This is a genomic window from Arthrobacter alpinus, from assembly GCF_001445575.1.
Taxonomy (GTDB): domain Bacteria; phylum Actinomycetota; class Actinomycetes; order Actinomycetales; family Micrococcaceae; genus Specibacter; species Specibacter alpinus_C.
The window spans coordinates 1,614,147-2,075,519 of record NZ_CP013200.1 but is presented as its reverse complement, the minus strand read 5'-3'; the positions used below and the strand labels follow the sequence as shown (position 1 = coordinate 2,075,519).

General features: G+C 60.9%; 394 protein-coding genes, 8 tRNA genes, 2 other RNA genes, 17 pseudogenes and 1 riboswitch (2 of these 422 running past the window's edge). Of the genes and pseudogenes, 135 read left to right on the top strand and 286 right to left on the bottom strand.

Annotated features, from left to right (window positions below; genetic code table 11):
• The 6 genes in view from AS189_RS09195 to AS189_RS09175 are tightly spaced (at most 10 nt apart) and all read left to right on the top strand, a layout consistent with a single transcriptional unit that may run on beyond the window.
• Positions 1-637: the 3' portion of an alpha/beta fold hydrolase gene (locus tag AS189_RS09195; protein ID WP_237760022.1), read on the top strand. Its footprint begins 254 nt before the window's first position; the window shows 637 of its 891 coding nt (coding positions 255-891); the start codon falls outside the window, past its left edge; it ends in the stop codon at positions 635-637.
• Positions 634-780, top strand: a complete 147-nt coding sequence (locus AS189_RS20205) for a hypothetical protein (protein ID WP_160320806.1) — start codon at positions 634-636, stop codon at positions 778-780. Before AS189_RS09195 ends, AS189_RS20205 begins: the two co-directional genes overlap by 4 nt.
• A complete protein-coding gene (locus AS189_RS09190; RefSeq protein ID WP_062287819.1) occupies positions 777-2,018 on the top strand; it encodes a thiolase family protein in 1,242 nt (413 codons plus the stop codon). Before AS189_RS20205 ends, AS189_RS09190 begins: the two co-directional genes overlap by 4 nt.
• Positions 2,019-2,028: 10 nt before the next feature.
• Positions 2,029-2,724: a 3-oxoacid CoA-transferase subunit A gene (locus AS189_RS09185; RefSeq protein WP_062287817.1), complete on the top strand. Its 696-nt coding sequence runs from the start codon at positions 2,029-2,031 to the stop codon at positions 2,722-2,724.
• Positions 2,724-3,386: a 3-oxoacid CoA-transferase subunit B gene (locus AS189_RS09180; protein ID WP_062287814.1), complete on the top strand. Its 663-nt coding sequence runs from the start codon at positions 2,724-2,726 to the stop codon at positions 3,384-3,386. The genes AS189_RS09185 and AS189_RS09180 overlap by 1 nt, the downstream gene beginning before the upstream one ends.
• The gene (locus tag AS189_RS09175; RefSeq protein ID WP_062287812.1) at positions 3,383-4,186 is read left to right on the top strand and encodes an IclR family transcriptional regulator domain-containing protein; all 804 of its coding nucleotides are present in this window, start codon (positions 3,383-3,385) and stop codon (positions 4,184-4,186) included. Before AS189_RS09180 ends, AS189_RS09175 begins: the two co-directional genes overlap by 4 nt.
• 755 nt (positions 4,187-4,941) lie before the next feature.
• Here AS189_RS09175 and AS189_RS09170 read toward each other — a convergent pair.
• The 15 genes from AS189_RS09170 to AS189_RS09110 all read right to left on the bottom strand — a co-directional run bounded on the left by AS189_RS09170 (position 4,942) and on the right by AS189_RS09110 (position 20,402).
• On the bottom strand, positions 4,942-6,168 hold the full coding sequence (locus AS189_RS09170; RefSeq protein ID WP_062287809.1) for a hypothetical protein: 1,227 nt from the start codon (positions 6,166-6,168) through the stop codon (positions 4,942-4,944).
• 60 nt (positions 6,169-6,228) lie between these two features.
• Entirely contained in the window at positions 6,229-6,522 is a 294-nt protein-coding gene (locus AS189_RS09165; RefSeq protein WP_062287806.1) for a hypothetical protein, read from the bottom strand.
• A gap of 7 nt (positions 6,523-6,529) precedes the next feature.
• Positions 6,530-7,876: a glycoside hydrolase family 2 TIM barrel-domain containing protein gene (locus AS189_RS09160; protein WP_062287802.1), complete on the bottom strand. Its 1,347-nt coding sequence runs from the start codon at positions 7,874-7,876 to the stop codon at positions 6,530-6,532.
• 76 nt (positions 7,877-7,952) lie between these two features.
• Positions 7,953-8,471: a TetR/AcrR family transcriptional regulator gene (locus AS189_RS09155; protein ID WP_062287800.1), complete on the bottom strand. Its 519-nt coding sequence runs from the start codon at positions 8,469-8,471 to the stop codon at positions 7,953-7,955.
• A gap of 257 nt (positions 8,472-8,728) precedes the next feature.
• Complete coding sequence (locus tag AS189_RS09150) at positions 8,729-9,637, bottom strand: MSMEG_6728 family protein (RefSeq protein ID WP_062287797.1); 909 nt, start codon at positions 9,635-9,637, stop codon at positions 8,729-8,731.
• A gap of 73 nt (positions 9,638-9,710) precedes the next feature.
• Positions 9,711-9,872, bottom strand: a complete 162-nt coding sequence (locus tag AS189_RS20200; protein ID WP_160320805.1) for a hypothetical protein — start codon at positions 9,870-9,872, stop codon at positions 9,711-9,713.
• A 359-nt stretch (positions 9,873-10,231) separates the two neighbouring features.
• Positions 10,232-10,441 (bottom strand): hypothetical protein, encoded by a 210-nt coding sequence (locus AS189_RS09145; protein WP_129587215.1) that lies wholly within the window; start codon positions 10,439-10,441, stop codon positions 10,232-10,234.
• 470 nt (positions 10,442-10,911) lie between these two features.
• On the bottom strand, positions 10,912-11,481 hold the full coding sequence (locus tag AS189_RS09140; RefSeq protein WP_062287791.1) for a dihydrofolate reductase family protein: 570 nt from the start codon (positions 11,479-11,481) through the stop codon (positions 10,912-10,914).
• A 329-nt stretch (positions 11,482-11,810) separates the two neighbouring features.
• Positions 11,811-13,397, bottom strand: coding sequence for an alkaline phosphatase D family protein (locus AS189_RS09135; protein ID WP_062287786.1), 1,587 nt, complete (start codon positions 13,395-13,397; stop codon positions 11,811-11,813).
• A 289-nt stretch (positions 13,398-13,686) separates the two neighbouring features.
• Complete coding sequence (locus AS189_RS09130) at positions 13,687-15,168, bottom strand: beta-N-acetylhexosaminidase (RefSeq protein ID WP_062287782.1); 1,482 nt, start codon at positions 15,166-15,168, stop codon at positions 13,687-13,689.
• A gap of 111 nt (positions 15,169-15,279) precedes the next feature.
• Entirely contained in the window at positions 15,280-16,104 is an 825-nt protein-coding gene (locus AS189_RS09125; protein ID WP_062287780.1) for an ATP-binding cassette domain-containing protein, read from the bottom strand.
• Complete coding sequence (locus AS189_RS20480) at positions 16,101-17,123, bottom strand: ABC transporter ATP-binding protein (RefSeq protein ID WP_129587214.1); 1,023 nt, start codon at positions 17,121-17,123, stop codon at positions 16,101-16,103. Before AS189_RS20480 ends, AS189_RS09125 begins: the two co-directional genes overlap by 4 nt.
• Positions 17,123-17,893: an ABC transporter permease gene (locus AS189_RS20475; protein ID WP_129587213.1), complete on the bottom strand. Its 771-nt coding sequence runs from the start codon at positions 17,891-17,893 to the stop codon at positions 17,123-17,125. Before AS189_RS20475 ends, AS189_RS20480 begins: the two co-directional genes overlap by 1 nt.
• Positions 17,890-18,690, bottom strand: a complete 801-nt coding sequence (locus AS189_RS09115; protein WP_237760021.1) for an ABC transporter permease — start codon at positions 18,688-18,690, stop codon at positions 17,890-17,892. The genes AS189_RS20475 and AS189_RS09115 overlap by 4 nt, the downstream gene beginning before the upstream one ends.
• Before the next feature lie 179 nt (positions 18,691-18,869).
• Positions 18,870-20,402 (bottom strand): ABC transporter substrate-binding protein, encoded by a 1,533-nt coding sequence (locus AS189_RS09110; RefSeq protein ID WP_082634181.1) that lies wholly within the window; start codon positions 20,400-20,402, stop codon positions 18,870-18,872.
• A gap of 150 nt (positions 20,403-20,552) precedes the next feature.
• On the opposite strand from AS189_RS09110, the gene AS189_RS09105 reads away from it, so the two are divergent.
• The 6 genes from AS189_RS09105 (at position 20,553) to AS189_RS09080 (ending at position 27,150) form a co-directional block, all read left to right on the top strand.
• Positions 20,553-21,182, top strand: coding sequence for a PadR family transcriptional regulator (locus tag AS189_RS09105; RefSeq protein ID WP_129587212.1), 630 nt, complete (start codon positions 20,553-20,555; stop codon positions 21,180-21,182).
• Entirely contained in the window at positions 21,163-22,773 is a 1,611-nt protein-coding gene (locus AS189_RS09100; RefSeq protein ID WP_062287759.1) for a sulfatase family protein, read from the top strand. Before AS189_RS09105 ends, AS189_RS09100 begins: the two co-directional genes overlap by 20 nt.
• Entirely contained in the window at positions 22,770-23,498 is a 729-nt protein-coding gene (locus AS189_RS09095; protein ID WP_062287756.1) for a copper homeostasis protein CutC, read from the top strand. Before AS189_RS09100 ends, AS189_RS09095 begins: the two co-directional genes overlap by 4 nt.
• A gap of 655 nt (positions 23,499-24,153) precedes the next feature.
• Positions 24,154-24,579, top strand: a complete 426-nt coding sequence (locus AS189_RS09090) for a MarR family winged helix-turn-helix transcriptional regulator (RefSeq protein ID WP_062287753.1) — start codon at positions 24,154-24,156, stop codon at positions 24,577-24,579.
• Positions 24,572-25,972: an MFS transporter gene (locus AS189_RS09085; protein ID WP_193393521.1), complete on the top strand. Its 1,401-nt coding sequence runs from the start codon at positions 24,572-24,574 to the stop codon at positions 25,970-25,972. The genes AS189_RS09090 and AS189_RS09085 overlap by 8 nt, the downstream gene beginning before the upstream one ends.
• A 206-nt stretch (positions 25,973-26,178) precedes the next feature.
• On the top strand, positions 26,179-27,150 hold the full coding sequence (locus tag AS189_RS09080) for an acyl-CoA thioesterase (protein WP_062287748.1): 972 nt from the start codon (positions 26,179-26,181) through the stop codon (positions 27,148-27,150).
• A gap of 206 nt (positions 27,151-27,356) precedes the next feature.
• On the opposite strand, the gene AS189_RS09075 is transcribed toward AS189_RS09080, so the two are convergent.
• From AS189_RS09075 to AS189_RS20995, 3 genes are all read right to left on the bottom strand, one after another.
• Positions 27,357-28,391, bottom strand: coding sequence for an LLM class flavin-dependent oxidoreductase (locus AS189_RS09075; protein ID WP_062287745.1), 1,035 nt, complete (start codon positions 28,389-28,391; stop codon positions 27,357-27,359).
• Complete coding sequence (locus AS189_RS09070; RefSeq protein WP_062287742.1) at positions 28,388-29,038, bottom strand: alpha/beta hydrolase; 651 nt, start codon at positions 29,036-29,038, stop codon at positions 28,388-28,390. The genes AS189_RS09075 and AS189_RS09070 overlap by 4 nt, the downstream gene beginning before the upstream one ends.
• Positions 29,039-29,344: 306 nt before the next feature.
• Positions 29,345-29,476: a hypothetical protein gene (locus AS189_RS20995; protein WP_272946744.1), complete on the bottom strand. Its 132-nt coding sequence runs from the start codon at positions 29,474-29,476 to the stop codon at positions 29,345-29,347.
• Between the two features lie 813 nt (positions 29,477-30,289).
• Here AS189_RS20995 and AS189_RS19365 point away from each other — a divergent pair.
• The 3 genes from AS189_RS19365 (at position 30,290) to AS189_RS09055 (ending at position 32,621) form a co-directional block, all read left to right on the top strand.
• A complete protein-coding gene (locus tag AS189_RS19365; RefSeq protein WP_237760020.1) occupies positions 30,290-30,532 on the top strand; it encodes a response regulator transcription factor in 243 nt (80 codons plus the stop codon).
• Between the two features lie 101 nt (positions 30,533-30,633).
• Complete coding sequence (locus AS189_RS09060; RefSeq protein WP_062287736.1) at positions 30,634-31,641, top strand: hypothetical protein; 1,008 nt, start codon at positions 30,634-30,636, stop codon at positions 31,639-31,641.
• A 179-nt stretch (positions 31,642-31,820) separates the two neighbouring features.
• Positions 31,821-32,621: an isocitrate lyase/PEP mutase family protein gene (locus AS189_RS09055; protein ID WP_062287734.1), complete on the top strand. Its 801-nt coding sequence runs from the start codon at positions 31,821-31,823 to the stop codon at positions 32,619-32,621.
• 39 nt (positions 32,622-32,660) lie between these two features.
• Here the strand turns inward: AS189_RS09055 and AS189_RS09050 are convergent, their stop codons facing one another.
• Genes AS189_RS09050 through AS189_RS09035 form a run of 4 tightly spaced genes read right to left on the bottom strand, consistent with a single transcriptional unit; the run spans position 32,661 to position 36,811 of the window.
• Positions 32,661-33,122, bottom strand: coding sequence for a DUF3817 domain-containing protein (locus tag AS189_RS09050; protein WP_062287731.1), 462 nt, complete (start codon positions 33,120-33,122; stop codon positions 32,661-32,663).
• A gap of 58 nt (positions 33,123-33,180) precedes the next feature.
• Positions 33,181-34,122 (bottom strand): oxygenase MpaB family protein, encoded by a 942-nt coding sequence (locus AS189_RS09045; protein ID WP_062287728.1) that lies wholly within the window; start codon positions 34,120-34,122, stop codon positions 33,181-33,183.
• Between the two features lie 53 nt (positions 34,123-34,175).
• Positions 34,176-34,826: a response regulator transcription factor gene (locus AS189_RS09040; RefSeq protein ID WP_062287725.1), complete on the bottom strand. Its 651-nt coding sequence runs from the start codon at positions 34,824-34,826 to the stop codon at positions 34,176-34,178.
• Positions 34,817-36,811 carry a sensor histidine kinase gene (locus tag AS189_RS09035; protein ID WP_062287722.1) on the bottom strand — a complete coding sequence of 665 codons (1,995 nt, stop codon included), beginning with the start codon at positions 36,809-36,811 and terminating at the stop codon, positions 34,817-34,819. The genes AS189_RS09040 and AS189_RS09035 overlap by 10 nt, the downstream gene beginning before the upstream one ends.
• Before the next feature lie 151 nt (positions 36,812-36,962).
• Between AS189_RS09035 and AS189_RS09030 the strand changes: the two genes are divergently transcribed.
• Positions 36,963-37,694 carry a hypothetical protein gene (locus AS189_RS09030; protein ID WP_062287720.1) on the top strand — a complete coding sequence of 244 codons (732 nt, stop codon included), beginning with the start codon at positions 36,963-36,965 and terminating at the stop codon, positions 37,692-37,694.
• A gap of 364 nt (positions 37,695-38,058) precedes the next feature.
• Here AS189_RS09030 and AS189_RS09025 read toward each other — a convergent pair whose 3' ends face one another.
• A complete protein-coding gene (locus AS189_RS09025; protein ID WP_062287718.1) occupies positions 38,059-38,364 on the bottom strand; it encodes a hypothetical protein in 306 nt (101 codons plus the stop codon).
• Between the two features lie 32 nt (positions 38,365-38,396).
• Here AS189_RS09025 and AS189_RS20195 point away from each other — a divergent pair, with 32 nt between their 5' ends.
• Entirely contained in the window at positions 38,397-38,546 is a 150-nt protein-coding gene (locus AS189_RS20195; protein WP_160320804.1) for a hypothetical protein, read from the top strand.
• Between the two features lie 9 nt (positions 38,547-38,555).
• Positions 38,556-39,020: an SRPBCC family protein gene (locus tag AS189_RS09020; protein WP_062287715.1), complete on the top strand. Its 465-nt coding sequence runs from the start codon at positions 38,556-38,558 to the stop codon at positions 39,018-39,020.
• On the opposite strand, the gene AS189_RS09015 is transcribed toward AS189_RS09020, so the two are convergent.
• The gene (locus tag AS189_RS09015; RefSeq protein ID WP_062287712.1) at positions 38,987-40,105 is read right to left on the bottom strand and encodes a flavin-containing monooxygenase; all 1,119 of its coding nucleotides are present in this window, start codon (positions 40,103-40,105) and stop codon (positions 38,987-38,989) included. The genes AS189_RS09020 and AS189_RS09015 overlap by 34 nt on opposite strands.
• Positions 40,106-40,183: 78 nt before the next feature.
• Between AS189_RS09015 and AS189_RS09010 the strand changes: the two genes are divergently transcribed.
• Positions 40,184-40,819, top strand: coding sequence for a TetR/AcrR family transcriptional regulator (locus AS189_RS09010; protein ID WP_062287709.1), 636 nt, complete (start codon positions 40,184-40,186; stop codon positions 40,817-40,819).
• Positions 40,820-40,937: 118 nt separating this feature from the next.
• Here the strand turns inward: AS189_RS09010 and AS189_RS09005 are convergent, their stop codons facing one another.
• Both AS189_RS09005 and AS189_RS09000 read right to left on the bottom strand, forming a co-directional pair.
• Entirely contained in the window at positions 40,938-41,438 is a 501-nt protein-coding gene (locus tag AS189_RS09005) for a universal stress protein (RefSeq protein WP_062287706.1), read from the bottom strand.
• A gap of 81 nt (positions 41,439-41,519) precedes the next feature.
• Positions 41,520-42,482, bottom strand: a complete 963-nt coding sequence (locus tag AS189_RS09000) for a putative protein N(5)-glutamine methyltransferase (protein WP_129587396.1) — start codon at positions 42,480-42,482, stop codon at positions 41,520-41,522.
• 40 nt (positions 42,483-42,522) lie between these two features.
• Here AS189_RS09000 and AS189_RS08995 point away from each other — a divergent pair, with 40 nt between their 5' ends.
• On the top strand, positions 42,523-43,233 hold the full coding sequence (locus tag AS189_RS08995; protein ID WP_062287702.1) for a DNA alkylation repair protein: 711 nt from the start codon (positions 42,523-42,525) through the stop codon (positions 43,231-43,233).
• Positions 43,234-43,246: 13 nt separating this feature from the next.
• On the opposite strand, the gene mptB (AS189_RS08990) is transcribed toward AS189_RS08995, so the two are convergent.
• Positions 43,247-44,785, bottom strand: coding sequence for a polyprenol phosphomannose-dependent alpha 1,6 mannosyltransferase MptB (gene mptB, locus AS189_RS08990; protein ID WP_129587209.1), 1,539 nt, complete (start codon positions 44,783-44,785; stop codon positions 43,247-43,249).
• 413 nt (positions 44,786-45,198) lie between these two features.
• Here mptB (AS189_RS08990) and AS189_RS08985 point away from each other — a divergent pair, with 413 nt between their 5' ends.
• The 3 genes from AS189_RS08985 (at position 45,199) to AS189_RS08975 (ending at position 49,104) form a co-directional block, all read left to right on the top strand.
• Complete coding sequence (locus AS189_RS08985; RefSeq protein WP_082634178.1) at positions 45,199-46,509, top strand: DUF2029 domain-containing protein; 1,311 nt, start codon at positions 45,199-45,201, stop codon at positions 46,507-46,509.
• Positions 46,510-46,555: 46 nt separating this feature from the next.
• Positions 46,556-47,824, top strand: coding sequence for a glycosyltransferase 87 family protein (locus AS189_RS08980; RefSeq protein WP_062293329.1), 1,269 nt, complete (start codon positions 46,556-46,558; stop codon positions 47,822-47,824).
• Between the two features lie 212 nt (positions 47,825-48,036).
• Positions 48,037-49,104 carry a hypothetical protein gene (locus AS189_RS08975; RefSeq protein ID WP_160320803.1) on the top strand — a complete coding sequence of 356 codons (1,068 nt, stop codon included), beginning with the start codon at positions 48,037-48,039 and terminating at the stop codon, positions 49,102-49,104.
• A gap of 66 nt (positions 49,105-49,170) precedes the next feature.
• Here AS189_RS08975 and mptB (AS189_RS08970) read toward each other — a convergent pair whose 3' ends face one another.
• Positions 49,171-50,688 (bottom strand): polyprenol phosphomannose-dependent alpha 1,6 mannosyltransferase MptB, encoded by a 1,518-nt coding sequence (gene mptB, locus AS189_RS08970; protein ID WP_129587208.1) that lies wholly within the window; start codon positions 50,686-50,688, stop codon positions 49,171-49,173.
• A 129-nt stretch (positions 50,689-50,817) separates the two neighbouring features.
• Here mptB (AS189_RS08970) and orn point away from each other — a divergent pair, with 129 nt between their 5' ends.
• The 6 genes from orn to AS189_RS08940 all read left to right on the top strand — a co-directional run bounded on the left by orn (position 50,818) and on the right by AS189_RS08940 (position 56,969).
• Positions 50,818-51,420, top strand: a complete 603-nt coding sequence (gene orn, locus AS189_RS08965; RefSeq protein ID WP_082634177.1) for an oligoribonuclease — start codon at positions 50,818-50,820, stop codon at positions 51,418-51,420.
• A gap of 162 nt (positions 51,421-51,582) precedes the next feature.
• A tRNA-His gene (locus AS189_RS08960) sits at positions 51,583-51,655 on the top strand.
• Positions 51,656-51,773: 118 nt separating this feature from the next.
• Entirely contained in the window at positions 51,774-52,346 is a 573-nt protein-coding gene (def, locus tag AS189_RS08955) for a peptide deformylase (RefSeq protein WP_062287690.1), read from the top strand.
• A 429-nt stretch (positions 52,347-52,775) separates the two neighbouring features.
• Positions 52,776-54,221, top strand: coding sequence for a sugar porter family MFS transporter (locus tag AS189_RS08950; protein ID WP_062287687.1), 1,446 nt, complete (start codon positions 52,776-52,778; stop codon positions 54,219-54,221).
• A 142-nt stretch (positions 54,222-54,363) separates the two neighbouring features.
• The gene (locus tag AS189_RS08945; protein ID WP_062287684.1) at positions 54,364-55,224 is read left to right on the top strand and encodes an acyltransferase domain-containing protein; all 861 of its coding nucleotides are present in this window, start codon (positions 54,364-54,366) and stop codon (positions 55,222-55,224) included.
• Between the two features lie 140 nt (positions 55,225-55,364).
• Complete coding sequence (locus tag AS189_RS08940) at positions 55,365-56,969, top strand: peptide chain release factor 3 (protein WP_062287681.1); 1,605 nt, start codon at positions 55,365-55,367, stop codon at positions 56,967-56,969.
• Positions 56,970-57,023: 54 nt separating this feature from the next.
• Here the strand turns inward: AS189_RS08940 and AS189_RS08935 are convergent, their stop codons facing one another.
• The 3 genes from AS189_RS08935 to AS189_RS08925 form a co-directional block, all read right to left on the bottom strand.
• Positions 57,024-57,824, bottom strand: coding sequence for an HNH endonuclease family protein (locus AS189_RS08935; protein WP_082634176.1), 801 nt, complete (start codon positions 57,822-57,824; stop codon positions 57,024-57,026).
• Positions 57,825-58,039: 215 nt separating this feature from the next.
• An RNA gene (rnpB, locus tag AS189_RS08930) (RNase P RNA component class A) lies at positions 58,040-58,420 on the bottom strand.
• A gap of 184 nt (positions 58,421-58,604) precedes the next feature.
• The gene (locus AS189_RS08925; protein WP_082634513.1) at positions 58,605-60,080 is read right to left on the bottom strand and encodes a glyceraldehyde-3-phosphate dehydrogenase; all 1,476 of its coding nucleotides are present in this window, start codon (positions 60,078-60,080) and stop codon (positions 58,605-58,607) included.
• A 256-nt stretch (positions 60,081-60,336) separates the two neighbouring features.
• Here AS189_RS08925 and AS189_RS08920 point away from each other — a divergent pair, with 256 nt between their 5' ends.
• Positions 60,337-61,101, top strand: a complete 765-nt coding sequence (locus AS189_RS08920; protein ID WP_062287675.1) for a YaaA family protein — start codon at positions 60,337-60,339, stop codon at positions 61,099-61,101.
• 68 nt (positions 61,102-61,169) lie between these two features.
• Here AS189_RS08920 and AS189_RS08915 read toward each other — a convergent pair whose 3' ends face one another.
• Together AS189_RS08915 and AS189_RS08910 are read right to left on the bottom strand one after the other, a co-directional pair.
• Positions 61,170-61,907, bottom strand: a complete 738-nt coding sequence (locus AS189_RS08915; RefSeq protein WP_062287672.1) for a zinc ribbon domain-containing protein — start codon at positions 61,905-61,907, stop codon at positions 61,170-61,172.
• A gap of 269 nt (positions 61,908-62,176) precedes the next feature.
• Positions 62,177-63,028: a Nif3-like dinuclear metal center hexameric protein gene (locus AS189_RS08910; RefSeq protein WP_237760053.1), complete on the bottom strand. Its 852-nt coding sequence runs from the start codon at positions 63,026-63,028 to the stop codon at positions 62,177-62,179.
• Between the two features lie 387 nt (positions 63,029-63,415).
• Between AS189_RS08910 and msrA the strand changes: the two genes are divergently transcribed.
• The 3 genes from msrA (at position 63,416) to epsC (ending at position 65,734) form a co-directional block, all read left to right on the top strand.
• Positions 63,416-63,940 (top strand): peptide-methionine (S)-S-oxide reductase MsrA, encoded by a 525-nt coding sequence (gene msrA, locus AS189_RS08905; RefSeq protein WP_062293321.1) that lies wholly within the window; start codon positions 63,416-63,418, stop codon positions 63,938-63,940.
• Between the two features lie 104 nt (positions 63,941-64,044).
• Positions 64,045-64,980 (top strand): cysteine synthase A, encoded by a 936-nt coding sequence (cysK, locus tag AS189_RS08900; RefSeq protein ID WP_062287669.1) that lies wholly within the window; start codon positions 64,045-64,047, stop codon positions 64,978-64,980.
• A gap of 166 nt (positions 64,981-65,146) precedes the next feature.
• The gene (gene epsC, locus AS189_RS08895) at positions 65,147-65,734 is read left to right on the top strand and encodes a serine O-acetyltransferase EpsC (RefSeq protein WP_062287666.1); all 588 of its coding nucleotides are present in this window, start codon (positions 65,147-65,149) and stop codon (positions 65,732-65,734) included.
• A 302-nt stretch (positions 65,735-66,036) separates the two neighbouring features.
• Here epsC and gndA read toward each other — a convergent pair whose 3' ends face one another.
• From gndA to AS189_RS08875, 4 genes are all read right to left on the bottom strand, one after another.
• On the bottom strand, positions 66,037-67,488 hold the full coding sequence (gene gndA / locus AS189_RS08890; RefSeq protein WP_062287663.1) for an NADP-dependent phosphogluconate dehydrogenase: 1,452 nt from the start codon (positions 67,486-67,488) through the stop codon (positions 66,037-66,039).
• 139 nt (positions 67,489-67,627) lie between these two features.
• The gene (locus tag AS189_RS08885) at positions 67,628-68,686 is read right to left on the bottom strand and encodes an L-idonate 5-dehydrogenase (protein WP_062287660.1); all 1,059 of its coding nucleotides are present in this window, start codon (positions 68,684-68,686) and stop codon (positions 67,628-67,630) included.
• On the bottom strand, positions 68,687-69,457 hold the full coding sequence (locus AS189_RS08880) for an SDR family oxidoreductase (protein ID WP_062287658.1): 771 nt from the start codon (positions 69,455-69,457) through the stop codon (positions 68,687-68,689). It lies immediately after the preceding gene.
• Between the two features lie 85 nt (positions 69,458-69,542).
• Positions 69,543-70,481, bottom strand: coding sequence for an NAD(P)-dependent oxidoreductase (locus AS189_RS08875; RefSeq protein WP_062287655.1), 939 nt, complete (start codon positions 70,479-70,481; stop codon positions 69,543-69,545).
• 85 nt (positions 70,482-70,566) lie between these two features.
• On the opposite strand from AS189_RS08875, the pseudogene AS189_RS21115 reads away from it, so the two are divergent.
• Positions 70,567-71,628: pseudogene (locus tag AS189_RS21115) on the top strand (D-2-hydroxyacid dehydrogenase).
• A gap of 225 nt (positions 71,629-71,853) precedes the next feature.
• Here the strand turns inward: AS189_RS21115 and AS189_RS08865 are convergent.
• The 7 genes from AS189_RS08865 to AS189_RS08835 all read right to left on the bottom strand — a co-directional run bounded on the left by AS189_RS08865 (position 71,854) and on the right by AS189_RS08835 (position 77,697).
• Positions 71,854-73,212: an MFS transporter gene (locus AS189_RS08865; RefSeq protein ID WP_062287653.1), complete on the bottom strand. Its 1,359-nt coding sequence runs from the start codon at positions 73,210-73,212 to the stop codon at positions 71,854-71,856.
• 131 nt (positions 73,213-73,343) lie between these two features.
• The gene (locus tag AS189_RS08860; protein WP_062293318.1) at positions 73,344-74,129 is read right to left on the bottom strand and encodes an IclR family transcriptional regulator; all 786 of its coding nucleotides are present in this window, start codon (positions 74,127-74,129) and stop codon (positions 73,344-73,346) included.
• 516 nt (positions 74,130-74,645) lie between these two features.
• Positions 74,646-75,548 (bottom strand): exonuclease domain-containing protein, encoded by a 903-nt coding sequence (locus tag AS189_RS08855; RefSeq protein WP_062287651.1) that lies wholly within the window; start codon positions 75,546-75,548, stop codon positions 74,646-74,648.
• Positions 75,549-75,674: 126 nt separating this feature from the next.
• Positions 75,675-75,750, bottom strand: a tRNA-Val gene (locus AS189_RS08850).
• Between the two features lie 86 nt (positions 75,751-75,836).
• Positions 75,837-76,772 carry an NAD-dependent protein deacetylase gene (locus AS189_RS08845; protein ID WP_062287649.1) on the bottom strand — a complete coding sequence of 312 codons (936 nt, stop codon included), beginning with the start codon at positions 76,770-76,772 and terminating at the stop codon, positions 75,837-75,839.
• A 2-nt stretch (positions 76,773-76,774) separates the two neighbouring features.
• Positions 76,775-77,254, bottom strand: a complete 480-nt coding sequence (locus AS189_RS08840) for a peroxiredoxin (RefSeq protein ID WP_272946743.1) — start codon at positions 77,252-77,254, stop codon at positions 76,775-76,777.
• A 23-nt stretch (positions 77,255-77,277) separates the two neighbouring features.
• The gene (locus AS189_RS08835) at positions 77,278-77,697 is read right to left on the bottom strand and encodes a DUF3052 domain-containing protein (RefSeq protein WP_062287646.1); all 420 of its coding nucleotides are present in this window, start codon (positions 77,695-77,697) and stop codon (positions 77,278-77,280) included.
• A 309-nt stretch (positions 77,698-78,006) separates the two neighbouring features.
• On the opposite strand from AS189_RS08835, the gene aceE reads away from it, so the two are divergent.
• The 6 genes and pseudogenes from aceE to fabF all read left to right on the top strand — a co-directional run bounded on the left by aceE (position 78,007) and on the right by fabF (position 86,173).
• Positions 78,007-80,748 (top strand): pyruvate dehydrogenase (acetyl-transferring), homodimeric type, encoded by a 2,742-nt coding sequence (gene aceE, locus AS189_RS08830; protein ID WP_062293313.1) that lies wholly within the window; start codon positions 78,007-78,009, stop codon positions 80,746-80,748.
• A gap of 240 nt (positions 80,749-80,988) precedes the next feature.
• Entirely contained in the window at positions 80,989-82,308 is a 1,320-nt protein-coding gene (locus tag AS189_RS08825) for a PucR family transcriptional regulator (RefSeq protein WP_082634174.1), read from the top strand.
• A 139-nt stretch (positions 82,309-82,447) separates the two neighbouring features.
• Entirely contained in the window at positions 82,448-83,401 is a 954-nt protein-coding gene (locus tag AS189_RS20670) for an ACP S-malonyltransferase (protein ID WP_062287643.1), read from the top strand.
• Positions 83,398-84,459 carry a beta-ketoacyl-ACP synthase III gene (locus tag AS189_RS08815; RefSeq protein ID WP_062287640.1) on the top strand — a complete coding sequence of 354 codons (1,062 nt, stop codon included), beginning with the start codon at positions 83,398-83,400 and terminating at the stop codon, positions 84,457-84,459. Before AS189_RS20670 ends, AS189_RS08815 begins: the two co-directional genes overlap by 4 nt.
• 86 nt (positions 84,460-84,545) lie before the next feature.
• Positions 84,546-84,791 (top strand): acyl carrier protein, encoded by a 246-nt coding sequence (locus AS189_RS08810; protein ID WP_038462997.1) that lies wholly within the window; start codon positions 84,546-84,548, stop codon positions 84,789-84,791.
• 123 nt (positions 84,792-84,914) lie between these two features.
• Positions 84,915-86,173, top strand: a pseudogene (gene fabF, locus AS189_RS08805) (beta-ketoacyl-ACP synthase II).
• Between the two features lie 240 nt (positions 86,174-86,413).
• Here the strand turns inward: fabF and AS189_RS08800 are convergent.
• From AS189_RS08800 to AS189_RS08765, 7 genes and pseudogenes are all read right to left on the bottom strand, one after another.
• On the bottom strand, positions 86,414-86,917 hold the full coding sequence (locus AS189_RS08800; protein ID WP_062287637.1) for a DUF3145 domain-containing protein: 504 nt from the start codon (positions 86,915-86,917) through the stop codon (positions 86,414-86,416).
• Positions 86,918-87,171: 254 nt separating this feature from the next.
• Positions 87,172-88,030, bottom strand: a pseudogene (locus tag AS189_RS20990) (tyrosine recombinase XerC).
• 242 nt (positions 88,031-88,272) lie between these two features.
• Positions 88,273-89,079, bottom strand: coding sequence for an LCP family protein (locus tag AS189_RS08790; RefSeq protein WP_062287635.1), 807 nt, complete (start codon positions 89,077-89,079; stop codon positions 88,273-88,275).
• A 296-nt stretch (positions 89,080-89,375) separates the two neighbouring features.
• Positions 89,376-90,602: a DNA-processing protein DprA gene (locus tag AS189_RS08780; protein ID WP_062293308.1), complete on the bottom strand. Its 1,227-nt coding sequence runs from the start codon at positions 90,600-90,602 to the stop codon at positions 89,376-89,378.
• A gap of 206 nt (positions 90,603-90,808) precedes the next feature.
• A pseudogene (locus AS189_RS08775) lies at positions 90,809-92,361 on the bottom strand (YifB family Mg chelatase-like AAA ATPase).
• Positions 92,361-92,717 (bottom strand): YraN family protein, encoded by a 357-nt coding sequence (locus AS189_RS08770; protein ID WP_062293305.1) that lies wholly within the window; start codon positions 92,715-92,717, stop codon positions 92,361-92,363. Before AS189_RS08770 ends, AS189_RS08775 begins: the two are co-directional and overlap by 1 nt.
• A gap of 275 nt (positions 92,718-92,992) precedes the next feature.
• Positions 92,993-93,637, bottom strand: a complete 645-nt coding sequence (locus AS189_RS08765; protein ID WP_062287629.1) for an NAD(P)-dependent oxidoreductase — start codon at positions 93,635-93,637, stop codon at positions 92,993-92,995.
• A gap of 124 nt (positions 93,638-93,761) precedes the next feature.
• On the opposite strand from AS189_RS08765, the gene AS189_RS08760 reads away from it, so the two are divergent.
• Entirely contained in the window at positions 93,762-94,139 is a 378-nt protein-coding gene (locus AS189_RS08760) for a winged helix-turn-helix transcriptional regulator (RefSeq protein WP_129587203.1), read from the top strand.
• Positions 94,140-94,251: 112 nt separating this feature from the next.
• Here the strand turns inward: AS189_RS08760 and AS189_RS08755 are convergent, their stop codons facing one another.
• The 14 genes from AS189_RS08755 to ffh all read right to left on the bottom strand — a co-directional run bounded on the left by AS189_RS08755 (position 94,252) and on the right by ffh (position 104,713).
• A complete protein-coding gene (locus AS189_RS08755) occupies positions 94,252-94,584 on the bottom strand; it encodes a DUF2469 domain-containing protein (RefSeq protein ID WP_062287623.1) in 333 nt (110 codons plus the stop codon).
• A gap of 84 nt (positions 94,585-94,668) precedes the next feature.
• Positions 94,669-95,352 (bottom strand): ribonuclease HII, encoded by a 684-nt coding sequence (locus AS189_RS08750; RefSeq protein ID WP_062287621.1) that lies wholly within the window; start codon positions 95,350-95,352, stop codon positions 94,669-94,671.
• Positions 95,352-96,221, bottom strand: coding sequence for a signal peptidase I (gene lepB / locus AS189_RS08745; RefSeq protein WP_062287619.1), 870 nt, complete (start codon positions 96,219-96,221; stop codon positions 95,352-95,354). Before lepB (AS189_RS08745) ends, AS189_RS08750 begins: the two co-directional genes overlap by 1 nt.
• A 95-nt stretch (positions 96,222-96,316) precedes the next feature.
• The gene (lepB, locus tag AS189_RS08740; protein ID WP_062287617.1) at positions 96,317-97,003 is read right to left on the bottom strand and encodes a signal peptidase I; all 687 of its coding nucleotides are present in this window, start codon (positions 97,001-97,003) and stop codon (positions 96,317-96,319) included.
• 17 nt (positions 97,004-97,020) lie between these two features.
• A complete protein-coding gene (gene rplS / locus AS189_RS08735) occupies positions 97,021-97,380 on the bottom strand; it encodes a 50S ribosomal protein L19 (protein WP_062287614.1) in 360 nt (119 codons plus the stop codon).
• Between the two features lie 249 nt (positions 97,381-97,629).
• On the bottom strand, positions 97,630-98,427 hold the full coding sequence (gene trmD, locus AS189_RS08730) for a tRNA (guanosine(37)-N1)-methyltransferase TrmD (protein WP_062287611.1): 798 nt from the start codon (positions 98,425-98,427) through the stop codon (positions 97,630-97,632).
• Positions 98,427-99,005: a ribosome maturation factor RimM gene (rimM, locus tag AS189_RS08725; RefSeq protein ID WP_062287608.1), complete on the bottom strand. Its 579-nt coding sequence runs from the start codon at positions 99,003-99,005 to the stop codon at positions 98,427-98,429. Before rimM ends, trmD begins: the two co-directional genes overlap by 1 nt.
• 146 nt (positions 99,006-99,151) lie before the next feature.
• Entirely contained in the window at positions 99,152-99,394 is a 243-nt protein-coding gene (locus AS189_RS08720) for an RNA-binding protein (protein WP_062287604.1), read from the bottom strand.
• Between the two features lies 1 nt (position 99,395).
• Complete coding sequence (gene rpsP / locus AS189_RS08715) at positions 99,396-99,803, bottom strand: 30S ribosomal protein S16 (protein ID WP_062287600.1); 408 nt, start codon at positions 99,801-99,803, stop codon at positions 99,396-99,398.
• 418 nt (positions 99,804-100,221) lie between these two features.
• Positions 100,222-100,674: a hypothetical protein gene (locus AS189_RS08710; RefSeq protein WP_062287596.1), complete on the bottom strand. Its 453-nt coding sequence runs from the start codon at positions 100,672-100,674 to the stop codon at positions 100,222-100,224.
• A 61-nt stretch (positions 100,675-100,735) separates the two neighbouring features.
• On the bottom strand, positions 100,736-101,617 hold the full coding sequence (locus AS189_RS08705; RefSeq protein WP_062287593.1) for a VOC family protein: 882 nt from the start codon (positions 101,615-101,617) through the stop codon (positions 100,736-100,738).
• 85 nt (positions 101,618-101,702) lie between these two features.
• Positions 101,703-102,179: a GNAT family N-acetyltransferase gene (locus AS189_RS08700; protein WP_062287591.1), complete on the bottom strand. Its 477-nt coding sequence runs from the start codon at positions 102,177-102,179 to the stop codon at positions 101,703-101,705.
• A 60-nt stretch (positions 102,180-102,239) separates the two neighbouring features.
• A complete protein-coding gene (locus AS189_RS08695; RefSeq protein WP_062287588.1) occupies positions 102,240-102,941 on the bottom strand; it encodes an alpha/beta fold hydrolase in 702 nt (233 codons plus the stop codon).
• A gap of 197 nt (positions 102,942-103,138) precedes the next feature.
• A complete protein-coding gene (gene ffh / locus AS189_RS08690) occupies positions 103,139-104,713 on the bottom strand; it encodes a signal recognition particle protein (protein ID WP_062287585.1) in 1,575 nt (524 codons plus the stop codon).
• A 254-nt stretch (positions 104,714-104,967) separates the two neighbouring features.
• Here ffh and AS189_RS08685 point away from each other — a divergent pair, with 254 nt between their 5' ends.
• Positions 104,968-106,590, top strand: coding sequence for a glucose-6-phosphate dehydrogenase (locus AS189_RS08685; RefSeq protein ID WP_237760016.1), 1,623 nt, complete (start codon positions 104,968-104,970; stop codon positions 106,588-106,590).
• Positions 106,591-106,717: 127 nt separating this feature from the next.
• On the opposite strand, the gene AS189_RS08680 is transcribed toward AS189_RS08685, so the two are convergent.
• The 4 genes from AS189_RS08680 to ftsY all read right to left on the bottom strand — a co-directional run bounded on the left by AS189_RS08680 (position 106,718) and on the right by ftsY (position 111,037).
• A complete protein-coding gene (locus AS189_RS08680; RefSeq protein ID WP_062287583.1) occupies positions 106,718-107,056 on the bottom strand; it encodes a P-II family nitrogen regulator in 339 nt (112 codons plus the stop codon).
• Positions 107,053-108,414 carry an ammonium transporter gene (locus AS189_RS08675; RefSeq protein ID WP_062287580.1) on the bottom strand — a complete coding sequence of 454 codons (1,362 nt, stop codon included), beginning with the start codon at positions 108,412-108,414 and terminating at the stop codon, positions 107,053-107,055. Before AS189_RS08675 ends, AS189_RS08680 begins: the two co-directional genes overlap by 4 nt.
• 236 nt (positions 108,415-108,650) lie before the next feature.
• A complete protein-coding gene (locus tag AS189_RS08670; protein WP_082634173.1) occupies positions 108,651-109,313 on the bottom strand; it encodes a response regulator transcription factor in 663 nt (220 codons plus the stop codon).
• A gap of 506 nt (positions 109,314-109,819) precedes the next feature.
• Positions 109,820-111,037 carry a signal recognition particle-docking protein FtsY gene (ftsY, locus tag AS189_RS08665; protein ID WP_062287574.1) on the bottom strand — a complete coding sequence of 406 codons (1,218 nt, stop codon included), beginning with the start codon at positions 111,035-111,037 and terminating at the stop codon, positions 109,820-109,822.
• Positions 111,038-111,125: 88 nt separating this feature from the next.
• Between ftsY and AS189_RS08660 the strand changes: the two genes are divergently transcribed.
• A complete protein-coding gene (locus AS189_RS08660; protein WP_062287571.1) occupies positions 111,126-112,397 on the top strand; it encodes an MFS transporter in 1,272 nt (423 codons plus the stop codon).
• Positions 112,398-112,421: 24 nt separating this feature from the next.
• Here the strand turns inward: AS189_RS08660 and AS189_RS08655 are convergent, their stop codons facing one another.
• The 3 genes from AS189_RS08655 to AS189_RS08645 form a co-directional block, all read right to left on the bottom strand.
• Positions 112,422-112,943 carry an NADPH-dependent FMN reductase gene (locus AS189_RS08655; RefSeq protein ID WP_062287568.1) on the bottom strand — a complete coding sequence of 174 codons (522 nt, stop codon included), beginning with the start codon at positions 112,941-112,943 and terminating at the stop codon, positions 112,422-112,424.
• A complete protein-coding gene (locus tag AS189_RS08650; RefSeq protein ID WP_062293298.1) occupies positions 112,940-113,488 on the bottom strand; it encodes a flavin reductase family protein in 549 nt (182 codons plus the stop codon). Before AS189_RS08650 ends, AS189_RS08655 begins: the two co-directional genes overlap by 4 nt.
• A gap of 96 nt (positions 113,489-113,584) precedes the next feature.
• Positions 113,585-114,817 (bottom strand): LLM class flavin-dependent oxidoreductase, encoded by a 1,233-nt coding sequence (locus AS189_RS08645; protein ID WP_062287566.1) that lies wholly within the window; start codon positions 114,815-114,817, stop codon positions 113,585-113,587.
• A gap of 316 nt (positions 114,818-115,133) precedes the next feature.
• On the opposite strand from AS189_RS08645, the gene AS189_RS08640 reads away from it, so the two are divergent.
• Entirely contained in the window at positions 115,134-116,105 is a 972-nt protein-coding gene (locus tag AS189_RS08640; protein ID WP_062287563.1) for an ABC transporter substrate-binding protein, read from the top strand.
• A gap of 101 nt (positions 116,106-116,206) precedes the next feature.
• Here the strand turns inward: AS189_RS08640 and AS189_RS08635 are convergent, their stop codons facing one another.
• Genes AS189_RS08635 through AS189_RS08610 form a run of 6 tightly spaced genes read right to left on the bottom strand, consistent with a single transcriptional unit; the run spans position 116,207 to position 122,674 of the window.
• The gene (locus AS189_RS08635) at positions 116,207-117,664 is read right to left on the bottom strand and encodes an NtaA/DmoA family FMN-dependent monooxygenase (protein ID WP_062287560.1); all 1,458 of its coding nucleotides are present in this window, start codon (positions 117,662-117,664) and stop codon (positions 116,207-116,209) included.
• A gap of 9 nt (positions 117,665-117,673) precedes the next feature.
• On the bottom strand, positions 117,674-118,873 hold the full coding sequence (locus tag AS189_RS08630) for an LLM class flavin-dependent oxidoreductase (RefSeq protein ID WP_062287556.1): 1,200 nt from the start codon (positions 118,871-118,873) through the stop codon (positions 117,674-117,676).
• On the bottom strand, positions 118,870-119,739 hold the full coding sequence (locus tag AS189_RS08625; protein ID WP_062287553.1) for a DUF1684 domain-containing protein: 870 nt from the start codon (positions 119,737-119,739) through the stop codon (positions 118,870-118,872). The genes AS189_RS08630 and AS189_RS08625 overlap by 4 nt, the downstream gene beginning before the upstream one ends.
• Positions 119,740-119,793: 54 nt before the next feature.
• Positions 119,794-120,798, bottom strand: a complete 1,005-nt coding sequence (locus AS189_RS08620) for an ABC transporter substrate-binding protein (RefSeq protein WP_062287550.1) — start codon at positions 120,796-120,798, stop codon at positions 119,794-119,796.
• Positions 120,799-120,809: 11 nt separating this feature from the next.
• On the bottom strand, positions 120,810-121,661 hold the full coding sequence (locus tag AS189_RS08615; RefSeq protein ID WP_082634171.1) for an amino acid ABC transporter ATP-binding protein: 852 nt from the start codon (positions 121,659-121,661) through the stop codon (positions 120,810-120,812).
• Positions 121,658-122,674 carry an amino acid ABC transporter permease gene (locus tag AS189_RS08610; protein ID WP_237760015.1) on the bottom strand — a complete coding sequence of 339 codons (1,017 nt, stop codon included), beginning with the start codon at positions 122,672-122,674 and terminating at the stop codon, positions 121,658-121,660. Before AS189_RS08610 ends, AS189_RS08615 begins: the two co-directional genes overlap by 4 nt.
• Before the next feature lie 279 nt (positions 122,675-122,953).
• On the opposite strand from AS189_RS08610, the gene AS189_RS08605 reads away from it, so the two are divergent.
• Together AS189_RS08605 and AS189_RS08600 are read left to right on the top strand one after the other, a co-directional pair.
• A complete protein-coding gene (locus AS189_RS08605) occupies positions 122,954-124,876 on the top strand; it encodes an FAD/NAD(P)-binding protein (protein ID WP_062287547.1) in 1,923 nt (640 codons plus the stop codon).
• Positions 124,873-125,382, top strand: coding sequence for a GNAT family N-acetyltransferase (locus AS189_RS08600; protein WP_062287544.1), 510 nt, complete (start codon positions 124,873-124,875; stop codon positions 125,380-125,382). Before AS189_RS08605 ends, AS189_RS08600 begins: the two co-directional genes overlap by 4 nt.
• A 103-nt stretch (positions 125,383-125,485) precedes the next feature.
• On the opposite strand, the gene smc is transcribed toward AS189_RS08600, so the two are convergent.
• Positions 125,486-129,175: a chromosome segregation protein SMC gene (gene smc / locus AS189_RS08595; protein WP_062287541.1), complete on the bottom strand. Its 3,690-nt coding sequence runs from the start codon at positions 129,173-129,175 to the stop codon at positions 125,486-125,488.
• A 308-nt stretch (positions 129,176-129,483) separates the two neighbouring features.
• On the opposite strand from smc, the gene AS189_RS08590 reads away from it, so the two are divergent.
• The 3 genes from AS189_RS08590 to AS189_RS08580 are packed head-to-tail and all read left to right on the top strand — an operon-like array spanning position 129,484 to position 134,323.
• Entirely contained in the window at positions 129,484-130,509 is a 1,026-nt protein-coding gene (locus AS189_RS08590; RefSeq protein WP_062287538.1) for a 3-oxoacyl-ACP synthase III, read from the top strand.
• A 2-nt stretch (positions 130,510-130,511) separates the two neighbouring features.
• Positions 130,512-133,241, top strand: coding sequence for an alpha/beta fold hydrolase (locus tag AS189_RS08585; protein ID WP_237760014.1), 2,730 nt, complete (start codon positions 130,512-130,514; stop codon positions 133,239-133,241).
• Between the two features lie 56 nt (positions 133,242-133,297).
• Positions 133,298-134,323, top strand: a complete 1,026-nt coding sequence (locus tag AS189_RS08580; protein ID WP_062293286.1) for an NAD-dependent epimerase/dehydratase family protein — start codon at positions 133,298-133,300, stop codon at positions 134,321-134,323.
• 253 nt (positions 134,324-134,576) lie between these two features.
• Here the strand turns inward: AS189_RS08580 and AS189_RS08570 are convergent, their stop codons facing one another.
• From AS189_RS08570 to AS189_RS19360, 5 genes are all read right to left on the bottom strand, one after another.
• A complete protein-coding gene (locus AS189_RS08570) occupies positions 134,577-135,419 on the bottom strand; it encodes a type IV toxin-antitoxin system AbiEi family antitoxin domain-containing protein (protein ID WP_062287532.1) in 843 nt (280 codons plus the stop codon).
• A 212-nt stretch (positions 135,420-135,631) separates the two neighbouring features.
• Positions 135,632-136,579: a bifunctional DNA-formamidopyrimidine glycosylase/DNA-(apurinic or apyrimidinic site) lyase gene (gene mutM / locus AS189_RS08565; protein ID WP_062287529.1), complete on the bottom strand. Its 948-nt coding sequence runs from the start codon at positions 136,577-136,579 to the stop codon at positions 135,632-135,634.
• On the bottom strand, positions 136,579-137,454 hold the full coding sequence (gene rnc / locus AS189_RS08560; RefSeq protein WP_062287526.1) for a ribonuclease III: 876 nt from the start codon (positions 137,452-137,454) through the stop codon (positions 136,579-136,581). The genes mutM and rnc overlap by 1 nt, the downstream gene beginning before the upstream one ends.
• Positions 137,455-137,510: 56 nt before the next feature.
• Positions 137,511-137,714: a 50S ribosomal protein L32 gene (rpmF, locus tag AS189_RS08555; protein ID WP_054011667.1), complete on the bottom strand. Its 204-nt coding sequence runs from the start codon at positions 137,712-137,714 to the stop codon at positions 137,511-137,513.
• Positions 137,715-137,773: 59 nt separating this feature from the next.
• Positions 137,774-138,253 (bottom strand): YceD family protein, encoded by a 480-nt coding sequence (locus tag AS189_RS19360; RefSeq protein WP_237760013.1) that lies wholly within the window; start codon positions 138,251-138,253, stop codon positions 137,774-137,776.
• Between the two features lie 430 nt (positions 138,254-138,683).
• Here AS189_RS19360 and AS189_RS08545 point away from each other — a divergent pair, with 430 nt between their 5' ends.
• On the top strand, positions 138,684-139,838 hold the full coding sequence (locus tag AS189_RS08545) for a hypothetical protein (protein WP_129587202.1): 1,155 nt from the start codon (positions 138,684-138,686) through the stop codon (positions 139,836-139,838).
• A gap of 234 nt (positions 139,839-140,072) precedes the next feature.
• Here AS189_RS08545 and coaD read toward each other — a convergent pair whose 3' ends face one another.
• Complete coding sequence (coaD, locus tag AS189_RS08540) at positions 140,073-140,588, bottom strand: pantetheine-phosphate adenylyltransferase (RefSeq protein WP_062287521.1); 516 nt, start codon at positions 140,586-140,588, stop codon at positions 140,073-140,075.
• Between the two features lie 282 nt (positions 140,589-140,870).
• Between coaD and AS189_RS08535 the strand changes: the two genes are divergently transcribed.
• Together AS189_RS08535 and AS189_RS08530 are read left to right on the top strand one after the other, a co-directional pair.
• Positions 140,871-142,067, top strand: coding sequence for an aminotransferase class I/II-fold pyridoxal phosphate-dependent enzyme (locus AS189_RS08535; protein ID WP_082634169.1), 1,197 nt, complete (start codon positions 140,871-140,873; stop codon positions 142,065-142,067).
• Positions 142,067-142,840, top strand: a complete 774-nt coding sequence (locus AS189_RS08530) for a spermidine synthase (RefSeq protein ID WP_193393519.1) — start codon at positions 142,067-142,069, stop codon at positions 142,838-142,840. The genes AS189_RS08535 and AS189_RS08530 overlap by 1 nt, the downstream gene beginning before the upstream one ends.
• A gap of 153 nt (positions 142,841-142,993) precedes the next feature.
• On the opposite strand, the gene AS189_RS08525 is transcribed toward AS189_RS08530, so the two are convergent.
• The 8 genes from AS189_RS08525 to thiL all read right to left on the bottom strand — a co-directional run bounded on the left by AS189_RS08525 (position 142,994) and on the right by thiL (position 151,993).
• Positions 142,994-143,968: a hypothetical protein gene (locus tag AS189_RS08525; protein WP_062287515.1), complete on the bottom strand. Its 975-nt coding sequence runs from the start codon at positions 143,966-143,968 to the stop codon at positions 142,994-142,996.
• Positions 143,969-144,170: 202 nt separating this feature from the next.
• Entirely contained in the window at positions 144,171-145,169 is a 999-nt protein-coding gene (locus AS189_RS08520; RefSeq protein ID WP_062287513.1) for a Gfo/Idh/MocA family protein, read from the bottom strand.
• 43 nt (positions 145,170-145,212) lie between these two features.
• The gene (locus tag AS189_RS08515; protein WP_104109544.1) at positions 145,213-145,455 is read right to left on the bottom strand and encodes a hypothetical protein; all 243 of its coding nucleotides are present in this window, start codon (positions 145,453-145,455) and stop codon (positions 145,213-145,215) included.
• Positions 145,445-146,869, bottom strand: a complete 1,425-nt coding sequence (locus tag AS189_RS08510; RefSeq protein WP_062287510.1) for an SPFH domain-containing protein — start codon at positions 146,867-146,869, stop codon at positions 145,445-145,447. The genes AS189_RS08515 and AS189_RS08510 overlap by 11 nt, the downstream gene beginning before the upstream one ends.
• A gap of 232 nt (positions 146,870-147,101) precedes the next feature.
• Positions 147,102-147,680 (bottom strand): 16S rRNA (guanine(966)-N(2))-methyltransferase RsmD, encoded by a 579-nt coding sequence (gene rsmD / locus AS189_RS08505; RefSeq protein ID WP_062287507.1) that lies wholly within the window; start codon positions 147,678-147,680, stop codon positions 147,102-147,104.
• 102 nt (positions 147,681-147,782) lie between these two features.
• Positions 147,783-150,011, bottom strand: a complete 2,229-nt coding sequence (locus AS189_RS08500) for an ATP-dependent DNA helicase RecG (protein ID WP_062287504.1) — start codon at positions 150,009-150,011, stop codon at positions 147,783-147,785.
• Positions 149,998-150,987, bottom strand: a complete 990-nt coding sequence (locus AS189_RS08495; protein ID WP_237760012.1) for a DAK2 domain-containing protein — start codon at positions 150,985-150,987, stop codon at positions 149,998-150,000. The genes AS189_RS08500 and AS189_RS08495 overlap by 14 nt, the downstream gene beginning before the upstream one ends.
• On the bottom strand, positions 150,977-151,993 hold the full coding sequence (thiL, locus tag AS189_RS08490; RefSeq protein ID WP_062287501.1) for a thiamine-phosphate kinase: 1,017 nt from the start codon (positions 151,991-151,993) through the stop codon (positions 150,977-150,979). Before thiL ends, AS189_RS08495 begins: the two co-directional genes overlap by 11 nt.
• A 188-nt stretch (positions 151,994-152,181) precedes the next feature.
• Between thiL and AS189_RS08485 the strand changes: the two genes are divergently transcribed.
• The 3 genes from AS189_RS08485 to AS189_RS08475 all read left to right on the top strand — a co-directional run bounded on the left by AS189_RS08485 (position 152,182) and on the right by AS189_RS08475 (position 154,200).
• Positions 152,182-152,946, top strand: a complete 765-nt coding sequence (locus AS189_RS08485; RefSeq protein WP_062287497.1) for a C1 family peptidase — start codon at positions 152,182-152,184, stop codon at positions 152,944-152,946.
• Positions 152,947-153,034: 88 nt separating this feature from the next.
• Positions 153,035-153,823 (top strand): GNAT family N-acetyltransferase, encoded by a 789-nt coding sequence (locus AS189_RS08480; RefSeq protein WP_424581443.1) that lies wholly within the window; start codon positions 153,035-153,037, stop codon positions 153,821-153,823.
• Between the two features lie 8 nt (positions 153,824-153,831).
• Positions 153,832-154,200 carry a hypothetical protein gene (locus AS189_RS08475; protein WP_062287491.1) on the top strand — a complete coding sequence of 123 codons (369 nt, stop codon included), beginning with the start codon at positions 153,832-153,834 and terminating at the stop codon, positions 154,198-154,200.
• On the opposite strand, the gene AS189_RS08470 is transcribed toward AS189_RS08475, so the two are convergent.
• The 3 genes from AS189_RS08470 to arsB are packed head-to-tail and all read right to left on the bottom strand — an operon-like array spanning position 154,197 to position 157,098.
• Positions 154,197-155,576 carry an FAD-dependent oxidoreductase gene (locus tag AS189_RS08470; RefSeq protein ID WP_062287489.1) on the bottom strand — a complete coding sequence of 460 codons (1,380 nt, stop codon included), beginning with the start codon at positions 155,574-155,576 and terminating at the stop codon, positions 154,197-154,199. The genes AS189_RS08475 and AS189_RS08470 overlap by 4 nt on opposite strands.
• 20 nt (positions 155,577-155,596) lie before the next feature.
• The gene (locus AS189_RS08465; RefSeq protein WP_062287486.1) at positions 155,597-156,010 is read right to left on the bottom strand and encodes an arsenate reductase ArsC; all 414 of its coding nucleotides are present in this window, start codon (positions 156,008-156,010) and stop codon (positions 155,597-155,599) included.
• On the bottom strand, positions 156,007-157,098 hold the full coding sequence (arsB, locus tag AS189_RS08460) for an ACR3 family arsenite efflux transporter (RefSeq protein WP_062287483.1): 1,092 nt from the start codon (positions 157,096-157,098) through the stop codon (positions 156,007-156,009). Before arsB ends, AS189_RS08465 begins: the two co-directional genes overlap by 4 nt.
• 114 nt (positions 157,099-157,212) lie before the next feature.
• Here arsB and AS189_RS08455 point away from each other — a divergent pair, with 114 nt between their 5' ends.
• The 4 genes from AS189_RS08455 to AS189_RS08440 all read left to right on the top strand — a co-directional run bounded on the left by AS189_RS08455 (position 157,213) and on the right by AS189_RS08440 (position 159,966).
• The gene (locus AS189_RS08455; RefSeq protein WP_062287480.1) at positions 157,213-157,587 is read left to right on the top strand and encodes an ArsR/SmtB family transcription factor; all 375 of its coding nucleotides are present in this window, start codon (positions 157,213-157,215) and stop codon (positions 157,585-157,587) included.
• Positions 157,588-157,589: 2 nt separating this feature from the next.
• Positions 157,590-158,015 (top strand): low molecular weight phosphatase family protein, encoded by a 426-nt coding sequence (locus AS189_RS08450; protein WP_062287477.1) that lies wholly within the window; start codon positions 157,590-157,592, stop codon positions 158,013-158,015.
• Between the two features lie 299 nt (positions 158,016-158,314).
• Complete coding sequence (locus tag AS189_RS08445; RefSeq protein WP_062287474.1) at positions 158,315-159,364, top strand: saccharopine dehydrogenase; 1,050 nt, start codon at positions 158,315-158,317, stop codon at positions 159,362-159,364.
• The gene (locus AS189_RS08440; protein WP_062287471.1) at positions 159,361-159,966 is read left to right on the top strand and encodes a TetR/AcrR family transcriptional regulator; all 606 of its coding nucleotides are present in this window, start codon (positions 159,361-159,363) and stop codon (positions 159,964-159,966) included. Before AS189_RS08445 ends, AS189_RS08440 begins: the two co-directional genes overlap by 4 nt.
• A gap of 524 nt (positions 159,967-160,490) precedes the next feature.
• Here AS189_RS08440 and hutU read toward each other — a convergent pair.
• The 3 genes from hutU to AS189_RS21225 all read right to left on the bottom strand — a co-directional run bounded on the left by hutU (position 160,491) and on the right by AS189_RS21225 (position 163,246).
• Complete coding sequence (gene hutU / locus AS189_RS08435) at positions 160,491-162,170, bottom strand: urocanate hydratase (RefSeq protein WP_062287468.1); 1,680 nt, start codon at positions 162,168-162,170, stop codon at positions 160,491-160,493.
• A gap of 386 nt (positions 162,171-162,556) precedes the next feature.
• A complete protein-coding gene (locus AS189_RS08430; protein ID WP_062287466.1) occupies positions 162,557-163,123 on the bottom strand; it encodes an alpha/beta fold hydrolase in 567 nt (188 codons plus the stop codon).
• A 21-nt stretch (positions 163,124-163,144) separates the two neighbouring features.
• On the bottom strand, positions 163,145-163,246 hold the full coding sequence (locus AS189_RS21225) for an alpha/beta fold hydrolase (protein WP_424581438.1): 102 nt from the start codon (positions 163,244-163,246) through the stop codon (positions 163,145-163,147).
• Positions 163,247-163,436: 190 nt separating this feature from the next.
• Here AS189_RS21225 and AS189_RS08420 point away from each other — a divergent pair, with 190 nt between their 5' ends.
• Positions 163,437-163,922 (top strand): DUF3515 domain-containing protein, encoded by a 486-nt coding sequence (locus AS189_RS08420; RefSeq protein ID WP_062287460.1) that lies wholly within the window; start codon positions 163,437-163,439, stop codon positions 163,920-163,922.
• Positions 163,923-164,022: 100 nt separating this feature from the next.
• Here the strand turns inward: AS189_RS08420 and AS189_RS08415 are convergent, their stop codons facing one another.
• The 9 genes from AS189_RS08415 to murA form a co-directional block, all read right to left on the bottom strand.
• Positions 164,023-165,054 (bottom strand): LCP family protein, encoded by a 1,032-nt coding sequence (locus AS189_RS08415; RefSeq protein WP_237760011.1) that lies wholly within the window; start codon positions 165,052-165,054, stop codon positions 164,023-164,025.
• 96 nt (positions 165,055-165,150) lie between these two features.
• Positions 165,151-166,314 (bottom strand): methyltransferase, encoded by a 1,164-nt coding sequence (locus AS189_RS08410; protein WP_129587201.1) that lies wholly within the window; start codon positions 166,312-166,314, stop codon positions 165,151-165,153.
• A 145-nt stretch (positions 166,315-166,459) separates the two neighbouring features.
• Positions 166,460-167,473 (bottom strand): hypothetical protein, encoded by a 1,014-nt coding sequence (locus AS189_RS08405; RefSeq protein WP_129587200.1) that lies wholly within the window; start codon positions 167,471-167,473, stop codon positions 166,460-166,462.
• Positions 167,454-168,695 carry a sensor histidine kinase gene (locus tag AS189_RS08400; protein WP_062287454.1) on the bottom strand — a complete coding sequence of 414 codons (1,242 nt, stop codon included), beginning with the start codon at positions 168,693-168,695 and terminating at the stop codon, positions 167,454-167,456. The genes AS189_RS08405 and AS189_RS08400 overlap by 20 nt, the downstream gene beginning before the upstream one ends.
• Positions 168,696-168,732: 37 nt before the next feature.
• Positions 168,733-169,413 carry a response regulator transcription factor gene (locus AS189_RS08395; protein ID WP_062287452.1) on the bottom strand — a complete coding sequence of 227 codons (681 nt, stop codon included), beginning with the start codon at positions 169,411-169,413 and terminating at the stop codon, positions 168,733-168,735.
• Between the two features lie 386 nt (positions 169,414-169,799).
• Positions 169,800-170,933 carry a D-alanine--D-alanine ligase family protein gene (locus AS189_RS08390; RefSeq protein WP_062287449.1) on the bottom strand — a complete coding sequence of 378 codons (1,134 nt, stop codon included), beginning with the start codon at positions 170,931-170,933 and terminating at the stop codon, positions 169,800-169,802.
• Between the two features lie 3 nt (positions 170,934-170,936).
• On the bottom strand, positions 170,937-171,974 hold the full coding sequence (locus tag AS189_RS08385; RefSeq protein WP_062287446.1) for an NAD(P)H-dependent glycerol-3-phosphate dehydrogenase: 1,038 nt from the start codon (positions 171,972-171,974) through the stop codon (positions 170,937-170,939).
• Positions 171,971-172,798, bottom strand: coding sequence for a lysophospholipid acyltransferase family protein (locus tag AS189_RS08380; protein ID WP_082634509.1), 828 nt, complete (start codon positions 172,796-172,798; stop codon positions 171,971-171,973). The genes AS189_RS08385 and AS189_RS08380 overlap by 4 nt, the downstream gene beginning before the upstream one ends.
• A gap of 62 nt (positions 172,799-172,860) precedes the next feature.
• Entirely contained in the window at positions 172,861-174,198 is a 1,338-nt protein-coding gene (gene murA / locus AS189_RS08375) for a UDP-N-acetylglucosamine 1-carboxyvinyltransferase (protein ID WP_062287443.1), read from the bottom strand.
• A 400-nt stretch (positions 174,199-174,598) separates the two neighbouring features.
• Between murA and AS189_RS08370 the strand changes: the two genes are divergently transcribed.
• Complete coding sequence (locus AS189_RS08370) at positions 174,599-175,834, top strand: S1C family serine protease (RefSeq protein WP_062287440.1); 1,236 nt, start codon at positions 174,599-174,601, stop codon at positions 175,832-175,834.
• Positions 175,835-175,903: 69 nt separating this feature from the next.
• Here the strand turns inward: AS189_RS08370 and leuD are convergent, their stop codons facing one another.
• The gene (gene leuD / locus AS189_RS08365; protein ID WP_062287437.1) at positions 175,904-176,503 is read right to left on the bottom strand and encodes a 3-isopropylmalate dehydratase small subunit; all 600 of its coding nucleotides are present in this window, start codon (positions 176,501-176,503) and stop codon (positions 175,904-175,906) included.
• 12 nt (positions 176,504-176,515) lie between these two features.
• Complete coding sequence (leuC, locus tag AS189_RS08360; protein ID WP_062293260.1) at positions 176,516-177,988, bottom strand: 3-isopropylmalate dehydratase large subunit; 1,473 nt, start codon at positions 177,986-177,988, stop codon at positions 176,516-176,518.
• Between the two features lie 200 nt (positions 177,989-178,188).
• Between leuC and AS189_RS08355 the strand changes: the two genes are divergently transcribed.
• Together AS189_RS08355 and AS189_RS19355 are read left to right on the top strand one after the other, a co-directional pair.
• The gene (locus AS189_RS08355) at positions 178,189-178,908 is read left to right on the top strand and encodes an IclR family transcriptional regulator (RefSeq protein WP_062287434.1); all 720 of its coding nucleotides are present in this window, start codon (positions 178,189-178,191) and stop codon (positions 178,906-178,908) included.
• Between the two features lie 157 nt (positions 178,909-179,065).
• Positions 179,066-179,597, top strand: a pseudogene (locus AS189_RS19355) (DUF1697 domain-containing protein).
• 19 nt (positions 179,598-179,616) lie between these two features.
• Here AS189_RS19355 and AS189_RS08350 read toward each other — a convergent pair.
• The 4 genes from AS189_RS08350 to AS189_RS08335 all read right to left on the bottom strand — a co-directional run bounded on the left by AS189_RS08350 (position 179,617) and on the right by AS189_RS08335 (position 185,385).
• Entirely contained in the window at positions 179,617-181,227 is a 1,611-nt protein-coding gene (locus tag AS189_RS08350) for a GTPase (protein ID WP_062287431.1), read from the bottom strand.
• Positions 181,224-183,065, bottom strand: a complete 1,842-nt coding sequence (locus tag AS189_RS08345; protein ID WP_082634166.1) for a dynamin family protein — start codon at positions 183,063-183,065, stop codon at positions 181,224-181,226. Before AS189_RS08345 ends, AS189_RS08350 begins: the two co-directional genes overlap by 4 nt.
• A gap of 168 nt (positions 183,066-183,233) precedes the next feature.
• Positions 183,234-183,557 (bottom strand): DUF4234 domain-containing protein, encoded by a 324-nt coding sequence (locus AS189_RS08340; protein WP_062287428.1) that lies wholly within the window; start codon positions 183,555-183,557, stop codon positions 183,234-183,236.
• A gap of 262 nt (positions 183,558-183,819) precedes the next feature.
• Entirely contained in the window at positions 183,820-185,385 is a 1,566-nt protein-coding gene (locus AS189_RS08335) for a helix-turn-helix transcriptional regulator (protein WP_129587199.1), read from the bottom strand.
• A gap of 131 nt (positions 185,386-185,516) precedes the next feature.
• Between AS189_RS08335 and AS189_RS08330 the strand changes: the two genes are divergently transcribed.
• Positions 185,517-186,197: a hypothetical protein gene (locus AS189_RS08330; RefSeq protein ID WP_062287422.1), complete on the top strand. Its 681-nt coding sequence runs from the start codon at positions 185,517-185,519 to the stop codon at positions 186,195-186,197.
• Positions 186,194-186,892: a hypothetical protein gene (locus AS189_RS08325; protein WP_062287419.1), complete on the top strand. Its 699-nt coding sequence runs from the start codon at positions 186,194-186,196 to the stop codon at positions 186,890-186,892. The genes AS189_RS08330 and AS189_RS08325 overlap by 4 nt, the downstream gene beginning before the upstream one ends.
• Positions 186,893-187,026: 134 nt before the next feature.
• Here AS189_RS08325 and AS189_RS08320 read toward each other — a convergent pair.
• From AS189_RS08320 to AS189_RS08300, 5 genes are all read right to left on the bottom strand, one after another.
• Positions 187,027-187,099, bottom strand: a tRNA-Glu gene (locus AS189_RS08320).
• A gap of 92 nt (positions 187,100-187,191) precedes the next feature.
• Positions 187,192-187,263, bottom strand: a tRNA-Gln gene (locus AS189_RS08315).
• Positions 187,264-187,392: 129 nt separating this feature from the next.
• Entirely contained in the window at positions 187,393-188,187 is a 795-nt protein-coding gene (locus tag AS189_RS08310) for an HAD family hydrolase (protein ID WP_082634165.1), read from the bottom strand.
• A gap of 5 nt (positions 188,188-188,192) precedes the next feature.
• Positions 188,193-189,692, bottom strand: a complete 1,500-nt coding sequence (gltX, locus tag AS189_RS08305) for a glutamate--tRNA ligase (protein ID WP_062293257.1) — start codon at positions 189,690-189,692, stop codon at positions 188,193-188,195.
• 262 nt (positions 189,693-189,954) lie between these two features.
• Positions 189,955-191,772, bottom strand: coding sequence for an NAD(P)/FAD-dependent oxidoreductase (locus tag AS189_RS08300; protein ID WP_062287415.1), 1,818 nt, complete (start codon positions 191,770-191,772; stop codon positions 189,955-189,957).
• A 216-nt stretch (positions 191,773-191,988) separates the two neighbouring features.
• Between AS189_RS08300 and AS189_RS20665 the strand changes: the two genes are divergently transcribed.
• The 6 genes and pseudogenes from AS189_RS20665 to AS189_RS08275 all read left to right on the top strand — a co-directional run bounded on the left by AS189_RS20665 (position 191,989) and on the right by AS189_RS08275 (position 196,718).
• Entirely contained in the window at positions 191,989-192,591 is a 603-nt protein-coding gene (locus AS189_RS20665) for a hypothetical protein (protein ID WP_237760010.1), read from the top strand.
• Complete coding sequence (locus AS189_RS20660; protein WP_237760009.1) at positions 192,567-193,334, top strand: helix-turn-helix domain-containing protein; 768 nt, start codon at positions 192,567-192,569, stop codon at positions 193,332-193,334. The genes AS189_RS20665 and AS189_RS20660 overlap by 25 nt, the downstream gene beginning before the upstream one ends.
• A 168-nt stretch (positions 193,335-193,502) precedes the next feature.
• Positions 193,503-193,868, top strand: coding sequence for an ArsR/SmtB family transcription factor (locus AS189_RS08290; protein ID WP_062287412.1), 366 nt, complete (start codon positions 193,503-193,505; stop codon positions 193,866-193,868).
• A pseudogene (locus AS189_RS08285) lies at positions 193,865-194,349 on the top strand (SRPBCC family protein). The gene AS189_RS08290 and the pseudogene AS189_RS08285 overlap by 4 nt, the downstream one beginning before the upstream one ends.
• 252 nt (positions 194,350-194,601) lie before the next feature.
• A pseudogene (locus AS189_RS21220) lies at positions 194,602-195,303 on the top strand (hypothetical protein); the annotation flags it as partial.
• A 695-nt stretch (positions 195,304-195,998) separates the two neighbouring features.
• Positions 195,999-196,718: a hypothetical protein gene (locus AS189_RS08275; protein WP_237760008.1), complete on the top strand. Its 720-nt coding sequence runs from the start codon at positions 195,999-196,001 to the stop codon at positions 196,716-196,718.
• Positions 196,719-196,863: 145 nt separating this feature from the next.
• On the opposite strand, the gene AS189_RS08270 is transcribed toward AS189_RS08275, so the two are convergent.
• The 5 genes from AS189_RS08270 to AS189_RS08250 all read right to left on the bottom strand — a co-directional run bounded on the left by AS189_RS08270 (position 196,864) and on the right by AS189_RS08250 (position 201,456).
• Positions 196,864-198,309: an amino acid permease gene (locus AS189_RS08270; protein ID WP_062287402.1), complete on the bottom strand. Its 1,446-nt coding sequence runs from the start codon at positions 198,307-198,309 to the stop codon at positions 196,864-196,866.
• A gap of 234 nt (positions 198,310-198,543) precedes the next feature.
• Positions 198,544-199,200 carry a response regulator gene (locus AS189_RS08265; protein WP_062287400.1) on the bottom strand — a complete coding sequence of 219 codons (657 nt, stop codon included), beginning with the start codon at positions 199,198-199,200 and terminating at the stop codon, positions 198,544-198,546.
• Entirely contained in the window at positions 199,200-199,460 is a 261-nt protein-coding gene (locus tag AS189_RS08260) for a hypothetical protein (RefSeq protein WP_062287398.1), read from the bottom strand. The genes AS189_RS08265 and AS189_RS08260 overlap by 1 nt, the downstream gene beginning before the upstream one ends.
• A 5-nt stretch (positions 199,461-199,465) precedes the next feature.
• Entirely contained in the window at positions 199,466-200,440 is a 975-nt protein-coding gene (locus AS189_RS08255) for a histidine kinase (RefSeq protein WP_082634163.1), read from the bottom strand.
• Positions 200,441-200,679: 239 nt separating this feature from the next.
• Entirely contained in the window at positions 200,680-201,456 is a 777-nt protein-coding gene (locus AS189_RS08250; protein ID WP_062293254.1) for a fumarylacetoacetate hydrolase family protein, read from the bottom strand.
• Between the two features lie 101 nt (positions 201,457-201,557).
• Between AS189_RS08250 and AS189_RS08245 the strand changes: the two genes are divergently transcribed.
• On the top strand, positions 201,558-202,643 hold the full coding sequence (locus AS189_RS08245; protein ID WP_062287392.1) for a mechanosensitive ion channel family protein: 1,086 nt from the start codon (positions 201,558-201,560) through the stop codon (positions 202,641-202,643).
• Positions 202,644-202,804: 161 nt separating this feature from the next.
• On the opposite strand, the gene AS189_RS08240 is transcribed toward AS189_RS08245, so the two are convergent.
• The 10 genes and pseudogenes from AS189_RS08240 to AS189_RS08195 form a co-directional block, all read right to left on the bottom strand.
• Positions 202,805-203,917 carry a branched-chain amino acid aminotransferase gene (locus AS189_RS08240; RefSeq protein ID WP_062287389.1) on the bottom strand — a complete coding sequence of 371 codons (1,113 nt, stop codon included), beginning with the start codon at positions 203,915-203,917 and terminating at the stop codon, positions 202,805-202,807.
• Between the two features lie 196 nt (positions 203,918-204,113).
• Positions 204,114-205,181, bottom strand: coding sequence for a 3-isopropylmalate dehydrogenase (locus AS189_RS08235; RefSeq protein ID WP_062287386.1), 1,068 nt, complete (start codon positions 205,179-205,181; stop codon positions 204,114-204,116).
• 56 nt (positions 205,182-205,237) lie between these two features.
• Positions 205,238-206,665, bottom strand: coding sequence for a cryptochrome/photolyase family protein (locus AS189_RS08230; protein ID WP_062287383.1), 1,428 nt, complete (start codon positions 206,663-206,665; stop codon positions 205,238-205,240).
• 69 nt (positions 206,666-206,734) lie between these two features.
• A complete protein-coding gene (locus AS189_RS08225) occupies positions 206,735-207,589 on the bottom strand; it encodes a prenyltransferase (protein WP_062287380.1) in 855 nt (284 codons plus the stop codon).
• Complete coding sequence (locus AS189_RS08220) at positions 207,586-207,864, bottom strand: lycopene cyclase domain-containing protein (RefSeq protein ID WP_062287377.1); 279 nt, start codon at positions 207,862-207,864, stop codon at positions 207,586-207,588. The genes AS189_RS08225 and AS189_RS08220 overlap by 4 nt, the downstream gene beginning before the upstream one ends.
• 25 nt (positions 207,865-207,889) lie before the next feature.
• Positions 207,890-208,234: a lycopene cyclase domain-containing protein gene (locus AS189_RS08215; RefSeq protein ID WP_062287374.1), complete on the bottom strand. Its 345-nt coding sequence runs from the start codon at positions 208,232-208,234 to the stop codon at positions 207,890-207,892.
• Positions 208,231-209,953: pseudogene (gene crtI / locus AS189_RS08210) on the bottom strand (phytoene desaturase family protein). The gene AS189_RS08215 and the pseudogene crtI overlap by 4 nt, the downstream one beginning before the upstream one ends.
• Entirely contained in the window at positions 209,950-210,855 is a 906-nt protein-coding gene (locus AS189_RS08205; protein ID WP_062287371.1) for a phytoene/squalene synthase family protein, read from the bottom strand. The pseudogene crtI and the gene AS189_RS08205 overlap by 4 nt, the downstream one beginning before the upstream one ends.
• 2 nt (positions 210,856-210,857) lie before the next feature.
• Complete coding sequence (locus AS189_RS08200; protein ID WP_062287368.1) at positions 210,858-211,952, bottom strand: polyprenyl synthetase family protein; 1,095 nt, start codon at positions 211,950-211,952, stop codon at positions 210,858-210,860.
• A complete protein-coding gene (locus AS189_RS08195; RefSeq protein WP_129587198.1) occupies positions 211,952-212,476 on the bottom strand; it encodes a MarR family winged helix-turn-helix transcriptional regulator in 525 nt (174 codons plus the stop codon). The genes AS189_RS08200 and AS189_RS08195 overlap by 1 nt, the downstream gene beginning before the upstream one ends.
• Positions 212,477-212,556: 80 nt before the next feature.
• Here AS189_RS08195 and AS189_RS08190 point away from each other — a divergent pair, with 80 nt between their 5' ends.
• From AS189_RS08190 to AS189_RS08180, 3 genes are all read left to right on the top strand, one after another.
• The gene (locus AS189_RS08190) at positions 212,557-214,032 is read left to right on the top strand and encodes an SDR family oxidoreductase (RefSeq protein WP_062287362.1); all 1,476 of its coding nucleotides are present in this window, start codon (positions 212,557-212,559) and stop codon (positions 214,030-214,032) included.
• Between the two features lie 78 nt (positions 214,033-214,110).
• The gene (locus AS189_RS08185; protein ID WP_062293251.1) at positions 214,111-215,451 is read left to right on the top strand and encodes a DUF7134 domain-containing protein; all 1,341 of its coding nucleotides are present in this window, start codon (positions 214,111-214,113) and stop codon (positions 215,449-215,451) included.
• 2 nt (positions 215,452-215,453) lie between these two features.
• Positions 215,454-216,161 carry a response regulator gene (locus AS189_RS08180; protein WP_193393518.1) on the top strand — a complete coding sequence of 236 codons (708 nt, stop codon included), beginning with the start codon at positions 215,454-215,456 and terminating at the stop codon, positions 216,159-216,161.
• Between the two features lie 226 nt (positions 216,162-216,387).
• Here AS189_RS08180 and AS189_RS08175 read toward each other — a convergent pair whose 3' ends face one another.
• On the bottom strand, positions 216,388-216,927 hold the full coding sequence (locus AS189_RS08175) for a carbohydrate ABC transporter permease (RefSeq protein WP_237760007.1): 540 nt from the start codon (positions 216,925-216,927) through the stop codon (positions 216,388-216,390).
• A gap of 384 nt (positions 216,928-217,311) precedes the next feature.
• On the opposite strand from AS189_RS08175, the gene AS189_RS08165 reads away from it, so the two are divergent.
• The 3 genes from AS189_RS08165 (at position 217,312) to AS189_RS08155 (ending at position 221,748) form a co-directional block, all read left to right on the top strand.
• Positions 217,312-218,064, top strand: coding sequence for an ABC transporter ATP-binding protein (locus AS189_RS08165; RefSeq protein WP_062287344.1), 753 nt, complete (start codon positions 217,312-217,314; stop codon positions 218,062-218,064).
• Positions 218,065-218,067: 3 nt separating this feature from the next.
• Complete coding sequence (locus AS189_RS08160) at positions 218,068-220,548, top strand: ABC transporter permease (protein ID WP_062287341.1); 2,481 nt, start codon at positions 218,068-218,070, stop codon at positions 220,546-220,548.
• A gap of 195 nt (positions 220,549-220,743) precedes the next feature.
• Positions 220,744-221,748, top strand: a complete 1,005-nt coding sequence (locus tag AS189_RS08155) for a type IV toxin-antitoxin system AbiEi family antitoxin domain-containing protein (protein WP_062287339.1) — start codon at positions 220,744-220,746, stop codon at positions 221,746-221,748.
• A gap of 107 nt (positions 221,749-221,855) precedes the next feature.
• On the opposite strand, the gene metG is transcribed toward AS189_RS08155, so the two are convergent.
• The 6 genes from metG to ilvD all read right to left on the bottom strand — a co-directional run bounded on the left by metG (position 221,856) and on the right by ilvD (position 231,299).
• Positions 221,856-223,430 (bottom strand): methionine--tRNA ligase, encoded by a 1,575-nt coding sequence (gene metG / locus AS189_RS08150; RefSeq protein ID WP_062287335.1) that lies wholly within the window; start codon positions 223,428-223,430, stop codon positions 221,856-221,858.
• A 219-nt stretch (positions 223,431-223,649) separates the two neighbouring features.
• Positions 223,650-225,245, bottom strand: coding sequence for a phosphoglycerate dehydrogenase (serA, locus tag AS189_RS08145; protein WP_062287332.1), 1,596 nt, complete (start codon positions 225,243-225,245; stop codon positions 223,650-223,652).
• A gap of 342 nt (positions 225,246-225,587) precedes the next feature.
• On the bottom strand, positions 225,588-226,613 hold the full coding sequence (gene ilvC, locus AS189_RS08135) for a ketol-acid reductoisomerase (RefSeq protein WP_062287326.1): 1,026 nt from the start codon (positions 226,611-226,613) through the stop codon (positions 225,588-225,590).
• Positions 226,614-226,727: 114 nt separating this feature from the next.
• Positions 226,728-227,240, bottom strand: a complete 513-nt coding sequence (ilvN, locus tag AS189_RS08130; protein WP_062287322.1) for an acetolactate synthase small subunit — start codon at positions 227,238-227,240, stop codon at positions 226,728-226,730.
• A gap of 2 nt (positions 227,241-227,242) precedes the next feature.
• Complete coding sequence (locus tag AS189_RS08125; protein ID WP_062287319.1) at positions 227,243-229,132, bottom strand: acetolactate synthase large subunit; 1,890 nt, start codon at positions 229,130-229,132, stop codon at positions 227,243-227,245.
• A gap of 400 nt (positions 229,133-229,532) precedes the next feature.
• A complete protein-coding gene (gene ilvD, locus AS189_RS08120) occupies positions 229,533-231,299 on the bottom strand; it encodes a dihydroxy-acid dehydratase (RefSeq protein ID WP_424581418.1) in 1,767 nt (588 codons plus the stop codon).
• 438 nt (positions 231,300-231,737) lie between these two features.
• Between ilvD and AS189_RS08115 the strand changes: the two genes are divergently transcribed.
• From AS189_RS08115 to bcp, 3 genes are all read left to right on the top strand, one after another.
• Positions 231,738-231,810, top strand: a tRNA-Lys gene (locus tag AS189_RS08115).
• 67 nt (positions 231,811-231,877) lie between these two features.
• Positions 231,878-231,950 (top strand) — tRNA-Lys (locus AS189_RS08110).
• Between the two features lie 404 nt (positions 231,951-232,354).
• Positions 232,355-232,831 carry a thioredoxin-dependent thiol peroxidase gene (gene bcp / locus AS189_RS08105; RefSeq protein ID WP_062287317.1) on the top strand — a complete coding sequence of 159 codons (477 nt, stop codon included), beginning with the start codon at positions 232,355-232,357 and terminating at the stop codon, positions 232,829-232,831.
• Between the two features lie 128 nt (positions 232,832-232,959).
• Here bcp and AS189_RS08100 read toward each other — a convergent pair.
• Positions 232,960-233,041, bottom strand: a tRNA-Leu gene (locus AS189_RS08100).
• Between the two features lie 152 nt (positions 233,042-233,193).
• Here AS189_RS08100 and AS189_RS08095 point away from each other — a divergent pair.
• The 3 genes from AS189_RS08095 to AS189_RS08085 all read left to right on the top strand — a co-directional run bounded on the left by AS189_RS08095 (position 233,194) and on the right by AS189_RS08085 (position 239,963).
• Positions 233,194-234,882 carry an ABC transporter substrate-binding protein gene (locus AS189_RS08095; protein WP_237760006.1) on the top strand — a complete coding sequence of 563 codons (1,689 nt, stop codon included), beginning with the start codon at positions 233,194-233,196 and terminating at the stop codon, positions 234,880-234,882.
• 146 nt (positions 234,883-235,028) lie between these two features.
• Positions 235,029-236,516 carry a malate:quinone oxidoreductase gene (locus AS189_RS08090; protein WP_062287314.1) on the top strand — a complete coding sequence of 496 codons (1,488 nt, stop codon included), beginning with the start codon at positions 235,029-235,031 and terminating at the stop codon, positions 236,514-236,516.
• 78 nt (positions 236,517-236,594) lie between these two features.
• Positions 236,595-239,963, top strand: coding sequence for an efflux RND transporter permease subunit (locus AS189_RS08085; RefSeq protein ID WP_062287311.1), 3,369 nt, complete (start codon positions 236,595-236,597; stop codon positions 239,961-239,963).
• A 123-nt stretch (positions 239,964-240,086) separates the two neighbouring features.
• Here the strand turns inward: AS189_RS08085 and AS189_RS08080 are convergent, their stop codons facing one another.
• Both AS189_RS08080 and AS189_RS08075 read right to left on the bottom strand, forming a co-directional pair.
• Positions 240,087-241,049: a hypothetical protein gene (locus AS189_RS08080; protein ID WP_237760005.1), complete on the bottom strand. Its 963-nt coding sequence runs from the start codon at positions 241,047-241,049 to the stop codon at positions 240,087-240,089.
• A 216-nt stretch (positions 241,050-241,265) separates the two neighbouring features.
• Positions 241,266-242,717 (bottom strand): MFS transporter, encoded by a 1,452-nt coding sequence (locus AS189_RS08075; RefSeq protein WP_062293239.1) that lies wholly within the window; start codon positions 242,715-242,717, stop codon positions 241,266-241,268.
• Between the two features lie 183 nt (positions 242,718-242,900).
• Here AS189_RS08075 and AS189_RS08070 point away from each other — a divergent pair, with 183 nt between their 5' ends.
• Both AS189_RS08070 and AS189_RS08065 read left to right on the top strand, forming a co-directional pair.
• A complete protein-coding gene (locus tag AS189_RS08070; RefSeq protein WP_062287305.1) occupies positions 242,901-244,031 on the top strand; it encodes a CE1758 family FMN-dependent luciferase-like monooxygenase in 1,131 nt (376 codons plus the stop codon).
• Between the two features lies 1 nt (position 244,032).
• On the top strand, positions 244,033-244,494 hold the full coding sequence (locus AS189_RS08065; protein WP_062287303.1) for a MarR family winged helix-turn-helix transcriptional regulator: 462 nt from the start codon (positions 244,033-244,035) through the stop codon (positions 244,492-244,494).
• A 9-nt stretch (positions 244,495-244,503) separates the two neighbouring features.
• Here AS189_RS08065 and AS189_RS08060 read toward each other — a convergent pair whose 3' ends face one another.
• The 4 genes from AS189_RS08060 to AS189_RS20985 form a co-directional block, all read right to left on the bottom strand.
• Entirely contained in the window at positions 244,504-246,672 is a 2,169-nt protein-coding gene (locus tag AS189_RS08060) for an HNH endonuclease signature motif containing protein (RefSeq protein ID WP_062287300.1), read from the bottom strand.
• A 71-nt stretch (positions 246,673-246,743) separates the two neighbouring features.
• Positions 246,744-246,998 carry a hypothetical protein gene (locus AS189_RS08055; RefSeq protein WP_129587197.1) on the bottom strand — a complete coding sequence of 85 codons (255 nt, stop codon included), beginning with the start codon at positions 246,996-246,998 and terminating at the stop codon, positions 246,744-246,746.
• 204 nt (positions 246,999-247,202) lie between these two features.
• Positions 247,203-248,702, bottom strand: a complete 1,500-nt coding sequence (locus AS189_RS08050; protein ID WP_062287294.1) for a M20/M25/M40 family metallo-hydrolase — start codon at positions 248,700-248,702, stop codon at positions 247,203-247,205.
• A 566-nt stretch (positions 248,703-249,268) separates the two neighbouring features.
• Positions 249,269-249,397: a hypothetical protein gene (locus tag AS189_RS20985; protein ID WP_272946742.1), complete on the bottom strand. Its 129-nt coding sequence runs from the start codon at positions 249,395-249,397 to the stop codon at positions 249,269-249,271.
• A gap of 11 nt (positions 249,398-249,408) precedes the next feature.
• On the opposite strand from AS189_RS20985, the gene AS189_RS08045 reads away from it, so the two are divergent.
• The 3 genes from AS189_RS08045 to AS189_RS08035 all read left to right on the top strand — a co-directional run bounded on the left by AS189_RS08045 (position 249,409) and on the right by AS189_RS08035 (position 251,340).
• The gene (locus AS189_RS08045; protein ID WP_129587196.1) at positions 249,409-249,711 is read left to right on the top strand and encodes a hypothetical protein; all 303 of its coding nucleotides are present in this window, start codon (positions 249,409-249,411) and stop codon (positions 249,709-249,711) included.
• A 95-nt stretch (positions 249,712-249,806) separates the two neighbouring features.
• Complete coding sequence (locus tag AS189_RS08040) at positions 249,807-250,640, top strand: fumarylacetoacetate hydrolase family protein (protein ID WP_062287288.1); 834 nt, start codon at positions 249,807-249,809, stop codon at positions 250,638-250,640.
• Between the two features lie 118 nt (positions 250,641-250,758).
• Positions 250,759-251,340, top strand: a complete 582-nt coding sequence (locus tag AS189_RS08035; RefSeq protein WP_062287275.1) for a GtrA family protein — start codon at positions 250,759-250,761, stop codon at positions 251,338-251,340.
• A 14-nt stretch (positions 251,341-251,354) separates the two neighbouring features.
• Here AS189_RS08035 and AS189_RS19835 read toward each other — a convergent pair whose 3' ends face one another.
• The 6 genes from AS189_RS19835 to AS189_RS08010 all read right to left on the bottom strand — a co-directional run bounded on the left by AS189_RS19835 (position 251,355) and on the right by AS189_RS08010 (position 257,798).
• The gene (locus AS189_RS19835; protein ID WP_129587195.1) at positions 251,355-251,495 is read right to left on the bottom strand and encodes a DUF1540 domain-containing protein; all 141 of its coding nucleotides are present in this window, start codon (positions 251,493-251,495) and stop codon (positions 251,355-251,357) included.
• Positions 251,496-251,634: 139 nt separating this feature from the next.
• Entirely contained in the window at positions 251,635-252,822 is a 1,188-nt protein-coding gene (locus AS189_RS08030) for a cysteine desulfurase family protein (protein ID WP_062287272.1), read from the bottom strand.
• The gene (gene nadC / locus AS189_RS08025; RefSeq protein ID WP_062287269.1) at positions 252,819-253,748 is read right to left on the bottom strand and encodes a carboxylating nicotinate-nucleotide diphosphorylase; all 930 of its coding nucleotides are present in this window, start codon (positions 253,746-253,748) and stop codon (positions 252,819-252,821) included. The genes AS189_RS08030 and nadC overlap by 4 nt, the downstream gene beginning before the upstream one ends.
• The gene (gene nadB / locus AS189_RS08020) at positions 253,745-255,589 is read right to left on the bottom strand and encodes an L-aspartate oxidase (RefSeq protein WP_062287266.1); all 1,845 of its coding nucleotides are present in this window, start codon (positions 255,587-255,589) and stop codon (positions 253,745-253,747) included. The genes nadC and nadB overlap by 4 nt, the downstream gene beginning before the upstream one ends.
• Complete coding sequence (nadA, locus tag AS189_RS08015) at positions 255,586-256,998, bottom strand: quinolinate synthase NadA (protein WP_062287263.1); 1,413 nt, start codon at positions 256,996-256,998, stop codon at positions 255,586-255,588. The genes nadB and nadA overlap by 4 nt, the downstream gene beginning before the upstream one ends.
• A 59-nt stretch (positions 256,999-257,057) precedes the next feature.
• Positions 257,058-257,798: an NUDIX hydrolase gene (locus tag AS189_RS08010; RefSeq protein WP_062293236.1), complete on the bottom strand. Its 741-nt coding sequence runs from the start codon at positions 257,796-257,798 to the stop codon at positions 257,058-257,060.
• 294 nt (positions 257,799-258,092) lie between these two features.
• Between AS189_RS08010 and AS189_RS08005 the strand changes: the two genes are divergently transcribed.
• Positions 258,093-259,490 (top strand): amino acid permease, encoded by a 1,398-nt coding sequence (locus AS189_RS08005; protein ID WP_062287260.1) that lies wholly within the window; start codon positions 258,093-258,095, stop codon positions 259,488-259,490.
• A 129-nt stretch (positions 259,491-259,619) separates the two neighbouring features.
• Positions 259,620-260,450: an alpha/beta fold hydrolase gene (locus tag AS189_RS08000; RefSeq protein ID WP_062287257.1), complete on the top strand. Its 831-nt coding sequence runs from the start codon at positions 259,620-259,622 to the stop codon at positions 260,448-260,450.
• Positions 260,451-260,462: 12 nt separating this feature from the next.
• Here the strand turns inward: AS189_RS08000 and AS189_RS07995 are convergent, their stop codons facing one another.
• From AS189_RS07995 to AS189_RS07965, 7 genes are all read right to left on the bottom strand, one after another.
• Positions 260,463-261,692: an MFS transporter gene (locus AS189_RS07995; protein WP_237760004.1), complete on the bottom strand. Its 1,230-nt coding sequence runs from the start codon at positions 261,690-261,692 to the stop codon at positions 260,463-260,465.
• Between the two features lie 158 nt (positions 261,693-261,850).
• On the bottom strand, positions 261,851-264,997 hold the full coding sequence (locus tag AS189_RS07990) for an AAA family ATPase (protein ID WP_062287255.1): 3,147 nt from the start codon (positions 264,995-264,997) through the stop codon (positions 261,851-261,853).
• Positions 264,994-266,184 carry an exonuclease SbcCD subunit D gene (locus AS189_RS07985; protein ID WP_062287252.1) on the bottom strand — a complete coding sequence of 397 codons (1,191 nt, stop codon included), beginning with the start codon at positions 266,182-266,184 and terminating at the stop codon, positions 264,994-264,996. The genes AS189_RS07990 and AS189_RS07985 overlap by 4 nt, the downstream gene beginning before the upstream one ends.
• 142 nt (positions 266,185-266,326) lie before the next feature.
• On the bottom strand, positions 266,327-266,701 hold the full coding sequence (locus AS189_RS07980) for an SdpI family protein (protein ID WP_062287249.1): 375 nt from the start codon (positions 266,699-266,701) through the stop codon (positions 266,327-266,329).
• A gap of 114 nt (positions 266,702-266,815) precedes the next feature.
• Positions 266,816-267,748, bottom strand: a complete 933-nt coding sequence (locus AS189_RS07975) for an aquaporin (protein WP_062287246.1) — start codon at positions 267,746-267,748, stop codon at positions 266,816-266,818.
• A gap of 92 nt (positions 267,749-267,840) precedes the next feature.
• Positions 267,841-268,236: a DUF202 domain-containing protein gene (locus AS189_RS07970; protein WP_062287243.1), complete on the bottom strand. Its 396-nt coding sequence runs from the start codon at positions 268,234-268,236 to the stop codon at positions 267,841-267,843.
• Between the two features lies 1 nt (position 268,237).
• Entirely contained in the window at positions 268,238-268,594 is a 357-nt protein-coding gene (locus AS189_RS07965) for a YidH family protein (RefSeq protein WP_062287240.1), read from the bottom strand.
• A 204-nt stretch (positions 268,595-268,798) separates the two neighbouring features.
• On the opposite strand from AS189_RS07965, the gene AS189_RS07960 reads away from it, so the two are divergent.
• Positions 268,799-269,884 carry an ADP-ribosylglycohydrolase family protein gene (locus AS189_RS07960; RefSeq protein WP_062287237.1) on the top strand — a complete coding sequence of 362 codons (1,086 nt, stop codon included), beginning with the start codon at positions 268,799-268,801 and terminating at the stop codon, positions 269,882-269,884.
• A gap of 41 nt (positions 269,885-269,925) precedes the next feature.
• On the opposite strand, the gene AS189_RS07955 is transcribed toward AS189_RS07960, so the two are convergent.
• From AS189_RS07955 to AS189_RS07950, 3 genes and pseudogenes are all read right to left on the bottom strand, one after another.
• Positions 269,926-270,498 (bottom strand): DUF4395 domain-containing protein, encoded by a 573-nt coding sequence (locus AS189_RS07955; protein WP_082634160.1) that lies wholly within the window; start codon positions 270,496-270,498, stop codon positions 269,926-269,928.
• Positions 270,499-270,501: 3 nt separating this feature from the next.
• Positions 270,502-270,921: pseudogene (locus tag AS189_RS19350) on the bottom strand (hypothetical protein); the annotation flags it as partial.
• A gap of 47 nt (positions 270,922-270,968) precedes the next feature.
• Entirely contained in the window at positions 270,969-271,967 is a 999-nt protein-coding gene (locus AS189_RS07950; protein ID WP_062287234.1) for an exonuclease domain-containing protein, read from the bottom strand.
• Between the two features lie 173 nt (positions 271,968-272,140).
• On the opposite strand from AS189_RS07950, the gene AS189_RS07945 reads away from it, so the two are divergent.
• A complete protein-coding gene (locus AS189_RS07945; protein WP_082634158.1) occupies positions 272,141-272,845 on the top strand; it encodes a DedA family protein in 705 nt (234 codons plus the stop codon).
• A 153-nt stretch (positions 272,846-272,998) separates the two neighbouring features.
• On the opposite strand, the gene rdgB is transcribed toward AS189_RS07945, so the two are convergent.
• The 7 genes from rdgB to clpS form a co-directional block, all read right to left on the bottom strand.
• Positions 272,999-273,619, bottom strand: coding sequence for an RdgB/HAM1 family non-canonical purine NTP pyrophosphatase (rdgB, locus tag AS189_RS07940; RefSeq protein WP_062287228.1), 621 nt, complete (start codon positions 273,617-273,619; stop codon positions 272,999-273,001).
• Positions 273,619-274,359 (bottom strand): ribonuclease PH, encoded by a 741-nt coding sequence (rph, locus tag AS189_RS07935; protein ID WP_062287225.1) that lies wholly within the window; start codon positions 274,357-274,359, stop codon positions 273,619-273,621. Before rph ends, rdgB begins: the two co-directional genes overlap by 1 nt.
• Before the next feature lie 437 nt (positions 274,360-274,796).
• On the bottom strand, positions 274,797-275,339 hold the full coding sequence (locus tag AS189_RS07930) for a hypothetical protein (protein ID WP_129587194.1): 543 nt from the start codon (positions 275,337-275,339) through the stop codon (positions 274,797-274,799).
• A gap of 55 nt (positions 275,340-275,394) precedes the next feature.
• Positions 275,395-276,192 carry an MBL fold metallo-hydrolase gene (locus AS189_RS07925; RefSeq protein ID WP_062287219.1) on the bottom strand — a complete coding sequence of 266 codons (798 nt, stop codon included), beginning with the start codon at positions 276,190-276,192 and terminating at the stop codon, positions 275,395-275,397.
• Positions 276,189-277,184: a glutamate racemase gene (gene murI / locus AS189_RS07920; RefSeq protein WP_237760003.1), complete on the bottom strand. Its 996-nt coding sequence runs from the start codon at positions 277,182-277,184 to the stop codon at positions 276,189-276,191. Before murI ends, AS189_RS07925 begins: the two co-directional genes overlap by 4 nt.
• A 126-nt stretch (positions 277,185-277,310) precedes the next feature.
• Entirely contained in the window at positions 277,311-277,877 is a 567-nt protein-coding gene (locus tag AS189_RS07915) for a DUF2017 domain-containing protein (RefSeq protein WP_062287213.1), read from the bottom strand.
• Positions 277,870-278,175 (bottom strand): ATP-dependent Clp protease adapter ClpS, encoded by a 306-nt coding sequence (gene clpS / locus AS189_RS07910; protein WP_062287210.1) that lies wholly within the window; start codon positions 278,173-278,175, stop codon positions 277,870-277,872. The genes AS189_RS07915 and clpS overlap by 8 nt, the downstream gene beginning before the upstream one ends.
• A 37-nt stretch (positions 278,176-278,212) precedes the next feature.
• On the opposite strand from clpS, the gene AS189_RS07905 reads away from it, so the two are divergent.
• Both AS189_RS07905 and AS189_RS07900 read left to right on the top strand, forming a co-directional pair.
• Entirely contained in the window at positions 278,213-279,556 is a 1,344-nt protein-coding gene (locus AS189_RS07905; protein WP_193393517.1) for a nicotinate phosphoribosyltransferase, read from the top strand.
• A 10-nt stretch (positions 279,557-279,566) separates the two neighbouring features.
• The gene (locus AS189_RS07900) at positions 279,567-280,184 is read left to right on the top strand and encodes an isochorismatase family protein (RefSeq protein ID WP_062287207.1); all 618 of its coding nucleotides are present in this window, start codon (positions 279,567-279,569) and stop codon (positions 280,182-280,184) included.
• Between the two features lie 129 nt (positions 280,185-280,313).
• Here the strand turns inward: AS189_RS07900 and AS189_RS07895 are convergent, their stop codons facing one another.
• The 7 genes from AS189_RS07895 to AS189_RS07865 form a co-directional block, all read right to left on the bottom strand.
• Positions 280,314-282,083 (bottom strand): DEAD/DEAH box helicase, encoded by a 1,770-nt coding sequence (locus AS189_RS07895; protein ID WP_062287205.1) that lies wholly within the window; start codon positions 282,081-282,083, stop codon positions 280,314-280,316.
• Between the two features lie 115 nt (positions 282,084-282,198).
• On the bottom strand, positions 282,199-282,522 hold the full coding sequence (locus AS189_RS07890; protein WP_062287203.1) for a DUF3039 domain-containing protein: 324 nt from the start codon (positions 282,520-282,522) through the stop codon (positions 282,199-282,201).
• Positions 282,523-282,741: 219 nt separating this feature from the next.
• A complete protein-coding gene (gene nagB / locus AS189_RS07885; RefSeq protein ID WP_062287200.1) occupies positions 282,742-283,521 on the bottom strand; it encodes a glucosamine-6-phosphate deaminase in 780 nt (259 codons plus the stop codon).
• A gap of 159 nt (positions 283,522-283,680) precedes the next feature.
• Entirely contained in the window at positions 283,681-285,267 is a 1,587-nt protein-coding gene (locus tag AS189_RS07880; protein ID WP_062287196.1) for a hypothetical protein, read from the bottom strand.
• On the bottom strand, positions 285,249-286,040 hold the full coding sequence (locus AS189_RS07875) for an ABC transporter ATP-binding protein (RefSeq protein ID WP_062293229.1): 792 nt from the start codon (positions 286,038-286,040) through the stop codon (positions 285,249-285,251). Before AS189_RS07875 ends, AS189_RS07880 begins: the two co-directional genes overlap by 19 nt.
• Before the next feature lie 121 nt (positions 286,041-286,161).
• On the bottom strand, positions 286,162-287,118 hold the full coding sequence (locus tag AS189_RS07870) for a tetratricopeptide repeat protein (RefSeq protein WP_062287193.1): 957 nt from the start codon (positions 287,116-287,118) through the stop codon (positions 286,162-286,164).
• A gap of 148 nt (positions 287,119-287,266) precedes the next feature.
• Entirely contained in the window at positions 287,267-289,594 is a 2,328-nt protein-coding gene (locus tag AS189_RS07865) for a hypothetical protein (RefSeq protein ID WP_129587193.1), read from the bottom strand.
• A gap of 205 nt (positions 289,595-289,799) precedes the next feature.
• Between AS189_RS07865 and AS189_RS07860 the strand changes: the two genes are divergently transcribed.
• Positions 289,800-291,140: an AI-2E family transporter gene (locus AS189_RS07860; protein ID WP_062293226.1), complete on the top strand. Its 1,341-nt coding sequence runs from the start codon at positions 289,800-289,802 to the stop codon at positions 291,138-291,140.
• Positions 291,141-291,199: 59 nt separating this feature from the next.
• Here the strand turns inward: AS189_RS07860 and AS189_RS07855 are convergent, their stop codons facing one another.
• Together AS189_RS07855 and AS189_RS19345 are read right to left on the bottom strand one after the other, a co-directional pair.
• Positions 291,200-291,991, bottom strand: coding sequence for an alpha/beta hydrolase (locus AS189_RS07855; RefSeq protein WP_062287187.1), 792 nt, complete (start codon positions 291,989-291,991; stop codon positions 291,200-291,202).
• A gap of 9 nt (positions 291,992-292,000) precedes the next feature.
• Complete coding sequence (locus AS189_RS19345) at positions 292,001-292,369, bottom strand: ATP/GTP-binding protein (RefSeq protein WP_082634157.1); 369 nt, start codon at positions 292,367-292,369, stop codon at positions 292,001-292,003.
• Positions 292,370-292,482: 113 nt separating this feature from the next.
• Between AS189_RS19345 and nucS the strand changes: the two genes are divergently transcribed.
• From nucS to AS189_RS07840, 3 genes and pseudogenes are all read left to right on the top strand, one after another.
• Positions 292,483-293,178 carry an endonuclease NucS gene (gene nucS / locus AS189_RS07850; protein WP_062287184.1) on the top strand — a complete coding sequence of 232 codons (696 nt, stop codon included), beginning with the start codon at positions 292,483-292,485 and terminating at the stop codon, positions 293,176-293,178.
• Between the two features lie 36 nt (positions 293,179-293,214).
• A pseudogene (locus tag AS189_RS21215) lies at positions 293,215-294,456 on the top strand (N-acetylglucosamine-6-phosphate deacetylase).
• A 193-nt stretch (positions 294,457-294,649) separates the two neighbouring features.
• Entirely contained in the window at positions 294,650-294,853 is a 204-nt protein-coding gene (locus AS189_RS07840) for a cold-shock protein (RefSeq protein WP_062287181.1), read from the top strand.
• 106 nt (positions 294,854-294,959) lie between these two features.
• Here the strand turns inward: AS189_RS07840 and AS189_RS07835 are convergent, their stop codons facing one another.
• From AS189_RS07835 to AS189_RS07765, 15 genes are all read right to left on the bottom strand, one after another.
• A complete protein-coding gene (locus tag AS189_RS07835) occupies positions 294,960-297,440 on the bottom strand; it encodes a bifunctional lysylphosphatidylglycerol flippase/synthetase MprF (protein WP_082634156.1) in 2,481 nt (826 codons plus the stop codon).
• Positions 297,437-298,780, bottom strand: coding sequence for an alpha/beta hydrolase (locus AS189_RS07830; protein ID WP_062287177.1), 1,344 nt, complete (start codon positions 298,778-298,780; stop codon positions 297,437-297,439). The genes AS189_RS07835 and AS189_RS07830 overlap by 4 nt, the downstream gene beginning before the upstream one ends.
• 114 nt (positions 298,781-298,894) lie before the next feature.
• Complete coding sequence (locus AS189_RS07825; RefSeq protein WP_062287174.1) at positions 298,895-299,326, bottom strand: DUF2550 domain-containing protein; 432 nt, start codon at positions 299,324-299,326, stop codon at positions 298,895-298,897.
• 10 nt (positions 299,327-299,336) lie between these two features.
• Entirely contained in the window at positions 299,337-299,627 is a 291-nt protein-coding gene (locus tag AS189_RS07820; RefSeq protein ID WP_062287173.1) for a F0F1 ATP synthase subunit epsilon, read from the bottom strand.
• A 2-nt stretch (positions 299,628-299,629) separates the two neighbouring features.
• Positions 299,630-301,087: a F0F1 ATP synthase subunit beta gene (gene atpD / locus AS189_RS07815; RefSeq protein ID WP_062287170.1), complete on the bottom strand. Its 1,458-nt coding sequence runs from the start codon at positions 301,085-301,087 to the stop codon at positions 299,630-299,632.
• 51 nt (positions 301,088-301,138) lie between these two features.
• Positions 301,139-302,032, bottom strand: a complete 894-nt coding sequence (locus AS189_RS07810) for a F0F1 ATP synthase subunit gamma (protein WP_062287168.1) — start codon at positions 302,030-302,032, stop codon at positions 301,139-301,141.
• Between the two features lie 72 nt (positions 302,033-302,104).
• Entirely contained in the window at positions 302,105-303,742 is a 1,638-nt protein-coding gene (gene atpA / locus AS189_RS07805; protein WP_062287167.1) for a F0F1 ATP synthase subunit alpha, read from the bottom strand.
• A 118-nt stretch (positions 303,743-303,860) separates the two neighbouring features.
• A complete protein-coding gene (locus AS189_RS07800; protein ID WP_062287165.1) occupies positions 303,861-304,676 on the bottom strand; it encodes a F0F1 ATP synthase subunit delta in 816 nt (271 codons plus the stop codon).
• Positions 304,676-305,230, bottom strand: a complete 555-nt coding sequence (locus AS189_RS07795) for a F0F1 ATP synthase subunit B (RefSeq protein WP_062287157.1) — start codon at positions 305,228-305,230, stop codon at positions 304,676-304,678. Before AS189_RS07795 ends, AS189_RS07800 begins: the two co-directional genes overlap by 1 nt.
• 76 nt (positions 305,231-305,306) lie before the next feature.
• On the bottom strand, positions 305,307-305,516 hold the full coding sequence (locus AS189_RS07790) for an ATP synthase subunit C (protein ID WP_062287156.1): 210 nt from the start codon (positions 305,514-305,516) through the stop codon (positions 305,307-305,309).
• A gap of 95 nt (positions 305,517-305,611) precedes the next feature.
• Positions 305,612-306,424, bottom strand: coding sequence for a F0F1 ATP synthase subunit A (atpB, locus tag AS189_RS07785; RefSeq protein WP_062287154.1), 813 nt, complete (start codon positions 306,422-306,424; stop codon positions 305,612-305,614).
• Between the two features lie 91 nt (positions 306,425-306,515).
• Positions 306,516-306,770 (bottom strand): hypothetical protein, encoded by a 255-nt coding sequence (locus AS189_RS07780; protein WP_062287152.1) that lies wholly within the window; start codon positions 306,768-306,770, stop codon positions 306,516-306,518.
• Positions 306,763-307,284, bottom strand: coding sequence for a hypothetical protein (locus AS189_RS07775; RefSeq protein ID WP_193393516.1), 522 nt, complete (start codon positions 307,282-307,284; stop codon positions 306,763-306,765). The genes AS189_RS07780 and AS189_RS07775 overlap by 8 nt, the downstream gene beginning before the upstream one ends.
• A 264-nt stretch (positions 307,285-307,548) precedes the next feature.
• Positions 307,549-308,583, bottom strand: a complete 1,035-nt coding sequence (locus AS189_RS07770) for an MraY family glycosyltransferase (protein ID WP_062287148.1) — start codon at positions 308,581-308,583, stop codon at positions 307,549-307,551.
• On the bottom strand, positions 308,583-310,466 hold the full coding sequence (locus AS189_RS07765) for a polysaccharide biosynthesis protein (RefSeq protein WP_062287147.1): 1,884 nt from the start codon (positions 310,464-310,466) through the stop codon (positions 308,583-308,585). Before AS189_RS07765 ends, AS189_RS07770 begins: the two co-directional genes overlap by 1 nt.
• 307 nt (positions 310,467-310,773) lie before the next feature.
• Here AS189_RS07765 and AS189_RS07760 point away from each other — a divergent pair, with 307 nt between their 5' ends.
• The 3 genes from AS189_RS07760 to AS189_RS07750 are packed head-to-tail and all read left to right on the top strand — an operon-like array spanning position 310,774 to position 313,574.
• A complete protein-coding gene (locus AS189_RS07760; RefSeq protein ID WP_337589217.1) occupies positions 310,774-311,565 on the top strand; it encodes a glycosyltransferase in 792 nt (263 codons plus the stop codon).
• On the top strand, positions 311,562-312,533 hold the full coding sequence (locus tag AS189_RS07755; RefSeq protein WP_062287145.1) for a glycosyltransferase: 972 nt from the start codon (positions 311,562-311,564) through the stop codon (positions 312,531-312,533). Before AS189_RS07760 ends, AS189_RS07755 begins: the two co-directional genes overlap by 4 nt.
• Before the next feature lie 33 nt (positions 312,534-312,566).
• A complete protein-coding gene (locus tag AS189_RS07750) occupies positions 312,567-313,574 on the top strand; it encodes an NAD-dependent epimerase/dehydratase family protein (protein WP_062287143.1) in 1,008 nt (335 codons plus the stop codon).
• A gap of 91 nt (positions 313,575-313,665) precedes the next feature.
• Here the strand turns inward: AS189_RS07750 and AS189_RS07745 are convergent, their stop codons facing one another.
• The 10 genes and pseudogenes from AS189_RS07745 to AS189_RS07700 all read right to left on the bottom strand — a co-directional run bounded on the left by AS189_RS07745 (position 313,666) and on the right by AS189_RS07700 (position 327,613).
• Positions 313,666-314,619, bottom strand: coding sequence for an L-threonylcarbamoyladenylate synthase (locus AS189_RS07745; protein ID WP_062287141.1), 954 nt, complete (start codon positions 314,617-314,619; stop codon positions 313,666-313,668).
• A gap of 75 nt (positions 314,620-314,694) precedes the next feature.
• Positions 314,695-315,726: a peptide chain release factor N(5)-glutamine methyltransferase gene (gene prmC, locus AS189_RS07740; RefSeq protein WP_082634154.1), complete on the bottom strand. Its 1,032-nt coding sequence runs from the start codon at positions 315,724-315,726 to the stop codon at positions 314,695-314,697.
• Complete coding sequence (gene prfA / locus AS189_RS07735; protein WP_062287138.1) at positions 315,710-316,783, bottom strand: peptide chain release factor 1; 1,074 nt, start codon at positions 316,781-316,783, stop codon at positions 315,710-315,712. Before prfA ends, prmC begins: the two co-directional genes overlap by 17 nt.
• 119 nt (positions 316,784-316,902) lie before the next feature.
• Entirely contained in the window at positions 316,903-319,254 is a 2,352-nt protein-coding gene (gene rho / locus AS189_RS07730; RefSeq protein ID WP_062287136.1) for a transcription termination factor Rho, read from the bottom strand.
• A gap of 332 nt (positions 319,255-319,586) precedes the next feature.
• Positions 319,587-320,554 (bottom strand): annotated as a pseudogene (gene thrB / locus AS189_RS07725) (homoserine kinase).
• Positions 320,555-320,581: 27 nt separating this feature from the next.
• The gene (gene thrC / locus AS189_RS07720) at positions 320,582-321,685 is read right to left on the bottom strand and encodes a threonine synthase (protein ID WP_062287134.1); all 1,104 of its coding nucleotides are present in this window, start codon (positions 321,683-321,685) and stop codon (positions 320,582-320,584) included.
• On the bottom strand, positions 321,685-322,983 hold the full coding sequence (locus tag AS189_RS07715) for a homoserine dehydrogenase (protein WP_062293219.1): 1,299 nt from the start codon (positions 322,981-322,983) through the stop codon (positions 321,685-321,687). Before AS189_RS07715 ends, thrC begins: the two co-directional genes overlap by 1 nt.
• A gap of 47 nt (positions 322,984-323,030) precedes the next feature.
• Positions 323,031-324,479, bottom strand: coding sequence for a diaminopimelate decarboxylase (gene lysA, locus AS189_RS07710; RefSeq protein ID WP_062287132.1), 1,449 nt, complete (start codon positions 324,477-324,479; stop codon positions 323,031-323,033).
• Positions 324,480-324,482: 3 nt separating this feature from the next.
• Positions 324,483-326,135: an arginine--tRNA ligase gene (argS, locus tag AS189_RS07705; protein ID WP_062287129.1), complete on the bottom strand. Its 1,653-nt coding sequence runs from the start codon at positions 326,133-326,135 to the stop codon at positions 324,483-324,485.
• 197 nt (positions 326,136-326,332) lie between these two features.
• A complete protein-coding gene (locus tag AS189_RS07700; RefSeq protein ID WP_062287127.1) occupies positions 326,333-327,613 on the bottom strand; it encodes a CynX/NimT family MFS transporter in 1,281 nt (426 codons plus the stop codon).
• 119 nt (positions 327,614-327,732) lie between these two features.
• On the opposite strand from AS189_RS07700, the gene AS189_RS07695 reads away from it, so the two are divergent.
• Both AS189_RS07695 and AS189_RS07690 read left to right on the top strand, forming a co-directional pair.
• Positions 327,733-327,805 (top strand) — tRNA-Arg (locus tag AS189_RS07695).
• A 238-nt stretch (positions 327,806-328,043) separates the two neighbouring features.
• Positions 328,044-329,471, top strand: coding sequence for a glycoside hydrolase family 1 protein (locus tag AS189_RS07690; protein ID WP_062287126.1), 1,428 nt, complete (start codon positions 328,044-328,046; stop codon positions 329,469-329,471).
• 114 nt (positions 329,472-329,585) lie between these two features.
• On the opposite strand, the gene AS189_RS07685 is transcribed toward AS189_RS07690, so the two are convergent.
• Complete coding sequence (locus AS189_RS07685; protein WP_082634153.1) at positions 329,586-332,633, bottom strand: discoidin domain-containing protein; 3,048 nt, start codon at positions 332,631-332,633, stop codon at positions 329,586-329,588.
• Positions 332,634-333,353: 720 nt separating this feature from the next.
• Here AS189_RS07685 and AS189_RS07680 point away from each other — a divergent pair.
• Positions 333,354-334,100 carry a class I SAM-dependent methyltransferase gene (locus AS189_RS07680; protein ID WP_062287124.1) on the top strand — a complete coding sequence of 249 codons (747 nt, stop codon included), beginning with the start codon at positions 333,354-333,356 and terminating at the stop codon, positions 334,098-334,100.
• 27 nt (positions 334,101-334,127) lie between these two features.
• Here the strand turns inward: AS189_RS07680 and AS189_RS07675 are convergent, their stop codons facing one another.
• Positions 334,128-335,948, bottom strand: a complete 1,821-nt coding sequence (locus tag AS189_RS07675) for an HNH endonuclease (RefSeq protein ID WP_062287123.1) — start codon at positions 335,946-335,948, stop codon at positions 334,128-334,130.
• Between the two features lie 896 nt (positions 335,949-336,844).
• Positions 336,845-337,783 carry an EamA family transporter gene (locus tag AS189_RS07670; protein ID WP_062287122.1) on the bottom strand — a complete coding sequence of 313 codons (939 nt, stop codon included), beginning with the start codon at positions 337,781-337,783 and terminating at the stop codon, positions 336,845-336,847.
• 60 nt (positions 337,784-337,843) lie between these two features.
• Between AS189_RS07670 and AS189_RS07665 the strand changes: the two genes are divergently transcribed.
• The 3 genes from AS189_RS07665 to hrpA all read left to right on the top strand — a co-directional run bounded on the left by AS189_RS07665 (position 337,844) and on the right by hrpA (position 343,288).
• The gene (locus AS189_RS07665; RefSeq protein ID WP_062287121.1) at positions 337,844-338,335 is read left to right on the top strand and encodes a MarR family winged helix-turn-helix transcriptional regulator; all 492 of its coding nucleotides are present in this window, start codon (positions 337,844-337,846) and stop codon (positions 338,333-338,335) included.
• Between the two features lie 93 nt (positions 338,336-338,428).
• Positions 338,429-339,304: a hypothetical protein gene (locus tag AS189_RS07660; protein ID WP_062287120.1), complete on the top strand. Its 876-nt coding sequence runs from the start codon at positions 338,429-338,431 to the stop codon at positions 339,302-339,304.
• A 36-nt stretch (positions 339,305-339,340) separates the two neighbouring features.
• A complete protein-coding gene (gene hrpA, locus AS189_RS07655; protein ID WP_062287118.1) occupies positions 339,341-343,288 on the top strand; it encodes an ATP-dependent RNA helicase HrpA in 3,948 nt (1,315 codons plus the stop codon).
• 107 nt (positions 343,289-343,395) lie between these two features.
• Here the strand turns inward: hrpA and AS189_RS07650 are convergent, their stop codons facing one another.
• The 4 genes from AS189_RS07650 to AS189_RS07635 form a co-directional block, all read right to left on the bottom strand.
• On the bottom strand, positions 343,396-345,147 hold the full coding sequence (locus AS189_RS07650) for a BCCT family transporter (protein ID WP_082634150.1): 1,752 nt from the start codon (positions 345,145-345,147) through the stop codon (positions 343,396-343,398).
• Positions 345,148-345,530: 383 nt separating this feature from the next.
• Positions 345,531-345,959 carry an HIT family protein gene (locus AS189_RS07645; RefSeq protein ID WP_062287115.1) on the bottom strand — a complete coding sequence of 143 codons (429 nt, stop codon included), beginning with the start codon at positions 345,957-345,959 and terminating at the stop codon, positions 345,531-345,533.
• A 30-nt stretch (positions 345,960-345,989) separates the two neighbouring features.
• A complete protein-coding gene (locus tag AS189_RS07640; RefSeq protein ID WP_062287114.1) occupies positions 345,990-347,039 on the bottom strand; it encodes an NAD(P)-dependent alcohol dehydrogenase in 1,050 nt (349 codons plus the stop codon).
• Complete coding sequence (locus AS189_RS07635; protein WP_062287112.1) at positions 347,036-347,935, bottom strand: sulfurtransferase; 900 nt, start codon at positions 347,933-347,935, stop codon at positions 347,036-347,038. The genes AS189_RS07640 and AS189_RS07635 overlap by 4 nt, the downstream gene beginning before the upstream one ends.
• 65 nt (positions 347,936-348,000) lie before the next feature.
• Between AS189_RS07635 and AS189_RS07630 the strand changes: the two genes are divergently transcribed.
• Positions 348,001-349,080 (top strand): PLP-dependent cysteine synthase family protein, encoded by a 1,080-nt coding sequence (locus AS189_RS07630; RefSeq protein ID WP_062287110.1) that lies wholly within the window; start codon positions 348,001-348,003, stop codon positions 349,078-349,080.
• A 29-nt stretch (positions 349,081-349,109) separates the two neighbouring features.
• Here AS189_RS07630 and AS189_RS07625 read toward each other — a convergent pair whose 3' ends face one another.
• Positions 349,110-349,766, bottom strand: coding sequence for an MBL fold metallo-hydrolase (locus AS189_RS07625; protein ID WP_062287108.1), 657 nt, complete (start codon positions 349,764-349,766; stop codon positions 349,110-349,112).
• A 116-nt stretch (positions 349,767-349,882) separates the two neighbouring features.
• Here AS189_RS07625 and AS189_RS07620 point away from each other — a divergent pair, with 116 nt between their 5' ends.
• On the top strand, positions 349,883-350,290 hold the full coding sequence (locus tag AS189_RS07620) for a Fur family transcriptional regulator (protein WP_062287106.1): 408 nt from the start codon (positions 349,883-349,885) through the stop codon (positions 350,288-350,290).
• Between the two features lie 17 nt (positions 350,291-350,307).
• On the opposite strand, the gene AS189_RS07615 is transcribed toward AS189_RS07620, so the two are convergent.
• Positions 350,308-351,384: a hypothetical protein gene (locus AS189_RS07615; RefSeq protein WP_062287104.1), complete on the bottom strand. Its 1,077-nt coding sequence runs from the start codon at positions 351,382-351,384 to the stop codon at positions 350,308-350,310.
• Between the two features lie 78 nt (positions 351,385-351,462).
• Here AS189_RS07615 and AS189_RS07610 point away from each other — a divergent pair, with 78 nt between their 5' ends.
• A complete protein-coding gene (locus tag AS189_RS07610; RefSeq protein ID WP_082634149.1) occupies positions 351,463-351,987 on the top strand; it encodes a MarR family winged helix-turn-helix transcriptional regulator in 525 nt (174 codons plus the stop codon).
• Here the strand turns inward: AS189_RS07610 and AS189_RS07605 are convergent.
• From AS189_RS07605 to AS189_RS07490, 26 genes and pseudogenes are all read right to left on the bottom strand, one after another.
• Positions 351,984-352,859, bottom strand: coding sequence for a metal ABC transporter permease (locus AS189_RS07605; RefSeq protein WP_062287099.1), 876 nt, complete (start codon positions 352,857-352,859; stop codon positions 351,984-351,986). The two genes, AS189_RS07610 and AS189_RS07605, sit on opposite strands and share 4 nt — an antisense overlap.
• Positions 352,856-353,716: a metal ABC transporter ATP-binding protein gene (locus AS189_RS07600; protein ID WP_062287098.1), complete on the bottom strand. Its 861-nt coding sequence runs from the start codon at positions 353,714-353,716 to the stop codon at positions 352,856-352,858. Before AS189_RS07600 ends, AS189_RS07605 begins: the two co-directional genes overlap by 4 nt.
• Positions 353,713-354,639: a metal ABC transporter solute-binding protein, Zn/Mn family gene (locus tag AS189_RS07595; protein ID WP_062287096.1), complete on the bottom strand. Its 927-nt coding sequence runs from the start codon at positions 354,637-354,639 to the stop codon at positions 353,713-353,715. The genes AS189_RS07600 and AS189_RS07595 overlap by 4 nt, the downstream gene beginning before the upstream one ends.
• Before the next feature lie 75 nt (positions 354,640-354,714).
• Positions 354,715-355,773 (bottom strand): hemolysin family protein, encoded by a 1,059-nt coding sequence (locus AS189_RS07590; protein WP_062287094.1) that lies wholly within the window; start codon positions 355,771-355,773, stop codon positions 354,715-354,717.
• Positions 355,770-357,149 (bottom strand): hemolysin family protein, encoded by a 1,380-nt coding sequence (locus tag AS189_RS07585; protein ID WP_062287091.1) that lies wholly within the window; start codon positions 357,147-357,149, stop codon positions 355,770-355,772. Before AS189_RS07585 ends, AS189_RS07590 begins: the two co-directional genes overlap by 4 nt.
• Before the next feature lie 304 nt (positions 357,150-357,453).
• Positions 357,454-358,086 (bottom strand): flavin reductase family protein, encoded by a 633-nt coding sequence (locus tag AS189_RS07580; RefSeq protein ID WP_237760002.1) that lies wholly within the window; start codon positions 358,084-358,086, stop codon positions 357,454-357,456.
• Between the two features lie 218 nt (positions 358,087-358,304).
• Positions 358,305-358,739, bottom strand: a complete 435-nt coding sequence (gene soxR / locus AS189_RS07575; protein ID WP_272946741.1) for a redox-sensitive transcriptional activator SoxR — start codon at positions 358,737-358,739, stop codon at positions 358,305-358,307.
• Between the two features lie 46 nt (positions 358,740-358,785).
• Positions 358,786-359,340 (bottom strand): gluconokinase, encoded by a 555-nt coding sequence (locus AS189_RS07570; protein WP_062287088.1) that lies wholly within the window; start codon positions 359,338-359,340, stop codon positions 358,786-358,788.
• A gap of 103 nt (positions 359,341-359,443) precedes the next feature.
• Positions 359,444-361,712: pseudogene (locus AS189_RS07565) on the bottom strand (gluconokinase, GntK/IdnK-type).
• Between the two features lie 47 nt (positions 361,713-361,759).
• The gene (gene manD / locus AS189_RS07555) at positions 361,760-362,989 is read right to left on the bottom strand and encodes a D-mannonate dehydratase ManD (protein ID WP_062287084.1); all 1,230 of its coding nucleotides are present in this window, start codon (positions 362,987-362,989) and stop codon (positions 361,760-361,762) included.
• 61 nt (positions 362,990-363,050) lie between these two features.
• Complete coding sequence (gene uidB / locus AS189_RS07550; protein WP_062293211.1) at positions 363,051-364,472, bottom strand: glucuronide transporter; 1,422 nt, start codon at positions 364,470-364,472, stop codon at positions 363,051-363,053.
• A 368-nt stretch (positions 364,473-364,840) separates the two neighbouring features.
• On the bottom strand, positions 364,841-366,262 hold the full coding sequence (locus AS189_RS07545; RefSeq protein ID WP_062293208.1) for a mannitol dehydrogenase family protein: 1,422 nt from the start codon (positions 366,260-366,262) through the stop codon (positions 364,841-364,843).
• Positions 366,263-366,279: 17 nt separating this feature from the next.
• Entirely contained in the window at positions 366,280-367,734 is a 1,455-nt protein-coding gene (gene uxaC / locus AS189_RS07540; RefSeq protein WP_062287082.1) for a glucuronate isomerase, read from the bottom strand.
• A gap of 63 nt (positions 367,735-367,797) precedes the next feature.
• Positions 367,798-368,928 carry a LacI family DNA-binding transcriptional regulator gene (locus AS189_RS07535; protein WP_062287080.1) on the bottom strand — a complete coding sequence of 377 codons (1,131 nt, stop codon included), beginning with the start codon at positions 368,926-368,928 and terminating at the stop codon, positions 367,798-367,800.
• Between the two features lie 69 nt (positions 368,929-368,997).
• Positions 368,998-370,026, bottom strand: coding sequence for a hydroxyacid dehydrogenase (locus tag AS189_RS07530; RefSeq protein WP_062287078.1), 1,029 nt, complete (start codon positions 370,024-370,026; stop codon positions 368,998-369,000).
• 94 nt (positions 370,027-370,120) lie between these two features.
• Positions 370,121-371,287, bottom strand: a complete 1,167-nt coding sequence (locus AS189_RS07525; protein WP_062287076.1) for a Gfo/Idh/MocA family protein — start codon at positions 371,285-371,287, stop codon at positions 370,121-370,123.
• A gap of 160 nt (positions 371,288-371,447) precedes the next feature.
• On the bottom strand, positions 371,448-371,987 hold the full coding sequence (locus tag AS189_RS20645) for a sugar phosphate isomerase/epimerase family protein (protein ID WP_237760001.1): 540 nt from the start codon (positions 371,985-371,987) through the stop codon (positions 371,448-371,450).
• A complete protein-coding gene (locus AS189_RS20640; protein WP_237760000.1) occupies positions 371,984-372,307 on the bottom strand; it encodes a hypothetical protein in 324 nt (107 codons plus the stop codon). The genes AS189_RS20645 and AS189_RS20640 overlap by 4 nt, the downstream gene beginning before the upstream one ends.
• Before the next feature lie 77 nt (positions 372,308-372,384).
• The gene (locus tag AS189_RS07515) at positions 372,385-373,275 is read right to left on the bottom strand and encodes an ATP-binding cassette domain-containing protein (protein ID WP_062287074.1); all 891 of its coding nucleotides are present in this window, start codon (positions 373,273-373,275) and stop codon (positions 372,385-372,387) included.
• Positions 373,275-373,853 (bottom strand): ABC transporter ATP-binding protein, encoded by a 579-nt coding sequence (locus AS189_RS20635; protein WP_272946740.1) that lies wholly within the window; start codon positions 373,851-373,853, stop codon positions 373,275-373,277. Before AS189_RS20635 ends, AS189_RS07515 begins: the two co-directional genes overlap by 1 nt.
• 44 nt (positions 373,854-373,897) lie before the next feature.
• The gene (locus AS189_RS20980) at positions 373,898-374,086 is read right to left on the bottom strand and encodes an ATP-binding cassette domain-containing protein (protein ID WP_272946739.1); all 189 of its coding nucleotides are present in this window, start codon (positions 374,084-374,086) and stop codon (positions 373,898-373,900) included.
• On the bottom strand, positions 374,071-375,138 hold the full coding sequence (locus tag AS189_RS20630; RefSeq protein ID WP_237759999.1) for an ABC transporter permease: 1,068 nt from the start codon (positions 375,136-375,138) through the stop codon (positions 374,071-374,073). Before AS189_RS20630 ends, AS189_RS20980 begins: the two co-directional genes overlap by 16 nt.
• The gene (locus AS189_RS07505; RefSeq protein ID WP_062287072.1) at positions 375,135-376,076 is read right to left on the bottom strand and encodes an ABC transporter permease; all 942 of its coding nucleotides are present in this window, start codon (positions 376,074-376,076) and stop codon (positions 375,135-375,137) included. Before AS189_RS07505 ends, AS189_RS20630 begins: the two co-directional genes overlap by 4 nt.
• A gap of 78 nt (positions 376,077-376,154) precedes the next feature.
• A complete protein-coding gene (locus tag AS189_RS07500; protein ID WP_237759998.1) occupies positions 376,155-377,651 on the bottom strand; it encodes an ABC transporter substrate-binding protein in 1,497 nt (498 codons plus the stop codon).
• A 344-nt stretch (positions 377,652-377,995) separates the two neighbouring features.
• A complete protein-coding gene (locus AS189_RS07495; RefSeq protein ID WP_062287068.1) occupies positions 377,996-379,003 on the bottom strand; it encodes a Gfo/Idh/MocA family protein in 1,008 nt (335 codons plus the stop codon).
• 106 nt (positions 379,004-379,109) lie between these two features.
• Positions 379,110-379,958 (bottom strand): sugar phosphate isomerase/epimerase family protein, encoded by an 849-nt coding sequence (locus AS189_RS07490; protein ID WP_062287066.1) that lies wholly within the window; start codon positions 379,956-379,958, stop codon positions 379,110-379,112.
• A gap of 258 nt (positions 379,959-380,216) precedes the next feature.
• Between AS189_RS07490 and AS189_RS07485 the strand changes: the two genes are divergently transcribed.
• Positions 380,217-381,266: a LacI family DNA-binding transcriptional regulator gene (locus AS189_RS07485; RefSeq protein ID WP_062287064.1), complete on the top strand. Its 1,050-nt coding sequence runs from the start codon at positions 380,217-380,219 to the stop codon at positions 381,264-381,266.
• A 251-nt stretch (positions 381,267-381,517) separates the two neighbouring features.
• Here AS189_RS07485 and AS189_RS07480 read toward each other — a convergent pair whose 3' ends face one another.
• Positions 381,518-382,354, bottom strand: coding sequence for an endonuclease domain-containing protein (locus AS189_RS07480; RefSeq protein ID WP_160320802.1), 837 nt, complete (start codon positions 382,352-382,354; stop codon positions 381,518-381,520).
• A gap of 164 nt (positions 382,355-382,518) precedes the next feature.
• Positions 382,519-384,018, bottom strand: a complete 1,500-nt coding sequence (locus AS189_RS07475; protein ID WP_062287060.1) for a GuaB1 family IMP dehydrogenase-related protein — start codon at positions 384,016-384,018, stop codon at positions 382,519-382,521.
• A gap of 374 nt (positions 384,019-384,392) precedes the next feature.
• Between AS189_RS07475 and AS189_RS07470 the strand changes: the two genes are divergently transcribed.
• The 5 genes from AS189_RS07470 to AS189_RS07455 all read left to right on the top strand — a co-directional run bounded on the left by AS189_RS07470 (position 384,393) and on the right by AS189_RS07455 (position 390,413).
• Positions 384,393-388,199 (top strand): multifunctional oxoglutarate decarboxylase/oxoglutarate dehydrogenase thiamine pyrophosphate-binding subunit/dihydrolipoyllysine-residue succinyltransferase subunit, encoded by a 3,807-nt coding sequence (locus tag AS189_RS07470; RefSeq protein WP_062287058.1) that lies wholly within the window; start codon positions 384,393-384,395, stop codon positions 388,197-388,199.
• 85 nt (positions 388,200-388,284) lie between these two features.
• Positions 388,285-388,884, top strand: a complete 600-nt coding sequence (locus AS189_RS07465) for a GDSL-type esterase/lipase family protein (protein ID WP_062287056.1) — start codon at positions 388,285-388,287, stop codon at positions 388,882-388,884.
• Positions 388,885-389,081: 197 nt separating this feature from the next.
• Positions 389,082-389,156, top strand: coding sequence for a 50S ribosomal protein bL37 (locus AS189_RS21210; protein ID WP_424581548.1), 75 nt, complete (start codon positions 389,082-389,084; stop codon positions 389,154-389,156).
• 186 nt (positions 389,157-389,342) lie between these two features.
• Positions 389,343-389,810 carry a hypothetical protein gene (locus tag AS189_RS07460; RefSeq protein WP_062287054.1) on the top strand — a complete coding sequence of 156 codons (468 nt, stop codon included), beginning with the start codon at positions 389,343-389,345 and terminating at the stop codon, positions 389,808-389,810.
• Positions 389,811-389,816: 6 nt separating this feature from the next.
• Positions 389,817-390,413 (top strand): group III truncated hemoglobin, encoded by a 597-nt coding sequence (locus AS189_RS07455; RefSeq protein WP_193393515.1) that lies wholly within the window; start codon positions 389,817-389,819, stop codon positions 390,411-390,413.
• On the opposite strand, the gene rsrA is transcribed toward AS189_RS07455, so the two are convergent.
• Both rsrA and AS189_RS07445 read right to left on the bottom strand, forming a co-directional pair.
• Positions 390,410-390,670, bottom strand: coding sequence for a mycothiol system anti-sigma-R factor (gene rsrA, locus AS189_RS07450; RefSeq protein WP_062287052.1), 261 nt, complete (start codon positions 390,668-390,670; stop codon positions 390,410-390,412). The genes AS189_RS07455 and rsrA overlap by 4 nt on opposite strands.
• A 2-nt stretch (positions 390,671-390,672) precedes the next feature.
• Positions 390,673-391,286: pseudogene (locus tag AS189_RS07445) on the bottom strand (sigma-70 family RNA polymerase sigma factor); the annotation flags it as partial.
• 356 nt (positions 391,287-391,642) lie between these two features.
• Here AS189_RS07445 and AS189_RS07440 point away from each other — a divergent pair.
• The 8 genes and pseudogenes from AS189_RS07440 (at position 391,643) to AS189_RS07405 (ending at position 400,588) form a co-directional block, all read left to right on the top strand.
• Positions 391,643-392,157, top strand: a pseudogene (locus AS189_RS07440) (DoxX family protein).
• A 6-nt stretch (positions 392,158-392,163) separates the two neighbouring features.
• Positions 392,164-393,513, top strand: a complete 1,350-nt coding sequence (aroA, locus tag AS189_RS07435) for a 3-phosphoshikimate 1-carboxyvinyltransferase (protein ID WP_062287049.1) — start codon at positions 392,164-392,166, stop codon at positions 393,511-393,513.
• Positions 393,514-393,516: 3 nt separating this feature from the next.
• Positions 393,517-394,634 (top strand): annotated as a pseudogene (gene rsgA, locus AS189_RS07430) (ribosome small subunit-dependent GTPase A).
• A 237-nt stretch (positions 394,635-394,871) separates the two neighbouring features.
• Positions 394,872-395,687: a histidinol-phosphatase gene (gene hisN, locus AS189_RS07425; protein WP_062287047.1), complete on the top strand. Its 816-nt coding sequence runs from the start codon at positions 394,872-394,874 to the stop codon at positions 395,685-395,687.
• Positions 395,688-395,929: 242 nt separating this feature from the next.
• A riboswitch (SAM riboswitch) is annotated at positions 395,930-396,043 on the top strand.
• Between the two features lie 43 nt (positions 396,044-396,086).
• Positions 396,087-397,499: an aminotransferase class V-fold PLP-dependent enzyme gene (locus AS189_RS07420; protein WP_062287045.1), complete on the top strand. Its 1,413-nt coding sequence runs from the start codon at positions 396,087-396,089 to the stop codon at positions 397,497-397,499.
• A gap of 194 nt (positions 397,500-397,693) precedes the next feature.
• A complete protein-coding gene (locus tag AS189_RS07415; RefSeq protein ID WP_062287043.1) occupies positions 397,694-398,464 on the top strand; it encodes a class I SAM-dependent methyltransferase in 771 nt (256 codons plus the stop codon).
• A gap of 103 nt (positions 398,465-398,567) precedes the next feature.
• On the top strand, positions 398,568-399,818 hold the full coding sequence (locus AS189_RS07410) for an Nramp family divalent metal transporter (protein ID WP_062287041.1): 1,251 nt from the start codon (positions 398,568-398,570) through the stop codon (positions 399,816-399,818).
• A gap of 17 nt (positions 399,819-399,835) precedes the next feature.
• Positions 399,836-400,588 carry a metal-dependent transcriptional regulator gene (locus tag AS189_RS07405; RefSeq protein WP_062287039.1) on the top strand — a complete coding sequence of 251 codons (753 nt, stop codon included), beginning with the start codon at positions 399,836-399,838 and terminating at the stop codon, positions 400,586-400,588.
• A gap of 94 nt (positions 400,589-400,682) precedes the next feature.
• Here the strand turns inward: AS189_RS07405 and AS189_RS07400 are convergent, their stop codons facing one another.
• The 3 genes from AS189_RS07400 to AS189_RS07390 all read right to left on the bottom strand — a co-directional run bounded on the left by AS189_RS07400 (position 400,683) and on the right by AS189_RS07390 (position 403,372).
• On the bottom strand, positions 400,683-401,273 hold the full coding sequence (locus AS189_RS07400; RefSeq protein WP_062287037.1) for a YrdB family protein: 591 nt from the start codon (positions 401,271-401,273) through the stop codon (positions 400,683-400,685).
• Positions 401,274-401,336: 63 nt separating this feature from the next.
• Positions 401,337-402,995 (bottom strand): AMP-binding protein, encoded by a 1,659-nt coding sequence (locus tag AS189_RS07395; RefSeq protein WP_062293205.1) that lies wholly within the window; start codon positions 402,993-402,995, stop codon positions 401,337-401,339.
• A gap of 77 nt (positions 402,996-403,072) precedes the next feature.
• Positions 403,073-403,372 (bottom strand): DUF4193 domain-containing protein, encoded by a 300-nt coding sequence (locus tag AS189_RS07390; RefSeq protein ID WP_062287035.1) that lies wholly within the window; start codon positions 403,370-403,372, stop codon positions 403,073-403,075.
• A gap of 303 nt (positions 403,373-403,675) precedes the next feature.
• Between AS189_RS07390 and AS189_RS07385 the strand changes: the two genes are divergently transcribed.
• From AS189_RS07385 to AS189_RS07365, 4 genes are all read left to right on the top strand, one after another.
• Entirely contained in the window at positions 403,676-404,068 is a 393-nt protein-coding gene (locus AS189_RS07385) for a hypothetical protein (RefSeq protein ID WP_062293202.1), read from the top strand.
• Between the two features lie 75 nt (positions 404,069-404,143).
• Positions 404,144-404,878: a hypothetical protein gene (locus AS189_RS07380; RefSeq protein WP_062287033.1), complete on the top strand. Its 735-nt coding sequence runs from the start codon at positions 404,144-404,146 to the stop codon at positions 404,876-404,878.
• Positions 404,879-404,934: 56 nt separating this feature from the next.
• Positions 404,935-405,582, top strand: coding sequence for a hypothetical protein (locus tag AS189_RS07375; RefSeq protein ID WP_129587190.1), 648 nt, complete (start codon positions 404,935-404,937; stop codon positions 405,580-405,582).
• 639 nt (positions 405,583-406,221) lie between these two features.
• Positions 406,222-408,573: a helix-turn-helix transcriptional regulator gene (locus AS189_RS07365; RefSeq protein WP_129587189.1), complete on the top strand. Its 2,352-nt coding sequence runs from the start codon at positions 406,222-406,224 to the stop codon at positions 408,571-408,573.
• Positions 408,574-408,694: 121 nt separating this feature from the next.
• On the opposite strand, the gene AS189_RS07360 is transcribed toward AS189_RS07365, so the two are convergent.
• The 19 genes and pseudogenes from AS189_RS07360 to AS189_RS07265 all read right to left on the bottom strand — a co-directional run bounded on the left by AS189_RS07360 (position 408,695) and on the right by AS189_RS07265 (position 429,530).
• Complete coding sequence (locus tag AS189_RS07360; protein ID WP_062287025.1) at positions 408,695-408,955, bottom strand: LPXTG cell wall anchor domain-containing protein; 261 nt, start codon at positions 408,953-408,955, stop codon at positions 408,695-408,697.
• A 103-nt stretch (positions 408,956-409,058) separates the two neighbouring features.
• Positions 409,059-410,202 (bottom strand): annotated as a pseudogene (locus AS189_RS19825) (IS3 family transposase).
• A gap of 30 nt (positions 410,203-410,232) precedes the next feature.
• Positions 410,233-414,975 carry an SdrD B-like domain-containing protein gene (locus tag AS189_RS07345; RefSeq protein ID WP_160320801.1) on the bottom strand — a complete coding sequence of 1,581 codons (4,743 nt, stop codon included), beginning with the start codon at positions 414,973-414,975 and terminating at the stop codon, positions 410,233-410,235.
• A gap of 447 nt (positions 414,976-415,422) precedes the next feature.
• Positions 415,423-415,788: a transfer-messenger RNA gene (ssrA, locus tag AS189_RS07340) on the bottom strand.
• A 106-nt stretch (positions 415,789-415,894) separates the two neighbouring features.
• The gene (locus AS189_RS07335) at positions 415,895-417,178 is read right to left on the bottom strand and encodes a glycoside hydrolase family 3 N-terminal domain-containing protein (RefSeq protein WP_237759997.1); all 1,284 of its coding nucleotides are present in this window, start codon (positions 417,176-417,178) and stop codon (positions 415,895-415,897) included.
• Positions 417,179-417,180: 2 nt separating this feature from the next.
• A complete protein-coding gene (locus AS189_RS07330) occupies positions 417,181-418,062 on the bottom strand; it encodes a cytochrome c oxidase assembly protein (protein ID WP_062287018.1) in 882 nt (293 codons plus the stop codon).
• Entirely contained in the window at positions 418,062-418,532 is a 471-nt protein-coding gene (gene smpB / locus AS189_RS07325; protein ID WP_062287016.1) for an SsrA-binding protein SmpB, read from the bottom strand. The genes AS189_RS07330 and smpB overlap by 1 nt, the downstream gene beginning before the upstream one ends.
• Positions 418,533-418,717: 185 nt before the next feature.
• Positions 418,718-420,213 (bottom strand): annotated as a pseudogene (locus AS189_RS07320) (peptidoglycan DD-metalloendopeptidase family protein).
• Between the two features lie 76 nt (positions 420,214-420,289).
• Positions 420,290-421,204 (bottom strand): permease-like cell division protein FtsX, encoded by a 915-nt coding sequence (ftsX, locus tag AS189_RS07315; protein ID WP_062287014.1) that lies wholly within the window; start codon positions 421,202-421,204, stop codon positions 420,290-420,292.
• Complete coding sequence (gene ftsE / locus AS189_RS07310; RefSeq protein ID WP_082634145.1) at positions 421,201-422,112, bottom strand: cell division ATP-binding protein FtsE; 912 nt, start codon at positions 422,110-422,112, stop codon at positions 421,201-421,203. Before ftsE ends, ftsX begins: the two co-directional genes overlap by 4 nt.
• Before the next feature lie 372 nt (positions 422,113-422,484).
• Positions 422,485-423,465: a VanW family protein gene (locus AS189_RS07305; RefSeq protein ID WP_237759996.1), complete on the bottom strand. Its 981-nt coding sequence runs from the start codon at positions 423,463-423,465 to the stop codon at positions 422,485-422,487.
• A gap of 28 nt (positions 423,466-423,493) precedes the next feature.
• Positions 423,494-424,615 (bottom strand): peptide chain release factor 2, encoded by a 1,122-nt coding sequence (gene prfB, locus AS189_RS07300; protein ID WP_062287012.1) that lies wholly within the window; start codon positions 424,613-424,615, stop codon positions 423,494-423,496.
• 87 nt (positions 424,616-424,702) lie between these two features.
• Positions 424,703-425,110: a pilus assembly protein TadG-related protein gene (locus AS189_RS07295; RefSeq protein ID WP_062287010.1), complete on the bottom strand. Its 408-nt coding sequence runs from the start codon at positions 425,108-425,110 to the stop codon at positions 424,703-424,705.
• Positions 425,111-425,232: 122 nt separating this feature from the next.
• Positions 425,233-425,721 (bottom strand): hypothetical protein, encoded by a 489-nt coding sequence (locus AS189_RS07290; RefSeq protein ID WP_062287008.1) that lies wholly within the window; start codon positions 425,719-425,721, stop codon positions 425,233-425,235.
• Positions 425,702-426,112, bottom strand: a complete 411-nt coding sequence (locus tag AS189_RS07285) for a TadE/TadG family type IV pilus assembly protein (protein ID WP_062287007.1) — start codon at positions 426,110-426,112, stop codon at positions 425,702-425,704. Before AS189_RS07285 ends, AS189_RS07290 begins: the two co-directional genes overlap by 20 nt.
• Before the next feature lie 23 nt (positions 426,113-426,135).
• Positions 426,136-426,381 carry a hypothetical protein gene (locus AS189_RS07280; RefSeq protein ID WP_424581545.1) on the bottom strand — a complete coding sequence of 82 codons (246 nt, stop codon included), beginning with the start codon at positions 426,379-426,381 and terminating at the stop codon, positions 426,136-426,138.
• Between the two features lie 136 nt (positions 426,382-426,517).
• A complete protein-coding gene (locus tag AS189_RS07275) occupies positions 426,518-427,456 on the bottom strand; it encodes a type II secretion system F family protein (protein ID WP_062287003.1) in 939 nt (312 codons plus the stop codon).
• The gene (locus tag AS189_RS07270) at positions 427,453-428,307 is read right to left on the bottom strand and encodes a type II secretion system F family protein (RefSeq protein WP_062287001.1); all 855 of its coding nucleotides are present in this window, start codon (positions 428,305-428,307) and stop codon (positions 427,453-427,455) included. Before AS189_RS07270 ends, AS189_RS07275 begins: the two co-directional genes overlap by 4 nt.
• Entirely contained in the window at positions 428,307-429,530 is a 1,224-nt protein-coding gene (locus tag AS189_RS07265; RefSeq protein WP_062286999.1) for a CpaF family protein, read from the bottom strand. Before AS189_RS07265 ends, AS189_RS07270 begins: the two co-directional genes overlap by 1 nt.
• Positions 429,531-429,981: 451 nt before the next feature.
• Between AS189_RS07265 and AS189_RS07260 the strand changes: the two genes are divergently transcribed.
• A complete protein-coding gene (locus tag AS189_RS07260; RefSeq protein ID WP_062286997.1) occupies positions 429,982-430,956 on the top strand; it encodes a polysaccharide pyruvyl transferase family protein in 975 nt (324 codons plus the stop codon).
• Positions 430,957-431,556: 600 nt separating this feature from the next.
• Here the strand turns inward: AS189_RS07260 and AS189_RS07255 are convergent.
• A complete protein-coding gene (locus tag AS189_RS07255; protein ID WP_062286995.1) occupies positions 431,557-432,720 on the bottom strand; it encodes a glycosyltransferase in 1,164 nt (387 codons plus the stop codon).
• 109 nt (positions 432,721-432,829) lie between these two features.
• Between AS189_RS07255 and AS189_RS07250 the strand changes: the two genes are divergently transcribed.
• Together AS189_RS07250 and AS189_RS19820 are read left to right on the top strand one after the other, a co-directional pair.
• The gene (locus tag AS189_RS07250) at positions 432,830-434,452 is read left to right on the top strand and encodes a hypothetical protein (RefSeq protein WP_062286992.1); all 1,623 of its coding nucleotides are present in this window, start codon (positions 432,830-432,832) and stop codon (positions 434,450-434,452) included.
• Between the two features lie 201 nt (positions 434,453-434,653).
• Positions 434,654-434,845, top strand: a complete 192-nt coding sequence (locus AS189_RS19820; protein ID WP_129587187.1) for a hypothetical protein — start codon at positions 434,654-434,656, stop codon at positions 434,843-434,845.
• Positions 434,846-434,959: 114 nt separating this feature from the next.
• On the opposite strand, the gene galE is transcribed toward AS189_RS19820, so the two are convergent.
• Positions 434,960-435,973, bottom strand: a complete 1,014-nt coding sequence (galE, locus tag AS189_RS07245; protein ID WP_062286989.1) for a UDP-glucose 4-epimerase GalE — start codon at positions 435,971-435,973, stop codon at positions 434,960-434,962.
• A gap of 66 nt (positions 435,974-436,039) precedes the next feature.
• A complete protein-coding gene (locus AS189_RS07240; protein ID WP_237760046.1) occupies positions 436,040-438,295 on the bottom strand; it encodes a GH25 family lysozyme in 2,256 nt (751 codons plus the stop codon).
• 710 nt (positions 438,296-439,005) lie between these two features.
• Between AS189_RS07240 and wecB the strand changes: the two genes are divergently transcribed.
• From wecB to AS189_RS07225, 3 genes are all read left to right on the top strand, one after another.
• Complete coding sequence (gene wecB, locus AS189_RS07235) at positions 439,006-440,070, top strand: non-hydrolyzing UDP-N-acetylglucosamine 2-epimerase (protein ID WP_062286985.1); 1,065 nt, start codon at positions 439,006-439,008, stop codon at positions 440,068-440,070.
• Positions 440,071-440,133: 63 nt separating this feature from the next.
• Entirely contained in the window at positions 440,134-440,799 is a 666-nt protein-coding gene (locus AS189_RS07230; protein WP_237759995.1) for a glycosyltransferase family 2 protein, read from the top strand.
• A 4-nt stretch (positions 440,800-440,803) separates the two neighbouring features.
• A complete protein-coding gene (locus tag AS189_RS07225; protein WP_062286981.1) occupies positions 440,804-441,163 on the top strand; it encodes a DUF2304 domain-containing protein in 360 nt (119 codons plus the stop codon).
• 87 nt (positions 441,164-441,250) lie between these two features.
• On the opposite strand, the gene AS189_RS07220 is transcribed toward AS189_RS07225, so the two are convergent.
• The 17 genes from AS189_RS07220 to glf all read right to left on the bottom strand — a co-directional run.
• A complete protein-coding gene (locus tag AS189_RS07220; protein ID WP_062286979.1) occupies positions 441,251-442,294 on the bottom strand; it encodes an acyltransferase in 1,044 nt (347 codons plus the stop codon).
• A 110-nt stretch (positions 442,295-442,404) separates the two neighbouring features.
• Entirely contained in the window at positions 442,405-443,973 is a 1,569-nt protein-coding gene (locus tag AS189_RS07215) for a hypothetical protein (protein ID WP_062286977.1), read from the bottom strand.
• A 13-nt stretch (positions 443,974-443,986) separates the two neighbouring features.
• Positions 443,987-444,847 carry a glycosyltransferase gene (locus AS189_RS07210; protein WP_062286975.1) on the bottom strand — a complete coding sequence of 287 codons (861 nt, stop codon included), beginning with the start codon at positions 444,845-444,847 and terminating at the stop codon, positions 443,987-443,989.
• Positions 444,832-445,068 (bottom strand): hypothetical protein, encoded by a 237-nt coding sequence (locus AS189_RS07205; protein ID WP_062286973.1) that lies wholly within the window; start codon positions 445,066-445,068, stop codon positions 444,832-444,834. The genes AS189_RS07210 and AS189_RS07205 overlap by 16 nt, the downstream gene beginning before the upstream one ends.
• A gap of 79 nt (positions 445,069-445,147) precedes the next feature.
• Positions 445,148-446,389, bottom strand: a complete 1,242-nt coding sequence (locus AS189_RS07200) for a lipopolysaccharide biosynthesis protein (RefSeq protein WP_062286970.1) — start codon at positions 446,387-446,389, stop codon at positions 445,148-445,150.
• Positions 446,390-446,448: 59 nt separating this feature from the next.
• Positions 446,449-447,618: a glycosyltransferase family 4 protein gene (locus AS189_RS07195; RefSeq protein ID WP_062286968.1), complete on the bottom strand. Its 1,170-nt coding sequence runs from the start codon at positions 447,616-447,618 to the stop codon at positions 446,449-446,451.
• Positions 447,618-448,610, bottom strand: a complete 993-nt coding sequence (locus AS189_RS07190; protein WP_062286965.1) for a Gfo/Idh/MocA family protein — start codon at positions 448,608-448,610, stop codon at positions 447,618-447,620. Before AS189_RS07190 ends, AS189_RS07195 begins: the two co-directional genes overlap by 1 nt.
• A gap of 2 nt (positions 448,611-448,612) precedes the next feature.
• On the bottom strand, positions 448,613-449,704 hold the full coding sequence (locus AS189_RS07185; protein ID WP_062286962.1) for a DegT/DnrJ/EryC1/StrS family aminotransferase: 1,092 nt from the start codon (positions 449,702-449,704) through the stop codon (positions 448,613-448,615).
• Positions 449,701-450,297 (bottom strand): acyltransferase, encoded by a 597-nt coding sequence (locus AS189_RS07180; RefSeq protein WP_062286959.1) that lies wholly within the window; start codon positions 450,295-450,297, stop codon positions 449,701-449,703. The genes AS189_RS07185 and AS189_RS07180 overlap by 4 nt, the downstream gene beginning before the upstream one ends.
• A gap of 64 nt (positions 450,298-450,361) precedes the next feature.
• A complete protein-coding gene (locus tag AS189_RS07175; RefSeq protein ID WP_062286957.1) occupies positions 450,362-451,465 on the bottom strand; it encodes a glycosyltransferase in 1,104 nt (367 codons plus the stop codon).
• A gap of 8 nt (positions 451,466-451,473) precedes the next feature.
• Entirely contained in the window at positions 451,474-452,763 is a 1,290-nt protein-coding gene (locus AS189_RS07170) for a nucleotide sugar dehydrogenase (RefSeq protein WP_062286955.1), read from the bottom strand.
• A gap of 125 nt (positions 452,764-452,888) precedes the next feature.
• Positions 452,889-455,012 (bottom strand): acyltransferase family protein, encoded by a 2,124-nt coding sequence (locus tag AS189_RS07165; RefSeq protein ID WP_062286953.1) that lies wholly within the window; start codon positions 455,010-455,012, stop codon positions 452,889-452,891.
• Positions 455,013-455,052: 40 nt separating this feature from the next.
• The gene (locus AS189_RS07160; RefSeq protein ID WP_062286951.1) at positions 455,053-456,987 is read right to left on the bottom strand and encodes a DUF6541 family protein; all 1,935 of its coding nucleotides are present in this window, start codon (positions 456,985-456,987) and stop codon (positions 455,053-455,055) included.
• A gap of 154 nt (positions 456,988-457,141) precedes the next feature.
• Positions 457,142-457,870 (bottom strand): ABC transporter ATP-binding protein, encoded by a 729-nt coding sequence (locus tag AS189_RS07155; RefSeq protein ID WP_062286949.1) that lies wholly within the window; start codon positions 457,868-457,870, stop codon positions 457,142-457,144.
• The gene (locus AS189_RS07150) at positions 457,870-458,775 is read right to left on the bottom strand and encodes an ABC transporter permease (protein WP_237759994.1); all 906 of its coding nucleotides are present in this window, start codon (positions 458,773-458,775) and stop codon (positions 457,870-457,872) included. The genes AS189_RS07155 and AS189_RS07150 overlap by 1 nt, the downstream gene beginning before the upstream one ends.
• Entirely contained in the window at positions 458,772-460,790 is a 2,019-nt protein-coding gene (locus AS189_RS07145; RefSeq protein ID WP_062286947.1) for a glycosyltransferase, read from the bottom strand. Before AS189_RS07145 ends, AS189_RS07150 begins: the two co-directional genes overlap by 4 nt.
• Positions 460,787-461,373, bottom strand: partial view of a UDP-galactopyranose mutase gene (gene glf / locus AS189_RS07140; RefSeq protein WP_062286945.1) — the 3' portion only. It continues 598 nt past the right edge of the window; 587 of the gene's 1,185 nt are visible here — the last part of the coding sequence; its start codon lies beyond the right edge, outside the window; the stop codon is at positions 460,787-460,789. Before glf ends, AS189_RS07145 begins: the two co-directional genes overlap by 4 nt.

Below are 461,373 nucleotides of genomic sequence, written 5' to 3'. Positions count from 1 at the left end.
GGTGGCCGAACTGGCGGAGTCCGTCGTCGGGCTCGTGGATTCGATCGCTCCCGGCGCGCGTTTCCACTACGCCGGCGTTTCCTTGGGTGGCGCCGTCGGCCTCCACTTGGGAATCGACCATGGGGACCGCCTCCTCAGCGTCTCCGTAGTATGCTCCGGGCCGAAGCTCGGCACACCGCAGGCCTGGGAGGAGAGGGCTGAAACCGTCCGGACGCTGGGCACCCCCGTCATGATCCCGGGATCCGCTCAGCGCTGGTTTGCTGAAGGCTTCATGGACCGGGACCCCGCCCTGTCCGGCCGGCTACTGAACTCCCTGCGCGACGCGGACCGGTTCAGCTACGCCCATTGCTGCGGGGCCTTGGCCGGCTTTGACGTCCGGAACGACCTGGGACGGATCCGCGTCCCGCTGCTTGCCGTAGCCGGTGCCGAGGACTCGGTGGCGACCCCGGAAATGATGCAGGAAATGGTGGAGGCAGTGAACGCAGGGGCCACCCAACGCGCCGCCAATTCAAACGGGCCGGCAGATTCGGTGGCCAAATTCGTGACCCTCCCGCGCGTTGCCCACCAGGCGTCCGCAGAAGCGCCCGCCGAGGTTGCCCGGCTGCTCCGAGACCTGATCGCTCAGACCCAGCCATGACCCCAACCCCCGCCCCGAACCGCCAAGACGCCGCCCATTGCGGCGTCCCCTCCGCCAACACGGCCTTCAAGACCGCACAGCCGATCCTCGCCGGGCTCGACGCCGAGCCCCACTTCACCGAACAAAAGGACGAACTCCCATGAACCATGCGTACCTTTACGACGCTGTCCGCACCCCCTTTGGCAAGTTTGGCTCCGGATTGGCGGGCGTCCGCCCGGATGATCTCGCCGCGCACGTGGTCCGGGAGTCCGTAGCCCGCGCACCGAAGCTTGACGTGGAGCGGATCGACGAGGTGGTGTTTGGCAATGCCAACGGCGCCGGCGAGGAGAACCGAAACCTGGCTCGTATGGCAACGTTGCTAGCGGGCCTGCCCACCTCCATTCCCGGCACCACCGTCAACCGGCTGTGCGGCTCCTCCATTGATGCTGCGATCATCGCCTCGCGCCAGATCAACGTCGGCGACGCTGACCTGGTGCTGGTGGGCGGGGCGGAATCGATGAGCAGGGCACCGTGGGTGCTGCCGAAGACGGAACGGGCGTACCCGGCCGGGGATCTGGCCTTGTCCTCGACCACGCTGGGCTGGCGGCTCGTCAACCCGGCTATGCCCAAAGAATGGACCGTGTCTCTGGGCGAAGCCACCGAGCAGCTGCGCGAACAATATGGCATCACCCGCGAACGCCAGGACGAATTTGCCGCGAACTCCCACGCCCTGGCCGATGCGGCCTGGAACAGCGGCTTCTACGACAACCTGACCACCGTCATGCCCGGCACGGAACTGCGCCGGGATGAGGGTATCAGGGCAGGCTCGACGGCGGCGAAGCTGGCCGGGCTGAAGACGGTATTCCGCCCCGAGGCCGACGGCGTGGCAGGCGGCACTGTGACGGCGGCGAACGCCTCGCCGCTATCCGACGGCGCGTCTGCGGCATGGTTGGGCTCCGAGGCTGCTGCCGGGATATTGGGGATGAACCCGCTGGCCCGGATCGCCGGGCGTGGTGCGGCCGGGGTGGACCCGCAGTTCTTCGGCTACGGGCCCGTCGAGGCGGCAAACCGGGCGCTCGCGAAGGCGGGAATCGGCTGGGACCAGGTGGGCGCCGTCGAACTTAATGAGGCATTTGCCGCCCAGTCACTGGCTTGCATCGATGCCTGGGACATCGACCCGCTAATCGTGAACCAACACGGCGGCGCCATCGCCATGGGCCACCCATTGGGCGCCTCCGGCACCCGACTGCTGGGTACCCTGGCCCGCAGCCTCCAGGCCAGCGGCGAACGCTGGGGCGTGGCTGCGATCTGCATCGGCGTGGGCCAAGGCCTGGCTGTTGTGCTCGAAAACGTCACCTCACCCAAGATCCACACTGCCAGCAACAACGCGGCAAAGAACTAAGGGGAAGAACATGCCTACCATTGCACTGTCCGCGACCGAGGCCGTCGCCGGCATCCGGGACAACTCCACCGTACTGATCGGCGGCTTCGGCAACGCCGGGCAGCCCATGGAGCTCATCAATGCCCTGCTCGACGGCGGCGCCACGGGCCTGACCGTGGTCAACAACAACGCCGGGCAGGCCGACGCGGGCTTGGCTCTGCTCATCAAGGAACGCCGGGTCCGCAAGATCATCTGCTCCTTCCCGCGGCAGTCCGATTCCTGGCACTTTGACGCCGCCTACCGGGCTGGGGAGATCGAACTGGAATTGGTCCCGCAAGGCAACCTTGCCGAGCGGATCAGGGCCGCGGGGGCTGGGATCGGCGGGTTCTTTACGCCCACCGGATACGGCACGATGCTCGCGGAAGGCCGGGAAACCCGGATGATCGAGGGCCGCGGACACGTGTACGAAACCCCCATCCACGCCGACTACGCGCTGATCAAGGCGCTGACGGCGGACCGGGCCGGAAACCTGGTGTACCGCAAGACCGCACGCAACTTCGGCCCCATCATGGCCGCGGCGGCAAAGACCAGCATCGTCCAGGTCAGTAGCATTGTGGCCACGGGCGAACTGGACCCGGAAAACGTCATCACCCCCGGCATCTACGTCAACACGATCGTGCAGATCAACACCACCACGCCGGCACCGGCAGAACATGGGGTCAAGTAATGAGCACGCAAGAAAAAAGCACCCGGCTGGGGCGCGAGGAACTGGCGGCTCTGGTGGCCGCCGACATCAAGGCGGGCTCCTTCGTCAACCTCGGCATTGGCCAGCCCACCCTGGTCTCGAACTACCTGCGCCCGGAACAGGCAGTCACGCTGCACACCGAAAACGGCATGCTCGGCATGGGCCCGGAAGCGCACGGGGATGACATCGACGAGGACCTAATCAACGCGGGCAAGATTCCCGTCACGGAACTGCCCGGTGCGTCCTACTTCCACCATGCCGATTCCTTCGCCATGATGCGCGGGGGTCATCTGGACGTCTGTGTCCTGGGCGCCTTCCAGGTTTCCGCGACCGGCGACCTCGCGAACTGGCACACCGGCGCAGCTGACGCGATTCCCGCCGTCGGCGGTGCCATGGACCTGGCCACCGGCGCCAAGGAGGTCTACGTCATGATGAGCCTGTTCGCCAAGGACGGCACCTCAAAACTTGTCGAGGCCTGCACTTACCCGCTGACCGGCGTAGGCTGCGTCACGCGCATTTACACCAATGACGCCGTCTTCCTCATCACCCCCGACGGCGTGCGCGTGCGCGAAACCTTCGGCACCACGGTAGCGGAACTGCAGGAACGCATCCCCGTGCCCCTCGAACCGGCCCTCCTGGGATGATCGAGGCACAGACCGCCGCGCCTGTCCCTAGCGACCAGTATGTCCAATCGCTGGCCCGCGGGCTGTCCGTCATCAGGGCCTTCGACGCCGACCATCCGGCCATGACCCTGGCCGAGGTGGCGCAACGCACGGACTTGAGCCGGGCCACCTCCCGCCGCTTCCTCCACACGCTGGTGGAGCTGGGCTACGTCCGCTCGGACGGCCGGAATTTCTCCCTGACTCCGTCGGTGCTGCAATTGGGGTATTCCTACCTGTCGGCGCTTTCACTCCCCCAGCTGGCGCAGCCCCACCTGCAGGCGCTCTCCGCCCTGCTGGGGGAGTCGACGTCGGCGGCCGTGCTCGACGGCGGCGACATCAGCTATGTTGCGAGGGTCGCCGCCCGGCGCATCATGAGTGTCGGCATCACCGTGGGCACCCGGTTCCCGGCCCACGCGACCTCGATGGGACGCGTGCTGCTGGCCGGCCTGCCTGCCGCCCAGCTTGACGGGTACTTTGCCGCCCACCGGATAAAGCCCATGACGCCAAAAGCCGTGGGCTCGGAGCAGGAATTGCGCCAGGTTCTGTCCGAAGTACGGGACCGGGGGTGGTGCCTGCTGGACCAGGAGCTGGAGATCGGCCTGATGTCGATGGCCGCCCCTGTGCGCGGCGCTGGCGGCGACGTCACCGCCGCCGTCAACGTCTCCCTGCAGGCACAGGGCGTCAACGCCCAGGACGATCCTGAAGCGTTTCTGGATACTGTGCGGGCGCAGCTGCTGCGCAGTGCCGCCTTGATCTCAGCCGACCTCGCCGCCGGAAAATAGCAGCTGCGCCGCGTAGGGGTTGTCCCTGCTCGGCGCAGACCGCCACCCAACCAGGTCGGCGGCAACGGCGGCGGCTGTCGAGTGCAATGGGGCGGTCGCGTTCGAGGCCGGCCCGGGGCACAAAAGGGCCTCTGACCTGTGGTTTTACTGTTTCGCCTAAGCTCTTCACCCGGCGGACAGAAAATCCGCGGGACCAAGGATTTTCCCGGACAGGCTTAATGTGGCCGCACGGACTCGCTCCACGACAGTGAGAGCACCCACAGGTGAGTCCTGTTTCGTTTGTTTCAATGGACTCAGCTCGCGCCTCGGTTAACTAGCTGTGCTGATAGTGGCGAAGTTGCTTCATGAACGAGGCCACGGCGACGCCTGTACTGACACCCGGATCTCCCTACCAGCGCAGGTGATTGGAGTCTTCTGGAGTCTCCCGGGCAAACTGAACGCCGCGTCACTGCACAGCCTGAGGCTTTCCCGCTATCGAGTAATGATGATCGTCCCTGCGTAGAGACTCATAAGAAGGGACTCATCATCAGCGAACTTGCCCCGCGGGCTGATATCACCAAGGCCGCTACCGCGAACCACGCCATACTCTGCTGGATCTCAAATCGCTCTCAGAACCCGACCGCAGCCAGGCGTAACGCCAGACACTGTCCGTAACCGCCACAACCACAACCAGATTTTTGACGCGCCCTCGACAAGGGCCCGCAGCTGCAGCTCGCGCTACAACTGCGGGCCCTTTGAAGGTCGGGCTCAGCTACTTAGACGTCCCACCAGAACAGCTCGCCGAGACCGCCACCGATACGGACCTTAGCTTCATAAATGGTCCCAGACACGTGATCGAGCTTGACCTGCTTGACCTTGCCCTTTCCAGCAGCCACGGTGCGCAGCTGGTTCTTCTTGAGCGAACCATCCGCGAGATCAAACCGCAAAGTGACAATCTGAGCCGTTTCCGCGCTTGAACCGCCCACACCGAACTCGTTGGTCTTGTCAATGTTGGGCATGGCCAAGCCGTTCACGACCATGAATGCCGGGGTTTCAGGGTTGGTGTATATTCCGGCAGACTCGGCAGCAGTCATGCCCGGAATGGGTCGGAATGAACCGAAGAAGACATCGCCGGGGAGCCCTCCATTGGCGCTCCCCACGTTCTTCGCAGAGAGCCCTACGAGTTTTGTTCCGGGATCAACTGCGGCCGAGAACTGCGGAACAGATGGTTGGCTGTTAGCGCCTGCGGCATTGCGCCCACTGACAATAGCAATGGACTTGCTCCGGAGCCTTGTCAGGTACGGCGACAGAGCCGCCATGCGTGCGTTGAGTGCGGCGTAGCGATTGGCCTGCACCGTAAAGCTACCGGCGGCATCGGACCGCGCCAACAAGGATGTCGCGTGGGCACTCTTTTCCCAACGGAAGAGGTTCAACCACTTGCCGCCCATAGCCCAGGTGACGTAACTGATGATGTTCTGCTCAGACTCGGAAACAACGTAGTCGCCGCCTTCTTGCCAAGGAGCATCCCCCGCCTTGAAGCCCATGGTGTACTGACCGAAGCCCAAGGGGCTCTTGAAGCTTCCGTCATTACCAGCCATGGCCAGCCTGCGCAGGCGTTCTACGTTGTTGTAGAGCTTGGTGATGCTGCCACCGGCATAGTTAGAGGTCATGGAGAAGTAGTACTCGTCGAACGTCAACAGGTCCGGATCTGCCGCCGCCATGAAGTTCCTGGTGTCAGCATCCGACCACTGGCCCGCGTACTGGTTGGTGTGTGCCAGTGCGTCAGGCGCCTCCTTGCGCAGGTTTTTGGTCAGTCCGGCCAACCAGCCCTGAAGCTCAAGACTATAGTTCTCTTCGTCGCCAAAACATACGGCAAACAGATCCTTGGCGCGTGTTTTCTGGGCACCTGTGAGGATGGGCTTGGACAGATCAGGCGGGCTGGTGAGGTGGAAACCGTCCGGGCCCTTGGCGGTGGCCCACGTACAATTCGGCAGCGCGTTCATCAAGGCCGTGTTCCACAACGGCGCGTCGTAAAACGTTGGCGTGGTGAAGCCACTATCCAGCTACTGCCTGGTGCTGGGCTGCCACCGGCCGCTGTCATCGTCGGGAACCCATGCGCCGTGGATCAATCCGTGGCGCAGGAATGCGCGGTCAACCCTGGAGAGTGTGCTGGCGGCAACTGGCCCTTTCTTGCCGGTTGCCACAGCAGCTGATGCAGCCTGAGCTGGCAGTGCCAGGGACACGGCAACACCGCCCAAGCCCATCAGAACTCCCCGACGACTGGGCGCAGCTTCGCGGCCGCCGTTGCGGAGGTTGTTTGTAGGAAATGCGTGTGAAGAATCGGTGCTGTCGGACATACTTGAACTACTCCTTATTCGTTTCACTTCTGCGGGGTGTGGATAATTGCAAACGGACCGATTGTGGATCCGGGGGCAAGATATAGGGGTCCAGGACGCCGGGACCACACGAAGCGGTACCAGCGCCAGAAGACGCAAGGATGATACTGAGGTAGCGGCATGGACCCGGCTGGAGTTCGAATCCGTGCGTTGCAACAGCCAGATCCTCCGTAGACCAAGGACGCAAGGCCAAAGACACTGGCCGCGACGGAACCATGGCCACGCTTCTTTCGGCCGTGCTTCCGGCCGGGGTAGACACGCAAGCCCATTCGACGCCGGACCTGGCACCGTTCTCCTGCGGGTAAACGTAGGGGGTGGATAATTGCTCCAGCCCGGCCCGGAAACGCCCAAAAGTGTTGCCTTGACCCGTATCCGGGTAGCTTTCAGCAGGTCCCTGACCCAACCACTCCAAGTCTGAGAAGTCTTCGCTGAGAACCAGATCCAGCCCCATTTGCGGGAGCTGCGCCGGTGGGTTGCCTGTGAACATCTGGGTAATGGAGAGCTCGAGGAGGCTACTGCCGGCCTGCGAATCCGCGGCAGCTGCGATACCAGCACCGTTCCCTCCAGCGCCGAGACCTCTAGTACTGTGGCGAGCCGTGATACGTGTGAGCAGCGCCCACTCGCGTCCCGGCGACTCAGAATGGATCAGCATTCCTTCAGCGTTCAAGGACCGGGTGTGTTCCATCTTGTCCAACCCAGCAGCCCGCCAAGCATCGTCCCTGGGCTGCCACGAAAATGGCCGGTCGTTATCGATCGGGGCCCGCCATAGACGGGGCTCAATGGTGAACTCACCAAATAAGGCCCGAAGCTCGCGTTCCAACACCTCTCCGCTGAGCCTCTCATCGGCTTCACCTTGGGTGCCCCCGTCCGAGACCCCAGCCGCCTTCGCTGCCGGTCGATGAACGACGGCGGCACTCTTGGCAATCTCACGCCCTTCCGGATCGCTGACCACCACTGCCAGACTCACGATGGCAGTGCCTACGGCGAGCGCAGCAGCTATCTCTTCCGGGAGGGCCACCTCCAGCGCATCTCCGGCGACCACAGGCGGCAGGGAGGTGACGGCTCTGACCTGGCAGACGCCGTCGTACTCGGCTTGCCAGCTCAGCAGAAAACCACCTAGGTCAAGGACCTCATGCCGGTTCGCGACCCGAATGGTTCCAGCTCCCGCCCCGGCAAGGTCCAGGCGCACAGGCGAGAAGACCGCCTTGACATCCGCCAGGGCAGGCGAGGGCGTGCGGTCTGGGAACAGAAGTCCGTCGGCCACGAAGTTGGCGTCATGGAGCTGCTCGCCGAAGTCGCCGCCGTAACAGTCCACGCTGCCTGGGCAATGGCATGCGCAACAAAGAAGAGGATCTCGAGCGCCCACAGCGCCCCGGAGAGTCGTACGCGAGTCATTTCGCTACATCCTGATTGTCGGCGCCGAGCAGGCGGAGAATAGTGCGACGCACTCCAAGGAGCTGGGAAGCGGTCTGCGTCCATGCCCCGGCCGTTGCCGCAAGATATCCGGTAAGAACATCATCGCGACTAACTCCTGTCGCAACGACTTCATCAGTCCAGACCTCCAGGTTTTTGCGCCATCCACGGGCAAGCTCTTCGTCGGCGGCGATCGCCCCAGCAAGCGCAGGACTCTCCAGCGGCAGCACCCCGTCGAGTAGCATCGTGACGTACGAGACCATGCGAGGCTCGCCCGTCTCGTGGTGGCGCTGCTCGACAACGAGCGCAACATCGGATGTCGTCCGCTCGACCATCGCTCGCAGCACATCGCGCCGTTGCGGGAAGTGATAGACGACTCCGGCCTTCGAGATGCTCAGGCTCCGGGCGATGGCCTCGTAGGTGACGGCATCGAGCCCTTCGGCTCTAGCCAGCCTGACGGCGCTGGTGACTATTTCAGTTCGGCGGTTCTCTCTCATGCAACAAACAATACTATACGTAAAGTATAGTTTCTATCCTTCTTGAATACCTCCGTATTCAAATTGCCTGTTTCCATCAGAGATGCCGACGCTATTGGGCGACGACGGGTTGCTCGATTGCGTCCGTTTCGTGGCTGCCGAAGACCGACATGAACCGCTCGCCCTCTGGGAATCATCTAGAACGACGACGGACGCACTCACCAACGTTGTGGTGAGTGCGTCCGGACGGGAGAAGCAGCAGCCAGGAAGCCGGGCCGTTACTGGCCGGGGATCGGGAAGAAGACCCGCGGATCCTGCAGGAGCGCAGGGTAGTCGAAGTCCGCGCGGTCAATGATCTCCTGGACTTCAAAGGTGCGCCCAAAGCGGCCGTCATCGAGCGTGATCGGGCGGCCTTGAAGCTTACCCAAGGCAAACCTGGCACCGTCTTCCAACGGAATCAGCACCGTAGTATTACCGGGGACGGTCCTGAAAGCCTCGTCCTGTCGCTTGCGGTTGCGAGTGGGCTTCTTCGTCAGTTGCTTGGGCGCCTTGCGTGCACCCTTGGCAACAGGCCTGCGCGAATTTTCGTCAGCTTGGGTGCCGTCGTCGCCGTCGTTCTTGTCATCCTCAGGCTTGGACTTGCCCCATGCCGGCATTCCGACCTTGTCGATCTTTTCCGGATCAACGCCACCTAGCGGCGCTCGTAGAACCCACACGAAGTCCTCATAAGGGTCCTCGGGAACGATCTCCCTCCGCGGCTCGGGCCAAAGCAATTCCAAATCCGTGGGGGTGTCCGCAAAAACCGCGTCATAGAAGCGCGAGTCCTTCTGAATCAGCCTTGAACGCTGGCTTGCGTGAAAATCTGCATCACCCAGCCATGGCGGCATGGGGATCTTGTCCGCATAGTCGGGGTGGGCGGCCTGCGGGGCGAACTCCTTGATGCTATCCCGGGTGTTGTCCGGGTGGCCGCGCGCGATCCATTCATCCGCCATGGCCAGCGCGTACATGGTGAGAGCGGGAACATGTCCCATCCACATGCGAACGGCGGGGTGTTCCTGCCGGCCGTATCCCGGAATCACCAGCGCACGGAGAATTTGCAACGCTTCAACACGCTGTTTGCCAAGCCTTGTGGTGTCCAGAGCGGCGGCACTCTGCTGAAAGTCGGGGTATGGGAGGTAAGTCTGCATGCATTCAGTCTGACTGCCCGGGCGCCGTCTGCCAATTGCAATACCCCTTCAGCGGCGGAGACTTCCCCCACAGTCAGGGTTGGTGTTGCGGTGAAGTGGCCGTCGCGGTAGGGCAAGGCAGACGCGTGCTGCTGACGGACTGCGGACCGAAACCGGACGTGATGCCTTCGATCTGCTCGAACTGGAGTTGTTCGAACGGGATCCCCTTCTCATCCATGATGACCGGTGAAGACATGACCTACAGGCTTTCCGCTACCGAACCGTGGAGCAGGCCGTCCGTGCCGTAGCCAGCACAGATTCGGTCGCCGTCGCCCTAGTAGCCGGGTCCACGTCAACCCTCACAGCCGGCGGCCCGGCAACCCCAGAAACGGTACGAGCTGCCGCTGCCTCTGCAGGCCACACGGTCCTCTGATGCGGTTGACCAGGTTGACGCGCACGGGACGGCTGTGTGCCCGGACCTGTCGAAAGCAGCAACGACGTTCGATGACGCCCAAGCGTTGCCAAGGGGGAACGCTGCTGGCGAGGATTAGACGGCTAACTAGACCCGGGGCGCGGTGTGCGATTTCTTGTGCCACCATCCCGCCCGACACCCTGCTATCCGAGCAGGATGACCCTGCGTCCGACGGCAAGGGCGCCGACAATCCGTAGGTCCCAGTTATCTAGGTTTGCGCCGAGGTGTGTCAATGCCACGAGCGGGATACTCTCGGCGGGGCCGATCTCTCGGTAGGCGATGCCAACTCCTCCGACCTCGACTGTTCTGGTGACCGCATCGTGAAAGTGGTCCACGTCTGCATCTCCAGTCATAGCCTCGTCATCTTTCATCAATATTTCCGATCATGCTCAATTATGAGTGTAATTAGAATTGATGTCAGGGGCCGTTAGCAGGGCAGCTGACAATGCCTGCAGAGAAGATGAAGCCCGTTTTCCGCCGGAGCTAGGAGCGGCAAAGTTCGAGGTAGAGCGGTTCAACCGGGCGCCAAGACCAGCCTTGTCCGTGTCGACGTAGCCGACATGGACGCCGGTACCAGAGACACCCTGAGGTGCAAGTTCGAATCGCAGGGAGTTCCTCGCAACCACGGGGTCACCTTGGAGGCGCTGTAGAGCCAGCCAGATGTGTGCGATTCGCGTCAGCAAGACGGCATCTCGGTCCGCACAGCAGCCGGTTCGATGACTGCAGCCCAAGACTGGTGCGCTCTGGGAAAAATGCGTGTTCATTGCGGCCGAGAAGCAAGCGGGGTTCATCTCAGGCGAAAGAACAGTCAAGACAAATTACGTCAATCCGTTACGCTCGTGGGCCGGTATCGTAGGGCGACCACCCCCGACCGGAACTCATGGCGCCCCACGAGCTCGAGCTGAATGCGCGCTCGCAGACCGGAAAGTAACGTCGGCCCATGTCCGGCAAGGACCGGCTGCACGAGAAACTCGTACTCGTCAATCAAACCCAGATCTGCCAACGCCAGAGGGAGCCTCACGCCACCCACCCACAGGCCCTCTCCTGACTCCTTCTTGAGCCGCTGAACCGCTGGCCCCACGTCGCCTCGCAGCAGCTCGGCGTTCCAATCGACCCCGCTCAGCGTGCTCGACACGACGTACTTCTTTGCCCGGTCTATGGTCTCGGCGAAGGGGATCTGCCACTCCCCCATCCGGTCAGGCCACGTGCCAGTGGCCGGCTTGTGCCACGCCGACTCCATCATCTGGTAGGCCACTCGTCCGAACAACAGGGCATCGGCTCGCTCCATCACAGCGGTCCAGTAGCGCATCGACTCCTCGTCCGGAGGGAGCCCTGCCTCGTGATGAGCGCAGCCGTCGAGCGTGACGTTGATCGAGTATCGAAGTGGCCTCATGTATTTACTCCCTTGATGCACAGCGCGTTTTCACTTGGCACACGGTCAGCTAGATCCCGTCGTCGCTTGAACCGCTCCTGGTTCGAGGATAATCAGCCTCGCCGCCTAGCGGTAGTATCAGCGCGCCAGCCCGGCTCGGACACGTTGACCCAGCGCGAGATTCATCGTCAGTGCTCGCGACATGAGGCCCTCGCCCAATCTGTGAGACCCGCAAAATTCGAGTCCATGGCCGACGACGAGCCATCCCAGCTCAGCTGGCCCACCGGATTGCCCAGCAACATAGAAGACCGGAAGGCCATGATTCGGCCTTCCGGTCTCGATGCCAGCCTTTATTTCGCTTGCAGCCCGCGAATTCCGTCCTGAATGACGAAGGAAGCCTTCGTGCTGACGGGAGCTCCGGGCGTCGTGACGTAGTCAAGGGTCCGGAAGTCCGCGGTGAGCGCGTCCTTGGTGATTGTGGTGTTCACGTAGCCACGGTTGTCGTTGTAGAACTTCAGGTGCGGGTTCCACGCCATGGTCGAATCAGTGGTTGCCCCCGTGCCATCACCTGTGGAGGTAATGGAGGTGCACACCAATTCCGAACCAACCACAGCTGACGCCGGATCCTTGTAATCCACCTTGAGATCGTTGGCCCAGTTGCGGTGTACATCGCCGGTGAGGACGACGGCGTTGCGAACGTTCGCGTCCACCCAGCCCTCCGTGATGCGACGGCGGGAGGCGGCATAGCCATCCCAGCCGTCCATGGAGACGTCGTCAATATCGAGAGCCTTGTCCCGGTCCCGCTCCGCGAAGAACACCTGCTGGCCCAAAATGTCCCAGCGCTGTGTGGAGTTCTTGAAGCCGTCCAGCAGCCACTTCTCCTGCGTCTCCCCGGTGATGGTTCGGTTCTCGGCCAGGCGTTCAGTGACGTTCTTCTTCCAGCCGTCTCCGGCTAGCTGATCGTCGCGGTACTGCCGGGTATCCATCATGTGGAAATTGGCAAGCTGGCCCCACTTGATGGTGCGGTAGATCTTCATATCGAACCCTGCCGGCACGGACGAGGGACGCAGCGGCATGTTCTCGTAGTATGCCTGGAAGGCCGCTGTACGGCGCTGCCGGAAACGCTCGGTGGTGTCGTTGAGCTGATTGGCGTCCTTGTTCTCGGGAACCTCATCCGCCCAGTTGTTATCCACTTCGTGGTCGTCCCAGACTACCAACCACGGTGCGATTGCGTGCGCTGCCTGCAGATCGGCATCGGACTTGTATTGTGCGTGACGTTGCCGGTACCCCTGCAGCGTCGACGTTTCCGGCCCCTGATGGTCGCGGGGGTTGCCGCCGCCAATCACGTAGCTGCCCTTCTTGTATTCGTACATGTAGTCGCCCAGGTGCAGCACCAGGTCCGGGTGGTCCTGAGCCAGTCGCGAGTAAGCCGTGAAATAGCCGTGCTCGTACTGTGAGCAGCTGGCGAATGCCATGGCCAACGACGACGGCGTTTCATGCCGGGCCGGACTGGTGAGAGTGCGGCCAACGGGACTGATGTGGCGGCCGGTGCGGAAGCGGTAGTAGTACTCGCGCCCCGGGCGCAGCCCGCGCAGCTCAACATGGACGGAGTGGGCGGTTTGGATACTTGCCTGCTCCACCCCGCGCGCTACGACTTTGCGCATGTTGGAGTCTTCGGCCACCTCCCAGGCCACGGCGACTTTCCGGGAGGGCATGCCGCCCAAGCCATCTTCGGCCAACGGATCCAACGCCAGTCGGGTCCAGATCACGAATCCATCCGGCCACGGCTCGCCGGAAGCGATTCCCAGGAGGAACGGATTGCTTCGAATACCGGAGTCATCCGCCATGGAAGTGGCAAAGGCGGCTCCAGGCACTGCGGCGACGAGGCCAGCACCAAGGCCAGCTGAAAGGATTGCTCTACGTGAAATGTTATCCATGCCTGCCAACGTAGTAAGGCCAATTTAACACGTGCGGCCGATGTCATGAACTTACGATTAACTGTGCGTCAACATTCGAATCGGGCCTCATAGGCTTGAGCTGATGGCGGGGATTCCACCTTCGTCGGGAGTGTTAGTGCGTCGCTCTCCGCCGCGCGCATGCTCGGGTCGTCGAAGAAATAGCCAAGCATCTGGGAGCCCTTGCTCCATTCGAGCATGGCTGCTCCTGGCACGTCCTGACTCGTCCAGCCCCGCATCCTTAATGACCAGCTCAGTTTGGAAGGACTTCCTAGAGGACGAACTCCCGCCCGGGCCAAGCTCCAACACGGGCCGCGAGTTCGGTAAATTCGCTGAAGCTCATGCCCTCAGGCGTGCCACCCCACATCTTTTGGCCCAGCAAAGGGAAGGTCGGTGCGACCATGCGATAAACGTCGTGCTCGTTGTAGTCCAGCAGCACCAGGTCATTCCAGCAGGCCGACAGTGATCCCAGGAGCTGCGGGTGCTGCTTGTGAAGATCCTGATCGCCACCAAAAACGTGGGGTTCCCAGTCGCTCCACAGCTTCTCCAGGCGCAGCCCGTCGCCACAGTAGTAGTCCGCGTACGGCACGGTGTAGAGCAAATCGTCATTCGTGTTGAGGATGCGGTACCCATCGGCCACCGCTTCTTTCGGCCCATACCAGCCGTTGTTCCAGGAGCAGATGACTACGTCGCGGTCATATCCTTCGGGAGCCGGTGCACCAGCACCAGCGGACATCGTGGTGATGGATCCCCACGCCATGGGTGACTTTCCGGCCGCACGAAGATGGGCGGCCATCTGGTTGAAATAGCGTTTGAAATCCGCATCCAGGCCCCGCTCATATTCGTCCGCACCAAAGTGCACCACTGGACCCCGGAACCATGGCAGGAACTCGTCAAAGAGCCGTTTCATGAAGTTCAGGGCGTGGTCACCCGTGAGGTCAAGCATGTCCGAATTACCGTTGTTGCGTCCCAGTTCAGGGTCCTGGGCGATGAAAGCCCGGGAATGTGCCGGGGCATCAATTTCGGCAATGATCGTGATTCCGTGGGCGGCGGCGAGATCCTCGAACGAATCCCAATCGTGGCGCGAATAGGACCCGTCGGCGCTGGCAAACGCGGCAAACTCGCCCGATTCGGCACGGAGCCGGAAGCCGTGTTGGGCCTCGTCCCAGCTCCGTCCCGTGTCCTTGGCGATCTCGTTATCGTTCAAATGTATGACGAGGGTGTTCAGCTTGTGCCAGCTCAGGGTGCGGATCAAGTCCCGAATGAACTCCGGTGCCATGAAGCGACGCCCGGTATCAATGAGGAATCCACGGACAGGGTAGTCCGGCCAATCGAGTGCCGTTCCACACTCTAACGCCCTGGAATCACCGGAGGCCTGAATCAGCTGCAAAAAGCTGCGACTGGCCCAATAGAGCCCCTGCTCGGTGGCGGCAGTAAGAATGATCCGCTCCCCCACTTCCAGTGTGTACGCTTCGGCACGGAGAGGTTCAGCAATCGCGGCAAAGTCCGCGAGTGTCGGGTCAATGCTCAGTACGACGTCGGTTCCCTCGCCTTGCATTGGAGTGTCCGCCGGGGCGCTGACGGACAGTACCGCTTGAATTCCGTGCAGCTCGGCCAGATCCGTAATAAGTGTGGAAGCAACCGTCTCCGCCCCGGCTCCCGCGCAGAACTGCAGGCGGTCGCCAATGATGGTGGATCCGGTGCGCGGGGTGAATTGCTGGAATCCCGGGACAAGGTTTTGCTTGCTGCTCATGATGAAGGACTTTCGGGGAGAGGGAAATGGCGTTCAGGGCTGTTCCATAGGCACCAGTGGCGATCGTCGCCGTCGATCTTCCCGAGCCTTGCGGACTCAGGTGGGGATTGCCTAGAGGGACAGCGCCTTCCGTTCCTCGCGGCGCTTCTTCTGTTCCGCGGGATTGGGAACGGGCGACGCCATCAGCAGGCGGCGGGTATACGGATGCTCCGGGTTCTTCGTGACCTGGGCGGCGTCGCCGCATTCGACGATTTCGCCGCGGTACATGACGGCGACGCGGTGGCTGATGTGCCGGACCACTTCAAGGTCGTGCGAGATGAACAGGTAGGCCACCCCGGTGTCTTCCTGAAGTTCCAGAAACAAATCCAGAATCCTGGCCTGCGTGGAAAGGTCCAAGGCGGAGACTGGTTCGTCGCACACAATGAGCCGCGGGTTCAAAGCGAGCGCCCGGGCAATAGCTACGCGTTGGCGCTGTCCCCCGGAAAATTCGCGGGGCAGCCGCTGGCCGCTGTCGGCCGGCAGTTGCACCCGATCAAGCAGCTGCGCTATGCGGGCGTTGGCATCGACCCTGGAGGTGCCACGCACCCGAAGTGGCTCGGCCAAGATCTCTTCGATGCTCATGGCCGGGTTTAAGGACGTATAGGGGTCCTGGAAGACTACCTGGAGTTGATCGGACATTTGACGGCGCTGCTGCCGGGTCATGGCGGCCAGGTTGCGGCCCTCAAAAATGATGGACCCTTCGGTCACCGGTGCCAACCCCAACACGGCACGTCCAAGGGTGGTTTTACCCGACCCCGATTCGCCCACCAAGCCAAGGGTCTCGCCCTTGGCGAGCTGCAGGTTGATGCCCTGCAGCGCACGGAAGGGCGCCTTTCTCCATCCGCGCATCGGGAATTCGGTCACCAGGTCCTTGATTTCCAACAGATTTTCGCTCATACCGACGCCTCCAACGGCTGTTCCGAATCAACTAGTCGAGTCCGCGGTTCACGCTCATGTAGCAGCGAACCAAGCAACATACGGGTGTAGGGGTGCTTCGGGGCCGCGAAGATCTCGGCGACATCTCCCGTTTCCACAATGCGGCCATGCTGCATCACTGCCACCCGGTCACAGATGTCTGCCACCACTCCAAAGTTGTGGGTGACCAGCAGCATCGCCATGCCGCGTTCCTGCTGCAGACTGCGGAGCAGGTCAAGGACCTCGGCCTGAACTGTCACGTCCAGGGCCGTGGTTGGTTCATCGGCCACCAGCACCTTGGGTTCACAAGAGACAGCGCCAGCAATGAGTACGCGTTGGGCCATGCCACCGGAAATCTGGTGTGGATATGAATTGAACGTCCGTTCCGGGTCTGCGATACCCACCCGTTCCAGCAGTGCCAAGGCCTTGGCATTAGCCTCGCCACGACTCATTCCCATGGTGCGGCGCAGGGGCAGGGTCAGTTGTTGACCCACTGTAAATGAAGGGTCGAGGTTCGACATAGGCTCTTGTGGAATGTAGGCCAGGGTGTCCCCTAGTAAAGCACGACGCCGTCCGGCCGGAAGCTTAGCGCGGTCCTGGCCGTCGATCGTGATGGATCCACCAAGGATCATGGCTTCACGGGGCAGCAGGTCAAGAACAGACCACGCTGTTTGCGTTTTTCCGGAACCTGATTCGCCCACGAGCCCTAGGACTTCCCCGGGGCGCACCGCGAGGTCCACGCCATGGACTACAGTCGAGATGCCGTCGGCGCTAGGGTAGCCAATGCGTAGCCCTTCCACGCGCAGGACTGCATCAGGCACGAGCGCTGAAACTCTCTCACCCTCGGTGTCCTGGGCCGCAGCGGCAGCCAACGCGGCCGCCGTCGTGCGCTTCTTTCCACCTTTGGCAGCCGGTCTGTCTTCAAGAGCATCTCGGAGTCCGTTACCGAAGAGGATCAACGCCACGTTCACAATGCCCAGGGCAATGCCGGGCCACAGCATCAAAGCCGGGCAACATAGAGATTGACCATGGCCTCGTTGAGCATGGTTCCCCAGGAGGCAATTTGAGTGTTGGCGAGGCCCAAGAATTCAAGGCCGGACTGAACGCCAATGGCTACAACAGCCGTCAAGGCAGCATTGATGATGATCGGCGCCCGGACGGCGGCGAGGACATGGCGAAGGACGATTCGAACGTCACTGAGACCAGAGACCCGTGCCGCATCAACGTACAGTTCGTGACGCACACCCACCACAATGGTTCGAGTCAGGCGGTGGAAGCCCGGAGCCAAATGCAAGCCAAGCACCAACATGCTGATCCAAAGAATATTGCCAACGGCCGCCCGAACAGCCAAAAGGAGCATGATGGTCGGCAGCGCCATAACCAAGCTGGTGGTCCATTCAGAGACGACATCAAACCATTTGCCGTAAAAACCGGCAAACAAACCTGTCAGTACACCAACCACAGTGGCCACCGTCAAGGCCAGGGCCGCGGCGCCGAGAGTTACCCGGCCACCAAAAAGCAGGCGTGCGAAAATATCGCGGCCGGCACTGTCGGCGCCAAGCCAATGGTTAGGGCCCGGGGTGGCGAGTGCATCGGCCAAAATCCCAACATTGGGGTCATACGAGGTCAGTAGAGGGGCCGCCAAGGTTGCCAGTACGATCCCGAACAGCAGGATAAGTGCCGTGAGAGCGAGAGGTGCGTGCAGAAGCCTGTGCCACGTCCCGCGTCGAGCCATGGTGGCGGAGGCCTTAGTGAGAGAAATGGTGCTCATGAGAGACGTACCTTCGGATTGAGCCAGCCGTTGACCAGGTCTACGGCTATGTTGACGAGGACTACGATGATCACTGCGATAATCACTGTTCCCATAACCACGGGAATATCACCACTGGTCGTTGAGGTAACGGCAAGGGAACCGATACCTGGCAGGGCAAAGATCTGCTCGATCATGACCGCCCCGCTCATCAGGCCAATGAAATTCAACGAGACAATTGTCAGCGTTGGAGGTGCCGCATTGCGCAGCACGTGCCGCAATAATACGAGCCATTCGGGCAGGCCACGGCTGCGCAGAGTGCGGATATAGTCCTTCTCCAACGTAGCGATGGTTGCGCTGCGAATTTGTTGCGACAACCCGGCTACTGCGCCCAAAGCCAACGAGAAGACTGGTAGGACCAGACTGAGGAACCATCCCGCCGGATCCTGAGTGAATGGCGTATAGCCTGTGGCAGGGAGAATCCCTAGGTTGATGGCAATGAAAACCACCAGCACAAGTGCCAGCCAGAATCCGGGGAACACCAGACCGCCGACGGAGATGACCTGAACTATCCGGTCAAGAACGCCCCGCCGCACTCCGGCCGCCATGCCGATGACCAGCGACACAGCGACCGAAACGACGATGGTGCCAATGGCAATGGACAACGTCACTGGAATTCGGTTCAAAATCAAGAAGCCAACAGATTCCCCGTCGTTCCACGAATTACCCAGATCACCGCGGACGGCGTGGGACAGCCAGTTCCAGTACTGAACGATTCCCGGCTTGTCCAAGCCAAGCTCAACAGACTTTCGTGCCACGAGGTCCGGAGTTGCGTCCGGGCCTAGCAGGGTCTGGCAATGTGCGCGCTGTTAACGAGCATCAGCAGATACACCACAAAAGATGCGGTGATTACAAGGAGAACTCCGGCGCCCAAACGGCGCGCAACATAGTGGATCATGGGTCTAGCTCCTGAAGGTCCTAGTGTGGTGGCCGTACGTCACTTGGCAGGAGTGAAGTTGTAAATCGAAGGGACTGCCTGGCCAGTTTGCGCCACCACAGAAACCTTGCTGCTGGTGTAGTACGGCTGAGTGACGCGGAAGAACGGCGCAAACCACGCCTGATCCACCAGGTACTTGTTTAGTTCCTGGTACACGGGCCCGGCATCGGCATCCGAGGCCAACCTGATTTTACGCAGCAACGCTTCAATCGTGGGATCAGTTGACTTGAGCACATTCCATGCGGCATTGGGCGCAATGAGCTGGGTAACCGCACCCCATCCAACGGCCGGCTGCCCGAAGCCTGCGAAGACTGCCGGGTACTTACCGGACTGTTGCTCAGCTTGGTAAGCAGCGGCTGACACATCAACCCAGTCAACCTTGATGCCGATCTGGGCCAGCCCGTCTCGCAGCACAGGCGCCATGGCTGGATCCATGCTCGAGGAAGAGGGCATGGAGAGGGTGAAACCGTCGGCAAAACCGGCCTCTGCCATCAGCGATTTGGCCTTGGCAATGTCGAATCCGTAGGCGGTGTCGAGGTCCTTAATGTAGGCACTCGATTCGGGGCTGAAGATTTGACTGGTGACCTCACCCAGGCCCAGTCCCACCTTCTCAAGGATGGTCTTTTTGTCGATCGCGTAGTTCATTGCCTGACGGACTCTGGGGTCCTTGAGTTCAGGGGCAAGAGTGCCTGCACGGTCAAAGAAGGTAAATCCCTGCCAATCGCCCGGGTATTCAACAACGTTGATCTTGGATTTCTTGGCTTCAGAAATCGTCTTCGCCGTTGCAATCATGCCGTCAATCTGGCCCGAGCGCAGCGCATTGATGCGCGCATTCTCGTCCTTCATTGGCTTAATGACAATAGCGGCGAACTGTTGCAGCTCCTTGTTCCAGTAGTTCTCGTTCTTAACGTACGTGTACTGGGCGCCGGGGGTGGTTTGGGACCTGTCAAGTTTGTAGGGGCCTGTTCCTACTGGCTGGGTCTTGATGTTGGCGTTCGTGAACTGCTTGGGGGACTGCATGTAGCCGCTGGGTCCACCAAGATTGACGATCAGGCTGGGGTCTTGTGTGCTGAGCGTCAAGACGAGGGTTGTTGCGTCCTTGGCCGTGACAGACTCAAGCGAGACGAGTTGCGCCTGCAACGGCCCGCCGGCAGTTTTGAAGCGATCAAGGTTGGCCTTGGCCGCTGCCGCGTTGAACGCTTCGCCGTCGCTAAACTTCACGTCGTCACGAAGCACGAAGCTCAGCTCCGTGTTGTCCGCGTTGTAGCTCCAAGACTTTGCCAGCATGGGGCCGGGCTGCCCATCCGGAGTGCGGCGAATCAGCGTGTCAAAGACGGGTTGAAAATACTGGACAAATTGGGCTTCGCGTGACTGAGCCGGGTCAAAGGACAACGGCTCGACGCCTGCCCCAAGAGTCAATGTTGCTTCCCCTGCGACGGCACTGGCGCCGGGCTTGTTGCTGCTGCAGGCACTTATTCCCAACAAAACAGTTCCAGCTGCGAATCCTTGCAAGACACTGCGACGTGAAATCACGATTGCTCCTTAGGCGCTACATTATTCCGGTAATTCCCCAACTGGCTACCAAGACTATGTTCATATGTTCATGGTTTATAGAAGTCTTGCCCTTTATCTCGGGCTTGCACTAGTATCATAATCACATAGAGACGTGAGGGGCAACACATTGTGAAGAAACTTGAATGCATTGTTTTGGGGCGATTGGCCACCAATCCGATGTCCGGGTACGACCTGTACAAATGGATGTCCAAGGAGGCACCCTATTTTGGCTACAGCCCCAAGCCGCCGCAGATCTACCGTCAACTCAACGATTTCCTCACGAAGGGCTGGGTTGGGGTCACTGTTGACCAGCGCGGCTCCGGCCCCGATGCCAAGGTGTACACGCTGACCCCCGCGGGCGTTGCCGCTTTTCTTGGCTGGGCCATGTCCGAGCACTCCCCGACTATCCGACCCCTGGAGGCGGATTTCCAGATGCGGATGCTCCTCGGTGGCGTGATCGGCCCCCAAGCCGCCATGGATGTGCTGACCACTGAATTGAAGTACCGGCGTCGCCAGCAGGCCGAAAGCCGCCCTTACGAAGCACCGGCGGATCTGGGCGAGGCGGCGGTCCCGGTGGACGCGGACTGGCAGGCCGAACTAGTCAGAATGGTGGGGAACGCTCATTCCTGCTGGGCCAATCAAACCTCTCTTGGCTGGAGATGGCACATGCACGCCTGGCTGCCTACATCGAGGACCACGGCACTATCGACGCACAACGCGAGGACGAGGAGGATGAACAATGCGGATAATCTACGTTGACGTCGACACCTTGCGGCCCGACCATACCGGCCCCTACGGTTACGGGCGGAAAATCACCCCGCACTTGGATGCTTTTGCCGAAGGCGCCGCTGTCCTTGAGAGCTACTACGCCTCAGACTCCCCCTGCCTGCCATCACGCACTGCTCTGACCTCCGGCCAATTCGGCATAACCAACGGCGTTGTAGGTCATCATGGGAGCGCCGCGCGCTTCAGGATCGACGCCGGCCACGGCCTAGAGCCGGGGCGGCCACTACTCGGTCAACATCTGGGAGCCCACGGCTATCTCACTGCGTGCATTTCCTCGTTTGCCGAGCGGCACCGGGCCTGGTATTTCCTGGGCAACTTCCGCGAGACAGTGCGGGCCACTCCCGAGGTGGGCGACGAGCCCGCCAACATCATCACCGACAGGGCCCTGGAATGGATCGGCGGACACAAGGACAACCCCGATTGGTACCTGCACCTGACGTATTGGGATCCACACATGGACTACCTGCAGGACAAAGAATGGTCCGACCGTGCCGCGGCTGCCGGCCCCGCTCCCGTCTGGCCCGACCAGGACGCCATTGACGCCCATGCCGAGGTTTACGGCCCACGATCGGCCCTGGATTTGATGTACTCCGACGGCATGATCGAGAACCGCTCCCCCGACAACTCGCCCCAGGCTATCCGCACCCGGGACGACTACGAACGGCTCATCAACGGCTACGACGGCGCCATCATGTATTGGGACAGCCAGTTTGGCCGCCTGCTGGACGGCATCAAGGCCATGGGTCTAGGCGATGACGTGGCGATCATCGTCAGCGCCGACCACGGCGAGTCCTTTGGCGAACAGGGCTCCTACGCCGAGCACGGCCTGGCCAACGAGCCGGTCCATCACCTGCCCATGATCATCAAGTGGCCCGGGCTGACCGACGGCGGCCCGGCGCACATTCGCAATGACGCCCTGCTCTACAACATCGACTACGCACCCACGATCTGCGAGCTCCTGGGATTGCCCATCCCCGGTAAATGGCAAGGGACCAGCTTTGCCAAGGTGTTGCACCGCGAGGACTTTGAAAGCCGCGAATATCTGGTCATGGGACACGGCGCCCACACGTTCCAACGGGCGGTCCGCGACCGTGACTACCTGTACATCCGCACCTACCACCCCGGCGCCTTCAGGGCGGAGTGGGAGTCACTGTTCAACGTCACGGAGGACCCCTTCCTTACGGAGAATCTCCTCGACACAGAGCCTGCATTGGTGGTGCTGATGCGCTCCCGGCTTGCCGAATGGTGGAACCGCTATGCCGGCATGCCGGGCTCGGCACCCGACCCGATGCAGAGCGCACTCCAGGAGGGGCCCGCGCTTTACAACGATCCCGTGATTTACATGGAGCACCTGCGCCGCACGGGACGCTCGCACTTAGCCGATGATCTCTTTGCCCGGTTGAACCCAAACAACGGCGCCGTCTCTACGTCTTGGGAGTCCGCCCCCATTCCGCAGAAGACGGGTAAGGTCGGCCACGCCTTGGCGCCCATCATTCCAAGCACCCGCACGGAGCTCTTTCAACCGCCTGCGGGACGTCCGCACGTTGCTGGTGTCGGCCGATGAAGCTGGAGATTGCGGTGGTCAGCGCCCAGGGCGCAGCCATTGCGGCCGAAGAGGGCGCCGACCGGATAGAACTGTGCACCAGTCTGGAATTGGGTGGACTTACGCCGAGCTTAGGTCTGCTGGAGCTGAGCGCCGAATGCGTAGCCGACCGGCTGGAGATCCATCCCCTGGTGCGTTGCCGACCGGGCGATTTCGTCTACTCCGCACTTGAACTGGAAACCATGATCCGTGATGCCGCAGAGCTGTTGAAACGGGGAGTGCGCGGGGTGGTGTTCGGAGCCCTGCAGCCATCTGGCGACATCGATTACACAGCGTCCCGGCGATTCGTAGAGTCAGCCCTAGCCATCAATCCGGAAGCTCAGCTGACGTTCCACCGGGCCATCGACTCATCGAACAACGCTGAACTGGCCATCGAGACGCTCATCTCGCTAGGCTTCACCCGCGTCCTCAGCTCGGGCGGAGCCCCTGCTGCCGGGGATGGACTGGCCACCCTGGCGGCGATGAACACGCTTGCCGCAGGACAGCTTGAAATAATGGCCGGTGGCGGGCTGCTACTCCCAGACATCCCTTCCATGGACCAGACCGGACTGTCGGCCGTGCATCTTTCCGCCAAAGAAGTGGTCAACTGCGGCGGCGACTCATACATGATCACTAGCCGGGACACTGTGCGGAAAGCCAGGGAAGCCGTGAACGCCCATACCCCGTGGGCCATCGCAGCCGGCTGACCTCATCCGGGATTGAGCGGTGATGAATGCTACGTTGCCGTTCAACCGTGACCCTGCCATGACCCTTTCTTGACGCGAGGTTAGTGGTGCGCCCAACGGTTGATTGCGACCGTCTCCTGTGAGGCAGCGGCCACGAGGGCCGCCAGGCCAGGCTGAACCGAGCACGGGGAGCGGGACCGGGAGTACGATAGCATCGCGGGACTGAACGGCCGCGAGCGTCCGCAACCAGGACCTCGTGCCCTGCGTTTGGAGGAACCGTAGCTAATCGTTTGGCACACCCGCTTGCAATCCCTGACGTGTGTGAAAGTAGCCTCTTTGAATTCATGTGAGCGCTCGTTGACCCGACCTGCCGGGCGATCGTGTACTACACGAGGCCGGAATTATCAGACAGGAAGTGGATGGGTCTAGGCACAGAATCCGGCTCCGAAAAGAAAAACTCGGGCCCCGCTTTCCATGCCTTATGAACCTAGTTCTGCACGAACGCGAAGCAAACCTCTGACTAGCAGTAAATGATGCAGGAACCAGAAGCTAGAGGTCAGCTCATGACGCACTGATGGCAAACGGGTGCTGAGTCAGGTTCTCACCGAGGGGTGAGATTCTTCGCGCCTCGGAATTTAGTCAAGTAACTTGATCAAGTTACTTGTACACTTATCTCATGACCGAGCCACTCTTGACACGAACTTTCTTCGAAGCGCTGCATCCGCTCATGAGACGCCTGACCGCCGAACGAACCCTCTCCGCGGGGAAGATCGGGGTGTTGCGGCATTTGGCGCAGCATGGACAGGCCACCACATCGCAGCTGGCAACGGCCATCCACGTTAGCCCCCAAGGGATCTCTCTCGCGGTGCGGGAGCTTGAACGCTTGGAGTTCGTGGCGCGCGTCCCAGACGCCGAGGACCGCCGTCGTGTGTGGATTGACATTACCGACGCCGGAACGCAACGCCTCGCCCAGGAGACATTGTCAGGCAATGCGTGGCTTGATCAGGTGATCACCGAGCGGTTGACACCCCAAGAGCGGGCGGCACTTCAAGCAGTCATTCCCATTTTGGCGAAGCTTGGCTCAGAGCAGCCTCATGACTGAGGCACGCTCACGCCTAGTGCCTGCTCTGGTCTACGCGGCGCTGTCCACGGCAATTGTGAGTTCATTGGGCATGTTGTTGGTACCCACCATCTCTCGCGAGATGGGCGTCTCGGTCAGTACCGCGCAGTGGATGCTCACGCTCAATCTTCTGGTCGGGGCCATCGCGACGCCTGTCATGGGCAGGCTCAGCGATGGTCCGCACAAAAAGCGGCTCCTGATGGTGTCCTTGCTGATCATTCTGATCGGATCCATCATTGCTGCGATGGCACCGAACTTCACCATCTTCCTGATTGGCCGTGCTCTTCAAGGACTCAGCTATGGGATCGTTCCGGTGACCATCGCCCTGGCCCGCCGCTACGTTCCCGCCGCATCAGCGCAAGCTGCCATCTCCAGCTTGTCGGTGACCGTCTCAACGGGAATCGGCATCGGTTATCCCCTGACAGGATTTATCGCCGGACTCTTCGACTTCAGGTTTGCCTTCTGGTTCGCGGCGCTGTTCGTTGTCACCGCCATCGTCGTGGTGTACCGCATTGTGCCCGGCGGAGCTGACACGCAGGCCGCCCGGACATCCTTCGATTATGTTGGAGCGGGCCTCCTGGGGCTCGGATTGAGCGCCTTGCTCCTAGGCATCAGCGAAGCCCCAAACTGGGGATGGGGCTCGCTCTGGACCATCGGGGCCTTTGCCTTGGCCGCAGCGCTCATGACGGCTTGGGTCAGCGTTGAATTGCGAATGGAGCATCCCCTGATCAACCTGCGCGTCCTGCGGAACGGCGAAGTGTTGCTGGCAAACTGCACAGCTGTGGGGCTGGGCGCCGCAATGTACATCGGCCTGTCCATTTCCAGCCTCGTTGCCCAAGCCCCTGCCACCACAAGCTACGGCATTGCACTGCCTGTGTTCTGGGCGGGATTCGTCATGTTCCCACTCTCAGTGGGAAGCTTCACTGCGAACCGGATGGTTCGCAGCCTGTCACACCGAATCCACTTGGCGACACTGTTGCCCATCGGAGCAGGAACCATGACGGCAGCGGGAATTCTCCTCTGGTTTGCCCACTCTGAACTCTGGGAGATCCTCTTCGGGATGTTGATATTCGGCCTGGGAATGGGCGCCAGCTACGCCGCCATGCCGGCACTGATCGCCCGCAGCGTCGCGGCCGAGGAACTGGGCAGTTCCGTCAGCTTCAACCAGGTACTGCGCACCGTGGGCAGCTCCTTTGGTACCGCGATCGCCGGAGCAGTACTCGCCTCTCACATGGCCCCGGACCTTCATCCCACGGGCGCTGGCATCAGCACAACACTGGCGATCGGCGCCATCATCTGCCTGGCAGTGTTCATCACCCTACTGATCCACAAGCTGGCGACGCGCACCAGCCACGACACGAACCAGAGAAACTAACGCCTCGTACCGCCACAGGCAAGCGGTTCCAGAAGCACGAACTTTCTTCACTCCAGCACCCTATGACTCGAGGCCCAGCTACTATCTCTCTCGGGCTTTTGCGAGGTAATTGAGGAGCTGGTTGGGAGCGCTTGATTATGACGGACTAAGCCGCATATGAGTCAGCCCACCGTGGCCCCTGCCAGCCGATTCAATAGAGTCTTCCTATGAATGAGTCTCCCGCCAATTCCGTAACCCTTCGTTTCCTTGCCGCACCTACGGACATCGGGCACAGCAGATCCGTGGATGCCGGCACCGTATTGGAATGGGTAGATAAGGCAGCCTACGCGGCCGCCGTGGGCTGGGCTAAGTCCTATTGCGTGACGGCCTATGTGGGCAATATCCACTTCGCGGACCCTGTCAACAGTGGCGATATGGTGGAGGTTGTGGCCACGGTGGTGTACACCGGGCGGTCCTCAATGCACGTAAAAACCGTGGTGTCCTCGGGTGACCCTCGAGGCGGGACGCCCACGATGCGCAGCCAGTGCATTGTCATCTTCGTGGCCGTGGGCGCTGACGGAAAACCCATCCCCGTCACGCCGTATGAGCCCGCCACCACCCGCGAAATCGCTCAAGCCAATGACGCGCTGGCCCGGATAAAGGTCCGGGAAGAGATCGTGGAAGCCATGAAGGCCCAGGATTACACCGATGCCGGAACGGCAGAGCGGGTGGTGTTGCGATTCCTGGCAGCCCCCACTGATGTGAACTGGGGTGGCAAGGTTCACGGCGGGATCGTCATGAAGTGGATCGACGAGGCCGCTTACTTGTGCGCAACCCGTTACTGCGGTGCTGACACCGTAGCCGTATTTTCCGGCGGAATCCGGTTCTACCGGCCCCTGTTGATTGGCCATGTTGTGGAGGTCGAGGCCCGGCTGGTCTACACGGGAAATAAGGGCATGCACATCGCCGTGCATGTCCGTTCAGGAGATCCCAAAGACCGTGAGATGAACCTGACCACCTACTGTCTGACAGTCATGGTCACACGGGACGAGTCCGGAAATTCGGTCGCGGTGCCGCCATGGATTCCCGTTTCGCACGAGGACAAACGCCTGCACACCCACGCCCGGGAGCTCCTGGAAATCCGTGGCCGGGCGCCCGGAAACAGGCTCCCGAACCACCTTTTGCCGACTGGACCCTAGCCGCCGGGATTCCACTGCGCTGAGTTCTCCTGCGTGGGGCGGCACTGCTTGGCAGGGCACTGCTTGGCCGGGCACAGCTTGGCCGGGCACTGCTTGGCCGGGCCCAGAAATGTCCGACGGCGTTGGGCCCACCTGAGGTAGGTCGAACGCCGTCGGACTTCAGCTAGCAGACGCAGGCCAGACAGGACGCGATGCGGGCCAGAGCCTTAGGGTTTAAGCGCCGCTCGCACTGCGGGCAGTACCTCGGTGGCCAACAATTCGATGGAACGCAAGGTGGCAGCCTGCGACAACCCACCCAGGCCAACCTGTGCGAGGAAGCGAGTGTGGCCCAGGACCTCGTGCTCCCACAGGATCTTGTCCACAATTTCAGCAGGACTTCCCGCAAAAAGTGCTCCGCGGGGTCCGGCCCAATGCTCAAAACCGGGGCGATCCAGCCTGCCAGCCCGCGGCATGTTCTGCTCAATGTAAGAGGAATAGTGCGGGAAGAACGTGTCCTTGGCACCTTGTGAGGTTTCCTCCACGTAGAAGTGCGAGGTGACGCCAATCTGCCCCGGTTCCCGACCGGCCTCTTGTGCCGCGCGCCGATATAACTGGGCCAGCGCGCCGAAACGCTCCGGGGCACCCAAGATGGCCAGATACATCGGCAAGCCCAGCCGTCCGGCCCGTTCAACTGAGGAAGGCGTCCCGCCCACGGCAGCCCAAATGGGAAGTGCCGCTTGGGCCGGGCGCGGCCACACCCCAGCGTCAATCAGAGGAGGGCGTGTGGTGCCGTTCCACGTGATGGGGTTTTCATCGCGAATGCGCAGCAGCAGATCCAGCCGGTCCTCAAAGTACTCGTCATAACGCTCCAAGTTCTGGCCGAACAACGGGAAGGATTCTACATAGGCGCCCCGGCCAGCTGTGATCTCCGCACGTCCACCGCTGACAAGGTCCAGCGTTGCAAAGTCTTCAAACACGCGAACAGGGTCAGCGCTGGAGAGCACCGTGACGGTGCTGGTCAGGCGGATATTCTTGGTTTGCGCGGCGGCCGCCGCCAACACCACGGCGGGCGAAGAAACAGCAAAGTCTTCCCGGTGGTGCTCGCCTACTCCGAACACATCTAACCCTGCAGCATCAGCAACCCGTGCCCACTCAAGGATGTCGCGAGTACGTGTCAGGGGATCGATCGGCTGCCCGTGCGCGTCACGGGTCAGTTCACCAAAGGTGAAGATGCCGATCTCAAACGGGGAGGCCGCGCTCATGCCGAGGCCACCACCTGGGCACCAACTTCAAGAGTGATGAAGTCACGGACATCGCTAAGTTCGCTCGCATTGATCCCATGTGCCAGACCTGGGTAAACGTGCTCGGTCAGCGTGGTGTGCGCCGGCAAGAACTCGCCGCTGCGCGTGATGGCAATCGGGGCGATGACCCGATCCTCGGCTCCGCGTCCCCAGAACAGTGCAGGGCGTTGTTCAAGCAGAAGGCTATCGCCAGGTTGCGCGGCACCCAAAATAAATCCACCCAACACCACAGGCGCAACCACACGCTGTGGCCGGGTGCGCAAAAGTTGGCTGGCCATGAGCCCGCCTTGCGAGAAACCGATGGGAACAACACGGGTCGCCGGGTTCACGTTTTCATCAATCCAGGCCCAAATCGCCTCAGTGGCTTCTTCCACCGGGGCGGCGTCGGGGTTTCCGGGAGTGGTAATTGAGAACCATGCCGCACCACCATTGCCCACATCCAGGGGTGCGCGTAGGGAGGCCCACGGCAGCGCGAGTCCCAGGGCAGGTGCTAGCTGGAGCAGATCGTGCTCGTTGGAACCGAAACCATGCAGGAAGAGAACCATTGTCTCAGGAGCATCAGTGGCGCTCCAGCCGGGTGAGCGCACATCGCGCAGGGTGGTGTTCATTCAAACTCCTTGGGTTGTGGCCCGCCGCAGCACGGGACCTATGTTCTAAAGATACACCCTTTAGTTGTAGCTTCAACTATCACGCCGGGAAGTTTCCCCTGAATGGCACCGAGACCCGCGGCGTTCGCGGGCAACCCTTAAACGAAACAGCCCGTGCTTATCAGCACGGGCTGTTCACGGTGTCCACCAGGGGCACGATGCTCTGCACCCAGGCACGGGATGAGGTAATCGAAATGTGTAATGGTCATTTCGGTGCCTCCTTTCAGTGAGGCGCCGTCGCCGGCACCGCTTCAGCGGCAGCGGGGACTACCGGATATTGAAGAGGTCAACTCGAATGATCTCGCGATACTGACGCTCGCGAAGCTCATTGAACTTCTGCTGATCCACGGGCGCGAAGAAGATCCTCCTAATGGAAGACTTAGTGGGCTTGGGGTTCATGGTGGCACCTCCTTTCGACGCTGGATGTGAATAAATGGACATATTGGGGCGCGGCAAATAAAGCCTTCTTTTCTTTTATTGAATAAACGAAAAATGGCGTCATAAGAGCACAAAAATGCGCGATTTGTTTTGTACGAATTGATCAGACCGGGAAATTATGGGCTCCCACAGAAGCAGCAGTTTCAGCCCTCACAACGCATGTGAGGTGCAGAGATTTAGAAGCTGTGATTGCGGTGAATGACCTGGATCATCGGTCCGAAGGTGGCCGCATAAATGCAGCACTGGCCGAACAGCCTTGCGGTGGCGGCCCTACGCTGTGACGGTGGTTAGATGTGCCAGCGGTTGTCGGGCGTGCCAGTAAAGGCATGATGAGATCCGATAATTCCGGACTTGATATTTTTAAACATCATGGCCTCCCTTCAATTGCACGCGGACATCCCGGACGAATCGTCGGGGACTACTAGATAAGCTACAGCAGAATGTCTACATAAATCCAGTCAATATCGAAATAATTCTCACTATTTCTTTTTGTTGTCTCTGTGAGCCAGAAATCCCGCCTTCAAACCGGGATCTTCTCGCATCACCATCCTCCCTGCTTCCGCAACACGCACGGCCGCGGGAGCAGTTGGCTGCCTTCAACCACTGGTATGCCGCGGAAGTTGGACGTGCCAGGGCAGAGAGCGACAACGCAGCCCAGTGGACAGCCGCAGCCGAACAAGGTGTGCAGTTCCTCTGGGAGGAAACTTATTGTTGTTTGCAGGGCACTGAATCCGTGCTGCTGCGTGGCCACACCCAGCGCGCTATTGCCACCCCGTGGCTGCCGTGCGGTCCCACTACGAGGTCCTCCCCGGATTAACGCCCCGGGAGCGGGAGATTCTTGACCACGTGGTAGCCGGGCGCACCTACGGTGAGATTGCCCGGACTCTGGTTGTCAGCGAGAAGACCGTCGGCTCTCATATCTCAAACATGCTGCGAAAAACCGGGGCCGCCAACCGCTTGGACCTGTTCCGCCTAGCCACCCGCCCGGTAGACGGGACGCCGCGGCCATCCAGCTGACAAGGTTCCGTGACTGCTTGTGCCGCCACCCGCCCGGCGCAGATCTCTGTCACCACCTCGACGCGGGCGGCAGGGCGCAGTTGCGGGATAGGCTTTCCTGCATGGATACCACCCACACAGCACGGCTGCATTTAGAACTGGACCTTGAATTCACCGACGCCGGCGCGGTACAGGCCCACGCCCGCTCGTGGGCACAAGAGAACGCCGGAGCGGACCCGGAAACCTTGGCAGGAATGCTGGAGCAGGCCAGCGAAGGAGCCGACGCTGCCCTGATGATGCTGGTGGAACCGTCCGAGGTGGTGGCTGCAATTCCGGGTGTCCTGGCCGTGGGCGCAACCATGTGGCTGGAGGGCCCAGATGGCGAACCCGGCGGCGACTTCGCTGGGGAGGGCGAGGACTTTGGCAACTTCGACGATGCCGACACCGACACCGACACGCATGACGATTTCGGTGATGAGATCGAAGAGAGCGAAGAGAGCGAAGAGGACTGGCTCAACACAATCCTTGCGGCGGCGGACAAGCTGCCCGGCCTGGACCTGGAACGCCTAGGTTGCGACCCTGAGGAAACCGTTCCCACCCTGACGGCCAGCCGGCTGCAGGAGGCCACCGTGCTCCGCGGGGCCATCCACTGGGCCTACGAGACGTTTATCGATGAACTCCTGGGCGATGTTTCAACTCTTCGGCAAAACCCGGAGGATGCCGCTGAGACCACCCAGATCTCAGGCCTGCCACCACTGCAGGCTGCCAGCTACGGCCCGCTGTTTGCGCAGCGCTTCCTGGCCGTGGCTTTTGACCTCGGCACCGCGCTGGCAACAGCATTCGAAGCACCCGCCTGCGTGGCCCAGGAACTGGCGTTGAAGCTGGTCCTTGACCAGGTGGAAGTGCTGGCGGACTTGCTGCCCAACTTGGGTCTCGCCGAGGACTGGCGATCCACGGCCGAAGACATGCTGTTCGAGGATCTTGACCACGAGCTGCTGTATGTCCCGGAGCTGGATGGCATCAGCAACGACCCTGCCGTGGCATCCGCGGGCATGGCAAACCTGGACGTTTCCGCCTGGTTCACTCCGTTCGAGGGCAGGACCGTCAACCCCTACGCAGCGAACGAATAGAGTGCTGCCGGTCCCCGGCTGTGCAGCATTTTTACCCTCGACGGCGGATGGCCGGCTTGGCCTTGATGGCACCAGACGAAGCCTCCCGCCAGCGACCCTGCGCTTGTAGACTGGTGGATAAGTCCACAATGCCTTGCGCACAGACGGGTGACCAGTCGGGTGCGCAGTTGGGAATGACCATGGCGACGTTCCAGGAACTCCACCACGGCGGCACGCCGCTCCTGCTGCCCAACGCCTGGGATGTGGGCTCAGCGCTGGCCTTCGCGGCAGCTGGATATCCCGCTGTGGGCACCACCAGCTTCGGCATTGCCGCCAGCGCTGGACTGCCCGACGGCGGCCGCTCCAGTAAGCTGGCCAGCACCAAACTCGCCGCGGAACTGCAGAATTTGCCGGTCCACATCACCGTCGACTCCGAGGATGGCTATTCCGAGGATGCCGGCGAAGTCGCTGACTTGGTGGCCGAGCTGACCGCGCTGGGCGTGGCCGGAATCAACCTGGAGGACAGCACGGACGGGCAGCTGGTGGATCCGGCCACCTTTGCCGCCAAAATTGCCGCGGTCAAGGAACGCAGTCCGGATGTTTTCATCAATGCACGCGTGGACAATTTCTGGTTCTCCGAGCAGGCCACTGTCAAGGACGTCCTGGCACGCGCCCAGTACTACGCGGATGCCGGGGCCGACGGAATTTTTGTTCCCGGGCTCAGCTCCCCGGCAGACATCCGGGCCGTCACGGCCGGGATCAGTCTGCCGGTCAACGTCCTGGCGCATCCCACACTGACGGCGGCCGAGCTCGGGGACTTGGGCGTACGGCGGGTCAGCTCCGGCTCTTTGCCGTACCGCCGCGCCGTGGATTCCGCGGTCGAAGCGGTCAATGCATTGCGCGACGGCCACCAACCGCCGTCGGCCACCTCTTACTGGACCATGCAGGCGCAGCTGCTAACGTTCCGTGACTCCGGCGGCCTGGGAGCCGGGGAACAGTAAGCCGGGCACGTCGCTGACGGCCCGTCCCACACGGAGGAGCTACGCGCCGCCGCCGGGCGGGCCAACAAACAACATGGTGGCCATGACCCCGCCAACAAACACCACGAACACCATGCTCAACAGCACGGGCCGGTTGAGCATCCAGCGCAGCACCACGTTGACCCAGTGAGAATCGCGCGGGTGATCGGTGGCGGTGGTGCGCCATCCGCCGTCGAGCATATTTTTCTTCTCCAGCCACTTATCAAAGGGGATGGTCAGGTACGGCACAAACGCCGTGGCCGCTGCACCAACGATTTGCCGCTTGGGCCAGCGCTGGTTCAGCCCCACAAGAACCGCTGTGGTCACGTACGCGATGAACACCAGACCGTGCGCAAAGCCGCCAATGCTGACCGGCCAGTCCCCCACCTTCAGGACATATTTCATGATCATTGCCGCGATCAGCAGCGTCCACGTGATGGCTTCTGCAATGGCAATGGTGCGGTAAAAAATGCGGGGCGTCATGGGCTGACTTCAGTCCTTGGCTCGTTGGGAAGAGGACGGCAAATGTGCCACGGACAGCTTACCGGCGCTTGCTGGGAGCCGCCTCCACCCCGAGCCTGGTTCGGCGGGCACGTGCGGCGGCTTCGCTGGGCCCGGTAGCCCCCAAACTCCAATGCACGACGGCGAGCACGGCTTTCGTGGGCACCGTCACCGGCAGCGGCACCGGGCCAATCTTAGGTGTCTGCAGCCGCAACAGCTTCCGGTATTCCGCTGGGAGGCTGGCCACAGCCGCGGCAAAGAGCACCCGGTAGCCAGCCTGCTGCGAGCGCGGCAGTGGCGGATTCTTGATGAAGGCGAGGGTCTCGGCAACGCGTTCGTCGTAGCGCAGCTCGGGTGTGAAGGCAGCCAGTTGAGCGCTCAGTTCAGCCACCGTGGTGGGCGGGTTGTCCACCCGCATGAGTGCCCCGGCCACAGCCCAGTCCGCCACATAGGCGTCGGGCCCTCCCGGGATCGCAGTGCCGTTGCCGTGCCGGGGGCCGTAGGCCAGATGGGTGCCGAGGAACGCTTGGGTGAAGGCGAGGTGAATCCAGCGCAGCAAGTCCGGATCGTTGGCGGTGTAGGGGCGCTTCTCCCCCGTGTTGGTGGTGTAGCGTCCGCGGATGTATTCGTGGATGTGCAGCACCTTCTCCGAGGCTGCCCGGGCCGTCGCGGTGTCCCCATAACTGACGGTGAAGATCCACCGGATGGTCCCCGCCAGCCTCCCCAGCGGGTCCGTGCGGTAACTGGAATGGTCTTGCACGCCGGCGAGCGCACCCGGGTGCAGGGCTTGAATGAGCAGGGCCTGGATGCCGGCCACGAGCGTCGTCATTGAGCCGTGCACCGCCCAAGCCGCCGATTCGGGCCCAAAGTAGCCTCCGTCGTCGCCCTTTTCCAGATCCCGCTCCCACTGCGGGACGGTGGGTGAATTATTGCTGAACGTGCCACGTAATTCGCGCTGCCAGCGTGCCACGATGTTTTCCATACCCCTAGTCTGTCCTATCCAGGCAGTCTGTCGCGTTCAGACGGTCTGCCCCATCACCCCGCACAGTGCGATTCCAGATAGGCCACGACGGCCAGGACCCGGCGGTGATCGTCGGTGCCGAGGGGCAGCTCCAGCTTGTTCAGCACGCCGCTGACATGCGATTCAACGGTCCGCGGCGTCAACCACAGCCGGTTGGCAATGCCTGTGTTGGTCCGCCCTTCCGCCATGAGCGCCAGGACTTGGTGTTCCCGCGGCGTCAGCCTGGCCAAGCGGGCGTCGGCTCTACGCGCCCCCAGCAACTGCACCACCACGTCCGGGTCCAGGACCGTGCCGCCGTCGTGGACCCGTTGGAGGATATCCAGGAACTCCTCCACGTCCAGGACGCGGTCTTTGAGTAGATAGGCGAAGCAGCCAGAACTCAACAGCTGTTCCGCTATCCGAGGCTGGATCTGCTGGGTCAACAGGACGATGCCCAGCTGCGGGAATTCGGCCCGGGCACTCGCGGCGACCCGGGCGCCGTCGTCTGTCATCTCCGGCGGCATTCGGATGTCGAGGATGGCCAGATCCGGCTCGCACGTGCGGATCATGGCCAGAGAGGCTGCGGCGTCGGCTGCCGTGGCGGCAATCTCGTGGCCGGCGTCGGCCAGCAGCCGGGCCAGTCCATCCCGGAACAATGCCGAGTCCTCCCCAATGGCTAAACGCATGGCAGCGCCACCTCCACGAGGGTGCCGTGGCCCACCTGGCTGACGACGTTCATGGTGCCGCCCTGATCCCGCACGCGGTCCAGCAACCCCGCCAAGCCGCCACCTTTCCTGAGCACTGCTCCTCCGCCGCCATTGTCGGTGACACCAAGGCGAACAGTGGCCCCATCATGGTCCAGGGTGACGGCGATCTTGCTGGCCTGGGCATATTTTGCGGCATTGGCCACGGCTTCACTCGCGACGAAATACGCTGTGGTGCTGACCAGTTCCGGGATGGTGTGTCCCTGGGTCCGGCCCAGTTGCAGCTCGATGGGAAAAGGCGCCGTTTGGCACAGCTGTTCCAAGGCAGCAGGGAGCCCGGCGTTCAGACTGCTGGGCCGCACCCCATGGGCCAGCTGGCGGATCTCGGCCACCACGGTACCCAGCTCGGACACGGCACCATCAAGCACCCCGTGCAGCTGTTGCTGCTCCGTCCCCAAGTGGCGCTGCGCCAGTCGAAGCGCCATCCCCAAGGCAACCAGACGTTGTTGTGCACCGTCGTGCAGGTCCCGTTCCAGGCTTTGGCGCTCCACAAAGCTGGCGGCAAGGATGCGGGAGCGGCTGGCCGCCACCTCAGCCAACGCTTGAGCCAACTCCAGGCGCAGGCTCACGGGCACCATGGAGCGCGCCACAACAGCCAGTACTTCCTGATCAAGAATCAACCCTGAGGCGTGTTCGTTCCCGGGATCACGTCCGTAGTCAATCAGGCCCACAGGATGGCCTGCCACCACGACAGTTATGGCACCAGCTCCCAGGTGGACTGGCTCGCACCGGCTGTTGACCATGACTCCTGACCCCGGCAAAAGATAGCCCAACCGCAATCCGGGCCGCCCCAACGCACCCCGCAGACGTCCCTCCAAGGCTTCCGGGGGCGCAGCACCCACCTGGACATCGCGATCCAAAGCCGCCATGGCCGCCAGTGCCTGCCACCGCGTGGGATAGAGACGCCGGTCCACCCAACGAATCAGCCGCTTGTGAACAGGCACCATGACGAGCAGCAAGACCGCCGTGACGGCGGCCGTGAGTCCCACAGATTCATGCCCAATCATCACCCCGGCAATACCTGCCACAGCTGCCAGCACCGATAACGCCACGACGCCCAACCCGGTTGCCACGAGACCATTGGCCATAACCCTGTCCACATCGAACAGCTCGGCGCGGAACACGGCAACAGCCACCGCGGCCGGCAGCATCACATAGATCAGCACCAGCCCCACCATCACCACATCCGAGGTCCGCAACAGCAAGTAGCTGGCCCAGCACAGCACCAGGGTGGCCGGAATTAACACCCCCGCCGCGGCCAACCAGCGCATCTGCAGCCTTTCCGCCACGGGCGCTCGCCGGTACCGCAGTTTGAACCGCACCGCGCATGCCACGAGCACCGCCAGGAACACCGGCAGGAGCACTACCGCAACCAGATCGGCTCCGGGAATTAGTCCGTCCCGTGCCACCTCTGGGGGCGCCGAATCCACGGGACCCAGCGCAGCCAGGACACTAAAGAGCACCACGATGGCAGGCAGGGCTGCGGCCAGCCATCTGTCGGTTCTATGCACCAGCCTGCCGGAAGGGAATAGCAGCAGCAGCCACGCCCAGGGCAAGTAGTACAGCATCCAGCTGCCCTGCAGCAGCGCCACCGCCACCGCGCTGACGGGGAGGGATCCGGCGTCGTCCGTGGTGAGTTGCTGTGCCACGGAAAGATAGTTATCAGCGGCGGCCAATCCCACGGCAATCAGGCCTGCGAGCGCTAACAATAGGCCGATCCTGTTGTGCGGGCGCAACCACAGCAAAGCCACGCCTATGCCCACGGACGGCACACCGCTCAGCGCGGCTACGAGGAAAGCCAGCGCGGGAGGCTCCCCCGAGACCATGGCCGGCAGTGCGAATCCAATGGCCGCAACCCCGAGGGTACCCGCCACAAATCCGCCAACTGCGCCCCGCACCCACCGCATAATCCAGTGTATTCCCGCCCCAGCACGGCCGTCTTCAGGGCTACCACGGATTCTTATCCCGGTGCCAGCCACCTACTGCTCCGCCGCCCGCCGGACCACGCTTAATCCACCGGTCACAGCGGCCGGCACCCACGATTGACAGGAGCCGGCCATGAGCCGCACACAAGCAGTGAATTCCACCCACACCGCTGCACCGCCGGTCCGGGACCTGCGCCGCTTCTGGCGCATTGGCGCCGCGGTGCTCATCCCGCTGGGCCCGCTGGGCGTCACCATCGGTCGGGGCATCATGCCGTACTGGACGGACCAGTCCCCCGAGACCATCGTGGACAAGGTCTTGGCCAACCCGGACTCCATCACCGCGCTGAACTGGATGGGCCTGCCCCTCATGCCGGCTCTGTTGCTGGGCGCCCTGGCCATGGGCTTTGTGGCGCGCCTCCGCGCCCCCGTCTTGGCAACCGTGGGGGCGGGCCTGCTGTTTGTGTCCTGGGTTGGCACCACCAACACCGCCAGCACCGATTACCTGACAAGTCTGCTGGGCGGCAACGGATTCGATGCGGCACAGCTCGTGCACATCAATGCACTGATCATGGACGACCCCGTTAACGCCGCCGCCGGCATCTTCTGGCTGTTCGGCCATCTGGGCGGGATGATCGTGCTCGCTGTGGCCCTGGGCAAGGCTAAAGTGGTGCGGCCGTGGGTCTGGATCGCGCTCATCGCCTCCCAGCCCGTGCACTTCATTGCCGCCGTGGTGCTTCCCAGCCGGCTGCTGGATCTAACGCTCGGCTGGGGCTTGACCACCCTGTGCACGCTGATGGCCTCCGCCGCTGTCCTGAAGATGTCCGACGGCGAATGGGACCTTGCGCCGCGGCCCCGCCATGCGTGACGGGAACCTGAAGGGAACCTCATGACAAACCCCGGCCAAAGGCCCCACTGAAGGTGAGGCCGCGTCGCCCAGTGCCGCCCGGCACCGGGGAAGGCAAGCATCATGAACAACCCAACAGTCCCCGGCACGCCGGACCCGGCAGGAGCCTCGGGCTCAGGACTCGGGGGCAACCCCCGCGAACACAGCGAACACGGAACATAAGGAGCCTCGGGCTCAGGACTCGCGGGCAACCCCCGCGAACACAGCGAAACGGCAGCCGAACACAGGGACGGGCTGGACCTGCCGGAGATCCGGATGCACTCGCAGGCAGCGGCCGAGGCGCCCGACGAGTAGAAGGCCCGGGCCTTCAGCAGTCAGCCGGTCGCTAGTCCAGAGCCAGGCCCATGCGCGTCATGGTCGCCGTGATGCCCTTTTCCGGGCACCCGCCTCGGTGCTGCCAGTGGTGGCCGCCCTTGTGCAGGTCGGCCACGAGGTCCGGGTCTACACGGGCCAGGCGTACCGGGACGGGGTGCACGCCGCAGGGGCCACCTGGCTGGGGTGGGAGCACGCCCCCGACTTTGACGAAGTCAACCTTGCCGCCACCTTTCCTGCCCTGGCCGGACGCAAGGCCCCGCGGCAGCTCATGGCCAACCTTGAACACCTCTTCATCCGCACGGGAGCCGGGCAGCACCGGGACCTCATGGCGGCGTGGGGGGCCCGGCCGTGGGACCTCTTTCCCGCGCCATGGCCGCGATCGCGGCCGATCCGCGGTTTGCCGCCCGGGCAGCCGAGCTTGCCAGCCAGCTCAATTCCTTGTCGGCGCCGGAAGAAATTGTGCGGCTCCTTGAAGACTTGGTGGGTGCACAGGCATAGGCTGTCCCCATGTCCACTTTTAGTGTTTCCCGCAGCGCCTTCATCCCCGCCCCGGCAGAAGACATCTACCCACACGTCATCGGATTCAGAGGGTGGCTGAATTGGTCACCATGGGAAGGAATCGACCCGTCCATGCAACGCTCGTATTCCGGCCCGGTGGAGGGTGTGGGAGCCAAATACGCTTGGAAGGGCAACGGCAAGGCAGGCGCCGGCACCATGGAAATTGTTGAAGCGGCGGAGCCCTCGCGGATTGCACTTCGGCTGGAATTTACCAAGCCCATGAAGGCGGTCAACCCCACAACGTTCACGTTTGCCCCGGACGGCCACGGGACCACCGTCACCTGGACCATGACCGGGGAAAACAAAGGAATTGGCCGGGTTTTTGCCTTGTTCATAAACATGGACAAGCTGGTGGGCGGTGACTTTGAAAAGGGTCTGGCTCAGCTGGCCGCCGTGGTGGCTGCGCAGCGCTGACCGTCCCGCAGAGCGATGCGCGCGGCAACATGAGCGGCGTCCCGCCCAACACCGCCCAACAACGTGGACGTCAACCCGAACTGGAACGGCAGTCCCACAAAGAACAGGCCGGGAACTTCCGGAACCTCCCCGCGCACGGTGACGGGCCAGCCCCTGGCGTCCACGGGAATGCCCCTGCCCGGCAGGCCGCCCATCGGCGGGACGGCAATCCAGCCGTAATCGGGCCGGTAGCCGGTGGCCCACACGACTGTGGACACATCCAAGGCTGGCCGGTCCGCAAAAGCCGGCCGGCCGGCGTCGTCCACGTCTTCAAGACGCGGCAGGCGCTTGACACCGGCCTGTTCGGCATCGGCCAGGGACACCGAGATGAGCGGACCGCCCTGAGCCGTAAAGTCCCGGGCAATCTTGCGCCCCAGCGGCGTCCTGCGGGTCAGCACCTTGTTAATGAAGTGCCAATAGGCCCCGCCAGCATGCTTCAGGACGGGATCGGGAATGTGGAACGGCGCCCTGCCGGCCAGCCAGACCTGGCGTTCCCGGGCCAGTTCAAGGGCAATTTCCACGCCGGACGTTCCTGCCCCCACCACTAGGACGCTCCCGCTGGGAAGCTGGCCAGGATTCCTGTAATCGCTGCTGTGCAGCTGGTGGATGGCGGGGGAAAGCTGGCCCGCCACGTCGGGGACAAAGGGAATTTTCGTTGCGCCCGTGGCGATGACAACGTGGCGAGCAGTGAACTCCCCAGCCGAGGTGTCCAGCGTGAAGGCGGTGACGTCCGGGTGCACGGCAGCAACGGTGACCCCCGCCGTGACCGGCAGTCCGGCCGCATACGCTGCGAGATAGTCGGCCACCTGGTCCTTGGTGGGCAGCGCGCCCTGGTCCGCGGGGAATGCCATCCCCGGCAGCGAGCAGTACTGTGCCGGCGTGAACAAGCGCAGCGAGTCCCAGCGCCGCCGCCAGCTTTCTCCGGGGGAAGCTGCAGCTTCCAGAATCTCGGCGTCCATGCCACGTTCGCGCAACGCCCTTCCCACAGCCAACCCGGCCTGTCCTGCCCCAATGACAATGGTGCTGCTGCGCTTGGTTCCGTCCATGGCGACTCCTCTGGGAAACTGCAATGAAACTATTTCACTAGAATACGCTTACAGTGACTGGAATGATATTCTTTTTTTATGAGTAACGCAGTCAATCCGCCCGCGTCCCGGAGCCGGCGGCAGGTCCAGGCGGAAGAAACCCGCACGGTGATTGTGGCCGCCGCGAGAGAACTGTTCTTGGCCCAGGGCTACGTGCCAACGTCCATTGATGCCGTCGCCGTTCGTGCAGGCGTGGCCATCCAGACCATTTACAATTCCGTGGGCGGCAAGCCGGCGCTGCTCTCGGCCGTCCTGGACGCCGCCGTGGCCGGGCCCAACGCCCCGGCGTCCGTGCCGGAATTCATGAAAGAACGCATGTCCCGGACCACGGATGTGGCCGGTGCCATCGGTGTCCTGGCTGACTGGTTTACCGAAGGTCTGCCCCGCAGCCACGCAATTTTCACTGCCATCAGTCAGGGAGCCGCCGTCGATCCTGCCGTGGCCGCGCTGCGGGACGCGCGGGCCATGCAGCGGCTCCACAACTACCGCCAGGCGGCCGCAGCGATTCGCCAGCGCGGCGGACTGTCCAATGGCATGTCCGACGATGACGGCGCCGCGGTGATCTTTGCCCTGGGCCACCCCGATACCTACGCCTCGCTGGTGCACACCGCCAACTGGGACGTGGTGCGCTACCGGGACTGGGTTCATGCGGCCCTGCTCGGTGCCTTGAGCTAGGCGAGGGAACGCCCCGGAAATTTCGGCCTGGGGTCAGGGCTTCTGTGGCCGCCCGCGGCACCGCCAAAGTGGCCGGTGAAGGTGTGGCCCGTACAGGTGGCACTGTGCTCCGCGATGATCAGCCGTGCAACGGCCGGTGCGCATCAGCGCGGGGAATGGCCAGCACGGGGACCCGCTGGGTTGCCAGCAGCTTGCGCACCACCGAACCGGTCAAGGCCTCGTTGACCCCCGCCAAGAGGCCGGGGCGGCGGGCACCCACAACAATGACGGCCGCATTCACGGCCTCCGCCAACCGGCCCAGCGCCATGGCCGGATCCCCGCCCAGGATCCGAAAGCTCCCCTGAAGCCGGGTTTCCGCCAAAACGCTCTCGAGCATCGGCCCCAGCTCCCGGACGTCGAGGGCCGCGTCATCCTCCGGATCGAGAGCCCGTTCCATGGATTGACCCAGAACACTGCCGCTGGGGTCCCATTCAATGAGGTAGCTGCCTGGATCAACATAGGCCCCCACAAGTGCTGCTCCTGTGGCTGCGGCCAAAGCCACCGCGGATTCCAAGACTGCGGGATCTTGTCCCGGCACCAGACCTACCACTACCGAGCCTCGTCCGAAGAGTGCTTTCATGGCGTCCCCCTTGCTGATCAGGGCCCGTCCGGTATGCCGGGGTATTCCCATCTTCCCGTATCGGCAGGCAATGCGGAAGACTCACCGCTCACCCGGCAAAAAGGCATTCACCAGGTGTCCTGTGACCACCGTCGCGTCAGATTCTTCCCGACGACGCCAGGACACTTCGAAGCCATGGGCGGACAGGATGCGCTGGCTTTCCCGCGCCTGCCGCGCGCTGCTTTCCAGTAATAAAGTTCCGCCCGTGCGAAGCCAGCGCGGCGCCTCGGCAGCAATCCTCCGGTGCACCTCTAAACCGTCGGCGCCGCCGTTGAGGGCAGCGTGAGGTTCGTAGATGCGAGCCTCGGCGGGCAGGAACGCGATGGCCCCCGAGGGAACATAGGGCGCATTGGCCACGATCAGATCGATCCTGCCACACAGTGATTCCGGGAGGGCTGCGAACAGGTCCCCGCAATAGGCCTTCCCGTGGACCACGGCAATATTGGCTGCGGCACAGGCTACGGCTGCTGAGTCAATGTCGCACGCATGCAGCTCGCAGCCGGCCCGCGCAGCACTCTCAGCACTCCCGGCACTCCCGGCACTCTCTTGTTGCTCCACTGCGTGAGCCAGAGCCGCACCGACGGCTCCACTGCCACAACACAGGTCAAGGACAACAGGCCGGTGGGAGCCAATCCTCTGCGTTGGGGTGCTGGCCAGGGTTGACTGCTGAGGAACGTGGCTCACAGGACGTCCGGCAACGAGGAGGTCGTCGGCGGACAGTACGGCGAGCGCTCGCTCCACCAGAAACTCGCTACGTCGTCGTGGGACAAAGACCCCTGGCACTACACGCATACGCAATCCGCAGAATTGGGCCCACCCTACAATGTGTTCAAGTGGCTGGCCCTGGACTCGACGTGCCAGCATGTCCGCCAGCTCAGCGGTAGACGCTGCCGCCTCAAGCAGGATGGCAGCTTCCTCCTCAGCAAAGACACAACCGGCATGGCGCAGCGCGGCAACAAGCATTCCTTCTGGCATTCCTTCGGGCGTCGTTGCGCGATCCTGCATCACAACCACATGGTAGCCCCACCACAGCTACGCTGGAGGAATGAGCGCAGTAGTTTTATCCCCAGAACATGGACTCCCCAACACAGCTTTCCTGCAGGCTCTGGGCCCGGGTTTGGCCGCGGTATCCATCCCTGACAAGGCTGCAGGCATGGCCCTCTATATGAAATCAGCCATGCCGTACCTGGGCGTGCCCTCCCCTGCAGTTCGCAAAACGGTGCGGGCGCTCACCAAGGAACACCCGTTCACCAGCGTTGGCGAGCTTCATGCCACCGTCACCCAACTTTGGGCTGGAGCCAGCTACCGTGAGGAACGCTATGCCGCCATCATGCTCACCGATTCCAAGCTAGGCCGTGGCGAGCCAGCGCTCCTGCCGTTTTACGCCGTCGTGATTCAGACAGGACAATGGTGGGATTATGTGGATTCCGTGGCGCCACGGCTGTGCGAACTACTGCAACAGGACCGCTCAACGATGGAACCGCTGCTGCGTGACTGGAGCAGGCACGCCAATTTTTGGTTCCGCCGGGCGGCCATCATTGCCCAGCTGGCAGCAAAGTCAGCCACAGACACCCAACTGCTCAGCGACGTGATTGGCCCCAACTTGGGGGACCGAGAATTCTTCATCCGTAAAGCCATTGGCTGGGCCCTGCGTCAGCATGCCAGAACGGATCCTGACTGGGTGCGCCACTACGTTGCCGCCCACGAAAGCCAACTCAGCCCGCTCTCACGCCGCGAGGCCCTCAAGCACTTCTAGTTGAGCTGGCGGTTCAACTGGCGCCGTCCCGAGCGGCAGCGATTTCCCATTTCGGCACAAACAGGCCGCGTGTTTTCTTATCCCCAAACATGACGAACAAAACGCTCGCCAAGCCCACCACAATGGCCACGGTCCGCACCAACACCACGGGAATCCATGGGAAGACGCTCAACTGGTCAGTCAATGCGATCAAGGTGAAGAAGGCGCTCAGATACAGCACTGTGCGCATCTGCCAGCCTTCCTTGATCCCCGTCATGGCAAAGAAAGCCAACAGCCACAGCATGTACCAGGGCTGGATCATGGAGGCCATCAGCACCACGGCAGCAAACGCCCACGCCATGCGCCGCATGACGGCCTGGCTGTAAAGTTGCGCTTCGTCGAGGACGGGAGTGCCGCCGTCGGACTCTTCAGAGAAGGGGACGGCAGGGGTCTTGACCGGCAGGAACGCCAAGGCCATGACGATCAGGATCGAGGCCAGCTGGCCAATGGTTTTGATGATGTCGGTGACGGTACCACCGGGCCCGCCGAAGAGGGAGATGACGAAGCCCACCGTATTGGAGAGCAGGCCAACGGGGGCGTACCAAATCCAGACGGTGCCGGGTGTTTGCAATGCTGCCAGCCACCCGAAGCCGAGCCCATTGATGGCGCCCATAGCCGCCATGATGGCCGCGGAGATGCCCAGTGTGGCTGCCCAGAAGCTGAATTTGCGCACCCATCCTGCCCGCGAACCTGCCCAAAGCAGGCCAACGAACGGCAGGGCAATCAAGGTGATCGGTTTGATGGCGATGGAGGCTGTGACCAACACGATCCCTAGCAGCGGGCGCTTAGCGGAGGCGAAGTAGAGGCCGGCCACCACCAGTCCGAGCATGAGTGAATCGTTGTGCACGCTGCCAATGAAATTGATCAGCACCACGGGGTTCAGGACTACCAGCCAGAGGGCGCGTTGTGGGTTGAAGCCGTGGCGGGCGGCCAGTTTAGGAACATAGATGGCCAGCAGGATCACGCCCACCAAGCAGGCGATCCGGAAGGGAATCAACGCAATTTCGGGACTGTTCGCCGGTATCAGGACGGCAAATTGCTCCAGCCAGAGCCAGAGCGGGCCGTACGGCGTGGGCGCCTCGGTCCATAAGGTGTCCGGGCCCAGTAAAAAGTAGTTGTTCAGAGCTGAAATGCCATCAGTATAGGGATTCAATCCCTGTTGCATGAGCCGTCCCTGGCCAATGTAGGCGTAGGAATCGCGGCTAAACAACGGCAAGGCCAGCATCATGGGGGCAACCCAGAGAATCAAGGCCTTTTTCAGGACGGGTGCGCTCTTCTCATCCCAGCCGGCCAGATGTTGGCGCAAGCGCAACCAGGCACGCAACATCAAGGCCGCACCCAGGCACAACAACACCGTGGTGGTGATAACTGCCACTGGAGTGGTCCGGGCCAGAATGAACAGCGGATTCCGGATCAGCACCGAACTGCTGGCCAGCCAGCCCACGCCCAAGGAGCCCAGAAGAAGCATCACGGAGCCTGCAAAACCCTGCCAGACGGCGGAATTAGCAGTCACTGGACGGAGCCACAACTTGCTTAACACCTTGGCGTTCACCTCCGGCTGGGCACTGCGAGTGCTGGTCAAGAACTAACTCCTGAATGTGTTCCACCCGTTGAGGTGGGAATGACTGGTCTGCGCTTGCGCGGCTCTTGACCGGGTAGCAAAGGGCCGCTGCGCTAATATGAAAACAGCCGCGGACTTCCGTTCTTGGCATTCTACCCACTCCAGCAGGGTAGGTCGTTGGAAAGACGCCACGCTACTGAGCGCGTCTACACCACCTTGGCACCGCTTACGGTCCAAGCCCAGACCGCCCCACTCATGAGAAGGACCGGACCATCTCCACGGACAAACTCTTTGCCGCCCTCACCCGCTCCCGGGATGCGCTGCTTCCCGCACGGACCCAGAACTGGCTGAAAACGCCACGCGGCATGTGGACCGTTTTTGGTGCGGTTCACCTGATTTTCCTTGTTCTAGCAGGCCTGCTGTCGCTGCGCGGTGAGGCGTTTAGCGACACCTTCATCTACCGCATCTGGGCTTCAGTGGACTTTGACGGCACCCGAGTAGAAGGTCCCAGCCCCTGGGTCTACCCCATTTTGGCGCTGGTCCCCATGGCTGTGGCCTACATCTTCGGCCCAGCTCCGTTCCTGTTTATCTGGGTTCTGATGATTGCCGGGTTGAACGCACTGGCCGTGGGCAAGCTCACCAGCTGGGGCCGCAACCGCAAGGCCATCCCAGCGGCTCTGTGGTGGATCGGCTTCACCACTTTGCTGGCCTGGCTCGGCTTTGCCCGGGTGGACGGGCTGACGGCTCCCGTGGTCTTGATCGCCCTGTGCTTCGGTGTGGCCAGCCCGTTCCTTACTTCCTTCATCCTCAGCGTGGCCACGTGGACAAAAGTCTGGCCGGCCGCCGTCGTGCTTGCGCTTTTCACCGTCGTCAAACAACGCGTGCAGGTGGTGCTGGCCGGCGTGCTGGTCACCGCGTTCGTGCTGGGACTGGCCCTGGCCATGAACGCCTTGCCGCTGCTGTTGAATTTCCTGCTCGAGCAGGGCGATCGCGGCATGCAGCTCGAGGCCACGTTCACCACGCCGTGGCTGTGGATGAGCGTGCTGGGCATTGGCGGGGCGCGCATGTACATGAATCGGGATATCAACTCCATGCAGGTGGACGGGCCGGGTTCTGAGGTCATGAGCGTCCTCATGCAGCCCCTGCTCATTGCCGCAGCCCTCCTTGTCGCGGCCCTGGTTTTCTGGGCGCTGCACACCGGCAAACGCAATGGTGGCGCCGACCGCACCGCCCTGCTGCTGTTCGGCTCGCTCGCCCTGGTCACCGCGTTTGTGGTGTTCAACAAGGTTGGCTCGCCCCAGTTCATGGTGTGGCTGGCCCCCGCGGTCGCCGTCGGCCTGGCCCATCAGTGGAAGGCCTGGCGCGTCCCGGCCACCATGCTGATCTGCGTGGCCGTGCTGACCTTCCTGGTCTACCCGCTCTTTTACGACGCCCTCTCCCACAACAACGCCGTCATGGCCGCCGTGCTGACGTTGCGCAACCTGCTGCTGATCGTCTTGTTCGTGTGGAGCGTGCGCCAGCTGTTCATCATGGGCCGCAATCCCCTCGCCATTCCCAGGCACGACGCCGGAGCCTCCTCCGCAGTGTCGGTCACGCCCGCCGTGGTTGAGAGCGGTAACGCCGGCGCTGGTTCCGCTGAGCCCGTGACCACCGATCCTTCTAACAAGGAGCTCTAAGATTTCTGCGCCGGTGCCGTTGTTTGAGCGATTGTTGGAACGTGCCTTGACCGTGCGGGGGCGCATTCTGCCGCCGGCGGCCATCGCCTGGTTCCGGACCCCAGTCAGCGTCTGGTGGGGCTTCGCAGCAGTTCACGGCTTCTTCTTCGCGTGGATGTTCAGCTTCATTGTCCACGGCAACACCTTCAGCGACACCGAGCAATACCGGCAATGGGCGCTGTTGGGTTACAACCCCTCATCGTTGGGCGAGACGATCAGCCCGTGGGTTTATCCCCTACTTGCACAGCTGCCCATTTTTGCTGCCAACATCTTTGGCCCATCCCTGTATTTACTGGGTTGGACGCTGATCATCATTGCCCTGAACGCCGTGGGATTGGCCTTCTTGACCCGCGGCAAGCGCGCGGTCAGTGGCATTGCGCCTGCGTGGTTCTGGCTGTTCTTCACCCTGTTCATGGGGTTCCTCAGTTTTGCCCGGGTGGAGGGCATCACCACATCGCTGGTACTGATCGCGCTGCTCTACGCGGTTGAACGGCCCGTGGTGGCCGCATTGCTGCTCTCGGTGGCCACCTGGATCAAGGTCTGGCCGGCGGCGGTCATCGCTCCCCTGCTGATTGCCAGCGCTAAACGCGTTCAGGTTTTCCTCACCGGGGTGGCTGTTAGCGCTGCCGTTGCGGTGTTCGCAGTCCTGACCGGCGCGGGCTCGCACCTCTTGGACTTTGCTATTAATCAAGGCGATCGCGGTATGCAGCTTGAGGCCACGTTCTCCACACCGTGGGTCTGGCTCAGTGTGTTCGCCCTTGGCGGGTCCAAGATTGCCGACAACGTGGCCATCAACTCCACTGAGGTTTACGGTCCGGGGGCAGAGGTTGCAGCCTTCTTGATGCAGCCACTGCTGATCGTGGCGGCCCTGGCTGGTGCTGTGCTGATGATCTGGGCGTTGCGCCGCGGAGCTGAGCGCCAGGAACTGCTGCTGGAGGGCTCCCTGCTGATGGTGACTGCGTTCATCGTGTTCAACAAGGTGGGCTCCCCGCAGTTCATCATTTGGCTGCTGCCAGTGGTGGTTGCCGGCTTGGTGCATAGCTGGGAACGTTGGAAAATCCCAGCCACACTCTTGATGGGCATCGCCTTCACCACGTTCATCATCTACCCGTTGTTTTACACGCCGTTGATCCATGCGAACCCGATCATGGCAGCCGTGCTGACCATCCGGAACGTGTTGCTGGTGACGCTGCTGGTGTGGGCTGTGCGCCGCACGGTGGAGTTGGGCCGCACCGCAACACGCGCTGCCGCTCCGAAGCAAGCACCGGCTCTGTAGCGACGCCCCGCCCTTCGCCGAGGTAGCGGATCGGCGTCGAGACCCGCCGTTGCCAGTCACCGTTTCGGCGCTGACCCGCTACCTCGGCATAACGCCGGTGAGAGTACACACCTGCCTGGCATCAGCCATCGCGCGGCCCGTTATCCACAGGCTCGAAAATGGGTCTGGTCGTCGCGTGAAATGACAGCCACGCTTGAGCAATGACCACCTCAATGGCAAACAATAACCAGGCCGCTCGCGAGGCAAGCGATAAACAGGCCGTGCCGGCGACGACAGGGGCCAAGGGCCTTCATCTCGTATCGGGCGGCCAGCCAGATCCAGCAGAGTCGCCGCCGCGGGCATCATCAGGGTTTCAGGGACGACTGCCCGCCAATGAGCACGCATGGCGCACCCGGCAGCTCAACGATTCCGGGCTCAACGCCGATGCCATCAATACACTCGTCGGGACCGGTGTACTTCTTCGCGTCCGCCGCGGCGGCTATGTCAGGACCACCTATTGGGATTCCCTCACCTGGTTGGGTCAGGAGAAGGCCCGCATCTTCCTGCACGCCCACACGGCCGTGGCGAGTGAGCGTACTCGTTCCGTCTATAGCCACGCCTCGGCCGCCCGCTTGCATGGGCTGCCCTTGTGGAAGGCCGATAATTTCATCCACATCACGCGGGCAGGAAAGAGCAGTACCGCCGAGAAGGCGTCCGACGTCCGGGTCCACTGCTTGCAACTTCGCGATGATGAGTGCACCGTCATTGATGGGCTTCCCGTCACCAATCTGCTGCGCACCACAGTGGACTGTGCACTGACCATGAACTACCAACAAGCCCTGATCCTCATGGATCATGCCCTGCGCAGTGGCATTCACCGCGCAACGTTGGAAAGGGAAGCGCAGGCTCTCGACGGGCACCGCGGCATCCGGATATTCCGTGCAGCCCTCAATTTTGCCTCGGCGTTATCAGAATCGGCAGGTGAATCACTGACACGTGATCTCATCCGCATATGCGGCATTGAACCGGCCCACTTGCAGTTCACCGTCTCCACCCGCAAGGGGCTCTATCGCGCAGATTTTGCCTGGCCCGCTTACAAGGTGATCCTCGAGTTCGACGGCGCCGGGAAATATTTCAATTACCGCCCCACCCAGGAAGTCTTGCGCGATGAACGCATCCGCGAGAACTGCCTGATTGAGCTCGGCTGGAGCATCATCAGGATCGAATGGGCGGATCTATTCAATGAGCACGCCTTCAAAACCAGGCTTGTGGCTGCCCTGCGCAAGGGCGGCATGAAGTGATCACGTCGAGGTAGCGGGTAGGCGTCGAGACCCACCGTTGCAAGTTGCCGTCTCGGCGCGGACCCGCTACCTCGGTGTGACAAGCGGGAAGTCCGTCTCGGCTTCCCGGCTGAATATCAACGTGCGAGTGTGCCCATCCACCACCAGTAGGTACAGGACGCCGGCCAGGGCCACCGCCATGGACAGTGCGCCAGTACCCACCGGGAGCGCCACAAAGCCCCATACAAATAGCTGGTCTTGGGCCCCGAACACCACAAAGAAGGCAATCACCACATAGCAGGCCTTGATCTGCCAGTTGTTGCGAATGCCTGTCACTGCCAAAAAAGGCAGGAACCACAGGATGTACCAGGGTTGAATGATGGGAGCCAGGAGCACGACGGCGGCCATCGCCAACCCCATCCGTCGCACCACCTGCTTGGGGTCGCCGCGGAGTATCAAAACCATGGCCAAGATGATGCTCAGTGCCGTGAGAATAGTCCGGAACCCATTTCCGACGGCCCTACCGTCGAGCCCCAGGGCATTGCCCAGCACCTCCGCCATTTGGCCGCCAAAGCCCGACGGAGAATACCCTGTATAGCCTGAGTTTCCATCGAGCAACGCCCACGTCCAACCGAAACCGAGGTTGCTCGGCAGGCCCATGAGCCACAAGAGTGCAAGACTCAATGACCCGGTCCCTGCCCACAACGCAAGGCGCCGTCCCCATCCGGCACCCTGCCCGGCCCACAGCAACCCAATGAACGGCAGCAGGACAATCGTGATGGGCTTGATGGCAATGGACGCGGTTACGAGAACCACGCCCAATATTCCCCGGCGGGTGGCGGCACAATAAGTGCCTGCCACGGCCAACCCCAGCATGAGCGCATCATTGTGTCCGCTGGCCACGAACGATATCAAGAACAGCGGATTCGCCACAGAGATCCAGAGCGCCCGTGCGCCGTCTAGCCCATGCAGTGCAGCAAGCTTTGGCACATAAATAACACAAAGCACCACACCAACACAGGCAATTGCACGGAACAACAACACGGAGATGTCCGGCTGACCGCCAGTAATGGCCACCACGCCGCGGCTAAGCCACAGAAACAAGGGCCCGTAAGGGGTCCGGTTTTCAGCCCATGATGGATCGGTCCCGAGCATGAACCAGTTGCTGAGCGAGGAGATGCCTGTGGTGTACGGGTTTTGCCCAGCGGCCATGAGCCTGCCCTGGCCCGTATAGGCGTAAACGTCTCGTGAAAAAATGGGAACGGCAATCAGCAGCGGCATGCCCCACAACACAATGGCGCAGACAACCGTGCGCAAAGAACCAGTTTTCCAGCCGCTGAGCCGTTGACCCAGCCGCAGCCAGGAACGCAGCAAGAAGATGGCGCCCAGGGTCAGCATGATGGTTGAGGTGATGACCCCTACGCCTTCCGTGCGCATGTCAATCACCAATTGATTGCGGATCATGGGCGAGCCATTAGCTATCCACCCCACGCCTACCGATCCAAGCAAGATCAGCAGGGAAGCAATAAACCCTTGGAGCAAGGCAATCCATGGCCGTTGCCCACCACGATCCATCTGGACGGGGACGGACGGTGTGTTACTCATCCTGGGGTCTCCGGCCGTCGCAAATACGTTTTTATCAACAGGTCTTATGATCAGGGCCACACTGCAGTCCTGAAGCCCCAATTTTAGCGCACGCGGTGGCGGGAGGCCGGTTAGCGGTACATTGGACAGGTGGCTATTACTAATGAACGCATTGTATGGATTGACTGTGAGATGACCGGCCTAGATGCCGTTAACGACGCCTTGATCGAGGTGGCGGCCCTGGTCACAGACTCCGAATTGAACATTTTGGGCGACGGCGTGGACGTTGTCATCAAGCCCAGCGATGAGGCCTTGGCCCAGATGGGTGACTTTGTGCGCAACATGCACACCACCTCCAAGCTGCTGGACGAATTGGCCGGCGGCACCACCATGGAAGACGCGCAGGAGCAGGTCCTCGCCTACATCCGCAAGCACGTGCCCGTGGCCAACAAAGCCCCGCTGGCCGGCAACTCGATTGGCACCGACAAGGTGTTCTTGGCCCGCGACATGCCCGAACTTGTGGAGCACCTGCACTACCGCGTCATCGACGTCTCCACCATCAAGGAGCTCTCACGCCGCTGGTTCCCGCGCGCCTACTTCCAGTCCCCGGCAAAAACCGGCAACCACCGGGCACTCGGTGACATCATCGACAGCATCAACGAGCTCAAGTACTACCGGGAGGCAGTGTTTGTGCCGGCGCCGGGCCCTGATACCAACACGGCCAAGAAGATTTCCGCAAAGTTCTCGGGATAAATTCCGCGTCTTTTAGCGTTTCTACTGCCGCCGTGACGCGATCTAGATCACATATTGACCAAAAGCGGCATTTTTGGTTTTGACCCCCCTTGGAGATCAGGTAGAGTAGTCGTCGTTGCCGCAAGCACGGAGGATCAAACTTCCAAGCTCACGGCGGACATGGTGGGATTAGCTCAGTTGGCAGAGCGCCTGGTTGTGGTCCAGGAGGTCGCGGGTTCAACCCCCGTATCTCACCCCTTATGTGGTTTGTTATGAATCACGAACAACACCCCGGTCAATTGATCGGGGTGTTTTTCATTGCCTGAACGCGCTAGAACGTGAAAAAAGTTTTCGAGCTTGAAAAGGAACCAGTCATGACCATTCGCCCTGTAACCATCTTGGGTGAGCCCGTGCTCCACCGCCGCGCCGATGAGGTCCAAGCCTTTGACGCGTCCCTCGCGGAGCTGGTGGCTGACATGTTCGAGACCATGGACGCCGCCCATGGCGTTGGCCTGGCGGCCCCGCAAATCGGCGTAGGTCTGCGCCTGTTCACCTATGAGCTGGAGAACGACGACGACGTTCCCGCCCGCGGTGTGGTGATCAACCCCACGCTCACCGTAGGAAAAATTTCCGGAAACCCGCCCAGCGTGGATGACGAGGTAGAGGGCTGCCTGTCAGTTCCGGGCGTCGATTTTCCGCTCAAGCGCGCCGATTGGGTCCGCGTTCGCGGCTTCGATGTTGACGGCAACGCTTTAGATTTTGAGGCCACTGGCTGGTTTGCCCGCTGCATGCAGCACGAATACGATCACCTTGACGGCAAGCTCTACGTGGACAAGCTCAACGCCCGCTACTCCAAGAAGTCCAAGCGTTCAGTCAAGAACAATGGCTGGGGTGTGCCGGGACTGACGTGGATGCCCGGCGTGGACCCTGACCCGTTCGGCCACTAATCCCCAATTCCTCCCCAACCTCGTTCCTCGGCCGGGGCCCCTCGGAATCGTGGGCCCATCCACGCGCTTTCTCGCCAACCTCGTTCCTCGGCCGGGGCCCCTCGGAATCGTGGGCCCATCCACGCGCTTTCTCGCCAACCTCGTTCCTCGGCCGGGGCCCCTCGGAATCGTGGGCCCATCCACGCGCTTTCTCGCCAACCTCGTTCCTCGGCCGGGGCCCCTCGGAATCGTGGGCCCATCCACGCCCTTTCTCCCCAAGTGCAGCCGCCCCTGCTGTGGCGCAGCTCCCATGAGTCATATCTCACGGCCCTGATCAGCGATTATGACGGCTAGAAACACTCCACTAGGAGTAGTTTTACCATTTGGAATTACTAAGCACTTTTTTCAAACGGGCCACGCTAATGAGCGTGGCGGCTTCAAAGGGGAACCATGTCCGGGACAACTATGCCAAAACAGCCAGCAACGGGGATACCTCGAAAAGTTGCGGGGCTGGCCATCGCCGGTGCGGTGGGAGGATTCCTCTTTGGCTTTGATTCATCGGTAGTCAACGGAGCCGTTGACGCCATGCAGGATCATTTCATTCTTGGCGATGCCCTCACCGGGTTCGCGGTCGCCGTCGCACTTTTGGGTTGTGCCGTAGGCGCCTACCTCGCTGGCCGCATCGCCGATGCCAAGGGCCGCATTCCCGCCATGAAAATTGGTGGAATCCTGTTCCTGGTCAGCGCCTTGGGCACTGGCTTTGCTTTCAGCGTCTACGACCTGATCTTCTGGCGCCTCATTGGCGGTTTGGGCATTGGCCTGGCCTCCGTGATTGCGCCGGCCTACATTTCAGAAATTTCCCCGGCTAAGCACCGCGGCCGTTTGGCCTCGCTGCAGCAGCTAGCCATCACGGTCGGCATCTTTGCTGCCCTGCTCTCCGATGCACTGTTCGCCAATGCTGCTGGTGGCGCTGCTCAGGAGCTGTGGTTTGGTTTGCCGGCGTGGCGCTGGATGTTCCTCGCCGCCGCCGTACCGGCCGTGGTGTACTTCGTCATTGCCATGGTGCTGCCGGAGTCCCCGCGCTTCCTGGTCCTCCACGGTAAGGAAGAAGAAGCTGCCAAGGTCTTCAAGGCCATTGCACCGAACGAGGACGCCGAAATCAGCATCCGCGAAATCCTGGACGCTGTCCACGCCGATAAGCTGGCTTCCCGCCAAGGGACCCTGCGAGGCAAGCGCTTTGGCCTGATGCCGGTGGTATGGATCGGCATCATCCTCTCCATGCTGCAGCAGTTCGTTGGAATCAACGTGATCTTCTACTACTCCACCACCTTGTGGAAGGCAGTGGGCTTCCAGGAGAAGGACTCGCTGACCATTTCCGTGGTGACAGCCATTGTGAACATCCTGGTCACCTTGGTCGCCATTGCCTTGGTCGATAAGATTGGCCGCCGCCCCATCCTACTGGTGGGTTCAGTGGGTATGGCACTGTCCCTGGGCACCATGGCTCTGGCCTTCTCTACAGCTTCCGGTACCGGCTCAGATGTCTCGCTCTCCGGCGCTTGGGGCCCCGTTGCCTTGGTTGCAGCCAACGTGTTCGTCGTCAGCTTCGGCGCTTCCTGGGGGCCGTTGGTTTGGGTCCTGTTGGGCGAAATCTTCCCCACACGTATCCGCGCCCGCGCTCTCGGCTTGGCTGCTGCCGCCCAGTGGATTGCCAACTTCGCCATCACCTTGACCTTCCCGTCCATGGCAGCCGCATCCTTGCCGCTGACCTACGGCATGTACGCCCTGTTCGCCGTGGCATCGTTCTTCTTCGTGATGTTCAAGATCCCGGAGACCAACGGAATGTCGCTGGAGCAGGCTGAAACTCTGTTCGACAAGAAGCCCAAGGCTGCCAAGTAGTCCTGATCTGACGCTGTGCCGGGCACGCGCAGTCTGAAGCTGCGTCCGGTTACGCCGAAACGGTGCGCCACTCCTGGAGTGGCGCACCGTTTCGGTTTAACCACACGCAGGAGCAAAGCCGCCGGGTCGCTAAGCTGGGCATATGACCTTGCGCACGGCCATGAGCCCAGAACAGACACTTGAATACCTGACCATTGCTCCGGAGGATCGCCCCGGTACTTTGGCCTTGCTGCAGGCTCCGGTGACCCCGGCCGTAGAACAGGTTCTGGCTCATTTGACGGCTCGTCTGGGCAGCTCCGATGACTCAATTCCGGAGCTAGGGCGCCCCGAAGCCCCCGTCACCGAGTTCGACTGGCTCACCGCAATGCTGCACTTTGTACCAGCAACAGTGGCCTGGCATAGCGACCGCGGCATTCCCGAAGCGACTTCTCGGGCGACACTTGCTGATTTTGGCCGGCAGATGGCCATCAACCGCCGCGTCCACCAGCGGTTTGGCATGGACACGTACAAGTGGCTCAACCATGTTTTCTCCGGCAGGCTCTACCAGCTGGGCCGTTTGCAGTACCTGATCCACCAGCCCGCGGCGAAGATCCCCGGTGTTTCCCCGGACGAGTGGATTCTGGGTATTCACATTCCCGAGGACGGCGGTCTGTCAGCGGAGGCTGTGGCCCACAGCCTGGCGCTGGCAGCCCCGTTCTTTGCCACACACTTCCCCGAGAAGCCCGTCGGCACCGCCAATTGTGAGTCCTGGCTGCTGGATCCCTACCTATCAGCGCACCTGGCCCCGTCCTCCAATATCGCCAAATTTACCGCCCGCTTCACCCCGTACGGTGAACCCCGCGACGAACCCACCGACGCCGTGTACTTCACCTTCCGCACCCGCAACATGGAGAACTTGGCTGCCCTCCCCCGGACGACGGCGTTGCAACAGATTGTCCTGAACCGCATCGATGCCGGAGGTGCTTGGCAGCTGGGCTTCGGCAGCCTCACACTGCCCGTCTAGCCCACGGTTAGCCCGCGCGCCCAGCTGCGGTTGCCGCCGTCGTGCGTGCCACCAAAGACAGCCGCAGGCTGCGGTAAACTAGATAATTGCGCCCTCTTTACGTTGCTTGAACAAATTCTTCATCGCTAGAAAGTAGTCTTGTGTCCTCTCCGGCCCAGTCCCCCGCCCGCGCCACCGAAATTTCCGGCCAGGCGGAGCGTCGCAGAACGTTCGCCGTCATCTCGCACCCTGATGCCGGCAAGTCCACGCTGACCGAAGCCTTGGCCCTCCACGCGAAGGTCATCGGCACAGCCGGCGCTACTAACGGCAAGTCGAACCGTAAGGACACCATCTCGGACTGGCAGCAGATGGAGAAGGACCGCGGAATCTCGATCAGCTCCGCGGCGCTGCAGTTCTCCTACCGCGACACCGTCATCAACCTGCTTGACACTCCCGGCCACGCCGACTTCTCCGAGGATACGTACCGCGTGCTGGCAGCCGTTGACTGCGCCGTCATGCTCGTGGATGCCGGTAAGGGTCTGGAAACTCAGACCATGAAGCTGTTCGAAGTCTGCCGCCAGCGCAACCTGCCCATCATCACCGTGATCAACAAGTGGGACCGCCCGGGACTTGACCCGTTGGAGCTCATGGATGAGATCACCGAGCGCACGGGACTGACACCGATGCCGCTCACGTGGGCCATTGGCATTGCCGGTGACTTCCGCGGCGTGTGGGATGTTCGCCGTAACGAGTTCGCGAAGTTTGCTCGCAACAGCTCCGGAGCGCAGATTGCATTGACCGAGATCATGACCCCCGAAGAGGCGGCCGCCTCTGAAGGTGTTGCCTGGAGCGATTCCATCGACGAGGCGTCCCTGGTCATCGACGAAGATGCGCCGCTGGATCTGGAGGCGTTCTACGCCGGCAAGGCCACTCCCCTGCTGTTCTCCTCGGCGGCCCTGAACTTCGGTGTCAAGCAAATTTTGGACACCTTGGTGGACTTTGCCCCGCCGGCCGCGCCCCGCCCCGATGTCGATGGCAGCAGCCGCCCCATTGACGCCCCGTTCTCCGGATTTGTCTTCAAGGTCCAGGCGGGCATGAACCAGGCGCACCGTGATCATGTCGCGTTCGTGCGTGTCTGCTCGGGCAAGTTCGAGCGTGGCATGGTGGTCACTCAGACCCGCACCGGCAAGTCCTTCGCCACCAAGTATGCGCAGCAGGTTTTTGGCCGCGATCGGGAGGTTATCGACACCGCTTTCCCCGGTGACGTGGTGGGCCTTGTCAACGCCTCGGCGCTGCGCGTGGGCGATTCCTTGTTCGTCGAGGAGTCAGTGGAATACCCGGCCATCCCGCTGTTCGCCCCGGAACACTTCCAGGTGGCCCGCTCTAAGGACCCCAGCAAGTACAAGCAGTTCCGCCGCGGCATCGAACAGCTCGAACACGAAGGCGTCATCCAGGTGCTCCGCTCGGATCTGCGCGGAGACCAGGCGCCGGTGCTGGCCGCCGTCGGACCCATGCAGTTTGAGGTGGTGGATGACAGAATGCACCACGATTTCAACGCCCCCATGCGTCTGGAACGCCTCCCCTACTCCCTCGCAAGATTGACGACGGCGGACGCTACGGCCGTGCTGGCCAATGTCCATGGCGCTGAGGTGCTGGAGCGCAGTGACGGTGAATTCCTGGCCCTGTTCAATGACATTTGGGCCATGCGCCGCGTGGAAAGGAACCACCCGGATCTGCCGTTGACCGAGATCGGCACCAAGATGTAGCAGCGCTGCGTTTCTCTTGCGGATCCAAAAGAGCCTGCCCTCCCGCCGCCTCCCCTAAGGGAGGTAGCCGGAGGGCAGGCTGTTTTGGTGCGGGCACAGTCCCAGGACGCGTTGCATGGCCGCCTTTTCAGCAGGGGTGACCCAGAGCTGGTAGGCCGCCTTGACGGAAATCTGCCGGGCCACATAGTGACACCGGAACTTTTTCGACGGGGGCAGCCACGTTGCGGCATCGCCGTCGGACTTGTCCTGGTTTGCCTGTCCATCCACGGCAAGCAGGTTCAACGGGTCATTGGCCAGACTCTGGCGCTGCGCGGGCGTCAGTGCGGCGGCGCCCGTTTCCCAGGCGTTGCCCAGAGCCACCACGTGGTCGATTTGTACGGCCTCGCTGCTGTCCTTGCCGCGCTGAAATGAAACTTCACTCCCGGTGTAGGGCTCGGCCAACGTTCCTGAGGCCAGCAAGCACCCGGATCCGGCTGTGAAGGCCGGGTTGATCATGTCCCGACGCAGGATGTCGTTGCGGGTGTCGCAGCCATTGGCGTCGGCATCCAACCACGCCTCGCCAAAGGCACTGCGCTGGTAGTCATTGCCAGGCGATTTGCCCTTCACAACAAGAGTATCCAAGAGGGCCAGGGCCGTTCCGGTGCCCACCACAATGACGGGCTGCCCCAAACCGGGAGGTGAGGAGGCCAGGCTAGGCGGCGGACCGGCGTCGGGCGTGAAAGGCCAGCGGCCGGAAGTGTGCAGCCAACCGGTAAGGGCCACTGCCACCAGAACCAGCAGCACGGCAGCTGCGGCGAGGGGCGGGCGCACCGGGGGCAGCGGGCGCACAGGGGCCTGTTGCACATGCCGTGACATCAACCACCCCGCCCCTGACCCACCTGAAGGTTCTGACCAAACAACGGAAACGGTGAGTCGTGATGGGTTTAAGTCTAGGGAACTACGGGGAAACGTGTTTCCGGTTATCCACAGGCGTTCGAAACCCAAAAATGCGGTCGTTTGACGTAAATGACATAGCTCAAACGGTGGCATTATCGTCAAACTGCGGCATTTTTCACAAAGGTGATGTGTGTTGGATAGGGCAGCCGTTACGCCGGGTTTTGTCATCCGCTGCAGTTACCCGCGGCGGAGAGGCAACCATCCATCTACGAACGCCGTTGCCGACGCCCTCTAGCAGCCTACCCAGACACTCGGGCGAACAGCCCTCAATCATGCCCTGTCTGGCCTTGCTCCGGGTGGGGTTTACCTAGCTTCCCTAGTCACCTAGGGAACTGGTGGTCTCTTACACCACCGTTTCACCCTTACCTGCAGATCCTTAGAGGAACACAGGCGGTCTATTCTCTGTGGCACTGTCCTGCGGGTTACCCCGAGTGGGCGTTACCCACCACCCTGTTCTGTGGAGCCCGGACGTTCCTCGAGCCACTTGCGTGACGCGCGGTTGCCTAGCTGCCCTATCCAGTGACTAAGTCTACAGGGCGAGGGCCCCAATCGAGCGCAGCGAGCTTGGGGCGCCGTGGAGGCGACACTAGTCGATTTGTCCACTGTCACTAGACAAAATCGGGGCCTCGTAAGTTAGTGCGCGCGGCTCCGGCGTCGAGCATTAATGTTCGACGCCGGAGCCTGCATTGGGTGCGTGGCCTAGACCTGCGCGGTGGCCGGCACCGCGGACGCGTCCAAGGCGGGGAATGCGCGCGGGTGAACCCCAGCCATTTCCTCCATGACGCGGACTACCTGGCAGCTGTAGCCGAACTCGTTGTCGTACCAAACGTAGAGAACCAGATTTTTGTTGGTGCTGATGGTGGCCAGGCCATCCACAATTCCGGCGCGGCGCGAGCCCACGAAGTCACTGGAGACCACCTCGGGGGAATCAATGAAGTCGATCTGCTTGCGCAGGCCCGAGTGCAGCGAAACCTCGCGCAGGTAGGTGTTGACCTCATCCTTAGTGGTGGCGTTTTCCAGCGTCAGGTTCAGGATTGCCATGGACACGTTGGGGGTGGGGACGCGGATGGAGTTGCCGGTCAGCTTGCCCTCGAGCTCGGGCAGGGCCTTGGCCACAGCCTTGGCGGCACCAGTTTCGGTCAGCACCATGTTCAGTGCGGCCGAGCGTCCGCGGCGATCTCCCTTATGGAAGTTGTCCGTCAGGTTCTGGTCATTGGTGAACGAGTGGACGGTCTCCACGTGTCCGTGCACAATGCCGTACTTGTCATTGAGGACCTTCAGGACCGGGGTGATGGCGTTCGTGGTGCAGGAAGCGGCGGTGACAATCTTGTCCTCGGCCGTGATGGTGCCGTGGTTGATCCCGTGCACCACGTTCTTCAGCGTGCCCTTGCCCGGAGCTGTCAGCAGAACACGAGCCACGCCCGTGCTCAACAGGTGCTGCGACAGGCCTTCCTCGTCACGCCAGCGGCCCGTGTTGTCCACGACCAGGGCGTTGTTGATGCCGAAGCTCGTGTAGTCAATAGTGGCCGGGCTGTCCGAGTAAATGACCTGGATGGCGGTGCCATTGGCCTGGATGATGTTGTTCTCGTGGTCCACGGTGATGGTGCCATTGAACGGGCCGTGGACGGAGTCACGGCGGAGCAGGCTGGCACGCTTGGTCAGGTCCATGTCGCCGCCACTGCGGACCACAATGGCGCGCAGTCGCAGGCCGTGGCCGCCGCCGGAGTGTTCAATGAGGATGCGGGCTAGCAGGCGTCCGATGCGGCCAAAGCCGTAGAGAACCACATCGGTGCTGGTGCGTTCGTCGGCGCCGAAACGGTCAACGACGTCGGCCAGTTCGGTGCGCAGGAAAGCTTCCAGGGATTCTTCAGCCGAGGCTTTAAAGCCGGCGTTCAGGCGGGCCAGATCCAGCGATGCGGCACCCAATTCCAGGGTTACCAGAGCCCGCAACAGCGGCAGGGTCTCTTCTAAGGGGAGTTCAACCTCGTCGATCTGACGGGCAAAGCGGTGAGCCTTCAACAGGCTGATGACCGATTGGTTGATCAATGACCGGCCGTGAATGTTGGTCAGGACATTGTTGTCCCGGTACAGCTTGCCGATGAGCGGGATCATGGCTTCTGCCATGGTCTCGCGTCCAATCCATGAATCCAGGACGGCATCGGAGTTGTTTGCCACGAGTTCTTGCACCACTGTACTTACCCTCTTTCAGCTTGAAACACCCTTGGTTCAAGCATTTTCTAGTGTCGCAGGGGGCGGCTATTACCGGCGAGTTCAGTGAGCGCACTCACTAGACCGGTCTAACTGTTGCTCTGTCCTCCCCCGCGAAAGGTGAGTAGATGGCAATGTTTGCGCCCACGATTGCCAACTACTCACCTTTCGAGGAAGGGGCGGAGCTGACATGTGGGGCTCACCGTAGCGGTAGGCTCGAACGGTGCTAATTTTGCTTCCCCCCTCTGAAGGTAAGACCCCGCCCGACGCCGGATCCCCGGTTGATCTGGCCGCGCTCAGTTTCCCGTCGCTCACCGAGGCACGTCAACGGGTGGCCGATGCGCTGGCCGAAGTATCCGGCCAACACGATGCCCTCAGTCAATTGGGTGTGGGCGCAACACTGCTCCACGAGGTCAGCCGCAACACCAGGCTGGCCCACGAGCCCGCCGCCCCCGCCCACAGCATTTACACGGGCGTGCTGTTCGACGCCCTGGGCTACTCAAGCCTGACTCCCGCGCAAAAGCGCAAGGCCAATACCGCCGTCGTCGTTATCTCGGGGCTGTGGGGCGCCGTGGGCTTTGCCGACAGCATTCCCGCCTACCGGCTCTCCATGTCGGTGGGCCTGCCCGGTGTGGGCAAGCTGGCCAGTTACTGGAAACCACAACTGGCCGCGGCCCTCGCGAGTCATGCAGAGGACCACCTACTGGTGGACTGCCGCTCCAGCACGTACGCCGCAGCATGGGTGCCGGCTCCGGATCGCACCGTGGCCGTCAATGTTTTCACCGAGCGCGACGGCGTCCGCAAGGTGGTCTCGCACTTCGCCAAGCACACCCGCGGGGAACTGGCCCGGCACCTGCTGACCCGCCGCGGCAAGGCCCCGGAGACCCCGGCCCAGTTGGCGAAGGCAGCCGCCGAAAAGTGGACTGTGGAGCTCGTGCCAGGCACCCCGCGCAAGGCGCACGCCTTGAACATCATCCTGAACGATTAACAAAAAGGCTGCGTTCGGCCCTGGCAGATGCCTGGCCGGCCGCAGCCTTTCACTAGCTCTCGAGCTAGTTAGCTCCACTCCTCCGAGCGGACCAAGATGGCACCGGAATCCGGGCACATCACAATGGTTTCGGGGCTGGCCTTCTTGATCTCAGCCAAGTCACCGGCGCTAATGTGCATGCCGGAGCCTTCGGACTTGCCATGGAACAAGCGCGCTGCGCCCACACCATACTTGGCCAAAGAACGGTCGTAGATGGCCATGAGTGCAGGCTCAAAGGTAGCCGCCAACTCGGCACGTTCTGCCAAAATGGCATCGCGTTCCATCTTGAGCCCGCCAAGCTTGCTGCGCACCTCATCCAGAACTTCATCAAGGACGCTCTGCATCTGGGTCACCAGATCACGCTCGGCCTGAGCCTTAGCGGTTGCGGACTCAAAGGCTTCCATGGCTTCGAGTTCCACATCTTCAAGTTCGCTGCGCCGCCGCGTCAGCGATTCAATTTCGCTCTGCAATGCCATGAGGTCCTTGGACAGGCCGGTGCCGCTGTTTAGCTTGGCCTCGTCGCGCTCAATCCGGGCTACCACGGCGGCAACATCATCTTCAGACTTGGTCAGCGCCCGCTGAGCGTCGCTGACGGCAGTGTCCAGAACCACCTGATCGCTCTTCGCTACGGTGACTCCTGCATGGAGATCCGGCAACCTGGGGTCTTCCTTCAATGCCTTTGCCTGAACATCAAGTGCCCGCAATTTGCCGTCCAATACCTGGACCTCGAGCAAACGCATTTGCTCGGCCGGTGCTGCCTTAGCCATGTAACTCCTCCTGCTGCTTCAAATGCTGTGTGTGCTTAGGGATAAGCCTAGCGGTCGAGGGGCCCGCCGCGTGGGCCCACGGCCGCGAGGGGCCCGCGCCGAGCTTGCGAGACGTGGGAGCGGTCGGGGACTTGCGAGCGGTGGGAGAACGCTAGGCGCTAGCGGTCGAGGGGCCCGCCGCGTGGGCCCACGGCCGCGCGGGACCCGCGCCGAGCTTGCGAGACGTGGGAGCGGTCGGGGACTTGCGAGCGGTGGGAGAACGCTGGGCGCTAGCTCCCGGGAGTAAGAATAAAGTCCCACGGATCGGTGTTGGTCTGGCTCAGCGCCAGTTCTGCAGCAAAGCCCTGGTCACCGAGTACGTTGCCTAGAGCCACCATGGCGTTGGGCAGCCACAACCATTCGCTGGCAAAGTGGGAAAGATCAATCAGGTAGGGCCGTCCATCAAGGCGCGCTTCACGGGCCTCGGAGGCCGGGTGGTGGCGCAGATCGGCAGTAACAAAAACATCGGCGTCGCTGGCTCGTACCGCATCAAAGAGGCTATCGCCGGCACCGCCACAGACAGCAACCTTGCGAACGAGCGCGTCCTTCTCGCCTGAAACGCGCACTCCCCCGGCCACTGCGGGCAAGGTCAGGAATACCTTGGCAGCCAGGTCACCGAGCTTTTCCGGATTAGGCAGGAAACCCACCCTGCCAATTCCTTCTTCAGCCAGTCCATTGCGTGCCGGCATGAGCGGCAGGACATCGTCCAGTTTCAGGATGTCCGCAAGAACGTCGGAGACGCCGCCCACGGCGCTGTCGCCGTTGGTGTGGACAGTCAGCAGAGCGCAGCCGCCCTCAATCAGGTTGTGGATGGCCCTGCCCTTGCCCGTGGTGGCAGCCACGGAGTTGACGCCTTTGAGGAGCAGCGGGTGGTGGGTGATGAGCAGCTGCGCTCCCCATTCCAGCGCCTCGTCAATGACCTCCAGTGTGGGGTCAACGGCAAACATGATGCGGTTAATCTCAGCTTCGGGACGCCCCACCACGAGGCCCACACGGTCCCATTCCTCGGCGAGGGATTCCGGCCACAACTCCTCTACAGCGAGGAGGACATCGGATAAGACGGGGGTCTGCAAAGGATTCACAGGCTCAGCATCAAGGTCCGGATCCCCCACGAGCCCAGTGTCGGGCACAGCCTCAAGCCTCGTTACCTCAGTTTCGAACGTGACTTCCTCTTCCGATTCCAGAACGTCCGTGCCACCTTCGTCGTCACCGATCAAGCCAGCGCCATCGCGAGCCTGATCAGCGAAGCCACCCTGGAAAGAGGTTTCCGCGGCAGGAAAAGTGGCGTCTGCGCCAACGCCCGACGGTTCCGGAGTGTCGGGGCCATGGGCACCTGCAGCACTTCCGGCGTCGGACGTGGGAAAAGTTGGTTCCTTGCTCATGTTCCTACCTTACTTGCGGGCAGGAGCTCTAGAGCACACATTCGCCGTCAGGGAATCATCGGGGCCCGCAATGACTTATAAATGACTATGAGGACTTTTGTATTAGGCGGCGGCTGCTTTTGGTGCCTTGATGCCGTGTATCAGATGACCCGCGGCGTGGAATCGGTGGTGTCCGGGTATACCGGCGGCTCCCTGCCCAACCCTACTTATGAGCAAATTTGCACAGGGATGACCGGCCACGCCGAAGTTGTGGCGGTCACCTTTGACGAGAACATCATCCCGGCGGACGTCATTTTGGACATGTTCTTTGTCCAGCATGACCCCACCACCTTGAACCGCCAAGGGTACGACGTCGGTACCCAGTACCGCTCGGTCATGTACTACCGCGACGAGGAAGAAGAAGCGGAGTTCCGGGCTGCCATTGAGCGGAACCAACCGCTGTGGAATGATCCGATTGTCACCGAGGTGACCCGGCTGGGTGTGTCCTATGCCGCCGAGCAATACCATCAGGATTTCTACGCGCAGCGGCCCGAGGTTGGCTATTGTCAGGTCATTATCAACCCAAAAATCTCTAAAGTTAGAAAACATTACGCGAAGTGGCTCACCGCCTAGAACAGTACATAGCTACTCGATACGCTGACGACTAAGTACAGCGTGGTCGGTTCCTTGCCGAATGCACGCATCCCTTCGCTTCACAGACTGATTAAGGACCACTCATGGCACGTATTTATGACAATGTCACCCAGCTGGTTGGCGGCACCCCGTTGGTGCGCCTGAACCGCCTGACCGAGGGCCTTGCCGCCACGGTCGCTGTGAAGCTGGAATTCTACAACCCGGCTAACAGCGTTAAAGACCGGATTGGTGTCGCCATTGTTGACGCCGCCGAAGCCTCAGGCGAGCTCAAGCCCGGTGGAACCATTGTTGAAGGAACCTCCGGTAACACCGGGATCGCCCTGGCCATGGTGGGTGCTGCACGCGGTTACAAGGTCATCTTGACCATGCCGGAAACCATGTCCACCGAACGCCGTGTCATGCTGCGCGCCTACGGTGCTGAAATCGTTTTGACCCCGGGCTCCGAGGGCATGCGCGGCGCCGTTGAGAAGGCGAAGGAAATTGTCGCCACCACAGAGAACGCCATCTGGGCCCAGCAGTTCGCCAACGTCGCCAACCCCGAGATCCACCGCCGCACCACCGCGATGGAAATTTGGGATGACACAGACGGTGCCGTTGACATATTCGTCGCTGGCGTGGGCACTGGTGGAACCATCACCGGCGTCGGGCAGGTACTCAAGGAGCGTAAGCCTGGTGTGCAGATTGTGGCTGTCGAGCCCAAAGACTCAGCTATCCTCAACGGCGGCGCCCCAGGACCACACAAGATCCAAGGTTTGGGCGCAAACTTTATTCCAGAAATACTTGACCGTGACGTTTACGACGAGGTCCTTGATGCCACGATTGAGGATTCAATCCGGGTTGCCCGCGATTTGGGTGCACGCGAAGGCATCTTGGGCGGCATTTCCTCTGGCGCCATCGTCTGGGCAGCACTTGAACTGGCCAAACGCCCGGAGAACGCTGGTAAATTGATCGTTGCGATTGTCTGCGATTTCGGTGAACGCTACATTTCAACCGCACTGTACGACGACATCCGGGGCTAGTCCCCAAGCCCTCGGGGGTTTGGGCCCAGACGTCCACATTGTGGTTCGCCGGAATGTTTCCCGCATCGCTGACGCTATGTCAGAGGTGCGGGTCTTCTGGTATCTGGACCGCGCACCTTGCAACCTCCGCCGTGAGAGATTCACGGCGATCAACTGAAAGAAGTCTGTGGGATTTTTCAGCAGAATACGTGAAGACCTCGACTCGGCACGCTCGCATGATCCTGCAGCCCGGGGATCCATGGAGAACTTGTTCGTGTACTCCGGCCTCCATGCCATTTGGATACACCGACTCACCCACACAATGTGGGCCAACCCGGCCCTGCGCTTCCCGGCCCGGGTGCTCTCGCAGCTCACCCGTTTCGCCACCGGTATTGAAATTCACCCGGGAGCTACCATCGGCAAACGGTTCTTCATTGACCACGGAATGGGTGTGGTCATTGGCGAGACCGCCGAAATCGGTGACGACGTCATGATCTACCACGGCGTCACCCTGGGCGGGCGTTCACTGGCCAAGACCAAGCGTCACCCCACCATCGGCAACCGCGTCACCATTGGTGCCGGCGCCAAGATTCTGGGCCCCATCTACATTGGCGACGACTCCGCCGTGGGAGCCAATGCCGTCGTCGTCAAGGACGCGCCTGCCTCGTCTATCCTCACCGGCATCCCGGCCACCATCCGGCATCGGGACGCGAGCAAGGAAATGGCCCCCGCCGTGGATCCGGCCGAATACATTGACCCAGCCATGTGGATCTAGCTTTCCCGGGCCCACACCTGCGAGGGCCCCGCTTCGAGCGTGCGAGAGGCAGTTCTGGTGGTGGGCCCACACCTGCGAGGGCCCCGCTTCGAGCGTGCGAGAAGTGGGAGCAGGTGGGGAACGACGGCGGCCGGTGACCTTCCGAAAGGAAGAGGTCACCGGCCGCCGTCGTACTCGAGCAAGTGGGCCCACAAACCGAATGGGCCCACAACCGCGAGGGGCCACAAACCGTTTGGGCCCACAACCGCGAGGGGCCCCACATAGAGACGCGCCAGCGGCTTTATGTGGGGAGCGGTTGGGGACTAGTGCGTGTCTACTGCGCTGATCTCGGACTTGTCGCCGCTCCACTGGGTGTGGAAGGTACCTTCTGCATCAACACGGCTGTAGGTGTGAGCGCCGAAGAGGTCGCGCAGACCCTGGGTCAGTGCGGCGGGCAGGCGCGGCCGGCGCAAGCCGTCGTAGTAAGCCAGTGAGGAGGAGAAGACCGGAACCGGGATACCCAGCTGAACGGCGGTGGAAACCACACGACGCCAGGCCGGGAGGACCTCAGCAATTTCAGCCTGGAACGCCGGAGCGAACAGCAGGTTGGCCGGCTTGTCCTCAGCGGCGTAGGCCTTGGTGATGTCCTTGAGGAGCTCGGCACGGATGATGCAACCACCACGCCACAGCGAAGCGATCTGATCCAGCTTCAGATCCCAGTTGTACTCGGTAGCTGCGCTGGTGAGCATGTCGATGCCCTGTGCGTAGCTGATGAGCTTGGACGCGTAGAGTGCCTGACGAACGTCTTCAACGAAGTCGGAGCCGAGGTCAACAGCAACCTCATGACCGGCCAGAACTTCCTGGCCGATGGCGCGCTGATCGCGCTGTGAGGAGAGTCCGCGAGCAAAAACAGACTCGGCAATGGCGGAGATGGGTGAGCCCAAGTCCAGGCCGGACTGAACCGTCCAGCGGCCCGTGCCCTTCTGACCTGCGGAGTCAACGATGACGTCAACCAGTGGCTTGCCGGTCTTGGCGTCAACGTGGCCCAGAACTTCTGCTGTGATTTCGATCAGGAAGGAGGCCAGCTGGCCTTCGTTCCACTTGCCGAAGATCTCTGCCTGCTCGGCCGGCTCGATGCCAGCGGCGCTACGAAGGAGGTCGAACGCTTCACCAATAACCTGCATGTCGGCATATTCGATGCCGTTGTGAACCATCTTGACGAAGTGGCCGGCGCCATCGGTGCCGATCCAAGCGCAGCACGGCTGGCCATCAACCTTCGCGGAAATCTTTTCCAGCAGTGGGCCAAGTGCATCGTAGGATTCCTTGGAACCACCGGGCATGATGGACGGGCCCAAGAGAGCGCCTTCCTCACCACCGGATACGCCAACCCCTACAAAGTGGAGGTCCTTCTCGGCCAGGGCAGCTTCGCGGCGGCGAGTGTCCTGGTAGTGGGAGTTGCCGCCATCGATGATGATGTCGCCAGCTTCCATGAGCGGAACGAGCTGATCGATCACGGAGTCAACGGGGCCGCCGGCCTTGACCATGATGAGCACGCGGCGCGGCTTCTCCAGGGAGTCAACGAGCTCGGCCAGGGTCTCCGTGCGAACGAATTCGCCCTCGCTGCCGTGGGCTTCAAGCAGCGCGTCGGTCTTGGCGACCGAGCGGTTGTGCAGCGCAACGGTGTATCCGTTGCGAGCCAAGTTGCGTGCCAAGTTCGCGCCCATGACGGCCAGACCTGTGACACCGATCTGTGCAGTGCCAGTTTGTGCAGACATACTACCTCCAGAGTGAATTGCGTGGTTAGCTACAGCTTATCGGTATTGCCAGCCGTTCCCCAGCTCATTCCATGATTTGGATACGTAACATTACGCAAGTCACGCAGGAAGTTTGGCAATCGGATGCCAAAAGTCAAACTCACGCGGAGAAGTTGAGCAGAACTTTCCCTGACTGAGCCGAATTCTTAGCCATATCAAATGCCGCCAAGGCGTCGTTGAGTGCGAATTCATGTGTAATCACGGGTTCCACAAACAGGGAACCGTCGGCCAGGGCGGCAATCACCTCGGCAATTTCCTCATTGAAGCGGAATGACCCCATGAGCTCAAGCTCTCGCGTGATCGCCAGCGAGATGGCAACCGGTTGCGCACCGGATGGGAGCAAGCCCACCATGACAACTCGACCACCGCGCGTTGCGCCGTTGATGGCCGTCCCCAAACCAAAATGGTTCCCGGAGGATTCAATCACCACATCGGCCTCGATCGCTGCAACTCTCTCGGCTTCGGGAGCCAGTAACAAGACATCCGCGCCCACGGCAGCAGCAATGTCCAGCGGCCTCTGATGCATATCGACCGCCGTGATGTGACTAGCCCCGGCGCGCTTAAGAACGGCAATAGCGAGGGTTCCAATGGGGCCACAGCCCACCACGAGCACCGATTTTCCACGCACGTCACCGGCACGAGAGACGGCATGCCAGGCCACGCTGGCCGGTTCGATCAAGGCAGCCAACCGCAACGGCAAAGAATCCGGCAGCACCCGCAGCATGCGAGTAGGCAGATTTGCGTAGCGCAAGAAGGCGCCATCTGTATGAGGATGACGCGCCGCGCTACCCAGATAGGTGCAACCCGGGGAAAGATTGGGCCGATCGCCCGGGTACCTTGCCGCACCCGGGGCCGGACTGGCTGGATGCACGGCGACGGGGGTTCCTACGCTAGGTCCGGTGCCATCCGCAGCCGCACGGGCTACAACACCAACCACCTCGTGGCCCAGCACCATGGGGTCCTTCAAAATGGATTCCCCCGCAGCCCCGTGCAGCCAGTAGTGCAGGTCAGAGCCGCAGATTCCCCCGTAGGCAATTTCAATCACGGCCTCGTCAGCACGCGGTTCACGCAACGGCACCTGGTCGATCCGCAGATCGTCCTTGCCGTGCGCCACGACGGCCGCAGCACTCACGGGAAGTGTGAGTTGTTCGTTCGCCATTTAGACCACCACCGTCATGCCGCCATCGATGAAGATGGTCTGGCCATTGACAAAGTTAGAAGCGTCTGAGGACAACCAGATGGCCGGCCCCACCAGGTCCTGCACGGTCCCCCATCTGTTGGCAGGGGTGCGGCCCAGGATCCAGGAGTTGAACGTCTCGTCATCCACCAGGTTCTGCGTCATTTCGGTGTGGATGTAGCCGGGGGCGATACCGTTGATCTGCAGTCCGCCGGAGGCCCACTCGGCCGTCATGGCGCGGGTGAGGTTCCGCAGGCCGCCCTTGGCCGCGGTGTAGGCCGCGATCGTGGGGCGGGCCAAGTCCGTCTGAACCGAGCAGATGTTGATGATCTTGCCGTGGCCGCGGGCCAGCATGCCGCGGGCGGCTTCGCGGCCCACGAGGAAGGCGCTGGTCAGGTCAGTACTGATGACCCTGTCCCAGTCCTTGACGTCGAGCTCCAGCAGCGGCACACGGTGCTGGATCCCGGCGTTGTTGACCAGGATCTCCAGCGGGCCCACAGTGGCCTCGATCCACGCTATACCCTCGGCCGCCGCCACATCGCTGGTGACATCAAACGGCAGCGAACGAATCTGCCCCGGAGCGAAGTCCGCGGCCATGGCCACTTCTGCAGCAGCCAGGCGTTCCTCGTTCAGCCCGTTAAGCACGACCGTAGCCCCGGCCTCCGCCAGCCCGCGGGCCAAGGAGTTTCCAATCCCCCGGCTGGACCCTGTTACCAGTGCCACCCGGCCGGTCAAGTCAAACAATCCACTCATCAATTCTGTCCTTAATTATTTTCAGGCCTTAATGGTTTTCAAGACGTTCAAAAGTACGACGGCGCACGAGTCACCCAAGAGGCGCTCACTGCTGCGAAGGCTTGTTCCCGGCTCCGAGCCGCGCGATGGTTTCCCGCACCACTGTCAGATCCTGCTCCCCCAGCCCCTGGTCCTTCAGGGTCCCGTACAGGGCGTGTCCGGCACTGGCCATGGGGGTCGCGGAACCAACGGCGGCGGCACTTTCCAGCACGAATCCCAGGTCCTTGTGCATGAATTTCGCCGGGCCGGTGGGAGTGTAGTCCTTGGCCGCGATCCTCGGCCCGCCGAGCCGCAGGACGTTGCTACCGGCTAGACCGCCGGCCAATACCTCAAAGAGTGCCGGAACATCCATGCCCGAAGATTCAGCGAGCTCCGCCGCTTCGGCGAGTGCCGCCATCGTGGTTCCCACCAACAGTTGGTTGCAGGCTTTGGCCAGGGATCCGCTGCCCAGCGGGCCCAGCAGGCGCACGGTGGTACCCATGCTGTCCAGAACTTGGGAGATGCGCTCAAAGTCGGCGGCGTCCCCTCCGGCCATGATGGCCAAGGTGCCCTTTTCAGCCCCTACAGTACCTCCGCTGACGGGGGCGTCAATGACGGAAGCCCTGCCTCCCGAGGCCGCTGCCACTCGGACACCAAAACCTTGGACCGCCTGAGGGGAGACACTGCTCATGACCACCACGACGGTGCCCAGCTCCGGCGGTGCCTCCCGCCACGCTGCAAGCAGCGGCTCCGCGGCCTCTTCAATGAAGCCCAAGTCGGGGAGCATGAAGATGATGACAGTGGCGTCTCGCAGTTCGGCCACACTGGAAGCGGTCCGGGCACCCTGTGCGGCGAGCGATTCGAGCGCTGCGGCCGAGCGGTTCCACACCGTCACAGCCCAGCCCGCACGGAGCAGATTCGCGGCCATGGGCGCACCCATGTGGCCCAGGCCTACAAACCCGATGGCGCGCGGGGCCTGCCGGGGGAAATCAGTGGTTTGCGTCATTGAACACCAGTCCTCACAACTTTGTGGTTTGGTTCTTAAAGTGACTCATCGCCACATTTGTTCAGTATTCTATCCGCAATTCAGTATGATGAACATCATGACTCCTAATAATCTCACCGTTGCGATTGCCGTACCGCTCGAAGCCGAGCATGTGGAGGCCATCCGCGCCGCCAACCCGTCAGTGACCGTGTTATACGAACCCGAGTTGCTCCCCAAGAGCGCTTCCCCGCCGACCACGCTGGCGATCCAGCGTTTAAGCGCACGAAGGAGCAGGAAGCACGCTACTGGGACATGCTCCGCAGTGCCGACGTGCTCTACGGCTTCCCCAACGAGAGTCCGGCCGGGCTGGCCGAGATTGCCTCCAGCGAAAAGCTCCAGTGGATCCAGGCCATGGCCGCAGGCGCCGGCGGAGCAGTTAAGGCAGCCAAACTCTCAGATGAGGATCTGGCCCGCATCAAGATCACCAGCTCAGCAGGCGTGCACTCCCTGCCGCTGGGCGAGTTCGCCATGATGGGCGCACTCAACGGCCTCAAGCGCAGCGCCGAATTGGCCGTGGACCAGGCCGCCAAGCACTGGCCCGAACTGCGCACCCCACCCGCCTAGCCCGCGGCTCCAACGTGGTCATCACCGGCCTGGGCGAGATTGGCCTCGAAACCGCCCGCCTGGCCCGTGCCCTCGGCATGAACGTCAGCGGCACCAAGCGCACTGTGGAGCCCATCGAGGGAATCGACACGGTCACCGACACCGCCGGGCTGCCCGGCCTCGTCGCCACGGCAGATATTCTCATCAACACCCTCCCCGGGACCCCGTACACGGAAAAGATGATCAACGCCGAGATCTTCGCCGCGATGAAGCCGGGCACCATCGTGGTCAACGTGGGACGCGGCACGGTCATTGACGAGGACGCCCTCCTCGAGGCCCTCAACAGTGGCCAGGTTTCCTACGCCTGCCTGGACGTCTTCGCCGTCGAGCCGCTGCCGGAGGCAAGTCCGCTGTGGGAGCACCCGCGGGTCATGGTCTCCCCCACACCTCGGCCCTGAGCTCCGCCGAGAACCGCCTGATCGCCGAGCGCTTCATGGAGAACCTTCAGCGCTTCCAGGCCGGCACCGAGTTGCTGCACACCGTGGATCCCGTCCACTTCTACTAATCGCACCTCTTACAGGGGAGTCTCCGTTCGCGGAGGCTCCTCTTTTGCGTGCCCGCACCCTGTTTTTTTGTGCGCCCGCACCTTGGTGGCGACTTGCCCTCTTGAAGCACGACGGCGGCAGGCCGGCTCCCAGCGCAGGGCACGGGCCCGGCGTCGTCCATCAACAAGGGAAGTTAAACGCCAAGCGGCACCCGCCGGAGCAGATGCCGCTTGGTCAACGGAAAGCTAGGAGGCGTCCTCAACCAGGTTCAGGTCGCGGCCCACGGTTTCCGGGGCGAAGAAGGTGGTGACGAAGGAGATACTGGCTAGGACCGCGGAGTACACGGCGAGCACCAGCCAGGAGTGGTTCGTCACGGCCAACAGGGCGACACCCACGATCGGTGCAATGCCGCCGGCAAACACGGCAGAGATTTCACGGCTCATGGCGACGCCGGTGAAGCGGTGGGTGGCGCCGAAGAGCTCGGGAAGCATGGCACACTGCGGGCCAAGCATGGACTGCACGCCGATGGAGATGCCCACCACCATGACCGCCCAGACAAGCCAAACGTGGCCCAAGGTGATCAGGTAGAACGCAGGGAAGGCGAAGAGTAGCTGGAACAAGGCACCGTAGCGGTACACCTTGACGCGGCCAATGCGGTCTGAGATCGCACCGAAGGAGATGACCATGACGGCAGCGAATCCGGCGGCGATCAACAGGCCCACGGGACCAATGAACTTGTCACCTTCAAACACACCGCCCTTGCCAGCCATGAAGCCGACCAGGAGCGTGGAGTAGATGCTGGAGTTGCCGTTTTCGCCCATGCGCAGGCCAATGCCGATCAGGACATTCTTTTTGGAGGTCCGCCACAGGGTGCCCAGCGGGTTCTTGGTGACGTTCTTGTGCTTTTCCAGCTCCTGGAAGACCGGGGTCTCCTTGAGCTGGAGGCGGATGTACACGGCGACGCCGATCAGCACGATGCTAGCCAGGAACGGTACCCGCCACAGCCATCCTTCGAGGACCTCGGGGTGGGCCAGGCCAAGGAGCGCGAAGGTTCCCGCACCCAGCAGCGTACCAACTTGAATGCCGACGAAGGGCAGAGCAGCGAAGAAGCCTCGGCGCTTGCGTGGCGCAACTTCGGAGATGAGGGTGGTGGCGCCGGCCTGCTCCGCTCCTGCACCCAAGCCCTGCAGAATGCGCATGACTACCAGCAGCACGGCCCCCACCATTCCTGCCTGCTCATAGGTGGGCAGCAGGCCGATGGCGAACGATGCCCCTCCCATGATCGTGATGGTCAGCAGGAGGACCTGCTTGCGGCCGAAGCGATCTCCGATGACGCCGAACACTAGGCCGCCGAAGGGGCGGGCGACAAACCCGACGCCGTACACGCCGAAGGCCGCGAGCAAGGCGCCCGTGTCCCCCAGCGGAGCGAAGAAGAGTGGGCCGAAGATCAGCGCTGTCGCGAGCCCGAAGATGTAAAAGTCGTAGTACTCAAGCGCCGAACCAACGGAGCTGGCGAGGGTGGCCCGGCGCAGCTGGTCCGGATCCACCTTCTCGTCTACTGTCGAGGCGGCTGCCGGGGCTGGGCGTAGCGGTTGTGTAGTCACTGATTCTCCCTTGAAACTTACCGAACCACCATTGGTTCAAGCAGGCGACAACGACCCTAAGGTCGATCACTATGTTGAACAGCGTACAACATGTTGAACAGAAGGCCAAGGGGAAAATGTTATTTGGCTCACTAGCCCATGGGATTACCCAGCATCTTAGACAGATCAACGAGCTCCTGCACCATGGCTGCGCGCTGCGCATCGGAGAACGTGGCCTGCAGCGCCGTCACTGACACGCCGAGACTGGGGCCGTGCGAGCCGTGGGTGGGAACGGCCACGCCAAGGCTCACCACACCCAAGGTGGACTCCTCATCCTCAAAGGCATAGCCCTGGGCGCGAATGGCTCCGATCTCGGCCTTGAGCGCGGCACCGGTCCGGAGCGACTTGGGCGTCAGGACAGGGAGCACAGCCTCGTCGGGGTAAAGCCGGTCCAGGTCATGGTCATGGAGCTTGGCAATCAGCGCCTTCCCCACGGCACACAGTGAGACGGGCATCTTGTCCCCAATGTTCGAGGTCAGCCGCACGGCAGGATGCCCTTCATAGCGGGCCAAGTAGATGACATTGTCGCCGTCGAGCATGGCAATGCGAACAGTCTCGCCCTTGAGCAGGGGTGCGGCTTCGCAAAAGCGGTAAAACTCCCTGACCTCGTCGCGGCGGCTCAGGTAGGCGGCCCCGAGCTCCACCAATTTCACACCCAGGGCGTAGTCGGAACCAACGCGGGTGATGAGCTCGGCATCCTCAAGCGCCTGCAACAGGTTGGACGTGGAGGATTTGGGGATGCCCAGCTCGCGGGCAAGGTCGCTGAGCGTCAATCTTCCGGTGACCGACTGCGCCAAGGCGTCAAGCACGGCGGAAGCGCGGGTTACCGCAGGGGCGGGAGATCCGTGGCCCCGCACTTCGCTGTTCCTGCTGGGCATGGCCTGAATTTCGCTCACGTAGTTTTCCTCGACGCTGAAGGTTCCCCGAGACAGCCCCGGAGCGGTGTTCTATCGCCCACCTACAGTACATTGAAGTGGACAGTTTTCATCATACTGTTCAAACAAAGAGGTAGAACGTCCACTCTTGTGTTTTTTCCAGCATGCCGGTATATTCGTTTTCAGATCCTCCACTGTGGCGTCCCCCAATAGCCACAGTGGAGGGTCATCCACGTTAAGGCTGAATACTCCCTGAGATTCTCGGGTCTGAGACTGCCCACTCAATACCGCGCCTGCGACGGCGACCATGGAAAGCACTCCAATAACCTGAGCTGCGGCACGATCTGGAAATTCCGCGTGTCAGTTTGCATCCTGTCCCATCACGCGATATATTTTTATTACTGGTTCCCCACCACAGCGTCCCCCAATAGCTGTGGCGGGGAACCTTTTTAGTTGGCGCACGCTCCGCCTGCCTCAGTTTCGAAACTGAAGATCACGCGACCAAGGTTCAGCGCCGGGCTATTTGAACGCCAAGAGCCGCAGGAATGCCAGCTCGCCCACAACCTGGATATCCTGCCCCGCTGCCGCCAATTCCAGCGCCCTCTTAACCTTGGCACTAGAGCGCGTGCCACCGGCCACCTCAGCGCTAACCACCATGGTGACCTTCTTGGTGGTGCTATTGGCAATGGTGGCGCCCTTAGCAGCTGCCGCGTCCTGCGCCTCGGTGCGGGGCATGGCCGCTAAATCTCCGCTAAAGACGATGGTCTGGCCATAGAGCGGCCCATAGGGGTTTGCGCCAACATTAGGAACTGGCAGATCTGCCAGCTTGCGCGTGTAGCCTGCCGCGTAATAGCCGGGCACTTTTGCGACCACCTTCTGAACTGGGGGCCACAGGGCCGAAAGCGTCGAGGCACCATGTAGCCGAGCCAGTTCAATGGCTATCAAGGCGCTGGCACGGGCATCGTCGCCCGCGTCGTGGTGATTGAACGCTGGCAAGTCCAAGGCACCCACAACGTCGGACAGTGTGTAGTGGTCCAAATCAAGGTGCTTCCGGGCCAACGTCAGTGTGCAGTGGAAATCCTGAACAGGGGCAGGCAGCCCACAGGCATCGTTGGCCTTGGAGATGACCGACTTCTCGAAGCTGACATTATGGCCCACCAGTGCATCGGCGCCAATGAAATCCATCATGGGGCCGTGGATGCCGCGCCAGTCGGGCGCGTTGCGCACGTGGGCGGCGGTGATGCCGTGAATGCTCACGTTGACTGGCGCGAACTCCGTAAAGCCTGGCAGTGGCTTGATGAGCGAGGAAACCTGGTCCACCACCTTGCCCGCCCTCACCTTGGTCAGCCCAACGGCGCACGCAGAGGCGCGGAAGTTGTTCGCCGTTTCAAAATCAATGGCGGTAAAGGAAATCCCGTCCATGCGTCCCCCTGATGGTGCCGGCCATCCTGGCGGTCACCCGGACCGGGCAACTTCTGGCCAAACGTATAAAAACAAGAAACCCCGCCCCTCCAGGCCTGTGGGCCATGGAGTGACAGGGTTTCTCTGTGGTGGGTCCTACCGGGATCGAACCGATGACATCCACGGTGTAAACGTGGCGCTCTACCAGCTGAGCTAAAGACCCATTCATCAGTCGGCGTTCCAAGCTATGCGCTTGTTTGCCTGACCAACGAGAAACTACTGTACACGATGTTTTGCCCTTTGCGCCAATTACAACCCTAGCGAGCGTGTGAGTTGGGTCATAGCCTCACTGACTCCGAGCTCCAGCTTCACTGTTGCCAAGGAATCTCCGCGGGTTTTGCCTCTATTGATGATGATGACCGGCTTGCCATCCTTGGCCGCTTTCTTGACGAAACGCAGGCCGGAAAAAACTGACAACGACGAGCCGGCCACCACCAACGCCGCTGCCGAATCCACCATGGCAAAGGCCCGCAACACCCTGTCCTGGGGAACATTTTCGCCGAAGAAGACGAAGTCCGGCTTGAGCAGGCCCCCACACAAAGGGCACTTGGCTACGTTGAAGGCGGAGATTAACTTCTCGCTCTCCACGTCAGCGTCCGCGTCAGGAGCTGCGGAAACACCCCCTGCTGCCGCGACTGCCTCTAAGAAGCCGGGGTTGAGCTCATTGAGGATGATGGCCAGAAAGGAACGTGAATAGTGGTTGCCGCACTCCATGCACAGCACCTGATCGAAGCGGCCGTGCAGGTCCACCACATTGCTGGCGAGAGCCACCTCGTGGAGTCTGTCCACATTTTGGGTCACGATGCCGCTCAGCATTCCCGCGCGCTCCAGCTCGGCAGCAGCGTAGTGTCCGGCATTGGGCGTCGATAAGTGCATCCGCGACCAGCCCACATGGTTTCTGGCCCAATAGCGCTGGCGAAGAGCCGGATCACGCATGAATTCCTGATATGTCAGCGGATTCCGGGGCGGGGCGCCGGGTCCTCGATAGTCCGGGATGCCGGAATCGGTGCTCATGCCCGCGCCAGTGAGCAGTGCGAAGGGTTGGCCGCCTAATGTGCCGGCAACGCTGCCTACGGCAGCAATCTCATCGCGACTCAAAGAGGTAGTGACGGCTCGTGACGCTGCTGCGGGCGTCATCGCCGGGACAAAGCCCGTTTCACCAATGCCCGGCCGCACTTGATCCACAGCTACAGCCGCTCGAGTGCTTGACGGTACCGGGCCAAGGGACGAGCCTGCCCCGTGGGCGTGCTGAAGGTGTCGGCAAGGACGCCGTCGGCGGTAATGAGGAATGTGCTTCGAGTGGCCATGCCACGGTCGGCATCAAAAACGCCGTAGCTCTGCGCCACCTGGCCATGCGGCCAAAAGTCAGCCAGCAGATCAAAGAAGTAGCCCTGCGCCTGAGCATAGGCCCGAAGCGTGTATTTCGTGTCGACGGAGATAGCCAGCAAGTGCACGCCAGCCTTTTCAAAATCGCCGACGTTGTCCTGAAGTTCGCCCAGTTCGCCCGTACAAATGCCGGAGAACGCAAACGGGTAGAACACCAGTGCAACGGCGGTGCCACGCAACCCAACGAGGGACATTGGTTCGCCAAACTGGTTGGACAAGGTGAAGTCGGGAGCAATGTCCCCGAGCGCTAAACCTTGGTGCGTGGCGCCGTCGTTCTTCACGGGCAGTCCTTCTCTCGCCAAGCCTACTGGCGTTTGCGCGGAACCAGTCGTGCCGCAGCCCAGTCGGTAGACACCCCTGCCGTGGTGGTGACATGCAAGCCGGCCGTGGGCGCAGCTTCCTGAATGTCCGACGGCGGGACGTAACCATCACGGCCCTGCTTGGGTGTCATGATCCACACCACACCGCCTTCGTCCAAGGTGGTCAGCGAATCGACAAGGGCGTCCACAAGGTCGCCATCACCATCGCGCCACCAGAAAAGGACTGAGTCCACTACGTCATGATCTTGCTCATCGAACATTTCGGACCCAATGAGGGTCTCGATGCTGTCGCGCAGATCAAAATCGACGTCGTCGTCGTATCCGAGTTCCTGGATGAGATCCCCATCCTTGAACCCTAAACTGCCTGCCACCTTGGCAATGGTGCCGGCGTCGGCCTCGCTCACGTTTTTCCTCCTGGGGTCAGCACTTGCGCGCTGGTTTGTTGGTCAATGACCCCAGTCTAGGGGGTGAGCGCCAGTTGCCTCCACTTAACGCATTCTTGGACGCAACAGGGCTCGCTGACCTGTGTGAATATTGTGATTTACATTACCCACATTGCGCCCCGTTCCCCACAGTGAACGCCACGGGATGCTTGGGCCGGTGTTCATGCAACGGGCGCAGCTACGCACTAATGGCCCCTGCGGTCTACAGTATTGGTACACGCCCATGGCTACAGCTCTGGGCGCTCACACTGCTTTTAAGAGAGGTTGGACGTGGCTGCAGGAGACGATAACTCCCATATCCTCAGCGGGTTGACAAACCAGCTGCCTGATCGCGATCCGGAAGAGACAGCCGAATGGCTTGAGTCCCTGGATACGTTGATTCAGGAACGCGGCACTGAGCGTGCCCAGTTCATCATGCGTAGCCTGCTTCAGCGGGCTGGGGCACAGAGCGTTGGCGTGCCTATGGTCACGACCACCGACTACGTGAACACCATTCCCGTCGATCAGGAACCCGAATTCCCGGGCAACGAAGAAATCGAGCGCAAGTACCGCGCATGGCTGCGCTGGAATGCTGCCGTCTTGGTGCACCGTGCTCAGCGTCCTGACATTGGTGTAGGTGGACACATTTCCACTTATGCAGGTGCCGCAACCCTGTATGAAGTTGGTTTCAACCACTTCTTCCGCGGTAAGGACCACGCCGGCGGCGGAGACCAGGTCTTCTTCCAGGGCCACGCCTCCCCCGGCATGTACGCTCGTGCATTCCTGGAAGGTCGCCTCAGCGAAGAGGACTTGGATGGCTTCCGTCAGGAAAAGTCCAAGGAAGGGCATGCGCTCTCCTCCTACCCGCACCCGCGCCTCATGCCGGAGTTCTGGGAATTCCCGACGGTTTCCATGGGCATTGGCCCCATGAACGCCATCTACCAGGCTCAGTCCAACCGATACCTGCATAACCGCGGCATCAAGGACACCTCCGATCAGCACGTCTGGGCTTTCCTTGGCGATGGCGAAATGGACGAGCCCGAGTCACGCGGCCTGCTCCAGCTGGCCGCCAATGACAAGTTGGACAACCTGACATTCGTGGTCAACTGCAACTTGCAGCGCCTCGACGGTCCGGTGCGCGGTAACGGCAAGATCGTTCAGGAACTCGAAGCGTTCTTCCGCGGTGCCGGCTGGAACGTCATCAAGGTCCTTTGGGGCCGCGAGTGGGATGACCTGCTTGAGCGTGACACCGACGGTTCACTCGTGGACGTCATGAACACCACGCGCGACGGCGATTACCAGACGTACAAGGCTGAAAACGGCGGATTTGTGCGCGAGCACTTCTTCGGCCAGACGCCTCAGACCAAGGAACTCGCCGCTCACCTGAGCGACGACGAGGTCTGGAACCTCAAGCGCGGTGGCCACGATTACCACAAGGTTTACGCAGCCTACAAGGCCGCCATGGACTTCAAGGGCAAGCCGACAGTCGTCTTGGCTCACACGGTCAAGGGATACGGCTTGGGCACACACTTCGAGGCGCGTAACTCCACGCACCAGATGAAGAAGCTCACCTTGCAGGACCTGAAGGACTTCCGTACGCACCTGCGCCTGCCCATCACTGATGAGGTTTTGGAAGCAGATCCGTACCGCCCGCCGTATTACCACCCGGGTATGGATACACCTGAGATCCAGTACATGATGGAACGCCGCCGCGAATTGGGCGGATCCGTTCCGGAGCGTCGCAGCAAGCACACCGAGCTGACCTTGCCCGGCGAGAAGACCTACGAGGTCGCTAACCGCGGTTCAGGCAAGCAGCAGGCAGCCACCACCATGGCGTTCGTGCGTTTGCTCAAGGATTTGATGCGGGACAAGGAGATTGGGCAGCGTATTGTCCCGATCATCCCGGATGAAGCCCGTACCTTCGGTATTGACGCCTTCTTCCCCACTGCGAAGATCTACAACCCCAACGGTCAGAATTACTTGTCCGTAGACCGCGATCTGGTGCTGGCTTACAAGGAGTCCATTTCCGGACAAATTGTTCACGCAGGCATCAACGAGGCCGGCTCCGTCGCTGCATTCACCGCAGCAGGAACCGCCTACGCAACCCATGGCGAACCGTTGATCCCGATCTACGTGTTCTACTCCATGTTCGGTTTCCAGCGCACCGGCGACAGCTTCTGGGCTGCCGGTGACCAGATGACCCGTGGCTTTATCATTGGCGCCACCGCTGGCCGCACAACCTTGACCGGTGAGGGCCTGCAGCACGCTGACGGTCACTCCCCGATCCTGGCTTCCACCAACCCTGCCGTGGTCTCCTATGACCCCGCGTACGGTTACGAAATCGGCGTCATCATCAAGTCCGGTCTTGAGCGCATGTACGGGCCGGATTCTGTGGATCCCAACGTCATGTACTACATCACTGTCTACAACGAGCCGATTGTGCAGCCGAAGGCTCCAGAAAACATGGACGTCGACGGCATCGTCAAGGGCATCTACCTTCTCAAGAAGAGCGATGCTCCGGGCCCGAAGACACAGTTGCTGGGCTCGGGTGTCTCCGTGCCGTGGGCGCTGGAAGCTGCACAGATTCTCGCCGATGAGTGGGGAGTATCTGCCGATGTTTGGTCCGTTACGTCCTGGAACGAACTTCGCCGTGACGCACTCGCTGCCGAAGAGGATGCCTTCCTCCATCCGGAAAACGAGGCTCGCGTCCCGTACATCACTGCCAAGATGGCTGATGCACAGGGCCCCGTTGTTGCTGTCACTGACTACATGAAGGCAGTGCCGGATCAGATCCGTCAGTTCCTGCCCAATGAGTTCGCAACCCTGGGTGCCGACGGCTTCGGCTTCTCCGACACCCGCGCCGCTGCCCGCCGCTTCTTCAAGATCGACAGCCACTCAGTGGTAGTTCGAACCTTGCAGATGCTGGCTAAGCGTGGCGAAGTGGATGCTGATGCCCCGGCTAAGGCGATCGCTAAATACGATCTGCTCAATGTCAATGCAGGCACCACCGGCAACGCCGGCGGCGAAGGCTAATACCCGCACCCTCCCAAGGTGCCGCCGCTGACGCGTCTGCACCTTGGGCTCGTGGGCCCAGGCCTGCATGATGGGCGGTTGGTGTTGCTGTAGATCTTCTACAGCAACACCAACCGCCCTTTTTTGTGCATCCCGCCAATCCGTGGCGTTCTGCGCGTTCTGGCCCTAGAGCGCCTCATGGCCAAGTTGTTGGGTTCACACAAATAACCCTTGCCGGCCATTAAGACATATCCTCAAGATATGGCAGCGAAAAATTCAGCGGACGCCTACCCCGCACAGGAACAGGACAGTTTGCCGAGCTCGCCTGCCCGGCGCAAGGCAAAGAACACCTCAGGGACGCTAGAACGGCTCCGAGCCAACATTGGCCCCCTGTCCACCATGATGCGCAGGGAACTGGAAAACACCCTGCCGTGGTACCGACGGCTCAGCGCTGATGAACGTTCCGCCTTGGGTCTGGTGGCCCAAAACGGCATCACAGCCTTTGTCTCCTGGTACGAGCATCCTTCCTCCCCCAGCTGGGTCCTTTCGGATGTGTTCGGCACGGCACCGACAGAACTCACGCGGTCCATCAGCCTTCAGCGCGCCCTGCAGTTGATCCGCACCGTGGTCCAAGTGGTGGAAGACAAGGTGCCAGAACTGGCCGCCGCCGAGGAACAAGTTGCCCTGCGAGAAGCCGTGCTGCGCTACTCCCGAGAAGTGGCTTTTGCTGCCGCCGATGTGTATGCACGGGCGGCAGAAAACCGGGGCTCGTGGGATACCCGCTTGGAGGCCCTTGCCGTTGATGGGATCCTGCGCGGAGAAAACACCGATGCGCTGCAATCACGCATCTCAGCTTTGGGCTGGACCTCGCACGGGCGCTTTACCGTCATGGTGGGACCAGCTCCCTCGGAAACCAATGCGCTCTTGCTTTCCACCCTGCGCCGTGCCGCCGGGCGCTTCGCCGAGGACGTCATGCTGGGCATTCAGGGCGATAAATTGATCTTGGTGCTAGGCAATGTGACGGATCCGGAATCGGCTTATGTGCGCCTGAGTGAGCTGTTTGCGCCCGGGCCGGTGGTGTACGGACCTCTGGCATCAACATTGGCCGAGGCCACGGCCTGCGCGAAGGTGGCCTTCGCCGGCATTTCCGTGGCTAAGGGATGGCCCTCCGCCCCGCGCCCCGTCTCAGCGGATGACCTGCTGCCAGAGCGTGTCATTGGCGGGGACGAATCAGCACGCCGGTCCCTCTTGGTGAACATCTACCGCCCGCTCGTGGCAGCCTCCAACGGACTGGTGGAAACCCTCAGCAGCTACCTCCAAGGCGGGCATTCCCTGGAAGCCGCAGCGCGGGATCTTTTTGTACACTCCAACACAGTCCGTTACCGCCTGCGCCGGATTTGCGATGTCACCGGGTGGGATCCGCTCATCCCCCGCGAAGCCTTTGTCTTGCAAACGGCCCTGATTGTGGGCAGGCTGGCTACGTCGGCAAAAGCTACAAATCAAGGTGCTGCGAAGCAACCACCCGCCAAGTCCACCACGGGCCGTTCGACCGCTGCACTCCCGGGCTCAGCAAGCCATTAGGCGCTCCGCGTCCCACCAGGTCTCGTAACGAATACCCGCCACGCCACGGGAGCATTGTAGACTTCCTACAAATTGTGCTGAAGAGCTTGGTGTATGAAAACACCCTGTAAATACTGTTAAGTTTGGAAAGCTGGTTAATGTGCTTGCAATAGTCTGCCCGGGTCAGGGCTCCCAATCCCCAGGATTCCTTTCACCGTGGCTGGAACGCCCCGGTGTCCAAGAACAACTAGCTTCCCTGAGCGAGGCTGCGGGCATTGATTTGCTGGCCCACGGCACCACCTCAGATGCAGAAACCATCAAAGACACCGCCGTCGCTCAGCCCCTCATTGTGGCTGCCGGACTCATCACGGCACAGGCACTGTTGGGCGATGACGCCACGGCGGCTCTGGTCCCCGGAAAAATGCTGGTAGCCGGCCACTCCGTGGGCGAGATTACCGCTGCGGCGCTCACCGGCACGCTCTCCAACGCAGATGCCATGGCTTTTGTACGCGAACGCGCCAACCGCATGGCCGACGCCGCTGCCGCCACACCCACAGGCATGGCGGCCGTTGTGGGCGGAGACCCGGATGAGGTCCTCGCCGCCATCGCAGCCGCAGGGCTTACCCCCGCCAATATGAACTCCAAGGGCCAGACAGTGGCTGCCGGAACGCTGGAGCAGATCGCCGCCTTGGTGGCCGCTCCTCCCGCCAAGGCCCGCGTCATTGCACTGCAGGTTGCCGGTGCCTTTCACACGCACCACATGGCTCCGGCAGTCTCCGCCCTCCAGGCCCTTGCGCCGTCGCTAACAACGCACACACCTGCGGTGACACTGCTCTCCAACTACGACGGCACCGCCGTAGTTTCCGGGGAAGCGGCACTGGAGTCTCTCATCGCCCAGGTATCGCGCCCCGTTCGCTGGGATCTATGCATGGAAACCATGGGCGCCATGGGCGTGACCGGGTTGATCGAATTGGCCCCGGCCGGGACCCTGACCGGGCTGGCCAAGCGTGGCATCCCCGGCATCACCACCGTGGCAGTCAAAACGCCCGACGACCTTCAAGCTGCCCGGGAAATGCTGGCAGCACACCTTTCACCGGAAGCAGGAACACTGTGAGCACCCCTACGCTGAAGCAGAACCCCACACGTCCCGGAGCTCAGATTTTGGGCATTGGCGCGTACCGCCCGTCCGTGATCGTCTCCAACGAAGATGTGTGCCAGTGGATCGATTCCTCCGATGAGTGGATTCAGCAGCGCACCGGCATCATCACCCGCCACCGCGCCCCCAAGGACGTCTCCGTGGTTGATATGGCAGTTTCCGCCGGCGCCGAGGCCATCGAAAAGGCCGGCATCGAGCCGTCCCAAATTGGTGCCGTGCTGGTCTCGACGGTGACACATCCTTACGCAACGCCGTCGGCCGCCGCACTGATCGCCGAGAAGCTCGGTGCAGCCCCAGCCCCGGCCTATGACATCTCCGCTGCCTGCGCAGGCTACTGCTATGGCATTGCCCAGGCGGACGCTTTGGTCCGTTCCGGAACCGCTGACTACGTTCTGGTCATTGGCGTAGAAAAGCTCTCCGACGTGATCGACAACCACGAGCGCACTATTTCCTTCCTGCTCGGCGATGGCGCCGGCGCGGTTGTCATTGGCCCCTCCGACGAGCCCGGCATCAGCCCCTCGGTCTGGGGATCAGATGGCAGCAAGTGGGACACCATCGGCATGACCCACTCGCAGCTTGATATTCGTGACTTCAGCGAACAGGCCATGAAGGGCGACGGCGTTGCCCTCGCCGCCGCGGATGAGGCACACTCCACCCTGTGGCCCACCCTGCGCCAGGACGGCCAGACAGTGTTCCGCTGGGCCGTGTGGGAAATGGCTAAGATGGCCAAGAAGGCCCTCGTTGAAGCAGGCATTACCGCTGATGATCTGGGCGCTTTTGTGCCGCATCAGGCGAACATGCGCATCATCGATGAGCTTGCCAAGCAGCTGAAACTGCCCGAGCACGTCATCATCGGCCGCGACATTGCCGACGCCGGCAACACCTCTGCCGCTTCTATTCCTTTGGCAACACACCGCCTGCTGGCAGAGAACCCGGAGCTCTCCGGTAAACTTTCGCTGCAGATCGGTTTTGGTGCCGGACTGGTGTTTGGCGCCCAAGTGGTGCGCCTGCCCTAAGAACACGTCCCCCTTATTTGAGGGTGATCAATATGCCTGAACGATCAATACCTTGATCACAGCAAAAATATGAAAAGGAGCCATCAATGGCTAGCAACGAAGAAATCCTGGCCGGTTTGGCCGAAATCGTCAACGAAGAGACCGGCCTTGCCCCTGAGGCAGTAGAGCTGGACAAGTCCTTCACGGATGATCTGGACATCGACTCCATCTCCATGATGACCATTGTGGTCAACGCTGAAGAGAAGTTTGACGTGAAGATCCCGGACGAGGAAGTCAAGAACCTCAAGACCGTTGGCGACGCTGTCAGCTTCATCGCAGGCGCACAGGCTTAATAGCTTCCCTGCAGACCCGTCCGCGCAAGCGGCACTGGTCCTTGTGGTTGGCCGGACCCTCCCTGAGACCGGCCAACCACAACACCCATCATTGCCCCCGAAACTTTTGTAGAGAGTTGAACCATGGCCCGCAAAGTAGTCATCACCGGCCTGGGCGCCACCACGCCCATTGGCGGCGACGTCCCCACCCTGTGGAAGAACGCCCTGAAAGGTGTTTCCGGCACCCACACGCTGACCGATGAATGGGTGGAAAAGTACGCACTTCCCGTACATTTCGCAGCCAAGGCCTCAACTCCTGCCACAGACGTCCTGAGCCGCGTTGAAGCCAAGCGTATGGACCCCTCAACTCAATTTGCTGTTGTAGCCGCCCGTGAAGCCTGGAAGGACTCCGGCATCGAAGAGGTCGACCACGACCGTCTCGCCGTGGCCTTCGCAACCGGTATTGGCGGCGTCTGGACCCTCCTAGATGCGTGGGACACCCTGCGTGAAAAGGGACCCCGCCGCGTTCTGCCCATGACGGTCCCCATGCTCATGCCCAACGGCCCGGCCGCTGCTGTCAGCCTGGACCTCGGCGCCCGCGCCGGTGCACACACCCCCGTCTCGGCTTGTGCATCAGGGACCGAGGCTTTGCACATTGCGCTGGAACTGATCCGCTCGGGCAAAGCCGACGTGGTCATGGCCGGTGGCGCCGAAGCAGCGATCCACCCCATGCCCATGGCTTCCTTCGCCGCCATGCAGGCATTGTCCAAGCGCAACGACTCCCCCGAGACCGCTTCACGGCCCTACGACATCAGCCGTGACGGCTTTGTCATGGGTGAAGGCGCTGGCGCTCTGGTGCTGGAAGCCGAAGAGCACGCTCTCGCCCGAGGCGCCCGCATCTACGGTGAGCTGGCTGGCACCGCGGTGACCGCTGACGCGTACCACATCACGGCTCCAGACCCCCAGGGGTTGGGTGCCACTCGCGCCCTCAAGGGTGCCTTGTACGACGCGCGAGCCTTGCCCGAGGATGTTGTCCACGTCAACGCTCACGCCACGTCTACTCCCGTTGGTGACAAGCCGGAGTACACAGCGTTGAAGGCTGCCTTGGGCGATCACCTCAGCAACGTGTGCGTCTCGGCCACCAAGTCCCAGATGGGCCACCTACTCGGCGCGTCTGGCGCTGTGGAGTCGGTCTTGACGGCGTTGGCCGTCTACCACCGTCTGGCCCCGGTCACCATTAACTTGGAAAACCAGGACCCGGAAATCCCCTGGATGTTGTCACCGGTACCCCGCGTGAACTTCCTGAGGGCGAGATCTTGGCGCTGAACAACTCCTTCGGCTTTGGCGGACACAACGCTGTTGTGGCCATCCGCAGCACCGGTCCCAAGGTTGAGATGGCTTAGTCTGTTCCTGCCTTCTCCACTGGCCACCCGTTGATCCGCCCAGCCTCTCGATTTCTTGCGAGGGCTAGGCGGACGGCTGGTGGCCAGTGCCGTTTCAGTCCTTATAACCAACGACGGCGGCGCTCACCTTTTAGAGGTGAGCGCCGCCGTCGTTGGTGCATCGCTATGGGCGCCTCGCGATGAGTGACTTGCTGTGGGGAGGATTTCCATGGCAAGTCCGCTATGCGGAGGTCTGGCTGATTAGCCTACGTGGTGCAACCACCGCACAGGGGCACCTGCAGCGGCGTGACGGAACGGTTCCAGTTCCTCATCCCAAGCCTCGCCTAGAGCCAAAGAGAGCTCCTGGTAGACGATGGAAGGATCTCCCTTGCCAGCCTCGTAGGCGTACCGTATCCGGTCCTCGGAGACCATGATGTTTCCGTGGACGTCCGTGACGGCGTGGAAGATGCCCAGCTCGGGAGTGTGGGACCAGCGTGAGCCGTCCACGCCGGGGCTGGGATCCTCGGTGACTTCATAGCGAACGTTGGCCCATCCGCGCAAAGCCGAAGCCAGCCGGGCACCGGTCCCGGCAGGACCCTGCCAGCTTATTTCCGTGCGCAGCACATTGGGCGCTGCGGGCTGTACAGTCCACTGCAAGTCCGAGCGCTGTTCCATCACGGCTGCGATGGATGATTCGATATGCGGGCACATGACAGCCGGGGCTGAGTGCACGAACAAAACACCGCGCGTTGATACGACCTTCATTCCATCCTCCATAGCAGTAGGTGCGTCTTCCCCAACGACCTTCTTGCGTGATGCAGGCGGAACATGTCATGCACGGGAGCCTTGTGGTCCCGTTTTAGCTAAATTTCTTGAGAATTGTCTGGGCTTTTTCTGGGCTATCGATCCGCTTTATGAACCTGCCCATAGTTATCTTTCGATTGTATGGCTTTTACTTCTTCTCATTGTGCCGTAGCCGGGCTGATTACGCCACCGTAATGACTTGTGCGTCTGCGTGATCAGGCCCGTGGGTGGGCCGTGCGGTAGCTATCGCGCAGGCGTTCCACCGAAACGTGGGTGTAAAGCTGCGTGGTAGCTAAGGAAGTATGCCCCAGAATTTCCTGGACTGCTCTCAAGTCGGCTCCGCCGTCGAGCAGGTGTGTAGCCGCTGAATGGCGCAGTGTGTGGGGACCTGTTGCGGAGGTATCCCCCATGGCTTGCAACAGCTTATCCACCACTGTGCGTACTGCTCGCTGATCGATTCTGCCCCCGCGTTTGCCCAAAAGAGTGCAGCTGCGGTGCCTGGCTTGAGTAATGTTGCTCGGGCGAAGTCCAGCCAGTCGCCCAGGGCGCGGTCAGCAGGAACGCCAAAGGGAACTGTCCGTTCCTTGTTGCCCTTGCCGAGTACTTTCAAGGTGCGTCGTTCACGATTTATATCATCCACGTCCAAGCCAGCCAGCTCGCCCACACGGATGCCGGTGGCATAGAGAAGCTCAACCATGGCCAGATCCCTGATGGCTACGGGGTCCGAGTCTGTGCGGCCGCGATCAGATCATCCAACAGCCGTTGGACTTGTTGTTGCTGCAGGACGGCCGGTAGCTTCTTCTCCCGCTGAGGGGCCTTCAAGCGCAGAGCCGGATCCACGGTGATGAGTTCTTCGCGCAACGCCCACGCAGTAAAGCTGCGGACCGTTGCTGCACGCCGTGCGAGGGTAGACCGGGCCAAGCCTGCAGTGTTCTGTTCACCGAGCCAGCGGCGCAGGGAACCGAGCTCCAGGTCTGCAACCGCGGTATTCCCATCAGCAACGGCATGGATCAGCAAGGCGTCCAAGTCCCCCAGGTATGCCCGGATGGTGTGTTCGGAACGGCCCCGCTCCATACGCAGGTAGCGCTCAAATGCAGCGGCCGCCTGGGCTAATGCTGGCGGCAGGGCGGCGCGTTCTTCTGAATCCACACCCCCACTGTGCGCCAGCCTGCAGCCGGTGGCAAGTTGCCCCGCCGCGGCAGCCGGTATTGGTTGCGGAGGAAAGGGCTAGAGCCGGTATTGGTTAGAGCCGATTTGGGCTACAGCCGGTATTGGTTGCGGAGGGAAGGGCCTGGGCTGGGCATATGACGTGTGGCCTAGCCGAGACCGGCAGACTGTAGGTAGGCCCCGAGAGTGTCATTGCCCAGTGCCTTGCCGATGGTGGCTATGGCAGAATCGTCCCTGTTGACAATGGATTGACCGTCCGCACTGTTCCCGGTGCCCAGCGTGGGCAGGGTAAAGGTGAGAACATCGGATCCACGGATATTCTTCAGGCTCAGCGCCAAGGCACCCATCGTGCCGGAATCCAGGCTGGCATCCACACTGACGTATAGCGAAATTTTTCCCACTAAATCCGTCACCTTCAGGGGATTGGTCAACGTTGAGGCCGAGAGGACCCCGTTCAGCATGGCCCTCAGGAAGATCTGTTGGTCCTTGACTCGCTGGTAATCTCCATCGACGAAGGCATACCGTTCACGCACGAACGCCAACGCCTGATCGCCGTTGAGCTTCTGCGGACCAGCCTTGAATGCGAATTGCCCGCTCAAGGACGCGAAGTCTAGCGGCACATTCACCTCCACTCCTCCAAGGGCGTCGGTGATGGACTTGAATCCCTCAAAATCAACTATGGCAACATGGTCAATTCTGGTCTTGAACATCCCTTCCAGGGTCTGCACGACTAGCGGAACTCCGCCGTAGGCCATGGCGGCATTGATCTTAGCTGGCCCAACGCCGGGGATATCCACCCACGTGTCGCGCATGATGGACATCAGGTAGAGGTGCTTCCGATCGGCCGGTAAGTTGAGCCACATCATGGTGTCAGAGCGTTGATTGGAGGGATCGCCGCCTTCTGCCAAATCCACGGAATCCCCGCGGCTGTCACTACCCAGCAGCAAGATGTTCATGGCTTGGGCAGCAGGACCCGCCGTGGGTTTGATCGGCCGAGCCGTCTCGTTAGGAAAGCCTCGGGAATCTTGTGCGTCTGCGTGTCAAAGGTATGACCAAGATTGGCAACGAACGCCACACTGCCCAGAGCTGCCGCCAAAAAGAGCGCCAGGAAACCAAGCAAATGTTCCTCCGGGTGTTTCGCCGGCGGCGGGCGGGACAGCATGCTCCGCATCGATGCTCATAGGCTCATAATGCCACCGCCCCAAGGTTTTGTCTGTGGCCGGGCAGGATCATTGCTCCACCACCTACGCCGTCACTTCCGGCTTGTGCGCTTCCAGCCGCCGGCAAGCCGTTCTGCTAAGCCGAGAGCCTCGAGCCGGCCTAACCCTGCAAGGACCGTTGCCGCACTTAGTCCCGCCACCACGCAGAGCTTCTCAATGGTTGTTGCCGTCCTCAGCGGCAGGGCATCGAGGAGCAACAGATCCGAGGTTCCCAATCCGTCATGCAGGGCCGGGTCAACATGGGGTTCAACAGCAAGGTGTTGGCCCATGCCGCCTGCCAGCTCTGCAACGTCAGCGGCATCCGTGACACACACGGCTGAGCCTTCCTTGAGCAGTCGGTGGCAGCCAGCAGAATTTGCCGAGTACACAGAACCGGGCACGGCACCCACCAATCTACTCAGGGATTCTGCATGATGTGCAGTGTTCAGCGCGCCTGACCGCCAGCGGGCCTCCACCACCACCGTGACCGAACACAGTGCAGCGATGAGACGGTTACGTTGCAGAAAGCGGTACCGCGTGGGGTTGGTTCCCGGAGGGACTTCGGCGATGACCAGCCCGCGCTCGGCAATAGTGCGCAATAGATCCTCATTCCCGGAGGGGTAGAACCTATCCACTCCCCCGGCCATGACCGCAATAGTGGGCGGTGCCCCGTCGGGGGAATCGTATCCATCATCGCCCTGACCAGGTGCACGGCCGCCACTGGGATGCCGTGGCGACAGGAGCGGAGCTCCAGTCGCTCCCAACGATGAGCTCAAGGCACCCCTGTGGGCGTGGGCGTCAATTCCGTACGCCCCGCCACTAATCACCGTGAAATCACGCTGCACCAATGAACTGGCAATTTCCATACTCACATTGGCCCCGTAGCTGGTGTTATCCCGAGAGCCCACCACGGCAATGCACTTCTCTTGTTCAGGGATGAGGGCGTGGTCGCCCCTGCACCAGAGGGCAAGTGGCGCCCCCAATTGGAGGTCTTCAAGGGCCGTGGGCCAGGAGTGGTCCTCTGGGACCAGTAATTGGCCGTGCAGTCTTGCAAGCGTCGCCAGGTCACGTTCAGGGGCCACATCAGCCAGCCGTGGCCGCCACCGGGTCAGCACCTCCGCAAGGCCAGTCCAACGCTCGGTTCCGGCCTCATTGAGAACCTCCGTAACAAGTTGTTCGACCCGGGCATTGGAGGAATCGCTACTTTGTATCAAGGACAGCGCTTCCTGCGGCCCCAGTACTTGAACGAGTGCCAGCCCCGGTAAATCCGAAGGCTCCATCAATCGGGTCAAGGCCGCTCTGGCCACACGCAGGGAGCGGTTGGAGCTGCTCTGCCGCGCCTCGATGCCGGGCGCCACCGACTGCCTGGCAGGGCGGGTGTATCCGATAGAGCTGTCCGGTGCAGCTGGGCCATCGTGTGCAGCTAGGCCATCCTGTGCGCTGGGTACTTGCCGAGTCGCTGGCCCCTTGATGCTCTCAATGCCATTCATGGTATTTCTCCTCGTTGTCGCAATGTCAGGGCCAGGCCCACGTCATCACTGCCGGGCGTTCGCGCCCTTGGAGGTCTGCCACGGTCCATGCCAGGCGCAAGACGCGGTCGTAGCCACGGGCGCTGAGGACTCCTGTTCCCATGGCCTTGTCCAACAGTGCTGTGCTGTGCCCACCTAACCGCAAGGGTCCTCGCAGAACTCTCCCGGTGAGGTCGGCATTGTGCACCAAACCCCATGGTTTTAGCCGTTCGCTGGCAATGTTGCGGGCAAGTTGCACGCGGCTGGCAACCTGCTGGCTGGATTCTCGTGGGCCGGAATCGGCTAGTTGCGCCAGCTGTACCTTGGTCACCTGAAGTTGAATATCAACCCGGTCTAGCAGCGGTCCAGAGAGCCGACCAAAATAGCGGCGCCGGGCCATGGGCGTGCACTCACAATTAATCCCTTTGCCTGTGGCCTTCCCGCACGGACACGGATTCGCAGCCATCACGAGCTGGAAACGGGCAGGATAGGACGCCGTGCCGGCCGAGCGGTGCAACACCAACTCCCCGCTCTCGAGGGGCTGGCGCAGCGCGTCCAGAACCCGCTTATCAAACTCTGGAGCTTCGTCCAAGAAGAGCACGCCCCTGTGGGCGCGAGTGGCGGCCCCCGGACGTGGGATGCCACTTCCGCCGCCAATGATGGCCGCCGTGCTAGCCGAGTGGTGTGGCCGTTCATAGGGCGGACGGCGCACCAGCTCCATCAGGCCGGAGCCCCTGTTGTCCAGAGAATGAATGGCGGTGACTTCCATGGCCTCTGCATCGCTGAGATCAGGGAGCAACCCGGGTAACCGTTCCGCCAGCATGGTTTTTCCGGAACCCGGTGGTCCCACCATCATCAGGTGATGTCCCCCGGCCGCGGCAATCTCCAACGCTAGGCGGGCCACTGGCTGGCCCGCCACTTCTGACAGGTCCGCCAGCGGTTGCGCGGCGGTAGTGGACATTCCCGCCTTGGACTCGGCGTTACCACCAGTCCAGCCACCGTCAACACCACAAAGGTCCTTGGGATCGGCGTCAAAATCGATGGCCACTTGAGCTAGATTCTCGTAACCGCGGACCTTGGCACCCGTCACCAACTGCGCTTCTGCCAGGTTCGCCGTAGCCACAACAAATTCGCTGCACCCGGCAGATAACGCAGCCAAGACAGCAGGGAGCACGCCACGCACGGGGCGCAGCCGCCCGTCGAGTCCGAGCTCCGCGAGGAAGACCGTGCCACCGGTGCGGCGCACGTTGCCGGCCGCATTCAAGGCGGCCATCACAATGGCCAGGTCAAACCCTGATCCCTTTTTGGGTAGCGATGCAGGCACCAGATTCACCGTGATCTTACGCCGACTCAACGGGATGCCGGAGTTTTGAGCCGCTGAACGAATCCGCTCTCGAGCTTCATTCAGTGAGGCGTCAGGAAGTCCCAGCAGCACAAAATTTGGCAGCGTCTGGCCGATGTCCGCCTCAACTTCAATGACGTGTCCATTGAGCCCCACGAGCGCCACTGACAGGGCTCTTCCCATGCCCATCAGGCCACCCCTTTGAGGTGATCGATGGAGGGCGGGCCACACTGATCCATCACAATGCCCACCGCGTCAATCCGCAGAGATCCAACAACGTAGTGGTGCTGCCGCGCCCACAACACGGCCAAGGTACGCAGCCGCAGCAGTTTGGCCCTGGTCAGGGCTTCCAAGGGGTCGCCGTACCGGCGAGAGCGACGCGTCTTGACCTCCACAATGACCAACTCGCTACCGTCAAGTGCCACCAGATCGATCTCGCCGCTGGCGCACCGCCAATTGCTGTCGATGACCCGGATTCCACGGTCTTCCAAGTAATCTGCGGCCATCCGCTCACCGGTCTGGCCGAGTATGTCTTTTGTTCTCATGACTGCCTCCACTGCCAGCTTGGCGTGCTTCATGGAACGCCGAAAGGCCTCAACCCCCGATTGTGGATAGCTGCCCGCCAGCACTGGCTGTGAGGGAATCAATGTCCGTAGAATGCCAGATTATTGCTGCCAATACTGTTCCCAGACGCACCAGTGCCCGGCCGGAATATTCCGACCGGGCACTTTGGGCCTGTCACTTTTCGGCCATCGTCAATCCGAATAATAAGCAGCATCAGGTGGCAACGCCAGTAGCCGTTGTTAGTTAGCCACCGTTGTTAGTAAGCCACGGTGAAACGCTGGTTGCGATGGGCAGCAGATTCCACCTCGTCAATCACTGCGAGTCCAAAGTCAGCACCGGAAATGTTGGAGTTGCCCGCGTCATCAACGAGCAATACGTCACCACCTGTGCGGTAGGCCCCGGTAGCTTCACCGGGGGCAAAGGCTCCGAAGCCGCCAGCAGGGCTGACATAGAACCAGTCCAGCTCGGCAGAGGCTGCCTTGGCCATCTCCAGCAGGCGTCCTGCTGTCCGTGACTCCGGCAGGATCTCAGCCGGGAATCCTGGGGTATCCATGACGAGGGGGCCTCCCGGGGCAACCTGCAGGGAGCCCGCTCCACCAATGATGCCCAAACGTGCACCAGCTGCTGCAACCAGAGGCAACAATTCCGCCACAACGTCTTCCAGCTTGCCCTCCAGCTCGCCACGGGGAGAAAGCGCCTCAATGACAACATCTGCATCGGCAACGCTCTGCGCTAAGAAGACTGTATCCAACACCGATCCGGTGAGGTACGTTGCGCCATCCACAGGGTTCGCTGGCAGGTTGCGGCTCAGCGACGTCACCTCATGACCACGCTTGACGCCCTCACGGACAATGTTGCTCCCGGCGTACCCAGTTCCGCCGATGACCTTGATCTTTGCCATTCTGATTACTCCTTGTCCGTGGCTCATGTCCACGCCCCGCCAATTGGTTACTAAAAGAGAGTAACACACCATTAGTTACTTCTTTTGATAGACTGGGGGTTCTATCAGTGCGGAGAAAAGACTAATGAATCAGCCAATGTGGGATCCTTACGATCGCAACTGCCCGTCCCGGCAAGTTCTGGATCGAATCGGGGACCGTTGGAGTGTGCTCGTGGTGGGTGCCTTGAGCCAGGGACCGCTGAGGTTTTCCGAGCTGGCTAAGCGGGTGGACGGGGTATCACAAAAAATGCTCACGCAGACCTTGCGGGGCCTGGAACGTGACGGCCTGATCAGCCGCACCATGTTCGCCCAAATCCCGCCGCGCGTGGAGTACCAGCTGAGTGAATCGGGCACCGGTTTGGCCCAACCGGTCCTTGCCCTGGAGACGTGGGCCAAGGAAAATATGCCTACCATCATGAGTGCCCGCGAGAATTACGACGCCAAACAGCCCCCTCAAAAATAGTGTCCTAAATCCACCCGCAACAAAGGGAAGGTCGACGACGAAACGTACGTTTCGTCGTCGACCTTCCCTCAGGCGTTTAGTGGGTTAAGGTAGGCCCGGAGAGCCTAGAGCATCAGCCGAAGTTGCCCAGCTGTCCGTCCTTGGGGATCTGCAGATCATCGGTCTTCATCAGCTCTTCGACGTTGACGTCCTTGAACGTGATCACGCGGACATTCTTCACGAAGCGTGCTGTCCGGTAGACGTCCCACACCCAGGCGTCCTGCAGGGTCAGGTCAAAGTAGACCTCGCCGTCTGCCGAGCGAGCCTGCAAATCAACGTGATTGGCCAAGTAGAAACGTCGTTCAGTCTCCACCACGTAGCTGAATAAGTTCACCACGTCACGGTATTCGCGGTAAAGCTGCAGTTCCATCTCGGTTTCGTAGTTTTCCAGATCCTCAGCACTCATGCCTCCATCATCCATCACGCGGGGCCAAGATACCGAACGGGGCACGCGCGCCGGTGGCCACAGTGGCACACGCGGCTGTGAAAACTAGAGCAGCCGCCACGTCTGGCGGTGATAGTCGGTGGGGCCAAACTGAGCAATTGCAGCCTTGTGCGTAGCCGTTCCGTAGCCCATATTGGAGTCCCAGCCGAACGCCGGAAACTGCTGCGCCAGCCCCGCCATGATGCCGTCACGTTCCACCTTGGCCAAGACGCTAGCGGCAGCAACCGACATGCACGTCATATCGGCCTTGATACGGGTCTGAAGCCGCCATGGCGCCGGCGCTTCCTCTGGTTCCTGCGGCTCATGCGCCGAGAACAAGTCGAAGTCACGCTGCACCGGAACGGAGAGCCAGTCCTGGTTTCCATCCAAAATCACAAAGTCAGGGATGACCGACGCCGCCGCCTGGGCCATGGCGCGTGTGCCGGCCAGCCGTAGCGCGGCCACGAGTCCTAGCGCATCAATTTCCAAAGCTGTTGCATGACCGACGGCGCTGGCGTCCGCCCATTCAATGATGGCCGGTACCAGGGCCTCGCGGACGGGAATCCGTAGCAGCTTGCTGTCCTTGACCCCGGGCAACTCCACGGCGGTCTCTGGGTGGATGATGACCACACCAACGCTGACGGGGCCAGCGAGAGACCCTCGGCCCACTTCATCGCAGCCAGCCACCGCATGGTAACCCTGAGCCGCGAGCTCCCGTTCCCAGTCAAGGGTGGGAGCCGCTGCCGCCATTAGGGGCCTGCCGGAGTGGGAGTTGGGGAACTGACGCTTTCGCTTTGGGGATCCGGAACATCGGCGAACACATCTGGATAGTTGCCCAGGATGCCCACACGGGACAGCGGCCACGCAATGACAACCGCCCTGCCCTCAACATCTGAAATGGGGACAAATCCGGTCTTATTAAGACTGTTGTGAGCGCGGGAATCCATGGAGTTGTTGCGGTGATCGCCCATAACCCACAAGTGTCCCTCGGGAACCGTCACGGAGAACGTTGTGTCCGACGGTGACGCACCGGGGAAGAGATACGGCTCAGTGATGGCAGTGCCATTGACAGTGAGCTTGCCGTCACTGTTGCAGCAAATGATTTTATCCCCCGGCATGCCGATGACCCGTTTAATGAGGTGCTGCTGGGAGCTGTCCGGTGCCAGACCGATGAATGTGGCGACGTCATTGAGCCAACCTGAGGGTTTGTTAGCAACGGGCTCTTCACTGAGCCAACCCTGAGAATCCTTGAACACCACAACATCGCCGCGCTTGAGGCCGATGGGCTGGGGCACCAACAAGTTCACGAAGATTCGGTCATTGATTTGAAGCGTGTTTTCCATGGAGCCGGAGGGAATGAAGAAGGCTCTAAACAAGAACGTCTTGATGAGGAAGGACAGCACCAGGGCAATGAGCACAATGGTGAGGATCTCCTTGCCCCACGCCAATGCCTGCCGACCAACCAGCTGACCAGTTGTCAGTGGCACCTCAACGGCTGGATCCGACGCCAGATGGCGGGCCCGAAGATCTTGACGTACCCGCTCATCTGAAGAAGCCGGATCGGCTCCCCCTGTGGGGTGCGGCTCATCGGTTTCTTCGGGATCACTGTGTTGCGTCAACGTTTATATCCTTAGCAAAGTCAGGTCACAGAAAGGGCGATCGCACTCGGGCAAGAGCTCGGGACGGAGAGAGGGGGCCACTACCGAGGTGATGCCTACGGCAAGCCACTTTTACTTGTGCCGTTGGGGCTTGCCCCCGCATCAGTGTCCAGCATGTGTATCCGGCCCAATGGCCACACCGTGGCGACGGGTGTTCCAATGACCCTGTTAGTTGAAACCAGACCACCGCCAGGTGAGCCCAATAAGGACCTCGAATCCAGCGAGACATCACGGTGATCACCCATAAGCCACAACTTACCCTCTGGGACAGTGACCTCGAACGTCAACGCGCTGGGTTCATCCCCGGGATACAGGTAACTCTCAGTAACGGGGACGCCATTAATTTCCAGCAAACCATCCGAGGAACAGCACTTAACGGTGTCTCCGGCAACGCCTAAGACGCGCTTGACGTAGATGTTGTCATTGGGCACCAGGCCCAGCCATTGGCCAGTTGCCACAATGCCGTCAGCCACCGGACCTGCTCCGGATTTCAAGGGCAAAAATGATCCTCTGCCGTCAAAGAGGACCACATCGCCACGTTCGATGGGCTTGTTGGTGAAAGCCAGACGGGAGACCAGCACACGGTCACCGGTGAGGACCAGTGGTTCCATTGATTCGGAAGGAATGTAGTAGACATCCATCCACACATTGCGAACCAACGCCATGAAGATAAAGAGGATAACTACTGCGAGAACAACAAAACGCCAGCCCAGTTTCCTGGACTGGCGTTTCGCTTGAGCCAAAGTGCGACTCCCCTTTATTACTTGGTGGGGAGGTTGTCGCGCTTTTCCTTGATCTTTGCAGCCTTGCCGCGCAGGTTACGCATGTAGTACAGCTTGGCACGACGAACGTCACCCTTGGTGACAACTTCGATCTTGTCCAGAACCGGGGAGTGTACCGGGAAGGTACGCTCTACGCCGACGCCGAAGGAGACCTTGCGGACCGTGAAGGTCTCGCGGATGCCGTCACCCTGGCGGCCCAGGACGAAGCCCTTGAACAGCTGAACACGTGAGCGGGAACCTTCAATAATGTTCACATGAACATTAACGGTATCGCCGGCACGGAAGGCGGGGATGTCGCTGCGCAGGCTAGCTGCGTCAACAGAATCGAGAATCTGCATTTTTCTCACTCCAGACAAACGCCACAGGTCATTTGCTTTGTGTCACATTTTCCACGGACGGCACGAGGCCAGTCATGGAGAACGAAAGAATTGGACCGGATTCCATGGATGGAATACCAGTGTGCCGCCCTGTTGACGATCGCTCCCCCTGTGGCAGGAGCGCGCCCAGTAGGCACTTCTACTTATTTTGCCATATTGATGGCCGTCAAGCTAATCAGGGCAGGCCCCGGCATGAGATTTCCTCACACTTTAGTCGTCTTCTCGGCGAACTGCCTTACCATCGACGACGGCGTACCCCAGTTCCCACAGGACGTTGCGATCCGCTTTGCTGAACTTAGAGACGTCAAGAACGTCAATGAGGTCAGGACGACGATCGGCGGTGCGGCGCAATTGCAGTTCCTTGCGGAACTTAGCGATCTTGCCGTGGTTGCCGCTGAGCAGCACGTCCGGCACTTCTCGATCGCGCCATACAGAAGGCTTGGTGTAGACCGGGTACTCGAGCAAGCCATCGGAGTGGGATTCCTCAATGAGGGATTCCGGGTTACCAACCACGCCGGGCACCAGACGGCCAATGGCTTCCACCATCGCCAAGACAGCTACTTCGCCGCCGTTGAGCACATAGTCGCCTAGGCTGACGGGACGCACAATGTAATCATCTGCGGCCCATTCCAAGACTCGCTCGTCAATGCCCTCATACCGGCCACAGGCGAAGACCAAGTGTTCGGTCTCGGCCAGTTCATAGGCCAACGCTTGATTGAATACCTCACCGGCAGGCGAGGGAACAATCAAGGTGGGCAATACGCCGTCGGGCGCGGGAGAAGAAGCGGCAATATCCGTCAGGGCCATGGCCCACGGTTCCGGCTTCATGACCATGCCGGCGCCACCACCATACGGAGTGTCATCGACGGTGCGGTGGCGATCTGCCGTGTAGCTGCGCAGGTCATGGACCACAAGCTCCAGCAGGCCCTCGGTGCGGGCCTTGCCGATGAGGCTCAGATCGAGGGGGGCCAAGTATTCGGGGAAGATACTGACAACGTCAAACCGCATTACTCGGGCGATCCTTTTGAACCATCAGCACCGTCGAGATCGGCAGCTTCGCCGCTTTCATCGTTTTCCGCTGCGTCCTTGTTGACGGTGAACAGGCCGGCCGGCGGGGTGAGCAGCACATAGCCTTCCTCGATGTTGACCTCGGGGACGATCTCGTCGACGAAAGGCACCAGGACTTCATCACCTTCGGTATCTTCAACGATGAGCAGGTCCTGCACGGCCTGGGTCCGCAACCCGGTCACCTTGCCCACCTTGTTGGTGCCAACCCGAACTTCAAGGCCCAGCAACTCGTGTTCGTACCAGGCGTCGTCGTCCTCGTCATCATCTGATTCGAAGAACATGGTGGCGCCACGGAGCAACTCCGCGTCATTGCGGGTGTTGGTGCCTTCAAAGCCCAGCAGCAAGATGTCCTTGTTCCAGCGCGAACTCTTGACCGTCAAGATGCCGAGCTTTGCCGGTTCCACCACGAACTCGGAGCCGACGGCAAAGCGGGAATCGGGGGCGTCGGTGAGGACCAATACGGTGACCTCACCCTTGATGCCGTGGGGCTTGCCAATCCGGGCGACCTGGACCTGCATGGGAACTCCTAAGTTATTGCTGACTAAATGCTGAAAAATTGGGAAAAAAGTTTGGCCCCGTCACCATTATGGTGCCGGGGCCAAACGTTTGGCTTCACTGCTGAAAATCTTCACGCAACCTTGCAGTTGCGCAAGCTCCGGGCAGGTTAGTGGCGGCGGTCCGTGTCAACAACGTCAACACGTACTGACTCGCCGTTGGCCAAAGCAGCAACCACAGTGCGCAATGCACGTGCGGTGCGACCCTGACGGCCAATAACCCGGCCCAGATCGTCTTGATGAACTCGCACCTCGAGGGATTCCCCGCGGCGGTTGTTCTTGACGCTCACCTTGACGTCCTCGGGAGAGTCAACAATCCCGCGAACCAGGTGCTCCAGCGCTTCGGCCAGCAAGCTACTCAGCCTCGGTGCTCTCAGTTGCCTCTGCCTCGTCGGCCTTCTTGGCCTTCTTGGTGATGGCTTCCTTGATGACAACGTTCTTGGCCTCAGGAGCAACGAATGCTACCTTCGGAGCCTTGGTCTTCAAGGTGCCTTCGGCGCCCTTGATGCCCTTGAACTTCTGCCAGTCACCGGTGATCTTCAGGATCTTGGCAACAGGCTCAGACGGCTGAGCGCCGACGGAGAGCCAGTACTGAGCGCGGTCGCTGGTGACCTCGATGAAGGACGGGTTTTCGGTGGGGTGGTACTTACCGATTTCCTCGATGGCACGGCCGTCACGCTTTGAGTGTGAGTCCATGACGACGATGCGGTAGTACGGGGCGCGCATCTTGCCGAAGCGCTTAAGGCGAATCTTTACAGCCACTTTTGTGGTTACTCCTGTTTCGAAAAGGGGACGAAATCCGTTTTACGCTCCCGTGGGGCGGGCCGTGCGGCGGACTTCTAAGGACAGGATCATCACACGGAGAGAGGGGCCATGCGGATCGAGTACCTGTCCATTATGCCAGATAATCTCTACCCATGGCGACGTGTTACTGGCCACGTTTGACAAATGGCCTGCTCAACTCCGCCCCAAACGCAAAAATGACACCGATCCCGCGTCATGATCTCGGGATCAAGAAGCAGGATCGGTGTCATTTCCGAAATGGGCTGGGCCCACAGCCGCGAAGGACCCGCCGCGGGGGCCCACAGCCGCGAGGGACCCGCCGCGAGGGACCCGCCGCGAGGGCCCACAGCCGCGAGGGACCCGCCGCGAGATTGCGAGCGGTGGGAGCGGCTGGGGATCACTCGGCGGAGTAGTAGAACAGCCCCATCTTGGCGTTGTTCTCAGCGGCCGAGAGGGCAGCGGCAGCCATGGCGGTGAGCGCGCGCAGTAGCGGCTCGGTGACCTCGGGAGTGGATTCCATCTCCTCGGCGGCAGCCCACTGAGCAGCCAGCTCCACGACCTCTTCGGGATCTTCAGGTGCATTGAGCTCTGCAAAGACCTCCAACAGCGCGTCCGGAACAGCGAACAGGGTGTCCAGCTCAATGTCGACCAGGCTCAGCTCGGCAGCAACACCTGTTGCATGGACTTTCTTGACGGCAAGTTCGCCAAGTACTTCAATCTCAAAGTCGCTCAGTCCGGGTGTGGGCAGTACCGGCACATCGATCTGGGGCGATTTTCCGGACTGCCGCGCTTTGGCACGAGCGACTGCCTGGTGATGGTCGGCAATGAAGAACTCAGAGTAATTGGCCACGCAGAAGCCTTTCAAGTTGGTGATCCGGCCCGTTTCCGGTGCCGGGGCGCCCGCTGATTACTTAGACGGACTGTCCGCTACCAACACTAACGCGAATTTTGTTCATCCACGGATCATCAAAGCGGAGCTCGGCACCGGTGTTGGCGACGGCAATGCCGTGGTGAGTCAAACGCTGCGCCAAGGCGCCGACGTCGTCCTTACCCGGAAGCTGAATGAGCACCTCACCCAGCCCCAGAGTGTCCTTGCGGGGACCAGCGCCGCGACTATTCCAGACATTCATGGCCATGTGGTGGTGGTAGCCGCCTGCGGAGACGAACAGTGCCTGGCCATGGAAACCAGAGGTTTTCTCAAAGCCGAGCGTGTCAACGTAAAAAGATTCAGCCGTCTTGATATCCCCAACCTGCAGGTGCACATGGCCAATGTCGGCAGCGGACTGGCGCTGACCAACAACAGCCTCTTCGGTCAGGTGCTGCTGCAGGTAGTGCTGGGGTGAAAGGGCCAGTGAGTCCATGTCAACTTCGCCATTGCTCCAGGTCCAGGCATCGCGGGGGCGGTCCCAGTAGAGCTCGATGCCGTTGCCTTCAGGATCGGTGAAGTAGAAGGCTTCGGACACCAGGTGATCGGCGCTGCCAGCAAAGGCTTGCGGGCTGTACTGGGCTGCGGTAGCCACGGTGGCGGCCAGGGACGCCTGATCATCGAACAGCAACGCGGTATGGAATAGTCCAGCCTCTCCGCGGCCGGGAATATGCAGGCCACCGGCCGGCTGAAGGTGCACGAGCGGGGTGTTGCCGCGACCCAAGTACTGGCCGCCGTCGGCTTCGGCAACCACATCAAGCCCGAGGGCCTTCTGGTAGTAGTTGCTCATTAGTGTCATGTCGCCAACCTTGAGCATCACGGTGCCCATGGTGAGGTCGGCGGAAAGCAGATCGTTTTGTACAGTCATGATGTCTCCAAGGTTTGTTGTTGTTCCTATAGTAGCAAACTACTTGAAGCTTCAACCTATTCCCGTGGGGTTAATTTTATTCTCATCACGATCCGGGCTCCCTTGGCGTCCAAAAAGCCTCGTGGTGGCGCAACTCTGCCAGCTCTGCTGTCCACTGCTCGTGGGGAAGCTCACTAAAGCCGCAACTGGTATAAAAGGGTCCATTGAACGGGATGTGCGCAAAGGTAGTGAGCGTCATGGAGTGAAACCCGGCCTCGGCGGCCCACGCAATTGCGGCGTTGACCAACTGGCGCCCAATCCCCTGCCGCGCATACTGCGGGCTCACCGACAATTGAGCCATGTGGGCCTGGCCATCGACGATCTCCAGCCTGACAAAACCGGCCGGTGGACGCCCCGCAACCATGATGTGAAAGGCGTCGGCGTAATCCTGTGCCGAGTCCGGGGCGGGAAAGTCCGCAATGGATATGGGCGGATCCAGCGCCTCAAAGGCTGCATCTGCCTCGGCCTCTATGGCAGGAAGCAGGGCAAACTCAGGCAAGGCGGCCGGGCGGATTTCCAACATCTCAGAAGACTAGCCGCTGGGTGTGACAATCAGAATGGCTCAGGCCGGATCAGCGTCCTCCTAATGTACGGCGCTGCGCTCCGTAGCCTCGATAAACTGTTCAATCTGTGCTGCACCAGCAGCGGTATCGTGAGGCCTGTGCCCGCTTCGTAGAACAACATGTTTGGCGCCGGTGCTCTCCAAGTAACCGGCAACCTCTTCATACAACGGTTCCCAACCACCGGTCAGCACCAAAGTGGGTACTCCGGCAATGATCAGCAGCGGGGCGGCCGATGACGGCAGCTGCAGCCTCGCCCGGGCTGCCCGGCGAGCCACAGGCTCCGCGGCTCCTGCCGTGGTAACCGCCAGCAAAGTGTTGAACTCCATGAGGAATTCGGCATCGCCAAGCTTCGCGGAACGGGCGAACAATTCCGCCACGCGCTGTGAATACGCCGCGCTGGCCGGCAGTTCGGCTGTCAATGACGGCAACAAGGGCTCAATTAAAACCAGCGACCTGACCAGATCAGGGCGCTGCACCGCTGCCATCATGGCGGCCACTGCGCCTTGGGCGTGGGCCACCACGTGCCCGCCGTGGCCGAGTGCCTCAATGACAATGTTGGCATCGGCGGCAAAGTCAGTTGCGGCGACAGGTGCGACGGCGTCAAATCCGGTGCGCTTGAGAAAGAGACAATCGTAGTGACCGGCGAGGAGGTGTTGGGCTGGCCAGGCAGCGGCTCCATAGCTATCCATGCCGTGGACAAACACAATCCGGGTTTTACTCATTGATGCAGGTTACCTGATGGGCCTGACACTCCCGCACGCCCACTTCGCCGAGACCGACGGAGAGCCGTCGAGTCAGACGTAGCGCTGCGTCGGACTCGGCGGGGGTCCGTCAGACTCGAGCACCAGGCCCTGAAACGCAAAAGGCCCCGTCCGGCGTCGTAAGTTAACAACGCGGACGGGGCCCTCCGAACCAAGAACTACTTACCGAGGAACTTCTCGAATCCCTTGGGCAGATTCAGGCTGCTCGGATCGAAGTCCTGCGCGCCGGCGCCGAAAGCAGCTCCCGTGGGCAGAGCCTTGGGTGCGCTGGCCTTCTCCTGCGCGGCCTTCAACTCGGCAGCAGCCTTGGCCGGGTTACCGGAGCGAGCCTTCTTCTTGGCGCCCTGCTTACCCTTGCGGGCACTGTTGAAGCCGCCGGGGCCAGCAACGCCAGGCATGCCGGGAATGCCGCCGCCCTGAGCCATCTTCTTCATCATCTTCTGGGCCTGGCCAAAACGCTCCAGCAGGCCGTTGACCTCGGAAACGTGCACGCCGGAACCCTTGGCGATACGGGCGCGGCGTGAACCGTTGATGATCTTGGGCGCAACACGCTCGTGCTGGGTCATGGAGCGGACAATAGCTTCGACGCGGTCAATCTCGCGCTCGTCGAAGTTTTCCAACTGCTGACGCATGCCGGCGGCACCGGGCATCATCATGAGCATCTTCTTCATGGAGCCCATTTTGCGGATCTGCTGCATCTGAGACAGGAAGTCATCCAGGGTGAAGTCTTCCTGGTCGGCGAATTTCTGCGCCATCCGCTCGGCTTCGCCCTTGTCCCAGTTCTTTTCAGCCTGCTCGATGAGGGTGAGGACGTCACCCATGTCAAGGATGCGGCTGGCCATACGGTCCGGGTGGAACAGCTCGAAATCGTCCAGGCCCTCGCCCGTGGAGGCGAACATAACAGGCTTGCCGGTCACCGAGGCAACCGAGAGGGCGGCACCACCGCGGGCGTCGCCGTCGAGCTTGGTCAGCACAACGCCGGTGAAGTTGACGCCTTCGTTGAACGCCTGTGCCGTGTTGACGGCATCCTGACCGATCATGGCGTCAATGACGAACAGGACCTCGTCGGGGTTGATGGCGGCGCGGATGTCCGCAGCCTGCTTCATCAGTTCGGCGTCAATACCCAGGCGGCCGGCGGTGTCAACAATGACAACGTCGTGCAGCTTGGACTTGGCCTCGGCCAAACCGGCCATGGCGACTGCTACGGGATCGCCCGTGGCGGATTCAAACTCGCTGGACACGCCCGGGTGCGGAGCAAATACGGGAACGCCTGCGCGCTCACCGTTGACCTGCAGCTGCTTGACGGCGTTGGGGCGCTGCAAATCCGCCGCGACCAAGAGCGGGCTGTGTCCCTGGCCCTTGAGCCACTTGGACAGTTTTCCGGCGAGGGTGGTCTTACCAGCACCCTGCAGACCTGCCAGCATGATCACGGTGGGCGGGTTCTTTGCCAGATTGATGCGCCGGGTTTCCCCGCCCAAGATGGCAACGAGTTCCTCGTTGACGATCTTCACAATCTGCTGCGCCGGGTTCAGCGCGTCATTAACCTCAGAGCCGAGGGCTCGTTCGCGGACCTTGGCGGTGAACGCGCGGACCACGGGCACGGCAACATCGGCGTCCAGGAGGGCGCGGCGGATCTCGCGCACTGTGGCATCGACGTCGGCCTCGCTCAGCCGTCCCTTGCCACGCAAGTTCTTAAAAGTTGCTGTCAGCCGGTCAGATAGGGAGTTGAACACGCGCCGGGTACTTCTTTCGTCAGGGATTAACCAACGCCCGCGCGGGACAGCCTGTGGCCGGCCCGCGCATGAACGCGGCAATTTACGTTAGTCAGGATGAGAACGGCGGGACGGCACTAACACCGTCCCACTCCCTTTCCTGAGGGACTCAACTATCAAGGGTACCAACTACGCCGACTCTTCGCTGCACATTCTGCTTCGACATTGGCAATTGCGCCACGGGGAAAATTTCCGCCCCGCACAGGCGCAACACCATGAAAAACCGTGACGATTGGTGGCATGCTGAAGTGGTGATGAAATCCACTTCTGACACAGATACTGCAAGTACTGCCTCCCCTGCCCAGCACGACGCCGGGTCCCCGGCTTCAGCTGGCGGCTCAGCTGAGCGGATCAAGACTGATCTCCCGAACCCTGATGCGGCCCCGGCTACCGCTGGCGGCTCAGCTGAGCGGATCAAGAGTCTCGTAATCCTCGGGGCATCAGGCGATTTGACCGGTCGGCTCTTGTTGCCCGGTGTTGCCAGGCTCATTGCCTCGGGCCGAGCCCCCGGGCTGAAGTTGGTGGGCGCCGGTAACGATGCCTGGACGGCCCAACAATGGCAGGACCGGCTCACGGAGAGCTTTACGGCCTCGCTTGTCCCGGATGAAAAATCGGATGGAAAGCCCGGCGGAGGATCCACCGCCGAAGGCATCACGGAACTCAAAAGCGTTCAAAAAGACAGCAGCTATCACCAGCTCGACGTGACGGCCAAGGGCGCCTTGGGCGAGTTCCTCGCCGATATCGAGGGCCCGGTGGCTTTGTACTTTGCCTTGCCGCCGGCCGTGAGCCAGAAGGCTTGTGAAGTGTTGCTGAAGAAGGATCTTCCTTCTGGTACTCGCCTGGTCATGGAAAAGCCGTTCGGCTCAAGCGCCGAATCGGCCCGGGAACTCAACGCCACGCTCGCCAAGCTGGTTCCCGAAGACCACATCCATCGGGTGGACCACTTCCTCGGAAAATCGACCGTCCTGAACGTCATTGGCCTTCGTTTTGCCAACCGCTTGCTGGAACACTCCTGGAACAGCGAACATATTGAAAAGGTGGAGATCATCTTTGATGAGTCCTTGACCTTGGAAAACCGGGCCCGCTACTACGATCACGCTGGCGCTGGACGTGACATGATCCAGAGCCACCTGCTGCAAATCATGGCGATCATGGCCATGGAGCCCCCAGCAACATTGGGCGAAAACGATGTACGCTCCAACATTGCCGCCGTGCTGCGTGCCAGTACCATCGGCCCACAAGGCAGTGCCGACTTCGCCACCCACTCTCGCCGGGCCCGCTACACCAGCGGCAGCATTGGCGACCGTCAGGTCCCCGACTACCTCTCCGAGGAAGGCGTAGACCCCGCCAACGGCACCGAGACTCTGGCCGAAGTTGAGGTCTATGTAAACAACTGGCGTTGGGCGGGGGTGCCGTTCATTTTGCGTTCCGGGAAGGCCTTGGGCCGGACCCGCAAGGAAGCCGTGGTTACGTTCAAGGCTGTCCCCCACCTGCCGATTGGCTTCAAGGGCACGGACTCCCCCACGCGTCTGCATATTGGTTTCGGACCAGAAACTCTCTCGCTAGATCTGGACGTTATTGGTCCTGGCAATCTCTTCACGCTGGACCGTGTCCAGCTGGACGCTGTTCTGGGTAGCGATCCCTTGTTGCCCTACGGTGAAGTGCTCGACGGCGTACTCAGCGCGGACCCGCTCCTCTCGGTCCGAGGCGATACCGCTGAGGAATGCTGGCGGATCGTGGAGCCAACATTCGCCGCCTGGAAGTCGGCAGCCGTTCCCATGGAGGAATACGTGGCCGGCTCTAATGGCCCTGAAGCGTGGACAACCAGCGGCGACTAAGACGATCGCTCTGGGCCAGCCTTGGCTCTCTAGCCGTGATTTGGCCATGGCTTAACCGTCAAATGAAGCAGCAGCTGCACCCGAATTTTTGGGTGCAGCTGCTGCTTCTTTTCTTAGATGAGTTGAATCAGATGGCGGCGACGCCTCGTTCTCCGGTGCGTACGCGCATGACTTCCTGCACGGCCACCATCCATACCTTGCCGTCACCCGGGTTACCGGTGTTGGAACTGCCAACAATGACGTCCATCAAATCCCACGCCACTTCATCTGAAGCGAGTACTTCAATACGGACCTTTGCATGAAGGTCCACTGCATATTCGGCGCCTCGATAAACTTCGGTGTGCCCGCGCTGACGCCCGTAGCCGTGTGCACTGCTAATAGTCAGACCTTGCACTCCGTAGCTTTCTAGTGCGTTGCGGACGTCGTCCAGCTGTTCGGGCCGAATGATGGCGGTGATCAGTTTCATGCGTCTACCTTTACTTCGGTTGTGGCTGGCGTTGCGGGCTCGGAGGTGACGCTTCGCTTCTCGGTCATCGGCACGAAGCTGCCGGTGGCGCGGCCACCGAAGTCGTAAGCGGACTCGGCGTGGACTGATACGTCCACTCCCGCTGCTTCGTCGGCGGATGAGATCCGGAAGCCCATGGTCTTGTTGATGACCCAGCCAATGGCGTAGGCGATGACGAACGAGTAGATCATGACTGCTCCAGCGGCAATTGCCTGCTTGCCGAGGAGTTCCAGTCCGCCGCCGTAGAACAGGCCCTGTCCGGCTGCGGGAGAGTTGGGATCGGCAGCAAGACCAATGAACAAGGTACCAACCAGGCCACCCACCAAGTGCACGCCGACGACGTCGAGCGAGTCATCGATGCCCAGACGGTACTTCAAGCCAACAGCCAGGGCGCACACTGCACCAGCCAACAGACCCAGCGCGATGGACCACATGGGAGTCAGTGCCGAGCATGCCGGGGTAATGGCTACCAAACCGGCCACGGCACCAGAAGCGGCACCGAGTGAGGTGGCATGTCCGTCACGGAGCTTCTCAACGACCAGCCAGCCGAGGATTGCTGCGGCTGGGGCAGCAAGGGTGTTGATCCAGGCGTAACCGGCTACGGCGTTGGCGCCGAGCGCGGAGCCGGCGTTGAATCCGAACCAACCAAACCAGAGGAGGCCGGCACCGAGCATCACGAAGGGAAGGTTGTGAGGGCGGTGGCTGGGATCCTTGCCGAAGCCCTTGCGGCGACCCAGGATCAGGGCGAGCGCCAGAGCCGCGGCACCTGCGTTGATGTGTACGGCGGTTCCACCGGCAAAGTCAATGGCTCCCATGCCTTGGCCGATCCAACCACCTGTGGGGTTGCCGTTAGCATCTTCAGTGAAAGAGAACACCCAGTGCGCTACGGGGAAGTAGACCACAGTGACCCAGATGGCAGCGAAGGTCATCCACGCGCCGAACTTGGCACGGTCAGCGATGGCGCCGGTGATTAGGGCCACGGTAATAATGGCGAAGACGGCTTGGAAGCCAACAAAGACAATTTCAGGAATGGTGCCAACTAGTGGCGCCCCGTCGCCGGTATCAAGGACGCCCTGCAGCCCCAGCTTCTCCAACGGGTTGCCCAGTAGTCCCCCGCCTACATCAGTTCCAAAGGCGGCCGAGTAACCGAAGACGACCCAGAGAACGCCGACAAGACCAATGGCACCGAAGCTCATCATCATCATGTTCAGGACGGCTTTGGCACGAGTCATGCCGCCGTAGAAGAATGCAAGTCCCGGGGTCATCAGCAACACTAGGGCTGCTGAGATGAGGACCCATGCTGTATCGCCAGTGTTCATTGAGCTGGCCTTTCGTTGCAAGAGTTGTTGACTGCCTCGGCTTACGAAGCTGTGTACTTTGGACTCTTACAATGAAAGTTCACCCGTGTTTCGCGACGGAGTGAGTAAAGTTTCCACCACGTTACATCTGGGCCAGCAGGGTTAAGTTGGCGCGTCAGGAATGTTTCCGGCGTATTTCTTGCGCGTCATTAATCCCACTTGCGTCATCTTTTGCCACGGGCTTGGCCACTAGCCCATCAGACGACGCGGGCCTTGGTGACAGCCACGGCGATCTGCACCCTGTTGGAGACCCCCAACTTGCTCATGATGTTGGAAACAATCAGCTTTACTGTCGCTTCGCTCATGTGCATGGAGCCGGCGAGCTGCGCGTTCGTCGAGCCTTCGGCTACCCCTTGGGCAACGACGCGTTCGCGCGGGTTCAGGCACTCGAACCTGGTGCGTTGGTGCGCATCAAAACTCCGGCTGCGATTCATCAGGGTTTCACGGGCATCACTGTTGATCAGCAGTGCCCCGCCCCGATGAATCATGCGCAAGGCAACAGGCAGATCCTCTGCGAGCAGTCCCTGGTGCAGGATGGCGCGGACACCGGAGAAGACCAAAGACTCAGCCAAGTCAAAGGGAACATCGCCCATGACCACCACGGTGGGCGGCACTGGAACCTGATTCAGCGAGCGGCAGGTCTGTGCCAGCTCGGCTGCTTCCATGCTGGCGTCGAGCAAAACCATGTCAATGAGTCCGGCACCCATTAACTCCAGCACCTCCTCCGCACCAGTGGCGAATCCTGCAACATCGATGAAATCAGCGCCCCGCAAGAGCTGGCTCAACCCCAGCCCGGTGATGTAGTCACAGCCCACCAGCGCCATGCGAAGGGTCGTGGTTTTTTCTTTTCTACTAGCCATTAATGTGTCCACTTAAAGCAGTCCCCCTGAAATTTTTTTCCTGCTTGTGGCCCCCGCCACGGAAGGTTCTTGAGAGCATCGCGATCGATGATTGCTGCACCGTAAGTGTTCCGAAAGCGCAGTATTAGCGCTTTCGTGAAATTCACCCTCCGGGCCGTCAATTTTTACCCTCAGCCCGCTTTAATCGTAGTCCAAGCATTTTGGACATCTGGCCAAATTGACTGACCAAAGGGCTAGTTGTGATCGATCTCAATGCTACTGATCAGTAACTATGGTGGCGTCATACAGCGGAATTTTCTGTTACTGGCCATGCGGATATTACAACCTGGGAGTTGGGGTTTGTTTTGTAAAATTTAAAGCATTAATTCACAGTGGTTAAGTCGCAGGGTTAAGCTCCAGGGTTAAGTTGCGGGGTTAAAAAGGGAAAGTGTCCGCCGAAGCGGACACTTTCCTTTTCTTATTGTGTTAAAGCAGCTCAGATGGCTCCGCGCGCAAGACTACTTCAGCTAGTTCAGCAATGCGTCCACAAAACTCTCGGCGTCGAAGGGGGCCAGATCGTCGGCACCTTCACCCAAACCGACCAACTTCACGGGCACGCCGAGCGTCTTCTGGATGGCCACCACGATGCCACCCTTCGCGGTGCCGTCGAGCTTGGTGAGCACGATGCCTGTAATGTTCACGACCTCGGCGAAGACCTTCGCCTGGGTCAGTCCGTTCTGGCCCGTGGTTGCGTCAAGCACCAGCAGCACCTCGTCAACCGTTGCCTGCTTTTCAATGACGCGCTTGACCTTGCCCAGTTCGTCCATCAGGCCAACCTTGTTCTGCAGCCGGCCGGCGGTGTCGATCATGACAACATCAACTTCCTGCTCGATGCCCACCTTGACCGCCTCAAAGGCGACGGAGGCTGGGTCCGCCCCATCGACGTCGGACTTCACAGTGGGAACACCCACGCGGGCACCCCAGGTGGCCAACTGCTCTGCGGCGGCGGCGCGGAAGGTGTCAGCCGCGCCGAGGAGCACGTCCTTGTCCTCAGCCACCAGCACCCGGGCCAACTTGCCAACAGTGGTGGTCTTACCCACGCCATTGACACCAACCACCATGAGCACGGCGGGGCGGTCATCGTGGCGGGAGATGTTCAGCGTGCGGTCCAAGGTGGGGTCCATCAGCTTGATGAGTTCTTCACGCAGCATGGCCTGGACATGTTCGGGGCTACGGACACCCAAAACCTTCACGCGGTCGCGCAATGTGTCCACAAGATCCATGGTGGAATCCGTGCCGATGTCCGCCAGCAGCAGCGTCTCCTCGACCTCTTCCCACACGTTCTCGTCAATGGTGTCGCGGGAGAGCAGCGCCAGCAGGCCCTTGCCCAGCGCGTTGTTGGACTTGGCCAGGCGCGCGCGCAGGCGCACCAGCCGGCCTTCAACGGGCAGCGGAGTCTCCAGCGATGGGGCCGCGGGCGCTTCCGGCTCAGGCTCTACAGTCTCGAGGTCCGGCGTCGCAATGTCCGACGGCGGCCCCTGGGGTTCCGGGCGGTCCTCCACCAGAGTGCCGCCACCCTGGGCATCACCGCTAGCGGCTGAGTCCAGGGGTGCCGGGTCATTGGCATCACGGGGGCCGATGTAATTCTGGCTGCTCCGGCGGGCCTTGAGGAAGACGGGGATGAGACCGCCAATGACGGCGAGTCCAACCACGATGGACAGGATGATGGGGAGAAATTCGTTCACCCCACCAGTCTCTCACGGGCACGGTCGGAGCCGGCTTTGACCCCCGTTTTCACAGCTGTTTTGACCCCATGTGGGACACTCATCAGTGATGTCATCCTCTAAACCCTCCTCGAAGAAGCCACTAGATCTGCCCGCGGTGAAGCTCCCCCGCGAGATCAAGGTGCTGGTCGCTGCCGCATTCATGATTGCCATTGGCTTTGGGATCGTGGCTCCCGTGCTCCCGCAATTCGCGCAGAGCTTCGACGTCAGCGTCAGCGCCGCCGCTGTAGTGGTCAGCGCCTTTGCCTTCACCCGGCTGATTTTTGCGCCGCTGAGCGGCTGGCTCGTGGAGCGGATGGGTGAGCGCCGCACCTATATTTTGGGCATCCTGATTGTTGCTGCGTCCTCGGCAGCGTGCGCCTTTGCCCAGAATTACTGGCAACTGCTGCTTTACCGAGGGCTCGGCGGCATTGGCTCCACCATGTTCACCGTGGCAGCCATGGGCTTGCTCATTAAAATGGCCCCTCCCGCAGCGCGCGGACGGGTGTCAAGCCTGTACTCCGGGTCATTTTTGCTCGGTAACATTGCCGGACCGGCCGTGGGCGGGTTGCTGGCAGGTTTGGGCATGCAATTGCCCTTTTTGGTCTACGCGTGTGCCCTAGTTCTGGTGGCTCTACTGGTGGCAACACAGCTGCCAGCAGTCTCCGCCTTGAGCAGACGGACCGGCGCTGCTGCTGGGGCCGGCGGTGTTGGTGCTGCAGGTGCTACTGCCGCCCGGAAGAAGGACGCCCTGCCTCTGCGGGTTGCCTTAGGGCTGCCTGCCTACCGGGCCGTGCTGGCGTCCGGTTTTGCCAACGGCTGGTCCGCCTTCGGGATCCGCATGGCCTTGGTGCCGCTGTTTGCCACTACGGCGCTGGGTGCCGGCTCCGAGGTGGCCGGCATTTCCCTCGCCGTGTTTGCCATTGGTACCGGTGTAGCACTGACATTCTCCGGCAAGCTGGCCGATACGTGGGGCCGTAAACCCATGATCATCGCCGGATTGGCCGTGAATGGCATCGCCATGGGCGTGCTCGGCTTCACGGGTAATGAGTTCTGGTTCTTCGCAGTCTCAGCCATCGCAGGCCTGGGCAGCGGACTGATGGGCCCGGCCCAACAAGCCACCGTGGCCGATGTGATTGGTAACGAACGCTCCGGCGGCAAGGTCCTGGCCACCTTCCAAATGAGCTCGGACCTCGGCGCCATCATCGGACCCATTGCCGCCGGAATCCTGGTCGATTCCTTCTCCTACGGCCCTGCATTCCTGATGGCTACAGCTGTGGCCTTCGTGGCTGTTCTACTCTGGCTCCCGGCAAAAGACACCAAGCTTCTTCCGCAGAGCTGAGCCGCTGCGCCGCACGACGGACGCTCACACCACCGGCCGTAGTGCCTTCAGCGCCGTCGATCCGCCCACCGCGGCCGCCAGCTCAGCCAGTGCTGCCCCGTGCAAGGCACACAGCTCCGCAGCACGATCGCCCGGCTGTCCCTCGGCGTCGAAGTCAGCGCCGTGGAAGTACAAATCCGGGGACAACACCTGCGTGCCGAAAAAGCCGCTCAGCGTGCCAGCGAGATCCCGCGTTCCCAGGAAGTGCTCCCCCGAGGCGCCCGTCATGACGATCGCAATGGGCGTTCCGGCCAGTGGTTCCGCCCCCGCTTTTCGATCGATCCTTTCCAGCAGCATCCGCAGTGCAGCGGTGTGTGTGGCCCGGTAGGTGGGGCTGCCAAGAACGACGGCGTCCGCCTCACCAATGCGGGCCACCACCTCCGGGTGGTCATGGCGGACCAGTTCCGTTGTGGCACCGCGGCTGGCTGCACCCGCCAGAACAGCCTGGACGGCTGCTGCCGTCTTACCTGGGCCGTACGGGCTTGCATCAATACCGACAATTCTCATGCCGGAACTCCCACGAGAGCAGGTGCGCTGTGGAGCTGACCATAAGTACCTCGGTAAAACAGCAGAGGATCTCCCTGCTCCCTCGCCTCCAGGGCGTGGACGGAACCCACCACAATGGTGTGGTCTCCGCCGTCGTACTCTTGGTGAAGTTCACAATCCACCCAGGCCAGCGCCTGGTCCAAAAGGGGGTTTCCCAACGGCGAATCGGTGTACGCCACGCCGGCGAACTTGTCGGACCCGGAGCGGGCAAACTGGGCCGAGAGATGCCGGTGCTCAGCGGGGAGAATGTTGATGGCGAACCGGCCGGTGGCGCGCAATAGCGGCCAGGTGGAGGAACTGCGGGCCGGGCTGAAGGTCACCAGTGCCGGATCCAGTGACAGCGAAGTGAAGGATTGGCAGGTGAAGCCGGCGGGACCTTGCGGTGTCGCGGCGGTGATGATGGTCAGTCCCGTGGCGAAATGGCCCAGTACGTTGCGCAGCTGGGTGGGTGTGACGGGGGTCGGGATGTCATGGCGTTTCCTTTCGTGGCTGTCTCGCCAGACCATCATGGAGAAGCTACGCCAGCCAAGGTTGCGTTCATGGCAGGCAATACGGCTCAATGCGGCTCAACGGTGAGTGACACGGCGTAACAATGGACCGGCTCAGGCCGGCAATTTTTGCACTATCAATTCCATACGCAGATCCAGATCCAGGCGAACGTCGCCCAGGTCCCCCACCTCGATGACGGGCAGGGCGTGCGTGGTATTCGATGGGGCGCTCACGGTGCGATCGGGCAGGCCCAAGTTGCCGCGCAGCGTGTCCGCGGCATAGTCAGTGGGATAGATGCCGCGAGCCTGCAAGGCCGGAACCAGGTGATTCACCAAATCGGCCAGCTCGTCCGCAAAGAGCCAGGGCATGACGTTGAAGCCATCGACGGCACCGGAGCGGGCAAAGTCCAACAGCAGATCGGCAACGTCGGCGTAGGATCCAATAAACGCCCGCTCATCCCACACGGATTCCGGCAATTGCTCACGGATCCAGTCAGCCTTTTCGATGGCTTCCTCGCTCGTGGGAGCCACAATAAACGTTGCTGCCTGAATGATTTTCACCTCATTGGCGCCTCGTCCAGCCCGGAGACTACGAGCCACCACCTCTCGCCGCAATGCCAAGGCACCTTCAAGGCTCGCGGGCTCGGAGAGTATTACCTCCGCCAGTTCGGTTGCCGTGGCAAGGCTTTGTGCAGACTCTGCCCCGTGGATCAGGACGGGACCGCTCCTGGGTTCGTTCCGGCGAAGTGCACCCATGCCAACACCGTATTTTTGGCCGTCACGTTCAAAGGCCCCCAACAGCTCCACCGGGCCCTGAGTTTCCGCCCTGCTCCACGTTTGCCATTGGTGGCGCATGGATTCGATCAGGGCGTGGCGCCCGCCTCCGCTCGGGAGAGCTCCCTCATTGTCCTCGAGAGCTTCCTCGGCAGCCTCCGTGAGGTCCTCCTCGCCGTACATTGCCCCATCGGCAAGGACCTGCCACGCGGCACGATCCTGTGAAATTCTGGTCAACGAATCCAGACGCCGGGTGAGGAATGCTGGATCGTCATAGTCGGGGGCGGCTGCCGCGACCAGGCCAATATTTGTTGTCACGGCAGCCAAGGCAGCCAATAAAGTTGCCACATCGTTGCTGCCCACCGGGTCCGTGGCGGAGAGGGCACCGGGATCGCCACGGAGCCAATAGCGTTCATCCAACGTCAGCATGGAGAATAATCCACGTTCCGCAGTCTGTGCCAGAGTGCGCAATTCCTCAAAACTCACCTCGGCGCCCGGCCCCAACACCGTGACGCCGAACTGGAGGTGGCCTGCGGGAGTGAAAGCGCTTTGTGGTGCATCTGTATTTGTCATGATGTCTTTTCTTCGTGAGCAGTGAAATGACAGGTACGCATCCCGTGCCATGTGGGGCTGCTGATGACTCAAGTTTCTTGAGCGTTTCATGAGCGCACCGGGTGTGTGTTGCACCCCGTAATATTGCGCCACTCAAGGACATATTGCCCTCATCATTACGGGCAGAGTTGCCCTGGTGTCATGACCTCGTGAGACGAGATGCGACGCGTCATGAATCCATATATCTGCGCATTTCTTGGGTCTTGGAACTGCCGTGGACGGTGCCGGATAGTTACTCCTACCTCCGCAAGAACACCATCATTTGGCAAAGGAAATCATGAAAATTAGCATCCCCCAATCAGTTCTGACCGTGACGGTTGCCGTCTCCGCACTGTTGGGCTTGGCAGCCTGCTCAGACCCAGGTGCCAGCACGGCGCAGATCCCGGTAAGCACCTCCGGCACAAAGACTTTTAACCTCACTCCGGACCAGGACAGGGTGGCCGTCACCCAGGATCCTGCGGCCGCCGCGCTGGTCCCCGAGGCCATCAAAAAAGATGGAAAGCTCACCGTTGCCGTGACGTTAGGCGCAGCTCCCCTGGGTCTGTACGCCAGGGACAATTTAACCCCCATCGGCAATGAGGTGGACATTGCCGTGGCGCTGGCTCAATCACTGGGGCTGGAAGCCGAAATCGTCCCCACGGCATGGGCTGATTGGCCCTTGGGCGTTGCTTCTGGAAAATACGAGGCGGCCATCACCAACGTGACAGTCACCGAAGAACGCAAACTCAAGTTTGATTTCGCCAGCTACCGGGAGGACAAGCTTGGCTTCTACGCCAAGAGCAACTCCCCCATAACAAAAATCGAGTCCGCCGCCGATGTGGCGGGTAAAAAAGTCATAGTCGGATCAGGAACCAATCAGGAGGCCATCCTCTTGGCGTGGGATAAGGAGAATGTGGCTAAAGGACTGGCCCCGGTGGATTTCCAATACTACGACGACGATTCCGCGTCCTCGCTAGCTCTGCTGGCTGGCCGTGCTGACCTAACCTTTGGGCCGAATCCCACCGGCGCGTACAAGGCCGCCGCCGACGGCAAAACGAAACTTCTCGGCACTGTCGATGGCGGCTGGCCGCTCCAAGCGAGTATCGCCGTCACCACCGAAAAGGGGAATGGCTTTGCCGTCGCCGCGCAGGCCGGCATCAACCATCTGATCGCCGAGGGCAGCTACGCCAAGATCCTTGACATCTGGGGGCTCTCCAGTGAAGCCGTCAAGCACTCCGAACTGAACCCACCCGGCCTGCCCGCCAGCTGAGTTCCGCGCTTGGAGCACGACGGCGGGAGGTGAGCTTAAGAAATTCAGCTCACCTCCCGCCGTCGTACTTTTCCTTGAAAAAGCGCCATATCTAGCGCCACTTAGAGCTGCTGGGCGGCTACTGCCAGTTGCAAGGAAACTTCCGCCGCCGTTGTTTCGCCGCCCTGTTCCGACTGCACCTCTGGGCGCACCGGAACGGGCAGGCCGAGGTGCTCGCGCAAAGTGGTACCGGCGTACTCCGTGGGGTACACGCCGCGGGCCTGCAGCTCGGGAACCAGGTGGTTGACAATGTCATCCAGCCCGGTGGGAACAAGCCACGGTGAGATGTTGAATCCGTCCACCGCACCGCTCTTGGCATAGCGTGCCAGTGTGTCCGCGATGTCCGTGTACGAGCCCGTAAACGTCGCATCAACACGGCTGGTCTTTCCGGAGACAAACGCCCGGATGGACTGCCCCTTGTCCTTACTTTCGGCACGCCACTGATCCGCCAACTGGCGGGCCTTGGCTCCGTGGAAGCCACTCCCCCTGGTCTCAGAGGTTTCCACCACCACGGGGTCGATCTCCGGTAGCGGACCGTCGGGATCGTACTCGGAAAGTTCCCTGCCCCAGAACTGTTCCAGATAGGCGATGGCTTGTTGCGGGCCGATCTGCTGGCTGCGCACCCAGGCTTTCTTATCCACGGCTTCCTGTGCCGTGGCGGCGAGAATGAACTCGCTGGCAGGCATGATCTGGACGTCGTTGGGACCACGGCCGGCCTTCACTGTTCGGGCAACAATGTCGCGACGGAAGTCCAAAGCCGGCGCATAGGCCGGATGAGCGGAGAAGATGACGTCGGCTTGGCGCGCGGCAAAGTCGCGGCCTTCCGGTGAATCCCCGGCTTGGAACAGCACCGGACGGTACTGCGCGCTACGGGGCAGTCCCGGCGCATACTCCACGGTGTAATGCTGACCCGCGTGGCTGACCTCCCGAATCGATCCCGGAGCCGACCATGCCGCAGCAGTTTCAGATTCGGCAATGGCGTCCTGCGCCCAGCTGTCCCAGATCCGCTTTGCCGTCTCAACAAACGCTTCGGCATGGCGGTAGCGGTCCGTATGGTCCAGGTATCCGCCGCGACGGAAGTTCTCACCCGTCCAGGCGTTATCCGTGGTGACCACGTTCCAGGCTGCCCGGCCGCCGGAGAGCAGATCCAGGCTGGAGAACCGGTGGGCCAGATGGGCCGGATCGTTGTAGGTGGTGTTTTGCGTGGCGACCAAACCAATCTTGTTCGTCACGGCAGCCAAGGCCGCCAACATGGTTTGCGCATCCGGACGCCCCGCCACATCCAAGGCGTGGGGCCTGCCCAGGTGTTCACGCAACCGGAGTCCCTCGCCCAGGAAGAACGCTGCGAAGAGCCCTCGCTCAGCGGTCTGGGCCAAGTGCCGGAAAGAGTCAAAGTCGGTTTGGGAGCCGGATTCGGCTGCTTTCCAGACGGTGCCGGAGTTCACGCCCTGAAAAAAGACGCCAAATTGTAGTTGCCCGCTGGGCACAAAACCGTTGCCGATCTCGCTGTTCTCGCTCATGATTTCTCCCTAAAAGTCAACGGATTGGTGCTCAACGGCTGCGTAGCGACTGAGCGGACGGTCCAGCCCGAGCAAGTCCCGGAAGGTGGCATCGGTAGTGGTGGGTGCCAGTACGCCCCGGCGGCGCAGGACCGGAAGCACTAACCTGGCAAGTTCGTCCAGGTCAACGTCTAGGACGGCCGGGTGCAGCCGAACACCATGGGCCGTTGCCAAAATCTCCGTCAGCACCTCCACCAGGCCCTCAGCGTTACCGGTGTACCGGGCGCCACTGCTGTGCCACGGCGTATGGGAATCCAGCTGCGCAATCCGCGCAGCCGCGCTCTGACCGCGGGCATCGAGGACCACATCGAGTTCGGCGATGACGGCAACCTGGCCTGCGAACAGCGTGCGGACCCGCGTGACCTCGGCAGCCAGCTCGCTCACCTCACGTGCCCGCACCAGCACGGCGTCAATCCCAGAATCCGGGCCACCCACGTCCAAGCCTCCTCCTTCGAGGCCGTCGCCGTCGCCACCGATCAGGCCGTACGGCGCCACCACGGGGAGCTGCCCCTGCAGGGGACGGGGAATGATGGCCGGCCCCTTGACCGAGTAGCCCGTGCCCGGGAATTCGGGGCCGGTTTCAAAATCCGCGTAGTGCAGCTTGTCCACGTCGAGGTAGCGCCCGGACTCGACATCGCGGATCACGGCGTCGTCCTCCCAGCTGTCCCAGAGCTTTCGGGAAACCTCCACCGACGCGGCAGCCTCTGCAGCTAGCGCTGCACCCTCCACGGGGGCACGTCCGACGGCGGCCCCCTCTCGTTCTGTGCCGCTGGCCGCCACAAGCCAGCCGGCTCGACCGCCGGAGACGTAGTCGAGACTGGCCAGTTGGGTCGCCACATGGAAAGGCTCGGTATACACGGTGTCCACCTCGGGGACCAGGATGATGCTGTGTGTCAGCGGTGCGGCGAACGCGGCCCGCTGCACGGCGTCGAGCCGGCCCGCGACATCGAGACCGGCATTGCCTTCTTGGCCTGCCAGCACTGGTCCATCGGAAAAGGTTGCAATCTGAAACCCTGCCGATTCGGCGGCCAGTACCGTGGAGCGGATCCGATCACCGGTCAGGAGTTCGGCAGGTGTATGGCGGGCGGCCCGCCACGCAGCCGGATGCGCTCCGTCGCCGTCGAGCTCGAGGGCTAGGAAACCGGGTAGATAATTTTCTGTGGGGCTCACTGGGCGGCCTTTCGTTCAAAGGGGATCTTCTCGCCGGCGGTGATGGCGACCGGCAGGTGGTTCTCGGCGGGTGGCAGGGGGCAGGTGGCCAGGTCCGTGTAGGCGCACGGCAGGTTCACGGCCCGGTTGAAATCGAGCGTTGTGGGCCCACCATTCTCGGGTGCGACGAAAGTCAGCGTCCGGTTGGCCGCATACGTGCTGATCCCTGAGGTCTCATCTGTGAATAGCACTTGGAAGGTGCCAGGAGCCGAACCGTTGAAGGCTGTCAAGGCCAGCTCCGCGCCGTCGAAGGTGAATGTGACTTTCCCGGGCGCCTGATAAACGTGACTAATTCCTTCGACGGCGGCACCCACGGTGGTTTCGCGCGGCTGGCGGAACGGCACGTACTGTGCCGCCAGCACCAAGGACTCGGTAGGGGCGAACGCCGGGGTGCCCTGATAGTTGCGGAGCAAGGCGTTGCTCGGGTTCCGCGGCCGGAGGATGTATTCGCCGCCGCGCTTGGCCAGCTCCAACACACTATTTCCATGGCCTAGGTTGATTCCGTCGCGTTCTGCGATTGGTCCAAAGACCAGCTCTCCCTCGGCATTCAGGTTCTTCGCCGCATTCAGTTCGACGCCGTCGCGCAGCAGGCTCTCGCCGGCACCCAAGGTGACATGAACGGCGTCGTCCGCGAGCCGCCACGTGCCCGGGGCGCCTGCGAGCGCTGCTGCCTCTGTGGTGATCCAGTGCAGATCGGTGACGGCTAGGAAGCCGTGCGGATCGCGGCGGAGGATCTCGTGGGCGTCGTGCCAGTGTGTCCACGCGGATTCAAAGGGGGTTTGGCTCGTTGCGGGCTTGCTCGTATCAGCGGGTGCTGCTGTGGACATGATGACTCCTCTTCGTGTGGTGATCTTCGGCGATGATGCGTTGAACCAGAAATCTCATTTGGTGGCGCCGGTGTAGTTGGATTCAGTGACCGTTTCGGAGTCCGTCAAGGCTTCCTCACTCAGGCCCCAGCGGTTCAGAACCTTGGCATAGCTGCCGTCCTTGATGACCTCATTCAGGGCGTCGGTGATGACCGGGGCCAGCCCGTTGTCCTTGAGCGTGGTGGCCGCGACCAGTGTTTCATTCGGCCAGCCGGCGTTGACCTTACCCACGATCTTCAAGTCGTCCCGGGTGTTGGCGCGGTAAACAGCTGAGGGGTAGGGCGTGATGTTGACGTCGGTGCGCCCGGATCCCAGGGCCAAAATGGTGTCGGCATCCGATGAGTAGTACTGCAGTTGGGCCGGCGCCTTACCGGCGGCCTCGAGTTCCTTGTTCCAGGCCAGGAGGATCTTCTCCTGGTTAGTGCCGGACCCTACGGAGATCCTTAGCCCGGAGATATCCGCTGAGCCCTTGATGTCATAGCTGGAGGTGCTCTTGGCTTCAAAGCCCATGAACGCGGCACGGTAGGTGGAGAAGTCAAAGAGTTTCACCCGGTCAGCATTGATGCCCACATTGGAGAACACCACTTCAAGGTCCCCGGATTGGGTCTTCAGGGGCCAGTTCTCCCAGGCAGTGACCTGCACGTCGAGCTCAAGCCCGAGCTTGTCGGCCACGAGCTGCGCCAGATCCAGCTCCGAGCCGATGGGCGTCTTATTATCTGTGGCATGAAAGCTCAGCGGCACGGAGCCTGCGGTGGTGCCCACGGTGAGCTTGCCATCCTCGGCGATTGCCGCCGGTACCTTTGCCGCCAGGGCCGAATCCTTCTGGGCCCGGATGCGGTTCTGCTCCGGCGAACTGTTGTACACCACACCGTTGGCGGCAGCGGTTTCCTGCCCGGCCACGGCTGCTTGCGCCCCTGGATCGGAGCAGCCTGTCAGCACGGCCATGCTTGCAAGGACGACGGCGGGGAGCACAGCGAGGGTGCGAAGGCGGGGGTTCCGGAGTGCGGAAGGCTGTGACATGGGAATGGTCCTTAGATGTTGAACGCTGGTTCGATGATTTTGGAGAAGAAGCTTTTGGTGCGCTCCTGCTGTGGATTGGCGAAGATGCCCGCCGGAGGGCCACTTTCCACGATTTGGCCCTGGTCCATGAAGACCACCGTGTCCGCCACGTCGCGGGCGAAGCCCATCTCATGCGTGACGATGATCAAGGTGGTGCCGGAGGTGGCCAGTTCCCGTATGACATCCAGTACCTCGTTGACCAATTCCGGGTCTAGGGCGCTGGTGGGCTCGTCAAAGAGCAGGATCTTCGGGTCGAGGGCCAGCGCCCGGGCAATGGCTACGCGTTGCTGCTGGCCTCCTGAAAGTTGGCGTGGATAGGCGCCAGCCTTGTCTTTCAGGCCCACTCGCTCCAGTAATTCCAAGCCACGACGGCGGGCCTCGGCCTTGGTTTTTCCCTGAGCCACCACGGGGGCTTCACTCACATTTTCCAGTGCCGTGAGGTGGCCAAAGAGGTTGAAGTTCTGAAACACCATCCCGATTTCGGTCCGCTGTTTGAGGATTTCCTTTTCGCGAAGTTCGTGCAGAGTGTTGCCCCGCAACTTGTAGCCCACCACGTTGCCGTCAATGGCGACGTAGCCGGAATCCACCTTCTCCAGATGGTTGATGGTGCGCAGCAGCGTGGACTTGCCCGAACCCGACGGGCCAAGGATGGCCGTCACGGCTCCGGGTTCCACAGTCAGGGAAACACCCTTGAGCACGTGCAGGGTTCCAAAGCTTTTGTGGACGGCGGTGATTTCTACCAAGCCACGTGTGCCGGCTGGTACTGGGGTGCCAGGTCCTATGGTCCCTGGTGCTGTGGTGGCCGATATTTCGGTGATGGTCATGACAGATCCTTGGCTGTGGTGCGGAGGGTGAAGAACTTCCGGGCTTTTTGCAACGGAGTCAGCGGCAGTGTCCGCACCGCCCCCTTCGCATAGTGGCGTTCAATGTAGTACTGGAAAACACTCAACACGGAGGTGATCACGATGTACCAGAGCGTGGCCACGAGCAGCAGCGGCAGAACCTGTTGGGTGCGGTTATAAATGACCTGAACGGTGTAGAACAGCTCCGAATAGGCCAGGACGTACACAATGGAGGTGCCCTTGACCAGGCCAATGATCTCGTTGAACGCCGTGGGCAGGATGGAGCGCATGGCCTGGGGCAACACGATGCGCGTGGATCGGCGCCAGGCCGGAATGCCCAAGGCCGCCGCTGCCTCAATTTGGCCCTGGTCCACAGAGAGAATGCCGCCGCGAATGATCTCCGCGGAATAGGCGGCCTGGTTGAGGGTCAGGCCTAGGATGGCCGCGGCGAATTGGCTAACCAACGTTGTGGTTTGGACCTCAAAAAATGTCACGCTCGTGAAGGGGATGCCCAGGCTGATCTTCTCGTACAGGTAACCCAAGTTGTACCAGAGCAACATCTGCACCAGCAGCGGGGTGGACCGGAAAATCCAGGAGAACGTCCATGAGACGGAGACCAACAGCGGGGACGCGGAAAGCCGCATTAGCGCCAAAATGAAACCCAGGATGAAACCCAGTGCTCCGGCAATGACCGTCAGCTTAAGCGTTTCACCCAGACCCCGGATGACGGACTCCGCGGTAAACCACTGCGCCACCACATCCCATTCCCACCGGGGGTTGGTGATCAGCGACCACAAAATGGCCGCCACTGCCAAAGCCACCACCACGGTGCCAACCCAACGCCACGGGTGTTTTGCGGCCACGATGCGGTATCCCGAATAGTCGGCCACGGCGCGGTGCTGGGCCGGTGCGGGATCCGGAGTCTGGGACGCCGGCGTTTCTGACTCCAGCGTCTCGGTGGCCGATGGGGCCAGCTCGGTAGGTGCGGTGCTCATTGCGCCACCTCGATTCTTTCATCGTGATTGTTGTGCTTCGATGGCTGCAAATCTAGGCGGATTTCGGAACCGCTTCCAAAGCCTTCGTTGCACGGCTTCATGATGGGACGCAGAGCGTCATGTGTCGTTGCATGAACTGGAAATGACGCCCCATGAACGGCGGTGAAGTGACATGACCGCACCCTTTTTTCGGCCCTACGCGGCGCCCTAGCATGGGCACATCACCCATTCGCTAGAACTGCTTCGCGGGGTCCCGTGCAGCACCGTCCAGGAGTCCTTATGTCTGATCACAGCCTCGTCTTCATCGGGGGCGGCCCGCGCACAGCCGGAGTGCTGGAACGTCTCGGCGCCAACGCGCCGGAGCTCCTCCAGACCGCCGTGGACATCCACGTGGTGGAACCGTTCACGGCCGGCTCTGGCCGGATCTGGCGCTTTGATCAAGACCCCGGACTCATGCTCAATTCCATGGCCGGGGACGTGACAATGTTTACGGACGCCTCGGTGGCGTGCGCAGGCCCCGCCGTCGACGGGCCGGATCTGGCCCAATGGGCGGCAGCACTGACCACCGGCATCCTCGATGACGCCCCGCTGCTTCATGCTCTTCTGGCGGAACAGGCAGCAACCCTCACGCGCACATCCTTCCCGACCCGGCAGCTTCACAGCGCCTATCTCGAGTGGTTCTTCCGCCGCGCCGTTGCCGCCTTGGCACCGCAGGCCACCGTGACCGTCCACCGGGACACCGCTCTCGAGGTGACGGCCGCCGAGGAGGGCATTCATACTGTCCGCCTTGCCGGGGGAACAGTGTTGGCCGCGAGCGCCGTCGTCCTTGCCTTAGGTCATACGGATGCCACGGTGCACGGCCCATCGGCGCACTTTGCCGACTTTGCCGCCCGCCACGGCCGCTTTCATGCCGCCCCGGCGTACACCACCGACGTGGACTATTCCGCGCTGGCTCCGGGGCAGGACGTGATTGTTTCCGGCATGGGCTTGGCGTTCGTTGACCTCGTGGTCTTGCTCATGGAGGGCCGCGGCGGTCGTTTCGTACAGAGGGACGACGGCGAACTTGACTATGTGCCTTCCGGCCGCGAGCCGAGGCTGTGGGCAGGCTCGCGGCGCGGTGTGCCGTTTCACTCGAAAATCTCCGCCACCTTGCGGGGCACGGCACCCGGTGCGGCACAGTTTTTCACGGCCGAGGCTGTGCAGCAGCTCCTGGCCGAGCACAGCGAACTCGATTTCCGCACCCAGCTGTGGCCGCTCATTGCCAAGGACACGGCGTACGCGTACTACCAGGAGCTCTTGACGGGCAGCCCGGAGCGAGTGAGCATGGACTGGTCCGACTTCTCCGATGCTTTGGCAGGCCTTGATTGGTATAGCCCCGAACGGAGCACCCTCGTCACCTCCGCCGTGCCGGATCCCGCGCTCCACCTCGACTTTGAGCGGCTGGACCATCCCTTGGCCGGGTTCGACTTCGGCACCCCCGGTTCGGTTGCCGACGCCGTGGCCGATTATATTGCCGAGGATCTGCGGCGCCGGGACAGCGAGCAGCACCCCGAAACGCTGGCGCTGTTCCTGGGCCTATTGCGCGCCTATATGGATGTCGCCTCGCTGGTGCCAGCAGAACGGTTGAGCGCCGGATCGCATGCCGCGGTGCATGGTTGGTGGCATGGCTTCTTTAGTTTTGTGGATTCCGGCCCGCCACCGCACCGCTTGCGGCAGCTCTTGGCCATCCACCGGGCTGGGCTGTTGGAGTTCCTCGGCCCCAACCTGCAGGTGACGGCGGAGGAGTCCAGCGGCTTGTTCCGTGCCACTGCCGCGCAAGGTGCCATGACCGTCACGGCGGCGGCGTTCATCGAGGCCCGACTGCCTGCACCCACCGTGGCCCACTCGGCCAATCCGGTGCTGGCTCAACTCCACCGCAGCGGCGGTGGCGCGGAGCAACATTTGCTGACCGCCGACGGTACAGTGTCCACGGGCAAATTATTGGTGAGCGATTCCCATCAGGTGGTGGGGTCGCGGGATGAGGCGACGAAGTCTCTTTTCGCCGTCGGACCCGGCACCTCGGCCTGGGCCTCCGGGGCGTTTGCCCGCCCGAATAGCAACGCGGCTCCCTTTCGAGAGAACGATGCGCTCGCCCGACTGCTTCTGCTCACGTTGACCCAGCGCTCCACATTGACAGCTATTTCCGGAAGGACACTCTCATGAACTCACCCTTAGACACCGCGGAACTCACGGTGCTGTCGCTGCCCCTCAACGACGATCGGGTGCGCCCACTCCTGGATGAGCTGGCCGTGGAATACGAACACCGGTACGCCGACTTGTTCGGGGCAGGAAACGCGGAAGCCGAGCTCAACAGGTACCCGGCCGAGGAATTTGAAGCCCCAGATGGTGCCCTGCTGATCATTCAGGAAAATGGTGTGTCGATCGCCGGTGGCGCCTTCCGCCGCTACTCCCCCGACACCGCCGAATTCAAACGCATCTGGACCCATTCGCAGCATCGCCGCCGCGGTTTAGCACGCCGCGTCATGGCCGAGCTCGAGGCTAAGGCCGTCGAGCTCGGCTACCGGCACGTGTATCTGACCACGGGCCCGCGTCAGCCCGAGGCCAGGGGCCTCTACCTGAGCACCAACTACACGGCACTGTTCGACCTTGAGGTCCCCTCGGAGTCCCTGCCGTTCCTCGCGTTCAGTAAAGATCTCGCCAGAAACTGATGCCGCGTCGCGCAAAAACCGCCGGAAAGTGGTGCCGCGTTATTCAAAACCCGCCGGAAACTGATGCCGCGTCGTGCAAAACCCGCCGGAAAGTGGTGCGGCGTCAGGAGGCGGCGCGATCCATGCGCTGGCTGATGACGGCGGAGACGCCGTCGCCCCTCATGGAGACGCCGTACAACGCGTCCGCAACCTCCATGGTGCGCTTCTGGTGCGTGATGATGATGAGCTGGCTGGACTCGCGCAGCTCCTCAAAAAGGGTGATGAGCCGGCCCAGGTTCGTGTCATCGAGCGCCGCCTCCACCTCATCCATCACATAGAACGGCGAAGGCCTGGCCTTGAAAATAGCCACCAGCAGCGCCACTGCAGTCAGCGAGCGCTCCCCGCCGGAGAGCAGGGACAGGCGTTTAATCTTCTTCCCGGCGGGCCGGGCCTCAATCTCAATACCGGTGGTCAGCATGTTCTCCGGGTCGGTCAGGACCAGTCGTCCCTCGCCGCCGGGGAACAGCCGGGAAAAGACCTGCTCGAACTGCGCGGCAGTGTCCGTATAGGCGGCCGTGAACACTTCTTCCACCCGCTGGTCCACTTCCTTGATGATGTCCAGCAAGTCCTTGCGGCTGGATTTCAGGTCCTCCAACTGCGAGGACAGGAACTGGTGGCGTTCCTCCAGGGCTGCGAATTCCTCCAGCGCCAAGGGGTTGACCTTGCCCAGGGCGGCAAGATCGCGTTCGGCCCGTTTGAGCCGCTTCTCCTGTTCCTCGCGCACAAAAGGGGTGCCCTCACGGATTTCGTTGCCGTCATCATCGACGCGCACGTGTAGTGCGGCCCATTTGTCCGTGACCTCACCAGGGCCGAGCGGAACCAGCGTGTCGGGACCGTATTCCTTGAGCAGGTGATCCACGCTCAGGCCCAGTTCCTCGATCGACTTGTTTTCCAACGTTTCGATCCGCAGCTTCTGGGCCGCTCGGGCCAGCTCGTCCTTGTGCACGGAATCGGTCAGCCGGGCCCGCTCCTTCTCGGCTTCCACCGTGGCGCTGCGGACAGCCATCAGCTCCACCTCACGTGTAGCCCGCTGCTCCTCCGCCTCATCCCGCACGTGCTCGGCCAACTCAATGGACTCCTGAACCAGCGCCAAAACGTGATGGGTTGCGGAGGCCACGGCGGCAGCCTTCCTGGCCTGGAACTGCCGGCGCGCAGCCCGCTGCGCCGCTTGCTCTCGCGCCGTCCGCTCCGTGGCTGCTGCCCGTTCCAGCGCCGCTGCCCGGTTGCGTGTGGCATGGAGCGAATCTTCCGTACTGCGCAATTGCAGCCGAGTCTCCAACTCCACTGCCCGGGCGGCCGTGGCTGCCGCGGCCAGGGCATCGCGCTCATCCATGGAAGGCTCGACGTCGACCGGGGCCTCTTGCGCCGCAGCCAACCGTGCCGCGACCCCTTCCAAGGCAACTTGTTCACGCTCGAGATTTGCGGTTGCGCCCTGCACTGCCTGCGCATGACGATCGGACTCCCCCGCCGCCGAGCGCAACGTAGCCCCCAACAAACCGAGCCGTTCGGCCACTGCTGCCAGCCGCGCATCGGACTCGTTGAGCGCCGCCAAGGCCTCTGCCTCGGCCTGCGCCAAGGCGCCACGTTGTCCTTGCAGACCCGCGAGCGCAAAGCGTGTCTGTTCCCCGCGTGCCACCGCCTTAGCCAGTGCCGCTTCGGTCTCATCTACTGTTGCTTGCAATTCCAACAACGACGGCGCCATGGCAGATCCGCCTTGCACCCACCACTGGGTGAAGACATCCCCGGCAGCGCTCACCGCCGTCAGCGATGCGTCGTGGGCCAAGACGTCTTGGGCTGCGCTCATATCCGGAACCAGCACCACGCCCGCCAGCAGCGCATCGAGCGTCCGGTCCAGTTCGGGAGGACCGCTCACCTGGGCGCGTGCCAGCACGGCCCCGGCGACGGTCTGCGCGGCTGCCGCAGCAGCCTGATTCAAGGTGTGCTGATTCACGGTGTGCTGATTCTGCGTGGCCTGCTTCGCAGCAGCGTGTTCATCCGCTGAGTCTGCGTCGGTACCACGCCAAGTGCCGGCACCACCTGCGGCGTCGGTGAGGACCAAGGTGACACGGCCGCCGTCGTGCTTCTTGACGAGCTCAAGGGCAGCCAGCGCGGCGTGTAGACCGGTGACCCCAACGCCTTCGGCCGCGGCGTTCAGGGCTGCGGCAAGGGCCGTCTCGTAGCTGGGCACCACGGCAATGAGCTGTGCCATGGACGCCAGGACACCCTCCGGCCTGGCCTCGAGCAGCTGGGCGCTGGCATCCTTGCGCAGCAGGCCGACGGCGAGCGCGTCGCGGCGGGCTGTCAGCGAATCGCGTTCCCGCTCGGCAGCCAACTGCTCCTGGGTAAGGGCGGCAATCTTCTCATCTATGGTGGTGAGGGCGGCGGCGGCAGTTTCGTAGTCCGCGTCGAGGCGCTCCTCACCTTGTTCCACCCCGGCTACTTGAGACTCGAGGGCGGCAAACTCCTGCGCCGCGGTGTTGTGCCGCTCGGCTCCGGCGGCCTTGCTGTGGTGCAGGCGGCCAATCTCGGCTTCGGCCGATTCCACGCGGGAGCGGGCAGCGGCGACCTTTCCGGCCAGTTTCGCCAAACCTTCTCGGCGATCGGCGGAGGCACGCAACTGCTCACGAACCCGCTGTTCCTCGGCCCGGACGGCAGCTTCGGCGTCCGTCTTGATCTCCATGGCGGTTTCCAGGCCATAGCGGCGTTCTTCAAGGGCCAGATCCAGCTCCGCCTCTTCCTCGCGCAGCCGTACGGCCTGTTCGGCCAAGCGGTCAGGATCACGGCTGGGATCCGGCGCGGCTTCCGTTGCCCCGAGGTGACGGCGGCGCTCCGTGGCAAGGACACCTAGTGCCTTGAGCTGATCGCGGGTGGCTGAGAGCTGGTACCAGTTATCCCGTGCCGCGTTCAGTACGGGGGTGGCAGCAGCGGCTTGTTGTTCCAAGGCAGCTTGGTGCGCGCGGGCACTCTGTAGTTCACGTTCCACGTGTTCGCGGCGGTTTTTGAGCGCCAGCTCTGCCGCTTCGTCGCGTTCCACGGCCTGGGTCAGCGTGACAATGCTGTCCGCGAGCAGGCGTGCCCGGGCGTCGCGGACGTCGAATTGCACGCTTTGAGCGCGTCGGGCCACGGCGGCCTGCTTGCCCAGGGGTGTCAGCTGGCGGCGGATCTCACCCGTCAGATCTGTGAGCCGGGCGAGGTTGGCGCCCATGGCGTCCAGCTTGCGCAGGGTTTTTTCCTTGCGGCGGCGGTGCTTGAGGATTCCTGCAGCTTCTTCAATGAACCCGCGGCGGTCCTCGGGCGTGGCATGGAGGACCTTGTCCAGCTGGCCCTGACCCACAATGACATGCATCTCACGGCCCAGACCAGAATCTGAGAGGAGTTCCTGGATGTCCAGCAGCCGGCATGCGGTTCCGTTGATGGCGTACTCGGAGCCGCCGGCCCGGAACAGGGTGCGGGAGATGGTGACTTCGGCATAATCGATGGGCAGGGCGCCGTCGGAATTGTCAATGGTGAGGGCAACGTGTGCACGGCCCAGAGGTGGCCGGCCGGAGGTGCCGGCGAAGATCACATCCTCCATTTTGCCGCCACGCAGGGTCTTGGCGCCCTGCTCCCCCATGACCCAGGCCAGCGCATCCACCACGTTGGACTTGCCGGAGCCGTTGGGGCCAACTACAGCTGTCACACCGGGTTCAAAGTCAAAGGTGGTGGCCGAGGCGAAGGACTTGAAGCCGCGCACGGTAAGACTTTTTAGATGCAAACTGTTTTCTTCTCCTGCGCCGGACCATTTCTCACAAGCCAATCTACCGTGAATTTCCACATCACACAGGGCCTCCCGCACCGTGTACGCAACGCGCAGGCACCCTGTACGCACCGCACACGCACCGCGCAGGTACTGTGTATGCACCGGGGTGCATGTGCGGGAACACCCCTTATAGGTGCATAGTTAACGGTGGGCCTTGATGTGTTCAGGCGGCCGTCGACGGCCGGCAGTGCACTATTGAGGGCCACGTCACTGGTTTTCCGGTGCCATCAAACACCTAATTACCCCAAGAAAAAGGCTGGAACTTGATCGGCAACGCTACGTTTCGTCACCACAACACTTCGTTGCTCGCTGTCTCGAGCATTGAGGCTCCGGTGGTGGTCAAGTCCAGTGACTTTGACGCCCGCCTGGCCCCGAGCCTGAAACGTCTGCGCCTCTCTAAGCGATTGCTGGAACGAGTGGCCGGTGTTGAGGAACGCCGCTGGTGGGCCCCCGGAACTGACTTTGACGACGCCGCCATTGAAGCAGGCGCCAAGGCCCTGGCCGAATCCGGCATTGATGCCAGCCAGGTGGGTTTGCTGATCAACACCTCCGTGACCCGCCGCAACCTTGAACCATCGGTTGCCGTAAAGGTTCATAACGGACTGGGTTTGCCGTCCTCTGCCATGAACTTCGATGTGGCCAACGCCTGCCTGGGGTTTGTCAACGGCATGACCTTGGCCGCGAACATGATTGACTCCGGCCAGATCAAGTACGCCCTGATTGTGGCTGGCGAGGACGCTCAGGCAACGCAGGAAACCACGTTCAAGCGCTTGAACGCCGAGACGTCCACCCGCGAAGATTACTTGAAGGAATTCGCCACCCTGACACTGGGCTCCGGGGCCGCAGCTGCCGTGATGGGCCCGTCCGATCTGCACCCTGAAGGCCACCGCATTGTGGGCGGTGTTTCGCGTGCCGGCACTCAGCACCACGAGCTGTGCGTTGGCGGGCCCGATGGCATGTTCACGGACACCAAGGGTCTGCTGGACAACGGCCTGGAACTCGTCACCGACGCCTGGCACGAGGCTCACACCGACGGCTGGGACTGGCGCTCCATGGACCGCTACGTCACCCACCAGGTCTCCAACTCCTACACGAACGCCATCATCAAGGCCGTGAACCTCATCAAGGGCCGCGTCCCCATTACGTTCCCCAAGTGGGGCAACGTCGGTCCGGCGTCCCTGCCCATGACCCTGGCGCAGGAATCCCAGAGCCTGAACCGTGGCGACCGTGTGCTGTGCATGGGCGTTGGCTCCGGTTTGAACACTGCCATGATGGAAATTGCGTGGTAGCAGTGGCTTCTGAGCAAACTGTTGAGTCCGCGCCCGTGGCCCCTGTTCCGCAGCCGTGGCCCGGAGTGGAAGCACGCTGGCGGCAGGTTCGCAGTGTTGCCTCCACCGCCGCCGTTGATCCCGAGGGCACCAGCCGGACGTGGCACTATCTGGACAATGAGTCCGATGTGCAGGCGACCGGCTTGGAACCCCGGGGCACCTTGCTGTGCGTGCACGGCAACCCCACGTGGAGCTACCTGTGGCGCACCCTGCTCGCCGGGGCCACCTCCCCTGAAACTCTGGCAACCGGCGGCCCGTGGCGTGTCATTGCCGTCGATCAGCTGGACATGGGCTTCTCCGAGCGCACGGGCACCTTCCGCCGCCTCGCGGACCGCATCACCGATCTCTCCGACTTCACCGCAGAGCTGGGCCTTAGCGGACCCGTTGTCAGCGTGGGGCACGACTGGGGCGGACTCATCTCCCTCGGTTGGGCCACCCGCCACAAGGACCAGTTGGCCGCCGTCGTACTGACAAACACAGCTGTTCACCCGGCCGGATTCTCGCTTCCCCCGGCCCTGACGTTGGCCCTTCATCCCGCTGTTCACAAGTGGGGTACGACGACGTCTTCCGCCTTTTTGCGCGTCACGCACTCACTCGCTGCGCCCACCTTGGCCAACGATGTCCGGGATGCGTTCATGGCCCCGTACCAAACCATCGCCCGCCGAGCCGGTGTGGGTAACTTTGTGGCCGATATTCCGGCCACGCCGGCGCACCCTTCGTGGGCTGCGCTGGATGCGGTGTCCACGGACATCAGCACACTGGATGTTCCGGCGCTGATGCTGTGGGGTCCCAAGGATCCCGTCTTCTCCGACCGGTACCTGCGTGATCTTTTGACCCGGCTGCCTCAGGCCCAGGTGCACCGCTTTGAAGGTGCCAGCCATTTGGTGCAAGAAGACCGCGACATTGCCACACCGGCCTTCGCTTGGCTCGCGGATAACGTTGCAGGCTCCGACGCCGGTGCTACTGCTGATCCGGCTGCCGGTACGCCTGGTGCTGCTGGCGGTGCTGGTGGTGGTGCTGCTTCTGCCGGAGCTGATGGGTATGTTTCGATGCTTGCTGAGGTTGATGCCCGGCGTTCGGACACCACCACGGCCGTGGTGGACATGCTGCCCGGCGGAGGAACCCGTGCCCTGACATGGGCCCAGTTGTCCCGCGATGTGGACGATCTCGCCGCAGGTCTGCGTGAACTCGGCGTCAAGGCCGGAGACCGGGTCAACCTGCTGGTGCCGCCCGGCATCAATCTGACCACCCTGATCTATGCCTGCCTGCGTTTGGGCGCCGTCATTGTGGTGGCCGATGCCGGATTGGGTACCAAGGGACTAAGCCGTGCCATCAAGGGAGCCGGACCGGACTTCCTCATTGGCATAGAACGCGCCCTGGCTGGTGCGCGCCTCTACAACTGGCCCGGCATCCGGATCGCTGCCGAAGACTCCACGGGCTCCACGGCCGCTGTGAAGAAGGCCCTGTTTAACGTTGCCGCGACAGTGCCGCAGTTGATGGCCAACGGTCGCGTCACCCGCCTGGCTGGCTACCCCACCGCTTTTACGGCTCCCGAGCCAGATGCTGATGCCGCCGTGCTGTTCACCTCCGGTTCCACCGGCCCAGCCAAGGGAGTGGTGTACACGCACCGCCGTCTGGCCGCCATGCGCGACACCCTCAAGGAAAGCTACAACCTGGCGGCAGGGACGGCCCTCGTGGCCGGATTCGCACCGTTTGCCCTGCTCGGCCCGGCACTGGGCGCCACCACTGTCACTCCGGACATGGATGTCACTTCCCCGCGTACCCTGACCGCCAAGGCCCTCGCTGAGGCTGCCGCCGCCATTAACGCAACGGTTGTGTTCGCCTCCCCCGCGGCACTCGTCAACGTGGTGGCTACCGCGGACGAACTTTCGCCCGAGCTGAAAAAGGTGATGGCCGGCGTCGAACTTCTCCTCTCTGCTGGCGCCCCTTTGGGGCACACGCTGCTCACCAGGGTCCAGGAGTTGGCTGCCAACGCTGCCCTGCACACCCCCTACGGCATGACGGAAGCGCTGCCCATCACTGACATTGACCTGCCGGGCATCCTTGCCGCCGGTGTGGGAAATGGCGTGTGTGTTGGGACTGCGGTGGCCGGTGCCACGGTGTCGATCGCTCCCATCACAGCGGCGGGACTGGTTCTCGAATCGACGACGGCGGCCAATGTCACCGGTGAGATTTTGGTCAGCGCACCGCATGTAAAGGACCGCTACGACCGCCTGTGGATCACCGAACAGCACAGTGTTTCCATTCCAGGCTGGCACCGCACCGGCGATGTGGGGCATCTGGACACTGAGGGCCGGCTGTGGGTTGAGGGTCGGATGGAGCACATTCTGACCACACCCGCCGGCGTCAAGACACCTGTAGCACCTGAGCAGGCCATCGAGACGGTGGCTGGAGTGGCGCGCGCTGCCGTTGTTGGCGTTGGCCCGATGGGGACGCAGGCTGCTGTTGCAATCGTCGAGACCACTCCAGCGGTTAAGCGTCCGGGGCTGGCGCCTGCGCCACTGGCCGCAGCTGTTCGCGCCGCATCGCTCTCGGTGGGCTTGCCACTTGCCGCCGTGCTAACCATTGACGCGATGCCCACCGATGTGCGGCACAATTCCAAGATCGACCGGGCCAAGCTGTCCCGCTGGGCTGCGCGCATGTTAGCTGGGGAGAAAGCCGGCCAGCCGTGAGTGCTGAGCACTTGAACGGTGCTGGCGCTGGTGACTTTAGTTCTGAGGCTGCTGGCTTGAGCGATACTACCGGCGCTGACTCTGGCGCTGGCTCTGCGCAACGCAGGGTTCTGGTCACCGGCACCAGCGGCATTCTGGGCCGCGCCGTGGCGCAACTACTTCACGATCGCGGTTACTTTGTCCGGAGCCTGCAGCGCCGCCCGGTTCAGGCTCCGTGGGAATCTCTGCAGGGATCCATTGTTGATCCCGATGTTGCGGCCCGCGCCGTGGCAGGGATGGACGCCGTGGTGCATTTAGCGGCGAAGGTATCCTTCACCGGCGAATGGACCGACTTTGTCTCCACGAATATTGTGGGCACTCGCCAGCTCATCAGCGCGTCCCAGCACGAGGGACTACGAGATTTTGTATTTGTTTCCTCACCGTCCGTGGCGCATTTTGGCAGCTCCATTGTTGGTGCTTCCGCTGGCACCGCGAATCCGGATTTGGCCCGCGGACACTATGCCCGGTCCAAGGCCGCCGCTGAAGAGATCGCTCTCGCGGAGGACTCCCCCGAGTTCCGCGTTACGGCAATCCGCCCGCACGTGGTCTGGGGGCCCGGCGATACGCAGCTGGTGGAACGCGTGGTAGAGCGTGCCCGTGCCGGACGCCTGCCCCTGCTTGACGGCGGGCGCGCACTCATCGACACCACCTATGTGGACAATGCTGCCGAAGCCATTGTGCGCGGACTCGAACGCATGGATCAGGCCCACGGGCTGGCCCTCGTGGTCACCAATGGCGAACCCCGTGCCGTGGGCGAGCTCATTGCCGGCATTTGCGCGTCTGCCGGTGTGAAAGCGCCCGGTTATTCCGTACCAGGATGGCTGGCTCGTGGTGCTGGTTCTGTCATTGAAAAGGCCTGGCTGGCTGCCGGATCACGTGGCTGGGTGCACGACGAACCTCCCATGACCCGATTCCTCGCTGAACAGCTGTCCACAGCCCACTGGTTCGATCAACGCCACACCCAAGCAGTGCTGGATTGGACTCCCTCGGTGTCGCTTGATGAGGGTCTGGCTAAATTGGCTGAGTACTACACCACCCACTAAGTCCCGCTTGAAATGTCGGTTGATCGGTAGTTGGCCACGCTCAGGGCTGTGTAACTACCGATCTCGGGGCTAACACCAGCCCACGTTTGTCATAATCAGGTATCTGCCTGCTACGCAGCGGCTTGTGCGGCAGCAAGATAGGCCCGCATAATTCTGACTTTGAGCGTTTCAGGATCCTCCAGGTGCTTCCACTTCACCCGAATGAAGCGCCAGCCTTCCTCAATCAGGGCGTTTTCGCGTTCACGTTCTTTGATCAGCGCCTGCTCCGAGGTCTCGCCGTAGTCAAAGTACTTAGTGTCTCCGTCAAACTCCACCACTCCACGGGACGCAACCTCAATCGAAGGCCGCGCCAGAGGAAATCCACCCTGAACCTTCCGTTGTTGGTGCTGATCCATACTTGTTGCTCAGGCTGCTCAATCGGGAGCTCTCCAACAATGAGCCGGGTTCTTGTTTCGCCGGCGGATTCCGAGGCAGCACTCAAGGAACTGATGGCCCGCCTCGCCCGCCGAATACCACGCCGACCCATGGCCCCAACAAGTAGTTGATCCAGATCATGAAGACTCAGTCCGGCCGCCAAAGCCGAATCGCCGATCACCACGGCTTGGGCAAAAGGGGCCACCGTGGCACAGTCGAGAACGGTTCTCTCCAACGTGGTGAACCTGACTAGGCCCAGCCCCTGAATGACCCTCTCAACGACAGCTTCGTCCGGGACGTCCTGGGTATGCATCACCACGTCCGGCGCAATTTTGGAGTGGGAGGAGTTGTAGGAAGAGCTGATGTGGATGAGCGGGGAGCTGTTCCACACATGCAGGTGATGCAATCTCGCGGCGCTGAAGTGTGAATACACGTGCCGGCCCTTGGATTGAACTATGTGCCCGGACAAGACCAGCTTGTCCTGAATCCACGGCTTCCGCCCCTGCCACTGGTGCATGGGAATGTAGACACCACGGCGCATCCGGCGCACTAGCCCCGCATTGACGGCAACTTCAAGGTTTCTGGTGGTCAACCCAGAACTTAACAGTTGCTCCGTAGTGGCAATGATTCGGCCTTTGGGCCAGAGCTGCGTAAACCGAGCTTCTGTGGGTGAGGTGTCCATGGAAGAAAGTCTGGTGAAATTCAGCCACTCAAACAATGCCAAATTCGGGAAAACGCCGTATCTGTGGATAACGCAGGCTTGTGGCCGCACAAACCGAAAAACTTGGACTGGGGTTAGCCTCGAGATCGGTAGCTACACAGCCCTTCGCGTGGCTAGGCACCGATCAGTTGGCAGGTCCAACGCATCCGGGCATTGAAGGCTTCTGCGGCGCCTTACATCCGGGCGTTGCGGGGTTTCGCTTGGCACACCGGGCAGCTGTAGGAGGATCGGTTCATGAAAGTATCGCGGCGAATCCTGGTGGACAGGCCAAGCCCCTCGCAGCGGTGGCAGAGTTCGCCTTCACGGCCGTAGGCATTCAGTGAGCGGGAGAAATACCCCGAAGCGCCGTTGACGTTGACGTACAGCGAATCGAAACTGGTGCCACCGGCATCCAGCGCCCGCGACATGACATCCCGGGCAGCGTGAATGATGCGTTCGGTGTCGGGACGGCGGAGTGTTTCTGTGGGCCGCGCGTAGTGCATCTTGGCGGCCCAGAGTGCCTCATCGGCGTAGATGTTGCCAATTCCTGAGACAAATGCTTGATCCAACAGCGCACGCTTGATGCCCGTCTTACGAGCACGGAACTTCTGGTGGAGCGCCTCAATGTCGAAGTGCGGATCAAGCGGGTCACGGCCAATATGGGCTGCTTCCTCGGGGATCAAAGCCCAGCCACTCATACCGGCACCGCCGGGAAGCCCGTCGGCAGTGGGTACAAGTGATGTTACGAAGAGTCCACCGAAGATTCGCTGGTCAACAAAGCGCAATTCCTCCGGAGCGTCGGCCCGCGGGGAGAAGGAAAGGCGAACCTTGAGGTGTTTTTCGTGCGGCTGCTCCGGCGATTCCACCAACAGCTGCCCGCTCATACCAAGGTGGGCTACAAGTGCTGTGTGCGGCGCAGCAGAGGATGAGAGCTCATCCGACAGCGGCATCCACAGGAACTTACCGCGGCGGACTACGTCAAGCACGGTGGCGCCGATCAAGTTGCCGCGGAAGTCCTCAACACCCAACGCGTGGCGGCGGATGGAGCGGGGGTCCGGAACGGAGACGTCCACAATGGTCCGCCCGGCAACCCAACGTTCAAGGCCGCGGCGAACTACCTCAACTTCGGGCAGCTCAGGCATTATTCCGCGGCGGAAACGGTGCCGGTAACAGCCGTGCCAGAAACGGTGCCGGTGGCGCCGGAAGCAGCGGCAGGCGAGCCGGCCGCTGCGGAGGCAACGGCGTCGGACGTGGAAGACGTGAACGCGGGTGTGGAAGAAGGCATGGAACTACTAGAGCCTGAGCCAAACTTCTTTTCCAGGTCCACCCAAGCGGCAGCGGCGGCGGTCCGCTCTGCTTCCTTTTTGGAGGGCCCGGTGCCGGTGCTGTAGTGCTTGCAGCCAATGATCAAGCTGGCGGTGAAGGAACGGTTGTGGTCGGGACCAACGCCGGTGATGTCATAGACAATGGCGCCGAGGTGGCGGGCGGCGGCGATTTCCTGGATGTTGGTTTTCCAGTCGGTGCCGGCGCCGAGCACGGCGGAATCGGCCAGCAGCGGGCCAACCAGGCGCATGACCAGTTGGCGGGCAACTTCAATGCCGTGGGTGAGATAGGTGGCGCCAATGAGCGCTTCCATGGTGTCAGCCAGGATGGAGGATTTGTTGCGACCCTTGGTGAGCTTCTCACCCTGTCCGAGGTAGATGAATTCACCGATCCCCAACTCGCGGCCAATGGAGGCCAAGGCGCGGGTGGAGACCACGGCAGAACGGCGCTTAGCCAGATCACCTTCGGGCAACAACGGGTTGTCGCGGTAGAGCGCGTCAGTGACGGAAAAGCCCAGGATGGAGTCGCCGAGGAACTCGAGACGCTCGTTCGTGGGGATGCCACCGTTTTCATAGGCGTAAGACCTATGCGTGAGGGCAAGACGAAGCGTCCCGGCATCAATACTGACACCGAGACGCTTCAACAGCAGTTTGTGTCCGTCCGTGAGTTCCGGTGATGGAATTTCTGCGGACATGACACTCCTGCTAAATATTAAACAATCATCCGGACCTGTTGGCCGAACGGACGTCTTTAGACGTCAGCAACCTTACGGCCCTTGTATTCCAAGAACAGTGCGGTACCGGCTGAGTCGGTGACGACCTTGGCCTGGTGCGGCAAGCTGTAAACAACTTCGCCATTTTCAATGGTCTTTACCAGAGCAGGCGCGGTGGCCTTCCACTGGGAACGGCGTGCGCGCGTATTGGCACGGGACATCTTCCGCTTCGGAACAGCCACGGCAAACTCTTTTCTCTCGATAACTCACAGGCATGTGCCCACAAGTAAAAACTTATTTGCTAGTTTTCTTCGCCGGTTAAGCCCTGTAGGGCAGCCCACCGAGGATCTAGGATCTCGTGATGGTGCCCCGGCTCATCCGCAAGGTGTATTCCGCATTCGGAACACAGACCCTCGCAGTCTTCCCGGCACACCGGCTGGAACGGCAGGGCGGTTACCACTGCGTCCCGCAACACCGGTTCAAGATCGATAGAATCGTGCTCGACCCAACGTTGCTGATCTTCTTCTTGTTCAAGGAATTCCGCGGACGGCTCCTCGTAGAAGAAAAGTTCTTGCACATCGACTTCAAGGTCATCCTCGAACGTCTCCAAGCAGCGGGAACACTCACCTGTCACTTCGACAAGTACGTTACCCGATACAAGAATACCTTCATGAACGGCCTCAAAACGGAGTTCCAGATCCAAATCGGATCCGGGAATCGCGCCAATGAGCGGAGTGCCAAAATCTTCCGGCACAGGTATACGCTCTTCAAATTTCCACATACTGCCTGGGCTGCGCCCAAGCTCCCTTACACTGACGGTGAGGGGCGTGCCATGGTTGGACTTATTGCCCAACGTGGATTCGCTAATGAGAACTCCTGTAAAAACATATGACCGACGCACCATCTTAGCCCGAAAGCTCCCGGGCATCAAAATGAGCGGTACCAGACCAAATTGGCCTTATTCAGTCTACGACAGCAATGGCCTTTGCGACGAACCGCAATGCGTGATGTAACTCTCAAGCCGCATTTTTCGCATGTATTTTCTGTCTTGAGCCCGTATCTGCGCGGTTTTCACGCTTAAGCACGACGCCGGATGGCCGACTCGTGCGCCTTCCGTTGGCTCCTGCATGTGTGGTGTGTGGTGACGAAAGGGCCCGCTTTATGCCGTATTTCTCATGCGATACGGCCGCAAAGTGGGCATAATCGAGCACATGATCCTTCCCGTGTACGTCCCCGACTGGCAAATAGGCGATGGTGACATCGAACACCCCTACATTGGCATGGTGCTGAGTCACGTGCTGTTGTTGGAAACGGACAGCCACCATTCGGAACAGGATCCTGAGCAGGAACAGTCGTACGGGAAGTTTGGTCAGGAAGTCACAGTGACCGGCGTGGCCGAGCCTCTGGATGCCCAATCCGTGTACGCCATAGGGGCTTTCCCCACAGCCATTCGTGGCGAGGGCTTCGTCCTGTATTGGGATGCACCGGCCTTCACCGAAGGCCCTGTAACGCTGAACGGGATCATCGACGCCACTGATTACGGCAGGACCCCGGAAGGCTTCCCGGAGGTGACCGGCGTGGTTACTTCCATGGAACTGGCAACCCTGCTCTATGCCAACGAAGACGGTGGCGGAATGAACTGGGCGCCAACCCCAGGCCACGATCAGCAGTTCCGGCCCATCAGCAACTATCCCCGGTGCGTTCCTGGGGCTGGCGAGGCAGGGGCCGGCACCGGATCGTCCCCACATCTTGTGACAACAGGTGTGGTGCTGCATCTGGATATCAGTGCCATGGAGCCAGAGCCAGCCGCTGATACAACTGACGCCACACAAGCCGACGCGGCGGGTGGGTCCATCATGACGATCCGACTCTTCCCCGACTATGCCGACACTGTCCTTTGGCTACATGGCCCGGTCACGTACGCCGATGCGAAGCTCTCCCCTGCTCTCGTTGCAGACATGGAGGCGTGGGAAGGCTCCTACTATGCCTCTCTTGACGGCAATCAAGCATGGAAGTCCCGCAGCGGGGCCGCACAGTTCACAGCCACGGGTAGCGAACTAGCGCAGCGGCTTGCCAAAGAACTAGGTGACGGCTTCGTGGTGGAATTCCACTCTTACGAGCCCGGTTCCTCCCGCCAACTCTTCCGCTCGGAGCAACACAGCCGGAACCCCGCGGCCGCTGAAGCATTCCGCGCAATGGTGGCCGCTGAGCAAGAACTGAAGGCGCGCCTCGAGGCCGATCAGGGCGGCGGCGTGGGGTGGTTCGCATACGGGCCGCTTTCCGGTGCCGTGATTGACCCGAACCAGCACTATCCAGGACATCAGCTAAACCCTGTCCAACAGGAAAACCCCGAAACAGGACTCTAAGCGCGGCTGGTAGCTCTCAGGGACGCACTCAGCAACTCAGCACTTTATTTATACGCACGCCGCGCCCGAGCAAGCTGCGGTGCTTTCACTGTGCCGCAGTCTGGTGGGCCGCCAGCTGCGTATAAGTTAAGTGGACTTTGTTTATACGCAAGACGCACACGCTACCGATGCGTATAACCCGTGGAAATCCGCGACCCTACGGATCCCACGAACCCGGAAAATCAGCCCAGGCGGCTAAGCCTTGGGCTGGACCATGGTGACGGGTGTGGTGTCGGGGCCAACATCACCCTGCAAACGGCGCAGCACGGCGCGCGGGACAAAGTCAGCAATGTCCCCGCCGAGTGTGTGGACTTCCTTGATCAGGGTGGAGGACAGGTGCAGGTAGCGGCTATCCCCCGGCAAGAACACCGTCTCCACTCCGGAGAGTTGGCGGTTCATGGTTGCCATTGGCAATTCGTAGTCAAAATCAGAGGACGAGCGCAGACCCTTCACAATGGCAGAGACGCCCCTGGCGTGACAGTAATCGGAGAGCAGCCCCTCACCCATGGGTTCAACAACAATCCCGGACAAGGCCGAGAAGGTGTTGCGAGCCATCTCCAAGCGCTCATTGAGCGAGAACCGGTACTTTTTCGCATAGTTGGTGGAGACCGCAACTATTACCTCGTCAAAAAGGGACGACGCGCGGGCAATCACCTCAATGTGTCCCTTGTGAATGGGGTCAAAGGATCCGGGGCATACAGCGCGTCGCATACTCACGAATCTAGCCCAGATCCGCTCCAGCAGCCAATGATTTCGCCGTGTCTCTAGCATTCCGTGGCGTACTGGCCGGTAACAGAATTCTCGGACGTACCCCCTGCTCGGTTCGTCGAAATTCACACTCCCCGGAACCACTGTGCTCGGCACTGGCGCAGGCCTGGCCAAGGGCATGGCCACAGGGCCTGGCCGCAGGGCTGGGCGGCGGTCCCACTAGGGTGTGGGACGCCGTCGCCGGTAACGTGGTCACGGTAGACATCAGCAATCCTGAGGAGCATCATGAGCACGCCCTGGCACCGCACCGCACGAGGAGCCAACCTTTTGGGCCCGGACGGCTCCCTCGGAGTGACCATTTTTGAGGAGATCACCTCCCTCGCCAACCACCACGGCGCCATCAACTTGGGTCAGGGTTTCCCTGATGAAGACGGCCCGGCGGAGCTGAGCCGCATCGCCCAGGATGCCATCGCCTCTGGCAAAAACCAGTACGCGCCTGGCAAGGGAATTCTGGATCTGCGCCAGGCCGTGGCCGAGCATCAGGACCGTTTCTACGGCATCACCCTCGATCCGGAGACTGAAGTCATCATCTCCACCGGCGCCACCGAGGCTATTGCTGCCGCCGTCCTGGCGCTGACCGGCCCGGGCGATGAGGTCCTCACCTTTGAGCCCTTCTACGATTCCTACGGCGCCATGATTGGCCTCTCTGGCGCCAAGCACACTACGGCTGCGCTGCTGGCTCCGGATTTCATGCCGGATCTGGCCACGCTGGAAAACAGCTTCAGCCCGCGCACCAAAATGGTCATCCTGAACAATCCGCATAACCCCACCGGCGCCATGTTCCCCGTGGAGGTGCTCAGTGAGGTGGTGCGGCTCGCCATCAAGTACGACGCCGTCATCCTCACCGATGAGGTCTATGAGCACCTGACGTTCGGTCCCCGGCACATACCCGTGGCCACGCTGCCGGGTGCGGCTGAGCGAACGCTCACCATCTCCTCCGCCGGCAAGACCTTCTCCTTCACCGGATGGAAGATCGGCTGGCTTTCCGGCCCGGCGGAACTCGTCGCGGCAGCCCGCACCGTCAAGCAATTTCTGAGCTACTCCTCCGGCACACCCTTCCAAGGTGCCATCGCCGCCGGACTGCGCATGGAGGACAGCTTTTTCACTGACGCCGCCGCGACGTTGGCCCACAAACGCGACATCCTGGCCGAGGGTCTGCGCGCCGCCGGGCTCGACGTCTACCTGCCCCAAGGCACGTATTTCATCAACGCCGATACGCAAAAACTGGGCATTACCGATGCCACCGCATTGGCCCGCCGCCTCCCGGAGCTCGTTGGCGTTGCCGCCATCCCCGTCCCGGTCTTCTGCCACCCCGAAGGCGCCAAACGCACACGCTCCCTGCTGCGGTTCGCCTTCTGCAAACAAGTTCCGCTGCTGGAACAGGCCGCCGAACGTCTCGCCACCCTCAAGGACAAGATTTAATGGCCACGCCCAGCCGTTTCCTGCGCACCAGCGGCGTCCACGCCACGATCGAAGCCGATCCTTGGCACAACAACGCCTTTGTCATGAGCATTGACGGCGCAGAGCAATCGCACGTGAACCTGGCCGCACCGCAGGAAGTGTTCTACGAATACCTGCGCCGCATCGCCAACGCCATTGACCTGGTGAAGCCGGCCGGGGAACCCATCACGGCTCTGCACTTGGGCGCTGGTGCACTGACGCTGGCCCGCTACATCCAGGCCACCCGGCCAGGATCCGTCCAGCATGCCGTGGAGTTGGAACGTGAGCTGCTGGACTTTGTCCTCGAGCAGCTGCCGCTACCGGCCGGCACCGATCTGAGCAGCCACGTGGGTGATGCCCGTGAAGAGCTGGCTGCCCTGCCCGCAGGCCTGATGTTCGACGTCGTTGTGCTGGACATTTTCAGCGGCCCGGACGCGCCTGCTCACCTCGCCTGCGAAGACTTTTATCGCGAGGCGGCGGCAGTGCTGACGCCGGAAGGAATTCTGGCCGTCAACGTTGGAGACGAGCCCGGTTTCACGCTGGTCACCAGCCAGACCAAGGCACTCCAGGAAGCCATGGCCAGCGTGGCCGCTTATGGCACAACCATGCTATTTAGTCGCCGCTACCCCGGAAACATCATCCTGTTGGGCAAAAACAGCCCGTGGCCACAAGGGTGGACTCAAGCGCTGGTGGCGGCAGGCCCGCATCCGGCAACTGTGATGAGTGGCGTGGAACTGGACGAACTGACCAACTAGCCCCACCCCACTACAAACGCTCGATCAGCGATTGGGGTGTTTTCCCAAACCCTCGATCACCGATTGGGGTGTTTTCCCAAACCCTCGATCAGCAATTGGGGTCTTTTCCTGAACGCTCGATCACATGCTGGGTGGCTCTTGCAGGAGGCGGCGTCACTTCAGGGCCCAGGCGCACTCCATTTCTGTGACGCCTTGTTCATTCGCCATCCCTGACAGCTTGACTCCGATCAGAAGCCACCCGTCACGCTGCAAGAGCGGTGCGTCCTTTTGCTCAAACATCGCTCCGCCGTCGGGTGCTTCAGTCGCTGTCACGGGAGAATTCTTGGCAGGCGCCGCCCACAGATCCACCAGGCCGGGTGACGATTCGTTCCATCGCGGCCCCGGGCAAAGTCCACCCCATGCCGCCACCGGCGCCGTTTGTACCGGCCACTTGTCTTGGCCTTCTGAATGAACGGTGATGGTGCGTTTCTTGAGACCGGTGCCCGGATCGGAGCACGGAATGGCGTCATCAAGACCAGGAATTCGTTGGTATTCGGTCAACGCGATCCCACCATCTGAGATCACCACGGATTCCACGTAGGTGCTGCACCTACCGGTTTGGGCAATGGGGTATTTCAGTTGCACCGTATCCGGCCCCTCGGCGAGCCACAAATACCAGAGCCCCTCCGAGCCCATGCTCTGCGCACGGTTAATACGAGCCACAGCATCATCGTCCCCGTCACCATCAACGTCACCGTAGACCACGTCCCCCAGCGAATAAGTGATGGGCACACCGTCACCGTCAGAGCTTGCCTCCCCGTTAACCAGCTTCACCTCAACGGGCAGATCGAAGCCGCCGAACGAATACAGCCACGCGGAGTTGGCCAGATCCACCGCCCGAATATCGACCGTGCTAGGGGGCTGGGCTGTTGATGGCCCGGTAGTTGGTGGTGCCGCACCGCCGGGCGCGTTGGTTGCCGGATCAGTGACCACGGGGGCGAGTGCGGCTTCATCCACTGCAGCCCCTTCGGAGGCCCCTTGCTCTCCCCCGGCACCTGGTGGATCTGATGCACCGCCACTGCAGGCCGTCAGCGCTGAAAACGCCATGGCTCCGAGGGATATTGAGAGTGACAGCGTCCGGATGCGCATGATTCCAGCCTTAGGCTCGGCAAGAGTGCAGTGCCCTGAACGTACGGCACCCACTGTGGGCTGTCAACGGCGGGTTTTCAACTCGTCACCACGGGGACAAAAGTAGCTTCTGGCGACGATGAGAGCACCGTCGCATGGCCCGTATTCCCAGTCCGTGGGCGCTGGCCCCCTTGTTTACGCGCTAGTCCACTAGTTTCACGCGCTAATCCAGCAGCTTAGCCACACTGGCGGCTGAGAATTCCACTGGTCCGCCCGAGGCGATCGAGGCATAGGCGGCCTCCGCCAGCGCAACGGCCATGACGCCGTCGTACGGGCTAACTCGAGACGGCGCCCCGGTGCTGCGAGCCTGTGCGAACTCGCCAATTTGTAAGGTGTACGGGCTGTTGGCCGGAGACTGCTGGGGCAACTGGCCACCCACTGGAGCCGTAGCGCCGCCGAGATCTGCTGCGAGCGGGAGCGGAAAACGCCACATTCCGGCGTCGCCTTCCACGGCAATTGAGGTATGGAACGGCATGTTGTCCGGGCCCCACTCCCCCCGCAGGAAACTGACGGCACCGCTTTCATGGGTCAAGAACACTTTGGCAGTGACGGGCCGCGGAACCACGCCGTCTACTGTGGACGGGGCCTGCAGGGCCTCCACTTGGATGACGTCTCCAGCCAGCCACAGGGCCTGATCGAGATCGTGAATCATCTGATCCCGGATGATGCCACCGGCCGCCTCCTCGTCAAAGAACCAGGACCCCGCCGCCGGAGCCGCACTGGCACGGCTCAGACGCAGTACCTGGGGCGACCCCAACAAGCCCTGCTCAAGCTGCGCCTTGGCAGCAACATATTCGGGGAAAAAGCGCACCACATGGGCGGGGAAGAGCCGCACCCCGGCGGACTTGGCCGCGTTGGCAATCTCGGCTGCCCGGGCAGTGGTTTCAGCGAGCGGCTTTTCACACATCACGTCCTTGCCGGCGGCGATGGCCGCCATAGCGTATTCGTGATGTGTGGTGGTGGGAGTGAGGATGCTGACTAGATCGCAATCCGCCAGCAGCGCATCCAACGATTCAGCCTCAGCGACGCCGAACTCCTGCACCAGATGAGCTGCGCCGGAGCGCGAATAAACGCTCACGTGCGCGCCCAGCTGCTGCCACCCCGCAATGTGGACGCCTGCAATGCCGCCGGCACCAATGAGGCCCACTCGAAGTTGCTCCACAAAAGATCCTTACTACCCGGCAAACATGCGATTTCCCTCCACCCTATGCGGGATGCTGGAGGAACTCGGGCAGCGCCTCAACAAAGACGGTTTGCGGCGATTCAAGGTACATGACCAGTACCCGCTCCCCCACCAGAAAGCTGCTGATTCCGTCATAGGGGTGGGCCGGATACGCCGACGTTCCGCCCCTCACCTCAATCATGACCTCGCCCAACGTGCCAGGCCCGATCGCCCCGGAGACCCTGCCAATTTTCCCCGTCAAGCTCCTGTCCTGATCACGGCGCACGCGGCGGCTCCTTTGTCTTGGCTGCGCTGACTGTCTTGGCTGCATTGACATCCTTCAGGGCTGTGGTCAATGCCGGCAGGTAGTTGCCCACCTGCGCCAGGATCCCGCCCACCATATTGTTGATTCCCTCACCGCCGTTGAGCACCGTCAGCTGGCCAACATGAGCGAACGGTTCAGCCGCCGCTGCCACAATCGCCGGCATGTTTTCAGCCAGCTGCTGGCTGATGACCGCTTCTTGATTAGTCCCCAAAGCTTCGGCACGCGCCTTGATGCCCTCGGCTTCAGCTAGGGCCTTGGCCTTAATGGCCGACGCCGCAGCCTCCCCACGCGCTTTCGTCGCCGCCGCCTCGGCCTCGCCGGTGACGCGGGTTGCGCCGGCAGTGGCCGCCGCCGCCGTCGCATTTGCCTGCGCTTCAAGCTCAGTCTTCCTGGCCCGGGCCTCGGCCGCACTGATATCGGCCGCTTTTTGGGCCTCGGCCTCGGTCCGCTGGGCATAGGCCTTGGCGTCGGCCGGCTTCCTGACGGAGGTTTGCAGCTTCTGCTCCTCGCGGTCAGCCTCGAGTTTTGCGACCTCGGTTTCCTGGACCACCACTTGCTGGCGTGCTGTGGCGTCCGCCAATGGACCGGCCTGTGCGGCGTTGGCCTTGGCCGTTTCGGCATTGGCTTGGGCGGCCGACTGCTTGATGGCAGAGATACTTTGGGCATCGGCAATCAACCATGCGGCTTCTGCTTCTTTTTCTGCCGCCTCACGGTTACGGGTGGCCTCGGCAATACGCGCCTCCATCACCACCTGGGCGATGTGCGGTTTGGCAAGGTTTTGAATGTACCCGGTGGGATCCTCAAGATCCTTGATCTGCAAGGAATCCACCACGAGGCCAAGCTTTTCCATTTCGGTCCCACTGGCACTGCGCACCTGCGAGGCCAACTTATCGCGCTCCCGGATAATCTCTTCCACCGTCATGGAACCGATGATCGAGCGCAAGTGTCCCTCGAAAACGTTGTACACCTGACTTTCCATCTTGGCCTGCTGACCTAGGAAACGGCGCGCGGCGTTAGCGATGAACGGCGTCGAATCCCCAATCTTGAAGATGACGACCCCCTGGACCACCACCTGGATCCCTTGGGCGGTGACGCAGTTGACCTGCAATTCCGTCTCGTTCAGGGTCAGGGACAGCGGCCTGACAGTTTGCAGGCCGGGGATCACAAAAGCACCCTTGCCCGTGACGATGCGGAAGTCCATGCCATCAGTGGTAGCAGCAGAGGGGCGCCCGCGGCTGAAACCTGAAATGATCAGCGCCTCATTGGGCTCGGCAACCTGCCACATCATTTTCACGCCGCCACGAATGAGTAACACAAGAACCACCAGAGCAACTATCCCGACGATCAGCGGGATGAACGCGATGAGGTATTGCATGACCCCAATCCTTTCAAAGGAAGAATGGTCGCAACGGTTCACCTGTTCCCCCGTCATGGGGCGATCTCACGGCCTGAATATGTAATTGTGGGTCCGACTGCTGCGTAAGCACCTTCCTGAGGGTGCCTCCACCATCCAAAGTACTCGCTATTTCTTAGTGCCGGCAGTGTGCGCAGGGCGGGTATGCACAGAGCAGGTATTGCCAGGATGAACGGCAGTCAGGAGTGTTGACTCAGTCAGCAGCCGGCTCGGCGAACCAGAGGCGGGTCTCCCCGTACTTCTTCTCGGCAAACCCGTCCAAACCAGCGGGCCAGGTGGGTTCGGGTGTGCGCGCTGAACGCTCCACCACCACCACGGCGAAGGGACTCAGCCGCTGAGCCAGCAGTCCCAACACGAGTGACAGCTCTTCCTCGGTCAGCGGGTAGGGCGGATCCATGAAGACCAGATCCCACTGGTCAACGCCGGCGCCCACCACTCGTTCAAGGAACGATTCCACTTTGGAACGCTGCACCGTGACAACTTTGCTACCAAGGACCTTATTGACCAGTTCGGCATTGCGCTGGCATACGGCTGCGGCTTTGTCATTGAACTCGACCAGTTCAACGGATTTTGCCCCTCGGCTGGCACTTTCCACACCCAGCGATCCGGAACCCGCATACAGGTCCAGTACCCGCGTGTCGGCGAGCATGTTCATGGATTCCAGCCGAGAAAACAACGCTTCCTTGACTCGGTCAGTGGTGGGACGGGTCCCGTCTCCCGGCACCGATACCAGCGTGGTGCCTCCGGCTGCTCCGGCAACAATCCGGGTCATGCCCGCGCTCCAAACGCCAGAGCCTGCACAGCGCCAGAACTCGCAGCCACGCTGTTGACAGCCGTGCTGTTAACACCTGCGGTGCTGCTAGCCATGGTCTTCTTAGCCACGTTCAAGGAAAGCCTCATTCTGTTCGGTCAAGTACATCTCAATTTCCAGCTTCAGGGCCGGGTGGAATTCCAATTCAGGATCCACGGCGACAATCTCTGTGGCGTCCTGCCGGGCCCTGCCAATCAGCGCCTCGTCGCGCACCACGCTGAGCATCCGCAAACCACTCACGCCGCCTGACTGCCGAGCACCCAGAATGTCGCCTTCTCGGCGCATTTCCAAATCCTCCTGAGCCAACACAAACCCATCAATGGTGGCGGCCACCGCATCCAGGCGCTTGCGGCTGGGATGGCCAGGTTCCAATCCCGTCACCAACAAGCAGGTTCCAGCGTGCCCACCCCGCCCAATGCGTCCTCGGAGCTGGTGCAACTGTGACATGCCAAAGCGATCGGCATCCAAGATCACCATGAGCGTGGCGTTGTGCACATCCACACCCACCTCAATCACCGTGGTGGCCACTAAGACATCAATGGCTCCATCCGTAAAGGCCGCCATGGTCTCCTGTTTGTCGGCAGAGTCCATGCGCCCGTGCAGCGTGGCAATACGCAGCCCGGCCAGCGCCGGAACTGTTCGCAAGTACTCCACGGTCTCCAACACCCCGGCCATGGGGCGGGCGTCAGCCTTATCCGTGGGAACATCTTCGGCATCGGGAGCATCACCGATCTTGGGACAAACCACATAGACCTGGTGTCCGGCGTCGACCTCTTCACGAGTACGGGCCCACACGCGCGATTCCCAAGAGGGGTGCTCCGCCAAAGGAGCCACGTGGGTCAGGATGGGTGTGCGCCCGGCCGGCAGCTCCGTCAACTCGGAGACTTCCAGATCACCAAAGACCGTCATGGCCACGGTGCGCGGAATGGGCGTGGCCGTCATGACCAGCAGGTGCGGGGGCTTGAGTGCTTTGGCGCGGAGGACATCGCGCTGCTCCACACCAAAGCGGTGCTGTTCATCGACAACAATGAGCCCAAGATCGGCAAACTGCACATTATCGGATAAAAGCGCATGCGTGCCAATAACAATGCCGGCCGCACCGGAAGCGGCCGCCAGCAGCGCTTTCTTCTTAGCCGCTACGGGCATGGAACCGGTCAGCAAGGTCACCTGTGTGGCGGACGAACCACCCAACAAGGCACCCTCCCCCAAGGAACCCAAGAGGGCAGAAATGGAGCGCAGATGCTGGGCGGCCAGCACCTCGGTGGGGGCCAGGAAGGCTGCCTGCCCACCGGCGTCGATCACTTGAAGCATGGCACGCAAGGCAATGACCGTCTTGCCGGAACCCACCTCGCCCTGTAGGAGCCGGTGCATGGGGTGACCCTGGGCAACCTCGGAGGCGATCAACGCACCAATGTCCGCCTGACCGGCGGTGAGTGTGTAGGGCAGCTTGGCGTCAAAGGCGTCCAGCAGCCCACCTTGGACAGGGGGCCGGCCGGTGGCGTCCTGCTTCATGGCCACCAAACGGCGTTGCGCCAAGGCAGTCTGGAGCGCCAAAGCCTCCTGATAACGGAAGCGTTTGCGGGCTCGCGGCCAGGACTCCATGTCCGTAGGGGTGTGGATCTCGTCATAGGCCAGCGCCAACGGCATGAGTTTCTCACGCGCGGCAATGTGTTTGGGGACGGGATCTGGCACTTTGGTCAGATCCAGCGCCGGCAGGAGTGCCTTGATGACATCCGCAGTTTTCCAGCTGGGAAACTTCAACGTGGCCGGATAAACCGGAATGGGCCTCGCGGCCTGAAGTTCGGCTTCATGCTCGGCCAGTTCGTCGTCCGGCAACAGGACATAGCCGGGGTTGGTCAGCACCTGATGGCCACCGTAGTACCCCACCTTGCCGGAGAACAGGGCCAACACTCCTTCTTGGAGTTCCTTTTTGGCCGTGAAGCCATTGAAAAAGCTGATGGCCAACTGGGACGCGCGCCCGGAATTATCAGTGATCACAATATCGGTGATGGTGCCCTTGCGCGTGTGCATGAAGCGGGTGTGCGCGGCCACCACTTTGGCCAAGATGGTGACGTCCTCGCCCAGTTCCAGTTGGTTCAGATCGGTTAGATCGCCGCGGGCCAGATAACGGCGCGGGAACTGGTGCAGCATCTGCCCCGCTGTGGTGATCCCGAGATTTTTTTCCACCACAGTAGCCGTGGCTTTGCCCAGCAGCCGGGAGATATTCAAGGCAAGATCTGAGTAGCCTTGATCCGGGTTGGGAAATCTGGGGGCCGGGTCAGATGAGCTCATGGGCGTCCTTCGCCGCGGTGGCGGACAGCGCTGAAATGCTCACGTTGCTGGGATCACCCACAGCCCTGATGGCTTCAAGGGCCAGGGTTGCTGCGGGAACATGAACATGCACCCTCCAGGGGTACGCGCCGGTGGGGTCAGCGTGTTCGGAGACGGCACTCATGATGACGGAATCGCCCATGCCGTCGAGCTGCAAGCGCAAACCGGCGGCTGCCAACGGGGTCAGGGTGATGGTGCACATGACCTCAACACCTTCTTGTTCCGGCATGGTCAAGGCAATATTGGGATCTTGCACCTTGTAACCGGACAGGCCATCCATCAGATCTTCTTGGAGGGGTTCACCGACGATGACAGATCGCAGGCAGTCCAGAATGAGCAACAGGCCCACACCGCCAGCATCCACCACATGTGCCTCACTCAAGACGCCCAGCTGGGATTCGGTCAGCACCACGGCTTCGCGGGCGGCACAGACGGCAGCCTCAATGGTTTCTGCCAGCGCCTGGTTTGACTCATCGCCATTGAACACTGATTCCACGGACGCGGCGCCCCGGGCTGCAGCCTCCAACACGGAGAGAATGGTGCCGGCCATGGGTTCGCTCAAGGCGCTCCAGGCCCGCAATTGTGCGCGGTGCAGCGAGGCGGCCAAAAGGGGTCCGCTGAGGCGCTGGGCGTCAGCGAGTGGCTCGGCCATGGCTGCAAGCGATACGGCGAACAGCGTTCCAGAGTTGCCCCGGGCCTGTTCCATGGCCGCGCGTCCTGCGGTAGCCATGGTGACGCCGACATCGGAGGGCTCTAATTCCGCCAACGCCTGCGCGGCAGCGCGAACTGTCAAGTATAAGTTGGTGCCCGTGTCTGCGTCCGCCACCGGGTAGATGTTGATGGCGTTGAGCCTGTCGCTGTGGTTTGCCAACGTTTGTTCGGCCATGGCCAGCCAGCGGCGGACTACGGGTGCAGTTGCGGTGATCTTAGACTGCAAAATGGTCCCATCCCAGGGCGCCTGAAACGACGCCTTCAAAATTCTGTCCGTCAATGGTCACAGCCGCAACAGCCGCCTCCATTGACACTATTGAGCCTATCCCAATGAACCCCTCGGGGAGGGTGCGGCCTGCCGGGAATGTGGATAACAGTCCATGATCTTCCCCGCCCGTCAGTACCCAGGTGAGCGGGTTTTTTCCAAGTACGACGGCGGTTTCCTCCAGTTCGCGGGCCATGCCGGCGAGCACGGCGGAATCCAGATTCACGGACACTTTACTGGCACCGGAAATCCGGGTGGCATCCCGCAAGAGACCATCAGAAATGTCCATCATGGCGGTGGCACCGGCGCGCGCTGCAGCCGGCCCGGCGGTCAGCGGCGGAACCGGGCGGGCAAACAGTGCCGCGGCGCGAGCCATGGCCGGGGTGAACTCGGCGGCGGCAACGGTGCTCTCATACAGTGCCCAGCCCGCGGCCGAGAAGCCCATGTTTCCGCAGACGGCAAGCTGGTCGCCCGCACGGGCTCCGCTGCGGAGCACCGGCTCAAGCCCCTCCAGCGAACCCGTCACGGCAACGGTGACCACAATCTCGCTGCCGCCGGAGAGGTCCCCGCCTGCCACCGAACACTGGGGTGCCCCGAGCGCAACGATGGCGGCACTCAGGCCGTTGGCAAAGTCCTCAACCCAGGCGACCGGCGTCGTACCTGGGAGGGTGAGGCTGACAACCATGGCGGTGGCAACGGCACCCATGGCATTGATGTCGCTGAGGTTTTGTGCGGCGGCCTTCCATCCGACGTCGTATCCTGCGGACACACTGCCGTTGGGCCACAGGAGGCGGAAATCCTTGTCCTGAACCTGCGTGTCGATGGAGATGACCGTGCGACCGTCCGGTGCGGAGATGATGGCGGAATCGTCCCCGGGCCCCAGCAAAGTGGTGGTGCCGGCGTGCAGGCGCGGGAAGATCCGGGCCAGGAGCTCGGATTCGGAGAGTTGGTCCACGGTGAGGGTCATTCTTTAACCGTAGCGGAGGGGGTAGGACATTCTGGGCGCCACCCTCAGCAGCCAGCCGCCCTACCTTTTGAGGATCATAATGATGCGTGGAAGTCTTGACCCGCCGTGATGCAAGGAGGAACGTCTGTTGTATCCACGCTCAGTGAGGCCTGTCCAGACCACGGCGTGGCGAAGGAGGCAGTACCGCCATGGCCAGAACCAACTCCCGGTATGGATGGATCCCAGACCTGCCGGATCAGCGTGACTTTCAGTTCGCGGCACCCGTGGCCGTGCAGGCGAGCCTGCCGCCGTCCGTGGACCTGCGGCCTGCGTGCCCTCCCGTTTACGATCAGGGACAGCTCGGCTCTTGCACGGGAAACGGCATTGCAGGGGTGCTGCAGTTTATGGCCATGAAGGAGGGCCAGGCAGACACTTCCACCCCCTCGCGGCTGTTCATCTACTACAACGAGAGGGTCATCGAAGGCACAGTGGACTCGGACTCAGGCGCCCAGATCCGTGACGGAATCAAGTCCGTGGCCAGCATCGGCGCCTGCGACGAAACCCTGTGGCCCTACACCATCACCAAGTTCGCCAAAAAACCGTTGGCCAAGTGCTACACCGCTGCCAAAAAAAACCGCGCGATCAGCTACTCTCGCGTCAGCCAGTCGTTGAGCACCATGAAGGGCGCCCTGGCCTCCGGATTCCCCGTGGTGTTCGGCTTCACCGTCTACGACAGTTTTGAAAGTGCCGACGTCGCCAGAACGGGCGTGGTCCCCATGCCGGCAACCAGCGAGAGCGTCCTGGGCGGGCACTGCGTGGTGGCCGTCGGCTATGACGATGCCAGCCAGAGCTTCACCATCCGCAACTCCTGGGGCACCGGATGGGGCATGGCCGGGTACGCCACCATGCCCTACGGGTACCTGCTGGACCGTTCCTTGGCCAGCGATTTCTGGTGCGTGCGCTCGACGTCGTAAAAGTCACCGAAAGTCCGCACCGCCCTGACAAAAAGTTGTGGTGGTGCGGCGGTGGCCCCGGAAGCCCAGGTCTGGGAAGCTAATGTCAATGACAATTCAGCAGCACTACCTTCAGGCCTACGATCAGCAACTGCGCACCGACGCCGAGACTCCCAGCGCACGGGATGTGACCCTGTTGGGCCCTTTGCGGCTGGTGACGTTCGACGGCGGTCGCGGCTTCATCACGTACCAAAACCTTGTGGGGGTGGGCGCCCGGGAGATGGCTCCCCTGGTGGCAAGCGCCTTGGCGCATTTTTGCAACAATCCGCTCATCACCGACGTCGAATGGAAGACCCGCGGCCACGACCGCGCGCCCGGCCTGCACGAGGCGCTCGTGGGCAGCGGCTTCACGCCCGATGACACCGAATCCATCATGATTGGCCCACTCGAGGCCCTGTGCCACGACGTTCCTATGCCCGGCGGCACCACCCTCCGCACGGTGATCTCCGACGCCGATGTGCGTGCCATGAGCGCCATGGTTGATGCTGCTTTTGGTGATCCTGCCGGTCCCCGCACGGCTAACGCCCTGATTGCACGGCTGGCGCGCAACGACGGCATGGAACTCTGGGTGGCAGAAATGGACGGCAGGATGGTCAGCGCCGGCCGGCTCGAGCCGGTTCCCAACACAGACTTTGTCGGTATTTGGGGCGGCGCCACTCTCCAGGAGTACCGGGGCCGCGGGATCTACCGGGCCCTGACGGCTGCACGGGCCCGTTCGGCACTTGCTATGGGCAGGAAACTGGTCCACAGCGACTCCACTGAATTCTCCCGCCCCATCCTTGAACGCTCCGGCCTGGTCAAGGTCTCCACCACCACGCCCTACAACTGGAAGCGCTGAGCGGCACCATGACGAAGGCACCAGAGCGTTACGCCATGAACTTCGACTGGGTGTGGGGGCCTGACAATCCTTACCTGGACAAGGTTGCCAGCCTCGCCATGAATCTCCGGGGAGCTGACCCGGAGAAACTCGAGGCATTGCTTGAGCGGTGGCTAGCCGGACTGGAATACGACGCCGAACACGGCCACTATTTCCACGGCGGCTTCAGCGTGGAGGTCCAGGACCGTGGGAACGGCACGGCGCAGATCGTCTTTACGTCAGGTGGACAGGACGTGGCGGAGTCGCTGGGCTACGCCGTGGATGAATTCTACGAGCAAGTGCTCCAACACCTCACCACGGCCTCCGTGACATGGACCGAACAGCCGCTGGAACCCTAACTGCAGGGCGCTACGTCAGGCGCACCACAGCTCGATTTACCCGAGCCAGCCTCAGTACCTGCAGCAGCCGGGGCATCGCAGGAGCCTGCCAGATCCGTGGAGCAAACACCGGTTTCGGGCAGATCCAGTTCAACGGCATCGGCCGCGGCACGGTCACCGGCAAGGGCCGCCGCAATGGAGCGGACCTGCTCGTAGCCGGTGGCCATGAGGAAGGTTGGTGCCCGGCCGTAGCTCTTCATGCCCGCGATGTAGAAGTTGGGCTCCGGATGCGCCAGCTCGCGTGCACCGTGGGCAGAGACGGTGCCGCAGCTGTGGAACTCGGGATCGATGAGCGGGCCAAGTGCGCGCGGCGCCTCCACAATAGGATCCAGGTCCAGGCGCAGTTCGGCCAGGATTGAGAGGTCCGGGCGGAATCCTGTGGCCGGAACCACCACGTCCACGGCAAGGCTGCGGCCATCTGCGAGCGCCAAACGCACTCCGGCAGCACCGGCATCCGGCGACAGGGACGTAAGCGCAACATTCTCAACAATCGAGATGTCGCCGTTCTCCACGAATCGGCGCAGGCGCGTGCCGAGCTGGCCGCGGGCCGGCAGTTCATCGGCCGCGCCACCGCCGTAGAGCCGGACCGGGTTGGCGGTACCGCGCAGTCCCCACAGAATGGTGGTTGCTGGATGCTGTTGGCGCAGCCGGCCCAGCGCCAGGAGCGTGTTGGCTGCGGAGTGCCCGGCACCCAGAACCAGGACCGTGCAACCGGCGAACCGTTCCGCCGAGGAACCCAGCACATCGGGCAGCGGCGGGCTCACTAATCCCAAGGACCGTGCGGCAGCCTCACCGATGGCCTCGATCCCGGAGCGGCCCACCGGGTTGGAACCACCCCATGTTCCCGAGGCATCAATGACGGCACGCGCCAGGACATCCACGGTCTCATCCCCCACCAGGGAACGCACCAAGAATAGGGAAGATTCCCGGCCTGCTGAACGCGTCAGGTCCACTCCGGCACCGTTTGGAAGCACCCGTGTGATGGCCGTAACCCGGTGGCCGTAGCGAACCACGGCCGCCACAGCAGGGTGTGCGGCCAGCGGTGCCAGGTATTCGGACACCATCTCGGCACCGGTGGGCAGCTTGGTCGCCCGCGGCGCCACCCACTCCCCCGCATAGCCGGCGGTAGGCGTTTCCAACAGCCGCCGGGAGGCAGCATCAATGTTGTACTGCCACGAGGAGAACAGCTTGATGTGCCCCCACGCGGACATGGCGGCGCCAGCGGACGGCCCAGCCTCGAGCACAACAACGTCCTGCCCGCGTTCCAACAAATGTGCGGCGGCGGCAAGCCCAATGGGCCCGGCTCCAATGACAGCAACAGGGTATAGCGAATTCACAACAGTCTCCTCCAAAATGGTTACGCAGCGCCGGGCAGTAGCGAGTTAATCAGGTCCTCAACACGCAAACGGATCTGGTCGCGAATGGGCCGCACGGCCTCAACTCCCTGCCCGGCCGGGTCAGCCAGCTCCCAATCCTCGTAGCGCTTCCCGGGGAACACGGGGCAGCTATCGCCACAGCCCATAGTGATAACGACGTCGGACATCTCCACTGCCGCCGTGGACAGCACCTTCGGGACCTCTGCGGACATGTCAATGCCCACTTCCCGCATGGCCGCCACGGCGGCGGGGTTGATCGAATCGGCAGGGGCGGACCCGGCAGAGCGGACGTCAATCTGCCCGGCGGAGAGGTTGCTCAGGAAGGCGGCTGCCATCTGGGAACGGCCGGCGTTGTGGACACAGACGAACAGGACGGAGGGCTTGGCGATGTTCATAGGGTGAGCCTTTCTGCAGTGCGGGTGGTGAAGAATTTGCGGCTCCAGAGGGCCACGTAGACCAGGGCGATGAGCAGCGGCACCTCGATCAACGGGCCCACCACACCTGCGAGCGCCTGCCCACTGGTGACACCGAAGGTGGCGATGGCCACGGCAATGGCGAGCTCAAAGTTGTTGCTCGCGGCGGTGAAGGCGAGGGTGGCGGTGCGTGCGTAACCCATCTTCAGAACGAAGCCGATGGCCATGGAGGCGAAGAACACCACGAGGAAGTAGACCAGCAGCGGCAACGCAATCCGCACCACTGACAGCGGATGGGCAATGATGGCGTCACCCTGCAACGCGAACAGCAGCACAATGGTGAACAGCAAGCCATACAGCGCCCACGGCCCAATGCGCGGCAGGAATCTGGATTCGTACCAGTCACGGCCGCGTGCCCGCTCACCCAGGGTGCGGCTCAGCCAGCCAGCCACCAGAGGGATGCCCAGGAACACGACTACCGAGACCGTGATGGTCCAGAACGAGAAGTCGGCGCTGGTGGTGGGCAGTCCCAGCAGGGCAGGGAGCCATTGCAGGTAGAACCAGCCCAGCGCGCCAAAGGCGACTACCTGGAACACGGAGTTGATGGCGACCAGCACAGCCGCAGCCTCACGGTCGCCGCACGCAAGATCGTTCCAAATGAACACCATGGCGATGCAGCGCGCCAGCCCCACGATGATCAGACCGGTGCGGTATTCGGGCAGGTCCGCCAGGAATATCCACGCGAGCACAAACATGAACGCCGGCGCCAGGACCCAGTTGATCACCAGCGAGGTCACCATGAGTTTTTTATCGCCCAACACCCGCCCGGCCTCTTTGTAGCGGACCTTGGCCAGGACCGGATACATCATCACCAGAAGTCCGACGGCGATGGGTGCCGACACTCCCGCCACCTGAAGGGTTCCCATCGCCTCACCCAAGTGCGGTATGAGCCGTCCCAGACCGAGTCCCAGTGCCATGGCGGCGAGGATCCAGACGGCGAGGAAGCGGTCCAGGGTGGAAAGTTTGGCCGTCAGTTGCCCTGTTTCCTGGGGTGTGGCGGTGGTTGTCACGGCAAATACTCTCCAATTTGAGACATCGACGGTTTTCGATGTTTCGAGTATGGTTGAATATATCGACAGTTGTCAATCTCCCCTCCGGGAGCAGAATGAAGGCGAGGCCAGGCGATGTCCACGACGCTTGTTACTGATATCCCTGCGGTTCTGGGCACCCAGGCTGACGCGCCATGCTGCGTCTCCGCTCCGGCCGCGGGCGCTCTTGAGGCCGAGGAGGCCGCGGCGCTGGCCGCCCGCTTCAAGGCACTGGCAGATCCCAACCGCCTGCGCATCCTTTCCATGATTGCCGCCGATCCCGCGGCAGAGACGTGCGTCTGTGACATCACCGAGCCGCTGGACCTGGGGCAGCCCACGGTCTCTCACCACCTGAAGATCCTGGTGGAGGCTGGCCTGCTCACCCGTGACAAGCGGGGCGTGTGGGCGTACTACTCACTGGTACCCGGCGCGCTCGAGTCTCTGGCCGCCACACTTACCCCGAAGGTATGAGCATGACTTCAACAGCCGCGAAGCCCGCCGTCTTGTTTGTCTGCGTCAAGAATGGCGGCAAGTCTCAAATGGCTGCCGGCCTCATGAAGCTTGAAAGCGACGACGGCGTCACCGTCACCTCGGCGGGCACTGTTCCCGGCAAGGCCGTCAACCAGCTCTCTGCCGAGGTCCTGCTGGAGCTAGGCGTCGACATCAGCGCGGAGCGGCCTACGCTCCTGACGGAGGATGCGATGCGGAAGGCGGGGCTCGTCGTCGTACTGGGCACTGAAGCGAAGGTTCCAGCCGTGGACGGCGTGAGCGTGGAGGTGTGGGAAACGGATGAGCCCAGCCAACGCGGCATCGAGGGCCGCGAACGCATGGAGCTGGTTCGCGACGACATCCACGCCCGCGTGAAGGAGCTCACGCAGCGGCTGCACGGCGAGCGTTAGAAGTTCCGGGGCGCACCGGGAGAGTTGTCGATGTGTACCGTCTCAGAAGACGTTGAGAGTCACAGTCTCAGTCACTCGTTTGCACAACTGGCCAGAAGGGGAGGCCCCTGAGCGGGGCTCCTGGTCGAAAAGTTGAAAGAGCGGTCCTCCCGCGCGCCGCATCAGGGCATCGGGGCATCGGGCATGAATTCTCCAGAATTACTGGACCTGGCAAGAGTCCATCGACTTGTTTGGCCACCGCTTGTTCTGAGAGGGATACCCAATTCGACTTAATAGGTCTATTGACCTAAATTAATTTTATGACAGACAATTTGCAGCACTCCCCTACCGGCCCAATCCTCATTGTCGGTGGCTACGGGACCGTGGGCAGCGCTCTCGCCCGGCTTTGCGCACCCACCTGGCCGCTGCTGCTCACCGGGCGGAACCCATCGAAAGGGCAAGAGCTTGCATCGGGGCTTGGAGCTTCTGTCCATCGCTGGGATTTGAACGACCCGGAACCGTTCTCCGCCGCGCCCAGGGCCGTCGTCAGCACCGTCAATGACCCCGAAGATCGTGTCCTCCGTGCAGCCGTAGGCGCAGGCATTCCCTACGTGGACGTCACCCGATGGACGAGTCGGATGATGCGGGCGGCCACTTTGGCAACCCAGCTCCAGCCGAGTGCTCCCGTTCTTCTGTCTTCAGGATGGATGGGCGGCATTGTGAATATAGTGGCAGCTTCACTAAGTCATGAGCTTGGCGGTGCGGAGAGTGTTGAAGTCGCGATCAGGTATGACGTCAATGACCGGGCCGGGGTCGACTCTGTAGACTTCATCGACCGCCTGGGGCAGGACTATGAGGTGCGACGTGGCGGGACACTGGCAACGGTAAGTCCCCTCTCTGACGCCAGTTGGGTGGACATCGGCGGGCACCGCACCAAGGTGGCCCGGTTGGATACGCCTGAGCAGGTCACACTTCCCATTACCTTGGGCATAGGGTCGGCGACCACCAAAATTGGGTTCAGCTCCAACTCATCAACCACTGCCTTGCTCGCTGCCAAAACCTTGGGCTTCTTTCGCTGGGGGCGCGGCGAACGCTGGACGGGCCTGCGGCGTTCGCTTCTCTATTCCTCCGGACAGGGTGGGAGCGCCATCATCCGCATTGACGCGCAAGGTCCCGGAGGAGCCCGCTCGGTCGTCATCACGGACCCCGCCGGCCAGGCCCATCTAACGGCCCTGGGTGGATATCTTGGACTCCAGCAAGTCCTGGACAGCGGGGCTACTGCGGGAGTGGGTTTCCCAGAATCCCGAACAGACATAGCCAGCGGCCTGGCCGAGCTGGAGTCCCACAACGTTCTGATTGAATCCGTATGACGGGCACCAAGGGCGAGTTGCGACGGGAAGCCCTCCTCGAAGCAGCCGAGCATGTTCTCGTCACGGCGGGTAACGCCAACGCCACGATGCGCAATTTCGCGGCCGCATCCAACGTCCGTATTGGCCACTTGCAGCACTACTTCCCCACTCGCTCGGATCTGATGCAGGCCCTACTGGACCGTGTGCTGCAACGGTCCTTAACCTGGATGCGGGAATCCACGGGCGTCGACCTTGAACGTGACAGCCATGCGCGCATCACGAGGGAGGAAAGTGGCCAGATAGCCTCGTCGCTGATGCAGCAGCAAAATGACCCCACCACAGTGCGGCTGTACGTTGAAATCTGGGCCATGGCCGCATCAGACGATGCAATAGCAGCAGTGCTCCGGGATTTCTACAGCCAATACGCGGAGTACGTCCAGCTCATCGTCAAGCGCGCCCAGCCCGAAATGGAAACTGCCACACAGCAAGCGAGGGCAAACTCCCTTGTTGCCCTTTTCGAAGGAGCGGCCCTCGTGAGCGCCGGCTTCGCAGGGCTACGGTCCCCGGGCACCGACAACGAACTTTGGGTGCCATCCAACATCTCATTCACGGGCCATGACTAGGGACATTGACACTATGAAACGGAAATGAACTCATGAAAACCCGCAAGCAGAGGGCACGCTGCATCTATCCACAGGATCTTTTACTCCCCAACGTACTGCCGGGTTGCCACTAGGCGTCACAGTCCTGCAAGCCGGTCCATCAACGGTCCAGCTACATCAATCCGCGTGCTTCCGCGGTCGCCGGATTCCCGTATACCCCGTCCGCAAAAATTCCCGCGGGCCTTATATGGGACAAGATTTCCGTTCATATAAGCCCCTTTTTTCTGGCTCCGGCAATCGTTGGGTCGTTGCTCGCCAATACCTGACGAATCCAGTTTGATTGGGCATCGTTTGTGGAAATGAGCGTCGTCGTTTTCATCAACGGCAAAGCAATTGTAGGAAAGTGACGCGAAGTTGAGAATCTCGGTGATCTTGACCTGCGCATCACCGCAGGTCAAGGCGAGTCGCTGAAGACAGGCAGCGTGGGATCCTACAACCTCAACTGGCCCGGCGCGGCGACACCGGCATGCTCAATGAGGCAGCGGCTACCGCTCCTGCATCGGGATGCGCACCCCGCGCTCGGCGGCCACGTCAATGGCGCGCTCGTAGCCGGCATCTGCGTGGCGGATCACACCCATGCCGGGATCGTTGGTCAGCAGGCGTGCCAGCTTCTCCCCCGCCAACGCAGTGCCATCGGCAACAGAAACCTGGCCGGCGTGGATGGAGCGGCCAATTCCCACGCCACCGCCGTGGTGGATGGACACCCAGGTGGCCCCGGAGGCGGTGTTGAGCATGGCATTCAACAGCGGCCAGTCGGCAATGGCATCGGAGCCGTCCTTCATGGATTCGGTCTCACGGTACGGGGAGGCAACGGATCCGGAGTCAAGGTGATCGCGGCCTATGACAATGGGGGCTGAAACGCGTCCGGAAGCCACCAACTCATTGAACAGCACGCCTGCCTTGGCGCGTTCGCCGTAGCCCAGCCAGCAAATACGAGCCGGCAGGCCCTCGAATTCAACGTGTTCCTGGGCCGCATCCAGCCAGCGGTGCAGGTGGGCGTTCTCGGGGAACAGTTCCTTCAGCGCCTCATCAGTGACACGGATGTCCTCGGGATCGCCGGAAAGTGCAACCCAACGGAACGGGCCCAGACCCTCGCAGAACAGGGGGCGGATGTAGGCCGGGACAAAGCCGGGGAACTCGAACGCACGGGAGTAGCCACCCTTGCGGGCTTCGTCGCGGATGGAGTTGCCGTAGTCAAACACCTCGGCGCCGGCGTCCTGGAATTCCACCATGGCTTGAACGTGGCGGGCCATCGCGTTCTGGGACTTCTTGGTGAAACCTTCGGGATCAGCCTCGGATTCGGCAGCCCATTCCTCCACGGAGTATTCGGTGGGCAGGTAGGAGAGCGGATCGTGGGCAGATGTCTGGTCGGTCACGATGTCCACCGTGAATTCGCCCGCCTGGTGCCGGCGCAGGATCTCCGGGAATACCTCAGCAGCATTGCCCACAACACCCACGGACAAGGGCACGCGAGACGCCTTCGCCGCAAGCACACGTTCCAGCGCAGCATCCAACGACGGTGCCAGCTCGTCCAGGTAGCGCTTGCCCACGCGGCGCAACAGGCGTTCCTCGGAAACGTCAACGATCAGGCAGGCACCGCCATTCAGGGTGACGGCTAGTGGCTGAGCCCCGCCCATGCCGCCGCAGCCACCGGTCAGGGTCAGCGTGCCGGCCATGGTGCCGCCGAAGCGCTTTTCAGCAATGGCGGCAAACGTCTCAAAGGTGCCCTGCAGAATCCCTTGGGTGCCGATGTAAATCCATGAGCCGGCCGTCATCTGGCCGTACATCATGAGGCCCTCAGCCTCGAGCTTGCGGAATTCGGGCCACGTGGCCCAGTCCCCCACCAGGTTCGAGTTGGCCAGCAGCACCCGCGGCGCCCACACGTTGGTCCGGAAAACACCCACGGGTTTGCCCGACTGCACCAGCAGGGTCTCGTCAGCCTCGAGCGTCTTCAGCGTGGCAACAATGGCGTCATAGGCCTCCCAGGAGCGGGCTGCGCGGCCGGTTCCGCCGTAGACCACCAGGTCCTCGGGGCGCTCGGCAACCTCGGGGTCCAGATTGTTCATGAGCATGCGCAGGGGCGCCTCGGTTTGCCAGGACTTGGCGGAGAGTTCGGTGCCGCGGGCTGCGCGAATGGTGCGGGAGGGGTCATGCATCGTCGCCATGATTGCGTCCTTCGTGTGTGGTCCGAGCTCGCAGCCAGCGGCCGGAGAATGTGTCTATGTATCCATCAAAGCCCCGCCGTGCCCGCATTCCTAGGGGTCCGTTAGCGGGGCTGTCTGTGATCCAAGACAATGCGGAAGTACGACGGCGGGACGTCGGGTAACTGCCTCCCCTCACCATTGTCGGGGCCACGCCCTGGCCTACCGACTCCGGAAAAATCACTCGAATGCCTCTTCCGCCGCTCACCGATGCCGGGCACGGGGCGTGGCGTCGCGAACCAAGCACGGCTGTTCGCCGCGGACAGAGCCTGCCACCAAACATGCGTGACTCTTTTATCATTTTTGCTGAATGGGAAACACCCCAAACCCCGCTCGAGTGGGAGCCACACTCATATCCCCTCCACGAGCTGGTGTGGGCGCGCGGCGGAACCCTGACCACGGGCGTTGGCGACCGAATCTTTACCTTGTCGGAGGAAGAAGGCTTGTGGCTGCCCGCCAGTCAGATCCACGCCGGGCGGCTCGCTGGTCCACACCCGCATGAGTTTAGCCAGGACCGTGTCGGCATGTCCGGCGCCATCCGGCGAGAGCTGCCCATAGAGCATCCCCTCCAGATCCGCCTTCTTTTCCCCCTTAGGCTGCTGCGCGGAGCGCATTGGCGGACGACGGCGGGGAGCCAAGTCTGGGGCCGTTGCCGGCTGCGGGGATGAAGACTGCGGGATCAAGGTTGGCGCTGATGGCCACCAGAGAGCGCCCCTCTCAGGATGCTCCATGGCCAGCATGAGGCCAATGATCGCGCCGTCACTATAGCCAATCACATGCACCGATTCCAGGCCCTGGGCGTCAAGAAAGGCGAGGGTGTCGGCAATGCCGCGGACGTAGCTGTAGTCGGCGTCAATGTCAGCCGAACGCCCATGGCCGGACCGCTCAAAGGCGCAGACCTGGCAATCCTCCGCCAACGCATCAGACTGTCCATGCAGCTACTCCAGAGAACAGAAACCGCCATGGAGCAACAGCACGGGATCTCCCGCACCGGCCACTTCCGAATACAGTTCTTCCCCGTTGATACTCAGGTATGTCATGGGATCCCACCGTCTTTCCAAGATTTGTGAGGCAAGACCGGTGGAATCCAACGTCCCCAGCGCGTTGTCCACGCAAACGAATGATGACACCCCCGGGCACCGGCAAGCACCTACCAGCGGGGCAGGATGAAGGACTGCCCCCGAGAGCCATGGCACGGATCCTCCCAGCTTGAACGGATAAGCTGGTGACATGCCTCTGATTTCCCGCTCCTGGCGGACCGCTGCGCCTTTTGCCGCCGTCGCACTGCTCATCCTGACAGCCTGCTCACCTGTAGTAACCATCAATGAGGCAGCCGATGCCAACAATCCGGCCTGCGCGCCCATGATGGTTGCGCTGCCCGATTCCCTGGCAGACACCAAGCGCCGCAGCACCTCCAGCCAAGCAACCGCGGCCTGGGGAGATCCTGCGGTAGCGCTGTTGCGCTGTGGCGTTCAGGCACCCGGACCTACCACTGATCGATGCGTGACCGTCAATGGCGTGGACTGGGTCATCAAGGAAAACGGCACATCCTGGACATTCACCACGTACGGGCGCAAGCCCGCCACTGAACTAATTCTTGAACAAAACAAGATTCCCTCTGACACGGCTCTCACCCAAATCTCAGCGGCCGCAGCAAAGATTCCCTCCACCGGCGGGTGCATCGGGATCGGCGACGTACCCACCGCCACCAAATAACAGCCAGCTCCGGGCACTGCGAACAGGCCCCGGATAAAAAGTAGGGTCGGGCCTGATGGCCCGACCCTACTTTTTTGGCGCTATTGCGGAACTACAGCAATTACCCCAGCCCGTTCTTTTCCATGTACAAGGCGAGTGAGTCTGAGCCGAGGGCATCAGCAACACCCGAGATGGCGGCGTCGTCCTTGATCACAATGGACTGGCCATCGGCGCTGGTCCCCGTCCCCAAGTTGGGGAGCGTGAAGGACAGGACGTTGGAGCCGCGGACATCGCGCAGGCTCACACCCAGGCTGGCCATCGCGGCCGCGTCCAGGCCCTCGTCGACGGAGACATAGGGAGATACCTGGCTCACCAGATCGCTGATCTTGGCGGGGTTGGTCAGGGTGGCCGGCGTCAGTGCGGTGTTCATGACCGATTTCAAGAACAGCTGCTGGTTACGCACGCGCTGGTAGTCGCCGTCACTGAAGGCATAGCGCTCACGAACAAATGCCAGTGCCTGATCGCCGTTCATGCGCTGAGAGCCGGCCGCAAACGTGAACCCCTCGCTGCCCGAGGAGGTGAAGGCAATGGGAACATTGACGTCCACGCCGCCGAGAGCATCCGTGATGGCTTTGAAGCCCTCAAAATCGACAATGGCAACATGGTCCAGCCGGGCCTTGAACATGCCTTCAAGGGTTTGCACCACCAGCGGAACGCCGCCAAAGGCCATGGCCGCGTTGATCTTGGCCTGGCCGTGTCCGGGAATGTCCACCCAGGTGTCACGCATGATGGACATCATGACGATGTTTTTGCGATCCCCAGGGATATGGACCCACATCATGGTGTCGGAGCGCTGATCAGAAGCCGCACCTTCATTAGCCATGTCCACGGAGTCCCCGCGGCTATCGCTTCCCAAGACCAAGATGTTTTGCGCTTTCGACGCCGCACCCTCCTTGGTAGGACGGGTGGACTCTTCGGGGAAGGCATTGGCGATTTTCTGCGTCTGGCCATTGAAGCTATTGGCCAAGTTAATAACGTAGGCTCCGCTCACAATGGCTGCAACCAAGAAGATTCCAAGGAAGACAAAGAGAACGTTGCGCCGGGTTTTCCGGCGCGTGCGCGGACGCACGTCCGTCTGAGTTTCATCCATCATGGATGCCATCTTGCCACGCGCAGCCGCGTCGACCCGCCCACACCGCAGCATCCACACCGCATCCGGGACCATTATGTGACGAAGGTCACCGATCAGCTAGGGCTTGACGCCGAGCTTCCACAAAGAGGTGACTTCTTGGCTCCTGGCATCAAAGAATGGATCGGAGCGGTCCATAGACCGCGGGTGCCGAGCCGGCGTATCCACCTTGTCCAGCACCTCAAGGCCCCCGGCCGCAATCCATCCCGCCAGTTCCTCACGGGAGCGCAGACCCAGATGTTCGGCCAGATCCGAGATGATGAGCCAGCCCTCTCCCCCGGGTTCCAGGTGCTTGGCCAGGCCGCTCAGGAATGCTTTGAGCATGCGGCTCTTGGGATCATAGACGGCATTGTCCAAGAGGGTGTTGACGGTGCCGGGCAGCCACGGCGGATTGCACACCACCAGAGGTGCCTTGCCCTCCGGGAACATATTGACTTGAACGGCTTCAACAGTGTCCGACAGCCCCAGATTGGCCAAGTTCTCCTTTGCACAGGCAATGGCAGCCGGTTCGCTGTCCGTTGCCACGATGTGCTTGATGCCGCGCTTGGCCAGGATGGCTGCCAGCACGCCCGTGCCGGTACCAATATCAAAGGCCAGTTCCTTGGATGGCAGTTCCAAGCCCTCCATGAGCCCAAGATATTCGCTGCGGACAGGGGCAAAGGTGCCATAGTGCGGGTAGATCACGGCATCGAGTTCCTGGACAAACAGGCCGTTACGCCGCCATTCCAACGCACCAACAGCGCCGAGGATGTCCTGCAGCGGAGCCACGGCCGGCTCCTCAACGGGGCCTGCGGCCAGCAGCCAGGCCTCCGACACGTCTGGAGCTCGGCGCAAAGGAACGGACGGGCCAGGAGCCAGCGGCACCAACACCCGTCCCAACATTTTGGCCCTTTGAGTCCGGCCTTGGCGGTAGCGGTAGAAGGACTGGGCGACGGATTCGCCGTCGAGCCTTGAAAAGACGGGGAGGCGGCGAGCCATGGCCGAGAGCAGCTGGCGGGCGTTGTGGTAATCGCCCTGCCACAGCAAGGCCGTGCCTTGAGCGGCGAGCCGGTAAGCCTCATCGGCGGTCAGCGAATCATCTACAGCCACCACCTTTTTGGGCATGGCGGCACCGCTTGCGCTGCTCCACAGGGCAGTATGTTCAGTGGGTTCAGTATCTTGGGCTTGGGCATCGCGGGGCATCCAGCGGAGGATGTTCTGCTGCTGCAATGGCTCAGTGCTCATGGGGGAAAGGCTCCTAGAATGTCGCCTGCGCCAAGCATGATGATGATTTCCGCTGCAGGACAAGACCAGCTGCCAGTTTATCCCCTGCAGGATGGCAGCCGGAGCGCTGATCTACCTTCAGGAACTGCCTGCTTCTTGTCCGAGCCTATGTGGCTGGCACGGGGTGGGGCTCACTGATTTCCACGTACGTTTCATTCTGATCTGCGGATTCATCGAAGGCGAGGATGGTGACGGCGGGGCTCTCGCCCACAGGCAGCGCCCGGGCGCGCAGAGTCCCGGACTGGGCCGCACCAAGAATGTCCAGCAGCTGCGCGAAAACATCGGCGGCAACGGTGTCAGGTAGGGACGTTTTTCTGTCATCCAAAAGGTCAACCTTGACACCGCGTTTCCTGGCGGCCCGGGTGGCTTGTTGAATTTCCGGGGTCACCAAGGCGCGGCCGCGGATCTGATCCCGCAACTCTGCCTCCAACAGGGCCAGATCCAAGCGATCCGATGCCGACAGTCCTTGGCCCGCGTCTTGCCCCGCAATGGCTTCCAGCGCCGGGCGCGTGGCCTGTTCCAGCTCCAACAACCACTGCTTGCGGTACAAACCGTGGGCATGTTCCTTGGCCAGCTTGGTGGCCGCCAGCTGGCTCTGGGCTGAATACACAGCAATATTGTTCTTACTGCGGCCCAAAACGGACCGGACGGCCGTGGCGATGACCATCCACATAATGGGGGTCAACACTAGTGCCAATGCATCAGTGACCGAAAGCCCCAGCGCAAGCGATGCACTCATGTCTGCGACGGCAAACAAACCCATCCCCAACCAGGCGAGCCGCATCCTGTCTCTGAAGGTCAACGCCACAAGGAGCATTTGAATGGCCCCATTTTGCCACGAGGCATACCCCGGGTGAATACCTGCGGGCAGCACACTGTTCACCAATAGGTCCATGAGCAGTACGCCCGCCACCACAGACCAGGCAGCCCACAGCGGCATGGCATTCTTCCCTGAATCCCAACACAAAAGCACCACCAAAGCCAAACAAATCAGCATGGCGAGGAAGTACTGCCACAGCGAGGTAGGCACATCACTGTTGGCCAATCCCATAATCACGTGGGCGATGGGCATGAAGGTGGCAAACACCAGCACCAGCCATCTAGTTCGACGCTGTTCCATGGATTCCTCCGTCCCATTCCAATAGCACCAAGGTGCCTGCGGTTGAACTGGAAATCACTGTGGCACTACCTTGCACGTCCTGCATGCGTTCCACGATGGAGACCCTGATGCCCATCCGTTCCAGCGGGATGGTCTCCAGATCAAATCCGGGTCCATTGTCCGAGATCGTAACCCGTACTGAATCTGCCACCTCCTGCCCTGTCTGGCCCTCATGGGGGAAGGAAACGTTAACGGCGGTCTGGGCACCGTTAGCATGCTCAAGGCTGTTGCGAACTGCCTCTGTGGTGGCCTGGACTATGGCTCTGCCCACCAACAGCGGAATCCGCTGCCGCGCAGGGGTACCGGGTGCCGGGACATCCACAGTGATTCCATACATCGACACCGCCGCCCCCAACCTGCCCAACCACTCGCCAACGGCGACCTGCTCACCCTGGGAGGGACCGGCGTCGTTCCTCACATCATCCAACTGAGCGAGTGCGGCAGTGGCTGCCCGGCGAGAGGCTTCCACAACGTCCTGATTGACAGCTTGCGAGGCCACAATCAAGGTGCTCAGCACAATGTCATGGGTCAGAGCATCCAACCGCATCCGTTCCACAGTGATGGCCTGGGACTTGGCGGCGTCAGAGAATTTCTCCACGGCAGTGACGGCAGCGCACTCCGATTCCTGGACGGCTTGGCGAAGGGCCCAAATGGGAGCGATGATGGCGGCCGTCATGGCGAATGTCAGCAAGGCGTCCTGCCAGGAGTCCTGCCATTCGCGGGCAGAACCCGCCGGCAAACCCGGAATGACCAGAACCAAAATGGTGAAGAGCGCACCGTACACGCTGGCCATGGAGGTGTTCCTGGCCACGGCTGCCAAACCTACCCCGGCGCCGGCTATCCCCCACGACCAAGGCCTCGCGTCCGCGTGCAAAGAGTTTCCAATCAGACCCAGGTGCCACAGCAAGAAACCCAAGAGAATGAGCCATGCTGCCGAGCCGGCAAAAAAGCGCCGTATCACCGCATGTTTAACGGGCAGCATGGCGGCAATAATGAGCACCGGGACCATGACTACAAAGGTGATGTAGCCAGGGCGGGGCTGCCCGCCCGTATTCTGCAACAGGTCAGGCAACGCCAACGCCACCAACAGCAGCGAAAACACGCCAATGGACCGAGCCAGCACCACTTCCGTCATTTCCACGGTGTTGGGCAGCAGACTGGTGTCTTGCAGCTGGGCTCTCACAACAATTCTCCCTGAGGTGAAGACACTGCGGCCCTTCCTAGCGGGTCTGTTCTAAATGCATATCAGGGGCAAGGATGCCATCTTCCAGCGCCCGGTGGTAAAGCTCCAATTTGGTGGGGGCATAGCGTCCAGCGGCCGCATATTTTTCCCGAATGCGCTTGATGTTAGTGCCAACAGTATTCGCAGAAACATTCATGCGCCGGGCAATTTGAACGCCGGTAAATCCTGTTGCATAAAGTTTGAGAGTTTCCCGTTCCCGGTCACTGAGTTCAGCCGCCACAAAACCTGAATCAGAGGAAATGGCAATGGCGAGTTCTTGACTGTCAATGGTTTCCCCGGCAGCAACCAAACGGACCATTGCCAAGGCCTGTCTGATGTCATCACCCTTGCGAGCGATCCCGGACGCACCTGCTGCCAGGGCAGATCTGATGGCATCGGTATTATCTGCCACGCTGAACACCAGAACTGGATAGCCGGCAGCTATCAGGGCACGGACGTTGTCCCCTGGTTCTGAACCGTCTGCTAAAGACAAATCCAGGACCACTACATCGAAGATATTGGCGCGGGACTGCAAGAGCTTGGGTACGGATTCAGCAGCTACAATGACCTTGATAGGGGTCTGCGCATGCTTAGCATCCATGGCCGCTGCCGCTGAAAAACCAATCCGCACCACTTCATTGTCATCGACAACGCCAACCCGAATTGCGAGACCGCTCATTTCTACCCTGCTCCCCATTAAGTACAGCTACTAGCCAAAAGTACAGCTACTAAGGAAAGCATAAGGCTGGGGTATGACTTTGTACTGATGCGCTCACTACCTGTCCGCTAAATTACGCCATTCGGTTTTGAAAAAACGTCATCGGGCAGCACCTAAGCTTGTTGCATTTTGTCATCTATAAGAGACAAATGACACCAATTCCTAAGTGGTGCAGAGGCATTTGTCCCCCACATGAGGGACACCAAATGGTTCCAACGCTAGGGCGGTGCCAATAACAAATGCTCCCCCACCTTGCTGAGTGGGGGAGCATTGGATGAAAAACCACCATCGCTGATAGAGCGTTGAGTGAAAAGCAACCATCGCTGAGGGAGCGTTGGGGGGGTGGGCTAGCGCAGGCCTACTTTGCGGTTCAGCGCCAGCTGCAACAGTTCGTCAATCAGTTCCGGGTACGCCAATCCAGTGGCTTGCCACATCTGCGGGTACATGGAGCTCGGGGTGAAGCCAGGCATGGTGTTGATCTCGTTGATGATCAGCTCCCCTGCCTCGGTGTAGAAGAAGTCCACGCGGGAGAGGCCTTCGGCACCGACGGCGTCAAACGCCAGCGCTGCCAGCTCGCGTACCCGTTCAAGGTCAGCGTCAGGCATATCCGCCGGGCAGCTGAGGTTCACGGCACTGCCCTGAACATATTTAGCCTCAAAGTCATAGAACGCATGATCATTATCAGCCATGGCAATCTCACCGGGCAGAGAGACGCGGGGTGCCGCACTCCCCTGGCCTTCGAGCACAGCAACTTCAATCTCGCGGCCCACAATGCCTGCCTCGATGACCAGCTTCAGGTCATGTTCGCGGGCCTGCGCAATGGCAGCATCCAGCTCAGCCAGCGAATCCACCTTGGAGATGCCCATGGAGGATCCAGCGCGGGCCGGCTTCACAAAGACGGGGAAGCCAAGCTCGGCAACGCGTGCGCGTACCTTCTCCGGGTCAACGCTCCATTCGCGATCGGTCACGGCAATGTACGGTCCAACACTCAGCCCGGCCGCTTCAAAAACCACCTTCATGAAGTGCTTGTCCATGCCAATGGCCGAGGCCAGCACGCCGGCACCAACGTAGCGGGTATCGCTGAGTTCCAGCATGCCCTGCAAGGTTCCGTCTTCGCCCCACGGGCCGTGCAACAACGGGAACACCACGTCAATGGCGCCCAGTTCCTGCGGAATCGCACCAGCTTCGGAGAGCACCAGCTGGTGTCCCCCGCCCAAGTGAGCCAGCGAGAGCGTCTTATCCCCCGCCAAAACCTCCGGCAGCGCACCTGCGGTGAGGGACCAGCCTGCGATGTCCTCATCAGCCAAAACCCACTGGCCGCATTTTGCGATACCGATGGGAACGACGTCGTACTTGGTCCTGTCAATGGCACCCAGCACACCGGCGGCGGTCACACAGCTGACGGCATGCTCGCTGGAGCGCCCGCCAAAGAGGATGGCCACACGGATGGGCGCAGTAGTAGCGGGGGAATCGGTAGTCACGCGTTATTCGCCTTCGGATTTCAATTGGCGGGCCAGCAGCAGCGGCCCCAGTTCATCGACTGTCAGTTTACCTTCAAGGACGCCTACAACCGCATTGGTGATGGGCATATCGACGCCCATTTTGGCGGCGAGGTCAGAGACTGCACGCCCAGATTTAATGCCCTCGGCTGTCTGCGTCATGCGGTTATTGACCTCGTCCAGGGTGAGGCCTTCGCCCAGCATGCGCCCGGCGGTGTGGTTGCGGCTCAGCGATGACGAGCAGGTGGCCACGAGGTCGCCCAGGCCAGCGAGCCCGGCCATGGTCTCGGCCTTGCCGCCCAGCGCTAGCGCCAGCCGTGTGGTCTCAGCGAGTCCGCGCGTGATGACGGAGGCCTTGGTGTTGTCGCCTACCTTTTGGCCCTCGCACATACCCACGCATAGCGCGATCACGTTCTTCACGATGCCGCCAATTTCAACGCCCACCACGTCATCGACAGTGTAGGGGCGGAAATACCGCGGCTTGCAGACGTTGGCCACCCATTTGGCGGTGTCCTCATCTGCACAGGCCACGACCGATGCCGTGGGCTCCTGGCGCGCAATTTCCATGGCCAGGTTGGGGCCGGAGACCACCACTACTCGGTCATTGCCGATTCCCAGCTCCTGCTCAATGACCTGAGACATGCGCTGGTCCGTGCCCAGCTCCAGCCCCTTCATCAAACTAACCACGACGGCATCCTGGGCGATGTGCCCGGCCAAGCCGCGCAACTGCTCACGCAAGGTTTGGGCGGGGACGGCCAGCACCACGAGCTCGGCGTCCTTGAGGACCTCTTGGACGTCCGTTGAGGCGGAGATATTAGTGGGAAGCTCAGTGGTGGAGAGGTAGCGGGGATTGCGGTGGAGCTGGTTGATCTGATCAACCACTTCCTGACGGCGGCCCCACAGGACGATCTTGCGGTCGGTGCCTGCTGCAGCGTCGCCAAGGATCTTAGCGAACGTGGTCCCCCAGCTACCGGCGCCCAAAACCGCTATCTTGGCCGGCGCAATGCCATCCACAATACTCACTGAAGGTCCCCTGTTTCTGTTGTGCCGGCGTCGTGCGTGTTGCTCACGTCAGGCGTGCTGCTCGCGTCAGGGCCGCCGTGACCGGCAGATCCGCGCTCTACGAAACGGCCGTGACTGGATTGCTGGTGAGCGGCTGGATCCCAGCGCACGGTGGGGGCTTTGGCCCCACGCAGCTCCTCGAGCATCACGGTGATGGCCGCCATGATGACCTCTGTCATGGCCTCAAGAGTGGCTTTGTCGGCGGCGTGGCCGTCAAATTCACTGAGGTCAATAGGGTCGCCAACTACTACCTTGACGCGCTTCCGCGGGAAGATTTTGAAGCCCTTGGCGTACCGCGGAAACACCTCTTGAGCACCCCAATGAACCACCGGGATGACCTTGGCGCCGGTGCCCAAGGCGAGCCGGGCAGCGCCGGTGCGCCCCTTCATGGGCCACAACTCGGGATCGCGGGTGAGCGTTCCTTCGGGGTAGATCACTACCGCACCACCGCCGTCGAGCACGGTCTGTGCGGCAACCAGGGACTTGCCAGCACCGGCACCGCTGCGCTCCACGGGAATCTGGTTGGCGCCACGCAGGACAGCACCGAGCACGGGCGTCTTGAACAACCCATCCTTGGCCAAGAAGTACGGCATGATGTTTTGGTTGTACAGCAGGTGACCCACAACAATCGGGTCAATTTCCGTGCAGTGGTTCGGGACCACAATGAAGCCCTCATCCCGGGGCAACTTCTCCAAGCCGTGCCATTCCTTGCCAACAACCACGTTCATGAGAGTCCGGGCAACCCCCGCGAGCAGCGCGAAGAACATCCGGGTGCCCATGCTCATGCCTGCGGGTTTGAAGGGGCGCTTGCGGGGTGCCTTGCCAGGCTCATCAGCGGTCATGGTCTCTAGCCTACGAACTTCGTGGAATCGTGCACGTCGAAGTCGGCGCCGAGTCCCTGCAGCTTGGCGGTAAAGCGCTCGTAGCCGCGGCTGATGACGTCAATGCCCGTCACGGTGGAGGTGCCCTCTGCCGCGAGGGCAGCGATCATGTGGCTGAAGCCGCCGCGCAGATCGGGGACGTTGATGTTGGCGCCCTTCAGCGGCGTGGACCCTGAAATGACAGCAGAGTGAATGAAGTTCCGCTGCCCAAAACGGCAAGGGATGCTGCCCAAGCACTCGCGGTGGAGCTGAATGTTAGCGCCCATCCGGGTCAGCGCATTGGTGAAACCGAAGCGGTTTTCATACACGGTTTCGTGGACAATTGAGACGCCCTCGGCCTGCGTCAGTGCTACTACGAGCGGCTGCTGCCAGTCAGTCATGAACCCGGGGTGAACGTCTGTCTCCAGAACCAGCGGCTTCAGGGCTCCGCCTTTGTGGAAGAAGCGGATGCCGTCGTCCTGAATGTCCATGCCACCGCCAATTTTGCGGAAGGTGTTCACGAACGTCATCATGTCACGCTGGCTGGCGCCTTCAACGTAAATGTCACCACCGGTGACCAGTGCCGCCGAGGCCCAGGAGGCTGATTCGTTGCGGTCAGGCAGTGCTGTGTGATCGTAGCCGGTGAGTTCTGTGACGCCCTCAATCCGGATGGTTCGGTCCGTCTGGACGGAGATGATGGCACCCATTTTTTGCAGGATGGCGATCAAGTCAATGATTTCCGGCTCAGTGGCGGCACCGGAGAGTTCGGTGATGCCTTCGGCCCGGGTTGCGGACAGCAGTACCTGTTCCGTAGCACCCACGCTGGGATACGGGAGGGAAATCTTGGTGCCCTTGAGGCCGTTGGGCGCGGTGATGGAGATGCCGCCGCCTGTCTTCTCAACGACGGCGCCAAACTTGCGCAGGACGTCAAGGTGGTAATCGATGGGACGGTCACCGATCTTGCAACCGCCCAGATCCGGAATGAAGGCGTGTCCGATCGAGTGGATCAGGGGTCCGCACAACAGGATCGGGATACGGGAATCTCCGGCATGGGTGTTGATTTCGGCGCTGGATGCCTTCTTGGCATTGGCCGGATCCATGGTCAGGTCTCCGGTGAGCGAATCCTTCTCAACCGTGATGCCGTGAAGCTGCAGCAAAGAGGTGACAACTTCAACGTCCTTGATTTCAGGCACATTGCGCAGCGTTGACGGGGAATTTCCCAGCAATGCAGCCACCATGGCCTTGGGGACCAAGTTCTTGGCTCCACGTACCTGGACACGTCCCTTGAGCGGAACACCGCCTCGGACCGTCAGAATTCTGCTCATTGCCACCTAATCCTCTGCTACATGCTGTGCGCCTGTTGGCGTGCGGGGTTGTCCCGTGGCCCGCCCAGCGCCTCCCGATACACGCCATTTCATGCCGGGGCTTCCCCGGTTTGGTCCGGGCCTCAGTCAAGCATAGTTTCTCGGGGTGAAAATGCGTAAAACGCTGGGGTTTGGTGGGCAACTCGCCCGGTCTTCCGGCCCGGCCGGAGGCCTGAAACGGAGCTGACGCGTAATCTTGCGGGAAATCAGGACGCAGTGCCCACCCACGTGTCTATGATGGGCCTAGCCTCGTCGGTTTCGCGACTGCCGGGACTTTCGGATCTGGTCTCTCCTACTGGCGAACCTTTCCGGTGCTGCTGGGGCAGTCCGGGGAACTTGAGAGTTTCGAAGGCAGGCTGTCATGAATGTCCCGCAAGCCAGGTGCTGGCGCAGTGGAACGGTTATTGTCCTCTCGGCCATCATGGTGCTCGGCACCGGATGCGATATTGCAGACACGCTCACGCATTCCGCACCCGGATCCGGGGGCTCCTCTCAAGGGCAGGTCTCGACCCCCGCGGAGCCGACAACATCAGCAGCTCCACCTCCTTCGTGGCCTGAAACCTTTCGCAGCCTTCGGCCCGGCGTGGCCCGCGTTTCTGTCACCGGTTGTGACTTCGCTTCCGTTGGCAGCGGCTTTCAAGTGGATGACACACACATAGTCACCGCCGCGCACGTGGTCGAAGGGGTCGCCGGGATCACCGTGGGAATCAATGGACAGGTGGTAACTGCAACAATCCAGGGCATGAATAAAGCCGAAGATGTGGCGCTCCTTGAAACTGCGGCTCCCATCACAGGCCACAACTTCACGTTCGCCGTCGAGGACCCGCCAGAGGGCACCTCCATTGGTGTTCTTGGGTTTCCCCAGGGCGAGAACTTCACTGCGGTCACAGGGGCGATCAGCGCACTAAACGTCCAAAACGGCCCTGCGTTTGACGGAACCGGGCACATCTTGCAGACGGCCGCAGCAATCAACGGCGGCAATAGTGGCGGCCCTGTGGTTTCAATCGACGGAAACGTGGTCGGCATTGTCAGGTCAACGCGCACGGGTGTCCTGGCCAACGGGCAGGTGTACAAACAATCCTTCCAGGGCACCAACTATGTCAGCTCAGGCGCTTCAGCTGCGAAAGTTGTCGCTTCGTGGTGGCAGACCCCTGCTCCGGTGTCCCTGGCAAGGTGCGACAACACCGGAGTGGCAACAAACAATCAAATCACCGTCAAGGTGGAAACCCCTGATGAGCGCGGCATTCAGGTGGCCCAGAGCCTGCTGATTCACGGCCAAGCCATCAACAGCGGTGCATACCAAATGGCCTACAACATATTCACGCCCCTAGCCCAAGCGGAGCAGCACGGATACCTCGAATGGAGCAAGGACCTGGATACCTCGTACTGGCAGAGAATCGACATCGCCTCCATTGCGAGCACAGGTGACGGCTCCATCGTGGCGAATGCAAGCCTGCGAACCTCCCAAGACCCTGCCCAGTCAGTCGATGGCCTGCAGAGTTGCACCGTCTGGCACATGAAATACACCATGGAGTGGTCGATCGCCTGGTGGGAAATCTCCAACGTCGACACCACCGCTCCCGCGGAGCCCTGCTGAACAGGCAGACATAAAAAAGCCGGCCCTCCCCTGCTCTGGGACGGACCGGCTTTCGCTACGCGGCTTGGGTTAGACCTTCACCGGCAGCGTCAAAGGCTTGTACGCCGGGCGCGTGGCCTCGAAAGCAGTAATGGCCGGCTCGTCACGCAGCGTCAGGCCAATGTCATCCAGGCCTTCGAGCAGGCGCCAACGCGTGTAGTCGTCAATCTGGAACGGCGCCACAACGGTGCCAGCGGTGACCATCTTGGACACGAGGTCAACGGTCACCTCGGTGCCCGGAGCATTTTCTAAGACCTTCCAGATCAACTCAATGTCATCCTGGGCAACCTCAGCGGCCACCAGACCCTGCTTGCCCGAGTTGCCGCGGAAAATATCGGCGAACCGTGAGGACAGCACAGCCTTGAAGCCGTAGTCCTTCAGCGCCCAAACAGCGTGCTCGCGCGAGGAACCCGTGCCAAAATCGGCACCGGCCACCAATACCGAACCGGCCGAGTACGGCTCCTGGTTCAGGATGAATTCCGGGTCCTTGCGCCAGCTGGAGAACAGGGCGTCCTCGAAGCCGGTACGGGTGATCCGCTTCAGGTAGACGGCGGGGATGATCTGGTCGGTGTCAACGTTGCTTTGGCGCAGCGGGACACCGGTACCGGTGTGGGAGGAAAACTTTTCCATGGTGTGAGCTCCTTACGCTACGGTGCTTGCGGCAACAGGTGACAGGTCCGACGGCGAGCTGAGGGTTCCGCGAATAGCGGTAGCAGCTGCCACAACGGGAGAGACCAGGTGTGTGCGGCCTCCCTTGCCCTGCCGGCCTTCAAAGTTGCGGTTTGAGGTGGAGGCGCACCGCTCGCCGGGTTCCAGCTGATCCGGGTTCATGCCCAGGCACATGGAGCAGCCTGCGAAGCGCCACTCCGCACCGAAGTCAATGAACACCTTGTCCAGGCCTTCAGCTTCAGCTTCCAGACGGACGCGGGCGGAGCCGGGAACCACCAGCATGCGGATGTTCGGATCCTTTTCGCGGCCACGGATGATGTCAGCAGCGACGCGCAAATCTTCGATGCGGGAGTTGGTGCAGGAGCCCAGGAATACCGTGTCAACACGGATGTCCTTCATGGGTGTGCCGGCTTCCAGATCCATGTAGGCCAGTGCGCGTTCGGCTGCGGCCCTGGCGTTTTCATCGCCAAAGTCCTCCGGGTTGGGAACGTTTTCGCTCAGGGAAACACCTTGGCCCGGGTTAGTACCCCAGGTAACGAACGGCTCCAGCGTGTTGGCGTCGAGGAAGACCTCGGCGTCAAATTCGGCGTCGTCCTCGGTGGTCAATGACTTCCAGTACTTAACAGCGTTATCCCAGTCCTGACCGACAGGTGCGTGGGCTCGGCCCTTCAGGTACTCGAAGGTGATCTCATCGGGGGCGATCATGCCTGCACGGGCGCCGGCCTCGATGGACATGTTGCACACGGTCATGCGGGCATCCATAGACAGGGCCCGGATCGCGGAACCGCGGTATTCCAACACGTAACCCTGGCCACCACCGGTACCGATCTTGGCAATGACAGCTAAGATGATGTCCTTAGAGGTGACACCGGAGCGCAGCGTACCTTCAACGTTAATGGCCATGGTCTTGAACGGCTTCAGCGGCAACGTCTGGGTCGCCATGACGTGTTCCACTTCAGAAGTACCAATGCCAAACGCCAAAGCACCCACGGCTCCGTGAGTTGAGGTGTGGGAGTCGCCGCAGACAACCGTCATGCCCGGCTGAGTTAGACCCAGCTGCGGGCCCACCACGTGAACGATCCCCTGCTCGGCGTCGCCCAGGGAATGCAGACGCACACCGAACTCGGCGCAGTTATTGCGCAGGGTCTGGATCTGGGTGCGGCTGGTGAGATCGGCGATCGGCTTGTCAATGGCTAGCGTGGGAGTGTTGTGATCCTCCGTGGCGATGGTCAGATCCGGGCGGCGCAGCGGCCGGCCCGCCAGGCGCAGACCCTCGAAGGCCTGCGGTGAGGTGACCTCGTGGATCAGGTGAAGGTCGATGTACAGAAGGTCCGGCTGGGCAGCGTCGCCGTCGCCTTCGCCTTGCTTGACAACGTGGTCGCGCCAGACCTTTTCCGCCAGCGTCTTCGCAGCCTTACGCGGAGTCGATGTCGAAACCGTCGGCACCTGTGCTGAGTCGTGTGCAACGGGTGTATTTGCCTCGGTCACGGCCAGCTCCCTTCATCTGTTGAGCATGGAATTCGGACGTAGAATTAGCGCCAGGACCCTTGCTCGGTGGTTTGTATAACTCCACTGTTCCAGCCCCCTCTGCGAGGAAGCCAATTCTTCGATTGGCATCTCACATAATGAGACGGTAATATCATTACATGGACAATTCTAGTGGCGTTGGCGTCATTGACAAAGCGGCTCTTGTGCTTGATGCACTGGAAGCTGGCCCCACAACCCTGGCACAGCTTGTTGCAGCCACCGGTTTGGCCCGGCCCACAGTGCACCGGTTGGCACTAGCCTTGGTACATCACCGGCTGGTCAGCCGCGACATGCAGGGCCGTTTTGTGCTCGGCAGCCGCCTCGTTGAACTGGCTTCGGCGGCTGGCGAAGACCGGCTCATTGCTGCCGCCGGCCCCGTCCTGCTGCAATTGCGGGACTCTACCGGTGAAAGTGCCCAGATTTTCCGCCGCCAAGGAGATTCTCGCGTCTGTGTGGCCTCCGCCGAGCGGCCCATTGGTCTGCGCGACACCATTCCTGTGGGCACGCAGCTGACCATGAAGGCCGGTTCCGCCGCACAGGTGCTGCTCGCATGGGAAGACCACGAGCGTTTGCTGGAGGGCCTGCACAATGCGCGCTTCACCCCCACCGTTCTGGCCGGCGTGCGACGCCGTGGGTGGGGTCAGTCCCTCGGCGAGCGTGAGCCCGGGGTCGCCTCGGTATCAGCCCCGGTGCGTGGCCCCTCCGGCCGGGTCATTGCCGCTGTTTCCATCTCCGGCCCCATTGAGCGCCTGACCCGCCAGCCGGGCCGTTTGCACGCCGAGATCGTGTGCAATGCATCCCGCATTCTGACCGAGGCGCTGCGCAAGAGCGCTGTGTAGCCACATTGAGCCAGGCCTAGCTGTTTTTCCCCGCGACGCCTGCGTTCCATTACGTTCAAACGGTGCGCCACTCCTGGAGTGGCGCACCGTTTGGCGTTAACCGTCCGCAGCTTCATAGTCTTCGGCCTGTGAGCCCGGTCTCGGGTAGTGTTTGCGCATGACCAAATATGCTGTTTTCCTTCGCGGGATCAATGTTGGAGGCATCAATTTAAAAATGGCCGACCTCCGCGCAGCACTGGCCGTCCTCCCCTGACCAAGCCCCGGACGCTGCTGGCCTCAGGAAACGTTGTCTGCTCCGCCGAGGTCACCGCAGGGGAACTGAAAACCATGGTGGAGACGCTGCTGCGTGCGCGCTTCGGCTACGACGCGTGGGTGGTGGTCATCGACCTGCCCACACTGGAAGCCATCATCGAGGCCTGCCCTTACCCAGCCGACGACGCCTCCACCCACAGCTATGTCACGCTCTCCTCAGACCCTGCCACCTTGGATGAGTTGGCGCGGCACGGCGGTGAGATTCCCGGCGTCGAACTGGCCAGGCTCAGCCCCGAAGCACTCGCTTGGCCAGCCGCGGCCGGGGGCACTCTGGACAACCCTTCAGCAAGCTTTCCGCCAAGCCGCGCTACAAAAGTACAACCACCACCCGCAACCTACGCACCCTCATCAAGTGCCGCGACACCATGCTCGCCTAAAACGAAACCGCCCCAGGGTTTAGCGGGTGTCGGCCAGAGCTTGCTGGAACGCCCGGAAGTGCGCAATCTCGGCTTCCGTGGGGTCCACCACAAGCGTCTCACTGGTGAGCGCAACGCTCTCACGCAGCCGTCTCCGGGCAGCAGACGCCCTGCCGCCAGCCCCTGCAGCCGCCAGGAACTTGCTAGTGATGGCCAGGAAAATACCCAGCACCACCCCAGCCAGCACCATCAGCGTGGGTAACGGCCAGCCCTCCACCTTGGGCACCTCCGGAACAGGCATCTGGAAGTAGCCCAGAGCGGCGAGAACGCCCAGCCAGACCAATCCACCCACAGCCACCAGCAGCGCCAGCCACTGAATCACGGCGAACACCGGCCACCACCATGCACGGGTGTTGGCTTTGAGATCGGTCCCGGCAACGGCTTGGTCCAGCGCGTCGGGCAGCTCGGCGCGGTTGCTGCGTGCGGCGGCCCGGATGGATGCCCGCCACGGCCCGGAAGCCCCAGCACTGGCGGCATCGGCGAAGTCGCGAACGCTTGAATCCAGCTGGGCTTGTTCGGCCGCCCCTGCCGAAGGCAACGACGTCCGGTTTACCTCGGCGGAACCCTCGCGGCGCAAGCTCAGGCGCCGCAGCGGATCTTTCCGGAAGCGTGAAATCCAGCGCGTCACCGGCCAGCCGGTCTGCTTGGTGGCATCCAGCTTGTACGAGGCACGGACTGCAGAAACCACATTTTCCACGTGGGCGGCCTTGGCTAAACCGGCGGCCAGCGCCTTGCGATCCTGCTGGTGAACCCCGGCGGCTTCGCCATCACCGGCGGCCTCCGTCAGGCGTTGACCGGCCACGGCAACGTCCGCGGCAAGCCGTGCAGATTTGGCGGCCTTGGCCCTGACCACGGTGGCAATCCTGGCACGCAACTCCGGGACGCCTTGGCCCGTGGTTGCCGAGACACCAGAGATTTTCACGTTGGGGAGCCCATCCCGATCCAGAATGGACGCCAGCGATTCCAGTACCGGTTTGACCTCGGCGGGATCCAGCTTGTCGATCTGGTTAAGGACCACCAGTGTCACGTCTGCGTGGGTTGAGAAGGCCCGGATGAAATCGTTGTGAATGGCGGCATCGGCGTACTTTTGCGGATCCAAGACCCACACCAAGACATCCACCTGCCCGGCCAAGCGTTCCACAATGGCTCTGTTGCTCAACTGGACCGAATCGAAATCCGGCAGATCCAGCAGGACCAACCCTCCGGCGTCGTCCATCAGACCGTTAACGGCCTGACCCTCGCGGCGGTCGGCGATCTCCAACCAGTCCAGCAGTGGCGCGCTGCCCTCCATCCCCCAGATCATGGCGAGCGGCTCGCTGGTGGTGGGCCGGCGCACGGCAACCCGGGCGGCATCCGCGCCAGAGACCGCGTTGAACAGCGAGGACTTCCCGCTGCCGGTGGCCCCGAAGAAGCCCACCACCGTGTGATCGGCGCTCAGCGAACGGCGGGATGTGGCGCGTTCCAGGACACCGTAGACGTTCTCAAGTGTGGCGTCGTCCAGACGTCCCTCGCCCAATTCGCGGGCAACATTCAGGGCGGCCAGCTGGCGGTCCAGCGTGGATTCGGCGCGACTTTCGCGGTGACGGCTCATGCCTTGCCTCCTTGCGTGCCGAGCTTTCCAAGGCTTCCTAGGCTTCCTAGGCGCGTAGCGAGCTCATCAAGGCGCTTCGCATCGGCCTGCGCCGGAGCGAGCCTGTCCAAGAATCGCTGTTGCTGACCGTCCAGGAGGCTGGCGCAACGCTTCTCGAGAGCGGTTTTGGCCTCCTTGGCCAGCCGGCGCACAGCATCCTCGCCGAAGATGGCTTCAAGCAGTTTTTGACCCACGACGGCGGTACCTCCTGCGATGCCCACCTCGGCTCCCGTCAGTCCCCCAGTGAAAGAAAAGACCACGATCATGAGGATGACCCCGAGCCCGTTGACGCCGAAGGACAGCCAGCGGGCTTGGGAGCGTTTGGCTGCGCCTTCAGAACGGATGAGCGCCAGCACTTCACCTTGCCAGGCCCGGATCTCTGCGGCCACTTCTGCCGGGAAATCTGCGGTGACCCCTGAGAGGTCATCGAGCCCCAGGAGCTGGCGGCCGGCGGGATCTGCCCGCCAGCGCTGATCTGCGTCCTCGGCTGCGCGGGCGGCTTGATCAACGATGACCGCCTGCAGCCCGGTTTCAATGGCTGATTCAACCTTGACTGCGGGTGGCGGCTGGCCCTTGAAGAACGCCCCGATCCTGTCGCGGAAGCGGCCAATATTGCTTTCCAAGGCCCGGAAGAATTCACCGGTTCCCACAAAATCTTGCCAGCGCGCCAGTACTTCTCCGCGCAGGAGGGTGCCGTCGCTGGTGGACTGGCCGATCCTCGTCGCGGCGTCTGCGAAGGCAGCCTGGACGTCTTCGCCCAACTGGTTGCCGGCATCGTGCTGGTCCTGAACAGCTTGGGCGAGAACGGTGAGCCGCTCCGAGAGGGAACGCACGGTGCCGTTGAGGGTGCGCCGGACAATCTCCGCGCGGCCGGTGGCGTCCTCACTGATGTTGGCCAGCCAGGCGTTGATGGGCTGCACAGACTCCGGCGGGAGCATGCCGAGCTGGTTGAGAGTGGCCTCGGGAACCACGAATAGTTGCGCGCCGGCAAGCCCCTCGCGGTTCAGCATGGCGTGGAGATCATCAGCGATTTCCTGCTCGGCGCCGGGCGGGACACGGTCCAAGATGATGGCCACAGTGATGTCGCGCGAGGCGGCGTCCAGGAGGAGTTTCCACGGCACGGCATCGGCGTACCGGTTAGCGGTGGTGACGAAGAGCCAGAGATCCGCGGCGGCCAGGAGTTGCCCTGCCAGTTGGCGGTTGTCATCGGAAATTGAGTCCACATCTGGAGCATCAAGGATCGCCACGCCTTGCGGCACGGCCTGATCTGCAACGAGGACCAGGGACGTCATGGCGCCCGCGTCCGGGGCGGCGCCGGCGCGCGAGGCCGGAGTGTTCGCCTTGACCAGCTCACCGTGCACCCTGCTCAAGGTGGGCAACACCCGGTTGGAGGTGAACCAGTCCGCATCCTGCGGGTGGTGGAGCAAGATGGGCTGGCGCGTGGTGGGGCGAATGGCGCCGGACCGTGTGACGGGGTGGCCTACCAAGGCGTTGACGAGCGTTGATTTTCCCGCGCCCGTGGAGCCGCCCACCACTGCCAACAGTGGGGCGTCCAAGCTGCGCCAACGCGGCAGGATGTAGTCATCCAGCTGGCCGAGGGCGTTGGCGGCTGTGGTGCGGGCTTCCTCCGCGCCGGGCAGCACTAGGGGCAACGTCAGTGTGGCAAGCTCTGTGCGTACCTGCTCAAGAAGCTCGACGGCGGCATCTTGCTGCGTAGCGCCGGCTCCGTTGCCAGCTGCATGGCTGGCGCGGTCGCTGCCGGGGTAACTCGAATCGGTGGGGTTCACAAGCCTTATCATGCCAGCCCGGCGCCTAAACTCGGCACATTGGCGGTGTTCCGGTGCGGAATTGTTGTGCCGAGGGTTGTATCAGTGGCGGCTCGGCACTGCTGGAAGGTTTCTTGGCACGACAATGCCCCCGATCTAACGAGTCGGGGGCATTGTGGGGCCGGAGGTTCCCTGTTGGGCCTAGTAGACGGCCTTCAGCCGTGTACCGCCGCCAACAGCGGAAGTATTCAGGCTGCTCTGCACTACGGCAGCGCCAATGGGACCCAGCAGCAATAAGAGCCAGAACGCGCCATGCCTGCTCATCCCTGACACTCCCTCCACACCAACCGCGAATCGCCACACCCACCAGGTGTCCGCAATCGGCACCAGCAACAGCCATGCGGTGGGGATGCCTGCGCCACGAGCATTCATTTCGATCTTGGTCTTGACGTACCAAACGATCGAGTAGATTCCGAAGGTATTGAAGGGAAGAAGCAAGGGGGCGGCAGGACTGCGGCGTTTCATGGGGAATTCTTTGATCGGGCAAAGCCGGGGTGGCGGGAACAATCAGAGGACATTCTAAGCAGGTGTGCGCGGCAGCCCGGCAAATAAGTCCTCACAGCATCCGCCATATTTCCTAGCGACGAAAGCGGGGATCCGGCGGCGAAGTTGGCAGCACGCGCCGTCACAGCTCCTTCGGTTCTTTCACCATCGTCAAGACACCCCACCTGTTAATGGTCGACGGCGGCGACTCACCTGGGGAGAGCCGCCGTTCGTCTCACGGCCATTACTGGGATGCCTGCCAAGCGGCAATTGCAGAACGCGAAGGTAGTTCCAACTTGCGCAAAATATTGCTCACATGGTGTTCCACCGTGCGTTCAGAGAGGAACAGCGCTTGTGCGATTGACCGGTTAGTCTGGCCGGTGGCCACGAAGGCAGTGATCTCCGCTTCCCGATTTGACAAGGAACGCTCCCCAGTCCCTGGCCTGGCGAGTTCCTGGCGGGCCAGCGCGGCGAATGGAGCGGCGTTGATGCTTTCAGCCAACTGGAGTGCATTATGGAAATGCTGCTCTGCTGCCGCTGTCTTTCCGAGCAACCGCGCCAAAAGTCCCAGATAGTGGGCCACAGGTGCCGAGGACGGGGTTTGGGCATCGGCCGAGGCCAGCAGTCCTTCGAACGGCAGCAGCTCAAGGTACAGGATTTCCGCTGTGGCGTGGTCCCGGAACTGCACACACATCTGGGCATTGGTGGCGTTTGCAATAATCCATTCCGGTGCGCGTCGGGGAAACTCATGGATATGGGGAGCCACGGCTTTCCACAGCGCCTTGGCCTCCTCATTTTTTCCACTGGCAGCCAGGACCGCCACGAGCCATCCTTTGGCAGAATATGGCAGGCCATCCAAACGGTGACGCACGGCCTCCTCGGCCAACGCCAGTCCTTCCCCTGTCACTATGGCAATGCTGATGCTCATGACCAGGTGGACAAAGGCAACAGCTTCATCTCCGCTGTTCTGACTGATTTCTCTGGCCCGCTCTGTGTGAACCAGAGCTTCGTCGTACTTGCCCTCTAAATGGAGCAGGACACCGTGGAGAAGTTCAATCCTGCAGCTCCACAGAACTTCGCGGAGGCGTTCGGCAACGCTGGTGAGCACCAAAAACTCGGCGCTAACCTCCACCAGCTGCCCCAATTGAAGCAGCGCCTCGATGCGCCAGAGCAGTCCCCACGCATGATACTCGTCGTTTCCCTCCTGCCTCCCCAGCGCCACAGCCGCGTCGGCAAGTTCAAGCCGGTCCCTGACATGCGCGCAACCAAGATATTGGGCATGAGCGGCCAGCAACGCGAGAAATGCGCCTTCGGGGTCTTCGGGGCTTAGGAAAGGTACTGCTGAGTCCGGAGAAAGGTCAAAGTAGCTCTCGCCCACCCAGATGCTGCTTGTTGCTGCCAGCTGGGAGCGTAGCCGGTTGTGCCGCAGCGGGTCCTTGTTACCCACCAGCGCCAGGGCCTCAATACACAGGGCATGTACTTGGGCTTGAACGTCCGGGGCCATGATGCCATGAAGGACGACGGCGGCATCAGCCATAGCGAGCCCGTCACCGCTCTCGCGAGCAATATCCGCCACGGTGTTGCCGGCCGCCCATGAAGATGCGATGTTGCCGGCACGGAAGCGGCTGCGGGCCAATTCCAGAATCAAATCCAGTTCACGGATGGGGGAGGCCGGATCTTGGACAAACAGCTGAAGTGCCGTTTCCAAATGGGCACAGGCCCTTGGGTGGTCGCGGTGCGCCGTTGCTACATGGGCTGCGTGAAGTGCGTGCCTGAGTTCGGGTGCCACTGCATCACTCCAGATGAACATGAGCTCAGCGTATACCGGAAGTAGGTGGTGCAATAGGTGGTTCCACGGATGTCCTGACGGCCGGACTCGATCAGCATGGAGGCATACGGCGACGGAGCCGCAAAGAGCAGGATTGAACAAAGGAAAATCTCATGTCCACGTCTAATGCCAGCAGTTACCGCGTGGGAGTCAATACCATCCGGCTCATTGGTGCAGCCGGATTCTGGGCCGCGCTTGCCGGGGTAGCCTCTGCTGCCCTGCTGATCTATTACCCGCCCACTGTGCCCGCCGAGGTGTTTAGTTACCCATTCAATGGCATGGGGTTCACCATGATCCAGCTGTTTTTCGGATTGCAGCACTTCATCCTTGCAGCACTCCTCGTAGCCTTGCTCTGGACCCCGGCCGTAGGCAGTTCGAGACTTGCACGCGCCGGCCTGCGGATGTCAACAGCATCAATGCTGGGTCTGGCAGTTCTGGAATTTATTGCCATTGCAGCTGCGGACACCGTCACGGGTGATCCGTTGAATACGGCGGTTCTGACCGCCTACGGCATCCTGTCAATCGCCATCGGTGCTGCCTTGGTAGTTGGCGGGATTGGAGTCATCAAGAGTGGCGCCTGGTCCGGCACTAAGAGGATACTGCCCCTGGTGCTCGGGATTTACGTGTTTGTTCCGGTGTTGCCAGCCCTGATGGGCCCGAGCTTCGTCGGACGGATCGCGCTTGGTGGATGGATGCTCCTGTTCGCCCTGCTGGGGTGGATCCTTTGGCGCGGCGACACTTCTGTACTGCAGGAATCCGAGGCAATAAATAGTGAAAACGTAGCGCAGTCATGAGGCTCATCGTGATCGGCGCAGTGGGCGGGCTGGCCTGGGCAGGGGGCCTGCGCGCCTACATGTCTGAGTTGGCCGGTGTTGAGTCCACGTACACCTGGATGGGGACCTTGGGTGCCCTTGTGGCCCCGGCCGTGGTTGTCGGCTCACTACTGGGATGGGCGGAGGTGCTTCGTCGCGACGGCGGGCGGCGTCACTGGCGAAAACTGGCTTTGGCTCCCCTCTTGCTGCCAGTTGGTGCCCTGGCCATGCCAGGGGCTGTCCAAACCCTTGTGACCACGGGGATGGGCGGCGGCGCCATTGCCGTCACGGCGATTGGTCTGGCCGGTGCTTATGCCATGTCCGGGCGCGGACATGTATGGCTCCGAGTGCTCTGTAGTGGGATGGCCCTTTCCATCGTCCCCTTGTGGTCCCTCTCTTCTTGGTCCATCGGCGGTGGGGACTTGGCCGTCACAACCCCTCGGGGCGCCATGGTTGCATTACACTTCTTTGCACTCTTGGCCGTTCTTGCATTGGCGGCAAACATCCCCCTGCGGCCGGCGGTGAACGCGCTGCCGGAGGCGTCAAATATTAGGCAGGAAGCGGTTGACAATAGACCACATGCGCCCGCAGCAACTCCAGTTGGGACAGTCGGTGCAACCGTATACGATCACACAACAGGCCGAAGGGTTGATCCGGAGCGGCGACAGAGGGCGTAGTGGATCTTCTGGCAATAGAGGGCCCGCATAGGGGTTAGGGGTTAGGGGTTAGGGGTTAGGGGTTAGCGGCCAAAGCGACGAGACGGCCTTTAAAGCAAAAAGGCCGGAAACCCGTAGGTTTCCGGCCTTGCTTGTGACCCCAGCGGGATTCGAACCCGCGTTACCGCCGTGAGAGGGCAGCGTACTAGGCCGCTATACGATGGGGCCCTAATACATCCGATTTTTTGCTTCCGAACCTCAAGAATAATACTTGAAGAACTACTCGCATGCCAACCGAAAAGCAGCTTATATAATAAGCGCTGGGATACCAGGACTCGAACCTAGAATGTCGGTACCAGAAACCGATGTGTTGCCAATTACACCATATCCCAATGGCTACGTTCTGCCGTGAATCGCCCGGGTTTCCCCGGCCTTTCAGCGGCCCTCGCGCCGGGATAAAACTATACCTGAGGTTTTGCTGAACACCAAAACGAGAACGCTGTTTTTGGCTGAGTCGTGCGTCACAGACTATCTGCGGCTGCTGACAGTCCCAAAAGGTCACCTATTTCATCCAGCGTCACCACCACCTGAATGCGCTCCAGCTCAGCCGATTCGGCGCCCGGCGCTTGGGGCTCCGGCATAGACTCCCGGTTCAGCCACACGCCGGACAGGCCCGCACGGATGGAAGCAACGCCGTCGAGCAGGTAGTTATCCCCCACATACAGCGTCTGACCCGGAACAGTGCCAAGCTGACGGCACCCTTCCAGGAAAATCGCGGGGTCCGGCTTAGCCACGCCCACTGTGTCGATGCCCACCAGGACAGCAACGCGTGCCAGGCCCGCCTGATTCAGCTTGGCGCGCTGATAGGCGTGCACGTTGTTACTGACGGCGCCATAGGGGATGCCAGCGGCGTCCAGAGCATCCAGTAGCGGCACCACATCCGCGAAAGCTCGGATGGAGCGTGGCTGGGCCGCTTCAAAGTCCGTAATCCACTGCGCCTCCGCTTGCGCAGAAAAGACCACGCCCAACTTGCCGAAGACCACCTGCGCCCGCAGACCACGCTGCTCATGCAACGTGAACTCGCCGGCCACGTAGCGATCGTAGTAGCGCTGCGGATCAGCCATATACAACGCCGAAAAGTCATCCCACCCAGCAGCAGTGAAACCGGGCAGCAGTGCCGAGGAGGCAAACACCATGGCGTCCTTCATGGCCGCCACAAGGTCCACAAGGGTTTCATCGATATCAAACAAAACACCGCTGACCCGCCCAGCAAAAGGGGCGAAGTCAACGGTGTTTTGTGGTGCACTAAGCGGCAAAGCGATTAGCCCTTGAACGCGCGCAGGCGGGTCAACGAGGATTCCTTGCCCAGGATCACCATGGACTCGAACAGCGGGGGTGAAACCTTGCGCCCGGACAGCGCCGTGCGGACAGGGCCGAACGCGAAGCGCGGCTTGATGCCAAGGCCCTCCACCAGTGCAGACTTCAGCGCGGCCTGAATGGACTCGGCACTCCAGTCTTCAAGGGGCGAAAGGGCTGCCAAGGCAGCATCCAGGACCTCGGTCAGGTTCTCCGGCATGCCCTTGAGGGAATCCTCGGCGACATCGACGGCGTCGTCCTTCTTGAAAAGGAAAGCAATCATCTCAGGAGCCTCGCCCAGCAAGATGATGCGTTCCTGGACCAGAGGGGCAGCCTCGGTGAGGATTTCCTCCTCGCGCGGCGTCAACACATCCCCCACCAGGCCGGCAGCCTGCAGGTACGGGATCAGGCGGTTGCGGAAGTCGGTGGCCTCGAGCATGCGCACGTGGGTGCCGTTGATGGCTTCAGCCTTCTTGATGTCGAAGCGCGCCGGGTTACCCAGAACGTCGTGGATATCAAACTTCTCCACGAGCTGCGCCACGGTGAAAATGTCCTCATCGGCGGAGAGTGACCAGCCCAGCAGAGACAGGTAGTTCAGCAGGCCCTCGGGAATGAAACCGCGGTCACGGTGCAGGAACAGACTGGATTCGGGATCGCGCTTGGAGAGCTTCTTGTTGCCGGCACCCATAACGTAGGGCAGGTGGCCGAACAACGGCATGTACTCGGCAACACCCACCGCATACAGGGCCTCATACAAGGCAACCTGACGGGGAGTGGAAGAGAGCAGATCCTCGCCGCGCAACACGTGAGTGACGCCCATGAGGGCATCATCGACAGGGTTCACCAGCGTGTACAACGGCGCACCGTTGGGGCGGACAATTGCGTAGTCCGGGACTGATCCTGCCTTAAAGGTGATCTCGCCCCGGACCAAATCGTTGAACGTGATATCGCGGTCCGGCATACGCAAGCGCAGCGCCGGTGCACGGCCCTCGGCCTTGAAAACAGCAATCTGCTCTTCGGTGAGGTCACGGTCAAAGTTGTCGTATCCAAGCTTAACGTCCCGGCCGGCAGCCTTGTGACGATCTTCGACCTCTTCGGGTGTGGAATAGGACTCATAAGCGTGCCCGCCGGCAACCAGCTTGGCGATGACGTCCTTGTAGATGTCCCCACGCTGCGACTGGCGGTACGGCTCGTGCGGGCCACCAACCTCAACACCTTCGTCCCAGGTGATGCCGAGCCACTTCAGGGCGTCGAGCAGCTGCAGGTAACTTTCCTCGCTGTCGCGCTTGGCATCGGTGTCCTCGATGCGGAAAATCAACTTGCCGCCGGTGTGGCGGGCGTAGGCCCAGTTGAACAGGGCCGTGCGGATCAACCCAACGTGGGGCGTTCCAGTGGGCGACGGGCAAAACCTTACCCGGACGGGGGTTTCAGCGGTGACAGTGGGGATCGAGGCAACATTAGTCATGATGGAATCCAGTTTAGCTGCCATGGCCACCTCGCCTGAATCGCGGACGACGCCGGATCCCCTCACCTAGGTGCCGTGCCCGGCCACAGTCCGCTTCTGAGTACAAATCTGGACAGAAATCTGGGCACAAAAGTACCCGCAGCAGGGGTTCAAAAATCACCGGGAGTCAGGATTTTTCGAACCACTGCTGCGGGTCGTTTTTGCCCGGCGGTCCGGGAAGTTTTGCCGGCGGGCCTGGCGGTTTTTCAGGCGCGCCGAGCGGTCAGTGGGTGTGGTGTGAGGCCTGCCGCTGGTAGACCGGGGTGTTCAGTCCCTCCATCCGGGCTTTCAATTGGAGGGCCAGGTAGTTGGAGTAGTGCCGGCTCTGGTGCAAGTTGCCGCCGTGGATCCAGAGGTTGTCCACATTGGTGGGCTTCCACATGTTGCGCAGCTCCCCTTCCCAGGGACCGGGGTCACGCTTGGTGTCCGAGCCGTAGCCCCAGCATTTGCCCACCGCATTTGCCACCTCAGGCGAGACAAGGTCCGACAGCCAGCCATTCATGGAACCGTAGCCGGTGGCGTAGACGATCAGGTCCGCCTCAAGCTCGGTCCCGTCATCCATGACAACGGCGTTGCCCGTCAGCTTCTCCACCTGCCCCGTAGCAAGCTTGACCCGCCCATCAATGACGAGTTGAGAGGCACCAACGTCAATGTAGTAGCCGGAGCCGCGCCGTAGGTACTTCACGAACAGGCCAGAGCCGTCCTCACCAAAGTCCAGGTCGAAGCCGGCGGCCGCCAGATCATCGTAGAAGCCCTTATCCCGGATGGCCATTTCGGCATAGATGGGTTTCTGAGCCTCCGGCAGAATGCGGTACGGCAACGAGGCGAAGAGCAGATCGGCTTTTTCCGTGGTGACCCCGTTGGCGAGCGCCTCCTCCGAATAGAGTCCGCCCAATCCCAGATCCATGAGCGATTCGCTGCGGGAAATGTGAGTGGAGGAACGCTGGACCATGGTGACTTCTGCCCCGTGCTCCCACAAATCCGCGCAAATGTCATGGGCAGAGTTATTGGAACCAATGACAACCGCCTTCTTTCCCGTCCAGTCACCACCCCCGGCGTGCTGCGACGAGTGGTACTGCTGTCCCAAGAAGGTTTCCGCGCCCTCGAAGTGGGGAACGTTAGGGTAGCCGGACACACCGAGCGCAAACACGAGCTGCTTGGGGCGCAAGGTGACGGGAACGCCGTCGCGCTTCACCTCAACCACCCACTCTCCGGCGGCCTCGTCATAAGCGGCCTTGACGGCCTCCGTACCAGACCAGTAATTGAGTTCCATGATGGCGGTGTAGTACTCCAACCAGTCACCGACCTTGTCCTTGGAGGCAAACACGGGCCAGTCATCGGGGAACTTGAGGTAGGGCAGGTGGTCATACCAGACCGGGTCGTGCAGGTGCAGGGACTTGTAACGCTTACGCCAGGAATCCCCGGCTCTGGCGTTCTTTTCCACCACGATGGTTGGCACGCCCTGACGGCGAAGGCGTGCGGCCAGCCCAATCCCGCCCTGCCCGCCGCCGATGATGAGGGTGTTGGGCTGCTCGTCGTAGCCCAGCCGGTCCTCGCTTTCTTCCTTGCGTTCGAGCCAGGATTTGCGGCCGCGAGTGATCTCATGATCCACGCCCCTGTCACGGTTCCGGCCCTTCTTCTCCTCAAACCCCTTTAGCTCCTGCATGGTGGTCAGCAGCGTCCAGCACTTTCCGTCCTTCAGGCGCAGGTGCCCGTAGCCATTGGCGGCACCCGTTTCAAAGTTGATCCAGGCTTCCGTATTTTCGGCATCCCCCGTGGCATCCTCTGCGAGCACCCACCCGGTGGGGGCCACATGATCCAGCCGGTCGGTGAGCATGGCCCCGATCTGCTCCCGGCCTTCAAAGGTTTTCAGGTTCCAGGTGAAAGCAACAAAGTCGCGCCAATAACAGTCGTCGGCGAAAAGTGCCGTTGCCGCTGACACGTCCCGGGAGGTCAAGGCCTCATCAAGCGCCTGGAGCCACTCCGTGACAATGCCGGTGGGTGTAGTGCTGCTTGCTTCTTCTGTGGTGCTGGGTGACATGCCGACTCCCTTGTCCGCTGCTCTGCTCCCCACGATGGAGAGCGTAAGCTGTTGTAACGTGACTGATCTCACAAGTAAAGCTCCCGTGGGGTTGCAGGGACGTTGCACGCGTCTGTAACGTCTCCTGAGACGTTGAATGAGAGGCTTGCACGGCACACCGCCGTTCGCGGCACAACAAGATTCACGGCACGGGATGGCCGCCTGAAGGGAAAATGCATGGTCGAGGTGTCTTCCGGCACTGCAGGCACAGGCGCCACCTCGGCGCTTCGCTTCAGCGACCCTGTCATGTATTCGCGCATGCTCCGGCACGCCCATGAGGACGTCATCGGCGGAGCAGAGAGGGCCGAGATTACCACCGACATCCAGGAATCGTGGCGACGCTCCCTCGCCCTGGGCATCAGCCCCGACCAGCACAGTCCCCGCCATGTACGCGAACCCTCAGAAGTCCGCGCTCTGCGCCGGGAACACATCCTCTCCCCCGCAATCCCAGCCCTTACGGAACTACTGGGAGATGATTCCGACGGCGGCAGGCAACTGCTGATCATCACCGACGCCGCCGGTGAGGTGTTGTGGCGTATCGGCGGCCGGAACGCCCTGACCCAGGCTGATTCCTTGGAATTCACCGAGGGTGCCGACTGGTCCGAGTCCGGGATCGGCACCAACGCCATTAGCGAGGTTTTGCGCACCGGTTCTGCCGGACAACTGTTTTCAGCCGAGCATTTGGTGCGCACGCATCACGACTGGGCGTGCACGGCCGCCCCGATTCGACACCCCCTGACAGGAGAACTCCTCGGGTGCTGGATGTATCCGGACCCCTGACAACGCTGACGCCGGATTCTTTGCGCATGGTCCGGTGTGCCGTCCGGGCCGCAGAGGAAATTCTCGGCAGAACAGCGGCCGGTCGCGGCCCCACGGCAGCAGCTGGGGGCGGGCTGGGCACCCAAGGTGACGGGTCCGGCGTCGGCCATGAACCAGTGGGAGCAATAGCTGGCATTGAACTGCTCGGCGAGCGGCCAGCGGTGGTGCACGCGGATGGCCGGCGGGTGCCGCTGACGTTGCGGCGGGCGGAGATTCTGGCGCTGCTGTGTTCCCGCCAGGAGGGATTCAGTGCCGACGAGCTTGCGTACGAGCTCTATGGGGAGACCGGGACGGCAGCTACTGTGCGCATTGAAATGCACCGGCTCCGGACTGTGCTGGGTTCGGCCATCTCCTCCAACCCGTACCAACTAGCTGATCCGGTGCGGGCCCTCGTCGACGCGAACCAGGTGTTGGCGGCACTCCGCTGCGGAAACGCACCCCAGGCACTAGCAAGGTACCGCGCCCCGCTCTTGAGCCGCTCCACCGCGAGAGCCCTTGAGCTGCTGCGGGAGGAACTCAACGCCGCTGTCCGGACGGCACTACTCACAGATTCCTCTAGTGCGGCGCTGTCCCAGTGGCTGGCTTCCGACATGGGTGCCGCGGACACGGAAGCCGTCGCCGCTCTCCAGGCGCTGGTGGGTGCGGTTCCACAGGTCGCCGCCTTCGCTGCCCGCGCTCGTCGACTGGATGACGCCCTGCTCTAGCCGCGCGCTGGCTCTTCTCTTGCATCCCTCTAGCATCGGATTCCTTGACGGCGTCTGCCCACGCCTGCCCATGATTTCCGCGCCCGTCCACACCTGAGCAGTACCGTCAGTTTTCGGCATGAAGAACCCCTTGACGGGAGCATTTCCTCGGGAGTAATCTACAACCAAATGGTTGTAGATCAGCTCAGTGAATCAGAAATGGACCGCGTGTTTCAGGCCTTGGCCGACACCACGCGTAGAGACATTGTGCACAAGGTGACTCTTGCCGAGTATTCGGTTTCCGGGCTAGCCCGCTACTACGCCATGAGTTTCGCAGCGGTCCAAAAGCATGTGGCCGTACTGGAACGGGCTTCCCTCATCACCAAGGAGAAACGCGGAAGGGAGCAGGTGGTGCGCGCCAATCACGACGGCTTGCGCAAGGCACAGCGCCTACTCGATAACTATGAGGCAATCTGGCGGCAGCGCGTCGATCGGATTGCAGACATCCTGGCCGAAGAAGCCCCGGATGAATCACAAGGAAAGGAAGTCCCATGACAGTCACCGACACCACCAAAAGCACAGAGAACCTCACCCTGCGCATCACGTCGGAGTTCGCCGCCGCCGTCGAACGCGTCTGGCAGATCTGGGAGGATCCACGCCAGCTGGAACGCTGGTGGGGTCCGCCCACATGGCCAGCAACGTTCGAACAGTTCGATTTTGAACCAGGCGGGCAGGCCGCCTACTACATGACCGGACCAGACGGATCGAAGGGGCGAGGCTGGTGGAGTTTACTACCATCACGGCCCCGACCCGCCTGGTTTTGGAGGACGGCTTTGCCGACGACAACGGGGATCGCGTAGCAGAGATGGGCGCCGCAACCATGACCGTCACACTAGAAGATCTCGGCGGTCGAACCCGGATGAGCGTGGAAACGACGTTCGCATCCGAGGAGCAAATGGAGAAGATGATCGCCATGGGCATGGAGGAAGGAATGCGCGAGGCCATGGGCCAAATTGACGCCATTTTGGCCGAATGACAGTTCAGGAGAGGGCACCCGGGTTCGTTCCCTCCACTTGATGCAAAATGATCCCGATTCCGCTTTCGGACGCCAGTATTCCGGGCTCCGAAAGCGGAATCGGGATCATTTTTGCGTCAGCAGGGCGCAAGCAAATTTAGGTCACATTTGCATAACGGTTGACTTAATCACCGCCCCCTCATGTAAGTTACTCGTCAGTAGCTTAACGTGTTAGCTGCGTCACACCTAGCCAACAACAGTGAGGAACTGCTTATGTCTCGCAGCACTACAGGCCCGCCATTGCACAGGTCCAACAGAAAACATTACGTAGCCCACGCAATTCTTGGCCTCTTGATCATCGGGCTGATCATGTTCTTCGCCTTGACCACCACCAAAATTGCCAATGGAGCCTCACAGCTGCACGATGGCACCAAACTCACTGCTGCCGGGGCCAACAAGCTCCAAGACGGGGCCACCGACTTGGACGAGGGTGCTGCGGCACTGTCCAAGGGTGCCGCCACCGCCGCAAAAGGTGCCACGGATGCCAGCGCAGGGGCCAATAAACTTTCCGGCGGAGCAACGACGCTCAAGCAAGGAATTGCAGACAAGCTGGCCCCCGGACTAGTCAGCGCCAACGACGGCGCCTCGGCATTGTCCACTGGAGCCGCAAAAACTGCCACCGACGTACGCAACAAGCTGGCCCCCGGCGTCTATGCCGTGGATGACGGCGCCGACCAGCTGACCGCTGGTGGATCCCAACTGAGCACCGGAGCAACGACCATTGCAGACGGTGTCAAGAATCAGCTAGCCCCGGGAGTGTTCGCCGCCAACACCGGTGCCCAGGCATTGTTTGCCGGTTCCAAGGAACTGCAGGCAGGCGCGGCCACCCTGGCCGACGGAGTCAAGACCCAGTTGGCCCCGGGCATTGGTGCCGTGGACAAAGGCGCAGGCGAACTCTCAGCAGGGGCCGCCAAGCTCAATACCGGAGCGACGCAGCTCAGCACGGGTGCGGCCACCGCCGCAACCGGAGCAGCAGCCCTCGGCGCAGGAGCAGCAAAGGTCGACGCCGGTGCCCAGCAGCTAAGCACTGGTGCACAGGGATTGGAAGCCGGGGCAGCGCAGCTCTCGGCTGCACTCACCGCATCGGCCAGCGGGAATGAACCGCAGAATCTGGCCGACGGTGCGAATCAACTGGCCGCCGGTGCAACTCAATTGGCTGGTCACGGATCCGCCAGCGGGGCGCCAGCCGAGGGTCTCGCCGCACTTCAGGAGGGCCTGACCAAGCTTCGCGAAACCGCCGAAACCACACCGGTCATTCCTCTCGGTCTGATTCTGGATCAGCTGAAGCAGCTGGAGGCCGGCGGTATTCAGGCTGCACAGGGCAGTGCCGCTCTGGCTACCGGAGCCCAACAGCTTAAGGGTGGCTTTGGTGTGCTGGATCAAAGATCAACAGCACCGATCCCGCGAGCCCCGGCCTGGTTGCCGGCGCTGCGCAAATGTCAGCTGGTGCCCAGCAGCTCGCCAGCGGCACCTCGCAAATCTCTGCCGGGCTCAACGGCGTCCCCAATGATCCGGCCCAGCCCGGACTTGTCGCGGGCAACCAGCAGATCGCCGACGGTGCGTTGGCACTTTCTAAGGGAAGCAAGCAACTCTCGGATGGCTCCACGGCATTGCATACAGGCACCCAGCAACTGATGGTGGGTGTCAATGGGAAACCGAACGATCCCTCCCAGCCAGGACTACTCAACGGCGTGCAGTCCCTTGCCGCCGGCGCCACCGCATTGTCAACTGGCACAGGCAAGCTTTCCGACGGCACCGGGCAAATCGCGGACGGGCTGAAGGGCACCGCGGAAAAGCCTGGCCTCATCGGGGGCACTGCTGCGCTGGCCAATGGTAGTTCGACGTTGTTCGCCGGCACGCAGAAGCTCTCTGCCGGAACCCAGCAGCTGGTCTATGGCATGGACGGTACTCCCGGAGATCCCGAGAAGCCGGGTCTGCTGTACGCCGCTAACAATCTGGAGTCCGGTTCGCAGAAGCTCGCCGCCGGAACGCAGGCGCTCAGTGAAGGCGTCTCGGGGACCCCGGACATCCCCGGATCCGGCCTGTTAGCCGGCAGCAAGACGCTGGCCGATGGCGCCGAGAAACTCGCCGCTGGCAACGCGGCGTTGGCTGACGGAAACTCCAAGCTCGCCGATGGCTCTGTGAAGCTAGCTGACGGCGCCAGCCTCATGGCTGACGGTGCCGGGAAACTGGCAGCGGGTAACACGCAAGTAGCCGACGGCACCTCGGAGCTGTACTCGGGTGTTTCCGCCGTCACCCCGCAGGAGCTGCCATCAACCCAGTTCCACTGTTGGCAATCCTGGGAGTCATCCTCGTGGCGATCGCCATGACGATCATGTTCCGCCGGCGGGGTGCCCTACGTAAAGAATGATGGGGCACGCTAGTGCGTGAAAAGCCGCTGCTCCTTCCTGCTCCGGATCTCCGGAGCAGGAAGGAGCAGCGGCTTTTCAGCGTCCGGCTCCTGTTCGGGAAGCGTCAGCTGAATAGGGCGTTTTTCGGTTCGTTCTTCTTCACGAACTGCCAACCGAACCAGAGGATGATGGCAAACACCGGGATGGCGCACAGCGTCCACAGGCCCAGCAAGTAGACGCTGCCGTCTGCGGCCGTCATGGTGTCGAAGCCGATGAGGACGGTGATGGCCAGCAGCGCGATCAGGCCAATCCAGCTGGTCCACGGTGAGCCCGGCATGGGCAGCGAGGAGACGTTGCCCTTCTTGCGACGCAGCATGATCTGGCACGCAAAGATCGAGGCCCACGTGAAGATCACACCAATCGAGGCGGTGTTCAGGGCAAGGTCAAACGCGTGCGAGCCACCCAGCCAAATGTTAGCCAGCACACCCACCACGTAGACTCCGGCGATGCTCAGAATGGCGGCATACGGGACATGGTGCGAGGACATCTTGGTCAGCCAGGCCGGGGCGTGGCCGTTGTTGGCCATGGTGCGGAAGATGCGCCCAATCGAATACAGCCCGGAATTACACGAGGATAGCGCGGCGGTGATGACCACAAAGTTCATCACCGAGCCAACCCAATCCAGACCCATCGTGGCGAACACCGTCACGAACGGGCTCTCGCCGGACTTGTACTGATCCGAGGGCATGATCATGGCCAGCAGGGTGACCGAGCCGACGTAAAACACCACAATGCGCAGTACGACGGCGCGAATCGCCTTGGGTACTTCGCGTTCGGGATTCTTCATCTCACCGGCGGTAATGCCGACCAGTTCGATGGCGTTGTAAGCGAAGATCACGGCGTTTAGCACCAGGATCATGACGAGGCCCCCCTTGGGGAACATGCCTCCCTCGGCGCTGAACAAGTTACTGACGGTGGCATGCGATGCACCCACTTGGGTATTCATGATGACCATGGCGGTACCAACCACCAGGAAGATCACAATGGCCCCGACCTTCAAGCAGGACGCCCAGAATTCAAATTCACCGAACGCTTTGACGCTCAGCAAGTTCACGGCCACAAGCAACGCCAATGCACACAGAGCGCTTATTGCCGTCGGTACGCCGGGAAAGAAATATTGGAAGTACAGGCCAATGGCAATCAGCTCAGCCACACCTGTCATGGCCCAGTTGATGAAGTACATCCAACCGGAAAGGTACGCACCTTTTTTGCCGAACAACTCACCGGCGTAGGACACAAAGGACCCCGAGGTTTGCCGGTACATGATGAGTTCACCCAGTGCCCGCATGAGCAGGTACGCGATAACCCCGGCGATGGCGTACGAGAAGATCAGTGCCGGCCCCGTTGAGGCAAGGCGCCCACCAGCACCCATGAAGAGCCCGACGCCGATGGCCCCACCCATGGCGATCATTGTCACGTGCCGCCGGGAAAGCGTCTTTTGGTAACCCTCAGCGGTGATGTCTCCAGCCACGGGTGCCGTGGAAGCTGTGTCCGTAATGTCTTGTGACACGCAAAATCCTTAAGTCGAGGTTCACCCGTGTTCAATAAGCCAAAGATTCGTGGTTTTGTCACAAATATGGCCCTAAAGGGCTACACAAGCGTACTACAACAAAATATGTGCGTGATGCCCCTCACATGCTTTTGGCACACTTTCTGTCTGGGATAGCAGAACATGGGATGGGACTGGGTCAGATTCAGCTAGTTTTGGCGGCATTCATTTCTTCGGACATTCGTCAAGAAAGTGTTAGTGGGACCGGGAGTCCCGAAAAAGCAGCGCCGCTTGCACGCGGTTCTCCAACCCCAGCTTCGCCAGAATCCGCGACATGTGCGTCTTGACGGTCCCTTCGCTCACAAAGAGGTGCTGGGCAATCCCGTCATTACTCATCCCCTGTGCCACGGCGTCCAGCACCTCCGCCTCACGCGCCGTCAGTAGTTCCAGCCGCGCCACAGCAAGCATCGATTTCGCCGCCGTAGCCCGCTCCCGAGTCCGCTCAATAAGCCGCCTCGTCACGGTCGGTGCCAGAATGCCCTCCCCCGCTGCTACCGCTCGAATGGCATGAAATAGCCGGTCCGGGTCCGTGTCCTTGAGCAGAAACCCCGCTGCACCGGCCTCCAGCGCCGCAAAAACGTAGTCGTCAAGATCAAAGGTGGTCAGCACCAGTACCTGCGGCGGCTGGGGCAGGGCGCGCAGTTGCGCTGTGGCGCCGATGCCATCCCCGCCGGGCATCCGCACATCCATGAGGACGACGTCGGACCGTTGCGTTTGCGCACACCTCACCGCAAGAGGGCCGTTGGCGGCCTCGCCCACCACCTCCATATCGGGGCGGGAATTGACCATCGTGACCAGGGCAGCACGGACCAGTTGCTCGTCGTCGGCCACAATGACGCGGATCTTTTCCATCACGGATCCACATCACTGACGTCGGCATGGACCGGCTGCTGGAGCGGAATGACTGCACTCAATTCAAAACCGGACGCTGTTGGGCCATACTCCAAGGCGCCGCCTAGGAGGTGGACTCGTTCTGCCAGCCCGATCAGGCCAAGACCGGCTCCCACTGCAGGTTCGCCAGATCCACCGAGGCCGTTCACGACTGAGACGACAAGTTCTGTGCCGTCTGGATCAGTGCCATCTGGATCCGTGGCACGCAGCTCAAGTGTCACAACCGCTACCCCTCGGGAGCATGACGGGCCACATTGGTAATTCCTTCCTGCACCACCCGGTACGCTGCCCGGCTGGGCGCGTCGGCAATCCCCACAGTCAGCTCGGGGTTGGGCGTGTAGTCGATTTTCAAGCCGGCCAGCCGCCACTCGGCCACGAGGGCGCCAATCTGGTCAATTCCTGCCGGTGCCGTGCGGGTATTCTCAGCTACCGCTATCGCGGTGCCGTCTTCGTGCAAAACACCGAGCACATCGCGGAGCTCACCGAGCGCCGCATGGGCCGTTTCTCGAATGAGCTTCGCGGCGTCGGCGGTTTCTTCATCCGCGGCAGCTACCTGCAGTGCCGCGGCTTGGACAGCCACCAGCGACATCCTATGGGCCAAGGTGTCGTGCATTTCGCGGGCAATCCTATGGCGTTCGGCAAGCTGGGTACGTTCGGTATCGGCAACTCGTTCTGCCTCAGCGTGCTCGGCCCGTTCCCTCAGGGAAACCAAGCGCGCTTCAAGGCTCCTTGCTCGCTGGCCGCGGTAAGCGCCCCAGACAGCAATGGCCGCGAGCAGCAAAACGTATATCAAAGCAACGTCCCAACTCAACGGCTCTATTCCCACGAACGCCTCGGCAGCAACGCACAGGACAATAGCGGCAGCAACCCACCCGTCCAACCTGCGTCTGGCCAGCAGGAAGAGCGCCACGAAGAACGCGAATCCACTGAAGGACAGGGCGCCCAAAACGGCTGCCGCTGTAGCCACGGATTTGGGGAAGCGGTGACGCCAGATCAACGCAACGGCTCCCAACGGGGCCAGGACCGGGGCAATGGCATACCTGATCCACTCAATACCAGCGTCCCCGCTGTCCGGAACGGTGCCGTTTTCCAGCCCAGTTCCGAGAACGATCAGGGACATCAGAAAATCGGCCGCGGCCACAGCAAGGACCAACAGAACCGTGCGCCAAGGGCTCTCGGGGGACAACATTTTTGTTTTCATACGTTGAGCCTATTTTTCAGTGCCATTCCGGCACATCCAACTAAAGTTGTCATCTGCCCAGCCCCAGCGGCAGGCAGCAGGCACCCAAAGCCGAAGTGCCGCCGTCGAACGTTCACGACGGCGGCACATGCAGCATGGGCCCACAGCCGCGAGGGCCCCGGAACCAACTTGCTGGTGTGTTGGGCCCACAGCTCCGAGGGTTCCCTGGCCGAGGTACGAGGTTAGGGAGGAGCTGGGGACTAGCGGCGAACCACCGGGTTGGAGAGGCGGCCAATGCCCTCGATTTCGATGTCGTAGCGGTCGCCTGCCTGCACCAGATCCACGCCGGCAGGGGTGCCGGTCATGATGACGTCGCCCGGGAGCAGCGTGAACGCGTGGGAGACGAGCGAGACGAGCTCGCGGACGCTGCGGACCATCTGGTTGGAGTTGCCGTCCTGGCGGAGTTCGCCGTTGAGCCAGCCCTTGATGTCGACGTCGTCGGGGTCCAGTTCGGTTTCAATCCACGGGCCCAGGGGTGCCGCGGTGTCGAAACCCTTGGCGCGGGCCCACTGGCCATCGCCGGCCTGAACATCGCGGGCGGTCAAGTCATTGCCGCAGGTGTAGCCGAAGATGACCTCGTCCACGCGCTCTTCCGGAACATCCTTGCAGATGCGTCCAATGACCACACACAGCTCGGCTTCGTAGGAAACTTCTTCGGAGAATTCGGGCAGGACGATCGGCTCGTTCGGGCCAATCACGGAGGTGTTGGGCTTGAGGAACAGCAACGGGCTCTCAGGCACCTCGTTGCCGAGCTCGCGGGCGTGATCGGCAAAGTTGCGACCAACGCCGATGACTTTGCTGCGCGGGATGATCGGTGCCACGAGGCGCACATCGATCAGCGGGTGCTTGACGGCGGTTCGTTCGACGCCATTAAAGAAGGGATCGCCCTTGATGACAGTGACAATTTCACTGCCGGGCTCCCCTTCCACAATGCCGTACATGGGGTCATTATCAACAACAAATCGGGCTATACGCATGTGGTTTAGTGTATCGGCAAAGTGCGTGGGTGGTGGCTGGGTCCAGCGCCCACCCACGCCTCGTTGAACTTACTCCCAGAGTCCTCTGTCAGGATCAAACGATGGATTCATTGGAAACAAGCATCATGCCCATCCTGGCCATTGTGGCTGCGATCGTCGCCGCACTCGTGCTGACGTTCCTATTGAGGTTCGCCGCGAACCAGGCTTTCCGCAAAATTGCTGACTTCCAACAACGCTCGAAGCTGGCCAAGGCTCCCGTCTTCGTAGTCCTGCTGTCCTTAGGGCTGCGGATCGCGCTGGGAGCGACAGCCACCGGCTACCCGTGGTTTGAGCCAGTGGACTTTGCCCTCATGGTCGGCTTAATTGCTGCCCTGTGCTGGCTGATGCTGGCAGCTCTTGTGGTGGCAGAACGGCTGGTGCTACGCCACTTCACGAGACGTGTCACCGACAGCAAACGCCGCCGCCGGCTCACCACCCAAATCAGTCTTGGCCGCCGCGTCATCAGCGCACTGGTGATCACACTCGCAGTTGCCGGGCTGCTGCTGACCATTCCCGAGGTCAGGGCGCTGGGTACGGGAATTCTGGCCTCCGCCGGGCTGATCTCAATCGTCGCCGGTCTAGCCGTGCAAAGCTCGCTCTCCAACGTCTTCGCCGGCGTTCAACTAGCCTTTACGGACGCTCTCCGCATTGACGATGTGGTTGTGGTGGAGGGCCTGTGGGGTCGAGTAGAGGAAATCACCATGACCTATGTGGTGGTGCGTGTTTGGGACGAGCGGATGCTCATTCTGCCATCCACCTACTTCACTACTACGCCGTTTGAAAACTGGACGCGGAACAGCCCCAAGATCATGGGTAGCGTGGAGTTCGACGTCGATTGGCAGGCTCCCGTTGCCCAGCTCAGGCAGCATCTGGCGGAGCTCCTTGCCGAAACACCATTGTGGGACGGACGCACCGGAAAGCTCGAAGTAACCGACGCTACCAACGGCGAAATCCGGCTCCGGATCGTCGTCAGCGCCAACGACAGCGGCGATCTCTGGGACTTGCGCTGCCTCATCCGAGAGTCCATGCTCGAGCAAATCCAGAGCCTGCACACCCAATCGATCCCGCGTCAGCGGTGGGAACAGGGCCCAATCAATGACATGGGCGCCACACGAAACCGGCCGACCCCCAGCATCGAGCTGGTGTAGGCACCTGGGTGCACAGCAGAGGCGAGGCTGTGCACCCAGGAGAGGGGTCCGCCGTCGTCCGCTGGCAAAAAAGATGAGCCCGAGTACGCTTTCTGACACCGGAATACCGGTCTCAGAAAGCGTACTCGGGCTCAGATCTAGAGCAGCAGTAGCCGGGAAGACTACGCCAGGCGAGTCAGCCAGCCGTGCAGGTCCTCGACAGCGCCTGTCTGGATGCCCAGCAGCTGCTCGCGGATGGCGGCAGTGACCTCGCCAATGCCCTGAGCCGGCGAGGCAATGGAGCCCTCAGCGGTCTTCAGCTCACCAATCGGGGTGATGACGGCAGCGGTGCCACAGGCGAACACTTCGGTGATGTCACCCGAGGCCACACCGTCACGCCACTCGTCGATGGTGATTTTACGTTCCTGCACGGCCATGCCGCGGTCAACAGCCAGCTGCAGAACGGAGGAACGGGTGATGCCGTGGAGAATGTGGCCATTGAGTTCCGGGGTGACCAGCGTGCCATCCTTGAACACGAAGAACACGTTCATGCCGCCGAGCTCTTCCACAGCGTTGTCATTGAACGGATCCAGGAACAACACCTGCTTGCAGCCGTTGGCCTCAGCTTCCATCTGAGCGATCAGCGATGCGGCGTAGTTACCACCACACTTCGCCTCGCCCGTGCCACCGGCGCCAGCGCGGGCGTAGGTAGTGGTCAGCCAGATTGAAACGGGCTTCAGTTCCCCACCAAAGTAGTTACCAGCCGGTGAGGCAATAACACGGTAGGACACTTCGCGGGCCGGACGCACACCCAAGAACGCCTCCGTGGCGATCATGAACGGACGCAGGTACAACGCCTCCCCATCACCCGACGGAACCCACTGCTGATCCACCGATACCAGCTGGCGCAGTGATTCCAGGAACGTCTCCGGCGGCAGTTCCGGCAGAGCCAGACGGCGGGCCGAGGTGTTCAGGCGGGCGGCATTCGCTTCAGCACGGAACGTCCACACGGAACCGTCGGCGTGCCGGTAGGCCTTCATGCCCTCGAAAATTTCCTGGCCGTAGTGCAGCACAGCGGCGGCCGGATCCATCATGATGGGGCCGTACGGCTCAATACGAGCGTTCTGCCAGCCACCCTCGCCCTGCGCATCAACCTTGAAGTCCACCACGGCAGTGTGATCCGTAAAGTAGTCGCCAAACCCGGGGTTAGCCAAAATGGCCTCACGGTCTGCGCTGCTCTTCGGGTTCTCATTGAGCTGCTGGGAAAAGCTCAGCTCACTGGCGTTCTGGGTCATGCTTCCTCCACAAAGTTGTGACCGCCCTGCCAATGCCGGCGCGGGGTGTTGATGCTGTTCAGCGCACCATGCATGAGCGCTGCAAACCCTTCGGTTAGTGTGCACTCACTCTAATAGTTAAGCCTACTCCTGCCTACCACCGTTCCCGGGCCAGACGCGGTTGCACACCCTCAAGCTCCTGCCATGTACGACGCCGTTAGAGGGCCGCCGCGATAGCGTCACCAATCGCGCTGGTTGTGCGCGGTGACGATGCATCGCGGTTAGCCACATCCGCTGCAACAGCGGCCTCGATCTTGGCCGCTGCGCCATGGTGATCCAAGTGGTGGAGCAACAGTGCCGCTGAAAGGATGGCTGCCGTGGGGTCAGCCTTTTGCTGACCAGCAATGTCCGGGGCCGATCCGTGGACCGGCTCAAACATGGACGGCGCGGTGCGGTCCATGTTGATGTTGCCGGAGGCGGCTAGGCCGATGCCGCCGGTGACAGCCGCGGCCAGGTCGGTGACGATATCGCCAAACAGGTTGTCAGTGACAATGACGTCAAAGCGAGCGGGATCAGTGACCAGGAAGATCATGGCAGCATCCACGTGCAGGTAATCAACGGCTACATCCGGGAAATCCTTCGCTACGGCTTCAACCGTCCGCTTCCACAAGTGACCGGCATAGACCAGCACGTTGTGCTTGTGGACATACGTCAGCTTCTTGCGAGGACGCTCATTGGCGCGTCGGAAACCGTCGCGCACCACCCGCTCCACTCCGAAGGCCGTGTTGACGGAAACCTCGGTAGCAACCTCGTGCGGGGTGCCCTTACGCAGCACGCCGCCATTACCAACATAGGGACCTTCGGTGCCTTCGCGGACCACAATGAAATCAATGCTGCCGGGGTTCGCCAAGGGCGAGGCCACGCCGTCGTACAAGAAGGACGGGCGCAAGTTCACGTAGTGATCCAGGCTGAAGCGCAGCTTCAAGAGCATCTCGCGCTCAATCAAGCCTGAGGGGATGGAGGTGTCCCCGGGAGCAGCACCGACGGCACCGAAGAGGATGGCGTCGTGACCGCGAAGGGCCTCAATGGTGGATTCAGGCAGCGTCTCACCCGTAGCCAGCCAGTGCTCGGCGCCGAGTGAGTAGTCCGTCAGCTTGAGCTCCACACCCTCTGCTGCGCTAACCTTCTTCAGAACCTTGACGGCCTCTGCCGTTACCTCGGGGCCGATGCCGTCGCCGGCAATTACGGCAATGTCCATGCCAGCTGTTTCAATCGTTGCGCTCATAGATTCAGCCTAGCCAAACCATCCACATGATGGGCAACTCATCTTACATAATGAGATTAAGGCTCGACGGGTACTGCCTTAATGGAGGCATAATCCTCCAGAGCGTTCCGCCGGCTCTGCTGCAGGTCCACCAGCGGTTCGGGGTAGTGCGCCGTGGCATGCTCAGGGACCCACGCAGTGACGTAACGGCCCATGGGATCAAATTTCTTGGCCTGGGTCACCGGGTTGAAGATCCGGAAATACGGCGCGGCATCGGCTCCGGACCCGGCAACCCACTGCCAATTTGCGGGGTTCGACGCCGCATCTGCATCCACCAGGGTGTCCCAGAACCACTGCTCCCCCAGCCGCCAATCGAAGCCCAGGTTCTTAACCAAGAAACTGGCAGCGACCATCCGCACACGGTTGTGCATGGTCCCCGTGTGCCACAATTCGCGCTGGCCAGCATCCACGAGTGGGATTCCGGTCCTGCCCTGCTGCCACGCTGACAAGTGGTCCGGCGCCAGCGCGTCAGAGCCGACCGTTCGCCACGGGAACGCGTCAAACTGCGAGCGCAGATTCACTGTGGCTAGATCCGGATGGTGGAACAGCTGGTGCCAGCAGAATTCTCGCCATCCCAGCTCGGAGGCAAAGACGCTTGGGCCAGGCGATCCCGCCCCCACTCCTCCAGCCGTTGCGGAACCGCCGCTCCGGGTTTCCGCGAGTGCCGCCCACACCTGGAAAGGGCTGATTTGGCCCCACCGTAGATACGGAGAAAGACGGCTGGTGCCATGCTGGTCCGGGCGGTCCCGGGCATCCGAGTAGTCGCCCACTGGACCTTCGAGGAAATCTGCCAGCAGTTCTTGAGCCGCCGCTGCCGTGGGCCGCCATGTCTCACGCAGTCCACCGGCCCAATCTGGCGAGGTGGGCAGCAGAGCCCAGCTCTCCAGCTCCTCAGTCATGAGGGAAGCAACTGGAGAGAATTCCCCGGTGAGGCCCCGTCCGGCGTCGGGCTTCCCCAGCGGTGCCCGAAAATCATGGGCCGAAACGGTGCGCCAGAACGGTGTGAAAACTTGATAAGGATTCCCGGCGCCCGTGGTGACCGTCCACGGTTCATGCAGCAGGCTGGCCTGAAAACTCTCGGCGTGCAGCCCCGTCTCCTGTGCCCACTCCTTGAGCGCACCATCCACGGCACGCTCGGGACCTCCATAACGGCGGTTCCAATAGATGGCAGTGGCCCCCAGCATGGTGAGCAGCTCCTGCGTCACTTTGATTCCCGGGCCTCGGCGCAGCAGCAAGGGAATACCCAAGGCGTTCAACTCGCTCCGCAGGTCCTTGAGAGCGTGATGCAACCACCACTTCGCAGCCCCTCCCAGTGGCCGGATTCCGTCAGAGACCTCATCAAGGACATACAGTGCCACGGCGCCACCATCGGCTGCCGCCGCGAGCAAGGCCGGGTTGTCAGCGACGCGCAAGTCATCACGGAACCAGACGACTGAGACATTCATAGTTGGCCTTTCGGGCACGAGGTGGTGAGGTGAGTGGATGTTTTTCGAACGGTTTTCAGTTCAGCCACCCTAGGGTCTTCCCTGCAGGACCAGCCAGATGAAGGTCATGGTGACCAGGAATCCGCTCAGGTAGTTCAACCACAAGAAACGTTTCCACCCTGCATTGGCACGTGCCGACGTGGCATCGGTGAGGCGCAGCGACGGAGCTACGTTGACCAAATAGGGAACGGCCAATACTGCGGCAAAGGGAGCTGCCGTCATCAACATCAACAATCCGGCACAGGCGTAGGCGACAAATGCGAACCAGACGGTAAAGCGGGCCCCCAGCACTGTGCCAATGGAGGCAATGCCACCGTCACGGTCGGGCACAATATCCTGCACGGCACCGAAGGCATGGCTGGCCATGCCCCACAGGAAGAACGCCACCAGTACAGCCCAGAGTCCGGCGGTGAAATCTGCTTGGACCAGAACCAGCCCATAGACGGCAGGAGAGACAAAGTGCGTACTGGAGGTGATGGAATCCAGGAAGGGACGCTCCTTGAAGCGCAGCCCGGGAGCACTGTAAGCGACCACTGCAAATAAGGAGATCGCCAGAACGACGTTGGCTGCTGTGCCACCCTGCGTAGCAAGCACTGCGATGAACGGCACCGTGCCAAGCACCGACGCCCACAAGACAAAGCGGTGGTGGCTGCGGTCAAGAACCGCCCCTTCCACTCCGCCCTTTCGGGCATTGAGCAGATCCGATTCGTAGTCAAACACGTCGTTAATGCCGTACATCAATAAGTTGTAAGGGATCAGAAAAAACAATGTTCCCACCACAAAAACCCAATCAAGGCGACCCGTCACCAAGAAATACGCAGCGGCAAAGGGATACGCGGTATTGACCCACGACACCGGGCGGGAGGTCACGAATAAGTTCTTCATCGTTTCCCCTGACGGAGTAGCAAAGTCCACAAGCCACTGAGCAACAGCGCCCCGCCCAACGGATAAGCAAAGTCCTCGATGGGTGCCAGCCCCACATGCAAACCATTGAGGGTGTGCCCTGCGTAATCAAAGAGACCTGAAGCGATCATGACGTTATCGAAGATGACCGTCAGAACAAGGAGCACCACTACCGTTGCCGTCGTGGCAACCACCATGGCGCCCTTGCGTCGGCTACGCCAGAGGCCAGCGATGAAGACCAAGGCCGCAACCGCCAAGAAATAGTGTTAAGTTCGGCAAAGTTCACAGCTCTCCCCTGCCATTAGGCCGACCACGACGGCGGCTTAGCTGCAGAAAGCGCTGTGCTCCGGTAAGCAGGATCATGGTCTGATAACACAGGAACAGCAGGAAGAAAGCCTCCTCCAAGGGCAACTGCGGAGCAATCATGACACCCGTCATGAGCGGGGAATCGCGGTGCAAGAAGATACCCGCCGCGATGGCCGCCACATCCCAGATCAGGAAGAATGCGGTGCCCAGCACTAGCAGCAATGAACCGGCCACAGGACGGGCAAACACGAAGAGTTTCCAGCGCGCATCGATCAAGACCATACAACCCAGAAGCAGCAACAGAATCAGCAGATAAATCACGAGGCACTCACGGGCAATGACGCGCCAACCTGCTCCTCGAGTGGCCCGGCACTGGTATCCCCGCGCACCAGCTTAAGCACAATCTCGGCGCTGATCATACACATGGGTACGCCGATCCCCGGCCGCACCGAGCTACCCGCATAAACAGTCCCTTAACTTTGGGGTTGGCGTTACCCGGGCGCAGAAAAGCACTCTGCGGCAAGGTGTGAGCAAGCCCAAGAGCGCTGCCCTGCCACGCATTGAATTGTCTTGGAAATCGGCCGGTCCATAGCTGCGCCGCACCACGATCCGATCGGCGAGGTCGGGCGTATTGGTCCACACCGCGACTTGGGCGATGGCAGCGTCGGCAACCTTTTCAACCTGAGGCGAGCCGCCGCCGTCGTACCCGCCCTTGCCCCACTGCGGCAAAGCAGGGGCCGGAATCAACAGGAACAGGTTTTCGCTACCCTCGGGCGCCACGAAAGAATCCGTGGCGCTGGGCTTGCAGACGTACAAGGAGGTGGTGTCTGCGAGCGCTTGACCATCGGCGATTCGGGCAAAGTTGTCCGCCCAGTCATCCGTGAACAGGAGGTTGTGATGGGCCAGGTCCGGCAAGGTGCCTTTGATGCCCAGGCACAGCAGGACTGCACTGATGCCAGGATCTGCCCGCTGCCACTTCTTGGCACTGTGCATGCGCAAGGGTGCGGGAAGCAAGGTGGTTTCAATGTGGTGCAGATCCGCAGCACCCACCACTACGGTGGCGTCGGTGACGTGCTCCTGCCCATCGCTGGAGCTCCATGCCACTGCTTCACAGCCGGGGCCCTGTCTCGCTTCTGCCAGCTGTATCTTGGTCGCCGTGGCACCCGTGATGATCTCAACCCCGGCGCCGCGGGCCACCCGTTCCATGGCATCTACCAGGGCGGCGAACCCACCTTGGGGATAGAGCACCCCGTCTTGCAGATCCAGATGGCTCATGAGGTGATAGATCGACGGTGCCTTATAAGGACTGGTGCCCAGGAATACGGCCGGGTAGCCCAGAATCTTTTGTTGCAGCGGATGAGTGAATCGGGCTGCAACAAAACTGTTCAGGTTCCGGGTCAAGAGTTTCGCCAACCGTGGAGCGTGGCGCAGCACCTGAGGACTCAGGAGGCCCCGCAACGTTCCGAAGGGATCGTACAGGAAGTGTTTCTTGGCCAAGGTGTAAGCCAGTTCCGCCGAATCCAAATACTTGCCCAGTGCCGCGGCTGAGCCCGGTTGCTGAGACTCGAAGAGTGCTTGTGCTTCCCTGCGTCCGGTGCGGACCTCTGTGGAGGACGCTGCGGAACTCTCCGGCGCGGGGTCCTGCTGCGCCATGTTCCCCGGCGCGGAGTTCCACAGTTTGTACGCGGGGTCCAGGCGGGTGAGTTCCAGCTCCGCGGCGGCGCTGGTGCCCATGAGCTTGAACCAGTGGTCAATGACCTCAGGCATGAGGTACCAGCTTGGGCCGGTGTCAAAGCTGAAGCCGTCACGCTGCCAGCGGCCAGCACGGCCACCTAGTTGTGGCTGCTTTTCCAAGAGGGTCACGCTGTGGCCGTCTCTTGCCAGCAGAGCAGCAGTGGCGAGGCCGGAGATTCCCCCACCAATCACCACAACCTGCTCTGTTGCGAGAGGCTGCTGTCCACGTTTCTGCCGCGCTTGCCGGCCGTGCTTGGTTGCGGAGCGCCCACGGACTCCCGCACCGGAGGGGACCTTGGCGCTCATGAGGAAACCACCTGGGGCAGTTCCTTCGTGATACTGGAAGGACCTGCGTTGACGAGGACTCGCAGACAAATGAATGCCTTGTGCCACCCGGGAACCCGGACCCGTCCTTGGGCCAGTTCTGCAGCCGGGACCTTCTCAATCCTGTCCACGAGGGTCAGGAAGAGATCATGGGCAAGACGCACCGCGCGTCGAGCTGGCGGCGCCAGGAACACCATGCCTGCGCGGGCCGCGGCCAGATCGCTGCGAATGTCATCGAGAAGCTCGTGCTTATGACCGTCATTGAAGGCGGCAGGATCAAGACCTGGGAAATAGAAGCGTCCTAGATCGGCACTATCAGCGCCCAGATCACGTAGAAAATTCACCTTTTGGAACGCGGCGCCCAGGCTGCGTGCTGCATGGACCAATTCTGCATCGTGGCCACCGGTAGCGCCCTTCATGGACTGGAAGACCTTCAGACACATCAAGCCCACCACTTCGGCAGAACCATAGATGTAAGCGGCCAAGGTATCCGCGGAATGCACAGTTTTGAGCACGTCGGTGCGCATGGATTCAAAAAAAGGCCGTGTCAGGTCCGTGCCAATACCGGTTGTGCGTGCTGTGAGAGCAAAGGCATGCACCACCATATTGGTACTGTAGCCACAGCCCATGGCCCGCTCCGTTTCAGCCTCCAAATTATCCAGCTGCCAACAGACTGCATCAGCATTCAGTCCGGCTGCTGCCGCGGCCCCGTCCACCACTTCATCAGCAACCCGCACCAGGGCATAAATGTTTTCAATGTGACGGCGTTCCTTGGCGCCCAGAATCAAGCATGCCAAGCCGAACGAGGTCGAATAGCTGCCAATCACCACGCTGGCACTGCGGGTGGCTGTGTCAGAATAATGCCCCAATGGATCCAGTCTCATGGTCAGCTGCTCCTTGTCAGAACGTAATCGCACAGCGCCGAAAGCTCGGCGTACAACGACGCCGGCAAATCAAGTTCTTGAGCCTTGTCCAAGGCATCTGCCACCAATGATTCCGCCAGCCCAACAGCAAAGTTCGGCGCTCCCAACTGGTGCAAGACTTTCCTCATGGCGTCAGTATCGACCTGTCCACGCCTAAACGATTCCGTCACGTTTGTGAACTCTTGGGCACCGGCGGCAAAGGTGGTCAGAATGGTTCGCTTGCCTTCGCGCAAGTCTGAGTCAACTGATTTTCCTGTCACCGCGGACTCACCAAACGTGCCCAAGACGTCGTCGATAATTTGGTAGGCAATGCCGATGTCACGCCCTACAGCGGCTAAGGCATCAGCGGTTGCAAGGGACTCCCCGGCCAAGAGCGCACCTGCTCGAAGTGGCATTTCAAAGGAGTAGACGGCCGTCTTGAGCCGTTCCATGTTCAGCACTTCCGGCATTTCTGCCCGCAGTCCCCCGAGGGAAAAAAGAAGGTCATCCAATTCACCGGCAGCCGAGGCAAAAATTGCCTCGTGCATGGTTTCAAGGATGGTACCGCTGTGGGGATGACCCAAGGCCGCGGCGGTGGCCATGCGCAGGGATCCTGTCAGGAGCAAGTCCCCGGCAATGATAGCCGCAGCATAGCCAGCGTGATCGGCGTCGTCCGCGGTATGCCCAAGGCCCGCCGCCCTATCGCGGTACTCTGCGCCCAAGGTGGCCACGCCGCGTCGAACAAAATCCCTATCGATGACGTCGTCGTGCACCAGCAGCGCGGCATGGAGAATCTCAAAAGCAGCGGCCAAATCACCGCACGCCTGATGATCGACTCCACCGAACGCCGAGTACGTCAAAAACACCAGGCGAGGCCGCATCCACTTTCCGCCGCGGGTGGCCGTGGACATGCTCGCCCACAACTGGGCGAACGCTGGCGAGTAGTTCTGGGCTCGGGCACCATGGTCCAGGAAATATTTGTCAAGAGAGGACTGAATCTGGGTCTTGAACGCGTCCCAGTCCAGTGCGTCCTCCTGAAGAGTCCCAAAGTTGTTCAGAGAATGCTCGGTGGATGGCATCACAGCTCGCCTTTCGCTGTTCCTTTGTGCGGTTGATCGTGATTTGCTTCGCTCTGCTGCTCCAAGGCGGCAATCCTGCTGGACATGGACTGGACCACCCCAGAGAGAAAGTCAACAATGACGCGCTGTTCGTGTTCACCATAGCCGCGCACCGCCTGATCAACATCCAACACCATCGGCATCAGCATCGCCATGGCGGATTGCACAGACTCGGCACTGGGGCTGACGAGCCATCGTCTTCTGTCAGTGGGGTGCGGGCTGCGCTGCACATGTCCTTTGGTCACCAACCGATCAATCACGGTGGTGGTAGCGGCCGGGGTCAAATGCAGCATCTGTGCCAGCTCACCCGGTGACATGGACCGCAGTTTCAGGAGGTGCTGCATGGCCTGAAAATCGGTCTCATTGATGTCCATCTCGCGTCGCATGATGAACTCCATGGTCTCGTTCAGGACAAGAACGTCGCGCACAAGGATCGACGCCGGGTGCATCGATCCCCGAGGTGGGGAAACTTCTTCGCCGCTCACGTATATCCCTCTGTTGATATTAAGAAAATCTAACTACATAATGGTGGATGAAATCTCTTTTGTCGAGCTGGAGGTGCACTATGGCACGAATCGCTGTTGCAGGCGCAACGGGATACATCGGTGGGCGGCTCATTCCGCTACTCCTCGACGCCGGACATGAGGTTCGGGTGCTAAGCCGGAACCTTTCAAAACTTAGAGATGTGCCGTGGCGAGATCAGGTCACCGCCGTTGAAGGGTCAATTCAGGACGCCGAAACCGCTCGCGAGCTGTGTGCCGGCACAGACTTGGTCTACTACTTGGTGCACTCAATGTCAGGTGGGGCTGGCTCGGACGGTGATTTTGAGCGACTTGAACGGCTTTGTGCCATGAATCTTGGTCAGGCGGCCCGTGAAGCGGGCGTGCAACGTCTGGTCTATCTATCCGGGCTCCATCCTCAAGGAAAACTCAGCCGGCATCTGAGCTCCCGCACAGAAGTAGGTGAGATTCTCATGTCGAGCGGAACCCCCACCGTGGTCCTCCAAGCCGGACTGGTGATCGGATCGGGTTCAGCGAGTTTTGAGATGGTCCGGCATCTGACCGATGTGCTCCCTGTTATGCCAGCTCCCAAGTGGGTCATGAATAAGATCCAGCCCATAGCCATCCGAGATGCCCTGCACTACCTCCTGGGAGCTACCTCGCTACCACCAGAGCTCAACCGCACCTTTGACATTGGCGGGCCCGAAGTACTTCGCTACGCAGACATGATGCGCAGCTATGCACAGGCCGCGGGTTTCCGGCCACCTACCATTATTGCCTTGCCGGTCCTGACCCCATGGCTCGCGGGCCAGTGGGTCAATTTAGTCACTCCAGTACCGCGTAGCTTAGCCATCCCCCTGGTTGAATCACTTCAGCACTCCTGTATAGCAGGCGAAAAGGACATCGCGGCCTTCATCCCCGACCCCGACGGCGGACTCACGCCCTACAAGCGGGCTGTGGAATTGGCGCTAAACAAGATCGAAGCCGACGCGGTTGAGACAACGTGGGCAACAGCACACGCCCTGAGCGCCCCGGCCGATCCCCTGCCGAGCGATCCGGAATGGGCCGGATCGACAGTGTTCACCGACGAACGCAAAAAGACCACCACTGTCCCCGCTAGTGCGGTCTGGGCCGTGGTGGAAGGAATAGGTGGCGAAAACGGCTACTACTCGCTTCCATTCGCGTGGACCGTGCGCGGCTGGATGGACAAGCTCGCCGGCGGGGTCGGCTTGATCCGAGGCAGACGAAGCCTCAATTCTCTCCAGCTCAACGACACCGTTGACTGGTGGCGAGTGGAAACGTTGGAACGGGGGCACCTGTTGCGACTGCGTGCGGAGATGATGGTTCCGGGAAAAGCCTGGCTTGAATTTGAAGTCACGGCTCTTCCAGACGGGGAAGGAAGCGAGTTTCGCCAACGGGCCATCTTCTTTCCCAGGGGACTCTGGGGCAGGCTATATTGGTTGGCTGTTTTGCCCTTCCACGGAGTCATCTTCAAAAATATGGCCAGCCGCATCACTGCCGCCGCCGAACACAGACGCTGAGCTGCCGGCGGCACCGCGAATCTCCACCCTGGGCAGGAGGCTATTAGAACCAGAACGCCATAGGGTGGATATGTGATTATGCATTCCATCTACGACTGGTTCAGTCGGCACCGCTTCGCCGTGGACGTAGTCTTGATGTCGGTGCTGTGGCTCATGACCGTGCCGTTGAGCATTAGCGACGGCGGCTACGAACGAACCCCGGCCCAAATGTTAGTCGCGGGAATCTTCGCCACAGCGCTACTGGTCCCCTTGGCGTGGCGGCGGACGCGCACGGTCATGGCTGGCTTCCTCATTGCTGGTGTTGCCATCTTGCAGTGGGCACTGGATATCACACCCATGGTGTCCAATATTGCCGTGCCTCTCATTGTCTATGCGCTGGCGGCTTTTGGCCCGCGCTGGGCATCACTAAGTGGTTTGGGATTAGCCATGCTGGGCTCCGTCATGCTGGTCACCCGCTATTTTTACGACCTCACCATGGTCTCCCTGGCCGATCTGCCCTACACCATGGTCTTGATACTCATGGTCTGGGTTCTGATCCTGTTCAGCTGGACAGCCGGGGACCTCACCCGTACTAAGCGACTCCGTGAACAGGCCCTCTCCGACCGCGCCCACCGGCTGGAAATTGAGGCCCAGCACGAACGTGATTTGGCCGCCAGCGATGAGCGAGCCCATATTGCCCGGGAAATGCACGACATCGTGGCACACTCCCTCTCCGTCATCATCACCCAGGCCGACGGCGCCCGATACGCGGCAGCGGCCAATCCCGAGATCGCTCCGGAAACGTTGGCCACGATTGCCGCGACCGGGCGCTCGTCTCTGCAGGAAATGCGGCGTTTGCTCGGCGTACTACGCGGCGGAGACCAAGCGTCCACCCGGCCACTCCCCGGCCTCGCCGATCTGGATGAATTGTTGCTGGGCATCCGCGCCACGGGCCTCCCGGTCGAGTTCACTGTCGCCGGCACCGCCCGGCGCCAGCTACCCCCCGGCGCCGAACTCTCCGCGTACCGCATGGTCCAAGAGGGCCTGACCAACGTCATCAAACACGCCGGCCCCAACGTCCAATCCACCGTCCATCTCACCTGGAACGCGCGCGGCCTTGACATCACCGTGCACGACGACGGCCGCGGCGCCACCGCCGCCCTCTCCACCAACCCCGTCCCCCAACTGCCCACAAGGTCCCCCTCGATCTCCCCCGAGTCAAGGAACGACGTCGTCCCTCACTCAGGTGGGCAGTCCACCAAAACGCTGCACCCTAAAACCGGTCCGCTGCGGACGGTTTCAGGCCCCCCGGCGGCCGGCGGCAACGGGCTGCGCGGCATGGCCGAGCGCGTGAAACTCTACGACGGCAAGCTTTCCTCCGGCCCGCTGCCTGGCGGCGGTTTCGGCATCAGCGCATTCATCCCCTATACGGAGCAGTAATCATGACTTCCCTCTCCCCCATCCGCGTGGCCCTCGTTGACGACCAGCAACTGGTGCGTTCCGGCTTTGGCATGCTGATCAATTCCCAGCCCGATCTGAGCGTGGTGTTGCAAGCCGGCAACGGGATCGAGGCGCTGGCCGGGCTCTCGGCAACAGCGGCAGATGTGGTCCTCATGGACGTGCGCATGCCCGGCATGGACGGTCTCGAGACCACGCGCCGGCTCATGGAGCGCACCAAGGCGGCACCTGCGGGGTCGTGGTTGTCGGAGCTGAAGATCGTGGTGCTGACAACATTTGACCTGGATGAATATGCGCTGGCCGCGATTCAGGCCGGGGCCAGTGGCTTCTTATTGAAGGATGCGCCGCCGGAGGAACTGCTGGGCGCAATCCGGACGGTTTTCGCTGGCGACGCCGTGATTGCCCCGTCCACCACTCGCCGCCTGCTGGACCATGTGGCGCCCATGCTCTCGGCTCCGAGTGCGGCGAACGATGCCCATGCCGAGGCGGTGGCGCGGCTCACGGCGCGGGAACACGAGGTGTTTGTGCTGATTGCCAACGGGCTCTCCAACCCGGAGATCGCCGCGCAGCTGTTCGTTTCCGAGGCCACCGTCAAAACCCACGTGGGGCACATCCTGGCCAAGCTCAATGCCCGCGACCGGGTGCAGGTTGTGGTCATCGCCTATGAGACGGGGATCGTCTCCCCGGGCTAAATTCTCCCCTCGACCCTCCCTCATCTTTTGGGGTGTTTTTGCCAACCCTCCCTCAGCGATCGTGGTCCACTGCGGGAGCGTCTGCAAAAATAGCCCATTTGCTGAGGGAGGGTCTGTACCGCCGTCGTGCGTGAGAGCGAAAAACGCTAGCCTTTCACGGAGGCCGCGGACATGGATCCCCAGTCGATGCTGAAGCTGAAGATGAAGCTGGCAGCGCTGCCCGGCATCACGACAGGGGCAGGACGCGTAAGAGGGCACTGAGTCGGGAACAGCCATCGATCATGGCCGCTTCCTCGAGGGCGTCGGGGACGTTTTCAAAGAAGCCGCGGAGCATGATGGTGCAGAACGGGATGCAGATGGCGATGTAGACCAGGATCAGGCCGGTTTTGGAATCGACCAGATCGAAGTTGCTCATCATCATGTACAACGGGCCCAGGGCGATGAAGCCCGGAATCATCTGGGTGAGCAGGAATGCGGCCATGACGGCGCTGCGGCCAGCGAACTGGAAAAGCGCCAGAACATAGGCCGAGAGCAAGGAAATCAGTGTGGCAATAGTTGATGCGACGGTGGCAACGATGAGGCTGTTGACCATGTACCGGCCGAAGTCGGACTTCGTGATCAACCCAATGTAGTTATCGAAGGAGATCTCACTGGGCCAGTACTTCAGCGGCAGCTCATAGATGGCGCCCGGAGCCTTGAGCGAGGTGATGACGATCCAGTACAGCGCTACTGTGTGGTCATGGACATTCAATGGATGCCGAACCATGACGTCGGCGTACACTACTCATCTGCAACGTACCGCGTCCGTCTGTGAAAACCGCCCCTCGAGGCATTCCATTCCTGGTTTGTTGACGAGTATGGAATCTACGACGCGCCCAGCGTGAAGTAAGTCCTTGCGTGGGCCGAAGCTGAAGCCGCCGGCCACCCCGTGGAAGTCTTTGTTAAGTGGTTTGAAACGGTTATGACGGCACCTGATGGAGTACTGGCCCAGATTCCTCAAATGACCCGGCTGTTCGGGATCGCGCCGGAAGAACACTAGCGCCAGCGGCAGCCGCCTCCCACCACGGTAGGAGGGACCGGCGTCGAACATTCCAAAGATCTCCAACCGTGCTCCGATCCCCGCCGCTCCATCCGAAATTAGGCTGGAGGCATGACCATCACAACAGAGCACAATCAACGCACACTAGCGGTTCAGGCCCGCGGCTTGCGCAAGACGTACGGCAAGGGAGAAACCGAGGTGACCGCGCTCAAGGGCGTGGACTTGGATTTCCCGGCCGGCCAATTTACCGCCATCATGGGGCCTTCCGGCTCAGGCAAGTCCACGCTGATGCACTGCCTGGCAGGCCTCGATTCGGTCACCAGCGGCACCATTCACCTGGGTGACACCGAGCTGACATCGCTCAACGACAAGGCGTTAACCCAGCTTCGCCGTGACCGGATCGGCTTCGTCTTCCAGGCCTTCAACTTGGTCCCGACGCTGACTGCGGAAGCCAACATCACCCTCCCCGTGGCGCTGGCCGGCGGCACGGTGGACAAGGAATGGTTCACCTTCATTACCAAAACGCTGGGCCTGGTGGACCGCCTGGCGCACAAGCCGCATGAGCTCTCCGGCGGCCAGCAGCAGCGCGTCGCCGTGGCCCGGGCACTGCTCACCCGCCCGGATGTGATCTTCGGCGACGAGCCCACCGGCAACCTCGATTCGCGCTCCGGCGCCGAGGTTCTGGGCATGCTGCGCCGCTCCTCACGCGAGATGGGCCAGTCCATCATCATGGTCACCCACGACCCCGTGGCAGCCTCCTACGCCGACCGCGTTGTCCTCATGAACGACGGCGCATTAGTGGGTACCTTGGATAACCCGACCGCCGAATCCGTGCTGGCATCGCTGGCATCCTTGGGGGCCTAAGCCATGCTGCAGGTCGCCCTGAGCCAACTCAAAACTCACTCCAGACGGTTCATAGCCATCACCTTAGCGGTGCTATTGGCCGTCGCCTTCCTCTCAGCCACCCTGATGGTCAACGCCTCCACGGGCGCGTCACTGAAGGCCAGCATTGGGCAGGCCTATGCCAAGGCCGATCTGGTGGCCTCCTCTTCTTACGATGATCCACTCACGACGGCGCACGCGGCCTCCGTGGCTGCCTCACCTGTCGTCGCCGAATCCTATGCGCAGCAGAGCACGTACCTGCAAGCCGGGCTGGGCACCACCACACTGGGAGCAACTCTTCGCAACATGCCGGCTTCCCCTTCCCTTGAACCAGTTGCCTTGATCTCGGGTGCGTGGCCCGGCAACGATCAGGAGGTGGTGGTCGACGCCATCACGGCAGACCGCAAGTCGCTGTCTGTTGGCAGCAAGGTCACGTTCACCGGCGAGCCCACCGCCACCGTTGCCATCCCCACCCTGACCGCCACGGTCTCAGGCATCACGGCCGCTTCAGCTGATCCCGTTTCCTCGGGCATGGCCCAGTTTGTGGGCACGGTGGCAGCCGTCGGCAAGCTCAGTCCACCGGATGCCGGGTTCAGCACCATCTCCGTCATCCTCAAGGATGGCGTCTCCCTTACTGACGCGAAGGCGGCCTTGGCAACTGCAGTCAATCAGCCCGTTGAGAACATCCTGACCGCTGATGAGAAGACCACGCAAATGGTGTCCACCATGACTGGTGGCCAGGACCAGCTGACCATTGTGCTGTTGGCCTTCGCCGGTGTTGCGCTCTTGGTTGCTGCGCTGGTTGTCTCCAATACCTTCTCAGTTCTGGTGGCGCAGCGCACCCGCGAGCTTGCCCTTCTGCGCTGTGTTGGCGCCAGCCGAAACCAGGTACGAAACTCGGTCATTATCGAGGCACTCATCGTTGGCTTCGTCGCCTCTGTCCTGGGCGTCTTGGCAGCCACCGGCACCATGGCACTGGTGTTGACCCTACTGAGTCAGAACCCAGACTTTGCCTTCGCGACATTGGCGGTGCCGCCGTCGGCCATCATTGCGGGCCTGGTGGTGGGCACGCTGCTCACGGTCCTGGCCTCACTGGTTCCGGCCCGGGCGGCAACTGCCGTGGCCCCGCTGGCTGCGCTGCGCCCGGCCGAGGACGCCTCGGTGCACAACGCTGGCGGCCGACTCCGTCTGTCCATTGGCGTGCTGTTGCTTCTGGCTGGCGGTGCCGGTCTGGTGTACGGCGGGATCTCCGCGAACCTGCTGATTGCTCTGCCTTCTGGTGCCGCTTCCTTTGTCGGCTTCCTCATGGCCGCCACGCTGTTCGTGCCGAAGTTGGTCTCGGTCGCCGGCACTCTGGCCCGCCCGGCTGGTGTCCCGGGGAGGATGGCCGCGGCAAACGCCGTGCGCAATCCGCGCCGGACCACCGCGACGGCGTCAGCGCTGCTCATTGGCGTCACGCTGGTGACCATGATGATGACCGGTGCGGCGACGGCTCGGAGTGCTTTCGACACCGAACTCGACGGCAGCTATCCGGTGGATCTGCAGGTGCAGACCATGCCGGGCAACGCCCGCATTCCCGACAGCGCGGTGGCAAAGGCTGCGGCACTCCCCGGCGTCAAGCACATTGCCAGGCTGGAGTTGGTGGGCACCATGGAAGCTGGAGGACAAGCCTTTGATGTTTACGGCATATCTGACGCCGATGCCCTCACTGTGCTGGCCAACCCGGCTAACCGCCCTGGACCCACCTCGGCGGTGATTCCCAAGCGCATCAAGATGGATTCCGTCAGTGTCGTAGCCGGCACACAAAGCACCAACGTCACGGCCACTCCCGCAACGACGGACGGCTACAGCGCGTTGGTCTCCCTGGACGCTTTTGCACCGCTGCCGGCGGCTGACCCCCTGTACAAAGAAACGGGAGCGCCCTTGTGGATCTCCGTCGATGAATCGCTGGATGCCAACGCACTCTTGGATCTGCGGACAGCTTTGACCGGCGCCTTGAATGTTTCAGAGTACCGGGTGGACGGCGCCGTACTGGAAAAGGTCATGTTCAACAAGGTGATCGACATGCTGCTGCTGGTGGTCACAGGCCTGCTGGCCGTGGCCGTGTTCATCGCGCTGATCGGCGTCGCCAACACCTTGTCCCTCTCAGTGCTGGAGCGGACGCGGGAGAACTCGCTGCTGCGGGCCCTTGGCCTGACCCGTGGACAATTGCGCGGCATGTTGGCGCTGGAAGCTGTGCTGATTGCCGGCGTCGCCGCCATCATCGGCTCGGTTCTTGGCGCCGTCTACGGCTGGGCCGGAGCACAATCGGCTCTTGGCAGCTTTGCTGATGTCACCGCCGTGATCCCGTGGGGTCAGATCCTGGCAGTGGTGGCTGTTGCCGCCGTGGCGGGACTCCTCGCCTCCGTGGTGCCGGCACATCGTGCTGCGAAGCTCTCCCCTGTTGAGGGTCTGGCCATGGACTAACTCCTGAAGCTCCTGCGGCTCGGCTGCCACTCGGATTCGGATGGCGCTTGCGGGAAAAGACGGTTGTATACGGCCATCTTTTCCCGCAAGCGCCGTCCGAATTCAATGTTGGGGCTCAGTTGCGGACTACAACGTTATCCACAGGCATCACATTTGCACGTCTCGCGAGCATCTTTGCAGTGAGACGCTGGGACTATGAGCATGCCACGACTGATTCTTCCATCGGACTTTGAAAAGTCCGGCCGGGACCGCCGGCAGCTTGTGGAGCTATGCAATAGCGGCGAACTCACCCGTGTGCGCCGTGGCGTTTACGCAAAGACTGCTGCCGTCCGCGAACTCAGCCCTTTGCAAAACTATGGACTAAATATTCTGGCATTTCAGGCACTGACCTCACGCCAGCCCGTACTCTGCCATGCGAGCGCAGCCCTACTGTGGGGACTGTGGATTGTGGGTACTCCCCGACGTCTGCATGTCATGACAGATGTGATGGTGGGCGGACGAAACGAAAACGGTGTGATCAGGCATCGCGGTTCCATGACTGATGGACTCCAAAGGTGCGGCCCGTTCCTGCTCACTGACAAATTGACCACCGTCATGCAGCTGATCCTCGCCCTCGATTTTCCCTACGCCGTGGCCATCTGTGATTCAAGCCTGCGGGCACCCAACAGGGAACATCAGTTCAATCACTTCACTCCGCCCATTGTGGAATCCCCACAATTCGAACCCCTGTGGCAAAGTACCTACCCACAGGGACAAGCATTGCGGCGCGAAGATCTCATGGTCGCGGCCGACAAACTGCCCACCGCCAGCGCCCGCAGACGGGCACTAGCGGTCATCAGTTTCGCGAACCCACTGTCCGGCTCCGCTGGAGAATCAATCAGTCGGGCCAAGATGCACTTGTTTGGTTTCCCCGCCCCCGTGCTGCAAAAGCACTTCACTCTTCGTGATGGCAGCGACGCTTTTACAGACTTTTGGTTCCAGAAGATCAAGCTCGTCGGCGAATTTGACGGCAAAGGCAAGTACTTGCGTGACGACTGGGGCGGAGGCCTATCCATTCAGGACCGTGTCATGAAGGAAAAGCAACGCGAGAACCAAATCCGAGCCCAGGTCAGCGGTTTTGTCCGATGGGAATGGAAAGAAATGATGAACCGGGAACGCTTCATTAGCCTGTTGCGGGAGGCTGGGCTGCGACAGCAATAGTCCGTTCAGCCAAAAAGGACGGCGCTTGCGGGAAAAGACGGTGGTATACGACCATCTTTTCCCGCAAGCGCCGTCCGAATTCAAACGGGGGCGAATCAAGGCTGAAATTAGGCCTCGGCAGGCTCTTCATACCGCGGGAAGATCGGCGCCGGGGCAGGCAGTTCCGTTCCTGCAACCAGCGGTGTGGCAATCGCAGCGAACTCACGCAAGGCCGAGTCAGCGGAGTTGTCCTGGCCCAGAACCGTCAGCAGTTTCGCAGCAGCGTCCGGCATGACCGGCTGGATCAGGATCGAGACCATACGCAGCACTTCAAGGGTCACGTACAACACGGTTTCCATGCGGGGCACGTCAGTCTTGCGCAAAACCCACGGAGCCTGGTCGGCGAAATACGCGTTGGTGTCGCCCAATACATGCCAGATCTTTTCCAGTGAACCGTGGAAGTCCTGCACCTGGTAAGCGTTGCGGGAGATCTCCAACAGCTCGCGGGCCGCTGCCATGATGGTTTCATCTGCCTCGGTGAAAGCGCCCGGGGTGGGCACAACGCCCTCACAGTTCTTTGCCACCATGGACAGTGAGCGCTGCGCCAGGTTGCCCAGGTTGTTGGCCAGATCCGAGTTCATGCGGCCCACTACGGCGTCGTGGTTGTAAGAACCATCGGCGCCGAACGGCACCTCGCGGAGCAAGAAGAAGCGCACCTGGTCCAGACCGTACTGGGCGACCCAGTCAGCCGGAGCCACCACGTTGCCCAGGGACTTGGACATTTTCACGCCGTTGTTGTGCAGGAATCCGTGAATCATGACGCGCTTGGGCAGTTCCAGCCCGGCAGACATGAGGAATGCAGGCCAGTACACGGCGTGGAAGCGGGAGATGTCCTTGCCAATGATGTGAACATCGGCCGGCCAGAACTTCTGGAAGGATTCGGATGACTCATCCGGGTAGCCAACACCTGTCAGGTAGTTGGTCAGCGCGTCAACCCACACGTACATGACGTGCTTGTCATTGCCCGGGACCGGAACGCCCCAGTCGAAGGTGGTGCGGCTGACGGAGAGGTCTTCCAAGCCACCCTTGACGAAGCTGATGACCTCGTTGAAACGGGTGCGCGGGGCGCCGAATTCGGGCTCAGACTCGTAGAGCGCAAGGAGCTTGTCCTGGTAGTTGGACAGGCGGAAGAAGTAGCTTTCCTCTTCGGTCCAGGTCAGCTCGGTGTCGGTGACCTTGGAGTAACGCTTGCCATCTTCGCGCAGCTCCGTCTCATCTTCGCCGTAGTAGGCCTCGTCGCGGACGGAGTACCAGCCCTCGTACTTGCCCAGGTAGATATCCCCGGCGTCTTCCATCTTCTTCCAGATGGCCTGCGAGGCAGCGTAATGATCGGCGTCCGTGGTGCGGATGAAGCGGTCGTAGCTGATGCCAAGGGCGGCGTGTGCTTCCTTGTAAATGGCCGCGTTACGGTCAACGAGTTCCTTGGGCGTGACACCAGCGGCTTCGGCGGCTTGGGCAATTTTCATGCCGTGCTCATCGGTCCCCGTCAAGAACATCACATCGTAGCCATCCAGCCGCTTGAAGCGGGCCATGGCGTCTGTGGCGATGTACTCGTAGGCGTGCCCGATGTGCGGAACACCGTTCGGGTATGTGATGGCGGTGGTCAGGTAGTAAGGCGTCTTGGCCGATTCAGTAGATGTCACCCACCAAATTTACCGTGAACCCGTCGAAACTCCGATTCGTGACCCTTGCATCCCACGCAACGGCCGTTAACGCACGACGGCGGCCGGATTCCCTCGCGGGCAGTAAGATTTCCTCGGTCGCTGAGCGACCTTGAAAATCCATCCCCGCTCCGGGAACCCGGCCGCCGTCGCCCGCTACAAGAACGGATGGGCTCACCCACCGTCGTAGGTGTGGCCGGTTTAGTCTTCCAGATCGACCTCGCGGGCCATGGTGGCGCCGATTTCTGTCCGGATGGAATCCAGCAATGCCTGCGGCACGGAGCTGTCAACCGTGATGAGGGCCAGGGCCTGGCCGCCTTCGCTGTGACGGGCAACCTGCATGCCGGCGATGTTAACACCGTTCTCGCCGAGGAGGCGGCCCAGTGTGCCGACCACGCCGGGACGGTCTGCGTAGGAGATCACCAGGAGGTGATCACTCATGGGGATTTCCAGTTCGTAGCCGTTGACGGCGACGATCTTCTGGATCTGCTTCGGGCCGGTCAGGGTACCCGATACGGAGATCTGTGAATCGTCGGACAAGGCTCCGCGGATGGTCAGCACGTTGCGGTAGTCAGCTGATTCGAGCGTGGTGATCAAGTTGGTCTTGATGCCGCGCTGCTCGGCCAGAATCGGTGCGTTGACGTAGGAGACCTGCTCGGAGACGACGTCCTTGAAGACGCCCTTCAGAGCAGAGAGTTCCAGTGCCTTGACGTCAAGGGCGGCAATTTCACCGGCAATTTCGACGTCGATCTGGGTCACCGAAGCATGGGTCAGCGCCGTGAAGATGCGGCCCAGCTTCTCGATCAGGGGGATGCCCGGGCGAACTTCGGCGGCAATGACGCCACCGGCAACGTTCACGGCATCCGGAACCAGCTCGCCGGCAAGTGCCAGGCGCACGGACTTGGCGACCGAGACACCGGCCTTTTCCTGAGCTTCCTCGGTGGAGGCACCCAGGTGCGGGGTGGCGATGACGTTGTCCAGTTCCAGGAAGTCGACGTCGGTGGCCGGCTCCTTGACGAACACGTCGATGCCGGCGCCGGCAATGTCGCCTTCGCGCAGCGCAATGTTCAAGGCTGCTTCGTCAATGAGACCGCCGCGGGCCACGTTGATGACGTAGGCGGACTTCTTCATCTTCTTGAACGCTTCGGTGCTGATCATGCCCAGGGTTTCGGGTGTGCGCGGCATGTGAATCGTGATGAAGTCGGACTGCTCCAACAACTCATCGAGCGAGAGCAGTTGCACACCGAGGCTGGCGGCGCGGGCGCTGGTGACGTAGGGATCGTAAGCCACGATCTCCATGCCGAAGGCCTTGGCACGCTCAGTGATCAGGGCGCCGATGCGGCCCAGGCCGATGATGCCCAGCTTCTTTTCCAGCAGTTCGGTGCCGGTGTACTTGGAGCGCTTCCACTCGCCGTTCTTCAGGGCGGTGCTGGCAGCCGGGATGTGGCGGGCCAGGGAAAGAATGTGGCCGATGGTCAGCTCGGCTGCGGAGACAATGTTAGACGTCGGGGCGTTAACCACCATGACACCCGCCTGCGTTGCGGCCTTGATGTCAACGTTGTCCAGCCCCACACCGGCACGAGCGATGACCTTCAAGTTCTTAGCCGCGGCGATGGCCTCGGCATCCACGAGCGTTGCGGAGCGAACCAGGATCGCATCGACGTCAACAATGGCGGAAAGCAGCTGGGAACGATCCGCGCCATCGGTGTGACGGATCTCAAAATCGGGACCCAAGGCCTCGATCGTGGCGGGCGAAAGTTCCTCAGCGAGGAGTACTACTGGCTTGGTGGCTGTCACCGGTGACCTCTTTAGCTCTCAATTAGTGTTCTTGTGGGGATTTTGGTGATGGATCTTGTGTTGATATTCCAACGACAAAAGCCGCACTCCAGTTTATGGGAGGCCGGCTTCGGTGCCGTAACAAATAGCAGGAAGCGCGACGTAAGCGACATAAATCACATGATCTATGCCACTTTTGTTCATCTAGCGCCACTCTTAATGGACGACGGCGCCTCCCGCACCCACGCGGGTCCGGCAGGCGCCGTCGTCAATTTGAGAGCTACCCAAAAGTTCTGGGCCCACGCGCCCGAGGGGCCCTAATTGCGGGTCGCTCGCGACCTGCAATTGGGGAGGGCGTGGGGATTAGCGGGCTACGGAGCCTTCGGTGTAGTCGTCGCTGTTGCTGACCCAGGAGAACAGACCGCGGAGTTCGCGGCCGGTGGCCTCGATCGGGTGCTCTTCGCCCTTCTTACGCAGCGCCTTGAATTCAACGCCACCGTTGTCCTGGTCCTCGATGAAGCGAGTGGCGAAAGCACCGCTCTGGATGTCAGCCAGAACAGCCTTCATGTTTTCCTTCACCTCGGGGGTGATGACGCGCGGGCCGGAGACGTAGTCGCCGTACTCTGCGGTGTCAGAAACGCTCCAGCGCTGCTTGGCAATGCCACCTTCCCACATGAGGTCAACGATGAGCTTGAGCTCGTGAAGCACCTCGAAGTAGGCGATTTCCGGCTTGTAGCCAGCTTCGGTGAGAACTTCAAAGCCGTACTGAACCAGCTGTGAGGTACCGCCGCAGAGAACTGCCTGCTCGCCGAACAGATCGGTTTCGGTCTCTTCGGTGAAGGTGGTCTCGATGACGCCGGCGCGGGTTCCGCCGATGCCCTTGGCGTAGGAGAGGGCCAGAGCCTTGGCGCCACCGGTGAAGTCCTGCTCAACAGCGATCAGGTCGGGGATGCCACGGCCGGCTTCGAATTCGCGGCGTACGGTGTGACCCGGAGCCTTCGGAGCAACCAGAGCCACATCAACATCAGCCGGGGGCGTGATGTAGCCGAAGCGGATGTTGAAGCCGTGGCCGAAGAACAGGGCGTCGCCGGCCTTCAGGTTCGGAGCAATGTCCTCGGCGTACACGAAACGCTGAACCTGGTCCGGGGTCAGGATCATGATGACATCGGCTTCGGCGGTTGCCTCTGCAACGCTGAGGACGCGCAGGCCCTCTGCCTCTGCCTTGGCAATGGACTTGGAGCCTGCCTTGAGGCCAACGCGAACGTCAACGCCGGAATCGCGCAGGTTCAGTGCGTGGGCGTGGCCCTGGCTGCCGTAACCAATGATGGCGACCTTGCGACCCTGGATGATGGACAGGTCTGCGTCGTCGTCATAGAACATGTCAGTCACTGTGGAACTCCTTGAATAAATGGTGTGTTACTTCATTGAAAAGACTTTTTTGGACCTGGCCCACTCCCTTATGAGGGGAGCTTTGCGGAACTGCCGGTCCTGGTGGGCCGTGCGCTAGGAAGCGCGCAGCGCCCGGTCGCTCATGGAACGGGTTCCCCGCCCAATGGCCAAGGTGCCAGATTGCACAATTTCCCGGATTCCAAAGGGCTCCAAGACGTTGAGCAAGGCTGCTAGCTTGTCAGCGTAGCCGGTGGCTTCAATGGTCAGTGAGTCTGTGGACACATCAACCACGGAAGCCCGGAAGAGATCTGCGGCTTGGGTTACCTGCAGTCTCGTAGCGGCATCCGCACGCACCTTGACCAGGATGTGGTCCCGCTGCACGGAATTCTCTGCAACCAGTTCAACGATCTTGATGACGTTGACTAGTTTGTTCAGCTGTTTGGTGACTTGTTCAATCAAGTCCCCGTCTGCGTCAACCACCACAGTCATGCGGGAAATCCCGTCAATCTCTGTAGGGCCAACGGCAAGTGAGTTGATATTGAAGGCGCGGCGGGCAAACATGCTGGCCACACGGGTCAATACGCCAGGCTTATCTTCAACCAGTACGGAAAGAGTATGTCGAGTCATTTCTAGTCCTCCTCGTCCCACACCGGGGTCATGTTCCGGGCTACTTGAATCTGGTCATTGCTGACGCCTGAGGGCACCATCGGCCACACCATGGAATCGGGGCTGACCACGAAGTCGATGATGACCGGGCGGTCGTTGATGGCCAAGGCAGCCTCAATGGTTGCGTCAATGTCCTCGACTCGTTCGCAACGCAGACCGGCGCAACCGTAGGCGTCTGCCAGCTTCACAAAGTCAGGAACGCGAATGGTGTCATGGCCGGTATTCAGATCGGTGTTGGAGTAGCGGCTGTTGTAGAACAGCGTCTGCCACTGGCGCACCATGCCCAAAGAGGAGTTGTTGATGATGGCAACCTTGATGGGAATGTTGTTGATGCGGCACGTAGCCAATTCCTGGTTGGTCATCTGGAAACAGCCGTCGCCATCGATGGCCCAGACCACGCGGTCCGGACTACCCACCTTGGCACCCATGGCTGCGGGAACCGAGTAGCCCATGGTTCCGGCACCACCGGAGTTGAGCCAGGAACGGGGACGCTCATACTTGATGAACTGTGCAGCCCACATCTGGTGCTGGCCAACTCCGGCAACGTAGACGCCTTCAGGACCTGTCAGCTCACCAATGCGTGAGATGACACGCTGCGGGGACATCAGCCCGTCTTCGGGTTCGGTCCAGCCCAGCGGGTAGGTGTCACGCAGGTTACCCAGGAACGCCCACCAATCGCCCAAGTCGGGGGTGCCGTTGCTCTCAAATTCAGCCTTCACGGCCACGGACAGGTCCGGAATGATTTCCTTCAGCGATCCAACAATCGGCACATCAGCCGTGCGGTTTTTGGAAATTTCCGCCGGGTCAATATCCGCGTGGATGACCTTGGCGTGCGGGGCGAAGCTGCTCAGGACGCCGGTGACACGATCGTCAAAGCGTGCCCCCAAGGTGATGAGCAGATCGGACTGCTGCAGGGCGGTTACTGCGGAGACCGTACCGTGCATGCCGGGCATGCCCACATGCTGAGTGTGCGAATCAGGGAAAGCGCCGCGGGCCATCAGCGTTGTGACCACGGGGGCACCGGTCAATTCGGCCAGTGCCAGCAGTTCCTCGGATGCGTTGGCCTTGATAACGCCGCCACCCACGTACAGCACGGGCTTCTTGGCTTCACGAATCAATCGAGCTGCTTCACGCAACTGCTTCGAGTGACCGCGGAACACTGGGCGGTAGCCGGGCAGATCAATGACCGGCGGCCAGGAGAACGTCATCTGCGCCTGCTGGGCGTCCTTGGCAAAGTCCACCAGCACGGGGCCGGGGCGTCCGGTGGAGGCGAGGTGGAATGCCTCGGCCAGCACGCGGGGAATGTCATTGGGGTCCGTCACCAGGTACGAGTGCTTGGTGATCGGCATGGTGATACCAACAATGTCGGCCTCTTGGAAGGCGTCGGTGCCGATTACGGCGCTGGATACCTGACCGGTAATGGCCACCAGCGGAACCGAGTCCATGTGCGCATCCATGATGGCGGTGACCAGGTTGGTTGCGCCGGGACCTGAGGTGGCGATGCAAACGCCAACGTCTCCGGTGACCATGGCGTAGCCCTGCGCAGCGTGGCCGGCACCCTGTTCGTGGCGCACCAAAATGTGGTTCAGATCTGAAGCCATCAGCGGGTCATACGTGGGAAGAATGGCACCACCGGGCAGGCCGAAGATGTCCTTGACACCCAACTCTTCAAGGGAGCGGACAAGCGCCTCGGAGCCGGTCATTTGGATGGGTGCCACAACATTGTTGGGACCCACGACGGCGGATGCCGGGCTTACGGTGCTGACCGCACCGGAGGTGGTGCTCGCTTGCGCACCGTGCCCGGGGGACTTGGCTGCCATCAGCGCTGGGCTGGCGGGCGTTCCTTTGCTCATCGGTTCTTCCTTTGGGGAACTCTTGCTTGGGTAATTCTTCTGTAGCTGCGTTTGGTGCAGGGTGGATCACGCAGTATTACAAGTTGCCGCTGGTGGTGGAAACAAAAAAACCCCTCTTGCCCATAAGGCGTTCATCGAGGGGTTTGCACGTGTTGTGATGTTCTCTCATCTAAAGAAAACCACAAGCCAATAACCATGGGTGGGGTCATTGCGCGTCACGCGCTAGCTAATGACGGCTAAGAGCTCTCGTTGCATGTGTTTAGTCTCCCGTTTTACGCTCTTGAGTGTCAAACGCGCCCCACCGGCATCTCATTATGTGGACGCCATGTCCACTCTGTGGTCATGGCGTCGCTCATCGCTGAGATTCCGGGGCTGCAGAGACCCTAGCCAGAGACCGGAACTAGTTGCAGTAAGCGCCCGTGGACGCGCTATTGACTAGCTTTGCATACTTGGCCAGAACACCCGTGGTGAACTTGGCCGGCAATGGTTCCCAGCCTAGCTTCCGCGATTCGAGCTCGGCCGGATCCACCAGCAAATCGAAGGTTCGCGCGGCTATATCAACACGGATCTTGTCCCCGTCACGCACAAAGGCGATGGGACCGCCGTCGACCGCTTCAGGTGCAACGTGGCCAATACACAGCCCGGTAGTCCCGCCAGAGAAGCGCCCGTCCGTCAGCAGCAAAACGTCCTTGCCCAGACCCGCACCCTTGATGGCGCCGGTAATGGCGAGCATTTCACGCATGCCCGGCCCACCCTTGGGGCCCTCATAACGGATCACCACCACGTCGCCAGCATGAATTTCGCCGCGATCCAGCGCCTCCAGCGCCCCTTGCTCACGCTCAAACACCCGGGCAGCGCCCTCGAAAACATCCAGATCGAAGCCGGCACTCTTCACAACGGCCCCATCCGGCGCCATGGAACCATGCAAAATGGTGATGCCACCGGTCTTGTGAATGGGATTGTTCATGGCTCGCAGCACCTTGCCGTCCGGATCCGGCGGGTTAATCTCAGCCAAGTTCTCGGCCACCGTTTTCCCGGTGACGGTGAGGCAATCCCCATGGATAAGTCCGGCGTCGAGCAGTGCCTTCATGATGACGGGCACTCCGCCGATCTTATCGACGTCGAACATCACGTAGCGGCCAAAGGGCTTCAGATCGCCTAGGTGCGGGACCTTATCGCCAATGCGATTGAAGTCGGAAAGGGTCAAATCAACGTTGGCTTCGCGCGCGATCGCCAAAAGGTGCAGGACCGCATTGGTGGAGCCGCCGAAGGCCATCGTGACGGCAATGGCATTCTCGAAGGCCTTCTTGGTCATGATGTCGCGGGCCCTGATGCCCTGCTCCAGGAGGTGAACCACGGCTTCACCGGATTTGCGGGCGTACATGTCACGACGGCGGTCGGCGCTGGGTGGGGCGGCCGATCCGGGCAGCGACATGCCCAGCGCCTCGCCGGTGCACGCCATGGTGTTGGCCGTGTACATGCCGCCGCAGGCACCTTCGCCGGGGCAGATGGCACGTTCAATGGTGTCCAGATCCTTCATGCTCATGGTGCCGGCAGCACAGGCACCCACTGCTTCGAAGGCGTCAATCAGGGTAACTTCCTTCTCCGTGCCGTCTTCCATTTTCGCGAAGCCGGGCATGATGGACCCGGCATAGAGGAAAACGCTGGCCAGGTTCAGCCGGGCGGCTGCCATGAGCATGCCGGGCAGGGATTTATCGCAACCAGCAAGCAGGACGGAACCGTCGAGCCGTTCTGCCATCATGACGGTTTCCACGGAATCGGCAATGACTTCACGGGAGACTAGCGAGAAGTGCATTCCCTCATGGCCCATGGAAATGCCGTCGGAGACTGAGATGGTGCCGAACTGCATGGGGAAACCGTCGGCCGCGAACACGCCTTCCTTGGCGCCCTGGGCAAGACGATTCAGGGAAAGGTTGCAGGGGGTGATTTCATTCCACGAGCTGGCCACACCAATTTGCGGTTTCCTGAAATCGTCATCCCCCATACCTACGGCTCGGAACATTCCACGGGCAGGTGCGGCGTGAATGCCGTCGGTGACAACGCGGCTGCGCGGTTTGATGTCGGGCTTGCCGTCCGCAGTTCGGACAACAGTGTCCTTCAGGTCAACAGGTTCTTTCGGTTCAACCGAATTCGTCTCGACGCTCATGTGCGTCAGTCTATGACTGAAATGTGAAGTAGACCACAGGCTGGCCGGGTAAGTCCGCTTCACGGCAGGTTTATCGCGGGGCTCGTCGCGGGTTATCGCGGGGCACATTTCACCCTACACAGCACCCATCCCTCACCGTTCCGCCCACCGCGCGCCTCGCGATGGCTCAACAAACGGCTAGCGGAGCCCCTTCGCGGTCTACGCCCCAGGCTGAGAGCGGATCATTTTCCGGCCCGTTCCAGAACATATTTCAAATGTCCCACGCTGCCGGATTCCGCGAGATGACGCGGTTTCCGGCTGCGGCAAATGTGATCCCTGCCGCAAACAGGCCAAAATGGCGTTTCTCGATTTCACACCTGCCCAAAAAAGCCGTATAGTTTCATGTCGTTGCAAAGAACACCACGGACACAAACTGTGGCGGGCTACAGTAACGAAGATGCACCTCTAGCTCAATTGGCAGAGCAATTGACTCTTAATCAATGGGTTTCCGGTTCAAGTCCGGAGGGGTGCACAGAGTAGGACTGTTCCAACACCGGTAACAACTGGTGTTGGAACAGTTTTTTACTGCTACAAAAGATGCACCTCTAGCTCAATTGGCAGAGCAATTGACTCTTAATCAATGGGTTTCCGGTTCAAGTCCGGAGGGGTGCACAAAAGGGTAACCGCTTCATCACTAGTAACAACTGGTGATGGAGCGGTTTTTTTGTTGCCCCGTTGCTGTCCCCCAAGCCACTTTCGGGGGTTCGCGGGCCGGTTTGCGGGACTCACGCGAGGTCCGGGGGTAGTTATTACCTTTCGCGCACGGCTGGCCGTGCGCGAAAGGTAATAACTACCCCCGGACACGAGGAACGTGTCCGGACAGGCCGCGAATGGTAACTTCTACCCCGAATCCACGAGCCCGCTAGCCTGCGAGCCCGCGAGACCTCACCCAGATCCGGCGGCCACCCGGCGTTTCGTTACTGTCGCCCGCAGTGGCCTAGGCTGGAATGAGTGTCCACATTTTTCTTCCCCACTCCCGCCCACCGGCGTTGCATGGGGTGAATCAGGAGTATTTCATGACCGAGCGTCTAGTCCCCGGCGAACTGGCCCCCGCCTTCAGCCTGCCCAATGCGGACGGTGGCACCACCTCGCTGAGCGACTTTGCTGGCAAGAACGTGATCGTCTTCTTTTACCCGGCAGCCATGACCCCCGGTTGTACCAAGCAGGCCTGCGATTTCCGTGACAGCCTGGCGTCCCTGCAGGCAGCAGGCTATGAGGTTGTGGGCATTTCACCTGATCCGGTGGCCAAGCTGGAAAAGTTTGTTGCCCGCGACGCACTGACCTACCCGCTGCTCAGCGACGCCGATCATGCCATTGCGCTCAGCTACGCAGCGTGGGGAGAAAAGAAGAACTACGGAAAGACCTATGAGGGATTGATCCGCTCAACCATCGTGATCGATGAGGCTGGCACTGTTTCCTTGGCTCAGTACAACGTCCGGGCCACAGGCCACGTGGCCAAGCTGCGCCGTGATTTGAAGCTCGACGCCGCCTAACGGCCCTCATGCTCGCGGGACGCGCGGGCCCGGCCGCAGTCTTGACTCTGGAAGGCGCAAGCTGGCTCCGCCTCCTCAGCGGGCAAAACAAAAGGCCCTGTTCAACAGAACAGGGCCTTTAAATTTTGTGCGCAAGAGGGGACTTGAACCCCTACGCCCGAAGGCACAGGTACCTAAAACCTGCGTGTCTACCAATTCCACCACTCGCGCAGGTGCATTGAAGCATGAACCATACTACAGGTTTGTCGGAGTACTTTTAACCACACTTTCATTCACCGCGGCACAGCCCCCACGGCTGTCCCCAGAATGTCCCACTATGATGAGTGGCTGATGGACAGTCCGTGCTGCAAGGAGACCCAAACGTGCCAAGCCCTGCCAGAGTACTGCGCAAGGTGATCCAGCGAGCGGTGGCACTGTCCGCCGTCGTTCTTCTGAGCGCCACAGCCTGCACCTCCCCTACCCCGGAGACGCCAAGTACCTCGGCGGCCCAAACCATGGCGGCCAAGCCCGCCGTCTTCACCTTCGGCACGGGATCGGACCCGCTGGGATTCGATCCGGCGCTGGTTTCAGATACGGAATCGTACCGGGTGACGCGGCAGGTCATGGAGGGATTGCTGACCATCAACCCCGTCACGGGAGACCCGGCGCCGAGCCTGGCCACCGAATGGGCCACAGACGATGACGGACTGAGCTACACGTTTAAACTCCGCAAGGACGTTGCCTTCCATGACGGCACCCCGTTCGACGCCGCCGCAGTGTGCACCAACTTTGACCGCTGGTACTCCATGCCCGTCGCTACCCGCGGAGATGGATCCGTCACGGTATTCAAGCAGGTCTTCCGGGCCTTCAATGACGATCCCAAAAACTCCCTGTACGAAGGCTGTACCGTTGATGGCCCCTTGGAGGTGACCCTTGCCTTGAAGACCAGGCTCACCGGGTTCCTCCCCGCACTGACGCTCCCAGCCTTCGCGATCTCCTCCCCCACCGCATTGAAAAGCAACACCGCCAACGTGCTGGATCAGACCTGGGCCAGCAACAAGGTCTCCCGCTACGGGCTGCATCCCGTGGGCACCGGTCCCTTCACCTTTGACTCAGCATCTGCCGGCTCGGTGACCATGCAGGCCAACAAGGACTACTGGGGCGAAAAAGGGCAGATCACCACTTTAGAATTCAAGACCTTTGAACAGTCCGCCACCCGGCTCGCTGCCCTGGAAGACGGCTCCATTGACGGCTATGACCCCGTCACCCCGGACAACTTGGACAAGCTCATCAAGAGCGGCAAGCAGGTGCTGCAGCGCGATCCGTTCTCCGTCATGTACTTGGGCATCAACCAAAAGATCCCAGCGCTAGCAGATTTGAAGGTGCGCGAAGCCCTCGCCGCAGCGATCGACAAGTCAACACTTGTCAACAATTTCTTCATCGCAGGAACCGCCACCACAGCCCAGTTCATCCCGCCCAAGCTCAGCGGCTTCAACAACGCTGTGGCCGGGATTGCCTATGATCCCCAGAAGGCGAAGACACTTCTGGCGGAATCCAGCTACAAGGGAGAAGAGCTGCCGTTCTACTACCCCACCAATGTTGCGCGCACCTACCTTCCCACGCCGGAAAAGGTCTACGCCCAAATTGCCGCAGAGCTCACCAAGGTGGGGTTCAACATCAAGCCCGTGCCGATTCCGTGGAACGAAGGCTACCTGGCAGCTGTCACCGATGACGGCAAACATGCGCTGAGCCTCATGGGTTGGAACGGCAGCTATGCCGACCCGGATAACTTTGTGGGCCCCATTTTCGGCTCCCCCGGTGCTGAGCTGGGCATGGTGGATCCACAACTCGTTTCCAAGATCACCAGGGCGCGCAGCATGCCCAACGGCCCGGACCGGGTTGCCGCTTACGAATCCATCAGCAAGCAAATCGCCGCCACAGTTCCTGCCGTTCCCATAGCTTTCCCGATCTCCGCGATCGCACTCTCGGACCGGGTGGTCTCTTATCCGCTGAGCCCCGTACTCAACGAGGTCTTCAATTATGTGAAGCTGACGCCGCCCGCGGCAGGCTGATCGGCGCGGCTGTCCGGCGGTGAAACGGCGGCGCAACAGCCGCTCACCACTGAAACACAGAAGTGGTCGCCGACACCTGATTTATACATCCAGCACGTGCCGCGATACGCTTCTAGCGCTAGGAAGAGCCTCTACCGGAGTTGACTGTGACCTTCATTTCGAACACCAAAGACGCTGACGTCGTCCTCATCGGAGGCGGCATCATGAGCGCCACGCTGGGCACCATGCTCAAGCAACTCGAACCAAACTGGAAGATTGTGCTGTTTGAACAGCTCGATACGCCAGGATTGGAATCCTCAAGCCCGTGGAACAACGCCGGTACCGGCCACTCCGCGCTCTGTGAGCTGAACTACTCGCCAGCTGCCAAAGACGGTAGTGTGAACCCGGCCAAGGCCATTCACATCAACGAGCAGTTCCAGCTCTCGCGCCAGTTCTGGTCGCATCTGGTGGACGAATCGCTGATTGGATCCCCCAAGGGCTTCATCAACACCGTCCCCCACATGAGCTTTGTCATTGGCGAGGCGCACCGGAAATTCCTCAAGACCCGGCACGAAGCGCTAAAGCAGAACCCGGTCTTTGCCTCCATGGAGTACTCCGAGGACCCTGCGCAGATTGCCAAGTGGGCCCCTCTGGTCATGAAGGGACGCAACCCGCAGGATCAGGTTTCCGCTACCCGCGCCGCTGAAGGCACGGATGTGGACTTTGGCGCCCTGACCCGTGAACTCATGGGCTACATGGGTGCGAACGGCGTCGAAATCAACTACGGCACTACCGTCACCGATGTCTCACGGACCTCCGACGGCGGCTGGGACGTTGCGCTCAAGCACCCCTCCTCCGGTGAGTACGGCAAGGTCAAGGCCAAGTTTGTCTTCATTGGTTCAGGTGGCGGCGCCCTTCACCTGCTGCAGAAGTCTGGCATCCCCGAGGGCAAGGGCTTTGGCGGTTTCCCCGTCTCCGGTCAGTTCTTCCGTTGCACGGACGAGTCGATCGCAGCCAAGCACAGCGCCAAGGTTTACGGCCAGGCATCGGTGGGCGCACCGCCCATGTCCGTCCCTCACCTGGACACCCGCTACGTGGGTGGCAAGCGCTCCTTGCTGTTTGGACCGTACGGCGGATTCTCCACCAAGTACCTCAAGACCGGCAGCTACATGGACCTGCCCGGTTCCATCCGCGCCAACAACATCATCCCGATGCTGGCTGTTGGCAAGGACAACCTGGATCTGGTCAAGTACCTGGTCAGCGAGGTGACCAAGTCCCGTGCCGGCAAGGTGGATGCGCTCCATGAGTACTTCCCCGAAGCCGAAGGCAACGATTGGGAACTCATCACCGCAGGTCAGCGCGTGCAGATCATCAAGAAGGATGCCAAGAAGGGCGGAGTGCTGCAGTTCGGCACCGAGGTCATCACGGCAGCTGACGGCTCACTCTCAGCCCTGTTGGGAGCCTCACCGGGAGCCTCCACGGCCGTGCCGATCATGCTTGAATTGTTGCAGCGTTGCTTCCCGCGCAAATTCAAGCTGGAATGGCAGGATTCGCTGCGCACCATGATGCCCACCTACGGCACCAAGCTCAACGACAACGCGGAAGCGTTTGAAAAGAGCCTGGCTGCAACGGCTGCTTCATTGCAACTTAAGTAACACCAGAGTCCAGCTCAGTTTCACGTTCGCGTGATCGGGGCCCGGATCCAACAGACATGACGCATGGGGAGTGGTTTAATGTTCAATTTGGCCAAAATGTCGTTGGGGAATCGGGCCCTGATCGCCCTGATCACTATTTTTGCAATAGTGTTCGGGGTCATCACCCTTGGCTCGCTCAAACAGGAGCTCATTCCCAGCATTGAGTTCCCGCAGATCACAGTGGTCTCGGCCATGCCCGGCGCCTCCCCCGCCGTGGTCGACAAGCAGGTCAGCGAGCCCCTCGAAGCGGCCCTGAACGCTGTTGAAGGCCTGGAATCCAGCACCTCCACATCGCGCAGCGGCTTCTCCACCATCAACCTCGCCTTCACCTATGGCACAAACTTGGACCGCGCCCGGAACCAGATTGACCGGGCCATCTCCAACGTCAGCGGCCGCCTCCCCGATGGTGTGCAACCTCAGCCCATCGCTGGCAGCATCTCCGATTTCCCCATCGTGTTCCTGGCCGTCTCCTCCGATCAGGACCTGGCTGCACTGAACACGGATCTGGCCCGCATTGCCGTTCCCAAGCTCCTGAAGATCGACGGCGTTCGCAGCGCCGATGTGACCGGCGCCAACTCCCAGCACATCCAAATCTTGCCTGACCCCGCCAAAATGGCCGCTTCCGGGCTCAACCCCGGTGACATTGCCAAGGCGCTGGAAAATAACGGCACCTTGGTCCCCGTGGGTTCCTTGAACACTGACGGCACCACGCTCTCCATTCAGGCCGGCAGTCCCGTCGATTCCCTCGATGCCGTGAAAGCTCTGCCGCTGGGTGGTTCCAATGCCGCCACTGGTGCTGCCATCCCCACCATTGCTTCAGTGGCAGCCGTGACGCTGGCCGATGATCCCACCACCTCCATCACCCGTACCAACGGCGAAGCCACGCTGGCCTTGTCCATCACCAAGAAGCCCGAGGCTGACACGGTTTCGCTCTCTGCGCAGGTTAACGAGCTACTGCCCGAGCTCACTGCTGCCATGGGCAACAACACCAAGTTCACCACCGTGCTGGACCAGGCACCGTTCATTGAAAAATCCATCCACGATCTCACCGTTGAGGGCCTGCTGGGACTTGGATTCGCCGTGATCATCATCTTGATCTTCCTCATGTCCGTGCGCTCCACACTGGTCACCGCCATCTCCATCCCGTTGTCCTTGTTGGTGACCTTCATCGGTCTCTGGGCCACGGGCTACTCGCTGAACATCCTGACCTTGGGTGCACTCACCATTGCCATTGGCCGGGTGGTGGATGACTCCATTGTGGTTATTGAAAACATCAAACGGCACCTCAGTTATGGCGAAGACAAGAAGACAGCCATCCTGGCCGCCATTCGCGAGGTTGCCGCGGCCATCACCGCCTCCACCCTGACCACCGTGGCCGTGTTCTTGCCCATCGCCTTTGTGGGCAGCCTGGCAGGTGAGCTCTTTCGGCCCTTCGCCCTCACCGTCACTTTTGCCCTGATCGCGTCACTGCTGGTCTCGCTGACCATTGTTCCGGTGCTGGCTTACTGGTTCCTGAAATCCACTCCCCCAGTTGCAGCTGCTTCTACCGTTTCCGCTGCCACTTCCACTTCCAAGGACGACGGCGGCACCCCCTTGAGTGGTCAGGCTCTGCTGAGCGCCGTGGAAGAGAAGGAGCGCTCCTCCTGGCTGCAGCGCGGCTACCTCCCCATCCTCTCCAAGACCCAGAAGCACCCTGTGGTGACGCTGATTGCTGGCGGCGTCATCTTGGGCGCCACACTGGCCATGACGCCGCTTTTGCAGACTAACCTGCTCGGTGACACTGGTCAGAACAGCATGAGCATTCAGCAAGATCTTCCGGCTGGAACCAGTCTTGAGGTCACCAACACGGCAGCCCAAAAGGTGGAGGACATCATCTCTGGGATTAGCGGTGTCACCGACGTACAGGTGACAGTGGGCAATGCTTCCAGCGGCTTCTCCGCGCTGCTCTCCTCAGGCGCCTCGAGTGCATCATTCCAGGTGATCACCGATCCCGACGTGGATCAACCGGCTTTGCAGGAAACGGTGCGGAAGGCCGTTACGAGCATCAAAGATGCTGGCACCATCACCATCGGTTCTCAAGGCGGCGGCTTCGGCACGTCATCCACCGTGGATATCACCGTCAAGGCAACCACCGGCGAAGAACTGCAACAAGCTAGTGACGCACTGGTCAAGGCCATGACAGGGACTCCCGGCGCGCAGTCGGTTGAAAGCAACCTCAGTGGCACCCAGCCAGTGGTTCAGGTGAGCGTCAACCGTGCCAAGGCGGTTGCGGCAGGTCTGGATGAACAACAAATCACTGGTCTTCTGGCCGCCACCGTCAGCCCCATTCCGGGTGGGACTGTCCGCATCGACACCACCGATTACAAGGTCCAGATTGGTGTGGGCACCAAATTTGGCTCGGTGGCCGCTCTGGCCGCGGCTCAGATTCCCACGGCCGCCGGTCCAGTGCCGCTTTCGCAGGTGGCGACAGTTGCAGAGGTCCAGACACCACTGACGGTGACCTCCTCCAATGGGCAACGTACGGCAACCGTCTCCGTGACCCCGGAAGGAAATGCCCTCGGTTCCCTCAGCGCAGAAGTACAAAAGAAGCTGGACTCCATCGAACTGCCCGCTGGCACCATTGCCACCATCGGTGGAGCAGCGACGCAGCAGGCCGAATCGTTCCAGCAGTTGGGACTGGCCATGCTGGCAGCCATCGCCATTGTCTACGTGATCATGGTGGCTACGTTCAAGTCCCTCATTCAGCCGTTGATCCTGCTGGTGTCCATCCCCTTTGCCGCCACCGGCGCCATCGGGCTGCTGCTCATCACGGGTATCCCGTTGGGCTTGCCGTCATTGATTGGCATGTTGATGCTGGTGGGCATTGTGGTGACCAACGCCATTGTGCTTATTGACCTGATCAACCAGTACAGGCAGCCATCCGGAGATCGGCCAGCAATGAACGTGGCCGACGCCATTGAGCATGGTGCCCGTCAACGTTTGCGTCCCATCCTGATGACAGCGCTGGCCACCATTTTTGCGTTGACCCCCATGGCTCTTGGCCTCACGGGTGGCGGAGGTTTCATCTCGCAGCCGCTGGCTATTGTGGTGGTGGGCGGATTGATTTCTTCCACAGCCCTGACGCTGATCCTGGTGCCCGTGCTGTACAGGCTGATCGAAGGCCGCAAGGAACGCCACGACTTGATCAAGGCGCTGAAGGTCATCCACAAACCCGGTCCAGGCGGCGCCAACGGTGCTGCCGGTACAGATACTGCCAGCGGACCCGGTGCACGCGAAGCTGCCTCCGGTACTGATACTGCCAGCGCATCCGGCGCATCAGGGCACACGCCTGCCACGCAGGATGCCGGCTACCAGGATTGGACTACAGGCGCAATCCCGAAGGTCCGCGGCCGCCGCGCGGCGAATTAGCTGGGCCGCTGTACTGCGAACTAGCTGCGCCGCGACTTAGCTAGGAAGCCGCTTCCTTCGTCGGAGAACAAAAGTGCCGCCTGACTCACAGTCAGGCGGCACTTTTATTATGCGTTCGTTTTGTTATTGCTGCTTCCACTTGTTGATGCGGTAGGAGTTGGCAATCTTCTCAAACGTACCCGGGTGGGCATCCCAGTAGCTCTTGTGGCCGCTGACTCCCATCATCTGGGGCGTGCCCCACGGGGTGATGGAGAACAGGTTGACCGCCTGGATGGCTTCCCCCGCGGCAGTCTTGCAACTGAACTGCACCACCACGGCCAGCCCTCGGCGGAACTCGCGCGTTTCCGGGGTGCTGGAGGTGAAGTCACTGGCACATTTGTTGCCCACCAGCTGCTGGGTCAACTCGGTGGTTGACGCCTTGGTCAGCTTGTCCTGCGTGGCCTTGATGGCAGCCTTCACCTTGGCCGGATCGCTGCCGAACTTGCCTTGGTTCGTTTCTGCAAAGAACGCAAAGGCTGTGGAGATACCGTCGGCGTCCAGATCCGGGGTGCCCTGGGCAACCTGCTGCATCTCTTCGCCGGTCTCGGGGTCCTTGGTAATGCCGAAGGTGCGGTCGTTGTCCCACGACTTCAGGTACTGGAATGATGACTCGCCCGTGACGAACTTGGAGAACAACGGGTCGCCGTCAGCCGGGATGTTAGTGGGGCCGGCCAGCGCATCCCAGCCGGCGGGCAGGGCAATGGCATCGGCTGGCATTCCGGCATCCGCGCTTGCGCCGCCGTCGGCGGGAGTCGCTTCCGCAGTGGGTGCCGCTTCCGTGGCAGTATCGGCGGACGGGGCACCCGATGCTGTTTGGTTCGCCACGGCTGTGGGCTGGACTGTGGTGCCGGCTTTCGTCAGCGCGGGGACAACCCAGACAAACACAGCAACCAGGACCAGCACCACAAAGACGGCAACCGAGCCTAGAACAATGAACAGCGCCTTGCGGTTGGCCTGTTCAGGCGGGCGCCCCGGGAGCCCCGGACTCGGGTAGCCAGGGGGCGGGAAGTTCTGAGGAGGCTGGGGTGCCCCGTTGTAATTGCTCATGAAAGTGCCTTTCCAGATTTCTCGCGCCGCCGGGTTCCAAGGTTCCTGCAGAATCCGGGCCTGCCGGGGGCCGTCGGTCGCGTGCGCCTCTCAAGGCTATCCGAGTAGATTCCTCGCCGGGAACGGCTCGCGGCGTGTCGGGAGCAGTTTCTCCAATTGAAAGACTAAATTACCGGACCGGAGCTGCGGGCAGTTCGTTGAGGGGCGCGGCACGTCTCAGACTGGCAGCGTGGGGCCGAACGCCAGCTTCGGTACAAAGTACAACGCCACGGCCGCCACCAAAGCGGTCACGCCACAAATGGTCCAGACCAGCATGTAACCCGCAAGCGGAGCAGCCGTGGACCCGCCCTCTGAGGTAAGCGACCCCAGCGCCTGACCGGCCAGCGCAATCCCAAAGATGCAGGACGCAAAGGCCCCACCAACAGTCTTCGTGGCATTGGTGAGCCCCGTCGCCATACCCGTTTGGGTCAAGGGCGCAGCGGCCGCGGCAGCCGAAGGCAATGCGGCCACCAAGGCACCGCTGCCCAAACCAGCAATCGCCATGTTCGTCAAAACCTGCGCCATCGAATCATGGAACGGAAGGAACAGCAGGTAACCCACAGCAACAAGGAAAGCCGCGCCCATCAAGGTGATTCTCGGCGTCGTCCATCTGGTGACAAGTGGGTAGAGCAGGGCGCCGGCCAGCAGGCCCAGGACGTAGACGCCGATCAGGACCGAGACCAGAGACGCGCTGGCACCGAGGCCGTAGCCCACCTCGGCGGGGTCGGTGCGGGCGAACGTGGACAGCGGTGCCTGCGCGCCCAGGACCGAGACACCGAACAGGAATGCGGTCAGCTGCACGGGCCACATGCTTGGCTGGCGAAGCAGGCGGATGTCGATCAGTGGATCTTTGTGGCCCAGCTGGTGGCGGGTAAACGGGATGAGCGCCGCAAGACCAAGCACGACGGCGGCCCACGCCCACCAGGTGCCGGGTCCGTTGATGCGCATGAAGGTGAGACCTGCAGTGATGAGCAGCAGGCCCGTGGACAGCAGAGTCAGGCCCACGAGGTCCAGTTTGCCGCCGGTGCGGTTCTCGGATTCTGGCACGCCGAACAGGATGACGAAGAAGCATAGGGTGACGGCGATGGCCGGAATCATCAGGGTCAGCCAGAGCTTGTCCGGCAGCGCGCCGCCAATAAAGCCGCCGGCCAGGGCGCCAACAATGACGCCGAACTCGAGGCCCGCAACGAGGATTCCCGCCGATTTACGGGTCAGCGCAGCACCGTCCGGGCGATTGTGGGAGCGACTGTAGACCAGCGCAATTTCCAGCGGCAGCCAGACTACGTAGAAGCCTTGAAGCGCCCAGGCCGCAAGAAAGAACCAAAAGTTGGGGGCGAAGGCCACACCCCAGGAGGCTGCTGCCGTCAGAGCTGTGGAGATAAGCAGGACCTTTCGGTGGCCGATCATATCGCCCAGTTTTGCCAGCACCGGTACCACGAGTGCGCTGACCATCAACTGCGCGGCTTCGAACCAGTTGACGTCGGCGTCGTGGATGCCCAAATGTCTGGCGATGTCCGTCAGCAGCGGCGTGTAGTACCCCTGAAGTATGCCGCTGGTCAGCTCGACCAAGACGAGGAAACCCACAATGGCCGTGGCGGTGGGCGCGAGCCTGAAACCGGTTCCAGCCATGCCACGCTGCACTGCTGCCACGGTCAACCTCCACAGTTTTTTGTGACATGAATTACATGCCCCTGTGAGCATCCTAATAGCACACCCCTGGCGGGAACATATTCACGCACCTGAGGGTTGAGCCGTATAATAGATACAAACGCATATATCTACCGGGGACCCCGGGGAGCTAAGGAGCAGATCATGCAGTTCGGAATTTTCAGCGTTGGGGACATCACCATGGACCCGACCACAGGACGCACCCCCACCGAACACGAGCGGCTGAAGGCGATCACCACCATCGCCAAGCACGCCGAAGACGTCGGCATGGACGTCTTTGCCACGGGTGAGCACCACAACCCGCCGTTCTACCCCAGCTCCCCCTCCACCATTTTGTCGTACATCGCGGCACAAACGGAGAAGATCATCCTCTCCACGAGCACCACGCTGATCACCACGAATGATCCGGTCAAGATCGCCGAAGACTTCGCAACGCTGCAGCATCTGGCCGATGGCCGTTCCGACATTGTTCTTGGCCGCGGCAACATGGGCGCCGTCTACCCATGGTTCGGCAAGAACAACCAAGACTCCGTGGAACTGACAGTTGAGAACTACGCCTTGCTTCGCCGTCTCTGGGATGAAGAAGTCGTGAACTGGGAGGGCAAGTTCCGCACTCCCCTGCGCGGTTTCACCTCCACACCCCGCCCGCTCGACGGCGTTGCCCCCTTTGTCTGGCATGGTGCCATTCGCACACCTCAGGTCGCTGAAATTGCCGCCTACTACGGCGATGGCTTCTTCGCCAACAACATTTTCTGGCCCAAGGAACATTACATCCAGCTGATCAACCTCTACCGTGAGCGCTACGCACACTACGGCCATGGCACTCCGGAACAGGCCATTGTTGGTTTGGGTGGTCAGTTCTTTATCCGCAAGAACTCCCAGGACGCCGTCAACGAATTCCGCCCCTACTTCGACAACGCACCTGTCTACGGCCACGGCCCGTCTATGGAAGACTTCACCTCCCAGACACCACTGACAGTAGGTAGCCCGGCGGAAATGATCGAGAAGACGCTTTCGTTCCGTGACTACTTCGGCGATTACCAGCGCCAGCTGTTCCTGGTGGACCACGCGGGCCTGCCGCTCAAGACAGTCCTTGAGCAGCTGGACCTCTTCGGCTCCGATGTTCTGCCCACACTCCGTGAAGAGTTTGCTAAGAACCGCCCGGCCTCCGTCCCCGAAGGCCCCACCTTCGAGGCTCGCCGCGCCGCTGCCCAGGCAGCTGCCGCCGTCGAAAGTTCCACTGGTTCCACACCGGACGCATCAGGAGTGAAGTGACATGTCATCAGCAACATCAGCGCACCGCCGACTGGCCACGGAGTCATGGGAATCGCTCCTGACTTCCCAGGTTGTCATGATGCGCGAACTCCAGAAGGAGCCAACATTCAAGACGCTGGGCAGCCGGGAGTACGACGTCTTGTACAACCTCTCGCTCTGCCCCAGCGGCTGGCTACGGCTCAACGAGCTCAATGACCACGTGCTGCTGACTCAGCCGAGCATTTCCAGGATGGTGGACCGGCTGGAATCGCGTGGTCTGATTCAGCGCAAAACGGCCGAGGATGACAAACGCGGAGTCCTGATCGGGCTCACCGAGGAAGGCATCGCCGTGCAAAAGACGGTGGGGCGGGCACACGTGCAGCGGATCATGGAGCTGATGGAAGTTGCCTTGTCAGACGATGAAATGCGAACCCTGCTCGATCTGACGAGGAAACTGCGGACGTCCGTGACAGGACATTCGTGAGGCGGTGCCTCACAGCTTCTTCGTGAGGCACCGGTGGTAGCGGTTGCGGCGCGGTGTTTGGCTGGGGTCAATAAAGTACGGAGCCGTGAAGCTCGGAGTTCCGTCAATCATCTCCACGGTCCAATCACTGTGATGGATCGTGGTGTGGTGATGGCTGCAGAGTAGTGCAGCGTTCTCGAGGTTGGTTTCTCCGCCTTCTTGCCAAGGGACTACGTGGTGGGCTTCGGTCCACGGCGCTGGAACCGTGCAGTTAGGGAAGGAGCAACCTAGATCCCGGGCGAGGAGAACTTTTCGTTGGGCTGGGGTGAACAGGCGCTGAGTTCGCCCCAGGCTAAGGATCTCTTGCCCGTGGCCCATGCCTATCCGAGTGATCTCGGGATCGCACAAGGACTGTTCAAACAACGCCAACGGTACCGGCCCGGTGTAAGTGGTGAAGGCTGTGCCGGTCCCATCGTGACGATCAAGATCGGCTTGGCTGACCGTGATGAGGAGTTGAGTTTTCAATCCCCCATTGAGTGGCAGATTGTCGGTGCGGGCTGCGAGCTTCACGCAATCAAGGAGTCCGTCCAGCAGTTTCTGCCCGTAGGTGCGGGTGTCCTTGGTGACGGGGTCGGTACTGTCAGGGTCATTACTGTCCAAACCATCAAGGATCTCACCCGATCCAGGGACCGGGATCCGCACACCCTCAACGACCCGGGCTTCCCTGGCACCACCAGCACCGCTTCCAATACCTTCGGCACAGCCGGTTCCCATACCGCCAGCAACACCTTCGGCATAGCCGCCGGGATCCTGGTCAATGAGCGGGCCGCTGTTGCCGAACAGACCAGTTCTGCTGAACAGGCCACTGTTGCTGAACAAGCCACCCGCAGAAGCGCCAGTATCATCCGTCTGCTTCGTTTCAGGTTCTAGGGTCGCCATGAATGGGGCATTGGATTCTTCGCGAACGGCCCAACCTTGAGTGGCCGTGGCGGGTTGAGCGAACCAAAACCACGTATCGCCTTCATAGATCGGGGCTACAGCGTCTGGTGGCGCGTTTGACGGACAAGGCGGGACCTCCCACGGCTCCAAAGCTCGCCGCCACGGCTGACCCGAAATACCTGGCCCACCCCGCGGCTTCGGTGCACCCCAAGTGTTTGGTGCTTCCGGTGCTTCCGGCGCTTCCTGTATAGCCGGAGCTTCCTGCTCTTCCGGCCCATCAGGCGTTGGCGGAGAGTTCGGAGAGTTCGGCGAGTTCGAGGCTGGAGCTGCTGCTTGGCCGAAGAGTCCAAAGATCCCGTTCAGCTGGTCAAACAAATCTCCTTGAACCTGGGCCTCCTGGCCAACTCCACTATCAGCATCAGCACCTGGGTCAGCCCTCACGACTGAAGACGCAGTATCTCCCGAGGAACTTATGTCGGGGCTTCGCTCAAGGCTGTCCTCAGAGCTGTCCACGGAGCTTTTCTGGGAGTGTTCGCAGTTGCCGTGCCTACCCGTTCCAGAATCAGTTCCAGACGTATCTCCGGAACCATTCCCAGCAGAACCGTTGCTAGAGCTAGTACCTGCCACAGGGTTTTCGGTGGGGCTGATGTGGGAGGGGTTAGTGTCATTGATGTCTTTGTGCTTATTGGGATTCGTGGCGGTGCCAATAGCGACCATGAGATTCTCGTATTGCTCGATCGTCATATGCCCATCAAAGTGAATCAATCCGCGGCGGGGCTTTCGGAAAAATAGGCCTTGTTTTGCCAGTAGGTCTCCTGGCGTGGGTTTTTGTCCGTCGGGATCAAGAAGCGACATGATCCGGTTCCCTGCGTGCCGCAGAAAATCAGGGCCTTCCTCCCGGCCGGTCTCCACCAAAGTTTCCTCAACATCGTGGCACGTCTCGGCGTCAATCCGATCATCCTTCAGTAGCCCACTGGTTTCTGCCACGAACTTACTGATCATCGCGGCCTGTTCCACCGAGAGTTGCCCTTTGAAAAAAGCATCGCCCAGAACCGGTTGCGCCGCGGCGGGAGCTAGTTCTCCGGTGATGAGATCCCGGGCTGGCAACAAATTCTGAGCTAAGCCAATCCGGCGTCTGGCCTCGGCTGCACTGATCCTTAGCGACTGGACGAGGAGCTCCACGGCCCCGTGAGCGCCAGTTGCCGAATACCGGCCAGCCGCAACACGTTGAGCGGTTTCACCAGCTGCCTGCACCGACATGGCCTGCTGGAATCGGCCAAGCTGCTCGAGGTCCTGCGACCAACGTCCAAGCTCGGCTTGAGAAAGCGATCCTAAATCGAGGCCAAGGGCATTTCCTCGGGAAGCGGCGATGCATCACCAAAAGCAGTGGATGAGACAGAAATGCCGGAACTCCGATCTTCCAAAACCACGGTTTCGGCGGCTCGGGCATCAGCGGCAGCGGTAATGGTGGTGGTTGCCCGGACTAGGGTTGCGGCAAGATTGAGAAGTTGGTGAACATGATCCCCAACTCTGAAATCTGTTGAATCGAACGCCGATTTCCCCGGCATCCTTGCCGCTGTGTCCATACATATATTCTAGAAGAAGGCACTGATATTTTGGGCTGAATACAGCCAATTGTGAATATCTTGGACGCTAGGAGCCATGTGGAGGAATAAACAACTTCGAGGCCCCCAATAATCGGTGAAATTGAGCCTCAGCTCTGCTGCGCCGTGTCAGGCCCGCTGCGCCGTGCGTAGTTGTGGATGATTTCCCGTGGGGAGCTTCGGCTGCTAACCCAGCCCCTTCACCAGTTCTCGATAAAACACCACACCGGCGCCCAGCGAGCTGATCCGAACCCGTTCATTGACGGCGTGGAGTGAACCTCGGTCCGAGCCATCCATCAGCAGCGGTGAGAACCGGTAGACAGCTGGCGAAATGGCAGTGAAGTGCCGCGAATCGGTGGCCCCGGTCTGAATATAGGGCGTCACGACCGCATCGGGATAGGACGCCGAAACCGCGCGGCTCAACAGCGCAAATTGTTCGTTCGAGAATGCAGAAACGGGTGAGGGATCGTGCCCTGAAATCACTCTGAGCTCCACTCGTGGATCATCAATGATGTCCCGAATCTGTTCCACCACAGACTCAATGTTCTCCCCCACAGCAATCCGGATATTCGCATTGGCACGGGCTGCAGACGCCAGGACGTTTGATGCTTTGCTACCCTCGAGCATGGTCACGGCCACTGTGGTTCGCGTCAGGGCCCGGGTTTCGTCGCCAAGCACGCCAAACACTTGAGTCAGCAGTGGTTTGAATGCCCACAGGTTCTCAGTCACAATCCGCGTGGCGAACCCGCTGCGCATTCCAATGCGCCGCATCATTTCGGCTATGGCATCCGGCATGGATGCCGGAAACGGCGATTCTTCCAGCGCCACTATGGCCTGCGCCAGGCGCGCTGTGGCGCCCATCCGCGGCGGCGTGGACGCATGCCCTCCAGCTCCCCGCACCAGCAATTCCAAATCCAGGATGCCCTTCTCGGCCACCCCGATGACGGCAGCGGGAACCTTCAATCCAGGAAATGCGTCGAGCGCTACAGCGCCGCCCTCATCAAGCACCAGCCAAGGCCTGACGCCCCGGGAGGCCAGCAAAGCAACGGCTGCTTGGGCACTGTCACCGGCGGTTTCCTCGTTGTTTCCAAAGGACAGATAAACGTCGTGCGCAGGCGTAAACCCCTCAGCAATCAGAGATTCAACCGCGTTCATGATCACCACCACAGCACCCTTGTCATCCAGAGCACCTCGGCCCCAAACATAACCATCATGCTGATGCCCTGAGAAGCCCGGGTATGTCCAGTTGTCACGGGAATCCACTGGCACCACGTCGTAATGGCCCATCAACACTGTGGGCCGCTCCGCCGCATCAGCCCTGCTGCCAGCCCACCTAAACAACAACGCGTGGCCGTTGACCAGCTCCCGGCTCAACGCGGAGTGGCTCATTGGGTAAAATCGCGCCAAAGCATCAATGAATCCGGTGAACTGCTCCAGTTCAATCTGGTCGCGGGCAGTAGAGAATACTGTGCGGTACGTGATCAATTCACTCAGCTGGTCCGCCGCGGATTGCGCGTACTCCACACCGATTTCCGCCGAACTCATGGTGGCCCCAAAGTCCCCCGCGGGCATGGTGGTCCCAGCACGGAAGGCCCGGGCACCAATGAACGCTGCTGCTCCGGCCGCCCCCACCGTCAATGCTGCCGCCACTGCACGATTAATTGGTTTGGCTGATCCTGTAGGCATGTCACGGATTCTATGCCACAAGCCTGCGTTGCTACCCGTGTCCGCGAGAATCAGCGCAGCCCCAGTGTCTGCGAGCGCCCGAATCGCGCCGCTCCGGACCCAAAATGAACTCTTATGTAAGCACTGCGTGAACGGGGGCGCGCTGCACCAGAGATGTGGTCGATACCGTAGCCGCATACCGTGACACGCTTGCCGCTTTTGAGAACGCCGGTCCCCTGGACCTGGTCGTCCTTTCCTAGGACGTCTCCGACGACGGATCCCCGGCTTCCAACTGCACCTTGCGTTCGCTGACCCGCGACTTTGCGTCCCGGCACGGTGCCGTGGCCATCTATGCCATGGGTAGTCACGATCAACGCGCTGGCTTCCGTGCCGCCGTCGAGCATGCAGCGGAACCACCCATAAGGGGCATTAGCCCCGAGGTGGTTTTTGACCTGGGGGCCTTAGAAGTTGCACATGTTTCGCAGATAATTTCCGCTACTGGCGCCGACCGATCACAGAAAAGTTAGCTAGTAACTGAGCATCCTCTTAGCCACGTTGTGGCCAATATCCGTTCAGCCTGTCCCTCCCTATTGCGTGCCGAGCGGGCGGTGGCTGCCGTGTTCTTGGCGCACACCCAGAAAGCGGCCCAAAGTGGTGGGCACCGCCGGCATGGTGGGTGACACCTTTGTGCAGGTGGGCCAGGCTGTCACCACCATGGCTGCGCTCCTTGACCCCCGACGCCGTGACGAGCTCGGTGAAACCCATGGCTCAGGCCGCCAAGGACGCCGGTGCAACGCTCGTGTCCATCACGGCGTTTGCGCGTTCCCCCTTGGCCGCCATGGCGGACATTTCGCTCGTGGCGGGCATGGGGGACCTGAGTTTTCGTGAAGAAGTGACTGTCACCAGCAGAATCCCGCAAACCATTCTGATGGCGGGTCTCATCGCAGCCTTGTCGGAAGAATTGGCCGAGGTTGCTACGGCTGCCAAGGCCTTGGCACTAGAAGTCATCAGCGGAAATCTGGATGAATAGCTCCGATGAGGGATCAACGAGAACCGAATAGGGACCAACGCAGGCCCACCAGCGCGTCACTGCCAACCCTCCGCAGCAGGAGGTAGGATGTCCTCATGACTACTGCGCCGTATCGCCTTGCCCGTGTCCGCCCACTAGACGCCGTTGCGGCGCCATTAGCCGAGCAGTTCTTCGTCCGAAACGACGCCGCGGACTTTGACAGCCCCGAAGGCCGCGTCTGGCAGATCGTGGAAACCCCCTTCCCTGCCTCGGCTGCGAACCAGAACAGTGCCGCCCGCACTGGCTGGACTCTGGGCGATACCGTGAGCGATGACCAGTTCACGTTCCTGGCCCCCTGCACCCCCGTCAACGTTCTTGGTATGGCGCACAACACCGGAGCCCCCGGTCGGGCCCTTCCCCCGCAGGCTTTCCACAAGGCTGCCAGCTCCGTGGTTGGCCCCGGCGATGCCATTGAACTAAGTCCTACCGTTGGTTACGTTGACCCGGAAGCCGAGCTGACCATCGTGATTGGCCGCACGGCAAAGCACCTGACTCTGGACACGGCTCGCAGCGCCATCCTCGGCTTCACGATCGGCAACGACGTCTCAGCTCGGGACGCCCAGAAATCTGACGAACTATGGATCAGCGCCAAGAGCCCCGACACCTTCACTCCGCTGGGCCCGTGGACCGTTGTTGGCCTGCAGGACCGCGGCGTGGCCATCAGCATTGTGCACAACGGCACCGAGCTTACCCCCGCCTCAAGCGACGATCTGGGCTGGGGTGTTGATGAAATCCTGGTCTACTTGAGCGCCTTCATGACGTTGCAGCCCGGCGATGTCATCATGACCGGATTCCCGGCAGAGTGCCGCCAAATCAATCCCGGCGATGAGGTCATCGCCCGCGTGGAAGGCATAGGCGAACTCCGCAACCCCGTTATTGCGGGCCGCTAAACTCTCTGAAATCACCTGTGGAGCCGGTAGCGCACTCATCCGCAGCTACCGGCTTCACAGTCAGCTCCCATGCAGTGCATTGGAAGCTGACACTTTTAACTGGCAAAATGAAAACCACATGAGCACAGCAGAGATCCCGGACTCAGCCCCCGTGTCTACCGCCCCTTCGGGCGCGGTGCGCGGGGTCTTCGCTGCACCCTCGGAACGGTTATCCGGGAAGTTCCCGGAGACTTTACTGGCATGGTTGCGCAGCAAGCCAGCACTCACAAAACAACTCCGCGGATTCGCGGCAGTCGCCGTGATTTGCACAGTCACCTCAATGACGATTTTTGCCGCCTTGCGCCCATCCGTGGGGACGCAGTGGGCTAACACCATCTCGCTGGTGCTCTGCTCCGTGTTAAATACGGACTTGAATCGGCGCATCAGTTTTGGCCTGCACACGAGCCACATGTGGTGGCGCGATCAGCAGCGCGGGGTTGGGGTCATGCTTCTGGCGCTGGCCATGACAACGGGCAGCCTCTGGGTGCTGCACCACGTGTCCCCCGGCGCCTCAATCACGGTGGAACTTGTGGTCATTGTGCTCGGCAATGTGGCCTCGGCCGTGACCCGATTCGTTTTGCTCCGGATCTGGGTGTTCCGCCGGGTACGGCACGGCGCCGGCTCAACAGGTGCCACAAGCAACGACGGCGCAGCCTCTTAAGGTCGCTCGCTGGATCAGCTGCTGTGCTCGTAGGTGAGGCAATCGGCGTTGTCTGCCCCTGGCCCGACTCGTACCGAGCTGGCACCGCAATGGGTGTGATCGTTGAATGAGCAGTTGGCAACGGCACATTCGGTGACGGGGACAGCGACTGTCATGGCGTTCTCCAAGGTTCTGAACCCAGCCCCGATGACCTAATATTTCCCACCGTACGCCCGAAACCAGCTCACTCATTAGTGCCAATTTAGTGCCGGAATTCGGGTCCCGCAGCCCGCAAGGGCCACAGTGCAGGCACTCTCACTCCTGACCCCTATGGGCCGTCGCCGCTCCATCCCCCAGCCGCAGCATCCGTTCGACGGCGGCCGCCAGTTCCGTGGCCGCCGTGGCCAGCGCCTGCTCCGTGACCTCGCTGCCGAAGCTGAAGCGCAGCGCCGTCTGTGCCACAGACCGTTCAATGCCCATGGCACTGAGCACGGCTGACGGTTCATCCGATCCCGCCGCACAGGCCGATCCCGAGGAGCACACAATCCCCCGCCGTTCCAGCTCCAGCAGCACCGATTCGCCGCTGGTTCCCGGGAAGCAAAACGATGCCACAGTGGGCAGCCGGCGGCTCCGGTGCCCGGTCAACTGTGCTGCGGGGATGTCCGCCAGGATGCGCCGGATAAAGTCCTCCCGCAGTTCCGTGACGCGTTCGACGGCGGCACTCCGCCCCGCTTCAACCATCCCTAACGCTGTAGCCAGGGCGACAGCAAACGCCACATTCTCGGTGCCGGAGCGATTACCGCGCTCCTGCCCTCCGCCGTGGATCAGCGGCTCGTACAGGGTTCCACCCTTGACGTAGAGCAGTCCCACGCCCTTGGGTGCGCCAATTTTGTGGCCCGAGATACTCAGCGCCGTGACACCCAGTTCATGCACATTCAGCGGTAGCCAGCCCGCGGCCTGGACGGCGTCGCTGTGCAGCGGCACGCCCGCAGCTGTTGCGAGCGCGGCTAGTGCGGGGATGTCCTGAACCGTGCCCACCTCATTATTGGCATACATGATGGAGGCCACGGCCACGCCGGGGCCAGCCAGCATGGCGGCAAAAACCTCAGCATCCACCACCCCAAAGCCATCCACCGGAATCAGCTCCACCTCGAAGCCGTGAACGCGGCGCAGGAAGTCGGCCGATTCCACAATGGCGGGATGTTCTATGGCACTGATGAGCACCCGGTTCAGCCGGGGGTTGCCGGCACGGCGGGCCAGCGCAATGCCCTTCAAGGCGAGATTGTCCGCCTCGGTCCCTCCCGAGGTGAAGGTGAGCTCCTCTGCATGGGCGCCCACCGCCGTCGCACATTGTTCCCGGGCACTAGCCAGTGCAGTGGCGGCAAGCTCCCCCAGCTCGTGGTGGCTGGAGGGGTTGCCGAACTGATTGGTCAGAAACGGGAACATGGCCTCAATGACCTCGCGCCGAACGGGCGTGGTGGCGGCGGCATCGAGGAAGATCACGGCAACTCCACGGATCCTTGGAGCTCCACGGCAATGTCCAGGCCAAGATCCAGCGCCCGGACGCTGTGGGTCAGGGCACCTACGGAAATGATGTCGACCCCCGTGCGCGCGATCCCGGCGATGGTGGCGAGGTTCACATTGCCACTGGCCTCGACCAGCGCCCGGCCGTTGATCAGCTCCACGCCCTGAACGAGTTCGGCGTTGCTGAAGTTATCCAGCATGATGGTGTCCACGCCGGCCGCCAGCACGGGTTCGATCTGCTCGATCGAGTCCACTTCAACCTCAAAGTGCACGGTGTGCGGCAGCTGGGCACGCACGCCTGCGAGCGCAGCGGTCAGCTTGCCATGATCGCCGCCGGTCAGCACGGCCAGGTGGTTGTCTTTGGCCAGCACAGCGTCGGAGAGCGAGAAGCGGTGGTTGTGCCCGCCCCCGCAGCGCACGGCATAGCGTTCCAGGATGCGCAGGCCGGGGGTGGTTTTGCGAGTATCGGTGACCCGGGCGCGGGTGCCGGCGATCAGTGCCGCATATTCGGCTGTCTGGGTGGCGATGGCACTCATCCGCTGCGTCAGGTTCAGCGCGATCCGCTCCCCCGTCAGCACAGCCCGCGCCAGTCCGCTGACGGTCATGAGCCGCTCGCCGGCCTCGAAGGTGGCGCCGTCGGCCACTAACTGCTCTACCCGGGCGTCCGGGTCCTGCATCACCATGGCAGCGCGGAACACCTCACCGCCGGAGAATATACCGGGTTCGCGCGCCACCAGCCACGCCGTGGCCATGGCATCGGCCGGCAGCAGTGTCGCGGAGGTGATATCTCCGTAGGGTGCATCCTCGGCAAAGGCGCGCTGCAGAATCTCCTCCACTGCTGTGCGCGGCAGCTGCGGCAGTGTCCGGGTTGGCGTTTCTTTCAGGACAGGCACGACGGCGTTCATACTGTTTCGCTTTCACGCTGGGGTTCGATGGTGGTCAAGTGGGCGTCGGGGTTGACCCAGTAGTTGGAGTCTCGGGATGGGTGTGGGGCTGATAGTCCAGGGCCCTGCGGGAAGTCGGTGCGGTAATGCGCACCCACGGAGTTCTCCCTGGCCAATGCTGCGTGGACCAGGAGTCCGGCCACGAGCTGGACGTTCTGGTCCTCGAGTTGCTGGCGCGCAGAGGCTTGCTCATGTGCAGCGTCTTGCTCGTGAACCGAGACTTGCGCGGGCGCCGAGCCGGCCCGGTGCAGGGAGGCCTGCTCATGTGACGTCGCGGCCTGCAGGGCGGTTTCGGCCTGCTGCAATCCGCAAGCGTCGCGCACTACCGCGGAGTACTGGCCCATCAGATGGCGCAGCGTCTCGCGGCCCAGCCCGGCAGGGTGGCTCCGGATTCCTTCAAGGGCCGTGGCGCCGTCGGACGTGGCAGGCTGTGACTGTGTGGCGGGCTGTGGCTGGGTGGCGGGCTGGGACAGATGGCCGGTCCTGGCCCCATGAGCCGAGGAGGTGAAGGTGGCCACGGCGCGGCGGCTGAACACGAGGCCTTCCAGCAGCGAGTTGGAGGCGAGTCTGTTAGCGCCGTGAACGCCAGTGCAGGCCACTTCGCCGGCGGCGTAGAGCCCCGGGATGGTGGTGCGGCCGAGCAAATCGGTGACCACACCACCCATCCAGTAGTGCGCTGCGGGGGCCACGGGGAGCCAGTCGTGGCGCCAGTCGAAGCCGAGACTTGCGGTGGCGGCGTCGATCGTGGGGAACCTGCGGGCCAGATATCCGGCACCGTTGGCCTCCTCGATGCCGCTCGCATCGAGGAAGACGTGCGCTGGACCTTCTGCTTCGCCTGCAGACCGGGCGTTTTCCGCAAGGGTTGCCAGATGAGCGGCAATGCTACGGGAGAGAACATCACGCGGGGCGAGATCTCCTTCCGGGTGGTAGCGGGCCATGAACGCCTCACCTTTAGTGTCGCGCAGCACGGCACCAGCGCCGCGCACGGCCTCGGAAATGAGGAAGTTCTCGCCAACCGCGAGCGCTGTGGGGTGGAACTGGAAGTATTCAAGATCGGCCAGCACTGCGCCTGCACGCCACGCGAGGGCCACGCCGTCGCCCGTGGCAAGCTGCGGATTGGTGGTGAATTCAAAGAGCTGTCCGGCACCGCCGGTGGCGAGCAGAATCGCGTCGGCGTCCAACGTCTGGCGGACATCATGTGCGTCCAGGTAAGCGATGCCGGCGATGACAGCCTGGGGCGGAGTCCCGCCGTCGTGCGCGTCAGACGCAGGCGCTTCCAGAGGCACATCAGTGGGAATGGCAAGCAGCTCGGTGGCGAAGCAATTCTCCAACAGCGTGATGAGACCCAGTGCGGCCTGCTCCCGGATGGCGGCGATCAGCCCATTGGCGATGGCTGCCCCCGTGGCGTCCCCTCCAGCGTGCAGGATCCGAGCGGCCGAATGAGCTCCCTCCAAACCCAGAGAACGGTGTCCCGTAGCATCGCGGTCAAAGCGCACACCGAAGCGTTCGAGGGCCGCGATGTCGGCGGCTGCCTCGGTGCACAGGATGCGCACGGCCTCGGGATCGCACTGTCCGGCTCCGGCCTTGAGGGTATCGGCAATGTGCGCCTCCACGGAATCTCCGGGGGCAGCCTCACCCTCGGCGAGCACGGCGCAAATGCCGCCCTGAGCCTGGTGGGTGTTGCTCTGTGCCAGCGTTCCTTTGGTCAGCAGCGTTACCCGAGACCCCGCCTCGGCAGCCAGTAACGCACCGTAGAGCCCGGCAATGCCGCTGCCCACAACCACCAGATGCGAGTTACTCATGCGCGTGCGGCTGTGGTTGGCTGCACCATCTTGGGCTGTGCAGTCTTAGGCTGTGCCGTCTTAGGCTGTGGCTTGGCGGCGAGCATCCGTTCCAGCGCAATGCGGGCGTTGACGGCGGTGGCCTCCGGGACGGTGATCTGGTTGCGGACCTCGCCGGCCAGCAGCCCGTCAAGGACCCAGGCCAGGTAACCGGGGTGGATCCGGTACATGGTGGAGCAGGGGCAGATAACCGGATCAAGACAGAAAATGGTGTGCTGCGGGTACTGCGCCGCGAGCCGGTTGACCATGTTGATCTCCGTGCCGATGGCGAAGGTGGTCCCGTCCGGGGCAGCTTGGATGGCTTTGAGGATGTAGTCGGTGGAGCCCGCTTCGTCGGCCGCGTCCACCACCTCCATGGGGCATTCCGGGTGGACGATGACGCGAACGCCCGGGAAGTCCACGCGGGCCTGTTCAATCTGCTTGACCGTGAACCGCTTGTGCACCGAGCAGAAACCTTGCCACAGCACCACCTTGGCGTTGTCCATGATCTCGGCGCTGTTCCCGCCCAGCGGAAGTCGCGGATTCCAGAGCGGCATTTCCACCAGCGGCACGCCCATGGCCTTGGCCGTGTTGCGGCCCAGGTGCTGATCGGGGAAGAACAGCACCCGTTGGCCGCGCTCAAACGCCCACTCCAGCACAGTCGAGGCATTCGAGGACGTGCACACAATCCCACCGTGCTCACCGCAGAATGCCTTCAGCGCTGCCGAGGAATTCATGTAGGTGACGGGAATAACTGGAACCCGGCCATCGACGTCGGGCTCGGTGCCGTAGAGTGCCTCCAGCTCGGCCCAACACGCTTCAACGGACGGCAGATCAGCCATGTCCGCCATGGAGCAGCCCGCGGCAAGGTTAGGCAAAATCACGCTCTGATGTGAGCCGGAGAGCATGTCAGCTGTCTCCGCCATGAAGTGCACACCGCAGAAGACAATTGCCTCGGCCTCGGTGCGGGTCTTGGCGGCGTTGGCGAGTTGGAAGGAATCCCCCACAAAGTCGGCAAACTTCACCACCTCATCGCGCTGATAGAAATGCCCCAGGACGACGACGCGTTCGCCAAGTTCGGCCTTAGCGGCGAGAATGCGGGACTCAAGATCGGCGTCGGAAGCGTCCCTGTACTCTTGCGGCAACTGGCCCTGCACCGGGGTGGCAGCCGGAGCCTTGTCCTCGTTGGAGGCGCCGGGGCCGTAGCCAGGGGTGCCGGCGAGAGCTTCGGCCAGGTCGAATTCCCACGGGCCTTTAGCCAGATCATCGTCGCAGCTTTCCTGCGCGCGGCCCGGCAAGCCTGGCTGCTGGGCGGTATTTTGAAGCTCGCGTTGGGCCGCTTCGGCCTGTTCACGGCTGATGAGCTGAAGGGTGGTGTTCACGGATGACATGGCTTACTCCAAGAGGGTGAGGCAAAAAGAGAGTGGGAGTGATTTGTGAGTGGGAGCGGTTAGAGACGGGACGGGGGATGTTGTGAAGGACCGGTGCCGTTAGTTCCACTATCGATTCCTGTGTAGCGGTACAGGCGCGGTGGACGGTGTTTGCCACCTTGGAGGAACTGTTCGGTGGGTTCAATATGGGCCGTTTGCTTGAGCTGGCGGCGGAAGTTGGCTGGGTCAACGGTGCGGTCCAGAACGGCTTCATAGACTTCACGCACCTGCGCCAGCGTGAATTTTTCACCGAGCAAATGGTAGGCAATGGTGCCGTATTCCATCTTGTTCCGCAGCCGCCACAGGGCGTAATCGACGATCTCATTGTGATCGAACGCCAGCTCCCCCAGCCTGTCGGCTCGGAACCACTTCACGTTCTCGGACTCCTGTGCCAGCTCCGCCTGCGTTGATTGCACCAGCGCCCAATACACAATCGAGACCACCCGCTGGCTCGGCGAGCGGTGCAGACCACCAAAGGCGTACAGCTGTTCAAGGTAGTTGGGCGCCAGACCCGTGGTGTCTTGCAGATTGCGGGCCGCGGCATCTTGCAGGGAATCGGCCTGCGTCAGGGGCCCACCAGGGAGCGCCCACAGGTCCTTGAACGGTTCGCGAATGCGTCGAACCAAGGGCAGGCACAGTGTGGGGCGGCCGCTTTCAGCACTGGGCCGAAGGGCGAAGATGACGGTGGAAATGGCAAGGGCAGGCGGCTGCGCCAGGCGTTCGCTGACATTTGCAGCTGCCACGAATTGGGTTCGCTCCATGCCCAGCACCCACTTTCTTGTTCTCAACCTCAGTTAGAGTCATTGTGACTACAACTGATTCTACGACGCCACCGAGCCTCGAAACAAATCCCGCTTATTCCAGAGCCACAGAAAAGTGGCCACCCATGGGCAGCGTTTCTCATCGCTGGCTTCCGGTGCTTGAGTTGGGACCGCTGATGGCATGGTGGATAATTCTTGACAGGGATCACAGTTTCCCAGCGTCTAACTCAAGTCCGCGGCACTACGTCCGCGGCAAGCATTCCGACGGTTCCACTAACGAAGGCCACCCCTTTCATGACCCACCAATTTGCCCCTACCCAGGCCGCGCCCGCCAAACCTGGCTTAGGCACCTCACTCAAGCAGCGTCAGCTGACCATGATGGGGCTTGGATCCGCCATTGGCGCAGGACTCTTTCTGGGCTCGGGCGAGGGCATCATGAAGGCCGGGCCTGCGGTGCTGATCTCCTACCTGGTGGCCGGGACTTTGATCATCCTGGTCATGTGGGCGCTGGGTGAGATGGCTGCGGCTAACCCCAACTCCGGCGCGTTCTCGGTGTACGCCGAGAAGGCCATGGGCAAGGTTGCCGGCGCCACCGTCGGCTGGCTTTGGTGGTTGCAACTCGTGGTGGTGATCGCGGCCGAAGCCTTAGGTGCCGCCCACCTGCTCGTCACCGTCTGGCCGGTGATTCCGGCGTGGGCGCTGACACTGATCTTCATGGTGGTCTTCACGGCGGTGAATCTGACCAGCGTAAAGAACTATGGCGAATTTGAGTTCTGGTTCTCACTGCTCAAGGTCACAGCCATTGTGCTGTTCCTAGCATTTGGCGCGGCGCTGCTGCTGGGCTTGATCCCCGGCACCACATCTCCCGGCTTGGGGAATCTGTTCAACAATGGCGGGTTCGCACCCACCGGCATGGCGGGCATCTCTTCGGCTTTGTTCATTGTGGCGTTTGCCTTTGGCGGCACTGAGATCGTGGCCGTCGCTGCCGCCGAAACCGCCAACCCCTCCCGGAGCGTCACCGTCGCCGTCCGCACCGTGGTCTGGCGGATCCTGGTGTTTTACGTAGGCTCCATTTTCATCATTGCCGCCGTACTGCCGTGGACTAGCGATGCGCTGAGTTCGCCGTTCGCCGGTGTCTTGAACTATGCCGGGCTGCCGTGGGCCGGCACCGCCATCACGCTGGTCGCCGTCGCAGCCTTGCTTTCAGCTCTGAATGCCAACCTGTACGGTGCCTCGCGCATGATCTACTCGCTGGCCGAACGCCGCGAGGCTCCACGGCTGTTCAACGGCACCAACAAGCGTTCGGTGCCGGTCGCAGCTGTCACCATCTCCGTGGCATTCGGCTTTATCACCGTTGTGTGGGAGCTGTTCTACCCCGATACCGTCCTGGTGGTCCTGCTGAACTTGGTGGGGTCCACCTGTCTGGTGGTCTGGGGAATGGCCCTGCTGTCCCAGTTCATCCTGCGTCGCCGAGCCGATAAGGACGGCACGGCCCTGCCGATGCGCATGCGCGGCTTCCCCTTCCTCACCCTTGCCGGACTGGTCCTGCTGCTCGCCATCTTCGTCGTGGGCTTCAGCGATCCCGTCAGCCGCAGCCAGCTGATCAGCACTTTCAGTTTGATCGCCGTGATTGCCCTCCTGAACTGGCTCGCTCCCCTACTCCGGAAGCGGCGCCAGGCAGCGGGCCAGTAGCCCTGCATCTGTGAAGGAGCATCGGTAACACTCCTGCATTATGGACGTGCCCGTGCCACAGTCATCCGTGGTTTTCGCTATGGTTGAGCTACGACGGCGGCACAGCCCGCCGCGGGAAAGGTTCGCCCCATGTCTTCCCCAGGTAAGCACGCCGCTGAGGTATCTCCGCACAACATCGAAGGCGCCCAAGCCGGGCTCCATGTGGTGGTTTTCGACGCCGCGGTTCCTGTTCCCCTGCCCCCGGTCTTCCTCATTCACGGCTTCGCTTCATCTGTTGAACTTAACTGGGTCAAGACTGGCTGGGTCAAGGCCCTGAATCAGGCCGGGCGCAGGGTCATCAGCGTTGACTTGCCCGGGCACGGCCACAGCGCCGCACCCTATGATCTTGACTCCTACACACCAGGGAAGATCAGGGCCGACCTGCTCCAGATACTCATTGATACCGGCATCCATCCACTGCGCGCGGGCGATCCCACCAGCGGCGTGGATTTGATCGGCTATTCGCTGGGAGCACGCCTGGCTTGGGAATTTGGGGCCACCCAACACGAGCTTGTGCGAAAAATTGTTCTGGGCGGACCCAACCCAGAGGATCCGCTGGCGGATTTTGATCTCGGCGCCGCGCAGGACTTCCTCAACGATGGAACACCCATTGCCGACGAGTCCACCGCCTGGTTACTGAACATGGCTCAGCTGATCCCGTCCAACGACATCTTCGCCCTGCTGGCACTGATTCAGGCCGTGAAAATGGAACCTTTTGACCCCACGGATGCTGTTCCGCGCATGCCCATTCTATTGGTCGCTGGCAGCCTCGATGAGAGGGCCCGGACCATGAACCGGCTTGCTGAGCTAAGCCCCAACGCGCAGCAAGTGGTCATTGACGGGCGTAACCACAACAACACGGTGACCTCGCGTGAGTTCAAGGATGCGGCACTCAGCTTCCTGAATGGGCCCACCCTATAGCGGGCCAGTAATCTAGCTGGCTGTACGGCGCCGCAGCACCAGTGCCGAAACCAGGCCAAGGACGAACAAGGCACTCGCAGCTGCAAGCGGGACCACGAACGCCGCAGAATATCCCACGCTTTGGGCCAGGGAACCTGACACTGCCGAGCCCAAAGCTGTTCCGGCGACAATACCGCTGGACAGGGCTGTCATGACGGTGCCCATCCACTGCTGCGGGGCAACCTTGCTGCCCACGCTGAAGATCGAGACCATCACTGGCCCCACAAAGAGGCCTACCAGCAGCAGTACCCACGCCATTTGCCCCAAGGAGGTGGGCAGCAAGAAGGCTGCCGAACCGGCGGCCATTAATCCGGCGGACAGGACCCAGCGCCACACATAGCTAAATTTCTCCGGCCAGTAGGCCACCGACAACGCGGTCACTGCGGAGCTGGAGCCCATGATGGCGTACATCAGGCCCGCCTGATCCACTGATCCGTGAACTCCGGTAAAGGCCGTCAAAGCTGTCTGGGCCGAACCAAAAAAGGTACCCATGAAGAGCATTCCCACCACAGGAACCGCCACCAGAAGCCACTTGGGCTTCTCCTTGGTCACGTAGCCGGCATTGCCCACGGTGCTGCTGGCCGCCATGCGGGGACCCACCGCCTCCACTGTGGGGTGGAGAGCAAAAAGACTCACCAGAACGGCTGTCATCACGGCGGCCAAGACCAGCGGCAGCCACGGAGCCAGCAGCGATGCCAGCAAGCCCACCAGTGCAGGCCCCAGCACGAACGTCACTTCATCGGCGGTACCTTCAAGGGACAGTGCGGTGTCCACGGCCGGGCCCCGCTCCTTCGCGGGAAGCTTCTTACTCAACGCCATCCACCGGACGCGGGAGAGCGGGCCAACCTGTGGTGAGGTGCTTCCGGCCAGTAGTGCAGCGAACAAGACCACGAGCGTGGCGCCGTCGGCCAACCGTGCCCCGTCACTCGGCAGCAGCGCATAAGCCAGCAGCACCACAGCTCCCACCAGGAGTGCGTTGACAACGGCGGCCACCAACAACACGTGCTTCTGTCCGAGCCTGTCAGCCAAATAGCCCACAAACGGAGCACCGACGGCCGCTCCCAAGCCAATGGCCCCCGCGGCGAAACCACCAATGGCGTAAGAGTTGCTCACCTGGGTAACCATCGTCAAGACACCAATGGTCAGCATGGCCAACGGAACTCGGGCAAAGAGGCCCAACGGAATGTAACTAGCGCCAGCCAAGCGGGCAGAAGGGAATACCGTCCGCCCTTAGGCTCAGGGGCGGACGGGTTTTCTAATGACGAGGTAATGGCAAACTGCTTTCACGAAATCTTGTGTCCTGGCCTGTGCCGGTTCTAGACACCGGTTTCGTCAGGTAAGGACCTCGCAAGTCTACCCGTTCAGGAAGCCCCTGCCCCGGCCTGTGCCCCCGCCATTTTCAGCTCCACGGTGGAACCGTTGCGTCCCTTGTGAACATGCAGATGCAACGGGATGCGCTGCTTCATCTCGGCAACGTGGCTGACCAGCCCCACCATTCGTCCGCCATCGCGCAGCCCCTCCAAGGCGTCCATGACCTGCTCCAGAGTTTGCTCATCGAGGCTGCCAAAGCCTTCATCGACAAACAAGGTTTCAATGTCCAGACCGCCGGATTCCTGCTGCACCACATCGGAGAGCCCCAGCGCCAGTGACAGTGACGCCATGAACGATTCTCCTCCGGACAGCGTGGCCGTATCCCTGCTGATTCCCGTCCACTCGTCCACCACTTCAAGGCCCAGCCCAGATTTCTGGTTGCCTTTCTTCGCGTCGCTGTGCCGCAGGGTGTAACGGGCATCGCTCATGGTGGCCAGACGCAGCGATGCTGCCAGAGCCACTTGTTCCAGCCGCGCGGCGAGCACGTAGCTACTGAGCGTCATCTTGTATTTGTTGTCCCCTCCCCCACGTACAGCCTCGGCCAGTCCTGCCAGCAATTGGGCCCGATCCCGCAAGGGGCCCACCTTTTCCTCCAAGGCAATAAAGTCAGCTTCACTCTCATGCAACTGCGCAGCCGCGTTGCGCGCCATCCCCCACTCCAACGCACCGGCTTCCGCCGCGACCTTGGCCACAGCAGCCTCCTGCACCAGTTGCGCCACGGAGTTCTGGTCCGGAGCCGTGACACCCGCTTGTGCTTCCTCCGTGGCCAGCACCACGTCGGGGTCAGCCAGCCTGGCGATGTTGACGGCAACCGCCTGGGCATGGTCCTTGATCTGCCGTTCTACGGCGGCCGCTTCGGCAGGAGCCAACAGTGCCTCCCGCACCTGAGTCGCATCGGAAAATGCAGAATCAGCCAAGGCCTCCGCTAGTGAGCCGGCGGCCTCCTGAGCCGCGGCTTTCGCCGTTGCCTGCTGGCGCAAGGCCACGAGCAGTGCGTCCCCGGGTTCCTGAGCCCCGGACAGCGTCTGCCGCCGTTCGTTCAAAGAGCGGTATCCGGCACGCACCACTGTGAGGTGCTCGGCCAGAGCTGCGATTTCTCTGGTCAGGGCGTCCTGCCCAGCAGTCAACGACGCGGCATCTTCAGCTGCCGCGGTAACGGCCGCTTGCGCCAGCTCAACGCTGCTGTGCAGTGCTGTTGATTCGGCGTCCAACGCTGCCAGTTCTGCCACCGCGGCCGTGGCATCGTGGAGTTCGCGCTCTTTAAGGACGACGGCGGCACGCGCCTGTGCAAGGTCGCCGGCACCTCCGCGTTCCGCCAACACTCCGAGGGTGTTTCGCGCCTCGGACAGTCTGGTGCGGGCAGTAGAAACGTCCGCTTCCGCGGTGTCTGAGACTTTCTTAGCTGCCTTCTCCGCCTTGACTAGATCGGCACCGGTTCCGGCCAGCGGCGAAGGATCTGGGTGGACGGTGCTGCCGCAGACTTGGCAAGGCTCCCCGTCCACCAGAATTTCCGCCAACTGGCCGGCGGCCTGGTTGAGGCGTTGGTTGAGCGCCTCTAGCCAGTCCTCTTTGGCAGCGACGGCGTGCTCGCGTGCCCCGGTCTCGGCCAGGACCAGCCGTTCCACCACGGTGCTGTGGTGGCGATATTCCTCGATGGTGGCGACTAATTGGGCAGCATCCTTGGCATTTTGAGCACGCTGCTCAACATTCTGGCTACCAGCACGCAACTCGTTCTGACGAGTCTGGACGTCCACAATCCGGTTTTTCGCGACCGCCACAGCCGCGCCCTGCAGCTGCTGTTGTGTGTGCGCCGCTGCCAGCGCTACCTCATCGTGAACCAGCTGTTCACTCTTTTGCTGGTGCTTCTTTTCATCGGGCAGCGCTGCATCAACGGTGGCAAGTTGCTTGGTCAGCTCACGGTCCAGGCTTTCCAAATCGGCCGCGGTAGCACTGGCCGCATCCTTGCCAAGGATTGCACCGGCTACCTCATTGGCGTCGAAACCGGCTGCCGCAGCATCAGTCCGGGACTGCGCCTGATCAAGCGCCACGTTCGTCTTGGCTGCAGATCCCACGACGGCGGACAGCACCTGGGCCTGGTGGTGGCGGTCCTGCTGCTCTCGCCACTTGACCTCTTGGCTGCTCAGATCCTTCAGCCGGCTTTGCTCGGCGAGCGCTGCCGCCAGCGCCATGTGCCGACTCCGCCGGCTTTGTGCGGCATTGACTAGCTGCACCAGCGCTTCGGTCTGGTCCCGGGTTTGTTCGGCGTGAGCTCCGGTGCGGGCGACGGCCTGCGCCAGCTGTTGTTTCAGGACGGCAAACAGTTCCAGTCCGTGCAGCTCGCTAGTGGGCGGTCCGGCAACGGCGCCGTCCTCTGAGAGCCCTGCACTATCCGGGTCTGCGCTTTCCAGATCTGCACTTTTCAACGCAGCTGCACTCGCGGCATGCTCAGCCTCGTGTGCCAGTACCTGCGCGCTTTGGCTCCGTGCCACCCGCTCTGCGGTTTCCAAGGCACCGAGACCTGCTGCCACGGCGGCCTGTGCCACTCTGGAGTCAGCAGCAAGGCGAACTTCAATATCCTGATATATGTCGGTGCCAAAGAGCCGTTGCAACAAGGTTTGGCGTTCAGCGGCCGTGGCGCGCAGGAACGCAGCAAAATCACCTTGGGCCAGCAGAACCACCTTGGTGAACTGGGCCATGTTCATGCCCAGGAGCTGATGGATCTCGCTGGCTGCTTCATCGTTACGCGTTGATTTCACTTCCCAGCCCGCGTCAGTCTTCTCCCGCAGCTGAGTGCTTGCCTGTTCGCGAGTAGTGCCGGTTCCACGTTTAACGGGCCGCATCCATTCGGGGCTGCGTTGAACTTCAAGCCGGCGGCCACCGGCAGTAAATTCGCACACCACTTCAGGGGCCACACCATCGGCTGCATGGTGGCTGCGCAGCTGGCCCGTGCTGCCGGCTCTGGAACCGGGGACTTGCCCGTAGAGTGCATACGCGATGGCATCGAGAATGCTGGTTTTTCCGGCTCCGGTGGATCCATTGAGCAGGAACAGCCCCTGGGCGCCCAACACATCAAAATCAATGATTTCCCGTCCGGCAAAGGGACCAAAAGCCTGGATCTCCAAACGATGGATTCTCATCGTGCCGCCTCCTCTTCCCGTGCGGAAGCCAAGGCTGCGCGCAAGAGCTGTTGTTCGTCGTCGTTCGCGGGGCGGTGACGCACATGGTCCAGGAATCCACAGCACAATTCCAGCTCATCCGTGGCCGCAGCGATTCGGGATCCGTAACTTTGCTTGTTCGCGTCGCGGGCAATTTCAGGGTCAAACATGAGCACCAAGGTGTGCGGGAAGCGGCTGCGTAGCCGCTCCATGGCTAGCTCCGGGCGGTCATTGTCAGTCAGCGTGATCTGGCAGTAATTGGCCTCATCCAGAGCCCACTTATCCTCGGCCAGCAGATCCTCGAGCTTACCTTTGAGAATACTCAGGGCCCGTTCGGGAGCCCAGTCCACCTTGGTGACCTTGCCCAATCCCGCCTCGGTGATCTCCAGCAGCCAGGCACCCTTGTGGTGAGCGGCCTCGGAGAAGGAGTACGGCAGGGGTGATCCGGAGTATCGAACGGACTCACTCAGCCGCTGCGGGCCATGCAGATGGCCCAACGCGGTGTAACTGAAGGGGTCAAAGAGGTCCAGCGGAACGGCACCCACGCCGCCTATGGACAGTTCACGTTCGCTGGCCGAGGTGATGCCGCCGCTGGCAAAGGTGTGGGCGAGCACAACGGACGGAGTTCCGGGCGGACGAGTGGCGAGGTCCGCAACAATGAGCTTCACGGCTGCCTCGGTCACACTGAAATGGGTGCCGTGCTCTACACCCAATTCTTCTGCGACCAGTCTGGGCTCCAGATAGGGGATGCCGTAAATGGCAAGTATGGGCCCGCGGTCTACACCGCTGTCTGCTCCGCCAGCCTGCCCGTCCAGAGGGAGCAAGATGGGTGTGGCCAGATCGGCTATGCGCGTGCGCAAATGAACGCCGGCGCTCTCCAGTAGCCGTCCACCAAAGCCGAGCCGCGTGGCGGAATCGTGATTGCCACTCGTGACAATCACCTGCACGCCGGCAGCATTGAGCCGGGCCAGGATGTCATCGAAGAGGTTCACCACGTCAACGCTGGGGAGCGCACGGTCATACACATCACCGGCCACCAGGACCACGTCGATACTTTCAGCCGTGACGGTGTCAAGGAGCTGGTCGGCAAAGCGCCGTTGCGCCGCCAGGGTTCCAACGCCGTGGAAGGAGCGTCCCAAATGCCAATCTGAGGTGTGCAGAAGCTTCATGCTTCCAAGGTATCGGAGGGTACCGACATTCGCTGACCACGCGCACTTGGGGACCACACAGAAGTGAGGTGCAGGGAAGCTGCTGGAGCCAATCGTTGCGGGCCTGGCCGCCTCCTGAGTACCGGCTGGCTGAGTACCAGATTTAGCGGTTGCTGCCGCGGCGTGGTTTTTCCACGATGAGCGCTTCGACGGCGGCCACGTTGGCCAGTTTGGTCCCGTACACAATTGCCATCACCAGCAGCGCGCAGGCCAGCACCACCATGACCATTTGGGTTCCGGGGGCGTCCAGGAACAGCAAACCAGCCAGCGAAATGGCGGCCGCTGCGATCCCACTGACCCACATGGGTTGAACCGCTGCAGCGTGCCCGGCCCGCCATGAAACATCGCCGACCATGGTTTTGCTTGTCCGAATCCCCACGAGAGGGTTGACCCTGATCTTGCCGAGCGCACACGCATGGGTCAACGCTGCCATGCCCAGTGAACACACGGCCAGCAGAAGCAAGGAAAAGATCAGCATCCTGCAACCCTAACCCCAAACAACAATGACCGGCGGCACGGGAGGATTTCACCCCGCTTGCCGCCGGTCAATGCCGGTATGAAAGTCCTGAGACCGGACTGAGACCGGCGTGGACTACTTCTTGGGTGCGTCGAAGAAAGCCTGGGCGTCGTCGATTCCTGTGTCCTTGGCCAGCGTGGTGGCCGCAGGATTAACAGGGGCTTCGGTGGCGGCAACAGCAATGGGAGCTTCGGTGGCGGCAGGAGCCACGATGCCGTTCGTTGCAGGCACTGTTACAGGCACTGAATCAGGCACTTGTTCAGACACGGTCAACAACTGTGACGGTGCAAAGGCGCGGTAGATGACGGCAGCCAGGGTTGCACCAAACAGCGGCGCAAGCCAGAACAGCCACAGCTGTCCGGCGGCCCACGACTCAGCAAGGAAGACTACCGAGGTGGCGCGGGCCGGGTTCAGTGAGCCGTTGCTCAGCGGCATTGTGATGGCAACGGCCACGGCGAAGGCCAGACCAATAGCTATGGGGCCCATGGTGGTCTTATTGCGGGCCGAGGTAGCGCCGAGGAGCATGGCCGTCAGGACGCCGACCGCGACTAGCTCCACGATCAGGACACCAATCATGGGCACCTGCGAGGGTGAATGTGCGTCGAAGCCATTGGCCAGGGCGCCGAAAAGCTGCGGTGTCTCAGGGGTGGCGCCGGCGGGCATAACCTTCATCATGGCCAGCCAGACCACCGAGGCCAAGACGGCGCCTACCGTCTGAGCCACCATGTAGAACACCGCTGCGGAGAACTTCAGGCGTCCAGCAACGGCCATGCCGAGGGAAAATGCCGGGTTGAAGTAACCGTTGGAGACGTGGCCAAAGGAAATAATGGCAGCCACCATCGCCAAGCCATAGGCGAAGCCAATGGTTGCCCCGGAACCGGCCGGGCTGAACAGTGCCGTGCCCAGGCCAGCGAACACAATGAAAAAGCTGCCCAGCCCTTCAATGGCGATGCGCGTAATGAGCGGGTAAGCCTGCACCGGGGCCGTGGCCGTTCCGGATGAAGTCATGAGGTTAAAATCCTTCGCATTGGTAACAAAAAATGTGGGGCTGCTGTGAGACTAGGCACTGTGAGACGGGGGCCGGCTTTCAGGGAAGCGCGTTACATCCCGAGCGCCAACGCACACACAGTGGCTGCAGCCAGAGCCACTATAGCGGTCGAAGCTGTACGTAATATAAGAGTCGGAACGCCAATGTGATGCTCGGACTCGAGGGCGCCAACACCGGCATGGAGCAACCGGATCCGGACCACCGCACACACCACCAAGGTGATGGTGGTCAGGCAGGCGATGGCGGCGCAAATACCTAGACCCACCGCTTGGGCGCTGTCGCCAGCGGCCAAATGGCCACCAGCCCCGCCCCCGTTCAGCGAATGGAACCAGCCGCGCCAAATGAGAATACTGGCCACCACGGCGCTCATGACGGTGCGGCGCCAGGACAATGCCGTGCGCTCGGGTTGCAGCCCGGGGTCCCTGACAGGTGCCGGCGAGGGAGCCATGTTAGCGCTTGACCATAATCAGCACGGCAAAAATGATGCCGGCGAGCGAGACAATAACTGTCATGCTCAGCATGAGCCACGAATGTGGCAGTTCCTCATCGTTGCGCATCGCCTGTTCCTGGTGCGCCCAACGCCGGTAGCTGACAATGGCCAGCACAGCGCCAATGACCGCCAACACCATGCACAGGATGACTCGAATCACAGGAGGGGCAATTTCAGGGGCCAGCTGGTCGATGGCCACGGCGCCGGCCAAGAGCGCCAGCGCGGTCCGCACCCACGCCAGGAACGTGCGCTCATTGGCTAGTGAAAATCGGTAATCGGGCGTTTTTCCGGTCCGTCGCCAGGCGGGCTCGCGCATGGTTCTCCTCGTGCAGGGCTTCTCCCGAGCTGGTGCGGGGCAGCCAAGATGTAGTGGGTGCAGAATCTGCTCCGTCTAAGAGTCTACTGGGCACCTATCGGGCCACCTCGCACTCAGCAGTGCCGCCGCCAGCCCTCACAGATCCGGCGCCCGCCGGCAACCGGAAAGAACCGCAAAGCGTTCAGGAAACGGTAAATTGGATCCATGACAACTCCCGTTCACACCCCTGTCCCCGCCGACTTTGCCAGCCGTGTTCAGGGCACCCTCATGGGCGGCGCGTTGGGCGACGCCTTCGGCTACCTCGTAGAGTTCGATTCCCTGGCTGACATCCATGCAAAGTTCGGCCCGTCGTTGCTGGTGGATTTGTCTCAGGCAACCGGCACCGCTCACTTTTCCGATGACACCCAGATGACCCTCTACACGCTCGACGGTCTCCTCGATGTTCTGGAGTGGGCCAACAATGGCGTGGGCGCCGACATCAACGCCTGCCAGTGGCTCGCCTACCTGCGCTGGCTAAAAACGCAGGGCATTGAAACGGCCGAGCACGCCCCCGAGCAGGCCCCTCGCTGGATTGATTCCCAGAGCGTCCTCCACCATCAGCGCCACCCCGGCAACGCCTGCGTAACGGGCCTTGCCACCGGCCACATGGGTACCGTGTTCCGTCCCGTCAACCCCGATTCCAAGGGCTGCGGGACCGTCATGCGCTCGGCCCCCTATGGCCTGTTGCCCAATGTTGACGCGGAAACCATCTACAAGATCAGCTCCGACGCCGCCTCACTCACCCACGGTCACCCGTCCGCCCGCCAGTCCTCCGGCGCGTTTAGCTGGCTCATCCACCAGATCGTCATTGCCGGGCTCCCGTTGCGTGCGGCGGGCGAATCCGCCCGGGATCGTGCCGCTGGCGAGCCTTCAGCCGATCAGGATTTGCTGGCTCGGCTCGAGTCAGCATTGACGCTTTCCACGCACGACGGCGCACCCCTGTCCGGCGACTCCCTCACCGAAACGCTGGGGTTGGGTTGGGTTGCGGAAGAAGCCTTGGCCGTTGCCGTGTATTCGGTGTTGGTCACCGAGCAGGCGGCGGGCTCACCCGTGGATCATTTTTTGGCTGCCATTCGGCTCGCCACCAACCACAGCGGAGACAGCGACTCCACTGCTTCCATTGCCGGGAACATCCTTGGTGCGCTCTACGGAGAAGCCGCGCTCCCGCCGTCGTGGTTGACGCTGTGCGAGGCTCCCGCGGTGATCCGCCGTTTGGGCGCTGAGTTCATCAAGCTGACCACCGGGGCCTAGCCGCTAACGGAACGAGAGACCGGAGTAAAAAAGCCCAGCTCTCAACGGCTCCGGAAGTTGACGTTGGCGCACTCGTCGCAGATTCCGGCTGGGATGAGTCCGCGGCGCACCAGGACGCCGAATAGAATGCAGCCCAGGCACAGGCCAATAAATGATTCCAGCGAGGCTGCCACCAACAGCAGGGCCATCAGGGCCCATCCGGCCAGCGGCAGCTCAGCCAGCAACAGGATAAAGGCAGCGACGGATATGAAGACTCCGATGCCCTGAGCAAAGCGCTTGGGCGGGCCCGGCACCAATTTGGCTTGGCCCAAGCGAGGCGCCAGAACCTTCACTGACAGCAGTGCTGCCGGGGAGATTCGCGGACCAAAGGCTAGGCGCAGGATGAACCCCGCGGCGATGACTCCCACCAGCCATTCCCACTGAGTCAGGATCGCCACCAGCGCCATCACCACCACAAGGCCCGCTGTGCAGCGCGCAGCATATTCGTTGACGGGGTTCGGAAAAGCGAAGATGCGTTTGAGCAGACCGGCCTCGGCCGGCGGCACGGATTCCTGGTCAGTGAATTCGGGCTGGATGAATTCAGTGGCTGCGGGAATGTCTGCGAGTTGACTCATAGCTCAGAGTAGAACTGCGGGCGCCGGGCCCCTAGCTTTGTTGCGCCGCATGACGAACTGGTGCTGCGGGCAACACAACGGTGCAGTCGGGTTCAGCACGCACGCGTTGGCATCAGTCAGAGGTGCCGGTCGGCCGGGGAGCCGTCTTGGTCCAGTAATGCCCAACACCGGGCAGGGGCAATCCGCCGGTAGGAGCTGCCGGTAGGAGCTATCGAGCAGTTCGGCGATTTTTTGCCAGTCAGGGCGATCGACGCTGAGGTCTAGCCCCACCCAGCCGTAAGGCCCACTATAGGAGAGGATGAAGAAGCGCTGATCCGCCAAGAGTGCCTCGCGTTCACCAGCCTCGGGCAGAACCTGGACTGAGGCATCCCGTGGATGGTCCTGCTGTCCTTGGCCGAAGTAGGCAAAGATCTTCCCGCAGCGGAACGTGGGCCATGCAAGAAAGCGTAGTCCTCAGCAGTCCGGCGGAGCTAGCCCACCATCTGCATGAACTCGCCCTCGGAGAGCACCTCTATGCCCTGCCCGCGGCGTTGCAGGTCAAGCACACGCTTGGCCTTGGACGTCAGCCGGCCGTTGCTCAGGTCAGCGGCGGCGAAGCCACTGCCCACCACCAGAACAGTAGTTTTCAGGGTCACGTTGCTGGCGCACTGGGCGCCGTGGGCGGCGGCCATGGTTTTCGCTTGGGGCCGGCCCAGGCTGAGATCGCCCGTAAACACAACAGTTTGGCCAAACAGTGGATGCGCCACATCGGCATGGGCATTCGGCTCGGGGTTGGGACCTTCCGTGGACCAGCTGGAGCGGCCACCGCGAGCCGTGCCATTGGCGAGTCCGTCCTTCATTTCCGCGATGCGTTCCAGGGCGGAGCGGGTGGCCTTGGAAACCTCATCCGTGGCTGGGTCGTAGGCGTCGGCGTGCGGCATGGCCAACCTCATCGACTCAAACACACCGCGCACCGAGTCAACTCCGTGCTTGCGAGCAATGTCCACCATGATCCCAGCACAGGCCCGGGCATCCTCAGTGGCGTCGTGGTGGTTGCGGAGCGGAACACCGGCGGCCTCGGCCACAAAAGGCAGCGAGTACGACGGCAGTGAATAGTTCTTGCGCGAGAGCACCACTGTGCAGGCGTAGTCAAACGCAGGGGCTGCCAGGCCCGAGACCTCGGAGGCGGAGCGGATCACGCCAAGATCGAAGGCTGCGTTGTGCGCCACGAGCGCGTCCGCGCCAATGAAGGCGTTGACCTCGCCAAAGACGTCGGCAAAACGTGGGGAGCCGGCGACGTCGTCGGGGGTGATGCCGTGAATGGTGATGTTGCGCGAATCAAAGTGGTCATGCCCCTCGGGCGGGCGCATGAGCCAATATCCTTCCTCAACAATCACCCCGCCACGGACCCTTGTGAGGCCAACGGAGCAGGGCGATCCCCTAAATCCGTTGGCAGTTTCAAAATCAATTGCTGTAAAGTCCAAAGCCACCCTTCAAGGCTACCCCCGGCACACCACGGGCACTGCACTGATAAACCCGGCTTCCCTGTCGCACTCCCCACTGTCCAATGCCCTCGGCCCAAGGATACGGCCGTAATATCCTCCTATAGGTGGAGAGAACGTACAGCGAAGTACCGTAATCTTGGAGTGTGATACTTACTGCATTGAATGACTCCGTCCTGCCCGCTCTCGTGGGCCATGGGGCCGTTCCTTCTCTGGGACTGCTGCCCGACTGGCTCGATCCGATGAACCTCTTGAACCACCCTGCCCTGGGTTTTTGGGTGGTCATCATTGCCTGCGGCATCATCTTCGCCGAGACAGGCCTGCTGGTGGGCTTCTTCCTGCCCGGTGATTCGCTCTTGTTCACCGCAGGATTGTTGGTCAGCACCGGCGCCATGCCCGTGAACATTTGGGTGCTCATGGGCTTGCTGATCGTCTCAGGTTTTGTGGGCAACCAGCTGGGTTATTTCATTGGCTACAAAGCCGGCCCGGCCATCTTCAACAAGCCGGACTCCAAGCTCTTCAAGAAACAGCATGTTGACAGCGCCCACGCCTTCTTTGAACGGCACGGCGGCAAGGCCCTGATCCTGGCCCGCTTTGTTCCGATCGTGCGCACCTTTGTCCCTGTTATTGTGGGCGTCGCCAAGATGGACATGCGCAAGTTCATGCTCTTCAACGCCATTGGCGCCATCGCATGGGCTGGCGGTGTCACCTACCTGGGCTACGTTCTGGGTAACAACGTGCCGTGGGTTCAGCACAACCTGGACATCATCTTCATCGGCATCGTTGCCGTGTCCATCATTCCGATCGGCATCGAGTTCCTGAAGGCCATGAGCAAGCACCGCAAAAAGAAGGCCTCGGAGGCGTAAAACGCCCCTGCCGGCTTCCCACTGGGAGCCCGCTTGCGCCGAACCTCGGAGCCCTCTCGCGCCGAAAGGGGAGTAGTTGGCAATGTTCGTGACGAACATTGCCAACTACTCCCCTTTCGGCGTCGCGGGAGAGGTGCAGGAGCTCTTGGGAGCTTAGGAAAGTGCCTTGACGATGTGTGGCAGCAGCGCCCGGAAGGCGTTGCCCCGGTGGCTGATGGCGTTCTTCTCCGCGCTGCTCAGCTCGGCGCATGAAACGTCCATGCCCACAGGCTGCAGGATCGGGTCATAGCCGAAGCCGCCCTCACCCCGGGGCTCGGGAAGCAAGGTTCCCTCGAGGGTCCCTTCCTCCACTATGTCCAAGGATCCGTCCGGGTTGGCCAGCGCCGCGGCGCAGACAAAGCGCGCGCCACGGTGCTCGGGTGAAATGTCGCCCAGCTGAGCCAAGAGCAGGTTCAGGTTTGCTGTGTCATCTCCGTGGGCACCAGCCCAACGGGCCGAGAAGATGCCGGGGGCTCCGCCCAGCACGTCCACGGCCAACCCTGAATCATCGGCAATAGCCAGTGCGCCGCTGAACTGGGCCACAGCGTGTGCCTTCAGCCGCGCATTCTCCGCGAAGGTGACCCCTGTTTCGGCGACATCCGGGGCGTCGATTGCTCCGGCGTCGAGCACGTCACTGTCCACATCCAGACCAGGAATCTGGCCACGGAGCAACTCGCGCAGCTCCCGCAATTTGCCCTGGTTGTGGGTGGCGAGGACCAGTTTGGGCGCGCTCACTAGTTACCGAGGGTCTCGCGCTGGATCTGGGCCAGCTGCGTGGTGCCGATCAGGGCCAGATCCAGGAGCTGGTTGAGCTCGTCACGATCGAACGGTGCACCTTCAGCGGTGCCCTGCACCTCAACGAACTTGCCGGAGCCGGTGACCACAACGTTCATGTCTGTCTCGGCGCGCACGTCTTCAACGTAGGGCAGATCCAGCATGGGGACACCGTCGATGATGCCGACGGAGATGGCGGAGACGGTGTCGATCAACGGCTGGGCGTTTTTGGCGATCAGCTTGTTTTCCTTGGCGAACGCAATGGCGTCGGCGAGGGCCACGTAGGCGCCAGTGATGGCCGCGGTGCGGGTGCCGCCGTCGGCCTGGAGCACGTCACAGTCCAGGACGATCGTGTTCTCGCCCAAAGCCTTCGTGTCGATGATGGAGCGCAGTGAGCGGCCGATCAGACGAGAGATCTCGTGGGTGCGGCCACCGATTTTGCCCTTGACGGATTCGCGGGAGTTACGGGTGTTCGTGGCGCGGGGAAGCATGGCGTATTCGGCCGTGACCCAGCCGGTGCCTTCACCCTTGAGCCAGCGCGGCACGCCGGGGGTCAGGGAGGCGGTGCACAGCACGCGGGTGTTGCCGAATTCGATCAGGGCCGAACCTTCGGCCTGCTTGGACCAGCCGCGGGTGATGGTGATGTCGCGGAGCTGGTCGTTGGTGCGCCCGTCGGCGCGAAGTATTTCAGAGGAAGTCATGGGGATAAGCCTACCGGCCGAGGGGCCACGGCCGAGCGCAGCGAGGTCGGGGAGGCTGGGAGGCGCTACCGGCCGAGGGGCCACGGCCGAGCGCAGCGAGGTCGGGGAGGCTGGGAGGCGCTACCGGCCGAGGGGCCACGGCCGTGGGCCCACAAGCCGCGAGGGACCCAGCGCGAGCTTGCGAGCGGTGGGAGCGGCTGGGGACGAAGCGAGGTTGGGGAGGCCGGCAGGCGCTACCGGGCGAGGGGCCACGGCCGTGGGCCCACAAGCCGCGAGGGACCCGCCGCGAGAGTGCGAGCGGTGGGAGCGGCTGGGGACGAAGCGAGGTTAGGGAGGCCGGAAGGCGCTACCGGGCGAGGGGCCACGGCCGTGGGCCCACAAGCCGCGAGCGGTGGGAGCGGCTGGGGACGAAGCGAGGTTGGGGAGGCCGGAAGGCGCTACCGGGCGAGGCGTGCGTTCTTTCTGCGAGCCAGCTTGTGGGTTCTCTTGTCCTTGAAGAACACGGCGGCTGGACCCATGAAGCACAGCACAATGGCGGCGACTCCGAGGACGATCTGGAGGAGCGTGGCCATGCCACCGGGAGTGTTCACGCCCATGTAGCGGGCGAATGAAATCAATGCCAGTCCGGTGCCGGCAAGGCGCGCCCACCCCATGCCTTTCTTTAGGAACAGGCCAATCACCACATACAGGATGACTGCTGCCACGGCCATGACAGTGATGGTTCCCACGGTTGCCACAGACATCATTTCCAGCATGTCGGCGTTTACGTCAGTGACGTTTTGGGCCGCCAGTTGCTTGATGGCATCCTCGCGGTAGGCATCGGAGCTGGCATGTAGAACACCAAAAATAGCCGCGATGATCTGCGCAACAGCAGCACCCATGAGCATCCAGAAGATGGTATTCATGACGGCCGGCGCAACGGGTGCCTGCCCGGCCCTGCCGTTGTTAGGTGCACTCTTATCGCGTGGCATCTCATTCATGAATGGCAATCTTGATCGGTGATGAAGAGGATCCGCTCCTCACAAAGAGGGAGCGCTAGATGGTGTAGTGCACACCGGCAACGGCCGCGGCCACGCCGCCCGTAAAGACCCCACGGGCCTCTTCGACCACGGTGTTGCTGTCAGTCCACACAGGGATATGGGTTAGTAGCAGCCGCTTCACATTGGCCCGCGCTGCGGCTTCCCCAGCACGTTTTCCGGTGAGGTGGACGTCCTTGATGTTGTCATCACGGCCTTCAATGAATGCCGCTTCGCACAAGAAGAAGTCCGCGTTCTGGGCGGCATCTTCTAGGGCCTGACAACTGTCAGTGTCACCTGAGTACGTCAGGACGGCGGTGCGGTCCATGCCGGTGCCGTCGTACTCGGTGACCTCCACCCGCAGCGCATAGGCCTCGGGAGTGGGATGGTTGACTGAATAGGGAGTGACCTTAAACGGGCCCACCGTGACTGGTTCGCGCTCGGCCCAGTTGATGAAATCAAATTCTTCGCGCATGCCCGGATCTAGGTCCAGCCCATAAGCGGTGGCGAGCCGATCCGCTGTTTCTGCCGGTCCCCAGACTTGGATTCGGCCCCGATGCCAGCCCTCCGGGTTCCAGCGGACAGCCACATGTAGGCCGCACAAATCCATGCAGTGGTCGGGGTGAAGGTGGCTGAGGAAAATCGCGTCGATGTCCTCAAGATCCATGTATTTCTGCGCCGCCCCCAAAGCGCCGCTGCCCAAATCAATGAGCACTCGCCACGGCCGAACGCCGTCGTGCGCTGTGAGCAGGTAACAGGACGCGGGCGACGCCGGACCGGGAAAGGACCCGCTACATCCAACAATCGTTAACTTCATGTTCGCTCCCCCGCAACATTTCCCGGAACAGCCAGTCTGCCCATGGATTCCTCCAAAACAAAATTAGAGTGCTGTGTGACTGCCACACCGGAGGAATTTTGCCGGGCGGCGGCAATCATGTCGGGGGTAATCCGTGCCAGTGCGCCGGTGGGGTAATGCGCTGACACGTGGCTGACCTGCTCGACGCCGCGCACCTCCGGGCCCAAGAAGCGCCGGGCCAGGATGCCGAAGCTGTCAGCGTCGCCAGTGGAGAGAAATTGGTGGGTAGGTGCCGACCGTGAAACACGTTCCAGATCGTGGGTCACTAAGGCCTTATAGACATCCTTGGCGGTTTCTTCGGCGCTGGAAACCAGTGTCACGGAATCGCCCATGACAAAGGAAATAACACCCGTCAGCAGCGGGTAGTGGGTGCAGCCAAGCACCAGGGTGTCCACGCCAGCCTCTTTGAGTGGGGCCAAATACCTTTGGGCCGTGGTCAGCAACTCCGGGCCGGCGGTGATGCCCGATTCAACGAACCGCACAAAATCGGGGCAGGCAACGGAGGTGATGGTCAGATCCGGGGCTGCAGCAAAGGTGTCGTTATAGGCGCGCGAGCCCACCGTCGCCACGGTGCCAATGACGCCAACGTTGCCGGTCCGGGTAGCGGCAACGGCGCGGCGCACGGCCGGCTGAATGACCTCGATGACTGGAATTCCATAGCGGGCCGTGTAGCGTTCCCGGGCGTCGCGCAGCACGGCCGCGGACGCTGAGTTGCACGCTATGACCAGAAGCTTGACACCCGAATCAACCAATTCATCCATGACCCCGAGCGCATTGGCGCGTACCTCGGCGATCGGCAGCGGCCCATAGGGCCCCTTGGCCGTGTCGCCCACATACAGGATGGACTCGTTGGGGAGCTGATCAATCACCGCACGGGCCACAGTCAATCCCCCAACCCCAGAATCGAAAATTCCGATGGGCCGATCCGCCACGACGCTAGCCTGCGCGCTCATGGCGGATGTGTACTGGGGATTGGCTGATTGTGTGCTCATCATCGATTCAACAATAGTTCGTTTGTAGCCCCGACAGTATTAATTGCGCCCAATGACACAATTTTCTGCTCGACGCTGCACGCGGCCCTATTTGCTGCGCGCCATGGCTGACAGCATGGCTTGAACCAGGCTTTCTTGGAGCCAGGAGACAAAGTTGTAGACCAGTGAAAGGTAACTTTCGACGTCGTCCGCGTCACCCCAGTCCTGCACCTCATGGATCCGCTCGGCATCTTCCTCGTCCCGAATTTCCAACCTTTCGGCCAGCACCAGCCGAACATCGTTCAGGGCCATGGCCCACAGCTTGGCGCCTTCGGCATTCAAGACCAGCTTGTCGCTCTCCAACCCCAAGGAGGCCGCACGGAGGGCACCAATCTTCGTTTCTCGCAGCGAGCGTTCGGTGAGCTGACGGAATTCAAGGGCGGAGTCGGCGTCGTTCTTCACAGCGTCAGGCAGGAGCCGCAAGAGAGCGGGATCCACGGGCACAGAAACGTCCATGTCCAGGCCAATCAGGGCTGCCAACGGGTCCTCATGCGCCGGGGTGTCCGGTTCGAGCATGGTGATGATGTCGGTGAAAAGCTTGCGCAGAAGGTCGCGTTCGGCGGGTTCTAAGAAACCGGTGATGCCGCGACGGCCGGCGGAGAAGGCCTTAGCCACGGGGGCCGCCCTTCTGAACTGTCGCCCAGAGGCCAAATCCGTGCATGGCAACGGCGTGGGCCTCCATCTTTTCCTTGGACCCATGGGCCACCGCGGATTTACCCTCGGTGTGGACCTCCAGCATTAATTTCGCCGCCTTTGCCTCTGAATAGCCAAAATAACTTTGGAAGACGTAACTGACGTAGCTCATCAAATTAACCGGGTCGTTCCACACGATTAATTCCCAGGGGATGTCCGGGGAGATGAGTTCGCGCGTTGATACTTCCCGGTCTGTTTCCGGGGCTGTGCTGACACTCATATGTCCATTCTAGTGTTGCCCCACTAAAGTGAATTCTGTGACTACTCCATCAAGCTGGGGCCAGCCCCGCACATCACTGTTTACAGATCACTACGAGCTGACCATGCTTCAGGCTGCACTGCACTCCGGTGCCGCCCACCGCCGCAGTGTGTTCGAGGCGTTCGCTCGGCGCCTGCCCGACGGCCGCCGCTATGGAGTTGTTGGCGGAACGGGCCGTATTTTGGAAGGTCTGGAACAGTTCCGCTTTGGCCCTGACGAGCTGAATTTCCTGGCCCAAAACAACGTTGTCAACGACGAAACGTTGTCTTGGTTGGCCGATTTCAAGTTCTCCGGGCATATCTACGGTTATGCAGAGGGCGAACTTTACTTCCCGAATTCGCCCATTTTGACCATTGAATCCACGTTTGCCGAGGCCTGCATCCTGGAAACGTACGTGCTCTCCATTCTGAATCACGACTCCGCCATTGCCTCGGCAGCGTCGCGGATGATTGGTGCCGCCGGTGCCCGCCCGTGCATTGAGATGGGTTCTCGGCGCACGCATGAGGAATCCGCCGTGGCTGCCTCGCGCGCCGCCGTGATTGCCGGTTTCAACAGCACCTCCAACCTCGAAGCCGGCCTGCGTTACGGCGTCCTTACCCAGGGCACCGCCGCCCATTCCTTCACGCTCCTGCACGATTCCGAGGAGGAGGCGTTCCGCGCCCAGATCGGTTCCATGGGAGCCGGCACCACGCTGTTGGTTGACACGTACGACGTCGAAGCGGCCGTCCGTAAGGCCGTCGCAATCGCTGGCCCAGCCTTGGGCGGGGTGCGGTTGGACTCGGGCGATCTGCTCGCCCAGGCGCGGGATGTTCGCGCCTTGCTGGACTCGCTTGGCAACACGAACACGCGCATCACCGTCACGAGCGACCTGGACGAGTTCGCTATCGCAGCGCTGGCCGCCGCGCCCGTGGATTCCTACGGCGTGGGCACCTCGCTCGTGACCGGCTCGGGCGCCCCCACGGCGTCGATGGTGTACAAATTGGTTTCCCGCGAAGGAGATGACGGCGAGTTTGTTTCTGTCGCCAAGGCTGCCAAGGGCAAGGCCAGTGTTGGCGGGCGCAAGTACGCCATGCGCCGTCTGAACGATTCCGGCATTGCCACCGCCGAGGTCATTGGCATCGGCCACCGCCCCGAGGCAGATGCCAATGACCGCCCGTTGCTGGCAGAATTCATGAACGACGGCGTGCTGGCACCCGGTTGGACCGGAGCAGAAGGCGTGGTGCGGGCCACCGCCCGCCACACGGCTTCCATGGCAGAAATGCCTGGAGCTGCACGCAGGCTCCAGCGCGGGGAACCAGTCATCCCCACCGAATACGAACAAGCAATTGCAGTAGCGAAGTAAAGGACACCCCATGGCCAAGGCCCTCATCATTGTTGACGTACAGAACGATTTCTGTGAAGGCGGCTCACTAGCTGTCACCGGCGGGGCCGACCTCGCCACTGAGATCACCGAACTATTGTCCGAGGCTACGGACTTCGATTTCATCGTGGCCACTCAGGACTGGCACATTGATCCCGGAACGCATTTCTCCGAGACCCCGGACTATGTCACGAGCTGGCCCGTGCACTGTGTGGCGGGCAGCAAGGGAGCAGCGTTGCACCGCAACTTGGACACCGAGGACATTGACGCGTACTTCCGCAAAGGCAAGTTCGACGCCGCCTACTCAGGTTTCGATGGATTGCTCGCCCCTGAGGACGAGGTCGCCGTGGGCGAACGCGAAGCTCACGAATCAGTCGATGAGGACGGCGACGCCCCTACCAGCCTGGATGACTGGCTGCGCGAGAACGACGTCGACGATGTCGTCATCGTCGGCATCGCCACGGATCACTGCGTCCGCGCCACCGCCTTGGACGCCATCAATGCCGGTTACAACACCACAGTGTTACGTGACTACGTGGCGGGCGTGGACGATGACGCCAGCGAAGAAGCCCTCGAAGAGCTCGAAGACGCTGGCGTAGAGCTCAAGTAGCGGCGCAGGTCCGGGACAAACATCAGGAGCCGGGATTCCCGGAGCGGGGATGGATTTTCAAGGTCGCCCAGCGACCGAGTAAATCTTACTGCCCGCGAGGGAATTCCGGCCCCTGCGCCTCCTGTCGCGTTATTTGCGGCCGATGAACCAGTCTTGCAACTTCTTCATGCGGGTCTGCAGCTGCGCCTCATTGGCCTGAGCCACGGCGGGCCCACCGCAGATGCGGCGCAGTTCGCTGTGCACCATGCCGTGGGGCATACCGGAGCGGGCACTCCATGCTGAAACGTTCTTGGCCAGTTCTCCGCGCAGGTCCATCAACATGCGGTGGTCAATCAGCGGCGGGGCTTCGGGCTCTGCCGCTGGGGCTTTCTTGCGCTTGCGCGTTTGCTGATCGGCCTGGCGCTGGCGCAGCAACAGTCCCATCTGATCGGCGTCGAGCAGCCCGGGAATACCAAGGAAGTCCAGTTCGTCTTCGCTGCCAATAGCACCGCCTGTGCCGAATTCACCGCCGTCGAACAACACGCGGTCAAACGAGGCCTGGGACTCGAGGGCTTCGAACTTGAATTTCTCCAGCGTGTCAGAGGCTTTCTCCTCGCGGTTGGCCTCCTCCATCTCATCGTCTTCCTCCATGAACCCGTCGGGATCCTTGTCGGGGCGGTCCAGGGCGTGGTCACGCTCCAGCTCCAGCTGGTTGGCGAGTTCCATCAGGTTCGGCACTGACGGCAGGAAGATCGACGCCGTCTCTCCCCTTTTGCGGGCGCGCACGAAACGGCCTACGGCCTGGGCAAAGAACAACGGTGTGGCCGTCGATGTCGCATACACGCCAACGGCCAGACGGGGCACGTCAACGCCTTCGGAGACCATGCGCACCGCCACCATCCAGCGCTTATCGCCAGCGGAAAAGGCGTCAATCTTGTCAGAGGCCTTGGAGTCATCGGAGAGGATCACCGTGGGCGATTCTCCGGTGATCTTCTTCAACTCGGCGGCGTAAGCGCGCGCGTCCTCGTGATCTGTTGCGATCACCATGGCGCCAGCGTCGGGGACCGCCCGGCGTACTTCGGTGAGTCGTTTGTCAGCGGCCGCCAGAACGGCCGGAATCCACTGCCCATCAGGGTTCAGTGCGGTACGCCACGCATGAGCAGTAACGTCCTTCGTGACGGCTTCGCCTAGGCTCGCAGCCATTTCCTCGCCGGCACTGGTGCGCCACCGCATCTGACCCGAGTACGCCATGAACATGACAGGACGGACCACATGGTCCTTCAGTGCTTCGCCGTAGCCATAGGTGTAGTCGGCCTTGGACCGGCGGATACCGTCCTTGTCCTCGGCGTATTCCACAAACGGAATGGCCGCGGTGTCGGATCGGAACGGGGTACCTGTCAGGGCAAGCCGGCGAGCAGCAGGATCGAAGGCCTCGCGGATACCGTCGCCCCAGGACAGTGCGTCACCGCCGTGGTGAATTTCATCCATGATGACAAGCGTTTTAGCGGCTTCCGTCTTGGCCCGGTGCAGCAAAGGTTTGCTGGCAACCTGTGCGTACGTCACGGCCACACCAATGAAGCCTTTGCCGTGGCGGCCATCAGCATTCTTGAAGTTGGGGTCAATGGCGATTCCCACGCGTGCCGCGGCATCAGCCCACTGGCGCTTGAGGTGGTCCGTGGGGGTGACGATGGTGACCCGGTTGATCATCCCTCGGGCGATCAACTGGGTAGCGATGTGCAGGGCAAACGTGGTCTTTCCGGCACCGGGTGTTGCCACCGCCAAGAAGTCCTTCGGGTTATCGCTGAAGTACTTCTCCATGGCCTCGGTCTGCCATGCACGCAGCTTTTGGGCCGTGCCCCACGCTGCGCGCTCAGGATAGGCCGGAGGCAGCGACGGGCCACCAAACAATGTCTCCGTCACGAAATTTCCGCCATCCTTGTTACAGTCAAAGTCACTCTTTCACGCTTCCGCACCCAATTCCGGGCACGGCCAATCAACGGCTTTTCGCCGGTCACACTAAGAATTAAGATTCCCGTTACTTCTTGGGTTTCTTGGGGCCCTTGCCCTTGCCGCCTTCAGGGCGCAGCCCGTCGTAAACCTCTTTGCATTCGGGGCAAACAGGGAACTTCTGAGGATCGCGTCCGGGTGTCCAGACCTTGCCGCAGAGAGCAATCACAGGCTCGCCCGTCATGGCCGATTCCATGATCTTTTCCTTGCGCACATAGTGCGAGAACCGTTCGCTGTCGCCCGGCTCTACTTCTTGACGCAATTCCTGGCGTTCAATAACGGCCGTTGAGCCACCGGTCTGACCGGGGCTGTGCAGGGGATCATTTTCGAAAGGATCTGGAGGCAAACTCATGAAACCAGTCTACCGTGTTCACGTCCGCGACTCACCGAGGCACCAACTTTCCTCTGGTGATTTCAGACCCCAAAAGGTGAGGGAGGGTCCGGCAAAACACCCCAAAAGGTGAGGGAGGGTTTTCCGGAGTGTTGCTAAGAGAGCTGCCGAGGGACCCGCAGCGAACGACGGAGCCCACCGTTGATGTGAAGGTGGGCTCCCGCCGTCGAAGGTTTTTCTTTAGACGCCTTGCCAGTTCGGCTTGTTGTTGTAGGCGTGGCGGTAGGTGTCCGCGCCGGCAAGCTTGGAGGCTGCGGCCTCATCAATGATGATGGTGGCACGCGGGTGGAACTGCAGGACCGAGGCGGGGCACGTTGCCGTAACGGGTCCCTCGACGAAGTCACGCACGGCCTCAGCCTTGCCTGCTCCGAAGGCCACCAGCACCACGTGGCGGGCATCCATGATGGTGCCCAGACCCTGGGTCACTACGTGGTGCGGCACCTGATCGATGTTATCGAAGAAGCGCGCATTGTCCTGGCGTGTCTGCTCGGCCAGGGTCTTGATACGTGTGCGTGACGCCAGCGAGGAGCCCGGCTCATTGAAGCCAATGTGTCCATTGGTGCCAACGCCGAGGATCTGCAGGTCAATGCCGCCGGCAGCAACAATGGCGGCCTCGTAGGCCAGGCAGGCGCCGGCAATGTCATCGCTTGCGCCGTCGGGACCGTGAACATTCTCCGCGGCAACGTCCACGCGGTTGGTGAATTCACGACGAATCACTTCACGGTAGGACTCGTAATGTCCAACCGGCAGGCCCACGTACTCATCCAGTGCAAAGCCGCTGACACCTTCAAAGCTCAGGCCTTCCTCGTGGCGACGAGCCAGCTCGTCGTAGATGGGCAGCGGTGAAGAACCTGTGGCCAGACCAATGACGGCGTTGGGCTTGTTGCGCACCAAGGCTTCAATCGAGTCGGCGGCAAGCGCCCCAATTTCCTTGCTGGTCGGGAGGATGATGACCTCCATGAAACACGCTTCCTTTCAATGCCGCGAGAAAATGCGGCCCATGGCTAATTACAGAAAGCAACCCCAGAGTAATAACGCCCCATCAGAGCACACCGGAAGCGGCGGCTGACGGGGCGCTATTGCCTTGCATCTGCTGTTTAGCTCTAACCTTATCTAGAGTCAGCGGTCTACAGAAACAGCTTGCAATAATTCCGGTCCCCGCTTGTTATATTGTTCGGCGCCCATCCGGATTCCGAAGAACACATAGAGCGCCCCCAAACCAACGCCGGCAACCAATGCCAGCCAGAAAAAGAGTGGCAGATGGGCCACAGCGCCAATGATAATCAGCACCGCAACCGGGGCGGCTAGCACCCCGGCACCGGCAAAACCGGACAGCTGGATGAGTACCGTGGCGAAGTTGTTACCCGGCTTGGACTTCATGGGGCTCTCCCCCGGCAGCGGCACCACCATGGTGAATCTAGAGGAGAAAACGCTGGCCAAACCAAGCCCGGCACCTGTGGCACCGAGCACCAAACCAAGTGCGCCCGGCAGGATCTGCCAGTCACCTGCCACGACGGACCCGGCCACCGCGAACAGCAGTCCCAGCGGCAGAGCCAGAACGGCCGCTGCCATAACCCGTCCAGTCCTGTCTGCCTTGCCGGAAACGCCGGTGGCAAGATGCAGGGCAAAGGCAGTGTTGTCGTAGGAGATGTCAGCGGAGATGCTCCACGCCACCATGAACGCGGCAAAGGCACCGGCGTAGCTGAGGATGGGGCCCACAGCCTCAAGCCCGGCAGCCTGCGTCCCGCCAAACACCATGACGAGTGGGATCAACGGCGCAATCAGTAGCCCGGCGCTGTACCGCGGGTCCCTGAACCAGTAGGTCAAGCAACGCGCGGCAACCGCGCCCGTTGGGGTCTGCGGGAACCGGACAAAGAAACCCAACTTGCCAGCCGTGCGGCGGCCCCCTCCGGAGAAGGCAGGGGTGACCAAGGCCTTGACCAAGCACAGTTTCCACACCCACGTCAGAACAGCCAGGGTGGCAAGGGCTATCAACAGTTTCAGCCCGGCCGGCCCCCAGGCACCAACGGCAATATCTGCAGGAACGCCCCACACGGCACCCAGCGGAGTCCATGACAGCGTGGTGGCCAACTGTGGCAAGTACACCGAAAAATCGCTGATGCCGCTGGTAACACCGGCGATGATGGGGCCCATGAGCATCAATGGCACCAGCACAACGATCCCACTGACATCCTTGAAGCGGCGCGATGAGGCCAAGCTGGTGCTGGCTGCCGTGATGGCGCGTGAGGCAATGATGCACGTCAACGCGCCGAGGGCGCCGCAAATCAACGCTGCTGCGGCCGCGCCAGGATAACGCCACCACCCGACGGCGGTGCCCATGGCGGCCACAAGAGTCACGACACCCGGGACTCCAATGAAGCTTGAGAGGGCCAGCCCTGTGAGGAGCTGTTTCATGGGAATTGAATAGGTGACAAAGCGAGCAGGGTCCAGCGTCATATCAAGACCGGAAGCCAAGACGGGAATGATCAGCCAACCCACCAACAGTGCGGATCCTGCCAGCACAATCACCATGCCCACGAACTCTGCATCGCCAACGCTGCCGGCGAAGCCCAGCCCCACCAGCAGCATGCCCAGCACGCCCAAACCGTACAGGGCAGCGAAGATCAGGCCCACCAATTGCCAGGGGCTGCGCTTGAGGGAGTTGCGCAGTAGCGCAAGTTTAAGCCTTAGGAGGTGCGCAACCATTGCAACCCCGCCGTCTGGTTCCGGCCGCCCACAAGTTCCACGAACTTGTCTTCCAGGCTCATCTCCCCGCGCACCTCATCTACGGTTCCAGCCGCCAGAACGCGACCGGCTGCAATGACGGCCACGTGATCGCACATGCGCTGGACCAGATCCATGACGTGACTGGAGACAATGACGGTGCCGCCGGAGTTCACGTAGTTATGCAGGATGTCGCGAATGTTCGCCGCAGACACCGGATCCACCGATTCAAAGGGCTCATCCAGGACCAACAGGCTCGGCGCGTGGATCAGTGCCGAGGCCAAGGCAATTTTCTTCGTCATGCCGGCGGAGTAGTCCACCACCAGGGTCCCGGCGTCCTTGCTCAGGTCAAGGGCAGTCAGCAAGTCCTTGACGCGTTCGGCCACCGTGTCCTTGTCCATGCCGCGCAGCAAACCTGCATACGTCACCAGCTGCTCGCCAGTGAGCCGGTCAAACAGCCGGACACCGTCTGGCAGCAACCCCATGAGCCGTTTGGACTCCAACGGGTTGTGCCAAACATCCACTCCGTGGACCCACACTTGTCCGGCATCCGGACGCAAAAGGCCCGTTGCCATGGACAGTGACGTGGTTTTGCCGGCACCGTTGGGCCCCACCAAGCCATAGAAGGAACCTGCCGGAACGTCCAAGTCAATGTTATTGACGGCGACTTTCTCGCCAAAATGCTTGGATAATCCGCGGATCGATAAGGCAGGTGGGCGCCCGTCAGTTGAAGTACTCCCCAAAGAATTGTTCATGAACACGACCCTAGCAATCCAGAGTGGCCCTGTGACTTATCCCAAAGGATGACATTCCTGGCTGGTGGCGCATCGGAGCGAACAGCGCCGGCAAGAACAGCGCCGGTCAGAAGGCTGTTGGCTAGAAGAGCGCGCGGGCCAATGTCTGGCGCGACGCCGAGACGCGAGGATCGCTGACACCCACCACCTCATACAGCTCCAGCAGACGGAGCCGCGCATCCTCACGTTCGGGCCCAAAGTGCAGGGCAATGAACTTCACCAGGCGCGCCAGCGCGTCTTCCACATGACCGCCGGTCACGTCCAAATCAGCCACTGCCAATGCAGCCTCAAGATCATCAGGGTCACCAGCGGCCCGGGTACGGAATTCTTCGGCTTGGAGAACATTAATCTGCGCAGTGCGGAGCATGAGGTGCACCTGAGCCAGGCCAATCTTGGCGTCGGCGTCGTTGGGCTTTTCCGCCAAAGCCTTTTCATAGCTTGTCTGCGCAGTCTCCAGATCTCCGGCGTCAATGGCATCCCGGGCAGCCTGGTGCAGAGGAGGCAACGGCGGTGGCTCGGCGGCGGCTGGATCCTTGGCGCCACCCAGATTGCCGGTCACTCCGTTGCTGGCGGCTACTTTGAGGAGTTCGGCGAAGAATTCCTTGACCTGCTCCTCCGGCAACTCGCCCTCAAACATGGGCACGGGCTGGCCCTTGATGAGCGCGACCACCGTGGGGACAGCTGTGACACCAAAGGCTTGGGCGATCTGCGGGCTGGAATCCACATCGACACGGCCCAGTGCCAGCTGGCCGCCATACTCGTTGATGATCTTTTCCAGCAAGGCCGTCACGGTTGCGGACTGCTGTGAGCGGGCCGATCCCAAGGCGACCACCACGGGCACCTGCTGGCTCAGCTGGACAAATTCTTGGAAGCTTTGCTCGTTGACGTCCACCGCATATGGTGAACCGCCGGCGGGGGCGCCAGCTGCGGCGGCCGTGGCTGGCGCCGTGGCACGGTTCTTCAAGGCTGAAAGGTCGACGGCGCCGCGAAGGTTAATTCCGGACGGACCGTTCGGTGACATGGGGCTGTTTTGACTCATGATCTCACTCTAACTGGGCAGGGCGGCGGCCTTGGGTAATTCTCGCCGCGGGTGAAACTGACAGGTGAAAATGATGGTTGTAAGCGTTTGCTGAAACTGACAGAGGCGGGCTCCAGCACAGTGTGCTTGAGCCCGCCTCGGCAGCAGTCTACTTCTTGAAACTGCCGCCCACCAGATTGCGGGTTGCGGACAAGATCGTGAACTTACCGGCACCGTCCTTGGGCGGAATGTACATGACGACGGGCTCGGCATAGTTAAGGCTGAAGCCTGTGGTGGTTTCTTTGCCGCCGGTGAATACGGCCGCATCGTCACCGACCGTCAGGGTGGCATTTGCCTTGCTTGTTCCGGTGATGCCAAAGTTGTAACCGACGACCACCATGACCCCGCCATCAGCAGTGCGCAGGTTCACTGCGGCATCGGTGGCGGCCTTATGGCTAAATACGTACGTGGCGTCTTTGGCTTCCTTGGTGATGGTTGCCTGGGTATCAAGGACACTTTGGATGTAAACGCTGTCGTTGAAGGTGTCTTTGAACTTGCTGTCGCTCTTAGTCAGACGATCGCTCAGTGCGGCAATGGCGTCAGCGGGGCTCATCGTCAATCCGTCGGAGGAATCCAAGGCAATTTCCTTGGTGCCTTCCTTGTCCACCTTCGGGAAGGTCTGGCCGGGAAGCAGCGGTGTGGCATTGACCATTTTGTAGTTCTCGCGTGGGCTGGCCTGAACCAGCGTCAGCAACTGCGGCAAGGCGTTGTTTTCACCCTGCGTGACCAGCAGCGCCGAACGGGGCCACGTGGCGGTGGTCGTGACAACGTTGGCCAGCAACTTCGAGGCATTCACTGGTTCCATGGCAGCTTGCTTGGCTACCTTAGCCCGAATTTTGTAGTTGGCCTCGCGAGTTTCCAAGGCCATCCCACTGACGCGAGTTTCGAGTTCCTTGGCATTCTTGGCATCGTCACCGGCAGCAACGGCCGTTGCCACTGCTGTGGCAATGCGCTGAACTTGGGTGTCCAGCAATCCTGGGAACCCGGGCGAGGACGGAGTTTGGGAGACAGCGGGGGTGGCTTCGGCAGCGGCGCTGGCAGGTGCCGGCGTGCTTGGGTCAGCGGCGACTGCTGGGCTGAGACTACCTGCCACCAGGACTGCAGCCAGTGCAGCACCCCAGCGCAGCGAAGCCTTCATGCGCTTCTTGACCATAGCCACGGGGCTTTCAGTTGTATGGAACTCACTCTTATTCTGGCCACCCTTATCCTGAGACGTGGGGTCCTGAGCAGTAGGGTCCTGAGGAGTGGCATCCTTGGCTCCAGCGGCTCCACCCTTGTTCCGGGCTCGTGGCTTGCGGGGTTCCTGCTTCTTGAGCGAGGTCACGCCATCTGAACCGTTGCCATGTGAATCGTGGCCGCCGGAATCCGGGCCATCTGAATCCGGGCCGTCTGAATCGTGGCCGCCTGAATCCTTCTCGGTGTCGGATTTGCTGTTGGAGCTGGCGTCCGATTCTGAATCTTCGGTAGCGGCAGAACCTTCGGTATCAGCGGGGACCGTTGCGTCATTATCCTTGGCAGCAGCAGTTGCGTCAGAATCTGCAGCTGAGCCGGGGTTGAGCAACACGGCAGGCAGCGCAGAGGTCGCATCGCTGGGCGTTGCGGTTGCTGGCTTGGGTTCGGCTGCGTCCTTCGCCGGAGTTATGACAGGCGCGTCGGCCTTGCGGGCCTCCGCGATCGTGGAGGGGGCCGCAGCGGAAGGGGCAGCGTCAGCGCTGCCGGATGAGGCCTTAGCGGCCTCGCGGGCAGCAACAAGCTTGTCCACGTCCAGCGCGCCGGTGGCCGGATCGGAGGGACCTCGGCCAGCAGCACGGCGCCCGGCAGTGGGTGCGGCAGTGCCCTTGGCCTTGTTGGGTGAGATCAGGAACATCAGTGCGGCCAGGGCCAGCAGTGCTGAACCAATGATCATCAACGGCACAGCCCACGGCGTTCCGGCTTCATTGTCAACCGTGATGGAAATGTCCGTGGGAGCCGCTGCCTTGCCATCGGCTGAGAGCAAAAGCGCCCAATCACCACGACCGGGAGACTGCCAGGTGTACGTCAGCTCGCCTGTTGCTTTTTCTTCGCTAACCCACATGTCGGACCCCGCAGGGTTGGGCACAGTGGCCTCGCCCTTGGTGCTCGTGGCGGCTAGTTGCGTGAAGTCTGAATTGGCAGCACCAATTTTGGTGTAGGAGGCATCGCCAATCCAACCAATAATGTCGTCTTCACGCCCAACAGCAAGCTGCATGGGTCCATCGCTCTTAATGGTCATGGTGAACTGCCCGTCGCGGGTCTTGAGCAGGTCTGGACCAATGACAGTCAACGGGGCAGCGGCAACCTGCGCCGGTGTCGCGGCTGTGACCGTGGCTGGCGGGAGCCAGATGGTGCGCTGGCCAATGCCAGTACCCAACACCAACAGACCCAATATGGCCAGGACAATTGCAATTTTTGAACGCAAGAACATACCTAACATCGACGGAACACTGCTGTGATCGTTACTTCAAGGGTAACCGAACGCCTATCTATTGGGCATGCCTCTTTGACTTTTCTCACGTTGACACCCGCGCTGCTCACTGGCTGTTCCTCGATGCGCTGGTAACCTCTAGTCACTGTTGGAAGTGGAACAATTTGCCTCCACACCACCGTTTATGAAGGCAGAAACCATGAATACCTCCCCCGATCCAAGCCCCTCCGGCCCCGGTCCCGACGATGCAGGCGCGCCCGCGGTCCCGGCCGATCCCGCAGAAGCAGCGGCTGGCAAGACCGCCCCGGCTGCCCCGATCGCGGCGTCGGGCGCTTCCGTGGCCGTCACAATGGAAGCCAGCCCCAAGGGCTGGCGCGGCTGGGTGGCGCAGAAGCTCCGCCAGCCAGTTCCGGGCGCCCAGCCACGGGTGCGCTTTGACCTGCCCCTAGCGCCTCATGGCCCCGGCGAGACGGCCGTTGCTGCAGAGGCATCCTCCGGAGGCAGCATGTTCCGCCACCCCATCTACTTTGGGTTCATGGGGACTGTGGGTGTTGGCATTGCCTTGGGCTTGAGCTACATTCTGGCCAATACTGAATCCTTGCTCCTTTGGATTGTGACTGCCTTGTTCATTGCCTTGGGGTTGGACCCCGTGGTCCGTTGGCTGGAACAGCGCAAGGTACCACGCCCCTTGGGCATAGTCCTGGTGCTGGTGGGTCTGTTGAGCGTGGTGGCTTTGTTCTTCGCCACCCTGATCCCCACAATCGTGGAACAGACGTCCCAGCTGGTCACCAAGGCCCCGGTTTGGATCCGAGATTTTCTCAATTCTGAATTCTTCAAGCAGCTCGATGTCCAGTACCGCGTTCTGGACACCATCAATGAGCAGGTTGCCAAGTTCTTCCAGGACGCCCAGGCTGTGGGCGGAATCTTTGGCGGTGTGGTGGGCGTGGGTACGAACATCGCGAACGGGCTCTTTGGCACCTTGATCGTGCTGGTTCTGAGCTTGTACTTCTTGGCATCTCTGCCGGCCATGAAGAAGTGGGGCTACCGTCTGGCGCCTCGCTCTCGCCGCCCCAGAGTCGAAGAACTGAGCGAGGAAATCACCCGTGGCGTAGGCAACTACGTCATTGGCCAGGTGTGCGTAGCCGTTCTGAACGCCACCTTCGCCTTCATCGTCATGAGCATTCTTGGCGTGCCGTTTAGCGTGCTGCTGGCCTTCGTTGTGGCGCTGCTGGCCTTCATCCCGCTGGTGGGTGGCATGATCGCTGCCATTGTGGTGATTGCCGTCAGCCTGACCGCAGGATGGCAAACAGCGCTGATTTACGCCATCTGCTACTTCGCTTACCTGCAATTTGAGGCCTACTTCATTTCGCCTCGCATCATGCAGAAGGCGGTGGCTGTGCCCGGTGCTGTTGCCGTCATCTCGGTCATTGCCGGTGGTAGCTTGCTGGGCGTGCTCGGAGCCCTGATCGCTATCCCCACTGCCGCGGCCGTCATGCTGCTGGTCAAGGAAGTCTTCATCGCTCGTCAGGATAAGAACTAGCAAGATCACAACTCGCGGGCTCGAGCCGCCAGCTCAGGCTGGCTGCTCGAGCCCGCTGCTTAGGCTGGCAGCGCCGCAACGGCTCCGTGCCAGTCACCGGGCAATTCCACGGGAGCCCCCAGCACAGCCGAGGAAATTTCATTCAGGGCCCGGGCCGCGTACTTCTCGCCAACCCACAAGTGCTTGGCCCCGTCCACGGCCACCAGCTTGGCTTGCGGTACCAAGGAGAAACGCTCGGTGGCCGCTTCAGGCTGCAGGTAGTCGTCAAACTCCGGCACCAGCACAGTGAGCGGTTTCCCGTAGGACGCCCACGCATCCAAATCGGCGTCAACGGCTCGATGCAGTGGCGGCGAGAGTAGCACTGCGCCTTCCACTTGCTGGGCCACCGGGGCCTCGGCCCCATATTTGAGCACCAGCTCCGTGCCGAAAGACCAGCCCACCAGCCAGCGGTTGGGCAAGCCGCGGTCCACGGCAAACTGGACGGCAGCGGCAACATCAAGCCGTTCACCAATGCCTTCTTCAAAGCTGCCATCACTGGTGCCGCGTGGCGATGCCGTGCCGCGGGTGTTGAAGCGCAATACTGCGATCCCGGCCAGGGCAGGCAGCCGGTAGGACGCCTTCTTATAGACATGTGAGTCCATGAAGCCGCCGTGAGTAGGCAGTGGATGCAGCGTGATCAGCGTGGCCCGGATGACGCCGTCGGCCGGCAGCGCCAATTCACCCACCAAGGTCAGGCCGTCTGCGGTTCTCAGCTCAATGTTCTCGCGCACAGCGGGCAAGATGGTGGAGGCGCGGACCGGCACAGGGACGCCGGCATCAACAAAGTCAAGGGAGCTAGGATCAAAAACCATGCGCCCAGCCTACCTGTACCGGTAGCTTCGCCCACGCCAGCAATTGCTGTGCCAGTGTCTGCGGTCGCGCAATCCTGCCTCGGCACCGAACATGGCATCCTCTTGCCACACCACCAGATGAGCCAAGCCGGGCGGAACCGCACGGTGACACCCCGGGCAGGTATATGACTTCTGAGCGTTCCCGGCGCTGATGGTCCGTACTGCCCAGACGCCGTCGGGCGCTGATTCAGTGGCGGTAGTGCCCAGCCTGGCTCGGTTCATATCAAAGCCGTCGCCGTCCTCGTCCACCGCCCCACCGCCCTGTGGCCCCCGCCCCGGCGACTTGCTAGAGCCCCTGGCATTGGAGGTACGGCGGCGTGGATGGTTCGAGCGGGGCATTCTTCCATTGTGCCGCACTGGCAGGTCCTGCGCGAAGCTGAGCTCGGCCCACGCACCTAGGGCCCCGAAGCGAGGTACGAGCTTTGGGAGGGCGTGGGGATAGAGTGGAGGGCGTGCGTTTAGTCATTGCAAAGTGCTCCGTCGATTACGTCGGTCGCCTCAAAGCCCATCTTCCCCTCGCCGTTCGGCTCCTGTTGGTCAAGGCTGACGGCTCCGTTCTGGTGCATTCCGACGGCGGCTCTTACAAGCCGCTGAACTGGATGAGCCCGCCAGCCACCCTGCGAACTGTGGGTCCTGATGAGGCCGAGCTGGAAGAGGGTGTGATTTCGCAGTGGATTGTGAAGTCCACGAAGGCCGATGAGCAGCTCATCATCAATATTTATGAAGAGCTCCACGAATCCAGCCACGATCTAGGCACGGATCCGGGTCTGATCAAGGACGGCGTTGAAGCCGATCTGCAGCGCCTGTTGGCAGCACAAATTGAACTACTCGGCACCGGCTTCACCTTGATTCGCCGGGAGTACTTCACAGCCATCGGTCCGGTGGACATTCTGGCCCGAGACGCCAACGGTGCCACGGTGGCCATTGAACTCAAGCGCCGCGGCGACATTGATGGGGTGGAGCAACTGACCCGCTACCTAGAACTACTCAACCGCGATCCACTGCTGGCTCCGGTCCGCGGCATCTTTGCTGCCCAGCAGATCAAGCCGCAGGCCAAAACTCTTGCCACCGACCGCGGTATTGAGTGCAAAACCCTCGATTACGACGCCATGCGCGGCGTGGATGACAGCGCCTCACGTCTTTTTTAAGGCACTTTCGGGTCCGTCTTGACTAGACTTGGGCCCATGACTGTTCCCTCGCCTGCCCCCGTGTCCACGAAAATTCTGATTCAGGGTGCCCTTGTCACCGATCACGGCATCATTGACGGCGGATTGCTCGCCATTGACGGTGACAGGATTGTGTATGCAGGCCGGGCCGACCATTTTGATGAGCCTGAATTTGGCCAGGCCGACATGGACGCCGCCAACGTCATTTCCTTGCCCACCGGCCAGCGCATCATCCCCGGCCTGATTGATGTGCACAACCACGGCGGCAACGGCGGCGATTTCCCCAGTGGCGAGGAAACCTCGGCCCGCGTAGCCGTGGACTTCCTCCACCGGGCGGGCACCACCACGCTGCTCGCCAGCATGGTGACTGCCTCCCCGAGGACCTCATCAAGGGCATCGGCCTCTACGCCACGATGACCGAAGAGGGCCTGTTGGCAGGCATTCACCTCGAAGGCCCCTTCCTCTCTCACGCTCGATGCGGGGCACAGAACCCGGCCTTCTTGCTCGACCCGGACCTTGAGCTCATGACGGCTCTCATTGAGGCTGGACGCGGCTCCATCACCACCATGACGTACGCACCCGAGCTTCCCGGTGCCCCCGATCTTGTGGACTTACTCACGAGTCACGGCATCACCCGTCAGTTGGTCACACAAATTGTGACACGGTGACCGCTGCTGCGTCGTTGGAGCAGGCCCGCGAAGGTTTGGATTCCACCGGGTTCGACGGCGTCTCCGGACGCCCCACCGTGACTCACCTTTTCAACGGCATGCCTCCCATGCACCACCGCTCCCCGGACCCGTAGCAGCATGCTTGCGTGTTGCCAGCGCCGGGAATGCGGCTGTGGAACTCGTTGCCGACAACACGCATCTGGACCCAGAGACAGTCAAGACCGTGTTCGATCTTGTCGGCGCCGACAATATCCTGCTCGTCACCGATTCGATGGCGGCTGCCGGTCTGGCCGACGGCCAGTACATGCTGGGCCCCTCGCCAGTAACGGTTTCCAACGGCGTTGCCACCTTGGACGCCACCGGCTCCATTGCCGGGGGCACCGCCACGCTGCTGGACGTGGTGCGCCGAGCCACAGGCGCCGGTGTCGAGTTCACCGACGCCCTGAAGTCAGCGACCGCTGTGCCTGCTGCTGTTCTGGGACTCACCGATGAGGTGGGCTCCCTGCGCCGTGGCCTGCGGGCAGATGTCCTCATTGTGGATGCTGAGCTTGCCCTGCAGCGCGTCATGCGTGCCGGTGTTTGGTTGAGCTAGCAGCTAGATGTTCGAAGTTCTTGCCGGGCTCCCCCTTGGTGCCAGGAGTTAATAAATGCGACTCGTTGGCACCGTTCGTTGACCTTGAATGTGACTCATGTCATGCTAAACATGGCCCGGTAAGCAATAGCTGAGGGTGCTAGGCAATACATAAAGCAGTACAGCATGGACGCTGATCACAAGGAGAAAAAGAATGGCACAGGGAACCGTCAAGTGGTTTAACGCTGAAAAGGGCTTCGGCTTCATCACCCCCGACAACGCCGAAGCAGACGTGTTTGTCCACTACTCGGAAATTCAAAGTGGCGGTTTCAAGTCTCTGGACGAAAACGCTCGCGTTGAGTTTGAGGTTGGCCAAGGAACCAAGGGCCCGCAGGCCACCGGTGTGACAACGCTCTAGGCGCACTGCTCCAAGAACCAGCAGCACCCATAGCGCGCGCCAGCGAGCACTCAACAGCCCCCAGCATCGATGCTGGGGGCTGTTTGCCTGCGGGGAGCAAAGAGCGTTATTGCTTGCGCAGAAGCCGGGCCAAGGAACGTACGGACACGTTCGGCATGTACGCCTCCCCTACAGCACGCCCAATGGCAGGCAGCGAAAGCGGATCCTGATACATCAAGTACAGAGACCTGTGACGCGGTTTGAAGCGTTGTTTGAAGTTGGCCAGCGACGAAAAACCATAGACAGGTTCTAGAGTGCGCGCCAGCAGCGCCAGAATCCGCCCCAGCGTGTTCTCCTGCCCGGAGCTTTCCTGCCCTGAGACTCCGGTGACTCCTGTCTCACTGGTGGTTGCCAGCGGCGAGCCGGACAACGAGATGTATTCAACCGTGGCCGCGAAATGCTGCACAGCCTGGGCAATGAGATATTCCATGACGCCATTGAACGCCCCTGAATTGCGGCGCATGAAGTCCAGCGTCCAGCTGACAATCTCACCCTCGGAATACACGGGCAGCCAGCTGGTCACAGCGTGGATTCGCCCAGATTCATCTATGGCCAGGCACAGTTGGACGTTCTCATGCTTGAGTTCTTCCAGCCCACCCAAGGTGAATCCGAGTTCAGGCAATGCCTGTCCGGAAACCCAATCCTCGGAAATCTCATGCACTTGGGTGCGTTGCCCCGAGGTCAGTTCTCCATAGCTGCACCAGAGAGCCGTGACGCCCAGTTTTGTTGCCTTATTCAAGGCTGTCCGGACGTTTTGCCAGTCCTTGCCCTTGAATCCCATGGACCGAACGTCAAGGAGAGTTTCGGCGGCCACCTGGATCCGCCGGAAACCCCGCCGTTCCAGCATGGTTGCTGGCGTATCCGTCACGGAATAAAAGCAGGCAGTGAGCGATTCGTCCGTGCAGAAATCGAGGAACTCATCAACGGCGCCGTCGTAGTCCCCCGGTTCGCCAATGGGTCCGCCCACCGTGACGGCAACACCATTGTGGGGCTGATACGCCACACCCACCGTGCCGGCAGCGTTGAACCAGTACTGGTTGTTGGCCCAAAGCGTCATCCAGGAGAGGGAATCCCCACCCTTCCGCACTAGTTCCAGTGCCTTCGTAGCGTCAGTGGCACCACTGTGCAGGCGGCGGCTTAGGAACAGCGCCAGAATGATGGCCGCGCTGACGAGCCACAGCAGGAGTCCGCCAAAGCTGAACAAAAGTTCGGAGAAGAATCCGTGCGGGTAGACGTTTGCCGCATAGCTGAAGGGGAACGGATAGGGCAGCACAATCCGCGGAATGCCAGCCACCAAGGCAACAACTCCCAAGTGGTTAGCCAGATTCCCCTCAGACAGCCACGCAAGCGTGTAGAGCCCCACCACGGCAAGCAGCAGCAGCGGCAACAAGGAAATCGCTCGACGGCGCAGCGCGGGGTCCGGGTCTACTCGGAAATGTCGGCGAAAAATGAGTAAAGCGACGGCAATGAGCACGGGGACCAGCACTACCGGCAGCAGTTCCCAGACAGATTCATTGATGTTCAGGCTGCGGTGGCCGCGCCGCAGGGACAAGCCCAGCCCGGCAAAAACTTGGAAATACGCGGCCGATACCAAGCCAATGACCACGTGCAGATATACCGCCACCCACATCGCCAGTCGGCTGCCACGCCGCAGCCCTTCGGCGCACACCAGCAGCAACACCATGGGCATCAGCGCGAGCAGATGGCCACCGGATCCCAACATGCCCAGGTTGTGAGCCATGCCCTGACATGCGGCGTTGAGATCATGACAGCTCCCCTGCCACTGGGCCAACGTCGGTTCCTGGTTGGTAATCCAGGTACGCATCACGGCAAGTGGGCCCACCGCGACATGTGCCAGGGCAGCAGCCAGTGGACCAACAGCAAAGACCGCCACCACCATCGCCAAAATGGTGCGTACCTCTCGGCTGGTGGAGCGCCCCGCGCCTCGGTGCCCCAACGCCGTCACAAACGCCAGCCCCAAGGTCAGCCCGGCCACCCCCGCGAGCAAAATGAACACGTGCTGCGCATGGCCAACATACACGCTGAGCATGAGCGACACCGCCAGAACCAGCACGCGCACGCGCCTCCGCCACAGCAGGCTAATGCCTTGGCTGGCCGCCAGTAGGGTCCCGGCGGCAGCCGCGAAGGGCCCCAGCAGTGTTGCCTGATCCATCCCCGCTGTCCATTCAATTCCGCCTAGATTACCCAGGGCCAATACCGCAGCATAAAGGACGACGGCGGCAACTTGGGTTGCGCAAAAAAACGCGGCTGTACGTAAGCTGCCTAGAGTGAATTCGGCGATTCCCACGGCCGCCCCCACAACACCCACGCCCAACAGCATGGAACCGGTGTTGGAGCTGAGGAAGAGGGTGGTGAACATATTCCACCATTTGTCACTGAGTAAATCAGTGGACTGATAGCCCCACGTACCCGCCACCGTTCGAGGAAGCCGGCTCAGAAAAGCACCCGACAATCCATGAGCAACCACGATGGCAACGATGAGCGCTGTACTGAACGGCGCCCGCCGGATCCAAGCTAAATACCTCATTGCAAACCGATTCTTGTAAACATATAGGCGAGTCCCTGAGGCAGTGCCGCACTGGCCACAGCCCACGAGTGCCCTCCTGGAAAGACAGATTTATCAGTGGTCATGCCAGCTTTGTTAGCGGCAACTTGTAGTACCTTCACATTGGCAGAATACGTGGCATCCTGGCTTCCGGAAGCAAACCACCCGGAAGTCACTGGATACTTGTTCTTGGCCAGCAGTGTCAGTGGCACCAACGCATCGAAGGCAGCGGCGTCGCCGTTGAACGCCCGCGCGATGGTCAGGGACCTGTTCACGGCCAAAGCCGGCTCCCGTTCCGGGGAGATCGCCATAAACGTCCGGTAGATCCCGGGGTGACGGGTCACCATCTGCATGGCGCACGTGCCGCCATAGGAGAATCCGCCTACGGCCCAATGTGCCGGGTTGGTGTCTGCGTCAAGGTGTGTCTTAATCCAGTGCGGAACATCTTTAGACATATACGTATCGGCCTGAGCCACACTGGAGTCCATGCACATGGTGTTAGCCTGGTCGGCGCCATTGGGGTCCGGCATGACCACCACGGGCGCTAGCCCACCGTGTGCTGCGGCAAAGGAGTCAAGCTGGCCGATCAAATCCGTGGACCGCAGCCAAGACTCTGGCGAGCCAGGCTGACCACTGACCAGGACAACTACGGGAAGCACCGGACGGTTCACGGCAGAGTAGGCCGGCGGCAGATACACCACAGCATTGCGGGCGTGAAAACCCGATACGTCGCCGGCAATGCGCACCGAGCTAACACTGCCCCGAGCCGGCAACCCGGAAGGAGCGTTCCAGCGCGTCGAGACGCCAGCAGCCATGAACCGCGTGCTCTGCTCATGTTTCGGTGCCGGCGGTGCCACTGTGGAGAGATTCATTGTTTGCGCGCTGAACAGGCTGCGCACCGTGGGAAACTCGCCAAAATCGGCATTGATCCGGAGGCCAACGGTGGCCAGCGCAACTGCCATGGCCACCACGGCCAGCGCACGGCGACTTAGTGAGACACCGGGCTTCACGGCGCCGGCACGCGGACGGCGCAGGCCAGCCAACGCCGTCGCGCTTCCCAGAGCAAGGACCCACAGTAACAAGGCCACGTTGATTACAACAGCTGTTGGAAGGTCCTCGGGCCAGATGTACAGCACGTGAATGACGGCCCAGCAGGCGAAGATGCTGGCGGCCGCTACTACCACTGCGCTTGCCAGGGCAAATAGCCACCATCGGAGGGAACGGCGCAACAGCAGAAGGAGGAGGGCAAGCACGCCCAGAATCCAGAAGATGAGGGGAAGGGGGCCGTCGATGAGACTAAGATTTCCAAGCTCTTGAAGCATTTTCACGGCTCTACCGCACTCTTGAGGATTATCTGCCTAGGAAGACAGCTGCAAAGTGATGTTAGCGATGCAGACCGAGCGTCCACTGAGTATGGGCTGGGAATCTACTGGACGTCAGCGACGGGTGGAAACGCCGGGCTGCGGACCGGCTTCGAGCCATGATGACAGGCCGGCATAGGCGGCGAACTTCATGGCGAGCAGGATTTGCGTGCCCTCGTAATCAAGAATCACAATCACGGTGGAGGGCGGGACGCGGGTCAACTCAGTCTCACTAGGTTCCCGGCGCCCCACCAACACAATCTTGTTGCGGGCCATGGTCTTCGCCGGAATCGGGCTGAGAGAAAACGAACGGAGCCATTGCAGATTCGACTCCTGATAACGACAAACCCCCATGGACCAGCGATTTCCGCGCAGGCATATGGAGGAGTCGACCGTGCCAAGGGTGCGCCGCAAATGCAAGCGGCGCACCCCGAACAGGCACAGTGATAAAACAACCAACAGGAGCAAGCCTGCCAGCACGATGAACGGAATACCGAGGTCGTTCATCAATTGATTGCTAGCGAATCCCTGCGCCAGACGTTGCGCCGTCTTTCAACTGCGCATTGTCGGCCACGATGACAACTCGGTTGTTATCAACCGAGAAGAAGCCGCCGTCTACTTCAACAAGGAAACGGGAGCCGTCTACAGGAGCGATCTCCAGCAAGCCCGGCGCCAAAACCGCGAGCATCGGGGTGTGACCGGGCAAAATGCCGATCTCGCCTTCGCTGGTGAACCCCTTCACAAGGGTCGCTGAACCGGACCAAACAGCATGGTCAGCCGCTACGATTTCAACTTCGAGGTTAGCCATGCTTACTTCGTCGATTCCTGGATCTTGGCCCACTGACGCTCAACATCATCCATACCACCGATGTTGAAGAACGCCTGCTCGGCAATGTGGTCCACGTCGCCGTCGCAGATAGCGGTGAAGCCTTCAATGGTGTCCGCAATGGAAACCGTTGAGCCTTCTTCACCCGTGAACTGCTTGGCCGTGTAGGTGTTCTGTGACAGGAACTGCTGGATACGGCGAGCACGCGATACAACGATCTTGTCCTCTTCACCGAGCTCGTCGATACCGAGGATCGCGATGATGTCCTGAAGTTCCTTGTTCTTCTGCAGGATCTGCTTGACACGGACAGCCGTGTCGTAGTGAGCCTGGCCGACGTACTGCGGGTCAAGGATTCGTGACGTGGAGGTCAACGGATCGATGGCCGGGTACAGACCACGTGAAGCAATTTCACGGGAAAGTTCCGTGGTCGCATCCAAGTGGGCGAAGGTCGCGGCCGGGGCCGGGTCCGTGTAGTCATCAGCAGGCACGTAAACGGCCTGCATGGACGTGATGGAGTGACCCTTGGTCGAGGTGATGCGCTCCTGCAGGAGACCCATCTCATCGGCGAGGTTGGGCTGGTAACCCACAGCTGAAGGCATACGGCCCAACAGTGTGGAAACTTCCGAACCGGCCTGCGTGAAACGGAAGATGTTGTCAATGAAGAGCAACACATCCTGGTTCTGCACGTCACGGAAGTACTCAGCCATGGTCAGCGCCGAAAGAGCAACGCGCAGACGCGTTCCCGGCGGCTCATCCATCTGGCCGAAAACTAGCGCAGTGTCCTTGAGGACATTGGCTTCTTCCATTTCAACCCAAAGGTCGTTACCTTCTCGGGTTCGCTCGCCAACACCGGCGAATACCGAGGTACCACCGAAGTTACGGGCAACACGGGTGATCATTTCCTGGATCAGAACGGTCTTACCGACACCGGCACCACCGAACAGACCAATCTTTCCACCCTTGATGTAGGGGGTCAGAAGGTCAATGGACTTGATACCAGTCTCGAGCATCTCCGTGGAGCCCTCGAGGGTAGCAAATGCCGGGGGCTTGCGGTGGATCGGCCAGCGCTCGGAGATGTTAAGCTCCGATTCCTTCACGTCGAGGGGTTCGCCCAAAACGTTGAAGATGTGACCCTTGACGCCGTCACCGACGGGAACGGTGATTGGAGCGCCCTTGTCCTGCACGCTGGTGCCGCGGACAAGTCCGTCGGTAGCCTGCAAGGAGATGGCGCGAATGAGACCGTCGCCAAGGTGCTGGCTGGTCTCAAACGTGATGGTCTTGGTCTCACCGTTGAGAGTGATCTCGGTGGTGAGTGCATTGTAAATGGCGGGAATGCCGTCAGCCGGGAATTCGACGTCGACAACCGGGCCGATGACGCGCGCGATGCGGCCTGTGGCACCGGCCTTCGCAGCGGTTCCCTGCTCGTTAAGTTGGGCAGTCATCTCTCTCACTTCACTTGTGTAGATGGCATTGAATAAGTATGAATTGGGCTGCTAAGAGGCATTGAGCGCATCAGCGCCCGCAACAATCTCGGAGAGCTCCTGCGTAATCTCAGCCTGCCGGGCGTTGTTACGAAGACGCGTGTACTTCTTGATCAGATCGCTGGCGTTATCGCCTGCGGTCTTCATGGCCCGCTGACGTGCCGCGAGCTCGGAAGCTGCGGCCTGTAGGAGAGCTGCGAAGATGCGTGATTCGATGTACCGCGGCAACAAGGCGTCCAGGACGTCTTCAGCCTGCGGTTCGAACTCGTAAAGCGGCAGCAAATCAGCTGAGGATTCAACTTCTTCTTCCACCACTTCCAGCGGAAGCAGACGAATTACTGTCGGCTCCTGAACAACCATTGACTTGAATTGGGTGAAAACTACGTGAATTTCATCCACGCCGCCCTCTTCGAAGTCAGTTGCGAAATCCTTCAGCAGGACCTCGCCCAGTTGACGTGCAGTTTCAAATTCCGGTGCGTCGGTTCCACCGGTCCACACCTTCACGTAATCGCGGCCACGGAAGTCGAAGTACGCCTGAGCCTTGCGGCCGACCAAATAGGTCGAGACGTCCTTGCCTTCCCCGTGCAGCAATTCGATAAGGTGCTCTGCCTGCTTCAACACGCTGGCGGAGTAGGAACCGGCAAGGCCACGGTCTGAAGTCATGACCAGGACCGCAGCCCGGCGGATTTCCGCGGGCTCGGTGGTCAGTGGGTGATCGACCTCGGACTGGGACGCTACGGCAGAAACGGCACGGGTGATCGCATTGGAATACGGCAATGAAGCCGTGACACGTACACGTGCCTTTCCAATGCGGGACGCTGCGATAAGTTCCATCGCCTTGAAGATCTTTTGCATCGACGTCGTCGATGAGATCTTCTGGCGGTAAACCCGTATCTGGGCTCCCATGTTTGTCCTTTCCTTATCCTTTACTTAGCTTGCCGGCCCGCTAAGGGCCGGCAAGCTAAGTAAGAAATGGTGTCAGCGTTTCTGCTTGACGATCTTTTCCTGGTCGACGTCTTCAGCGGCTAGCGCACCGAACTCTTCGTGGCCGGCGCCAACCAAGTGGTTGTCGCCCTCCGCGAAGAAGCCCTTCTTGAAGGTGTCAATGTTGGACTTGAGCGCGTCAACAGTGGAAGGCTCCAACAAGTTGGTTTCAGCCAACGTGGTCAGAATCGACGTGTTGTGACGCAGGTGCTCGAGGAATTCGCTCTCAAAGCGGAGAACATCCTCAACCGGGACGTTGTCCAAGTAGCCGTTGGTGCCCATCCAGATTGAAACAACCTGGTTCTCAACCGGGAACGGTGCGTACTGTCCCTGCTTGAGCAGCTCCATCAGACGCGCACCACGGGTCAGCTGCTGCTTGGTAGCAGCATCCAAGTCCGAGGCGAACATGGCGAATGCCTGCATGTCGCGGTACTGAGCCAGATCCAGCTTCAAGGTACCGGCAACCTTCTTCATGGCCTTGACCTGTGCTGCACCACCCACGCGGGAGACAGAGACACCAACGTCAACAGCGGGACGCTGGTTGGCGTTGAAGAGGTCCGACTGCAAGAAGATCTGACCGTCGGTGATGGAAATGACGTTGGTCGGGATGTATGCCGAAACGTCGTTTGCCTTGGTTTCAATGATCGGCAGGCCGGTCATTGAACCTGCACCGAGCTCGTCAGAGAGCTTGGCACAACGTTCGAGCAGACGGGAGTGCAGGTAGAACACGTCACCGGGGTACGCTTCGCGTCCCGGCGGGCGGCGCAGCAGCAGTGACACGGCGCGGTAGGCTTCAGCCTGCTTGGAGAGGTCATCAAACACGATCAGAACGTGCTTGCCACCGTACATCCAGTGCTGGCCAATGGCCGAACCGGCGTAGGGTGCCAAGTACTTGAAACCAGCCGGGTCAGATGCCGGAGACGCCACGATCGTGGTGTACTCCAAGGCACCGTTGTCAGCCAAGGTCTGGCGAACAGCAGCAATGGTGGATGCCTTCTGGCCGATTGCAACGTAAACGCAGCGAACCTGCTTCTTGACATCGTTCGAAGCCCAGTTGGCCTTCTGGTTGATGATGGTGTCAACGGCAAGAGCCGTCTTACCCGTCTGACGGTCACCAATGATCAGCTGGCGCTGGCCACGGCCGATCGGGATCATGGCGTCAATCGCCTTCATACCGGTCTGCAGCGGTTCGTGAACCGACTTGCGCTCGGTAACACCCGGAGCCTGAAGCTCCAAGGCGCGGCGGGTCTCGGGTACGATCTCGCCCAGGTCGTCAATCGGCTGACCCAAGGGGTCAACGACGCGGCCAAGGAAGTTGTCGCCCACCGGTACGGAGAGGATCTCTCCGGTGCGGTGGACTTGCTGGCCTTCGGCGATACCGGCGAAGTCGCCCAAGACAACCACACCAATCTCGCGTGTGTCCAAGTTCTGGGCCAAGCCCAGTGTGCCGTCTTCGAAACGAAGAAGCTCGTTGGCCATGACAGAGGGAAGTCCCTCTACCTTGGCAATGCCGTCACTTGCGGTGGTGACGCGGCCAACCTCGACGCGCTCTGCGTTGCCCGGTTCATAGGACGCTGCGAACTCATTCAAGGCATTGCGGACGTCGTCGGCATTGATGGTCAAGTCGGCCATCTGCAGTCCCTGCTCTCCTAAGTTGTGGTTGCCACCTTGATAAAAAAGTGTGGCGGCAACCTAAATGTTTGATTCAGTCAGTTGTGGACTGGCTGTCGAGAAAACCTAAAAAGGTTTACTACACTGCCAACCGGCGGCGAAGTTCGGCAAGGCGGGTTGCTGCGGTTGCGTCAACAACCTCGGCACCCACAACTACCTTGATTCCGCCGACTAATGTCGGGTCGATATTGACATTGAGCTTCAATTCACGACCATAGAGATTGTTCAAGCCGGCCTGCAAACGTGCGGTCTGCTCTGCACTCAGGTCACGAGTGACGCTGACGGAGGCAATCCAACGCTGCTGGCGTTTGGCAACCAATTCCACGAACCGTTGCACCAGGGCCGTGGGCTTGAGCCCGCGGGGGGCCGTTACGGCCTGGCGGATCAATAGCGCTGCGACGTTGCCAGAGCCCGGAACAACTTTTTGCGCCAAGGCGCTCTTTGCTGTTCCTGTTGCCTGTGCATCGTCAAATGCGCGCTGCAGATCATGACTGGACCCAACAACTCGGATAAACGTGAAGAGTTCTTCTTCAAGCGCATCCAGGTTGGCAGAGCCGTCACCTTGACCTTCAGCAACCGCGATCGCCGATGTTGCTGCCAAGACTTCCAGTGCATCGCCCAGGTCACGAGCCAAGCCCCAGCGTGCGGCAACCAGTTCCAAAAACACGTTTTGTGCTTCTGCGCTGACCTTCCCGGCAATGAGCTTGGTGGCCAATGCTGCCTTGTCCGCACTCCCACGAGTGGGATCGGTCAAGGCGCGGCGGAGGCCGGCGTTGCTGTCCAGGAGCTCCAAGATGGAGAAGAGATCCTGAGCCAATGCGATAGACGCAGTGGCAAGCTTGGGTTCCAGCGACTCAAGAGCCGCTGCCAATGACTTGCTCGATACACCTGCCATTACTTCGTGACACCCGCGTTCGACTGGTTTTCCAGATCGGCCAGGAAGCGCTCAACAACCCGGTTGGAACGAGCATCATCATTGAGAGCTTCGCCAACGATTTTGCCTGCCAGCGATGTAGCCAAAGTGCCAACCTCGTTGCGGAGGGAGTTCACTGCAGCAACACGCTCAGCTTCGATCTGAACCTGGGCCTGAGCGGTGATGCGTGCAGATTCCTCTGCAGCCTTCGCCTTCAGGTCAGCCAGAATCTGGGAGCCTTCTGCACGAGCGGTTTCACGGATGCTGTTAGCTTCCGTGCGAGCGTCCATGAGCTGGGCCTTGTACTGCTCCAAGAGGGCGTTGGCTTCGGCCTGAGCCTCTTCTGCCTTTTCGAGCCCACCTTCGATGGCCTCTACACGGTCTGTGTATGACTTCTCGAAGATAGGGGCGATGTATTTCTTCACCACGAAGAGCAGGACAGCGAAAGCTACGGCAGTGACTAGAACTTCCCACAAGTTGGGCAGGAGCGGGTTTGCTCCCTCACTAGAAGCGAGGATTACTTCTGCGGTAATCATTTCTCACTAATCCTTAATCTGGTATTCGTCCATGAGTATTTTTGTCTCTGCAAGGCAGAGGCAGAAAGTCTTTGGACTAGGCGCCAATGACGAAGGCGAAGACCAGGCCAAGGATAGCCAGTGCTTCTGCAAGTGCGAAGCCAAGCAGGGCGATGGGCTGCAGGATGCGCTGAGCTTCCGGCTGGCGAGCTACACCGTTGATGTAGGCAGCGAAGATCATGCCCACGCCGATTGCCGAACCGATAGCCGCCAGGCCGTAGCCAATCATATTAAGGGAGCCGTGCATTATTTTGTTCCTTTCAAGATACCGGCGTTGTGCCGGCAGGTTGTGAGGTGATTCTTGTATTCGAGGAAAACTTGGGGGGTGTTACGAGGAAGACGTTAGTGTGCGTCGGCATCCAGGCTGCCCTGGATGTAGATCGCGGTCAGCAGGGTGAAAACAAATGCCTGCAGGACCATGATCAGCAATTCCAGGAAGTACATTGCCACGGATCCGGCAATAACAGCCACACCCGTCGCGTTGAGCAGGACGCTCTCCTGAACAGTAATCAGGTACGCAGCACCGCTTCCTGCCAGTGCCACAATCATGTGGCCGGCAAGCATTGTTGCCATCAAACGCAACGAGTGCGTCAGGGGGCGAACAATGAAGTTGGAGATGATTTCCAACGGCACCATCAGTGGCAGGATCCAGCCGGGAACACCGGTGGGAACAACAGCCAGCTTGAAGTAACGGATACCGTGCTTCTGCACGCCAACTGCAATCCACGTGAAGTAGATGATCAAGGCGATAGCGTAAGCGCTACCAGCGTGGGAGAAGGAAGGCAGCTGCAACAACGGGATTGCACCAAAGATGTTGTTGAGCAGCACAAACAAGAACACGGAGAAGAGCAGCGGGATCCACGGGCGGAAGTTCTTTTCACCCATGATGTCGCGGCCAACAGTGTTTCGCGCGAAGCTGTAGAAGCCTTCAGCGAAGAACTGGACTCGGCCCGGAACCAATTTCGGGTTTCGGATCGCAACTTTAAAGAAAACAGTGATCAGGACCACCGACAAGATGACCATGATCATCTGCTTGCCTAGCCCTGTGCCGTATTCAGCCATCCAAGGAAGGATGTCGGGGAGGTGGGTGTCACTAATTGTCGGTGGAACGAAGCCACCGTCATTCGAGGCCATCGGAAGCGCAAACGCGGTCAACGCGCTGTCCTCTCTGCAGTTTCGGTCAAAGGGCAAGTACGGTGGCCCATCGAGAGATGGTCAGCACCGTAGGAAAGTCTGTTGGTGGATTTCATTGCTTCTGGTCATCATCAGGGCGGCCATGCCTTTGATAATGCCGGGCTAGAAAGTATCCGCATGCGGCTCCGATAGGAAGCACAGCAAAGACAATCCAAGAAGTCTTCAATAAAAAGTCCAGTCCCCACCCTATCAAACCCCAGAGCAGGATTCCGCCAATAATGTAGGTGTAGTCCAGCTTTCCGGCATTCGCCTTCGGTGGGATTACTACATGATCGGGCTGATCGGCGTCGGGCGTCTTCTTAGACATGGGGAGGATCCTTTGTTTCGCTATCATCGCGGACTTCACCGCTCGGGGAGGCCACAACAGCTGATTCATCAAACAGCAAAAAACGTTGTTTGCTAAATATGACAATTTCCGTGGCCTGCCAAGCAAGCACGGCAACCACAGCCGCCCCGGCAAACCAGGGCTTGTTTAGCCATGCGGGGGTACCCAGCGCCAACATCACCGCTGCGAAACCCACCACCTTCACAAAGTACGTGAGGACAAAGATCCCCATGACTGCGTCAGGCATCCGCTTGCTGAACAAATGGCCCACCAGCAGGCTCAGGCCAAAGAAGGCCATGACCAGCAGGGAACCAAACAGCACGCTAATCACGCCATCAGTGTCTGTGAAGATGAAAGCCAGCAGCGCAATGAGAATGACCAGCGCACCGTCCACCAAAAAGCACTTTTTTAAGATGTTCCAGCTGGGGCTCGCAGTGGGACCCGAGACCGCTAACGGCCCTGGCGAAGCGCTATTGTTCGCGCTTGCGTCCTTCATGTGAACTCCATCTATGTGAACTCTGTCTAGGGGGATCATCCCCTCGTTTCTCAGGCCTTCCACGGCACAACTGCGAAACAGTATTACCGATCGCGGGCATGGAAAGAGGGCGGTGAGTGTCACCACCAGTAATTCTACATGAGATAGAACTCTGTTACGACGGCAAGGACAAGACAACCGCCCGCACACACACCTATTTGAGAGCCGCGGGACGTGCCAGAGCCGTGGGAGGTTCAGGAGCCACAGTCGGCAATCTAGAAGGCTCTAGGCCTTCTGCGCCCGGCGACGGAAGAAACTCTGGAAGAGCGTTGGTGTGCGCAAGTACGCCAGCACCACGGCGAACCCGGCTGCGGTGGCCAGCACGCGCGTGGTACTGCCGCCCTCGGCGGCCACAATGCCCAAGATGCTCACCACGATGGTTGCCAGGCACACTACCGCCGTGGCCTGAAGATGGGTCAGGCCCACAATGGTCAGGCGCTGGTAGACATGCTGCCGGTGCGCCGCATACCAACGTTCACCGGCCAGCAGCCTGCGCAAAAACGTCACGAAGGTATCGATCAGGTAGATCAACACCGGTGAGAAGATGTACTCCACCGGCACACCAGCGAGGAACGCACACATAGCCGTAACCGCGATCGAGGCACCAAGCAAATAGCTGCCCACGTCACCAAGAAAAACCTTGTTCCGGCTCAGGTTCCATGGCAGGAAGCCAGCAAACGCCAAGGCGATCGCGATGCCCACATAAACCATCCAACCGTGCCCAGCGGCGTACCCGGCGTAGGCATAGAAGCCACCCACCAGCAACCCATGAGTGCCGGAAATGCCATTGATGCCGTCCATGAAGTTGGCCACGTTCACGTACGCGGCAACCGCAATGGCACCGATCGGAATCAGCCACAACTGCTGCTGCCCCGGGTCAAGAATGGCGACGGCAGCGGTAGCCAGACCGCCCACGGCCAGTTGCATCCCGGCACGGACTTTCACGGACAACCCGCGAATATCCTCCATCCAGCCAATGGCACCAGCGGCCAGAACGACGCCGAGAATGACTACCAGCGTCAGCGCGCCTTGGCGCGTGTTCCCAGACTGGGGCAAAAAGACGGCCACCAAGACGGCGGCAGGCAAGGCAACCGCCGTCGTAATGCCCATGCCGCGGATGGTGGGTGCGGTGTGGGAGGAACGGGCGTTCGGGACATCAAGAACGCCAGCCCTCGCCAAGAGCGGCCGGACAAAGATGGGCAAGACCAGTGCTAGCACCAGCGCAATTGCCCCTACGGTGATTTGTGCCCAGGTTTCCATCAGGCGCCTGCCGCAACGTCGCCGTCGGACTCGTCAATACTGGCGCCGTTGGGGCCAGCCTCGTCCTGACAGCGTTGGAGCCACAGTGCAAGATCAAGATCAGCCGGGTTCAGCGCCTTGGCATGCGTGTGGGAGATCTTGGGGTGACCATCGGGATTCTTGACTTCGTCGTCGCCGGTGAGCTGTTCATGGAGCTTCTCTGAGGGACGTAGGCCCGTGATCTTAATTTCGATGTCGCGCCCGGACATGGCGATCATGCGTTCTGCCACGTCAAGGATGCGCACGGGCTCCCCCATGTCAAGGATCAGCACGTCCCCGCCATGCCCAATGGCCCCGGCCTGGATGACAAGCTGGCAGGCCTCGGGGATGGTCATGAAGAAGCGCGTGATGTCCGGGTGCGTGACTGTCACCGGACCACCCTTGTTGATCTGATCGGTGAAGAGCGGAAGCATGGAGCCGCGGCTGCCCAGGACGTTGCCGAAGCGGACGGAGACGTAGCGTTGGCCGGTCTCCCCCGCCATCCACGAGGTGAGCTTTTCGGCCGCTCTTTTGGAGTGTCCCAGCGCCGTGGTGGGGCTAGCTGCCTTGTCGGTGGAGATGTTAACGTACGTTTCCACCCCGACGCTGCGGGCGGCCTGGAGCACGTTGAGCGATCCCAGAACATTGGTCTTCCAGCCTTCTTGCGGGTACATCTGCAGCAGGGGCGCGTGCTTGAGTGCTGCGGCGTGGAAGACCACTTCCGGGCGGCGCACGGCAAAGATTTCATGCAAGGACTCGGCGTCGCGAATGTCTGCCAACACAATATTCTTATTGTCGAGCAGCCCATGGCCTTCAATGGAAAGCTGCGTGTGCTGGAGACCGGACTCATCACGGTCCAGCATGATCAACTCGGCGGGTGAGAAGCTAATCAGCTGGCGGCACAGCTCAGATCCAATAGACCCGCCGGCTCCGGTGACCAGGACGCGTTTGCCCCTGATATAGCCGGCAATCTGCTCCACTTCGGTTTCCACGGGGCTGCGGCCAATGAGATCGGCGACATCAATTTCGCGGAAGTCCGTCAGCCCGCCTTGGTGATCCCTGTTGGTATCCGGGCTGAGCATCTCTTGAAGCGGGGGCAGAATCAACACCTTGACGCCAAGCCCGGCAACGCTGTCGGAGATCTCCCTGATCCGCTTGGAACTCAGGTGCGCCATGGCCAGGACAACCACGGTTGACTTGGTGCGCTTGATCAACTCGGGCAGTTCGTGACCGCCGCCAATCACACTCACCGAACTTAGCCGCAGGTGCTTTTTCGTGGCGTCATCATCCACCAAACCAACGGGAACGTAAGGAGATTCCGGATCCTGCACCATACGGGTAACCAGTGAGTTACCGAGGAAACCGGCACCGTAAATGAGAGTCTTTTGCGCTTCCTCACCAAAAATCGGTTTGCCCTCAACGTAGAGACGTTTGGCGTAGCGGATCGCGGCCATGGACAGTGCCGCGAACGGGAACGCAATCACGGCCACGGAGCGAGCCACGTGCAGCTCGCCGATGAAGATGGACAAGACAATGCTTGTCACCACACACACTATTAACGTCACCGCTACGAGCACACGGGCCTCGTGGATGCTGCCAAAGGTGTAGCGGCCGCGGTATAGGGCCATGTACCAGCCAGCGATCAGTTGCGTGGCTACGGCCACGGCCACTAAAACACCCAGTCCAGCGAAGTTGATGAGGTGAATATCCAGCTCGTAGCGCAGAAGTACCGCCAGGAAGAGCGCCACTGTCCACGCGAAAGAATCCAGGATCGCTTGTGACCAAAGCCACAGGCGCGGTTTACGATCGCTCTCCGCGGAAGTGAGTGCGGATTTTCCGCCTAACTGCGTACTGGTGGTATTCAACGTGATTCGTATTTCCGTCTTCTGCCAAAGATCTTTTTCGGCGGGGCACTGGTGTCCACGGTGTAATGATGTCGATGATGACGACTGTACTAAAGTGGAAGGTACACAAGAATAGTATTCCCTTGACGATGATTACATACTCTTCAGCCGTTCCGGATGCCGCGCAACGCCGCGGACTCCACCCGAGAGGACTCTCCACCTTGAGCGATACCATAGCCGTCGCCGCCGTCACCTTTGACCGGCCGGACGACGTGCGAACACTGCTGGGTGCCCTCGCACAGCAAACACACACCCCCATGCCATCGCCTTGGTCGATTCGGGCACGGCCGATGTTCGTGAGATTGCCGCTGCGGCTCCCGCCGATGTGACGTATGTGCGCTCACTGGCAAATCTGGGCGGTGCCGGCGGTTTCTCGCTGGCCATCCTGAATGCCATCGCCTCGGGCGCGCAGTGGGTATGGATCATGGACGACGACGCTCACCCGGAAGACCCTGCCTGCTTGGCTACCCTGCTGGCCGCAGCGAAAACCCGCAACCTCGATGTTGTGGTTCCCCTGATTGTGGCCCCCGGTGAGCCCACCAAGCTCTCCTTCCCGTTCCGGATTGACGGTCACCTCACCCACGAACGCTCAGTGGTGGAGCCCTTGGGATTCATTGACAACGTAGGCCAGTTCTTCAACGGCGCCCTGATCCGCAGCGATGTGTTCTTCAAGGTTGGCCTGCCGGATCTGCGCTTGTTCATCCGCGGTGACGAAACTGATTTCATGCTGCGTCTGCGTGCAGCGAAGGTGAAGTTTGGCACCGTCACCTCCGTAGCACTGACGCACCCCGCGGGTTGGGGCGAGGTGCAGGAGGTCCTGGGCGATCGCCTCCACGTTCTAGTGCCAGAGACACCATTCAAGCGTTTCTACTACTACCGCAACCGCGGATTCCTCACCCGCAAGCACCGCCGCGTGCGCTCACTGGTGGCCGACGCCGTGGGCTACCCACTGTTCTTCCTCAAAAAGGGCGATCTCAAGGGCCTAGCCAAGTGGGCCAGCACCTATGGTGCAGGTCTGCGCGGGGCCAAGTTCGGTCCCATGAAGGACCAGAAATTTTGAGTCTGGGCCGCCGTGAGCAGTTCTTCATCGTCATCACCACGTTCAACAGGGCTGACTACCTAGAGGGGCTCTTGGACTCCGTTGCCGCGCTGAATCCTGCCCCTGACGGCGTCATTGTGGTCAATAATGCCAGCACCGACACCACCTCCTCGGTCATCGAGGACGCCACCGCACGTTTCGCGGCCCTGCCCGCGCCCGTTGCCGTCTTCCACCTCCAGCTTGCCGAGAACACCGGTGGCGCTGGCGGGTTTTCCGCTGGGGTGGACAGGGCTTTGGCGCAGGGCGCGCAGTGGATGTGGTTGATGGACGACGACGTCACCTGTGTTCCTGATGCGATCGGCGCCTTTGGTCCGTGGATGGAGAAATATGACGCCATCATTGGCCGTCGATACGATGCCGAGGGCAAGCCATTCTTCTGGCAAAACAACTTCAGCACCTTTTTAGGCTTCCCCTTGCCCGTCCGGGGCGATGTCTTCGCTTCATCTAATGAATTTGCCACTAATGTTGGCTGCTTCGAAGGCATGCTGCTCCATGCAGACGCGGCCCGTTCCGTGGGCCTGCCGGACCCCCGGTTCTTCTTGAACTGGGATGACACGGTCTATGGCTGGCTGGTTTCCCTGCAACGCCCGGTGCGGTATGTCAACGAATTTGTGCTGCAGAAGGTGCGTGTGCAGCGCAGTCTGGATCTGGGCATCCGGCACCTCAACGATTCTTCGGATCTGAGCCGTTTCTACGTCATGCGCAATCGTGGTTTGGTGGGCCAGTACTTGCGCGTCCACGGCCGCTTCAACCGTGTGGGCTTTGCCTTCGGAACCCTGTTGACGGCATCCAAGGAACTGCTGCGATTGATAGCAGTCGAGAAGACTCTTCACGGCAGCGGCCGCCTCCTAGCCGGCTGGCGTGAGTCACGGCAGATTCTCGCGGCCAACGATTTCACTCCCATGCCCCCGCTCGAAGGTTCACACTAACCATGTCTGTTATGTCCCGGACTGTTACTACCCATGTCCGCTGACTCGGCCGAACTGCGCTGGCTGGTGCTGGGCGCCTCGGGCTTTGTGGGCAGCGCCATTGTTGAGGAGCTCAAGCAACGGGGTGCCACGGTTGTCTCGATGGCAGCCCCTCGCCTGCGTAGCGCCGCACTTTCAGCGCAGACAACACAGTCGGGGCAGCCTGCACAGCAGATCGTTGCCGAGGCCCAGGCCCTGGTGGATGGTTCAGCTACCGTCGAGTGCCGGGAGGCTCTGCGCACGGCATTTGCCGGTTTTGACGTGGTGGTCAATGCCGCGGGCTTGGCGACACCGGGCCACGGGGAATCTCCCGAACTCACCGGCGCCAACGCCTTGTTGCCAACCGTTGCTGCCATGGCTGCCAAGGATGCCGGTGTGCGCCGGTTTGTGCACCTGAGCAGTGCCTCGGTGCAGGGACACCGACGCGTGATCGACGAAAGCGCCGACCGAGCCCCCTTTTCAGCCTACTCGCGGTCAAAGGCCTTGGGTGAACAAGCACTGGAACTAGTAGCTGCCCAGTTGGCTCCGCTGTCCTTAGTAACCGTCCGAGCCACCTCGGTGCAAGGTCGCAGCCGTCCAACAACCCAGTCCTTGATCAAGGTGGCGAGCTCCCCGATTGCCTCCGTGGCTGCACCTGGCAACTTCGCCACCCCTGTCAGCTCCATCGATGCCCTCGCCTGGTTCGTTGTGGAGACAGGCCAGTATGCGGCGCAGGTTCCAGCCGTGATTCTGCAGCCGTGGGAGGGCCTCTCGGTCAGCGATGTCCTCACTGCTGCCGGTGGCCGGGTTCCGCGCCGCCTGCCCCAATTCGTTTGCCGGTGGATCCTGTCCGCTGGTTACTTCACCTCCCGATTACTCGGTGAGAAGTTACACGGACCCCTTCGCCGGGTCGAGCTGATGTGGTTTGGTCAAGAACAAACACCAGGCTGGGCCGCCTCCGTGGGTCTCACCCCAGTCTCATCCATAGCAACTCTTTTGGAGCGAGCCCGAGAACAGAGGTGACACGCGGGCTCCGAGCTTCACCACTCGGATTTCGCCGTAGGGAAGGCCCCCAATCGCCTTGAGGGCCTTCCGCTGAAACGCATAGCTTGAACTAGGAAGCTGTGGCTTCTGGCTTCTGCAGGTTAGTGTCGGTGTCGGTGTCGCTGACGTCCGGTACTGATTCACCGCTGACCACCGGCTCGTGGCTTGCCACATCAATGGCCAGCTCTTCGGCTGGCGCATCCGCAGCTGGCACTTCAGAGTTAGCCGGCGCGTCAGGGTCAGCTGGCACTTCAGAGTCAGCTTGCGGTTCAGGGTCAGCTGGCACTTCAGAGTCAGCCTGCGGTTCAGCAGTCTCTGTGGCGTCCTTGCTGAGATTCACCGGTGCCCACATTTCTGGTTCAACATCACGCCCCAGCGCACTGGGAATCATCCGCTGAATCTCCTCGAGGCTGATGGCCCCTTCACGAACCACGCGCAAGCGCAGGCCAGTGGCATCCACAATCGTGGACGGGGTGGGATCGGTACCTTCAAGTGGCCGAAAGCCACCCTCCAGATACACCTCGACGGACTCGGCCAACTGAGACCGGGCCTCTGACCCCGTCTGCGCTGCCGTCTGTCCAGTCCTGTTGGCGCTGGAAACGGCAAGCGGGCCGGTGATGGTGAGCAGGTCCAGAGCCAGCTGGTCATCCGGAACGCGGAGTGCCACCGTCCCTTTGGTTTCGCCAAGGTCCCACGTCAATGTTGGCTGGGCATGGAAGATCAGCGTGAGCGGGCCGGGCCAGTACTTTTCGGCAAGCTTGCGAGCATCATCGGAAATTTCGGTGGCAAGACCCTCCATGGTGCCAATGCGAGGGATCAGCACGGGCGGCGGCATGTTGCGGCCGCGGCCCTTGGCCGCCAGCAGCGTCGCCACCGCCTGCGGGGAGAATGCATCCGCGGCAACACCATAAACAGTGTCCGTGGGCATGACGATTATCTGCTTGGCAGCAATGGCCTTCTGCGCGTGGGCCAGGCCCTCAACGCGCTGTTGTTCATTGGTGCAGTTATAGGAAGTGGTACTCACAAGACCATTCTTTCATCACGGCGCCCACTTACGTGGAACGCATCCCATCAAACACGAATTTTCAGCGCAACATCACTAGCGCCGCAAGCCGCTGGTAGCCCTGTCCCGCCCTGAAAGATCAACGTGCGTACGCACCTTGTCCCAGTGCCCGCTGATGTTGAAGAGTTCTGCCATCGCACCAGCCTGCACCTCGGCATGCTCCATGACAAAGAAGCCTCCGGGGCGCAGTAGCCGCGCCGCCGTGGCTTCGGCAGCGGTAGGCATTTCCATGCCGTCCGCTCCCCCACCATAAAGCGCCATGTGGGGATCGTGCAGCCGAACTTCAAGGTCACGCGGGATGGCAGCTGCCGGAATATAAGGAGGGTTAGAAACCACAACATCCACCGTGCCGTTGAGCTCCGCGAAGGCATCGCGCATATCCCCGTGCACCAAGTTAACCCCGGTATCGGCCAGGTTCTTCGCCGCCCAAGGGAAGGCCTCATCGCTGAGTTCAACCGCATAGACAGTACAGCCGGCAACTTCAGTGGCCATGGAACCAGCAATGGCGCCCGAGCCAGTACCCAGGTCCACGGCAACGAGCTCCGCACCCTCTACACGTTCATGGCGCAACTGTGTTAATACGTCAATGCCCAGCTGAACCACGGTTTCAGTCTCCGGGCGTGGGACAAAAACACCCTTGCCAACGGCCAGTTCCAGGTACCGGAAATAGGCTACGCCTGTGATGTGCTGCAGTGGTTCACGCGCAGCACGCCGTGCTACCAGCTCGCCGTAGGCAGGAGGTGCTACAGCTGTGCCAAATAACATTGCTGCCAATTCTCCTCGGCCTACACCGAGGAGATGGGCGGCCAAGAGCTGGGCATCCACCGCGGGGGTGGGTACACCAGCTGCTGCAAGAACCGCCGTGGCATCCCTAACAGCGTCAGCCAGCAAGCCAGCGGCAGGATCAGGGAGGGCCGAATTTGGGCCCACGCGCCCGAGGGCCCCAGAGGCTGACGCGCCAGCGGCAGGATCAGGGAGGGCGTGAATGGGGCCACGCACGCCAGGTTCCGAGGAAATCGCGCCAGCGATTTCATCGGCCGGCGAGTGGGGATTAGTCGCCAATGGCATCCAACCGTGCCTGCTCGTCCATTTCAATGGCCGACTGTACTACCGGTTCCAAGTCACCGTTCATGACCGAGTCAAGGTTGTACGCCTTGTATCCGGTGCGGTGATCGGCAATGCGGTTTTCCGGGTAGTTGTAGGTCCGGATGCGTTCTGAGCGGTCCATGGTGCGGATCTGGGACTTGCGAACGGCCGAGTTCTCAGCGTCGATAATGGCTTGCTGGTGCGCCAGAATACGGGCACGGAGCACGCGCATACCGGCTTCACGGTTCTGCAGCTGCGACTTCTCGTTCTGCATGGCCACCACAATGCCGGTGGGAAGGTGGGTAATACGCACGGCGGAGTCAGTAGTGTTCACGGACTGACCACCCGGGCCGGAGGAACGGTACACATCGATCTTGAGATCGTTTTGGTTGATGTCCACTTCTTCGGGCTCATCCACTTCTGGTAGTACCAGCACACCAGCAGCGGAGGTGTGAATACGTCCCTGGGATTCCGTCGCCGGCACGCGCTGCACACGGTGCACGCCACCTTCAAATTTCAGGCGAGCGTAAACGCCTTCTGCGGGATCGTTGGAGCGGCCCTTGACGGCGATGGAAATATCCTTGTAGCCGCCCAAATCAGAGGATGTGGCGGAGATGATTTCCGTCTTCCAGCCGCGCTGATCGGCGTAGCGGGTGTACATGCGCACCAGGTCAGCGGCAAACAAGGCGGCCTCGTCTCCACCTTCACCGGCCTTGACCTCCAAGATCACATCGCGGCCATCGTCAGGATCACGCGGGATCAACAGGCGGCGCAGCTTCTCCTGGGCAGCAGCCAGCTGCTCCTCGAGCACGGGAACCTCGGCGGCAAATTCAGCATCCTCGGACGCCATTTCGCGGGCAGCCTCAAGATCGTCACCGATCGATTCCACCTGGTGGTACCCCTCAACCACGTTGCTCAACTCGGCATACCGGCGGCCCAATTTGCGTGCCAGCGACTGGTCGGCGTGCACTTCAGGCTCGCTCAGGCGCATCTGCAGCTCGGCATGCTCATCAAGCAAACCGTGGATGGATTCAAACATGTGAAAACCTCTCTCGACGTGAGTCAAGTCTAATAACTAAATTCGCCACAACGGGCAGGAGCAATAACGCCAAGAGGCGGGCCCGCACAGTGATGTACGGTCCCGCCTCTTTCGCTTAGCTACTTGTCTTGTTCGGCCTTGGAACCCAGAGTGGTCTTCTGGATCTGCATGAGGAACTCAACGTTGGACTGCGTTTCACGCAGCTTGGAGGTCAGCAGTTCAAGCGACTGCTGCATTTCCAAACCGGAGAGCACGCGGCGCAGGCGCCACATGATCTTGACTTCCTCAGGGGAAAGCAAGTTCTCTTCGCGACGGGTGCCGGAGCCATTGACATCAACGGCCGGGAAGATGCGCTTGTCAGCCAGCTGGCGTGAGAGGCGCAGTTCCATGTTGCCGGTGCCCTTGAACTCTTCGAAGATGACCTCATCAGCCTTGGAACCGGTTTCCACCAGTGCCGTGGCCAAAATGGTCAGTGAGCCACCGTTTTCAATGTTGCGGGCTGCACCGAAGAAGCGCTTGGGCGGGTACAGTGCTGCGGAATCCACACCACCGGAGAGGATACGGCCTGAGGACGGCGCCGAGTTGTTGTACGCACGGCCCAAACGGGTCATGGAGTCCAACAGCACAACCACGTCCATGCCCATTTCCACGAGGCGCTTGGCGCGCTCGATGGAGAGCTCAGCAACTTGCGTGTGATCATCGGCGGGACGGTCGAACGTGGAAGCAATAACTTCACCCTTGACCGTGCGCTGCATGTCGGTGACTTCTTCGGGACGTTCGTCAACCAGCACCATCATGAGGTGAACTTCAGGGTTGTTGATGGTGATCGCATTGGCAATCGCCTGCAGGATCAGTGTCTTACCGGCCTTGGGCGGGGACACGATCAGGCCACGCTGGCCCTTACCGATCGGGGCCACCAGGTCAATAACACGGGGGCCGATCTTCTTCGGATCGGTCTCCAGGCGCAGACGCTCTGACGGGTACAGCGGTACCAGCTTGGCGAACTCCACACGGTTCTTGAGCTCATCCGGGTTTTTGCCATTGACACTGGTGACGCGGACCAGAGCGTTAAACTTCTGGCGCGCGGTCTGGGCATTGCTGAGGTCTTCACCCTCGCGCGGTGCGCGGATGGCACCTACGACGGCGTCGCCCTTGCGCAGGTTGTACTTCTTCACCTGTGACAGGGAGACGTAGACATCGTTGGATCCGGGCAGGTAGCCGGAGGTACGCACAAAAGCGTAGTTTTCCAAGATATCCAGGATGCCAGCTACGGGCAGCAGGACATCGTCTTCGGTCAATTCGGTGTCATCGAAGTCCGGACCGGCGTTGCGGCCGCGGCGGCGTTCGTTACGGTCACGGAAACGGTCGTTGCGATCGTTGCGGCTGTTGTTATTGCTGTTGTTGGAGCTGCGATCATTGCGATCGTTACGCTCATTGGAGTCGTTGGAGTTGCGATCCCGGCGGTTGCGACGGTTGCGGTTGTTACGCGATCCGTCTTCATCGTCATTAGCGTTGTTGTTGGAGCTGTTGTTGCTGCTTGCTCCCGCGGCGGCGGTGCCGCTGTTGTTACGCTCCGAACCAGCCCGGTCATTGCCGTTCCGGTCGTTGCTGTTCCGGTCAGTGCTATTCCGGTCGTTGCCACTGCGCTGGGTGCGCTGGTTGTTGTTGCGCTGATTGCGAGCGTTGCGCTCACCGTTCTCGGTACCCTCACCCTGAGCCGAATCCGCCTCGGTGGATTCAGCGCTCTCGGCGACGAAGTTTTCAGCGGCTACGGCGCCGTCAGTATTGTTCTCCTGCTGGCGTGCACCACCTTGTGAACGGCGGTTGCGAGTGCGGGAAGGGCGACGGTTTTCGCCGTCGTTCTCGCTGGCCTCGGGGGCAGTTGCAGTTGTAGATGGCGCATCAACGCTGGCAGAGTCAACTGCGGCAGTGCCTTCGGCGCCAACGCCGGACTGAGCGCCGGAGTCTGTGGTGATGACACCGTCGCTACTTGTTGCGCGGCGGCTGCGGCCACGGCCACGGGCCGGACGCTCAGGAGCCTCGGTGTCGGGCGTATTCGGTGCAACATCCGCGTTGGCTGCGGGAGCATCGTTGAGCTCTTCGGCGCCAGCCTTGGCAGCGGAACCGCGCCTGGTGGTGCGAGCTGAAGCGGTGCGAGTTGAGGTCGAACGAACCGAAGAATCGGCCTTCTCGGCGGTACCGTTCGCTGCCACTGCCGACTCGTCAGCGCCGGCCTTGGAGCTGGAGCGAACCGGGCGGTCAGCTACGGAAGAACCGCGCTGGTGAGCTGAAATGGCCTCGACAAGATCGCCCTTGCGCATCCTGGAACCACCGGTGATGCCCAGCTGTCCAGCCAATGCCTGCAACTGGGCGAGCTTCAGCCCGGCCAGACCTGCGGATTTGGCGGGAGCGCCAGTGGTATTTGATTCAGCAGACTTGGGAGCAGCGGCTGAAGTTACGGTTTCGGTCACGAAGGATCCTTCCCCCTCGATGGCGGGCCCAATAGTTGGGGCCGCGATGATTAGTGTCGAGTTGCCCTCGTGCCGCCGCACTGGCTGGCAAAGGGACATACTCGAGGTTCCATTCCCGTTGGCAAAAAACTGTTGCCAGGGAATGGTGTGATTCACCCTTTGAATCGGGTCTCAAGTGAGCGATCCCAGGACCAAACCGGCGGCTGCCATGCGTTGATCCAGCGGTCACTGCGCAAGAAAAGCGCAGGCTGCAAAGGGGACATCATGGGTCAAATAAACGTTGTTCATTTCCGCGCTGGTCAGAGATCAACCACAAGGAAAGTGTCTATGAGCTATGGATGCACTTCCACTTTAGCACCCTCGAGGTCCACTTCGAGCCGTAAAACCCGCCAAGACACGCCGTCAGACGGGGTTTTTTTCGCGGTTTCACCCATATCGCTGATAGTCGCAACGATGGCGTCAGCTTCGGCGCCACCATTGGCTAGCACCATGACCGTGGGGCCAGCCCCAGAAATGAATGCTGCGTGCCCGGCCTGGCGCAGCTGCGCAACCAACGCGGCACTGGCGGGCATGGCCTCGGCCCGGTAATCCTGGTGCAGATAATCCCGGGTTCCAGCCAGTAAAAGTGAGGGATCGTTACTGAGGGCGTGGATGAGTAATGCCGCCCGGCCAGAGTTAGCTGCCGCGTCAGCGTGCGGAACGGTGGCCGGCAGCATGCCGCGGGCCCGTTCGGTTTTGAGCTCCACATCGGGGATAGCCACAACGGGGACTACTAAGTTCGACGGCGTGAGCTTGGCACTGGAGTAATCCGCACCGTCCTGCCATGAAAGGGCCACCGCACCAAAGATGGCCGGGGCAACGTTATCCGGATGTCCTTCAAGTTCGGAAGCGAGCTGCAAAACCCAGGCCCTATCCTGCTGATCCTCCGGCGCCACCAGCGCATTGGCAGCCATGATGGCAGCCACAATCGCCGACGCCGAGGACCCCAAGCCACGGCCGTGCGGGAGCACATTGTTAGCGGTGACCCGCACTCCCCCACGGCTGTAGCCCAGGCGTGCCCAAGCAATATCGAGGGTCTTCACCACAAGGTGGCTGGCATCCCGAGGGAGCTCGGCCACCCCTTCACCGCTCAGCTCAAATTCCAGTTCCGGACCATCCAACGTGGTGATGGTCAAGGTGTCATAGAGCGAAACCGCCAAGCCAGCGAGTCAAAGCCGGGGCCAAGATTGGCGCTGGTGCCGGGAACCCGCACAGTGGCGGTGGTCCCGGAAAGCGGAGTTTTCAAGAGCGGGGATGTCATGGTGGACCCTGTCATGATGGTGTGCTGCTAGGCCGTCAGGCCAAGTGCATCGGCAACTGTGACCACGTCAAAAGCCACAGACTTAGGCTGTGCCGCGCTGCCGTCGGCGTTCTTCAGGGCCCAATCGGGGTCCTTCAGGCCATGGCCGGTAACGGTGATGACAAAGGTCTTGCCGGAGGGCACATCGCCAGCTGCATGCTTCTTGATGAGGCCAGCAACGCCTGCTGCGGAGCCGGGCTCCACAAAGACGCCTTCCTTGGCAGAGAGCCAGCGGTGGGCGGCGAGGATTTCCTCATCCGTGACAGCTTCGATGAGTCCGCCGGACTCATCGCGGGCAGCTATGGCCATGTCCCACGATGCCGGGTTGCCGATGCGGATGGCAGTGGCAATGGTGTCTGGTTCCAGAATGGGGTGACCGGCAACGAACGGCGCAGCACCGGCAGCCTGGAAGCCCCACATGATGGGAGTGTGTGTGGAGACAGCGGGCAAGGTACCGGCCGTTGCGGATTCGTACGGAGCCGCGTATTCACGGTAGCCGCGCCAGTACGCGCTGATGTTGCCGGCGTTACCCACAGGCAATACATGGTAGTCCGGGGCATCGCCCAGGGCGTCCACTACTTCAAAGGCGCCAGTTTTCTGGCCTTCAATGCGGGCGGGGTTGACCGAGTTCACCAAGAAGACCGGGTAGGACTCGGCCAGCTTGCGGGCCACATCCAGGCAGTTATCGAAGTTACCGTCCACCTGCAAGATGGTAGCGCCATGAGCCACGGCCTGGCTGAGCTTGCCCATGGAGATCTTGCCTTCAGGCACCAGCACTGCACAAGTCAATCCGGCAGCCTTGGCGTAGGCTGCTGCCGACGCCGAGGTGTTACCGGTCGAGGCGCAGACAACAGCCTTGGCACCAGCTGCAACAGCTGCCGTCATGGCCATGGTCATGCCACGGTCCTTGAAGGAACCGGTGGGGTTCATGCCCTCCACCTTCAGGTACACATTGGAACCCGTCAACGCCGAGAGGTGCTGCGCGTACACCAAGGGTGTGCCGCCTTCACCCAGGGTGATGACCTTGGTTTCTGCCGTTACCGGCAGGCGTTCTGCATATTCGCGGACAACTCCACGCCACTGATGAGCCATTAGACTCCCTCCACCCTCAAGACACTCGTAACCGAATTAATGATGTCAAGACCCTTGATGGCCTCAACAGTTGCCGCCAAGGCGGCCTCACTTGCGCGATGAGTAACAATGCGCAGTTCCGCAGTTGCCGGACCGCCGTTCTCATTCTCGTCGCGGTGCACCGTCTGCCGCATGGTCTCAATGGAGACCCCGTTCTCGGCAAACAAGGCAGCAATCTTGGACAGGACACCGGGCTGATCCGCGGCATCCATGCCAATGTAGTAACGGGTTGTCACTGCATCGATGGGCAGTACCGGCAGCACCTCAATGGTGGAATCGGTGCGGCCAGGGCCACCCAGAACCAAACGACGCGCAGCTGAGACAACGTCACCCATGACAGCTGATGCCGTGGGGGAACCGCCAGCGCCGCGGCCGTAGAACATGAGCTCTCCGGCGGACTCGGCTTCCACAAAGACAGCGTTGAACGCGCCGCGAACCGCACCCAAAGGGTGTTCGCGGGGAATCAAGGTGGGGTGCACGCGCACGCTCACGCCGCCGTCGAGCTTCTCGGCAATAGCCAAAAGCTTGATGACGTAGCCGGCATCCTTAGCTGCGGCAATGTCGCCCGCCGTGACGGAGGTGATGCCCTGGCAGTTCACATCTTCCAACGCAAAACGTGTGTGGAATGCCAGGGAAGCCAAAATGGCACCCTTGGCAGCAGCGTCGTGGCCCTCAATATCGGCGGTGGGATCTGCTTCGGCATAGCCCAGACGCGTGGCCTCGGCCAGTGCATCAGCAAATTCTGCGCCGGTGGAGTCCATGGCGTCGAGGATGAAGTTCGTGGTGCCGTTGACAATGCCCATGACGCGGGTGATCTTGTCCCCGGCCAGCGAATCCGTGATGGGTCGCAGGATGGGGATGGCACCGGCCACGGCCGCCTCGTAGGAGAGCTGGACACCGGCGGCGTCGGCCTTCTCGTACAGGGTGGGACCGTCCACTGCCAGCAGCGCCTTGTTGCCGGTGACAACGGTGGCCCCGTGCTCAATGGCTTCCAGAATCAGCGTGCGGGCCGGCTCAATGCCACCCATCAGCTCAATCACAATGTCGGCACCGCGCACCAGCGCGGACGCGTCGGTGGTGTAGAGCTCGCGGGGGGCCTGAACATCGCGCGGAGCATCAACGTTCCGCACCGCAATGCCTACCAGCTCCAGCCGGGCGCCTGTTCGGGCCGCCAGCGCATCTGCGTCTTCTAGCAAAATCCGGGCAACTTGCGAGCCCACATTTCCGGCGCCAAGGAGCGCCACTTTCAAGGTCTTGATGTTGGCGGACACGTTGGTGTCCACGGTGTTGCGCTCTGTCAAAGGTTCTAGGCCCCTAAATCGCGTGCCAGCAAATCGTCTTCGGTTTCTCCCCGCACAATCAAACGTGCAGTGCCGTTGGTAACAGCGACGACGGGCGGTCTGGGAACGTAGTTATAGTTGCTGGCTAGTGCCCAGCAGTACGCGCCCGTTCCGGGAACTGCAAGCAAATCTCCGGCCGCCACGTCATTGGGTAGATATACATCTCTAACAACAATGTCACCACTCTCGCAATGTTTGCCCACTACTCGGGACAAAGCCGGAGTCTGCTCCGAGCGCCGGCTAGCCAAAACTGCCGAATAATCCGCCTCATAAAGCACCGGACGGGCGTTATCGCTCATTCCGCCATCGACCGACACATAACGACGCGGAGCCGTCACATCCTCTTGGCCGGCCACCTCAACCTGCACGGTTTTGAGCGTGCCAGTCTCGTACAGGGTGAACGTGGTGCTGCCAACAATGGCACGGCCCGGCTCAATGGAGATCCTCGGCGGCGCCATCTGCAGTTCCGCACACGTCTCACGCACGACGGCGGCCATTGCCGCAGCCACTTCGGCAGCCGGACGCGGGGTATCCACCGCAGTGTAGGCAATGCCGTAGCCGCCACCCAAGTCCAGTTCCGGCAGGACGATGCCGTACTTGTTCTGGATGGTGTTAGTGAATGCCAACAGCTTGCGGGCGGCAATTTCAAAGCCTTCGGCTTCGAAGATCTGCGAGCCAATGTGCGCGTGGAAGCCCAAGAAGTTGATGCTTTCGGCTTCTACAGCCAGCTTTGCGGCGGCTTCGGCAGCGCTCATGCCGGGAGCTTCGGGATCCTCGGCAATAAAACTGAGCCCAAACTTCTGGTCCTCATGTGCCGTGGCAATGGATTCGTGAGTGTGCGCGTGCACGCCGGGGGTCAGGCGCAACATCACGTTGGCTTTTTCTCCGCGGGCCGCGGCAATCTCTGCCACGCGGGCCAGTTCGTGGAGGCTGTCCACCACAATGCGGCCCAGGCCCATGTCTAGTGCTCGGTTGATTTCCGCGGACGACTTATTGTTGCCGTGCAGGCCCAGGTTTGCGCCCTTGAGCCCTGCACGCTTGGCCACGGCCAATTCCCCTCCGGAGCAGGTATCCAGACGCAGTCCCTCGGAATCAACCCAGCGAGCTACTTCGGTGGACAAGAATGCCTTGCCGGCGTAGTAGACGTCCACGCCGCCGCAAATGTCAGCAAAAGCTACATCAAAGGCGTCTTTAAAGGTGCGGGCACGGGCACGGAAATCGTCCTCGCTCATGACAAACAGCGGGGTGCCGAACTGCTTTTTGAGCTCGCTCACGGGAATCCCGCTGATGGTGACTTCACCACTGTGGCCGCGTTCGACGTCGTGCGCCCACATGGCGGGCACCAACTCATTAACGTCACCGGCGGCAGGCAACCACTCCGGAGCCAGCTCGGCGCCAGCAATCGTGTTAACCATGCGTTACATCCGTTCCGGGGCGGAGACGCCCAGCAAAGCCAGGCCGTTGGCGAGAACCTGGCCCACGGCGTCGTTGAGCCAGAGGCGGGTGCGGTTCACGTCGGTGACGGGCTCCTCACCCATGGGGGTGACTCGGCAGGCATCGTACCAGCGGTGGTAGGCGCCGGCGATAACTTCCAGGTGGCGAGCCGCGCGGTGCGGTTCGCGGAAAGCGGCCGCCTGGGCAAGAACGCCCGGGTACTGGCCAAGTACGGCCAGCAGCTCGGACTCGGTGGCGTGGCTCAGTGTTGCGGCGTCGAAGGCGGTGCGTTCAACATTGGCGGCTGCGGCATTGCGGGCCACGGCGCAGGTGCGGGCGTGGGCGTACTGCACGTAGAACACCGGGTTCTCGTTGGACTTCTTGGTCAAAACATCCAGATCCACGTCAATGTTGGAGTCGGAGGAGAAGCGGGCCAGGGAGTAGCGGGCGGCGTCCGTGCCGACTACCTCCACGAGGTCTTCCATGGTGACCACGGTGCCGGCACGCTTGGACATGCGCACAGGCTTGCCGTCCTGCACCAGGTTCACCATCTGACCGATGAGGACCTCCACGCGGTTAGCGTCATCGCCTATGGCTGCCGCGGCGGCTTTCAGGCGGGCCACATAGCCGTGGTGATCGGCGCCGAGCATGTAGATGCACAGGTCGAAGCCGCGGTCACGCTTGTTCTTGAAGTAGGCGATGTCCCCGGCAATGTAGGCCGCGTTGCCGTCAGACTTGACCACAACGCGGTCCTTGTCATCACCGTAATCGGTGGAGTTCAGCCACCAGGCACCGTCCTTGAGGTACATGTTGCCGGAGCCCTTGAGCTGCTCGAGGAGCTTCTCAACGGCGCCGTCTTCAAAGAGGGAGTTCTCGTGGAAGTAAACGTCAAAGTCAACGCCGAACTCGTGCAGGGATTTGCGGATCGCCTCGAACATGAGCTCAACGCCCTGGGCGCGGAATTCTTCCTGTGGGTCGCTAGATTCCAGGATGCCGGGGTTGTTCGCCATGACCTCGGTGGCGATGTCCACGATGTAATCTCCACCGTAACCGTCTTCCGGTGCTGGCTCGCCCTTGGCGCTGGCCAGCAAGGAACGGGCAAACTTATCAATCTGGTTGCCGTGGTCATTGAAGTAGTACTCACGGGTGACGTCGGCACCCTGTGACAAGAAGATGCGGGCCAGGGAATCGCCCACGGCTGCCCAACGGGTACCACCCAAGTGGATGGGGCCGGTGGGGTTGGCTGAGACAAATTCCAGGTTGATCTTGGTGCCAGCCATGGCGGTGTTGGTACCGAAGGCAACACCTGCTTCGACAATGGCCTTGGCCAATTCTCCGGCAGCAGCGGCGTCAACGGTGATGTTCAAGAAGCCGGGGCCGGCGATATCGACCTTGGAAACGCCGGGAATTTCGCTCAAGCGAGTCTGCAAAATCTCGGCAATTTTGCGCGGCGGAACACCAGCGGGCTTGGCCAGCTGGAGCGCGATGTTGGTAGCCCAGTCGCCGTGCTCGCGGCTCTTAGGCCGCTCCACCTTGACTTCCGTGAGCAGGGCCTCCGCGGGAACGGCGAGTTCGCCGGCGTCGACGGCATCTTTTAGGCAAGTGGTAATGGCGGCAGAAAGTTCTTCAGGAGTCACACCCCTAAGTGTACGGTTCCAGCCGTTCCCTCCCCCAATCCGCGGCCATCACGCCCAGAATGTGGCAGATCCGGTGCGTTGCTGTCCGCCAAGCCGCGGCCGGGCGCCGCAGCCCTTCCATTTCGACTCCAGACATCATCGATCCGTGAGCTTAGGTGGTTTAGAAGCACCAAAACGACCTAAGCTCACGGATCGATTCAGGGCTGACGCATGGGCCTTGGCGCGAAATCGTCCTCGAGCATCCTGGGGCGGCAAATGACCCAGGCGCCTGCGCCCAGCAGCAACAAAGTGGCAAACAAGAAAATGAACGGTGCGGTCCATGAACCCGTCCACTGGTTCAGCAGTCCAAAGAACAGTGGCCCGGTGCAGGCCAGTGCGTAGCCCATTCCTTGGCTGAATCCGGAGAGTACTCCCGCGCCGATCTGCGTGCGTGTGCGGTGGTTGATCAGTAGCAGTGACAACGGGAACGTGCCAGGGCCCAGACCGGCAAGTGACACCCAGATCCAGGTTCCGCTGCCGGGCGAGAGCAGCAGCCCCAGGTAACCGGCCACGAAACACGCAAGCATCACCACAACTGCGGGGAACGGGTTGCGCATCTTGGCTGCGATCAGCGGGATGGTCAGGCTCAGGGGCAGACCTAGCGCCGCAAACAGGGCGAGCATGGAGCCAGCCTGTCCTCGATCGAGCCCCGCTCCCGTGAGAATTTCAGGCAACCAGGCAAACATGGAGTAGGTATTCAGGGACGTGCAGCCAAACATAAACATCAGCCCCCACGCAGTGGGTGAACGCCACAGGTTCATCTTTGGCGCGGGAGCTGCTGCTACTGGCGTTGGGACGAAACGAACCGTCTCTTCACTCTGAAGTACGACGGCGGGCGGTGCGTTAACAGCGTTGGTGAGGCCCGGCGTCGTGCGTGGGGACATGAGCGCCACCAGCCACGGAATCAAGGCGATGGTGCTGATCCCCGCCCAAGCGGCGAGGGAGACCTGCCAGTTGGTGGCGTCGGCGACGGGGACCGCAAGCTGCGCGGGCAGTGCGGTACCAATAGAGATGGACGTGACGTACAGTGCCGTCATCAGGCCGATCTTGGTGGGGAAATGTTTCTTGACCAGCGGCGGCAGCAGCACATTCCCTGCGCCGAGCCCGCCGAATGCCACTACCGAGAACAGCAGGAACAGCGGCGTATTGGGGGCCAGAACCCTGGCGACTTGACCCACGATTCCCACCACGATGGCCAGGACAATGAGTTTTTCCAGCGATACCCAACGGATCATGTACGGCGTCAGGAAGCCGAAAATAGCGAAGGCTGCGGTGGGGAGCATGCCGAGGATGCCGATGGTTGAGGTGCTCAGCGGGAGATCGACGTTGATGGTTGAGATCAGCGGCGGAACCACTGTCACGGCGGCGCGAAGTGTCAATGCGGTCAGGATGATGGCAGCGACGAAAAGCCATGCCTTGTGCTGTTTCTTCACGCTCACGAGTTCCCCATTGGCCCAACATTACCTGCCAACGCAGGGACCACGGACCTTGCGTTTACATCCGACGCCCTGCACCTGCTAAGCTCTTTCTCGTTCCCATTGGCAGCCACGGTTGCCACGCCTTCGTAGCTCAGGGGATAGAGCGTCGGTTTCCGGTACCGTAGGTCGGGGGTTCGAATCCCTCCGAGGGCACTTTCATATGGCACGATCAAAACTGCGACACGGTATACCGTGTCGCAGTTTTGTTTTCCCCCGCCACAGCGGCTAGCCCGCTAGAGGGTCAGCAGTGGGCGCGCGGAACGACGGCGGCCAGGCGGCTGAGTTTTCCCGGCACCACACGGCGAATGTGCTTTCCGGCAGCTCAGGAATCGTTGACTTCCCGCTAGCAATCGGGAAGGCTCAGGCCACAGATAGTCTCTGAAAGGCCGCCATGGACAAGCCCGAGTTCCCGCGTTTTCCCGCCGACTTTTTGTGGGGCGTTTCCACTGCTGCCTACCAAATAGAAGGGGGCGTTCGGGAAGGCGGCCGTGGCCCGTCAAGTTGGGACGCCTTCGTGGCTGAGCCCGGACGTGTCAGCAACGGCGACACCGGCGAGACGGCCTGCGACCACTACCACCGGTACCCCGAAGACATCGCCCTTATGAAGGAGCTCGGTGTTGACGCCTACCGTTTTAGCTTCTCCTGGTCCAGGGTGCAGCCCACCGGCAAAGGGGCGGTGAACGGCGTCGGACTTGGGTTTTACGACAAACTGGTGGACGGGCTGCTCGAGGCCGGAATTGCCCCGAGCCCCACCCTGTTCCATTGGGATACGCCCTTGGAACTGGAGCAGGCGGGCGGTTGGCTCAACCGGGACACGGCCGCGCGCTTTGCAGACTACGCCCAGATCCTCGGCGAGCATTTTGCGGACAGGATTCCGCGGTGGATCACCATTAACGAGCCGGTGGTTGTGACGATGCTTGGCTACGGCGCAGGCATTCACGCTCCGGGATTAGCACTCGGCTTTGACGCGCTCCCTGCCGCGCACCACCTGCTGCTGGCACACGGGCTTGGCGTTCAGGCGCTACGTTCTGCGGGGGCGAGTAATATTGGCATCGCCAACAACCATGCGCTGACGTGGCCAGCCAGCGACCGCGAGGACGATCTGCGGGCCGCCGGAATCTATGACAATCTGACGAACTGGATTTTCTCCGACCCCATCCTCACCGGCGCCTACCCCGAGTCCATGGCACCGTTCCTGCCGTCCACGCCCGACGGCGATCTGGCCATCATTTCCACGCCCATCGACTGGTATGGCGTCAATTCCTACAACCCCACCATGGTCGGCGCACCCATTCTTGGGGCACCCTCTTCAAGGACATCAGCTTCCGGGGCATCACCTGCCGAGGATGCCGCTCTCATCGACGGACACGCTTTGGATGCTTCTCTGCCGTTCGCCCTCCGCGAGATTACGGGCTACCCGCGCACCGACTTTGACTGGCCCATAGTTCCCGGGGCTTTCACCGAGCTGCTGTTGGGCTTCAAGGAGCGCTACGGGGATCAGCTGCCGCCCATTTACATCACCGAGAACGGTGCAGCCATCAATGACGGCCTGGATCACGAGGGCCGGGTGCGTGATACTCGCCGGATCGACTACACGGATACCCACCTGCGAGCGCTTCATGACGCCATGAGGGCCGGGGTGGATGTGCGGGGCTACTTCCATTGGTCACTCATGGATAACTTTGAGTGGGCTGCGGGGTTCTCTCAGCGTTTTGGGTTGGTTCACATTGACTATGAAACCCAGAAGCGAACGCCGAAGGATTCCTACTACTGGTATCAGGAGCTGATCCGGGCGAACAGCCTCCCGCACCCGCGCTGATGCAAACCGCGCTTATGCGAAATCTGAGCTAATGAAAAATCCGCGGCAGGCTCCCCCGTATGGGAGCCTGCCGCGGATTTTCCGGACAACTAGTTGTGAAAGATAGCTGAATGTCTAGCCTTCGTGCCCACCTCGCGCACTCCGGCGGCGGATCATCGTCAGCATACCCAACCCCAGCAGGAGCATCCCGACTAGGCCAAGCATGGCCACGTTGGCTCCCGTGCTGGCCAAACCATTGGCCATAGCGGCCGGTGTTGTGGCCGGAACAGTCGGTTTATCCGTAACTGCCGGAACGGTCGGCGCAGTCGGCTTATCCGTTACTACCTGCTCAGTCGGCTCGTCCGTAACTACCGGCTCCGTCGGCTTATCCGTTGCTACCGGCTCAGTCGGCTCGTCCGTAACTACCGGCTCAGTCGGCTCGTCCGTAACTACCGGCTCAGTCGGCTCGTCCGTAACTACCGGCTCAGTCGGCTCGTCCGTAACTACCGGCTCAGTCGGCTCAGGTGATGGTGAAGCGCCGGGCGTATTGAGCGCCAGGCTAACGTAACCGGCGAATGCTTCCTCACCGCTGGTGGCGCGGTAGTCAACCAGGGTGGGCTGGTAGCCCGCTACAGCGAAGGGGGCCGTGTAAGCGGTCCAAGTGCCATTGCCAATGCGGTACTCAATCACGGCATCAGCAGCCGCTGCACCGGTTGCTGCCAGCGTGACTGTCGGTTCGACGTCGAAGATTCCGTCAACATTGGTTTCTCCATCCAGCGCGCCGGTAATATTGGGTTCTCCATCCAGCGTGCCGGTAATGCCGAGTCCTGTGACATCGGTGTTTCGAACCTCAATCTCATAAGCGGAGAGATAGATGCCCATGTTGGCGGCCTGGACCTCAACCTTGATGTGGCGTGCCGTCACGGGAACAAAGGACACAACATCTGTGCGCTTGTTTTCCGGCATGCCCGTCTTGGTGGCCACAATGCTCCAGCTGCTGCCGTCCTTTGACGTGGAGACGGTGTAGTCCTTGGCGGAGGCACCTTCCCAGGCAATGGTGACCTCGTTGACGGTCTGTTCCTTGCCCAAATCACCGGCAATCCAACGAGTCCCGTTGTAGTTGGCGGACCAGCGGGTGGCCAAGTTGCCGTCAAAGGCCTGGTTGGCGGGCAGGCTTGGCGCCTCATTGCCCGAAGCAGTCGCCACTGCTCCGACCGCCACGTTGGTGACCCCCTGTACGCCTAGGCTCCACGCACCCACAGTATCGAAGCCAGCGGAAGGTGTCAGGCCGGCGAGACGCACGAATCGTGCCTCAGTGGTGGGGAAGGTGAGCTGGTCTGGACCGGCACCGGCCACCTCGTGGGTGGTGACCCTATCCCAGAAGACCCCGTCCTTGGATGTTTCCACGGCGTAGCCTGCCGGAGCATTGGCTGCCCATTCGGCGGCGATCCCACCGACCTTTTGGACGGAGCCAAGATCAACACTCAGTGCTGCGGCCTTGTTGTCTGCCGACTCCCAGCGCGTGTTCTGATCACCATCAGTGAGATTCGACGCCGGGTGTCCAGCCTTCGTTGACGTGGCAGCGGCGGGCTTGCCGGTTGCCAGGTCAACGGCACCGGCAGCGGGAGTGGTGTCCTTGATGGTGCCCAGCGATGGGCCCATGCCAACCTTGTCCAATGCAGTGTTGAATGCTGCGTAGCTCACCTTGGGGGCTTTAGCAGTCCACGTCTTCTGGGCAACAACTGGGAAGGAACGCTCGATCAGGCCATGGACATCCTGTTCGTTGTAGTCCCTGTCCACCAGGTCATTCCAGACGGCGAACATTGAGCCCATGATCTGACTCGGATCCACCACTTCGCCCCCTGCCATGTTGGGCAACCAATCGGTGTACAGCCACTGGTTGTTCAGACCGTTGCCGTGGTAATAGTCAGCGAAGGGAACCACATACAAGGTGCCGTCATTGGTGTTGATGAACTTCATTTTATCTGCGGCAGCGGCGTTCAGGCCGTACCAACCGTTGTTCCAGGAGTTGATGATTACGTCCTTGTCGTAACCTTCAACACCGGACATGCCGGTACCCTTGCTCATCTCAGTAAAACTGCCCCAAGCACCGGGCTGCTTGCCGGTGGCCCGAATATGCTCAGCCATGTCGTTGTAGAACTGCCGGTACTGAGCTTTATTGCCGGGGTATTCGTCGGCACCAAAGTTGACTTCTGCTCCTTGGAACCATGGCATGAATTCGTCGAACATCCCCTTGATGACCTCTGTCGTCTCGGCCTTACTCAGGTCGAGGTGATCCGACTTCCCACCGTTCAAGCCAATGTCCGGACGCCACTTGATGATGGCTGCCGCGTGAGCCGGAACATCAATCTCGGGAATGATTTGGACACCACGGCTAGCTGCTGTGGCCTCAAAACCGTCCCAGTCTGCACGGTCATAGGAGCCGTCTGCCGACGCCAACCCAGCGTATTTCGGGTTATCGGACTTCAGTCGGAAGCCCATGTAAGATTCACGCCAATCGCCATTGTCCACGAAGATCTGGTTGTCATTGAGGTGGATCTGGAAGCGGTTGAGTTTGTAGTAGCTCATCATCTTGATGTAGTCATCGACGAAGTCCGCTGAGAAGACTCGGCGGCCAACATCAAGAATGAACCCTCGGGCTTCATAATCTGGCCAGTCCACGGCGCCACCGACAGGAAGCTTGTTGCGGCCGTCAGTCTGGGTCATGATCTGCAGGATGCTTCGGGTGCCGTAATAGGCACCAGTTTCAGTGGGCGCGGTGACCACGACCTCCTCGGCTGAGACGTCCAGCTTGTAGCCTTCTGCGTCATAGCGTTCGCCGCCTGTGGCATATTTATCGGCAATATCCAGGACCAGAGAAATATCGCCAGGCTGACTTGCGCCGGTGACAACGTCCAGCTCCAAGCCCGTCATTTCGGCCAGATCATCAGAAAACTCCTCACCAATTTGGTTAAGTGCAGCAGAAACAACAATGCGGCTGGTCGGTTTGATTTCCACGGTCCCCGCACCACCGGTCCACTCGTGCAATGACGGCACCACCATGGGTGCCGGATTGATGGCCGGTGCTTCCGGTGCCGCAGCGGCCGGTGACGGCGATGCGATGCCGGCCAGTGGCAAGCTCAATGCCGCCACCGCCGCAATCGTCTTCCACGTACTCTTCATGAAATGAAACCCCTCAATATTTCCGCACGCTGCTGGCAGCAGCCCTTACTTCCGAGCCTTCGACGTCCAAGAATCGCCCACGCCTGAACTTGTTTGTGATTCATCACACATGGGCAATTGTTTACCATCACATATTGTTAGAAGCTCAGTGTCAAGGGTCCTTGCAATACCGCCTCAATTGCTACGGGCAACATACCTAACGCCCGTTGGCTCCTGGCCCTGAACAGCTCACGGAATCCCCTGCGCACTTTTCCTGATCACCCCTCCCAGAACCGCTACACGCGGCACAAGGATCTCAGATCTGAGCGGATAAATTGTTTCAATCACGGGACAATCGATGCATCATTTTCATCCCCTCCCAGCTCGGTGCGCGTTGCTGGTATTGCCGCCTCGGCATCGAATCTGCTCCCTTGGCACGGACCGGCAGCCACTACCGCACCAACCCAACCGACCATCCAAGCGATACTTGTCACCACCCTGAAACCCTAGTACCAGCACGGAAATATTGTCACTGCTACGGGAGTTCTCTGTGAGGTTTTTTCAAACTTTGAGATCGATCACATTTGATTCCAAACGTATCTGGTGGATACCTTCGGCGTGGCCGACGAATCAGAAGGCAGCTGCCTGAGGTGGCCCTTATGGAACCCTCAACCCCGCTGGGCGGGAGCGTGGAATATTACGCACAGCAAGTGAGCGTTGGTACCCGTATAGCCTGTTCCCATGACGAACTTGTTTGATGAGAACTTCTGGGATGAGCGCTATAGCGGCAGTACAACCGTTTGGAGCGGGCAGGCAAATCCTCAATTGGTTACAGAGATGTCTGATCCTGACGCCACCCCAACCATCGGGCTTATATCGGGGCGAGCTACAGCGCCAACGGCAGGGCTGGCTCACGGGCTAGGCAACGGGCCGAGTAGCGAACACAGCGGGGCCGCAACCGACTCACGGGTGGCCCGCACAGCTCTCGACGTGGGCTGCGGTGAAGGCGCCGATGCAGTGTGGCTAGCCCACCACGGCTGGGATGTGACGGCTGTGGATATTTCACCCGTAGCGCTCAAACGCGCCAACGGGCATGCTGCCAAGCTGGATTTGGCAGGATCCATTAGTTGGGAACACCACAATCTGCTGACGTGGCGTCCTCCTGCGTTCAGCTTTAATCTTGTTTCCGCCCAATTCATGCACCTGCCCAAGGTCGATCGGGAACCCCTGTACTCCCGGCTCGCAGCAGCTGTTGCGCCTGGTGGGACACTGCTCATTGTGGGGCACTCCGCATCGGATATCCAGGCAGGTGCCCGGCGACCAGCTGTTCCAGATTTGTACTTCACTGCGGCGGAAATTGCTGATTCGCTCGATTCGAAGCAGTGGCATGTCTTGGTCTCCGAGTCCCGGCCTCGCATGGCGCAGAATCCCGAAGGAAAGCCGATCACGATTCACGACGAGGTTCTACGGGCCACCCGCTTGGCGTGACTTCCGCGGTTGCAAGGTGGGCTTTCACTAATATCCCGGCAGGGGAGGTGCGGTGGAGATGTATCGATGGCCGGTGGGGGTGTTGACGCAGGTCCTTGACGGGCCGGCCTTGTCACCTCCTGGCGGATCAGAGCCCTGGGTGCGGTCGAAGCCCTCGGAACCGTGGGAGCCTCCGATGCGTTCGGAGAACCAGCCGGGAGATTCCTTGGCCCTATTACAGTCGGAACACAGACCTTGACCATTATCCAGAGAAGTGGTTCCCCCGGCCGCATAGGCCTTGATGTGGTCATACTCCCGGATTGGTGCGTCGCAGTAGGGTGTGCGGCACCGCTGATCCTGCAGCCTCAGGAATTCCTTCATGCCTTCAGGAAAGAGCCTGCCGTGGGAATCCATGGCCAGAAGTTGATTGGTTCGCGGATGGGTAAACAGCCGTTTCAGCCAGACCCTGGGCGAGAATCCCCTGCCCAGGACCATGTCACGGGCAATGGGGGCTGGGATGGGATCGTAACCGACAAGAATTGCTGGCTCGTTATCACTGCCAAACAGCGATCTGTCCGTCATGACCAACTCTAAGGAGATGCTGGCTTGGTCCACTGTGGTGCACTGCGGGTCTCCTGTGAGGCCACGCTGAGAAACGGAGTAGGGCCTGCCGCCCAACTGCCGGTCTTCTCGCGGTTGACCTTCCTGCAAGTTGCTTTCCGGCCCCTGCCGGCCATCCATGGAGGGAAACCCGCCCTCAGGTACGCCCCTATGATCGCTAAGAGTGCCGGAGCCTTCGTTGCATTGGGCATGATGGATTAGTCGGTGCATCAGCGCATCTGCCATAACCTGCCCCTTACCCCGCTCATCCCCGGCGGCCTTTAGCCCATCGGCAATCTTGGTCAAGGTAGCCAGAATGCGCACGCCTTGCTTTAGTGGGACCAATGCGGTCAGGAAGGTCATGCCGTCTGCTGCTGGCCGGAGGGAGACGAAACGCTCCCCAACGGCCTTCTCTTGCCGCTTCACAAACGCTTCCGGATCGAGGGCGTAGGCGGCCCTCCTCGCTGCGGCAGCTAGTTCCCTATTCCCCAAAAGCCCGACGCCGTCCGGGTCACCACAGATACTGCGGTCTACCAGTTGCCGGTGCTCCAGTGAGAGAAAAGCCGTTTCTCTAGCAACAATCCCGGCTTTGTATTCGCTGATCTGTCCGTGCGAAAAGGCTCGCATGCAGCACGGCATCTCCCTTACCAACACTTCGGATAATTCACAGAGCTGGCGTCCTCGAAACGGAGATTCGTGCCTGGCGAGTGCAATTTGGTGCACAATGCCCCGGCCCACTTTCTCCTTGGGAGTCCCCAAGCGTGCCTGACTAAGCCTTTGCTGAGCAACGAATAGAGCCTGTACGTGAGCCTGCACCGCTGTCAGCGCATTCTTGGCCTGTTCCAGAGAGCCCAAAACCTCGTGTAGTACGGAACCGGAGAGCTGACCGACTGCTTCGGGATCGAATCCGGCCGCTGATGCTTCGCCACCCAGCGCCCGGAGCACTTCAGTGGCCAGTGCTGCCTGGGACAGGGACTTGGTGGCCACTGATTTAGACGCTGCCGCACACTGGAGTAAATGGGCCAACGTAGATGTGTTCCTGCCTTCGCGAAGGGCCGCTTCAACGGCCTCGGTGGCATCGACTAGTCGGGCCCCCGCCCGCTGCGCAAATTCGTGGGCGAGTGCAGCATCCAACTGAGCCAGCATGACCGGGTCGAAAAAGGTGCCGCACCGCTCTAAAAGATCGTTGCTGAACTCAAGAAGTCCTTGGCATTTACTCATGGCCGCCGCACCCGCGTTCGCGAACTTGGCTGCGCTGGCTTCGTCCAAGGAATTCAGGGCAGGCTGGCCAACTAGTTCAAGGTCGGATCTGGCGGCAGGCTCAGGTCTTTGGCTGTTGGTAGACCCAGGCTCAGGGCTTTGGCAGTTGAGATGCCCAGCTTCAGGGCTTTGGCTGTTGGGAGACCCAGCTTCAGAACTCTTGGCCGAGCCAGATCCTGGGGGAATGAGTACCCTCAAGCTCCGACCAGTTTGCGGCGGAGTGTGCAGCTTCGGCCTTGGGCATGTGGGCGGCCTGGCAACAGGGCGCGCCATGGGGTCATCGGCGCCCCGGCCGTGTGGCCCCACCGCTGGTGCACTGCCCTCATGAACCCCCACCGTTGAAGGACTGCCCTCTGGTGAGTTGCCGGCCACTGCGCTACCGGCTGCTGCGCTGCCTTCTGGGGCACGCACCCCGAACCCAACCCCGGGGGAACTCAACCATTCAGGAGCCACCATTCGATTCACCGCCTTGCCATTGATCCCTAGCTCCGCCGGCAATAACTACGGAACCAAGTTGCTTCCTTGAATCAAAGCCAAATCCTTCAACGAGTGTCGATTCAGATCGTCCTTGACCTTCTGCTACTTACGACACTACGCACACCCACTGACATTCTGAACGCCGAAACCGCCATCTGTGGATAGCCCCGGCACCCGCCCTAGCTGTGGAGGAATGAATGAGGTGAAGCACCCGCACAAGCGCCTCAGCGGCTGACTTTCGGAGCTTCACTCAGCGGCTGACTTTCGGAGTCTCAAACAGCCAACTCCCGCCATGAACCCATGGTGCAGCCGCCGGACACCTCACCCTCCACAGCGAGAGACTCAAGTCTGCGAGCGCCTGGTCCTCGAACACCGAGTTCTCCAGCGCGGGCCATCGTAGGCCGACGGCTTCCAGGGGTAGTTTTCAGCTAGGGCTCGCGGGCGTAGCTTCTGGGTAAGTTCTCCGGGCGTAAGTTCTCCGGGCGTCGTTTCCCTCCACCCCGCCTCAGACTTCCAAGGCTTACTCCGGCAGCCACTGAAACTAGAACCACAGCGATACCTACTATCTGCAAGGCCCCCATCGATTGACCCGCCACCGCCCAGCCGAGCACAATCGCCACCACAGGACTGAGCAGTCCCAGGAATGCTGCAGCACCTGCTGGCAGCCGTGACAGCCCTCTAAACCAGCAGAAGTAGGCAAATGCCGTGCCGACAACGGACAAATACAGGTACCCGAGGATATTGCTGTTCGTCAACGGATCCGCAGGTAGTCCTTCAAACACCAACAGGAGAACGGAAAGGGAGGCTCCGCCCGCTACCAGCTGCCAGGCGGTGGTGGCTAATGGCGTGACCGGCCGGCCAGCGCGTGACAACGGCTGACCCCATTTCTTGGCCAACACCGTGCCGGCCGCCATGGACACAGTGCCTCCGGCCGCTGCAGCAAGTCCCAACGCGTCTAGGCGGGCCTGCGATTGCAACACGATCAGGGCCACGCCCAGCACGCCTGCCGCACCGGCCAGAACACGCGGAAAAGTCAACTTTTCGGTGAGCACCGCGCTGGCCAGCACCGCCACCAACAGCGGCTGAATCCCCCCTACAATGGCGGCCACTCCCCCGGGCAGCCGATACGCCGCAACGAACAGGAGAGCAAAGAACGCTCCGATGTTCAGCATCCCCAATACCCACGACTTCCACCACCATGCCCCCTGCGGCAGCTGACGCGACAGTGCCAACAAAAGCAGTCCGGCCGGGAGCGCCCGCAGCACCCCGGCAAGCAGTGGCCTGTCGGCCGGCAGGAACATGGTGGTAGTGAGGTAGGTGGTCCCCCACAACACCGGGGCCAGAGAGGTCGCAAGTATCAATCTCAAGTTTTTACTAAGCACTTAGCTAATATAACTAAGTGCTTAGCAAATTGCTAGAATGGTGTCATGGCAGACCATCTTGAACGCATCCTTTCCCAATGGAACATCGAAAAACCTGAGTTGGATGTCTCCCCCATGGCGGTGATTGGCCGACTGAGCCGGGCTGCCTCAGCCGTTGACACCCGGCTCGCCGCAACATTCGCCCAGCACGGAATGGACGCCTCAACGTTCGACGCCCTGGCAACACTCCTACGCAGCGGGCCGCCCTACAGCCTCACTCCCGCGGCTCTGGCGCGCGACGCCATGATTTCCAGCAGCGCGGTTGCCCAACGTCTCAACAAGTTGGAGAACCGCGGACTGGTCAGCAGAGGCGCCAACCCCGACGACGGACGCGGCACCCTGGTCTCGTTGACCCCTGCCGGTAGAGAGCTGATCGAGACGAGCCTTCCGGACCATCTGGCCACCGAACATGCCATCACGGGTGTGCTGAGCAATGCCGAACAGGCGCAGCTGGCAAACCTACTGGAGCGCATCACTGCGGCCGCTTCAGGGCTCTGACCACCCCTGCGCCTGAGGACCCAACGAAGAATGGCAAGGACGGACGTGAGAGGGACAGCAGGTGCGCGATCCGATCCATGACAGACTTTCCCAATGACCAAATTGATTGCTGCGCTGGCCATTCTTGCGGCGCTTGCCTGGGGCGTCACCGCTGCCGCACAGTGGATTACCAAGAAAAAGGCACCCCTGGCTCTCGCAGCCGGGAAGGCCCCGCTTCATGCCACTGCCGCTGAGCAGGACAAGGCAATGGGCCGGGCCCAGTGGCGCACAGTGGCCGCTTTGGTCTTCGCGGCTGTCATGTTTGCCGCCCTGTTCCGAATTTCGATTGGCCTCTCCGGAGATGAGGGTTTGCCGATCGCGGTGACCACGGGCCTCTCTGCCAGCGGTGGGCTCCTGCTATTCTCGGCCTTGCCCGCAGCCAAACTCGCCACGAGAGAACACCTCCTGCCCAAGCGTGCCTTCGTCCTGCCCGCCGCCGCCCTTGCCGCCTTTATCGCGTTCATCGTCCTCATCGTGGCAACAACTCTGGTGCCGCATCTGACCCTTGAGAAGTACGACGGCGTGCCCCTCCTTCTCGTGGCCGTTCTCCTCTGCGGTGCCGCTCTTCTTGCCTTTCATAGATTGAACACCACAGCCGCGCTCCCGGATCCTCGCATGGCAGCCCTTGACCGCCGGTGGCGTGAAATCTCCGCCAAGAATCTGTTTGCCTTAACCAGCGGGGCACTCCTGAGTTTCTTTGGCATGGCCGCGATAGTGACTGCCGTGGCACTGAACGCAGCGCCCCTGAACTCCACGTCACTAAACAAAACGGCCAGCGATTCCGTCCCCGCCCACTGGGTAATCGCCTGCGGTGCCGGTGGAGCGGCACTGGCGCTGGCCGGCGTCGTACTGCTGATCTTGGCGGCGAAAGGGGCACTCACCCTACGCACAGCCGTCCGTAAAGAAACCCCCGCACCGGCACCCGTATAAGGGCCCCCATGAAAACCGCATAAACTGGATGGCACCATGACTTTCACTATCTCCTACCCCGCCGCGCTACCTGTCTCGGAGCGCCGCGAGGACATCATGGCTGCCATCGCCGCCAACCAAGTCACCATCATTGCCGGCGAAACGGGCTCGGGAAAGACCACCCAGATCCCGAAAATGTGCGTGGAACTGGGCCTTGCCGAGAAGGGCCTGATCGGCCACACGCAGCCTCGCCGCCTCGCCGCACGCACCGTCGCCGAGCGCATCGCCAGCGAATTGGGTGTGGAAATCGGCGAAGAGGTGGGGTTCCAGGTCCGTTTCACCGGCCATGTGGGCCCGCAAACCAAGATCAAACTGATGACCGACGGCATCTTGCTCGCGGAAATCCAGCGCGACCGCCTGCTGCGCAAATACTCCGTCATCATCATTGACGAGGCCCACGAACGCTCGCTGAACATCGACTTCATCCTCGGTTACCTGCGCCAAATCCTGCCCAAACGCCCGGATTTGAAGATCATCATCACCTCGGCCACGATCGATCCCGAGCGTTTCGCCACCCACTTCGGCTCCCCCGAGGGCCCCGCGCCCATCATTGAAGTCTCCGGACGTACCTTCCCCGTGGACATCCGATACCGTCCCTTGAGCGGCCCTGCCAATGGCGAGGACTCCGATGGAATGGACGACGACGACCTTGATTCCCGCACGGACCGTCAGCTTGACGGGGGTAACAGTGAGGAAGACCGAGACCCGCTGGATGCCGTGTGCGACGCCGTGGATGAACTATCCAAGGAGGCGCCCGGAGACATCCTGATTTTCTTCTCTGGTGAGCGCGAGATCCGGGACGCCGCCGATGCCTTGGCTGGCCGGGTCAAAACAAATCCGCGGCTACGCGACGTGCAGATCCTGCCGCTCTTTGCCCGGTTGTCGCTGGCCGAACAGCACGCCGTATTTACTCCGGGCAGCCGCAAGCGCATTGTGCTGGCCACCAACGTGGCTGAAACCTCGCTGACGGTGCCTGGCATCAAGTACGTCATTGACACTGGCACGGCCCGCATCTCCCGGTATTCGCACCGCACCAAGGTTCAGCGCCTGCCGATTGAGCGCGTCTCCCAGGCTTCGGCCAACCAGCGTTCGGGCCGTTGCGGCCGTGTCTCCGACGGAATCTGCATCCGTTTGTACTCCGAAGAGGACTACAACGCGCGCAGTGAATTCACCGACCCGGAAATCCTGCGCACCAACCTCGCCGCCGTCATTTTGCAGATGACGGCCATGGGCGTGGCCAAGGGGCCCAAGGACGTGGAGAAGTTCCCGTTCGTGCAGCCGCCGGACTCCCGGGCTATCACCGACGGCGTCACCCTGCTGCGTGAGCTGGGTGCCGTGAGCGCCCAAGGTGGGATCACCGGCGTCGGGCGTCAACTGTCCCAACTGCCGGTGGATCCGCGGCTGGGCCGCATGATTGTCGAGGCCGCCAAGCGCGGGGTTGCCGCCGAAGTCATGGTGCTCGCCGCGGCGCTCACCATTCAGGATCCACGCGAACGCCCTACCGACAAGCAGCAGCTCGCCACGGAAAAGCACAAGCGTTTCCAGGACGAGAACTCGGACTTCACGGGCTTTTTGAACTTGTGGCGGTACATCAAGGAGAAGCAAAACGAGCTCTCCTCCAGCGCGTTCCGGCGCCTGTGCAAAGCCGAATTCATCAACTATCTGCGCGTGCGTGAGTGGCAGGATTTGTTCACCCAGCTCAAGCAAATGGCAAAGTCCGTGGACATCAAGGTCTCCGGAAATGAGATCGATCCGGTGGCCAATCACGACGCCATCCACATGTCCCTGCTGACGGGTCTGTTGAGCCATATTGGCCTGTACGACCAGCGCAAGCGTGAATACGCCGGCGCGCGCGGCACCAAGTTCATGGTGTTCCCGGGATCGGCCCTGTTCAAGAAGTCGCCCGATTGGGTCATGGCCGCCGAGCTCGTGGAGACCTCGCGCCTCTGGGCCCGTGTTGCCGCCAAGTTTGATCCCCTGTGGGCCGAGCAGGTGGCCCCGGATCTGGTCAAGCGCACGTACAGCGAGCCCCATTGGTCCAAGAAAATGGGCTCCGTCATGGCGCACGAAAAGGTCACCCTCTACGGGGTGCCGATTGTGCCGGACCGCCGCATTCATTATGGCAAGATCGATCCGGAACTGAGCCGTGAGATGTTCATCCGCCATGCCCTCGTGGAGGGTGACTGGCACACGAACCATAAGTTCTTCCACCGCAACCAGGCTCTGCTGGCCGAGGTGGAGGAACTGGAAACCCGCATGCGCCGCCGCGATCTGCGCGTGGACGACGAGACGCTGTTCGAGTTCTACGATGAGCGCGTGGGCGCCGAGGTCGTCTCCGAGCGCCACTTTGACAAGTGGTGGAAGGACGCCCGGCACAAGAATGCCGCGTTGCTCGATTTTGACACCCAAGTGGTCATGGCCGAGGAACCCGAGCTCGATGAAGCTGCCTTCCCGAAGCTGTGGACACAGGACGAGTTCGAGCTGCCCCTGAGCTACGAATTCCATCCCACCGCGCCGGGTTCGGCTCCTAACCCGTCCGACGGCGTGACCGTGCAGGTTCCGTTGTTGTTCCTGAACCAGCTGGCCGAGGCCCCGTTTAGATGGCAGATTCCGGGACTGCGAGCCGAGATGGTCACGGCCCTGATTAAGTCCCTGCCCAAGGCGACGCGGAAGAACTTCATTCCGGCACCGGATGTTGGGCGTCAGGCTGCGGCGTCGCTGGCCGAGGACTTCGATCCGTCGGTGGATGCGTTGGAGCCCTCCCTTGAGCTGGCGCTGCGCCGACTCAAGGGCCACGTGATTCCTCCCGGCTCCTGGAATTGGGACGCCGTGCCAAGCCATTTGCGCATGACGTTCTCCGTGGTGGATAAGAATGGCCGCATCTTGGAAGAGGGCCAAAACCTCTCCGAGCTACAGTCCAGGCTTGCCGGAGCCACCCGCCGCGCCATCGCCGAATCGCTCGGAGCAACGCCGAAGACAACGCAGGCCGGACGTCCGGCCCTGGGTGCGCCCGTTGGCAAGAAGGCCACGGGGACCACTGCGGCTGGTGCGGCAGCTTCGGCGGCAGACACCTCAGGCATCCAGGAGCGTTCCGGGATCACCACGTGGGATGTGGGCACGCTGCCCCGCGAGGTCAAGCGTCTGGTGGGTGGGCACACGGTGACCGGTTATCCGGCGCTGGTGGATGAGGGCGGCACCGCCGGGATCCGCGTATTCCAGCGCCAGGACATGCAGGAATCGGCCATGCGCGGCGGGGTCATTAGGCTGCTGGCGTTGCGTGTACCTTCGCCGGATCGCTACGTTCTGGACCACCTGAGCAACACTGAAAAGCTCACGTTTAGCCAGAACCCGCATGGCAGCGTCACCGAGCTCATCGCCGACTGTACGCTGGCCACGATCGACAAGCTCACCCCTGCCGCGCTGCCCTGGGACAGAGAAGATTTCGACGCCCTCTATGAAGTAGTCCGCGCGGAACTGATTGACACGGTGTTCTCGGTGACCGCCGTCGTCGAACGGGTCCTGGCCTCCAACATGCGCATCCACAAGCAGCTGCGAGCCACCACCAGCCTGCCGCTCATCAGCGCCCTGAACGATGTCAAGCAGCAGCTGGAACTGCTCGTGTACCCGGGCTTCGTGGCCAAGACGGGCTTTGCCCAGCTCAGCCAGCTGCCGCGGTACCTGGGTGCCATTGAGAAGCGCCTGGAGAAGTTGCCATCCAACGTGTCCCGTGACGGGCAGTCAATGGCCGCCGTGCAGCGTCTGGAAGACGAGTACGACGACGCCGTGGCGGCGTTGATGCCCGGTCAACGGTCCACGGCGGGCTTGGAGCATGTGTGCTGGATGATCGAGGAACTGCGCGTCAGTCTGTTCGCCGTGGAGCTGGGCACTGCATACTCCGTGTCGGAGAAGCGGATTCGGGTGGCACTGGCGAAGGCCATGGCCTAGCAACGCCGCATCACCTTCCGGCGGGTTTTCGCCAACGCCGCATCACCTTCCGGCGGGTTTTCGCCAACGCCGCATCACTTGTTGGCGAAAACTCGGCGCAATGTAGGCTACGGACCAGCCGCCGAATCTGGACCTTTGGTCTCTGGCCCGCCGGTGGATTCCGCGTCCTGCGGGTGGTGTCCAAACGGGTCAGGGTGAGGGCGTTTGTCTGCTGGGAGCCGCCCGCGCAGCCTGGCGGTGAGCGCACGTAGGTTCATCAGTGGGGAATCCTGGTTCGGGCCTTCGACTTCAAGCCCGTAGAAATCCCCGATGTGGTCAACGAAGGCCAGCCGCTTGGCTTTTTCGTAGGCGCGCGACTCGCGGGAGAACGCCCGGTAGGTAGACCAGCAAATCAAGATCAGCACAAAGCTGAAGGGCAGTGCAATGATGATTGCCGCGGTTTTCAGGGCCTCCAGCCCACCGGACAGCAGCAGGGCGCTGGCTAGGAGCGAGGTGGCCAAGGTGAAGAAGATGCGGATCCAGTTCTTTGGTTCCACGTCTCCCCCACTGGCGATCATGCCCATAACCAGTGCGCCAGAGTCGGCGGAGGTCACGAAGAAGATCACAATCATAATGATCGCCCCAATCGTGAGCACGCCTCCGGCGGGAACCTGCGCCAGCGTCGCAAACAGGGCGCCTGCGGCATCAACGCTCCCGTCCGGCCCCACCAGCCCACCCTTGCCAGAGAGCTCGGAGTACAGTGCAGTACCGCCCAGCACGCTGAACCACAGAAGTGTTACCAGAGTGGGCACAAGGATGACGCCGGCCACGAATTGGCGAACTGTGCGTCCCTTGGAAATGCGGGCAATGAAGATGCCCACGAACGGCGCCCAAGAGATCCACCAACCCCAGTAGAAGGTGGTCCACGTCGACTGCCAGGCTTCACCTTCCGCGCCCGAGAAGGCGCTGACGTTGAAGGCCATCCCGACGAAATTCTGCAGGTAATTGCCGGTGGACTGGACAAAGTTGCGCAGCAGGAACTGGGTGGGACCCACCACCAGCAGGAAGACCACGAAGATACCAGCGAGGATGAGGTTGGTGTTGGAGAGCCATTTCATGCCCTTCCCCACGCCCGAAAGCACAGAGAACAACACAAAGCACGTGATTACGGCAATGATGACCAAGTCGATGAACATCGAGGAACTGATCAACCCGGCACTTTCCAGTCCGGCGCTGATCTGCAGCACCCCAAGTCCCAGCGAGGTTGCCACACCAAAAATGGTTCCGACGAGGGCGATGACATCGATGAGGTTGCCTAGCCCGCCCTGCACCCTTCGCCCGAGCAAAGGTTCAAGCGTCCACCGGATCGAAACCGGCCGGCCGCGTCGGTGGATGGCGTAGGCCAGGGCCAGACCGATAACCACGTAAATCGACCAGGCATGCACTCCCCAGTGCAGGAAGGTCTGCGAGAGCGCATGTTGGGCGAGCTCGCCAGGGGTGCCGGTGGTGCCGGGCTTGGGCGAGGCAAAGTGACTCAGGGGCTCACTGACACCGTAGAACACCAAGCCGATGCCCATACCGGCGGCGAAGAGCAGGGAAAACCATGAACCGAGCGAGAACTCGGGCACGTCGTCGTCCTTACCCAGCTTGATGTCACCGAATTTCCCGAAGCCGAGCCACAGGCAAAAGATCACCAGGGCAGTGGCCAGCAGAACGTAGTACCAGTTGAAGTAGCCCACGATGGTGCCTTGGATATCCGAAAACAGCTTCTCGGCGACCTCGGGGGCAATCATGGCAAACGATGCGAAGATGATGACGATTGAGGCTGCTGGCCAGAATACCCAGCGATGGACCCGTGGCGTGGCTTTTGTCTCTGACATTTTCCCAGCTTAGGCGCATTTTCCTCTAAGCCACCGGGTTTCGGGCTACTGCTCAACGGATTATTTCGGCTGCCACCGTCGAAGGGCAGGATGACGCCGATAATATTCACCCCATCATCACTCAGCGGAAACGTGATGGAGGCTGCGAGCGCGTCAGCTTCGGCGGCGTCAGGCAGACCGCCATGGCGCGGCGAACGCGTGCGGCCCCCAGCTCAGAGTCACACCGGGACTCAATATTCGTGATGACCGGCCCCGGGGCTACGCACCGCGGCCACCATCGTCCACGTCTGCGCACGGTTAACTGCGAAACGGGGCGCCACTCCAAGAGTGGCGCCCCGTTCGGCATTAATGGTGCGCAGGTGCAAAGTGCACGGCCATAATAATCAGGCGGCGGGGACGAATTCCCCGTGACCGGCTGCCCTCAAGGCCACCCGGAGCTTTTCGGCGCTGGCATCCATGACCGCCGGATCCGGATTGTTATTGACGGCGGCGAAGTCGAAGTTTTCCAGACCATAGGCCGGGAACACGTGAATGTGCAGGTGCTCCACCTCGAAGCCGGCAAGGATCACTCCGGCACGCGGTGCCCCAAAAGCGGCAACTTGGGCCTGCCCGATGGTCTGGGCCACTTTCATCAGCTTCGTGAGAAGCTCCGGGGCGGCGTCTGTCCACTTATCCACTTCCAGGCGCGGGACCACCAGCACATGCCCGTCGGTCAGGGGCCCGATGGTCAGGAAGGAAACACAGTCATCGTCCTTCCAGACAAAGCGTCCAGGAATCTGACCCTCGATGATCTTGGTAAACAGGGTGCTCAAGAATTGCTCCTTACATAAAGGTGGAGGAAATTACAGAGTGGCGGTATCGAGCACAAAACGGTACTTGACATCGCCCGCCACCATGCGCTCATAAGCAGCGTCCAACTCGGTGGCGTTGACCAATTCAATGTCGGAGACAATCCCGTGCTCGGCGCAGAAATCGAGCATTTCCTGAGTCTCGGCAATCCCGCCAATCAAGGATCCGCCATAGGCCAAGCGCTTGCGGATCAGCAGGCCCGGTTCCACTGGCGGCATCTTTTCCGACGGCAGGCCCAACTGGATCAGGGCACCGTCGCGGGCCAAGGTATTCAGGTACGGATTCAGATCGTGGACCGCGGCAACCGTGTCGATGATGGCGTTGAGGGAGTGCTTGGCACCGGCCATGGATTCGGGATCCGTGGAGATGACAACGTGGTCGGCTCCAAGGGCCACGGCGTCGTCGGTCTTGGCCGGTGAGGTGGTGAAGACGGTGACCGTGGCGCCGAGCGCCTTGGCGATCTTAACAGCCATGTGGCCCAGCCCGCCGAGGCCAATCACGCCCACCGTGTCGCCGTCCTGCACATCCAGGTAACGCAGCGGCGAGTAGGTGGTGATGCCGGCGCACAGCAGCGGGGCGGTGGCTGCCGGGTCCATCCCCTCGGGGATGTGCAGCACGTAGTTTTCATCCACCACGATGCCCTGAGCGTAGCCACCCTGGGTAATGGCGTCTCCGTTGCGCCGATCAACAGCGCCGTAGGTGCCAACATTTCCGACTTCGCAGTACTGCTCGAAGCCTTCAAGGCAGGAATCGCATTCGCGGCAGGAATCTACCATGCAGCCCACGCCGACCCGCTCGCCCACGGTGAACCCCTCGACGGAGTCTCCCACGCGGCTGACTGTGCCCACAATTTCATGTCCGGGCACCAGCGGATATTTGGCCGGTCCCCATTCGGAGCGGATAGTGTGCACATCGGAGTGGCACAAGCCACAGAATTCAATAGCAATTTCAACGTCGTGCGCGCCGGGTTCGCGGCGTTCGAGGGTTGAAGGGTTTAGTCCGGATGTTGCTGAAACAGCTGCGTAAGCCTTTACTTGGGTCATCCGTCAACCCTATCGTCGTTGCCACCACTCCCGCCAGAAGCCGCTATCCCAGAAGCACCTGTCGCAACTGGCCGCTCGGGCTGATTTGCCCACGCGGAGAACGACCCCGGATACAGTGCCGCCGAAAATCCTGCAATTTCCAGTGCCGCAATCTGATGCGCCGCCGTCACACCAGAGCCGCAATACACTGCAACGTCGCTGCCCGGTTCAATTCCCAGCCCGGCAAACCGCGCACGCAATTGCGCCGCGGGCAGGAAGCTGGCATCCGCCGCCAAATTCTCGCTGGTTGGCGCGCTCACGGCCCCTGGAATGTGCCCGGGCCGCGGATCAATCGGCTCAATCTCACCCCGGAACCGCTCACCGGCCCTCGCATCGAGCAAAATTCCCGACCAGTCTGCGGCTTGGTCCGCGTCAATCGTGGCCTTTGCCCCGAAATGGACGACGGCGTCACCTTGCTCCGTGCGCTGCTCGCCTGTTGCGAGGGGAAGGCTCGCGGCACGCCAGGCGGCCAGTCCGCCGTCGAGCAGGTGAACATCTTTGAACCCGGCATAACCCAACAGCCACCAGGCGCGGGCGGCGGCGGCAGCTCCGGCGTCGTCGTAGACCACCACGGTGTCACCGGTATTAATGCCCCAGCGCCGCACCGTGGCGGCAAATTCATCCTCGGACGGCAGCGGGTGGCGGCCATCCTCGGGCCGGCCGTGTCCAGCCAACTCGGTGTTCATATCCGCGAACACGGCTCCCGGAATGTGGCCAGCGAGGTAATGGTCACGACCGTGCGGGTCCCCCAGCGCCCACCGGACATCCAGCACCACGGTGCGTGCCACACGAAAACCAGGGCCAGGCTCGGCAAAGAGGCGCGCATTCAACTCGGCAACACTGATCAGAACACTCATGGGAAGCTCCTTGGAAAAGATTCACGGGCAACTGCCAACAAATCTACTGCGCTACGCTGGCTGGCATGAACACTGCGAACGCCTCCCGGTCCTGGACGCACCACGCCATTGCCACCGTCCAAGCCGAGAACAACCGGTCAGCCGACACCCACCTGTACAAAATTGAGTTACCCGTTCACTGGGGTGTTGACCTCTATGTAAAGGATGAATCCTGCCACCGCACCGGCAGCCTCAAACATCGACTGGCCCGATCATTGTTCCTCTTTGGACTGGTGAATGGCTGGATCCATAAGGGCACCACCATTGTGGAAGCAAGCTCGGGCAGCACGGCAGTATCCGAGGCGTACTTCGCGCAGCTATTGGGGTTGGACTTTGTGGCCGTCATGACGTGGTCCACGAGCCCGGAAAAAATCGCCCTCATCGAGCAGTTCGGCGGGCGTTGCCACTTTGTGGACCATGCCAATGAGGTGTATTCGGCGGCTGCGAAGATCGCTGCGCAGAACAATGGTCACTACATGGATCAGTTCACCTATGCCGAGCGGGCCACCGATTGGCGAGGCAACAACAACATTGCCGAATCCATTTTTAGCCAGCTGGCCCATGAACCTCATCCGGAGCCCGCATGGGTGGTGGTGGGCGCCGGCACGGGCGGCACCTCGGCCACTATTGGCCGCTATCTTCGCTACCACGGACATTCCACCCAGCTTGCCGTGGTGGATCCGGAAGGCTCTGCCTTTTACCCGGCGTGGACCAGCGGCGATCTGGGGCTTCTCACGGGCAATTCCTCCCGCATTGAAGGAATTGGCCGACCTCGAGTTGAACCGAGTTTTGTCCCCGGCGTGATCGATTCCATGTTCCAGATCCCCGACGCCGCTTCCGTGGCAGCTATGGTCCATTTTGAGCAGCTGACCGGGCTGCACGCCGGGCCGTCCACGGGCACCAATCTGTGGGGTGTGTGGCAGTTGGTGGCGCGCATGGTTGCCGCCGGGGAAAAGGGCAGCATTGTGACATTAATGTGCGACGGCGGAGAGCGCTATGCGGGTAGCTACAATAACCCCACGTGGTTGGCAGAAAAAGATCTCGACCCGGCTGAGCACCTCCGCACCATCGAGAATTTCTTCACCAGCGGCACCTGGAACGGCTGAGCCTGTAGGGGCTTCGCCCGCCGTCCTTACTAAATCTCTGCCGATTGCCCCGCGTTGAGATGCCGGAACTGCACACCGTGCAGCCCTCCCATCCGGGCAATGTGCGATTCGGTAAACGCCAGTCCCTGCTCGTTGAGTAAGCCGTCGTAAATCTGGAAGGCATGCGGAGCACGTACTGAAACCACAAAGTCCACCACCTCAGACACCTTGGACCAGGGCGCATGCACCGGTACCAACAAGGTACCCACACTGACCCCGTCGGGGACTATGAGGGAGTCGCCCGGATGATAGACGTCGTCGTCAATCAGGTAGCCCACATTGGCAACCACCGGGATGGAGGGATGGATGAGGGCATGCTGACCACCAAAGCACTGCACGGCAAAGCCGGCTGCCATGAACGAGTCTCCAGGTGCGGCGTCCAGAATCCGGTCAGCAGCTTCCGGAGCCCGAACACGCAGATCACGGGCAACACCTGCCGGTGCGTGAACCGTAAGCTCCGGGGCAGCGGTGAGGACCTTGGTGAGGGCATCGCCGTCGTAGTGGTCAGCGTGTTCATGCGTGATCAACACGGCGTGAGCACCCTCCAAGGCAGTGGCGGATTCGGAGAAGATCCCGGGATCCAACACCAAGACTCGGCCCTCCTGCTCGAGGCGGACACAGGCGTGGGTGAATTTTGTCAGCAACATGATGCCAGCCTATGCCCCGAGCCCCGTGCCGCCAAGGGTCAACGGGCCGGTGGTCTGCGGGCAGGTGCGCTAGGCTGGTTGATTGAATCGAAGCATGAAGAAAGTGGGTTGTGGGCATGTCGGAAGAACCGGTGAAGGAGCAGCGCGTCACCAAGCAGCGTGTTGCCATCAGCGCCGCCATGGACACTCTGGACGACTTTGTCAGCACGCAGGAACTCCACCGTCTGCTGCACGAGGCAGGCACCCCGGTATCGTTGGCCACCACCTACCGTATTCTTGCGTCCATGGCTGACGAGGGCCTGCTGGATAGCCTGCGCAATGGCGAGGGCGAAGCCGTATACCGCCGTTGCAACGCCACCAGCCACCATCACCACCTGCTGTGCCGCAACTGCGGCAAGACGGTGGAGATCGAGGCTCCCGCTGTGGAAAGCTGGGCCGCCCGCATTGCCAAGGAACACGGCTTCACCCAGGTGCAACACACAGTAGAAATTTACGGACTGTGCCCTGAGTGCTCGGCCGCCTGAGCGCCAGACTCCTGCAGCTAGGCCGCGACAACTTCCTCAATCTCGCGGATGCTCGTGTTTTCATTGGCGAGCTGGGTCTTTCGCACACTGAACACATGCGTCAGTACCATTAAGGCGCCGCCAGGAATCAGCCATAGGACCAGCTTCAGAATGTCGGTACCCACGCCTTGTCCGGGGAAGTAGGCCAGAGTCTGCGCGCCGTGATGCCATGCGGCGCCATTCCAAAAGCTATTGAGCGCGCCAAAGATTCCCGGCTGCATCTCCGGGGCAAAAATTCCGCCTGAACTGGTGAAGTTCAACGCCACGAAAAGCAGCGTCAAGGTGGCAGTGGTCCAGTGCCGCAAGATGGGATGAAGGCCCATTCCCAACATCACAATGGCTAGAACATAAACCCATGACAGCAGCCAGGTGCCGCCGAGATGACTCTGAAGCACGCCGTAGATGGGGCCTGCAATGACCACTACGAGTGTGGCCACCACGGCAGCTGCCAGCGCTGCAAGGGCAAACCGTGTCCGCAGGCGAATCCTGCCCATGAACCCCGCCAACGGCACCGAACTTGCGTAGCCGCCAATGCTCAAGGCCACGAGCATGAAGAACAGGCCCTGACCGGTGGTGTCGTGACTGCCCACGGGATTTACGTCGAGAACCTGAAACGGCAGGTGCTGCTCGAAGGCCACCGGCATGAAGACCTTTTGGGTGATATTGGCTGTGGTCTCCGAGGCGGCGCTGGAGAGCATCAAGGTGGCCGCAGTAGCGCCGGGGGCATAGGCCGCCGTGATTTCACGCTTCACGATCAATGCCCTGGCCGCTGCTTCATCGGGAACCGTGCGCACGTCCAAGGCGTCCCCAGACTTCTCCTCCAGACCCTGGGCAAATGCCTGCATGCTGGCCGTGTTGCCCACCACCGCTACCGCCACATTGTGGGGTGCAGGCTGGTGGAAGGCACCGAGATACGCCAAACCCATGACGGTGACTAGAAAGAACGGGATGAGCATGGTCAGGCCAAGCTTGCGCCAGGCCGCCGCTGGCACGCCCTCGGGGTGCTCGGGGCGTTCGGGGTCAATAGTTGCAAGTGGTGTGCTGTGAGAGGTCATGATGAGTCAAGAATACGCCCAATGTTGCATTATGCAACATTACAAGTTGTTCCATGCAACACGTACTAGGCTGGGACCATGGAGCCCACCGTGCGCGAGAGCGATATTGAAGCAGTATTTGGCCAGTTACGCGAGATCTCGCGCCGTTCCACCGCACGCTCGCGCAGCATCGAGACGACATTGACGTTTGTTGAGGATTCACTCCTGCGTTTCATAGCCGCCTCCGACGGCGCACGGGCCACCGACATAGCTTCCGCATTCGCGCTGAACAGGTCGACCGTTTCCCGGCAGATTAACACGCTCATCACGATGGGGCTAGTCCAGTATCGAGAGCAGCACGAATATCAGGAGCACGAGCGTCAGGACCAGGCGGTAAGGGGCACAGTTCCCAACGGTGAACTCAACCCTGACCCCAACCACGCACCTAGCCCGGCGTCATCGGGCCGCGGACGCATACTGGCGTTAACCGAGTCCGGGGAGGTCCAGTTGGCCACCTCCACCCGCGTCCACCAAAGCGTGGTCAAGGACCGCTTGGCAGGATGGAGCGATCCCGAGATTGCCACCTTCGCCGCAGCACTCACCCGGTACAACGAGGTCGACTAGGCCGCTAGCGAAGGCCGGGCAGACCAGCCACGACGTCGCCGCCATGACCCAGCCACCCGGCACACCAGGTAGATCACGAACGAGAGCGTCGTGACGTACGGGCTGATGGGAATGCTTCCACCCAAAGCCAGCATGATGCCACCCACGGTGGAGATCATGGCAAAAGCCACGCTCAGCAGCACCACCATGCGCGGAGCTGCCGTCACCTGAAGTGCCGCCGCAGCAGGAGTGATGAGCAGTGCCAAGACCAGAAGCGAGCCCACCACCTGGATGGACAACGCCACCGCAATTCCCAGCAGGAACATGAACGCCAGCGACAGCGTCCGCACCGGAACGCCGCGAGCTGCGGCAATGTCGGGATCGGCGCTGGAAAAGGTCAGCGGGCGCCAAATCAGCGCCAGTCCGGCCACCACTACCAGCGCCGCCCCGGCTAGTACCGAAACTTGGGTGGAATCAACAGAGACAATTTGACCGGTAAGCAGCCCAAATTTATTGGCTGAGCGGCCGTCGTACAGGGACAAGAACAAGATACCCAGGCCTAGGCCAAAGGGCATGATGACGCCAATGACCGAGTTTTTCTCTCTGGCCCTCACACCCATCACGCCTAGGAGTAGCGCGGCAGCGATGGAACCTACCAGCGATCCTAAAATGACGTCCACACCAATGAGCAGCGCAAAAGCTGCACCAGCGAAGGACAGCTCGGCAATGCCGTGGACGGCGAACGCGAGATCGCGCATCATGACAAAGGTGCCCACCAAGCCACCTACCAGGCCAAGGATGGCCCCGGCCAGCAGCGTATCGCGAAAGAGCGGAAGCAATTCCCCGTAGTTGGTGAAATTAAAGACAGCGTCTGAAAAGTCGGTCCAGTTCATGATTGCCGCCCATCAACGGCGTTTTTGAGGGCAGCTTCCTCATCGGCGCGAGGCAAGTCTTCAACGTGACCGTCAATGACAGAATCCGGTCGCCCCACCACCACGAGTTTGCCGTCAACGTTGAGCACCTCAACCCTGGTTTGGTACAGCTGCGAGAGCACCTCGGTCCGCATGACCTGATCCGGGGAACCGAGGGTGAAACGCCCACCGGCTAGATAGAGCACCCGGTCCACGTGTTCCAAAATGGGGTTGATCTCATGCGTGACAAAAACGACGGCGGTTCCGTTCGCCGTGGCCTGTTGGGCCACGAGCGCACTCACGGCCTTTTGGTGCTGCATATCAAGAGAGAGCAGCGGCTCATCACAAAGCAAGACCTTGGGGTTCGATGCCAGCGCTTGGGCGATGCGCAAGCGTTGCTGTTCACCGCCGGAAAGCATTCCTACGGGAATCTTGGCGTAGCTGGTGGCACCCACCATTTCCAGCAGTTCATCCACGCGCTTGGTGTACGCCCGGCCACGCATCCGGAAGCCCCATTTGTGGCCGTCAACGCCCAAACCCACCAAGTCGCGGGCCCGCAAGGCAGTATCTGGGGAAAAGTTCTTTTGCTGGGGAACATAGCCAATGGTGCGGCTACCGCGTTTGGCGGGTGCGCCGTCGAGCGTCATGATACCAGAGCTCAGCGGAACAAGACCCAACAGGATTTTCAGGAAGCTGGTTTTACCGCTGCCATTTGCACCCAAGACGGCCAGAAATTCACCGGGCTGGACTTCTAAGTTGAGGTCATGCCAGAGGGTGCGTTGGCCGTACTTGAGGGTGGCTCGCTTGAGCGTGATGACCGATGGTGCTGATTCGGTCATTGTCCAGCCGCTGTATTTAGTCCTTGTTCCAAGTTACTTACATTACCAAGCATCCAGGCAAGGTAGCTCGTGTCAGCCGGCAAGGTCTCTGCGAAGTCCACCACAGGGACTCCGGCGCTCACGGCAGCAGCCTTGACCTTCTCGGTCTGGGGACTCTGGGTCTGGGTGTTGTAGGCCAACACGGCAATCGTGCCCGAGTCCATCACGCTCAGCACCAAGGTGAGCGTCGAGGCCGGAACATCGGCCCCATTCTCGATGGCGGAGGTGAACTTTTCCGGCGTCTTGTTAACCAGGCCAGCCTCGGTGAGCAGGTAGAGCGGAACCGGCTCGGTCACGGCGGCACCGGCCCCATTGTGCTTGGACCGCAACGCGGCCAAGCGGGAGCTCATGGCGCCGATCTGGACCTTGAAAGCGTCGGCCTGTTCAGTAAATGCCGCGGATTGAGCTGGCAGCTCGGCACTGAAGCGCGCGGCGAGATCATCGGCCAGCTTGACCATGGTGGGAAGTGAATACCAAACGTGCTCATTGAAGTCCGCACCCGTATCCAGACCGGACAACTCACTCACATTGATCACTTCTTTGCTGTCCAACTGCCCCTTGGCCAGCTGAGTGAAGAAGTCGTCGTAGCCTCCACCGTTCTCAATCCCAATCTGGGCTTTCGAGATGGCCAGTTTGTCCTGGGCGTTGGCTTCGTATCCATGCGGGTCAGCGTTGGCATCGGAGATGATGGTGTGAACGTTGACGTGGTCTCCACCAATGCTCTTGGCAATATCGCCATAAACATTGGTGGAGGCCACCACCGAGATGGTTCCGCTGCCGCTTGCTTCATTCCCGGACGGGGTTCCGCCGCCGCACCCTGCCAGGGTGATCGAGGCCGCCAGGGCGGCCCCCAGGATCAGAAATGAGCGACGGTTTGCAGACATGCGATTCCTTAGGGAGATGCTAATGAGAATTGTTACCAATAAGACCAGCATAGCCCATATTGGGAACGGTTCGCATCAAGCCTTGCGTCGCTCCTGAACGTTTGTCTGAGTTGCGTCGCGAATCTCCCCGACCAGTTGCTCAATGACATCCTCGAGGAACAGCACGCCCATGGTCTGTTCATTCGCGTCAATGACGCGGGCCATGTGCGATCCGCTGCGCTGCATGGTTGCCAGCACATCTTCAATTTCCTCGGTGGCCTGCAAGTTCACCATGGAACGCACGCGCGCTTCACCAATGGGCAACTCATAGCGTTCCAACGGAATCCGCAGCACATCCTTCAGATGCAGATAGCCGATCAGCACGCCCGCCTCATCAGCAAACACGAACCGGGAGAATCCGGTCTTGCCCACCTTGCGCTCAAAGTCCACAGGGGTGGCATCCACAGGCAGCGTGACCAAGTCCGCCAGCGGCACCATGATGCCTTGTGCCGTCTGCGAGGAGAATTCCAGGGCACCGGTGATGAGACCCGTCTGGTCATCCACCAAGCCGCTGCGAGTAGATTCCTCCACGATGGACTGGACCTCTTCGAGCGTGTAACTCGAGGAAACCTCGTCCTGCGGAGTGATCCCAAACAACCGGACAATATGGTTGGCACACCAGTTCAGTGACACGATAACCGGGCGCACCACCTTACCCACGAGCACCAGCGGCGGAGCCAGCAGCAGAGCCGCCTTGTCCGCGGCGGAAACACTCATGTTCTTGGGTACCATTTCCCCGAACGTCACGTGCAGGAATGTCACCAGCGCCAAAGTAATGATGAAGGCTACCGGCGATGCGACATTGTCAGCAACACCAATGGTGTGCAGGGGTTCGGCAATTAAGTGGTGAATGGCAGGTTCGGAGACGTTCAGGATCAACAGTGAACACACCGTGATACCGAGCTGCGAACAGGCCAGCATCAGTGACACGTTTTCCATGGCACCCAAGGTGATTTTGGCACGCTTGGAGCCGGCGTCGGCGAGTGGTTCGATCTGGCTGCGGCGTGCAGTCATAACAGCAAACTCAGCGGCGACAAAGAAGGCGTTGCCTAGGAGCAGCACCACCAACCAGGCAAGTCCAGCCCAGGGGCTCATCGAAGATCACCCCGGTCTTTCGCATCGGCGCTGGTGGTGGTGGTGTCCTTGCCGCTTCCGTCACCTTCAGTACCTCCAGGCGAAGGTGCCGGAATGAAGCGGATCCGGTCGATCCGGCGTCGTTCTATCCGGTCAACCACCAACTGGCCTCCTTCAACGCTGACGCTATCTCCGGGGGCAGCAATGCGGCCCAGTTCGGCCATCATGAAGCCACCCACGGTTTCGTAGCTGGCCTCGTCAGGGACATTGAGCGGGCCAATGCGCTCGGAAACTTCGTCAGGACGCATGAGGCCCGGGAAGAACCACGTACCATCGGCGCCCAGCAAGATGCCGGGCTTGATGCGGTCGTGCTCGTCGGAGACTTCGCCAACAATTTCTTCTACCAAATCTTCCAGAGTGGTCACGCCGGCGGTGCCGCCGTATTCGTCCTGCACCACGGCCATCTGCAGATTTCCTTCGCGGAGCTCCAGAATCAGAGCGTCAAGGTGAACGGTTTCGGGCACGCGCAAGACCTCGGTCATGATGGCGCCCACTTCCAGTGATTCACGCTTGTGGAAGGGAACCGCAACAGCCTTTTTCAGGTGAACAACGCCCACAATGTTGTCTGGGGATTCGTCAATAACCGGGAATCGGGAGAAGCCGGTGCGGCGGGCAGCATCGATGATCTCGGCCACGGACTGTGTGCTTTCGATGGTCTCAACCTGCATGCGCGGGGTCATGACATCAGCGGCCGTGCGCCCGGAAAAGCTCAATGTTCGGGCCACGAACGTTGCCGTGCCCTTATCCAAGGTGCCCATGGCTGCGGATCGGCGCACCAAGGAGGCAAGTTCCGACGGCGAACGCGCACCGGAAATCTCTTCCTTGGCTTCCATGCCGAACAGGTTCAGCACCTTGTTGGAGAAGCCGTTCAAGACGACGATGGCAGGCTTGAACACGGCGGTAAAGACTAGCTGCGGCCGGGCGACCAGCTTGCCAATTTCAAAGGATTTGGCGATGGCCATGTTCTTCGGGACCAGCTCACCAATGAGCATCGAGAGCAGGGTTGCGATCAACATGGCCAAGGCCAAGGCGACTGCGGACACTGCAGTGTCCGGAACGCCCACGGCACCCAGCGGACCCATGAGTAGAGCACCAAGCGAAGGTTCCATCAGGAAACCTGTCAGCAAGGTGGTCAGGGTAATGCCGAGCTGGCAGCTGGAGAGCTGGGTGGACAGCGACTTCAAACAACGAAGAAGTGGCACTGCGGCTTTATCGCCAGTGTTCACCGCCCGCTGTACGGTGGCTTGGTCCAGCGCAACGAGGGAAAATTCAACGGCAACAAAGAATCCTGTGCCAAGGATGAGCAGCAGACCTGCTGCAAGTAATAACCATTCGATTTTACTGCACCCCCCTTGTCAGTGTGCGCAGAGATGCTGCGTTCACGTGGGGGTTGGCCGCCGGCGGAGGGTGGTCGGCGACGGGGCCGGCCACTGCGGGGATGGGGGAACTTAGGTCTTGTGTGCGGGTTTTGCCGGCATGGGCAACGTGATGACAGGTGGCACTTGAGGTGCTCTGCAGACCGTTGCGCCGGCCCCTAGATTTACTTTCCATTGGATGGCCAGTCTACCCCAGCCCTCCCCCGGAGCCAGGAAGATCACGGAGTACCAAGGTGAACAAACACTGTGAGTTTGCCGAAGATACTTAGCGCGGCAGGACGCTGTGTTCGCCAAGGGCGTGGAATTTACGGTTGTGATACACCATGGGTGCCCCAGCACTTGCTGTACCAGTCGGTTCTGTTCCAGCCTGTTCCTGGGTCATGATCTGCAGAACTTGGGCCGCCAGCAACAACGATCCCCCTGCCGGGGTGCGGCTGAGGACCTTGCACCTCAACGCATAGCCGCCGTGCACCAGCAGCGGCTCACCTGTCTCGAGCCGAGTCCAGGGCATGGCGGAGGTAAACCGCTCCGACGTTGAATTGGCGAAGATCTTGGCTAGTTCCAAGTCGTCCGTGGTCAGCAGGTGGACCACCACCGAATCGGCCACCGCGATGGCTGCTGCTGATCCGCTGGAAGCCGCGAGGGAGAAGGCGAGCAACGGCGGCTCGGCGGATACAGAGGCCACGGACGACGCCGTAATTCCCACCGGCCCTGTGACGGAATCGGCCGTAATAATGGCGACCCCCGCAGGATGCCCGCCAAAAGCGGCCTTGAAACTCTCGGTCAGCGCCGGCATTACTACCGGAGCGCCCGTTGTGACCCGCACGGCTTGCGCGGCTTGCACGGCATGAACGGCTTGCCCGATCCCTGCATGCGCGGTCTCTGCTTGCACAGTCATGACCAAAAATCCTCTCACCACGTCCAGCCCAACAAGGCTGGATCCTCAAGTGACTCTAGAACCTCAACCTTAGTTGAGGTCAAATTCAGCAGCCATGAGCCACCTCACACCAATTCGTGGAGATCCGGCGACAACTACCGGATCGAGTGTCCACATAACGTACGCTTTCGGCCAGTTTTCGGCCTCATACGTACATTAAGTGGACACTCGAGCGCGAATTACTCGCCTGTACCGTCAATGCCGTCGAAGGCGCGGGCACCTGGTCCCTGCCCGGCCACCTGATCATCCGGGTTGACGAAGCCACATTCGGCCAGTGAGAGACAGCCGCAGCCGATGCAACCACCAAGACTTCCGCGAAGTTTTTGCAACGCGGCGATGCGGGTGTCGAGCTCGGCTTGCCAGTGCTCGGATAGGCGCTGCCAATCAGACTGCGTGGGGACCCCATCATCCGGAAGCTCCGCAAACACAGTGGCAACAAGAGACAGCGGGATACCAGCGCTCTGGGCCGCCCGAATAACGGCGACTCGGCGTAACACCGAGCGGGCGTAGCGGCGCTGGTTGCCAGAGGTGCGGGTGCTAAAAATGAGCCCTTGGCGCTCGTAAAAATGCAGGGCCGAGACGGCGACCCCGCCACGTTGGGCAACTTGACCCACGCTCAACTGTTCTTGCGCGCGGAGCCAAGGGCCGGCGTCGTGCATGCTATTTTGCCGCGATGGCGCGGATCCCAACCACGGCAGTATCTAAGATCTCGGTCATGCTGGCTGAAATATCAACCACGACGGCGGCTTCGTCGGCTTCCATGGGTTCCAACGCTTCCAGCTGTGACGCCAGAAGGTTCGGCGGCATGAAATGTCCGGAGCGGCCCTCGAGCCTGGAGCTAAGTACCTCCAGCGTCCCGTCGAGATGCAGGAAAATCGTGTCGGGTGCTTTGGCCCGAATGGCGTCACGATAGCGCCGCTTCAGTGCAGAGCAGGCCACCACCACGCCCTTGCCCGAGGTGGTGGCTAGCTCATGCCCCACGAGGTCAAGCCACGGCCAGCGGTCCTCATCGGTCAAAGGTGTCCCGGAAGCCATCTTGCGGATATTTTCCAGCGGGTGCAGTGAGTCAGCATCCACGAAGGGAAAGTTCATGGCGTCAGCCACCAGCGTGCCAATGGTGCTCTTGCCGGCACCAGAGACTCCCATGACCACGACCCGGATGGCGTGAGGGGACTTAACAGCGAATTCAGGGCTCTGGTTCAAGGGAATTTCCATACTCACTTGTATATCAAACACGGATACGATTCTCCCCACCGGGTGGCCGGTGGGGAGAAATATCGTTCATGATCGGCAGCACTGCGAGTAGCGCTGTGTCAGCTTAGAGCCGGGTGTCGAAGGAATTGCAGAAGACGTTCTCATTGAACGTGCCCTGGAATTCGGAGAGTCCCTGGATCTTTTCCACTGTGGCCCGGATGGCTTCGCGGGAATCAGCGTGGGCGTGGATGGCGGTCTTGACCATCGGCACGTCGATGAGGTGGTTGGGCTGGTTCAGCGAGACAAACACGGTGGGAACCTCGGTGACGTACCACGGGATCTCCGCGGCCATCGGGGAGGACCACTTGACGCGGATGGCCGCTTCCTGGGCGAAGCCCTTCACATTGGCGAACACGAAGGCGGCGTCGTACTTCTCGGCGTAGTCGTCCGTGGCTTCGTCGGAGATGACGGACATGAAGTTCACGCCTTCCTCCCCCGCGGCCTTTCGCTGATCTGCGGTCTTGAAGACGTGCACCTCGAAGCCCACTCGCTCCAGTTCTTCGGCCACAACATCCAGGTAGCCCAGAGGGTCGGCCATGGTGAAGTCGGAGCCGCCGGAGATGCCATAGAGACGGATCTTCTTGTGCGTGGCCGGTGTCAACGGCAGGTTGTTCTGTGTGTCCTTGATCAGCGTCACGGTCTTGTTCGCAACCTCTGCGGCTATGGCACGGTGTGCGGCCGAGCCAATGACGGCCAGGGTTTCAGCAGCCGGAACCAGTGAAGCTCGGTCCTTAACATGCAAGCCCAGGGAGGCCTTCAAGGCCAGAATGCGGCGCAGCGCGTCCTGGAGGCGTTCCTCAGTGATGACGCCGTTGCGGTAGCCGTCCAGCATGTAGCCGAAATCTTCCGCGGGGTTGCGGAAGAACAGGAACATGTCACAACCCGCGGCGATCGCTGCAGGCACCAGATCGCTGCGCTTCATGGCCTGAGTCATACCGATCATCTGCGAGGCGTCGGTCAGGATGAGCCCGTTGAAACCAAGCTCGCCACGGAGCAGGTCGCCGAGGAGTTCCGGAGCCAGCGTCGCGGGGAGCACCTCGCCGTCGGCCGTCTCCGGGCGGAAGCGCCGGGTCAGGGCCGGGGCACCAATGTGCCCGGCCATGATCGACTGCACGCCGTGCCCGATCATCTCGCGGTACACATGCCCGTACGTCTTGTTCCACTCCTCATAATCCAGAGTGTTGTAAGAGGTGACCACGTGCTGATCGCGCTCGTCAATGCCGTCGCCAGGAAAGTGCTTCATGGCGCACGCAGTGGGAGATTCGCTGATGCCGTCGAAGTACTCCTTGGCCCGCTCCACCACAACCTCCGGCGTGTTGCCGAAGGAGCGGGTGGAGATGACAGTGTTGCGCCAGTTGTAGTGGATGTCCACAATGGGTGCGAACGCCCAGTTGCAACCCAAGGCCGCGGTCTCAATGCCCGCGATCTGGCCCATCTGGCGGGCAATGGACTTATCCGGATGCGAGCCGGCCTGCAGGTGCGTGGAGACGAACGTACCGTCATCGCAGCTGCCCGCACCACCCATTTCCGGGTTGGAGGCAATCAGCAGCGGGATTTTCGTCTTCGACTGCGCGTGGCGAATGTGTTCCTGCACCGCTCCCGAGGGGCCCGGCCGGTAACGCATACCGCCCACGTGGAACTTCTCCAGCACCTCATCGAGGTACTCCGGGGCGTAGCTGTTGTTGTGGTTAATGAACAGCTGGCCAATTTTTTCTTCCAGCGTCATCGAAGCAATCGTCGACTCCACCCATGCCACGCCCGCATCGTCCAGATTGAACGGTGCGGCACGCAAATCCACTGCATATGTCATTGCTTCTCCTGTGTTGCTGCTTTGAATGCTTTGCTGCGAGATGGTTCTAAGAGATTTTCTGCAGACGGACGACGGCGTCACTCACCAGCGCGGGGACCGGCGCCGAAATGTCAATCACCACGGCACGTTCGTCGGCTTCCAGCGGCTCCAAGGTGGCCAATTGCGAATCAAGTAGCGCCGTGGGCATGAAGTGCCCGGACCGCCCCTCGAGCCGTGAACCGAGAACCTCGCGGCTACCGTCCAAATGGAGGAACACCGTATCGGGCGCCTGGGCCCGAATGGTATCGCGGTAGCTGCGCTTAAGCGCTGAGCAAGCCACCACCAGTCCGTTGGCTGAGCCGGCCAACTCCTCGCCGACGATCTGAAGCCAGGGTGCCCGGTCGTCGTCATTCAGAGGCGTCCCGGCAGCCATCTTGGCAATATTCGCCACGGGGTGGAGAGAGTCTCCGTCTACGAAGGGCAAGCCGAGTTCGTGTGCCACGAGGGCACCGATCGTCGTCTTTCCGCAGCCGGAGACTCCCATCACCACAATGTGCTGTATCGCTGGGGTTGGCGCGTTGACTGCCTCGATCACCAGTCGTGGACCGTTCCGTCGACCAGGCGGTTGTACGGCAGGTAGGCCTGCTGGTACGGGAACGCAGCTGCGGCTTCTTCGTTGAACTCGACACCGATGCCAGGTTTGTCTCCCGGGTGCAGGTAGCCGTCCTTGAATGTCATGGACTGCTGGAAGACCTCGTTCGTGTTATCCGAGTGCTGCATGTATTCCTGGATGCCGTAGTTGTGGATGGCAAGGCCAACGTGCAACTGGGCGGCGAAACCGATCGGAGAAATATCGGTGGGACCGTGGAAACCGGACTTGATCTGGTACTGGGCAGCGAAGTCCATGACCTTCTTCAACGGGGAAATGCCGCCGAAGTGGGTGGAGGCTGCGCGCACGTAGTCGATCAGCTGTTCCTTGATGATGGTCTGGTAGTCATAGACCGTGTTGAAGATTTCACCAATGGCCAGCGGCGTGGTGGTGTGATGGCGAACCCAGCGCAGGGCTTCCTGGTTTTCGGCCGGGGTGCAGTCCTCGAGCCAGAACAAGTCATACGGTTCCAGTGACTTGCCCAGCTTGGCTGCCTGGATCGGGGTCATGCGGTGGTGGCCGTCATGGAGCAGCGGCAGTTCGGGACCGAATTCGTTGCGGACAGCCTCGAACACAGTGGGCAGGTGACGCAGGTAAGCGCGGGTGTCCCAGTCCTCTTCCTGCGGGTACGTGCCACGGCCGGCAGGCTCGTAATCGTAACGCTCACCCGAGGCCTGGGCCTGGGCAGCAACACCGTAGACAGCCTTGATGCCCGGGACGGCGGTCTGGATCCGGACCGACTTGTAGCCAAGTTCCAAGTGTTCGCGAACCGAGTCAAACAGCTGGGGAATGTCAGCACCTGACGCGTGGCCGTAGGCACGCAAGCCGTTGCGTGAGGCGCCACCGAGGAGCTGGTATACCGGCATGCCGGCGATCTTGCCCTTGATGTCCCACAACGCCATGTCAACAGCGGCAATCGCGGCCATGGTGACCGGGCCACGGCGCCAGTAGGAGCTGCGGTACAGGAACTGCCAGGTGTCCTCGATCCGGTGCGGATCCTTGCCAATGAGGAGCTGGGCAACATGCTCCTTCAAGTACGCGGCCACGGCCAGCTCGCGCCCGTTCAGGGTCGCGTCACCGATGCCCACAACACCCTCATCGGTCGTGACCTTCAAGGTCACGAAGTTGCGGCTGGGACTGGTGACAAATACTTCTGCGGAAACAATTTTCACGAGGGGTACCTTCCAGGAGTTTCAGTGAGAAATTCAGAATTGATGAGGAGTTGCCGTAAGGCTAAGAGTTGTCGTCAGAATCGCGACGGTCAAGAGCGTCTGCAAGCCGGGCTGCGCGGCGTGCCTGGATCTCGGCGACGATCTCCTTGTGCTTGGCGTCCGTCAAGGGATAGACAAGCATGACCAGAAGTGCCAATATCGCGAACACCATTGGCAGCAGGCCTGCACCTGCACGGATTCCTAGGATTGCATGGTCAGTTTGCTCGGCGGCGCCTGCGGCGTATCCGCCCCAGGCGAGGGCAAAGGCGGCCAATGCGCCACCAACGGCCTGGCCGGTTTTGCGGGTGAAGGAGAACAGCGCGTAGGTGATTCCTTCGGTGCGGATGCCTGTCTTCCACTCGCCGTATTCCACGGTGTCAGCTTCGAGGGCCCAGACCAGCATGTTGACCAAGTAAAGGCCCATTTGTGTCACCATGACACCGGTGAAAGCTAGCCACACCATGCCAGCCGGGGCAAGGAAAACCACGAGGCCACCGAGAGCCATCAGTGCCGCGCCACCGATGTAGATGTTTTTCTTACCGAAGGACCGCACCATGCGGGGAAGCATTGCGGCCATACCAAAGGTGAGGAAGATGTTGATGATGGACATGACGGCGTACAGCGACAGCGAGCCCAGAACGTCACGGAAGTAATAGATCTGGACCGTTCCAAGAGCCAGCTGGCCGGTCAGGAACAGGAAGGAACTGATGCACAGCATGAGAAGCGGCTTGTTGCCCTTCAACGTTTCGAAGCTCTGCTTCATGGAGACGTTGGCGACCTCACGCACCACGCGTTCCTTAGTGGAGAAAACGGTGAACATGTACAGCCCGGTTCCCACAACGGCAAAAATCACTGTCAAGGTGGTGAACAACGGCTGGAGGTTTTCTCCGCCCTTCATCAAGGGAGCGATGAAGATACCCAGGAAGGAGCCCACAGCGACGGCGCCGATGGTCCGGGCGCTGGCCAACTTGGCGCGCTCACCGGATTTCTGAGTCATGGCCCCGGCAAGAGATCCGTAGGGAATGTTCACGAAGCTATAGGCAAGACCAAGCAGCGCGTAGCTGATGTAGGCCCACAGCAGCATGCCTGTTTCCCCGATCTGGGGAATGGAGAAGGTGGCCACGCTCAGGAGCAGCAGTGGCACCGAACCGAACATGATGTAAGGGCGGAACTTGCCAAGCTTCTTGTGGTAAGTCCTGTCCACCATGCGGCCTGCGAAGATGTCAGCAAAGGCGTCAAAGAATCGAACCACGAGCAGCAGCGTGCCGGCTGCTGCAGCACTGATGCCTGCTACGTCTGTGTAGTAGACCAGCAGGAACATCGTGGCTGTTGTGAAGGCCAGGTTGTTGGCAGCGTCACCGGCGCCGTAGCCCAACACGCTGATCTTGGACAGTACTCCCGTGGCCGGCGCTTTCGCGCTCTGGCTGGTTTGCTTTTGATTCATGGTCAATGCGGGCTCCTTTACCCAAATCCCTCGCAGGTGCGCTGCGCTGGACAATTCCCATTTCGCCGGTCCCAGATGGCCCTTCGGTGGACCGCTACAGGGTCATCCCCCAACGGGGACACCTGCCGCAGCTGGTACGCCGGCGTGTGAGCTGTATTACCTACTAGTTAACCAGCAAAGACAACAAATGGCAACCGCTTGCCATAAGTTTCTTTAAGTTTCTCCCCAGCGCTTCCGCCACCCGCTGCTCCCCGCTTCGCTCTTCCCCCTATCCGAGACCGCGAAAGGTGAGTAGTGAGCAATGTTTACGCGCAACATTGCTCACTACTCACCTTTCGCGAGAGGAGATGGAAGGTACCGCTGCGGAATTACTCCCCCGTGCTCAGATTCTCGATCTGTGCGGCAATTGCTGCCAGGGCGTCGGCCTGCCCGGCTAGCTCCACATCCAGCACGGCCACCAGAGCCTTGAGGTCAGCACCGGTGCCCAGCGCCAAGGCAGCCTGCAGATCTGACGCAGCAGAATCCGCAATGGCAGCACCGGTGGTGTGGGACTGACGCAAGAACGCCACCCAAGCAGCGATCAACCTGGCCGCGCCGGCACCGGAGCGCCCAGCGCCCAGCTCTGCCTTCAGCACCGGAACAGCACGCATGCGCAGCTTGCTGGAGCCATCCATGGCAATCTGCGCCAAGTGATGAGCAATCCGGGCGTTACCAAAGCGCTCCAGCAGGGCCGCCCTGTACGCCGGAATGGCCAAGCCCTCGGCGGGCAGGTTAGCCTCCGCCTCGTCCCAGAACTCAGTGATCCAGGCGGCACAACTCGGGTCGGCCAGAGCCTGCGCCACTGTGGTGTGTCCCCTGAGCTGTCCGGCATAGGCCAGCAGCGAGTGTGCGCCGTTGAGCAACCACAGTTTGCGGTTCTCAAAGTGCTCGATCTCGTCCACAAATACCGCGCCTGCACTGGCCCAGTCCGGGCGTCCGGCCGGGAAGTCTCCGCTCAGTACCCAGTCGCTGAAGGGTTCGGTCACCACCGGTGAGGAGTCGGCGTAGCCGCATTCTGCCTGCACCAAGGCGATCTCAGCCTCTGTGGTGCGCGGGGTGATGCGGTCAATGGAGGTCCCCACAAAGCTGACATTCTCCGCGACCCAGGCACCCAGCGCCGGATCTACCACGTCAGCCAGGCCACCAATAGCGGCACGGGCGGCCGTTGCGTTGTTGGCCAAATTGTCACAGGAGACCACGGCGATAGGACCGGTTCCGGCGGCGCGACGAGCCACCAAAGCCTGGACCAAGCGGCCCGCTGCGCTAACAGCGGCAGGTGCGTGACCGGCGTCGTGAGCTTCCTGAGGGTCCTGTGCGGTGATGATCCGTAGCGCATCAATGTCAGATTGGACGGTGGGGTTGGTGAAGTCCAAGGTGCCGTCGGCCGCCAAGTTGTAGGCGGCTTCGGTGATGGTCAACGTGACCATGGCGGTACTCGGAGCAGCAACCAAGCGAGACAGGGCGGCGACATCTGCGCCGTCGTGAGCCTCCACAATGCTCGTTATCAGCTCAAACTTGTCACCCTCGGCGCCACGCTCAATCAAGGTGAACAGCCCGTCCTGGGCGGACAAAGCGGTGGCGGCGTCGGGGCGGCGGCCGGTGAAGGCGGCAATCCCCCACTCCGGCGCGTCACTGGCGTGCTGCGTATACCAAGCCTGGTGGGCACGGTGAAATGCGCCCAGGCCCAGGTGCACGATGCGCACGGGAGCCGCGGTTCCGGCGTCGGCGGTGGCGCGGTTCAAAGGGGTCATGGTTGTCGGTTCGGTGCTCACAGCTTGAAGGCCCTTCGGGGTGCGGAGTCGACAATATCGACGATGATTTCATGCGCGCGTGCTTCGCTGACGCGGCGCTCCGCCACAAGGCGGGCCAGGAAACTTGCCTCAATGCGGCGGGAGGTGTTGTGGCGGGCCGGAATGGAGCAGAAGGCCCGGGTGTCGTCGATGAAGCCCGAGGAACGGGAGAACCCGGCGGTCTCGGTGACGGCTGAGCGGAAACGCAACATGGCATCCGGTGCGTCCAGGAACCACCACGGTGCACCAATGAAGACGGACGGATAGAAGCCTGCCAGTGGTGCGATTTCTCGCGAGAAAACGGTCTCGTCAATGGTGAACGGGATGAAGTGAAAGCCGGGCGCCGTGCCGAAGTCCTCCAGCATGGGGCGCAATGCTTCGGTGTAGCTGACCGCGAACGGGATGTCGTGACCGGTATCAGCGCCGAACTTGTTGAACGTCTCCGTGCTGTGGTTGCGGAAAACGCCGGGGTGCAGGGTCATGACGAGGCCATCGGAGACTGACATGCGCGCCATTTGGTACATCATGTGGGCTTCGAAGACATCAGCATCTGCTGCGGTAGCTTCGCCGCGGCGGGCCTTTTCAAAGAGTTCCGAGGCTGCCGAATCATCGAGGCGCAGGGTCATGGCGGTGCGGGAACCGTGATCAGCGGAAACGGCGCCGTGGTCCACAAAGTACTGGCGGCGATTTTCCAACGCGCGGATATAGCCGGTGTAGCCGGTGAGTCCGTCACCGGCAACGCTGATCAGCTCCTCCACCTTTTGGCTCCAGCCAACGGCGGCGAACTTAATATAGGCATCGGGGCGGAAAGTGGGCAGAACTCGTCCAGCAAAAGTGGGGTCCTTGGCAATGGCCGCATGGGAGGCGAGGTCATCCAGGGGATCGTCAGTGGTGGCCAAAACTTCAATATTGAAGTCCTTGAACAACTGGCGCGGCAGGAATTCCGGGCTCTTCAGCTTGGTATCAAGCTCATCAAAGATGGCATCGGCGTTGGCTTCATTGAGTTCAGTGCGCAGGCCAAAAACATGCTCGAAGGAATCGCGCATCCAGTAGCCGGAAGCTGTGCCGTCAAACAAGGGCCAGGCCTTGACAAATTCACGCCAGGTTTCGCGGGGCTCCACGGACGTGGTTCCGCCCATGCGCAGCCTATCCAGAGTGACGCCGTTGGCGTGAAGCAGGCGAGTGACGTAATGGTCCGGGCTGACCAGCAACGTTGCCGGATCAGGAAACGGGGTGTCCAGCTCCAGCATGGACGCCTCAACGTGGCCATGCGGGGAAATGATGGGAAGGTTCTCTACCCGAGCAAGAAGATCTCGAGCAATGGCCCGAGTTCCCGGATCAGCCGGCAGAAGACGGTCGGAGTCTGCAGCCAGGGACGGCTGTGTCCCGGCGACAGAGGTGGCGTTAGCAGCATTCGCGGAAGTGTGTGACATAGATCAATCGTCCATGGGTCACGAAAGTTTGTCAACCGGTTGCCAAAACTTGCCAACAATTGTTTAGGCGGGGCGTGCGGCTCCTGTTGAACCACGCAGGACCAGCTCCGTGCTGAGCGCGGCGGCGGCTGCCCCACCGGTCCCTGCACCACCCTGACCAACAGCACCTGGTCCAGCTGCGTCAGCTCCAGCGGAACTCTCCACGACGCCAGCCTGATCGCCAGGAACAATGAATTCCAGCAATCGTCTCAGCGCTGTCACCCCGAGCTCATGCAAAGGCGATTTGATGGTGGACAGCGGCGGCGTGGTGAAGTCCGAGCCGAAGATATTATCGAAACCCAAAATGCTGAGCTGATCTGGAATGCTAACGCCAGCACCCTGCAGCTCGCGCATCAGACCAATGGCCATGAGGTCGTTGTAGCAAAAAACCGCCGTGGCGTCACCATCTTTGACCACCGCTGCGGCACGGCGGCCACCTTCAACCGTAGGCATCCCGGATGCCACCTGCGAAAGTTTCATGCCATGCCAGTCACAGCGGGCCTTGATGGAATCCCAACGTCGAGCGGACATCCATGACCGCTCCGGGCCGGCAACATAGGAAACCGACGTGTGACCCATAGCAGCCAAATGACGGACGGCTTCGGCCACGCCAGTCTCGGTGTCGGCAACGATGGATGCCACCCCGTCAACCCTGCGGTTGATGAGGACAACCGGCTTCTTGGCGGCCAGTTCCTGGATTTCTGCATCGGCGAGGCGGGGGCTGGCCAGAATGAGCCCGTCCACTGTTGCCAGCATGCGCTTGGCTGCTGTCATCTCATGTTCTGCAGATTCCGTGGATTCGGCCAGCATCAAGGTGTAGTCCCGCGATGCTGCAGCGGTTTCAGCACCACGAATGATGTCGAAGAAGGCGGGGTTGGTGATGTCCGAGACGATCAGGCCAACCGTTTGGGTCCTGCCTGTGGGCAGCGCCCGGGCAAAGATATTCACTTGGTAGTTCAGCTCTTCGGCAGCATCAAGGATCTTCTGTTGCGTCTTGGCGCTGACCCGCCCGGGCTTACTGAGCGCGCGGGAGACGGTCGAGGGATTGACTCCGGCGAGCGCTGCGATGTCGTAAATAGTCGCCGAGGCTTTACCCGATCGAGGCGTGGTGACGGCTCGCCCGGGAACAGCGTCAGTCTGGTTCGTGTCAGTCAAGAGAATCCTCCGCAATTGGTTGCCAAAATCATCTTAACCCAGTATGCGGCCGGAACTGCTGAAGACGGCTCAGGCCATGTCCAACAACGCCTGCCTCGTCACGGCAAACTCCGGTGTACCTCCACCGGCTAGCCTCACCACTTCCGCCACTGCCAGATCTCCGATCCGCGCCAGTTCATTGCCCAGAGACCCGGCAATGTGTGGGGTGAGGGTCACGTTCGGCAGTTCATAGAGCGGATCGTCATCGGGCAGGGGCTCCGGCGCTGTGACGTCCAGGACCGCGTTGATGCGCCCGGCGAGCAATTCCGCACGTAGCGCGTCATGGTCAACCAGAACGCCGCGGGCTGTGTTGATAAACGTTGCCCCTGCCGGCATGAGCGAAAGTTGCGGGGCCCCAATCATGCCAACCGTCGATGGCAACACCGGCGCATGCAGGGACACTACGCTGCTACGGGTCATGAGCTCATCCAAGGACACAAGTTGCCCGCCCATCCCGGCCGCTTCAGCTGCCGTGATGGTGGGATCACAAAGCAGAACCTCGAAGGAGAACGGCTTCAAGAGTTCCATGACGAGCCGGCCAATGCGTGAGGCGCCAATGATGCCAATAGTGCCGCCGGCATTCCCTAGCCCCGGCGCGATCATGTCCGGCACGTAGCGGGAACGTTGTGCACGCAGTTTGTTCTGTGCCCCGGCAGCATCCTTGCCCGCCAGCAAAATGTACGCGAGGGTGTATTCGGCGACAGGGACACCATTGGCCTGTGCCGCCGTCGTTACCGTGATGCCCCGATCCCAGCATTCCTCTGCCACATGCGCCTTGACGGTGCCGGCAGCATGGGCGATCAGTGCCAGAGCCGGACTTGCCTCAAGCACCTCCGCATCAATCCGCGGGGACCCCCATCCGGTGATCAACGCCGTCGTCCGCGCCAGCACAGCGCGCGCCTCTACTGAATCAAACTCCGTCAGGACATCCTCGTGGACAACATCGGCGACGGCGCATAGCCGCTGGCGGGCTGCGGGCCCGAACAGTCTGTCTCGAAGTTCATTGCTCGCCATGGCAAAGGCTATCTGCGGTCGCTTCGGAACGAGATCTGCGGTCATGATGTGGTGGTTTCTCTTTTCGAATCGGGGATACAAACAAAGGCCGGTCCCACCATCATGGCAGGACCGGCCTTGGTTCAATTGCTGAAGCACATTACGCGCGTTCGGCGTACTTGCCTTCTTCTCGAATGCGATCGTTCAACAGGCCAAGGAACTCGTCCTCGTCGAAGTCGAGGCTAACTTCCTCGCCTTTCCAGCTGGACAGGTGGATGGCGTTGGCCAAACGGACGCCCTTGATGCCATCGGAACCCGGTGCCAGCAGCGGGGTGCCGTCCAGGATGTTGGCAGCAAAGTTTTCCAGGACGCCTGCGTGCTGGGCACCCCAGACCGAGTCGAACTCCACAATCTCGGTGGACCGGTAGTCATCCATATTCAACTGGCCCATGAAGAGCCTGCGGACATCGTCCATGCCCATGCTCTCGCTGATCTCGCGTTCGGGCTTCTTCAGACGCGTCACGGTGGCGGTCTTGGAACCTTCGACGACGATCTTGCCCTGGTCGCCCAGAATCTCGAAACGGTCGGTGCCGATCATGTCGTGCGTGGCGGTCACGAAGGTGCCTGTGGCGCCATTACCGTAATCCACCAGCGCGGTGACCTCGTCCTCAACGGCAATGTCGCGGCGGAAACCGTAGGAAACCTTGGCGAAGACAGACTTCGGCACGCCACAGATCCACTGCCACAAATCCAACTGGTGGGGAGCCTGGTTAACCAGGACGCCGCCGCCCTCGCCGCCCCAGGTTGCGCGCCATTCACTGGAGTTGTAGTAACCCTGGGGACGCCACCAGTTAGTAATGATCCAATTGGTGCGCAGGATGTTGCCGATTTCGCCGTTGTCGACGATCTCCTTCAGACGCTGGTACAGCGGGTTATTGCGCTGGTTGAACATGATGGCAAAGGAGAGCTCCGGCTTGCTCTCGGCAAACGCGTTGAGTTCAGCAACCTGCTTGGTGTAAACACCAGCCGGCTTTTCCACGAGGGCATGGATGCCGCGCTTAAGTGTCGCAATACCCATTTCGGGGTGCAGGAAGTGGGGAACACACGTGACGACGGCGTCAACATCGCCGCTGTCCAGCATGGTCAGGTAGTCATCGTAAACATTGACGTCCGGGTAACTTGCTGTGGCGAGTTCACGCTTGGCCGGGTCGGTGTCCGTGATGGCGCCAATCACCATGTTCGGAACCATGCCATCGGTGATGAACTTGGCGTAGGCGCCGCCCTGCTGGCCGAGGCCAATGATGCCAATCCGTACTTTCTTACTCACTGGTATTGCTCCGTTTCGTTGCAGTAATTCGATGTGTTTCACGTTGGGCCCACGCATGTCAGGTTCCCCGGCCGAAGCACGAGGTTGGGGAGTGGGTTGGGCCCACGCTTGCCAGGTTCCCGCAAATCGCGCCAGCGATTTACGGGCCGGCAAGTGGGGACTAGAACAAGTCTCCAAAGCCCATGGTGGTGAGGTTGCGGTGCGAGGTCTCAAGGACGTCCCAGACGGTACGTCCGTAGAGTTCATCCTGTTCAACCAGCAGGTACTGTGCGCCTGCAGCCTGGGCCGCCGGAACGATCGACGGGAAGTCGAGGTTACCCTCGCCCACCTCGGCGAACTGGACCACATTCTTGAACTCGGTCATGAAATTGGCGAAGTCACCAGTTTCCAAATATCCCAGTGCAGACTCCGGCAGCATTCCGATGCGGTAGTCCTTCAAATGCACCATGGCCGTGTTGCCAGCGTATTTTTCCAAGGTGCGCACGGGATCCAGACCGCCGCGCTGCACCCAGTGAACATCAATCTCCAGCCCCATGGAAGGCGAGTTCTCGTTGATGATGTCCAGCATGTATTTGCCGTCAAACTTTGCAAACTCGATGTGGTGGTTGTGGTAGTACAGGCTGATGCCGCGTTCCTGGAGGCGTTCGGCGTAGCCGTTGGTTTCCTTCGCGAAGTCGATGACGGCATCAATGCTCGTCATGGCCCAAAGGGCAGCATGCCAATGCGCAGCAGATTCGTGTCGAGACGCTTGGCGTCGTTCACGATCTTGTCAAAGTCTTCCTTGAGAGACTCGCCGGGGCGGCCCACCGGCTTTTCCATCATGACCGAAAGGGCGGCAATATCCATGCCTAGTTCGGCCTGTGCACGTTCCAGTTCGGAAACGTTCTTCTCGTCCATGGGGACCTGAGAGATCTCCACGGCGTTGTATCCCAGATCGCTGACCTTGCGGAGCGTCTCGAAGGCGCCCACTTCCGCAAAGCTGTCCTTGAGCATCATTGCCTGTACACCGATTTTTGCCACGATGTTCCTTTCTAGTTCCGGGCCCTGTGGGGCATGTCCCGGTGGTTGGTGCAGCTGGTGAAAATTCTGTCTAACGGCTACGCGGGGATTCCGCTTGCCTCTTCGAGCTGCTGCGCAGCAAGGAGTTCGTGCCGGTCGTTGCGGCGCTTCGCCTGACGGTCAGGGTCAGGGACCGGCGAAGCCAGCAACAGCCGCTGGGTGTAAGGGTGCTGCGGGTCCCGGGTGATTTGGTGAGAGGAACCCTGCTCCACAATTTCACCGTGGTACATGACAGCCACACGGTGGCTGATGTGCCGCACCACATCGAGATCGTGCGAGACAAACAAGTAGGACACGCCGGTGTCACGCTGAATCTGCAGGAACAGATCCAACACGACGGCCTGGGTCGAGAGGTCCAAGGCGCTGACGGGTTCATCGCACACGATCAGCTTCGGCGACAGTGCCAGGGCGCGGGCAATCGCCACACGCTGGCGCTGCCCACCACTGAACTCACGGGGAAGCCGACTGAGCGCATCCGAGGGCAGTCCAACCTGGTCCAGCAGCTCCTTGACTCGCTTGCGCGCCGCGGCCGGAGATTGCCCCTGCACCGTCAGCGGTTCGGCGAGGATGTCGCCGATTTCCAGGGAGGGATTCAGCGAGGTGTAAGGATCCTGAAACACCACCTGGAGGTCACGGCCCAGCGCACGACGCTGCTTGCGGTCGGCTTGGGTGATGTCGTTTCCGTCAAAGACCACGGTGCCCTTACTGATGGGCGCCAGGCCGAGAATTGCCCGTCCCAGTGTGGTCTTGCCGGAGCCGGATTCCCCCACCAGGCCCAGCGTTTCACCGGGCTTGATGTGGATGTTGATGTCGGTCAACGCGCGGAATGGCTTGCGCCGGAATCCCTTAATGGGATATTCCACATCTAGGCCGGAGACCGTGAGGAGATCAGCACTGGATGCTGAAGCCTTTTCATTGAGGGCGCTCATTAGAGTGTCTCCTTCTCATCAGACTCATCTTCGCGGGCAGCTGCCTCAGCGGCGGTGACTCCAGCCGAAACCAGCATGGTCATGGGTTCCTTGCCCTCAAGCATGGACCCAAGGAGCTTTTGCGTGTAGGGGTCCTTCGGGTTCCGAAGGATGTCGCGGACGTTTCCTTCCTCAACCATCCGGCCATCCTGCATGACCGCCACACGGTCACAGAGGTCTGCCACAACACCAAAGTTGTGTGTGACCAGGATGACCCCGACGTTGAGTCGCTTCTGCAGGTCTCGGATCAGGTCCAGTACATCGGCCTGCACGGTAACGTCGAGGGCTGTGGTGGGCTCATCAGCAATGATGAGGTCGGGTTCGCAACTGATGGCTCCGGCAATCAACACACGCTGGGCCATGCCACCGGAGACTTCGTGCGGGTAGGCGTCAAAAGTTTTTTCCGGGAACCGGATGCCGACGTCGTCCAACAGCGCCAAGGCACGCTCGGTGGCTTCCGATTTGGAAATCTTCAGCACACGCATCATCGGTGTCACCAGCTGGTAGCCAATGGTGAACGCCGGGTCGAGGTTACTCATGGGTTCCTGCGGGATGTAGGAGATCCGCTTTCCCCGGAATTCACTCAGTCTGGACTGGCTGACCCGGTCGTCGGTGGGAGCCACCGTGTATTACCGTCAAACTGGATGCTGCCCGCAACGATGCGGGCATTCTCGGGCAACAGACCAAGGATGGAGAAGGCTGTCTGGGACTTTCCGGATCCAGATTCACCCACAATGCCCAGCACTTCACCACGGTCTACATGGAAGGACACGTTGTCAACGACCTTCTTGATGGATCCGTCAGCCTGGGGTACCCCACACCGAGGTGGGAGACCTTGACCAAGTGATGTTCGGTGCCGGCTTCGACTGCTGTTGTCTGTGCCCGGCCGGGTGCGGTGCGACCATTTGACGCCTGGACAGATCCGCGCTTGGCCGGTTTGATTTTCTCGGCGTCTTCCAGGGCATCGCGCACGGCGTTGCCAAGAAGTACTAGGGCGCCGATGGTGGCACCGATGGCCAGTGCGGGCCAGAGCAGCAGGCTCGGGTTGAGGTAGACGTTTTTGAAGCCTTCGCTGAGCATAACGCCCCAGGTGGCCACGGAGGGATCGCCCAGGCCCAGGAATTCCAGCCCTGACTGGATGCTGATGGCAACACCACAGACAATAGCCGTCTGAATGATGATGGGTGCACGCACTACGGAGAAGATGTGGCGAGAAATGATGGCCCAGTCGCTGAGCCCGGCAACACGGGCGGCGTCTACATAGAGTTCGTTGCGTACCGACTGCACTGCCGTTCTCGTCAGCCGGAAATACCCGGGACTGATCAGGATGCCGAAGGCAATCATCGAAATCCAGACGGACGGACCAAAGGCCGCACGCACTGTCAGCAGGACAATGATGCCGGGCAGCGCCATGAGGATGTTGACCACCCAGGCGGCCACGCCGTCGAACTTGCCAGCGTAGTAGCCAGCGATGAGTCCGGCGGGTAAACCAATGCCCACGGCAACGGCAGCGCACAAGAGGGCGGAAAGCAAGGTAGTGCGGGCGCCAAAGACCAGTCTGCTCCAGACGTCACGGCCTACGCTGTCGGTGCCGAGTATGTTGGTGGCATCCGGGCTGGCGAGGGCCTTGCCGACGTTGGCAAAGTTGGCGTCAAAGGGAGCCAGGAGGTTGGCGAAGATGGCCAGTAGAATCATGAAGGCTAGGACCACCACGGCGACAAGGCCCAAGGGGTTGCGCAGGATCTTCTTGATGACGTGGGACCGGACAACCGTCCCCTTCTGGCCAATGTCGCTTTGATCGGCCAAGACCTCAATTTCACTCATGAGACACGCACCTTGGGATTGAGCCAGCCGTTGATGAGATCCACCAGAAGGTTGACAATAATGACGATGATGACGGTGTAGATGACCACACCCATGACCAGAGGAATGTCTCCCATGGTTGTTGAGGTCACTGCCAATGCGCCCATGCCGGGCAAGGCAAAGATTTGTTCAATGATGACCACGCCGCCGAGCATGCCGATGAATTGCAGGCTCAGAACGGTCAGTCCGGCCGGCGCGGCGCTGCGCAGGACGTGCTTGAACAAGATCTCTCTCTCACTGATGCCGCGGCTGCGCAGGGTCCGGACGTAGTCCTTTTCCAACTGCTTGATGACGGCGCTGCGGATTTGCTGCGCTGCACTGGTTACGCCGTTGATGACGATGGCCAGGACGGGCAACGTCAGTGACGCGACCCAAGCTGCGGATCCGGAATCCGGGGCAATGCTGCTGGTGGCGGGGAAGAGTTGCATCTGGATGGCCAATAAAGTGACCAAAATGATGGCCATGACGAAGCTGGGGATGGCATCGCCAACAACCGCGGCGCCTTGGACAACCCGGTCGATCCAGCCGCGCTTGACGGCCGCCGCCATGCCGAGGGCCGTGGCAATAATGGCGATGAAGATGATGGAAACAACCACCACGGTCAGGGTGATGGGCAGGCGTGTCATCAAGGCGCGAGCCACGGGTTCGGAGTTGAACCAGGAGGTGCCCAAGTCACCCGACAACGCCTTGCCGGCCCAGCCGAAGAAGCGGGGAAGCAGTGGCTGATCGAGGCCAAGTTCGATTTCCTTGGCGGCAACCTGCTCCGGGGTGGCAAACTCGCCGAGGATGCTGCGGGCGATGTTGGCGGAGGAGTAGTACAACAGGAAGTAGGTAAGGCAGGAAACGGCGGCCAGCACGACTATGCCGGAGGCGACCTTTCGCAGAATAAACGTAACCATGAGTCGCTCCAGTGCGCTGGTCAGAAGGAAAATGGGTGCCGGGGGCGGGAACTTCCCGCCCCCGGCAGATTCACTCCGCTACTTTGCGGGAGCGTAGTTGTAGATTGACGGAATAGCCTGCTGAAGCTGCGGCTCAACCGTGATTTTCTTGTTGGTAAAGTACATCTGGTTGATGCGGTAGAGCGGTGCAAACCAGGCGTTCTCGGTCACGTACTTGTTGACCGCCTTGGCTTCCTCGGCGCTCTTGTCGCCACCGTTTTGCACTGCATCAAGCATGGTCGCCAGCTCAGGAGTGGTCGACTTGAAGGGGTTGTACAGGGCAGAGGTGGAGATCATCTGGTTGATGGCAACCCACGGCTCGGCCTGGTAAAGCTGGAAGTAGAATGCTGAGTACTTGCCGCCGGCAACGTCGGGGACAAAGTTGGCCAGCGGAATGGTCTCAATCTGAACCTTGATGCCAATGTCGCCCAGCTGCTGCTGAATGACTGCCAGGATGGCCTCGAAGCCAACGATGGAAGGCAGTTTCAACGTGAAGCCCTTGGCGAAGCCTGCCTCGGCAAGGAGTGCCTTAGCCTTGGCCGGATCATAGGGGTAGCTGTTGTCCAGATCCGGCAGGTACGCGCCGGATTCGGGCCCAAATACCTGGTTGGTCGGGGTACCCTCACCCAGCAGCTGCTGGCTCAGGATGGTCTTGCGATCGAAAGCGTAGTTGATGGCCTGGCGGACCTTGACATTGCCCAGTTCCGGGTTGATCTTGCCCTCCCGGTCCACGAGGAGCAATCCAGCCCAGTCCACCTGACTGCTCGTGAGGGTCATGCCGGCAGCTTCTGCCTGCTTTCCGGTCTTGGGATCCAGCAAGGTGGCATCGACCTGACCCGAAACGATGGCGTTGGTGCGCGCCGTGGCGTCCGCCAGGAACTTCATGGTGATCTTGTCAAACTTCTGCAGATCCTTGTTCCAGTAGTCAGCACGCTTGGTGAAAACGTACTGGGAACCCTTGACCGTGTTCTTGGTGTCCAGCTGGTACGGGCCGGAGCCGTCCGGAGTCGTCTTGATGGCTTCGGTTCCTAGGGCCTTCGGGCTGGCAACGAGACCAGCCGCCAGGCTGAGGTAGTACGTGAAGGCCGGGTCGGGGGCGGTCAGCGTGATCGCAACGGTTGAGGGGTCAACCACGGCCACGCTGCCCATTGAGGCCACCTGGTAGGCATCGCGGCCCTGGGCCTTCTTGAAGTGGTCCAGGTTGGCCTTGACTCCCTCGGCGTCGAGCTTGGTTCCGTCAGTGAAGGTGACGTCGGTGCGCAGCTTGAGGGTCAGGACGGTGTTCTCGGCGTTGTATTTCCACGATTCTGCAACCATGGGCTCCAGCTTTCCGTCGGGTGCACGGCGAATCAACGTGTCATAGACGGCCTGGTAGTAAGGCATGGTGTGGCCAATGTGGGCATCCGTGGGTTCGAAGGACACCAAGTCCTGCAATTGACCAATGGTCAGTGTCGTTGCGGGAGCGCCGGCGTTACCGCCACCACCACCGCCGCCACAGGCTGTCAGGGCCAGCGCCGCGGCAGTAAGGACTGCCATGACTGTAGATTTTGGACCAAACTTCATTGTTGGCTCCTTGTTCGTAAGAGTCGAATCAAAAGGGTTGGGGGGAAATTCAAACTCAATGTGTCTTGCGCCACATTTGATGTTGTATGGAATACGCTACTGGGGTTGCAACGTTTTGGCAACCGATTGTCATAAAAAGCCTAAATTTGTTACGTAGGCGAGACTAAAGCTTGAATTTAAGGGAAATTTGAACGCTCAACGGTGGCAAACGGTTGTTATTGATAACAGACCCGATCGCCGGATGAGGGCGGGAAAGGGCCGAGAAATCTGGCCAGTGCCAGCGGGGAACCGCAGCCGATAAGGCAAGCTACAAACGCCTAGGAGACTTCGCTTAGCCGGTTTGGATAGCTTTGCGCGTAGACGTCTTTTATGATCCGCAAGGTCTTCAGTGCCTCAACGGGATCAATCCAGAACGGACCATCGTGACCCAATTGCTCATAGAAATCAGCAATATACAGCTGATGTGAGACGCCCCAATAGTCCCGTCCCCCAGAGGAAGCGCGGCGCTCTTCAATGAGCTCCACGCGCCCATCATTATGGGTGATCACCAGGTCGCCGCGCAGTTGCAGGGTGGCTTTCTCCGCCACAATATCCACCGTGATGGGCGCGTTGACCGAGTTCGCCAGCGTGGCATAGAAGACGCTGCGGACGCCATTGGCATGCGTGAGCACAATTTCAGCTGTGTCCTCCACATCAATGGCTCCGCCCAGCGCATGCGTCGCCGCATGGCCGGAAACCTGCATGACCCCGCCCATCATCCATTGCAGCAAATCGAGGGTGTGGATGGCCTGGTTCATAAGCAGCCCGCCACCACCGCCAACCCAGTTTCCACGCCACGGCCGGCTCTCGTAGTACGACGCACTCCGATGCCACATGACGGTTCCCGAACCACCCAGAACAGCCCCAAATTCGCCGCTGGCGAGCCGTTGCGCCATGGCCTGCACGGCCTGGTTATAGCGATTTTGGAAGCAAATCCCGATCCGGGCGGTACTGGCGGCCGCAGCGGCAGCCAGCCGTTCGCCGTCGGCCATGGTGCTAGCCAGTGGCTTCTCGCTGATGACATTGATGCCGCGCTCCAGCGCCGCGATGGCCGGATCGGCGTGCTGATTGTGCGGTGTACAGACGTGGACGACGTCGGGCCGCACCTCCTCCAGCAAGGTCACCACGTCCGCGTACCCCGGTACGCCGTGGGCTGCGGCCGCCGCCGCCAAGCGGTCAGGGTCGGTGTCACAGACTGCCACCAGCTCGGCGCCATCGATCGCGGCAAGAGCCTCGAAGTGAACTGTGGCAACATCGCCGCAACCGATGATGGCAACTCTGGGCATGGTGACTCCTTTGTCGGGTGGTGATCACTACAGGAACGTCAAATTACTGGTGGCACAAAATACCAACGGCGGCGTCCCTGACCGGACGCCGCCACTAGGCTTGGTTCTAAGAAAGCGTGATGCCGATGGCGTCAGTTGCCGAGCGGAACGCGCGGGCTGCCTCGCCAAAGGCCTCGGGACCGGAGAAACCGCCCAGTTCATGCTGTGCAGCCAAGTGCGGCTCAAGGGAAGCAAATCCTGTGTAGCCATCCTGACTCAGTGCCGTGAGGGTTTCGACGAGCTGACCGTCCCCGCGACCGGTGGGCACTACTTCGCCACTGCCGGCAATAGCGTCCTTGACCTGCAGGTATTCCAGGTACGGGCGGAGCATCGCGTAAGCGTCCGTGTAGGGTTTGACGCCCACCTGCACGAAGTTGGCGTTGTCCCAGGCTGCGCGAAGTGCCGGTGAATTGACCGTCTCCAGTAGGTCCAGAACACGTTCCGGGGTGTCTCCGTAGATGTCTTTTTCGTTCTCGTGAATCAAGATGACGCCAGCCCGTTCGGCTTCAGCGGCCAGCAGCACCATGCGCTCCATCACGGCGTCGCGAATATCTTCCGGGCTCTGATCCTCGGCGCGGAAGTAGGAGAACATGCGAATGTAGCGGGTGTCCAGCACCTTGGCCACGGCGATGATGCGGCGCAGACGGGTGACCTCATGTTCGGCGGGAAGGCTCACGTCCACCTTGCCAATGGGACTAGCGACGGCGGAAACCTTGAGTCCCGCTTCATCCAGAATTGCCTTCAGTTCTGCGAGCTGGGCGTCGTCGAGTTCCACAACATTGGTTCCCCACGCGCTCCGCACTTCAATGTGCTTTGCGCCGAGTGCCAGCATGACAGCGGCCTGAATTTTGGGATCGGGGTCAATTTCGTCGCCGAATCCTGAGAGGCTCCACGTCGGGTTATTGTCGTTGCTCATGGTTGTCCTTACGTAGTGCGGCTCGATGCGATTGATCCGGATGCAAACGCCTTGCGGCCCCAGCATCGGTGACTCACTTCACAAATACTCCTCTGTGAGGAAGTTTAGTCGCGAAACAACTTAATGACAACCGATTGCCATTCTTGGCCAAAAACCGTATTCTTGCGACAAGGGACAGTGCTGTCCATCACATTCCTTGTCTTCGTCGGCTACACCGCGCCGCATTCCCACACACTCCACCCCACAAGGACGTGCCTCATGAGTGCTCTACCCAGCACCAACGCCGACGGCGAAACGCGCGCCACGGCCAAGAAACCTGCCACCATTCACGACGTCGCAGCGCTTTCCGGTGTTGCCGCCTCAACGGTCTCGCGCGCGCTTTCCACGCCGGGCCGGGTCAATTTCCGTACTCGAGCGCGCATCGAAGCGGCCGCCACGGAGCTGAAGTACGTCCCCAATGCCCAGGCAAAGGCCCTGAGCTCAGGGCAGACCAAGGCTGTTGCGGTGTTGGTCGCGGACATTACCAACCCGTTCTACTTCGACATCATTCGCGGCACCCAGCTCCAACTCAAGGCTGCCGGCTACACCCAGTTCTTGGTGGATACCGAGGAATCGAAAGAGGTGGAGGTGAACACCATTGAGCAAATGATGCAAATGGCCGACGGCGTTATCCTCACCGCCCCGCGACTGAACGACGAGGCTCTGGTGTTGGCCGCTACGAAAATGCCACTGGTGACCATCAATAGGGAGGTCCCGGGCATCCCCTCCGTATTACTGGACACTCCCACCGCTACGAATCAGGCGTTGGACCACTTGATCTCGCTGGGCCATTCACACATTGCGTATCTGGGTGGGCCTGGGTCCTCCAGCTCGAATATTCGTCGCTGGGAAGCATTGAGTACCGCCGCGCAGGAACGGGGTGTGCAGATGGATCGATTGGGGCCATTCGCTCCACGAACCTATTCAGGCGACGCCGCGGCCGACGCCCTGGTCTACTCCGGCGCCACGGCCGGAATTGCCTTCAACGACCTAATGGCGATCGGGATGCTCCAGCGGCTTGCGGCCCGCGGGGTGAGGGTACCCGAGGACATCAGCCTTGTGGGCTGCGATGACATTTTTGGTGCCGATTTCTGCAGTCCCCCGCTGACCACTGTCACTGCGCCTGTGGAGCAAGCTGGACGCGTGGCTGTCACCATGTTGCTGAGTCGGATCAATCCGGGCGTAGGCACACTCCCCCGCAGCCAATCCGTGTTGCCAACCCACTTGACCATCCGTGGATCCACCGGCCCGGCACCCTTGCGTCCCTGAACGGCGCGTCCTCACTGTTAATTCGTTGACCGGCTGCTGTTCATCCGCTGATCTGGTGGTGGCCGGGCTGAGCCGGTGCACTTCCTGACAATATACGCAGCACGCACCCTCCTGCGTGCGTATAAACAAATTCCACTTTAGTTATACGCACGCCACACCCGGCTGAGCTGCGTCACTGTCACTGCACCGCATCTGAACGCCAGCTGGCTGCGTATAAACAAAGTGCTGCGGCCGTGCGCTGACACGACAACTCACGCGGGTAAGGAATTGATCCTGTCCATGGTCTGCCGCACCCAATCCAGCATCAGCTCGGGGCGCTCCAGAATCATTCGAGCGGACACACGCAGATGCCACATGCCCCGGACAGTCAACAAATTGTCCCGCACCATATCAGTGGCCCAACCATCTGGAGTGTTATGGTAGGCGGCTCCGTCCGTTTCAAGACCAAGCAGACCATCTATCCAGAGGTCCAAATGTCCAACGCCTTTTTGGAAATACTGGGACTGAACGTTGTACCCCGCAAGCCGTAGGTAGTACCTGGCGATGGTCTCGACAATGGACATTGACTGCGGGTCGAGCATCGCAAGGATGTTACGTCCCCGGGCATCTCTATCCCGTGAAAACTCTGCGCGAAGAGCAGGAATGTTGCAATGTTTGAGCACCACCGCGGATTCCATGGCCAGGAGCGCATCTAATTCCGAGCCGCACTGAATACACTGACGCAAAATTTCCATGATTGTTTGTGGACCGCTGACGCGATGCACCACGCAGCCGGAAATAGCTTGACCATGAGCGGCTGCGACATGGATAAGTGCCGGTTCTTGGATCACCCACAAGCCGAGTTGTTTAGCCTTACTCAAACAGGTGCGCCGAGCTTGATACCCGGCCAGCCAAATATCCAACGGGTCGGCGCCGGGAACGGCAAAATACCCCCGTCCGACTTTGACAATATGCCCGGCCTCAGTAGCCTGTGCCAGCCCCCAGTCCGTACATCCGCGGGCCAGCAAATCTTTACGCCGGGCGACCTTCCCAAGACGTTCAATTTCGGCAACCACGGATATCGGTTTCCCACCGCGCACATGAGTCATGTCCCATCGTGACTCCCCCGGCCACGCCCGTGGAAGACCCACATTAAAGGTGTGGATAACCGGTGCCGTTTCCGGGGTGTGGAGGAATCAATCAGTTTGAGCTGACACGCCGTTGTCCCGCCCACGTGCGGCGTTCCCCCAACAACCCCCACGCCAAGAAGCAGCTACCAGCTTTGCGGCAGCGGCCGGCCTTCCTCATATCCGGCGGCGGACTGCACCCCCACAATGGCCCGCTCACGGAACTCCGCCAGCGAGGAGGCACCCGCGTAGGTGAAAGAGCTGCGCAGACCGGCAGTGATCATATCCAACAAATCTTCAACTCCTGGACGCACTGGGTCCAGGTACATCTTGGACGTTGAAATACCCTCTTCGAACAATCCCTTGCGAGCGCGCTCAAAGGCCTGATCTCCGGCGGAACGGTTCTGCACCGCCCGTGCCGAGGCCATGCCAAAGCTCTCCTTGAACTGCCGGCCGTTGGCGTCAACTTGCAGATCACCCGGACTTTCATAAGTACCGGCAAACCAGGAACCGATCATGACCTGGCTGGCTCCTGCCGCCAGGGCCAGGGCCACATCTCGCGGGTACCGCACCCCACCGTCGGCCCAAACATGGGCACCCAAGTCGGCAGCCGCCGTCGAACATTCCAAAACGGCCGAGAACTGGGGCCTGCCCACAGCCGTCATCATGCGGGTGGTGCACATGGCGCCGGGGCCAACGCCAACCTTGATGATGTCGGCACCGGCTTCAATGAGATCGCGCACACCGGCGGCGCTGACAACGTTTCCGGCAGCCACTGGAACGGAAGGCGAGAGGGATCGCACAGCCCGCAGCGCTTCGAACATCTTTTCCTGATGACCATGCGCGGTATCCACCACCAGTGTGTCCACCCCATAGTCCAACAACGCCGCAGCCTTCCCGGCCACATCGCCGTTGATGCCAACGGCCACACCCAGGCGGAGTCGGCCAGAATCGTCAACGGCTGGCCGGTATATGGTGGAACGCAGGGCTCCGAGCCTAGTCATGGCACCCACCACTTCGCCGGAACGCAGCACGGGGGCAAAGTCGGCACCCGCAGAATCCAAGACGGCGAAGGCCGAGCGCAACGCGGCATCCGTGAGCTCCTTGGCCGCGGCAAAGTCCAGATCGCCCGTATCGGCCTGAGCCCGAATGTCGTCAAAGGGCATGGCGTCCAGGGTCAGCACGTTCGAACGCATCACCGAGGCCAGAGACGCGAACCTGTCGGCACCTTCGCAGTCCGCGCTACGCACCACGCCCACAAAGTTATTCCCGTCAACCACCACCACGGCGTTGTGGGAGCGCTTGCCCATGAGGTGCAGGGCGTCGATGACGATGTCGCCGGGGGTCATCAGCAGCGGCGTCTCAAAGAGCGAATCACGCATCTTGATCCATGCACTGACCGAGCCCAGTACATCCAGCGGCACGTCCTGTGGCAGGATCGCTATCCCACCACGCCGGGCCACGGTCTCGGCCATGCGCTTGCCGGAAACCGCAGTCATATTCGAGACCACCAGCGGGATGGTTGTCCCGGTGCCATCATTACTGGACAAGTCCACATCCAGGCGTGATGTGACGGTGGAACGGGATGGAATCAGAAACACATCCGAGTAGGTCAAGTCTGTGGCGGGCTGGGTCAGAAAACGCATGGCACTCCTACATTGCTGCGAGCCGGCAGCCAAGGCCCCGGCGGACTAAAGCGTTCTAAAACGGACTAGCAAAACTAGCCAGCTCAAGGGCCGTCTAAGGTGTTGTCCGCGTAAGAGTCTAGTCACGTTTGTGATGCCTTTCACCGCAAAATTGCTTCATTTTGGCCGCTGCCTAGGGCGCGCCGTGACACAGATTGGCCTAAGGGCTAAATTGCTTACTAGACTTACCCGGGGAAGGGGTCTGTTGGACCCCACCAAATATCGAATAGGCTTCGCACTTTTGCGCCGTCAGTACCCGCCAGATTCGGGTGCCGTCGACATGCGCAGGCAATGCACAGCGGGCAACAAGAACTCATGGAAGAGGCGTATTAAACGTGCCAGAGCAATCCATCCACCGTCTACCAGAAGAGTTTGGCGGCAACGAGTGGCTCGTCGATGAACTGTATGAGCGCTACAAGGCCGACAAAAATGCAGTGGACACAAAGTGGTGGCCACTCTTTGACGGTTTCGCAGCCGATGACGCGGCAGGCAACGGCCGCCACACCGCCAACAATGCCTCCCCTATTACCGCCCAGATTCCCGTAGTCGCGGCACCTGTTGCCCCGGCCGCACCTGCGGCAAACGCACCTGCGGCAAGCTCGACGCCGGCCCCCACCGCCGCTGCTCCGGCAGCTCCCGCCGTGGCCCCGAAGGCACCGGCCGCACCGCGTCCTCCCGCTCCTGCCAAGGATGCTGCACGCACCGGCACCACCCCCATTCCGGCCCAGCTGCCCAAGTCCGCTAAAGATGTCTCGGTACCGGAAGAGGCTGTCAAGACAGTGCTTCGCGGACCGGCCAAGGCCATCGCCGCCAACATGGTCTCAAGCCTGGAAGTTCCCACGGCCACCAGCGTGCGCGCCATCCCGGCGAAGCTGCTCATCGACAACCGCCTCGTCATCAACTCCAACCTTGCCCGCGCCCGTGGTGGCAAGGTTTCCTTCACGCACCTGATCGGCTACGCCGTCATCAAGGCGCTGGGCCAGTTCCCGTCGATGAACGTCTACTACGAAGAAATCGATGGCAAGCCCGTTTCCGTGCAGCCTCCCCACGTGAACTTCGGCATTGCCATTGATATGCCTAAGCCGGACGGCACCCGCCTGCTCATGGTCCCGAACATCAAGAAGGCCGAGACACTCAGCTTTGCCGAGTTCTGGCGCACCTATGAGGACCTGATCAAGCGGGCCCGCGCAGGCAAGCTCACCGCTGATGACCACTCGGGCACCACGGTCTCGCTGACCAACCCCGGCGGCATTGGCACCGTCCACTCGGTGCCCCGCCTGTCCAGGGGCCAGGCCGCCATCATCGGCGTCGGTTCCCTTGACTACCCGGCCGAGTACCAGGGTTCCAGCGCAAAGATCATCGCCCAGAACGCTGTCTCAAAGATTCTGACGCTGACCTCCACCTATGACCACCGCGTCATCCAGGGTGCCGGCTCCGGCGAGTTCCTGAAGAAGGTCCACCAGCTGCTGCTCGGTGCCGAAAACTTCTACGACGAGATCTTCGAATCCCTGCGCATCCCTTACGAGCCCGTCCGCTGGAGCGTCGACCTGCAGGTTGACCCGGCCGATGAGATCAACAAGGTCGCCCGCATCCAGCAGATGATCCACTCTTACCGTGTGCGCGGCCACCTGATGGCAGACACCGACCCGCTGGAATTTGTGCAGCGCAAGCACCCCGATCTGGACGTGCTCACGTACGGCCTGACCCTGTGGGACTTGGACCGCGAATGGCCCACCGGCGGCTTCGGCGGCAAGCCCAAGTTGCTGCTGCGCGACATCTTGGGTGTCCTGCGTGACGCCTACTGCCGCACCACGGGCATCGAATACATGCACATTCAGGAACCGGAACAGCGTGAATGGTTCCAGAACGAGCTGGAGCACCCCTACTCCAAGCCGAGCCGCGAAGAGCAGCTGCGCATTGTGTCCAAGCTGAACTCTGCCGAAGCGTTTGAGACGTTCCTGCAGACCAAGTTCGTTGGCCAGAAGCGCTTCTCCCTGGAAGGCGGCGAATCCCTGATTCCGCTGCTGGACTCCATCATTTCCGATGCTGCCGACGACGGCCTGGACGAGGTCGCCATTGGCATGGCGCACCGCGGCCGCCTGAACGTGCTCACCAACATCGCCGGCAAGACCTACGCACAGGTCTTCCGCGAATTCGAGGGCACCCAGGATTCACGTAGCGTTCAGGGCTCAGGCGACGTCAAGTACCACTTGGGTACCGAGGGTACATTCACCTCCGACGCCGGCAACGAGACCAAGGTTTACTTGGCTGCCAACCCCTCACACCTGGAAGCCGTTGACGGCGTCCTCGAGGGCATTGTCCGCGCCAAGCAGGACCGTCTGGACCAGGGCGAGAACTTCCCCGTTCTGCCCATCATGGTTCATGGCGACGCTGCCTTTGCCGGCCAGGGCGTTGTTGCTGAAACGTTGAACCTCTCCCAGCTGCGCGGCTACCGCACGGGTGGAACCATCCATGTTGTTGTCAACAACCAGGTTGGTTTCACTACGGCGCCGTCGTCCTCGCGCTCCTCGGTGTACTCCACCGACGTTGCCAAGATGATCCAGGCTCCCGTGTTCCACGTGAACGGTGACGACCCCGAAGCTGTGGTTCGTGTATCTCAGCTGGCTTACCAGTTCCAGCAGCGCTTCCGTAAGGACGTTGTCATTGACCTGGTCTGCTACCGCCGCCGGGGCCACAACGAGGGTGACGATCCCTCGATGACCCAGCCGCTGATGTACAACCTGATCGAGGCCAAGCGTTCAGTGCGCCGCCTGTACACCGAGGCACTGATCGGCCGCGGCGACATCACTGAAGAGGAAGCCACGCAGCTGCTGCGCGACTACCAGGAACGTCTGGAACGCGTCTTCGCTGAAACGCATGCCGCTCAGACTTCCCCCATCCCGATCATCACCAAGGATTCGCAGGCCGTTTCGGATCTGGAGCGCCCCATCGCGCAGCAGGCCGACTCAGGGGTCAACGATCCCCAGATCACCGCCATCAGCGCCGACATGCTGGCCCATATCGGTGCAACACACTTGGCCATCCCCGAGGGCTTCGAAGTGCACCACAAGCTAAAGCCCTTGCTGGAAAAGCGCGAGAAGATGTCTCGCGAAGGCGGCATCGACTGGGGCTTTGGCGAGCTCACGGCCTTCGGTTCGCTGCTCATGGAAGGCGTTCCCGTCCGCATGGCCGGCCAGGATTCACGCCGCGGCACCTTCGTGCAGCGTCACGCAGTATTCCACGACCGTGCCAACGGCAACGTGTGGAACCCGCTGACAGAACTGAGCGAAGACCAGGCCAAACTGTGGATCTACGATTCCCTGCTCAGCGAATACGCGGCTATGGCGTTCGAATACGGTTACTCCGTTGAGCGTCCTGACGCTTTGGTAGTTTGGGAAGCTCAGTTCGGTGACTTCGTCAACGGCGCCCAGACCGTCATCGATGAGTTCATTTCCTCCGCCGAGCAGAAGTGGGGCCAGCGTTCATCACTGGTCCTCATGTTGCCGCATGGCTACGAAGGTCAGGGCCCGGACCACTCCTCAGCTCGCATTGAGCGCTTCATGCAGATGTGTGCCGAAGAGAACATGATCGTTGCCAACCCGACCACACCGGCGTCTCACTTCCACCTACTGCGCCGTCAGGCCTACCGCCGCCCGCGCAAGCCGCTGATCATCTTCACCCCGAAGCAGCTGCTGCGCTTGAAGGCTGCCGCCTCTTCGGTGGAGGACTTCACCACGGGCGGCTTCCGCCCCGTGATCGGTGAGCATGCAACGGTAGAGAACAACGCCGTCGACCGCGTCATCTTGGTCTCCGGCCGGCTGTACTACGATCTGATCGCAGCACGCGATAAGGCTGAGGACAACAAGGTTGCCATTGTCCGCGTCGAGCAGCTGTACCCGTTGCCGCTGGATGAGATCAAGGCTGAACTTGCCAAGTACCCCAACGCCGATCTGGTGTGGGCACAGGACGAGCCCGCTAACCAGGGTCCGTGGCCGTTCATGGGCCTGAACCTGGCTCCCGAACTGGATCAGAAGCTTTCTCGGGTTTCACGTCCGGCCTCGGCATCCACGGCCACCGGTTCCGCCAAGAACCATGCGGTCGAGCAAACGTTGCTTGTCAAGCAGGCTTTCGAGCGTAACTAAGCCAGCCTAGGTGCCCGGTCTGTTTCATCAGGCCGGGCACCTTTTTTAGACTTTCAATTTTTGTAAACGAAGGAAAAGGGGAGCCGTGGAGAACCGGGACCTGAGAATTGTAGCTGTGGGCGACGAATTGGTGGCCGGTGTGGGCGATCCCCGCGCATTGGGCTGGCTGGGCAGAGTTCTGGCCAGAACACCCTCGGATGTCATTTCCATTGAGCCCTATGTTTTGGCGTGCCCTCGCGAAGGCACCGAGGCATTGGCTGGGCGCTGGCTAACCGAGGCCGGACGCCGATTCGACGACTCCCACGAGAACCGTCTGGTCATTGGCCTGTCCGGCCGCGACATTGACTACGGCTTGTCAACGGCCCGGAGCCGGCTGAACTTGGCCAACATCCTGGACGGCGCCACCCAGCTCAGCGTTCCGGTGTTCGTGGTGGGCCCGCCTCCGTCACTAGATCCAGCTCTGAACCGTAAACTGGCCGAACTCAACGCAGCCTTTGCCGATGTCACCACACGCCGCAAGCACCACTACGTGGACACGTTCACGCCGTTGCAGAACCATGAACAGTGGCGTAACGATGTGGCTGCGAATGCTGGCTCTCCCGGTCAGGCAGGCTACGGCCTGATGGCGTGGCTGGTGCTGCACCGCGGTTGGTACCAGTGGCTTGAAATCCCTGAAGCTCTCTAGAACAGCACCTTTTCAGCGCCGCTCCCCCTCGAGTGTCCACATAACGTACGGTTCAGGGACGTATTGTGGCTCCATCCGTACGTTATATGGACACTCGTGAGCTGAACGGGCACTCAGTTAGGTGCGGATGTGTCACCTATGCGAAACTATATGAGGATCGTTTTTAGAGATCTCAATTTTAATGATTGGAGGTAGCTATGTCGAAGCGTTCACGTAAGCGTCGGGATCGTAGGAAGAGCGGCGCTAACCACGGTAAGCGTCCCAACACGTAAGTCTTGACGTATCAAAGTAAAAGCCCGTTCTGCCACCATGGCAGGACGGGCTTTTGCATGTCCTCACCCCGCCAACCCCGAACGCACTAGCGTGACTAGCGGCCCACTATGATTAAACACGGAAAATAGTGTTTTAAAGATAAGGTGGAAACACAGCATCTCCCCCGCCTCGCGAGAAAGCCTCAAATGTTTGCCCTTGTCCTTCTCACCATGTTGCCGTTTGTCTGGTTTGGCATGATCACTGCCATCTCGTTCATCGAGACTCCCCTGAAATTCAAAGCCCCTGGCATGACCCACGCATTGGGGGTGGGCATTGGCAGGTTAGTCTTCAAGGCTCTGAACATGGTCGAAGCTGCCATCGTGGTTTTGATGGTGGGCGCCTGGACGCAGCGACAAGATCTGGTAACGCTGCCCATCGGCATCCTCTTGTCACTGGCCATCCTGGCCTTGGCATTGCAAACAGTCATTCTTCGCCCGGCCATGGCAAAACGGACCAGGGCATTGTCTGAAACGGCCCTACGTCCCTCCGGAAGCACTGCGGTGCAGGCCAAGGTGGCTACAGCTACCCACATTGCCTACATCGGCTCAGAGGCGCTAAAAGTGGTTACCTTGCCCATCGCGGGCATTCTCATTGTCCTCGCTGTGGCAGCGTAGGTCCGGATGGAACGCTTGGCACGCAACTCCGGCAGAACGGCGTCGAACCTTAATGTCTACACACCAAAGGTGACCGGTCCGTTAGAGACGAAAACAGGGGCGGGACAGGCCGTCCCACAAGACCATGACCTGCAGGACATCGCCACCCGGCAGGACATCCTGACCTTGGTGGAGACGTTTTACACCAAGGCGTTCCACGACGACCTGATCGGGCATATTTTCACCGACGTGGTGCATATGGACTTAGCCGCCCATATGCCCATCATGGCGGATTTCTGGCAGACAGTGCTTTTCAAGGCGGGCTTGTACAAAAGGAATGCGCTGAAAATCCACTTCGATATCCATGCCAAGGAGCCATTGACTCTGGAGCATTTCAACCGGTGGCTACAGCTGTGGACCAGCACCGTAGATGAGCTGTTCGCCGGCGAGAAAGCCGAAATGGCGAAAGTTCAGGCACACCAGATTGCAGGATCCCTTAACCGGCGCGTGACGGGCAGACCAGCCAGCCAGTACAGCACCATTTCCCTGCGTCCAGAGGCTCTGAGACCGGACGCACTGCGTCCAGAGGCGCTGAGACCGGAGGAGTTAACAGCAGACGACTAAACGGCTGCGGGGCGGCCTTCGTGCAGGCGTGCCAAGATGGCTTCCTTGAGGGTCTCAGGGGCTGCTTCCTTGCAGGAACGCTTCACCACGGAGCGAATGACGCATTCGAGGTCATACTCGTGTGAGCAATCGGCGCAGCCGTCAAGGTGTGCCTTGATCTCGCCGAGGTCCTCGCGGGACAGCGAACCGTCCAAGTATTCATAGATTCGTACGATGCGTTGATCGTCGCAATCGCCCAGGCTCTGGCAGTCGCCCATTGTCATTTCTCCGTCTCAGTTAGTTGGTCGGCTTCCTTGAGGTAGCCGCGTTCCACGGCATAGTCAGCCAACATGTCACGCAATAGTTTTCGTCCCCGGTGCAGCCGCGACATCACGGTGCCAATGGGGTGTTCATGATTTCTGAGATTTCCTTGTAGGCAAATCCCTCGACGTCAGCGAAGTACACGGCCAGCCGGAATTCCTCCGGGATGGCCTGCAGCGCATTCTTCACATCTGAATCCGGCAGGTGATCCAGGGCATCGGCTTCAGCCGAACGCAAGCCCTTGGACGTGTGTGATTCCGCCCGTGCAAGCTGCCAGTCCTCAACGGTGTCCGCATTGGACTGCAGGGGCTCGCGCTGACGTTTGCGGTACAGATTGATATACGTGTTGGTCAGGATCCGGTACAGCCAAGCCTTCAGGTTGGTACCCGGCTTGTACTGGTGGAACGCTGAAAAAGCCTTGGTATAGGCCTCTTGCACCAGGTCTTCGGCGTCGGAAGGATTCCTAGCCATGCGCATGGCGGCCGAATACAGCTGGTCAACGTACACCATGGCATCACGCTCAAAACGCGCGCGCCGTGCTTGCGTGGTCTCATTGGCAACATCAACATCTGCAACGTCCGTGCTCACAACCTCGGGGTAGTGGCAGGTTCGGTGCTGACGGTTTGCTCAGGCTCGGAAGTGTTCATTACTGACGAGTCTATGCGCACAGTAAGCTTCACGTCGCTCGCCTGAGGCACCACAGGACTCAGTGTCTGCATTGCCGCCTTTCCGTTCATGAGTGGTCTCGCATTCGGTGCCCCTTCAAGGGACCCGCCGCTAATGATGTAAACCGGGTAACGGCGTGGGATATTCCGCAATGACCGCATCGGCAGTATCAGTCGTGGGAGACTTGTACACAGCATGTGCCTTCCGAGGGCCGGCCCTGGCCGCCCACGGAGGGCTGAACGCACCACTATAAGGAGGCCTCCTTGACCATTGTTCGCGCCCTTGCCCGCCCTATGCTGGCGTCATCATTCATCTTTGCCGGCTTGGACCGGTTGCGTCACGCCGATGAGACAGCCACACAGCTGTCCGCGGTTCTGCGTCCGATTAGCTCCGCCCTGCCCATAGAAGCCAGCGAGAAAACCCTCGCCCGCGTGCTGGCCGGCGCCCAGGTTGGGGCCGGCGTCTTGCTGGCAGCCGGCAAGTTTTCCCGGCCCGCCGCCGTCGTCCTTACGCTGACCGCCGGACTGAACACAGTGGTGGAGTACCGCAACGCGAACACAGACACCAAGGAGAACCGCTCCCACCGCCGCAACCAGCTGACCAAAACATTGGTCTGATTGGCGGCGCGCTGCTGGCCAGTGTTGATACCGCTGGGCGCCCTGGCCTGGCCTGGCGCACCGAAAAGCTGCTCGCGAGCGGCAAAAAGAGTGCCAAGACCCAATTGAAGAATGCGGACAAGCAGGTCCGCGCCCTTGCCCACGATGTGACAGGACAGTAAGAATTCATGACCAGCGCCCATTGGCCCGCACCGTTTTCCGCAACACCCTTGGATGCCACCGTCACCATTCCGGCATCCAAATCGCTGACCAATAGGTATCTTGTGCTCGCAGCCATCGCCAATGGTGAATCCCGGCTGCGCGCGCCGCTGCAATCCCGCGATTCCGACCTCATGATCGGCGCCCTGCGTGCTCTGGGCGCCGGCATCACCGAGGTTCCCGGTAGCGGCAACGTCCCGGATTTGCTGGTCACCCCCATCCCTGCTGACTTCTCGGCGCCTAGCGAGGGCATCGTGGTGGACTGCGGCTTGGCCGGCACTGTCATGCGCTTTGTGCCGCCGCTGGCCGCGCTGATTTCCGGCGCTGTGACGTTCGACGGCGACCCCGGAGCTTTGGTGCGTCCCATGGCTCCCATTGTGGCCGGGTTGGCAGGGCTTGGGGTACGTGTCGAGGACGGCGAGGATGGCTTCTTGCCGTTTACCGTCCACGGCACCGGCGGCGTGGACGGTGGGCATGTGCAGATTGATGCAGGCGCATCCTCGCAGTTCATTTCTGCCATTTTGCTGGTCGCCGCACGTTTTAGAACACCGCTGCACCTGGAGCACATTGGCGAGTCTGTCCCCAGCGTCGACCACATTTCCATGACCGTTGAAATTCTGCGGTCCATGGGTGTTGCCGTGGACGATTCCACCCCCAAGCATTGGATCGTGGAGCCCGCTACCCTTGCGGCCTTTGATGTTTCCCTTGAACAGGATCTGTCCAATGCGGGTCCGTTCCTGGCTGCTGCGTTGGCCACCCGGGGCACTGTGCGCATCCCCAACTGGCCCACCAACACCACTCAGGTGGGAGATAAGTGGCGCGAAATTCTTCCCCAGTTCGGTGCCACCGTGACGCTTGAAGATGGTGTGTTGACGGTGACCGGCGGTGCGCAAATCCGTGGCGTGGATATTTCCGACACCTCTGAACTGGCACCGTCCACTGCGGCCATCTGCGCCTTGGCGTCAACGCCGTCGCGCCTTCGTGGAATCTCACATTTACGTGGCCATGAGACGGACCGCTTGGCCGCTCTTGTTGCAGAGATCAACACTCTGGGCGGCAACGCCGAAGAGACCGAGGATGGGCTGATTATCAACCCCGCTCCCCTGCATGCTGGCGTATTCCACAGCTACCATGACCACCGTATGGCCACGGCCGGCGCCATTATTGGACTGGCTGTTCCCGGCATTGAAGTGGAAAACATTGGCACCACGGCAAAGACCATGCCGGAATTCCCGGCCATGTGGGCACAAATGGTCGCTCAAACGGCCGAACCATCCCCTGGGGCGGACCCCACTGCGGCGGTTGAAGCAGAGGCGTAGAACATGGCACGGGATTACAGTAACTGGGACGAATCAGACGTACGCGTACGAGCCAACAAGAAAGGCAGCCGTCCGCGCACCAAGGACCGGCCAGCACATGAAGACGCCGTCATTGGCCGCATCATCACGGTTGACCGCGGCCGTTACACAGCAATCGTGGATGAGAATCTGCCCACGCAGCGCATCCTGATTGCCGCCCGAGCCAGGGAACTACGCCGTAACCCGGTGGTGGCCGGGGACTTCGTGGCACTGGTGGGAGATACCACCGGCAAACCCGATTCCCTCGCCCGGCTGGTTCGCATTCAGGAACGCCGCACGCTCTTGCGCCGCAGTGCCGACGACACCGATCCTGTGGAGCGGGCCGTTGTAGCCAACGCAGACCAGCTGGTTATTGTGGTGGCTGCCGCCAACCCGGAACCTCGTACCGGCTTCATTGACCGCGCCCTCGTGGCTGCTTATGACTCCGGGATCGCCCCTTGTTGCTCATCACCAAGACCGATATCAAAGACCCTTCCGAGCTGCTGGCCAACTACGAGCACCTCGACATGACTGTCATCATCAGCCGCACGGCTGCGGATGGCGCCTCCGGCATTGATGCCCGCAGCGACGACGGCGATTCCGCACTCTTGGCTGGCGGCGCCGTGGAACAGCTCCATGGTTACCTGGACGGCAAGGTCAGCGTTCTGGTGGGCCACTCCGGTGTGGGAAAGTCCACCATGGTCAACGCCCTGACCGGTTCTCAGCGTGCCACCGGCGGCGTCAATGCTGTTACTGGCCGCGGTCGCCATACTTCTTCATCGGCGCTGGCACTGAAGCTGCAGGATGCGCAGCCTGGCTCGTGGATCATCGACACCCCGGGTATCCGCTCCTTCGGTCTGGCACACGTGGACCCCGACCGGATCTTGCAGGCTTTCCCCGATCTGCAGCCCGGCACCGAGGACTGCGAACGCGGATGCAAGCATGACAGCGCCGCGGTCAACTGCAGCTTGGACCCTTACGTGGCCGCCGGGCACGCGGGCGACGCCGGACCGGCCCGCCTTGCGTCGTTACGCCGCCTCCTGGGCACGAGCGACCGCACCGAAGGCCGTGCCGCCGAGAAGGAACTGGGCATCATCGAATAATCCCCACCGCAGGCCTTCCTCCTGCCGGCCGTCCGCATGACGTTCGGGTCGTCTGCACTATGCGCACAACTCGCCCCGGGTTCTGCGCATAGGTCTTTATGCTCGCCACATACTGCGAGTCCCGCGCATAACTTTCGGCCCGAGAACTTATGCGCAGCACTCGCGGTCAGCGCTGCGCATAAGTTCACGAAAGTGGCGCTGACAGCTGTTGGAGCTAAATCACGATAGCGTGAACATATGACGACCCCACCCCAGACGTACAACGATGACCTCCGCCTGGCCCATGTCCTGGCTGACAGCGTGGACTCACTGACCATGTCCCGCTTCAAGGCCTTGGATTTGACCGTTGAGACCAAGCCGGATCTGACACCAGTCACCGATGCCGACAAGGCCGCCGAGGAATCCATCCGCAGCCAGCTGGCTCGGGTTCGCCCGCGCGATGCGGTGCTGGGCGAGGAGTTTGGCAGCAGCGGCCACGGATCCCGGCGCTGGATCATCGACCCCATTGACGGGACCAAGAACTTTGTCCGCGGCGTCCCGGTCTGGGCAACGTTGATTGCTCTGGTTGACGACGGCGTCCCCGTGGTTGGGCTGGTCAGTGCACCTGCGCTGGGCAAGCGTTGGTGGGCGGCGCAGGGAACGGGCGCCTACATGGGCAAATCGCTCGCCGCTGCCACCCGCATCCGCGTCTCCAACGTGGCCGAACTCAAGGACGCCTCGCTGTCCTACTCATCGCTGACAGGCTGGAAGGAACGTGGCAACCGCGACGAGTTCATCTCCCTCACCGACGATGTCTGGCGTACCCGTGCCTACGGCGATTTCTGGTCGTACTGCATGGTTGCCGAGGGCAGCGTGGACATCGCCTGCGAGCCCGAACTGAACCTCTACGACATGGCCGCCCTGGTCCCGATTGTGCAGGAAGCCGGCGGCCGCTTCACCTCTCTCGAAGGCGCCGAAGGCCCGTTCGGCGGCAACGCCTTGGCCACCAACTCCATCTTGCACACGGAAGTTTTGCAGCGCCTGAACCCGAATTGGGATGACCTGCTGGGCTAATCCCCAACTCCTCCCGCTCGCAAGCTCGCGGCGGGTCCCTCGCGGCTGTGGGCCCAAGTGACTGGGAAGTTGTGGGCCCACCCAACGGCTGCGGATCCACGCACATAACACAGATGAGTTAAGAACGACGGCGGCCTCCCGCCGTCGTTCTTTGTTTCCCCGGCCGCAGCGCTTGCCAAGGTTTGCGAAACGAAACGTAATAGATGCACCAGCAAAAATCTTGGGTTACTCTTTTGGGCATAGGTCACGAGTGCCAGCGCTAAACCCCGGTTTGCTGGCCGGCAACCCTCCTTTCGCGGCGGGGTGCCCCGGGTGACGACCTGGCCAGACCTGTTCGGTCATGGCAAGCGCGGACTTCTTGGCACCCCCAAAAGGTCCAAGGTGACAAAGGAATTTCTCATGAGCACTGCCGTTTTGGACCAAACCCAACTTGCTGACGCACCCCTTTTGCCGGTGGTAGGTCAGGATCTATCCGCTCCCCTGATCCAGGGCGGGCACGTGCGGTACGCAAATCTGGACTACGCAGCCTCGGCCCCGGCCATCGAAGAGGTTGCCGCGCACCTGAACGAGGTCCTGCCGTACTACGCGAGCGTGCACCGCGGGGCCGGATTCGCCTCGCAAGTCAGCACCTCGGTCTATGAAAATGCGCGGAAGATCGTGGCCAACTTTGTCGGCGCCCGTGACGATGACACGGTCATTTTCACCCGCAACACCACCGATTCGCTGAACCTATTGGCCGGCTGCGTGGAGTCGCTCCTGAAGCAGCGCGGCTACGCCGAGGGCCGTTCCAACGTCCACGGCGAGGTGCTGTATCTGGACATTGAGCACCACGCGAACCTGCTGCCTTGGCAAGCACTCCCCCACCGATCCGTGGTGGCCGCCAGTTCCATCGCCTCCACACTGGCCCGTGTGGAGACGCAGCTGCGGGCCGGCAATGTGCTGCTGCTGGCCGTCACCGGAGCCTCCAATGTCACTGGCGAGGTGCTCCCCGTGGCGGAACTGGCCGCTCTTGCGCATCGCTACGGCGCCCGGATCGTGGTTGATGCCGCCCAGCTGGCTCCCCACCGCCGCATCAACGTGGCCGAAACCGGCATTGACTACGTGGCCTTCTCTGGACACAAGTTGTACGCTCCTTTCGGCGCGGGGGTTCTGGTGGGACGCTCCGACTGGCTCGACGCCGGTCACCCGCACCTTGCCGGCGGCGGGGCCGTGAAGGATGTCCGGCTCGAGTCGATCATCTGGGCGCAGGGGCCTGCCCGTCACGAGGGCGGCACCCCGAACGTGCTGGGTGCCGCAACCCTCGCCAAGGCGGCCACGGTCTTGTCCGCCTTGGACGCCGACGACTGGCACAACCATGAGCAGAGCTTGCGCGCCCATCTCGTGGCCGGGCTCAACGAGGTCGACGGCGTCACTGTCCACTCGCTGTTCGAGGACGCCCACACGCATCCGGAGTGCGGCAGCATAGGTGTTGTAAATTTCTCGGTCACAGGGTACGACGCCGGATTGGTCGCCGCCTATCTCTCGGCTGAACATGGCGTTGGGGTCCGTGACGGCAAATTCTGCGCCCACCCGCTGCTGAACCGTCTGGGCTTGCCGGCCGGCTCACTACGGGCGAGCTTTGGGGTGGGGTCACAGTTGGAAGATGCCCGGCGCCTGATTACTGGTGTCCAGGCGTTGTTGCGTGACGGTCTGGGCTGGGATTACGTAGTAGATGCCGGCCGCTGGGTCCCCGTGAATGATGACCGCAGCTACCCGCAGTGGGCGCCGAACACCCCAGGTACCGCCGGCGCGGCCCCCTGCACCACGGACTAATCCGCCTACCTCCCGCCCCATACCGCCGCGAAAGGTGAGTAGTTGCTAATGTTGCGCCCGAACATTAGCAACTACTCACCTTTCGCGGCGGCGGAGCGCGGGCGGGAGGGTCACGGTCCGGCGGAGCGCGGGCGGGAGGGTCTCAAGGGGCGGTAAGGTTGAACCGCATTATCGGGACAATCTTCAGGAGCACCATGGCAGGCACCGGCGGTCCGGTCTTTGACGCGCAGCGTCGCCAACACATGGCCACGGCCTTCCTTGTGGGCGGGAATCACTATCACAAGGTGCGCCCCGGTTACCCGCAGGAGTCGCTGAGCTGGCTCGAGGATTCTAGCCCCCGCCCAGTCCACGACGCCGTCGATATTGGCGCTGGCACCGGTAAATACACCCAGCTTTTGGCACAGCGCCAATGGAGCATCACTGCCGTGGACCCGTCAGCAGACATGCTGGCCCAACTTGCCGCAGACCTCCCAGCGGCCACGACCATGGTCGGCACCGCGGAAAGTCTCGAGCTGTCAGCGGAATCCATGGACCTGGCTGTGGTTGCCCAGGCGTGGCATTGGTGCGACCCGCTCGCCGCAAGCACCGAAATCGCTCGCGTTCTGCGTCCCGGTGGCGTACTCGGGCTGGTATGGAACCAGCTCGACGTCGGACTTCCCTGGGTCCATCGATTGGCGCGGATCATGCATGCTGGCGATGTCCACAAGCCTGACTTTCGCCCCACCATTGGCCCCGAGTTCACCGCGGCAGAGGCCCAGGAAACACACTGGGCTCAGCAACTCACACCGGAGGGCATCATGGAGCTGACCAAGTCACGCAGCTACTACTTGAAAGCCAATGAGCAGGTGCGGGACAAGGTCATGAGCAATCTGCGTTGGTACCTCTTTGAGCACCTGGGCCACACCCCTGGCGAAGCGATGGAATTGCCCTACACCTCCCAAACATGGCGGGCCACGAAACGCTAGCGGCGCCGCAACATTGCCCAGGTGCACTCGACAATGTTCCACCGTGCCCCTATTATTTCGGTATGCCTAAATATTGGTTTTAGGCATATCGAAAGGTGGAGTTTTGCTCGATACAGCCAAGGTCAAGGCAGCCCGCCAACCACGCGGCGGCTTTTTACTGCTGCTCGGTCCGGCCTTCGTGGCGGCAATTGCCTACGTGGATCCCGGCAATGTCGCCGCCAACCTCACCTCCGGTGCCAGCTACGGATACCTGCTGGTTTGGGTCCTGGTGGCAGCCAACATCATGGCCATGTTGGTCCAGTATCAGTCTGCCAAACTGGGCGTAGTGACCGGGAAATCACTCCCGCAGCATCTGGGCGAACGCTACACCACCACCCACCGCCGGTTGTACTGGCTCCAAGCTGAACTCGTGGCGATGGCCACCGACCTTGCCGAGGTGGTGGGCGGCGCCATCGCCCTGTATTTGCTGTTCCACATCCCGCTGCCACTGGGCGGGTTGATCGTGGGCATTGCCTCCATGGCGTTGCTGAGTGTGCAAAACCGGCGGGGCCAACGCCACTTTGAATCCGTCATCATTTTCCTGCTGATCATCATCACCATCGGATTCCTTGCGGGCCTGGTACTCAGCCCACCCGATCCCGCCGGAGTCGCCGGCGGGCTGATCCCCCGCTTCGACGGCGCCAACAGCATTCTGCTTGCCGCGGGGATGCTGGGCGCCACAGTCATGCCGCACGCCATCTACCTCCACTCACAATTGGCCAATGATCGCCACCCCGACGCCCGGAGCACCCCGGAAAAGCTCAAGCGAATCATCAAGGCCACTCGCGTTGATGTGGTGCTGGCATTGATACTGGCCGGCGCAGTCAATATCGGCATGCTGCTACTGGCAGCGTCAACCCTGAACGGGGTCTCCGGAACCGACAGCATTGAAGGCGCCCATGCGGCCGTGGTGGACAGCCTGGGCCCGGTCATTGGTGTGGTGTTTGCCGTGGGTCTGCTGGCCTCGGGCCTAGCCTCCACCTCGGTGGGCGCTTACGCCGGAGCCACCATCATGCACGGGCTCCTCAAGGTGCGCATCCCGTTGCTGACCCGCCGGGTAATCAGCCTGATTCCGGCCATTATCCTGCTCTCAGCGGGCGTGGATCCAACATGGGCGCTGATTGTTAGCCAGATCGTCCTGAGTTTCGGCATCCCCTTCGCACTTATACCGCTCCTGCGGCTGACCGCCAGCAAGAAAATCATGGGCGTGCACCGCGACGGCGTCCCGCTCCGCGTGGCTGCGTTGATCAGCGTAGTCCTCATCGTTGCTCTGAACGCGCTCCTCCTGTGGCTGACATTCACTGGGCAGGCCTAGCGGGTAGGCTGGAGGACGTGAAACACACTGCCACTTCTTCCAGCATCGAAGACTACGTCAAGGTCATTTATGCCTTCACCGAATGGCAGGACAAGCCCATCACCTCCTCGGTGCTGGCTACCCGGCTCGGCGTTGCCAACTCATCAGTTTCGGAAATGGTGCGCAAGCTCAAGGATCTGGGTCTTGTTGATCACGAGCCTTACAGCCCCATCCACTTGACCGCTCAGGGCCTCTCCCTGGCCCTGTCCATGGTGCGCCGGCACAGGCTTTTGGAGACGTATTTGGTCCAGGAGCTGGGCTACACCTGGGACGAGGTGCATGACGAAGCCGAGCAACTCGAACACGCTGTCTCCGATCACTTCATCGAACGCATGAGCGCCAAGCTCGGCCATCCTGTGCGCGACCCGCACGGCGACCCCATTCCCGACGCCCACGGCAACATCACCATGGTCCCCTCGCACCGCCTCGATGAGCTAGATCCCGGCCATGCCGGTCGTATTAGCCGCATCAGCGATCACGATCCCGAGCTTCTGCGCCACCTTGAATCACTGGGCATCGGCCTAGATACTCAACTCACGGTGGTGGGCAGGCCGCGCTTCGGTGCCGGTCTGCAGGTACGTCTGGACCTCTCAGGGAACGACGCCGGTCCCCAGACTTTGGGCGATGAAGTTGCGGCCTCGCTGTGGTTGGCATCCGTGGGCAGCCACACTGAATGTACGGTGCAGGAACTCACCGGAGGCTCGCTCATGAGCCCACACTCAGTACAGTAGCCTCCACTCAGCACAGTAGCTTCAGGGCCCCAGCTCAGGACACGAGATTCAAGACAGCAAGCTCAGCACACTGAACGTGGCGCCCTGGCGTTGCTCAGCGGGCTTGGCGGGCCACATATCCTGAGGCAGCAAAATACCCCACGGAGAAGACGGCCATCAGGGTGCCCAAGACCGCGGCGTTGGCGCCAAACAGGGCCACGGCTGCCAGCAAGAAAAGCGCTGTGGCAACCCAGAGGACCACGGCCGGCTTGAGACGCCGTTCGCTTCGGGGCGCAAGAAATACTCCCCACAAGACCACCACGATGGCAGGAACACCAATACCCAGGACCATGTCCCACGGGCTTTCCTGCCTGAATCCCCAGAAGACAAAAGCAGCCAGCATGGCCACTTCTAGGGCAAAGCCCAGTACTCCAAGACCCGCAGTAATAGCTGGACCCTTTCCAACTGCTCCTGCGGCCCGCCTGCGAGCAGGCGGCGCAGTAACAGGCGGAGCAGTAATGGGCGGAGCCACGGGCAGGCCCGCAACAGCCGGGGCCTCAACAACCTGGCTCTCAACAGCCGGGGTCTCGACAACCGGTGTAGCAACAGCCATGCCCGAAACAGCCGGCGTATCGACGACCTGGATTTCAGACGCCTGAGCCGACTCAGTGCTGGCCTGAGTACCTACTGTGGTGCTATTTTCCACGCTCGTCCTGTTCCCCGCGCTTGTCATGGCTTTGCTGGCTGTGCTTGGCCTGGTCGCTGTCCGTCACGCCTGGTCCGTCATGGCTGCACGATCCTTGCGCAAGATAAACCGTTGGACCTTACCGCTGGGCGTTTTGGGAAGTTCGTCCACAAAATGAATGCGCCGAGGATAAGCATGGGCAGCGAATTTCGTCTTGACGAGTTGCTGCAGCTCAACGGCCAAAGCTTCAGGATCGGACACCGGTTCGTGTAACACCACGAAGGCTTCCAGGACCTCGCCACGGATTTCGTCTGGTGTGCCAATGACGGCTGCTTCAGCAACGGCCGGATGCGTCACCAGCACAGATTCCACGTCGAAGGGACCAATGCGGTAGCCAGCCATGATGATGACATCGTCATCGCGCGAGGAGAAATAAATGCAGCCCTCGGCGTCGCGTCTGCCAGCGTCCCCGGTGACGTACCAAACGCCGTCGGCCGTGAAGCGTTCAGCGGTTTTCTCCGGCGCATCAACATAGGAGGTGAACCACATGAAGGGGCTATCCGCCACCTTGATGGCCACTCGCCCGGTCACCATGTCCGGGGCTGGTGTGTCGGATTCGTTGGACAACACCTCAACGCTCCAACCCGGCAGCGCCCGCCCCATCGAACCAGGCCGCAGCGGCTCGCGCAGACCATCAGCCCACGCGTTGCCAGCCACCATACCGTGCTCGGTCTGTCCGTAGTGGTCACGGACCTCGACGCCCAACACCTCGCGCCCCCAATCGATAACGTCCGGAGTCAGCGGCTCGCCGGCACTGGAGGCCCGGCGCAGCGTGTGGCCTTGGCCGGCCGTGGAGCCTGCTCGCAAGGATCGGTACACCGTGGGCGCCGCAGCAAAGTTAGTGACCGAAAATTTGTCCATCACGGCCCAGACCAGAGAGGCGTCAAAGCCTGCGGTAAGGAGCAATGAGCGCTGTCCGGCGGCCATGGGAGCCAGCAGCGCATAGTACAGTCCATAGGCCCAACCCGGATCAGCCATGTTCCAGAAAACATCCGCTTCGCGGACGTCCAAGCCAAATTCGAGGTACCCAACAAAAGAGGCCACTGCCGCCAGCGGAATGGGCACGCCCTTGGGAGGGCCGGTGGTTCCGGAGGTGAACAATTGGACTAGGGGGCCGGCACCGCCTACGGCGACGGATCCGGCGTCGTAAATATCAGTCAACGGGGCAAGACCGGAATACGCCCCGATCCCGGCGACCATCTCCGCCAGCGAGTGATCGTAACCGAAAGCATCACCGCGGGCCACAATGACAGGGCGGGAGGCGTCGGTGGGAATCTCCCCGGGAGGGGTCAGCTTGCGGCGCTGATCGGCGTCGCAAATAATCAGACGCGCGCCGCTGGCCTGAAGGCGGAAATCAATGGCGTCATGGGCGAAGGCCGTGAACAGCGGAACATTCACAGCACCCAGGCGCCAGATGCCCAGCAATGCAACAACCAATTCGGCCGACTTGCCCATGAGGGTGGCCACGTGATCTCCGGGCCGCACGCCCAAGGAGGACAAAGCGGCGGCGAACCGCATGGATTTCTCCCGCAGTTCGCCGTAACTGATGTCCACCGATTCCAGGTTGGCGTCAATGACCGTGAAAGCAATGTCGCCAGCGGGATGCCGATCGCAGAGCAGCACCGCGGCATTGGCTTCGGGGCCAGAGAAGGCGCCTAACAGTTCCTGCACACGTTCGGTCATGATCCGCACCAAGCTTTCCTCGAAGTCCGCCGTTAAGCGCAGCGCTTCATTGAAAAGCGCTGCATAGCGAGCGTACTTTAGCCTTCACAGTCCTTGCAGAAGAACATGCCGTTCTTTTCGCGGGCAACCTGGCTGCGGTGGCGAACCAAGAAGCAGGAAGAACAGGTGAATTCGTCATCCTGTGCAGGAATGACCTGAACCACCAACTCTTCGTTGGAGAGGTCGGCGCCAGGCAGATCCATGCCTTCGGCCGTGTCTGAATCTTCGACGTCAATATGCGCCGTCTGTGCACCGCCACGCTGAACCTGGAGCGCCTGAAGCGACTCTGTCTCGTGGTCTTCGTCCTTGTTGCGGGGTGCGTCGTAATCCGTTGCCATGCGGTTTTCAAACTCCTGAGGTGCTCGTGGTATTGGCGGGGTGTTTCAGCGCCCCATACTAGCCCTACAAGGCCGGATTTGGGCTCTAAATTCCCTGATGTTTTCCCACAGCATAGGGGATGGTGCGCAAATTTGTTGTATTCCCGGCGAATTTCTTGGAAATCTTCTCCCCCACTCCCTCTAATTGTGGCCATTCTCACCGTCGGCGAGCCGCCCCTCCACCCCCTACAGGGCCCCCGCAGCACTGACAAGGGGCATCAGGAATCGCCAGCACGGACGCTTCACCCTATTCTTGATAACACCATGGCAAACAACTCTTCCTCGCACTCCTCACTGAACCGCCGGCAAGTGGCCCAGGCCCTGAACATTCCGCCGGAAATGGCTGCCCGCAACGGCATCCCCTCGCGCATGAGTGCTTCCGAGGTTGCCGCCCTTGACGCCAACCCGCCTGCTTGGCTCGCCCAGTCGCGCGCCAACGCCACGGGCAAGCGCCCCATCTGGGTGGATCTGCGCTGTTACCTCTGCGACTTCCTCGAGGTAGCACGGCCCAAGAAGTGGTGGCCGGAATTCACCTACGTGATTTGCGATTTCCATGAGAACTCCGAGCTGCCTGATCCGCAGGCCGGGTGGCGGCGCAGCGAGTACGACGGCGTGGGCTCGCGTTTCCGTGGCATCGTCGATTCGCAGGATGACTAGGCAAGTAACTGTGCCCGTTGTGGAGTGTTTCCCTGCCACAATCACCTTTGACACCTTTGGCGTAGGATTGCGGCCGTGACTGTCCCGGCAAAATTCTTCCTGCAATGGCTGAGCTCCGTTGCTGGTGCCACCACGCAGGCGGCCGTGTGTCGTGCCGCCGGCATCAAACGCTCTACCCTGGCTCAGCAATTGGTGCGTGGGCGGGTTTCGCTGGCTACGGTTGCTGCTGTGAGCCGTTCCCTTGATCTGCCAGTAGTGGCAACCCTAAGCGAATTCCCGCACTTCGAGGACCTCTCGTCTGGGATGAAGCCACCAACCGAAGCTGAACTGCTCAGCCAAATTTCCGATGCAGATCTGCTTCAGGAAATTTTGAATCGCAATGGGGCCGCGGAGAATCTCACCGCTCCCCTGCCCGTGCAGTTATCACCGGGACACCATAAATCCTCCGTGCGCGCCTGGCTCGATGCGGTCGACAGCTCGGATCTTCGTGTGAAAGTTGCCCGGCAGGCGGCCATTGCCCCGCAAAATTTGTCGGCCCAAATCAGCGCCAATCGGCTCACCGCCGAACTTGCCATTGCGAGTGCCCGAATTGCCGAGGTGGGACTGACCAACGGGCTGGTTTCCACCGGCTTCTTGTCCCCCACCGAGGCGGGGTGGGTGCCGGGTTCTCGGGAAAATGCCCTACGCGGGACGCCTACCAGCTCGCTGGTCTCGCTAGCGTCCCATCGTTTGGATATCCTGAGCCGCATCCTGCGTCGTTCAGAGGAAGACAGTGCCGCGGTGCAAAGTGTTTGGGAGAACTTAGGATGACGCTCGTTTTGCAATGGACGGCTTTGACGGTGTGCTTGGCCTGCAGCCTCTGGCGTGTGCCTTCCCTGCTCAAAGGACGCAACCGTGGGCTTTCATGGGCATTCATCCTAGCGACGGTCAGCGTCGCGCTGAGCCTGCCGGCAATTTACCTGCCCGTTGACGCCTTGCTTGGGGGCATCAACTTGGCCAATGTCGTGTTGCGGCTCAGCATGTTTGGTGTCTTTTTCCTGCTGACTTCCAGGGTTGCCGCCGCCTATAATTCCCCTTTGGCTCGAACCCTCATCAGGGGGCCCTTGGGCGTGGCTGTTTTGGCGATTTCCTCACTGGGACTTTGCGTCAGCTATGTGCTCGCCGACGTAGACGGTTCCAGTACGGGACTGGTGGCCTTCACCAACCAGTCAGCCGTGACGGCGTACTCATGGTTCGGCGTTGCCTATACCACCTACGCCGCAGCCTGCGTGGTGGTGGCAACTGCGAAGGCGACGTTGTCGCGACGACCCGTCGTAGACCGGGCAGCAGCGTTCTTCTTGTTGGTTGGGTTTTCGTTGGTCTGTGCCACCGTGCCGTTGCGAATTCCGCGATGGGCAAACTGGCAGGCAGTGGACATCATGAACTTCACCGCGATCTTGCTTGTCGCCCTAGGTCTGGCACTTGTCTGGTGGTCCTTCATCCGCCGACCCATTAGCAAGAATGTGCACGCCTAGAATAGTTGTGGCTTTGGCCTCCGAACTAGACGTCTGAGCCCCTCAAAGTAGATGTACACATTTCCATTAGTATCTGGCATAATAATGAATGTGTGAACAAAGTTTGCCCAATGCGGTACACAAAACTTTGGGGGTGAGTGGTGGTCTGGCTTCAGTGCCGGCCCACCACTCAATTGTTTGTGCTGCGTTTCCCGTTCATCTAGACTCCACCCCACGACACTAAAAACCGCTTCGGGCCAGTACACTGATAGCGTTTCGTTTGACACTCTTGAGGTCTCCCTAACTGGGGCAGCCCTGACTCCCCGCAGTGGACGGGCAACAGGTTGTTCTGCATCAGCAATGGGGAAAAGGGGGTTTGCAGCGCATGGACATGGCCAAACTCCAGCGCAAAAATGTGCACCAGCTGCGAAAGCCGCGCCAAGTCAATTCACATCTGGTGATTGATCGGCCCCGGGTCGTCGAGCTGATCGAAACCGGTGCCGACGCCCCCCTTTGTGTTGTGCGGGCCCCCGACTGAGTGGCAAGACAACCGCGTTACAGCAATGGGCAGAAAAAACTAGTCGTCAAACTGCTTGGCTAATCCTGGATGAAGAGCTTTCCACCGTCGAGGTGTTCTGGCAGCAGTTACTCCAGACAGTCATGGCACCACAGGACCGTGATGCCAAAGCGGGAGGCACCGAGTCCGGTCACGCCGTCGAACCTTCAAAGGATCCTTCAACCGATCCGGTTTCCGACGTGTCCGCAGCCTTGGCAGGAGCAGCCCCACTGACGGTGATCGTGACGAATTTTCACACGGTTCAAGGTACCGCGTTTGAGAGGGACCTGGCCCGCCTTTTAGTCCGGACACCGGAGCTAAGTTTGATAGTGGAAACACGTTCCGTCCTAGAGATTGAAAAGGTACAACTTTCCACCGGGCTTGACGTTTATGTGGTCGACGCCGATGACCTCACGTTCTCGTCAGCAGAAGCATCTCAGTTTCATGAAGGTACCCCGCTCGCTGCCATCAGTGACGAGCTGAACGAACACTTCCAGGGCCTCCCAATAACCCATAGGACTGCCCGGCTGGCGACCCAGGGGTCCCTCGCCCCGGCAGCGAACCTTGCCGAGCACATTATCGCCCGTGTCACGGACATGGTACTAGTTGAAAGCGTCTCGGCGCGGGATCAGCTCCAAAAGCCTGCCGTGGCCCGGCTACTCACAGTCACCCTGCCCCTGAACCATTTCGACGCGGCACTCGTCCGAGCCCTTGTTCCCGACCAGGAGTTGGCGCCAAGCATCCGGATCCTGTTGGAAAACAACTTGTTGAGCTCAACCAACGCATCCCTCGGCATCCGATATAGCTACAGGCCCATCATCAAGGCTGCACTCACCCGCAAGATGGCAGCGGAGATTGCAAGCTGCAAGGCTCAGACGCTTGAAGCGGCCGCGGCTTTTGAGTTGGCCCGTAAGCAACATTCTCCGGCCTTCGACTACGCCATGACCAACAAGGACTATCGGCAGGGAACGAATATCCTCATCCAGTCCGGCTTGCTTCTGTTCGCTGACAGCGCCAAGGTTCTGCAACGCACACTTCCCCGGATCCCCAAGACCCAGTTAGTGAAGTATCCACTGCTGACAGTGGCCTTGGGCATCATTTACAACGGTGACCAACGTACCCGTTTCAAGGGCCTGGAACACTTCGCGTTGGCACTCTCTGCTACACAACTCCTGGGCAAGTCAGTGCCACCGGAGGAACGTGTAGCCATGGGCCTTGCGCGGGCCGTGGCGCTGCGCATGACAGGCCAGTTCAAGGTGGCGGCAGCAACATCACGCACCGCGCTGAAGAACTTGAACGAACTGTCCTTGGCTGACCGGGACAAGCTGCGAATCGTCGAGACGATCTCCTTGGGCCAGTGGGGTTTGACCCTGTTGCTGGTAGGCGATTTCAACAGTGCTGAAAAGGCCCTGCAACAGTCTGTGGCCACTGGTGAGATTGCGGATTCCCAACAGGCGCAGTACTTTTCCATGTCCTTGCTCGCTTACAGGCATGCCGTAGACGGGGATCTTCAGACAGCTGCCATGTTCGCACAGTTGGCCTCGGAGTTTTCCTTCCACACCACCGACATGGAGTTGTACCAAAAAACGCCGCTGGCCGTGGCGCTTGGCATGATTGAATTGGGCAGGTTGCAACCGGACGCTGCGGCAGAACATCTAAAGACGGTCATCTCGGAAACGGCAACCAGTGAATTCTGGGGCAGGCTGCGTGTCATCGAAGCGCATATTGACTTGCTGCGAGGACAGGCCGGCATCGCTGCTGGTCGCCTCACTGTGGTGCTGGGCAGGCGGAGGGATCTGCCCGCCCTAAACCCTCTGGATGCAACAGCCTTGCTGGTCCTTCACGCGGACTTGCTACTGACCGGCGGCAACGCCTCAGGGGCCGGTGCGGCCCTAGCCAAGCTCCCCTCTAAGAATCCCGCAGCGATCATCACCCGGGCCCGCCTCAGCCTTGCTACAGGCAATCCAGCGCAAACTGCGGAGCTGTTGAGTCCTAAGATTGCATTCACGACAGCCCTACAGTCCGTGGAGGCCCGGGTGCTCCTCACAGTTGCACGTCTGCATTTACTTCCCAAGGAATCCCTGCGCACCGATCTCGAAATGATTTCTGGTGCCATCACGGCATTGGCGAACCACTGGCCGCTAGTGATGCTGACCGCCTCCGACAGAGACCTGCTCCGCACATCCATGGAGAAAATGAACGTTCCTTACCCGGGCTCGGCCACCCTGCCTGAAGAAATCATCCCCGTGAAGCTCGAGTCCATCGCGCTCACTCGCCGTGAGTCCACTATCTTGGCGACACTTGCCACGACCGGTGATCGGGCGGAGATCGCGCGCATCAACTTTGTCAGCCTCAACACCGTCAAATCCCAGCTGCGCAGCCTTTACAAGAAGCTCGGCGTCGCCTCCCGCGAGGAAGCCCTGCTCGTGGCGCATCAGGAAAACCTGCTGAACTAAAATTCTGGGCAATTTCAGTCACGGGACTCATGTTGCTCTGCTGGACACGCCTCAACAGACACGTGCGGCCCCGCTTCCCTTTCGGGAGGCGGGGCCGCACGTGTCTCAGCTGGCTATGTGCCTAGTGCCGCGTCGTGGAAGCTCGACGTCGTCGTCCGGTCAGGACCACGGCGCCACCTCCCAGCATGGTCAGCAAAAGACCCATGGCCATCAGTACCGCACCGTCGAAGCCCGTGTTGGACAGCTCGTCGGTGGTCGCCGGCGTGGTGGGTGCCGAGGTGGGTACCGAGGTGGCGGGCACAACGGGGGTTGTGCTCGCCGGGGCGGGTGCCGGGGTGGTGGGTTCCACCGGAGTCGGAATCACCACGAAACCGAAGTCCATGCTCGGATCCCGGTCCCCATCCATCGTCAGACCAGTAGAAGTAGCCGTCCAGGTAGAAGAGGGGACTGCCCCGGGTTTCATTGACTCTCGGGGTTTAGTGTTTCTAGGCGGCTTCGAGGCCGGTATTCATTGTCTCAAACTCGATCGGTGTTAGCCGGCCAAGTCGTCGTTGTCGGCGTTTCCGGTGGTAGGTTTTCTCGATCCAGGTCACGATTGCCAGCCGCAGTTCCTGCCGCGTGGACCAGCGCTGCCGGTCCAGAACGTTCTTCTGCAGCAGCGCAAAAAATGACTCCATGGCGGCATTGTCAGCACACGCACCCACCCGCCCCATCGACCCAGTCAGCCCGTTGCTCTTCAGGGTCCGGACGAAGGCGTTGGAACGAAATTGAGAGCCACGATCCGAATGCACCACCGCCCCTGTGGCGACCTTAGCGACACCGCGTTGCGCAGAGCTGCAACGGCCAGAGACGCCTTCATGCGTGAATCAATCGAGTAGCCGACAATTCGATTCGAATGCACGTCCTTGATTGCGCACAGGTACAGCTTGCCCTCATCGGTGCGGTGCTCGGTGATGTCCGTCAACCACAGCCGGTTGGGTGCCGTTGCGGTGAAGTCCCGCTTGACCAGGTCGTCATGGACGGGCGGGCCCGCTTTGCGCGTCAGGCCGCGTTTCTTGGCGAACACGGACCAGATTCGCTGGCTGCTGCACAGGCGCTGGACCCGGTTCTCACCCGCAGCCAGTCCCTGGTCCTTCAACTCGTCAGCAATGAACCGGTACCCGAACGCCGGGTCGTCGCGATGGACATCTAGCGCGGCGTTGATCAGATGCGCATCAGCCCAATCCCGGTCCGTCACCGGAGCCGCCTTCCATGCGTAGAAGGCTTGCTTGGAGAAGCCGAGCACCCGGCAGGCCACCGCGACGGGGACTCCGTCCGCGGCAAGATCAAGGACCAGCGGGAACGTCATTTTGGGGGCAGCTCCCGGGCGAAGAACGCTGCGGCCCGACGCAGGATCTCATTCTCCTGCTCCAGCAGCCGGATGCGTTTCTTCACATCCCGCAGCTCGGCCGCCTCAACAGCGCTTACACCCGGGCGGGTGCCGTCCTCGATATCGGCTTTCTTGAGCCAGTTATGCAGAGTGGCCTCGGAGATCCCGAAATCCCTAGCGATCTGAGCGATCGGTGCTTCATGCTTGCGAGCCACGGAAACAACATCGCGGCGGAACTCGGCGGGAAAAGGCTTAGGCATATCAATATCCTTGCTGCAAGGAACGTATCCTCACAAGTCAGGAGTCAAGCAAAGCCGGGGCAGTCCCGAGTCGCCTTCGCGGTTTCCTTCAGTTTCAATGGTCGGGATGTACGGAGCCAAGGCTTCCTTCGACCCGTCTTTGTCGATGCTGACCGTGTAGGACTCGCCAGCCTTCAGAACCGGGAGGTCCACGAAGGTGTAAGCACCCGTATCATCAGTCTTTACAGAAACAACAGCCTTGCCGAACACATCCGTGACAGCCTTACCATTAGGACCCGTGATAGCCAGAACAACATCCTTGATACCAGGCTCACCCACGGACTGAAGACCGTCTCGGTTGGAATCAACCCAGACGTAGTCACCAACGGATACCTTCGGCAGAACGAAGCCGAGGTCCAGGCTCTGATCCCGGTCCCCATCCATCGTCAGACCAGTAGAAGTAGCCGTCCAGGTAGAAGAGTCGCCTTCGCGGTTTCCTTCAGTTTCAATGGTCGGGATGTACGGAGCCAAGGCTTCCTTCGACCCGTCTTTGTCGATGCTGACCGTGTAGGACTCGCCAGCCTTCAGAACCGGGAGGTCCACGAAGGTGTAAGCACCCGTATCATCAGTCTTTACAGAAACAACAGCCTTGCCGAACACATCCGTGACAGCCTTACCATTAGGACCCGTGATAGCCAGAACAACATCCTTGATACCAGGCTCACCCACGGACTGAAGACCGTCTCGGTTGGAATCAACCCAGACGTAGTCACCAACGGATACCTTCGGCAGAACGAAGCCGAAGTCCAGGCTCTGATCCCGGTCCCCATCCATCGTCAGAGCAGTAGAAGTAGCCGTCCAGGTAGAAGAGTCAACCTTACGGTCATCTCCCGCACCAGCAAGGGTCGGAACATACGGAGCCAACGCAACCTTCGAAGCATCCTGATCGATCGTAACCGTGTAGGACTCGCCAGCCTTCAGAACCGGAAGGTCCACGAAGGTGTAAGCACCCGTATCATCAGACTTTACAGAAACAACAGCCTTGCCGAACACATCCGTGACAGCCTTACCATCAGGACCCGTGATAGCCAGAACAACACCCTTGATACCAGGCTCACCCACGGACTGAAGACCGTCACGGTTGGAATCAACCCAAACAAAATCACCAACGGATACCTTCGGCAGAACGAAGCCGAAGTCCAGGCTCTGATCCCGGTCCCCATCCATCGTCAGAGCAGTAGAAGTAGCCGTCCAGGTAGAAGAGTCAACCTTACGGTCATCTCCCGCACCAGCAAGGGTCGGAACATACGGAGCCAACGCAACCTTCGAAGCATCCTGATCGATCGTAACCGTGTAGGACTCGCCAGCCTTCAGAACCGGAAGATTCACGAAGGTGTAAGCGCCCTTATCATCAGTCTTCACAGAAACAACAGCCTTGCCGAACACATCCGTGACAGCCTTACCATCAGGACCCGTGATAGCCAGAACAACATCCTTAATACCAGGCTCATCCTCAGACTGAAGACCGTCACGGTTGGAATCAACCCAAACAAAATCACCAATGGAAACGCTGGGCTTTACAATCACACCGGCGTCCCACGTCGGGTCAATGCCCTCAGTGGCAGCGAAGTCGAAACGGTAATCCTTGGTCAGAGCCACATTCGTGTCGTCAAGGGCGAACTTGACAGTGAGACCCGTCGCCGGATTAGCGTCAGAATCGTCGGCATCTTTGGCGTTAGCCTGTGCATTCGAGGTGGTGAAGTCGTAGATCGCACTCTGGGCAGTAGTGAGCTCGAACTTGATCTGGTATTCACCTGCCGGCAGCTCATCAAACATGTACCGTCCCGCAGCGTCGGTTTCTGTTGTGGCTACGGTCTTGCCGGCACCATCCAACAGCGTGACCGTGACACCTTCAAGGACTTCTGCATCGTCTTGCAGACCGTTCTTGTTGGCGTCCACCCAGACAAAGTCACCCACCGCGTAGCTAGCGTCAACTGGTTCGTTGGGGAAGGCTACAGCGTCAGATGAACCGTCGTTACCAACGACCACCTGAATCGTTTGTGTGGACAGCTTGTAGCCAGCCGGCGCCTTGATCTCCTTGACGGTGTACGTTCCGGGAGTAGCTACCTTCACGTTCTTGGTTTTTCCCTCGTCGTCGGTGACACGCAGGGCGCCATCTTCAACAAAGACATTGTCAACAACAACCTTCAGTTCGGCATCCAGGATCTGGAAGTGAGCTGCGGTATCGCTAATGACAGCTTCAGGATCTTCAGCATTGACCTTGGCGATTGACAGCGGGTAGCCGTTCGACGGCGTGATCGTTGCCTTCGTTGATCCAATGCTGTTGATGATCGCTTCGTCAATAGAAAAGGCCTTGATTCGAACCAAGATATTTGCGGCAGGATCGCCCTTGCTGGCATCCAGGTTGGTGCCTTCCTTTTGGAAAAGCACTACCTTTCCCGAGGGAGCAGCACCGGTGGGGTCCTCGAACCGAGCCTGGACGTTTCCGACCAGATCCTGCACTCCACGTGTCGGGTTAGCCCGATCGTCGACATGGTCGTCGGTAACGAAGCCCACGAACTCGAGACCCTCAGGGAGTACATCCACAACGTCAAAGATCGGGACACCCGTGTACTTACCATGGGGCACCAGGGCCACATTGTAAACAAACTGATCACTAATCAAGTTGCCCTGGGCGTCTACTTCGGCGCGCAGGTTCTGCGTCCACTCAGTATTGAGAGTGTCGCGGACGGTCTTGCGAATTTCGGCTTCATCACCGTAAGTGGTGGCTTCCATCCGCACCTCGGACCAGAACAGGGCCTTGTTGCCTTCACCGAAGAGCGTCGCCTTGTTCTTGATCCGCAGTGTCTGCTTACCGGCGATGGGCTTGGATACCAGCGTTAACGTCAGTTCAAACGCCTTGTCGATTCCCCATTCGGTTACCTTGGCAATTCCAGCATCATTCAGTGCGATGGCAAGGTTTCCATCGCCGTTCAGCGTCACATCAAAAAGCTCTCCGCCCATGACACGCGACCCGGCATACTTGGCGGCAATTGCTGCCTTGACGGCGTCAAGGTCGGAAATGTCATAGATGTTCGTATCAACGTAATCAACGATGGAGCTCTTCGTGAGGTCAATGCCCTTGCCGGCGCCCACCGTGAACTTGTAGTCAACCTTGATGGATTCGCCTGGCTTGGCAACCACATCCTTGTTGACCGTTTCCTTCTTGAAGTAGTCAGGAGCGTTGAATCCGTCCGCGCTCTCCGTATAAGAGAAGAGGAAGGCCTCCCTGTTGAACCCGGTCTGCTGTTTTCCGAGCCCATTCGAGTAGCTCCACTCGCCCCTGTTGGTGAGTTTTTGCTTCGTTTCACCCGGGACGGCGGTCCCCTCTTTATTAAGCCCGGTCACTGAATTGATATGAGCCTTCACCGCCACAGCGGAGATTAACGCGTTGTCCTTGCCCACATTGATGAAAAGTGACTGACCGTCCACGAAATACTTTCCAACGTACTCGTCGCCGGCAAACACGGCCGCAGCCACGGGGTCGATCTTCTCCAGATCGATGCCATTGGAGGTGAGGAATGCGGCATCGGCGGTATTCCAGCTGGCCTGCGCCGGCAACTTATCGGAGATGACAACATTGGACGTCAGAGTTTTCAGCACATTGCTGCCGTCCCACTGGGTCAGGTTGGTATTCAGCGTATAGGTGACATCCGCGGGAGGAACCAGCGAGCCGTCGGTCTGGGGCTCAACGTCCTTATTCAACCAGTTAGCATCCTTCGTAAAGGCCGCGCCTACGCCTGGACCTTCCACTCCGGTAACTTTTCCACCAATGGAAACTGTCGCTTCCTTAGTGCCAGAATTCCCAAAAGTGACTGTGTTTTTCAGGTTGACGTTGTAGTTCCCGCCAGCAGGTCCCGTCACCTTGTCAGCGGCGGCCTGCAGCTGTGCTTCTAGGGCCACACGGGCGGCCTCATCGGCAACGTGGGCAGAGTAGTTGATGGTCGTCATCGACGACGCCGGCAGGTCCAGCTGGCCGGAGAAGGTGTTGTTCGCAATGGTTGGCGCGAACGCGACGTCACCGACGGCCTTGTTCAGTCCGTTGGTATCCCACGTGGTTTGGGTTCCGGTGAAGGATCCCGACTTGTACGTCATTCCGGCAGGAAGCGCATCGGCGATGATGTATCCGGCCTTGGCAGCCTTGGTGTCGACATTCAAGGTGTATGTGATTGGAGCACCGATGACACCGGTAGCAAGTGTTACTTTGCCGCTCGCTGCGTTGTAACTGACAAACCGTCCCAAGTTGCCATTGTTGGAAACCGACTTCGACTGGTAGTCGTTGACGTTAGCGAAGTCATCGCCGTTATTTTTGATGATGACATCGAGTGACTTCTCTTCGCCGTCTACGGTCCATACGATTTTCTCCTTGGAGCTGCCGTTAACCTGATTCATGCTGAAGTTAAAGGAGAGCAGACCCTGTACGGTGTCTGGCAGCGGATCCTTGAATTTCACAAGAACCTTGTTGGAATCGCTGGGGTCCTTCGTGATCGACTCGATCTGCTCATTCCCCGCGGGTACATCACCGAGGGTGACGTTGGCTCCCAGGCTGATGGTCACTGTGGAGCCTGGCACTACATCCTGGCTGTATTGCATGTTCATGGTGACCACCTGGCCTTCGCTGACCACGGGAGTACCGTTGTACGTTACACCCCCAACCGTGACAGTTGTGGTGATGCCGGGCGTTGCCGCGGCGGCCTCACCGGTTCCAACACCAATGAGGGATGCGAAAGTCAATGCGATAGCAATCGCACCGGCCAGTGCAGCCAGCCACCCCCTAGCAAGCTTGTTTGTGCCATTTCCTGTTAGGGACAACGGCACCGCCTCTGGTCGTCCTTCGTGCATTACTAATTCCCCTCGTATCAACTTGGCGATGAAAGCCCGGGTGGGAAAGCAGCTGTCCGACTGGTTTGCCACCACGAATTCTTTCGTCATTTCGCGGACCGGGCCGCGAAATAAATCACAGCAGTCCACCAAGAAGCATCCCATCGGCCAGGGCAGGACTAGCCAAAAGGACAATAATTCACCCTGTCAATTAACCCCGAAACCCCCTATATATGATGAGGCTCACTGAAAATGTGGCAGGACCGCCAGGTCACCGTGACAAGCAAAAGGGCAAAGAAAAAGGGCAAAGAAAAAGGACCTGTCCCTCGCCGCAAGGGCAAGGAACAGGTCCCAATAGGGATGTGGAGATGGGGAGAATTGAACTCCCGTCCGATGTTGTGTTGTCAGGGCTTCTCCGGGTGCAGTTTGCAGCGGTTTTTCTCGGCCCCAGCTATCTCGCAAACAAGTAGCTGCCAGGCCCAGTTGTAAAAGAGTCCCCTAAGCGCCTACAACAAGCACTTAGAGCAGTGGCCCTCTAGATGACGCCAGTATCCGGGACGAGAGCATTCCCGGGCTGACGGACTGTCTTACTGCTTAGGCAGCAAGAGCGAAGTCAGTGCGATTTGATTCAGCACTTGTGTTTTACAGAGATCGTTTACGAGTTAACCCTGTATCCTCGACCCGCTTCACCTGTCTCGACTAACACCGTCGAAACCGATCATCCCCTATTGTTTTTTCAAATCCACGTCCCGTGCCCGGGGGCAATAGTTCGTGGACTATCTATGCTAGCGCATTGCAGGCCGGTTATATTCCCCGTCACTACCCAATGTCACTAGTCGATGAGCCCCTTGGTCGCTTTGGCCTCCAGGACGAGTAGCGCGGCCTTATCAATCTTGGCAGCAAAGGCAGGATCGGACTGGGCAGCCTGGACCATCCCGGAATACATTTGCGGCAGCAGGGCGGAGTTGGTGCACAGCGCCATGGTGCCTCCCGCCGCAAGGAAGTCCACGCCGCGTTGCCCCACGGGCACTTCCGAGACTTGAACGGCGTCGCAAATGTCATCGCTGACAATGATGCCGGTGAAGCCCAGATCACCGCGCACCATTTCCTGCACAATCACAGACGAGAATGGGGCCATGGCGTCGGGATCGATCTTGGGATACCACGCATTAGCCATCATGAGCCACGGCACCCCGGCGTTCACGGCGTCGCGGAACGGGGCTATGTAGGGGTCCAAACGCACCGTGGTCTCATCCGTCACTCCAGCGGCGACATCGGTATTCAAGGTGACACGTCCCAGCCCTGGGAAATGCTTGATGGTGGGTTCCACTCCGGCAGCCATCATGCCTTGGGCAAAGGCCAATCCATGGCTGGAAACGAACGCTGGCGTGTAGCCATATTCCCGGCCAAAGCTGCCAATGGGGGCATTCAACGGGGCAAACTCGGCACTCGGCACAGTATCCAGGACGGGGGCCAGATTCACGTTCACGCCCACGGCCGTCAGCTGCTCTCCCCAACGGGTAGCATCGTCGCGAAGAGCCGCCGGCGTAAGCTGACCCTGCTCAATGGCTTGAGGCATGTCATCGAATCCGGGGCCACGCATGATCTGCACAAATCCGCCTTCCTGATCGGTCGCCACAAAAGGCCGCACCCCATCAGAGCGTGAGCCGGAAATATGCGCCACAACACCGGCCACTTCGGCCCCAATCCCGGCCACCCCTGCCATGCTGCGACCCTTCATGAACACGTTGCCCACTTGCAGGGTTTCCAGGGCATACAGGGAACTCTCATCGGTCCCGGTCACGGGCGATGACACCATGAGCACCTGGCCCACCCGTTGCTCCAAGGTCATGGCAGCCAGTTTCTTGGCGGCTAGGCTCTGAGCCGGAGCGGACGACGCCGGAGCTGGGCTTACGTTCGACGGCGGGACCGAAGCGCTGGTTGAGGATGTGGACGGGGCACTCGGGGGTGGAGCTACGCTGGCCGGCGTCGGGGACGCCTGCACTGTGGTGGTGCCCGAGGTGGAGGCGTTCACCACCAGAGACACCATCACCGCGATGACTACCACCGCGGCCGCAATGAGCCACCAATGCCGGCGAACCAACGGCGAAGTCACTGTTAGTCCCGCTGGTGCAGGTGGACAGCGTTTAGCTGGTCCATCTGCTCGTCGGTGAGTTCATCTAGGACTTTCCGTTCCCGATTGTCCGATTTGGAGAAGCGCAGGAACAACAGGATCAAGACGGGCAAGTCCATGATTTCGGCAATGAACCAGAGCCAGTCTCCCGCAAGTTGCTGGTCCCTCACGACAGACGGGAACCACTGCGGGCGGGCAGCAGAGACGGCCGCCGCGCCGTCAAGGATGTTCGGACTGAGGCGCATCAGCAGGCCGGGGATGGCGTCACCGAGCAGCTCAATGAAGGCAAACACAAACTGAAGCATGATGATTGCCGTGCTGATCCGCGTCTTTTCCTCCACCAGAGGCAACACCATCAAGAGCCCCAACAGGGGAATGACAATGCTCAGCAGGCCTTCAAGAAACGGGTTCATGCGTGTGATCCCGGCCAGCGGGGTCAGCATCATCGACAGCACCAGCAGTCCCACCATGGGAGCAACGGCACTGTTGGAAAACAGCTTCAGGGGCCGCCGTGCCGCTGCACCGAGCCAGCTGCGTAGCCTTCCCTCACGCATGGTCAGCCGCGCTAAACCTAGGGGAAGTCCTAGCGCCATTCCGGCGGGTACAACAAAAAGCAGCAAGGCGATCCGGATTGAAAATGCCCAGCGCAGGTCAGGGGAATTCGTTCCCAAGAAACCAAAGTTGATGACGGCGTACAGGCCCAGACCGAGCCCAAAGAATGCCGCAATGCGCCACAATGGCCAGCGGACGCCCATCGTGGCGGCCCTGGCTAAACCCAACGAGTACAGTCCCCCCGCGGCAAGCATCAGGCCCAGGGCCCACGGGTCCAGGCTCCAGGTTCCGATGAATTCGCTGAGGGGAGGCATCAGCCGCGGTTCTTCTCACGCATGGCACGCAGCGCCTCGCGGTTGTCCTGCTGTTCGCGCAGTGTGTGGCGCTTGTCGTAGTCCTTCTTGCCCTTGGCAATGGCGATTTCAACCTTAGCCCGACTGTCCTTGAAGTACAGCTGCAGCGGGACGATCGTGAAGCCGGATTCACGGGTCTTACGATCGATTTTTTCTAGCTCTTCACGGTGCAACAGCAGCTTGCGACGGCGACGGGCCGTGTGGTTGGTCCAGCTGCCGTTAAGGTATTCGGGGATGTAGACGCCCTCGAGCCACAGCTCGTCATTGTAAAACGTGGCGAAGCCGTCAACCAATGAAGCCCGGCCTTCGCGCAGCGACTTCACCTCGGTACCCATCAAGACCAAACCCGCTTCGAAGGTGTCCATGATGTGGTAATCATGCCGGGCCTTGCGATTGGCGGCCACAACCTTCAGGCCACTTTCCTTAGGCACAGCAGGCTCCTTCATAGATAGTTGGCTGCCGCAGCGGCAGCGCAAGCAACAAGTCTAGCAAGTACAGGCCCGGCCAACGGTCATTCAACCGTCAACCGGACCTGCCATGACCTAAGCCGCGCTCCGCGCAGTCATCTAAGTGACTTGCATGTCTTGCCGCAGACGATGGTTTGTTGGGTGGGTTGTTACAGGAGCGTCATAGGATCTACCGCAACGCCATTGAGCCACGTTTCAAAGTGGGCGTGGCAGCCCGTGGAGTTACCTGTTCCTCCAGAGATGGCGATCAGCTGGCCCCGGCTGACCTGCTGTCCGTTAGAGACCTGAACACTGGTGTTGTGGTAGTAAGCAGTCAACAGGGCATTTCCTTGGATGACACCGTGGCTGATCTTCACGCCCCAGCCACCGCCCCAAACATCCCATCCCGCCATGACCACGGTGCCAGCAGCTGCCGCATAAACGGGGGTTCCGCAGGTAGCTCCAAAGTCAATGCCGGTATGCACGTAGCCGCCGGTGCCATTGAAATCGATGGTTCCTGCGGGGGTCTGCCGCCAGCCAAAGCCGGAAGTGATCGGCACATTCACTGAGAACGGGTGTTGCAAACCAAAAGCTGAGGGGTTTCCCGGTGCAGGCGGCACGTAGGGCGCTGGCACGTAGACCGGCGGCACGTAGCTGCTTCCACCACCGGAACCGGCGTTATTTTGGGCTGCGGCCTCTGCTGCGGCTGCCGCAGCGGCCGCCGCCTGTTCGCGGGCAACCCTCTCGGCCTCAGCCTTTGCAGCTGCCGCAGCAGCTTCGCGTTCCTTGCGCTGAATCTCCGCAATTTCTGCAGCAACGGCAGCTTTTTGCGTCTGTACTTCCTTCAGCTTGGCCTGAATCCGCGGCTTTTCAGCTTCCAGCTTGGCATTCAGTGTTGCCGAGTCGGTGATGAGCTTGTCAACGGTTGCCTTCTTCGTGGCCGCCGCATCACGTGCCGCTTGTTCGGCGAGCAGTGCTGCGTCCGCCTGCGTTTTCAGATCCGTAATTTCAGCTTCCACGGCAACCAGTCGCGCTTGTGCGTTTTGGTTGGTGGCCTTCTGTGCCGTGAGCTGCTCCAGCGCGGCAGTCTGGCTGCGCAGAGCCTGCTCCGCCAAATCGATGGAGTCAGCCAAGTTGGTGCCGGAGTCGGTACCCAAAATCAGAGTCAAACTGGCGGGCAGTCCCCCGGCTTTGTAGGACTGCGCGGCAATCTGGCCGATCATGTCCTTAGTCTCGGTTGCCTTCTTGGCATCCGAAGCAATTTCAGCGGTGATCTTGTCTTTGTTCTGCTGAGCAATGTCGATCCGGGCCGCCAAGGAGTTGACCTCTGCGGTAGCTGCGCTGACTCGGCCCTGAGCATCTGTCAATGCCTGTTGGGCCCAGGAAGTTGTCCTTGGTACGTGACCAGATCTGCGGCCGATTTGGCAAGACCGGTGTCAACAAACTCCAGTGAAGCCTGGACGTCATGAGCTTGCTGTTCCAGGGCGCTGGCTTTATCGGCCAGATCGTCGGCCTGGGCTGGTGGCACCAGACCCAACAGGCCCACAGCCAAGAGTCCTACAACCACCGCACCGAGGCGGTGACGCAGTGAACGAAAGCCGGGCACGGTACGCCCAAGCCGGGGGGATTTCACGGTTCCAATTCCCCCGCTTGATTTCGAATTCATGCCTTGAGCTCCTTGAAGATTGACATCAACAACATCAGTCACATGGGTATCTTGACTAACAAGACCCCTACCTACCTTACACTTTCAGGTTTTTGCGCAAGGATACGGCTGACGATACGCCAGCCAGGACCACGCCCAGCAGGATCAAAATCGGGTAGATCACGAAGGCGTCGCCAGTGGAAATATAGGGCGTTCCCGAATTAGATGCGGCCAGGTAGCCACCGAAGAAGAAGTGCACAATTGACCACACAGCGCCCGATGCCAACAACGCCCCGATGGTGGCGGCAATGACGCCTTCAAGCACGAACGGCAGCTGAATCACTGTTCGAGAGGCGCCCACCAAGCGCATGATCTCAATCTCTCGGGTACGCGATTGCGCAGACAGTCTGATGGTGGTGGCAATAAGCAATGCCGCGCAAACAGTCATGAGCGCCGCAACACCCACCGCAACATAGGTGGCAATGTTCATCCACGAGAACAGCTTGTCCAGCACCGTGCGCTGATCCACCACTGAATCCACCCCCGGAGTTGCTGCGAAGGTCTCATTGATGATCTGGTACTTTTCCGGATCAGTTAGCTTGATGCGGTACGAGGATGGCAGGTTAGCCGCTTCCACCGAATCAACCATGGGCGAGTTCGCGAACTGCTCCTGAAAATGACCCAGAGCCTCCTTCTGGGATTCAAAGGCCCACGTCTCCACATACGGCTTCACGGCCGGCGATTTCAGCAGGTCCTCGATGGCCGCCTTCTGATCGTCCGTGACGGGCCCGGAAATGCAGTTGGTGTTGGCTGGCACGTCGGTGCACAGGTAAATGGTGACCTGAACCTTGTCATACCAAAATCCCTTGAGCTGACCGATCTGCATCTGCAGCAGCCCGGCCGTACCCACAAACGTCAGCGACACAAAGGTCACCAGAATTACTGAAATGACCATCGTCAGGTTACGGCGCAAGCCGCTTCCCAACTCGCTCATAATGAAGGCAAGTCTCACTTTTTGTTCCCGTCATGCTGGTCGTCCGTCGTGCTACCGGCCGCTTCACCCAAAGGCATCCGAGGCTTGCGTTCAAGTCTTGGCGGCATGGTTTCCTCCGAGGAGGTGTCCTCGCCTGCTGACTCGGCACTGACTGCACGACGACGGCGGGTCATGGGTTCGGCGTCGTCCGTCTTGGGCAGAACTACTGAGGGAGTCGGCCCTGTCGCTGACACCACAGGAATCGCGGAGGTATACAGGGCTGTGGCCTCATCACGAACCACTTGGCCATCGCGCAGCTCAATGACACGCTTGCGCATGGTGTTGACGATGTCGTCATCATGCGTGGCCATGACCACCGTGGTGCCGTTTTGGTTGATCCGGTCCAAGATATCCATGATGCCGGCGCTGGTGATGGGGTCAAGGTTTCCCGTGGGCTCATCGGCCAGCAGGATCCCAGGCTGGTTCACAATGGCGCGGGCAATGGCCACACGCTGCTGTTCACCACCGGAGAGCTCGGTGGGCGTGCGGTGACCCTTGTCCTCCAGGCCCACCAATTCCAGAACGCGCGGGACCTCGGACTTGATGGCCGCACGGTTCTTGCCCAGCACCTGCATGGCGTAAGCAACGTTGGCGAAGACCGTCTTGGTCTGAATGAGGCGGAAGTCCTGGAACACCACGCCAATGCCGCGGCGGAATTTAGGCACCCGCCAGCTGGGCACATTGGCCACATTTTGTCCGGCGACGTAGATCTGCCCGTGTGGGGTTCGGTATTCGCGCAAGATCAACCGCAGCAGTGTTGACTTGCCGGAGCCGGAGGATCCCACGAGGAATACGAACTCGCCGCGTTCCACATCGAAGGAGACGTCGTCGAGGGCGGGCTTGTCCTTGCGATCGTAAGCAATGCTTACATTTTCAAAACGAATCATGACTTTTCGTTGCCCGGCCAGCTAGTTCCACTGGCATGCTGGCAGCCGGGCAGGTGTTTGGGGGATGAAACCGCCAGCTTAATGACTATAGGCTTCGGATCCGGCGATTGCTTGTTGCGTGGCGGTGTGTCGAGACTGGGGGTTGCTGTGAATCTGCGGGTCTATTGCCGGTTTCGCTGACTTTCTGGGCTACGGAGCGTTAGGGGCCTTGGGGTTCACACTTGGGCTGGTGTTCGCCCCGAGATCGGTAGTTCCACAGCGCAATTGGTGGCTAAGTACCGATCTCGGTGTGTGAGCGTGGCAGACTGCGCTCGGTGTGTGAGCCTTGCAGACTGCGGCAGTTTCCAGAAATCCGTGACACGCGGAGCACCCCTAACGGCCAGCAGCTACAGATTGATCCGGACGAATGGGGGCGTTGATGAGCTCGCGGTCGTAAAGCACCTTGGCGTTGCTTTCCACTATTAGATCGTTAGCGATCTCATTGCCTGTGCGCTTGTCGATGACACGGCGGTGCACCTTGTTGCGCCGGTACACCTCACCGCCCACTTCCTGGAAGTAGGACTCCGCTTCCTTCACGTGGACCTTCACACCGGGTGCGCCGTTGGACCGCAGCTCGCCCCGCAGATACTCGTCTGTCACCGAGACACGGAACTGGAACGTGGACGCCGTAGGGTTATGCACCCGGTAGTCCAAGTAGTTGTAAACAATGGAAGTTCCGGTGCCGAAGGGAATCTGCCGGTTGAAATCCGGGAACAGGTCAATGCCCCCGTGATGGTGGTGTTCCACAATCTCGAGCGGGCTGTGCAGCACCATCCAGTGCAAGAGGTTGGTGAACTGACATAGGCCCCCGCCAATGCCGGAGGCAGGACCGTTGCTACTGACGGTCATGCCCATCTTGTAGCCCTTTTTCTCCGAGCAATGACCCACCAGATGCCAGAATGAAAAGGTCTCACCGGGTTTGATGAGGATGCCGTCAATGTGCGGCGCGGCGAGGCCCAAGCTGACAGCTTTGTTCTCCTGCAGGAGCAGGTCAACGTTGCCCAGCTTCCGCCGGATCAAGGAGTTGTGCTTGTAAATGACCACCGGCAGGTCTTGCTGATCCCGGGACGTTGCCAGCGGTGTTCGGCGGATAAGGTCCCGCACCGTGCGCTGGAGAATTTGCCGCTTGACGGCAATGGCATAAGTGAACGGAGAAATATCCCCAAAAAGTTTCCGCTCCAACGTGGCAAGTCCCCCAACTACGGCAATCGAGCAGATTGCCACCCCATGCAGCACGGCTGTTCCGAAGAATTCCGGTGGCCGTGACAGCTTAACGCCAGCAACTTTACTGCCCGGGATGAGCCAGCCAAGCATTGTGCATCATTGTGACGTTACAGAGGAACTACTGCTGCTTCTCAGCGTTCCTGTTGTCCGCGCGCCAGCGAATGCCGGCATCGATAAAGTCATCAATTTCGCCGTCCAGAACGGCTCCCGCGTTACCCACTTCGTGTTCGGTGCGCAGGTCCTTGACCATTTGGTAGGGGTTGAGCACGTAGGAGCGCATCTGGTCACCCCACGATGCCTTGACATCTCCTGCCATGGCCTTCTTCTGTGCATTTTCTTCAGCCTGCTTCAGTAAGAGCAGGCGCGACTGCAGCACACGCATGGCCGCTGCGCGGTTTTGGATCTGTGACTTCTCGTTCTGCATCGACACCACGGTGCCAGTGGGAAGGTGCGTCAGGCGCACAGCTGAGTCAGTGGTGTTCACGGACTGGCCGCCCGGTCCTGAGGAGCGGAACACGTCAACGCGAATATCGTTGTCCGGGACCTCGATGCTGTCCGTGGACTCAATCAACGGGATCACCTCGACAGCGGCAAAGGACGTCTGGCGGCGCCCCTGGTTATCAAAGGGGCTGATGCGCACCAGACGGTGGGTGCCGGCCTCGACGCTCAACGTACCGAAGGCGTAGGGAGCCTTGACTTCAAAGGTTGCGGACTTCAGACCGGCCTCTTCAGCGTAGGAGGTGTCCAGGACCGCAGTGGGGTAACCGTGGCGTTCGGCCCAGCGCAGGTACATGCGCAGCAGCATTTGTGCGAAGTCGGCAGCGTCCACTCCACCGGCACCGGAGCGAATGGTGATGACGGCCTCTCGGTCATCGTATTCGCCGGCCAGCAGGGTCACGATCTCCAGATCGGCCAGCGACTTCTTTAGCGCTGTGAGGTCTTTGGTCGCTTCGGCGATGGAATCGGCGTCGCCCTCGTCTTGGGCCAGCTCCACGAGGACCTCTAGGTCATCGATCCGGGATTCCAGAGTTCGCAGCTTTTCCAGTTTGGACTGGGCGTGGCTGAGTTTGGAGGTGACTTTCTGCGCGGCGGCGGGATCGTCCCACAAATTGGGTGAACCTGCCTGGTCCGACAAATCCTCAATGTTTTCCATGAGCTTCTCCACTTCGGAGACCTGCTCGATGGAGGTGTAGGTAGCGCGTAGCGCCCGGAGTTCTGCGGGAAAGTCAATCTCTGCCATGATATTCAAGCCTACGGCATCGGCGGGCATCTATGGGGCGGGCCCACCCGAGCGCCCCGCAGCAAGCGACGCCACGGCCAGCAGATCTCACAGGACCAGATTGGCGCGCGCGGTACTCACCACACTGATACTGATCCCTCCGGGCACGAGGAAGTTAATAAACATTGGATGCACGACGGCGCTCATGCCCACCACCGCTGTTCTTCCGTCCCCCGCTCCAGTGGCAGAGTCAAGGACAATCCCGCCCAACCCCTCCGGCTCGCCGATTCCAGCAAGGTAATCTAAGGCGGCACCTTGGACAGAAGACCCTGTCAGCAGGGTTCCCGGATCCGTGGATGCGCTACCTCCACTGAGTTCAAAAGTGTCAGCGGCTGCGAGCGCGGCCCCATCGGCAATGGACAACAATTTCTTATGCCCCAAGTAGATGCTTCCTGCCGCTGCCACCACGGTGATGACGAGCAAGGCGATTAGGACGTAGCCGATCAACAGGATCATAACGTGGCCGGACTCCTGCGCAGCTGTGGCCGTTGGCCCCGGTTTTGGGGTCAGCCTTAGGTTCCTAGTTAGCCTCATAGTTAGCTGGTTTGTTGGCTGGTTTGCCGGCTCGTTTCGAACGGTCATTTGAAACGGCCCACCTTTTGCATGGCGCTGGATTCCACCGTTGCGGCCGTCGCGTTGACCCCCGGCAGCGCACCCACCACGGGCAATTCCACTCGAAGCTCAACATGAGCACGGACGGTGGCTCCCGCTGTGGCACAGCCGGGGTCGCAGCTGATGGAAAGTACCGCCGCGTCGGGATCAAAACCCATATCCTGAACGGCCAGACGAACAGCCTGTTCTGCGGCTTGATGTGCTGCCGGGAGGTCCTTGTGCAGCACGAACACCTTGGCTGCCTGATCCGCCGCACCCACGGCGGCGTAGGCTCCGCCCTGGATCTGGCCCACCGTGAGGATCAAATAGGCCACAGGAACCATGAGCAACACCGCCAGAAAAATGAACTCAACAATGGCACTGCCAGTTTCCGGGCCATGACCAGTTCCGGCGCTGCCACTGAGCGCTGCCCCACCGTCCGGCCGGGTTTGGTGTTCATCGGGTGATGACGGCATGTCCAGTCATCTCCAAGGACCGTGTTGGGCCGAAGAATCCCAGCAACGGCAGCGGCGCGTTGATGGACACTTCGAGGATCTCCAGACCATCCTGATTTTTGACGCTCACGGACACGTCCTGCACATAGTTCGGGCCGAGTGCCCCATCCATGAGCAGGATGGCCCGGGCCCTAGCGTCTTCGGCGGACCGGTCCCCCAATGCCCCGTATCGGGCCGCGGATGACGCCGCATCCGCCATGGTGTTGCGGACATGCAGTACTAAGGCCAGCTGAAGCAGGGCCACAAAGATCACTGTCACCAACGCACCCACCAAGACAAAGTCCACAACAGCAGCCCCGCTGTCACCAGAGCGCACCCGCAGAGGAGACTGCCCGAGGTTAGGCGAGCGCATCAGAACAGCGACTTGTGATCGACCTAGGGCTGGACTTGCTCCATGGCTTGGTTGAACAGTCCTTGAAGTGCAGGTCCCGCGATGGCCAGTAGCCCGGCCACCAGGACTGCGCTCATCAAGGTGATGAGTACCCATCCGGGAACGTCTCCGGCGCTTCGGCCTGTTGCTGGTCTGAAAACGATGAGCAGGGACCGCCGCCGGCCATGATCTTCTCGCACCTGCCGCTGATACCCCTGGCACTTCCGGTACCCGTGGTCCACCAGGTACATACAAGCTGTGAACAGCGCCGTTGCCGCCCACATCGCTTTTTCGATGACGCGCATGATGTTTCCTTTCCAACTGCTGTTTTTCTAATTTCAGTGAAGCTTTCCATGAAGCGCTGTGGGAGCTGTTGTGTGTGTCCATTTAGAAACCAAACTGCAGCAGCGCCAGGCCAGGGAATACGGCGAAGACCACCGTCAGCGGCAATACCCCGAAGATGAGAGGAACCATCATGCCGATTTCCTTGCGTCCTGCCGCTTCCATGAGTTCGCGCTTAGCCACATCCCGTACGTCTTGAGCTTGAGCACGCAACACATCGGCCAACGGGGTTCCCCTGTTGATCGCGACACTGATGCCGTCAACAAATCGTGCCAGTGCCGGCACATTCACTCTCTCCGAGAATTGATTCAGTGCCTCCACCAACGGCATCCCTGTACGGGTTTGCATCAGGACCGTTCCAAATTCGTTGGAGAGCACCCCTGACGATGAGCGCGCCACACGATCCAGCGCGCTGGCGGCGCTCTCCCCCGCGCCTACGGCTAATGCCATGAGCTCTGCCAGCGCAGGGAATTCAGCCAACATCCGGGCCTGTCTGCGTTGGATCCTGACGCTGAGCAGGTAGTCGTACAGCAAATATCCACCCAGCATGGGGGCCAGTGTCAGGAATACCGCACCCATGAGATTCACGCTCCCCTGCCACAGCAGAAACAGGGACAACAGCAGACCGGCGGCGAGACCGGAACCGGCAAACATCAATTGGGCTGCACGAAACTCCAGCGCGCTCTCCACCCGGCCAGCCTGGGCTAGCCGGGCGTTGAGCCCGTGGACACTGATGTTGATCCGGCCAAGGCGCTGAACGGCGTCCTTCATAACCACTCGAGCTATGCGTTCTAGCGGTCCGAAGAGCGGCCCGGACTCGTCACCGTCCAACAGCCGTGAGCGGCTTGTCGCCGTGCGTAGTTGGGGTTCCACTCGTTGGGCAAAGCTGGGCTGGCGCATGACAGGGAGCCGCACCATGATCAGCCACAGCCCGGCCCCTAGGACGAGCCCCACGCCGGTCACCACCAGCAGGTGCCCCGTCATTGCAGTACCCGTTGTTCCTCGGGCAGCGCACCAATGCGAAGCATAATGCGGTAGCAAAGTACGGAGAGCACCAGCCCTCCGCCAAGTACCACCCAGCCCGCAGCAGAGTTGTACGCCTGGATTGCTTCAGGACGAGTGGCCATGAGCATCAGAACAATCCAGGGCGCGGCCACGGCCAGACGGGCTGCGTTGACCGTCCACGACTGCCGTGCCTCCAACTCGCTCCGGGTTCTGGCGTGGTCTCGCAGGAACTCTGAGAGGGTTCCCAGCAGCTTGCCCAAGTCAGAGCCGCCCACATCACGGGTGAGCCGTAAAGCCTCAATAATTCTGTCCGCCACAGGATCCGCCAAGGACGATTTGAGTCTTTGCAGGGCACTTTCGAAGTGGCCGCTAGCCCTGTAATCAGCTCCAAACGCCGTGAACTCCTCACGCAGCTGGACAGGGCCCTTGCTGCCCAGCTGAACCAACGCCTCAGGAAGAGACAGCCCAGCCCTGATAGCTGAGCGTAAATGGTCCACCACGTCAGGCCAGAGATCGCGCATGAGGGCCGCCCGGCGTCGTGCCCGCATCTGCAGCAACGCAAACGGAAGATAGGCACTGAACAGGCCAAAACACAGCGCTATGGCCGGCGCCCCGGTCAGCACGAAGGAAATCAACACCACAAGCACGGCAAGCACCGCCGTGCTGAGGATCAACGAGGCCGGGCTCACCTGCGCAACACCAGCTTGGTGGAGCAACGTAGCTACCTTGCTGCGCCGTCCAGGCAAGGGGGTGCGCGGGGGTGTACTCCAACACGCCGTCCAGATCATGAACATGCCCAGCCCGGCCAGTAGACCCACCACCGCGGACATCAGGATTCTCCCATCAAGGAGGCCACGTTGTAGCCCGCCGCGGCGAACTTTTCCGGGGCAGGCATGGCGGTTTCTGAGGCTTCCAGCCGCCCATTGACGGTTTCAAAGACCAAGCTTGATTCGATGATGCCGTTTTCCACGCGGCGCCCCAAGGCAAGTATTTGACCCACTGATCGCCGGCCGTTGGGTGCCCGGACGCAGTGCACCACTAGGTCGATGCAGGCCGCCACTGTTGGCAAGACGAAGGCAGCAGTGATGTTTTCGCCAGCTAATAGTGGGAGTGTGCAGATCTTGACCACGGCGTCGTGCGCTGAGTTGGCATGCACTGAGGCCATCCCTGGCAAACCACTGTTCAAGGCGATCAGCATGTCGAGGCTTTCGGCCTCGCGCACCTCCCCTACGATCAGCCGGTCCGGACGCATACGCAGAGCTTCTTTGACCAGTCTCCGCAGCGGGATCTCACCCATTCCTTCAAGGTTGGGTTGGCGGCATTGCAGACCCACCACGTCCCTGAGAGGCAGTTTCAACTCGAAGATCTCTTCAACTGTCACCACGCGCTCACGTGATCCGATGCCGGCGGCGAGGCAATTGAGCATGGTGGTCTTACCTGCTTGCGTGGCGCCGGAGACCAGTATGTTGAGCCCGCTGCTGACGGCCGCACCAAGAAACCTTGCCGCCTGAGGGGTCAGAGATCCCAGTTCGACCAGATGGTCCAGTCGGCTAGCCCGGGCGGTGAATTTGCGGATGTTCACTGCCCAGTGCTTCTGGGTGATATCTGGTATCACCACGTGCAGGCGGCTGCCGTCTGGAAGCGCAGCATCAACAAAAGGACTGCTCAAATCCAGCCGCCGGCCAGAACTCTTCAGCATGCGTTCGACCAGGTCACTCACCTGCTGGGCGGTGAACTGCAAAGTGGTGAGCTCAGATTCACCGTGCCGTGCGACAAACACCTGGTGTGGGGCATTGAGCCATATTTCTTCAATGTCCGGGTCCTCAAGGAGGGGCTGCAGAGCCCCGAAACCTGCGACGGCGTTGAACACCGTCCGTTTGGCATCGGCAGCTTGGGAAAGCGCTGGCACCGCACCGAGCAAAGACCGCTCACCGTAGTCGTTGACAGCTGCATCGACCAAGGCACGGACTTCCGGGCCTTCCCGCAGCGGGTCGAGGCCTCTGCGGCGGATGAGTTCACGGACTTCATCCTCAACTTGTGCCAGCGCATCCAATCAGACCACGTCCGCCCCTTTGCGGTGATCACCTATGCCATTTCTCAAGAGCTTAGCCCTGCAGCTCGGGGGCGCGATAGGGGCAATTTTTCAACCTGTGGATAAGTGCCCTCTGCGGCTGCTGACTATTACTGCTTGACGGCAGCACCACGGCGCCCCTGACAAGTCACTTGCGCGGAAGCAACCGGTATTCGCACGAATAGACATATCCGAAATTAAATGAGCACATCAGATAATCTATGAGCATGACCGCGCACTCCATTTACCTCGTCGCACCGTCGGGGAACCCCAATTTTGGCGATGAATTCATTGCAGCGTCATGGCTGCGATACTTGGCCAGGACCCAGCCCGACACGGAAGTTTATTTGGACTGCCCGCACCCCGGGCTGGCCCAGGTTCTTTTTGCCGGCCTGCACCCCAAGTTGCGTGTCACCAATACTCTTGGAGGGCCGTGGCAGATTCTGCCGGGCTCGCTCCGGCGGACATGGACGCCCGTGTCACCGATTTGGTCAAGAACCTGGGCTCGCCTCACTACGATCTTGGTCTTCTGCGCCTGCGCCAGGCCGGTTCCCTGCATCTTTTGGGCGGGGGCTACATCAACGGAATGTGGCCGCAACACTATGGCCTGATTGCCGGCATGCGTGCCGTGCGCGAAATGTCAGGGGCGCGCTTGTTTGCCACCGGGCTGGGGCTCATGCCTTTTGACGAGCAAGGCAGCATTGACGCCGATTCACTGTTCAATGGTTTCGAATACGCCAGCGCGCGGGACGACGCCAGCGTACGCACTTTTGGCGTTGGTCCGGGAATTGATGATGCATTCTTGGGTGCGAGCGCAGAAATGGGGCGAAATTCGCTAGCTGCTAGCAGTTTGTGCATCTGCATCCAAAATGACACATCCGACGACGGCTATCTGGACCAAGCTGTGGCGCTCGCCCGCGAACGCATTGCAACGGCAACGGCAGCCGGCCGCAGCGTTCACTACTTTGAAGCCATTCCGGGCTCGGACAGGACCGCATTTGAACAGCTTCGGGACCTGATCCCAGAAGAAAACTTCATCCCGTTTTCCGAGATTTGGCTCAACGGCCTGCCTCTGACGGCCAGCCAAGAATGGTTGACAACCCGTTTCCATTTCCATGTGCTGGCTGCCGCGGCTGGCGCCACAGGCACTGTGATTGGCGCCAAGGCCGGCTACTACGATGTCAAGCATCAATCAGTGCTGGACCTCGGCTCTGGTTGGAGTTACGTGGACGCCGGCGGAATCGTTTCGGCGCCCACAAGCAATACCCTGCGCCTAAATCTTCCCGCCCTGGTGGCGCGCAAACTGGCTGAGGCTGGGAAGCTTTACCCTGAACCGCCACCGGCCCAGGTAGATGGCTCGCTGGGGAAGAGTCTGCTGCGCTCAGTCAAACGCCGGATTGGCGCCTAACTACAGGGGGTTGCTACGATCTGTAGGCCGACGGGGTTCTCGCGATGCCAGCGCAAGCGGTTTTCATACGTTTGCGCCAGGCTGCCGTGTGCGGACCAGTCTAGGTTGGCAGGGCCGCATCCACAAAGGGTAAGTTGAGGCCTAGACGCAGACCGGAACACTTGAGCATCCTTGCCACCAAGTCCCGAACCTTTCGGCCGGTGAAGCTGACGCCCGCCAACTCCGATTCTCAGCGCTGCCCCACCAGTATCTGAACTGGTGAGTTGATCCAAAACACTTCCATGACCGGATCATCGAAGAATTACGCAAGCACGCTGGAGCCAGCCGCCGCAATGAACATGGCAGCGTCGCGTCTTTACCCATTCGCCAAAATCGAGGCTGCGCCCAGCAGGGACCGTTTGCCATAGTCGTTGGGGGCTGCGTCAACGGCGTCCCTTACCTCGGGACCTTTGGCTAAGCGGCTCAAACTGCGTGCCGCCGTTCCCATGGATGTGGCCTTCACCCAGCTCGAGAACTGGGCAAGACATCTGAGCCCGGGAGTCTCCCGGACAACAAAAAACTCGCTGTCCGCAGTTGCGGGCAACGAGTTTTTTGTTGGTTCTAGCTGGTGATCGCCTTCGCGTAGATGGCCTCATACTGGGAAATGAACGCCTCGCGCCCGCAGTGGTCCACGCAAATCGCCCGGATCGCAGCAGGATCGTAGGAGTGGAAGTTCTCCTTGATGTACACCATCGCCTGGCCCAGCTCTTCAATATTATCGATGCCAGCCAGTACGCCGTTGGTCTCAACTATGGCGTTTCGCCCCGCCCATGTTGCCGTTGAAACCAGCGGCAGGCCGCAGGCCATGGCCTCCCAAAGGACTGTGCCGAACGCTTCAGCAACACTGGGCAAGACAAAGACGTGGGCGGAGCTGAATTCGGCAACGATGTTTTCCCGTGCGATAGCGCCCACAAAGTCGACCTTGTCGGCGACGCCCTGTTGCGCAGCCAGGGCCACCAGCCCGGACTTGTGGACGGAATCGCCGGCAATTCGCAACCTGACATTGTCAACGTGGCGGAACTGCTCAGCAAATGCTTCGATCAACCTGTCCACCCGCTTGCCGGGGTCCAGATGCGACACATGGCCGAACGTGAATGGGCCGTCCGGGATAGTGCGGGTGGGAATGTTCTGGAATTGGGGGCTCAGAAGCCCTGGTACGTACTCCCATTTGTCCCGGTCAATGCCGTACGCCGTGTTGAGCTCCGGCACAAAGCCACGCGCCACGGCCACCAGGGACGACGCAGCCATTGCCGCCCGGCGCCCATGGACTCCGTTCCATTTTTCCTTGAGCCTGTCCATGGACGAGGGCCTGTGTTCGGTGACTATGAAAGGTATCCCGAACTCATCCGAGAGTGCATGGGCCACCACCCCGCCAGGGAACATAGCATGGGCATGAAGGACATCAGGCTTGCCGTTTTCGCGAATATACCGGGTCAGCAGCGTCCGCCATGCATGCAGGATGACGCGCTCATTGCCGCCGGGAACCTTGGGAAATGGCAACACCTTATCCAGACGGTAAGTGTTGATGCCAACCTCAACACTGTGGCGAATGCCAGCTGACTTTCCCCGGATTTGGGAGGGGGAATATATCGGAATGCCCTTGACACTGATGACGCCGACCGTGTGTCCGGCATGGACGAGTGCCTGGGCTTGCTCGATGAAGAAACTGCCGGAGAAGTCAGTCGGGTCAGCTGGATACCAGGAAGGTACAAATAGTACGTGCATTTTCTAAAGTGCCCTTTTTCTGTTGGCGCCGGTCTGTGACATTCTACGCGGGGACGCGGAACCCTTTTGCTCGTATCCGCCACACCACTGCAAGTGAGAGAATTACCGTATGTCTTTAGTGTCTCCCATCCTCACCCGTCGCCAGTGGCGCTCCCATTCCATTTCCGATTCCACAACACTCTGGGTGGTGGGCGATGAAAGCTGCGACGATCAGCTTGTCCGGATCTTGGCCCGCGAAGGTGGACTCGTAGAGGGGCTTCGCACGGTTACGGGCCACTACGCGGCGCTGGTGCTCACGGATCATGAGGTCACTCTCATCGAGGATCCCATCCGCAGCTTCCCGCTGTTTTACTCGGTCGACGGCGGTGTCGTGGCAGTTTCCGATGATGCCTTGGCACTTGGACGTACGGGGGCTGACTACGCGGCCGACTACGACTCCCGCATTGAGTTCCGTCATTCAGCCTACGCAGCGGGCCCCAACACGCTCTACGCGGGAGTTTCGCAGGTTCAGGCCGGAGAAGTGGTCTCGGTCAGCCGTTCGGGGGACGTCACTGGTGTTTTCCACCGCCGGGTGGAATACTCAGGCCTTCACATCACCGACACCACTGCCGTGGACAAGCACTTCACCGCCGCCCTTGACGCGACCATGTCGAGACTGTTGGCCCATGCCAACGGACGCCAATTGGTGATCCCCCTCAGCGGCGGACTGGATTCACGGCTGCTCAGCGTTTACCTCAAGGACGCCGGCTACGAGAACGTCGTGAACTTCACCTACGGCACGGGCAGGACCTCTGAGGTGCTCATCAGCGAAAAGGTGGCCGCGGCACTGGGGCAAAAGTGGTTGTTCTGCCCCTACGTGGAAGAAGAGATCCGTAGCAGCTGGGACACCGCCGAGACGGCTGACTTCATCAAGTTCACCCACGCAGGGGCGTCCCTGCCCCACGTCCAGGACTGGTTTGCAGTCCGCTGGCTCAAGGAGCAGGGGCTGGTCGACGACGATGCCATCTTCCTGCCGGGCCACACCATTGTGGGAAATATGCATGACGAGGAAATTCTGGATGACCCCAACGTTTCCCGGGAGCAAATCAAGGATCTCATCCTGCACCACCACTACACCCTGCAACCGGACAATGGTGCCGTCTACAAGAATGCCCGGCTGCTCAATACCATCGAAGCATTCCTGGACGAAATTGGGTACGACGGCTCGGTGGAGTCCCGCCTGACCGCGCTGGAATACTGGAACGTTCGTGAGCGCCAAACGAAGTACATCAACAACTCGGTGCGAAACTACGAGTTCTTTGGCTACGCTTGGGCGCTGCCCATGCTGGACCGGGAGGTCTACCTTGCATGGGGCGACTTGCACCCCAACATCACACGCAACCGTGACTGGTATGAGGGTTACGTCAATCGCCGCTATGCCTCGGCAACGGGCCAGGACTTGCTCACTTTTGCCCCGAGCAACGTGTCCAAGGGCAAACGCGACGCCGTCAAGGCAGTCCTGCGCAGCGTGGGGCTGCTCAGCCTGGCCGAGCGCACCATTACGGCCAGGGCGGTGCAAAATCACCCCATGGGATTCAATTGGTTCATCAACGGCATGGGTTCAGCCCAGCTCTACAAGTTCACGCGAAGTGGTGGCAACCTGCTGGGAGCCTATGCCGATGAATTCCTGACAGATACATGGAACAGCCAGTGCCGTATTTTCACGGACGCCAACACGCCCAGCGGCAGCTGAGGACGTCTAAGCCACAAACGTTGCGAAAGTAGTGGTGGCTGAATCCTCCAGCCGCCATGCACCCTCCGTTACCCCTGCCCCATGGCCCGCCCGAGGGCTTACCTTGCCCATGTTTCCACATTGCCGGTATTGCTCATGCCTGCGGCAAATCAGTTTGCATATTGGGGCAGGTGCCCGTGGGAGACTTCCAGAATTTGTTGCATGGCTTCAAATTTTCCCAGCGTTGGGCTGGGTGTTTCGGCACCCTTGTCCGTCACGCTCATCGGCGGAGGCGCGATTGCCGCCCAAATGGCCCATGTGCGGTGGTCCCTCCTGGCTCTTGTGCTGGCCATACGCAAGTCTGCCCGTCACCATTGTGGACCAGGAATGCCAGGCCAAGCTCTTCCGATGTGAAGCATGCTGGCAGGCTGGCAACCGCGCTCGCGTATCAGCGGCCCCGGTGTGTGCCCAAACAAATTTGGGCCCCCACGTTGTCAGCGCGGGGGCCCACAACCGGGACGTCACTAGTTACGATTCGTAGCCCTGCGGGTTGTTGAACTGCCAACGCCAGTGGTCTTCACACATCTGCGCCAGGTTTCGGTGGGCCGACCAGCCCAGGTCTGCCAAAGCAGCCGACGGGTCGGCGTAGCTCACAGCAGCGTCGCCGGGACGGCGGGCAGCGAACTCGAACGGAATGGGCTTGCCCGCCGCTTCACCGAAGGCCTGAATGACCTCGAGCACAGATGATCCGTTGCCAGTTCCCAAGTTCCAGCGGAAAACACCTGCATGCCGTGGCAGGTAGTCGAGCGCAGCCAAGTGCCCGGCAGCCAAGTCCATGACGTGGATGTAGTCGCGCACGCCGGTGCCGTCGGGAGTCGGGTAGTCGTTGCCGAACACCATGACCTTCTCCCGGCGCCCCACCGCAACCTGGGCCACGAACGGCAGCAAATTGTTCGGGATGCCGCGGGGGTCTTCACCAATGCGTCCGGACGGGTGGGCACCCACGGGGTTGAAGTACCGCAGCAGTGCAATCCTCCATGCGGAATCGGCGGCACCCAGGTCGGAAAGGATATCCTCGATTTGCTCCTTAGTCCGCCCGTAGGGGTTCGTCGCGTCGAGTGGCATCTTCTCGATGAGCGGGACCTCCTCGCTTGCACCATAGACAGTGGCGGAGGAACTGAATACCAGCGTACGAACCCCGTGTTTGTCCATGGAAGCCAGCAGGTTCAGCGTGCCCACGACGTTGTTCTGGTAGTACCTTAGAGGTTCTGCCACCGACTCCCCCACAGCCTTCAACCCGGCAAAGTGGATGACGGAATCGAAACGCGAACTTGCAAACAACGAATCCACACCGGAGGCATCCAACAAGTCGAGTTCAACAAACTCGGCACGCCTGCCCGTAAGTTCCTCAACCCTGCGCAGGGACTCGACTGACGAGTTTGCCAGATTGTCCAGCACAACAACGCTGTGACCGGCTTCCAGTAGACAGAGAACTGTGTGTGAACCTATATATCCGGCGCCGCCGGTAACCAATACCTTCATGCACTCCAGCCTATCTGTATGTCTAGGCCCCCAGTAATTTGCGCAGCATCAATGGTCACCCCGGAGCTAACGGAGCACCCCTAGATTGACTCCTGCGAGGAACGGGGCAATCTTCATGCCTGTTCCCATGTAGAACCAAAGGCTGCCATTGTTGTTGATTCCCACCAAATCGTTTTTTCCGTCGAGGTTGGTGTCACCGACACCTAGAACTGTGTCGTACGCGGTCCATCCTGAGCCGCCGATCTTGGCCGGGCCCCGCAACCCCGTTCCCGATGCAAAACTTCCAGTACCGGCCCGAAACCACAACGCACCTGCGCCGTCAACTGTGAGGATATCGTTCCTCCCGTCGCTGTCAAAATCTTTCGAGCCTATGAGTTTGTCGGCGGCACCCCAGTTCTGGACCACCAAGTTTTTGGCCGGAGCGAACCCGTTGCTGGCACTCGAAACGGAACCAACCCCGGCGTAGAACCAAAGTGACCCATCCCCGCGGGTAGCCATTAGATCCGCCTTGCCGTCGCCGTTCATGTCCCCGACAGCAACGACGTCCTTATAGGAGTTCCAGTACGTGCCAATTTTAAGCGCAGGGGCGTAACCGGAACTATTAGCAGACACTCGGCCGGTGCCTGAGTAGAACCACAGGGTCCCATCGGGACGAATCGCCAGCAGGTCTGGTTTCGAATCACCATTCAGGTCTCCGGCCCCAATGACCGTCATATAAGCGTTCCAGCTGCTACCCACGGCAATGCGTGGCTTGTATCCGCCGGAGCGGTTCCCCGGATATTGCCAAAGCGAACCGTCGTGGTCAATGGCCAAGAGATCCGGCACTCCGTCGGAATCCAAGTCGCCGGCTGACAACACCTGCTTGAATGAGTTCCAACCCGACCCGCCTATTTGTTGTCCGGCACTGTATCCGTGGTCCCGCATGCCGGTTCCGGCATAAAAATACATGACGCCGTCGGGCCGTACCCCTACAACATCAGGCTTGCCGTCGCCGTTGAGATCTCCCGCGGCGAGAACGTCATGGAACTGGTTCCAGCCCGATGTGCCAATCTTCTCCGCCGTGGCATATACATTCAATGACGGTGCCCGTTGGCCAGTTCCGGCATAGAACCAGAGAGTACCATCGAGACGTGTGGCCAGAACGTCGGGAACCCCGTCGGAGTTGAGGTCGACACCACCGGAAATCTTTATAAAACTGTCCCAGCCGGAACTACCAATCCTGCTAGGGGTACCGAAGGCAACCCCTGCGCCATTTACGGTCCCTAAACCTGGAATGAGCCATAGTGTGCCATCAAGCTTCGTGGCGATCAGGTCATTCTTCCCATCGGAATTCACATCACCAGCGGCAACGACGCTGGTGTACTGTGCCCATGTGCTTGAGCCAATGACCCTCCCTGCCTCAAGCCCACTGCTTCCGCTGCCAACCACACCCGTGCCGGCGTAAAACCACATGGAGCCGTCCGCCCTGAGTGCCAGTAGGTCGCTGCGCCCATCACCGTTGACGTCGCGCGAGCCAATGATTTTTGTGTAGACATTCCATCCGGTACCAATACCCACCCCGGAGGCGAACTTTCCATTCCCGGATCCGGCATGGAACAACAGTTGCCCACCGTCTGTGACTGACACGGCATCGTTGCGACCATCGCCGTTGATGTCTCCCACAGCGATGGTGCTGACAGCACCTGTGGTGCCAGCAACGTCACTTTTGGTTGCAAATAACTTCAATGCGGACAAGGAACCGTTCCACACATTGGAGTCTCCGGCGAAGGGGCCCTGATCGGAATACTGCCACATTTTGTACCCCGACCAGCCGGCCGGCAATGGCTCCGGGCCCCAGGTATTGTAGGCGGCGATGTGAAGGCCGTTGGCTCCAAATGAGGCGTTGTCTCCCGTGCATGTTTTCCACCAGTCACTGGTGGTGTAAATCATGGGAAGCCTACCTGTTCGGGCCAGTATTCGATCAGAGAAGGCTCGAATCCACGAGACCATTTGGCCAGTCGACAGGTTGTAGCAACTATTGCCAAACTCACCATACGGGTTGTACTCCACATCCAGCAGGGGTGGCAGTGTCCACCCATCCGCTGACCACTGTCCCCCGTTGTTGACGAAAAAATCTGCTTGAGCAGACGCCGAGGTTACCCCAGGCCAGGCAAAGTGGTAGGCGCCCCTGACCATACCCACATTGCGTGAACCCGTGTATTGGCTGCTGAAATACTTACTCTTAATGTCGATGCCTTCGCTTGCCTTCACATAGGCAAATTTGGCGCCTTTTGCCGCTTCGGCGGACCAATCAATGGAGGGCTGGTACCCGCTGACGTCCATGCCCGGCACGCCGAATCCAGGCACCCACGAGCTTGAGGCCATAGGCTGCGCAGCGGAATAGGGTCGGGCAAGGCCCCTGAGGGCAGCTCCCATACCCATAAATGCACCGTTTTCTCCTGGCTTCGGCCTGGAGTTTTTTGGCACTGCGGGCAGCGCGGCCGGGCTATTATTAGGTTCCACTATCGGTGCCGCAGAGCTAGATTCAACTACCGGTGCCGCGGAGCTAGGTTCCGCTGCCGGTGCTGCGGAGCTGGGCCCGGCTGCGGGTTCGGGTGTGCTTGTTGGCGTCGTAAGCAGCGACGGCCGAGCCGAGGCGGTTTGTTGGGTGCTGGGCACGGGCGTTTCCGTCGCAAACGCGCCTGGCAGCCCCAACCCGGCCAAACCGATCACTGTGACCATGGCAATAGTAGCCCGGGCAAGGATACGGACAGGCCTACGCAGAGATGAAGTTCTCATTCGAGCAAGACAACTTTCGTGGTTCGACCTCATTCTTCGAAAGAGGCAAGCTTTCAGTATCCACTGAACCGATTCGGGTAGTGAGCACCCCTATGACACAGAGGCTACTAACCCTACTATTTTCTGGCCCAACCAGGTCAGTGAGTTGAAAATGCTTCAGACGTGTTGCTCAGCCACCTTAACGTCCCTCCGCAACCAAGGTAACGGCCGCTCCCGTTGCATTCGCACCTTCTCTTCCGACTAAACTTAGGCCCATGCGAATCCTTAGTGTTGTTGGTGCCCGTCCTCAGTTTGTAAAGCTCGCCCCCATTGCCCAAGCCATGAAGGGTTCAGCGGATCACCTGATCGCCCACACCGGTCAGCACTATGACGAGCTGATGAGCGATGTCTTCTTCAGGGATCTTGGCATCCCGGCACCTGACTTCAATCTCGGTGTCGGTTCAGGGAAGCACGGTGCCCAGACTGGCGCCATGCTGGCAGGTCTGGAAGAAATCATTGAGACGTCGGCCCCGGATTGTGTTCTCGTGTACGGCGACACCAATTCAACGCTGGCTGCCGCCGTCGCGGCAACCAAACTTCATGTCCCCGTGGCCCACCTTGAGGCAGGGCTGCGCTCCTTCAACCGCCGCATGCCCGAAGAGCACAACCGCGTACTCACCGACCACAGCGCCGACCTGCTGCTGGCACCCACCCAGGTGGCCATGGATCACTTGGCCACCGAGGGCCTAGGCAAGCGTTCAGTGTTGGTTGGCGACGTCATGACTGATGTTCTTTACAAGGTTCGCGAATCACTGGTCGGGAGCGGTGCGGCGCTGCCTGCCGGCTTGAGCAAGGGTTCCTACTATGTGAGCACCATCCACCGGCCAGACAACACGGACTCCCCGGAACGATTGCAGGCAATTATCTCCGAGTTGGCCAGCCTGGACAAGCCGGTCCTGCTCCTTGCACATCCCCGTTTGCGCAGTCTCGCTGAAAAGCATGGAATTGATCTGGCCCAGGGAGCCATCGTGCTCAGTGAACCCCTCGCGTACCCGCAGCTGATCAACGCTGCAATGAACTCCGCCGGTGTGGTCACTGATTCCGGTGGATTGCAGAAGGAAGCATTCCTTTTGCGCGTGCCGTGCACCACCATTCGGCCGGAAACCGAATGGGTTGAAACGGTTGTCCTTGGCTGGAACGTGCTCGTCAGTGCCGAGCTGTCGGTGTTGGCGGCAACCGTTCAACGCCCCGCACCCGCACCCACCGACGCAACCCCCTACGGTGACGGCCACGCTGCAAAGCGCACGGTTGCAGCACTGCTCAGTGCTTTCGGTTCCTGATGTCACATACCCGGCCCCGCAGCAGCATGCTGCCCACACCTCTATTCATGGGATACTGAAACAGTGAGTCGAACTTGGATTGTCATCCCGATGTACAACGAGGCAACTGTCGTCGGCGACGTGATTAGTGGCCTCCTACCGGTTTTCCCCCATGTCGTCTGCATTGACGACGGCAGCAGTGACGGGTCCCAGAACGTAGCCCGGGAGGCCGGTGCCCTCGTGGTCCAGCACCCGGTCAACCTTGGTCAGGGGGCCGCATTGCAGACCGGTATCGAGTATGCCCTGTGCGACCCTGCAACCACTGAGATCGTCACCTTCGACGCCGATGGCCAGCATCGCGTTGAGGACGCCTTGGCCATGGTGGCCCGGATTCGCTCCGGCGAGGCCGAGGTGGTGCTTGGCTCGCGATTCCTGGATGATCGCACCCAAGTGTCCAAGATGAAGCGGCTGGTCCTGCGCGTGGCGGCCGTGCAGTCCCGCTGGTCAACGGGCATGGCACTCACTGACGCCCACAACGGCCTCCGGGCCTTCGGTGTCGGCACAGCAGCAAGGATCGACCTTAAGCAAAATCGTATGGCACACGCCTCCGAGTTGATTCACCAGTTGGCTGAGATCAAGCCACGCTGGGTTGAGCACCCTGTGGAGATCATTTACACCGACTATTCCAAGGCCAAAGGCCAGTCGCTGCTCAACTCCGTCAACATCGTCGCAGATCTATTCTTTAGGTAGAACCATGCAGATCATTGTTCAGATTGTCCTCGTCCTCGCCGTCATCATTGTGTCCTTGGCGCTCATGCGCGGCGGCTCCAATGCCCGCCATCTGGCCATTCGGCGCATGATGCTTGTCCTCTTTGCCCTCATCGCGGCGTTCTCGGTATTCTTCCCAACCATTCTGACCAGGCTGGCACAGCTGCTGGGCATTGGGCGTGGAACCGATTTAGTCCTCTACGCGCTGGTGGTCAGCGTACTGGTCTTCATGGCCACGACGTACCAGCGGTTCCGGCACCTTGAAAATTCGCTCACCAAGCTGTCTAGGCGCATTGCCATTGAGGAAGCTGAGAAGCCCTGGCTCGTGGACAAGGACCAGCACTAGGCAGGAATTCACTTCTAGAGCCAAAGGCCCGCTCCTGTCAGGGAGTGGGCCTTTTGCCTGCCTCTGATGTTCCGCCCAGCCGTGTCACTACGCTATGTAGGCGCCAACTTTAGGAATGCGCCTGACAACAGCTGCGGCCAGGAAGCTGGGGATCAATATTGCCACGGCTACCATGGGCACCGAGAACACCGGGTGTACCAGAGCGGAGTTGATTCCATAGCCTGCCAGAAGCTCCTGGAAGAATGGATGCACCATATAGATGCCGAATGAGTACGCAGAAATTGGGCCAATGACTCTGCGCCACCTGGCAGACATCGAGTACCGCTCGCCCCAGTACTTGGCAGCACAGAAGACCGCAACTGCCACGATCACTACGTTCGGTGTGAGGTATTGATAAAAAAACACCGTGTTCTTGCCTTGGACGCTGGACAGCCAAAATGTGCCAAGGGCCGTGATGGCAATCCCGGCGAGGCCGCCGAGCAGGCACCAGCGCAACGCAGCCCGCGACAACGCCACGGTGTTCAGGAGGTGTCCCAGGACGAAGAACATGGAGTAGCCAAGAACAAGGTGCAACTGGGCCTTATCAAGGGCGGCAGCCACAACCGGGCCAAGGACGGGAACTTCCACCAGCATGGGCAGGAATGAGGCAACCACCGCAGCCAGCGCCACAAAATACCAAGCCATAGCGCGGTCGGCAACAATCTTCCTCAGGAGCGGCGTCACCAGATACAGCCCAATCAACGCATAAATGAACCACAGGTGGTAGTAGCCCAGCACCAACTGGGCAACCGCATCCTTGGGGCTTCCGAAGCCGGCCGGCCCGAATCCCCGCCATGCAACATAGAAAATGGACCATACCCCAAAAGCCAGCAGCAGCCGGGGAATGCTCTTGCGCATCATGGAACGAATGGTGATGTTTTGCTCGGGACGCAAAAACAAGGCTCCACTGATCATGAAGAAGATGGGCACACAAAAACGAACGATACTGTCGTAGATGTTCAGCGCCTGCCACGACGTCGACGACGACGGCAGCGAGTACCACCTTGACGCTGCGGTATGGAGGACCACAACCGCCACAATGGCGATGGCCCGAAGGACATCGAAGTATTCGATTCGTTGACGTGCTGGCATGATTCCTCTACGCGATCTACGGGTTTGGTTGAGACCCGGTCCGATGCAAGCCCGGAGGATACTCCAGCAATTATGCTATCCCACAACCACGTTTGGAACTCCCGGCCCGGCTAGCGCCGGACCCAAACCTGAAAGTTGCCCTGCCCAGTCTTTAACACAAAATTTCGGGTCAGTTCCTCAATTGCCATGGGAGCGAGCCCGTAGAAGGCCAGTGATTTGCCCACAACGGCTGCTTGGGCATTCCTAAGCTGCTCCACCTGAAGCAATTCGGACGACATGGCCGGACGGCCCGGTAGCCATGGTCCATCGGGTGGCAGCGCCTCAACCATTCGGGTCCCGTAAACGTCAACGATGGAACTGCAGCCGTGGTGCATGGAGCTGGACATGGAGTCACTGATGACGCCAAGGTATGCGTAGGCAGTGAAAACACAGTCGTACTGTGAAACTTCGCGAGCCAGTGTCGTTTCGTTGACGCCCGGCAGCGGCTTGGGATTAAGTTCAAATCCGTGGATACCGACGGGAACCAACAACCCCACCGCCATGGCGGTAGCCACTGCCTGAGGCAGCAGCCGGCGACGCCGGGAGACGGCCCGGGTAACAAAACCCACCACGACACCCAGACAAAGAGCGATGTAGGCGATCGTGAAATTGGGGTAGTGGTCAAAGAAACTCATGGACATCAGCAGGGCGGCGGTGGTTACGCCTGCGAGTGCAGCCCACCAGAATTCATCAGCCCAAGATCCCGCCTTGAATCCCTGCTCAATTCCAATCAGTGCCGAAACTAAGATTGCAAGGGCCCCCACCGCTGCCACGGCCGTGAGGGCGTTCTGGGGCAGCGGGATGCCCACAAAGTCTCCAAGGCGATAGGACAAATCCTTCATTGCGCCATCGGTGCGCGCCAACTGGGCCAAAATCACATCCTTGAACATTGCCCTCGGCGAGGCCAGAAAGAACGGACCCATGACAACTGTGCACACCGCTGCCCCTGCCACCACAAATCGCAGGAGCAGCCTTGTCCCGAACCTTGCGGCGACCATCAGACCGAGCACAAGGATGGGCATGACGGCCCACAGCTTGAAGCACAAGGCAAGACCCAGAACAGCGCCAGCCACTGTCACTGCGCGCCTCGGGTGCAGCCGGCTGTCGCTCCGAAGTGCCACCAGTGCGAGCAGCGTGCAGGTGGTGAGCAGCGGCGAAAGCATAACCGAACGCTCGGCGATAGTGGCCACCGTGGAAACAGCGTAGAGTCCAGCGCCCACTACTACAGCAGCATGGCCCCACTTCTTCAGCAACAGGCCTATCATTACCGTGTTCAGCGCTCCAAGCAATGCAAAGAACACCCGGGCAGACCCGATTCCAACAGTGTCCGAGACCAGCCATCCAAGCGCGGCAAACGGCGTCATCAACACGGCAATCCCGGGCGGGTGAACCAAAACAAAATCCTGATATGGAATGGATCCGGCAAGCAGGTGCACACCCGCGGCATAGTGGACCGCATCGTCGTAACCTCTGAAGCCTCCCAGTGTTCCCGATTCCAAAAGAGGCAGGAGTCGAGTAAGGAAGGCCGTTGCGGCTAGTCCAATGATGAGAATTGCCATCCCATTGACAGGCGGCATCACCTTGCCTCGGCGGTTCACGGCTTCCCGCTGCCGGGTGAGGACTTCAGGGTTTTTACCCACTGTTTTCCGTGGATCATGTCAGCTGACGGGCGACTTGTCGCGCACGGGCAGCCCAGGTGTTGTCCGCCCTGATGCGAAGGGCAGTGTCGGTGACATGCGCGATCTTTTCCGGGTTCTCCGCAAGGTCATCCAACAGGGTGGTGAGCGCCTCCTGATCGAAGGGAATCGCCCACCCGTTACCATTCGCTTGCACGAATTCTGCAACGTTGGTCCCTTCGTTAACAATGACCGGCTTGCCGAAGCCAATGTATTCAGCGAACTTGATGGGGGCGGCAAAGGACCGGTAGATGCTGGGTTCAATGAACAGCATGCAGATGTCAGACTTCGCATAGTAGGGCACCAGATCTGATCCATGCTTGTGCACAATCTCAATCCGGTCATTTATCAGGGGCTCATAGCCTGCCTGAACCTGCTGCCATTCGTCCTCCCTAGTGCAAATGGTAAGGAAGGCATTCTTGGAGGCGGCCACGGCGCGCACACAATCATGCATGTTGTAGTAGCCGCCCAGGCCACCTACATAAAACAAGCGGACGCTATTGTCCCCGGGGTGGGCTGCATCATTGATTTCGCCGCCTGGGGGAAGCGCCTCGTGCCTTTTAGCCGGGAAATGTGGCACGAATTTCCCCATCCCCATGGACGGCAGGTACAGCTTGTCAACAGCAAACTTGTACGCAAGGAGATCAAAATTGTAGAGCAACCTTGTGCCGGTGTGGACAAGCGGGTTGAGCCGCTGCTTGTACTCAGGGAAGCGCCAGTAGATGTCGCGGTAGAACAGGCCCACCTTGATGCCGTTCCGCCGGCAGAATCGCAGGAATGCGACATCCATCAAAGGATGGCGGGGAAGATGGTCGGGATCGGTCAGGGCCGTGGGCATGGTATGACTCTCGGAATAAACAAAGTCAAACCTCTCCCCTGTGTAATGCGCGCCTTGAGTGCCTTGATCAGGGCACGGCGTTGCTTGGACTCCCCCGAGACGAGCTCCACCTCGTAGCCGATCTCCCTGAACGCCTCCAACATGCGCATGGGGCGCAGGGCACTGCCTGACTTGCCCTCCGGGTTCAGTGGGTAGGGAACGTGGTAGATCATACGGGCCATGGCTTTGGGGGCTTTCTAGTATTGAGGTTCCAGCGGTTTGCCGCGCAGTTGCAAGTCATTTCATGTCAAGCTCGGAGTGCTACACAACCAATGGTTTGTCCTCAGGATCTTTTTCATGATCAAATCTGTGTCCTACCCACAACGCCAAAACGGTGAAGACCACAAGAATGCCAGCCATCGCCAAGGCGACGATGGTCAGGTTCGCCACGATGTCCCCGTGCAGGAAATAAAGCAGCGAGAGAGGCACTGCTGTGTAAACAATGGCATGGGCCAGCATGAGGTGTTGTGTTTCGGTGACAACAAAGATCGTTGAAATCGGTGAGGTAATCAGACTCATGAAGAGCCAGGGAACCAAGGCACGGGCAATGAGCCCGGCATCCGCCCACTCCGTGCCCAGAACCACGGGGAACGCCCAGGGTGACAGCCAATAAATGAGCCCGAAGGGGACCACACCCAATATAGCCGAGCGGAACACCGAAGATTTCGCGAAGGCGAACATCGAACCTCTCTCCATGACAGCCAGCCGCTGGAAAAATACCTGCGACAGTGCACCATTGATCAGGCCCAGGGGAACTTCCAGAAGCTTCCAGGCCATGTAGAACTGGCCCAGCAGGGGGCCGGAATACATGATCCCAATGAGTATATTGATGCCGTTGGTACGCACAGCGTCCAGAAGTGCGTTGGGCCCGTTGAGCAGCGGCATGCGGCGGTACCGGCCAAACAAGCCGCGAATGCCCGCCTCTGACTCATCAAGGCCCTCACGAACGTCGCGTCCCTTGTACCGCAGGGTCAGAAGTGCTGCACTCTGGCCCAGCAGCGTTCCCACAATCAGGCCACCAACGCCACCCAACTTGCCCAGCGCCAATCCCAGCTGGGCAATTGCTGTTCCACCGCTTTGCAGCACGCGGTTGATTCCGATGGCTTTGTAGTCGCTCCTGCGGTTGAGCCAGTAGGTCATGGCAGAAATCTCAGCGAGCGTGAAAACGCTCAAGCCAACAAGCCACAGCCACGGAGCCAGTTCCGGTTTGCCCATCGCATCAGCAATGAGCGGGGCCCCGATCCCGCATACCAACGTGGCTGTGATGCTGACAATCAGAATAAGCCGTGTGACGCCCTTCTTGAGCACCTTTGCATCGGCGTCCTTCTTGGGCAGCATGATCGCCATGTCATAGCGCAGTGCAGCAACCACTGTCACAGTTGCAACGATCGAAGAATACAGCGAAAACAGGCCGTAGGCCTCCGGCGAATACAGTCTGGACAGCACAGGAGTCAGCAACAACATGAGCACCTGTGCCGCCGCAGTTCCCGTCAGAAGCGTCATTATGTGCCGCAGAAACTCGCTGCGGCGCCACCTGGCTATCCGGTCACCAACACGCTCTGTCACTGTGAGGTTTTCACTTCGGCAACACCGAGCACTTGGGCTGCTGCAACCTTGCCAGACGCCTGCAGGGATGCATTGGCCACAACCCAGTCAATGCGTGCGGACCTCCCCTTGTCGGGTTCGGCTAGAAGCGCGCACATGGCCTGGGCCACGGCGTCGACGGTGTAGTTCGCCGCAACACCCAGACCATTGTCAGCAACAACTGCTGCGCCGTCACCCTTGCCAGCAAAAATCACAGGCGTGCCGCACCCGGCCGCGGCGTAAATCTTGGTGGGTTTTGCAAAATCATAGCCCTGGTCGGGCTTGATGCTGACAAGTGCGCCCGTGGCACCCCGGATCCAGGAAGCGGCTTCCGCAGGGGGAACCACTCCCCCGAAATGGACACTGCCCGGCGCAACCGCGACCGACAGTTCCTTCAGCGCGGCCTCATCGGTTCCCTGCCCGAAAAACCGAACCTCAGCCTCGGGGTGGGTCGGCAGAACTTTCGCCAGCGCCTCAATAAATATTCCTGCACCCTGCCACTCGCTCATGGTCCCGGTGTACACGAAATAGGGCTTCGGTACCGCAGCATTTTCCCCGTCGGGGCCAAATACTGTGGTGTCCACGCCGTTGCCCACCACGTGTATGCGGTGGGCCGGCACCTTGAACTTTGCAACTTGTTCGGCCACGGGCTGGGAAACAGCAATGACCTTCGCAGCCCTGCGCATGACGAAACCTTCAACAAATCCCATGGTCTTTTTCACCACGGACGGGACATCCATGGCGGAGAGCGCCTCGGTCCAGACATCTGCCGCATAGTACACGAAGGGGCGCCGGCGCAGTATCGAGGATAGTGCAACGATGACGCCCGTAGTGGGCGGCGGTTCCGAAACCACCACATCGGCAGGTGTCAGCAACAGCCGGAAGAAGGCGGGAATGTCAAAGCTGAGGTACTGGACGTAGCCTCGGACATTGCCACCGGAATCGCGCATGACGGGCCAGCGGCTGAGCTTGTAGCCCGGCTTGAACAGTCCCGAGCCCGTGGGCGGCGTGGTGGTAATAACAGTGACGTCGGCTCCCTGCTCAACCAGACCATCCACAAGGGCCTTCAAGCGGAAAGCCGCCGCCCCCACTTCCGGCGTGAACAGCCTAGTGGTGACGACGACCTTCAACGGTTTTTGCGTTGACACTAAGAAGCAATCCTTACGAGTTGGCCGGTGAGGGAGGACTCCAGCACCGCTTCTGCCACGAGCAGCGTGTCCTGGCCTTCGGCCATCGTGACGACGTCGTTTCGCAGACCCAGCACGGCGTCGCGGAATGCTTCATGCTCTGTGCGCAGCGGCTCGGGCTTGGCGATGGCCAAACGGGTCACGTTGCCCTCAGAGACGCCCCTGAACGCGGCCATGGACTCCCATTCGGTGGCAACTGTCCCGTTCTCATAGAACGTCAGGTCCGCCGTCACGGTGTCGGCCACAAAGGCTCCCTTTTCACCGGTGACAATGGTCAGCCTTTCCTTCATGGGGGAAAGCCAGTTCACCAGGTGGTTGGTGATGACGCCGTTCGCGAGCTTGCCGGTCGCGGCAACCATGTCCTCGTGCGGGCGGCCACTGCGGGTGGTTGTCTGGGCGAAGATTGACTCGAAGCGGCTCTGAGCCAACCAAGCGGTCAAATCAATGTCGTGCGTGCCCAGGTCCTTGACCACTCCGACGTCAGCGATGCGGGCCGGGAACGGTCCCTGGCGGCGGGTGGCGATCTGGTAGACCTCACCGAGTTCGCCATCAGCAATGCGCTTTCGCAGAGACTGCAGAGCGGGGTTGAAACGCTCGATGTGTCCCACGGCGCCGACGAGCCCCTTGGCCGCGAAGGCGTTCACGAGGCGCTGGCCTGCCGGTGCGCTGGCCGCGATGGGCTTCTCAACCAGTGTGTGAATGCCGGCCTCAGCTAGGGCCAAACCGACTTCCTCGTGCATGCCGGTAGGCACGGCCGCAACAGCCATGTCGATGCCGGCCGCAATGAGTTCCTCAACGCTGCTCAGGACGGTCAGTTCCTTGGCGACACCGTGAGGATCACCGTAGGCATCGGCCACTGCAACGAGATCCACGCCCTCGACTTCGCGAATGACCCTCGCGTGGTGGCGGCCCATCATGCCCAGACCGATAAGGCCTACTCGCAAATTAGCCACTTTTAGGCACCAGCCTTCACGATGGTGTTAACGGCCGCGACGATGCGCTCGAGGTCGTTCTGCGACAGCGACGGGTGGACCGGCAGGGAAAGTACTTCCTTGGCGGCGATCTCCGTGTTGGGCAGGTCCTCGGTGCGGTTGAACGAGGGCAGACGGTGGTTCGGCACGGGGTAGTACACACCGGAACCAATGTTGAATTCTGAACGCAGGCGTGCATGCAGCTCGTCGCGGCCCTGGGGAACCCGGATGGTGTACTGGTGGTAGACGTGCTCAGCACCCTCGGCAACCTTAGGTGTTTCTACACCTTCGAGGTTGGCGGTCAGGAATGCGGCGTTGTCTTGGCGCTGTTTGGTCCAGCCCATGACCTTGGTCAGCTGGACGCGGCCAATGGCGGCGTGCAGGTCGGTCATGCGGTTGTTGAAGCCAACCAGTTCGTTCTCGTATTGCTTGTCCATGCCCTGGTTGCGCAGCAGGCGAAGGTTTCGCTCAACCGTCGCGTCCGAGGTGGACACCATGCCGCCCTCGCCGGAGGTCATGTTCTTCGTGGGGTAGAGGCTGAACATGCCGAACTTGCCGAACGTGCCAACCTTTTTGCCGTTGACAGCCGCACCGTGGGCCTGGGCTGCGTCCTCGTAAAGATCGATCCCGTGCTTATCGGCCAGCGCCGCAAACGCCTCGGCAGCAAACGGGTGCCCGTACAAGTGCACGGGCATGATGCCCTTGGTGTTCTCGGTGATGAGTGACTCCACGTGGGCCACGTCCAGCGTGTAGTAATCCAGCTCAATGTCAGCAAACACCGGGGTTGCGCCGGTCAGCGCCACCGAGTTACCCGTGGCGGCAAAGGTGAAAGAGGGGACGATTACTTCGTCGCCTGCCCCCACACCGGAGGCCAGCAGACCAAGGTGCAGTCCGGAGGTGCCAGAGTTCACGGCAACGCTGGCACGGCCGTCCAACAAGACCTCAGAGAACTCGCCCTCAAAACTGGCCACCTCCTTGCCCTGCGCCAACATGCCTGAGAGCATGACAGCGTCAACCGCTGCACGCTCCTCGTCACCGATGATGGGTTTTGCTGCGGGAATGAAGTCCTGGCTCATGAGTTTTCCTCTGCCTCTTTCAGGGTGTTTCCATCTTCAACATACTTTGCTCCGGTTTCCGGGCAAACCCAGAAACCACCCTCTGCCTTGAGAGGGAAACCTGCCTTGCCAACCCAACCCAACCGGCGGGCGGGAACGCCAACCATCAGGGCGAAAGCCGGAACATCCTTTGCCACCACAGCGCCAGCCGCGATCGTGGCCCACCGGCCAATGGTCACCGGTGCCACACAAACGGCCCGGGCACCAATGGACGCACCTTCCTCGACGGTCACGCCCACCGGGGTCCAATCGTGGGCACTTTTCAGCGAACCGTCCGGGCTGATGGAGCGGGGGTAGGTGTCATTGGTCAACACCACGGCAGGGCCAATGAATACGCCCTTACCCAACACGGCGGGCTCGTATACCAGCGCGTAGTTTTGGATTTTAGTGTTGTCACCGATCTTGACGCCAGTGCCCACGTAGGCGCCACGGCCAACGATGCAGTTCTCACCAAGGACGGCGTTTTCACGCACCTGGGCAAGGTGCCAGATCTTGGTGCCTTCGCCGAGAATGGCTTGTTCTGAAACGTCGGCGCTGGCCGCGATGCTACTCATGCAGTGAGTTCCTCTCGATGATCAATGGTTCCGTAAAACGAAAGTTCTTGTGTCATTATCCCAGCTATCCTGCGCCACCCCGCACACGGTCGTAAATCTGGGTGAATTGGCTGGCAACATTTTCCGGCGTGAATCGTGTGGGCAGCGTCCCGGAAATGGCGGCCGCGGACACCGTGGAGAACTTGTCAACGGCCGCGCAGACGCCTGCACAGAAGTCCTGCGCGCTTTCCCCGGAAACCAGCAAACTGTTCTCCGAGGTGAGAAAATCCCGCACTGCAGGCAGATCGGTGATGACCACCGGCAGGCCCATGGCGACGCCCTCGGCCGCGGCCATGCAAAAAGTCTCATGGGCTGTGGGCAGCAGGAAAATGTCTGCCCGGCGCAGGTGGTCGGCTACCTGTGTCGGCGGGACCATGCCCGTAACTGTCACATGGCCTCCGAGTCCCAACCGGTCAATCTGTTGTTCAATCTCTCCCCGCAGGGGCCCATCGCCCACCCATGTGAGTGAGGCGTCCAGTCCTTGATTGCGCAACAGGTGAAGGGCCTCAACAGCCAGCCCGGGCCTCTTGCCAGCATTCAGCCCCCCGACGGACACTACTTCCACCCGCCCGGAATTGCCGCCGGCGCGAGGGGCAGGCTCGCCCACTTTGGTAACAACGTTTGGAACAACGTAAACGGCGCCGCCCCGGCTGAATCGGCGCAGGCCCACGGCCTGCGCCTCACTGACTGCTGTCACGGCATGGGGCAGCCGGAGCAAATACCGCAACCAGGACATGACAACCCAGGCCTTAGAGACGCTTGCAGGATTGTTGACCCCGCTCCAGTGCTCTGTGTGCACCCAGGTTTTGCGCCGGCCCAGGGCCGCGGGCGCAGCCACCGCGGCCGAGGTGAACGCCATGGTGTGCAGGATGTCGGCCTGTTTGAGCGCCTGCCTGAGGTGGCCAAGCACTACACCGTAGCTCCATGGACGTTTGGGGGAGAGTGGAATCCGGGTTACCGAAATGCCCTCAAAGTCTTCCACTACCACACCGCCGCTGCCGCCCAGCATGATGTGAACAACCTTCACATCATGCTGGGCGGCGATGGCTCGGACATGGTTTAGTGCAAAGGGTGCCGTGGACGGCGCCTGGGCATCCGGAAACCATGTGGTGAAGACAAGAACTTGCACGTTTCTGGCTACGCCTTGCCAATGACACGGTAGATGACGCCGTCCCACTTCTCGGCGGCGCTGACGCGACGGCCATCGATGAACGCCTTCACACCGGGCAAATCTGCCGGTGCCAGTTCACGGTATTCGCTGTGGTCCGCCTGTACGACTGCAGCATCCACTGCCTCACCCAAGTGGTACGGGATAAAGCCGAGACGGGTCAGTTCGGCATCCGTGTACATGGGGTCATGAACCAGTGCAGTGCCGCCGCGGCGGTTGATGGCCTCAACAGCGTCGAATACTCCAGAGAACGCGGTTTCCTTGACCCCGCCACGGTAGGCAGCACCAAGAACGACGACGCGTGCCCCCGTCAGATCTCCATAGGCACCTTCAAGCAGACCAATGGTGTAGTCAGGCATATCAGCGTTAGCGGCTCGGGCGGCTCGTACAACTGTGGCTTCCGGATCGTTCCACAGGTACAGCCGCGGGTAAACAGGGATGCAGTGCCCGCCTACGGCGATGCCGGGCTGGTGGATGTGGCTGAACGGCTGGGAGTTAGAAGCCGCAATGACCTGGTAAATATCAATACCGGTCTTTGCAGCGAAACGGGCAAACTGATTAGCCAAGCCAATGTTCACATCGCGGTAGGTAGTCTCGGCGAGCTTGGCGAGCTCTGATGCTTCGGCAGAGCCCAAGTCCCAGACGCCGTTGGCGCGATTCAGATCGGGGCGCTCATCGAAGTCCAGGACAGACTCGTAGAATTCCACTGCCTTGGCAGCACCAGCTTCGGAAAGGCCACCAATGAGCTTGGGGTATTTGCGCAGATCTTCAAAAACACGGCCGGTGAGAACTCGCTCAGGCGAGAACACCAAGTGAAAGTCCGTACCTTCAACCAGACCCGAGCCAGCTTCCAGAGCGGGCTTCCACCGTGAACGTGTAGTTCCCACGGGGAGGGTGGTCTCGTAGGCAACCAGAGTGTTCGGGGTGAGGTGGCGAGCCAGCTCAGCAGTGGCTGTATCCATCCAACCGAAGTCTGGGTTGGCATCTTTGTCAACGAACAACGGCACCACAAGTACCACCGCGTCAGCACCGGGAACAGCCTGAGCATAGTCAGTCGTGGCGCGGAGCTTGCCAGACGGCACCAGCTCAGAGAGTTTCTCCTGCAAGTGCGCCTCACCGGGGAATGGCTCCTGGCCGGCGTTGACGAGGTCCACAACGGTCTGGTTGACGTCGACGCCAACAACCTCATGCCCCTTGGATGCAAACTGAACTGCCAGTGGCAGGCCGATCTTACCGAGTGCGATGACTGCAATCTTCACGTTTTAATAGCCTTTTCTTTCGAGCCTGAGTGCCACACGGAGCCCATGTCCACACCGGAGTTTGTTACTAGAATATCCAGCTTTGCTTCAACTTCGTTTCACATGAGAGCCAAGCCACGTTAATTTCACATCCCCTGCCGATGGCTGGACAAAAGCATTCGCTCAATAAACGGCGCCATGAGACGGGAAAATTCGCCGTTTAGGTGGTTGTTGTCATAGTAAACCGCCACATTGCCCACCACTGCGTAGCAGAGTTTGGCATCACAAAAATGATCCGTCAGATCAATCAGGCGCACATGTGGGCTAGCCATGCCGCCAACGGCTCCGACCAGCGGGTCGGCGGGGTGTGCTTTGGCACGGTCCACGGCACACTTTGCAGGATCGGACGGATTCAGGACAACACATTTGGAATCGCGCGCCAGGGCATTCAGGGGCGGGTCCGCCAGAACGTAGACGGCACTTCCGGCGTCCACCCAACGTTTCCAGGTCTTCGCAAGTCCATCGCTGTACTGGGCTTGTTGGGAGAGGCCGGAGCCGTCGTTGAGAATTTCCTGGCGGGCAAAAGCGGAATAAAAAACCATGTCCGGACGATCCTGCTCAACCATGGCGGAAATTGAGTGCCCAGCAGTCTTGCAGGCGGCACTGGCCGACGAGCTCTTTTTGCCTTCGTAGCTTTCCAGCGTGAAATCACCGATGGGGCAACCGCCCAGCAAGGAATACGTCATTTTCCATTTGTTCTTCTTGGCCAAATCCAGCAGCGGCAGCTTCCACTGTTCTGCGTGGGAGTCCCCCACCAGCCAGAGCGAATCAGCGTCCGGATTCCCTTCGGAGTAGTCGCACACGGCCACCGCACTGACACCCGGTGGCTTGCGAGCTGGATCCACGGCGCACTCTGGTGCCCCCGCATAGTACTTGTTGGCATCGCCCATGACTGTGACAGCTGCCGGCCCCAGAGGGTCCGGGCAGGCCTTCTTGGCTGTAAGCGCCGCCGGGCCATGGCACGGGCCACCGTACTGCGCGGACTGCAGCGCCTCAGCGTTGGCCTGTTTGATGTGCCCGCCCCAGGCAAGCCCGCCAGAAATCAGGGCAAGGGCAACAATGCCAACCCCCATGGCCGCATACGTTTCCCGCGGACGCTTGCCCAACATCTTCCACGACTTCCCCTGGTCCTCAACCAAAACTTTCGTCAGCCATGCTAGGGGCAAGCAGCACAGTGCAATGACAAGCTTGTGAAAGGCATTGAGTTCCCCGCCGACGAGGTAAGGCGCCACCACAATCATGGGCCAATGCCACAGGTATATCGAGTATGAAACATCACCCGCGAATTGGACAGGCTTCCAGGCAAGCACAGGTCCAAAGGGCGCCTTGGCTCTACCTAGTCCTGCGACAATCACAGCCGCTGTCCCCACCACCGGAAGCAGTGCGGCCCATCCCGGGAACTGTGTGTCCTGGTTGAACGAGGCCGCGGCCAGAACTATGACCAGCCAACCAGCAGTTGCCACCCCCACGGCCGGGAAACGGGGCAATGTGATCTTCGCTGCCAGCAAGGCCACAAGTGCCCCCACAGCAAACTCCCAGACGCGCACTGGTGTCACGAAATAGGCGGGGTCAGGGCCTGTGGCGGTGAAGTACACGGAATACATGAGGCTGGCCACTGCGGCCAGCGCAACGCCAGCCACCAGAACCCTTCGGGGTGAACCGAAACGCTTACCAAGCTTGAACAGTCCAAGCAATGCCAGCGGCCACACGAAGTAAAACTGTTCCTCCACCGACAGCGACCAATAATGTTGGGCGATGGTGGCGTCGTTAGTCAGTGCCGAATAATCCACCGACTGGGCGGCCAATGACCAGTTGCCCACGTACAGCGCACTCGTCATGACTTCACGGGCAGTCCGCGCCCACTCGGAATACGGCACCCAGAGGGCCACCGCAACGGACCCGACTGCTAAGACTAGGAAGGCAGCGGGCAACAACCGCTTGATCCGCCGTGCGTAAAACCGCCCGATCGCCAATCCAGAAGTGGAGACCAGTTCCTTGCTCAGGTGCGAGGTGATCAGGAATCCGGATATGACAAAGAAGATGTCCACGCCGACATAGCCCCCAGAAACCCTGTTGGGCCAAAGGTGGTTGAGCACTACAAGCCCCACAGCCACGGCGCGCAGGGCCTGAATGTCATGTCGCATCAGCTTGCGTCGGGGGCGGCGCAAGCTCGGCTCGCCGGGGCGCAATTCACCCGCAGCAAAGTCCATCCCCCGTAGTCTGGTCACGGCACCATCACCGCGCCAGCGTTTACCAGCACGCGGTTACCTTGAAGAGCCTGGCGTCACCCTCGCTGTCAATAAGTTCCACTGCTTTGGAATCAGCCAGTTTATCCAGCCCTGGGTAGTTCGTGGAGTCATTGTGGTTCAGGAGGTACTGGTGGCCAAAGTCCAGGACGTACCTGACATTGAGCGCACGGATGGCATTGCACACCGTGGGGTCCTGATCAGCGATCTTGAGCTTTGTTTCGATAAGTGTTTCCTGGGCAGTCTTACTTTGGCTCAAATGGAAGCGCAACACTTTTCTGTCGGCAAAGGCGTACACAAGGCTTGAACCATTCCAGGGGTTACCCGCGATGACGGCATCCGCGGGCACCTCGTCGTCGATCCGGGAGAGAAGCTTGTATTCGTCGTCGGACAGGATGGAACTGGATGTGTTCCGTTCATAGAACTGCTTATTGGCGGCAATATACGTCTGGATGGCGCCGAGTTGCGTGGCCACAACCAGCGTGCCAAGCAACGCCACGGTCACAGCCACGCTGACCGGCTTGGTCCAGGCTGCAGAAACCATCGCATTAACCGGGGCCGTTTTGTTCCCACGAATGAGCCAGCCTAGAACGCTTTCCACGATCCGGGAGAATCCAAGTGCGGCAAGGACCACGGCAAATAGGGGCAGGTAGGCGGCCAGACGGTTGGTGTCCGCGTACCAAATGCCCGTCATGAAGGTGCGAATAAAACCGGGGGCAACTGCGGCATCAATAATGTAAAGCCCCGCCGCCACAGAGTAGCTGAGCAGCCACCATATCTGTTTGCGCCCATTGAACACACTGAAAATTCCAACAATGGCGAGAATGGAAATTGCCCAGGCCACCCGCGTGCCCATGGGCGAGTTGGTGATGACCTCACCTACAGCGCCACTCATGATCTGGTGTGGACGCCATCCGCTGTAGTTGCCCGGACGCAGCCTGATCCAGACCATCAGCCCCACAGCTACACCTGCGCCGCCAGCCACCACAACTACCGCGTACTTCCACAAGTGAGCCTTGGACCGTACCAGCGACACAACATGGCTCCCCACCGCCCAGGCGATGATGGGCGCACTGAAGGCAAGCAACGCACCGATGCCACTCATATGCGAGAATGCCAGTCCGGGCGCCAGTAGCAGCAGTGCCAGCCACAGCCGCAAGGGTCGTTCCAGGTGGTCGCCGAGCTTGCACAGCATGATGACAACGGCCAGGGCTGCCGGAACTACGGCCACAGAGAGCATGTTGGGGAACAAGGGGCCCCAAACCAAAAGCAGGAAGGGGAACGCCGCTAGGCCGGCTGACATGATGCCGGCGGCGATCAAGGCAACCGGCTTGGGTCCAACAACTACCCGTGTGAGGAAAACGACTGAGATGGGCCAAATGATGGCACCAATGGTCATATTGACAGCGTTCTCCGCCACAGGCACTGAGGCGCCTGTCAGCTGGACAAGCAAGGCCGCGAGGTCGTGCCAGACAGCCGGATAGACGGCCCCGAGCCCCTGCCCGCCAGCCATCTCGCCCAAGGTAAGCGTTGAGCCATTCCCCGAGTCCAGAATGTGCCGGACGGCGTTGAGTTGGAACACATTGTCATAGCGCTGGGAGATGTTGTCCGGCGCTCCGACCAACTGCATAATCCGCCGGCCAACGAGCAGTGCGCCAGATCCAACACCGATGATCGTGGAACCGAATGCAACCCAGGAATCGCGGTGAATGCTGTCCCTGTTGATTTCCTTCGCTCGGAAGCCGGTGACGAACCAGGCAATCGCTGAGGCCACTACGCACAGAACTACCACGGCCCAAATGCTCCAGGGCGAACCAAGGAAGGGAGCCCCGACGGCGGCAACCCCCACCAGCGAGAGCGACAGTACAGGAGCCAAACCCAGGAGGGTTATGCGACGAAACCCGAGAGAAAAAGCCAAGATGGCCCCGGGAACAATCACTATTGCAATGCAGGCCAGTATCGCTGGCAAAGCTGTCCACCAGGACAAAATTTCCTCCAAGTTAAGTTAGTACGTATTGGCCCGCCCGGTGCGTGCCACATGCCACCGTCCCCCATAGGCGTGTGGCTATTAGACTCTGCGAGCTGCCACAGGGCTAGCTGCGGAGCCTTGCAATGACGTCCTCGACGGGGCCATCCATGATGGCTTTCCCGTGTTCCAGCAGGATGCCGCGGTCACAGACCTTCGCCACTACATCTAGGTCATGACTGACAACAATCAGCGTCTTGCCTGCCGCATGCAGTTCCTTGATCTTGGCCAGACACTTCTTTTGAAAGGGCTCGTCACCCACCGCAAGAATCTCATCAATGAGAAACACATCCGGGTCCGTGTGAACAGCAACCGAAAAAGCCAATCTCAAGTACATGCCCGAGGAGTAAAACTTCACTTCAGTGTCAATGAACTCTTCGATTTCGGAGAATTCCACAATGGAATCGAAGGCTGCATCGATTTCATCCTTGGTCATGCCAAGGATGGCCCCGTTGAGGTAGACGTTGTCCCTGCCGCTGAGGTCCGGGTGAAAGCCGGCCCCCACTTCGATCAGTCCGGCCACCCTGCCCCGGGTCTGGACCGTCCCCGTGTCGGGGAGCATGACACCTGAAATGTGTTTGAGAAGAGTTGATTTCCCTGACCCGTTAAGACCCAGCAAAGCCACCGATTCCCCTACTGCGATGTCCAGCGTGACACCGTTCAACGCAAAGAACTTCTTGGAAAGATCTCCCTTGCGCCCCTTCATGATCCAAACAAACGCTTCCTTCAAGGAACGAGTGTGGCGGAGCACAAACCGCTTACTGATATCCCTGGCTTCAATTGAATTAGTTGTCATTAGAGCTCCTGCGCAAAGCGGCCCTCAAGCCGTCGAAAGACCAGCTGGCCGAGGAGAAGGACTGCCAACGAAATGGCCAATCCAACAGGGATCCACAGTGAAATCAGGTTCGGCACCATGGCCACGTTTTCAGCAGTGGTGGGATACCAGAAGGCGAGGTGGAACCCCTCAACGGCAACCGTCAACGGGTTCAATTGGTACACGGTGAACCATGAGGTGCCTAGCTTGTTGTAAACCATTTCCCAGGAGTACAGCACTGGCGACGCCCACGTGGCCACCAACAACAGCATGTCAACAAAGTTCTCCGCATCACGGAAGTAAACATTGACGGCGCCAAAGAAAAGGCCCAGCCCGGTAGCCAGCAAGGCCACCATCACGAAGGAGGCCAGTGCCACACCAATCTCAAGGAACCCGGGCCGCCAACCGTTGAGCAGGCACACGGCGGCTAGGATCAGGACCTGCGGCAGGAAATGGACAGCCGATACCCACACCGATGCCACTGGGAACAACTGCCGAGGCAGGTAGATCTTCTGAATGAGACCCGAGTTCCCAACAACCGAGCGTGCAGCATTGCCCAGCGCTTCTGTGAAGAAATTGATTAGGGCAATGCCTGAGAACAAGTAAATGGCATAGTTGGGCATGCCACTTCTGTTGGTGGGGCTTTGCTCCAATCCAAGGAACACCCCTAGTGCAATGTAAAACACAACAAATTGCATGCCGGGTTTTACGTAAGACCACAGGATCCCCAGTACTGAACCTCTGTATCGAACCTTCAGCTCTTTCTGGACCAGGAGGTTCAGCAGATAGCGTGAGCGGACAACGTCGAGCAGCCCGCTGCCATGGCCCGGACTGGTCAGTGGGGGAACCGGGCCCGATCCGCCAATTCCCCCAACCCGAGCTGTCACTTATCCGTCGCTGTTTTGGGTTCCACAACCGGCGCCGGGTTTGCTGCGAAGGTTTTTTCCCAGGTCTGCGGGGAGGTGAAGTTGGGCAGTTCGTCCTGGTACGTCTTGGCCAGCTCGTCCCAGCGCAGCATGAGCTTCTGGTGCAAGGTGATGCTGCGGACCATATACTTGCGGAAGGTCTTGGCATCGCGCTTGTACCAGGACGCGCCGGCACCGTCCGATGCCGACACCAATGCGGAGTTCAGCCGTGCCAGCCGCCACCAACGGGCGTCCATGGCGGGCACGACGGCCTCGGGCGAATCAACTGCGCCCTCGCGGGGGTCGCGTACTGCGTTCAGGATCCCCGACAAGGCCTGGGAGATGGCAGCGGGCATAGTTGCAGGTGCGCTGGGTATCAGGCCAAACTTCGGCGGCTTCAAGCGCTTGACCGACGGGAACTTGTTTAGGTCCTTGCTGACCTGCGCATCCGTGAAGGTGCTGCGCACCTTGCGGATTTCGGGGAGCTTGGTGCCGATGTTCCGGTGCAGGTGGTCGGGGCCCTCCAACAGGTCTTCGAGGGCCTGCAGTCGGAGCTCAACGGACGAATACTGCATGGAGAGGAGGTGACGAACGTCCACCATCATGCTTTCAATGGGCATGCGGCCACCGCGGCTGTAAGGGGAGTACAGCATCGTGGCAAGCCAACGGTTTCGCTGGTGGAAGTACGCCTGCCAGTCAATGGTGTCGTCTTTTTCAGTCCAGGGCATGTGCCAGACAGCGGCACCGGGGAGGGTGACAGTTGTGTAGCCATGAGCCTTCGCACGGATGCCGTATTCGACGTCGTCCCACTTGATGAAGACGGGAAGTGACAGGCCAATATCTTTGATGATGGAGGTGGGAATCAAGCACATCCACCAGCCGTTGTAATCAACGTCAATGCGGCGGTGCATCCACGGCGTGGTGCGCAGGTTGCTGGCCCCGAAATCGTGCACGTTCTGGCTGTCGCCTGAGGATTCGTAGCGGAACCGGTATTCGTTGATGACTTCACCAAAGTTGTGGACCACTGAACGCTCATACAGATTGAACATGTGCCCGCCCACAATGGTGGGTTTGCGCGTGAAGTCGGCAAACTGGACCGCACGCAAGATGCCTTCCGTCTCAATCAACACGTCATCATCGAGCAGCATGACGTACTTGCTCTTGCCAGCCTTGACGGTCTCCTGCATGCCGCGGGCAAAGCCGCCGGAACCACCTAGGTTGGCCTGCTCCACGAGACGGAAGCGGTGACCAAGGTTGGCGGCAGCTTCTTCGAAGCCTTCCTCATCGCGTACACGCTGGTTGCCCTGGTCGGTGACGATCAATTCATCCAGGACCTCGGTGAGGTCCGGTGATTCGGCAAAAGTCCGCAGGTGCTTGACGCAAAAGTCGGGTCGGTTGAACGTAGTGACGCCCACCGAAAGCGTTCCAGCTTCGAAGCCCTCGGGCTGCGGAACTGACCAGTGCGCGTTGGTCAGCGTGGTTGCGGTTTCGCCTGTTGCCAGGTCAAACCAGTACCAGCCGCCGTCGGCAAAGTTCATGATGGACAGGTCAATGCTGACGGGGGCACCCTGGGTCACGTGCAGGCTGTCCACCCGGTTGGCGGTGCCGCGCGGCGTCGAACGGTACACAATCACCGTGGCATCGCCGTCGGTCTCAACCGTCAGGCGAACCTGCTCCACATCGGTGTGGGCGCGCCAATAGCTTGCGGGGAAAGCGTTGAAGTACGTGCCGAGGGAGACGCGGCGGAATGCCGGGAGGCGCATTTCGCGCCGGCCCTGAATGAAGTCCGTGCGCTGGCGGGTGCCGGGAACGCTGGCGGCCGTGGCGCCCGCACCGGCCTCCTCGGGGGAAACCACGCGCTGGGCGGCGTTGAAATCAACGTACAACGGCAGTGTATCGGTGTCGCCGTCGGTCGGGAAGACCACGCGGTGGACTGTCTTCCACACGGTGGAATCCACTGTCGAATCCTTTGTTTCAGTCTTGGTCGTTACGCTCATGCGTCAACTCCTCCGCTTTGCAGCTTCGCCCCACCGGTGAAGTGCGGCTTAATCTTGTTGTCGTACATGTTCAGTGCCGAACCAATGGCCATGTGCATGTCGAGGTACTTGTAGGTGCCTAGGCGGCCGCCGAACAGCACGTCCTTTTCGCCCCGGGCCAGGTCGCGGTAGGCCAGCAGCTTGCTGCGGTCATCGCTGGTGTTCACGGGGTAGTACGGCTCGTCGCCCTTTTCGGCGAAGCGGCTGAACTCGCGCATGATGACCGTGGCGTCCTTGGTGTAGGCGCGTTCCGGGTGGAAGTGGCGGAACTCGTGGATGCGCGTGAACTTCTGCGCCTCATCCGGGTAGTTCATGACGGCGCAGCCCTGGTAATCCTCGATCGGCAGAACTTCCTGCTCCAGATCGATGGTGCGCCAGGACAGATCGCCCTCGGCGTAGTCAAAGTAGCGGTCAACAGCACCGGTGTAGATGACCGGAACCTGGCCGGTGACAGCCTTACGGGAGTACTCGCCGTCGTCAAAGAAGTCAGTGTTCAGCACAACTTCAATGTTCGGGTGATCCGCCATCCGCTCAATCCACGCGG

Bases quoted from the DNA above. Each gene is read 5' to 3' on its own strand.
- AS189_RS07985 (WP_062287252.1), bottom strand. From the start codon at position 266,184: ATGAAGCTTCTGCACACCTCAGATTGGCATTTGGGACGCTCCTTCCAC.
- AS189_RS08545 (WP_129587202.1), top strand. From the start codon at position 138,684: ATGATCCTTCCCGTGTACGTCCCCGACTGGCAAATAGGCGATGGTGAC.
- AS189_RS07630 (WP_062287110.1), top strand. From the start codon at position 348,001: ATGAACACTGCGAACGCCTCCCGGTCCTGGACGCACCACGCCATTGCC.
- clpS (WP_062287210.1), bottom strand. From the start codon at position 278,175: ATGAGTGTCAGCACAGCCCCGGAAACAGACCGGGAAGTATCAACGCGC.
- AS189_RS07515 (WP_062287074.1), bottom strand. From the start codon at position 373,275: ATGAGCGCCCTCAATGAAAAGGCTTCAGCATCCAGTGCTGATCTCCTC.
- nadA (WP_062287263.1), bottom strand. From the start codon at position 256,998: ATGTCATCCGTGAACACCACCCTTCAGCTCATCAGCCGTGAACAGGCC.
- AS189_RS08680 (WP_062287583.1), bottom strand. From the start codon at position 107,056: ATGAAACTGATCACCGCCATCATTCGGCCCGAACAGCTGGACGACGTC.
- AS189_RS08670 (WP_082634173.1), bottom strand. From the start codon at position 109,313: ATGGCTAGTAGAAAAGAAAAAACCACGACCCTTCGCATGGCGCTGGTG.
- AS189_RS09185 (WP_062287817.1), top strand. From the start codon at position 2,029: ATGCCTACCATTGCACTGTCCGCGACCGAGGCCGTCGCCGGCATCCGG.
- AS189_RS09080 (WP_062287748.1), top strand. From the start codon at position 26,179: ATGAATGAGTCTCCCGCCAATTCCGTAACCCTTCGTTTCCTTGCCGCA.
- AS189_RS08455 (WP_062287480.1), top strand. From the start codon at position 157,213: ATGTCCACGACGCTTGTTACTGATATCCCTGCGGTTCTGGGCACCCAG.
- AS189_RS07800 (WP_062287165.1), bottom strand. From the start codon at position 304,676: ATGGCAGGTGTATCGAGCAAGTCATTGGCAGCGGCTCTTGAGTCGCTG.
- AS189_RS08700 (WP_062287591.1), bottom strand. From the start codon at position 102,179: ATGTTGGAAATCCGCCCGGCCGCCTTGCCTGAGTTTGCCCTGCTTCCT.
- AS189_RS08125 (WP_062287319.1), bottom strand. From the start codon at position 229,132: ATGAGCAAAGGAACGCCCGCCAGCCCAGCGCTGATGGCAGCCAAGTCC.
- nadB (WP_062287266.1), bottom strand. From the start codon at position 255,589: ATGAGTAACTCGCATCTGGTGGTTGTGGGCAGCGGCATTGCCGGGCTC.
- AS189_RS20645 (WP_237760001.1), bottom strand. From the start codon at position 371,987: ATGACGAGCATTGATGCCGTCATCGACTTCGCGAAGGAAACCAACGGC.
- AS189_RS21225 (WP_424581438.1), bottom strand. From the start codon at position 163,246: ATGACATACCTGAGTATCAACGGGGAAGAACTGTATTCGGAAGTGGCC.
- AS189_RS08875 (WP_062287655.1), bottom strand. From the start codon at position 70,481: ATGACGCAAACCACTGATTTCCCCCGGCAGGCCCCGCGCGCCATCGGG.
- prmC (WP_082634154.1), bottom strand. From the start codon at position 315,726: ATGCCATTGGCGACTAATCCCCACTCGCCGGCCGATGAAATCGCTGGC.
- AS189_RS08855 (WP_062287651.1), bottom strand. From the start codon at position 75,548: ATGGACGGGATTTCCTTTACCGCCATTGATTTTGAAACGGCGAACAAC.
- bcp (WP_062287317.1), top strand. From the start codon at position 232,355: ATGACCGAGCGTCTAGTCCCCGGCGAACTGGCCCCCGCCTTCAGCCTG.
- AS189_RS20665 (WP_237760010.1), top strand. From the start codon at position 191,989: ATGGTCGAGGTGTCTTCCGGCACTGCAGGCACAGGCGCCACCTCGGCG.
- AS189_RS08465 (WP_062287486.1), bottom strand. From the start codon at position 156,010: ATGAACATCGCCAAGCCCTCCGTCCTGTTCGTCTGTGTCCACAACGCC.
- AS189_RS07860 (WP_062293226.1), top strand. From the start codon at position 289,800: ATGAATACCTCCCCCGATCCAAGCCCCTCCGGCCCCGGTCCCGACGAT.
- AS189_RS07290 (WP_062287008.1), bottom strand. From the start codon at position 425,721: ATGCCGTCATCACCCGATGAACACCAAACCCGGCCGGACGGTGGGGCA.
- AS189_RS09000 (WP_129587396.1), bottom strand. From the start codon at position 42,482: ATGCAGGATCGCGCAACGACGCCCGAAGGAATGCCAGAAGGAATGCTT.
- AS189_RS08615 (WP_082634171.1), bottom strand. From the start codon at position 121,661: ATGACCATCACCGAAATATCGGCCACCACAGCACCAGGGACCATAGGA.
- aroA (WP_062287049.1), top strand. From the start codon at position 392,164: ATGACCAGCGCCCATTGGCCCGCACCGTTTTCCGCAACACCCTTGGAT.
- AS189_RS07880 (WP_062287196.1), bottom strand. From the start codon at position 285,267: ATGGTTGCGCACCTCCTAAGGCTTAAACTTGCGCTACTGCGCAACTCC.
- AS189_RS07200 (WP_062286970.1), bottom strand. From the start codon at position 446,389: ATGACGCTTCTGACGGGAACTGCGGCGGCACAGGTGCTCATGTTGTTG.
- AS189_RS08655 (WP_062287568.1), bottom strand. From the start codon at position 112,943: ATGAGAATTGTCGGTATTGATGCAAGCCCGTACGGCCCAGGTAAGACG.
- AS189_RS08200 (WP_062287368.1), bottom strand. From the start codon at position 211,952: ATGCCATCCACCGAGCATTCTCTGAACAACTTTGGGACTCTTCAGGAG.
- AS189_RS08880 (WP_062287658.1), bottom strand. From the start codon at position 69,457: ATGAGTGGATTGTTTGACTTGACCGGCCGGGTGGCACTGGTAACAGGG.
- AS189_RS09050 (WP_062287731.1), bottom strand. From the start codon at position 33,122: ATGACGCCCCGCATTTTTTACCGCACCATTGCCATTGCAGAAGCCATC.
- AS189_RS07385 (WP_062293202.1), top strand. From the start codon at position 403,676: ATGGCAAACAACTCTTCCTCGCACTCCTCACTGAACCGCCGGCAAGTG.
- AS189_RS08510 (WP_062287510.1), bottom strand. From the start codon at position 146,869: ATGCAATACCTCATCGCGTTCATCCCGCTGATCGTCGGGATAGTTGCT.
- AS189_RS07295 (WP_062287010.1), bottom strand. From the start codon at position 425,110: ATGATCCTGTTGATCGGCTACGTCCTAATCGCCTTGCTCGTCATCACC.
- mutM (WP_062287529.1), bottom strand. From the start codon at position 136,579: ATGCCTGAGCTGCCCGAAGTTGAGGTAGTTCGCCGCGGCCTTGAACGT.
- AS189_RS08245 (WP_062287392.1), top strand. From the start codon at position 201,558: ATGGATTCATTGGAAACAAGCATCATGCCCATCCTGGCCATTGTGGCT.
- AS189_RS09190 (WP_062287819.1), top strand. From the start codon at position 777: ATGAACCATGCGTACCTTTACGACGCTGTCCGCACCCCCTTTGGCAAG.
- AS189_RS08790 (WP_062287635.1), bottom strand. From the start codon at position 89,079: ATGAACATCTTGCTGCTGGGTAGTGACAGCCGCGGGGATTCCGTGGAT.
- AS189_RS08040 (WP_062287288.1), top strand. From the start codon at position 249,807: ATGACTACTGCGCCGTATCGCCTTGCCCGTGTCCGCCCACTAGACGCC.
- AS189_RS20475 (WP_129587213.1), bottom strand. From the start codon at position 17,893: ATGAGCACCATTTCTCTCACTAAGGCCTCCGCCACCATGGCTCGACGC.
- AS189_RS07180 (WP_062286959.1), bottom strand. From the start codon at position 450,297: ATGAGTAGCATCGCGGCCAGCGCCGACGTTTCAGAACAAGCCATTCTC.
- AS189_RS07360 (WP_062287025.1), bottom strand. From the start codon at position 408,955: ATGGACTTCGGTTTCGTGGTGATTCCGACTCCGGTGGAACCCACCACC.
- AS189_RS09150 (WP_062287797.1), bottom strand. From the start codon at position 9,637: ATGCAGACTTACCTCCCATACCCCGACTTTCAGCAGAGTGCCGCCGCT.
- hutU (WP_062287468.1), bottom strand. From the start codon at position 162,170: ATGGCGACGATGCATGACCCCTCCCGCACCATTCGCGCAGCCCGCGGC.
- AS189_RS08445 (WP_062287474.1), top strand. From the start codon at position 158,315: ATGACAGACAATTTGCAGCACTCCCCTACCGGCCCAATCCTCATTGTC.
- AS189_RS07155 (WP_062286949.1), bottom strand. From the start codon at position 457,870: ATGACAACTAATTCAATTGAAGCCAGGGATATCAGTAAGCGGTTTGTG.
- AS189_RS08995 (WP_062287702.1), top strand. From the start codon at position 42,523: ATGAGCGCAGTAGTTTTATCCCCAGAACATGGACTCCCCAACACAGCT.
- mptB (WP_129587208.1), bottom strand. From the start codon at position 50,688: ATGAGTAACACACCGTCCGTCCCCGTCCAGATGGATCGTGGTGGGCAA.
- rimM (WP_062287608.1), bottom strand. From the start codon at position 99,005: ATGCAGGTCCAGGTCGCCCGGATTGGCAAGCCCCACGGCATCAAGGGT.
- AS189_RS07270 (WP_062287001.1), bottom strand. From the start codon at position 428,307: ATGTCCGCGGTGGTGGGTCTACTGGCCGGGCTGGGCATGTTCATGATC.
- AS189_RS08185 (WP_062293251.1), top strand. From the start codon at position 214,111: ATGCATTCCATCTACGACTGGTTCAGTCGGCACCGCTTCGCCGTGGAC.
- AS189_RS08440 (WP_062287471.1), top strand. From the start codon at position 159,361: ATGACGGGCACCAAGGGCGAGTTGCGACGGGAAGCCCTCCTCGAAGCA.
- AS189_RS09180 (WP_062287814.1), top strand. From the start codon at position 2,724: ATGAGCACGCAAGAAAAAAGCACCCGGCTGGGGCGCGAGGAACTGGCG.
- AS189_RS08770 (WP_062293305.1), bottom strand. From the start codon at position 92,717: ATGAGAACAAAAGACATACTCGGCCAGACCGGTGAGCGGATGGCCGCA.
- AS189_RS07455 (WP_193393515.1), top strand. From the start codon at position 389,817: ATGGAACGCTTGGCACGCAACTCCGGCAGAACGGCGTCGAACCTTAAT.
- AS189_RS08190 (WP_062287362.1), top strand. From the start codon at position 212,557: ATGGCACGAATCGCTGTTGCAGGCGCAACGGGATACATCGGTGGGCGG.
- AS189_RS09060 (WP_062287736.1), top strand. From the start codon at position 30,634: ATGGATACCACCCACACAGCACGGCTGCATTTAGAACTGGACCTTGAA.
- AS189_RS08800 (WP_062287637.1), bottom strand. From the start codon at position 86,917: ATGAAGGTCGTATCAACGCGCGGTGTTTTGTTCGTGCACTCAGCCCCG.
- AS189_RS07955 (WP_082634160.1), bottom strand. From the start codon at position 270,498: ATGAGTCAACTCGCAGACATTCCCGCAGCCACTGAATTCATCCAGCCC.
- AS189_RS08755 (WP_062287623.1), bottom strand. From the start codon at position 94,584: ATGAGTGCTGAGGATCTGGAAAACTACGAAACCGAGATGGAACTGCAG.
- AS189_RS07795 (WP_062287157.1), bottom strand. From the start codon at position 305,230: ATGATTACCGCAGAAGTAATCCTCGCTTCTAGTGAGGGAGCAAACCCG.
- AS189_RS07925 (WP_062287219.1), bottom strand. From the start codon at position 276,192: ATGAAGTTAACGATTGTTGGATGTAGCGGGTCCTTTCCCGGTCCGGCG.
- AS189_RS09130 (WP_062287782.1), bottom strand. From the start codon at position 15,168: ATGAGCAGCAAGCAAAACCTTGTCCCGGGATTCCAGCAATTCACCCCG.
- AS189_RS08750 (WP_062287621.1), bottom strand. From the start codon at position 95,352: ATGGCGGCAGCGGCTCCCACCCTTGACTGGGAACGGGAGCTCGCGGCT.
- AS189_RS09075 (WP_062287745.1), bottom strand. From the start codon at position 28,391: ATGAGCGCGGCCTCCCCGTTTGAGATCGGCATCTTCACCTTTGGTGAA.
- AS189_RS19820 (WP_129587187.1), top strand. From the start codon at position 434,654: ATGGCTTCAAATTTTCCCAGCGTTGGGCTGGGTGTTTCGGCACCCTTG.
- cysK (WP_062287669.1), top strand. From the start codon at position 64,045: ATGGCACGTATTTATGACAATGTCACCCAGCTGGTTGGCGGCACCCCG.
- nagB (WP_062287200.1), bottom strand. From the start codon at position 283,521: ATGGAGGTCATCATCCTCCCGACCAGCAAGGAAATTGGGGCGCTTGCC.
- rplS (WP_062287614.1), bottom strand. From the start codon at position 97,380: ATGCAGATTCTCGATTCTGTTGACGCAGCTAGCCTGCGCAGCGACATC.
- lysA (WP_062287132.1), bottom strand. From the start codon at position 324,479: ATGGTTAACACGATTGCTGGCGCCGAGCTGGCTCCGGAGTGGTTGCCT.
- AS189_RS20635 (WP_272946740.1), bottom strand. From the start codon at position 373,853: ATGAGTAACCTCGACCCGGCGTTCACCATTGGCTACCAGCTGGTGACA.
- AS189_RS08610 (WP_237760015.1), bottom strand. From the start codon at position 122,674: ATGAGCACCGCACCTACCGAGCTGGCCCCATCGGCCACCGAGACGCTG.
- AS189_RS08695 (WP_062287588.1), bottom strand. From the start codon at position 102,941: ATGAGTAAAACCCGGATTGTGTTTGTCCACGGCATGGATAGCTATGGA.
- AS189_RS20205 (WP_160320806.1), top strand. From the start codon at position 634: ATGACCCCAACCCCCGCCCCGAACCGCCAAGACGCCGCCCATTGCGGC.
- AS189_RS08935 (WP_082634176.1), bottom strand. From the start codon at position 57,824: ATGTCACGGCATGTGCAACAGGCCCCTGTGCGCCCGCTGCCCCCGGTG.
- AS189_RS07900 (WP_062287207.1), top strand. From the start codon at position 279,567: ATGGCCAAGGCCCTCATCATTGTTGACGTACAGAACGATTTCTGTGAA.
- AS189_RS07665 (WP_062287121.1), top strand. From the start codon at position 337,844: ATGGCAGACCATCTTGAACGCATCCTTTCCCAATGGAACATCGAAAAA.
- AS189_RS08080 (WP_237760005.1), bottom strand. From the start codon at position 241,049: ATGAGCAATTACAACGGGGCACCCCAGCCTCCTCAGAACTTCCCGCCC.
- AS189_RS08010 (WP_062293236.1), bottom strand. From the start codon at position 257,798: ATGGAGCGAACCCAATTCGTGGCAGCTGCAAATGTCAGCGAACGCCTG.
- AS189_RS08625 (WP_062287553.1), bottom strand. From the start codon at position 119,739: ATGTCCACAGCAGCACCCGCTGATACGAGCAAGCCCGCAACGAGCCAA.
- AS189_RS08155 (WP_062287339.1), top strand. From the start codon at position 220,744: ATGAGCATGCCACGACTGATTCTTCCATCGGACTTTGAAAAGTCCGGC.
- AS189_RS07460 (WP_062287054.1), top strand. From the start codon at position 389,343: ATGTTTGCCCTTGTCCTTCTCACCATGTTGCCGTTTGTCTGGTTTGGC.
- AS189_RS08810 (WP_038462997.1), top strand. From the start codon at position 84,546: ATGGCTAGCAACGAAGAAATCCTGGCCGGTTTGGCCGAAATCGTCAAC.
- AS189_RS08225 (WP_062287380.1), bottom strand. From the start codon at position 207,589: ATGAAGAACTTATTCGTGACCTCCCGCCCGGTGTCGTGGGTCAATACC.
- AS189_RS08380 (WP_082634509.1), bottom strand. From the start codon at position 172,798: ATGAGCATGGGCACCCGGATGTTCTTCGCGCTGCTCGCGGGGGTTGCC.
- AS189_RS08985 (WP_082634178.1), top strand. From the start codon at position 45,199: ATGTGGACCGTTTTTGGTGCGGTTCACCTGATTTTCCTTGTTCTAGCA.
- AS189_RS09070 (WP_062287742.1), bottom strand. From the start codon at position 29,038: ATGAACACCACCCTGCGCGATGTGCGCTCACCCGGCTGGAGCGCCACT.
- AS189_RS07685 (WP_082634153.1), bottom strand. From the start codon at position 332,633: ATGAAGAGTACGTGGAAGACGATTGCGGCGGTGGCGGCATTGAGCTTG.
- AS189_RS07970 (WP_062287243.1), bottom strand. From the start codon at position 268,236: ATGGCTCCCTCGCCGGCACCTGTCAGGGACCCCGGGCTGCAACCCGAG.
- AS189_RS08760 (WP_129587203.1), top strand. From the start codon at position 93,762: ATGAATCAGCCAATGTGGGATCCTTACGATCGCAACTGCCCGTCCCGG.
- AS189_RS09055 (WP_062287734.1), top strand. From the start codon at position 31,821: ATGGCGACGTTCCAGGAACTCCACCACGGCGGCACGCCGCTCCTGCTG.
- AS189_RS08180 (WP_193393518.1), top strand. From the start codon at position 215,454: ATGACTTCCCTCTCCCCCATCCGCGTGGCCCTCGTTGACGACCAGCAA.
- AS189_RS08050 (WP_062287294.1), bottom strand. From the start codon at position 248,702: ATGCCTACAGGATCAGCCAAACCAATTAATCGTGCAGTGGCGGCAGCA.
- AS189_RS08480 (WP_424581443.1), top strand. From the start codon at position 153,035: ATGACAATTCAGCAGCACTACCTTCAGGCCTACGATCAGCAACTGCGC.
- AS189_RS08660 (WP_062287571.1), top strand. From the start codon at position 111,126: ATGTCATCCTCTAAACCCTCCTCGAAGAAGCCACTAGATCTGCCCGCG.
- AS189_RS07365 (WP_129587189.1), top strand. From the start codon at position 406,222: ATGGCACCACAGGACCGTGATGCCAAAGCGGGAGGCACCGAGTCCGGT.
- AS189_RS08405 (WP_129587200.1), bottom strand. From the start codon at position 167,473: ATGGAACAGCGTCGAACTAGATGGCTGGTGCTGGTGTTTGCCACCTTC.
- AS189_RS09035 (WP_062287722.1), bottom strand. From the start codon at position 36,811: ATGCGGTGGGTGCGGGGCGCAGTTGGCGGATTTGTGGCGGGTACCCTC.
- AS189_RS08415 (WP_237760011.1), bottom strand. From the start codon at position 165,054: ATGATGGATGAAACTCAGACGGACGTGCGTCCGCGCACGCGCCGGAAA.
- AS189_RS07530 (WP_062287078.1), bottom strand. From the start codon at position 370,026: ATGACCGCAGATCTCGTTCCGAAGCGACCGCAGATAGCCTTTGCCATG.
- AS189_RS08345 (WP_082634166.1), bottom strand. From the start codon at position 183,065: ATGATAAGGCTTGTGAACCCCACCGATTCGAGTTACCCCGGCAGCGAC.
- AS189_RS08885 (WP_062287660.1), bottom strand. From the start codon at position 68,686: ATGGCGAACGAACAACTCACACTTCCCGTGAGTGCTGCGGCCGTCGTG.
- AS189_RS07890 (WP_062287203.1), bottom strand. From the start codon at position 282,522: ATGAGTTTGCCTCCAGATCCTTTCGAAAATGATCCCCTGCACAGCCCC.
- AS189_RS07965 (WP_062287240.1), bottom strand. From the start codon at position 268,594: ATGCGCGAGCCCGCCTGGCGACGGACCGGAAAAACGCCCGATTACCGA.
- hisN (WP_062287047.1), top strand. From the start codon at position 394,872: ATGACGACCCCACCCCAGACGTACAACGATGACCTCCGCCTGGCCCAT.
- AS189_RS08370 (WP_062287440.1), top strand. From the start codon at position 174,599: ATGAATGTCCCGCAAGCCAGGTGCTGGCGCAGTGGAACGGTTATTGTC.
- AS189_RS07210 (WP_062286975.1), bottom strand. From the start codon at position 444,847: ATGCCCACGGCCCTGACCGATCCCGACCATCTTCCCCGCCATCCTTTG.
- AS189_RS08340 (WP_062287428.1), bottom strand. From the start codon at position 183,557: ATGAAACGCCGCAGTCCTGCCGCCCCCTTGCTTCTTCCCTTCAATACC.
- AS189_RS08355 (WP_062287434.1), top strand. From the start codon at position 178,189: ATGGACAATTCTAGTGGCGTTGGCGTCATTGACAAAGCGGCTCTTGTG.
- AS189_RS08475 (WP_062287491.1), top strand. From the start codon at position 153,832: ATGACGAAGGCACCAGAGCGTTACGCCATGAACTTCGACTGGGTGTGG.
- AS189_RS08300 (WP_062287415.1), bottom strand. From the start codon at position 191,772: ATGTCACCCAGCACCACAGAAGAAGCAAGCAGCACTACACCCACCGGC.
- AS189_RS08950 (WP_062287687.1), top strand. From the start codon at position 52,776: ATGTCCGGGACAACTATGCCAAAACAGCCAGCAACGGGGATACCTCGA.
- AS189_RS08395 (WP_062287452.1), bottom strand. From the start codon at position 169,413: ATGAGCGGTCTCGCAATTCGGGTTGGCGTTGTCGATGACAATGAAGTG.
- AS189_RS08035 (WP_062287275.1), top strand. From the start codon at position 250,759: ATGAGCACAGCAGAGATCCCGGACTCAGCCCCCGTGTCTACCGCCCCT.
- thiL (WP_062287501.1), bottom strand. From the start codon at position 151,993: ATGACCCTCACCGTGGACCAACTCTCCGAATCCGAGCTCCTGGCCCGG.
- rsmD (WP_062287507.1), bottom strand. From the start codon at position 147,680: ATGACCCGGATTGTTGCCGGAGCAGCCGGAGGCACCACGCTGGTATCG.
- AS189_RS09020 (WP_062287715.1), top strand. From the start codon at position 38,556: ATGTCCACTTTTAGTGTTTCCCGCAGCGCCTTCATCCCCGCCCCGGCA.
- AS189_RS07250 (WP_062286992.1), top strand. From the start codon at position 432,830: ATGTCTTTAGTGTCTCCCATCCTCACCCGTCGCCAGTGGCGCTCCCAT.
- AS189_RS07595 (WP_062287096.1), bottom strand. From the start codon at position 354,639: ATGTCTGCAAACCGTCGCTCATTTCTGATCCTGGGGGCCGCCCTGGCG.
- AS189_RS09125 (WP_062287780.1), bottom strand. From the start codon at position 16,104: ATGAGCGAAAATCTGTTGGAAATCAAGGACCTGGTGACCGAATTCCCG.
- prfB (WP_062287012.1), bottom strand. From the start codon at position 424,615: ATGGCAGAGATTGACTTTCCCGCAGAACTCCGGGCGCTACGCGCTACC.
- AS189_RS08685 (WP_237760016.1), top strand. From the start codon at position 104,968: ATGAAAAACCGTGACGATTGGTGGCATGCTGAAGTGGTGATGAAATCC.
- AS189_RS08330 (WP_062287422.1), top strand. From the start codon at position 185,517: ATGTCCACGTCTAATGCCAGCAGTTACCGCGTGGGAGTCAATACCATC.
- AS189_RS07980 (WP_062287249.1), bottom strand. From the start codon at position 266,701: ATGCTGATCTTTTCCTTGCTTCTGCTGGCCGTGTGTTCACTGGGCATG.
- AS189_RS08205 (WP_062287371.1), bottom strand. From the start codon at position 210,855: ATGAGACTGGATCCATTGGGGCATTATTCTGACACAGCCACCCGCAGT.
- AS189_RS08765 (WP_062287629.1), bottom strand. From the start codon at position 93,637: ATGGCAAAGATCAAGGTCATCGGCGGAACTGGGTACGCCGGGAGCAAC.
- AS189_RS09165 (WP_062287806.1), bottom strand. From the start codon at position 6,522: ATGTCCGACAGCACCGATTCTTCACACGCATTTCCTACAAACAACCTC.
- AS189_RS08250 (WP_062293254.1), bottom strand. From the start codon at position 201,456: ATGCGTATAGCCCGATTTGTTGTTGATAATGACCCCATGTACGGCATT.
- AS189_RS07770 (WP_062287148.1), bottom strand. From the start codon at position 308,583: ATGGAAACCTGGGCACAAATCACCGTAGGGGCAATTGCGCTGGTGCTA.
- atpD (WP_062287170.1), bottom strand. From the start codon at position 301,087: ATGACTGCCCAACTTAACGAGCAGGGAACCGCTGCGAAGGCCGGTGCC.
- AS189_RS07775 (WP_193393516.1), bottom strand. From the start codon at position 307,284: ATGAAGGACGCAAGCGCGAACAATAGCGCTTCGCCAGGGCCGTTAGCG.
- AS189_RS08235 (WP_062287386.1), bottom strand. From the start codon at position 205,181: ATGAGCGCAACGATTGAAACAGCTGGCATGGACATTGCCGTAATTGCC.
- AS189_RS07875 (WP_062293229.1), bottom strand. From the start codon at position 286,040: ATGAACAATTCTTTGGGGAGTACTTCAACTGACGGGCGCCCACCTGCC.
- AS189_RS08640 (WP_062287563.1), top strand. From the start codon at position 115,134: ATGAAAATTAGCATCCCCCAATCAGTTCTGACCGTGACGGTTGCCGTC.
- AS189_RS19345 (WP_082634157.1), bottom strand. From the start codon at position 292,369: ATGCCCCGCTCGAACCATCCACGCCGCCGTACCTCCAATGCCAGGGGC.
- AS189_RS07145 (WP_062286947.1), bottom strand. From the start codon at position 460,790: ATGAGCGTAACGACCAAGACTGAAACAAAGGATTCGACAGTGGATTCC.
- AS189_RS09145 (WP_129587215.1), bottom strand. From the start codon at position 10,441: ATGACTGGAGATGCAGACGTGGACCACTTTCACGATGCGGTCACCAGA.
- AS189_RS08620 (WP_062287550.1), bottom strand. From the start codon at position 120,798: ATGTCACAGCCTTCCGCACTCCGGAACCCCCGCCTTCGCACCCTCGCT.
- AS189_RS08605 (WP_062287547.1), top strand. From the start codon at position 122,954: ATGTCTGATCACAGCCTCGTCTTCATCGGGGGCGGCCCGCGCACAGCC.
- AS189_RS07960 (WP_062287237.1), top strand. From the start codon at position 268,799: ATGACAACTCCCGTTCACACCCCTGTCCCCGCCGACTTTGCCAGCCGT.
- AS189_RS09135 (WP_062287786.1), bottom strand. From the start codon at position 13,397: ATGGATAACATTTCACGTAGAGCAATCCTTTCAGCTGGCCTTGGTGCT.
- AS189_RS20200 (WP_160320805.1), bottom strand. From the start codon at position 9,872: ATGTCTTCACCGGTCATCATGGATGAGAAGGGGATCCCGTTCGAACAA.
- AS189_RS08780 (WP_062293308.1), bottom strand. From the start codon at position 90,602: ATGGAGCCTTCGGATTTACCGGGGCTGGCACTCGTTCAAGTACTGGGG.
- AS189_RS08825 (WP_082634174.1), top strand. From the start codon at position 80,989: ATGGCAGCGAAAAATTCAGCGGACGCCTACCCCGCACAGGAACAGGAC.
- AS189_RS09100 (WP_062287759.1), top strand. From the start codon at position 21,163: ATGCGGATAATCTACGTTGACGTCGACACCTTGCGGCCCGACCATACC.
- AS189_RS08645 (WP_062287566.1), bottom strand. From the start codon at position 114,817: ATGACAAATACAGATGCACCACAAAGCGCTTTCACTCCCGCAGGCCAC.
- AS189_RS08600 (WP_062287544.1), top strand. From the start codon at position 124,873: ATGAACTCACCCTTAGACACCGCGGAACTCACGGTGCTGTCGCTGCCC.
- AS189_RS07580 (WP_237760002.1), bottom strand. From the start codon at position 358,086: ATGACTGTGCAAGCAGAGACCGCGCATGCAGGGATCGGGCAAGCCGTT.
- murI (WP_237760003.1), bottom strand. From the start codon at position 277,184: ATGAGCGCGCAGGCTAGCGTCGTGGCGGATCGGCCCATCGGAATTTTC.
- AS189_RS09155 (WP_062287800.1), bottom strand. From the start codon at position 8,471: ATGAGAGAGAACCGCCGAACTGAAATAGTCACCAGCGCCGTCAGGCTG.
- AS189_RS07840 (WP_062287181.1), top strand. From the start codon at position 294,650: ATGGCACAGGGAACCGTCAAGTGGTTTAACGCTGAAAAGGGCTTCGGC.
- AS189_RS07835 (WP_082634156.1), bottom strand. From the start codon at position 297,440: ATGAGGTATTTAGCTTGGATCCGGCGGGCGCCGTTCAGTACAGCGCTC.
- msrA (WP_062293321.1), top strand. From the start codon at position 63,416: ATGAGGACTTTTGTATTAGGCGGCGGCTGCTTTTGGTGCCTTGATGCC.
- AS189_RS07475 (WP_062287060.1), bottom strand. From the start codon at position 384,018: ATGCGTTTTCTGACCCAGCCCGCCACAGACTTGACCTACTCGGATGTG.
- AS189_RS07220 (WP_062286979.1), bottom strand. From the start codon at position 442,294: ATGCCAGCACGTCAACGAATCGAATACTTCGATGTCCTTCGGGCCATC.
- AS189_RS20630 (WP_237759999.1), bottom strand. From the start codon at position 375,138: ATGAGTGAAATTGAGGTCTTGGCCGATCAAAGCGACATTGGCCAGAAG.
- AS189_RS08525 (WP_062287515.1), bottom strand. From the start codon at position 143,968: ATGCGCATCCGGACGCTGTCACTCTCAATATCCCTCGGAGCCATGGCG.
- AS189_RS08705 (WP_062287593.1), bottom strand. From the start codon at position 101,617: ATGACTGTACAAAACGATCTGCTTTCCGCCGACCTCACCATGGGCACC.
- AS189_RS07255 (WP_062286995.1), bottom strand. From the start codon at position 432,720: ATGCACGTACTATTTGTACCTTCCTGGTATCCAGCTGACCCGACTGAC.
- AS189_RS08975 (WP_160320803.1), top strand. From the start codon at position 48,037: ATGGCAAACAATAACCAGGCCGCTCGCGAGGCAAGCGATAAACAGGCC.
- coaD (WP_062287521.1), bottom strand. From the start codon at position 140,588: ATGCGACGCGCTGTATGCCCCGGATCCTTTGACCCCATTCACAAGGGA.
- galE (WP_062286989.1), bottom strand. From the start codon at position 435,973: ATGAAGGTATTGGTTACCGGCGGCGCCGGATATATAGGTTCACACACA.
- AS189_RS08175 (WP_237760007.1), bottom strand. From the start codon at position 216,927: ATGGTTCGGCATCCATTGAATGTCCATGACCACACAGTAGCGCTGTAC.
- AS189_RS08230 (WP_062287383.1), bottom strand. From the start codon at position 206,665: ATGAATGTCTCAGTCGTCTGGTTCCGTGATGACTTGCGCGTCGCTGAC.
- AS189_RS07870 (WP_062287193.1), bottom strand. From the start codon at position 287,118: ATGAGTCAAAACAGCCCCATGTCACCGAACGGTCCGTCCGGAATTAAC.
- AS189_RS08325 (WP_062287419.1), top strand. From the start codon at position 186,194: ATGAGGCTCATCGTGATCGGCGCAGTGGGCGGGCTGGCCTGGGCAGGG.
- AS189_RS07490 (WP_062287066.1), bottom strand. From the start codon at position 379,958: ATGAGCAACGACAATAACCCGACGTGGAGCCTCTCAGGATTCGGCGAC.
- AS189_RS09175 (WP_062287812.1), top strand. From the start codon at position 3,383: ATGATCGAGGCACAGACCGCCGCGCCTGTCCCTAGCGACCAGTATGTC.
- AS189_RS07810 (WP_062287168.1), bottom strand. From the start codon at position 302,032: ATGGGAGCCCAGATACGGGTTTACCGCCAGAAGATCTCATCGACGACG.
- AS189_RS07590 (WP_062287094.1), bottom strand. From the start codon at position 355,773: ATGAGCCCCTGGGCTGGACTTGCCTGGTTGGTGGTGCTGCTCCTAGGC.
- prfA (WP_062287138.1), bottom strand. From the start codon at position 316,783: ATGTTTGAATCCATCCACGGTTTGCTTGATGAGCATGCCGAGCTGCAG.
- AS189_RS07495 (WP_062287068.1), bottom strand. From the start codon at position 379,003: ATGCCCAGAGTTGCCATCATCGGTTGCGGCGATGTTGCCACAGTTCAC.
- AS189_RS07185 (WP_062286962.1), bottom strand. From the start codon at position 449,704: ATGAGCCAGGACTTCATTCCCGCAGCAAAACCCATCATCGGTGACGAG.
- AS189_RS07830 (WP_062287177.1), bottom strand. From the start codon at position 298,780: ATGCTTCAAGAGCTTGGAAATCTTAGTCTCATCGACGGCCCCCTTCCC.
- AS189_RS08860 (WP_062293318.1), bottom strand. From the start codon at position 74,129: ATGCCCAGCAGGAACAGCGAAGTGCGGGGCCACGGATCTCCCGCCCCT.
- ftsE (WP_082634145.1), bottom strand. From the start codon at position 422,112: ATGATTCGTTTTGAAAATGTAAGCATTGCTTACGATCGCAAGGACAAG.
- AS189_RS07975 (WP_062287246.1), bottom strand. From the start codon at position 267,748: ATGACTTCATCCGGAACGGCCACGGCCCCGGTGCAGGCTTACCCGCTC.
- AS189_RS07480 (WP_160320802.1), bottom strand. From the start codon at position 382,354: ATGACTCATGTGCGCGGTGGGAAACCGATATCCGTGGTTGCCGAAATT.
- AS189_RS07990 (WP_062287255.1), bottom strand. From the start codon at position 264,997: ATGAGAATCCATCGTTTGGAGATCCAGGCTTTTGGTCCCTTTGCCGGA.
- AS189_RS08915 (WP_062287672.1), bottom strand. From the start codon at position 61,907: ATGGCTAAGGCAGCACCGGCCGAGCAAATGCGTTTGCTCGAGGTCCAG.
- AS189_RS19360 (WP_237760013.1), bottom strand. From the start codon at position 138,253: ATGTGGAAATTTGAAGAGCGTATACCTGTGCCGGAAGATTTTGGCACT.
- AS189_RS07420 (WP_062287045.1), top strand. From the start codon at position 396,087: ATGAGCACTGCCGTTTTGGACCAAACCCAACTTGCTGACGCACCCCTT.
- AS189_RS07855 (WP_062287187.1), bottom strand. From the start codon at position 291,991: ATGGTTTTTGATCCTAGCTCCCTTGACTTTGTTGATGCCGGCGTCCCT.
- AS189_RS09005 (WP_062287706.1), bottom strand. From the start codon at position 41,438: ATGAAAGCACTCTTCGGACGAGGCTCGGTAGTGGTAGGTCTGGTGCCG.
- AS189_RS08160 (WP_062287341.1), top strand. From the start codon at position 218,068: ATGCTGCAGGTCGCCCTGAGCCAACTCAAAACTCACTCCAGACGGTTC.
- AS189_RS08485 (WP_062287497.1), top strand. From the start codon at position 152,182: ATGGCCAGAACCAACTCCCGGTATGGATGGATCCCAGACCTGCCGGAT.
- AS189_RS08570 (WP_062287532.1), bottom strand. From the start codon at position 135,419: ATGGACACCTCACCCACAGAAGCTCGGTTTACGCAGCTCTGGCCCAAA.
- AS189_RS08500 (WP_062287504.1), bottom strand. From the start codon at position 150,011: ATGAGCTCATCTGACCCGGCCCCCAGATTTCCCAACCCGGATCAAGGC.
- AS189_RS09090 (WP_062287753.1), top strand. From the start codon at position 24,154: ATGACCGAGCCACTCTTGACACGAACTTTCTTCGAAGCGCTGCATCCG.
- def (WP_062287690.1), top strand. From the start codon at position 51,774: ATGACCATTCGCCCTGTAACCATCTTGGGTGAGCCCGTGCTCCACCGC.
- leuD (WP_062287437.1), bottom strand. From the start codon at position 176,503: ATGGAAAAGTTTTCCTCCCACACCGGTACCGGTGTCCCGCTGCGCCAA.
- AS189_RS07305 (WP_237759996.1), bottom strand. From the start codon at position 423,465: ATGCTTGGCTGGCTCATCCCGGGCAGTAAAGTTGCTGGCGTTAAGCTG.
- rph (WP_062287225.1), bottom strand. From the start codon at position 274,359: ATGACTTCCTCTGAAATACTTCGCGCCGACGGGCGCACCAACGACCAG.
- AS189_RS09040 (WP_062287725.1), bottom strand. From the start codon at position 34,826: ATGCGTTTAGCCATTGGGGAGGACTCGGCATTGTTCCGGGATGGACTG.
- ilvN (WP_062287322.1), bottom strand. From the start codon at position 227,240: ATGACTCGACATACTCTTTCCGTACTGGTTGAAGATAAGCCTGGCGTA.
- AS189_RS08535 (WP_082634169.1), top strand. From the start codon at position 140,871: ATGAGCACGCCCTGGCACCGCACCGCACGAGGAGCCAACCTTTTGGGC.
- AS189_RS08530 (WP_193393519.1), top strand. From the start codon at position 142,067: ATGGCCACGCCCAGCCGTTTCCTGCGCACCAGCGGCGTCCACGCCACG.
- trmD (WP_062287611.1), bottom strand. From the start codon at position 98,427: ATGCGGTTTGACGTTGTCAGTATCTTCCCCGAATACTTGGCCCCCCTC.
- AS189_RS09015 (WP_062287712.1), bottom strand. From the start codon at position 40,105: ATGGACGGAACCAAGCGCAGCAGCACCATTGTCATTGGGGCAGGACAG.
- AS189_RS19835 (WP_129587195.1), bottom strand. From the start codon at position 251,495: ATGACAGTCGCTGTCCCCGTCACCGAATGTGCCGTTGCCAACTGCTCA.
- AS189_RS07570 (WP_062287088.1), bottom strand. From the start codon at position 359,340: ATGGAAATTCCCTTGAACCAGAGCCCTGAATTCGCTGTTAAGTCCCCT.
- AS189_RS07625 (WP_062287108.1), bottom strand. From the start codon at position 349,766: ATGTTGCTGACAAAATTCACCCACGCCTGTGTCCGCCTCGAGCAGGAG.
- gndA (WP_062287663.1), bottom strand. From the start codon at position 67,488: ATGTCTGCACAAACTGGCACTGCACAGATCGGTGTCACAGGTCTGGCC.
- AS189_RS08070 (WP_062287305.1), top strand. From the start codon at position 242,901: ATGCAGTTCGGAATTTTCAGCGTTGGGGACATCACCATGGACCCGACC.
- AS189_RS07500 (WP_237759998.1), bottom strand. From the start codon at position 377,651: ATGGCAGTCCTTACTGCCGCGGCGCTGGCCCTGACAGCCTGTGGCGGC.
- AS189_RS07660 (WP_062287120.1), top strand. From the start codon at position 338,429: ATGACCAAATTGATTGCTGCGCTGGCCATTCTTGCGGCGCTTGCCTGG.
- AS189_RS07680 (WP_062287124.1), top strand. From the start codon at position 333,354: ATGACGAACTTGTTTGATGAGAACTTCTGGGATGAGCGCTATAGCGGC.
- AS189_RS07615 (WP_062287104.1), bottom strand. From the start codon at position 351,384: ATGACCTCTCACAGCACACCACTTGCAACTATTGACCCCGAACGCCCC.
- AS189_RS07620 (WP_062287106.1), top strand. From the start codon at position 349,883: ATGTCGGAAGAACCGGTGAAGGAGCAGCGCGTCACCAAGCAGCGTGTT.
- AS189_RS08075 (WP_062293239.1), bottom strand. From the start codon at position 242,717: ATGGCTGGAACCGGTTTCAGGCTCGCGCCCACCGCCACGGCCATTGTG.
- atpA (WP_062287167.1), bottom strand. From the start codon at position 303,742: ATGGCCGACTTGACCATCAATGCCGACGACGTCCGCAATGCCTTGAAT.
- AS189_RS09085 (WP_193393521.1), top strand. From the start codon at position 24,572: ATGACTGAGGCACGCTCACGCCTAGTGCCTGCTCTGGTCTACGCGGCG.
- AS189_RS08350 (WP_062287431.1), bottom strand. From the start codon at position 181,227: ATGAGCCGTCACCGCGAAAGTCGCGCCGAATCCACGCTGGACCGCCAG.
- AS189_RS08635 (WP_062287560.1), bottom strand. From the start codon at position 117,664: ATGAGCGAGAACAGCGAGATCGGCAACGGTTTTGTGCCCAGCGGGCAA.
- AS189_RS07395 (WP_062293205.1), bottom strand. From the start codon at position 402,995: ATGACCGAACGTGTGCAGGAACTGTTAGGCGCCTTCTCTGGCCCCGAA.
- AS189_RS08450 (WP_062287477.1), top strand. From the start codon at position 157,590: ATGACTTCAACAGCCGCGAAGCCCGCCGTCTTGTTTGTCTGCGTCAAG.
- AS189_RS09010 (WP_062287709.1), top strand. From the start codon at position 40,184: ATGAGTAACGCAGTCAATCCGCCCGCGTCCCGGAGCCGGCGGCAGGTC.
- AS189_RS07275 (WP_062287003.1), bottom strand. From the start codon at position 427,456: ATGACGGGGCACCTGCTGGTGGTGACCGGCGTGGGGCTCGTCCTAGGG.
- AS189_RS08265 (WP_062287400.1), bottom strand. From the start codon at position 199,200: ATGGAAAAGATCCGCGTCATTGTGGCCGACGACGAGCAACTGGTCCGT.
- rsrA (WP_062287052.1), bottom strand. From the start codon at position 390,670: ATGGGCGACTGCCAGAGCCTGGGCGATTGCGACGATCAACGCATCGTA.
- AS189_RS07600 (WP_062287098.1), bottom strand. From the start codon at position 353,716: ATGACCGAATCAGCACCATCGGTCATCACGCTCAAGCGAGCCACCCTC.
- AS189_RS07790 (WP_062287156.1), bottom strand. From the start codon at position 305,516: ATGCACGGCTCCCTTAATATGATTGGCTACGGCCTGGCGGCTATCGGT.
- thrC (WP_062287134.1), bottom strand. From the start codon at position 321,685: ATGGCTCATCAGTGGCGTGGAGTTGTCCGCGAATATGCAGAACGCCTG.
- AS189_RS09095 (WP_062287756.1), top strand. From the start codon at position 22,770: ATGAAGCTGGAGATTGCGGTGGTCAGCGCCCAGGGCGCAGCCATTGCG.
- AS189_RS07635 (WP_062287112.1), bottom strand. From the start codon at position 347,935: ATGAGTGTTCTGATCAGTGTTGCCGAGTTGAATGCGCGCCTCTTTGCC.
- AS189_RS08060 (WP_062287300.1), bottom strand. From the start codon at position 246,672: ATGTCGGTGCAGGCAGCTGGTGAAACCGCTCAACGTGTTGCGGCTGGC.
- AS189_RS08650 (WP_062293298.1), bottom strand. From the start codon at position 113,488: ATGGTCTGGCGAGACAGCCACGAAAGGAAACGCCATGACATCCCGACC.
- AS189_RS07690 (WP_062287126.1), top strand. From the start codon at position 328,044: ATGGACAAGCCCGAGTTCCCGCGTTTTCCCGCCGACTTTTTGTGGGGC.
- AS189_RS08065 (WP_062287303.1), top strand. From the start codon at position 244,033: ATGTCATCAGCAACATCAGCGCACCGCCGACTGGCCACGGAGTCATGG.
- AS189_RS09045 (WP_062287728.1), bottom strand. From the start codon at position 34,122: ATGGAAAACATCGTGGCACGCTGGCAGCGCGAATTACGTGGCACGTTC.
- AS189_RS07825 (WP_062287174.1), bottom strand. From the start codon at position 299,326: ATGAACGACCTCGGTATTCCGTTCATCGTGCTGGCAGGCTTGCTCCTG.
- AS189_RS08000 (WP_062287257.1), top strand. From the start codon at position 259,620: ATGTCTTCCCCAGGTAAGCACGCCGCTGAGGTATCTCCGCACAACATC.
- hrpA (WP_062287118.1), top strand. From the start codon at position 339,341: ATGACTTTCACTATCTCCTACCCCGCCGCGCTACCTGTCTCGGAGCGC.
- gltX (WP_062293257.1), bottom strand. From the start codon at position 189,692: ATGACTAATGTTGCCTCGATCCCCACTGTCACCGCTGAAACCCCCGTC.
- uxaC (WP_062287082.1), bottom strand. From the start codon at position 367,734: ATGTCACACACTTCCGCGAATGCTGCTAACGCCACCTCTGTCGCCGGG.
- uidB (WP_062293211.1), bottom strand. From the start codon at position 364,472: ATGAATCAAAAGCAAACCAGCCAGAGCGCGAAAGCGCCGGCCACGGGA.
- murA (WP_062287443.1), bottom strand. From the start codon at position 174,198: ATGAGCAGAATTCTGACGGTCCGAGGCGGTGTTCCGCTCAAGGGACGT.
- AS189_RS20985 (WP_272946742.1), bottom strand. From the start codon at position 249,397: ATGGTGGTGACAGCCTGGCCCACCTGCACAAAGGTGTCACCCACCATG.
- AS189_RS08085 (WP_062287311.1), top strand. From the start codon at position 236,595: ATGTTCAATTTGGCCAAAATGTCGTTGGGGAATCGGGCCCTGATCGCC.
- AS189_RS07640 (WP_062287114.1), bottom strand. From the start codon at position 347,039: ATGACCCAAGTAAAGGCTTACGCAGCTGTTTCAGCAACATCCGGACTA.
- AS189_RS07650 (WP_082634150.1), bottom strand. From the start codon at position 345,147: ATGTCAGAGACAAAAGCCACGCCACGGGTCCATCGCTGGGTATTCTGG.
- AS189_RS08165 (WP_062287344.1), top strand. From the start codon at position 217,312: ATGACCATCACAACAGAGCACAATCAACGCACACTAGCGGTTCAGGCC.
- AS189_RS08005 (WP_062287260.1), top strand. From the start codon at position 258,093: ATGACCCACCAATTTGCCCCTACCCAGGCCGCGCCCGCCAAACCTGGC.
- AS189_RS08675 (WP_062287580.1), bottom strand. From the start codon at position 108,414: ATGAACACTGGCGATACAGCATGGGTCCTCATCTCAGCAGCCCTAGTG.
- AS189_RS09140 (WP_062287791.1), bottom strand. From the start codon at position 11,481: ATGAGGCCACTTCGATACTCGATCAACGTCACGCTCGACGGCTGCGCT.
- AS189_RS07415 (WP_062287043.1), top strand. From the start codon at position 397,694: ATGGCAGGCACCGGCGGTCCGGTCTTTGACGCGCAGCGTCGCCAACAC.
- AS189_RS09030 (WP_062287720.1), top strand. From the start codon at position 36,963: ATGAGCCGCACACAAGCAGTGAATTCCACCCACACCGCTGCACCGCCG.
- AS189_RS08240 (WP_062287389.1), bottom strand. From the start codon at position 203,917: ATGACCCAGAACGCCAGTGAGCTGAGCTTTTCCCAGCAGCTCAATGAG.
- AS189_RS07605 (WP_062287099.1), bottom strand. From the start codon at position 352,859: ATGAACTGGACCGACTTTTCAGACGCTGTCTTTAATTTCACCAACTAC.
- AS189_RS20995 (WP_272946744.1), bottom strand. From the start codon at position 29,476: ATGAACCCCAAGCCCACTAAGTCTTCCATTAGGAGGATCTTCTTCGCG.
- AS189_RS07240 (WP_237760046.1), bottom strand. From the start codon at position 438,295: ATGGACGTCAGCGGGTACCAGCCCTCCATTGATTGGTCCGCCGAAGCG.
- AS189_RS07330 (WP_062287018.1), bottom strand. From the start codon at position 418,062: ATGCCTCCCCTCAGCGAATTCATCGGAACCTGGAGCCTGGACCCGTGG.
- AS189_RS07225 (WP_062286981.1), top strand. From the start codon at position 440,804: ATGCAGATCATTGTTCAGATTGTCCTCGTCCTCGCCGTCATCATTGTG.
- AS189_RS07280 (WP_424581545.1), bottom strand. From the start codon at position 426,381: ATGTACCTGGTGGACCACGGGTACCGGAAGTGCCAGGGGTATCAGCGG.
- AS189_RS07485 (WP_062287064.1), top strand. From the start codon at position 380,217: ATGAGTGCTCTACCCAGCACCAACGCCGACGGCGAAACGCGCGCCACG.
- AS189_RS07205 (WP_062286973.1), bottom strand. From the start codon at position 445,068: ATGGCCCGTATGATCTACCACGTTCCCTACCCACTGAACCCGGAGGGC.
- AS189_RS08335 (WP_129587199.1), bottom strand. From the start codon at position 185,385: ATGTTCATCTGGAGTGATGCAGTGGCACCCGAACTCAGGCACGCACTT.
- AS189_RS07545 (WP_062293208.1), bottom strand. From the start codon at position 366,262: ATGACCCCTTTGAACCGCGCCACCGCCGACGCCGGAACCGCGGCTCCC.
- AS189_RS07285 (WP_062287007.1), bottom strand. From the start codon at position 426,112: ATGCGCTCGCCTAACCTCGGGCAGTCTCCTCTGCGGGTGCGCTCTGGT.
- AS189_RS08420 (WP_062287460.1), top strand. From the start codon at position 163,437: ATGCCTCTGATTTCCCGCTCCTGGCGGACCGCTGCGCCTTTTGCCGCC.
- AS189_RS08290 (WP_062287412.1), top strand. From the start codon at position 193,503: ATGGTTGTAGATCAGCTCAGTGAATCAGAAATGGACCGCGTGTTTCAG.
- AS189_RS08055 (WP_129587197.1), bottom strand. From the start codon at position 246,998: ATGGACACAGCGGCAAGGATGCCGGGGAAATCGGCGTTCGATTCAACA.
- ilvD (WP_424581418.1), bottom strand. From the start codon at position 231,299: ATGAGCGTCGAGACGAATTCGGTTGAACCGAAAGAACCTGTTGACCTG.
- wecB (WP_062286985.1), top strand. From the start codon at position 439,006: ATGCGAATCCTTAGTGTTGTTGGTGCCCGTCCTCAGTTTGTAAAGCTC.
- AS189_RS09170 (WP_062287809.1), bottom strand. From the start codon at position 6,168: ATGAACGCGCTGCCGAATTGTACGTGGGCCACCGCCAAGGGCCCGGAC.
- AS189_RS08255 (WP_082634163.1), bottom strand. From the start codon at position 200,440: ATGAAAACAAAAATGTTGTCCCCCGAGAGCCCTTGGCGCACGGTTCTG.
- AS189_RS07750 (WP_062287143.1), top strand. From the start codon at position 312,567: ATGTCCGCTGACTCGGCCGAACTGCGCTGGCTGGTGCTGGGCGCCTCG.
- AS189_RS08410 (WP_129587201.1), bottom strand. From the start codon at position 166,314: ATGAGCACTGAGCCATTGCAGCAGCAGAACATCCTCCGCTGGATGCCC.
- AS189_RS07820 (WP_062287173.1), bottom strand. From the start codon at position 299,627: ATGGCTAACCTCGAAGTTGAAATCGTAGCGGCTGACCATGCTGTTTGG.
- AS189_RS07780 (WP_062287152.1), bottom strand. From the start codon at position 306,770: ATGTCTAAGAAGACGCCCGACGCCGATCAGCCCGATCATGTAGTAATC.
- rnc (WP_062287526.1), bottom strand. From the start codon at position 137,454: ATGTCCGCAGAAATTCCATCACCGGAACTCACGGACGGACACAAACTG.
- AS189_RS07930 (WP_129587194.1), bottom strand. From the start codon at position 275,339: ATGAATGAGATGCCACGCGATAAGAGTGCACCTAACAACGGCAGGGCC.
- nadC (WP_062287269.1), bottom strand. From the start codon at position 253,748: ATGAACGCCGTCGTGCCTGTCCTGAAAGAAACGCCAACCCGGACACTG.
- AS189_RS07165 (WP_062286953.1), bottom strand. From the start codon at position 455,012: ATGGACTTTGCTGCGGGTGAATTGCGCCCCGGCGAGCCGAGCTTGCGC.
- AS189_RS07505 (WP_062287072.1), bottom strand. From the start codon at position 376,076: ATGGTTACGTTTATTCTGCGAAAGGTCGCCTCCGGCATAGTCGTGCTG.
- AS189_RS07390 (WP_062287035.1), bottom strand. From the start codon at position 403,372: ATGGCAACGGATTACGACGCACCCCGCAACAAGGACGAAGACCACGAG.
- AS189_RS08945 (WP_062287684.1), top strand. From the start codon at position 54,364: ATGACCTTGCGCACGGCCATGAGCCCAGAACAGACACTTGAATACCTG.
- AS189_RS07610 (WP_082634149.1), top strand. From the start codon at position 351,463: ATGGAGCCCACCGTGCGCGAGAGCGATATTGAAGCAGTATTTGGCCAG.
- AS189_RS20480 (WP_129587214.1), bottom strand. From the start codon at position 17,123: ATGCTGTGGCCCGGCATTGCCCTGGGCATTGTGAACGTGGCGTTGATC.